This is a genomic window from Bacillus sp. NEAU-CP5 (assembly GCF_026420705.1).
GTDB classification, from domain to species: domain Bacteria; phylum Bacillota; class Bacilli; order Bacillales; family Bacillaceae; genus Bacillus; species Bacillus velezensis.
Map to the genome: position 1 here is coordinate 171,590 of NZ_JAPMOV010000003.1, position 366,559 is coordinate 538,148.

365 protein-coding genes, 1 tRNA gene, 1 other RNA gene, 6 pseudogenes, 2 riboswitches and 1 other annotated feature (1 of these 376 only partly in view) are annotated in these 366,559 nt (G+C 47.1%); of the genes and pseudogenes, 109 read left to right on the forward strand and 264 right to left on the reverse strand.

Annotated features, from left to right (window positions below):
- Positions 1 to 266 carry the 3' portion of a DUF1648 domain-containing protein gene (locus OTK50_RS10880; RefSeq protein ID WP_007410095.1) on the forward strand. The gene continues 7 nt to the left of window position 1, outside the view, so the window shows 266 of its 273 coding nt (coding positions 8-273); its start codon lies off the left edge, out of view; its stop codon occupies positions 264 to 266.
- Between the two features lie 38 nt (positions 267 to 304).
- On the opposite strand, the gene OTK50_RS10885 is transcribed toward OTK50_RS10880, so the two are convergent.
- From OTK50_RS10885 to OTK50_RS10895, 3 genes are all read right to left on the reverse strand, one after another.
- On the reverse strand, positions 305 to 679 hold the full coding sequence (locus OTK50_RS10885) for a nucleotide excision repair endonuclease (RefSeq protein ID WP_007410094.1): 375 nt from the start codon (positions 677 to 679) through the stop codon (positions 305 to 307).
- Positions 680 to 745: 66 nt separating this feature from the next.
- Entirely contained in the window at positions 746 to 1,861 is a 1,116-nt protein-coding gene (locus OTK50_RS10890) for an NAD(P)/FAD-dependent oxidoreductase (protein WP_168237165.1), read from the reverse strand.
- Positions 1,862 to 1,898: 37 nt separating this feature from the next.
- Entirely contained in the window at positions 1,899 to 2,600 is a 702-nt protein-coding gene (locus OTK50_RS10895) for a class I SAM-dependent methyltransferase (protein ID WP_094247516.1), read from the reverse strand.
- Between the two features lie 77 nt (positions 2,601 to 2,677).
- Between OTK50_RS10895 and OTK50_RS10900 the strand changes: the two genes are divergently transcribed.
- The gene (locus OTK50_RS10900) at positions 2,678 to 3,139 is read left to right on the forward strand and encodes a DUF2691 family protein (protein WP_058906334.1); all 462 of its coding nucleotides are present in this window, start codon (positions 2,678 to 2,680) and stop codon (positions 3,137 to 3,139) included.
- Positions 3,140 to 3,274: 135 nt separating this feature from the next.
- Positions 3,275 to 4,111, forward strand: coding sequence for a chitosanase (gene csn / locus OTK50_RS10905; RefSeq protein WP_058906335.1), 837 nt, complete (start codon positions 3,275 to 3,277; stop codon positions 4,109 to 4,111).
- 35 nt (positions 4,112 to 4,146) lie between these two features.
- On the opposite strand, the gene sufB is transcribed toward csn, so the two are convergent.
- From sufB to OTK50_RS11000, 19 genes are all read right to left on the reverse strand, one after another.
- Positions 4,147 to 5,544 (reverse strand): Fe-S cluster assembly protein SufB, encoded by a 1,398-nt coding sequence (gene sufB / locus OTK50_RS10910; RefSeq protein ID WP_003151878.1) that lies wholly within the window; start codon positions 5,542 to 5,544, stop codon positions 4,147 to 4,149.
- A gap of 19 nt (positions 5,545 to 5,563) precedes the next feature.
- Positions 5,564 to 6,007 carry a Fe-S cluster assembly sulfur transfer protein SufU gene (gene sufU / locus OTK50_RS10915; RefSeq protein ID WP_003151877.1) on the reverse strand — a complete coding sequence of 148 codons (444 nt, stop codon included), beginning with the start codon at positions 6,005 to 6,007 and terminating at the stop codon, positions 5,564 to 5,566.
- The gene (gene sufS / locus OTK50_RS10920; protein ID WP_007410089.1) at positions 5,997 to 7,217 is read right to left on the reverse strand and encodes a cysteine desulfurase SufS; all 1,221 of its coding nucleotides are present in this window, start codon (positions 7,215 to 7,217) and stop codon (positions 5,997 to 5,999) included. Before sufS ends, sufU begins: the two co-directional genes overlap by 11 nt.
- The gene (sufD, locus tag OTK50_RS10925) at positions 7,217 to 8,530 is read right to left on the reverse strand and encodes a Fe-S cluster assembly protein SufD (protein WP_003151874.1); all 1,314 of its coding nucleotides are present in this window, start codon (positions 8,528 to 8,530) and stop codon (positions 7,217 to 7,219) included. The genes sufS and sufD overlap by 1 nt, the downstream gene beginning before the upstream one ends.
- A 17-nt stretch (positions 8,531 to 8,547) precedes the next feature.
- Positions 8,548 to 9,333 (reverse strand): Fe-S cluster assembly ATPase SufC, encoded by a 786-nt coding sequence (sufC, locus tag OTK50_RS10930; RefSeq protein ID WP_003151872.1) that lies wholly within the window; start codon positions 9,331 to 9,333, stop codon positions 8,548 to 8,550.
- Between the two features lie 176 nt (positions 9,334 to 9,509).
- Positions 9,510 to 9,662 (reverse strand): hypothetical protein, encoded by a 153-nt coding sequence (locus OTK50_RS10935; protein WP_003151857.1) that lies wholly within the window; start codon positions 9,660 to 9,662, stop codon positions 9,510 to 9,512.
- A gap of 192 nt (positions 9,663 to 9,854) precedes the next feature.
- Positions 9,855 to 10,232, reverse strand: a complete 378-nt coding sequence (locus OTK50_RS10940) for a carboxymuconolactone decarboxylase family protein (protein WP_044801961.1) — start codon at positions 10,230 to 10,232, stop codon at positions 9,855 to 9,857.
- 93 nt (positions 10,233 to 10,325) lie between these two features.
- Positions 10,326 to 11,141, reverse strand: a complete 816-nt coding sequence (metQ, locus tag OTK50_RS10945) for a methionine ABC transporter substrate-binding lipoprotein MetQ (protein ID WP_221664090.1) — start codon at positions 11,139 to 11,141, stop codon at positions 10,326 to 10,328.
- A 13-nt stretch (positions 11,142 to 11,154) separates the two neighbouring features.
- Positions 11,155 to 11,823 carry a methionine ABC transporter permease gene (locus OTK50_RS10950; RefSeq protein WP_044801784.1) on the reverse strand — a complete coding sequence of 223 codons (669 nt, stop codon included), beginning with the start codon at positions 11,821 to 11,823 and terminating at the stop codon, positions 11,155 to 11,157.
- Complete coding sequence (metN, locus tag OTK50_RS10955) at positions 11,816 to 12,841, reverse strand: methionine ABC transporter ATP-binding protein MetN (RefSeq protein ID WP_003151850.1); 1,026 nt, start codon at positions 12,839 to 12,841, stop codon at positions 11,816 to 11,818. The genes OTK50_RS10950 and metN overlap by 8 nt, the downstream gene beginning before the upstream one ends.
- Positions 12,842 to 12,946: 105 nt before the next feature.
- A riboswitch (SAM riboswitch) is annotated at positions 12,947 to 13,053 on the reverse strand.
- A 111-nt stretch (positions 13,054 to 13,164) separates the two neighbouring features.
- Positions 13,165 to 13,515, reverse strand: coding sequence for an SCP2 sterol-binding domain-containing protein (locus OTK50_RS10960; protein ID WP_007410085.1), 351 nt, complete (start codon positions 13,513 to 13,515; stop codon positions 13,165 to 13,167).
- Between the two features lie 96 nt (positions 13,516 to 13,611).
- A complete protein-coding gene (locus tag OTK50_RS10965) occupies positions 13,612 to 13,932 on the reverse strand; it encodes a thioredoxin family protein (protein ID WP_003151847.1) in 321 nt (106 codons plus the stop codon).
- A 2-nt stretch (positions 13,933 to 13,934) separates the two neighbouring features.
- The gene (locus OTK50_RS10970) at positions 13,935 to 14,300 is read right to left on the reverse strand and encodes a toprim domain-containing protein (RefSeq protein WP_221664088.1); all 366 of its coding nucleotides are present in this window, start codon (positions 14,298 to 14,300) and stop codon (positions 13,935 to 13,937) included.
- A gap of 69 nt (positions 14,301 to 14,369) precedes the next feature.
- Positions 14,370 to 14,606 (reverse strand): YusG family protein, encoded by a 237-nt coding sequence (locus tag OTK50_RS10975; protein ID WP_003151845.1) that lies wholly within the window; start codon positions 14,604 to 14,606, stop codon positions 14,370 to 14,372.
- Positions 14,607 to 14,660: 54 nt separating this feature from the next.
- Positions 14,661 to 15,044 (reverse strand): glycine cleavage system protein GcvH, encoded by a 384-nt coding sequence (gene gcvH, locus OTK50_RS10980; RefSeq protein ID WP_003151844.1) that lies wholly within the window; start codon positions 15,042 to 15,044, stop codon positions 14,661 to 14,663.
- A 59-nt stretch (positions 15,045 to 15,103) separates the two neighbouring features.
- Complete coding sequence (locus OTK50_RS10985; RefSeq protein WP_003151843.1) at positions 15,104 to 15,460, reverse strand: arsenate reductase family protein; 357 nt, start codon at positions 15,458 to 15,460, stop codon at positions 15,104 to 15,106.
- Positions 15,461 to 15,573: 113 nt separating this feature from the next.
- Positions 15,574 to 17,358 (reverse strand): acyl-CoA dehydrogenase family protein, encoded by a 1,785-nt coding sequence (locus tag OTK50_RS10990; protein WP_221664087.1) that lies wholly within the window; start codon positions 17,356 to 17,358, stop codon positions 15,574 to 15,576.
- Between the two features lie 19 nt (positions 17,359 to 17,377).
- Positions 17,378 to 18,553 carry an acetyl-CoA C-acetyltransferase gene (locus tag OTK50_RS10995; RefSeq protein WP_003151841.1) on the reverse strand — a complete coding sequence of 392 codons (1,176 nt, stop codon included), beginning with the start codon at positions 18,551 to 18,553 and terminating at the stop codon, positions 17,378 to 17,380.
- A gap of 10 nt (positions 18,554 to 18,563) precedes the next feature.
- Positions 18,564 to 20,933 (reverse strand): 3-hydroxyacyl-CoA dehydrogenase/enoyl-CoA hydratase family protein, encoded by a 2,370-nt coding sequence (locus OTK50_RS11000; RefSeq protein WP_221664085.1) that lies wholly within the window; start codon positions 20,931 to 20,933, stop codon positions 18,564 to 18,566.
- 190 nt (positions 20,934 to 21,123) lie between these two features.
- Between OTK50_RS11000 and OTK50_RS11005 the strand changes: the two genes are divergently transcribed.
- Positions 21,124 to 21,264: a YuzL family protein gene (locus tag OTK50_RS11005; RefSeq protein ID WP_003151836.1), complete on the forward strand. Its 141-nt coding sequence runs from the start codon at positions 21,124 to 21,126 to the stop codon at positions 21,262 to 21,264.
- Positions 21,265 to 21,293: 29 nt separating this feature from the next.
- On the opposite strand, the gene OTK50_RS11010 is transcribed toward OTK50_RS11005, so the two are convergent.
- A complete protein-coding gene (locus tag OTK50_RS11010; RefSeq protein WP_221664081.1) occupies positions 21,294 to 22,202 on the reverse strand; it encodes a proline dehydrogenase family protein in 909 nt (302 codons plus the stop codon).
- 88 nt (positions 22,203 to 22,290) lie between these two features.
- Between OTK50_RS11010 and OTK50_RS11015 the strand changes: the two genes are divergently transcribed.
- From OTK50_RS11015 to OTK50_RS11030, 4 genes are all read left to right on the forward strand, one after another.
- On the forward strand, positions 22,291 to 22,548 hold the full coding sequence (locus tag OTK50_RS11015) for a hypothetical protein (protein ID WP_012118389.1): 258 nt from the start codon (positions 22,291 to 22,293) through the stop codon (positions 22,546 to 22,548).
- An 11-nt stretch (positions 22,549 to 22,559) separates the two neighbouring features.
- A complete protein-coding gene (locus OTK50_RS11020; RefSeq protein WP_007613617.1) occupies positions 22,560 to 22,892 on the forward strand; it encodes a spore coat protein in 333 nt (110 codons plus the stop codon).
- Positions 22,893 to 23,030: 138 nt separating this feature from the next.
- Complete coding sequence (locus OTK50_RS11025; RefSeq protein WP_032876626.1) at positions 23,031 to 23,492, forward strand: MarR family winged helix-turn-helix transcriptional regulator; 462 nt, start codon at positions 23,031 to 23,033, stop codon at positions 23,490 to 23,492.
- 20 nt (positions 23,493 to 23,512) lie between these two features.
- A complete protein-coding gene (locus OTK50_RS11030) occupies positions 23,513 to 25,108 on the forward strand; it encodes an MDR family MFS transporter (protein ID WP_007410079.1) in 1,596 nt (531 codons plus the stop codon).
- 113 nt (positions 25,109 to 25,221) lie between these two features.
- Here OTK50_RS11030 and OTK50_RS11035 read toward each other — a convergent pair whose 3' ends face one another.
- Entirely contained in the window at positions 25,222 to 26,109 is an 888-nt protein-coding gene (locus OTK50_RS11035) for a LysR family transcriptional regulator (RefSeq protein ID WP_221664080.1), read from the reverse strand.
- 140 nt (positions 26,110 to 26,249) lie between these two features.
- Between OTK50_RS11035 and OTK50_RS11040 the strand changes: the two genes are divergently transcribed.
- Together OTK50_RS11040 and OTK50_RS11045 are read left to right on the forward strand one after the other, a co-directional pair.
- Entirely contained in the window at positions 26,250 to 26,996 is a 747-nt protein-coding gene (locus OTK50_RS11040; RefSeq protein ID WP_221664079.1) for an acetoacetate decarboxylase, read from the forward strand.
- A 12-nt stretch (positions 26,997 to 27,008) separates the two neighbouring features.
- Positions 27,009 to 28,049 carry a ketopantoate reductase family protein gene (locus tag OTK50_RS11045; protein ID WP_101669748.1) on the forward strand — a complete coding sequence of 347 codons (1,041 nt, stop codon included), beginning with the start codon at positions 27,009 to 27,011 and terminating at the stop codon, positions 28,047 to 28,049.
- 194 nt (positions 28,050 to 28,243) lie between these two features.
- Here OTK50_RS11045 and OTK50_RS11050 read toward each other — a convergent pair.
- From OTK50_RS11050 to OTK50_RS11065, 4 genes and pseudogenes are all read right to left on the reverse strand, one after another.
- Positions 28,244 to 28,511, reverse strand: a pseudogene (locus OTK50_RS11050) (YusU family protein).
- A 2-nt stretch (positions 28,512 to 28,513) separates the two neighbouring features.
- On the reverse strand, positions 28,514 to 29,338 hold the full coding sequence (locus tag OTK50_RS11055) for an ABC transporter ATP-binding protein (protein ID WP_012118397.1): 825 nt from the start codon (positions 29,336 to 29,338) through the stop codon (positions 28,514 to 28,516).
- A 155-nt stretch (positions 29,339 to 29,493) separates the two neighbouring features.
- Positions 29,494 to 29,931 carry a YusW family protein gene (locus tag OTK50_RS11060; protein ID WP_221664078.1) on the reverse strand — a complete coding sequence of 146 codons (438 nt, stop codon included), beginning with the start codon at positions 29,929 to 29,931 and terminating at the stop codon, positions 29,494 to 29,496.
- Between the two features lie 118 nt (positions 29,932 to 30,049).
- On the reverse strand, positions 30,050 to 31,831 hold the full coding sequence (locus OTK50_RS11065; RefSeq protein WP_224223793.1) for a M3 family oligoendopeptidase: 1,782 nt from the start codon (positions 31,829 to 31,831) through the stop codon (positions 30,050 to 30,052).
- Positions 31,832 to 31,963: 132 nt separating this feature from the next.
- Between OTK50_RS11065 and OTK50_RS11070 the strand changes: the two genes are divergently transcribed.
- Entirely contained in the window at positions 31,964 to 32,806 is an 843-nt protein-coding gene (locus tag OTK50_RS11070) for an oxidoreductase (RefSeq protein WP_221664074.1), read from the forward strand.
- An 88-nt stretch (positions 32,807 to 32,894) separates the two neighbouring features.
- Positions 32,895 to 33,359 (forward strand): Dps family protein, encoded by a 465-nt coding sequence (locus tag OTK50_RS11075; RefSeq protein ID WP_038459773.1) that lies wholly within the window; start codon positions 32,895 to 32,897, stop codon positions 33,357 to 33,359.
- A gap of 46 nt (positions 33,360 to 33,405) precedes the next feature.
- Here the strand turns inward: OTK50_RS11075 and OTK50_RS11080 are convergent, their stop codons facing one another.
- A complete protein-coding gene (locus OTK50_RS11080; protein ID WP_221664072.1) occupies positions 33,406 to 34,767 on the reverse strand; it encodes a S1C family serine protease in 1,362 nt (453 codons plus the stop codon).
- Between the two features lie 276 nt (positions 34,768 to 35,043).
- Between OTK50_RS11080 and OTK50_RS11085 the strand changes: the two genes are divergently transcribed.
- Together OTK50_RS11085 and OTK50_RS11090 are read left to right on the forward strand one after the other, a co-directional pair.
- Complete coding sequence (locus OTK50_RS11085; RefSeq protein ID WP_007613651.1) at positions 35,044 to 35,721, forward strand: response regulator transcription factor; 678 nt, start codon at positions 35,044 to 35,046, stop codon at positions 35,719 to 35,721.
- Positions 35,718 to 37,073 carry a sensor histidine kinase gene (locus OTK50_RS11090; RefSeq protein WP_007613652.1) on the forward strand — a complete coding sequence of 452 codons (1,356 nt, stop codon included), beginning with the start codon at positions 35,718 to 35,720 and terminating at the stop codon, positions 37,071 to 37,073. Before OTK50_RS11085 ends, OTK50_RS11090 begins: the two co-directional genes overlap by 4 nt.
- A 28-nt stretch (positions 37,074 to 37,101) precedes the next feature.
- Here OTK50_RS11090 and spxO read toward each other — a convergent pair whose 3' ends face one another.
- Entirely contained in the window at positions 37,102 to 37,266 is a 165-nt protein-coding gene (gene spxO / locus OTK50_RS11095) for an anti-adapter protein SpxO (protein WP_139790836.1), read from the reverse strand.
- A 178-nt stretch (positions 37,267 to 37,444) separates the two neighbouring features.
- Here spxO and OTK50_RS11100 point away from each other — a divergent pair, with 178 nt between their 5' ends.
- Positions 37,445 to 38,320, forward strand: coding sequence for a TetR/AcrR family transcriptional regulator (locus OTK50_RS11100; RefSeq protein WP_014305782.1), 876 nt, complete (start codon positions 37,445 to 37,447; stop codon positions 38,318 to 38,320).
- Between the two features lie 35 nt (positions 38,321 to 38,355).
- Here the strand turns inward: OTK50_RS11100 and fumC are convergent, their stop codons facing one another.
- Together fumC and OTK50_RS11110 are read right to left on the reverse strand one after the other, a co-directional pair.
- Positions 38,356 to 39,744, reverse strand: coding sequence for a class II fumarate hydratase (fumC, locus tag OTK50_RS11105; protein WP_014418844.1), 1,389 nt, complete (start codon positions 39,742 to 39,744; stop codon positions 38,356 to 38,358).
- A 67-nt stretch (positions 39,745 to 39,811) separates the two neighbouring features.
- Complete coding sequence (locus OTK50_RS11110; protein WP_003151806.1) at positions 39,812 to 39,997, reverse strand: YvzF family protein; 186 nt, start codon at positions 39,995 to 39,997, stop codon at positions 39,812 to 39,814.
- Between the two features lie 116 nt (positions 39,998 to 40,113).
- Here OTK50_RS11110 and OTK50_RS11115 point away from each other — a divergent pair, with 116 nt between their 5' ends.
- Genes OTK50_RS11115 through OTK50_RS11125 form a run of 3 tightly spaced genes read left to right on the forward strand, consistent with a single transcriptional unit; the run spans position 40,114 to position 43,740 of the window.
- Complete coding sequence (locus tag OTK50_RS11115) at positions 40,114 to 41,556, forward strand: spore germination protein (RefSeq protein ID WP_224223794.1); 1,443 nt, start codon at positions 40,114 to 40,116, stop codon at positions 41,554 to 41,556.
- On the forward strand, positions 41,531 to 42,631 hold the full coding sequence (locus OTK50_RS11120; protein ID WP_032876583.1) for a spore germination protein: 1,101 nt from the start codon (positions 41,531 to 41,533) through the stop codon (positions 42,629 to 42,631). Before OTK50_RS11115 ends, OTK50_RS11120 begins: the two co-directional genes overlap by 26 nt.
- Positions 42,628 to 43,740: a Ger(x)C family spore germination protein gene (locus OTK50_RS11125; protein ID WP_012118406.1), complete on the forward strand. Its 1,113-nt coding sequence runs from the start codon at positions 42,628 to 42,630 to the stop codon at positions 43,738 to 43,740. The genes OTK50_RS11120 and OTK50_RS11125 overlap by 4 nt, the downstream gene beginning before the upstream one ends.
- A gap of 42 nt (positions 43,741 to 43,782) precedes the next feature.
- On the opposite strand, the gene OTK50_RS11130 is transcribed toward OTK50_RS11125, so the two are convergent.
- The 11 genes from OTK50_RS11130 to OTK50_RS11180 all read right to left on the reverse strand — a co-directional run bounded on the left by OTK50_RS11130 (position 43,783) and on the right by OTK50_RS11180 (position 53,619).
- A complete protein-coding gene (locus OTK50_RS11130) occupies positions 43,783 to 44,415 on the reverse strand; it encodes a response regulator transcription factor (protein WP_038464270.1) in 633 nt (210 codons plus the stop codon).
- Positions 44,393 to 45,475 (reverse strand): two-component system sensor histidine kinase LiaS, encoded by a 1,083-nt coding sequence (gene liaS, locus OTK50_RS11135; RefSeq protein ID WP_003151796.1) that lies wholly within the window; start codon positions 45,473 to 45,475, stop codon positions 44,393 to 44,395. The genes OTK50_RS11130 and liaS overlap by 23 nt, the downstream gene beginning before the upstream one ends.
- Entirely contained in the window at positions 45,472 to 46,203 is a 732-nt protein-coding gene (gene liaF / locus OTK50_RS11140; protein WP_003151794.1) for a cell wall-active antibiotics response protein LiaF, read from the reverse strand. Before liaF ends, liaS begins: the two co-directional genes overlap by 4 nt.
- Positions 46,204 to 46,229: 26 nt before the next feature.
- Complete coding sequence (locus OTK50_RS11145; protein WP_239033910.1) at positions 46,230 to 47,099, reverse strand: DUF4097 domain-containing protein; 870 nt, start codon at positions 47,097 to 47,099, stop codon at positions 46,230 to 46,232.
- Between the two features lie 105 nt (positions 47,100 to 47,204).
- Positions 47,205 to 47,882 (reverse strand): stress responsive protein LiaH, encoded by a 678-nt coding sequence (gene liaH / locus OTK50_RS11150; protein WP_167860409.1) that lies wholly within the window; start codon positions 47,880 to 47,882, stop codon positions 47,205 to 47,207.
- A gap of 13 nt (positions 47,883 to 47,895) precedes the next feature.
- The gene (locus OTK50_RS11155) at positions 47,896 to 48,276 is read right to left on the reverse strand and encodes a protein liaI (RefSeq protein WP_015387734.1); all 381 of its coding nucleotides are present in this window, start codon (positions 48,274 to 48,276) and stop codon (positions 47,896 to 47,898) included.
- Positions 48,277 to 48,443: 167 nt separating this feature from the next.
- Positions 48,444 to 49,712 (reverse strand): MFS transporter, encoded by a 1,269-nt coding sequence (locus OTK50_RS11160; protein ID WP_070082346.1) that lies wholly within the window; start codon positions 49,710 to 49,712, stop codon positions 48,444 to 48,446.
- 164 nt (positions 49,713 to 49,876) lie between these two features.
- Positions 49,877 to 50,446: a cob(I)yrinic acid a,c-diamide adenosyltransferase gene (locus OTK50_RS11165; protein ID WP_088461645.1), complete on the reverse strand. Its 570-nt coding sequence runs from the start codon at positions 50,444 to 50,446 to the stop codon at positions 49,877 to 49,879.
- A complete protein-coding gene (locus OTK50_RS11170; RefSeq protein WP_239033909.1) occupies positions 50,443 to 51,669 on the reverse strand; it encodes an ATP-binding cassette domain-containing protein in 1,227 nt (408 codons plus the stop codon). The genes OTK50_RS11165 and OTK50_RS11170 overlap by 4 nt, the downstream gene beginning before the upstream one ends.
- On the reverse strand, positions 51,666 to 52,712 hold the full coding sequence (locus OTK50_RS11175; RefSeq protein ID WP_130571480.1) for a FecCD family ABC transporter permease: 1,047 nt from the start codon (positions 52,710 to 52,712) through the stop codon (positions 51,666 to 51,668). Before OTK50_RS11175 ends, OTK50_RS11170 begins: the two co-directional genes overlap by 4 nt.
- Positions 52,675 to 53,619: an ABC transporter substrate-binding protein gene (locus OTK50_RS11180; protein ID WP_042635475.1), complete on the reverse strand. Its 945-nt coding sequence runs from the start codon at positions 53,617 to 53,619 to the stop codon at positions 52,675 to 52,677. The genes OTK50_RS11175 and OTK50_RS11180 overlap by 38 nt, the downstream gene beginning before the upstream one ends.
- A 187-nt stretch (positions 53,620 to 53,806) precedes the next feature.
- Here OTK50_RS11180 and OTK50_RS11185 point away from each other — a divergent pair, with 187 nt between their 5' ends.
- A complete protein-coding gene (locus tag OTK50_RS11185) occupies positions 53,807 to 54,598 on the forward strand; it encodes an SDR family NAD(P)-dependent oxidoreductase (protein WP_007410049.1) in 792 nt (263 codons plus the stop codon).
- A gap of 51 nt (positions 54,599 to 54,649) precedes the next feature.
- Here the strand turns inward: OTK50_RS11185 and OTK50_RS11190 are convergent, their stop codons facing one another.
- The 5 genes from OTK50_RS11190 to OTK50_RS11210 all read right to left on the reverse strand — a co-directional run bounded on the left by OTK50_RS11190 (position 54,650) and on the right by OTK50_RS11210 (position 58,993).
- Positions 54,650 to 55,528 (reverse strand): SMP-30/gluconolactonase/LRE family protein, encoded by an 879-nt coding sequence (locus OTK50_RS11190; protein ID WP_070082350.1) that lies wholly within the window; start codon positions 55,526 to 55,528, stop codon positions 54,650 to 54,652.
- A gap of 63 nt (positions 55,529 to 55,591) precedes the next feature.
- Positions 55,592 to 57,334, reverse strand: a complete 1,743-nt coding sequence (locus tag OTK50_RS11195) for a sensor histidine kinase (protein WP_070082351.1) — start codon at positions 57,332 to 57,334, stop codon at positions 55,592 to 55,594.
- Positions 57,331 to 58,050: a response regulator transcription factor gene (locus OTK50_RS11200; RefSeq protein ID WP_070082352.1), complete on the reverse strand. Its 720-nt coding sequence runs from the start codon at positions 58,048 to 58,050 to the stop codon at positions 57,331 to 57,333. Before OTK50_RS11200 ends, OTK50_RS11195 begins: the two co-directional genes overlap by 4 nt.
- Positions 58,051 to 58,223: 173 nt before the next feature.
- Positions 58,224 to 58,460 (reverse strand): sigma-O factor regulator RsoA, encoded by a 237-nt coding sequence (gene rsoA, locus OTK50_RS11205; protein WP_003151778.1) that lies wholly within the window; start codon positions 58,458 to 58,460, stop codon positions 58,224 to 58,226.
- Positions 58,457 to 58,993 (reverse strand): sigma-70 family RNA polymerase sigma factor, encoded by a 537-nt coding sequence (locus OTK50_RS11210; RefSeq protein WP_088005512.1) that lies wholly within the window; start codon positions 58,991 to 58,993, stop codon positions 58,457 to 58,459. Before OTK50_RS11210 ends, rsoA begins: the two co-directional genes overlap by 4 nt.
- A 241-nt stretch (positions 58,994 to 59,234) precedes the next feature.
- Between OTK50_RS11210 and OTK50_RS11215 the strand changes: the two genes are divergently transcribed.
- The 3 genes from OTK50_RS11215 (at position 59,235) to OTK50_RS11225 (ending at position 61,158) form a co-directional block, all read left to right on the forward strand.
- Complete coding sequence (locus OTK50_RS11215; RefSeq protein ID WP_003151774.1) at positions 59,235 to 59,390, forward strand: YvrJ family protein; 156 nt, start codon at positions 59,235 to 59,237, stop codon at positions 59,388 to 59,390.
- 117 nt (positions 59,391 to 59,507) lie between these two features.
- Complete coding sequence (locus OTK50_RS11220; protein WP_007410043.1) at positions 59,508 to 60,668, forward strand: oxalate decarboxylase family bicupin; 1,161 nt, start codon at positions 59,508 to 59,510, stop codon at positions 60,666 to 60,668.
- 67 nt (positions 60,669 to 60,735) lie between these two features.
- Positions 60,736 to 61,158, forward strand: coding sequence for a regulatory YrvL family protein (locus OTK50_RS11225; RefSeq protein ID WP_003151772.1), 423 nt, complete (start codon positions 60,736 to 60,738; stop codon positions 61,156 to 61,158).
- 34 nt (positions 61,159 to 61,192) lie between these two features.
- On the opposite strand, the gene OTK50_RS11230 is transcribed toward OTK50_RS11225, so the two are convergent.
- The 3 genes from OTK50_RS11230 to OTK50_RS11240 are packed head-to-tail and all read right to left on the reverse strand — an operon-like array spanning position 61,193 to position 64,065.
- On the reverse strand, positions 61,193 to 61,999 hold the full coding sequence (locus tag OTK50_RS11230; protein ID WP_266121878.1) for an ABC transporter ATP-binding protein: 807 nt from the start codon (positions 61,997 to 61,999) through the stop codon (positions 61,193 to 61,195).
- Between the two features lie 18 nt (positions 62,000 to 62,017).
- Positions 62,018 to 63,028, reverse strand: a complete 1,011-nt coding sequence (locus OTK50_RS11235; protein WP_025853867.1) for a FecCD family ABC transporter permease — start codon at positions 63,026 to 63,028, stop codon at positions 62,018 to 62,020.
- The gene (locus OTK50_RS11240; RefSeq protein ID WP_252206815.1) at positions 63,028 to 64,065 is read right to left on the reverse strand and encodes a FecCD family ABC transporter permease; all 1,038 of its coding nucleotides are present in this window, start codon (positions 64,063 to 64,065) and stop codon (positions 63,028 to 63,030) included. Before OTK50_RS11240 ends, OTK50_RS11235 begins: the two co-directional genes overlap by 1 nt.
- 246 nt (positions 64,066 to 64,311) lie before the next feature.
- Between OTK50_RS11240 and OTK50_RS11245 the strand changes: the two genes are divergently transcribed.
- Together OTK50_RS11245 and OTK50_RS11250 are read left to right on the forward strand one after the other, a co-directional pair.
- Positions 64,312 to 65,250, forward strand: coding sequence for an iron-hydroxamate ABC transporter substrate-binding protein (locus tag OTK50_RS11245; protein WP_139886816.1), 939 nt, complete (start codon positions 64,312 to 64,314; stop codon positions 65,248 to 65,250).
- Positions 65,251 to 65,396: 146 nt separating this feature from the next.
- Positions 65,397 to 66,311, forward strand: coding sequence for a class I SAM-dependent methyltransferase (locus tag OTK50_RS11250; protein WP_025649273.1), 915 nt, complete (start codon positions 65,397 to 65,399; stop codon positions 66,309 to 66,311).
- 52 nt (positions 66,312 to 66,363) lie between these two features.
- Here OTK50_RS11250 and OTK50_RS11255 read toward each other — a convergent pair whose 3' ends face one another.
- Together OTK50_RS11255 and sspJ are read right to left on the reverse strand one after the other, a co-directional pair.
- Entirely contained in the window at positions 66,364 to 67,776 is a 1,413-nt protein-coding gene (locus OTK50_RS11255; RefSeq protein ID WP_071392268.1) for an amino acid permease, read from the reverse strand.
- A gap of 111 nt (positions 67,777 to 67,887) precedes the next feature.
- Positions 67,888 to 68,069: riboswitch (Lysine riboswitch) on the reverse strand.
- A gap of 122 nt (positions 68,070 to 68,191) precedes the next feature.
- A complete protein-coding gene (gene sspJ, locus OTK50_RS11260; protein WP_003151760.1) occupies positions 68,192 to 68,332 on the reverse strand; it encodes a small acid-soluble spore protein SspJ in 141 nt (46 codons plus the stop codon).
- Positions 68,333 to 68,515: 183 nt separating this feature from the next.
- Between sspJ and OTK50_RS11265 the strand changes: the two genes are divergently transcribed.
- Both OTK50_RS11265 and OTK50_RS11270 read left to right on the forward strand, forming a co-directional pair.
- The gene (locus OTK50_RS11265; protein WP_003151759.1) at positions 68,516 to 68,998 is read left to right on the forward strand and encodes a metal-dependent hydrolase; all 483 of its coding nucleotides are present in this window, start codon (positions 68,516 to 68,518) and stop codon (positions 68,996 to 68,998) included.
- 42 nt (positions 68,999 to 69,040) lie between these two features.
- Entirely contained in the window at positions 69,041 to 70,897 is a 1,857-nt protein-coding gene (locus OTK50_RS11270) for an LTA synthase family protein (protein ID WP_025649274.1), read from the forward strand.
- Positions 70,898 to 70,927: 30 nt separating this feature from the next.
- Here the strand turns inward: OTK50_RS11270 and OTK50_RS11275 are convergent, their stop codons facing one another.
- The gene (locus OTK50_RS11275; RefSeq protein ID WP_003151757.1) at positions 70,928 to 71,854 is read right to left on the reverse strand and encodes a substrate-binding domain-containing protein; all 927 of its coding nucleotides are present in this window, start codon (positions 71,852 to 71,854) and stop codon (positions 70,928 to 70,930) included.
- A gap of 117 nt (positions 71,855 to 71,971) precedes the next feature.
- Here OTK50_RS11275 and modA point away from each other — a divergent pair, with 117 nt between their 5' ends.
- The 7 genes from modA (at position 71,972) to OTK50_RS11310 (ending at position 78,603) form a co-directional block, all read left to right on the forward strand.
- Positions 71,972 to 72,769, forward strand: a complete 798-nt coding sequence (gene modA / locus OTK50_RS11280; protein ID WP_266121879.1) for a molybdate ABC transporter substrate-binding protein — start codon at positions 71,972 to 71,974, stop codon at positions 72,767 to 72,769.
- Positions 72,750 to 73,433: a molybdate ABC transporter permease subunit gene (gene modB, locus OTK50_RS11285; RefSeq protein ID WP_014305804.1), complete on the forward strand. Its 684-nt coding sequence runs from the start codon at positions 72,750 to 72,752 to the stop codon at positions 73,431 to 73,433. The genes modA and modB overlap by 20 nt, the downstream gene beginning before the upstream one ends.
- Before the next feature lie 93 nt (positions 73,434 to 73,526).
- Positions 73,527 to 74,174, forward strand: a complete 648-nt coding sequence (locus OTK50_RS11290) for a response regulator transcription factor (protein WP_003151754.1) — start codon at positions 73,527 to 73,529, stop codon at positions 74,172 to 74,174.
- 5 nt (positions 74,175 to 74,179) lie between these two features.
- Entirely contained in the window at positions 74,180 to 75,283 is a 1,104-nt protein-coding gene (locus OTK50_RS11295) for a sensor histidine kinase (RefSeq protein ID WP_025649276.1), read from the forward strand.
- A 119-nt stretch (positions 75,284 to 75,402) separates the two neighbouring features.
- Complete coding sequence (locus OTK50_RS11300; RefSeq protein WP_266121880.1) at positions 75,403 to 76,338, forward strand: ABC transporter ATP-binding protein; 936 nt, start codon at positions 75,403 to 75,405, stop codon at positions 76,336 to 76,338.
- A 23-nt stretch (positions 76,339 to 76,361) separates the two neighbouring features.
- Positions 76,362 to 77,456 carry an ABC transporter permease gene (locus OTK50_RS11305; RefSeq protein ID WP_266121881.1) on the forward strand — a complete coding sequence of 365 codons (1,095 nt, stop codon included), beginning with the start codon at positions 76,362 to 76,364 and terminating at the stop codon, positions 77,454 to 77,456.
- A gap of 1 nt (position 77,457) precedes the next feature.
- The gene (locus tag OTK50_RS11310; protein ID WP_266121882.1) at positions 77,458 to 78,603 is read left to right on the forward strand and encodes an ABC transporter permease; all 1,146 of its coding nucleotides are present in this window, start codon (positions 77,458 to 77,460) and stop codon (positions 78,601 to 78,603) included.
- Between the two features lie 32 nt (positions 78,604 to 78,635).
- Here OTK50_RS11310 and OTK50_RS11315 read toward each other — a convergent pair whose 3' ends face one another.
- Positions 78,636 to 79,466: an aldo/keto reductase gene (locus tag OTK50_RS11315; protein WP_154066738.1), complete on the reverse strand. Its 831-nt coding sequence runs from the start codon at positions 79,464 to 79,466 to the stop codon at positions 78,636 to 78,638.
- A gap of 221 nt (positions 79,467 to 79,687) precedes the next feature.
- Between OTK50_RS11315 and OTK50_RS11320 the strand changes: the two genes are divergently transcribed.
- Positions 79,688 to 80,173, forward strand: coding sequence for a stress protein (locus tag OTK50_RS11320; RefSeq protein ID WP_182069514.1), 486 nt, complete (start codon positions 79,688 to 79,690; stop codon positions 80,171 to 80,173).
- 36 nt (positions 80,174 to 80,209) lie between these two features.
- Here the strand turns inward: OTK50_RS11320 and OTK50_RS11325 are convergent, their stop codons facing one another.
- The 5 genes from OTK50_RS11325 to OTK50_RS11345 form a co-directional block, all read right to left on the reverse strand.
- Positions 80,210 to 82,225: a Na+/H+ antiporter gene (locus OTK50_RS11325; RefSeq protein ID WP_166705801.1), complete on the reverse strand. Its 2,016-nt coding sequence runs from the start codon at positions 82,223 to 82,225 to the stop codon at positions 80,210 to 80,212.
- Positions 82,226 to 82,573: 348 nt separating this feature from the next.
- Positions 82,574 to 84,289 carry an assimilatory sulfite reductase (NADPH) hemoprotein subunit gene (cysI, locus tag OTK50_RS11330; protein ID WP_003151735.1) on the reverse strand — a complete coding sequence of 572 codons (1,716 nt, stop codon included), beginning with the start codon at positions 84,287 to 84,289 and terminating at the stop codon, positions 82,574 to 82,576.
- Positions 84,290 to 84,316: 27 nt separating this feature from the next.
- Positions 84,317 to 86,125 carry an assimilatory sulfite reductase (NADPH) flavoprotein subunit gene (locus tag OTK50_RS11335; RefSeq protein ID WP_020956336.1) on the reverse strand — a complete coding sequence of 603 codons (1,809 nt, stop codon included), beginning with the start codon at positions 86,123 to 86,125 and terminating at the stop codon, positions 84,317 to 84,319.
- Positions 86,126 to 86,299: 174 nt separating this feature from the next.
- Positions 86,300 to 88,615, reverse strand: a complete 2,316-nt coding sequence (gene helD / locus OTK50_RS11340) for an RNA polymerase recycling motor HelD (RefSeq protein WP_224223802.1) — start codon at positions 88,613 to 88,615, stop codon at positions 86,300 to 86,302.
- A 171-nt stretch (positions 88,616 to 88,786) separates the two neighbouring features.
- Positions 88,787 to 89,395 carry a trimeric intracellular cation channel family protein gene (locus tag OTK50_RS11345; protein WP_007410017.1) on the reverse strand — a complete coding sequence of 203 codons (609 nt, stop codon included), beginning with the start codon at positions 89,393 to 89,395 and terminating at the stop codon, positions 88,787 to 88,789.
- A 222-nt stretch (positions 89,396 to 89,617) separates the two neighbouring features.
- On the opposite strand from OTK50_RS11345, the gene OTK50_RS11350 reads away from it, so the two are divergent.
- Positions 89,618 to 90,418 (forward strand): zinc-dependent metalloprotease, encoded by an 801-nt coding sequence (locus tag OTK50_RS11350; RefSeq protein ID WP_007410016.1) that lies wholly within the window; start codon positions 89,618 to 89,620, stop codon positions 90,416 to 90,418.
- A gap of 33 nt (positions 90,419 to 90,451) precedes the next feature.
- Here the strand turns inward: OTK50_RS11350 and OTK50_RS11355 are convergent, their stop codons facing one another.
- From OTK50_RS11355 to csoR, 6 genes are all read right to left on the reverse strand, one after another.
- Entirely contained in the window at positions 90,452 to 90,871 is a 420-nt protein-coding gene (locus OTK50_RS11355) for a disulfide oxidoreductase (RefSeq protein WP_224223803.1), read from the reverse strand.
- The gene (locus OTK50_RS11360) at positions 90,861 to 91,532 is read right to left on the reverse strand and encodes a DsbA family protein (RefSeq protein WP_224223804.1); all 672 of its coding nucleotides are present in this window, start codon (positions 91,530 to 91,532) and stop codon (positions 90,861 to 90,863) included. The genes OTK50_RS11355 and OTK50_RS11360 overlap by 11 nt, the downstream gene beginning before the upstream one ends.
- Before the next feature lie 117 nt (positions 91,533 to 91,649).
- Positions 91,650 to 93,761, reverse strand: a complete 2,112-nt coding sequence (locus OTK50_RS11365) for a heavy metal translocating P-type ATPase (RefSeq protein ID WP_224223805.1) — start codon at positions 93,759 to 93,761, stop codon at positions 91,650 to 91,652.
- A gap of 149 nt (positions 93,762 to 93,910) precedes the next feature.
- On the reverse strand, positions 93,911 to 96,340 hold the full coding sequence (locus OTK50_RS11370; protein WP_224223806.1) for a heavy metal translocating P-type ATPase: 2,430 nt from the start codon (positions 96,338 to 96,340) through the stop codon (positions 93,911 to 93,913).
- 83 nt (positions 96,341 to 96,423) lie between these two features.
- The gene (copZ, locus tag OTK50_RS11375) at positions 96,424 to 96,630 is read right to left on the reverse strand and encodes a copper chaperone CopZ (RefSeq protein ID WP_224224362.1); all 207 of its coding nucleotides are present in this window, start codon (positions 96,628 to 96,630) and stop codon (positions 96,424 to 96,426) included.
- A gap of 75 nt (positions 96,631 to 96,705) precedes the next feature.
- Positions 96,706 to 97,011, reverse strand: a complete 306-nt coding sequence (gene csoR / locus OTK50_RS11380; RefSeq protein WP_003151723.1) for a copper-sensing transcriptional repressor CsoR — start codon at positions 97,009 to 97,011, stop codon at positions 96,706 to 96,708.
- A gap of 138 nt (positions 97,012 to 97,149) precedes the next feature.
- Here csoR and OTK50_RS11385 point away from each other — a divergent pair, with 138 nt between their 5' ends.
- Positions 97,150 to 98,190, forward strand: coding sequence for an oxidoreductase (locus OTK50_RS11385; RefSeq protein WP_088461667.1), 1,041 nt, complete (start codon positions 97,150 to 97,152; stop codon positions 98,188 to 98,190).
- Positions 98,191 to 98,235: 45 nt separating this feature from the next.
- Here the strand turns inward: OTK50_RS11385 and OTK50_RS11390 are convergent, their stop codons facing one another.
- The 10 genes from OTK50_RS11390 to OTK50_RS11435 all read right to left on the reverse strand — a co-directional run bounded on the left by OTK50_RS11390 (position 98,236) and on the right by OTK50_RS11435 (position 106,124).
- Positions 98,236 to 98,871, reverse strand: coding sequence for an FMN-dependent NADH-azoreductase (locus OTK50_RS11390; RefSeq protein WP_007410009.1), 636 nt, complete (start codon positions 98,869 to 98,871; stop codon positions 98,236 to 98,238).
- A 194-nt stretch (positions 98,872 to 99,065) separates the two neighbouring features.
- Entirely contained in the window at positions 99,066 to 100,394 is a 1,329-nt protein-coding gene (locus tag OTK50_RS11395) for an LLM class flavin-dependent oxidoreductase (RefSeq protein ID WP_266121883.1), read from the reverse strand.
- On the reverse strand, positions 100,391 to 100,678 hold the full coding sequence (locus OTK50_RS11400; RefSeq protein ID WP_012118454.1) for a glutaredoxin family protein: 288 nt from the start codon (positions 100,676 to 100,678) through the stop codon (positions 100,391 to 100,393). The genes OTK50_RS11395 and OTK50_RS11400 overlap by 4 nt, the downstream gene beginning before the upstream one ends.
- 11 nt (positions 100,679 to 100,689) lie before the next feature.
- Positions 100,690 to 101,697 (reverse strand): LLM class flavin-dependent oxidoreductase, encoded by a 1,008-nt coding sequence (locus OTK50_RS11405; RefSeq protein WP_012118455.1) that lies wholly within the window; start codon positions 101,695 to 101,697, stop codon positions 100,690 to 100,692.
- Positions 101,694 to 102,473 carry an amino acid ABC transporter ATP-binding protein gene (locus tag OTK50_RS11410; protein ID WP_094031286.1) on the reverse strand — a complete coding sequence of 260 codons (780 nt, stop codon included), beginning with the start codon at positions 102,471 to 102,473 and terminating at the stop codon, positions 101,694 to 101,696. The genes OTK50_RS11405 and OTK50_RS11410 overlap by 4 nt, the downstream gene beginning before the upstream one ends.
- Positions 102,470 to 103,177: an amino acid ABC transporter permease gene (locus tag OTK50_RS11415; RefSeq protein ID WP_094031287.1), complete on the reverse strand. Its 708-nt coding sequence runs from the start codon at positions 103,175 to 103,177 to the stop codon at positions 102,470 to 102,472. Before OTK50_RS11415 ends, OTK50_RS11410 begins: the two co-directional genes overlap by 4 nt.
- Before the next feature lie 15 nt (positions 103,178 to 103,192).
- Positions 103,193 to 103,915, reverse strand: a complete 723-nt coding sequence (locus OTK50_RS11420) for an amino acid ABC transporter permease (protein ID WP_007409997.1) — start codon at positions 103,913 to 103,915, stop codon at positions 103,193 to 103,195.
- A 22-nt stretch (positions 103,916 to 103,937) separates the two neighbouring features.
- The gene (locus OTK50_RS11425) at positions 103,938 to 104,750 is read right to left on the reverse strand and encodes an amino acid ABC transporter substrate-binding protein (protein WP_025285272.1); all 813 of its coding nucleotides are present in this window, start codon (positions 104,748 to 104,750) and stop codon (positions 103,938 to 103,940) included.
- Positions 104,751 to 104,775: 25 nt separating this feature from the next.
- Positions 104,776 to 105,588, reverse strand: a complete 813-nt coding sequence (locus OTK50_RS11430) for an amino acid ABC transporter substrate-binding protein (RefSeq protein ID WP_069007348.1) — start codon at positions 105,586 to 105,588, stop codon at positions 104,776 to 104,778.
- On the reverse strand, positions 105,585 to 106,124 hold the full coding sequence (locus tag OTK50_RS11435) for a GNAT family N-acetyltransferase (RefSeq protein ID WP_003151702.1): 540 nt from the start codon (positions 106,122 to 106,124) through the stop codon (positions 105,585 to 105,587). The genes OTK50_RS11430 and OTK50_RS11435 overlap by 4 nt, the downstream gene beginning before the upstream one ends.
- A 151-nt stretch (positions 106,125 to 106,275) precedes the next feature.
- On the opposite strand from OTK50_RS11435, the gene OTK50_RS11440 reads away from it, so the two are divergent.
- Entirely contained in the window at positions 106,276 to 107,157 is an 882-nt protein-coding gene (locus tag OTK50_RS11440) for a LysR family transcriptional regulator (RefSeq protein WP_023357134.1), read from the forward strand.
- Between the two features lie 51 nt (positions 107,158 to 107,208).
- Here the strand turns inward: OTK50_RS11440 and OTK50_RS11445 are convergent, their stop codons facing one another.
- From OTK50_RS11445 to OTK50_RS11480, 8 genes are all read right to left on the reverse strand, one after another.
- Entirely contained in the window at positions 107,209 to 108,003 is a 795-nt protein-coding gene (locus tag OTK50_RS11445; RefSeq protein ID WP_015418226.1) for an SDR family NAD(P)-dependent oxidoreductase, read from the reverse strand.
- 114 nt (positions 108,004 to 108,117) lie between these two features.
- Positions 108,118 to 108,423 carry a barstar family protein gene (locus OTK50_RS11450; RefSeq protein WP_100001611.1) on the reverse strand — a complete coding sequence of 102 codons (306 nt, stop codon included), beginning with the start codon at positions 108,421 to 108,423 and terminating at the stop codon, positions 108,118 to 108,120.
- Between the two features lie 77 nt (positions 108,424 to 108,500).
- Positions 108,501 to 108,863: a transfer-messenger RNA gene (gene ssrA, locus OTK50_RS11455) on the reverse strand.
- Positions 108,864 to 109,031: 168 nt separating this feature from the next.
- The gene (gene smpB / locus OTK50_RS11460; protein WP_003151688.1) at positions 109,032 to 109,502 is read right to left on the reverse strand and encodes an SsrA-binding protein; all 471 of its coding nucleotides are present in this window, start codon (positions 109,500 to 109,502) and stop codon (positions 109,032 to 109,034) included.
- 139 nt (positions 109,503 to 109,641) lie between these two features.
- On the reverse strand, positions 109,642 to 111,975 hold the full coding sequence (gene rnr, locus OTK50_RS11465) for a ribonuclease R (RefSeq protein ID WP_003151684.1): 2,334 nt from the start codon (positions 111,973 to 111,975) through the stop codon (positions 109,642 to 109,644).
- Positions 111,976 to 111,993: 18 nt separating this feature from the next.
- On the reverse strand, positions 111,994 to 112,734 hold the full coding sequence (locus OTK50_RS11470; protein ID WP_014305833.1) for an alpha/beta hydrolase: 741 nt from the start codon (positions 112,732 to 112,734) through the stop codon (positions 111,994 to 111,996).
- 118 nt (positions 112,735 to 112,852) lie between these two features.
- Positions 112,853 to 113,083 carry a preprotein translocase subunit SecG gene (gene secG, locus OTK50_RS11475; RefSeq protein WP_003151681.1) on the reverse strand — a complete coding sequence of 77 codons (231 nt, stop codon included), beginning with the start codon at positions 113,081 to 113,083 and terminating at the stop codon, positions 112,853 to 112,855.
- 123 nt (positions 113,084 to 113,206) lie between these two features.
- Entirely contained in the window at positions 113,207 to 113,392 is a 186-nt protein-coding gene (locus tag OTK50_RS11480) for a helix-turn-helix domain-containing protein (protein WP_087920807.1), read from the reverse strand.
- Between the two features lie 195 nt (positions 113,393 to 113,587).
- Here OTK50_RS11480 and OTK50_RS11485 point away from each other — a divergent pair, with 195 nt between their 5' ends.
- The 3 genes from OTK50_RS11485 (at position 113,588) to OTK50_RS11495 (ending at position 114,853) form a co-directional block, all read left to right on the forward strand.
- Positions 113,588 to 113,998 (forward strand): helix-turn-helix domain-containing protein, encoded by a 411-nt coding sequence (locus OTK50_RS11485; RefSeq protein ID WP_003151677.1) that lies wholly within the window; start codon positions 113,588 to 113,590, stop codon positions 113,996 to 113,998.
- A 24-nt stretch (positions 113,999 to 114,022) separates the two neighbouring features.
- Positions 114,023 to 114,454 (forward strand): helix-turn-helix domain-containing protein, encoded by a 432-nt coding sequence (locus tag OTK50_RS11490; protein WP_003151674.1) that lies wholly within the window; start codon positions 114,023 to 114,025, stop codon positions 114,452 to 114,454.
- Between the two features lie 81 nt (positions 114,455 to 114,535).
- Entirely contained in the window at positions 114,536 to 114,853 is a 318-nt protein-coding gene (locus OTK50_RS11495) for a winged helix-turn-helix transcriptional regulator (RefSeq protein WP_003151672.1), read from the forward strand.
- Positions 114,854 to 114,938: 85 nt separating this feature from the next.
- On the opposite strand, the gene OTK50_RS11500 is transcribed toward OTK50_RS11495, so the two are convergent.
- The 9 genes from OTK50_RS11500 to OTK50_RS11540 all read right to left on the reverse strand — a co-directional run bounded on the left by OTK50_RS11500 (position 114,939) and on the right by OTK50_RS11540 (position 122,782).
- On the reverse strand, positions 114,939 to 116,342 hold the full coding sequence (locus OTK50_RS11500) for a sensor histidine kinase (protein WP_266121884.1): 1,404 nt from the start codon (positions 116,340 to 116,342) through the stop codon (positions 114,939 to 114,941).
- Complete coding sequence (locus OTK50_RS11505; RefSeq protein WP_070082382.1) at positions 116,333 to 116,995, reverse strand: response regulator transcription factor; 663 nt, start codon at positions 116,993 to 116,995, stop codon at positions 116,333 to 116,335. The genes OTK50_RS11500 and OTK50_RS11505 overlap by 10 nt, the downstream gene beginning before the upstream one ends.
- Before the next feature lie 21 nt (positions 116,996 to 117,016).
- The gene (locus OTK50_RS11510) at positions 117,017 to 117,787 is read right to left on the reverse strand and encodes a lantibiotic immunity ABC transporter MutG family permease subunit (RefSeq protein ID WP_266121885.1); all 771 of its coding nucleotides are present in this window, start codon (positions 117,785 to 117,787) and stop codon (positions 117,017 to 117,019) included.
- Entirely contained in the window at positions 117,784 to 118,518 is a 735-nt protein-coding gene (locus OTK50_RS11515; RefSeq protein ID WP_224223819.1) for a lantibiotic immunity ABC transporter MutE/EpiE family permease subunit, read from the reverse strand. Before OTK50_RS11515 ends, OTK50_RS11510 begins: the two co-directional genes overlap by 4 nt.
- Entirely contained in the window at positions 118,515 to 119,228 is a 714-nt protein-coding gene (locus OTK50_RS11520) for a lantibiotic protection ABC transporter ATP-binding protein (RefSeq protein ID WP_025285281.1), read from the reverse strand. Before OTK50_RS11520 ends, OTK50_RS11515 begins: the two co-directional genes overlap by 4 nt.
- A 110-nt stretch (positions 119,229 to 119,338) precedes the next feature.
- Positions 119,339 to 120,016: an ABC transporter permease gene (locus OTK50_RS11525; protein ID WP_007613829.1), complete on the reverse strand. Its 678-nt coding sequence runs from the start codon at positions 120,014 to 120,016 to the stop codon at positions 119,339 to 119,341.
- Between the two features lie 18 nt (positions 120,017 to 120,034).
- Positions 120,035 to 120,952, reverse strand: a complete 918-nt coding sequence (locus tag OTK50_RS11530) for an osmoprotectant ABC transporter substrate-binding protein (protein WP_396021778.1) — start codon at positions 120,950 to 120,952, stop codon at positions 120,035 to 120,037.
- 14 nt (positions 120,953 to 120,966) lie between these two features.
- Positions 120,967 to 121,620, reverse strand: a complete 654-nt coding sequence (locus tag OTK50_RS11535) for an ABC transporter permease (protein ID WP_014305838.1) — start codon at positions 121,618 to 121,620, stop codon at positions 120,967 to 120,969.
- Positions 121,621 to 121,636: 16 nt separating this feature from the next.
- On the reverse strand, positions 121,637 to 122,782 hold the full coding sequence (locus OTK50_RS11540; protein WP_224223820.1) for a betaine/proline/choline family ABC transporter ATP-binding protein: 1,146 nt from the start codon (positions 122,780 to 122,782) through the stop codon (positions 121,637 to 121,639).
- 285 nt (positions 122,783 to 123,067) lie between these two features.
- Between OTK50_RS11540 and OTK50_RS11545 the strand changes: the two genes are divergently transcribed.
- Positions 123,068 to 123,601, forward strand: coding sequence for a GbsR/MarR family transcriptional regulator (locus OTK50_RS11545; RefSeq protein WP_003151660.1), 534 nt, complete (start codon positions 123,068 to 123,070; stop codon positions 123,599 to 123,601).
- A 34-nt stretch (positions 123,602 to 123,635) separates the two neighbouring features.
- Here the strand turns inward: OTK50_RS11545 and opuCD are convergent, their stop codons facing one another.
- Genes opuCD through opuCA form a run of 4 tightly spaced genes read right to left on the reverse strand, consistent with a single transcriptional unit; the run spans position 123,636 to position 127,072 of the window.
- Positions 123,636 to 124,310 carry a glycine betaine/carnitine/choline/choline sulfate ABC transporter permease OpuCD gene (gene opuCD / locus OTK50_RS11550; RefSeq protein ID WP_003151658.1) on the reverse strand — a complete coding sequence of 225 codons (675 nt, stop codon included), beginning with the start codon at positions 124,308 to 124,310 and terminating at the stop codon, positions 123,636 to 123,638.
- 17 nt (positions 124,311 to 124,327) lie between these two features.
- On the reverse strand, positions 124,328 to 125,221 hold the full coding sequence (gene opuCC, locus OTK50_RS11555; protein WP_087920808.1) for an osmoprotectant ABC transporter substrate-binding lipoprotein OpuCC: 894 nt from the start codon (positions 125,219 to 125,221) through the stop codon (positions 124,328 to 124,330).
- A 37-nt stretch (positions 125,222 to 125,258) separates the two neighbouring features.
- The gene (locus OTK50_RS11560; RefSeq protein ID WP_032876432.1) at positions 125,259 to 125,912 is read right to left on the reverse strand and encodes an ABC transporter permease; all 654 of its coding nucleotides are present in this window, start codon (positions 125,910 to 125,912) and stop codon (positions 125,259 to 125,261) included.
- A gap of 20 nt (positions 125,913 to 125,932) precedes the next feature.
- Positions 125,933 to 127,072: an osmoprotectant ABC transporter ATP-binding protein OpuCA gene (gene opuCA, locus OTK50_RS11565; protein WP_003151651.1), complete on the reverse strand. Its 1,140-nt coding sequence runs from the start codon at positions 127,070 to 127,072 to the stop codon at positions 125,933 to 125,935.
- A gap of 260 nt (positions 127,073 to 127,332) precedes the next feature.
- Between opuCA and OTK50_RS11570 the strand changes: the two genes are divergently transcribed.
- Positions 127,333 to 127,890, forward strand: a complete 558-nt coding sequence (locus OTK50_RS11570) for a GbsR/MarR family transcriptional regulator (protein ID WP_045208938.1) — start codon at positions 127,333 to 127,335, stop codon at positions 127,888 to 127,890.
- A gap of 20 nt (positions 127,891 to 127,910) precedes the next feature.
- On the opposite strand, the gene OTK50_RS11575 is transcribed toward OTK50_RS11570, so the two are convergent.
- Positions 127,911 to 128,543, reverse strand: coding sequence for an NAAT family transporter (locus tag OTK50_RS11575; protein WP_007409973.1), 633 nt, complete (start codon positions 128,541 to 128,543; stop codon positions 127,911 to 127,913).
- 438 nt (positions 128,544 to 128,981) lie between these two features.
- Between OTK50_RS11575 and OTK50_RS11580 the strand changes: the two genes are divergently transcribed.
- On the forward strand, positions 128,982 to 129,692 hold the full coding sequence (locus tag OTK50_RS11580) for a zinc ribbon domain-containing protein (protein WP_224223822.1): 711 nt from the start codon (positions 128,982 to 128,984) through the stop codon (positions 129,690 to 129,692).
- A gap of 39 nt (positions 129,693 to 129,731) precedes the next feature.
- Here the strand turns inward: OTK50_RS11580 and OTK50_RS11585 are convergent, their stop codons facing one another.
- Positions 129,732 to 131,522 carry a zinc ribbon domain-containing protein gene (locus OTK50_RS11585; protein WP_224223823.1) on the reverse strand — a complete coding sequence of 597 codons (1,791 nt, stop codon included), beginning with the start codon at positions 131,520 to 131,522 and terminating at the stop codon, positions 129,732 to 129,734.
- Positions 131,523 to 131,654: 132 nt separating this feature from the next.
- Between OTK50_RS11585 and OTK50_RS11590 the strand changes: the two genes are divergently transcribed.
- Entirely contained in the window at positions 131,655 to 132,116 is a 462-nt protein-coding gene (locus OTK50_RS11590) for a GNAT family N-acetyltransferase (protein ID WP_045208943.1), read from the forward strand.
- Between the two features lie 43 nt (positions 132,117 to 132,159).
- Here OTK50_RS11590 and OTK50_RS11595 read toward each other — a convergent pair whose 3' ends face one another.
- The 17 genes from OTK50_RS11595 to OTK50_RS11675 all read right to left on the reverse strand — a co-directional run bounded on the left by OTK50_RS11595 (position 132,160) and on the right by OTK50_RS11675 (position 151,814).
- Positions 132,160 to 133,395 carry an MFS transporter gene (locus tag OTK50_RS11595; RefSeq protein ID WP_045208944.1) on the reverse strand — a complete coding sequence of 412 codons (1,236 nt, stop codon included), beginning with the start codon at positions 133,393 to 133,395 and terminating at the stop codon, positions 132,160 to 132,162.
- Positions 133,370 to 134,290 (reverse strand): sugar phosphate isomerase/epimerase family protein, encoded by a 921-nt coding sequence (locus OTK50_RS11600; protein ID WP_224223824.1) that lies wholly within the window; start codon positions 134,288 to 134,290, stop codon positions 133,370 to 133,372. Before OTK50_RS11600 ends, OTK50_RS11595 begins: the two co-directional genes overlap by 26 nt.
- Positions 134,291 to 134,297: 7 nt before the next feature.
- On the reverse strand, positions 134,298 to 134,975 hold the full coding sequence (locus OTK50_RS11605; RefSeq protein WP_224223825.1) for a PIG-L deacetylase family protein: 678 nt from the start codon (positions 134,973 to 134,975) through the stop codon (positions 134,298 to 134,300).
- Positions 134,938 to 135,696: a WbqC family protein gene (locus OTK50_RS11610; protein WP_038459888.1), complete on the reverse strand. Its 759-nt coding sequence runs from the start codon at positions 135,694 to 135,696 to the stop codon at positions 134,938 to 134,940. Before OTK50_RS11610 ends, OTK50_RS11605 begins: the two co-directional genes overlap by 38 nt.
- Complete coding sequence (locus tag OTK50_RS11615) at positions 135,669 to 136,550, reverse strand: GNAT family N-acetyltransferase (RefSeq protein WP_224223826.1); 882 nt, start codon at positions 136,548 to 136,550, stop codon at positions 135,669 to 135,671. Before OTK50_RS11615 ends, OTK50_RS11610 begins: the two co-directional genes overlap by 28 nt.
- A gap of 11 nt (positions 136,551 to 136,561) precedes the next feature.
- Positions 136,562 to 137,818, reverse strand: coding sequence for an aminotransferase class V-fold PLP-dependent enzyme (locus tag OTK50_RS11620; protein ID WP_224223827.1), 1,257 nt, complete (start codon positions 137,816 to 137,818; stop codon positions 136,562 to 136,564).
- Positions 137,784 to 138,713: an NAD-dependent epimerase/dehydratase family protein gene (locus OTK50_RS11625; protein WP_224223828.1), complete on the reverse strand. Its 930-nt coding sequence runs from the start codon at positions 138,711 to 138,713 to the stop codon at positions 137,784 to 137,786. Before OTK50_RS11625 ends, OTK50_RS11620 begins: the two co-directional genes overlap by 35 nt.
- The gene (locus OTK50_RS11630; RefSeq protein ID WP_224223829.1) at positions 138,710 to 139,840 is read right to left on the reverse strand and encodes a DegT/DnrJ/EryC1/StrS family aminotransferase; all 1,131 of its coding nucleotides are present in this window, start codon (positions 139,838 to 139,840) and stop codon (positions 138,710 to 138,712) included. The genes OTK50_RS11625 and OTK50_RS11630 overlap by 4 nt, the downstream gene beginning before the upstream one ends.
- Before the next feature lie 48 nt (positions 139,841 to 139,888).
- Complete coding sequence (locus OTK50_RS11635) at positions 139,889 to 141,223, reverse strand: nucleotide sugar dehydrogenase (RefSeq protein WP_130571455.1); 1,335 nt, start codon at positions 141,221 to 141,223, stop codon at positions 139,889 to 139,891.
- A gap of 266 nt (positions 141,224 to 141,489) precedes the next feature.
- Entirely contained in the window at positions 141,490 to 142,770 is a 1,281-nt protein-coding gene (locus tag OTK50_RS11640) for a M20/M25/M40 family metallo-hydrolase (protein WP_224223830.1), read from the reverse strand.
- Positions 142,771 to 142,938: 168 nt separating this feature from the next.
- Complete coding sequence (eno, locus tag OTK50_RS11645) at positions 142,939 to 144,231, reverse strand: phosphopyruvate hydratase (protein WP_003151625.1); 1,293 nt, start codon at positions 144,229 to 144,231, stop codon at positions 142,939 to 142,941.
- Positions 144,232 to 144,258: 27 nt separating this feature from the next.
- Positions 144,259 to 145,794: a 2,3-bisphosphoglycerate-independent phosphoglycerate mutase gene (gpmI, locus tag OTK50_RS11650; RefSeq protein ID WP_003151620.1), complete on the reverse strand. Its 1,536-nt coding sequence runs from the start codon at positions 145,792 to 145,794 to the stop codon at positions 144,259 to 144,261.
- Positions 145,787 to 146,548 carry a triose-phosphate isomerase gene (gene tpiA, locus OTK50_RS11655; protein ID WP_003151618.1) on the reverse strand — a complete coding sequence of 254 codons (762 nt, stop codon included), beginning with the start codon at positions 146,546 to 146,548 and terminating at the stop codon, positions 145,787 to 145,789. Before tpiA ends, gpmI begins: the two co-directional genes overlap by 8 nt.
- A 25-nt stretch (positions 146,549 to 146,573) precedes the next feature.
- Positions 146,574 to 147,758, reverse strand: coding sequence for a phosphoglycerate kinase (locus tag OTK50_RS11660; protein WP_003151616.1), 1,185 nt, complete (start codon positions 147,756 to 147,758; stop codon positions 146,574 to 146,576).
- 321 nt (positions 147,759 to 148,079) lie between these two features.
- On the reverse strand, positions 148,080 to 149,087 hold the full coding sequence (gene gap / locus OTK50_RS11665) for a type I glyceraldehyde-3-phosphate dehydrogenase (RefSeq protein WP_003151611.1): 1,008 nt from the start codon (positions 149,085 to 149,087) through the stop codon (positions 148,080 to 148,082).
- Positions 149,088 to 149,120: 33 nt separating this feature from the next.
- On the reverse strand, positions 149,121 to 150,155 hold the full coding sequence (gene cggR, locus OTK50_RS11670; RefSeq protein ID WP_003151607.1) for a gapA transcriptional regulator CggR: 1,035 nt from the start codon (positions 150,153 to 150,155) through the stop codon (positions 149,121 to 149,123).
- 264 nt (positions 150,156 to 150,419) lie between these two features.
- A complete protein-coding gene (locus OTK50_RS11675) occupies positions 150,420 to 151,814 on the reverse strand; it encodes a sugar porter family MFS transporter (RefSeq protein WP_088461692.1) in 1,395 nt (464 codons plus the stop codon).
- Between the two features lie 256 nt (positions 151,815 to 152,070).
- On the opposite strand from OTK50_RS11675, the gene OTK50_RS11680 reads away from it, so the two are divergent.
- A complete protein-coding gene (locus OTK50_RS11680) occupies positions 152,071 to 153,159 on the forward strand; it encodes a GntR family transcriptional regulator (RefSeq protein WP_224223831.1) in 1,089 nt (362 codons plus the stop codon).
- 35 nt (positions 153,160 to 153,194) lie between these two features.
- Here the strand turns inward: OTK50_RS11680 and OTK50_RS11685 are convergent, their stop codons facing one another.
- Positions 153,195 to 154,202, reverse strand: a complete 1,008-nt coding sequence (locus OTK50_RS11685; RefSeq protein ID WP_053285140.1) for an LLM class flavin-dependent oxidoreductase — start codon at positions 154,200 to 154,202, stop codon at positions 153,195 to 153,197.
- 275 nt (positions 154,203 to 154,477) lie between these two features.
- Here OTK50_RS11685 and OTK50_RS11690 point away from each other — a divergent pair, with 275 nt between their 5' ends.
- Positions 154,478 to 154,885 (forward strand): hypothetical protein, encoded by a 408-nt coding sequence (locus OTK50_RS11690; protein WP_003151600.1) that lies wholly within the window; start codon positions 154,478 to 154,480, stop codon positions 154,883 to 154,885.
- A gap of 33 nt (positions 154,886 to 154,918) precedes the next feature.
- Here the strand turns inward: OTK50_RS11690 and OTK50_RS11695 are convergent, their stop codons facing one another.
- Positions 154,919 to 155,797 carry a LysR family transcriptional regulator gene (locus tag OTK50_RS11695; protein WP_044801859.1) on the reverse strand — a complete coding sequence of 293 codons (879 nt, stop codon included), beginning with the start codon at positions 155,795 to 155,797 and terminating at the stop codon, positions 154,919 to 154,921.
- Positions 155,798 to 155,894: 97 nt separating this feature from the next.
- Between OTK50_RS11695 and OTK50_RS11700 the strand changes: the two genes are divergently transcribed.
- Positions 155,895 to 156,812, forward strand: a complete 918-nt coding sequence (locus tag OTK50_RS11700; protein WP_044801860.1) for a DMT family transporter — start codon at positions 155,895 to 155,897, stop codon at positions 156,810 to 156,812.
- 34 nt (positions 156,813 to 156,846) lie between these two features.
- Here the strand turns inward: OTK50_RS11700 and OTK50_RS11705 are convergent, their stop codons facing one another.
- On the reverse strand, positions 156,847 to 158,187 hold the full coding sequence (locus tag OTK50_RS11705; protein ID WP_007613881.1) for an amino acid permease: 1,341 nt from the start codon (positions 158,185 to 158,187) through the stop codon (positions 156,847 to 156,849).
- A 61-nt stretch (positions 158,188 to 158,248) separates the two neighbouring features.
- Positions 158,249 to 158,488 (reverse strand) — a binding site (T-box leader).
- 91 nt (positions 158,489 to 158,579) lie between these two features.
- A complete protein-coding gene (locus OTK50_RS11710; RefSeq protein ID WP_007613883.1) occupies positions 158,580 to 158,738 on the reverse strand; it encodes a hypothetical protein in 159 nt (52 codons plus the stop codon).
- Positions 158,739 to 158,890: 152 nt separating this feature from the next.
- On the opposite strand from OTK50_RS11710, the gene OTK50_RS11715 reads away from it, so the two are divergent.
- The 3 genes from OTK50_RS11715 to OTK50_RS11725 all read left to right on the forward strand — a co-directional run bounded on the left by OTK50_RS11715 (position 158,891) and on the right by OTK50_RS11725 (position 162,820).
- Positions 158,891 to 159,748 carry a MurR/RpiR family transcriptional regulator gene (locus tag OTK50_RS11715; RefSeq protein WP_224223832.1) on the forward strand — a complete coding sequence of 286 codons (858 nt, stop codon included), beginning with the start codon at positions 158,891 to 158,893 and terminating at the stop codon, positions 159,746 to 159,748.
- 172 nt (positions 159,749 to 159,920) lie between these two features.
- The gene (gntK, locus tag OTK50_RS11720; protein WP_105937285.1) at positions 159,921 to 161,465 is read left to right on the forward strand and encodes a gluconokinase; all 1,545 of its coding nucleotides are present in this window, start codon (positions 159,921 to 159,923) and stop codon (positions 161,463 to 161,465) included.
- A gap of 26 nt (positions 161,466 to 161,491) precedes the next feature.
- Entirely contained in the window at positions 161,492 to 162,820 is a 1,329-nt protein-coding gene (locus OTK50_RS11725) for a GntP family permease (protein ID WP_007407373.1), read from the forward strand.
- Positions 162,821 to 162,907: 87 nt separating this feature from the next.
- Here the strand turns inward: OTK50_RS11725 and OTK50_RS11730 are convergent, their stop codons facing one another.
- The 3 genes from OTK50_RS11730 to OTK50_RS11740 all read right to left on the reverse strand — a co-directional run bounded on the left by OTK50_RS11730 (position 162,908) and on the right by OTK50_RS11740 (position 164,334).
- Entirely contained in the window at positions 162,908 to 163,066 is a 159-nt protein-coding gene (locus tag OTK50_RS11730; protein ID WP_216593171.1) for a hypothetical protein, read from the reverse strand.
- A 94-nt stretch (positions 163,067 to 163,160) separates the two neighbouring features.
- Positions 163,161 to 163,445 (reverse strand): hypothetical protein, encoded by a 285-nt coding sequence (locus tag OTK50_RS11735; RefSeq protein WP_045208953.1) that lies wholly within the window; start codon positions 163,443 to 163,445, stop codon positions 163,161 to 163,163.
- Between the two features lie 118 nt (positions 163,446 to 163,563).
- Positions 163,564 to 164,334 (reverse strand): putative immunity/bacteriocin fusion bifunctional protein, encoded by a 771-nt coding sequence (locus tag OTK50_RS11740; protein ID WP_045208954.1) that lies wholly within the window; start codon positions 164,332 to 164,334, stop codon positions 163,564 to 163,566.
- 388 nt (positions 164,335 to 164,722) lie between these two features.
- Between OTK50_RS11740 and OTK50_RS11745 the strand changes: the two are divergent.
- Positions 164,723 to 165,208: pseudogene (locus OTK50_RS11745) on the forward strand (T7SS effector LXG polymorphic toxin); the annotation flags it as partial.
- Positions 165,209 to 165,409: 201 nt separating this feature from the next.
- On the opposite strand, the gene OTK50_RS11750 reads toward OTK50_RS11745, so the two are convergent.
- The 5 genes from OTK50_RS11750 to OTK50_RS11770 all read right to left on the reverse strand — a co-directional run bounded on the left by OTK50_RS11750 (position 165,410) and on the right by OTK50_RS11770 (position 170,430).
- The gene (locus tag OTK50_RS11750) at positions 165,410 to 166,132 is read right to left on the reverse strand and encodes a LutC/YkgG family protein (protein ID WP_025649302.1); all 723 of its coding nucleotides are present in this window, start codon (positions 166,130 to 166,132) and stop codon (positions 165,410 to 165,412) included.
- The gene (locus tag OTK50_RS11755) at positions 166,132 to 167,562 is read right to left on the reverse strand and encodes a LutB/LldF family L-lactate oxidation iron-sulfur protein (protein WP_007407375.1); all 1,431 of its coding nucleotides are present in this window, start codon (positions 167,560 to 167,562) and stop codon (positions 166,132 to 166,134) included. Before OTK50_RS11755 ends, OTK50_RS11750 begins: the two co-directional genes overlap by 1 nt.
- Positions 167,563 to 167,589: 27 nt before the next feature.
- Complete coding sequence (locus tag OTK50_RS11760; RefSeq protein ID WP_224223833.1) at positions 167,590 to 168,306, reverse strand: (Fe-S)-binding protein; 717 nt, start codon at positions 168,304 to 168,306, stop codon at positions 167,590 to 167,592.
- A gap of 183 nt (positions 168,307 to 168,489) precedes the next feature.
- Positions 168,490 to 169,680, reverse strand: a complete 1,191-nt coding sequence (locus OTK50_RS11765; RefSeq protein WP_224223834.1) for a PLP-dependent aminotransferase family protein — start codon at positions 169,678 to 169,680, stop codon at positions 168,490 to 168,492.
- Between the two features lie 30 nt (positions 169,681 to 169,710).
- Entirely contained in the window at positions 169,711 to 170,430 is a 720-nt protein-coding gene (locus OTK50_RS11770) for a FadR/GntR family transcriptional regulator (protein ID WP_024085825.1), read from the reverse strand.
- Positions 170,431 to 170,635: 205 nt separating this feature from the next.
- Between OTK50_RS11770 and lutP the strand changes: the two genes are divergently transcribed.
- Positions 170,636 to 172,312, forward strand: coding sequence for an L-lactate permease LutP (lutP, locus tag OTK50_RS11775; RefSeq protein ID WP_224223835.1), 1,677 nt, complete (start codon positions 170,636 to 170,638; stop codon positions 172,310 to 172,312).
- Between the two features lie 37 nt (positions 172,313 to 172,349).
- On the opposite strand, the gene rpoN is transcribed toward lutP, so the two are convergent.
- Entirely contained in the window at positions 172,350 to 173,660 is a 1,311-nt protein-coding gene (gene rpoN, locus OTK50_RS11780) for an RNA polymerase factor sigma-54 (protein WP_224223836.1), read from the reverse strand.
- Positions 173,661 to 173,737: 77 nt separating this feature from the next.
- Here rpoN and yvfG point away from each other — a divergent pair, with 77 nt between their 5' ends.
- Positions 173,738 to 173,956, forward strand: a complete 219-nt coding sequence (yvfG, locus tag OTK50_RS11785; protein ID WP_003151570.1) for a protein YvfG — start codon at positions 173,738 to 173,740, stop codon at positions 173,954 to 173,956.
- Between the two features lie 13 nt (positions 173,957 to 173,969).
- Here yvfG and OTK50_RS11790 read toward each other — a convergent pair whose 3' ends face one another.
- The 15 genes from OTK50_RS11790 to OTK50_RS11860 all read right to left on the reverse strand — a co-directional run bounded on the left by OTK50_RS11790 (position 173,970) and on the right by OTK50_RS11860 (position 189,683).
- Positions 173,970 to 174,935, reverse strand: a complete 966-nt coding sequence (locus OTK50_RS11790) for a polysaccharide pyruvyl transferase family protein (RefSeq protein ID WP_088461700.1) — start codon at positions 174,933 to 174,935, stop codon at positions 173,970 to 173,972.
- Positions 174,914 to 176,086 carry a DegT/DnrJ/EryC1/StrS family aminotransferase gene (locus OTK50_RS11795; protein WP_088461701.1) on the reverse strand — a complete coding sequence of 391 codons (1,173 nt, stop codon included), beginning with the start codon at positions 176,084 to 176,086 and terminating at the stop codon, positions 174,914 to 174,916. The genes OTK50_RS11790 and OTK50_RS11795 overlap by 22 nt, the downstream gene beginning before the upstream one ends.
- Positions 176,087 to 176,090: 4 nt before the next feature.
- Entirely contained in the window at positions 176,091 to 176,738 is a 648-nt protein-coding gene (locus OTK50_RS11800; RefSeq protein WP_088461702.1) for an acetyltransferase, read from the reverse strand.
- On the reverse strand, positions 176,735 to 177,343 hold the full coding sequence (locus OTK50_RS11805) for a sugar transferase (RefSeq protein ID WP_007407383.1): 609 nt from the start codon (positions 177,341 to 177,343) through the stop codon (positions 176,735 to 176,737). The genes OTK50_RS11800 and OTK50_RS11805 overlap by 4 nt, the downstream gene beginning before the upstream one ends.
- Positions 177,340 to 178,857: an MATE family efflux transporter gene (locus tag OTK50_RS11810; protein WP_224223838.1), complete on the reverse strand. Its 1,518-nt coding sequence runs from the start codon at positions 178,855 to 178,857 to the stop codon at positions 177,340 to 177,342. Before OTK50_RS11810 ends, OTK50_RS11805 begins: the two co-directional genes overlap by 4 nt.
- Positions 178,854 to 179,888 carry a glycosyltransferase gene (locus tag OTK50_RS11815; RefSeq protein ID WP_088461704.1) on the reverse strand — a complete coding sequence of 345 codons (1,035 nt, stop codon included), beginning with the start codon at positions 179,886 to 179,888 and terminating at the stop codon, positions 178,854 to 178,856. The genes OTK50_RS11810 and OTK50_RS11815 overlap by 4 nt, the downstream gene beginning before the upstream one ends.
- A complete protein-coding gene (locus OTK50_RS11820; protein ID WP_038459944.1) occupies positions 179,885 to 180,961 on the reverse strand; it encodes a polysaccharide pyruvyl transferase family protein in 1,077 nt (358 codons plus the stop codon). The genes OTK50_RS11815 and OTK50_RS11820 overlap by 4 nt, the downstream gene beginning before the upstream one ends.
- Before the next feature lie 4 nt (positions 180,962 to 180,965).
- Complete coding sequence (locus tag OTK50_RS11825; RefSeq protein WP_088461705.1) at positions 180,966 to 182,003, reverse strand: glycosyltransferase family 2 protein; 1,038 nt, start codon at positions 182,001 to 182,003, stop codon at positions 180,966 to 180,968.
- Between the two features lie 18 nt (positions 182,004 to 182,021).
- Positions 182,022 to 183,125 carry an EpsG family protein gene (locus OTK50_RS11830; RefSeq protein ID WP_007613926.1) on the reverse strand — a complete coding sequence of 368 codons (1,104 nt, stop codon included), beginning with the start codon at positions 183,123 to 183,125 and terminating at the stop codon, positions 182,022 to 182,024.
- A gap of 3 nt (positions 183,126 to 183,128) precedes the next feature.
- Entirely contained in the window at positions 183,129 to 184,265 is a 1,137-nt protein-coding gene (locus OTK50_RS11835; protein ID WP_088461706.1) for a glycosyltransferase family 1 protein, read from the reverse strand.
- The gene (locus tag OTK50_RS11840; protein ID WP_088461707.1) at positions 184,258 to 185,100 is read right to left on the reverse strand and encodes a glycosyltransferase family 2 protein; all 843 of its coding nucleotides are present in this window, start codon (positions 185,098 to 185,100) and stop codon (positions 184,258 to 184,260) included. The genes OTK50_RS11835 and OTK50_RS11840 overlap by 8 nt, the downstream gene beginning before the upstream one ends.
- Complete coding sequence (locus OTK50_RS11845) at positions 185,097 to 186,236, reverse strand: glycosyltransferase family 4 protein (RefSeq protein ID WP_088461708.1); 1,140 nt, start codon at positions 186,234 to 186,236, stop codon at positions 185,097 to 185,099. Before OTK50_RS11845 ends, OTK50_RS11840 begins: the two co-directional genes overlap by 4 nt.
- Positions 186,237 to 186,251: 15 nt before the next feature.
- Positions 186,252 to 188,069 carry a polysaccharide biosynthesis protein gene (locus tag OTK50_RS11850; protein ID WP_172645820.1) on the reverse strand — a complete coding sequence of 606 codons (1,818 nt, stop codon included), beginning with the start codon at positions 188,067 to 188,069 and terminating at the stop codon, positions 186,252 to 186,254.
- A gap of 220 nt (positions 188,070 to 188,289) precedes the next feature.
- Positions 188,290 to 188,970, reverse strand: coding sequence for a CpsD/CapB family tyrosine-protein kinase (locus OTK50_RS11855; protein ID WP_007407393.1), 681 nt, complete (start codon positions 188,968 to 188,970; stop codon positions 188,290 to 188,292).
- A gap of 5 nt (positions 188,971 to 188,975) precedes the next feature.
- Positions 188,976 to 189,683, reverse strand: a complete 708-nt coding sequence (locus OTK50_RS11860) for a YveK family protein (protein WP_007407394.1) — start codon at positions 189,681 to 189,683, stop codon at positions 188,976 to 188,978.
- Between the two features lie 243 nt (positions 189,684 to 189,926).
- Between OTK50_RS11860 and slrR the strand changes: the two genes are divergently transcribed.
- Positions 189,927 to 190,382, forward strand: a complete 456-nt coding sequence (gene slrR / locus OTK50_RS11865; protein ID WP_007407395.1) for an HTH-type transcriptional regulator SlrR — start codon at positions 189,927 to 189,929, stop codon at positions 190,380 to 190,382.
- An 80-nt stretch (positions 190,383 to 190,462) separates the two neighbouring features.
- Positions 190,463 to 191,911: a carboxylesterase/lipase family protein gene (locus OTK50_RS11870; protein WP_088461709.1), complete on the forward strand. Its 1,449-nt coding sequence runs from the start codon at positions 190,463 to 190,465 to the stop codon at positions 191,909 to 191,911.
- 38 nt (positions 191,912 to 191,949) lie between these two features.
- On the opposite strand, the gene OTK50_RS11875 is transcribed toward OTK50_RS11870, so the two are convergent.
- Complete coding sequence (locus OTK50_RS11875) at positions 191,950 to 192,480, reverse strand: dihydrofolate reductase family protein (protein ID WP_088461710.1); 531 nt, start codon at positions 192,478 to 192,480, stop codon at positions 191,950 to 191,952.
- Positions 192,481 to 192,559: 79 nt separating this feature from the next.
- Entirely contained in the window at positions 192,560 to 193,189 is a 630-nt protein-coding gene (locus tag OTK50_RS11880; protein ID WP_038459958.1) for a YczE/YyaS/YitT family protein, read from the reverse strand.
- A gap of 132 nt (positions 193,190 to 193,321) precedes the next feature.
- On the opposite strand from OTK50_RS11880, the gene OTK50_RS11885 reads away from it, so the two are divergent.
- Positions 193,322 to 193,840, forward strand: coding sequence for a GNAT family N-acetyltransferase (locus OTK50_RS11885; RefSeq protein ID WP_088461711.1), 519 nt, complete (start codon positions 193,322 to 193,324; stop codon positions 193,838 to 193,840).
- A 41-nt stretch (positions 193,841 to 193,881) separates the two neighbouring features.
- Here the strand turns inward: OTK50_RS11885 and OTK50_RS11890 are convergent, their stop codons facing one another.
- From OTK50_RS11890 to OTK50_RS11905, 4 genes and pseudogenes are all read right to left on the reverse strand, one after another.
- Positions 193,882 to 194,370, reverse strand: a complete 489-nt coding sequence (locus OTK50_RS11890; protein WP_014305882.1) for a phenolic acid decarboxylase — start codon at positions 194,368 to 194,370, stop codon at positions 193,882 to 193,884.
- A gap of 21 nt (positions 194,371 to 194,391) precedes the next feature.
- Positions 194,392 to 194,552, reverse strand: a pseudogene (locus OTK50_RS11895) (DUF3237 family protein); the annotation flags it as partial.
- Positions 194,553 to 194,792: 240 nt separating this feature from the next.
- The gene (locus OTK50_RS11900) at positions 194,793 to 195,077 is read right to left on the reverse strand and encodes a DUF1433 domain-containing protein (RefSeq protein ID WP_105938223.1); all 285 of its coding nucleotides are present in this window, start codon (positions 195,075 to 195,077) and stop codon (positions 194,793 to 194,795) included.
- A gap of 135 nt (positions 195,078 to 195,212) precedes the next feature.
- Complete coding sequence (locus OTK50_RS11905; RefSeq protein ID WP_105937270.1) at positions 195,213 to 195,527, reverse strand: DUF1433 domain-containing protein; 315 nt, start codon at positions 195,525 to 195,527, stop codon at positions 195,213 to 195,215.
- Positions 195,528 to 195,796: 269 nt separating this feature from the next.
- On the opposite strand from OTK50_RS11905, the gene OTK50_RS11910 reads away from it, so the two are divergent.
- Complete coding sequence (locus OTK50_RS11910; RefSeq protein WP_224223840.1) at positions 195,797 to 195,991, forward strand: hypothetical protein; 195 nt, start codon at positions 195,797 to 195,799, stop codon at positions 195,989 to 195,991.
- A 95-nt stretch (positions 195,992 to 196,086) separates the two neighbouring features.
- A pseudogene (locus tag OTK50_RS11915) lies at positions 196,087 to 196,197 on the forward strand (sporulation transcription factor Spo0A); the annotation flags it as partial.
- A gap of 181 nt (positions 196,198 to 196,378) precedes the next feature.
- Here OTK50_RS11915 and OTK50_RS11920 read toward each other — a convergent pair.
- Complete coding sequence (locus OTK50_RS11920) at positions 196,379 to 196,693, reverse strand: DUF1433 domain-containing protein (RefSeq protein ID WP_012118522.1); 315 nt, start codon at positions 196,691 to 196,693, stop codon at positions 196,379 to 196,381.
- Positions 196,694 to 196,744: 51 nt separating this feature from the next.
- Here OTK50_RS11920 and OTK50_RS11925 point away from each other — a divergent pair, with 51 nt between their 5' ends.
- The 4 genes and pseudogenes from OTK50_RS11925 (at position 196,745) to OTK50_RS11940 (ending at position 199,608) form a co-directional block, all read left to right on the forward strand.
- Positions 196,745 to 198,172, forward strand: a complete 1,428-nt coding sequence (locus tag OTK50_RS11925) for a lipase (protein WP_224223841.1) — start codon at positions 196,745 to 196,747, stop codon at positions 198,170 to 198,172.
- 16 nt (positions 198,173 to 198,188) lie between these two features.
- The gene (locus OTK50_RS11930; protein ID WP_015240649.1) at positions 198,189 to 198,500 is read left to right on the forward strand and encodes a hypothetical protein; all 312 of its coding nucleotides are present in this window, start codon (positions 198,189 to 198,191) and stop codon (positions 198,498 to 198,500) included.
- 5 nt (positions 198,501 to 198,505) lie between these two features.
- Positions 198,506 to 198,661: pseudogene (locus OTK50_RS11935) on the forward strand (DUF6262 family protein); the annotation flags it as partial.
- Positions 198,662 to 198,756: 95 nt separating this feature from the next.
- Positions 198,757 to 199,608, forward strand: coding sequence for a pentapeptide repeat-containing protein (locus OTK50_RS11940; protein WP_015240651.1), 852 nt, complete (start codon positions 198,757 to 198,759; stop codon positions 199,606 to 199,608).
- Between the two features lie 102 nt (positions 199,609 to 199,710).
- Here the strand turns inward: OTK50_RS11940 and OTK50_RS11945 are convergent, their stop codons facing one another.
- The 4 genes from OTK50_RS11945 to OTK50_RS11960 form a co-directional block, all read right to left on the reverse strand.
- Positions 199,711 to 200,094, reverse strand: coding sequence for a phage integrase N-terminal SAM-like domain-containing protein (locus OTK50_RS11945; RefSeq protein WP_223198264.1), 384 nt, complete (start codon positions 200,092 to 200,094; stop codon positions 199,711 to 199,713).
- Between the two features lie 199 nt (positions 200,095 to 200,293).
- Positions 200,294 to 200,369 (reverse strand) — tRNA-Arg (locus OTK50_RS11950).
- 215 nt (positions 200,370 to 200,584) lie between these two features.
- Entirely contained in the window at positions 200,585 to 202,054 is a 1,470-nt protein-coding gene (locus tag OTK50_RS11955) for a glycoside hydrolase family 32 protein (protein WP_221663933.1), read from the reverse strand.
- 14 nt (positions 202,055 to 202,068) lie between these two features.
- Positions 202,069 to 203,301 (reverse strand): MFS transporter, encoded by a 1,233-nt coding sequence (locus OTK50_RS11960; protein ID WP_007613980.1) that lies wholly within the window; start codon positions 203,299 to 203,301, stop codon positions 202,069 to 202,071.
- Between the two features lie 390 nt (positions 203,302 to 203,691).
- On the opposite strand from OTK50_RS11960, the gene OTK50_RS11965 reads away from it, so the two are divergent.
- Positions 203,692 to 204,666: a LacI family DNA-binding transcriptional regulator gene (locus OTK50_RS11965; protein WP_088461716.1), complete on the forward strand. Its 975-nt coding sequence runs from the start codon at positions 203,692 to 203,694 to the stop codon at positions 204,664 to 204,666.
- Between the two features lie 246 nt (positions 204,667 to 204,912).
- Positions 204,913 to 205,509: an ATP-dependent Clp endopeptidase proteolytic subunit ClpP gene (gene clpP / locus OTK50_RS11970; protein WP_003151513.1), complete on the forward strand. Its 597-nt coding sequence runs from the start codon at positions 204,913 to 204,915 to the stop codon at positions 205,507 to 205,509.
- 43 nt (positions 205,510 to 205,552) lie between these two features.
- On the opposite strand, the gene OTK50_RS11975 is transcribed toward clpP, so the two are convergent.
- Complete coding sequence (locus tag OTK50_RS11975; protein WP_003151510.1) at positions 205,553 to 206,413, reverse strand: LysR family transcriptional regulator; 861 nt, start codon at positions 206,411 to 206,413, stop codon at positions 205,553 to 205,555.
- Positions 206,414 to 206,586: 173 nt separating this feature from the next.
- Here OTK50_RS11975 and OTK50_RS11980 point away from each other — a divergent pair, with 173 nt between their 5' ends.
- Positions 206,587 to 207,717, forward strand: coding sequence for a 2-methylaconitate cis-trans isomerase PrpF family protein (locus OTK50_RS11980; protein ID WP_224223844.1), 1,131 nt, complete (start codon positions 206,587 to 206,589; stop codon positions 207,715 to 207,717).
- Positions 207,718 to 207,759: 42 nt separating this feature from the next.
- Positions 207,760 to 209,136: an MFS transporter gene (locus OTK50_RS11985; RefSeq protein WP_015418287.1), complete on the forward strand. Its 1,377-nt coding sequence runs from the start codon at positions 207,760 to 207,762 to the stop codon at positions 209,134 to 209,136.
- Positions 209,137 to 209,319: 183 nt separating this feature from the next.
- Here OTK50_RS11985 and OTK50_RS11990 read toward each other — a convergent pair whose 3' ends face one another.
- The gene (locus OTK50_RS11990; RefSeq protein ID WP_020956392.1) at positions 209,320 to 209,895 is read right to left on the reverse strand and encodes a TIGR00730 family Rossman fold protein; all 576 of its coding nucleotides are present in this window, start codon (positions 209,893 to 209,895) and stop codon (positions 209,320 to 209,322) included.
- Between the two features lie 115 nt (positions 209,896 to 210,010).
- On the opposite strand from OTK50_RS11990, the gene OTK50_RS11995 reads away from it, so the two are divergent.
- Positions 210,011 to 210,331 (forward strand): MazG nucleotide pyrophosphohydrolase domain-containing protein, encoded by a 321-nt coding sequence (locus tag OTK50_RS11995; RefSeq protein WP_044801888.1) that lies wholly within the window; start codon positions 210,011 to 210,013, stop codon positions 210,329 to 210,331.
- A 44-nt stretch (positions 210,332 to 210,375) separates the two neighbouring features.
- Here the strand turns inward: OTK50_RS11995 and OTK50_RS12000 are convergent, their stop codons facing one another.
- Together OTK50_RS12000 and OTK50_RS12005 are read right to left on the reverse strand one after the other, a co-directional pair.
- Positions 210,376 to 211,965 carry a SulP family inorganic anion transporter gene (locus OTK50_RS12000; RefSeq protein WP_105938222.1) on the reverse strand — a complete coding sequence of 530 codons (1,590 nt, stop codon included), beginning with the start codon at positions 211,963 to 211,965 and terminating at the stop codon, positions 210,376 to 210,378.
- A 2-nt stretch (positions 211,966 to 211,967) separates the two neighbouring features.
- Positions 211,968 to 212,549 (reverse strand): beta-class carbonic anhydrase, encoded by a 582-nt coding sequence (locus OTK50_RS12005; protein WP_003151503.1) that lies wholly within the window; start codon positions 212,547 to 212,549, stop codon positions 211,968 to 211,970.
- A 400-nt stretch (positions 212,550 to 212,949) separates the two neighbouring features.
- Between OTK50_RS12005 and OTK50_RS12010 the strand changes: the two genes are divergently transcribed.
- Together OTK50_RS12010 and OTK50_RS12015 are read left to right on the forward strand one after the other, a co-directional pair.
- Positions 212,950 to 213,915, forward strand: coding sequence for a 2-hydroxyacid dehydrogenase (locus OTK50_RS12010; RefSeq protein ID WP_206583695.1), 966 nt, complete (start codon positions 212,950 to 212,952; stop codon positions 213,913 to 213,915).
- 203 nt (positions 213,916 to 214,118) lie between these two features.
- Positions 214,119 to 214,508 (forward strand): ribonuclease, encoded by a 390-nt coding sequence (locus OTK50_RS12015; RefSeq protein WP_223151841.1) that lies wholly within the window; start codon positions 214,119 to 214,121, stop codon positions 214,506 to 214,508.
- 60 nt (positions 214,509 to 214,568) lie between these two features.
- On the opposite strand, the gene OTK50_RS12020 is transcribed toward OTK50_RS12015, so the two are convergent.
- The 20 genes from OTK50_RS12020 to OTK50_RS12115 all read right to left on the reverse strand — a co-directional run bounded on the left by OTK50_RS12020 (position 214,569) and on the right by OTK50_RS12115 (position 234,041).
- Entirely contained in the window at positions 214,569 to 215,315 is a 747-nt protein-coding gene (locus OTK50_RS12020; protein ID WP_224223845.1) for an arylamine N-acetyltransferase family protein, read from the reverse strand.
- A 24-nt stretch (positions 215,316 to 215,339) separates the two neighbouring features.
- Positions 215,340 to 215,597, reverse strand: coding sequence for an HPr family phosphocarrier protein (locus OTK50_RS12025; protein ID WP_003151495.1), 258 nt, complete (start codon positions 215,595 to 215,597; stop codon positions 215,340 to 215,342).
- A gap of 23 nt (positions 215,598 to 215,620) precedes the next feature.
- On the reverse strand, positions 215,621 to 216,571 hold the full coding sequence (whiA, locus tag OTK50_RS12030) for a DNA-binding protein WhiA (protein WP_007407421.1): 951 nt from the start codon (positions 216,569 to 216,571) through the stop codon (positions 215,621 to 215,623).
- A gap of 26 nt (positions 216,572 to 216,597) precedes the next feature.
- Complete coding sequence (locus OTK50_RS12035) at positions 216,598 to 217,551, reverse strand: gluconeogenesis factor YvcK family protein (protein WP_007407422.1); 954 nt, start codon at positions 217,549 to 217,551, stop codon at positions 216,598 to 216,600.
- Positions 217,548 to 218,435, reverse strand: coding sequence for an RNase adapter RapZ (rapZ, locus tag OTK50_RS12040; protein ID WP_007613998.1), 888 nt, complete (start codon positions 218,433 to 218,435; stop codon positions 217,548 to 217,550). Before rapZ ends, OTK50_RS12035 begins: the two co-directional genes overlap by 4 nt.
- Before the next feature lie 25 nt (positions 218,436 to 218,460).
- On the reverse strand, positions 218,461 to 218,928 hold the full coding sequence (locus OTK50_RS12045; RefSeq protein ID WP_029325815.1) for an 8-oxo-dGTP diphosphatase: 468 nt from the start codon (positions 218,926 to 218,928) through the stop codon (positions 218,461 to 218,463).
- Between the two features lie 273 nt (positions 218,929 to 219,201).
- Positions 219,202 to 220,152, reverse strand: a complete 951-nt coding sequence (trxB, locus tag OTK50_RS12050) for a thioredoxin-disulfide reductase (protein WP_007407423.1) — start codon at positions 220,150 to 220,152, stop codon at positions 219,202 to 219,204.
- A 206-nt stretch (positions 220,153 to 220,358) separates the two neighbouring features.
- The gene (locus OTK50_RS12055; RefSeq protein ID WP_032876243.1) at positions 220,359 to 221,765 is read right to left on the reverse strand and encodes an NlpC/P60 family protein; all 1,407 of its coding nucleotides are present in this window, start codon (positions 221,763 to 221,765) and stop codon (positions 220,359 to 220,361) included.
- 396 nt (positions 221,766 to 222,161) lie between these two features.
- Positions 222,162 to 223,616 carry a tetratricopeptide repeat protein gene (locus OTK50_RS12060; RefSeq protein ID WP_045208976.1) on the reverse strand — a complete coding sequence of 485 codons (1,455 nt, stop codon included), beginning with the start codon at positions 223,614 to 223,616 and terminating at the stop codon, positions 222,162 to 222,164.
- A gap of 115 nt (positions 223,617 to 223,731) precedes the next feature.
- On the reverse strand, positions 223,732 to 224,793 hold the full coding sequence (locus OTK50_RS12065) for a sensor histidine kinase (protein WP_007407426.1): 1,062 nt from the start codon (positions 224,791 to 224,793) through the stop codon (positions 223,732 to 223,734).
- On the reverse strand, positions 224,790 to 225,467 hold the full coding sequence (locus tag OTK50_RS12070) for a response regulator transcription factor (RefSeq protein ID WP_105937263.1): 678 nt from the start codon (positions 225,465 to 225,467) through the stop codon (positions 224,790 to 224,792). The genes OTK50_RS12065 and OTK50_RS12070 overlap by 4 nt, the downstream gene beginning before the upstream one ends.
- 181 nt (positions 225,468 to 225,648) lie before the next feature.
- The gene (locus OTK50_RS12075) at positions 225,649 to 227,418 is read right to left on the reverse strand and encodes an ABC transporter ATP-binding protein (protein ID WP_224223846.1); all 1,770 of its coding nucleotides are present in this window, start codon (positions 227,416 to 227,418) and stop codon (positions 225,649 to 225,651) included.
- Between the two features lie 211 nt (positions 227,419 to 227,629).
- A complete protein-coding gene (gene hisIE, locus OTK50_RS12080) occupies positions 227,630 to 228,250 on the reverse strand; it encodes a bifunctional phosphoribosyl-AMP cyclohydrolase/phosphoribosyl-ATP diphosphatase HisIE (protein ID WP_224223847.1) in 621 nt (206 codons plus the stop codon).
- On the reverse strand, positions 228,247 to 229,005 hold the full coding sequence (gene hisF, locus OTK50_RS12085; protein WP_224223848.1) for an imidazole glycerol phosphate synthase subunit HisF: 759 nt from the start codon (positions 229,003 to 229,005) through the stop codon (positions 228,247 to 228,249). Before hisF ends, hisIE begins: the two co-directional genes overlap by 4 nt.
- Entirely contained in the window at positions 229,002 to 229,739 is a 738-nt protein-coding gene (hisA, locus tag OTK50_RS12090; protein WP_007407431.1) for a 1-(5-phosphoribosyl)-5-[(5-phosphoribosylamino)methylideneamino]imidazole-4-carboxamide isomerase, read from the reverse strand. The genes hisF and hisA overlap by 4 nt, the downstream gene beginning before the upstream one ends.
- On the reverse strand, positions 229,736 to 230,374 hold the full coding sequence (gene hisH, locus OTK50_RS12095; RefSeq protein WP_105937260.1) for an imidazole glycerol phosphate synthase subunit HisH: 639 nt from the start codon (positions 230,372 to 230,374) through the stop codon (positions 229,736 to 229,738). The genes hisA and hisH overlap by 4 nt, the downstream gene beginning before the upstream one ends.
- Complete coding sequence (hisB, locus tag OTK50_RS12100) at positions 230,375 to 230,959, reverse strand: imidazoleglycerol-phosphate dehydratase HisB (protein WP_014418974.1); 585 nt, start codon at positions 230,957 to 230,959, stop codon at positions 230,375 to 230,377.
- Positions 230,925 to 232,238: a histidinol dehydrogenase gene (gene hisD, locus OTK50_RS12105; protein WP_088461724.1), complete on the reverse strand. Its 1,314-nt coding sequence runs from the start codon at positions 232,236 to 232,238 to the stop codon at positions 230,925 to 230,927. Before hisD ends, hisB begins: the two co-directional genes overlap by 35 nt.
- Positions 232,235 to 232,876, reverse strand: a complete 642-nt coding sequence (gene hisG / locus OTK50_RS12110) for an ATP phosphoribosyltransferase (RefSeq protein ID WP_029325809.1) — start codon at positions 232,874 to 232,876, stop codon at positions 232,235 to 232,237. The genes hisD and hisG overlap by 4 nt, the downstream gene beginning before the upstream one ends.
- Positions 232,869 to 234,041: an ATP phosphoribosyltransferase regulatory subunit gene (locus OTK50_RS12115; protein WP_007407436.1), complete on the reverse strand. Its 1,173-nt coding sequence runs from the start codon at positions 234,039 to 234,041 to the stop codon at positions 232,869 to 232,871. The genes hisG and OTK50_RS12115 overlap by 8 nt, the downstream gene beginning before the upstream one ends.
- Before the next feature lie 236 nt (positions 234,042 to 234,277).
- On the opposite strand from OTK50_RS12115, the gene OTK50_RS12120 reads away from it, so the two are divergent.
- Complete coding sequence (locus OTK50_RS12120) at positions 234,278 to 235,003, forward strand: C39 family peptidase (RefSeq protein ID WP_007614029.1); 726 nt, start codon at positions 234,278 to 234,280, stop codon at positions 235,001 to 235,003.
- A 16-nt stretch (positions 235,004 to 235,019) separates the two neighbouring features.
- Here OTK50_RS12120 and OTK50_RS12125 read toward each other — a convergent pair whose 3' ends face one another.
- From OTK50_RS12125 to hprK, 4 genes are read right to left on the reverse strand one after another with little or no spacing between them, the layout of a single operon-like run.
- On the reverse strand, positions 235,020 to 235,538 hold the full coding sequence (locus tag OTK50_RS12125; protein WP_007407438.1) for an acyltransferase: 519 nt from the start codon (positions 235,536 to 235,538) through the stop codon (positions 235,020 to 235,022).
- Between the two features lie 3 nt (positions 235,539 to 235,541).
- Entirely contained in the window at positions 235,542 to 236,192 is a 651-nt protein-coding gene (ppaX, locus tag OTK50_RS12130; RefSeq protein ID WP_012118550.1) for a pyrophosphatase PpaX, read from the reverse strand.
- A 25-nt stretch (positions 236,193 to 236,217) separates the two neighbouring features.
- Positions 236,218 to 237,033: a prolipoprotein diacylglyceryl transferase gene (gene lgt, locus OTK50_RS12135; RefSeq protein WP_032876213.1), complete on the reverse strand. Its 816-nt coding sequence runs from the start codon at positions 237,031 to 237,033 to the stop codon at positions 236,218 to 236,220.
- A gap of 14 nt (positions 237,034 to 237,047) precedes the next feature.
- Positions 237,048 to 237,980 carry an HPr(Ser) kinase/phosphatase gene (gene hprK / locus OTK50_RS12140; RefSeq protein WP_003151456.1) on the reverse strand — a complete coding sequence of 311 codons (933 nt, stop codon included), beginning with the start codon at positions 237,978 to 237,980 and terminating at the stop codon, positions 237,048 to 237,050.
- Positions 237,981 to 238,149: 169 nt separating this feature from the next.
- Between hprK and nagA the strand changes: the two genes are divergently transcribed.
- The 3 genes from nagA to OTK50_RS12155 are packed head-to-tail and all read left to right on the forward strand — an operon-like array spanning position 238,150 to position 240,807.
- Positions 238,150 to 239,340: an N-acetylglucosamine-6-phosphate deacetylase gene (gene nagA / locus OTK50_RS12145; RefSeq protein ID WP_224223849.1), complete on the forward strand. Its 1,191-nt coding sequence runs from the start codon at positions 238,150 to 238,152 to the stop codon at positions 239,338 to 239,340.
- Positions 239,337 to 240,062: a glucosamine-6-phosphate deaminase gene (nagB, locus tag OTK50_RS12150; RefSeq protein ID WP_015418310.1), complete on the forward strand. Its 726-nt coding sequence runs from the start codon at positions 239,337 to 239,339 to the stop codon at positions 240,060 to 240,062. Before nagA ends, nagB begins: the two co-directional genes overlap by 4 nt.
- 13 nt (positions 240,063 to 240,075) lie before the next feature.
- Positions 240,076 to 240,807, forward strand: a complete 732-nt coding sequence (locus OTK50_RS12155; RefSeq protein ID WP_224223850.1) for a GntR family transcriptional regulator — start codon at positions 240,076 to 240,078, stop codon at positions 240,805 to 240,807.
- Between the two features lie 143 nt (positions 240,808 to 240,950).
- On the opposite strand, the gene OTK50_RS12160 is transcribed toward OTK50_RS12155, so the two are convergent.
- The 6 genes from OTK50_RS12160 to OTK50_RS12185 form a co-directional block, all read right to left on the reverse strand.
- Positions 240,951 to 241,526: a TetR/AcrR family transcriptional regulator gene (locus OTK50_RS12160; RefSeq protein ID WP_015418312.1), complete on the reverse strand. Its 576-nt coding sequence runs from the start codon at positions 241,524 to 241,526 to the stop codon at positions 240,951 to 240,953.
- Between the two features lie 166 nt (positions 241,527 to 241,692).
- Complete coding sequence (locus OTK50_RS12165) at positions 241,693 to 245,562, reverse strand: metallophosphoesterase (RefSeq protein ID WP_266121886.1); 3,870 nt, start codon at positions 245,560 to 245,562, stop codon at positions 241,693 to 241,695.
- A gap of 93 nt (positions 245,563 to 245,655) precedes the next feature.
- On the reverse strand, positions 245,656 to 246,015 hold the full coding sequence (locus tag OTK50_RS12170; protein WP_007407446.1) for a phage holin family protein: 360 nt from the start codon (positions 246,013 to 246,015) through the stop codon (positions 245,656 to 245,658).
- On the reverse strand, positions 246,016 to 246,210 hold the full coding sequence (locus OTK50_RS12175; protein WP_007407447.1) for a PspC domain-containing protein: 195 nt from the start codon (positions 246,208 to 246,210) through the stop codon (positions 246,016 to 246,018).
- Positions 246,211 to 246,214: 4 nt separating this feature from the next.
- Positions 246,215 to 247,312 (reverse strand): DUF4097 family beta strand repeat-containing protein, encoded by a 1,098-nt coding sequence (locus OTK50_RS12180; protein ID WP_007614045.1) that lies wholly within the window; start codon positions 247,310 to 247,312, stop codon positions 246,215 to 246,217.
- A 24-nt stretch (positions 247,313 to 247,336) separates the two neighbouring features.
- Positions 247,337 to 247,663: a hypothetical protein gene (locus tag OTK50_RS12185; protein ID WP_266121887.1), complete on the reverse strand. Its 327-nt coding sequence runs from the start codon at positions 247,661 to 247,663 to the stop codon at positions 247,337 to 247,339.
- Positions 247,664 to 247,860: 197 nt separating this feature from the next.
- On the opposite strand from OTK50_RS12185, the gene OTK50_RS12190 reads away from it, so the two are divergent.
- Entirely contained in the window at positions 247,861 to 248,100 is a 240-nt protein-coding gene (locus tag OTK50_RS12190) for a hypothetical protein (protein ID WP_003151443.1), read from the forward strand.
- A gap of 48 nt (positions 248,101 to 248,148) precedes the next feature.
- Here OTK50_RS12190 and uvrA read toward each other — a convergent pair whose 3' ends face one another.
- From uvrA to OTK50_RS12205, 3 genes are all read right to left on the reverse strand, one after another.
- Entirely contained in the window at positions 248,149 to 251,022 is a 2,874-nt protein-coding gene (gene uvrA / locus OTK50_RS12195) for an excinuclease ABC subunit UvrA (RefSeq protein WP_266121888.1), read from the reverse strand.
- Between the two features lie 7 nt (positions 251,023 to 251,029).
- Entirely contained in the window at positions 251,030 to 253,015 is a 1,986-nt protein-coding gene (gene uvrB, locus OTK50_RS12200) for an excinuclease ABC subunit UvrB (protein ID WP_003151439.1), read from the reverse strand.
- A 175-nt stretch (positions 253,016 to 253,190) separates the two neighbouring features.
- Positions 253,191 to 253,427, reverse strand: coding sequence for a CsbA family protein (locus tag OTK50_RS12205; protein ID WP_003151438.1), 237 nt, complete (start codon positions 253,425 to 253,427; stop codon positions 253,191 to 253,193).
- Between the two features lie 300 nt (positions 253,428 to 253,727).
- Here OTK50_RS12205 and OTK50_RS12210 point away from each other — a divergent pair, with 300 nt between their 5' ends.
- The 3 genes from OTK50_RS12210 to OTK50_RS12220 all read left to right on the forward strand — a co-directional run bounded on the left by OTK50_RS12210 (position 253,728) and on the right by OTK50_RS12220 (position 258,234).
- On the forward strand, positions 253,728 to 256,229 hold the full coding sequence (locus tag OTK50_RS12210; RefSeq protein ID WP_266121889.1) for a PEP/pyruvate-binding domain-containing protein: 2,502 nt from the start codon (positions 253,728 to 253,730) through the stop codon (positions 256,227 to 256,229).
- 71 nt (positions 256,230 to 256,300) lie between these two features.
- A complete protein-coding gene (locus tag OTK50_RS12215; protein ID WP_266121890.1) occupies positions 256,301 to 256,924 on the forward strand; it encodes a TetR/AcrR family transcriptional regulator in 624 nt (207 codons plus the stop codon).
- Positions 256,897 to 258,234, forward strand: coding sequence for an MFS transporter (locus OTK50_RS12220; RefSeq protein ID WP_022553858.1), 1,338 nt, complete (start codon positions 256,897 to 256,899; stop codon positions 258,232 to 258,234). Before OTK50_RS12215 ends, OTK50_RS12220 begins: the two co-directional genes overlap by 28 nt.
- A gap of 650 nt (positions 258,235 to 258,884) precedes the next feature.
- Here OTK50_RS12220 and OTK50_RS12225 read toward each other — a convergent pair.
- The 5 genes from OTK50_RS12225 to OTK50_RS12245 all read right to left on the reverse strand — a co-directional run bounded on the left by OTK50_RS12225 (position 258,885) and on the right by OTK50_RS12245 (position 264,305).
- Positions 258,885 to 259,556 carry a thioesterase II family protein gene (locus tag OTK50_RS12225; protein WP_007407457.1) on the reverse strand — a complete coding sequence of 224 codons (672 nt, stop codon included), beginning with the start codon at positions 259,554 to 259,556 and terminating at the stop codon, positions 258,885 to 258,887.
- Between the two features lie 50 nt (positions 259,557 to 259,606).
- Positions 259,607 to 260,677: a DUF3810 domain-containing protein gene (locus OTK50_RS12230; RefSeq protein WP_007407458.1), complete on the reverse strand. Its 1,071-nt coding sequence runs from the start codon at positions 260,675 to 260,677 to the stop codon at positions 259,607 to 259,609.
- A 278-nt stretch (positions 260,678 to 260,955) separates the two neighbouring features.
- Positions 260,956 to 262,146, reverse strand: coding sequence for a S1C family serine protease (locus tag OTK50_RS12235; protein ID WP_239033904.1), 1,191 nt, complete (start codon positions 262,144 to 262,146; stop codon positions 260,956 to 260,958).
- A 74-nt stretch (positions 262,147 to 262,220) separates the two neighbouring features.
- Entirely contained in the window at positions 262,221 to 262,574 is a 354-nt protein-coding gene (gene swrA, locus OTK50_RS12240; protein WP_224223853.1) for a swarming motility protein SwrAA, read from the reverse strand.
- A 372-nt stretch (positions 262,575 to 262,946) separates the two neighbouring features.
- Positions 262,947 to 264,305 carry a S41 family peptidase gene (locus tag OTK50_RS12245; RefSeq protein ID WP_373418800.1) on the reverse strand — a complete coding sequence of 453 codons (1,359 nt, stop codon included), beginning with the start codon at positions 264,303 to 264,305 and terminating at the stop codon, positions 262,947 to 262,949.
- A 209-nt stretch (positions 264,306 to 264,514) separates the two neighbouring features.
- On the opposite strand from OTK50_RS12245, the gene OTK50_RS12250 reads away from it, so the two are divergent.
- On the forward strand, positions 264,515 to 265,921 hold the full coding sequence (locus OTK50_RS12250) for a right-handed parallel beta-helix repeat-containing protein (RefSeq protein ID WP_266121891.1): 1,407 nt from the start codon (positions 264,515 to 264,517) through the stop codon (positions 265,919 to 265,921).
- A 46-nt stretch (positions 265,922 to 265,967) separates the two neighbouring features.
- Here OTK50_RS12250 and ftsX read toward each other — a convergent pair whose 3' ends face one another.
- The 26 genes from ftsX to degS form a co-directional block, all read right to left on the reverse strand.
- A complete protein-coding gene (gene ftsX / locus OTK50_RS12255; RefSeq protein ID WP_007407464.1) occupies positions 265,968 to 266,858 on the reverse strand; it encodes a permease-like cell division protein FtsX in 891 nt (296 codons plus the stop codon).
- Positions 266,851 to 267,537, reverse strand: coding sequence for a cell division ATP-binding protein FtsE (gene ftsE, locus OTK50_RS12260; protein ID WP_007407465.1), 687 nt, complete (start codon positions 267,535 to 267,537; stop codon positions 266,851 to 266,853). Before ftsE ends, ftsX begins: the two co-directional genes overlap by 8 nt.
- Before the next feature lie 218 nt (positions 267,538 to 267,755).
- Positions 267,756 to 268,097 carry a cytochrome c551 gene (cccB, locus tag OTK50_RS12265; RefSeq protein ID WP_007614074.1) on the reverse strand — a complete coding sequence of 114 codons (342 nt, stop codon included), beginning with the start codon at positions 268,095 to 268,097 and terminating at the stop codon, positions 267,756 to 267,758.
- Between the two features lie 35 nt (positions 268,098 to 268,132).
- Positions 268,133 to 268,981, reverse strand: coding sequence for a YitT family protein (locus OTK50_RS12270; protein ID WP_007614078.1), 849 nt, complete (start codon positions 268,979 to 268,981; stop codon positions 268,133 to 268,135).
- Between the two features lie 169 nt (positions 268,982 to 269,150).
- Positions 269,151 to 270,252 (reverse strand): peptide chain release factor 2 gene (prfB, locus tag OTK50_RS12275; protein WP_108654963.1). Its coding sequence is split into 2 segments (ribosomal slippage): positions 269,151 to 270,179 and positions 270,181 to 270,252, totalling 1,101 coding nucleotides; the frame shifts between segments, so codons are not numbered across the junction.
- A gap of 74 nt (positions 270,253 to 270,326) precedes the next feature.
- The gene (gene secA, locus OTK50_RS12280; RefSeq protein ID WP_082998323.1) at positions 270,327 to 272,852 is read right to left on the reverse strand and encodes a preprotein translocase subunit SecA; all 2,526 of its coding nucleotides are present in this window, start codon (positions 272,850 to 272,852) and stop codon (positions 270,327 to 270,329) included.
- A gap of 165 nt (positions 272,853 to 273,017) precedes the next feature.
- Positions 273,018 to 273,584: a ribosome hibernation-promoting factor, HPF/YfiA family gene (hpf, locus tag OTK50_RS12285; protein ID WP_007407470.1), complete on the reverse strand. Its 567-nt coding sequence runs from the start codon at positions 273,582 to 273,584 to the stop codon at positions 273,018 to 273,020.
- Positions 273,585 to 273,778: 194 nt separating this feature from the next.
- Positions 273,779 to 274,156, reverse strand: coding sequence for a hypothetical protein (locus OTK50_RS12290; protein WP_003151412.1), 378 nt, complete (start codon positions 274,154 to 274,156; stop codon positions 273,779 to 273,781).
- A gap of 9 nt (positions 274,157 to 274,165) precedes the next feature.
- On the reverse strand, positions 274,166 to 274,510 hold the full coding sequence (gene fliT, locus OTK50_RS12295; RefSeq protein WP_045209006.1) for a flagella biosynthesis regulatory protein FliT: 345 nt from the start codon (positions 274,508 to 274,510) through the stop codon (positions 274,166 to 274,168).
- On the reverse strand, positions 274,510 to 274,911 hold the full coding sequence (gene fliS, locus OTK50_RS12300) for a flagellar export chaperone FliS (RefSeq protein ID WP_049627493.1): 402 nt from the start codon (positions 274,909 to 274,911) through the stop codon (positions 274,510 to 274,512). Before fliS ends, fliT begins: the two co-directional genes overlap by 1 nt.
- 19 nt (positions 274,912 to 274,930) lie before the next feature.
- On the reverse strand, positions 274,931 to 276,451 hold the full coding sequence (locus OTK50_RS12305; RefSeq protein WP_266121892.1) for a flagellar hook-associated protein 2: 1,521 nt from the start codon (positions 276,449 to 276,451) through the stop codon (positions 274,931 to 274,933).
- Positions 276,452 to 276,701: 250 nt separating this feature from the next.
- Positions 276,702 to 277,688 (reverse strand): flagellin, encoded by a 987-nt coding sequence (locus OTK50_RS12310; RefSeq protein ID WP_007407474.1) that lies wholly within the window; start codon positions 277,686 to 277,688, stop codon positions 276,702 to 276,704.
- Positions 277,689 to 277,831: 143 nt separating this feature from the next.
- Positions 277,832 to 278,056, reverse strand: a complete 225-nt coding sequence (csrA, locus tag OTK50_RS12315; protein WP_003151402.1) for a carbon storage regulator CsrA — start codon at positions 278,054 to 278,056, stop codon at positions 277,832 to 277,834.
- Positions 278,050 to 278,481 carry a flagellar assembly protein FliW gene (fliW, locus tag OTK50_RS12320; protein ID WP_007407475.1) on the reverse strand — a complete coding sequence of 144 codons (432 nt, stop codon included), beginning with the start codon at positions 278,479 to 278,481 and terminating at the stop codon, positions 278,050 to 278,052. Before fliW ends, csrA begins: the two co-directional genes overlap by 7 nt.
- Positions 278,482 to 278,510: 29 nt before the next feature.
- Positions 278,511 to 279,080, reverse strand: coding sequence for a DUF6470 family protein (locus OTK50_RS12325; protein WP_007407476.1), 570 nt, complete (start codon positions 279,078 to 279,080; stop codon positions 278,511 to 278,513).
- A gap of 91 nt (positions 279,081 to 279,171) precedes the next feature.
- On the reverse strand, positions 279,172 to 280,089 hold the full coding sequence (gene flgL, locus OTK50_RS12330; RefSeq protein WP_007407477.1) for a flagellar hook-associated protein FlgL: 918 nt from the start codon (positions 280,087 to 280,089) through the stop codon (positions 279,172 to 279,174).
- An 11-nt stretch (positions 280,090 to 280,100) separates the two neighbouring features.
- The gene (flgK, locus tag OTK50_RS12335; RefSeq protein ID WP_044801917.1) at positions 280,101 to 281,618 is read right to left on the reverse strand and encodes a flagellar hook-associated protein FlgK; all 1,518 of its coding nucleotides are present in this window, start codon (positions 281,616 to 281,618) and stop codon (positions 280,101 to 280,103) included.
- A gap of 15 nt (positions 281,619 to 281,633) precedes the next feature.
- Positions 281,634 to 282,116, reverse strand: a complete 483-nt coding sequence (locus OTK50_RS12340; protein ID WP_224223854.1) for a flagellar protein FlgN — start codon at positions 282,114 to 282,116, stop codon at positions 281,634 to 281,636.
- Between the two features lie 14 nt (positions 282,117 to 282,130).
- Entirely contained in the window at positions 282,131 to 282,397 is a 267-nt protein-coding gene (gene flgM, locus OTK50_RS12345; RefSeq protein WP_224223855.1) for a flagellar biosynthesis anti-sigma factor FlgM, read from the reverse strand.
- 69 nt (positions 282,398 to 282,466) lie between these two features.
- Entirely contained in the window at positions 282,467 to 282,886 is a 420-nt protein-coding gene (locus tag OTK50_RS12350; protein WP_012118571.1) for a TIGR03826 family flagellar region protein, read from the reverse strand.
- Between the two features lie 73 nt (positions 282,887 to 282,959).
- Positions 282,960 to 283,649: a phosphoribosyltransferase family protein gene (locus OTK50_RS12355; RefSeq protein ID WP_198161198.1), complete on the reverse strand. Its 690-nt coding sequence runs from the start codon at positions 283,647 to 283,649 to the stop codon at positions 282,960 to 282,962.
- A gap of 5 nt (positions 283,650 to 283,654) precedes the next feature.
- The gene (locus OTK50_RS12360) at positions 283,655 to 283,939 is read right to left on the reverse strand and encodes a late competence development ComFB family protein (protein ID WP_003151389.1); all 285 of its coding nucleotides are present in this window, start codon (positions 283,937 to 283,939) and stop codon (positions 283,655 to 283,657) included.
- 57 nt (positions 283,940 to 283,996) lie between these two features.
- On the reverse strand, positions 283,997 to 285,382 hold the full coding sequence (locus OTK50_RS12365) for a DEAD/DEAH box helicase (RefSeq protein ID WP_224223856.1): 1,386 nt from the start codon (positions 285,380 to 285,382) through the stop codon (positions 283,997 to 283,999).
- Positions 285,383 to 285,490: 108 nt separating this feature from the next.
- On the reverse strand, positions 285,491 to 286,339 hold the full coding sequence (locus tag OTK50_RS12370) for a DegV family protein (RefSeq protein ID WP_045209019.1): 849 nt from the start codon (positions 286,337 to 286,339) through the stop codon (positions 285,491 to 285,493).
- 97 nt (positions 286,340 to 286,436) lie between these two features.
- A complete protein-coding gene (degU, locus tag OTK50_RS12375; RefSeq protein ID WP_003219701.1) occupies positions 286,437 to 287,126 on the reverse strand; it encodes a two-component system response regulator DegU in 690 nt (229 codons plus the stop codon).
- A 76-nt stretch (positions 287,127 to 287,202) separates the two neighbouring features.
- Positions 287,203 to 288,366 carry a two-component sensor histidine kinase DegS gene (gene degS / locus OTK50_RS12380; protein ID WP_007407484.1) on the reverse strand — a complete coding sequence of 388 codons (1,164 nt, stop codon included), beginning with the start codon at positions 288,364 to 288,366 and terminating at the stop codon, positions 287,203 to 287,205.
- Positions 288,367 to 288,588: 222 nt separating this feature from the next.
- Here degS and OTK50_RS12385 point away from each other — a divergent pair, with 222 nt between their 5' ends.
- Positions 288,589 to 289,236 carry a YigZ family protein gene (locus tag OTK50_RS12385; protein WP_007614107.1) on the forward strand — a complete coding sequence of 216 codons (648 nt, stop codon included), beginning with the start codon at positions 288,589 to 288,591 and terminating at the stop codon, positions 289,234 to 289,236.
- A gap of 4 nt (positions 289,237 to 289,240) precedes the next feature.
- A complete protein-coding gene (locus tag OTK50_RS12390; protein WP_105937243.1) occupies positions 289,241 to 290,461 on the forward strand; it encodes an LCP family protein in 1,221 nt (406 codons plus the stop codon).
- A gap of 98 nt (positions 290,462 to 290,559) precedes the next feature.
- Here the strand turns inward: OTK50_RS12390 and OTK50_RS12395 are convergent, their stop codons facing one another.
- The 12 genes from OTK50_RS12395 to OTK50_RS12450 all read right to left on the reverse strand — a co-directional run bounded on the left by OTK50_RS12395 (position 290,560) and on the right by OTK50_RS12450 (position 304,880).
- The gene (locus tag OTK50_RS12395; protein ID WP_003151382.1) at positions 290,560 to 291,636 is read right to left on the reverse strand and encodes a glycosyltransferase family 4 protein; all 1,077 of its coding nucleotides are present in this window, start codon (positions 291,634 to 291,636) and stop codon (positions 290,560 to 290,562) included.
- A gap of 132 nt (positions 291,637 to 291,768) precedes the next feature.
- Positions 291,769 to 292,965 carry a teichuronic acid biosynthesis protein TuaH gene (tuaH, locus tag OTK50_RS12400; protein ID WP_224223857.1) on the reverse strand — a complete coding sequence of 399 codons (1,197 nt, stop codon included), beginning with the start codon at positions 292,963 to 292,965 and terminating at the stop codon, positions 291,769 to 291,771.
- Positions 292,966 to 292,984: 19 nt separating this feature from the next.
- Positions 292,985 to 293,743, reverse strand: a complete 759-nt coding sequence (gene tuaG / locus OTK50_RS12405) for a teichuronic acid biosynthesis protein TuaG (RefSeq protein WP_224223858.1) — start codon at positions 293,741 to 293,743, stop codon at positions 292,985 to 292,987.
- A gap of 23 nt (positions 293,744 to 293,766) precedes the next feature.
- Entirely contained in the window at positions 293,767 to 294,447 is a 681-nt protein-coding gene (gene tuaF, locus OTK50_RS12410) for a teichuronic acid biosynthesis protein TuaF (RefSeq protein WP_224223859.1), read from the reverse strand.
- Complete coding sequence (gene tuaE / locus OTK50_RS12415) at positions 294,444 to 295,931, reverse strand: teichuronic acid biosynthesis protein TuaE (RefSeq protein ID WP_224223860.1); 1,488 nt, start codon at positions 295,929 to 295,931, stop codon at positions 294,444 to 294,446. Before tuaE ends, tuaF begins: the two co-directional genes overlap by 4 nt.
- A 67-nt stretch (positions 295,932 to 295,998) precedes the next feature.
- Positions 295,999 to 297,339 (reverse strand): UDP-glucose 6-dehydrogenase TuaD, encoded by a 1,341-nt coding sequence (tuaD, locus tag OTK50_RS12420; protein ID WP_045209031.1) that lies wholly within the window; start codon positions 297,337 to 297,339, stop codon positions 295,999 to 296,001.
- Positions 297,340 to 297,343: 4 nt separating this feature from the next.
- Positions 297,344 to 298,540 carry a teichuronic acid biosynthesis protein TuaC gene (gene tuaC / locus OTK50_RS12425; protein ID WP_224223861.1) on the reverse strand — a complete coding sequence of 399 codons (1,197 nt, stop codon included), beginning with the start codon at positions 298,538 to 298,540 and terminating at the stop codon, positions 297,344 to 297,346.
- Positions 298,537 to 299,985 carry a teichuronic acid biosynthesis protein TuaB gene (gene tuaB, locus OTK50_RS12430; RefSeq protein ID WP_020956423.1) on the reverse strand — a complete coding sequence of 483 codons (1,449 nt, stop codon included), beginning with the start codon at positions 299,983 to 299,985 and terminating at the stop codon, positions 298,537 to 298,539. Before tuaB ends, tuaC begins: the two co-directional genes overlap by 4 nt.
- A gap of 36 nt (positions 299,986 to 300,021) precedes the next feature.
- Positions 300,022 to 300,681 (reverse strand): exopolysaccharide biosynthesis polyprenyl glycosylphosphotransferase, encoded by a 660-nt coding sequence (locus tag OTK50_RS12435; protein ID WP_003151373.1) that lies wholly within the window; start codon positions 300,679 to 300,681, stop codon positions 300,022 to 300,024.
- A gap of 216 nt (positions 300,682 to 300,897) precedes the next feature.
- Complete coding sequence (locus OTK50_RS12440) at positions 300,898 to 302,388, reverse strand: N-acetylmuramoyl-L-alanine amidase (protein WP_070082466.1); 1,491 nt, start codon at positions 302,386 to 302,388, stop codon at positions 300,898 to 300,900.
- Between the two features lie 21 nt (positions 302,389 to 302,409).
- Positions 302,410 to 304,530: a SpoIID/LytB domain-containing protein gene (locus OTK50_RS12445; RefSeq protein ID WP_102422842.1), complete on the reverse strand. Its 2,121-nt coding sequence runs from the start codon at positions 304,528 to 304,530 to the stop codon at positions 302,410 to 302,412.
- Positions 304,531 to 304,562: 32 nt separating this feature from the next.
- Positions 304,563 to 304,880, reverse strand: coding sequence for a hypothetical protein (locus tag OTK50_RS12450; protein ID WP_003151370.1), 318 nt, complete (start codon positions 304,878 to 304,880; stop codon positions 304,563 to 304,565).
- Positions 304,881 to 305,061: 181 nt separating this feature from the next.
- On the opposite strand from OTK50_RS12450, the gene OTK50_RS12455 reads away from it, so the two are divergent.
- Positions 305,062 to 305,979, forward strand: a complete 918-nt coding sequence (locus tag OTK50_RS12455; protein WP_003151369.1) for a LytR family transcriptional regulator — start codon at positions 305,062 to 305,064, stop codon at positions 305,977 to 305,979.
- A 32-nt stretch (positions 305,980 to 306,011) separates the two neighbouring features.
- On the opposite strand, the gene wecB is transcribed toward OTK50_RS12455, so the two are convergent.
- Entirely contained in the window at positions 306,012 to 307,151 is a 1,140-nt protein-coding gene (gene wecB / locus OTK50_RS12460; RefSeq protein WP_003151368.1) for a non-hydrolyzing UDP-N-acetylglucosamine 2-epimerase, read from the reverse strand.
- Between the two features lie 228 nt (positions 307,152 to 307,379).
- Here wecB and galU point away from each other — a divergent pair, with 228 nt between their 5' ends.
- Complete coding sequence (gene galU, locus OTK50_RS12465; RefSeq protein WP_003151367.1) at positions 307,380 to 308,264, forward strand: UTP--glucose-1-phosphate uridylyltransferase GalU; 885 nt, start codon at positions 307,380 to 307,382, stop codon at positions 308,262 to 308,264.
- A 39-nt stretch (positions 308,265 to 308,303) separates the two neighbouring features.
- On the opposite strand, the gene tagH is transcribed toward galU, so the two are convergent.
- The 5 genes from tagH to tagD form a co-directional block, all read right to left on the reverse strand.
- Positions 308,304 to 309,848 carry a teichoic acids export ABC transporter ATP-binding subunit TagH gene (tagH, locus tag OTK50_RS12470; RefSeq protein ID WP_224223864.1) on the reverse strand — a complete coding sequence of 515 codons (1,545 nt, stop codon included), beginning with the start codon at positions 309,846 to 309,848 and terminating at the stop codon, positions 308,304 to 308,306.
- 20 nt (positions 309,849 to 309,868) lie between these two features.
- Complete coding sequence (locus OTK50_RS12475) at positions 309,869 to 310,696, reverse strand: ABC transporter permease (RefSeq protein ID WP_007614137.1); 828 nt, start codon at positions 310,694 to 310,696, stop codon at positions 309,869 to 309,871.
- Positions 310,697 to 310,881: 185 nt separating this feature from the next.
- The gene (locus OTK50_RS12480) at positions 310,882 to 313,056 is read right to left on the reverse strand and encodes a CDP-glycerol glycerophosphotransferase family protein (protein WP_224223865.1); all 2,175 of its coding nucleotides are present in this window, start codon (positions 313,054 to 313,056) and stop codon (positions 310,882 to 310,884) included.
- Positions 313,057 to 313,105: 49 nt separating this feature from the next.
- Complete coding sequence (locus tag OTK50_RS12485) at positions 313,106 to 314,644, reverse strand: glycosyltransferase family 2 protein (RefSeq protein WP_224223866.1); 1,539 nt, start codon at positions 314,642 to 314,644, stop codon at positions 313,106 to 313,108.
- A 137-nt stretch (positions 314,645 to 314,781) separates the two neighbouring features.
- Positions 314,782 to 315,171: a glycerol-3-phosphate cytidylyltransferase gene (gene tagD, locus OTK50_RS12490; RefSeq protein WP_003151361.1), complete on the reverse strand. Its 390-nt coding sequence runs from the start codon at positions 315,169 to 315,171 to the stop codon at positions 314,782 to 314,784.
- A gap of 355 nt (positions 315,172 to 315,526) precedes the next feature.
- Here tagD and OTK50_RS12495 point away from each other — a divergent pair, with 355 nt between their 5' ends.
- Together OTK50_RS12495 and OTK50_RS12500 are read left to right on the forward strand one after the other, a co-directional pair.
- On the forward strand, positions 315,527 to 316,297 hold the full coding sequence (locus OTK50_RS12495; RefSeq protein ID WP_007407501.1) for a WecB/TagA/CpsF family glycosyltransferase: 771 nt from the start codon (positions 315,527 to 315,529) through the stop codon (positions 316,295 to 316,297).
- Between the two features lie 32 nt (positions 316,298 to 316,329).
- Positions 316,330 to 317,496 carry a CDP-glycerol glycerophosphotransferase family protein gene (locus tag OTK50_RS12500; protein ID WP_088461755.1) on the forward strand — a complete coding sequence of 389 codons (1,167 nt, stop codon included), beginning with the start codon at positions 316,330 to 316,332 and terminating at the stop codon, positions 317,494 to 317,496.
- 61 nt (positions 317,497 to 317,557) lie between these two features.
- Here the strand turns inward: OTK50_RS12500 and OTK50_RS12505 are convergent, their stop codons facing one another.
- Positions 317,558 to 320,203 carry an N-acetylglucosaminidase gene (locus OTK50_RS12505; RefSeq protein WP_266121893.1) on the reverse strand — a complete coding sequence of 882 codons (2,646 nt, stop codon included), beginning with the start codon at positions 320,201 to 320,203 and terminating at the stop codon, positions 317,558 to 317,560.
- A gap of 140 nt (positions 320,204 to 320,343) precedes the next feature.
- A complete protein-coding gene (gene manA, locus OTK50_RS12510; protein ID WP_101563122.1) occupies positions 320,344 to 321,294 on the reverse strand; it encodes a mannose-6-phosphate isomerase, class I in 951 nt (316 codons plus the stop codon).
- 216 nt (positions 321,295 to 321,510) lie between these two features.
- Here manA and OTK50_RS12515 point away from each other — a divergent pair, with 216 nt between their 5' ends.
- From OTK50_RS12515 to OTK50_RS12525, 3 genes are read left to right on the forward strand one after another with little or no spacing between them, the layout of a single operon-like run.
- Complete coding sequence (locus OTK50_RS12515) at positions 321,511 to 322,962, forward strand: spore germination protein (protein WP_070082474.1); 1,452 nt, start codon at positions 321,511 to 321,513, stop codon at positions 322,960 to 322,962.
- 5 nt (positions 322,963 to 322,967) lie between these two features.
- Positions 322,968 to 324,074: a GerAB/ArcD/ProY family transporter gene (locus tag OTK50_RS12520; RefSeq protein ID WP_025853554.1), complete on the forward strand. Its 1,107-nt coding sequence runs from the start codon at positions 322,968 to 322,970 to the stop codon at positions 324,072 to 324,074.
- The gene (locus tag OTK50_RS12525; protein WP_025853555.1) at positions 324,071 to 325,201 is read left to right on the forward strand and encodes a Ger(x)C family spore germination protein; all 1,131 of its coding nucleotides are present in this window, start codon (positions 324,071 to 324,073) and stop codon (positions 325,199 to 325,201) included. The genes OTK50_RS12520 and OTK50_RS12525 overlap by 4 nt, the downstream gene beginning before the upstream one ends.
- A 3-nt stretch (positions 325,202 to 325,204) precedes the next feature.
- Here the strand turns inward: OTK50_RS12525 and OTK50_RS12530 are convergent, their stop codons facing one another.
- Positions 325,205 to 326,617, reverse strand: a complete 1,413-nt coding sequence (locus tag OTK50_RS12530) for a bifunctional glycosyltransferase family 2 protein/class I SAM-dependent methyltransferase (RefSeq protein ID WP_079898229.1) — start codon at positions 326,615 to 326,617, stop codon at positions 325,205 to 325,207.
- Between the two features lie 93 nt (positions 326,618 to 326,710).
- Complete coding sequence (locus tag OTK50_RS12535; RefSeq protein ID WP_025853557.1) at positions 326,711 to 328,087, reverse strand: sugar porter family MFS transporter; 1,377 nt, start codon at positions 328,085 to 328,087, stop codon at positions 326,711 to 326,713.
- Between the two features lie 304 nt (positions 328,088 to 328,391).
- On the opposite strand from OTK50_RS12535, the gene OTK50_RS12540 reads away from it, so the two are divergent.
- From OTK50_RS12540 to OTK50_RS12550, 3 genes are all read left to right on the forward strand, one after another.
- The gene (locus OTK50_RS12540) at positions 328,392 to 329,378 is read left to right on the forward strand and encodes an LCP family protein (protein ID WP_003151348.1); all 987 of its coding nucleotides are present in this window, start codon (positions 328,392 to 328,394) and stop codon (positions 329,376 to 329,378) included.
- Positions 329,379 to 329,532: 154 nt separating this feature from the next.
- Entirely contained in the window at positions 329,533 to 330,390 is an 858-nt protein-coding gene (locus tag OTK50_RS12545; RefSeq protein WP_266121894.1) for a Cof-type HAD-IIB family hydrolase, read from the forward strand.
- 104 nt (positions 330,391 to 330,494) lie between these two features.
- Positions 330,495 to 331,220 (forward strand): membrane protein, encoded by a 726-nt coding sequence (locus OTK50_RS12550; RefSeq protein WP_032876089.1) that lies wholly within the window; start codon positions 330,495 to 330,497, stop codon positions 331,218 to 331,220.
- A gap of 38 nt (positions 331,221 to 331,258) precedes the next feature.
- Here OTK50_RS12550 and OTK50_RS12555 read toward each other — a convergent pair whose 3' ends face one another.
- The 5 genes from OTK50_RS12555 to pgsB all read right to left on the reverse strand — a co-directional run bounded on the left by OTK50_RS12555 (position 331,259) and on the right by pgsB (position 335,626).
- Positions 331,259 to 332,494 (reverse strand): C40 family peptidase, encoded by a 1,236-nt coding sequence (locus OTK50_RS12555; protein WP_045209050.1) that lies wholly within the window; start codon positions 332,492 to 332,494, stop codon positions 331,259 to 331,261.
- A 150-nt stretch (positions 332,495 to 332,644) separates the two neighbouring features.
- Positions 332,645 to 332,806: a hypothetical protein gene (locus tag OTK50_RS12560; protein ID WP_088461759.1), complete on the reverse strand. Its 162-nt coding sequence runs from the start codon at positions 332,804 to 332,806 to the stop codon at positions 332,645 to 332,647.
- A 7-nt stretch (positions 332,807 to 332,813) separates the two neighbouring features.
- A complete protein-coding gene (locus OTK50_RS12565; RefSeq protein ID WP_007614174.1) occupies positions 332,814 to 333,962 on the reverse strand; it encodes a CapA family protein in 1,149 nt (382 codons plus the stop codon).
- An 18-nt stretch (positions 333,963 to 333,980) separates the two neighbouring features.
- On the reverse strand, positions 333,981 to 334,430 hold the full coding sequence (gene pgsC / locus OTK50_RS12570; protein ID WP_003151340.1) for a poly-gamma-glutamate biosynthesis protein PgsC: 450 nt from the start codon (positions 334,428 to 334,430) through the stop codon (positions 333,981 to 333,983).
- Between the two features lie 14 nt (positions 334,431 to 334,444).
- Positions 334,445 to 335,626: a poly-gamma-glutamate synthase PgsB gene (gene pgsB / locus OTK50_RS12575; RefSeq protein ID WP_003151337.1), complete on the reverse strand. Its 1,182-nt coding sequence runs from the start codon at positions 335,624 to 335,626 to the stop codon at positions 334,445 to 334,447.
- Positions 335,627 to 336,357: 731 nt separating this feature from the next.
- On the opposite strand from pgsB, the gene OTK50_RS12580 reads away from it, so the two are divergent.
- From OTK50_RS12580 to OTK50_RS12625, 10 genes are all read left to right on the forward strand, one after another.
- On the forward strand, positions 336,358 to 337,827 hold the full coding sequence (locus OTK50_RS12580) for a spore germination protein (RefSeq protein ID WP_045209051.1): 1,470 nt from the start codon (positions 336,358 to 336,360) through the stop codon (positions 337,825 to 337,827).
- Positions 337,817 to 338,908 (forward strand): GerAB/ArcD/ProY family transporter, encoded by a 1,092-nt coding sequence (locus tag OTK50_RS12585; RefSeq protein ID WP_224223870.1) that lies wholly within the window; start codon positions 337,817 to 337,819, stop codon positions 338,906 to 338,908. Before OTK50_RS12580 ends, OTK50_RS12585 begins: the two co-directional genes overlap by 11 nt.
- Complete coding sequence (locus OTK50_RS12590) at positions 338,898 to 340,031, forward strand: Ger(x)C family spore germination protein (RefSeq protein ID WP_007614183.1); 1,134 nt, start codon at positions 338,898 to 338,900, stop codon at positions 340,029 to 340,031. Before OTK50_RS12585 ends, OTK50_RS12590 begins: the two co-directional genes overlap by 11 nt.
- Positions 340,032 to 340,124: 93 nt before the next feature.
- The gene (locus OTK50_RS12595) at positions 340,125 to 341,114 is read left to right on the forward strand and encodes a LacI family DNA-binding transcriptional regulator (RefSeq protein ID WP_224223871.1); all 990 of its coding nucleotides are present in this window, start codon (positions 340,125 to 340,127) and stop codon (positions 341,112 to 341,114) included.
- Positions 341,107 to 341,988 (forward strand): ribokinase, encoded by an 882-nt coding sequence (rbsK, locus tag OTK50_RS12600; protein ID WP_007407520.1) that lies wholly within the window; start codon positions 341,107 to 341,109, stop codon positions 341,986 to 341,988. Before OTK50_RS12595 ends, rbsK begins: the two co-directional genes overlap by 8 nt.
- Positions 341,985 to 342,380 (forward strand): D-ribose pyranase, encoded by a 396-nt coding sequence (rbsD, locus tag OTK50_RS12605; RefSeq protein ID WP_044801943.1) that lies wholly within the window; start codon positions 341,985 to 341,987, stop codon positions 342,378 to 342,380. The genes rbsK and rbsD overlap by 4 nt, the downstream gene beginning before the upstream one ends.
- A 16-nt stretch (positions 342,381 to 342,396) precedes the next feature.
- Complete coding sequence (locus OTK50_RS12610) at positions 342,397 to 343,890, forward strand: sugar ABC transporter ATP-binding protein (RefSeq protein ID WP_224223872.1); 1,494 nt, start codon at positions 342,397 to 342,399, stop codon at positions 343,888 to 343,890.
- Positions 343,880 to 344,851, forward strand: a complete 972-nt coding sequence (gene rbsC, locus OTK50_RS12615) for a ribose ABC transporter permease RbsC (protein WP_012118605.1) — start codon at positions 343,880 to 343,882, stop codon at positions 344,849 to 344,851. Before OTK50_RS12610 ends, rbsC begins: the two co-directional genes overlap by 11 nt.
- Before the next feature lie 13 nt (positions 344,852 to 344,864).
- Positions 344,865 to 345,782 carry a ribose ABC transporter substrate-binding protein RbsB gene (rbsB, locus tag OTK50_RS12620; protein ID WP_088461763.1) on the forward strand — a complete coding sequence of 306 codons (918 nt, stop codon included), beginning with the start codon at positions 344,865 to 344,867 and terminating at the stop codon, positions 345,780 to 345,782.
- Positions 345,783 to 345,842: 60 nt separating this feature from the next.
- On the forward strand, positions 345,843 to 346,376 hold the full coding sequence (locus OTK50_RS12625) for an SH3 domain-containing protein (RefSeq protein WP_007407525.1): 534 nt from the start codon (positions 345,843 to 345,845) through the stop codon (positions 346,374 to 346,376).
- 124 nt (positions 346,377 to 346,500) lie between these two features.
- Here the strand turns inward: OTK50_RS12625 and OTK50_RS12630 are convergent, their stop codons facing one another.
- The 3 genes from OTK50_RS12630 to alsS form a co-directional block, all read right to left on the reverse strand.
- The gene (locus OTK50_RS12630; protein WP_020956445.1) at positions 346,501 to 347,025 is read right to left on the reverse strand and encodes an NAD(P)H-dependent oxidoreductase; all 525 of its coding nucleotides are present in this window, start codon (positions 347,023 to 347,025) and stop codon (positions 346,501 to 346,503) included.
- A 102-nt stretch (positions 347,026 to 347,127) separates the two neighbouring features.
- The gene (budA, locus tag OTK50_RS12635) at positions 347,128 to 347,895 is read right to left on the reverse strand and encodes an acetolactate decarboxylase (RefSeq protein WP_003151318.1); all 768 of its coding nucleotides are present in this window, start codon (positions 347,893 to 347,895) and stop codon (positions 347,128 to 347,130) included.
- 60 nt (positions 347,896 to 347,955) lie between these two features.
- Positions 347,956 to 349,668 carry an acetolactate synthase AlsS gene (gene alsS / locus OTK50_RS12640; RefSeq protein ID WP_041482474.1) on the reverse strand — a complete coding sequence of 571 codons (1,713 nt, stop codon included), beginning with the start codon at positions 349,666 to 349,668 and terminating at the stop codon, positions 347,956 to 347,958.
- A 156-nt stretch (positions 349,669 to 349,824) separates the two neighbouring features.
- Here alsS and alsR point away from each other — a divergent pair, with 156 nt between their 5' ends.
- Together alsR and OTK50_RS12650 are read left to right on the forward strand one after the other, a co-directional pair.
- Positions 349,825 to 350,733, forward strand: coding sequence for an acetoin biosynthesis transcriptional regulator AlsR (gene alsR, locus OTK50_RS12645; RefSeq protein ID WP_007407528.1), 909 nt, complete (start codon positions 349,825 to 349,827; stop codon positions 350,731 to 350,733).
- Between the two features lie 194 nt (positions 350,734 to 350,927).
- Positions 350,928 to 352,259 carry an arsenic transporter gene (locus tag OTK50_RS12650; protein ID WP_012118610.1) on the forward strand — a complete coding sequence of 444 codons (1,332 nt, stop codon included), beginning with the start codon at positions 350,928 to 350,930 and terminating at the stop codon, positions 352,257 to 352,259.
- A 49-nt stretch (positions 352,260 to 352,308) separates the two neighbouring features.
- Here the strand turns inward: OTK50_RS12650 and OTK50_RS12655 are convergent, their stop codons facing one another.
- The 3 genes from OTK50_RS12655 to OTK50_RS12665 form a co-directional block, all read right to left on the reverse strand.
- On the reverse strand, positions 352,309 to 352,983 hold the full coding sequence (locus OTK50_RS12655; protein WP_007407530.1) for a hypothetical protein: 675 nt from the start codon (positions 352,981 to 352,983) through the stop codon (positions 352,309 to 352,311).
- A 41-nt stretch (positions 352,984 to 353,024) separates the two neighbouring features.
- The gene (locus OTK50_RS12660; RefSeq protein ID WP_007407531.1) at positions 353,025 to 353,918 is read right to left on the reverse strand and encodes a hypothetical protein; all 894 of its coding nucleotides are present in this window, start codon (positions 353,916 to 353,918) and stop codon (positions 353,025 to 353,027) included.
- A gap of 122 nt (positions 353,919 to 354,040) precedes the next feature.
- Positions 354,041 to 355,135 (reverse strand): CotH kinase family protein, encoded by a 1,095-nt coding sequence (locus OTK50_RS12665; protein WP_044801948.1) that lies wholly within the window; start codon positions 355,133 to 355,135, stop codon positions 354,041 to 354,043.
- A gap of 140 nt (positions 355,136 to 355,275) precedes the next feature.
- Between OTK50_RS12665 and cotG the strand changes: the two genes are divergently transcribed.
- The 3 genes from cotG to OTK50_RS12680 all read left to right on the forward strand — a co-directional run bounded on the left by cotG (position 355,276) and on the right by OTK50_RS12680 (position 357,090).
- Entirely contained in the window at positions 355,276 to 355,803 is a 528-nt protein-coding gene (gene cotG, locus OTK50_RS12670) for a spore coat protein CotG (RefSeq protein WP_224223873.1), read from the forward strand.
- Positions 355,804 to 355,959: 156 nt separating this feature from the next.
- Positions 355,960 to 356,580, forward strand: a complete 621-nt coding sequence (locus OTK50_RS12675) for a flavin reductase family protein (protein WP_007407534.1) — start codon at positions 355,960 to 355,962, stop codon at positions 356,578 to 356,580.
- 165 nt (positions 356,581 to 356,745) lie between these two features.
- Positions 356,746 to 357,090, forward strand: coding sequence for a DUF4181 domain-containing protein (locus OTK50_RS12680; RefSeq protein WP_020956447.1), 345 nt, complete (start codon positions 356,746 to 356,748; stop codon positions 357,088 to 357,090).
- A 7-nt stretch (positions 357,091 to 357,097) separates the two neighbouring features.
- Here OTK50_RS12680 and ggt read toward each other — a convergent pair whose 3' ends face one another.
- Complete coding sequence (gene ggt, locus OTK50_RS12685) at positions 357,098 to 358,675, reverse strand: gamma-glutamyltransferase (RefSeq protein WP_020956448.1); 1,578 nt, start codon at positions 358,673 to 358,675, stop codon at positions 357,098 to 357,100.
- Positions 358,676 to 358,882: 207 nt separating this feature from the next.
- On the opposite strand from ggt, the gene OTK50_RS12690 reads away from it, so the two are divergent.
- The 3 genes from OTK50_RS12690 to chrA are packed head-to-tail and all read left to right on the forward strand — an operon-like array spanning position 358,883 to position 360,496.
- Positions 358,883 to 359,359: an Lrp/AsnC family transcriptional regulator gene (locus OTK50_RS12690; protein WP_007407537.1), complete on the forward strand. Its 477-nt coding sequence runs from the start codon at positions 358,883 to 358,885 to the stop codon at positions 359,357 to 359,359.
- Positions 359,360 to 359,372: 13 nt separating this feature from the next.
- Positions 359,373 to 359,963 carry a chromate efflux transporter subunit ChrB gene (gene chrB, locus OTK50_RS12695; RefSeq protein ID WP_020956449.1) on the forward strand — a complete coding sequence of 197 codons (591 nt, stop codon included), beginning with the start codon at positions 359,373 to 359,375 and terminating at the stop codon, positions 359,961 to 359,963.
- Complete coding sequence (gene chrA / locus OTK50_RS12700) at positions 359,960 to 360,496, forward strand: chromate resistance efflux protein ChrA (RefSeq protein WP_007407539.1); 537 nt, start codon at positions 359,960 to 359,962, stop codon at positions 360,494 to 360,496. Before chrB ends, chrA begins: the two co-directional genes overlap by 4 nt.
- Before the next feature lie 26 nt (positions 360,497 to 360,522).
- Here chrA and OTK50_RS12705 read toward each other — a convergent pair whose 3' ends face one another.
- Both OTK50_RS12705 and OTK50_RS12710 read right to left on the reverse strand, forming a co-directional pair.
- Positions 360,523 to 360,741 (reverse strand): hypothetical protein, encoded by a 219-nt coding sequence (locus OTK50_RS12705; RefSeq protein ID WP_082998291.1) that lies wholly within the window; start codon positions 360,739 to 360,741, stop codon positions 360,523 to 360,525.
- Positions 360,738 to 361,283, reverse strand: a complete 546-nt coding sequence (locus OTK50_RS12710) for a flavodoxin family protein (RefSeq protein WP_007614245.1) — start codon at positions 361,281 to 361,283, stop codon at positions 360,738 to 360,740. The genes OTK50_RS12705 and OTK50_RS12710 overlap by 4 nt, the downstream gene beginning before the upstream one ends.
- A gap of 122 nt (positions 361,284 to 361,405) precedes the next feature.
- On the opposite strand from OTK50_RS12710, the gene OTK50_RS12715 reads away from it, so the two are divergent.
- Positions 361,406 to 362,287: a LysR family transcriptional regulator gene (locus OTK50_RS12715; RefSeq protein WP_224223874.1), complete on the forward strand. Its 882-nt coding sequence runs from the start codon at positions 361,406 to 361,408 to the stop codon at positions 362,285 to 362,287.
- Between the two features lie 87 nt (positions 362,288 to 362,374).
- Here the strand turns inward: OTK50_RS12715 and OTK50_RS12720 are convergent, their stop codons facing one another.
- From OTK50_RS12720 to OTK50_RS12740, 5 genes and pseudogenes are all read right to left on the reverse strand, one after another.
- The gene (locus OTK50_RS12720) at positions 362,375 to 363,088 is read right to left on the reverse strand and encodes an endonuclease V (RefSeq protein WP_224223875.1); all 714 of its coding nucleotides are present in this window, start codon (positions 363,086 to 363,088) and stop codon (positions 362,375 to 362,377) included.
- A gap of 131 nt (positions 363,089 to 363,219) precedes the next feature.
- The gene (locus tag OTK50_RS12725) at positions 363,220 to 363,573 is read right to left on the reverse strand and encodes a hypothetical protein (RefSeq protein WP_017418767.1); all 354 of its coding nucleotides are present in this window, start codon (positions 363,571 to 363,573) and stop codon (positions 363,220 to 363,222) included.
- Positions 363,574 to 363,585: 12 nt separating this feature from the next.
- Positions 363,586 to 364,614, reverse strand: a pseudogene (locus tag OTK50_RS12730) (pre-toxin TG domain-containing protein); the annotation flags it as partial.
- 360 nt (positions 364,615 to 364,974) lie between these two features.
- On the reverse strand, positions 364,975 to 365,442 hold the full coding sequence (locus OTK50_RS12735) for a DUF6985 domain-containing protein (protein ID WP_007614252.1): 468 nt from the start codon (positions 365,440 to 365,442) through the stop codon (positions 364,975 to 364,977).
- Between the two features lies 1 nt (position 365,443).
- On the reverse strand, positions 365,444 to 366,559 hold a 1,116-nt coding region (locus tag OTK50_RS12740), incomplete at its 5' end, for an HNH endonuclease (protein WP_266121895.1).

The following is a 366,559-nucleotide window of genomic DNA, read 5'->3' on the forward strand; positions in this document are numbered from 1 at the left end:
TGATGAATGATAAGGTGCTGTGGGGAGCTGTGGTTCTCGCCTTTATTCTGTCGATTGTGTTTTATCCGTTTCTTCCTGCTGATATGGCCATTCACTATGACGTGTCGAACCGTCCGAATACATCAATCAATAAAACGGCCGGCGTCCTGATTTTTCCTGTGCTCATGATGATCTGCATGTTATTCAGAAAAAAGGTCGTCCAGCTGTTCCTCGTCGTTTACTGTCTGCTGATCGTGCATATTGCAGTGATGTGGCTGGCACTGTAAACATAAAGAAAACCGGAGCCCTTAAGCTCCGGTTTTCCTTATTTATAAAATACTTTCTCAATGTTGTATTTCGACTGAAGGGTATTGATCGCGTACGTTTCGTAAATCTCCCTTTCCATCGGATCATTGACGACACATACTTCAATTTTATACACTTCGTCCCTGTGATGTTTAACAGGCGACACATTGTCTTCAAAATGCTTTTTGATTCTTTGTCTTAATTTACGGGCTTTCCCGACAAACAGCAGCTCATCATGAATGTTATAAAACATAAAGATGCCGCCTTTGTCTCTCGGAATTTGGTGAAAATCAATGAAACCGTAAATCGCTTTAATCGCCGGTTCATTTTCCGACGGTGACTGCTGCCGTTCCGTAATGGTTACATCAGGAGCAGGAAGGTTTATTTTTATCAAAATGGGTCACGTCCTCTTATTCATTAAAGCTCCATCCTATCATAAGAATGCGCCAAAAGCTATTTTTTATTCAAGCGCCCCGGCCGGATCATAAAGGCTCAAATCAATTTCCGTCTGCTGGCCGAGTGCGAGTTTCGCCAGTTCAGCCCCCAGATACGGCCCGCTCGTCAGCCCTGAGGCGCCCAGCCCGTTGGCAACGAGGAGTCCGCTGATATTCGGCACTTTGCCGATGACGGGAAGAAAACCGGGAGTAAACGGCCTGAAACCGACTCTTGTCTCTATCACAGTACTGTCTGAAAGCCCCGGCGCCACAGTTAATGCTTTGTCAAAAATCTCGCGGAGGCCGCCGGCCGTCACCCGCAAATCCATGCCGGTATCGTTTTCATGAGTCGCGCCCGCTATGATTCTGCCGCTGTCAAAGGCGAGAATGTATTGATCGTTTGGGGGCATGACGACGGGCCAGCCGCCCGTATCCTCTCCCTGAAGCTCTAAATGAACGATCTGTGCCTTTTGGTATGATACTGAAAAACGGATGCCGAGCGGTTCAAGCAGCTCTCTCGCCCAAGCGCCGGCCGTTACGAGAACCTGGTCGGCAGTAAGCGTGCGTTCTGCGGTTTTCACACCGATGACGGCACCGTCCTCTGTCAATATTGACGTTTCTTCATTGTAAACAGCAGCTCCGTGCTTAACGGCCGCGTTTAACAGCGCCTTACGAAGCGCCCTCCCGTTCACCCGGGCCGCGCCGCTGACATGAACCGCACCGTATTCCTCCGACAGCGCGGGAAACAATGCCTTCGTTTCTGCCGGTGTCAGTCTTGTAATGTCACCGATTTCAGGGGCGTCCTCTCTTCTTTTATAAGCCCTTTCCTCCATTTGGCTGAGCTTTTTTTCATCCGTATGGAGGCTGACGGCACCGACCTTTTGATAACCGGTGTCCGTTTCTCCGTCAGCTTCAAGCTGCTGTATCAATTGGTTATAATAGCGGGCTCCGCCTTTTGCGATCGCATACCATGCCTGATTGCGGCGCTGCGACAGCCACGGGCAGACGATCCCTGCCGCGGCGTCAGTCGCCTGCCCCGGGTGTTTCCTGTCAAAGACCGTTACATCCGCACCGGCCTTTGCGAGATGATAAGCCGCGGACGCACCGAGAATGCCGGCTCCGATAATTATATAAGACTTCATGTGTAACACCTTTTCTATCTGTTTTGTCTTATTTATTTTAACAAATGGAGCGCCCGGTTCCTACCGGAGTCCTGACGGCGACAATGAGTTTTGAAAACGGAAACGTATAATAAAAGGAATATGTTCTTGTGTGAAAGCCGTTTTCCTCAAGAATTGCTCTGTATTGTGATGTATTTTTTATATCTGACACGGCCAATGTGCCGCCAGGCTTCAGCACCCTCACCATTTCCGTGATCGCCCGTTCCCTCTCTTTTCTGCCTGAAATGTTGTGTACGACAAAATGCGAAATGACAAGGTCAAACGATTTATCAGGAAACGGCATGGCTTGCGCGAGTCCGTCATACAAATCAATTTCCAGCGCTCCTTCTGCCCGTCTGTTCTTTTCAAATGCGTCTCTTCCGTTTCCGCCCAGATCCCAGCTTGACCATTTGTCAATCGCTGAGACGTCAGCGCCTTTTTGAGCCGCGGCGATGGCTAGCAGCCCCCGTCCCGTCCCAATATCAAGCACTTTCATGTCCGGCTTTAACCCGGAAAGCGCAAGAATGCGATGGCGGTGTGAAAGTTTAATGGCCGTTGAATACAAGAGCATCCAAAGACCGAGCACTAAAAACAAGGCACCCGTCAGCCAGCCCCAGAAAAGAGGAATCATGCCGTATAATGTGCCTGCGGCATAAAGGAGCGCAAGAAAGATAAATCCAAACGCTCCATAAGGCGCATCAATTCCGTATCTTGTTGTCATAACACTCACCCCTTTCAATATTTATCCAAATGGCATACCATATTATTCTAGCAAAAGCCGAAAGGAGATACGACCATATGAAACGCGGCATTACTTTTGACATCCCAAATGAAATCGGACGGTTTGCGGCAGATATATTACAACCGTTCCCCATCTCTTCCTATACATGGTTTATCGGTGATGGAGAGGCGTATACTGAATTCAATGAAGACACCGATACAGACCTGTTTCCGCAAAATCAGCGCATCATTCAGGGCCAAGAACTCCGTCAGCGTCTGGAAGGAGACCCTTATTATATGATTTTTGCTGAATTGAAAGCTTTCCCGAGCAGGATGGTAACGGAAATCAATACGTATGAGGAATATTTGGATAGTTCCTGTGAACTTGTGCTTCTCATTGCAGATTGCTCGTATGTAACGTTATATTGCAAAGATCCGGACATGCTCGAAACCCTTTTTCAGCAGGCTGTACAATGCGGGTTTCACCGCGTTGACTATGTTACAGATGAGAATGACGCGAGAACGGGATTGTCTGTCTGATGAAGGTGCGTTCTTTTTATGAAGCGCCTGATAGGGCTTAGGATTCAAAATATTGACAAATTCATGTGTTTTCAACAAAAAAACAACCCCTCATGTATACTGAGTGTGTAACTTACATATGAAGGGGGTATGGCAATGAAAATCAGTTTGAAGAAAAAAGCAGGTTTTTGGAAGAAGACGGCGGTTTCATCTCTTATTTTCACCCTGTTTTTTACCCTGATGATGAGCGGTACGGTTTTTGCGGCCGGGCTGAATAAGGATCAGAAGCGCCGGGCGGAACAGCTGACCAGCATCTTTGAAAACGGAAAGACGGAAATCCAATACGGATATGTTGAAGCGTTGGATGACGGAAGAGGTTACACTTGCGGGCGGGCCGGCTTTACGACGGCTACCGGAGATGCGCTGGAAGTAGTCGAAGTATACACGAAAGCGGTGCCGAATAACAAATTGAAAAAGTATTTGCCTGAATTGCGCCGTCTTGCGAAGGACGAAAGCGATGACATCAGCAATCTGAAAGGATTCGCTTCTGCCTGGCGCTCACTTGGCAATGATAAAGCCTTCCGCGCTGCCCAGGATAAGGTAAATGACAGCTTGTATTATCAGCCGGCGATGAAACGTTCAGAAAATGCCGGACTGAAAACGGCCTTGGCCAAAGCGGTGATGTACGATACGGTGATTCAGCATGGTGACGGCGATGATCCAGACTCCTTTTATGCCCTGATTAAACGCACGAACAAAAAAATGGGCGGGTCACCGAAAGACGGAACGGACGAGAAGAAATGGCTCAATAAATTCTTGGATGTGCGCTATGACGATCTGATGAATCCGTCAGATGAGGACACCCAGGATGAATGGAGAGAATCGGTTGCCCGAGTCGACGTTTTCCGCGATATTGTCAAAGAGAAGAACTACAATTTAAACGGGCCGATTCATGTCCGGTCAAGCGAATACGGAAATTTCACTATTCAATAAATAAAAAAACCCCGCCATATGGCGGGGTTTTACTATTAACCGATGGAGCCTTCCATTTCGAACTTAATCAAACGGTTCATTTCAACTGCGTATTCCATCGGAAGTTCTTTTGTGAACGGCTCGATGAAGCCCATTACGATCATTTCTGTTGCTTCTTCTTCAGAAATACCGCGGCTCATCAGGTAGAAAAGCTGTTCTTCAGAAACTTTTGATACTTTCGCTTCGTGCTCCAATGAAATGTTGTCGTTCAGAATTTCATTGTAAGGGATTGTATCAGAAGTTGATTTGTTATCCATAATGAGCGTATCACACTCGATGTTTGAACGGGCGCCGTCCGCTTTCCGTCCGAAGTGGACGATACCGCGGTATGTTACTTTTCCGCCCTGTTTCGAAATCGATTTTGATACGATTGTGGATGACGTATTCGGTGCAAGGTGAATCATTTTCGCACCTGCGTCCTGATGCTGTCCTTTGCCCGCAAGAGCGATAGAGAGCGTCATGCCGCGCGCGCCTTCACCTTTCAGAATGACAGCCGGATATTTCATCGTCAATTTAGAACCGATGTTTCCGTCAACCCATTCCATTGTCGCGTTTTCTTCACAAACCGTACGTTTCGTTACTAAGTTGTAAACGTTGTTCGCCCAGTTTTGAATTGTTGTATAACGGCAGTAGCCGCCTTTTTTGACGATGATTTCAACAACCGCGCTGTGAAGCGAGTTTGTTGTGTACACAGGAGCCGTACAGCCCTCTACGTAATGAACGCTTGCTTCTTCGTCAACGATGATCAGCGTACGTTCGAACTGACCCATGTTTTCAGAGTTGATGCGGAAGTAAGCTTGAAGCGGTGTTTCAACCTTCACGCCCTTAGGCACATAGATGAAAGATCCGCCGGACCAAACAGCTGAGTTCAGCGCCGCAAACTTGTTATCAGTCGGCGGAATGACTTTCGCCCAGTGCTCGCGGAAAATGTCTTCATTTTCTTTCAGCGCGCTGTCTGTGTCTTTGAAGACAATGCCTTGCGCTTCAAGATCTTCTTTCATGTTGTGGTACACAACCTCAGATTCGTACTGTGCAGAAACACCGGCAAGGTATTTTTGCTCAGCTTCAGGAATACCGAGTTTGTCGAATGTCTGTTTAATTTCCTCAGGCACTTCATCCCAAGAACGCTCTGAACGCTCAGACGGTTTTACGTAGTACGTAATTTCGTCAAAGTTTAAAGAGTTTAAATCCCCGCCCCACTGCGGCATCGGCATGTTGTAGAAATGCTCAAGAGATTTCAGGCGGAAATCAAGCATCCATTGAGGCTCTTCTTTCATGCGTGAAATTTCTTCTACGATTTCTTTTGTCAATCCGCGCTCTGAACGGAAAATGGAAACGTCCTTATCGTGAAAACCGTACTTGTATTCACCAATTTCAGGCATTTTTTTAGCCATCCATTTTCACTCCAATCTTTTAATTGCCGCCTTTTTCGCCAGCGACTCCTTTTTCAAGTGCTTTCCATGAAAGGGTGGCACATTTAATCCGGGCCGGGAATTTCGAAACGCCTTGAAGAGCTTCAATATCCCCGAGATCTATCGAGTCGTCATACTCTTTCCCTTGCATCATGTCTGAGAAAATCTTAGACATGGAAAGGGCGGTATCAATATCTTTTCCTTTAATGGCCTGCGTCATCATGGAAGCTGAAGCCATGGAGATAGAACAGCCTTCCCCTTCAAACTTCGCTTCCTGAACGGTATCGCCGTCAAGCTTCATTGTCAGTCTGATCCGGTCGCCGCAAGTCGGGTTGTTCATATCGACGACGATGCTGTCATCCAAAACCCCTTTGTTGCGCGGATTTTTGTAATGATCCATGATCACTTGTCTGTATAATGTATCTAAATTTGCATTAAAAGACATTTGTAAAGTACTCCTTTGTCTTTTGGAGGGCTTCCGCGAGCTTATCGATCTCTTCCTCTGTATTATACAGATAAAAACTTGCTCTCGCAGTAGCAGATACATCCAGCCATTTCATGAGCGGCTGGGCGCAATGATGGCCGGCTCTGACCGCAATGCCCTCAGCATCGAGGACAGTCGCGACATCATGAGGGTGAACCTCATCAAGATTAAATGTCACAAGTCCCGCCCGCTCTTTCGGACCGTATACCGTCACGCCGTCTAGCTGCTCGAAACGGTCAAGCGCATAGGCTGCAAGCTTATGCTCATGCCGGGAAATCTCGTCGAGTCCGATCTCTTCAAGAAAATCAATCGCGGCTCCCAATCCGATCGCGCCTGCGATAATCGGCGTGCCTGCTTCAAATTTCCACGGAAGCTCTTTCCAAGTTGATTCATAAAGCCCTACAAAGTCGATCATTTCGCCGCCAAATTCGGCCGGCTCCATATTCTCAAGCAGTTCTTTCTTGCCGTACAGCACGCCGATTCCCGTCGGGCCGCACATTTTATGGGAAGAAAGCGCGAAGAAGTCGCAATCCAAGTCCTGAACGTCGATTTTCATGTGCGGTGTGCTTTGCGCCCCGTCCACCACGATGACCGCGCCATTGTCATGAGCGATTTTGGCGATCTCTTTAATCGGGTTGATCGTGCCGAGCACATTTGACACATGAGCGACTGCCACGATCTTCGTATGGCTTGTGACAGTCTGCCGGACGTCGTCCAGTGAAAGCGTGCCGTCTTCCTGCATCGGGATATATTTTAAAGTCGCGCCGGTTGCTTTTACTGCCTGCTGCCACGGAATGATATTCGCATGATGCTCCATTTGGGTGATGACCACCTCATCACCGGGTTTTAAGCTGGCGCGGGCATAGCTCAGCGCCACCATATTCAGTGAAGTTGTCGTGCCTTTTGTGAAAATGACCTCAGCCATTGACTTCGCATTGATAAACTTACGGACTTTTTCACGCGCACCTTCATAGCCGTCTGTCGCTCTCGTGCCAAGAGTATGAACGCCTCTGTGGACATTGGAATTGTATTTGCTGTAATACTGATCCACTGCTTCAATGACAGCCCGCGGCTTCTGGGAAGTCGCCGCGCTGTCAAGGTACACGAGGTCATGTCCGTTCACTTGCTGATGAAGGATCGGGAACTGTTCACGAATATCGGTGATATTCATTATTTTACTTTCCTTTCGATGACGGAGACGAGCTGTTTCTTAACTCCTTCAATCGGAAGCTCTTTTACCACCGGAGCAAGGAATCCGTAAATGACTAAGCGCTCCGCTTCTTCTTTCGGAATTCCGCGGCTCATTAAGTAGTAAAGCTGGATCGGGTCCACACGGCCGACAGATGCCGCATGTCCTGCAGTTACATCGTCTTCATCAATTAAGAGAATCGGGTTTGCATCTCCGCGTGCTTTTTCACTCAGCATCAGGACGCGGGATTCCTGTTCAGCGTTTGCTTTAGACGCGCCGTGCTCGATTTTGCCGATTCCGTTAAAGATGGAAGATGCGGCATCTTTCATGACTCCGTGCTTCAGGATATAACCTTCAGAAGCCTTACCGAAGTGGATGATCTGCGTCGTAAAGTTTTCCGTCTGTTCTCCTCTTCCGACAACTACGGTTTTCGTATCGCCGTATGTGCCGTCTCCGTAGAGGTTTGTCGTATTTTCAGAAATCGTGTCGCCGTCGTTCATCAGTCCGAGCGCCCACTCGATTTTGCTGTCGCGTCCGCGCGCGGCTCCGCGGCGGTTGACGTATGTTGTGACACCTGCTGACAGGTTGTCAACGGCGCCGTACGTCACGCTGGCATTATCACCTGTGACCACTTCACTGATAATGTTGAATACCGCTTCTTTCGGATTCACTGTGCTGATGTAGTTCTCAACGTAAGTGACGGAGCTGTGGTCTTCAGCGACGATCAGCACGTGGTTGAACAATGCCGTGTCATTGCTTTCATGAACGTAAACGGCCTGAACAGGCGTCTCCACCTGAACGTTTTTAGGAACATAAAGGAATGCCCCGCCGTTCATTAATGCCGCATGAAGCGCAGTCAGTTTATGTTCGTCGACCTTAACGCCGTCTTTCATGAAATACTTCTCAACGAGGTCGCTGTGCTCACGGGCAGCCGTTAAGATGTCCGTGAAAATAACGCCTTTGTCTTTCAGTTCTTTGGAAAGAGAAAGGAAAGCAGGCGTTTGATCACGCTGCACATATAACGTTTTGTCTTCATTTTCAATATCGATCAGCGCTTTTGCTTCATCAGCTAAATCTTCTAAAGAAGCAAGCGGCGCGTTTTCTACTGTATGCTTGTTGAACTTTGTAAAGTTCCAATTTGTGATTTTTGTTTTATCAGGCTTAGGCAGCGGCAGATCTTCAGCTTTTTCAAGAGCCTGTAAGCGCAGGTTTTTCAGCCAGGCAGGTTCTTGATGCTTTTCGGAAAAGCCTTTGACATATTCCTGATCTACGGATAGTTTCGTTTCCAATGTCATGATTATCCCCCTAACGCTTACGCTTCTTGGCCTACAGTTTCGTCTTCAATGCCTAGTTCTTGTTTAATCCAGTCATAACCTTCCGCTTCAAGGCGCTGTGCAAGCTCCGCGCCGCCGGATTTCACTACGCGTCCCTGCATCATAACGTGAACGACATCAGGCGTGATGTAGTTCAGAAGGCGCTGATAGTGAGTGATCATTAAGCAGCCGAAGTTTTCACTGCGCATTTTGTTGATTCCTTTAGAAACGACTTTAAGCGCATCGATATCAAGACCTGAATCGATCTCGTCAAGAATGGCGATTTTCGGCTCGATCATCATAAGCTGAAGGATTTCGTTGCGTTTTTTCTCCCCGCCTGAGAAACCTTCGTTCAGGTAACGCTGCGCCATTTCAGGGTCCATTTCAAGGAACTCCATGTTTTCGTCCATTTTGCGGATGAATTTCATAAGAGAAATTTCATCGCCTTCTTCACGGCGTGCGTTAATCGCAGAGCGAAGGAAATCGGCATTTGTCACACCGCTGATTTCGCTTGGATACTGCATCGCAAGGAAAAGACCCGCCTGAGCGCGCTCGTCCACTTCCATTTCCAGTACATCTTTGCCGTCAAGCGTGATGCTGCCTTTTGTAACTTCGTATTTCGGGTGTCCCATAATCGCTGCTGAGAGCGTGGATTTACCGGTACCGTTCGGCCCCATGACAGCGTGGAATTCGCCGCCTTTTATTTCAAGGTTTACACCTTTTAAGATCTCTTTTCCTTCGATTTCAACGTGAAGATCCTTGATCGTTAATGTTGAAGCAGCCATATCTATACCTCCAAAATATATAATCATTATTCTCAATTTATTCTCATTCTAATTTTATAACAAATGAAAAGTAAATACAACTTTTTATATTACCCGGAACATTCCTAAAGTTTATCAAAGATCAAGGCGTAATTAAAGCTGTTTGAAACAGAAAAAGGGCGGAAATCCACCCTTTTTTACTGACCGATTTTCTCATTAAGCTGCGCTGCGAGGAACTTGCTTTTTTGATATTCAAGCTCCCTCTGCCGTTCGACTTCCATCCTTTTTGAAAGACGCCGTCCGTATTCCTCGTAGCCGATGCCGTGTGACTTCTGCATCGCTTTTTCCATTTCAGGCGTATAGTCAAGGTCCAGTCTCTCGTGGCTGGTGCAGATAATGAATCAATCCCTTCATCTATTTGTTTCTATTGTAACAATGATCCGCTGCTCCGGCCAAAGGGAGTGTGCCCCTGAATCCTTTCGAATGTGCCGGAATCCGGCGCTCGCTTTATCTGAAAAACGGTATTCACACGATTGCTCTTTCTAATGCGTCGTATGTCCGAATTCCTGAATGCACTGCTGCACGAGGGTCACTCCCTGACTGAGAGCCGCGCCGCCCCCGAATGCCGCCGCGACGCTGATGACCTCAAGGATGTTTTCTTCTGTCGCCCCTTGGTCAAGGCAGCCCTTCGTATGATAAATCATGCAAAATTCATCTTGAGCGCTGATGCTGATGCCCAGAGCGATTAATTGTTTCTCTTTTTCAGTTAATGAATCCGCTGAGAAACACTGTTCAGTAAATTCATTAAACTTCCGCCCCATCATCGGCATTTTTTGCTCGAATATACCTAAACCTTCTTTATATTGTTTCAGTGCGTCGTGCACGCTTTTTCCGTTTTCCTGGTATTGAGCCACTGCCATTCCCTCCAATCGTTAACCTTCCTTTTTATTATGGACAGTTCTCCGATTAATACCCGAAAAAAAACCCCGGATGATTCATCCGGGGTTTTCGCTTTATTCAGATACGGGAAGCACGGCTCCGTTGTATTTTTTCTCAATAAAGTCTTTGATTTTCTTAGAGTGAAGCACTTCCATAAGCGCTTTGATTTTCTCTGATTTTTCGTCACCTTTGCGTACGGCGATGATGTTTGCGTACGGGTTGTTTTTCGTTGATTCCACTTGAATCGCATCTTTTAACGGATTCAGTTTGTTTTGAATCGCATAGTTGACGTTAATGAAGACTGCATCGCCTTCTTCTTCATTATATGCTTTCGCCGTTAATTCAGGGGCGATTTTTTTGAATGTCAGGTTTTTCGGGTTTTTCGTAATGTTTTTCGTAGTGGCTTCAATCGTTTTTACCTTCGGATCAAGTGTGATCAGTCCGGCTTTTTCAAGCATCGCCAGCATACGGCCTTGTTCAGCGACATTGTTAGTCATGATGATGGTCGCGCCTTTAGGCAGGTCTTTCAGTGATTTGTATTTTTTCGTGTAAATTCCGAATGGCTCAAGGTGAACGGCTCCGGCATTCACGAGTTTGTAATCTTTATTTTCTTTCATTTCCTGTTCAAGGTAAGGAACGTGCTGGAAGTAGTTCGCATCCACTTCATTATCAGCTAACGCTTTGTTGTACATTTTGTAATCGTTCAGCACTTTTACTTTTAATGTGTAGCCTTTTTCCTTCAAGAGCGGTTCCGCTTCTTTTAAGATTTCAGCATGCGGTGTTTTTGTCGCGGCGACGACGATTTCCTTTTTATTTGAGCCGTTTGATCCGCAGGCGGCCAAAACTCCCGCGAACACAAGCAGCAGCGCACTTAATACAATCTTTTTCAATGTAAATCCTCCCTTATCTTTTGTCTATTATATTTGTAATCACATCACCGATAATCTGAATGATAAAGACGATGATGAGTATAAATACTGTCGCTATAAATGTTACATCCGTATTATTGGACTGGTAGCCTTCTACGTATGCAAGGTTTCCGAGTCCGCCTGATCCTATGGCGCCGGCAATGGCGGTAGATCCGATCAGGGCGATGGCCGTAACGGTGATGCCGGAAATTAACGCAGGCATTGATTCAGGAATCAGCACTTTGAAGATAATCGTCGATGTCTTTGCTCCCATTGATCTGGCAGCTTCGATGACTCCTTTATCGACTTCCCGGAGCGCAATTTCCGCAAGACGGGCGTAAAACGGCGCGGAGCCGATAATCAGCGCCGGCAATGCGGCGTTCGGTCCTAAAATCGATCCGACCAAAATCTTAGTAAAGCCGAGAAGCAGAATAATTAAAATAAGAAACGGAATAGACCTGAAAATATTAACGACCGCCGCAATCACGGTGTTAATGATTTTATTTTCCCATAAGCTTCCCTTGCCCGTTAAAAAGAGCAGAAGACCGAGAATCGCTCCGATGATAAATGAAAAAACTAATGCGATGACCGTCATATAAAGGGTCTCGTATGTGGCCGTCCACAGCTCGGTTATATCAACGTTCGGGAACCATTTTTCAAACATTTGTGATCACCTCTGCTTCTACCTGTTTGTCTTTGATGAATCGGATCACGTTTTCTACTTCTTTTTCCTGACCGTCAATATGAATGAATAAAGAACCGTAGGCTCCGTCCTTCGTCTGTGAAATTTTCCCCTGCAGAATATTGACGTCCACATCAAAGTTTCGGATCATTTCCGTAATGAGGGGCTGCTCGGCGGCCTGCCCGACAAATGAAAGCTGAATCGTTTTTCCTGTCGCTGTTTCCTGCAGAAAATGCTGGATGGTTTCTTTCGTCTCCTCCGGTTCTGTCACCTGCTGAACGAAACGCTTGGTCATCGGTTCGCGCGGGTTTCTGAAAACTTGGAGTACTTCGCCTTCTTCAACGACTTTCCCGTTTTCCATGACGGCGACTCTGTTGCAGATTTTTCGGATGACGTGCATTTCATGGGTAATGAGCACGATCGTCAGACCGAGTCTGTCATTTATATCGGATAAAAGATCCAAAATTGAATCGGTCGTCTGCGGATCAAGCGCTGATGTCGCTTCATCGCACAGAAGGACTTTCGGATTATTGGCGAGCGCCCGGGCGATGCCGACACGCTGCTTTTGACCGCCGCTCAGCTGCGACGGATAAGATTTTTCTTTCCCCTCTAATCCGACCAGTTTAATCAATTCATCAGCGCGGCGGACCCGTTCGCTTTTTTTCACGCCGGCGATTTCCAGCGGGAACATAATGTTCTCCCGGACGGTGCGCGACCACAGAAGGTTAAAATGCTGGAAGATCATGCTGATTTCCTGGCGCGCTTTTCTCAGTCCGCGGCTGCTTACTTTATTTAATTCCGTCCCCGCGACTTCCACGGTTCCCGACGTCGGCTTTTCAAGGCCGTTCAGGAGACGGATTAAGGAACTTTTACCAGCTCCGCTATATCCTATAATTCCAAATATTTCGCCCTTTTTGATATCAAGAGTGACATCTTGGACAGCATTGACATCCCCATGCTTCGCTTTGTAAATTTTTGAAACATTTTGAAGATGGATCAAAGCAATCACCCGCCTTACACTATTCTAAGAAATCTTCCGGGTTTCTCCGCAAAAGAAAAGCCTTTCTGCAAAAATGAGCAGAAAGGCTTATTGAAAAAGGCCTTTCTCTCATCTTTCAAAGCAGACCGCTTCGAGTGAATTGGCACCATTTCAACATTGTTGATGGTTGCCGGGCTTCATAGGGCACTTCCCTCCACCTCTCTTGATAAGAGAAAACATATCGTATTTTCGTCCGGAAATTCTTACTGTAGAATAGCACGGTGAATGATAAAAAGTCAATAAAATAAATATTGGAAGCTATTGTCACATAGTAGATTGGCAGTTTAAGGCCGTTTACTGATCGCCTGAAAAAATCCGTTTGTCAGCCAGAGGATGGCCTCCAGCTTCAGCAGAGCTCTGAATGATCCTTTCACTTTGAGTTTTCCGCTTTGGATAAGCTTTTGCAAAGAGACATCACCATGCAGGAGATGGATGATTTCCGTCTGGTTTCCGTAAAAGGTCAAATTAGATTTTTCCTTTGAAACCGACGTTTTTCTCATTTCTCCCTGTCCGTTAATTGAGACCGTTAAGGCTTCTGTTTCTCCTTGGAATGTAATCAGCAGCGTTGAGGCGTTTAATAGCGGTTTCAAAAACAGATGCTGTCCGTCATTCTCTGAAACTTCTATTTTCTCCACTCGTATAACCTCCCGTTTTAATGGCCATACATACACTTTCTCTTTTTAACGGACAGAACCCTTTATAAACCGCACGACATTTTCCTGTAAATATTGTCACATCGGGAACGTTTGCGATGTTTTTTGTTTAATCAGCTCATATAAATAAGAAACGGAGCGGAAGGCGTATCCTTTCTCAACAAGCTCTCCGCCTTTAAACAGCAAAAAGCACGGAACGCTTTCAATCTGATAGGCTTTGGCGAATGCGGGGGAATAATTTACGTTGTTTTTATAGAAGGCGGCGCCGGGCAGCATTTCTTCAACGACAGTAAGCATTTTGGACGCCAGCTGGCATGTGCCGCAAAACGGGGTGTACAAATACAGGAGATAAACGTCATCCTGAATCGATTCGAGTTCATTTTCTTGGAGTTCTTTCATGGTTACCACCTCAGGTCGTTCTTTTTCAAAAATACAGTGTCAGCATCAAAGCCGGCTCTGATCAGCACAGATGCGAGATGTTGGCCCGGGCACGACTCGACTTGCCTGTATGTTCTGTCTATATAAATATGGCGCGCTTCGGGAAGCTCCCGTTTCAGCTGTTTTCTTAATTTTTCTCCGGAGTCATCTGCGTCCGTTAAAATATAGACGTCTCTGTCAAACAGGCGGTCCGCCAAATCTTCCAGTTCGGTTTGGCCGATCGTCCCGTTTGTACAGACGATTTCCGCGGGTTCGATGAGCACTTCGCTGACTTTGATTTTATCAGATTTTCCTTCTACGATAATGACCTTTTCATCTCCGTTGTACATAAGCGCGTCACCTGCCGATTGTTTTAGCGTCAGATTGAAAAAGAAGGCAGTGAAATTCACCGCCAACTGTTAACACCAGCCATTCTCATAATCGCAATCGACATATTTCGGATCGCTGCCGTTTATGACATCGGCTGTTTTATAAAATTTTTGATTTTCAAATGAAAAGCCCTGTTTGAGCTCGTACTGGTCCATGCCTGTCATCTCGCCGATGGCTTCATTTTCATGAAACAAGGAAAACCGGCCGTTTTGAAAGCGGCCCGTAACGTTCTCCGTCACATCGACCTTTTGTTTATCAAAAGCCATTTTAGACACCTCCCGTTACAGATAGAATGTCCAAATGGCCCCTTTGCTATCCGATCAGTCTTCCTGTGTCATTTCGTCATATTGCTCGGAAGTCATGAGGTTTTCGATTTCTTCAGCATCAGCCGGTTCCACGACGATCATCCACGCTTTTTCATACGGAGACTCGTTTACGAATTCAGGACTGTCATCAAGGTCTTCGTTCACTTCCGTCACCGTTCCGTTAATCGGTGCGTACAGTTCGGATACGGTTTTGACGGATTCCACGCTGCCGAATGGCTCGTCCGCTTTAATTTCGGCGCCGACTTCCGGAAGCTCGACAAAGACGATGTCGCCAAGTTCGGCTTGCGCGAAATGTGTAATCCCGATGCGGGCTTTTCCGTCCTCAACTTTGACCCATTCGTGCTCTTTGGAATAACGCATATCTTTCGGTGTGCTCATCTAAATCCCTCCATTTTTTTCTTATAATAAGAAGATACCATAATTCTTTGAACCTGGCATTACATCCAATATTTTTCGAATTGGTCTTCTTTAAAGCCGACAGTGACTTTTTCGCCGTCTGTCGTAATCGGGCGTTTCAGGAGCATACCGTCTGATGCCAGGAGTTCAAGCTGTTCATCCTCTGACATGTGGTACAGTTTTTCCTTTAAGTTCAGCTCGCGGTATTTCATTCCGCTCGTGTTGAAAAACTTTTTGAGCTCAAGACCGCTCTTCTCATAGAGGTCTTTAATTTCTTCTTTCGACGGAGTTTCCTCCGCGATATGTATTTCGTTTATTTCCTTACCGCGGTCTTCCAGCCATTTTTTCGCATTACGGCACGTTCCGCATTTAGGGTACCAGTAAAAATTTAACGACATCTTCTTCACCCCTTGTAAATGATCGTCGTTATTTTAACACAATCACTTGTAAAAACCTATAACGTTGCTTCATGAAAAAGCGCCCCTGATGAAGGAGCGCTTTCAGCATGTGATTAGACCGTATATTTTTCTTCACGGAAGACGGCGGCTGCCGCTTCACGTTTTTTCTGAATGAGGTTTTTCGGTGTCAGGCGCGTCAGTTTGCGCAGCACGGAAAGCATCATGCGGAGGGAGTCTCCTTCCTCCATGGCGATCAGTGATTCTTTGGCGTGCGCTTCAATGGTCTGAAGGGCTTCCTGGGCAAAGATTTCCGTATATAACAGCTTCTGCGCGGCTTTTTCGGCACCGTCCGCCGCAATTGCTTTTTCCGTTCTGAGGACGGCAGATTCCAAAGCGTACAGCGCGCTGACAATATCGGCAATGTTCACCATGATTTCCTGCTCGCCTTCGATCTCTTTGCCGTATTTCTGCGCCGCGAGACCCGCTGTCAAGAGGGCGATCTTTTTCGCCTGTCTGACAATGTATTTTTCCTGTTCGAGAGGTTCTGAGCCCGGCTCTTCAGGCATCAGCATCATGAGCTCTTCCTGGAGCGCTTTCGCTTTTTCAAAGAGCGGAAGCTGCCCTTTTACGGCTTTTTTCAGGAACGTGCTCGTTACGATCAGGCGGTTGATTTCATTTGTGCCTTCAAAAATTCTGTTGATTCTTGAGTCGCGATAGGCACGCTCCACTTCATATTCCTGCATAAATCCGTAACCGCCGTGAATTTGAACGCCTTCATCGGCAATATAATCAAGCGTTTCAGAACCGCACATTTTGTTGAGCGAACATTCAATCGCGTACTCGGCGATTGACTTCGCGACTTCGCGTCCGTCCTTTTGCTCCTCTTCCGTCAGTCTGCTCATATTATCTTCGAATAAGCCCACTGTTCTGTATACAGAGCTCTCCATCGCGTAAAGCCGAGCTGACATCGTCGCAAGCTTTTCCTGAGTGAGAGTGAAGCTTGAGATCGGCGTTTTAAATTGCCGGCGCTGGTTCGCATAAGCGGCAGACAGCTCAATCACCCGTTTTGAAGCGCCGATTGTGCCGACGGCAAGCTTGTAGCGCCCGATATTCAGAATATTAAAGGCGATGACATGGCCTTTTCCGATTTCGCCGAGAAGGTTTTCTTTCGGGACTTCCGCCTGATCTAAAATCAGCGTTCTTGTCGATGAACCCTTAATCCCCATTTTTTTCTCTTCCGGGCCCGTAGACACGCCCGGATAGTTCTTTTCTACGATAAATGCGGAAAATTTATCTCCATCCACTTTAGCGTAGACGACAAAGACATCTGCAAAGGCGGAGTTTGTAATCCATTGCTTTTCTCCGTTAAGAATATAGTGTGTGCCCGCTTCATTCAAAACAGCCGTGGTTTTCGCGCCGAGGGCATCTGAACCTGAACCGGGCTCAGTTAAGGCGTATGCCGCGATTCTTTGTCCTGAAGCCAAGTCCGGCAAATAGGTTTTCTTCTGTTCTTCCGTTCCGAAGAACACGATCGGCAATGAGCCGATACCGACGTGAGCGCCGTAAGACAGCGAAAAGCTGCCGGCACGTGAAAACTTTTCCGTAATGAAGGCTGAACTGATTTTATCCAGGCCGATTCCGCCGTACTCTTCAGGCACGTCTGCTCCGAGGAGGCCGAGATCTCCGGCTTTTTTCAGCAGTCTGACCGAATGCTCGAACTGATGGTTTTCAATTTCATCGATATAAGGAAGCACATCGTTTACGACATAGTCTTCTGTCGTTTTGCCGATCATTTTATGTTCGTCTGTAAAGTCCTCCGGAGTGAATATTTGATCATATCCCGTCTCTTCAATCAGAAAGCTGCCGCCTTTTTTGACGTTGACCGTTTCCTGTTTCATGCTTCGTTTCCCCCTTGTTTTAAATGAGCTCAAATACGCCGGCAGCGCCCATGCCGCCTCCGATGCACATCGTCACCACGCCGAATTGCTCGTTTCTCCGTTTCATTTCATGAATGAGTGACAGGGTCAGCTTCGTTCCCGTGCATCCGAGCGGATGTCCGAGCGCGATGGCGCCTCCGTTGACGTTCACCTTTTCTTCATCTATCCCAAGCGATCTGATGACTTGAATGGCCTGTGAAGCAAAGGCCTCATTCAATTCAAAAAGCCCGATATCCTGTAATTCGAGTCCGGCAAGCTTGAGCGCCCGCGGAATAGCTTCAATCGGACCTATCCCCATTACCTCAGGCGGAACGCCGCCTACGGCAAAGGAACGGAATTTGACAAGCGGCGCCAATCCGAGCGACGATGCTTTTTCGCGATCCATCAGCATGACAGCCGCCGCGCCGTCACTTGTTTGTGAAGAGTTCCCGGCCGTCACGGTTCCCGTTTTAGAAAAAGCCGGACGGAGCTTCGCCAAGACGTCAGCCGATGTGCCGGGACGAACGCCTTCATCTTGAGAAAAGGTAAATTGTTTTTTCCGCGGCTTATGGTCATCACCGACTTCTGTCAGCGATACTTCAACCGGCACGATTTCGTCATTGAATTTGCCTTCTTTAAGGGCTTTTGCGGCATTCTGATGGCTGCGGACGGCAAATGCATCCTGGTCTTCTCTGGATACGCCGTACGTTTCGGCGACCTGCTCCGCTGTGTGCCCCATGCTCATGTAATACTCAGGCGCATGCTCAGCCAAAGCGATATTCGGGCGGGTCACATGCCCCATCATCGGAACTTGCGACATGGATTCCGCACCGCCCGCAATGACGGTGTCTCCCGCGCCGATCATGATTTTTTCAGCACCGTAAGCGATGGATTGGAGCCCGGAAGAGCAGTAGCGGTTCACCGTAATGGCCGGCACCGTATGAGGAAGCCCCGCCAGCGCACCGATATTCCGCGCCATATTTAATCCTTGTTCGGCTTCAGGTGTTGCACAGCCGATAATTAAGTCATCGATATTTCCTTCATAGCCGCCTGCCCGTTTCAGCGTTTCTTTTACACAAAGCGCACCTAAATCATCAGGACGAACGGCTGCAAGCGATCCTTTTTTCGCTTTACCGACCGGGGTTCTCGCACCGGCCACAATGACTGCTTCTCTCATAAACACCCTCCTAGTTCCGTAAAGGTTTGCCTTTGACGAGCATATGCTGCATTCTCGCTTGAGATTTCGCCTCGCCAGCAAGGCTTAAAAAGGCTTCTCTTTCAACCTCGAGTAAATATTCTTCTGAAACCTCCGTGCCGAACGGGACTCTTCCGCCGGCAATGACATGGGCCAGCTTCTTCGCAATCTTCATATCGTGATCGGATAAATAACCCGACCGTCTCATTTGGTCTGCTCCGAGCAGTAATGCCGCACAGCCGGTTTCTCCGGTGACTTTCACTTTTTTGCGGGCAGGCGGGCGGTATCCGCTGTCATATAAGGAAGCAGCCAGCTGTTTCGCATCGTGCAGCAGGTGATCCTGATTCATGCTGATACGGTCTGCCGCGGACAAAATCTTCATATCACGGGCTTCGTGTGCCGAACCGGACACTTTGGCAAGCGCGATTGTTTCAAAGGTTTTGATCGCTGCGTCCATCAGTTCACTTCCGCCGTCCAAATAATTCATGTACAGCTCTTTGTTTCCTCCGCCGCCCGGAATAAGGCCGACGCCGGTTTCAACGAGACCCATATACGATTCGCTCGCCGCCTGAACGCGTGCCGCCGGGAGACAGACTTCCGTGCCGCCGCCGAGTGTCATCCCGAATGGCGCCGCGACAACGGGTTTAGCGCTGTATTTGATGTTCAGCATCGTCTGCTGAAAACGGCGGATGACAAAATCGACTTCCATGAAGTTATCATCCTGAGCTTCCATCAAAATCATCGCAAGGTTTGCTCCCGCGCAGAAATGTCTGCCTTGGTTTCCGATGACAAGTCCTTTATAATTCCGCTCCGTTTCCTCAAGCGCATTGTCAATCATCTGAATAATGTCTAAGCCGATCGCGTTGCTTTTCGTATGAAATTCCAGCAGCGCGACATCATCGCCGAGATCAATCAGACTTGCGCCGCTGTTTTTACTGATCACGCCTTTTGTTTCTTTTAACGTTTGCAGGCTGATCCGTTTCGGATTTTCTTTCACGGCCCTGTATTGACCGTCTGAATAGTAAAATGGTGTTCCGTTTTCCTTCATATAAAATGTTTCATGGCCCTGATCAAGCATTTCTTTCACCCAGCCGGGGAGTGCTGCGCCTTCTTCTTCGAGCCGCTCCGCTGATTTTCTGACGCCGATGGCATCCCACATCTCAAACGGTCCGAGCTCCCATCCGAAGCCCCATTTCATGGCGTCATCAATTGCTTTAATATCATCAGCGATCTCACCTAAAAGCCGGGCTGAGTATAAGAGTGTTTGCGATGTGATATTCCAAAGCAGGCGTCCGGCGCGGTCATCGGAATATACAAGCGTTTTCATTTTTCCTTTGGCACCCTTTGCCTGTTTGGCGGCTTCTAAAGCGGGCGTCTTCATTTTCGAACGCTCACCGTATGTCATGGTCAGCGGATCGAGTTCATATATTGTTTTACCTTCTTTTTTGTAAAAACCTTGGCCTGATTTGCTGCCCAGCCAATTGTTTTTCAGCATGTCATTCATAAATTCAGGAAGCTTAAACATGTCTTTTTCAGCGCCGTCGGCTTTATCATACACATTTTTTGCCACATGGGCGAACGTATCAAGCCCCACAACGTCAAGGGTTCTGAAGGTCGCGCTTTTCGGTCTGCCGATCAAAGGCCCGGTCACCGTGTCCACCTCGCCGATGCGGCAGCCGGAAGAAAGCATTTCTCTTACCGTGACCAGCAGGCCATACGTACCGATGCGGTTGGCGATAAAGTTAGGCGTGTCTTTTGCGATGACGACACCTTTCCCAAGCGTGTTTTCTGCAAATGAAGTCATAAACTCCAGTACGTCAGGATCTGTTTCCTGAATCGGAATGATTTCCAGAAGCTTTAAGTAGCGGGCCGGATTAAAGAAATGGGTTCCTAAGAAATGAGCTTTAAAATCGGCAGATCGGCCTTCCGCCATTTTTGTGACGGAGATACCGGACGTATTGCTCGACACGATGCTTCCCGGTTTCCGGTATTCATCAACGAGTGAGAAAATCTGTTTTTTTACGTCAAGATTTTCGACGACGACTTCAATAATCCAATCAGCATCCTTCAATTGAGCTGCGTCATCTTCCAAATTCCCCGCCGTTATATAGTCGAGATTGGCAGCCGAAGTCAGCGGCGCCGGTTTTTGCTTCAGCAGCTTTTGCATGGCCGATCGGCTCAGCCTGCTGCGGACCTCCGGGCTTTCTAATGTCAGCCCTTTTTTCATCTCATCCTTTGTCAGCTCGTTTGGCACAATATCAAGCAGCAGGACGGGAATTCCGATGTTAGCCAAGTGCGCGGCAATTCCGGACCCCATAACGCCTGATCCGAGAACGGCTGCTTTCTTTATAAACTTGTGCATGAGTCATCCCCCTTGAACTTTGAATGAATAGTCATTCATTTTTTCGGCAAAAAAAATGAAACCCTTTTCTTCTTTCATCTTAAAAGATTTTCAGGATGACTTCAATAGCAAATATGGAATTTTTTTAAATTTTTCGGCTTCCGCATGTTCCATGGCGCGGGCGGGAAACTTAAACCCGGAGGTGAAGGGAATGGTGCGAGGGAGAAAAGATCCGTCTTCTGCCGCAGTGAGCGCGGCCAGCATGAAAGGAAATGCGGGACCGAAGCAAAAATACGGCGGCGGCAAACGGACGAGCCAAAATCAGCAATATAAAAAAGACAACATGGAATAACATGCTGCGGCTGCTTTTTGGAGCAGCCGTTATTTTTTAAAGATCCCTTTCAGCACAAATGCCGCGTTTGCCGGGCGCTCGGCAATTCTTCTCATCAGGTACCCGTACCAATCGGTTCCATACGGGACATACACCCTCATCCTGTATCCTTCTTCGGCAAGCTCCTTCTGGCGCTCCGTTCTGATGCCGTACAGCATTTGGAATTCAAACTGCTCCCGGGGAATCTGATGTTCGCTGATGAGTGTTTTCGTATAAGAAATGATGTCATCATCATGTGTCGCCACCGCCGTTTCATGGCCGCTCAAAAGCTGCAGCTTAATCAGCTGCTGAAAATGAAGATCGGTTGCTTTTTTATCAGGGAACGCAACGGCCGCCGATTCTTTATAAGCGCCTTTTACAAGCCTGAGCCGCGGCTTGTATGGCATCAGACCGCTGATGTCTTCAGCTGCCCGGTACAAATAAGCCTGAATGACGGTGCCGAGCATCGGAAAATCCGGCTTGCACCGCTTATACAGCTTAAGCGTACGGTCGCATCTTGAATAGTCCTCCATATCAATCGTTACAGGCACGCAGCGTTCTTTTGCCTCCGTCAATATGTCTCTGACATGCTGTTCCGCGAGTTTCTCGGAAATATCCAGACCAATGGATGTTAATTTCAGCGACAGCTCACAATCCAGTTGATTCTCGGCAATCGCCCTGATTGCTTTTTTACATTCTTCCGCCGTCCTTTTCGCATCCTTCTCTGAACCGGCATATTCACCTAGATAATCAATCGAAGCCGACAGCCCTTTTTGGTTCAGCCGCTTTACCGTTTTCACAGCTTCCGTGAGTGTTTCCCCTGCAACGAACCTTCCCGCACCGAAGCGGATTCCGTAAGCCTGGGCGAATTTTGTAAGCATTTTATTTTTCGACAAAAATAAACATATGCTCCGCAGCAAAGATGAACTCCCTCCTTTTTCTTTTATGGTGTATGAATTTCCGATCGCAGAGAAAGCTAAAAAGAACAGAATTGAAGGAGGCGTTTATATGAACAACCAAGAGCAGAACGGAAACTTGCCGCCTGCCGTCATCTCAACGAAAGACCATTTGTATCTTGAGGACATGCTGAACTGGAATCTGCTTGCCATGAAAAAAGCGCATTTTATGGCGGAACACTGCCAGAATCAGACGTTAAAACAAGAGCTTGATCAAATCGGCCGGATGCATCAGAAACATTATCAGCACATATTGGGCCGCTTGAACCCCGATCAAGGCGGACAGACAACAACAGGCTATATGCAATAGGAGGACAATACATGGAACAGCAAAATCAAAAAATCACGAATCCGCAAACGCCCGTGCCCAATACGGCGCAAATGAATGACAGAGACTTGGTGAATGAGCTGCTGACGACGGAAAAATACATCACGGCTTCATATTGCACAGCCCTGCACGAGTTCAGCCACGAGTCTCTTTATCAAGATATTCAGGCGATTTTCGATGAGTCACAAAAAGCGCAAAGAAGATTATACGATGTGATGTTTCAAAATGGCTGGTATTCCATTGAAGCAGCCGATACCCAAAAGCTTCAGCAATCGTATCAGAAGTTCCAGCAGACTATTCAGCAGCAGTCTCCCTACCAGCAATAAAACGAAGAAGGATTTGATGTTTTCGACAAGCATCAATCCTTTTTTTATTTTTGCACAAAAAGATTGACTTATCATTAATCCTTATTTATATTTAACTAATGTTAATTATTTTCTCAAGGAACAAGATGAGGAGGAGTTATGAAAAACGCGGATCAATATGTGTCTGACATCCAGAAATCTCTTCAGACGCTGCTGCAAAACATACAGCCTGAAATGGTGGAAAGCATGGCAAAACACGAGGTGACGCCTGCCCAATTATTTGTTTTAGCCAGCCTGAAAAAATACGGGAGCTGCAAAGTTTCCGAAATTGCGGAACGCATGGAGGTAAAACCGAGCGCAGTGACGCTGATGGCCGACCGACTCGAACAAAAAGGACTTATCGTCCGCAAACATAACCAGCAGGACAGACGCGTCATCGACATCAGCCTCACCAAAAAAGGCGAAACAAAATTCGAAGAAGTTGTGGAAGGACGGAAAGCGATACTGGCGCGAAACCTGTCCGTTCTGACTGACGATGAACTGATTCAGTCCGTGAACATCATCCGTAAAGTAGCTGAAGCAGCCGAGAAATACGCGGCTGATCAAAAAGAAAACGAATAGAAAAGAGGAGCTGCCGAAACATGAGCATTGAAAAGAAAGATCCAAAACGCACATTATTAATAACCGGCTTAATCATCGCCATGTTTTTCTCAGCCCTTGACGGCACCATCGTAGGAACGGCGATTCCTAAAATCGTGGGTGACCTCGGGGGATTAAGCATGATGACGTGGCTGACCACGGCATATCTTTTAACTTCGACGACGATCGTTCCGATTGCGGGGAAACTTGCAGATTTATTGGGGCGCCGCGTCGTCTATGTGTCAGGTTTATTGATTTTTATGGGAGCTTCCGCACTGTGCGGAATGGCCAGCAACATGACGGAACTGATTATTTTCCGCGGACTTCAGGGAATCGGCGGCGGTGTCATGATGCCGATGGCTATGATCGTCATCGGGGATTTGTTCACAGGGAAACAGCGTGCCAAGTTCCAAGGGCTTTTCGGGGCGATTTACGGGCTTGCTTCCGTGATCGGCCCGCAAATCGGAGGATGGATTGTTGACTCATTAAATTGGAAATGGGTTTTCTATATCAACCTGCCTGTCGGAATTTTAGCCGTCATCTTTATCGCAAGAGGACTTCAAGGCAGAAAACAGACCGGGCCGATTAACTTTGACATCGCCGGCATTTTCACAATGATCGTCGGAATCGTCAGCCTCCTCCTCGCGCTCAGCTTCGGAGGAAAGGATTACGCATGGGGCTCTTGGCAGATTCTCGGTCTCTTTGCGCTTGCACTTGCCGGGATTGTCGGATTCATTTTCGCTGAAATCAAAGCAAAAGAACCGATTCTGCCGATGTACCTGTTTAAAAACAGAACGTTTACCGTATTGAATCTGATCGGCTTTTTCATGAGTATCGGCATGTTCGGCGCCGTCACGTTCGTTCCTTTCTTTATGCAGGGAATTATCGGAGTCAGCGCCACCGCGTCCGGCACGATTATGACGCCGATGATGGTATCTATGATTATCACAAGTATTATCGGAGGCCAGCTGGTTTATAAGATCGGTATTAAACCGCAAATCATGATCGGCATGCTGATCATGGCCGTCGGCTTCTTCTTATTAACGACCTTACAGCTGGATACAAGCAAGCTCGCGGCTACATGCTATATGGCCGTGATCGGTCTGGGAATGGGGCTCGTCATGCCGCTTCTCACACTCGCTCTGCAAGAAACGTTTTCAAAAGAAGAGCTGGGTGTTGTGACCTCTTCAAGCCAATTTTTCCGGATGATCGGGGGAACGTTCGGCATTACGGTGCTCGGCGCTGTCATGAATGCCAGATCAGGAAGCCTTTTAACCGACAGACTGGTGCCTTACTTAGACTCACTGCCGAAACAGGCAAGTGCCTTTGCCGCCCAGTTTAAAGGTATGATTGACAAGAATCCTGAAGGGCTGCTTCAATCCTTGTTCAGCCAGGAATCGATTAAGCAGATTCCGGCCGCATTTTCTTCCCATATCGTGCCGGTTTTGAAAACGTCACTGATGGATTCGCTTCACAGCGTGTTTTTCACAGGCCTGGCCTTTATCGCTGCCGGATTGATCCTCACGCTGTTTGTTAAATCAATTAAACTGACAAACAAAAAGACAGGCAAACAAGAAGAAAAGGCGAAAGCCGTTTAATAGAGAAAAATCCCGCGGATGCCGCGGGATTTTTTTATATCATCTGGGAATGACCAGTCTTCCGCCTCATTCGAAATGGGGGAAAAAATTCAAAAAAGTAATGATGAAACCCTTTAATAAACCTTAAACATTTCATAGTTATCTTTATAGTACGACATAATAAAGTCACGAAAATTTCTTACCGAAGAAGATAACAGCTTATGTCTCATCCAAGATAAGCCGACTGGATATGAAGCAGAGTGATCAGTCACTTTTATAAAATTCAGCCCCAATGTTCTGCAAACTGAAATAGGAAGCAACGCCACACCTTGATCCAGCTTTATAATCTCGACCAGTAAATGAGAATCTGCCTCAAACGCAATATTTGGGGTGAAACCAGCTTTCTCACAAAGCGAGGCTGTAAAACCGCTATACTCTTCATTATTAGCAAGGGTAATAAATGGTTCATTGGCGACAAGGCGTAAAGAAATTTCTGTTTTACCCGTAAATCGGTGGTTTGAGGGCAAAGCCAGAACAATATCTTCATTTACCAGCACCCAACTCTCTATCTCTTCATCTTGAATCGGATGACCTGTTATTCCTAAATCAATGTCCCCTTTTTTTAAACTAGTTATGATCTCGCTTTTAACTCCGATTGCTTGGAGAATTTTTGATTGAGGGGAGCGGTTGATATATTCACTCATCAGTCCTGCAAGGAATCTTGGATTGGAAATAGATATTCTGATGGTGTCAAAAATTTGATGTTCCTCCAATTGAATTTCTGTTTGTGCATTTTCAATCTCAGTAAAAATCCTGTTTACATGTTTTAAAAGAATTTTCCCTGCTGAACTCAGCTTAATATTTCTGCCTTTTCTCTCAAACAAAGTTGTTCCCAGTTCATTCTCAAGTCTTTTTATAGTGAGACTTAAAGAAGGCTGGGCAATCTTTAATTGTTCTGCCGCTTTAGAAATATGTTCAGTATAGGCAACTGTCTGAAAGTATTTTAGCTGCAGCAATTCCATCTGTCTGCACCCCCCTCATTTATTTCAATAAATATATATATACCTTATTATGTATTGGATTAAATGTAAATGCGAATGTAAGATAATAGCATAGTTAAATTGAAAAAACATAAAAAAGAAAAAGAAAGGGGTCTCATACTATGAAAATTGATGTGAATAACATTGTTAAAAATTTAAACACACCTTTAACATCACCTGCTTACCCCGTGCCAACCTATAAATTTGTTAACCGGGAATATCTTAATATTATTTACCGAACGGATGAAAAAGCTTTACGTGCGGCAGTGCCAGAACCTCTTGAAATTACTGAACCTTTAGTGAAATTCGAAGTGATGTGGATGCCCGATGTTTCCGGACTTGGCGCCTATACAGAGGCAGGACAAGTCATCCCTGTCAGCTTTAATGGTGAAGAAGGAGATTATGTACATTCTATGTATGTTGACAATTTCCCGGCTATTGCAAGCGGACGGGAACTTACTGCATATCCAAAGAAATTGGGTGCCCCTAAGCTGTATATAGACTCTGATACTCTTGTTGGCACATTGGATTATGGCAGTCTTCGTGTGGCAACTGCGACTATGGGATATAAACATTTAGAAATGGACAAGGAAAAAGCGAAAAGGGAAATTTGCCGACCTAATTTTATGGTTAAGATTGCTACTGATTACAATGGTGATTTAAGGGTTTGTGATTTGGTGCGAACGCAAATAACGAATATAGAAGTTAAAGGTGCCTGGACTGGACCGGCGCGGCTTCAATTATTTGAACATGCTCTGGCACCTCTTGCAGATTTGCCTGTATTAGAAGTTGTTTCAGCATCTCATATCCTTACAGATTTAACCTTAAATGCAGCACAGCCGGTTTATAACTACTTAGAGGAAAAATAAGGAGCGTTGACAATGAGAATTGCAGTTTTAGGAGCAGGTTCTTTAGGAACCATAGTTGGAGCATATCTTTCTGCTGGCGGAATGGATGTCGAATTGATTGATTCGTACAAAGAACATGTAGATACTCTAAATCAAATAGGTGCTAAAGTAGTTGGTACAACGGAATTTCAAGCAAAGGTGAAAGCCATTACCCCTGAAAACAAATCAGGCAAGTATGATTTAATATTACTTCTGACGAAACAATTATATAATGATTCCATTCTTAAAGAGTTACTGCCTTTTTTAAAGGATGACAGTGTAGTATGTTCCTTGCAAAACGGTATACCTGAACAGAAAGTTGCTTCGATCGTTGGTGATGAACGTGTTATTGCAGGTTCTGTTGAATTTGGTGCTACGTTTATTGAACCGGGCGTATCCAGACTTACAACTGAATATACTCAATTTAAAGAGTACGCTTTTCAAATTGGAGAATTACATGGTGAAACAACAGAAAGAATCCTGCGTATTAAATCGGTTTTAGACCTTATCGGCGGAACACATATTTCCGATAATTTAGTTGGAACGAAGTGGTCAAAATTACTTATCAATAATGCATTCAGTGGTTTATCGGCAGCATTAAACGGAGAATACGGAGACATTCTTGACCATGAAATCGGCATTGTTAGTGCAGTCCATATCGCAGATGAGACGATTAAGGTGGGACACGCCAATGGTGTCAAATTTGCGAAAATGGGCGGCCTTGATTTAGAATCTTTGGAATTAAGAAGTGAAAATGATATTCCTGAACGTATCCAAACATTTAGGTCAGCCATGGAACCATCTAGGCTCCTAAGAGCAAGTATGCTCCAGGATCTTGAGAAAAAACGCAAAACTGAAATTGATTATATTAATGGAGTTATTCCCAAAATGGCAGAAGGTACTGGCATTTCAACACCTTTTCATGATTTGGTTGTGGCACAAGTCAAATGTGCCGAGGAATCCCAAACAGTGCCCAATTTTGATACAAATATAAAAGCATTTGAAGAGTTATTACGTAGCCGAAAGGAAATGTGATATATAGGAAAGAGAGAAAGGGATTGCTGCGGCGGTCCTTTTTTCTTGGTTCAGCAAGCGGAAGAAATATACGTAAACAAACGGGTGCATTAGTTACATTAAAGTTCTTCGCCTATGAATTGAACGAAGCCTTTATTGATTCCTTTTCAGCAAAAAAAAGCTTCCGGCACCTCTCTTTGATGCCGAAAGCTTTTTTATTGTTTTTTTCTGTGTGCTTCATTGAGCTGTTTAATATGCTGTATCGCAGCTTTGATGCCCTCTTTGGCGTCCGGGTAGGATTGATTCCAATGTTTGACGAGCGGAGGCATGCTTTTTGCGATATGTGTATACAAAATCCACTGCCTGACTTCTTCCTTTACATCCGGGTTTGTTTCGCCAAGCAATAGTTCCGTGTATTTCTCAAGCAGGCCGTCCAGCTGCTGCTGCAGTTTCTCTTCCATACCGTTCCCTTCCCTTTTTCATGATTATGACAATCGGGCGGTGAGGGCCGCTTCCTGCACGATACATCTGCCGCGTCCGTGCGGAATGCAAAGCGGCGTGCCGAACAGCGGATCTTGCGTTACCTGGCAGTTCATCGCAAAGACCTGCTGTACAAGCTCGCAAGTGATGACTTCTTCGGGACGGCCCTCTGCGTAAATCTGTTTATCCTTAATGGCGACCAGATAATGGGCATAACGGCATGCCAGATTGAGGTCGTGCAGCACCATGACGATTGTGCGTTTTTCTTTTTCATTTAATTCAAACAGCAAATCAAGAATTTCAATTTGATGCGTCATGTCGAGATAAGTTGTCGGCTCATCAAGCAGAATGATATCCGTATCCTGAGCGAGTGTCATCGCAATCCATGCGCGCTGGCGCTGTCCGCCTGACAAGGAATCTACCGGACGGTCGGCCATTTCCTCAAGCTTCGTCGCTTTAAGCGCTTTTGCGACTGCGTCTTCGTCCTCTTTGGACCATTGCTTCAGCCAGCTTTGATAAGGGTATCTTCCCTGCTTCACAAGCTGATGCACCGTCAGGCCTTCGGGAGCTGACGGACTCTGCGGCAAAATAGCGAGCTCTCTTGCCACTTCCTTCGTCGGAAGCTTAGCGATGGCTTTTCCTTCTAAAAGCACAGAACCGCCCCTCGGTTTCATCAGCCGGGCCAATGAACGTAAAAGTGTCGATTTTCCGCAGCCGTTGCTTCCGATCAATACAGTGATTTCGCCTTTTGGAATCGCCACATCCAATTCGTCAATGATAACAGTCTCTCCGTACCCTAAGCTCAGCGTCTCTGTAGAAATTGCACTCATACCGCTAACCGCTCCTTTTTTGAGTTTCCCAACACTATGTATATAAACAAATTGCCTAAACATTCAACGTGAGATCATGATTATATTGTAACAGAAATTAATGACTCTGAATATCATTATCAATTAGTTTTGGGCAAAAAAGCAGCGGACGGCGGTTATTTTTTTATTTCCGTCATTTCTCCATCGTTCTTTTTCAGTTTCAGATAAAAATGGTCATAGCGGCTGTCCAAATTAAAAGCCGAGAGCACCTGCCGGACGATCTCGCTTTCCTGCATCCGGCTGTTTACGGCAAGTTCTCCAAGGATCATCTTCATTTCATCAAGCGCTTCCTCGCCCTCTCTGTGAACCCCTGAGAGCTTGTCCCGGATGTCCGCCTTTTCATGACCGCCTTTTCTTTCATACAAACCTTCATAGCGGTTATGCTCCCCGGCTCCGTAGTTGACGCGAAGGGAAAAGCTGCTGTAAGGAACCGGCTTCGCGGATGACACGGGTGTGCTGTCTTGTTCCGCTTCCCGTTTTTCTTCATTCAATCGGCAGCCGGCAATCAGCATCAGCGTAAGACATAAAACGCCCGCCGTCCTGAACCATTTCATGCGATTCACTCCCATTCCATTCCGATCGTTTTTAGGTATTTCCAAGGGAGGCGGCTGTCATTCATTAAACAAAAAAGAACCGGAGCGGTAACACTCCGGCCGGTTCATCTCAAGATTATCATTCAGTCAGCTCTAAAAATTCCTGCACATCCTGTACGGCAAGGCGGACCGCGTCTTCCCAAAACGACCGTTCCGTCAGATCCGCTCCAAGGTGCTTCATCGCCAAATCCTCAACAGTCATCGAAGCCGTGTCACACAAAAGCGCGATATATTTTTCTTCAAAATCCGCTTTTTCCCGAAGAGCTCTTGCATATATTCCAAGCGAAAATAAATAACCGAACGTATACGGAAAGTTGTAAAACGGCACTCCCGTAATATGAAAATGCAGTTTTGACGCCCAGAAATGAGGGTGGTATTCCCCTAATGAATCGCAAAACGCTTCTTTCTGCGCCGCTTCCATCAGTTCATTCAGTTTCTCAGCCGGAACGACGCCCTGCTTCCGCTCTTCATAAAAACGCGTTTCAAATAAAAATCTCGCATGAATATTCATAAACATGGCTACGCTTCTTTGAATTTTATCTTCAAGCAAGAACAGCTTTTCATCCTTTGTCTCCGCTTGTTTCAAAGCGGCGTCGGCGACGATCATTTCCGCAAAGGTCGAGGCTGTTTCAGCGACATTCATAGCGTAGGCTCTGTTCAGCTGCCGCACTTGAAGCATGGCCTCCTGATGGAACGCGTGACCGAGCTCATGCGCCAGCGTCGATACATTCGAAGCGCTTCCGGAAAACGTCATAAAAATCCGGGATTCTCCGCTGTCGGGAAAACTGGTGCAGAAACCGCCGACCCGTTTACCGCTGCGGTCTTCCGCTTCTATCCACCGATCACGGAACGCTTTTTCCGTAAATGCGGACAGCTTTTTGCCAAACGTCGAAAATTGGCTGACGATCAGATTAGCCGCTTCATCATATGTGTATTCTTTCGGAGCCTCGCCGATCGGTGCGTCCACATCATACCAGTTCAGCCGCTCAAGCCCTAAAAGAGATGCCTTTCGATTCAGGTATTCAGCAAAAGGCTTTTTATGGTCGGTAATGACCTGCCACATGACATCCAGCGTTTCTTTTTTCATCCGGTTGATCGCAAGCGGCTCTTCCAAAGCGCTTTTCCAGCCCCGCGCTTTATAGATTTCCGTGCGGAAGCCGGCCAGATGATTCAGCGTGCTGCCGAAAAGCTCCTCTTCTCCTTTCCACGCTTCATTAAGCTCTTTGAACACTTGATGTCTGATGCGGCGATCCGGGTGCGCCATCATATTTTCCGCTTGACCGACCGACAGCTCTTTATCCTCAAATGGAATCTTCATTCTGCCGACAGCCGCATTATACAAGTCGCCCCATGCGTGATAGCCGTCAACGGCCAGACCTTCAATCAGCCTTTCTTCTGAAGCGCTGAGCTTCTCTTTGACCCGGTCTCTTCTTTCATTTAAAACATATGTGAGATCCTGAAGTTCCGGTTTTTGCAGCAGCTCCTCCCAGACCCGCTCGTCAATCCGGGCAAGTGTATCGTCAAGGGTGACCAGAGCGGATTTAAAATCACTGCTCAGCTGATTGATCCGCGCCCTCCATTCATTCGCTTTCTGATCATGAGTGTTCTGAGCCTGAAGACAGCCGACGAACGCTCCCGCCTGCCTGATCATGATCGCTGACCGTTCAAACCTATCAATCAGATTGATCAGCTCCCGGCTTTCATCCGCATGCGCCGGAACTGTAAATGCTTCAACCGCATGTTGAAAAGCGCTTAGATGCTTTTTGAGCTCTTGTATGTATTGCTGAAACTCTTCCGACCGGCTCCCGCCCTCAAAAATGGAGTTTAAATCCCATGTTTCCTTCAATCCCTCTAATGCCATCTTTTCTTTACCCCTTTCTATCCGAAGCTGACTCCATTATAAAACAATTCTGACATATTTCCGAACGATTTCTCCTTCTTTCCGCGAGATGATATACACTAAAAGATAAGCACAAACGGGGAGGATTATAAAATGAACAGAAAAATTGCCATTGTAACCGGCGCGACGAGCGGATTCGGGCTGCTGACAGCGCTGAAGCTCGCCCGGTCTTATCACGTCATCGCAACAGCCAGACAGCCGGAGAAAGCTGAAATACTGAAAAAGGCCGCCGCTCAAGCGGGTGCATCCGAACATGTTACGGTCGTTTCTTTAGATGTGACAAATGAGCAGTCGGTGTCTGACTTCGGGAACACCATCAGCGGTTTCGGACCGATTGATCTGCTCGTCAATAACGCCGGCACTGCGTACGGGGGGTTTATTGAAGATGTACTGATGGAACATTACAGACAGCAGTATGAAACGAATGTATTCGGCCTGATTCACGTCACAAAAACCGTGCTGCCTTATATGCGAAAACATGGCGGGGCAAAAATCTTCAATATCAGCAGTATCAGCGGACTGACCGGTTTCCCGGCTCTATCTCCGTATGTCTCTTCCAAATTCGCGGTTGAAGGGTTTACAGAAAGCCTGCGCCTCGAACTGCTGCCTTTAGGAATTGATGCCGCTTTAATAGAACCGGGCTCCTATAAAACGTCTATTTGGGAGACGTCTCTCTCCAATCATCTTACGGCACCCGGCAAAGATTCGCCCTATTACCGCTATTATCAGCAAATCGAAGCTTACTTCAAAGCCAACGCATCCAAAAGCGGCGATCCTGATGACGTAGCAGAGCTGATTTATCAATTGGCACAAAGGAAACGGCTGAAGAAACTGCGGTATCCGATCGGCAGGGGCGTTAAGCTGACATTGGCTTTCCGCTCACTCTTTCCGTGGTCCGCCTGGGAATCGATTATAAAGAAAAAGCTGTTCACTTAAACTAAATTATAATAATTATAATTTAGTATTGATTTTTATTTGATATGTGGTACAATTAAATTAACAGATCACAGGGAGGACGATGAATATGAATACACAAAACGCGAAAAAAACTGAAACTCTTGTTGAGAAATCAATGAACACACAATTATCAAACTGGTTTATCCTTTACTCTAAACTGCACCGCTTCCATTGGTACGTAAAAGGCCCTCATTTCTTTACGCTTCATGAAAAATTTGAAGAACTGTATAACGAAGCGGCGGAAACGGCGGATGCCATCGCAGAGCGTCTTCTGGCCATCGGCGGACAGCCTGCGGCGACTTTACACACTTACCTTGAACAAGCTTCCATTACGGATGAAGGCCAGGAAAAAACGGCTGCTGAAATGGTGGAATCACTGGTTCAAGACTATAAACAAATCAGCCGCGAATCAAAATTTGTCATCGGCATCGCCGAGGAACAAAATGACCCGTCAACTGCCGACCTGTTTGTCGGATTAGTTGAAGAAGCGGACAAGCATGTGTGGATGCTGTCAGCCTACTTGGGAGAATGACGAAAAAAGCTGAACCTCAGTTGAAGGTTCAGCTTTTTTTATGCGTTCAGCTTGCGCTTTCGGTTTGTTTCGTTAATGTGACGTTCAGCGTCTTTTTGCTTCCGTTTCTGAGCACTTGAACAGTCGTTTTATCGCCGATTTTCAGCTGGTTATATAGGATCTGTCTGATATCGGCGCTGCTGCCGACATCTTTGCCGTTCAATTGTACAATGACGTCATTTGATTTAATGCCCGCTTTCGCAGCCGGTGAGCCGGATTGCACTTCTTTTACGTAAACACCCTTAGACAGCTGGTCGCCGAACAGTCCGAGCGTGTTTTCCTGATAGGTTTCCGGCACTTGCGACATGTCAATCATCTGCACACCTAAAAATGGGCGCTCGACTTTTCCTTTTGCAAGCAGCTGGTCGACTATCGGTTCTACATCATTGCTTGGAATGGCAAAGCCGAGTGACTCCACGCCGTTTTCACTGACTTTCATGCTGTTGATCCCGATGACCTGGCCGCTTGAGTTGATTAACGGGCCGCCGCTGTTTCCGGGGTTAATCGCCGCATCCGTCTGAATCACGTTCATTTCCACTGTGCCTTGGGATGTATCGGCATCTACCGTTCTGTTCAGCCCGCTGATGACACCTTGTGTGACGGTGCCGGAAAACTGCTGGCCGAGCGGGTTGCCGATGGCAATCACTTTATCGGCAATGCGGAGCTTGGAGGAATCCCCGAAGCTGGCTGCTTTTTTGACATTGGACGAGCTGATTTCCAATACGGCCAAGTCACTGATGGCATCCTTTCCGACAAGCTTTGCCGTTTCGGTTTTCCCATTGTAAAGAGTGACCGACAGTTTGTTCGCCCCTTCTACGACATGGTTGTTTGTAATGATGTACGCTTTTTCGCCGTCTTTTTTGAAGATGACGCCTGATCCCGTGCCGCTCTCCGTTTCAGAGCTTGAACCGCCGTCAAGTCCGAACTGGCTGCTTTGCGAAGCTTGGTAGTTGGACACTCCCACAATCGCGGGCTCCAAATCTTCTACCATATCCGCTACGCTTGAGGTATTTTTCAAAGGCGTTGACGTAAAATTCGAAGACTGAACTTGTTTCGTATCAGAAACGGCTTCTGTCTTATGCTGCTCACCCGGCAGGTTCGGCACAATGCCAAGCACGAGGCCGCCGCCGATAATGCCGCCTAAAACCGGGCTCAGCCAAGCGGCTCTCCGTTTTTTTTCTTTTTTCACTGCAGCCGTTTTTTCAAATTCCGTACCCGCCGCCGTCTCGTTTTCCGCTTTTTTCGAGACGGGCTCTTCAAGCAGCTCGGGCTCCTGATGGCTGATCTGCTGCTGTTCATTTCTGTTTTGTTCCGTATGTGAAAGATCTGACTGATCGCGGCTTCTGCCGTCATCTCGATGATCATTCATATTCACGCACACTCCTTCAGCATGTTTTCATTCTATCGATTACATATTCATCGCATGTACAAATTCTATTGTCCCAATAATAAGGAGAAAAGCAAAGCTCCAAAACAAAATGTGTTTGAACATGTTATCTTCCCCGCTTTTTTTCTTCCTTTCTTCCCTTATACACATCATAAACAAACATTGTGGGATAAAAATGAAAAGAATATGTGAAATTATGAAAATGCGGCTTGAGTGTGTTAAAACTAGTATAATGACGTTGAAAGGATGTGAAATGCCTTGTCATACACCATTTATCTAGTTGAAGATGAGGATAACCTGAATGAACTGCTCACAAAATATTTAGAGAATGAAGGCTGGAACATTACATCTTTCACAAAAGGCGAAGATGCCAGAAAGCAGATGCAGCCGTCTCCCCACTTGTGGATTCTTGACATCATGCTGCCGGATACGGACGGCTATACATTGATAAAAGAAATAAAAGAAAAAGATCCCGATGTGCCGGTCATTTTCATTTCCGCGCGGGATGCCGATATTGACAGAGTCCTCGGGTTAGAGCTTGGAAGCAATGATTATATCGCCAAGCCTTTTTTGCCGAGAGAGCTTATTATACGGGTCCAGAAGCTGCTCGAGCTCGTGTATAAAGAACAGCCCGCTCCCAAAAAAACCGGCATCACCGTTTCTTCCTACAATGTGATCGAAGATGCCCGAGAGGTTTATGATGAAACCGGCAGCCTGGTCAATTTGACGTCTAAGGAATTTGATCTGCTGCTTTTATTTCTTCACCATAAAGGACACCCCTTTTCCAGGGAAGACATTCTGCTGAAAATATGGGGCCATGATTATTTCGGCACTGACCGGGTGGTCGATGATCTTGTGCGGAGGCTGCGGAAAAAAATGCCCGGATTAAAGGTTGAGACCATTTACGGATTCGGCTACAGGATGATGACGTCATGAAAAATAAGCCGCTTGCTTTTCAAATATGGGTGGTCATCTCAGGCATCCTCTTAGCCATTTCGATTCTGCTGCTCGTGCTGTTCTCAAATACGCTGCGTAATTTTTTCACGGATGAAACGTATACGACCATTGAAAATGAACAGCATGTACTGACGGAGTACCGGCTGCCCGGATCGATCGAGCGGGGATATTACAGCGAGGATGCGACCGCTCCGACGACTTTCCGATCCGTTCAGCACGTTCTTCTGCCTGAACGGGAGGAATCGGCCAGTGACAAAGACTTGAACTACTTTTCTTCTTCCTTTATCCATAAGGTGTACAAGCTCGCGGGCCGTCAGCACAGCGTCACGAAACGATACAGCGCGGACATCAGCGGGGAAAAAGTATTTTTCGTCATTAAAAAAGGCCTCACCATTAACGGCCAGGATGCGATGATGCTGTCTTACGCCCTTGATTCTTATCGTGATGATCTGGCATTCACCCTGTTCAAGCAGCTGCTCTTTATCATTGCCGGCGTGATTTTGTTAAGCTGGATTCCGGCGATTTGGCTTGCCAAATATCTCTCGCGGCCGCTCGTTTCCTTAGAGAAGCATGTCAAACGGATTTCAAAACAGGATTGGGATGATCCGGTCATCGTCGACAGAAAAGACGAAATCGGAAAATTAGGCCATACCATTGAAGACATGCGGAGCAAGCTGGTGCAAAAAGACGAAACGGAAAGAACGCTCCTGCAAAATATCTCTCATGATTTAAAAACGCCTGTCATGGTGATAAGGGGCTATACTCAATCAATAAAGGACGGGATTTTTCCTAAGGGGGATTTGGAAACCACAATTGATGTCATTGAAGGCGAAGCAGAAAAACTTGAGAAGAAAATTAAGGATTTATTATATTTAACGAAGCTTGATTATTTAATGAAGCAGCGGGTGCACCATGAGACATTTGACATTGTGAAGGTCACGGAAGAAGTCATTGAACGGCTCAAATGGGCCCGGAAGGAATTATCGTGGACCGTTGAAACAGAAGATGCATTAATGATGCCCGGTGATCCGGAACAATGGAGCAAACTTCTTGAAAACATTCTCGAAAATCAAATCCGCTATGCAGAAACGGCGATTCACATTCGGATCAGCCAAAATCAGCAGCAGATTGTCATGACGGTTGAAAATGACGGGCCTCCGATTGAGGATGAGATGCTATCCAGCTTGTACGAGCCTTTTAATAAAGGGAAGAAAGGCGAGTTCGGCATAGGACTCAGCATCGTAAAACGGATTTTAACCCTGCATAAAGCATCAATTTCAATTGAAAATGGCCAATCAGGTGTAATCTACCGAATTATCATACCAAAGTAGACTGTAGTGTTTCATTGCAGTCTTTTTTTTATGTGAAGGAGTAGCCGTTAAAATCTCTGTAGTTTGTTTTCAGCGTTTTTTGGCATTGATGAACCCATTTCTTTTCACAAATTGTCTTTTTCGGATATTTCACCTTTTCGACTTTAATTCCTCTGTTTCGCAAGCGGCTGATCATTTCATCTAATTCTTTCATTTTCAGATTCACCCTTTCGCCAGAACTTTGACCATTCGGTCAGCTCACTTTATAATATAAATAAAACAAAACAAAAAAACAAGTTACAATCAGGTTAAATTTACGGAATATCAATATGACCATATAGTCATACATGAGAAGCACAAGCCAGCCTCCTGGCTCCGAAAGGGTGGAACCATTGAAGGAAAAAGAAAAGCTGATCATTGAAGCAGCAATCAAACTGTTTGCCCGAAAAGGGTACAAATCTACATCGGTTCAGGAAATCGCCGATGAATGCAAAATCTCAAAAGGCGCTTTTTATCTTTACTTTCCTTCCAAAGAAGCACTGCTTCTATCCATGCTGAATTACTACTATGATAAAACGTTTACCCGAATCACGACGATCCAAACGGAGGGTGACAGTCCGAGAGCCGCTTACCAAAAACAGCTTGCGGTGTTTTACGAATCGATTCTCGCCCATCAGGATTTTATTACCATGCAGATGAAAGACGGTTCACTTCCTTATACCGAAGAAGCGGCGCAGTGCGGAAAGAGAATCCGCCGGTCGATCCTGCAGTTTCATATCGACAGTCTTCTTGCTATTTACGGAGAAAAAGCTGAACCCTACACAGCCGAGCTTTGTTTTTTAATAGAAGGAATCAGTCAGATGTATCTTGAGTATCTGATTCTGACCGGCCGGTCCGTACAGCCTTCGCTTCTGGCAAATACCGTGATTCACAGAATTGATGACATCGTAAACGGAATGGCGGACAGACATGATGAAGCATTTATTTCTCTTGATGAGGCAAGCTCACTGTTTGGGCCCCTTCATAACGGGCAGCCCGATCCTTTAAGTCAATCGATCTTGCAGACCCTTCGCACGCGCATCGGCACGATGGACAAGGCGCAAGCATCTGAATTCACCGAGAGCTTGGATATTCTGGAAGCGGAAATGAAGAAAAAGTCGCCGAAACCGGCAATCATCAAAGGAATGATTTTGAATTTGAAGGAATCCGACCTGCTGGCTGAAGATGCAGAACAGCTCAGATTTTTACTGAAACAGCAGTTTATTTAGAAGAACGGCCGCAATGACTGCAGCCGTTCTTTCTTTTATGCTTTCGGATGCACCATATCTTCCGGACGCACCATTTCATTAAATTGTTCTTCTGTCAGAAGGTTCAGCTGTAATGCCGCTTCTTTCAGTGTCAGGCCTTCTTTGTGGGCAAGCTTGGCGATTTTCGCGGCGTTTTCATAACCGATGTGCGGGTTAAGCGCCGTAACAAGCATTAATGAGTTAGAGAGATTTTCCTGAATCGTCTCTTGGTTCGGCTCAATACCGACAGCGCATTTGTCATGGAAGGAATTCATTCCGTCACTGAGCAGCTGCACGGTCTGCAGGAAGTTATAAATAATAACCGGTTTGAAGACATTCAGCTCGAAGTTTCCTTGGCTGGCCGCAAATCCGATTGTCGCGTCATTTCCCATCACTTGCGCGGCGATCATTGTCAGCGCCTCACTTTGCGTCGGGTTGACTTTGCCCGGCATGATAGAGCTTCCCGGCTCATTTTCAGGAATGACGATTTCGCCAATTCCGCAGCGCGGGCCGCTAGCCAGCCATCTGACATCGTTGGCAATCTTCATCAGGTCGGCAGCCAATGCTTTTAACGCGCCGTGAACGTAAGTGATTTCATCATGGCTTGTCAGCGCATGGAATTTGTTAGGCGAACTCTTGAATGTCTGCCCCGTTACTTTTGTGATTTCTTCCGCGACGAATTCACCGAACTGCGGATGGGCGTTGATTCCCGTGCCGACTGCCGTGCCTCCGATGGCAAGCGCGCGGATTTTTTCCGTTGACTCAAGAATCATTTCTTTCGAACGGTCAAGCATGTATACCCAGCCGCTGATTTCCTGTCCGAGCGTCAGCGGAGTGGCGTCCTGCAAATGCGTGCGTCCGATTTTCACAATATCCTGATAAGCTTTCGCTTTTTCATCAAGCGTCGCGCGCAGCTGATCAAGCGCCGGAACGAGCTGCTCATATACGGCAAGAACCGCCGCAACGTGCATCGCCGTCGGGAATGTATCGTTTGAACTTTGGCTGCGGTTAACGTCATCATTCGGATGAATCTTCAGCTCGGAATTTTTTTCTTTCAATAAAGCAGTCGCGCGGTTGGCCACCACTTCATTCATGTTCATGTTGCTTTGCGTGCCGCTTCCCGTCTGCCAGACAACGAGCGGAAAGTTATCGTCGTATTTGCCGTTTAAAACATCGTCACATACAGCGGCAATCGCCTGTGCTTTTTCAGACTCTAAGTTGCCGAGGCGTTCGTTCGCGATCGCTGTGCTTCTTTTCAATATTGCAAACGCCTTCACAACACGCTGAGGCATTTTTTCTGAACCGATTTTGAAGTTCTCTTTGCTGCGCTGTGTCTGAGCGCCCCAAAATTTATCTGCCGGAACTTTAACTTCTCCCATGGTGTCTTTTTCAATTCTGTAGTCCATTTATGTATCCCTCCATAACAGTTGCTTCACCCTGAGTATTATTCGCCAGTAACAGATGAAACCCTTTTTATTTTTCGGCCTTGGCCGTTTTTAATTTCAGCTCAAGATAGACGCGCGAATCCTTAGAGTATTTATACTTCGGATTTGTTTTACGGTATTCTTTCGACGTGTAAGCCACTTCGTAATGCGCTTCAAATGATTTGATGAGCTGTTCAATTTCTTCGGCATTTCCTGCCAGTCTGACTTGTGCCACATCTCTCCTCCGCTTTCATAAAAAAACTTGTACCATTAAATACTTTATCATAGTATATCATTTTTTTAACAGGAAAAGATAACCTCAATTAAGGATTGGAAGGCGGGTGACTGTCGATGGCGCAATCGGAATTCAAGGAATACATACACGTTAATCTGGCACTGGTGCTTCCCCACGTAGAGCAGAATGATGACCTGGTTCAAAATAAAAAGATGCTTCCGAACGGGCTTGTTTTTTATTATATGTATCTGAGTGAAATGAACGACGAAGACAAAATAAAAGAAGCGATTGAAACGCTGCTTCGGGAGGAAGACACTCTGACGCTGGATACGGTGGCGAAACGTCTTGATAAAATCGACGCCCGTCCCGTCTTTACGTCGAAGGAAGCCGTCATCTCCATTCTGCGGGGAAAATGCGCCGTGTTTATTAACGGACTTGACAGCGTATACATTTTGTCCACGGGAAAAAGAGAAAAAAGAAGCGTGAATGAACCCACATCCGAAAAGGTCGTAAGAGGTCCGAAAACCGCCTTCATAGAAGATTCTGATACAAACGTCGCCATGATCAGGCAGCGCACGAACCATCCGAAGCTGAAAACGAAAAAGGTTCCGATCGGAGAAAATAAGTTAAAATACGCCACGATCATGTACATAGATGATAAGGCGGACCCGTCTGTCGTCAGCGATGTTGTAAAGCGCCTCAGCGAAGTGAAGATGGACGACATCCAGGATTCCGGAACGCTTGAGGAGCTTATTGAGGATAATAAGTATTCGCCCTTTCCGCAAATACAAAATACGGAACGGCCTGATAAAGTCTCTTCCGCCTTGTTCAACGGCCGCGTCGCCATCCTTGTCGACAACTCGCCGTTTGCGCTGGTGGTCCCGGCTTCTTTAGGAATTTTAATGCAGTCGCCCGATGATTATTATGAACGGTGGATTTCCGCCTCGCTCATCCGGGCGCTGCGGTTTACGTCTATTTTTATCACGCTGTTTTTTTCGTCCATTTATATCGCCCTCGTTTCGTTTCACCAAGGGCTGCTGCCGACGACGCTCGCAGTCACCATCGCGGCGAACAGAGAAAACGTTCCCTTCCCGCCTATCATTGAAGCGATGGTAATGGAAATTACGATAGAGCTGCTGAGAGAAGCGGGCTTGAGGCTTCCCAGCCCGCTCGGCCAGACGATCGGATTGGTGGGCGGAGTCGTCATCGGCCAGGCTGCCGTTGAAGCGAATATTGTCAGCTCCATCATGGTCATCGTGGTCAGCATTGTCGCGCTCGCTTCATTTACGGTGCCGCAGTACGGGATGGGTCTGTCGTTCCGTGTGCTCCGTTTCATTTCGATGTTTACCGCGGCAGCTTTCGGGCTGTACGGCATGATTTTATTTATGCTGGCGATCTACACTCATTTATCGAGACAGCGAAGCTTCGGTTCTCCGTATTTCTCGCCGAATGGATTTTTCAGCTTAAAAAACGCAAACGACTCTATTCTCCGTCTCCCTATTAAAAATCAACCAAAAGAGGCGAAAAACATAAATGAGCCAGAAAACAACTCACAATAAGCTTACAAGCTATCAAGGGACAGCATTGATTTCAAACACGATGCTCGGCGCGGGACTCCTCACCATGCCGCGTGCGCTGTCAGCAAGGGCAAATTCGCCGGACGGCTGGATCGCGTTATGTCTGGAAGGCGTCATCTTTATCTTTTTGATTTATCTCAATACGCTCATTATGAAAAAGCATCAGTACGGATCATTATTTGATTATATGAATGAAGGACTCGGCAAATGGGCGGGAAATATCGTCAATCTTATGATCTGTCTCTATTTTATAGGAGTCGCCAGCTTCGAAGCCCGGGCGATGGCGGAAATGGTCAAGTTCTTTTTATTGGAAAGAACGCCCGTGCCGGTCACGCTGTTTATCTTTATCGCCTGTTCCGTTTATTTAATTATCGGCGGCATGAGCGATATCGGCAGGCTCTTTCCTTTCTATTTAACGATTACGATCATTATTTTGCTGGTGGTGTTTTCCTTCAGCTTTAAAATATTTGATCTGGACAACCTGCGGCCGGTGCTCGGGCAGGGTTTTTCTCCCGTTATGGCTTCCTTGACCGTCGTTTCTGTTTCCTTCTTGGGAATTGAGATTATGCTGTTTCTCCCCGAGTACCTCAAAAATAAAAAGCACACATTCCGCATGTCGGCCATGGGCTTTGGCATCCCGATTATTTTATACATCATTACCTACGTTCTCGTCGTCGGCGCCTTAACCACCCAAGATGTCAAAACAATGATCTGGCCTACGATCGCGCTCTTTCAATCATTTGAAATCAAAGGGCTTTTTATTGAAAGGTTCGAGTCCTTTTTGCTTGTTGTCTGGATCATCCAATTTTTCGCCACCTATGTCTCGTACGGGTATTTCGCGACATCTGGCCTGAATAAAATTTTCGGGCTGAAGCAGAAAAAAGGGATTATCTTCGTAGGGATTGCGACATTCTTCGGATCATTGATGCCAAAAGACGGCAACAAGCTGTTGATGTTCAGTGATATTCTCGGCTATATCTTCTTGGTTTTCTTTTTGCTGCCTTTACTGATGTTTGGAGTCGTCGCTGTGAAAAGGAAGGTGAAAAAAGCGCAATGAAGACATACATCGTAATCATCCTTTGCACATTGCTTTTGGCCGGCTGCTGGGACAGCCGCAATTTAGAAGACTTGAGCCTCGTTATCGGAGTCGGGCTCGATAAACCCGAGGAAGAAAACGTGGAAGTGACACAGCAGATTCTGGTTCCGCAAAAAGCAAGTTCCCAGCAGTCGTCGTCAGGCAATACGACAAAGGTGACTTCCACTCCCGGGGAAACCGTCCATCAAGCTTTAAGGACGGCATCGTTAAAAAATCACCCCGCATTCTCCCAGCACTTGCGCATCATGCTGTTTTCCGAAGCGCTGTTAAAGGATCACATCCCGCTTGACGCATTGATGAACCAATTTATCAGGGACAACGGTACGAGAAGAAGCTGCAATGTGATGACGGTGCCGGATAAAACGAAAGATATTTTCAAAATCAGTGACCAGGGAGAACCTGCGTCAAATACGATCTATGACTTAACGGAGAATAATTCGGTCACCATCCGGATGATGGCGCCCGTGACATTGGGGGAAATATCAGAGAAAATCGCCAAAGGCGAGACCTTTGCCCTTCCTCAAGTGCGCCAAGTGGGCAGCAGACTGGAAATCTGGGGCGCTACCATTATTAAAAATAAATTCTGGTATGCGAATTTAACGCCTTTACAAGTCCAGAATATGAACCTGTTCACAGGCACGGTAAAGGGAGGCGTCACGTTTGCAAAGCATGACAATCATTATTTATCCTTCGAAGTATTTTCCAGCAAATATAATGTAAAAACAAAATATAAAAATGGAAAATTCAAGTTTATCGTAACCCGGTTTGTTGAAGGCCGTCTGTCTGAGGATTGGAACCCGAAAGAAGATTCTTTCAAGGAGTCCTATATAAATGAAATCAAAAACGCGGTAAAACGCAGCATTCATTCAGATGTCATGGCATTCATTGATTACATGCAGCATGAGTTGAAAGTGGATATTACCGGGTTAGGCGATCAAGTCCGGATTCATTATCCCGATAAATGGAAAAAGATATCCTCTGACTGGGATCATCACTTCAGTGAATCGGATATTGAATACAAAGTCAAAGTCGCCATCAGGGATTTCGGAACAAAGGGAATGTCCCAATGACCCCGTCCCTCGGGAGAGTGTGCTGGCGCCGCTCTCCTTTTCTTATGTCACGAGATGATTGCGGTGGGCATATACGGCTGCCTGCGTGCGGTCACTGATATCAAGCTTTGACAATATATTCGTAATGTGGGTTTTCACCGTTTTAATCGTAATGAACAGCTCTTCACCAATCTCTTTATTCGTCTTGCCTTCCGCGACGAGACAGAGGATTTCCAGTTCTCTTTTTGTCAGCGTTTCATGCGGAAGCTGATTCTCTGAATGGCGCAGCCTTGACAGCACTTTTCCCGCCACCTTCGATTCAAGCTTCGGTTCGCCCTTGGCAGCCGCTCTGATGGCTTCGGCTATTTCTGCCGCCTTGGACGTTTTCAGCAAATAGCTGAGCGCTCCCGCTTCGATCACCGGATACACTTTGTCGTCATCAATGAAGCTCGTCAGCACGATGATTTTCGGATCATTGAGTGTCGCGCAGATCTGTTTTGTCGCTTCGATGCCGTCCATGCCGTCCATGACAAGGTCCATTAAAATCACATCCGGCAAAAGCTCTGCGGCCAGATCGACGCCCTGCTGCCCGTCTGATGCTTCACCGGCGACTTCAATGTCCGGCTGTGCTTCTAAAAATGCGGCCAGACCCATCCTGACCATTTCATGATCATCAATCAGTAACACTCGAATCACTGTCGTTCTCTCCTTTTGTTTTCTGATAAATCGGGACTTTCACGTCGATCTGCGTGCCTTTTCCCTTTACGGAGATAATTTCCGCTATGCCGCCGATTTCACTCGCTCTTTCCTTGATTGAATGCAGGCCGTATGAGGATGCTTTCACTTGATCCATCGTAAAACCCGCCCCATTATCAATGACTTTAAGCTGCAGCTTTTGATGTTTCGCGCCGAGCCTGACGGTGACCTTGGTCGCCTTTGAATGTCTGAAAACGTTGGAAAGCGCCTCCTGCACGATGCGGAACAGATGGTCTTCAACGCCTTTTGACACACCCGTATCGCTGATGTCCCACTCAATATCCAGCGGCTGCTTCGCTTTGAACTCTTTTAACAGCTCAATCAGCCCTTCTTTTAAGCCTTTTCCTTCTAAAGTGACGGGCCGCAAATGCAATAGCAGCGCTCTCATCTCGTTTTGCGCTTCCCCCGCCATATGTTCAACCATGCGAATCCGTTTGACGATTTTGTCATCCGCATCTTTCACCTGCTCTAAGACGGCGGATGTCATCATAGATATGGCAAAGAGCTGCTGACTGACGGCATCGTGCAGATCGCGCGCCAGCCGCTGGCGTTCTTCAGTGATGACCGATTTTTTCATTTGATCCTGCCATTCCGCCCGTTCGTTGGAGAGCTTTTGCAGCGATGTGACCTGGAGCTCGACCCGCTTGGCCATTTCGTTGAGCTGATCTGCCGCCAGACCGATTTCATCATCGCCGAGCGGCGGCACCCGATAAGCAAAATTGCCGTTTTCAAATTTCAAAACCGCTTCAATCAGTGTATCCATCCTTGTTTTCAGGCGGCCGCCGTATACATAACCGGAAATCAATCCCGCCGAAAGAGACGCCAGAAGCAGGATGACCACAAACGGAATACCGAACCAGCCGGAAGAAAACAACAGCATCGGGTCAAGCCCGTAATACAGCAGCATCAGCGTAATAAACACCGCGCAAAGGAGCAGACTGAGTCCCGCGGTCATTCGCATGGCGCGCCACTGAATATTGGCGAGTAATTTTTTCCTCATAAATACTTCACATCCACATCGCCGATGAATAACGAAATTGAAATTTTAATCCGCCGCGGCGAGTCGCCGTACTCAGACGATACTTTATACAGATTCGGGCTCATGCCGCTTTTCTTAGAGCCGAGCAGGTTCATATCGCCAATAAAAGCCGATGAACTGACGGACACCTCGATATCCGGCGGGACGTACACATCGACATTGCCGATGACACCGCTGATGGTCATCGTGCTTTCTCCTTCGGGAATCATCGCTTTTGACAAATCAATTTTCACATCGCCGATGAATCCGGAAACATTTAAATCATTCAGCTCAAATGGGTCCTTCATCATCCGGAGCTCGCCGATAAAAAAGCTGCGGAGGTCCGGCTGTCTGCTTTCCGTCTGGGCGGAAGGCTTTGGCTGCTCTTCTTTTTCAAGATTGATTTTCTTCTCTTTATGTTCATACACGCGCTTTCCTTTCAGGAGCCTGTAGCCCGCGTAGATGAGAAAGGCGGCGAAGGCATAGCCGAACAGGTTAAAGGTGGCGCTGAACAGGTTCCTCAAAAATAAAAAAGCGGCGAAGATATACAGGACGGAGCCGAGCCAGCCGCGGGAATATTTATTAAAAATATAGCCTGTGATCAGAAAAAAGAGCGGCCAAAACAAGAAGTCGCCGATGCCGATAATACGCAAAAACATGCTGACGCCTAATAAGGCGATGATAAGTCCGAGAATCTGTTTTTTTGCCATCAGCTGCTTGCCCCTCCTTTCCTTGACTATTGCAGTGCAATATTGCCGCTCGTCACTTTTATATCAATCGGCCTGGCGCCGCTGCCTTTCATGCCGGTAAATGCCCCGCCTTCCTTACTCGTTTTCTCAAAGGAATAAGACGGCCGGATTCTTCCGCTTGCCGTCTCGGCGTTCACCGTAAAACTTCCGTCTTTCGGCAGGCTGATCGCTGCGCTGCCGCTCGCAAGCCTGACGGATACGGGAGCATCCGCCGTCTCAAGCGAGGCGTCGACACTGCCGGAAGCGACCCGCACGTCAAGGGCGCCCGCCACATGTTGAAGCCCGACATGTCCCGAGGATAAGCGGACAGCCCCCGTTTTTGCCGCAAGGCCTGCTGCTGTGAGATTGCCCGACAGCCCCTTCGCTTCAAACACATCCGTCTTCACGTGCTTCAGCGACATATTCCCGCTTACAGAACGGACGCTGAGGTGCGCAAGAGACAGCCCCTTGTTTCCGTCAACGGCAATGCTGCCGTTTGACGTATGGACGGTGATGTCCCGATGATAATCATACGGAATACGGACAATCAGCAGAGGGCGCTGAAAGAGATTCAGAAATTGGAACCCTTTCTCCTTCGCTTTGAGATTGAGAGTCTTTCCCCTGCTTTGGACAAACATTTTCCCCGCCGGTCCCGTCATGTTTGCCGCGATATCATTCCGCGCTTCCGCGATGATTTTCACATCCGTCTGTTCCGATGAAACCGACAGGCTGTTGACGGCACGCGGCGGTATGCTTGCCGATTCTGCTTCTGTTTCGTACAGCGGAAAAAAACGCCCGGCAAACACTTCTTTCACCAAAAACAGACAGCAGATCAGAACGGACGCCGCCATCAGTCCTTTGGCAATCTTACGCTTCATTACGTTCCATCCTTTTTCATTCATTTTATTATAAAGGAAAAGCCGGAGAATTGATACGTGCGTATAGGGAAGAGGCGTAAAAGCGCCGATCTTCCCTTGTGCACATTATTCATGAGCCGCTTTTTGATGCTCTGTTTTCTCCAGAGAAAGCGAGCGCATTTTTTCAATCTCGGCTTCCACCTCGTCTGAATATTGGGAGCGGCTGTATTCTGTGTTCGCCTCAGCTGAAGTGCCGTATTTGACGCGGACTTCCATTTCTTCAATGCGGCTTTCCATTCGAAGGAACTCTCTATAGGCGCTTTCACTGTCAATTTTGTCGAAAGAAGCGTTCATATGTTCCTTCGCTTTTGCCGCGTTGGCGCGGGCGATGAGCGCCTGTTTTTTATCCTTTACGTCGCGGAGGCGCGTTTCTAAAGTTTCCAGCTGCTCTTTCAGCTCTACCAGCTGTGTTTTCGCCTGTTCATACGCTTTTTCATGTTCGGCCGCTTTTCCCTCAAGGTATTTCATTTCAGTCAGCGCCTTTTTCGCAAGCTCCTCTTCCCCGGCGTCAAAAGCAAGCTGAGCCTGATTTTTCCGTTTTGCCGCCGTTTCGGAGGCGTCTTCCTGTTTTTTCTTAAACTGATGGACGATCGTGTGCTGTTTGACAATTGTTTGTTTCGCCTTAGCGATGTCACTTTCCATATCACGCACATATTGATTCAGCATGACTTTCGGATTTTCTAATTTATCAAGCCCTTCGTTAACAGATGCGACGAACATATTTCTTATTCTTTTTAAGACCATTTTGTCTCCCTCCTTATTTTTTCTTCAGAAATTCTTCCCACTCAGAGTCAAATCCGGATTGATAGCCCGGTGATGCCGCTTCCGGTTCATACTGGCGGGAAGCGGTGTCTGAGCCGCCCTGCTTCATCATCTTCCACCCGAAATACACCATGGCGCCGGCCAGTCCGATGGCAACGATAAATGGAAGAGAACCGACGAGAATCATAGCTCCGATGAAGCCCGCGATGATACCCGATACCGCCCGGCCTTTTGAAAAACGTTTGATTCCCCAGTAAAGCATCAGGCCTCCGATCGCCAGCGGGATGATAAATGCGAAATGGCCTCCTCCGAAAAAGACAGAAAGTCCGAACACAATCAGCAGAAAGCCGCCTGCCGTTTTTACATTTATATTCATGCAGATCCTCCTTTCGTTTTCCTTGTCTTTACTATAAACAAATCCCGCGGCCGGCAAAACGAGTCAGAGATTGATTTTCATATCAGACCGGAGTCGTATAACCCCCCGGACCTTCGCATAAAAAAAACGCCGCTGCACCGGACGGCGCAGGGCGTTTCACGAAAAATCTATATTCTGATGCTCGCTTCTTTTTCCCTGATGAGATCTGAGCGTTCAGCTTTGGCCAGCTTCGTAAAGATCAATATTCCGAGACCGGACAGGACTTCAACGAGACCGCCGGCGGCAATGACTTTTCCGGGACCGAAGGCGTTAGCCGCGTATCCGCAAAGAACCGCGCCGAGCGGAATGGATATGTTTGAGATCATGTGGATGACGGCATAGACTTGCGGCTGGTCATCATGGTCCACAGACGTCTGAATAATCGTATATTCCGGCACATTAATCGCGCTGACGGCAGATCCGAACGCAAACGCGGCGAGGAAGACGAGCGGCAGAAAAGTGTTGAGGCCGGTGATGAAAAATGCCGCCCCTTCTATGATTCCCGCTGACACAAACAGGAGACCGTATTTGTTCACCTTCACCTTAGCCAAAATAAAACCCATTAAAAAGGCTCCGCCCGTGCCTGTCGCTTTCAAAAGCGAGTAGATGATCGGCGGCATGTTTAAATCTTCGGCGACATAAACGGCAGAGAGCGCCTCCCACGGAGCGGCCGCAAAATTCATGAAGATACAATAGATGGCGAGCGGGTATAAAATCTGGTGTTTCCTGACAAGAACGAACCCCCGTTTGAGCCTTCCGAAATACGTCCCGCGCTGTCTGACGGCGACGGTATCCTGTTTGGCATGCTGGACTTGGTATGACATAAAGAGTACGAGAAAACCTGATAGAAGATAGAATATAAGAGCGATAAACAAAGAATAAGCGGGACTGATAAATGTTAAGAACACCCCGCTCAGCGTAATGGCGGCAAGCCTGACGATCTGCCCTGATGACTGGATGACCGCATTCGCTTTCTGCAGGCTGTTTTCTCCGACAATATTGGGGATTAATGAGATAGATGCAGGATTATAAGCGGCTCCCGTGGCTGAATGCAAAATCATGAGAAGCATGACAAACCATAAAGGAGAAAAACCGTTAAAGTAACAGACCGGAATGATCAACACGACCGCCGCGCGCGTGAGATCGGAGAAATACATCCAGAATTTCAGCGTATGCTGCTTCATAAAAGGCCCGGTAATCGGCGCCAGCATCGCCTCCGGAAGGAACGTGACCGCAATGAGCAGGGACGTGCCGATCGCGCCTTCCCCGTCAAAAATCAAAAACCACAGAATGGAATTAAAGGCAAAACCGTCGCCCGACAATTTAACAAGCCTCGAGATAAACAGAAGGGTGAAATTTTTATTCCAGATGCTCTCGCTCTTATTATATGTATCCATCTATCAAATCCCCCATTATTTTACAATGTTTCTTATAATATCTCATTTTTTAATTTTTCAGTCAATAATGCATAAGATACATTTTCCTTCTGTCAATAAAGGTTCAATTGATGGATATCTCTATAAAAAAACAGCCGGCTTGCTGCTGCCGGCTGAACAAAACGTTATTCATCATCACGGAATACCGCGGCGCTTCTTTCATACTCTATATCCTGAACGCCCTGTCTTGCGTTAACTGCTCTTGCCGCCGCGAAAAAATAATCAGACAGGCGGTTCAAGTAACGCATCACTGTATCGTTTATCTCTTCTGTTTTGCCCAGTTTCACGACGAGACGCTCAGCCCGTCTTGTGACGGTCCGCGCGATATGAAGCTGAGCAGCCGCCTTATGCCCGCCCGGAAGAATAAATTTCTCAAGCGGGGGCGCTTCAGCCGTGTAACGGTCTATGCAGTCTTCCAATGCGGAAATAGATGTCTCTCTTAATATATAGCTTCTATGTTCAGTGACCGTCGCCAAGTCGCCGCCGCAGTCAAACAGCTCATGCTGAATGTTTCGGAGTTCGGCTTTCACATCACCGCAATTCTCACAATCATCAAGCTCCGCAAGCGCAAGCCCGATAAAGCTGTTCAGCTCATCGATCGTCCCGTAGCTTTCAACCCGCAGACTGTCTTTATCCGTTCTGCCGCCGATCAGGCTTGTCTGTCCTTTATCGCCGGTTTTTGTATACAGCTTCATCGTTGTATTCCTCCTTCTTCCGCCGCTTTTACACATGCCGCGGTTCCTCTTCTGACGGCTCTTTCCGCCTGAGGGACGTCCATCGCCTCTCCTGTCTGCAAGGCACAAATGACAATGTCGCCTTTTGCCTGTCTGCCGGAAAGAGCCTGCATTCTCGCTTCAGCCGCTGCCGTTAACAGCCGTACAAATCCCTGTTCCGATAAACGTCCGCTGATCAGCACCCAAACGGTATGCTGCGCAGTCACGGCAATTGTGACCGAATCAAACGTACGGCAGATCAAACCAGCGGCCGCTGAGCCGGAAAGCCGGCGGCTCCACGAAAAGCCCGGGCCGTCAGATGCGGTTGACAACATTCTGAAAGGCCGTTCTGTATGAAGCGTTACGGTATTTCCGCTTTTGTTTATCAGAGAGGCGAACGGAACGCTGACGGGCTCTCTTTCCTCCCGCGCTTCCGGCATGAAAGCGATCAGCGGTTTCGGCGACGATTGCTGGGCAACAGCGCTGACACTGATGCTATAAATGTCTTCAATCGTCTCTTTTTTCAAAGCCTGATCCGGCGTCTGCTTCGGAAAAGCGCGCCCGTCTTTCATCATCAGAAGCTGATCACAATATTGGCCTGCGGCGTTTAGGTCGTGAAAAATACTGATGACCGTCAGGCCTCTTTCTCTCGTCAGCCGCTTCACCGTATCAAGCAGGTCTTTCTGATATTTGAGATCAAGAAAGGTCGTCGGCTCATCCAGACACAGCACCTCAGGCTGCTGAGCCAGCGCCTGCGCCAGATAGACGCGCTGCCGCTCCCCTCCGCTCAGATTGCGGACGGATTGCTGCGCATATCGGTCGATGCCCGTCATTTCCATCGCTTCCCGGACAATGTCTTCGTCATGTTGATCCATCTGTCTGAAGAGTCCTTTTTGATACGGGTATCTGCCGAAGGACACCGTTTCCTTAACGGAAAATGTAAAGGCTTGCTCCGTATGCTGCGGCAAAACGGCCATGATTTTCGCAAGCTCCCGCGGCTTGTATCCGCCGACGGGCCTGCCTGCTACGAGCGCCTCGCCTTTTGACGGAGAGAGCATTCCCGTCAGCAATTTCATCAGCGTTGTTTTTCCCGAGCCGTTCGGACCGAGTATGCCGACAAATTCACCTTTTCCGGCGGTAAAGCTGACATCTTCCACAATCATCCGGCCTCCGTACCCGCCGGACAGGCTGCTCACCCTGATCATAAGCGTTTCCCTCCATGATGCTGGCGAAGCAGAATCAAGGCAAATACAGGCGCTCCCGCCAAAGCCGTCATAATGCCGATCGGCAATTCGACAGGCTCAATGACGGTGCGGGAAAACAAATCCGCCAAAATGAGAAACCCGGCGCCCGTCAATGCTGACAGCGGCAGTAAATGGCGATGATCCGTTCCCCATAAAAGCCGTGTCACGTGGGGAATGACAAGGCCGACAAATCCGATCGTCCCCGAGACGGCAACCGCTCCTCCCGTCAGCAGAGATCCGGCGGCGATCATCAGCAGTTTTCTTTTTCCCGTACTGACGCCTAACAGCCTTGCCTTTTCTTCTCCATAAGTCATAATGTTTAATTCTCTGCCATTGATAAGCAGAAGCGCCGTCCCGGCCAGAAAAAAAGGCAGAAACAGCGCGACATAGCCCCAGCCCCTCATGGACACGCTTCCTAACAGCCAGCGGACAATCGGGAGCAGATCATTTCCCGTTAAAGCGATCACAAGCGAAATGAGAGCCCCGAGAAAAGAATTCATGATGATGCCTGTCAAAATGAGCGTCGAAACCGACATCGACGCATGAACGAGGCGGCTGAAAAACAGAACCGCCGCCATGACCGCAATGGCTGCGGCGATGCTGACAACCGGTAGTGTGAACCGGCCGATGACGGGAATCTGAATGCCGAAAAACAAGGTGATAACGGCTCCCGCCGAGGCTCCCGAAGATACCCCGAGTGTATAAGGGTCGGCGAGCGGATTTTTCAGAAGTCCCTGAAACGCCGCCCCCGCAATAGATAACGCGGCTCCGACAAGGGCAGCCAGAACGACTCTCGGCAGGCGGATATTCATCATAATATTTACATTCATAGGATCAACAGAGGATGTCCGGCCGATCCCGATCCAAAAAACGTCGGATAAAGGAATATGCAGACTGCCGATTGAAATGCCGAGTGCCGTACAAACGGCTAAAAACAGCAGGCTGACCGTGTAGGCCAGCGGGCGGTTACTTTTTAAACGTTTCAGGATAAACGCTTTCCGCAAGCTTCTCGACCCCTTTGACAAGGCGCGGGCCTGAGCGTGTGACAAGGTCAGGATCAACAGAATAGACATTGTGGTGTTTGACCGCATTGACGGCACCCCAGCCGGCGCGTTTTTCCACTTCAGCGGCCTTTACGCCGTCTGTCGTAATGATGACGTCCGGATTCATTTTGACAATCGCTTCATCCGTCAATTGCACCCAGCCGGTCTGGCTGCCGGCGGCGTTTTTCGCGTGTATATCTTCAAGCATTTCGTTCATAAACGTGCCTTTCCCCGTCGTGTAGCCGTCAGGAGACACTTCGACGAATACTTTCTTTTCGTCTTTTTCAGAAATGGCCGCCGCTTTCTTTTCTATGCCGGAAAGGTCGGATTTCATCGATTTGATCAGCTGATCCGCCTGCTTTTCTTTGCCGGCCGCTTTCCCGATCATGCTGATAGATTTGTACACGTCTTGGAACGATTGCGCATCATTGACCGTTAAGACGGTGATGCCCGCATCTTTCAGCTGCTTCATCGCATCGGCGGAAGCGGACATAGAGGACGCGTGGGCAAGCACGAGATCCGGCTTCAGCGCGATGACTTTTTCAGCGTTCACATTCATATCTCCGACTTTCGGTTTTTTTACCGCTTCTTTCGGATATGTATCATTTGTCGTGACGCCTGCGACCTTATCTCCCAGTCCGAGCGCGTATGTAATTTCCGTATTGCTCGGCATGAGGGAAACGATTTTTTCCGGTGCCTGCTTTATGGTTACTTTTTCGTTCGCGGCATCCTTAATGGTTACCGGGAATGCTTCGGTTGAGACGGCTTTTTGTTTGGCCGCGCTTCCTTCTTCCTGTGCGCCGGAACAGCCGGCGATCACAAAGGCGGTGACCAAAAGCGCCGCCCAGACGGCAGTGATCTTCTTCATTCTTTTAACTCCCCCTGATTATGGTAAACGATTGTCTCTTTGACATTCGTATCCTTTTTTCGCAGTAATTATACTATAAGTCTTTAAGGCTTGTATATCCGGCCTTTTTGCATGAAAGCAAATTGTTCGTACACACTAAAATTCATCATGTATACTGTTACACAATGGTGTAAAAAGGAGGATTATCATGGAATTACAGCTTGAACGAAAGCTCGTTTTGATTACAGGATCAACCTCAGGCATCGGAAAAGCCGCGGCAAAAAGCTTTTTAGCCGAAGGCGCCGAGGTGATTATAAACGGAAGAAAAAAAGAAACTGTGGAACGGACGGTTGAGGAGCTTTCCGCTTACGGAACGGTCCACGGCATCGCTGCGGATTTATCGCGTCAGGATGAGGCGGATGACTTGATAAAGCGCGCAGGTGTAATCGGGGAAGTCGATATTCTCGTCAATAATCTCGGTTTTTTTGAAGTAAAAGACTTCGCTGAGGTGTCTGATGACGAATGGACTCGGTATTTTGAAGTGAATGTTATGAGCGCCGTGCGCCTGTGCCGGCGTTTTCTGCCGCAAATGCTTGAAAGAAACAGCGGACGGATTTTGAACATCTCCAGTGAAGCCGGTGTCAAACCGCTTGCGCAAATGATTCCGTATTCAATGACGAAAACGGCGTTAATCAGCTTGTCCCGGGGAATGGCGGAAATGACGAAAGGCACAAATGTCACGGTCAACTCCGTGCTGCCGGGACCGACATGGACCGAAGGCGTCGCTTCTTACATGGAAGGAGCCGCAAAGGCTGCCGGAGAAGACACGGACAGCTTCGTCCGGGATTATTTTAAAGTGAATGAACCGACATCTTTGATTCAGCGCTATGCAACCCCGGAAGAAGTCGCCAATACGATTGTATTTCTCGCTTCATCAGCTGCTTCTGCCATTAACGGCACCGCACAGCGGGTTGAAGGCGGCATCATCCGCTCCATTTAACACAAAAAAGCCCGGCACAATGGGAACTTCCCCATATGCCAGGGCTTTTTTTTACATCATGCCTGCAAACGGAACCGGCTCCCAGCCGCCCGTCTCAAGCTCTGCTGAAAACAGGCCGCCCGCATGCGGCTGCTCAAGTCTTTCGGCTTCCGTCAATTTTTCCGTCGCGGTCGTAATGTATAACGTGTTCAATTCTCTGCCTCCGAACGCGCAACAGGTGACGTATTTCGCCGGAACTTCGATAGATGCAATTTCCTTATGCAAGAACGGGTCAATCCGGACGGCGCGGCCGCCTCCGAACAGAGCCACCCACAGCATTCCGTCACGGTCAATGGTCATTCCGTCGGGAGATCCTTGCGACTCCGGAAAGCGGTAGACCGTTTTCGGATCTGATACGGCTCCGGTTTCAGGATCGTATGCATAACAGACGATTTCCTGCGTCGGAGTATCAATATAGTACATCAGGTTTCGGTCCCGATCCCAATCCAAACCGTTCGAGGTAGAGACCTGGTCTTTTATTTTGGCAAGGCTGCCGTCCGTATTCAGACGGTACAGCGAAGCCTCCTCTTCTTTGCCTTCCATGCTCGTCGTTCCCGCCCATAATCTGCCGGACGGGTCGCATTTTGCGTCATTGAAACGGATATCTTCCCGCATGTCTTTCGGCTGCTTCATCTTCGTCAATGTGTCTTCCCGCAGATTGTACAGGTAAAACCCGTCTTTCATCGTCATCACCAGCTCTTCCTTTGAATACAAGGCCAGAGCCGTGACAAATGATTTGAATTTAACGGAACGGTTGATTCCGTCAGCCGGAGTGAAGATATGGAGCTGGCTGCCCAGTATATCCACCCAGTACAGGCATTCCTTATCCTTGTCCCATAAAGGGCCTTCTCCGATAACTGCTCTCGTATCTGCTCGTAATGCTGCTTCCATGTGTGAACACCTCTTTTGCTTGTCAGTCTTCTATTGTTATTCCCGACAAAGCGGCGTCCAAACTCAATCTTTTTTAAAAAGAATCGTAATCACCGTTCCGGCGCTGATTCTGCTGTTGACATGGATGGTTCCGTTATGAAGGTGAACCAGCTCTTTGGCAATGGCGAGCCCGAGTCCAGTTCCTTCTGACGGCCCCTTCGTATTCGTTCCCCGGTAATAACGGTTAAACAGCTGGTGAATCGTTTCATCGTCCATTCCTCTTCCGTTATCTTTCACCTTCAGAATGAGCTGTTCGGCTGATTCCTCAAGCACGACCCGAATGGCGGTCCCTTTCTTATTATGCTTAACCGCGTTTGCCAGCAGATTCTCCAGAATACGGCGGAACCACGCTTCATCAATGGCGAAAAGAATGTCTTCCTTTTTGGTTTCAAAGGCGATGTCATAGCCTTCCGAGAACGTGTTTTTCGTAAAATCGTTCGTGACGTTTCTGATAAACGGCACGACGTTGATCAGCCGCCGTTCGATCGGGAGGGCCGCGTTTTTGAGGCGGTATGTTAAGTTTAAGTCCTCAATCAGCTTCGACATATATTCTGATTTTTCCCGGACGATCTGCCCCATTTCTTTGACTTCTTCCGGTGTCCAGTCGTATTGCTTCGATTCAAGCATCATGCTGTAGCCGTAAATCGTGCTCAGCGGGGTTTTTAAGTCATGGCTCAGCCCGGCGATCCATTCTTCCCTTGTCGCCTGGATTTTTTCTCTGTTTTTCTTATCCCGCTTCAGCGTGTCGGTCAGCTGATCCATCGATTCGAAAATCTCGGCGAAAAAGCGGAACGGCTGTTTTGTTTTGCCTTTTTTGTTTTTGCTGACCGGCTGTCCTTTGCGGTTCTTCGGCTCTTCAAGCCGGCCCTTTGATAAATTGACAAGCCATTTGATGGTATGAAACAGCGGCCAGCCGAAACGGAAAGAGTACCAAATGGTCAGGATGCAGATCATAAATACCAGGATTCCAATCAAGAGGAAGAGGGTTTTCATCACATTTCTCAAAAATGATTTGTTAAACTCGTGATCGGGGATGTACACGGGGTTCGGCACCGACGCGACCATCCATTTCGTTTTATCGAGTCTTTTAAAAGAAATTTCCCGTTTGTAATTCCACGGCTTGGAACTGTATTTCAGCAATTCAAGCTCATTGACGGTGTTCCGTTCTTTTTTCGTGCTGTTGATATCCCCGAGCAGTCTGCCGCTGTCTTCGAGAAGGTAGACCGCCCCTTTTTCCCGTTTAATATAATCAACCGTGCTTTTTTTATATTGAGAAAGGGAAGCGAGGGATGGCTCCTGTGATTCGATGTAAGTGAGAAGCTGCTCACTGGCGGATTTCCAGCCGAACAGAATCAAATAGGTCTCATCATTTATCGTGACCGTCCAGTAATTCAGCTTGTAGTTGTCAAAATTCCGGTACTGGTAAATGGATAAGAGGTCTTTTCTGCTGTAATGGCTCGGGACGTCTTTCGGCACTCTGTACGCGTAGTCCGTTTTTTCTTTGTCATTAATGATCTGCAGCCAGCCCTTCTGCTTTCTGACCGACATCTTTAAAAATTCATCGACATCCCATGTGCCGTCTTCGTTTTTATCAAGCCACGCTTCAAACGAGTCTGCCGTCGCTTTGGTCAGTCCCGCATTGGCTTCCGCTTCGCTGAAACGCCAATCCAAATAGAAGAAAGAAGCGACGGCCAAAACGGACATCAGCAGGATGACAAGCAGAAGCTGTCCGAAAAAGTGGAGCAGAAATTTTCCGCGCATTCTCATGAGCGGGTTCCTTTTTCTCCTTGATCGGGAATAAACCGATAACCGAGGCCGCGCACCGTTACAATATAGGACGGATTGCTGGGGTCTTTTTCAATCTTTTCTCTGAGCTTGCGGATGTGAACCATGACGGTGTTGTTGTCGCCGTAAGACGGATATCCCCACACTTTTTCATAGATCTGATCTTTAGAGAGCACCACATCAGGGTGTTCACAGAAATATTGAAGCAATTGCAGAAGCTGTGCGGAGCAGCTGACGGGCTCGCCCCCGACGATCAGCTCGGCGTTTTGCGGCGAATAGGAAAAATGGCTGTATGAATACGTCTTTACCGCCGTTTTCTCTTCGCGCTTATAGGTTCTCTTTAACGTCGCTCTGATCCGCGCCGCCAATTCGAGCGGATTAAACGGCTTTGTTATATAATCGTCAGCTCCCAATGCAAATCCTGACAGCTTATCCGCATCAGAAGAACGGGCAGTCAGAAAAAAGATCGGAGCGTCGGTATAGTTCCGGATTTCGGTGCATGCTTCAAAACCGGACATGCCTTCCATCATCACATCCAGCACGAGCAGATCCGCGGATTCATGTTTAACAAACTCAATCGCTTCCTCAGCGCTTCCGGCTGTCTTAATGTTGTGATAGCCTTCTTTGACGAGAACGCGTTTGACCATATCAACGATCGCCTTCTCATCGTCTACAATTAAAATTGACGCATTTTCCACCTTGGACGTTCCTTTCTCTTTGTTTTTTTCATCATATCATTATATGGATAAGATTTGGTACTTTTTTAGTGCGGAGGTCTTGCGGGGAAACAGAAAAGAAAAACGAGACCGGACATCTCTTCTCGTTTTTCTCACGGTGTCAGAGCGGAATATCCATCATTCCGCCGCTTTTGTCAGGAGCTTTCATTTATAAGATGAAGTATAAATTCCCAAAAACCCGGCACTTCCTGGCATAACAGCATGTCCGCTTTTTCAACTATTTTAATCTTCAATTCTTGTTCAAGGTCTTCTCTTTCCTGGTATGATGTATTGCTCAGTTTTTTTTTTATCATTGGCGAAAAACGCGAAATCAAAAGTTCCATTTCGTCGGTATCTGTGTTCTCTTTGTTGAAGTCAAATGGCCCGTTCACTGCTTATTTTCCCCCTTTTTTTGCTTGTCCAGCTGCTTTCTGAGATTGTCGAGCCCTTTTTTATGAATATTGGAAATGTTCTGCCGTGATTCACCCAGCGACTCGGCAATCTCTTTCATCGTCGCTCCGTGAAGATAAATATTCGTCAGCACGCTTTTTTGTTTATCGGTTAACGTCTGAAGCGCTTCATATAAATCACGGTTTTGGACATGCTGGCTCAAATCTCCCTGCTTCCGCAGAAACTCTTCATACGCGTCTTTTCCCATTTCATAGGGAAGCGCTTCACCTCCCTCCGGCTGATCCACCGTCAGCGGATAGCGATTCTGATTTTTACGGATGCGCTTGTCAAAATCGATGGAGAAAATCCGGATCATAGAGTTCATATATTTGATGATCCGGATTTCCTTATAAAACTGTTTAAAATGGTCGTCCAATGATTTTGCATCCTTCTCGTCTGAATGTTCCAGCACATTTTTAAATTTCTCGTAATGCTTTGGGTCACTTAAAAAATGTTTAACGATCGGATGTTTCATAATTTCCTTGCATTTTGACCGTAAAAGAACTTGATAGTCCATAAAACCGCCCCCTATTTAAATTAAATGAAAGAAAGCAAAAAAAAGTAAACTACTCCTTTCCGACTAAGATTCCGCATTCCTTATGTCCCGGATTTGCCGGAACAAAAAAAGACCCTCAACCGGGATATCAGGTTTACAGGAGCCGCTCTTTCTTTCACTTATATACATGACTGCAGGTCAAGTCAGGAGGTGGCTGGTGATGGATCAGGTTTTTATAGAAGAAGCGGTCAGACAGATCGGCAATCTCGGCTTTCCGGCTCTGATTGCCATGTATCTTCTCACACGGTTTGAGAAGAAGTTTGACGCCCTGATCGAACTGATGACGGAACTGAAAGAGCAGAAAATGAAAAATTAATTTTCACACGAAGTTGACTTTTCATCGGAACGCATCACTTAACAAAGCAGAAGGGAAAACGAAAGGCCTTTCACATTCTCTTTCTGAAAAAACAAAGCTTGAGAGGAGACGATTTACATGTCAAAAGAAAACAACTGCAATATCCCGCAGCCGATCAGAGGAGACAAAGGGGCGACCGTCACGATTCCGCGCAATCTTGAAAGAGACCGCCAAAATCCGGATATGCTGACGCCGCCGGAAACGGATCACGGCACAGTGGATAATATGAAATTCTCTTTCTCAGATGTGCATAATCGGCTGGAAAAGGGCGGGTACGCGCGTGAGGTGACCGTTCGCGAGCTGCCGATTTCTGAAAATCTGGCATCTGTCAACATGCGTTTAAAACCGGGCGCCATCCGTGAGCTGCACTGGCATAAAGAAGCGGAATGGGCATATATGCTGACGGGCAAAGCGCGGGTCACGATCGTTGATGAACAGGGACGCAGTTTTATCGATGACGTGAAGGAAGGAGATCTGTGGTACTTCCCGTCAGGCCTGCCGCACTCCATTCAGGCGCTGAAAGAAGGCTGTGAATTCCTCTTGGTTTTTGATGACGGTTCCTTCTCAGAAAACAGCACATTCCAAGTGACTGACTGGCTTGCCCACACGCCGCTTGATGTCATCGCCAATAACTTCGGGGTTTCAGAAAAAGACCTCGCCGGCCTGCCCGGGAAAGAAAAATATATCTTTGAAGAGCCGGTTCCCGGGAAGCTGAAAGATGACATTGTGGAAGGCCCGAACGGCGAAGTGCCTTACCCGTTCACTTACCGCCTGCTGGATGAAGGTCCGACTGCTGAGACGGACGGCGGCAAAGTATATATCGCGGATTCCACAAACTTCAAAGTGTCCAAAACGATCGCTTCAGCGCTTGTCGTGGTCGAACCGGGCGCAATGAGAGAGCTGCACTGGCATCCGAATACGCATGAATGGCAGTATTATATTTCCGGTAAAGGGCGGATGACGGTTTTTGCATCGGACGGCCATGCAAGAACATTTAACTATCAGGCCGGGGATGTCGGTTACGTCCCGTTCGCAATGGGCCACTATGTGGAGAATTTGGGGGATGAGCCGCTCGTCTTCCTGGAAATCTTCAAGGATGACCACTATGCCGATGTGTCCCTGAACCAATGGCTTGCCATGCTTCCTGAGAAATTCGTCCAGCAGCATCTGGATCTGGGCAAAGACTTTACGGATATTCTTTCGAAAGAGAAACACCCTGTCGTCAAAAAGAAATGCTGAAGATACACACCCGACTTGCAGAGTTCCGTCTCTGCAAGTCTCCTCTGTGTGAAAAGGAGCTGAACAGATGATCAATCAAAACGGGACGAAAATGTTTTTTCTTCAGGTGCTCCGGTATGCCCTGGCAGCCGCTGCTGTATTATTCGGGTATTTCATCGTGATGATGGCCGTATTTTCATTAGCCGGGACGAGCTACGGATCGATGGCGTACGTTCTGCTTTTTTCCGTGCTTTTTATTCTTCTCGGTTTATGTTTTGAACCGCTTGAGCGGCTGATGATACATAGCTTTACCTTTTTTGGGACGGGCAGGCTGCCTTTTCTCCTTTTAGCCGGCACCGTTCAGCTGCTGTTCCTCTGGATGACTGCGTATACGACGGATAAACTGATTGAAAAGATTTGGCTGTCAACGACGGAGGAGCTGATTGTGGCGGGGGTTTTTTTCGTTTTGGATAAATGCGTCTCCGGACAAAAGCAGCCCCGGGCGCACTAAAAAACGCAGGCCGGAATGGCTCTGCGTTTTTTTTTCATCTTACCGTTGCGTTTTCATGCCGGATTAAATCGTAGGTTAAGCAGACCGGTTTGTTCGTGCGCGGATCTTTTACAATCTGTGCGTCAATTTGAAACACGTCTTCCAATATGCCGGGAGTCATGACTTCCTCCGCCGTTCCTTCCTTGATGACGCGCCCTTTTTTCAGGGCGATCATGTAATGGGAAAAACGGGCGGCATGGTTCAGATCGTGAATGACCATTAAAATGGTGCGGCCCTGCTCCTTGTTTAATTTGTCCAGCAGCTGCAAAATTTCAAGCTGATGGGCGAGATCTAAATAAGTGGTCGGTTCATCAAGAAGCAGCAGCTCCGTTTCTTGAGCGAGCGCCATGGCGATCCACACACGCTGCCGCTGCCCCCCGGAAAGCGCTTCGATCGGCCGGTCATAAAATTCGGCCATCCCCATCTCTTCAAGCGCCCATTTGATCATGTCACGGTCTTTATCACTCAAGCGGCCCATTCCGGACTGATGCGGAAACCTGCCGTAAGAAACAAGTTCGTACACCGTCAGCCCGCTCGGCGCTTCAGGCGTCTGCGGAAGAATTGCCATTTCCTTGGCGATGTCCTTCGTGGATTTTTGCATGATCGCCTGTCCGTTTAAATAGACGGCGCCGGATTTCGGTTTCATGATTCTTGACATCGTTTTGAGAACCGTCGATTTTCCGCAGCCGTTCGGACCGATCAGCGTTGTAATTTTTCCTTTCGGGATGGCGATATCCAATTCTTTCGCTATCAAACGGTCGCCATAACCGACAGTAAGCTGTTCCGCCGATAATGAGTTCATCGCGGCAGTCTCCTTCCTCTATTTCGTTTTCATCAGCAAATATACAAAATACGGCGCTCCGAGCACGGAAATCACCAGGCCGACGGGAACTTCGGACGGTGCAAGCACATTTCTCGCCAGCGTATCGGCAAGCAGAAATAAAAATGCTCCGATCAAAGCTGAAACCGGGATAAGCGTCTGGTGGCGCGGCCCGGTAAGCCTTCTGGCCAAATGCGGCGCAATGAGTCCGAGAAAAGCGATTCCGCCGGCTGCCGCAACACATGACGCGGTCAGGGCAACGGCGGACATCAGCAGAACGCGCCGCTCCTTTTCAACCCTGGTGCCAAGCCCCGCCGCCAGCTGATCACCGAGCTGGAGCACATTTAAATACCTGGCTTTATAGAGGCTGAACGGTAAAAGGACCAGCAGCCACGGCAAAATGGACAGCACCATTTTCCAATTGGCGTTCCAAATCGAACCGGAAATCCATACAAGCGCCTGCATGAAATCCCGCGGGTCCATTTTCAGCTGAAAAATCAAGAGAAGCGCATTAAACCCCGCATTGACGCCGATCCCGACCAAAACGAGCCGGACAGGTGAAACGCCTTTTTTCCAAGCCAGCACATAGATGAGCAGCGCAGCCAGAAAAGCCCCCGCCAAAGCGCTCACCGGAAGCAGCCATGTACTGGCCATGCTTAGATCAACAGCTGACCCTTGGAAAAAGAAGATAAACAGAACGACCGCCAAAGACGCCCCGGCGTTAATACCGAGAATGCCCGGCTCCGCCAAGTCATTTTGAGACACGCTTTGAAAAATCGCGCCTGAAACCGCGATTCCTGCGCCGACAAGCAATGACAGCACCATGCGCGGCAGTCTGAATTCAAATAAAACGAGCTGATCCCGGGCATCCCCCTGTCCGAAAAAGACACGCATCGTATCAAGTGGCGCAATCCGGATCACACCCATGTTTAAGCTGATAAAAAAGACGATGCATATGAGCACAAACGTAACGGCCATGACCGCCAGCGGTTTTTTCGATTTTACATTCATTACAGCCCTCTCCTTTCCCTGCGCGCCAAATAAAAGAAAAAGGGAACGCCGATAAGGGCGGTTAAAGCGCCGACCGGTGTTTCAAACGGCGCATTGACGAGTCTTGCGGCAATATCACTGAAAACTAACAGAACGGCGCCGAATACCGCCGAACAGGGAATGATCCACCTGTAATCTACCCCGACTAAAAACCGGGTGATATGCGGAATCACCAAGCCGATAAAAGAAATGGCTCCGGCGACTGAGACTGAAGCCCCCGTCAAGAGGACAACGACAAACATTCCGATTACTTTCACAAGCGATGTGTACTGCCCGAGCCCTTTGGCCAGTTCCTCACCCAAGCTCAGCACCGTCACTGAGCGCGCAATCAGAAATGCCAGCAATAGTCCGATAACCCCGACCGCCAAAAGCAGCTGCACGCCTTCCCATTTGACGGAAGCGACTCCTCCGGCATACCAGAACTTCACATCCTGGGCGACATCAAAACGGATCGCAATCGCGCTTGAAAGCCCCGTTAAGAAATAGCCGACTGCCGTACCGGCCAGCGCGAGCTTCACCGGTGTCAGACCGCCTTTTGAAGACAGGCCGATGCCAAACACAATAAGCGCTCCGATTCCCGCTCCCGTAAAGGACCACAAAACAAGTCCCGCCGCAGACAGACCCGGAAAAAAAGCAAATGCCAATGCGATCGCAAATCCTGACCCCGACGTCACGCCCATAATGGAAGGCTCAGCAAGCGGGTTCCGCGTCAGCCCCTGCATAATCGCTCCGGACACAGCTAAAAAAGCCCCGACGAGCGCGGCGGCGGCGGTTCTCGGCAGCCTCAGATCGCGTATGATTTGATGAGATGTATTTTGCGGCTGAAAGTGAAAGAGAGCATCCCACACCGTCCGCAGATGAATATCGGCAGCTCCGATGGAAACAGACAGAGCGGCGCCGATCAATAAAACCGCAATACCGGCACACAGCAGCACAGCAGCCCGGAATGAACGCGCCGTCCACTGGATTTCACTCCCTGATGCCCCTTGAGCCGTCATTGTCTGTTTCTTTTTCAATAGACCCAACACTCGTTCTTCCTTTCTCAAAACAAGAATGGTAATGATAATGATTATCAATGACTTGTTTCAGTATAGCACTTTTATCTTCTCATTTAATAGACCTAATTTCATATAAAAAAGAAAGTTTTTCTTTAAAAAGAGCGTGCTTCTCTATGAAAGCAGTGATATAATCACACTGATAATGATTCTCTTTATCACTAATTTTTATGAAAGAAGGAATGTCAGATGTTCCATACATACAAGAAAATCGGCGCAACGCTGATTGCCGTGCTGCTCTTCGCCGCTTTGGCCGCATGCGGCAATTCTTCAGACACGAAAGGTTCTTCTGAAAAAGAAGAAACCATCACGTATAAAGCCGAAAACGGCAATATTAAAATTCCGAAGCACCCGAAACGGGTCGTCGTCATGGCTGACGGCTACTACGGCGACTTTAAACAGCTCGGCATCAATGTTGTCGGCGCGCCGCAAAACGTATTTAAAAACCCTTATTACAAAGGGAAAACAAAAGGTGTCACAAACATCGGCGACGGCACGTCCGTTGAAAAAATCATTGACTTAAAGCCGGATTTAATCGTTGTCTGGACGACACAAGGCGCCGATATTGAAAAACTGGAAAAAATCGCGCCGACCATCGCCATTAAATATGACAAGCTCAGCAACATTGATCAATTCAAAGAGTTTGCGAAAATGACAGGCACTGAAGATAAAGCAGACAAATGGCTGGCTGAATGGGATAAAAAAACCGCTGCCGCTAAAACAAAGGTTCAAAAAGCGGTCGGCTCAAAAACCATCTCCATCATGCAGACAAACGGAAAAGACATCTATGTATTCGGTAAAGACTTCGGCCGCGGCGGAAGCATCATTTATGACAAACTCGGGCTGAAGGCCACAAAACTGACGCAGGAAAAAGCCATTAATCAAGGGCCGGGCTACGCCAGCATTTCACTCGAGAAACTGCCTGACTTCGCGGGAGACTACATCTTTATGGGGCCATGGCAGGCCGGCGGTGACGACAAAGGCGTGCTTGACAGCTCAATCTGGAAGAACCTCGATGCCGTCAAACAAAACCATGTCTACCGCATTGATCCGATCGGCTTCTATTTCTCAGACCCGATCTCACTTGAAGGCCAGCTCGACTACATCACAAAAAGCTTAACGAAGTAACCCCGAAGCCGCTGTCACAGCGGCTTTTTATTACGCTTAAAACTTTACAAAAAAATTCATTTATGCTATAATTTACATTTTTAGATTAACATGTATAATAAGATTCTCCCGGCCGGAGATTGATGTAAATAACGGAGGATCTTTATATGAAAGAAAACAAGGCGAGTATGACTTCCCTGCTGTGCGCTTTCGGAAGGGCGTACCACAGTAAATACGACACCCCGGTGATATTTGATGATTTTTTGGCACAAGATCTGATTTCTGAAAAAGAGTATTCGGACATCAGCGATCATCTCATTCAAGGTATATCATTTTTCAATAAAGACATGGCACAGAGGCTTCAAGGCCAACCGGATGACATCTTAAAATGGGTGACTCAAGTACAGCTGTCTCCTACACCGTTAGCCCGTGCCGCATATTGTGAAGAAGTGCTTTTGAATGAAGTGAAGCTCGGGGCCAAACAGTATGTCATCCTTGGCGCGGGTCTGGATACTTTCTGTTTCAGACATCCTGAGGTGACAAACGCCTTAGACATATTTGAAATCGATCATCCCGCTTCACAGGAAGACAAAATAAAGAGATTGAAACATCTGAATCTCGACATTTTCCATCATCTTCATTTTGTACCGATGGACTTCGCCGCTTCGCTTTCTTTCAGCCGTCTGTATCAGGAAGGTTTTTCACGCCAAAAAACCTTTTTCAGCCTGCTCGGTGTGTCATACTACCTTACGAAAGAGCATCTCGCACGCCTGCTCACACAATTATTTGCCGAAGTCCCGCCGGGAAGCTCTATCGTGTTTGATTATGCAGATGAGTCGCTCTTTGAAGAAAGAGGACTGTCAAACAGAGTGGAAAACATGGTGAAAATGGCTGCAGCAAGCGGGGAACCGATGTTATCGTGTTTCAGTTATAAAGAAATCGAAAAGATATTAGAATCATCAGGTCTGCTTATTTATGAACATTTATCTCCGGCGGACGTCAATGACCGTTTTTTCAGCGGACGCACTGACCATTTAACCGCATTCGAGACCATTCATTATATACACGCCGTCAAAAAGTAATCCGCTGCCGCCAACAAAAAAAGACATCTCACTGACGTGAGATGTCTTTTTGTCATACCGATTGTCTGTTGTTTGCAAATTTCTTTGAGACGAAAGGATATAACAGCAAACCGACGAAAAACAGCCCGATACCGAGAATAAAGGTCGTTAAATCGGCCGTTCCGGTAATAATGACGTAAAAAGAATAAATGCAGGCAAGGATGGCGATGATACCGTCTCTTACTCTTGAGCCCTTTATCTCGTCATACGTTTCACCCGTAAAAATGAGCTTCAGGCTGTAAAACGCTGACACGAGATACGGAATCAGATAAGCAAGCGTCGCCGCCGTTGTTAAAAACGTAAACGCGTCACTGATCGTCCGGGAAATAACCGAAAAGATAAAGATCTGTGACATCACGTTCGTTACGATTAACGACACAACCGGGCTTCCCTGTTTATTCGTTTTTGCAAAAGCAGCGGGAAAGTCTCCTGATTTCGCCGCTTGATACGGAACTTCAGAACCGAGAAGAATCCAGCCGAGCATCGTTCCGAACAGACACAAAATCGCCAGAATCGCCATAATGACGCTTCCCGCGCTGCCGACGATCGCGTACAATACGTCAACAAACGGTTTTTCCGAGCCGACAAGCTTACCATGCGGAAGCACGCCCATCGTAATCAATGTCACGATGATATAGATGCTGAGCGCGATCAATAATCCGGTAATGGTGGCGCGTTTCACGTCGCGCTGCGAACGGGCGCGCCCGGATAAAATGACTGCCGATTCAATTCCGACGAACGCCCATAATGTTGAAATCGCCGCATTGTGGATCTGTCCGCCGATTCCCTCAACCGTGTGAGGACCTGTTTGAACAGGAAAATAAAAATGATCGAAAAACGACGTTTGAAATACAAACAAACCTGCAATGATAAAGAAGATAAATCCTAATACTTTTGAAAACGTCGTGACGAAATTTAATTTACTCGCACCGTTAATGCTGGTGACGAGGATCGTGTGAGTGCCCCATAATAAAACCGTACATACGGCAAACGTCAGCAGCTGGCCGAGCGTAACCGCCTGACCGCCGATCGAAAACATTTCACGCTTATCCGTTAAAATCGGGAAAAATGATGTTAAATATCCGGCAAGGCTCGTGATGATCGCCACGTTGCTGATCCAGCTCGCCACCCAGTAGCCCCACACCATCGTGAAGCCCGCTGCATTCCCTTTTTTCCGATCGCTGAACAGCGCACGCGCATAGCTTTGCGGCCCCGCCGTCAGCTCAGGCTTGCGGATGGATAAGTGGCCGAAGACCAGCGCGATCATTAACACACCGGCTCCCGTTAAAAGCCATGCCGATGTGGCGCCGAACGGGCTCGCGATTTTTGCGAGCGTACTCGGAAGCGAAAAGATGCCCGAGCCTACCATATTTCCTACGACAAACGCCGTTAATAACCAAAAACCCCATTTTTTCGTCTGTTCCATTCCTGTACCTCCTGGTTGTTCATTCGTACGGACCAGACCCCGAGACCATATTTACACGCAAAAAAAAGCCTGAACAAAAGTCCATGCTTAAAGAAACACACACACCCTTGATCTCCGGATAGCCCTCCGCGAAAAAGCACGCGGCAGTCCTGCACTTATTCAGATACAGTCCCAGCATAAAGAAGGATCGGCTTTCTTTACACTTCGGCGCTGATGCCTTTAACACATGTTTTGCGGCCCCTTATCAGCCTGGCATGTGCGACTCATCATCAAGCGCAACCTCTACCTCACCGAGAAAGAGTGAGGATTTTTATCATTCAATTCTACTCAGAGGTTATCAGAGATAAAAAGATCTGTCAAAGGGAAATATTAGACGGAAAACGGATAGAGCGTTCGCCCTACCCGTCTTATATGGTCAGCGGTTGTTTTTTTTCTTTTGAACAGCTTCTTGAAGCGGATCGTCTTTCAGAGCTGCACTGGCGTCGTCAAGCGCGCCTTGAATGACGTTTTTGTTTTTATCGCTGTTTTTTCCTTTTTCTTTGTTAAAGAAAGCCATCTGTATCACCTCTTTATCAAATATAGGTACACCTATAATGTGTCTTTTTCCGCGGCAGAATATGCGGAATCCGCGTCTCCTTCCTTTTGGCGGAACAGGTAAAGTTTGTTGATCAAACATGCATTCTCTTGATATATTTGTAATTCAGGGGATTTTGGCAAAAATAAAAAGGAGAAGCGAAAAATGACAGGAAAAACACACATCATGGGAGGCATCGCTTCTTGTTCCGCAATTGCGTATTATTACGGGTATGATCCGGTCCTTATGACCTCAGCGGGTGCCCTCGGGGCGCTGATTCCCGACATATGCCATACGAAAAGTAAAATCGGCAGGACGCTGCCCGTTCTGTCCAAAATCGTAAGCACGGTGTTCGGCCACAGAACGTTTACACACAGCCTGCTGTTTATGCTTATTATGTTTTTCATTACGGCAACCTATATTCCGAATCCGAGCATTTCCGCCGGACTGATGATCGGAATGGCGAGCCACCTTGTACTTGACGCATGGACCGTCAACGGCATTAAACTGCTGTTTCCGTCCGCCATCCGCTTCCGTCTTCCCCTTTATATGAGAACGGGGAGCTTTTCGGAGCAGCTTGTGCTGGCCGGCTTAACGATTGTATCCTGCTATTATTTATACGAACTGGTTCACGGCCGCATCTCTTAAACAAAAAGCGTCTTTTCGCTTTTAGGGTGAGGAGTCATACATATGAAGAAAACCTTTTTCAGCAATCATCGGTTTTTATGCCTGTCCATCCTGTTCATGTGGATGAAAACCTATGCCGTGTATAAGCTCGGTTTCGGTCTGCAGAACAATTCGGTTCTTGAGGAATGTCTGCTTCTCATTAATCCGCTGAGCTTCATTGTGCCGCTGTTCGGCATCGCCCTCTTGCTGACGGAAAAAAAACAGCGGATCTTTCTGCTTTCGGCAAATGTGATGCTGACGGGAATTTTAATCGCGAATACGGTGTTTTACGGGTTTTATATTGATTTTATCACCATACCGGTTTTGTTTCAGGCAAGCAATATGGGTGATATGGGAAGTAGCGTCCAAGAGCTGTTTCACCCGCTTTATATCGCTTTATTTTTGGATATTGCGGTTTTGTTTTATCTTGGTAAAAGGCATAAAGCCGATCAAGGAAAAGCGGGCGCCCGTACCGTTAAAGCGTATGCGTGGGCATCAGCCGGCCTCATGCTGTGCAACCTTGCGCTGTCTGAGGCCGAGCAGCCGAAGCTGTTCAAGCACCCTTTTGATCGTGAAGCGCTCGTAAAAGGAATCGGCCTGTTCCACTTTCATTTGTATGACACCATTTCGCAGACGCTGAATGCAGGGGCTAAAGCGTTTGCCGATGAAGACAGCCTTGCGGCGGTCGCGAATTACACTCAAGCCGGCTACAGCAGGCCGTCCGATTCAAAATTCGGGCTTGCAAAGGGGCGCAATGTGATTTTTGTTACGCTCGAATCAACACAGCGTTTTGTAATGGATGAGCGGGTCAACGGATGGGAGATTACCCCGTTTTTAAACAAACTGCGAAAAAAAAGTTATGACTTCACTCATTTTTATCAGCAGACTGAACAGGGAAAAACCTCAGATTCAGAATTCATTACTGCGAATTCGCTGTATCCGTCTTCAAGCGGCGCCGTTTTTTTTACAAAAAGCGGCCACCGGTTCAATACGATGTACCATATGTTAAAAGATCATCAATACTATTCAGCCGTTCTGCATGCCAATCATAAAGCCTTTTGGAACCGGGATGAGATGTACGGGGCATTCGGAATCGACCGTTTTTTCGACGCGGATGAATTTAAGGTGACACAGGAAAATTCAACAGGCTGGGGCCTGAAGGATAAGGAGTTTCTCGAACAGTCAGCGGAAAAATTAAAGAAGCTTCCGCAGCCGTTTTACGCAAGCCTGCTGACTTTGACCAACCATTTTCCTTTTGAAATTGATCAACAGGATCAGCTCATTGAGGAACCGGACACAAGCAGCGAGTTATTAAACCGCTATGTGACGACGGTCCGCTATGAAGATGAGGCTCTGAAACACTTTTTCAAGAAGCTGAAAAAAGAAGGGCTGTATGACAACGCGATGATCGTCCTGATGGGAGATCATTACGGTATATCCGAAGCCCATAATCAAGGACTTGCCGAATTCTTAGGGAAAGAGGAAATCACTCCGTTTGATACGGTTCAGCTTCAACGCGTGCCGTTTATCATTCATATTCCCGGGGTGACCGACCGTGCGCCGGAAACGATTGCTTCGGCCGCGGGACAGGTTGATGTAAGGCCGACGCTGCTTCACCTGCTCGGCATTGAAACGAAAGGCAGCATTCAGTTCGGCAATGATCTGTTTTCCGGAGAGCGGACACCGTTTGCGGTGCTGAGAAACGGCAGCTTTATCACGGACGATCATATTTATACGAAAAATACGTGTTACAGCCGTAAAACGGGTGAACCGCTTTCTGACATGAGCGCGTGCAGTGATGAGAAAGAAAAAGCGGAACAAGAGCTGATGCTTTCCGATAAAATATTAAACGGCGACCTGCTGCGGTTTTATAAGCAATAAAAAAATCCCTCCGTTATATGGAGGGATTTTTCATGTTTCATATATGAGCCGTCCTGTCATTTTCGTATCATATCCGGATAATTGAGAAAGCTGAGACTTGAATTCCTCAGAATTAAGAATGTCCCGCACGCTTTGAACAAGCTCCCGGTTTTGTTTTAACACAACCACATCGTACTGCTCACTGATCACCGGGATAAAGTCCGTGCCTGCCATATGCGCCGCATGCTGCGACCCGACTCCGATATCCGCCTTTCCGCTTGATACTTGTGAAGCCGCTGACAGATGATCCGTGACAATGTCATGATATCCGGCGACATCAGACGGCGTGATGCCGAATGATCTGAGCTGTTCATCCAGCAGCACCCTCGCGCCTGATCCTTTTTCGCGATTGACGATGCGGACATCCTTTCGGCTCAAGTCCTGAAAGCCCTGAATGTTCAGCGGATTGCCCTTTTTCACATATAATCCGGCCTGACGAAGCACGACATGAAAAAGCGCAAACGGCTCCCCTGAAAGAATGCGCTTCACATACGGGATGTTATACTGCCCCGTCTCCCCATCGTATAAATGCAGACTGACGATGTCACAGGCCCCGCGGTACATCTCGATCAGGCTGTTCAAACTGCCGCTGTACTTGCGGAGCGGAGCCGCCTGTATTGTTTGTTCCAGCTGTTTGCTGAGGAGGTCCATCGACACATCCTGCCCGCTGATGATAACAGACTGCCTTTTTTCCGGCTCCCGCCCGCGTGACGGGTCAGGCGCTTCTGCTGCGGATGGCTTTTTTGACATTCTCATGTTTGCTTTATATTGTTTTAAGTCCTCTTCATCGACCCTCATCTGTCTTCCGACCCTGTACGCCGGAATGAGTCCTTTTTTTATCAAATCATATACTGTCAGTTTGGAGACCTTCAAAAGGCCCGCAACTTCTTCTATTGTATAGGAAGTGGCTTCTGTCATATTATCACGCTCCGTTTTTATTATAACTGTTCAGATATTGAAAAAAAACCGCACCATCACGTACAATTGCGTTATAATTAGTTTGATCTAATGATATTTAGCTATAAGGGGTGCACAATGTTGAAAAAGAAAGCGACACTACTCACAACTGCGGCTATGGCCGTTTTCCTCGCAACTGCGGGCTGCTCATCCGGACAATCGTCCAAAGGCGGACAAAACGAAAACGTCACGCTGACCGTTTCTGCGGCAGCCAGCGCTCAGGATGCACTTGAAGAAATCCAGACCAACTACGAAAAATCACATTCAAACGTAACCATTCAAGACAACTTCGGATCATCAGGCACATTGCAAAAACAAATTTCCCAAGGCGCGGGAGCTGATTTATTCTTCTCGGCAGCCGAAGATAAATTCGAAAAGCTCGTTCATGACGGAGATATCGACAAAAAGGACAGCACGGATCTTTTGAAAAATGATCTCGTCATGATCGTGCCTGAGAAAAACAGCGCACACCTGACACATCTGAATGACCTGAAAAAAGACAGCGCGGAAAAAATCGCGCTCGGCACGCCTGAATCCGTTCCGGCCGGACAATACGCCAAACAGTCACTGACGGCATTATCCCTGTGGGACAAGGTAAAAGATAAAGCCGTCTATGCAAAAGACGTCCGCCAGGTGCTTTCTTATGTTGAAACCGGAAATGTCGATGCCGGGCTTGTCTATAAAACAGACGCGCTGATTTCGAAAAAGGTGAAAATCACCGATGAAGCGCCGGCGAAAACGCACGATCCGATCGTGTATCCTGTCGGCATCGTCAAGGATACAAAGCACCGTAAAGAAGCAGAAGCGTTTTATCAGTATCTGCAGTCAGATGAAGCGATGAAAGTGTTTAAGAAATATGGATTTACTGCCAAGTAACATTACGGCTTCGGAGTTTTTCACTCCCGTCGTACTGTCATTTGAGGTGGCTTTGGCGTCGGGCATCGCCGTCATCATTCTCGGAACGCTTGCCGGCGCCTGGATGGCGAAAGCGCGATTCCCCGGAAAAACGGCTGTGGAGACTCTGTTTATGCTCCCGCTCGTTCTTCCGCCTACCGTTGTCGGCTTCATTCTCATTATCATTTTCGGGAAACACAGCTTTATCGGCCGGGCGATTGAGCGGATTTTTCACCAGCCCGTCATTTTCACGTGGTCGGCCGCGGTGATCGCTTCGGCCATTGTCGCCTTCCCGCTTATGTATCAGTCCGCTAAAACCGGCTTCGCCGCGGTTGATGCTGACATCGAGGGAGCGGCGAAAGTAGACGGAGCCGGCAGGTGGCAGGTGTTCACCCGTATTTCCGTCCCGCTTGCCTTTCCCTCCCTCTTGACCGGAAGCATTCTCAGTATTGCAAGGGCGCTAGGTGAATTCGGAGCGACTTTAATGTTTGCGGGAAATATTCCCGGCGTCACCCAAACGCTGCCGACAGCGATTTACGTCGCGATGGACTCCGGCAATGAAACACTCGCCTGGGTGTGGGTGATCTGTATTGTGATCATTTCTTTTCTGATGCTGTTTTTCATCCAATTGAAAAAACCCGCTTGACCGATCCGCCTTCCGCGCACCTTTCGCCGGGAGGCTTTTTGATTTAAAATCGGATGGTATATAATGAAACAAAAACACACAAAGGGTGCGGCTATGAAGATTAATGTCATTATCGCGGATGATAATTCTTTCATCAGAGAAGGAATGAAAATCATTTTGCATACATATGAGGAATTTACTGTATCGGCAACGTTGGAAAACGGACTCGAGGCGGCAGAGTATTGTAAACACAACCCCGTCGATATCGCCTTGCTGGACGTCCGCATGCCGGTGATGAACGGCGTCGAAGCCGCAAAACGGATCGCTGAGGAAACGGATACGAAGCCGATGATCCTGACGACATTTGACGACGATGAGTATATTTTAGAAGCGATTAAAAACGGCGCGAAAGGATATTTATTAAAAAACACCGAACCGGAACGGATCCGCGATGCGATCAAAAGCGTTTTCAACGGGCACAGCATTCTTCAGGACACCGTGCTGGACAAAATAAAAGACAGTCTTTTCCGGCCGGCGGAAGCCGCCCATCAGATTGATGAAAGCCAGTTTACTGAAAGAGAGCTCAGCATCATGTCGCTTATTGCGAAAGGACTGTCGAACAGGGAAATTTCAAAACAGCTTTTCATTTCTGAAGGGACGACGGCCAATTATATTTCATCTATTTTAGGGAAAACGGGGCTTGAGCACAGAACGCAGATCGCCATTTTTTATATCACCGGGAAGGTGGATAACGGGCGTTGAACGGTATGGATTTTTGGATGCTGATGAGCAGACTGATCGCCATTTTTTATACGGCTTTTTTGTTCGTATCGGCTGACCGCCCTTACACGCCGTACGCCGTCTTGTTTCTGCTGCTTTATCTGTCTTTGGGCATCGCGGTCTGCATGATCAGGCCGCCCGTTTGGAGGCGCGGGATCACCCTCATGGCGCTGGCATTGACCGCTTGGCTTTCCGCCTTAGGCCATCCGGCGTTTCTGTTTCTTTTGCCGCCCGCCATTTTTGCGGTTCTTGCCGAATATCCGGTTCACCGCTATGTGTTCTGCCTGCTCGTGTTTTTGCCGTTTTTATTTATCCCGTACGGCGACCTTCCGACTTATATCGTCATGACCTTGTTCTGTCTGGCGATATTCGTTTTGGCCGCCCGGTCCGGCAATCGGCTGAAGAAATATGAAGAACAGTCGGACATCATGCGCTCAAGCATTGAAAAACTGACGAAACAGCTGCACAGCAGCACGGAATATATCAAACAATCGGAGTACACCGGCAAACTCGAGGAAAGAAACAGATTATCCCAAGCCATCCATGATAAAATCGGCCATTCCATGACCGGCGCGCTCATTCAGATGGAAGCGGCGAAGCGGATGCTCGGCTCCCATCCGGACAAAGCGGCTGAACTGCTCCAAAACGCCATTACCATTTCCAAAGAGGGCATAGAGGATATCCGCATAACGCTGAAAAATATGAAACCGCCCGCTGAACAAATGGGCATTCACAGATTAAGAACGTTTATTGATGAATTTTCGGCCAAAAACGGGATGCCGGTTCCGTTTACGCATCAAGGCGATTTGGACAGGCTGACGCAAATGCATTGGAGAGTCATTCAGGAAAACGTAACCGAAGCTTTGACCAATGCGATGAAATACGCCGATGCCACGCAGATTTTCATTGATATCCATGTACTGAATAAAGCCGTGAAAGCGGAAGTGAAAGATAACGGAAACGGCGCCGTCCGCTTTAAAAAAGGCCTCGGCATGCTCGGTATGGAAGAACGGGCGGCCGTCCTGCACGGAACCGTTATTTTTGACGGCACGGCCGGTTTTTCCGTCACGACATTGCTTCCGGTTGAATAAGTGAATGTTTTCATGTGAAAAATATGAAGATTCTCATGTCAAAAGAATGAACAGCTGCACTAACGGCCGTTCATTCTTTTTTTTATAATAAGAGCATCATAAGACATAGAGGTGGAAACATGAACATTTTGGAGCTCAAACAGCTGAGTAAGAAATTCGGTGATTATGCCGCCGTTGACCAGATGTCGCTTGCCGTAAAAGAAGGTGAGATTTTCGGGTTTCTCGGCGCAAACGGAGCCGGAAAAAGCACGACGATCAATATGATCTCAGGTCTTTTAAAACCTTCAGGCGGAGACATTCTGTTTCTCGGAAAAGATATTTTCAAATATAGCAAAGCAACGAAAATGAATATCGGTATCGTCCCTCAGGACCTCGCGATTTACGAAGAATTAAACGCCTATGAAAATGTGAAGTTCTTCGCAGGTCTGTACGGCCTGAGAGGTGCGGCTCTGAAAGAACGGGTCGAGGAAGCCCTGACATTCGTCGGCTTGAGCGATAAACACAAATATTTGCCGAAGCATTTTTCCGGCGGAATGAAACGCAGGCTTAATATCGCCTGCGCCCTTGCCCACCGGCCGAAACTGATCATCATGGATGAACCGACGGTCGGCATTGACCCGCAATCAAGAAATTATATTCTGCAATCAGTGAAAAAGCTGAATGAAATGGGATGCACGATCATCTACACGAGCCACTACATGGAGGAAGTGGAAGAAATATGCACGCGCATCGCTATCATCGACCACGGAAAAGTCATCGCCGAAGGCACAAAAGAACAGCTGACCTCCATCATTACCGACACGAAGGACGTCGTGATTGAGCTGTCATCCGGAAACGGCATCAGCCTCGGCGATATTCAGGAGGTGCCCGGCGTCAGAGCCGCCGCACTGGAAGAAAACAGCGTGAAAATCAGCTCTGACACAGGGGTCAACAATTTAAACCGCCTGATCCGGTACTTCATGGACAAAGGCATTGAAATCCGCTCCTTGCAGGAACAGGCCCCTGACTTAGAAACGGTATTTCTCACGCTGACAGGCAGAAGCCTGCGCGACTGACCCAACTGAAAGGAGGATTGCAAATGAATATTCTGCACATCGCAGGGAAAGAAATCAAAATCAGTTTCCGCGACAGACGGACTTTTATTTTCATGCTTGCTTTTCCGATTGTCTTCATGCTGATTTTCACCGCGGCATTATCTAACGCCTTTGATTCAGAGGTGACGGTCGGAAACATCAAGGTGGTATATACGGACCAGTCAAACGGCCCTCTTTCTCATGATTTTACTGAGTTTATGAAAGCCGCCAAAAAAGAGCATGTCTATTTTCAAAAAGCGGACACGGAGGCAAAAGGCAAAAACGAGGTTCGAGAAAATCAGGCGGATGCTTTCGTCACTGTAAAAAACACCGGGTTCCAAGTCTATACAAATGACCGGAGCGGCATCAACGGCACGATCGTCCAAGGCATGCTGACCGCTTTTACCAATCAATACAAAGCAGGCGCCGCCGCTTACAAGGCGCATAAGGCACCTTTCGCCGGACAAATCAAAAGCGATTATATGAAGCAGACGTCTTTACACAAAGCGAAAGAACCGAAGGCGAAAGATTTTTACGCGATATCCATGACGACGATGATCGGGCTGTACGCCTCGATTTTTGCCAGCTCCTTATTCCGCGGGGAAAGAGTACGGCACACCGCGGATCGCCTGATCGCCGCCCCGCTCCGGAAAAGCGATATCTTTCTCGGAAAGATGCTCGGCATTTTGGCTGTGAATGTTCTGACGATTCTTGCCGTTGTCGCCTTCAGCAAATTTATCTTGAAAGCGAACTGGGGCAGCCACATGGGACTTGTGCTGTTGATTCTCGTTTCTGAAATTCTTTTGGCCGTCAGCTTCGGGCTCAGCCTGAGCTATTTGACCAGAAAACCCGAAAGCGCCAGATTAATCACCGTCATCATCGTTCAGGTAATGTCCATTATCGGCGGCGCCTATTACAAATATGAAGGCGGAGGAATTTCCGCCCTGTCGCCCTTATCCTGGATCAATAAGGCGATTAACAACATCATTTACGCAAATGATGTATCAGCGGCATGGCCTGCACTCGGATTAAATACAGCATTGGCGGCACTCTTTTTGCTGATCGCCGCATTTACGTTTCAAAGACGGGAGGGACTGTAATATGAAAAACTTCTGGTGGCTGTTTGCACACACTCTCAAAGGAATTACAAAAAGCAAAAAACAGCTCATTCTTTATATCGGGGCTCCGCTGATCGGCGTCTTCCTCTCCTTCATGACCAATGCCAACGGCGGAGCCGAAACGCTCAATATCGGCATTCTCAATCAAGACGGCGGAGAAGTGGCACAGAATACGGTCACGTTTTTAAAAGGACTGGATCATGTGAAGATTTCGGAGGAAACGGCTGCGTCCGCCTCATCAAAGATCGCTTCAGGAAAAATGGAGGCGCTCATTACGTTTGAAAAAGGCTTCTCCCAAAGCGTAAAAGACGGGAAACCGTCTCACATCGGCATGACCTCGCTGAAAGGCGCCCAGGTCACCGGATATGTCAGCTCTTATTTGTACAATTATATGAACAGCGCCGCCTCACTCGGCAAATCTTCCGGCGGAGACGCGAAGGCCTTTCAGGCGATGTACGCCGATTTCAAGCATTCTCCGATTCAAACGGAGTCCGCTGTTTTACAAGATACTTCGAACCATAAAGAAATGACATACTCAGTCATCGGGTATCTCATTATCATTATGCTCTATTCCGCCGGCAACCTGACGGAACTGATGATTAAAGAGAGAGAAAACAGGACGTACTACAGGCTTCTGTCAACGCCGATCACGTCAAAGCAGTATGTATTGGCGAACGCGGCGGTGAATATGATCATCATGGCCGTCCAAATTATATTCGCCGTTCTCTTTATGGGCGCCGCTTTTCATATTCATCCGTCATTCCCGCTGTGGCAGCTGTTCGTCCTGATGATGCTGTTTGCATTAAGCGCAATCGGGATCGCCTTTATTGCCGTCGGTTTTTCCAACAGCAGCTCTTCGGCATCGGCGCTTTTGAACTTGATCGTCGTACCGACATGCTTGCTCGCCGGCTGCTTTTTTCCGGGCAATATTATGCCGAAAACAGTGCAGACAATCGCCGAATTTCTGCCTCAGCGCTGGGTGCTTGATACGGTCGATCAATTGCAGCACGGCCGCACGCTCCAAAGCCTGACGCTGAACATCATCATTTTGGGAGCCTTCGCCGCCGCCCTGTTATTAATAGCCGCATACAGGTTCAGCGTAAAACGTCAGACACAGACATTTATGTAAAGAAAAACAGCCCCGTAAAGGGCTGTTTTTTCTTAGAACAGAAGCTCGTCCGGATTCGGTCCGACACGCTCGTCTTTGTTTAATGCGCTGATCTTTTCCATTTCTTCCTGTGACAGTTCGAAATCAAAAATATCGGCATTTTCTATGATGCGGTGCTCTTTAATCGATTTCGGAATGGTAATGACTTCGTTCTGAAGATCCCAGCGCAAAATCACTTGAGCAACCGATTTGTTATGTTTTTCCGCAATTTGTGACAGCACTTCGTTATCAAGGAGCTGTCCCTGCATCAATGGAGACCACGCTTCCACTTGAATGCCCTGCGCTTTGCAGAAATCTCTTACTTCTTTTTGAGTCAGGCGCGGGTGGAATTCAATCTGGTTGACCATCGGCTTGATTTCAGCATCTTTCAGCAGTTCTTCTAAATGATGCACTTGGAAGTTGCTGACGCCGATGGCGCGGATTTTTCCGTCTTTGTACAGCTTTTCAAGAGCGCGCCATGTGTCTTTATATTTATCCTTGCCCGGCCAGTGAATCAGGTAAAGGTCGAGGTAATCGAGGCCGAGGCGCTCAAGGCTTTTCTCAAACGCGTCAAGTGTCGTTTCGTATCCTTGATCTTCATTCCACACTTTTGACGTGATGAACAGCTCTTCTCTGGCAACGCCCGCAGCTCTGATGCCTTCGCCGACACCCTCTTCATTTTTATAAATAGCCGCCGTATCAATGCTGCGGTAGCCGTTTCTGATTGCCGCTTCGACGGAGTCCGCCGCTACGCTTCCGTTTTCCACCTTGAAGACGCCAAGGCCGAACCACGGCATTTCAACGCCATTATGAAGCTTTACAGTATCTTTTAAGCTTTTTGCCACGTTGAACCATCCTTTCTAGTCATTATGTAAACGGTTATTATTATCTCACATTTCCGCCGTAAGAAACCAATTATACGCTCATCGTTATAACAAAAACCATCTTTAGTGCCCAAGTACCACCAACGTTATTATTTTCCTATTTTTCAAAAATTCCGGTTAATCGGGTAACTGTCCGGGTAAATCGCTACTGTAGCCACCACACAATTGAAGGAGGAAATCATATGAAACGTATGCGTATCCCGATGTCCGTTGCCCTTGGCGCCGCTTTGTCTCTGACTCCTCTGTCCTTTGTATCCGCAAAAGAAAACCCGGTCCCTCAAAACTTGGCTCAGCAAACATCAGATGTCTCAGCAAAAGATGTCGGATTAAACATTGACGTTGACCTGCTCGGCATCGGCAATTCGATTGCTGACGCGATTAAGTCGGCGCAAAACCGTGACGGCTTCGTCAAAAACTTAATGGAATCTTCATTCTACGCTTCCGGACAAAAATATAATGTCATGGTGTTTAATTTAAGCCAGGAATATGAAGATCATTTTAACGGCGTTCAGTTTTACGGTTCCGCCGTTTATGACGGCATCACGTACGGCATTTGGGTGTTTGAAGACGGAAGCTTCACCAACAAAGGAGATGGCGGCTGGATCAACTGGGCCTTCAGAGGCTGGTTTGACCGCGACGGCGATCACGTCGAATTCCATCGTCCGTAATCTAAAAAAGTCCGGCGAACAGATGCCGGACTTTTTTTATTCATCTCCGTCAAGCATGGCCGCTTCCACATCATTGATGTATTGGCGAAGCTCATGCGACATGTCGCGGGAAATTTCCCGCTCTTCGAATAATGTTTGGATTTCGTTGCGGATGGCCTGTACGGCCCGCAGTTTGATTTCGAGTTTTTGATTTTCAAAACGGCGGCTCGGATTCTGTTCGTGATACGAGTGCCCCAGCCTGAAAATCAAGTGATTGTAAAAGGAAATGACGGCAAGCGTCACATCTTTATTTTCTTCAGTCATGTGTTTTTTCAGGCTTTCAATGGCCGCTTTTGCCGTTTTAACCCTTGTGGAGCGAATGAGACCTTCTTCATTTAAAATCGACATTTCCGGCTTTTTATGTTCACCGAAAAAGATCCAGTACATCAGGCGTTTCAGCTTTTTCTTAGATAAGCCGACTTTAAACGGATTCGTATACAGCACTTCCAGTTCATCAAACCGTTCCTGAAGGCTGTCAGCCGTTTCTTCCGGTATGTCGCCCCGCTCAATCAGCCGCAGCAATTCTTCCTGTTCTGCCTGTATCCCTTGGGCGCGGACTTTCCGCTCATCTTTTTTCGTGCGATTTTTGACGGTGAACTGCTGAAACCTGAGATTTTTCATTTTCTCATTGTATTCGGCAATGACCGCAAAAGAAGCCGTTTTGTTTGTCTCATTCATATTTTCTTTAATGGCGGTTAAGGCAGCTTTTATCAGCTTCCGTCTCGCTGTCAGCAATTTGACTTTCTTCTCTTTCACATTGTCTTCCGGCTTATCTGTCAAAATCGGCAGTACGATTGTCGCCAGCACCAATGTGCACAAAATAACGCCCGCGGCTAAAAAGAGAATCAAATTCCGTTCAGGAAACGGTGAGCCGTCAGAGAGCACGTAAGGAATGGAAAAGGAACCCGCAAGCGTGACCGCTCCCCTGACGCCTGAAACCGAAATCAGCAGGGTCGAGCGCAGGCCGGGTTTATAAATGCTCTGATCCTTGTTAAAAAACCACTTGCCGTTCCAAAAAAACAGCACCCACAAAAACCTGAGAATCATTAACGTCAGCGTAATGACGATAATATACCCGATGACCATCATATTGTTAAACGCGGTATCATTAAAGATGACGGAAACCACGTCCGGTATTTGCGCACCTAAAATAACGAAAACAAGACCGTTCAGAATGAACAAAATAATATTCCACGTACTTGAAGAGACGATTTGCAGTTTGACCATCGTTGATTCAAGACGGTCCTGCTCCACCGCATGCGTGATGCCGCCGGCCACAACAGCTAGAATGCCGGAAACGCCGATTTCTTCAGCCGCGAGATAGATGACAAACGGCGTCAGAATTTGAATCAGCATATGCATCGTGACATCCTGCATGCCGAGACGGCGCAAAAACAGCCGGAAACGGATAATCAAAAAAGAAATGACGACACCGCTGAGTAAACCGCCGGCTGAAATCAGAACGAAACTGAAGGCGGCCTGCGCCAGCGAAAATGCGCCCGTCACGGCAGCCGCAATCGCAAATTTAAAAGCGACCAGGCCGGATGCATCATTCATCAGTCCTTCTCCTTCAAGGAGACGCAGAATGCCTTTTGGCATCTTCACTCGCCCTGACAGCGCGCTGACTGCGACAACGTCAGTCGGTGACAGTATCGCCGCCAGCCCGAACGCAGCAGCCAGCGGAATGCTCGGAATCATCCAATGAATCGTGTAACCGCCGACAATCACCGTGGCAAACACGAGCCCGAGCGCAAGCAGCAAAATCGGCGCTCTTAAATTCCAAAGTTCCGCACGCGGCGTCCGTTTTCCATCGTTAAAAAGCAGCGGAGCGATAAACAAAACAAAAAACAATTCGGTATTCAGTTCAAAATGAAGCCCCTGCGGAAATGACGCCGCTATGATACCGAGCGCCACCTGAATCAGAGGCACTGGGATAAAGGGGACAAACCGATTTACGATATTTGAGATCGCGATGATGGTTAAAAGTACGAGTACGACTAAAAATATGTCCAAAGCATGACCTCCTTCATCTGCTGCATCATATCATTATTGCCTGTTCTCTGCCTTTGCCAAAGGCCGGAGCCGATGATCGGGCAGATTCAATATATTTTCCGCACGCAACCATTCTTCTTTTATTTTACCCGTTTTTATTTAAAATTTCTCATAACGTGCTCACGGCGAACTTTTTTTGCCTTCGGCTACATTTTTTCCGGAAAAAGAAAAAGCCTGTTTTCTCTGAAAACAGGCTTTTTCGCAAGCTGCGTCATCTGTTTCATGACGCGGTGCAGCGTTTATGCTGCTTAGTAAAGGATAGAGAACGCACCGTCAGTGTGTCTCTATCCTTGGTTTTAAGTGCTCATCTTATTCGTGAAAATTCGTGCCGTCTGTCGTCGCTTTAATGATGCCGGCGCGGATAACGAAATCGCCGAAGTGTTCGCCTTCCTCACGCTCTTTCGCGTAGCGCGGGAGAATGGTGCGAAGCTCATTCAGAATTTCCTCTTCACCGATATTTTCCCGGTACATTTTGCTCAAACGGCTGCCGTCAAACGCCGCTCCTAAATACATATTATATTTTCCGGGCGCCTTTCCGATAAATCCGATTTCGCCGAGCGCATGGCGGGCGCAGCCATTCGGGCACCCGGTCATACGGATGGTGATTTCTTCATCCCGCAGCCCGTTTTCGTCAACAATGTCTTCAATCTTATCAATCAATTTCGGCAGATAGCGCTCGGCTTCGGCCATGGCGAGCCCGCATGTCGGAAGCGCGACGCAAGCCATTGAACTGCGGCGGAGGGCGGAATGCTGCCGGCCGTCTGTCAGACCGTATTGTTCGATTAATGCGCTGATTTGTTTCTTTTTCTGGCTCGAGACATTACCGATAATCAGGTTTTGATTAGAGGTGAGACGGAAATCTCCCGTATGGACTTTGGCGATTTCACGTAATCCCGTCATCAGCTTATAATTCTCATAGTCCGTGACGCGGCCGCCTTCGATAAACATCGTAAAGTGCCATTTACCTTTTACACCCTTCACCCATCCGTAACGGTCGCCGTTATGGTCAAAATGATAAGGTTTCGCTTCATCAAGCTGCCAGCCGAGGCGGTTTTCCAGCTCGGCTTTTACGTTTTCCAGCCCGAGACGGTCAACAGTGTACTTGAATCTGGCATTCTTTCTGACGGAACGGTTTCCGTAATCGCGCTGAATCGTAATGGTTTTTTCCGCTACATCATACAGCTGCTCCGGTTTGCAGAAGCCGATGACTTTTGAAAGCTGCGGATAAGTGGCCGTATCGCCGTGCGTCATTCCCATACCGCCGCCGATTGCAACGTTGAATCCGATAAGACGGCCTTCCTCCACGATGGCAATGAAGCCGAGATCTTGAGAAAAGACATCGATATCATTGGACGGAGGCACGGCGATTCCGATTTTGAATTTCCGCGGCAGGTACAGCGGCCCGTACATCGGTTCCGTTTCCGTGTCAGGAGTGCCCGCTACACGTTCCTCATCAAGCCAGATTTCATGATAGGCTCTCGTGCGCGGAAGAAGGTCATCGCTCAATTTCTTCGACCATTCGTATACTTCCGCATGAATTTCAGACTGGTGCGGATTTGAAGCGCACATGACGTTTCGGTTGACATCTCCGCAGGCCGCAATGGTATCAAGCAGCGCCGCATTGATTTTCTGAATCGTTTTTTTCATGTTCCATTTTAAAATTCCGTGCATTTGGAACGTTTCACGCGTTGTCAGCTTCAATGTATTGTTTCCGTATTTTTGCGCCAGTTCATCCATGACAAGCCATTGTTCCGGAGTTGACACGCCGCCTGGCATCCGAACGCGCAGCATGAACTGATAAGCCGGTTCAAGCTTTTGTTTTTGACGTTCATTACGGAGATCGCGGTCATCCTGCAAGTAGCTTCCGTGATGCTTCATCAGCCGGTTGTCATCGTCCGGGATGCCGGCTGAAATCCGGTCGAGCATGACTTCTTTCAATGTGCCGCGCAAATAATCACTTTTTTCTTTAATTTCCTCAACATCACTTGGAGGGCCTTCCGGCGCTTTTAAAATGTTGTTCACCATGCTGAATATGCTCCTTTCAAACCAAAATCAATATACGTCACGCTGATAGCGTTTTTTCTGCTGCATGTCTGCCAGGAAGCTTTCCGCTTTTTCACGGCTCATGCCGCCTTCTTCCTGAATGATATCGAGAAGCGCCTGGTGCACGTCATGCGCCATATGCTGTTCATCACCGCAGATGTATACGGCGGCTCCCTGCTGCAGCCATTCATAAAGCTCTTTGCTTTGTTCTTTCATGCGGTGCTGCACATATACTTTTTCCTCCGAATCCCGGGAAAAAGCGACGTCCATTTTTGTGAGAACACCGTTTTGCAGCCATTTTTGCCATTCCGTCTGGTACAGAAAATCAGTGACAAAGTGCTGATCCCCGAAAAACAGCCATGTTTTCCCTTCAGCTCCGGTTTCTTCACGCTCCTGCATAAAGGAACGGAACGGCGCGATGCCTGTCCCCGGCCCGACCATAATGACCGGTGTATCCGGATTGTCCGGCAGCTTGAAGTTTTGGTTGTGCTGAATGTAAATCGGAAGCGTATCTCCCGGCTGGAGTCTTTCCGCACACAGAATGCTGCAGACGCCTTTTCGTTCTCTGCCGTGCGCGTCATATCTGACCGCTCCGATTGTCAGATGCACCTCTTCCGGATTCGCTTCTAAACTGCTTGCGATCGAATAGAGCCGGGCCGGCATTTTACGCAGGATGGAAAGAAAGTCTTCCGCTGTCGCTTCCCACGGACCGAAATCCCGGACGAGATCAAGCAGATCACGGCCGTTGATGTACGCTTTCAGCTGCTCTTCGTTTCCTTCGGCCAGAAGTTCACTCAGCTTTTGGTCAGCCGTAAACTGTGCGGCCTTTTGCAGGAACGGTTTTGTTAAGACGGTTATTTCAAAATGAGAAGTAAGCGCATCTTTCAGCGGGAGGCGCTCTCCTTGTTTATTCACCGCCACTTCCTGTTTTGGGTCCCATTTCAGCTCATTGATCAGCTCATCAACGAGCGCCGGATCATTTTCCGGATAGATGCCGAGGCTGTCTCCGGGCTGATACGCGAGGCCCGCCCCTTCAAGCGAAAGCTCGAGATGGCGTGTTTCTTTATTCGAACCGCGTCCGTTCAGATTGATGTTCTCAAGAACCTCCGCCCGAAACGGGTTCGTTCTGGAATAAACGGATTCACCGAGAGCCGGCGTCTCGGCAGGCGCTTCGGCTGTTTGATTTCCCGCTCCTTCGTTCAAACCGCCGATGACCGCGTCAAGCCATTCAGAAAACGGCTCATCATAATCAAGATCGCAATCAACCCGCGGCGCAAGCTGGGTGCCGCCGAGCTCCTGAAGACGCTCGTCAAACTCTTTGCCGGTCTGGCAGAAAAATTCATACGAGCTGTCCCCGAGCGCCAAAACGGAGTAACGGAGCGCTTCAAGCTTCGGCGCGCGTCTGCCGTGAAGAAATTCATGAAAGGCCAGCGCGTTATCCGGCGGATCGCCTTCTCCGTGCGTGCTCACCACGATCAGTAAATTGTTTAATTTTTTCAGATTATTCGGCTTAAAATCGTTCATCGACGCGACGGTGACCTGGAATCCCCGTTCCTCAAGCGTCTTTACCGTCTGTTTCGCAAGACCTTCCGCATTTCCCGTTTGCGATCCGTATAATACGGTGACTTCTCTTGAGACTGCCGGGCTTTCTGCTGGAGCCGGAGCAGCGGGTGCGGCTGTTTCACCGGATTCGGACCGGGCCGCAGCCAAATAACCGCTCAGCCAGATTTTCTGTGATTCTGTCAAGGTCGGCAGAAGGCGGTTAAGGAGCTCTGCCTGCTCCTGATTAAACGGACTGTTCATGACCTGAAGTTGCAACGATATCCACCTCACAAGGAATTAAACGTAACGTACGTTATTTCTATAGGAATTGTCAAAATAATATTCTAATTGAAACTTTACCGAAAGTTTGTATGTAAGTAAAATATATAATCATGATGACAATGATTAAGATTCCTAATGATAAAAAGCCCTTTGCACTTGGCAAAGGGCTTACACGAATAAGCCGGCGGGCACTTCTTTTATAAAAGGAGAGGGTTCTCCCGGAGACAAAACGGTCAGATGATGCATCGCCCGCGTACAGGCCGTATATAACAGCTTACGGTCATGTTCGCTTTTGTACTGGACAGCAGAGGCGTCAGCGGCAATGACGGCGTCAAACTCAATGCCTTTTGCCAAATAAACGGGAATGACGCATACCCCTTTTTGAAAAGGCTGGTTTTCTTTATTGATCAAACGGACACCGCTCCCGGCGCTGACCGCCTGAAACACTTTTTTGGCTTCCGCGGCCGTTTTGCAGATGACGGCGACCGTCTCCCAGCCTTTTTGTCTGAGCTCCCGGATTGTATCCGCCAATTGTTCCTGCCGCGCTTTTTCTGTATCCGTCCGCAAAACACGCGGTTTTTCCCCGTTCCGGTTAAAAGGCTCAATGTCATCGCCGTCAGCCAGCAGCGCTTTCGTAAATTCAACAATCTGCCGCGTCGATCTGTAAGTCCGTTTCAGGCTGACATACTTTTCTGCACCATTGCGAAAGCAGCCGGCGAGGGAAGAAGGGCCCGTAATGGTGTGGGCATAAATCGACTGGCTGACATCACCGAGCACCGTCATCTTTGCCGCCGGGAAGATGCTTTGAATATACGTGAGCTGAAATGAGGAATAATCCTGCGCTTCATCAATGAAGACGTGCTTCATTTGTGTGTTTTTTCTTTTTCCTTCTAACAGATCCTGCAAATACAGATACGGAGCGGCATCTTCATACGGAAGTGACCGTTCTGCAAATGCGTTTCTGGTCAAAGCGCCGATGCTCTCCCAATGATCGGGCTTTTCAGCAGCTCCCCAGTCTGAAAACAGCCGGAGATACATCCGTTTTATATCGAGAAAGCCGAGCCGTCTGACGGCCTGCTTAATCGGTTTAAAGGCTTTGCCGACAATAATGGCGCCAAGCAGCCGCTGTTCGCGCTGATGGTCGTCAAATACAGGTTCATCATCTGCCGCCTGCTTCTTGAGTGTTTGATAAACCTCAGCATAGTCTTCCTTATCAAGCAGCTCGCTCTCCTGCAAGACCCATTCCTTCTTACGCTCCTTTTTTTCGAGAGCGCTGATTTCCGCGAGAAGCCATTCCGCCGTCAGCTCCGCTCTGTTCGGAATCGGCAGCTGCTGATCAAGCGAATAAAAATAGGCTTCAATCCGTTCTTTTGAAATCAGGATGTCTCCCCGGAAGCTGATCTGTTTACACATCAGGCCCGAGCCGGAAAGCGAGCCGGCATAGCGGTCAATCATGGCCTGGAAAGCTGATGACGCTTTGTAAGCAATGGCTGCGAGCCTTACGGAAAGTGCGTCCTGATTTTGTTCAGTCAGGCAATATTCAAGCTGCTCGTACGGGCTTTCACAATCAAACTTTCGTCCGAGCCGGCGGATGATATATTCCTGAAAGGTGGCCTGCTCCATATTCTCTTCTCCCAATTCCGGCAATACGGCGGACACATAACTGTTGAACAAAATGTTCGGGGAAAACAATACAATCTGACGGGCATCAAGCACCCCGCGCCCGCGGTACAGCAAGTAAGCGGCCCGCTGAAGCGCCGCGGATGTTTTCCCGCTTCCGGCGGCTCCCTGAACAATGAGATATTTGCTTTTTTCATCCCGGATGATTTCGTTCTGTTCTTTTTGGATGGTTGACACGATGTTTTTCATATGCTGTCCGGAATGGCCGCTCAGCACCTCTTGCAGCATTTCGTCACCAATCGTCATATCCGTGTTAAACATCGCTTTAAGCGTCCCGTTTTTAATGATAAACTGCCGCTTCAGTGTGATGTCTCCCTCTATCGTTTCTTCCGGAACTTCATAGCGGGCTTTTCCCGGGGAATATTGATAGTAAAGAGATGAGATGGGCGCGCGCCAATCATAAATGAGAAATTGCTCGTTGTTTTCATCCATCAAAGAAGTCAGCCCGATATAAACCCGCTCGGAAGAGGACTCCCCTTTTTCCGTAAAATCGACACGGCCGAAGTAAGGAGAGGTTTTCAGCTTTTGGATTTTTTGAAGCTGCCGGTATTGAAGCCGATGCGTCCGTTCACGTTCTGAAAGCATTTCCGCCTGCTGTTTAATGCTTGAAAATGTCTCAGCCGCTTCGTGGGCGTCATCCATATTCACGGTGACATCATCCCAAAACGTTTTTCTCAGCCCGACAATATCCTGCTTCAATCCGCCCGATGAGGCTTCAAGATGAGTTTGTTTCTGTTCCAGTTCCTTCATGACAAAATTGATTCTTTCCTGCTCTTCTTTCCACTCTTTATCACGTTTTGCCATCAGCGGCACCTCCGACATCAAGCTGACAAATCCGGCTTTCATCATACAAACATATATGCAACATATTATTCAGCATTATGGTCAAATACCCTTTTTCTTATCATATCGGGCGTATTTTTTATCAGAAGCCGTTATGAAAAAAAACCGATTTCTTTTGTGAAATCGGTTTTTTTACTGATCTATATGATAGGAACGATTCGGCAGGCGCCACCTGAACACATAACTGCAGATGCGGCATGCCACAAGCACAAGAAACAGCACATACAAACCGGCGGCATCCCCGGCCCAGCCGAGGCCCACGATTAACCCTCCGAGCGCGGCCCAGACTGCATAAATTTCCGCCTTGAGCACAAGCGGCTTCCTGCCCGCGAGCAAATCCCGTATGATGCCGCCCCCGCTGCCGGTCAGGACCGCTGCCGCAATCACCGCACTGAGCGGATGGCCCATTTTCACGGCATATAAAGCGCCTTGGATGGCAAACGCCGAAAGCCCGATGGCATCGGATAGGTTGCCCCATTTACTCCAATGTCTTAACAGCAGCTTCGGAAACAAAAAGACAATCGTAACTGATGCGAGAGCGATTTGAAAAAACGCGCCTTGCTCCCACAAGGCGGAGACCGGAACACCGATCAGCAGGTTTCGGATGGCTCCACCGCCGAAAGCCGTTACAATCCCCAAAATATATACGCCTAAAATATCATACTCCTCTTCCATCGCAACAATCGCTCCGCTGACCGCAAACGCAATGATGCCGATTACACTAAGCAGCTCCCAGGCCATTCCATATGCTCCTTTTTATTTGTTAAATTTTCTGACGACCATTAGATTTTATAATCGCTTTCTCTTAAAATCAACCTTATTTTTGAAAGATTCTGATTCCTAACCCGGGACAATCCCACCCGCAACGGCTGGGAGCAAGAACATTTACCTATTTTATACTATTTTGGGAGGTTTGTTGGAAGTTTCATTGAATACTTTCTCTAACAAAAAGGGGGTTATGAGATGAAAATCAGTTCACTTGTTTTTCCTGTTTTATTGGCCGCCGGATTAATTCCCGGCCTGCCGTCAGCCGAAAGCCATACGCATTCGCACACTCATGCGGAGCCGGCGAAAACGGTGTATACGGACCCGCTTCCGAAAGCGGATCATTTTAAAGATCTGAAGGGCCCGGTCCAAGTTGAACAGACGGTTGACACAAAAATTCTGGATGAAAACGGCAAGCAGGTCGGCACGAAACGATTTAATGCCAATGTCAGTCAGGATAAAGCCTCAACTAAAGCCAGCACGGGCTCTCAGAAGGTCAGAGTTTTGGCGGTGGCGGACGCTGAATACCGCGCCAAATACAGCGACTGGCAAACGCGAATCGTCCAGATCGTGGAGCAGGCGGATGTCGCTTTTAACCGTGATCACAACATTGATTTCGTCGTACAGGCCGTGCAGGCTTGGAATTCTTCCGGCTCAAACAGTTCTCAGATTTTATCGAATCTCCAAGGCAGCTTCAGAAATCAAAATTATCATTTTGTCGTCGGTTTTACCGCAAAATCAAGTTTTGACGCCGGCGGTATCGCGTATGTATATAACGGCAAACCGAGCGGCCCGGCTTTCAGCGTGAACCTTGATCAAGGAACGGCCAACACGGCGAAAGCGGCACAGCACGAGTTTTCCCATAACTTCGGACTTCAGCATGACGCCCAAGGCAGCGGCATCCGCTGCGTCATGAATTATGATTATGCCTATTCCGTTGATATTTGGGACAGCTCCCATAACAGACAGATTGCGACAAACAAAGCTTGGTACAAATAATAGAAAAAGAGCCGCTCCCTTGGAGCAGGCTCTTTATTTTGCCGTGCGTTCCGTTTTGACAAAACACATGCAGATAATAATGAGAATAAATGCCGTCAATGACAAGAAAGGAATGGTAATGAAACCGAACCAGTTAATATATTCAGATGAGCAAGGCACGCCGTAGACACACGGCTTGATGCCGCTGAAACCGGGCACCTTCTGCTCAAGGTAATGCATGATCGATATAAACGCGCCGATGACGGCCATCGGCAGCACGTATTTTTTCACGCGCGTGTCACCCTGGAAGGTGGCGATTCCTAAAATCAGGACAAGCGGGTACATGAGAATTCTTTGATACCAGCACAGCTCGCACGGTATGAATTTTCTGATCTCGCTGAAATATAGGCTGCCGAGCATGGCAACAAGAGCAATTACCCAAGAAGCATATAAAAATACGATTCTATTTTTCATTTTTCAGCTCTTTCTTAATCGTTTTTGAAATCTCATCATAATTAGAGAATTCTTTAATCACTTTGTTATTGACGTAAATCGTCGGTGTCGCCGTGATATTTAATTTATCATTCAGGTCAGTGTCAGCTTTCAGCTCTTTTGCGAAGGTTTCTTTATCAAGGTTTTCCTTCAGCTTGTCAGGATCAACCTTTTTCGCGGTGCTTTTGACCGTCTTTTCAAGCAATGCAGGCGTGACCCATTCCTGTTCGCTTGACGGCTGCTCTTCAAACAGCTTCTCATGGAAAGCCCAGAATGATGCCGGGTCTTCTTTCCACACTTCTTCTGAAGCAAGAGCCGCCAGACGCGAGCCGCTTCCGTGGTACATGACGTTCACAAATGAAAATTTCACGTCGCCTTTATCGATAAAATCTTTTTTGATTTTCGGAAAGATATCGCTGTTAAATACTTTGCATGACGGACATTTGTAATCTCCGAATTCAACTACCGTAACAGGCGCGCTGTCTTTGCCGAGCACGGGCTGTCCTTTAATGGAAGGCTGTTCGGCGACTGTTTCGCCCGCTTTTTCCGTTTGGTTGTTAATAATTACGATGACCGCAAATAAAACGACAACGATTAACGTCAGTATCACCGCAAATTTCGCAGACGATTGTTTCTTTTTCACTCAGACACCTCATTGTTTTTAAAATAAAAAAGAAGCGGATGCCGGATGGCCCGCTTCTCTATTTTACCAAGACAACCTTGTTTAAGAAAACCCTGAAAAACGAATTATCTTTGACAATTATTCCGCTTTCACTCTCATGACGCGCATCGCGTTGGCAACGGCGATCAGCGTGACGCCTACATCTGAAAAGACCGCTTCCCACATGGTGGCGAATCCGAATGCGCCAAGCAGGAGAAAAATGATTTTTACGCCTAAAGCAAATCCGATGTTCTGCCAGACGATCCGGCGTGTGCGGCGTGCAATCCGGATGGCTTCGGCTGCTTTTGACGGCTGGTCTGTCATCAGGACGACATCGGCCGCTTCGACGGCGGCATCAGAGCCGAGAGCCCCCATGGCAGCTCCGATGTCAGCTCTGGCAAGCACAGGCGTATCATTAATCCCGTCACCGACAAACATCAGTTTTTCATTCGGTGCAAGCGCCGCTTCAAGTTCTTCGACGCGGTCTACCTTGTCACCCGGCAAAAGCTCTGTGTACACGTCATCAATACCGAGCTCTCGGCCGACAGCTTCTCCGGTCTGCTTTGAATCACCCGTCAGCATCACTGTCCGCTTCACGCCGAGCACTTTTAAATTGGCAATGGCCTGTTTGGCGTCCTCTTTGATTTCATCGGCGATCACGATCGCCCCCGCATACTGCTGATCAACGGCGACATAGACGACGGTTCCGTTATTTTCAGCTGTACCGAAAGCGATTTGTTCTTTTGCCATCAGTTTTTGATTTCCGGCCAAAATCGTTGATCCGCCGGTTTTCACCCGAATGCCGTGTCCGGGTATTTCTTCATATTCTTCAATCTCGTCTGCCGCTAACGGTTGATTGTAAGCTTCACGGATGGAAGAAGCAATCGGATGATTGGAATGGACTTCTGCGAGCGCGGCCGCATGAAGCAGGCTGTCTTTTGTAAACCCTGCCGCCGGCTTGATATCAGTAACGGCGAAATTGCCTTTCGTTAAGGTTCCCGTTTTATCAAACACGGCGTATGCCACCTGATTGAGCGCTTCTAAATAGTTGCTGCCTTTCACGAGCACCCCTGCTTTAGACGCAGCTCCGATACCGCCGAAAAACCCGAGCGGAATGGAGACGACGAGTGCGCACGGACAAGAAATCACAAGGAAAATCAGCGCGCGGTACACCCAGTCGGAAAGCGCGGCTGAAGGCACGAGAAGCGGCGGTAAAAAGGCGAGAAGCACCGCAATAATGACAACGGCCGGTGTATAGTACTTGGCAAACTTCGTAATAAAGTTTTCCGTTTTCGCTTTACGTCCGGCCGCATTTTCGACCAGATCCAATATTTTTGACACGGCCGAGTCTTCATATCCTTTAGAGGTTTCAATATGAAGCACGCCGTTCTGATTCATAAATCCGGCCATCACATCTTGCCCCGGCTCCGCTTTTCTCGGCACGGATTCGCCCGTTAAAGCGGATGTATCAACCATCGAAGAACCGCTCAGCACCTTTCCGTCCAGCGGAATCCGTTCTCCGGGATTCACGACGATGACCTGTCCGACTTTGACGTCCTGCGGCGGAACGGCAGCCATGCCGTTTTCCGTTTTCACATTGGCGTACTCAGGACGGATGTCCAATAACGCGCTGATCGATTTTCTGGATCGGCTGACGGCCGCTCCCTGAAACAGTTCACCGATTTGGTAGAACAGCATGACCGCGACGCCTTCCGGATACTGATGAATCACAAATGCGCCGATCGTGGCAAGCGCCATCAGAAAATGCTCATCAAATACCTGGCCGCGGACAATGTTTTTTCCCGCTCTGGCTACGATATCGCCGCCGATGATCAAATATGAAACAAAAAAGAGCAGAAACTCAAGGACGGCGCCCGTGTGCGCGAAGTAAGCGATGACGGCCAAAACGGCTCCCGCTGCCAATCTCACTAACATCAGCTGCAGCTTTTTGCGGTATTCATCCTCGCCGGGTTTGTCTTCATGCTTCGAACGAACGGTCACATGAGGATCAATGGACTTTACTTTTTTCGCAACCTCATCTTTCATCCATTGCTCGTTTTTGCCGCCGGCTGAGACCGTGATGGTGCTTGCCGCAAAATTGACAGCACAGCCGTCTATGCCGTCAATGGCTTTTACGCCGTTTTCTATTTTTTTTGCACAGTTGCTGCAATCAAGTCCGTCTAATACAAATTCACCTTTGGCTGCTTTCATTTTCGACTCACCCTACTTTCCGTAATAGGATTCCCATAACATCAATACAGCTAAACGATTTTATATATATGAACATATACTCATATATTTGTTTTCTCTATTATATGCAGGCTTTGAATAAAGTGTCAATAAAAAAGACAAAACAGGTCTCAGCCCATTTTGTCTTTTTTCACCTTCTGTAAACGCAAAGCATTAAGCACGACCGATACTGAGCTGAACGCCATGGCAGCGCCTGCCACCCACGGGGCCAGAAAGCCGGACGCCGCAATCGGAATGCCGATGCTGTTGTATCCCAATGCCCAGCCTAAATTCTGCTTGATGTTTCTCATGGTCAGCCTGCTCATGCCGATGGCGTCGGCAATGCCGTTCAGGTCTCCGCGGATCAGCGTAATGTCCGCCGCTTCCATTGCGATATCGGTGCCGGTGCCGATGGCCATTCCGATATCGGCCACAGCCAGCGCCGGAGCATCATTGATGCCGTCACCGACCATCGCCACGCGCCGGCCTTCTTTTTGCAGTCGGGAAATTTCCGCCGCCTTTTGTTCGGGAAGCACTTCGGCGATCACGCTGCCGATGCCCGCGGCTTTTGCAATGGCCTCCGCGGTCTTTTTGTTGTCACCGGTCATCATGATGACGTCAAGCCCCATATCATTCAGACGTTTCACCGCGGCCGGAGATGTTTCCTTGATCGTATCGGCGACTGCGATAAGCCCCGCCGCTTTGCCGTCTGCCGCAATAATCATCACCGTTTTCCCTTCCGCCTCCAAGCGGGCCATGTGCGGAAGCAGCGCCTCATGTTCAATGTGTTCTGATTCCATCAGCCGTCTTGATCCGGCAAGAATCGTTCTGCCGTCAGCCTCTGCATAGATTCCGGAACCGATCCGGGCTTGGAACCGGGTGATTTTCGGGATGGCAATCCCCCGTTTTTCGGCTCCTGACACGATGGCTTCTCCAAGCGGGTGCTCTGATCCCGTTTCGGCGGCCGCCGCCAGCCGCAGGAGTTCCTCTTCGTTCATTCCCTCTGCCGGTACGGCATCTGTCAGAACCGGTCTGCCGTTTGTCACCGTTCCTGTTTTATCCAGTACGATTGTCGTCAGACGCTGGGTCTTTTCTAAATGCTCTCCGCCTTTAAAAAGAATGCCGAATTCAGCTGCGCGTCCGGAGCCCGCCATAATGCTCGTCGGAGTGGCGAGCCCGAGTGCGCACGGACAGGCAATGACAAGCACGGCGATGAATTTGCCGATCGCTTCAGAAAACTGTCCCGGCGCCGCCCATACATACCAAATGAGAAAAGTCAGCACGGCCAGCCCCAGCACAATCGGGACGAAAATGCCTGAAATGTGATCCGCGAGCCGCTGAATGGGGGCTTTTGATCCTTGGGCTTCTTCTACGATTTTAATAATGTGTGCAAGCGCGGTATCTTTCCCGACATTCACCGCTTTGATTTTGAGAAAGCCGTTTGCATTGATCGTCGCCCCGGTGACACTGCTTCCGGGAGACTTATCGACAGGCATGCTCTCTCCCGTAATCATCGATTCATCAATTGCGGAATGGCCTTCAATCACTTCGCCATCGACAGGGACGCGTTCTCCCGGTTTCACGTATACGATGTCCCCCGTCCGGACCTCGTCAATCGGAATCACCTGTACTTTCCCTTCCCGCTCAACCGCCGCCGTCTTCGCCTGAAGCTTCATTAACTTTTTAATCGCTTCTGATGAGCGGCCTTTCGCTTTCATCTCTAAAAGCTTTCCAAGCAAAATCAAAGTCAGCAAAATGGCGCTCGTTTCATAATAAAGCCCCTCAACATGTCCGTCTCGTCCGAGAGACGCAATCGTCATGTACAGGCTGTATGCGTAAGCAGCCGTCGTTCCGAGCGCAACGAGAACATCCATATTGGCGCTTTTGTTTCTCAGCGCCTTGTACGCTCCCATATAAAAAGGCCAGCCGATGACGAGCTGCACCGGGGTGGCAAGCGCGAATTGCAGCCACGGATTCATCAGGATATCCGGCATCCAGATAAAAGAAGTAAAAGAAAAATGGCTGACCATCGACCATAGAAGCGGAAAGGAGAGAACGGCAGAAAATATCAGCCTGATCAGCTGCTTTCGCTGCTCTTTCTCCTTTTGGGAAAATCCGCCGGCTCCATCAACCGCTTTCTTCTCGTCTAATCTGTAGCCGAGTTTTGCCACGGTCTCTTTCAGCTCTTTCGGTGTCACCTCTTTCGGATTGTATTCAACGGTGACCGTTTCCAGAGCGAAATTCACCGGTGCGCTGTCAACTCCCCCTATTTTGTTCAGGCGCTTTTCAATCCGGTTGGCGCAAGCGGCGCATGTCATGCCTTCAATCTGAAACTCGGCTTTTTCCGTCACAACATGGTAGCCGAGTTTTTCAATTTTTTCTTTTATGGCGCCAGCTTCGATTTTGTCAGGCTGATAGGAAATATTTGAGGTTTCAAGCGCAAGATTGACGGAAGCGTCATTGACGCCGTCCATCCGTTTCAGCCCTTTTTCAATTCTTGAAGCGCAGGCAGCGCATGTCATGCCCCCCACTTGAATGGTCATTTCTTTCGGTTCACTCAATGTCCTCATCTCTCTCCATAAACCCCATGGGGGTATAAATTTGATAAAAGAAAACCGCGCCCGTTTCCGCAGCGCGATAAATCCTATGCGACGTCATAACCTTGATCTTCAATCGCGTCTTTTATATCTGATACGGAGACTTTGTTCTCATCAAACGTCACATCCACCTGTCCGGCTTCCAATTTCACCTGAACCGCCGTCACTCCGTTCAGTTCTCCTACTCCGGTCTCTACTGCTTTGACGCAGTGCTGACAGGACATGCCTTCGACTTGCAGTGTTTTTTGTTCCATGATGATTCCCTCCACGTCTTGTTTTTTCTTCTTCATGTTACCATACCCCTGTAGGGTATTTCAAAACATTTTATTTTACGATTTTGCGATTTTTTTCACAACATCAAGCAGCTCGGCAATCGCCTGCTCCCCGTTTCCGCTCTCAATGGCGCCGGCTACGCAGTGATGGGCGTGATCTTCCAGCAGATGAAACGCGACTTTCTGCATGGCCGCCTGTACGGCTGAAATCTGCACGAGAATATCCACGCAGTATCGTTCGTTATCCACCATATTCTGAATGCCCCTGACCTGGCCTTCAATCCGTTTCAGCCGGTTCAGAATCTGGTCTTTTTCTTTGGCGCTTTTATGATTTAACGATTGATGCTCGGTATGTTTGTCCATTTTCCACCTCGGTTTTTTTCTTCGTTATCTTCATTATACAGACTTGAAAATCCGGTGTAAAAAATTTTCAACACACAAGTTTTACCAGTACTCCCGCGGGGTATATAATGTTATCACTTATCAAGAGGGGGAAACTCATTGAAAACGATACAGGTTGGCATATTGGGATATGGTTTGTCGGGTAAAGTTTTTCATGCGCCGCTTTTGGACGTCCTTGATGATTATCAGATCAAAAAAGTCATGACCTCCAGAACGGAGGAGGTCAAACGTGATCTGCCGGGGGCTGAAGCCGTGCGCGCGATTGAAGACATTACCGGTGATCCTGACATTGATCTCGTCATCGTCACGACACCGAGCGGAATGCATTATGAATCAGCGATGAAATGCCTCCTGGCGGGAAAACACACCGTCGTGGAAAAACCGATGACGGCGACTTCAGCAGAAGCGGAGGAACTGAGAAGAACGGCTGAAGATAAAGGCGTCTTACTGAGCGTGTATCACAACCGGCGGTGGGACAATGACTTTTTAACAATACAAAAGCTGATTCGGGACGGGGCGCTTCAAGACATTCATACATATCAAGTCAACTACGATCTGTACAATCCGGTTGTACAAGAAAGATGGCGCGAAAAAAACGGACCCGCCACGGGAACGCTGTATGATCTCGGTTCACATATTATTGACCAGACACTTCTGCTTTTCGGAATGCCGGAATCCGTCACCGCACATGTGATGAAGCAGCGGGACAATAGTGAAACTGTTGATTGTTTTCTGGCCGCGCTCCATTACGGCAAGCTTCAGGTCATTCTTCAATCCGGCTCCATGAATGCGGCAAGCGGCCCGCGCTATCAGATTCACGGACGGAATGCAAGCTTTATCAAATACGGAATGGACGGACAGGAAGACGCGCTTTCAGCGGGCAAAAAGCCGGTTGACGACAGCTGGGGCGCCGATGATCCTGACAACTTCGGAGAGCTGACAACCGCAGCGGATGAAAAACGGCATACAGAAACAATCCCCTCTGAGAACGGCTCTTACCTTACGTACTACAAACTGCTGGCAGACAGCATCTTAAGCGGAAAACCGCTTCCCGTTACGGCAAAAGAAGGCATCGATGTCATCCGTGTCATTGAAGCGGCGATGAAAAGCAGCGAACAAAAACGGACGATTGCCCTTTAATATGAAAAACCTCCCAGCCGTACGGCGGGGAGGTTTTTTTTAAGATCAGAATGATTTTCCGGCTTCTTTCGCGCGGGTAATCGCATCTTCTTTAATTTGCTGTGCTTTATTCGGTTCAGCATTATGGCCTTCAACGATTAATCCGTCAAAAGAAGGAACGCCGAAGAAGTTCATCATGATGCCGATGTAACGGTGGCCCATTTCCATGTCAGCCGCCGGCCCTTCGGAGTAATAGCCTCCGCGCGCCTGAATGTGGAGCGCTTTTTTGTCAGTCAACAGACCGATCGGGCCTTGCTCTGTATATTTGAATGATTTTCCGGCTACAGCCACAGAATCAAGGTACGCTTTCATAACAGGCGGGAATGAGAAGTTCCAAAGCGGTGTGACGAATACGTATTTGTCAGCTGACGCGAATTGATCGCTCAGCTCGTTCAGACGGCCGACTTTCGCTTTTTCGTTTTCAGAAAGCTCTTCAAAACCTGTGCCGGATTGAAGTTTTCCCCAGCCGCTGAATACATCCGCGTCGATATGAGGAATGTTCTCTTTGTAAAGGTCGATATGTACAACCTCATCATTCGGGTTTGATTCTTTATAAGAATCGATAAACGCTTTTCCTGTCGCCATACTGTAAGATGTCTTTTCATCATGAGGATGAGCAGTGATATAAAGTACTTTTGCCATTGTAAACAGCCCTTTCGTTTTCAGATTACACACACATTTATTATGAAATATGAATGTTTTTTTATACTGATCAGTTCTGTAATAATTATAGTTACAAAAAAATCTTTTAGCAACAATAATATCTTGAAATCAGTATATTTTTTTAAAAAAGGCTGTAATGACGGGAATGGCAAGCAGCAGAAAAAGCAGAAACCTCAGTTTCTGCTCAAAATCGGATTGGGTCTGCAGGCCGGAATATCCAATCCGAGATTCCCCCGCAGTGTATCGGCCGGATAGCTTTTTCGGTACAGCCCCTTTTCCTGGAGGATCGGTATGACTTGATCTACAAAGGCTTCAAGCATGCCCGGGATGTCAGAGTGAATGATGAACCCGTCCGCCGCTTCCCGCTGAAACCATGTTTCAATTAATGATGCCACACGTTCCGATGTGCCGATAAAATGGGTTCGCGGAAACGCGGCTTCGCGCGCCACTTGACGCAGCGTAAGATTCCGGGCTTTCGCCTCTCTTTTGATACGGTCTGTCGTGCTTTGAAACGCGTTTTTCCCGACGTCGCCCAAATCAGGAAACGGCTCATCCAGCGGAAAACGGCTCAGATCATAATCGTCAAAAAATCTGGCCACATATTTAACGGCGTTCTCTATCGGAATCAGCTCGGCGAATTCTTGGTATTTCGCTTCCGCTTCTTCTTGTGAGCCGGCTATAATCGGACTGATTCCCGGAAAAATCCGCAGCTTGGAAGCGTCCCGGCCGTAATCCGCCGCCCGCTTCTTCACATCATCATAAAAAGCCTTCGTTTCCTCAAGTGAATTGGAGTGCGTAAAGACTGCATCTGCATTCCTCGCGGCAAACGACCGGCCGGTTTCTGAAGACCCCGCTTGGAAAACGACCGGCTCTCCCTGTTTGGATCGGCCGATATTCAGCGGGCCCTCCACTTGAAAATACTCGCCTTTGTGATACAGGCGATGCAGTTTGTCAGGGTCAAAAAACTGCCCGGTTTCTTTGTTGCGGACGAAGGCATCTTCTTCCCAGGAATTCCACAGACCGCGCACCACGTCCACATGTTCCTGGGCGATGGCGTAGCGCCGGCTGTGGTCGGGAAGGCTTTCTTTGCTGTGATTGCGCGCGGCTCCCGCCTGCGGAGAGGTGACGAGATTCCAGCCCGCCCGGCCGCCGCTGATATGGTCAAGAGACATCAGCTGTCTTGCGATGGTGAACGGCTCAGTGAACGATGTGGAAAATGTGCCGATTAAACCAAGATGGGTTGTAGAGGCGGCAAGCGCCGATAAGATAGTGATCGGCTCAAACCGATTTAAGAAATGCGGGATGGACTTTTCAGAAATGAACAAGCCGTCCGCAATAAAAGCAAAGCTGAACAGCCCTCTTTCAGCAGTCTGCGCTTTTTGCCTGTAAAACGCCGCATTCGTGCTTGCTGTCGGATCGGCGTCGGGATGACGCCAGCCGTCCGTTGTGCCGCCGATACCGTGAATCATGGCTCCGAATTGAATAAGATCCGTCCGGCTCATTTTCTCTCCCCCTTTTTCCCCTCGTAATCGGCAAGCGCCCGTTCTACATGTTCAATGCCGACTTGAGTAACGGCCTGATACACACGGCTGTCACCGCTGCCGATTTCAACGACGGGAACATGACGGATGCCGTACTTCGTCTGCAGCACGTCACGCAATTCGTCCCGTTCTGTCACATCAATTGTTTCGTATGCAACGGCATTTTCCCGCAAATATCCTTTCACTTCATCGCAATAGGAGCAGCCCTGTTTGCTCCAGACCACAACGTTTACTTCATAACTCATGTTCATCCCTCCTATAATTGCGGGGCCGGCTGCACCGCTTCGCTTAACAGCCGGTAAGACAATCGTTTTTCCTCAGCGTTTTTGATAGGCGACAAAATCACAAAATCAGTAATGCTGTATTGAACGGATAATCGTCGCAGCTCGGCGGCAGTCTCTTCTTTTGTCCCGGCAATCACACCCGTCTTTTGTGTAATCAGCTTATACGGCTGCGTGACTTGTTCAAGAAACGCTTCCGCTTGTTCCCGGGAACCGACATTCACCTTTTTGCCGTCTTCGAGAATGATTTTGACCGACTCACGCGATACCACGTGTTTTTCCGCTTCTGCTTTTGTATGCGCGGTAAAGACCATCGGCGCAAGGTGAAACTCCGCCTTCGATCCTTTCGGCAGATGCTCGTCAAAGGCGTGGCGCGCTTTTTCTAACGCAGCCTCTTCACCGTTTATGAAATAGGCGAAAACGAAGGAAATGCCGAGTTTGGCCGCGGATATCGCGCTTTCCGCGCTGCCGCCGAGCAAAAAGAGGTCAGGCGCATACTCAGTATGCGGCGCCGGCCGCAATGACGCGTAGCGGTGCGAGTCCGGAAAATCATTTCGGATGAAATGAGTCAGCTCCTCAAGCTTTTCTTCAAATAAACGGGCGGGCTGGATAAGCTCCCGCTGCAGCGCATCGGTTGACAGCTGAAATCCGCCGGGCGCTTTGCCGACACCAAGCGCCACACGGCCGGGAGCAAGAGCGGACAGAACCCGGAACTGCTCTGCCACTTTATAAGGACTGTAATGCTGCAGCATCACCCCGCCGGACGCGAGACGGATTTTTTTCGTGCTTGCGGCAAGATACCCCAGAACAATTTCCGGCGCTGATCCCGCTATCTCTTCATTGTTATGATGCTCCGCCGCCCAGAAACGGTCATATCCGTATTGTTCGGCCTCCTGAGCCAATCTCACCGTTTGCCGCAAGGCTTCTTCTGCGGTTTGGTTTTCCGCGGTGACACTTTGGTCTAAAATGCTTAAACGAATCATACGACAGGCTCCTTTATGCGCTCTTTTATGTCATAACCGTAATCAGGCAGCACGCGGCGGAGGAACTTCTTCGTTCTTTCTTTTTTCGTCTTGTAAAAGACTTCCTCAGGCGTTCCTTGTTCCACGATTGCTCCTTCATCCATAAACACAATTTGGTCGGACACTCTTCTGGCGAATTCCATTTCATGAGTAACAATGATCATGGTGGCGCCGGTCCGCACAATGTTAAGCATCACCTCGAGCACCTCGCCGACAAGCTCCGGATCGAGGGCTGCGGTCGGTTCATCAAACAGCATCACATCAGGATGAATGGCAAGCGCCCTGGCAATTCCGACCCGCTGCTTTTGTCCTCCCGACAGCTGATTCGGATAGGCGTGCAATTTATCCTGAAGCCCCACCTTGGCCAGTTCCCGCTCGGCAATGGCGTACGCATCTGTTTTTTTCATTTTCCTTGCGATCGTCAGGCCTTCCATAACATTTTGAATCGCCGTTTTATGCGAAAACAAATGATATTGCTGAAAAACCATCGCCGTCTGTTTCCTCAGTCTGAGAATGTCTTTTTTGGCAGGCTTTTTGCAGTTAATGACTTCACCGTGCAGCGAAATGGCGCCCTCATCCGGCCGCTCAAGTAAATTAAGGCAGCGCAGAAAAGTGGTTTTCCCGGAACCGCTCGGGCCGATGATGGTCACGACTTCTCCTTTCCGGACACTTAAATTGATCCCCTTTAGCACGTGATGACCGCCAAAATGTTTCTGAATGTTTCGAATTTCGATCATAATGCGCCTCCTTGATATCTGGCTGCCCTTTTTTCCGCCAGACTGTTTACAGCTTCGAGAATCAGCGTTAATCCCCAATAAATCACGGCAGCCCCGATAAATGCTTCCAGAAATGCATAGTTATCGGATGCCGCAATCGTCGCCGTTCCTGTAATTTCAGGCACCGCAACAATGGTCGCGATGGAAGTGGTATGCAAAAAGCCGATGCCTATGTTGGTGAAGTTCGGCAGCGATATCATGAACGCCTGCGGCAGAACCACGCGCCAAATCATCTGGCCCCGCGTCAAGCCGATTGAATATGCCGCCTCCGCCTGCCCCGTATCGACGGCCATGATCCCGGAACGGAGAATTTCCGTCATATAAGCGCCTGCCGTTAATGACAGTGCCATGATGACAAACACGGCGACCGGAATCTGATTGGCCGACCAGCCGAGATGAAACGCGCGGCTGAATTGATCGGCAATCAGCGGAACCCCTAAATAAATCAGCATAATATGGAGAATCGCCGGGGTGCTGCGAAAAAAAGACACGTAAAACGATGAGCAGGCCAGCAGCCATTTGATGCGGAATATACGCACCGTGATATTGCCGAGAGCTATGAAAAATCCGGCAATAATCGGAATGACCGTCATTGCCAATGTAAGCGGAACGGTTTTCATCATTTGTTTGATCGCAGTGCCGATAAATGGAATATCCAGCTCCACTGTTCTCCCTCCTTTTCAGCCGTGCGCGCTCATGTCAAAAACCGTCACAAGGCGCGTCTCATCTTTCTTGATTCGTTTTTCGGCCCATCTGAAGACACATTCAAATAAAAGGGCGGCCGCATAATACAGAACAGAAAGCGAGATATACACTTCTAAAGAATGATTGCTCGATGTAATCAAGGTCTGTCCTCTGCCCGACATATCCATCACCCCGATCGAAAAAGCGAGTGATGTATCTTTTAAGAAACCGATCACCATATTTCCGATGTTGGGAAAGGCCTGCACAAGCGCCTGCGGCAGAATGATGCGCCGGAATGTCTGCCCCCCGTTCAGCCCGATGCTGAAAGCAGCCTCCGCCTGCCCGCGGTCGACGCTGTTCACACCTCCCCTGATGATTTCGGCCGCTCTTGCCGCGCTGCTCAGCGCGTACGTGGCGATGGCCGCATACAAAGGGTCCATTTTGGAGGTATCAATTCCGGCGAGCGCCGTGAGCGCCGGAATACCGTAAAATACAATGAACAGCTGCACCATGATGGGCGTTCCTCTGAAAAAAGAGATATACAGCTTCGCAAACTGATTCAAAACGGGAATGCGATAGATGCGGGGCAGCGCCAAAAGCAGCCCCAATAGAAAGCCGAACAGCAGAGACACCGCCAATATATACAGCGTGACGGGCAAATACCCGAGCAATGTCGGCACAAAGGACGCGATCATACTGATATCAAACGCTTTTTCCATTGCCGATCCCTCTCTTTTTCACTTAATATTGCTCCTTTGAATAATCCGCACCGAGCCACTTTTCACTCAGCTTTTTAAGCGTGCCGTCATCAATGATTTCCTGCAGGGCTTTATCAATGTCATCGCTCAGCGTTTGTTCATTTTTGTTAAACATAAAGAACACTTTGGCATTTGACAGCACCCCGCCGACCGTTTTTTCTTTGATCGCGCTCGTTTTGTTTTGGAAATCGACGGCAAACGGCGTAGAAATCGTCGCATCGGCGCGGCCGGATTTCAGCTGATTGGCCGCATCGTTGGAGCCTTGGCCGGCATAAGAAATTTCAAACGGACTGCCGTGTTTTTCATTCCATTTTTTCAGCACAAGCGCGCCGTTTGACGTCGGACTCGTAATGACCCGCTTTCCTTTCAAGTCATCAATGCCGTGAATGTTCCCGTTTTCTTGAAGCACCGTGATTTTCAGCGGGAAGTTGTTATACGCGACTTGATTGAACAGAAATTTTTTCTCCCGTTCGGCGCTTTTCTCCATTTGATGGGCTACGATATCGACTTTATGCTGGCCGAGGCTGACAAGCAGGTTGGAGAAATCCATCGTTTTAAAAGTGAAACGATAGTCCGGCAGGCGCCTGTCAAGCTCTTTCACCAGCTCAACGTCGTAGCCCGTCAATTTGCCTTTATCGTCAATAAAGCAAATATTCGGAAATTGAGTTCCCGTGCCGACCGTAATGTTCTTCACGTTTTTCTGATTGCCTGATGCCGCCTCCCCGCCCGCGCCGCAGGCTGATAACGCCGCCGTTGCGGCAATTGTTAATGACATGACCGCCAGTCTTATTTTCATGTGATCGCCCCGTTTTCTGCTTCAATTATTTCGTGAAACTTGATTTTGAATAATCCGCGCCGAGCCATTTTTCACTCAGCCTTTTCAATGTGCCGTCCTTCTCCAGCTTTTGAATCGCCCGATCCGTATCGTCCGCCAGGGTTTGGCTGTTTTTATTGAACATAAAATACACCTCGGTATCCAGCAGCACATCACCGACCGTCTTTTGTTTGAACGCGTGCGTCTTATTTTGAAAATCGACGGCAAACGGCGTGGATACGGTGGCGTCAGCGCGTCCTGTCTCCATTTGGTTTGCTGTATCACTGCTGCCCTGCCCGGCGTATTTCAAATGTATCGGGCTGCCGTGGGTTTTGTTGTATGCCGTCATATAATCCGCCGCGTTTGACGTCGCGCCGACGATGACGGTTTTCCCTTTTAAATCCCGGAGCGTGTGTATCGCGTCATTATCCGCCTTCACCGTGATGTACATCGGCGAGTAGTTATACGGGATTTTGTGATACAAAAAGCGTTTCTCCCGTTCCTTATTTTTCGCCATATTGTGCGCGATCACGTCAATTTTCCGGTTTCCGAGACTTGTAAGCAGATTCGAAAAATCCATCGTCTTAAAGACAAATTTGTATTGCGGCAGCTGTTTATCAATGGCTTTCATCACTTCAATGTCATAGCCGGTCAGCTCGCCTTTTTCATCCATAAAAGCAATGTTCGGAAAATCAGTTCCCGTGCCGACAATGACGGTCTGCACGCCGCTCCCCGCTTTTGTGCTTTCTCCTTGCCCGCACCCGGCCAGCACGCCGAGCAGCAGAAGCAGACAGCCGGCTCTGATCCGTTTTTTTATCATTGCGCCCAGCTCGGTGTGCCTAACAGCGACGCGTCAAACCGCTCCGGTATGAGCACCTTTCTCATCATGACTCCGATGTCTCCGTCTTTCTCCTGCTCAAAATACACTTCATACCCCCTCCGTCTGTACATATCTACAAGCCAGGGATGCTTGCGCGCCGAAGTGCCGAGCGTGATGGCCGGGGCCTTCAGCGTATCCCGCAGCACGTGTTCCTCCACATAAGTCAAAAGTTTGCTGCCGATGCCCTGCCCCTTCAGCTCAGGAAGCGTCGCAAACCACCAGACGAACGGATATTTTGACGGAGGCGTGTCACTCTCCCACGGAAAACGGATCGTAATGGTTGAAAGAAGCCGTCCGTCCCGTTCGAGCACGACGGCTGAATGATTTTCAATATTTTCTGTTACCATATCGATGTCGGCCCGCGCCGACGGCCAGTCAATCTCCAAATTGCGGATCGGCTGAAACGCGCTGTACAGCAGCTCTAAAAACTCCGGCGCATCCTTTTTCTCAGCCAATCGAAATATGTCTTCACTCATTCCGGTCACTCTCCCCGCAAAAATATATAATTCCAATTTGTTTACTAAGCTTTGATTGTTTATACTATAAAGCAAACTGATTTATTTGACTAATCAAAAAAAGTAAAGGAAAGGTTCAAGAAAATTAATGAACAGCCGGGAGGGGATTTCGTTGGAATTACGCACCATTAAAACGTTCCATACGATCGTACAGTCAGGCAGCTTTTATAAAGCCGCCGAAATTCTGAACTACTCACAGCCGACGATTTCAATGCGGATTAAACAGCTGGAACAGGATGTAGGCGCGCAGCTGTTTGAACGGGGAAAGAAGCTGAAGCTGACAAGGGCGGGGCGGCTGTTTCATGAGCGGGCCGGGCAGCTTCTCGCGCAATACGAGGTGCTTGACCATACTCTGGCCGACATCAGACAGGGGCAGGCCGGCCTTATTCACATCGGCATATCCGAACCGACGGCAAGCCTGATCTTCCCTGCCGTACTGCGGGGGTTTTTAGATGATTATCCTGACATGTCGGTCAATGTCAGCGTGGATGATGCCAATACATGCAGCCGCAAACTGCTGGAGGGCGCCATTGATTTTGCCGTATGCGGCGAGCCGGAGCTGATTCTGGAGAATTATTTCGATCCGTTTTTCCATGACTCGCTCAATGTCATCGTGTCCGACAGACATCCCCTTGCCGCCAAAGCAAGCATCAATCTCGAAGACTTAGAAAATGAATGCCTGATTTTTACGCCCGCCAATTGCCCGATCCGGATTCAAATTGAACAGCACCTGCAGCGGTCCATCGGCAGCCGCTATCGAAAAATGGAGCTGACCAGCAGCATGGCTCACCAATACTATGTCAGGGAAAATATCGGCGTCTCAATCTTTACGGCGACGGCGCACTCAGAACCGATCGAGGGCACGAAGGTCATTCCGATCCATAACTTAACAATTTCACCGCCGGTCGGGCTGTTGACAAACCAGAAAGAAGAGCATTTTGACTGTGCCACAAAAGATTTAATCAGCAGGATCATCGGCCGGTTTTCAGCGTGATCCGCATTACAAAAACCCCCGCCACTTTGCGGGGGTTTTTGTATATTCATCTTATATAATGCTCCGCACCAAGCCGCCGTCGATCCGCAATGCAGATCCGTTAATGGCAGACGACAGCGGGCTGCTTAAAAAGGCGACAAAGTGGGCGATTTCTTCCGGACGGATCAATCGCTGAATGATCGACGTCGGACGATTCTCCTTCATAAATCGTCTCTCCGCCTCCGCCGCGGTCAGGTTTTCACCGGGATAAAGCGACTCGAGCATTGTTTCGACGCCCTCTGTTTTCGTGGAGCCGGGCATGACCGTATTCACCGTCACATTCGTCCCTTCCGTGAGCTCGGCCAGACTGCGTGACAGCGACAGCTGCGTTGTTTTCGTAGCGCTGTAATGGGCCATTTCCTGAGAAGGCATGACGGCCGCTTCACTCGCGATAAAAATCACCCGCCCTTCCTTCCGTTCAATCATCCGCTTTGCATACCGGCGTGTCAGCCTCACGCCGCTCATGATATTCACCTCGAAAAACCGGAGCCACTCTTCGTCAGGAATATCAAAGTATTCCGCAGGTTCAAAGATTCCTAAATTGTTGACGAGAATATCCACATCAGGGTACTGCTGAAAAATCGCGCCGCATCCTTCCGCCGTGCCTAAATCAAATGCGGCCGGATAGAGACGGGCATCCGGCGTCTGTTTCTCTAGTTCCCGGATCGTTTCGTTCACCTTTTCTTCACGGCGTCCGTTAATGATCACAGCCGCACCTTCTGCAATCAGCGAAGCCGCAATCGCCTTCCCGATGCCTGACGTAGATCCCGTCACAAGCGCCGTCTTTCCTTTCAACTGCAAATCCATCATCCATTCCTCCCTATCGCAAGTCTCTTCTTATATATGGACAGAAATCGAAAGCCTGAAACCTTCCGTCCCTATTATCGGATAGAAAAATGGATGAGGGGAAGTACGCACCTTTTAGTGCCTGTCCGTTGTCCCGGCTGACGGCTGATCGATTTGAATGACAAACCGATTACCTAACTCTTCTTGAGCCTCTTGAAACAGCTCCAAGACATCATCAGCATCCAAACCCAATTCCTTCTGACTGATCTCAAAATTCTTCCACACCAAAGTCAGCGGAAGTTCTATCCAGCCTGTCAGACAATCCCACAAGGCATTCAGATTTTCACCATAAAAGTCCGGGAAATCTAATTGATCTTTTAAGATTCGGTGTAAAGCTTCTGTGCTTGTAACATCTTTTCCGTCTATGATGACGATTTCCATTTACATTCACTCCTTGATTTTTCGGCATGAAAAAAACCGCAGTGCGTCATGTGACAGCACTGCGGTTCCTCTGTTATGTATGGAGACGGTGGGAGTCGAACCCACGTCCAGAAACATCGATTACTTAAGCGTCTACGAGCGTAGCCTGCATATTTCGTGTTTCACTCGTCTTCATGCCTGCGGGCGGGCCTTCCGAGAGCTAGTCTGTCAGTCTCTTCTTACGTTCTCAGACGGGAACGCAAGCGTAGCCTACTTGGATGTGCTCTTCACAGACACATAGGCAATGTCAGGAAGAGCTCGCTGCGTTTATTAGGCAGCTAGTGCTAAGTTTTGGTTAAAACTTTTAGTTTTGCCAGTTATATTTAGGTGCGTGTTAACGAGATCGCCTCTCGGCTCGCAGCTCAAGCTCGATCCATCCCTGTCGAATCCGTAACGTCCCCTTGTTAAGGGTATACGGGAGATCTATCAAGCTCTTGCTCAACTGGCTGTACTGTTATTATACCATGATCACAGGCAAATTCAATTGGGAATATCTTCAATAAACAGCCTGTGAATCTGATGTGTGAACAGTATAGCACAGGGCATATCATCACATCAAGGCTCAGGCATCAGAAGCCTTTTTGTCTGTCTCTGAACGCTCTTTCGATTTCTCTTTTGGCGTCTTTTCGTTTTAAATCTTCACGTTTATCGTATGTTTTCTTCCCTTTTCCGAGGCCGATTAATACTTTGGCGAAGCCGTTTTTCAAGTACAGCTTCAGCGGCACGAGGGAATAGCCTTTCTCTTTCGTCAGGCCGATCAGCTTATTGATTTCTTTCCGGTGCATCAAAAGCTTTCTCGTCCGGAGCGGGTCGTGGTTATAGCGGTTTCCCTGCTCGTACGGGCTGATGTGCATGTTGTGGAGGAACACTTCGCCGCGCTCGATTTTCGCAAAGGAATCCTTCATGTTTACGCGGCCGGCGCGGATGGACTTAATCTCCGTTCCCTGCAGCACGATGCCTGTTTCATAGGTTTCTTCTATAAAGTAGTCATGATTTGCTTTTTTGTTTTGCGATAATACTTTGCCTGATCCTTTTGGCATGCCTTATCCTCCTCTCTCCGTAAAAACCGTTCATGTGTGCGATACGCTTTATTTTAGCAAATGGAGCGTTCCGCGACAATGAAAATGCGGCTTGCGAAAGAAAGCAAACAGAGCATTATGCCCCATTTGCTTTTCGCATTTACTTCTTCTTTTTGCGTTTTTGTTTCGGCGCGTTTTGGAAACCGCGTTTTTTCTTTTTCTTCTTCGGTTTTGTAAACCATTCCCCTTTTTCCTCCGATTTCGGCGGTGAAGCCGGGGTATTGCTGTTTAACACGCGTTTCCGCGCCGGTCTGCCTCGTTTTCTGCGGTCGCCTGTTGTTTCTCTCGGACGGCGGGTGCCTTTCATGCCGACAATTTCAAAGTCGATGTTTCTCTCATCTTTATTGACGTCGACGACTTTGACCGTGATTTCGTCTCCGATGCGGTAAACGTTGCCCGTGCGTTCACCGATCATGGCGAAATGCTGCTCGTCAAAACGGTAATAATCATCCGTCATAAAGCTGACGTGCACAAGCCCTTCAATCGTATTCGGCAGCTCGACGAACATTCCGAAATTCGTGACGGAACTGATCATGCCGTCAAATTCCTCGCCGATTTTATCAAGCATATATTCCGCTTTTTTCAGATCGTCCGTTTCCCGCTCGGCGTCAACGGCGCGCCGTTCCATCGTTGACGTATGATCAGCGATTTCCGGAAGGCGTTCGGCCCACTTTTCCTGAGTTGCTTCGTCCGATTGTCCGTTGATCAAATACGTTCTGATCAGCCTGTGAACGATTAAGTCAGGATAACGGCGGATCGGCGATGTGAAGTGCGTATAAAATTCAGTCGCCAGCCCGAAATGGCCCAGGCTTTGCGGGTCGTATTTCGCCTGCTTCATGGAACGGAGCATAACCGTTGAAATCACCGTTTCTTCCGGACGGTCCCGCACTTCATCAAGAATGCTTTGCAGCGCGCGCGGATGAATGTCTCCGGCTTTCCCTTTGACGATATAACCGAATGTCGTCACGAACTCCAGAAACTTTTGCAGTTTTTCGGCGTTCGGCTCTTCGTGAATCCGGTAAATAAACGGCACGTTCATCCAATGGAAGTGTTCGGCCACCGTTTCGTTTGCCACAAGCATGAATTCTTCGATCAGCTTTTCCGCTACTGAGCGCTCTCTGATGACGACGTCTTTTACGGCGCCTTCCTCATCGACGAGCACCTTCGCCTCTTTAAAATCAAAATCCACGGCGCCGCGGTCCATCCGTTTCGCCCGGAGAATTTCCGCCAGACGTTCCATGTCTTTAAACATCGGGACGAGCGGCTCATATCTTTCTTTCAGCTCGGCGTCGTCTTCTGTAAGGATCCGGTTGACATCTGAATAGGTCATTCTTTCCGTCGTTTTAATGACGCTTTGGAAGATCTCGTGCTCCGTCACCTGTCCCTGCTGGTTGATTGTCATTTCACAGGAAAGCGTCAGCCGGTCGACCTTCGGATTTAAAGAACAGATTCCGTTAGACAGTCTGTGCGGGATCATCGGAATGACCCGGTCAACCAAGTACACGCTTGTCCCTCTTTCCAGCGCTTCTTTATCAATCGGGGAATTCTCCGTGACGTAATGGCTGACATCGGCAATATGAACGCCGAGCTTGTAGCTGCCGTTATCAAGCTTTGTCACGGTGACGGCGTCATCCAGATCCTTCGCATCGGCGCCGTCAATGGTGACAATGACCTGATCGCGGAGATCACGGCGGTCTTTGATGTCTTTTTCATCGATGGTATCGGGCGTGCTTGTTGCCTGCTCCATCGCTTCAGCCGGAAAATCTCCCGGCAGGCCGTGCTTATGGATGATGGATAAAATATCGATGCCCGGATCATTTTTATGGCCGAGTATTTCAACGATTTCCCCTTCGGCGTTCATTCTGCCTTCAGGATAGCTTGTCAGTTTGACGACGACTTTATGGCCTTCCGCAGCGCCGTTATTGGCATGTTTCGGAATAAAAATATCACTCGTGATTTTCTTATCATCCGGGATGACAAAGCCGAAGCTTTTCGTTTCTGTATATGTGCCCACGACGCGGTCGATGCTTCTTTCCAGGATGCGGATGACCGTGCCTTCCTGTCTCGATCCGCTTGACTGGGAATTGAGCCGCACCATGACGATATCGCCGTTCATGGCCGTATTCAGCTCGTTCGGCGGAATAAACACGTCGCTTAAAGAGGTATCCTCCGGCAGCAGAAACGCGAAGCCCTTCGCATGCGCGGAAATTTTTCCTTTTACTAAATTCATTTTTTCCGGAAGCCCGTAGCGGTTGCTTCTGGTGCGGACGATCTGTCCCGTCTCCTCGAGCGCCACCAGCGCTTTTACCAGCTCTTTAAATTCATCGGCTTCCTTGATGTTCAGCATCTCCTCGAGTTCCTGAATGGTAAGGGGCTTGTACGCCTCTTCCTTCATAAACGCGAGAAGACGGTCCATAAACGCTTCTTTTTCCATTATTCGACCTCCTGTTTGTTACCAATCGAGTTTCTCTAAAAATTCGTACACATCCTGATGAACGAGGTCCCGTTCTTTATCGAGCGTAATGACATGGCCTGATTCTTCATACCATTTCAGCTGTTTGTCGTCCGTTTCCACCTCGTTGAAAATGATGTTCGCACTTTCTGTATTAATCATATGGTCATGCCGTGCCTGAACCACAAATGTCGGGGAATAGATCATGTCGACGTTTTTGCGCACATCGGCAATCAGCTCCTGGAGCGATTTGAGCGTATTCATCGGCGTTTTTTCAAACTCCTTCATTTCCTTTTCAATCTGCTCCGGCTGTTTTCCTTCGAATTTTTTATAATTGCGCGCGTAGGAGAGAACTCCTTCGTACATAACCTCTTCACTTTTAATGTGCATCGGCGCACACATAGGAACAATTCCCTTTATGGGTACAGTGTAACCCAATTTCAATGAAAAAACCCCGCCAAGCGACAGTCCGCACGCCGCAATGTTTTCATAGCCTTCAGACCGTAAATACTCATAACCGTCCATGACGTCTTTCCACCAATCTTCAGGTCCCGTATGTACCAGCTCTTCCGGCGGAACGCCGTGCCCTTTATATTGAGGCGCGTGACAAGTGTAGCCGCGCTCATTCAAGTAGCGGCCGAGCATTCTGACGTCTGCCGTATTTCCCGTAAATCCGTGCAGCAGAAGCACCGCTTTGTCTCCGCCTTTAAATGTAAATGGTTTTGGTGTCACAATTTTCATGCTCATAACCCCTTTTTTGCACATTCAATTTAGTTTTCCACAGTTTTGCGAGAAACAAACGCCGTCTCTCAACAAGAAAAAGGCCTGATATTAAATCAGACCTTATACAAACATTGCCTTATACGATATACGCCAGCGAAATCGTCAACACGAAAAACAAGACTGCCAGCACAACGGTTGTGCGGTGAAGAATCAGATCAAGGCCCCTTGCTTTCTGTTTTCCGAAAAGCTGCTCCGCCCCGCCTGAAATTGCACCCGATAAACCGGCGCTTTTGCTGGTTTGAAGCAATACGACAATAATAAGTGCAATACTGACGATAACCAATAAGGTAATCAATAATGTGTGCATCCCATACACCTCCAGACTGACTGGCCTACATTGCTTCTATTTTACATGAAAAACAAAGGCATGTCACGCCGTATCGGTGCACATCATGTCAGAAAAACGGAAATGCGTTTGAATCTTCCATCATCATTGACTTTTGTCAACAAAGTCGTAGTAAAAAAGATCTTCAAATTTCATGTCAAAGTAATAGAGCATTTTTCCGATGACCAGCTGGCCCGGCCTCCGCTCTCCATTCAGTACACGGCTCAGTGTGGCGGGAGATATTCCGATCTCCAGGGCGAGCTGGTTTAACGAGTAGTCATTATTGACCATATACTGCAGCACATAATCTCTTCTGATCTGTATCTTTTCGACCACTTTCTTCACCTTCCGTTCTGTCAAATACTTTCTTTCTTATACATAAGATACGGCTTTTGTTAACTTTTGTCAATACTTTTCCAGCCTGGCTATTCCCTTTAGTCAATAAACATACTAGAATATAAATAGACCGCGGGAGGGGGAGAGACTGTGGAAAGCTTCGGGAAACAATTGCGGACATTACGGGAAAAAAGGCATCTGACAGTGAATCAGCTGGCAACGTATTCAGGCGTCAGCGCCGCGGGAATCTCGCGGATTGAAAACGGCAAACGCGGGGTGCCGAAACCTGCAACCATTAAAAAGCTCGCAGATGCGTTAAAAATCCCGTATGAGGAACTGATGCAGACGGCGGGATACATAGAGACCGTCCAGGAAACGAGAGCCCCGTACGACACGGGCTGCACCTTGCTGGAAAAAGCCGAAACGTATGAGCTGCATGATTTATCCCTTTTGGAGCGGGAGAACTGGCGGCACCTGTCGAAAGAAGACTTGGTTCTGCTTGATAAATACTTTGCGTTCTTATCGGCGGAAGCCAAAAAAAGAACAAATGAAGACTCATGACTTTGCACATGTGAGGCGATCTTATTGAACACATTCGGAAAGCAATTAAGAGAGCTGCGCCGCGCCCGGAAGCTTACCGTCAATCAGCTTGCCGTCTATTCCGGCGTCAGCTCGGCGACCATTTCCAGAATTGAAAACGGGCACCGCGGCATTCCTAAACCCGCGACCATCAGAAAATTGGCGGACACATTAAAAATTCCGTACGAGGAGTTAATGGCGCGGGCCGGACACATCAAGGCATTTCAGGAGGAAATCCGTGAAACCTCCGAAAGCTATCAATCCATCTGCGCCATCTATCAGACCGCCGTTGACAGAGGCGCGGAGCATCTGCCGCTGTTTGACAGCAAAAAGTGGCAGCACTTCACAAAAGAAGATATTGAAAGCGTCAGCAAGTACTTTGATTTTATTGCGGCTGAAGCGAAAAAACGCTCCCCGGATTCCTCATCCTCTTTTTGATCCTCTCCTCAACTTAACAAGCGCCAGACGTACGTTCCCTCCGATTTTGCGGTATAATAGCAGAAGACGAGGTGAAAAAGCATGAACCAATCAGAAATGTGCCCCAGATTCGAAAAAGCGGTCGACATCCTAAGTAAACGCTGGGTGGCTCTAATCGTCTTTCAGTTATTGAACGGACAGCAGCGATTTAGCGAAATTGAAGCGGCGCTTCCGAATTTAAGCGGAAGAGTCTTGTCAGAACGTCTGAAAGAACTTGAAACAGAAGGTGTCATCAAACGGGATGTTATCCCCGAAACGCCTGTCCGCATTGAGTATTCTTTAACGGAAAAAGGCTGCGCATTAGCCCCTATTTTAGAGGAAATTTCCAAGTGGTCTTCAACATGGATTGATCCTTCCTGATAAACTCTTTTCCGCATAAGCGGCTGATCTCTCAAACGGACAGCCGTTTTTATTTTTGCTTTTTCTTAAACAGAAAAACAAGCCCTCAGGCGTGCAGGGCTTGTTTTTGTCTGACGCCTTCCAGCGGAATTCGAATCTCCGCCCGGGCTCCTCCAGACTCCTGATTTTCAAGTATTAATTCGCCGTGATGAAGATGTACGACGTGATGGGCGAATGTAAGCCCCATGCCGTGATGCCCCGCCGAATGTCTGCTTTTATCCTCCGTGTAAAAAAGCTGTGTCGCTCTTTTCAGCGCTTCCGGCGAGAACCCGCTTCCGCTGTCGGATACGGCAAGCTGGAGGGCGGAATCGGTGCACAGGACGTCCACGCGGATTTCCCCTCCTTCCGGCGTATAGTCGACGGCATTTGCCGCGATATTCATGACCGCCCTGTGGAGCAGCTCATGATCGATCGGCGCTTCTTTTCGGTCAATGCCCCGCTCACTGAGGACGAGATCAATCTGTTTCGGCCCCGCAAGCGCCGCTGCGTCACGATATATGTTTTGAGCCCACTCTTTGAGATCGGTATATTCCAGATGAACGGCAACTGCCTCCTCCGCTTTAGAAAGCTGAATCAGCTGCCCGACATATTGCTCGATTTTGTTTCCGGCATCAAGGATATACTGCGTGTATTCCGTCTGCTCTTCATCAGGTTCTGTTAACTGAAGCAGCTCGGCATTTCCTTTAATGATCGTTGCCGGAATTTTAATATCATGCGCAAGCGCGCCGATCTGTTCCTTCTTTATCCGCTCCGCCTCCCATTGCGCCGCCAGAGATGCCTGAAGTGCGTCTTTCATTTTCAGCAGAGAGTCAATGACATCGTCAAATTCCTTTATGCGCGGCCTTTTTGGATTGATATTTAAATTCTGTTTTTGAATGCTTGCCGTAATGGAGCTGAGTGTGCTGAAATGCCGTCTCAGCTGATTGGCGAATCGCGTCGTCACGATAAACACAGTTAAAAGAAGCAAAGAGATCAAAACCGCAAGACCCGTCCATTCATAATTCGGCAGATAGCGCCTTAGCAGCGGCGACTGAAATTCCGACCTGAGTGAATATTGGAGAACGCCATATTCATTTTTCCGATCAACCACCATGAATCCTTTTTGAGCATAATTAAAATACGGCTGATGCTGGATCTTTTTTCTGGCGCTGGCCGCGTCTTTTTCCGTCATCGTTCCTTTCGTCATCCGCTTTGTTTTTTTATCAAAAACGGCGTATGTCATACCATCGGGGATCATGTCTTCTGTTATCTTTTCCGCCGATTTCAGGCGGGGCTTGATCTGTTCCGCCTCATGCTCGCTGTAATTTGCCGGGAGGATCGCTCCGGCATTCAGGGCAATGGCATTTAAGGCGACGCATAATGCCGCCACCCCCATTGTGCTCAGACACAGTGTGATGGTAAATTTGACAAGCTCTTTGCGGATGCTGGATTTTCCTTTTGCTATTCCCATTTGTATCCGACACCCCACACCGTTTTGATCGGATCAGCCCCGTGTTCTTTACATTTTTTCCGGATGGTTCTGATAAACTCCGTAATGGTTGAATAGAGCGCATCGCCGTCCAAGCCGTACACTTCCTCGTAAATCTGCTCCCGTGAGAATGTTCTGTTTTTATGCTGTGCCAGAAATTCAACGATTTTATATTCGTTTTTCGTAAGAGGCAGTTTCCGGTCATCCATCCATACTTCTTTATTGTCAAAATCAAACATGAAGCCTGATATCAGCCGTTTCCTCTGATGCTTTTCCCGCCGTTCCCTTCTGACATGCGCGTTTACCCTTGCCATCAATTCCTGTACGCCGAACGGCTTTGTGATGTAATCATCAGCGCCTGTCATGAGGCCTTTCACAATGGATTCTTCGTCAGACTTTGCCGTTAAAAACAGGATCGGGCTGTCCACCAGCGGCCGAATCCGCCGGCAGAGTTCAATCCCGTCCGTTCCGGGCATCATGACATCAAGAAGAATCAAATCATAGCCTTGAAAAAAATCCAATGACTGATCTTCCGCTTTTTCGAGAATCGTTACTGTATGCTGATCACGCTGTAAAATGTTTCTGATCAGAACGAGAATATCTTTTTCATCATCAATTGCTAAAATGTTTGCCACCGGCCGAATCGCTCCTTGCCTTTATTCATATGAACGCCGCCCTTCCCATCTTCTGCACCAATAGAGGCCGGCCAGACATAATATCACTATAGAAAAATATAACATTATTTCTCCGAATCTCATATCGTATCTTACATAAGGGAGGAACTCTTTTTTGACTTTGTCAAAATGCAGCAGTCCTGCAAGGCCTGAAAGCCGCACGCTCCATGCCCACGGGAAAAAACGCCAGATGATATCGCCAAGTCCCGTATTCATGAGCGCCGCCATTAATAATCCCGCACCCCCTAAAAGCCCGGACGGTCCCATGCCGTACTGTATGCCGACAAAAAAAGAAATCATATAAAGCGGAATACTGCCGGCAATCAGCCACGCCCCTCCTTTTAAAAAGAGAAGATACGGGAGATCATTGATGTGAAGAACAAATTTCAACCCCGCCAAATAAAGACAGATGGCGAGACCTGCCGATAACACATTCAATAGGAGCAGCAAAAGCAGCTTGCCCGCAAAACTGACGATTTTCGAATGCGGAACCGCCAGCATCATCTGAAAATAACCCGCCTGTTCCTCGACGGAGGCAGACATGCCGCAGACAATACTGATGATTAAAGGGTATAAAACGGCAATCACGCTGAAAAACACACTGTACAGCATATAAGGCTCCTGAACCCTTCCATACATATACAAAAGGAAAAATCCCGCGCATAAAACCGGCGCCGCAGCATGCATCCATATGAGCGGCGTGCGCTTCATTTTTAATACATCGGCCCACATATATCTTAAAAGCACGGTCATGACCGGTTTCCCCCTTTTGAAAAAGACACGGCGGAAACAAAACTTATCGCGATAAAAGAAAGAATAGAAAGAATAATAGCCGGAATGATCACGTTTCCGTTTAATAAGCCGCTGTTTGCGGGAAGCGGAATTCCGTTCGGATGGATCCCGAGAATCGGTGACATCACCCGGACTGACCAGCTCCACGGACTCAGCCACCACAATGAGCCTGACGCCGGCACAATGCCTAAAACAAAGGCGGCGATCATATTGATGAGAATGACTGCCGTAAACCCGAACTGTCTGGCAATCCATAAGCAGAACGGAATTTCCCAAAGCGTAGACAGCCACAAAAGGGAGCTTGCTTCAATACCTTTCAGCTGAACCGCAGCAATTGCCGGAAACACAAGGCCAAGCAAAAACATGATGACTAAAAAGACGATTTGCGACAGGAGTGAATACAGCGCGATCAAGCTTATTTTTGAGAACCAAATGCTCTTCAAGTCAGCCGGCAGTGAGTACACCGCACGGTCATTCGCTGACTTTTTCTCTTTTTTAACAGATAAACCGCACATTAGAGCAATCATGAGCGGCATGAAAATAACCGCCCACCAATTGAACGTGCCCGTCATAAAATAGGCGGTATTCAGCAGAAAAGAAAAAGCCGTGTTCAGAAGAGGGATAAGAATGATCAGCTTTCTAATAAATGTTCTTTTAGATGTAAGATGTTCCGCCTGCATGTACTGAATCATTTCCCAGTCCCCGCTTTCTCCCGTGTTGATTTGACTACCTCCAGAAACAGCCGCTCCAGATCGTCTTCCCGGCTGATTTCTCCCTGATATCCTAAAACGCCGTCACTGATGATTCCGATATGGTCTGCGATCTGCTCGACTTCTGATAACAGGTGGCTTGATAAAATAACCGTTATTCCCTGTCCGGGCAGGGAGCGGATAAATTCCCGCAAATCCTGAATTCCCATCGGGTCCAATCCGTTTGTCGGCTCATCAAGAATTAAGAGCGACGGACGGTTTAATAATGCTAACGCAATGCCGAGACGCTGTTTCATCCCCATGGAAAATTGTCCGGCACGCTTTTTTCCGGTTCCCGTTAATCCCGTGATTTCCAGCACTTCCGCAATTCTTGAATCAGGCAGTCCGAGCATAACGCAGCGGACTTTCAGGTTTTCAGCGGCTGTCAGGTTGCTGTAAAGCGGCGGCGCTTCAATCAGGGAACCGATGCTTTTCAAATCTTCGCGCTTCCATGTATGTCCGTCGAACAGAACCTCGCCGGATGTTTGCTGCAGCATGCCGGTCAATATTTTAAGTGTCGTTGATTTTCCCGCGCCATTCGGACCGAGCAGGCCGTATATACTGTTACGCTTTACTGATAGAGACACATCAGCCACCGCCTGTTGTCTGCCGAATGATTTTTGCAGCTGTCTCGTTTCTAAGATGTTGCTCATTTGATTACCCCTCTGCTTTGTTATTTGATATGTAAGACTTTACAGCGCAGTTATCAAAATTTAATCAAGAAATCAAAAAAAAGCATCCTTCACGCGGAAGAATGCTTTTTTCATGAGGCTGAGCGTACGATCAGCTTTCTTTTTTGTTTTTTCACAGGGCTGAGGGCTCGTTCCAGCCACGCCATCAGCAGGTCTGCGGCTACCGCCATCAGCGCGGTCGGGATGGCGCCCGCCAGAATAATGGCGGTTCCGTTTGTCGCGTTCGACCCTCTGACGATCATATCGCCGAGGCCGCCCGCCCCGACGAAGGTGCCGATCGCCGTGATGCCGATGGCAATGACGAGCGCCGTTCGAAGACCCGCCATAATGACGGAAAGCGCAAGCGGCAGCTCCACCATACGAAGGATTTGGTATTTCGTCATACCCATCGCTTTTCCCGACTCGAGATAAGCGTGCTCGATATTGATAATGCCCGTGTGCGTATTTCTGAGAATCGGCAGCAGGGAATACAAAAACAAAGCCGTGATGACCGTATTGGCGCCGAGTCCCATGACGAGCATCAGGACGGCGAGCATCGCAAGCGCCGGAACGGTTTGAATCACGTTCGCCACAGCAAACACCCAACCGGCGAGACGCCCGTGCCTGGCTGTCACAATTCCGGCCGGAATGGCGAAAACGGCGGCGAAAACGACGCCGTACGCCGACATGAGAAAGTGCCGCCAGCACTCATACAGAACATAGCTGCCGTTTTGAGCGTAATACGTAAACAGCTCCTTCATCGTGTCCATCCGCACATCTCCTTTCCGTTATTCAAAGTAATGATGTTTTTCTAAATATTCCTTAGCCACGACGGACGGCTCTTTTAATCGGCCGTCAACTTCGTAATTCATTTTCTGCATCATCTTTGTATCAATCGCGCCGATCATTTGATTGATCACGCCCTCCAGTTCGGGATGCTCTTTTAATACATGATCCGGAACAACGGGTGAACAGTCATACGGAGGAAAGAACCGCTTATCATCCTTCAGCGTTTTCAGTCCGTAAGCGATGATTCTTCCGTCGGTGGAATAAGCTAGCGCGATATCCATCTTTCTGCTTTTCAGCGCGTCGTAAACGAGGCCGATCTGCATCGGATACGTGCCTTCAAATGACATTCCGTACGTTTTCATAAAATCCTGATATCCGTTGCCTCTCAGCTTCATCCAATAGTTATCTACGCCGAATTTCAGATGAGACGCTTCTTTTTTGACATCGGATACCGATTCCAAATGGTACTTGCGGGCAAGCTGTCCGGAAACGGTAAAGACGTATGTATTATCAAAGCCGTAAGAATCAAACCATTTCATGTCATATCTGTTTTGAAATTCACGCTGAACGAGCCGCAGCGCTTTTTCCGGGTCTTTTTCCGGCTCCATGCGAAGCGTCCCGGTCAGCGCGTCACCTGTATAGCGTGTAGCGGCGATATCAATATCACCGTTGATCAAGGATTGCTGCTGTACGGCATTGGAGCCGAGATTTTTAATAACGGATGTTTTTAACCCGCTGTGATGTTCGATCATCTGCCCGAGCATGCTCGCGATGATTTCTGATTCGGTCATGCTTTGCGCGCCGATTTTAATGGTATCCTCCGATGCGGTGCTCAACCCCGGGAGCGAGCATCCGCCAAGGAGCAGCATGCCGATACAGGCGATTGCGAGCAGCCGTTTTTTGCATCTATTCCCCATGAGAGACCTCCTCCTTATGAAGCATCCTTTATGCTCTTCAGCCCGTCAGGCGTGACTTTCCGTTCTGTCATCCCCAGCATATAATCGACAGCGGCCGCCAGCATTGTGACCGGAACAGCGCCTGCGATAATATACTCCGGCTGATAAAGGTTTAAGCCGATAAAAATGTAATCTCCCAGCCCGCCTCCGCCGATAAAGGAAGCGAGCGTCGCCCAGCCGATTAAATAAATCGAAGACGTCCGGATGCCCGCCATGATGACCGGAGCGGCAAGCGGGAGCTCTACAAGCCTGATCTGCTCCCATGCCGTCATGCCGATTCCTTTTCCCGATTCCAGAAGATGCCGATTGACGCCGAGAATCCCCGTATACGTGTTTCTGAGAATCGGCAGCATGGAATAGAAAAACAGCGCCGCAACGGCCGGGACCTTTCCTACGCCTAAAAGCGGAATAAAAAACGCAAGAATGGCAAGACTCGGCAAGGTTTGAATGATGTTGACGATGCCGATGACGGCGCCGGCTCCTCTTTTCATCCTCGTCAGCAGGACGCCGAGCGGAACGGCGGCGAGAATGCCCGCCATGACGGCGATTAATGAGATGTACAGATGCTCCCATGTTTTATAAAGCATCTCTCCTCCATTTGCCTGTAAAAATTGCACGGTCTGATTCATATCAATTGAAGCCTCCTCATGACATCACCGCGAGCTGTTTCTCTTCTCCCCAGATGGAGTCATAGACGATGTCAACGAGGCTTGCCCTTGTCACGATTCCCGTTAAACGGCCGGCTTCATCAAGGACCGGCACAAATTTCATACCTCTTTTTAAAATTTTATGGACGGCGTCGCGAAGCAGAGTGCCGCTTCTGACCGTGTACAGATCCCGTTCAAGTACTTCCGCGACGGTTACCGCCTGTCTTCGTTTGCGGTCAATCATCTCCACATCGACATAACCTTGGAGAACGTTCTTTTCATCAATGACGAGCAGCGAATCCACCCGCTCGGCACGCATCAGCTGAATGGCGGCTGACAGTGTTTTCTCAGGTGTTACCGTCACGGGATCGGGATTCATGATCTGCTCCACCCGTTCAATATCAGGGCTGGATGATTGGATCAGCCGTTCCTTGCCGATAAACTCCTCAACAAATTCATTCGCCGGAAATCTGAGAATCTCATCAGGCGTTCCGGCCTGGACGATTTCTCCCGCTTTCAGAATGACGATTCTGTCCGCAAGCTTGATGGCTTCGTCCATATCATGGGTAACAAATACGATGGTTTTATGTAAGGTTTTTTGCAGTTTTTTAAATTCTTCCTGAAGGGAATCTCTCGTAATCGGGTCAAGCGCCCCGAACGGTTCATCCATTAAGATGAGCGGCGGCTCTGCGGCAAGTGCCCGTAATACACCTATTCGCTGCTGCTGTCCTCCGCTCAGTTCATGAGGGTAACGGTCTAAATATTCAGGCCCCATATCGACGAGCTTTAAAAGCTCCCGCGCCCGTTCCTTCCGTTTTTCGGCAGGATGCTTTAAAAGCTTCGGAACGAGGGTAATGTTCTGCTGAATGGTCATATGCGGAAACAGCCCGATCTGCTGGATGACATAGCCGATGCTTCTTCTGAGTTCCACCGGGTCTTGTTCCATAATGTTTCGGCCCTCTATCAGGATTCTGCCTTCTGTGGGTTCAATTAAGCGGTTGATCATTTTCATCGTCGTCGTTTTGCCGCAGCCGCTCGGTCCGATAAAACAAATAAATTCACCTTTGGCGATATTCAGGTTGATGCTGTTGACGGCTTTTTTCCCGCCTTTATACATTTTCGAGACATTTTCTAATGTCAGCAAACACTCACACCTCCATGATTAAGTTTATTCAATTCGTTAAATTCAAATTTAACTTTTCAGACAATTGAACGTTTCCCATTATAAATTAAACTTTGTAAATTAAAAAGTTTACAATTTGTCCATATTATATATAAAGGTTGTGTAAGCACTGATTTACCCGTATTGACCGGCAAAGTTCTTCTTATTGCTCCGGATTACTGCCAGATTCTCTCGGAAGAGCATTTCCGCCGGTTTAAAAATGTGGTATATTGACATCGGAATTGCTGACTGAAAGGATTGAAACTGTTGGAGAAAGATCCGTTACACGTAATCGAACAAGCTGAAGATCATTTGATAGAACGAATCGCTGAAAATATGCATACATTCGGAATGCCCGCGACGGTGGGGCGCATTTTAGGCATTATTTATATGAACCGCAAGCCGATGACCTTAACTGAATTATCAGAAGCGACCGGCATGAGCAAGACGAGAATGAGTCAGGCGGTCCGTGAAATGCTTGACGTCAATCTGGCGGAAAAAGTGTTTGAAAAAGGCGTCCGCAAAGATTTATACGACGTCGAGCAGGATTATTACCAAACCTTTATTACGCTGTTTACGGCCACATGGAGCAAGGTCGTCAGCAAAAATAAAATGATGCATAAAAAGCTGAACCGCGAACTGACGGCCGTCCTTGAAAACGGCGTGCCGGAAGAAGCTGAGGAAAAAATCAACGAACTGCTGAAAGAATTAAAGGATTGGCTTGATTACTACAACTGGATCAGCCGCCTGATCGAGTTTTTTGAAAGCGAAGAAATTTTCAAGCATGTTCCGAAGCCATAAGAAAAAAACGCCCTGACCCGCAAGGCGTTTTTTTTCATGCCGCATTCGGCGCTTTGGTTCGTTTTTTCTTTCTCACCGGACTCAGCGCCCGCTCCAGCCATGCCATCACAAGATCTGCGATAACGGCCATCAGCGCTGTCGGAATGGCGCCGGCCAAAATAATCGCGGTTCCGTTCGTGGCGTTTGAGCCCCTGACAATAATGTCACCGAGTCCGCCCGCGCCGACAAACGTACCGATTGCCGTAATGCCGATCGCGATGACGAGCGCCGTCCGCAGCCCCGCCATGATGACGGAAAGCGCAAGCGGCAGCTCCACCATGCGGAGCACCTGAAATTTGGTCATGCCCATCGCTTTTCCCGATTCAAGATAAGCGTGTTCAATGCTGGCGATTCCCGTGTACGTATTCCGGATGATCGGAAGAAGCGAATATAAAAACAGCGACAAAATCACCGTATTGGCGCCGAGCCCCATGACGAGCATCAGCACCGCAAGCATCGCAAGCGCCGGCACGGTCTGAATCACGTTTGTCACCGCGAATACCCAGCCGCTTAATGTTCTGTACCTTGCAATGAAGATGCCGAGCGGAACCCCGACGATCGCCGCAAATAAAACGCCGTATACCGACATGAGAAAATGGCGGTAAAACTCCTGAAGCACATAGGCGCCGTTTTGAGAATAATAAGTGCCGAGCTGCTGCAGCACTTCCATTTGCCCCACCTCATTTCTTATTCAAAATAATGATGTTTCTCTAAAAATTCTTTAGCGACGACGGACGGTTCTTTCAGCTTGCCGTCCACCTCGTAATTCAATTCCTGCATCGTTTCCGTATCGATTTTGCCGATCAGTTTATTCACAATGCCCTTCAGTTCAGGATGCTGCTTCAGCACGCTGTCGGGAATGACCGGCGAACAGTCATACGGCGGGAAAAACTGCTTGTCGTCTTTTAAAATTTTCAGATCGTACGCTTTAATCCGTCCGTCCGTTGAATAGGCGAGGACGGCATCCATTTTCCCGTTTTTCACGGCATCGTATACAAGTCCGATCTGCATCGGATAGGTTGTGCCGAATTCAAAGCCGTACGTGTCGGTAAAGCCTTTATAGCCGTCACCTTTTCTTTTCAGCCACGCATTGTCTACACCGAGCTTAAATTGATCCGCATGCTTCTTAATATCGGACACTTTGTCTAAATGGTCTTTTTCCGCAAGTTCTTTCGTGACGGTAAAAGCGTATGTGTTCTCAAATCCGTAAGAATCAAACCATTTGTAATGGAAGCGTTTCTCAAATTCCTTCTGGACGATGGATAATGCTTTTTTCGGGTCTTTTTCCGCTTCCATGCCGAGGGTGCTCGTTAAATCCGTTCCCGAGTAGCGCGTCGCGGCGATATCGATTTCACCGCCGAGCATCGCCTGCTGCTGGACATAGTTCGATCCGAGGTTTTTAATTAATGCCGTATTCAAGTCTGTATTGTGTTCAATCATCTGTGCGATCATATTGGCGATAATTTCTGATTCCGTCATGCTTTGCGCCCCGATTTTGATCGTATCATCGGAAGCCCCGCTCAGTCCGGGAAGGGAACAGCCGCCTAGAAGCAGAGCAGCTGACAGCGCCAGTGCGCACATCCATCTCTTTTGGTTTCTTTTCAAAACAGCCAACTCCTTATGATACTTCCTTCAGTCCTTTCAGCCCTTTCGGCGTCACCTTCCGTTCCGTCGCCGCTAGCAGATAATCAATGATAATAGCTAAAATGGTGACCGGCACAGCGCCGCCGATAATATATTCAGGCTGATAGAGATTCAGGCCGATAAAAATATAGTCTCCGAGCCCGCCGCCCCCGATAAAGGAAGCAAGCGTCGCCCAGCCGATCAGATAAATGGTGGATGTGCGGATGCCCGCCATGATCACCGGAACCGCAAGCGGCAGTTCCACAAGCCTGATCTGCTCCCAGACCGTCATGCCGATGCCTTTTCCCGATTCCAGCAGATTTTTGTTTACGCCTTGAATGCCGGTATACGTGTTCCGGAGAATCGGCAGCACCGAATAGAAAAACAGCGCGACGATCGCGGGCACCTTTCCCACGCCTAACAGCGGGATAAAAAACGCCAGTATCGCGAGACTCGGCAAGGTCTGCACAATGTTGACGGCGCCGATGACGGCGCCTGCGCCCTTTTTCATTCTCGTCAGCGCCACTCCGAGCGGAACGGCGACGACAATGCCTAATATGACGGCGATGATCGAAATGTATAAATGCTCCCACGTTTTATATAACAGTTCTCCGCCGTTCGTCTGCAAAAACTTGATCAATTCATTCATTGTAAGCGTTCCTCCCCTTGTCAGCCTGTCACCAGCTGGTCTTCCTCGCCCCAGATTGAATCGTAAACGATGTCGACAAGGCTCGCTCGCGTGACAATTCCGACTAAATGCCTTTGTTCATCAACGACGGGTACATATTTCATTCCGCGCTTTAAAATTTTGCGTACGGTATCGCGCAGCAGTGTCCCCTGCTCGACCGTATACAGATCAGAGCGGAGCACGTCGCCGACGAGGCTCGCTTTTTTCCGGTTCTGATCAATGATTTCGACATCAACATATCCTTGCAGCACATTCAGGTCATCAACGACAAGCAGGGAATCGACACGGTGTTCCCGCATCACCTGTATCGCCTGCGAAAGCGTTTTGTCCGCCGTAACGGTGACAGGCTTTTTGTTCATCATCTGCTCGACGCGTTCAATATCCGGTCTTGATTGCAATAACCGTTCTTTGCCGATAAATTCTTCGACAAACTCATTAGCCGGATTCCGGAGAATGTCATCAGGAGTACCGGCCTGAACGATCTCTCCCGCTTTTAAAATGACGATCCGGTCAGCCAGCTTAATAGCTTCATCCATATCGTGGGTTACAAACACAATCGTTTTATTCAATGTTCTTTGCAGTTTTTTGAATTCTTCTTGAAGGGAATCCCGCGTAATCGGATCAAGCGCTCCGAACGGTTCATCCATAAGAATAAGAGGCGGTTCCGCTGCTAGGGCGCGCAGCACGCCGATTCTCTGCTGCTGTCCGCCGCTCAGCTCGTGAGGATAGCGGTCTAAATATTCCGGGCCCATATCGACGAGCTTCAAAAGCTCCCGCGCCCGTTCCTTCCGCTTTTGTTCCGGCCATTTCAGCAGTTTCGGCACGAGGGAAATGTTCTGCTGAATGGTCATATGAGGGAAAAGTCCGATCTGCTGAATGACGTAGCCGATTTTCCGTCTCAGCTCCACCGGGTCCTGCTCCATAATGTTTTCGCCATCGATAAAAATCTTTCCGGATGACGGCTCAATCAGTCTGTTAATCATTTTCATCGTCGTCGTTTTGCCGCAGCCGCTCGGCCCGATAAAACAAATAAACTCGCCTTTTTCGATATTTAAATCAATGCTGTTGACAGCTTTTTTTCCGCCTTTATAGACTTTCGATACATTTTCTAATCTCAGCAATCCGTGCACCTCCGAAGGGTTCCGTTATTTTTCTGAAAAGTATAATCTTTATTATAAGATGAAATTTGTAAAATAAAAAGTTTACAATGTGTTGAAATTATATACAATATACGTGTTTTTTCATGTTATCCCGCTGACAATGCGGATGTTCTTACAATCGCTCCCGATAGCTCGCATATCCTGCCGCATCATCTTTTTCATCAACTGTAAAAAATATGATATATTGTCAGCATGAAAAGCCAGTGAAGGGATGATCAGCCGTGGAAAAAAACGCTCTTGATATCATCGGGCATGCTGAAGAGCATCTCATTGAGAGAATCGCCGAGAATATGCATACATTCGGAATGCCGGCCACACTGGGACGTGTGCTCGGTATTATTTATATGAACCGCAAGCCGATGACGTTAAATGAGCTGTCAGAGGCAACCGGGATGAGCAAAACGAGGATGAGCCAGGTGGTCCGCGAAATGACCGATGCCAATCTGGCTGAAAAAGTGTTTGAAAAAGGCGTTCGCAAAGACCTTTATGACGTGGAGCGTGATTATTACCAGACGTTTATCTCCCTGTTTACGGCAAATTGGACAAAGGCGGTCAGCAAAAACAAAATGCTCTATAAAAAGCTGAACCGCGAGCTGACTGAGCTTCTGGAATCGGAAAATCTCAGTCCCGATATTAAAGAAAAAGCCCGTCAGCTTTTGGATGAACTGACGGATTGGCTCCATTATTATGACTGGCTGAGCCGTTTGATAGAATTTTTTGAGAGTGAAGAAGTGTTTCAGCATGTGCCGAAAATAGAAAAAAGCAGCACCCGAAGATAACCGGGCGCTGCTTTTTTAAGTCAGGAAACCAATATCGGGAACATGCCTTTCAGACCGGCGCCGATCATACCGATCGCCACCACCGCCAAAATCAGCCCCATCAGTCGGGTAATGACGTTCATTTCGGTTTTCCCGAGCTTATTGCTGATGAAAGATGAATAGTGAAAGAAGATGAACGTCATCGCGATGACGGCCGCAATGCCGATAAGCACGCTGATGTAATGGAAGATGCCGCCATGGCCGGCCGACAGACTCATCACCGTCGCGATCGTACCGGGTCCGGCGATAATCGGAATCGACAAAGGCGTCACAGATATATCGGCTTTCTCCTTGCTTTCCCCTTTCTCTTCATGATGAAGGGACTGTACATGAGATTTCTTCGCGTTCAGAAGATTATAAGCGATACCGAAAATAAAAATGCCGCCCGCGATACGTAAGGCATGAATGTTAATGTCAAACAGTTTAAAGATCAGATGGCCGAAGATTAAAAAAGCCGCCAAGATGATAAACGACAGCACGGAAGCCTTGCGCGCGATCGCTGTCCGTTCTTTCTCCGAGTACCCTTCCGTCAGTGAAAGAAAAATCGGCACGTTTCCGATGGGATTGGAGACTGCAAACAGTGAAATGAAGACATGAATGATGAATGAAAACATGCGTACCTCCTTATGACTTGCCGTTATTGAGTTATGTTTTGTTCTCCGCTGTTTCTTATGCATGGTTTTTACCCCGAGGTCTGCTTTTTATAACCTCAGCCGAACAATCCGGAAACAGAAAAAAACCGTCCTTGTAAGGACGGTTTTTTCTGTTTGTTATCTCCATAAGCCTTTTCCGAATTTCAACAGCCGATAAAGCATTTTCAATTTTTTTAGCATGCGTTAATTTCCTTTTTTACTCTGAATCAATGCGCCGAGAGACATGATATCTATCAGCTTCATTAAAATTCTACCATAATGGGTACTTTTTCTCTATTATCAATTCATAGAGAAAGTGATTTGTATATCTTTAGAAAACTCCGTTACATCCGCCCTATTTTCTTTTATAATGTAAATATTGAACAAAATCCCTATATTACTTGTAAAAGGAGTTTTAGAATGTATTGTTCTCAATGCGGCCATCAAACTGATGGCGGAAAGTTTTGTGAAAAATGCGGGGCGCCCCAGCCCGGGCAGGGAGGCGCAGGCCAAACGCAGGGCCAGGCCGCTCAGGCCGGCGCCGCGGCTAAGCAGGCTTCAAAGCAATTTGCCTTATTCGTGCTTGATGTGTTAAAGCGACCGTATCAAACATGTAAAACGACAGGCGGCGAACAGCTTGTCAGCAGCATCATCAACATGGTGCTTTTCTGCCTGGTGACGCCGATTATGTTTTATATTCTCCTATCAGACGGCTTTCGTGACATCAGTTTTACCGCGGTTGTGATCAAACCGGCGCTTACCTTTGCATTATGCGTTTTCTGCCTGTATCTCTTGATTTTTATCGCTTTAAAGGCCGGCGCCGCGCAGGTGTCATTTAAAGATTCGCTGTCCAGATTCGGGGCATTTTTGATTCCGTTTACAGCTATTTTGCTTCTTGCCCTCATTTTTATGCTGCTTCATACAACCGTTTGCTTTACCATTCTGGCTGTCGGTCTTTTAGGAGCGGCGTTTGCCGTGCCTCCGCTCATGCTGGCGAGCTATCAGCATCAGCTCACGGCTAAGGCCGATATCATTTATTCTGTTATCGTCATCTATTTGATCATTTGTGTAACGTTTCAATTCACGATTAAGCATTATATAAAAGAACTCATGAATTATTTCTTCTTTTAAAAACGGAAACCCCCGCCGCCTGATTGGCGCGGGGGTTTTTTATTGAATGGATGTTAAATAAATTCTTCCGTCTTTAACAACGCCGCCATACGTCCAATTGTATGTTCTGAGCTTCGGACTGCCGCCGGCTTTCGTAATATAAAACTCCTCGTACGTATGAATCGTCAGATGAGAGCCTTTCTGTGAAAAGCTTTTGACATTCACTTCATTAAATACTTCGGTCGTCCCCTCGCTGTGCAGTTTTTTGACCAGTTTCTGCTGATCTGCATACAAAGGGCTCCCCTCTTCTAAATTGCCCGCCATGATGGCAAAATTGTTAAGGCTGACGGCGCTTGATTGATTTGTCAGGTAATCAGTCATAAACGTTGTGACTTGCTCGTTTGTCACGCTGCCTGAAGCTGTGTTTCCTTTGGAAGATGCCCATGCTGATGTATAGGTTTTCGGCTGGTCGTTTTTTATTTTTTTTACATTTGTCCCAGAAGAATCTGAGGCAGGGTCAGCTTTTTCGAAAACCCATTTTTTATGTTTTGTATCATATGAGAGTACATAATGAAAGCTCGGCTCAGCCTCTTCCATATCAGGCTTCGTATTCCCGTCGAAATAAGCAGACTCATGAAGCTCTTTACCCGTAACAGTTACTTGCCAGCGGCTATTCTCTTGAGAAATCGCAAATGAATCCAGATCAAAGCTTGTCTCTTTATACTGATCCTTCAAAAAGGTGCCGGAACTCTTCATGCCGGATACCACTTCTTTCGTCTGCTCTTTCCAGGCGGAACCAGCCTCGGTCATCTGATCGGTATTTCCGTCTGCCATCGCTTTTGTATACTGCTTCGTTGTTTTGACAATCGTGTCCATGATTGTTTGTTGTGTATCTTGATCCGGGATAAGCGTTAAGTCCACATCAGTACTGTTGATCGGAACATCGGCAGTTTTCATTTTTCCCCAAGGAAAATCAGCCTCCACGGCGGCTGTCATGGAACCGTCAGTTAAGAGCGGACCGTATGTAACGGATGTAAACGGATCTTTATGGACGGACTTGCCGTTTATCAGCAGATCGCCTTTCGCGCTTTTGAAGCTGTCTGCCGGAGTGAATGTCACATCCTCGGCGTCTAACGGCAGGTCAAACTCAACATTCCGGCTGCCGGCCGCCTCTGCCTCTTGCTTTTTGACAACGTCAACCGTCTCATTTTTAAGCTTGGCTTCCGCCGTGTAGACACCCGGTGCATACGGACCGAAGAGTTGGGTTTCATCGGCTTTTTTGACCGTACCTGTTTTCTCGCTGTTGATATAAAGATCGGCGCCTTTATAATTGCTGGTGACGCGGAAATAAACCGGATCGACTTTCAATTCGTAATGGTCAAACAAAAGAAGGGTTTTACCCTCTTTTTTGACGTATACCGCATCTTTTTCTGATGAATTGCCGCGAAGCGATGCCAGCAGTTCATCGTGTTTCTTTGCGTATGCAAGGAGCGGTTTGACATTGGTCTCATTCAGCTTCAGTTTTTTGTCTGAAGGAGTGAGCAGGGCTGCGAGCTTTTTCGTGTCCCCGTCATGAACCGCCTGTTCGAATTGATCTGTGAGCCTTTTTTCAGATGTCAGCCAGGCTCCGGTTTTATATGCGGCAATCAATAAGATCAGCGCTGCGGCAATGCCGCCCCATATGAAGAGCGTTTTTTTAGGGATCGGCTTTCTTATTTGTGAAGCAGGTTCAGCCGCTCTTACAGCCGCCTGCCGCTCCAGCCGGCTTCCTTTCCCGATCGGTTTTCCGCATTCTTTACAGAAATGCGCCTCTTCGTTGTTCTGCTGGCCGCAATACTTACAAAAAAACATGACTTTCCTCCTATTCAATCTGCAAAACTTGTATAACTTTTCCTATGTTTCATATTTTATAATAAAGTAGAATGATTTTGGAGTTATTTTGAAAAAATAGCTGTCGATCATAACAGAGGAGGAGAAACGGACATGCAAAAACTGAGTATCCGAAAAGCCGCGGAGTCGGATGAAGCGCTGTATGAACTATTGCTGCTGGCCGATCCGTCGAGGGAGATTGTCGATGATTATCTTGTAAGAGGAGAATGCTATACGGCTTGGACGTCAGACGAGCTTGCAGGGGTTTACGTTTTATTGAAAACAAGGCCTAAAACGATAGAAATCGTAAACATCGCGGTAAAAGAATCGCTGCAGAACAGGGGATTCGGAAAACAGCTGGTGCAAGATGCCATTGAAAAAGCGAGACAATCGGGAGCTGACACGATTGAAATCGGCACCGGAAATTCCAGTATTCATCAGCTGTCACTCTATCAAAAATGCGGATTCCGCATTCAGGCTGTCGACCATGATTTTTTTATCAGGCATTATGATGAAGACATTTTTGAAAACGGCATTCAATGCCGGGATATGATAAGGCTTTATTTGGATTTATGATAAAAAGGGCGCCGGCTGAGATCGGCGCCCCTTCGTTTACCATTCAGACGGATTGATCCGCTTGTTTCTCTGTATTTCTTTGACTCCCTTGTCTGACTGAAAAAATAGCAAAAACGATCGTAAGGGTCAGTCCGACCCCCGCAAAAATATAATCCGCATTCATCAACAGCAGAAGCCCTGTGTAGACAGCGGCCGACAGCGGTTCACCCATTTTGACAATGGAAAAAATCAGTGCAAAGACCCTTCCGAAATATGCAGCCGGAACCGTCTTTTGGAAATACAGCACCGTTTGCACATCAATATACGAGATGATGATGCCAAGCACCAGGAAGATGATGCACTCAAACCCATGAAGGGGAAAAAACAGGAGCATAATGAGCAGTCCCGCTGCCGTTAACGTCCGCGGGTACAGCCGGTTCAAGCGTTTTGTATTCCATTTGAAAAATACGGCCAGATTGCCCAAAAGCATCCCCGCCTGAAACATTGAATACATGACGGCAAACCATACAGAATAGTTCTGCTGGAAACGCTCCACAGCAAGAATCGGCCCCATTACTGAAATAAGGCCGGCAATGACGAGATTTACGACGAAAAAGTATCCGACCGATGTCAGCCATGCCGCATTTCCTTTCAGCATTCTGTAACCGGATTTTACATCTTCAGTTCCGTTGCTTTTTTCATTGGGCTGTTCTGAAATACGAATGAACGCGATAAATGCCGCGGAGATAAAAAAAGCAGTTCCGTTTATGGCAAACAGCAGCCCGAACGGAATAGCCGCAATCATGATCCCGCTGATCAATTTTCCGACGATGAGTCCGATCAAGTCACTCGTATTGATCAGAGATGTCGCCTGATCAAGATGCTGTTTACGGACGAGCAGCGGAATGATCGCGACTTTCGCCGGCGCAAACAGCATCGATTGCAGAGATAGACAAAAGGCGCACACCCCGGCTATCCACACGGTTAATAAATCGTTCGCGCTGAGCACCGCCAAGAGGATCATGATGACGGCCCGGCCCGTATTGCACAAATACAAGATCGACTTTTTTCGGAATAAATCAATCAGCGGTCCCGCCAGCACGCCAAATGTCAACGGCACGAGTTCGATAAAAGAAATAACGCCGACAAGAATTTTGCTGCCGGTCAATTCCAGCACTAACAGCGGCAGAGCAATGAGCCAGACCCCATCCGCTGCTGAAGAAAACACCTGTGCACACCAAAGCTTTGCATAGTTCGGTGTTCGATATGTCATATCAGACCCTTTTTTGATCCTCGTCATCAGAAACACCGCCGAACCATTCCAGCGTTCTCCATGATTCCCGTCTTTCCGTATAATCCTCTTCCATCACCTCAAATACAATGCCGGTATCTTGATTCCGATAAAGCTCCTGCAAAGTATCTGCAGCCCGTCTCAGCAGCTCCTCAGCGACCGTCCCTTCACTCGGATGGCGGCCCTCAAAACAGCGGACGCCGCCATGCGGGAACGCAAGCTGGCGAAATGAGCTGAAGTGATAATGCTTAATGCTCTCTTTTATCGAAAGAAACTGAAAGAAATCGGGATATTTCAGCTGATCATTTCTGAACATAAGGGCGGAAGACAAGTGAGTCTGATAGGTAATCGCCCAATGGCACAGATCCCACGTAATACCGACATGCTTCAGATCCAGCTGCACCAGCTCTGTAAAATCCTCAGGATAAATGAAAATCGGATCAAAATCCTCTCCCAGATTCCCGATGATCGGAAGGTTTTCCACACCGATCCAAATGTCCGTCCCTTTCAGCCGCTCATCAAACTCCGCGAAAAACTCAACGATTTTTTTACGGTTTCCTTCCAGGTCATAGACTTGAAATTCCTCAACCGTCATAAATTGATTCGCATGAACGGTTATGCCTTTGGCGCCGTATTTCACAGCGAGCTCCGCAAAGTGATAAAGCTGTTTTTTGATGTGATCTTCATTCACATAATCGGCATGATCTGTCGGGAAATGCAGCGTCAATAATGAAGGATCAAGCTGTTTCGCATATTCCAGCGTCTGATTGAATGTTTTGAGATAATCCGCTTCCCCAAAGGAATGGCCGTCAAAAATATTCGCTTCCAGACCGTATCCCGCTTCCACCCATTTCTCATCGATTTGCTTCGGATCAAGTCCGAAAAACGGAATTTGAGCAATCATAGGACAGTCACCATGTTCCTCTCACAAGCATAAACGCTTCCGCAGCGGTAAAACCCGATTTTGCTCCCCACACACGGGCATTATGTTCGATCGCCTGCAAAGAGCGGGGATGAGGGAAGTCTCTGAGCTCGGAGCCGTAACACGCCATCGATTTCAATTTCGTTTCAAGCTCGTTTTCAATATTAACGAAGAAATTGGCATGAAACTGATCCTTCTGACAGTAATTCCATTCCGTCGAAGACAATGTTTCATAGGCAAAAACCCGTTTTACCGTATGACCGGGAAGCGGACGGGTTGCCGTCATGACCGCTCTGAATACGACGGAGTGATCAATATTAATGTCACCGCCGTACTGGGTATACACAATGTCAGGCTGAAAACGATTGATTTGTTTCTCCGCTTCCTTCACGACATCCAGCAAATCCATTGAATCCATTCTGTTATCAGGAAGGTTCAGCCTGACAAAATCATGGATGCCCAAAGTGCTGAGCGCCTGCTCCGTTTCTTGATTAGAATGCTGCATAACGGAATCTTCAGGCTTTTTGTAATCCGTTTTTCTTGATGATTTGCCTTCCGCCATAATGACTGCCGACACGCTGTCACCTTGGCGGACATGTTTGGCGAGCGTGCCGCCGACGCCGATAATTTCATCGTCGGGATGCGCTGCAAATACCATTACTTTCATCATATTGCCCTCCTTTGACTAACATTTCGGCTGTATCCGCTCCGCAGTTCATCAGCATATCAAGCATGGAGAGGTGAGGGATATGCTCCCCGAATAATTGAGGATAGCCAAAATGTCGGATCTGCTGATACTCAATGACAATTCCGTTTCTTTCAAAATCGCTTTCTATTAAATAGTCGGAACCCTGACTGCCTGAATAATAACGGTCCGCCCCCAGCTCCTGACAAAGCGCTAAAACAAAATCGCTTTTTTTCTCCTTCCGGCATTCAAGCTCAGAGACATAACAGAGCGGCGTTTCAATTCGGAGCTCTTCTCGGAAAAATTCAATGATGTGCATATTCAAATCATGGAGATATTCCCACTCCCGCTGATAGACATCTTGAAAAAAATGCTGGTACCGCTCAAAATAGGGAGCTTTCGCATAGTTCATTTTAATCGCCATCCAATGTTTTTTCCGCCAATCCTGTGTCTGGTCGATTTTCATATGCCGGAGCTCTATGTCTTTATATTGTTTCATCTGCAAAGGCACCGTCAGCCATCTGGGGCCTTGCGGCGTTTTGATTCTGTTGCGGTTGAGAAATCCTTTTTTCTCAAATTGAGCTGTGTCATGAATGGCAAACAGATCCGACTTATACATTTTTTCAAAAAAACCGTACCACGGCAGATAACTGGATTGATGGCCGCTTATTGTTTTCATTCCGGTTTCGTAAAAAGTCGGCATTGTTTTTCTTCAGCTCCCCAATATCGTTTCGGTCTTGCGATTTCTTTACTGTGTGAATAGCCAAAATCAGCCCATTGAAGCTTGCGGCAAATGGCGAATTGCAGGGCGTCACGCATCAATAAGTAAGAGGCCTGCGCTTTTTTTCCCGCCAGGCTGTTTATATTCTGCCAATAATAGAAATGAGAGCGGTCATAGAGAAAAATACTGCTGCTGATCAGCGTCTCATCCTGATATGCTCCGACCCAAAACATTCGGTCCGCAAACGTGTCAAGCAGCTTTTGGAAAAAGCCCTGGCTCAGCACATAAGCCGCGCCGATTGCCGACGTATGCTCTTTGTAGAGGTCATAAAACGCGCCAAGTTCTTTTCGCCCGATCAGCCGGGTGACAATATTCTCTTTTTCAGCGTATCTGACTGCCGTCCGGGCTTTTCCGGAAATGCCCGTCCAAAGTTCGTCAAACGTGTCCGGAAGCGTAAGGATCCGTGTTGCCTTTTCCGTCCACCCTTCCCCGATTTCTTCTGTAAAAGAAGTCTGACCGTACGGCAGCAGCATCCGGGATATGTTCCGGCCGAATATGGTCTGGATTTCACTTTGAAGCCATTCAAATGAGATGGGTCGATCTGAAATAACGCCGCCGTATCCGATCATATTGCCGGATAATACGCCCTTCTGTTCAAAAAGCGGAAGATAGATGACTTGTCCTCCGTCCGTTGTCAGTCTGACAGGGTGAAATGACGTGCCGGGAAGCTCTTCCATGAGGATTCCCCAATCATAGCTTTGAAACAATCCCGCCTGATACATGTCAGCGGCCCGATCCCATGCCTGGCGGGTCGTGTATACTGCTGTTTTTTGCATAGTTATCACCACTATTCAGTCTTATTCTTTTGCTCATAATATGATAAAACGGATTCGGCTATATATCTGACTTGCTCCTTTTGAAGAGGGGGTTTAAACGGCAGAGAAAGAACTCTCTTCCAAAGCGGGTCTTCCCCGCCTTCCCCCGCGTATGTTTCATAAATCGGAATACGTCCGAGGGGAAGATAGTTCCAGCATGTTTGGATGCCTCTTTCAGCTAAATAAACGGAACACCCGTACCGCTCTTCATCCCGGGAAAATACAATTGTTAAATAATTCAGATGTTCTCCTTCTTGGGGCTGGATCATTCTTATGCCGTTTGTTTCTCCCGCCTTTGCAAAGATTTCTCCCGCCGTCTCTAAGTTTCGGAGCGAAGCTGTTACAAGCTGATCCATACGTGAAAGCTGATCATCAATAATGGCTTCCCTTGCCGGATGCATGCGAAGCACGGGTACAACAGCCGGTTTATCCGGCAGAGCTTCGAGCTTTGTGGCTTTCATGGAAGGCATGGCGCCCGCTTTTCTAAACATATATGAAATAGGATGATGCCGTTTCCGTTTCATTACAGCTTGGATTCTTTGATTTCTGATATAAATTCGATAGTCAGCTGCCACTTGGCTGCGCTGTTCCATCGGGAGATTTGCTTTTTGCCGAAGCCATTCTTTCGGCGCGATTAACGCGCCGCCTCCGATACTCGCAAGCGGCTTTGAGGGGCCGAAGCTTAAAATGCCGAAATCACCCAAACCGCCGGCAAATGTATCCGCTTGTTTTGTAAACATGGCTTGAGCGGCATCATCAATGACAGCAATTCCGTTTTCCTTCGCCCAGTCAATGATAGCGGTATTTTCTCTCCGGCCGTATACATGCGTGAGGATAACCGCACACGTCTGCCTTGTCACTTTTTTTTTGACATCCTCAAACGATAAGGATAGCTGCTCATCCAGCTTCGCAAACACAGGCGCCGCACCGGATTGCAGCACGGCATCAATGACATTCGGGCAGCTGAAGGATGAGAAAATCACTTCTTTCCCCGGCCCGGCTCCCGAATAAGTTAATGCGAGCACCAGTGCCGCACTGCCGCTGGAGGTCAGCACAATCCCTTTCCCGTAACGTTTTTCCAGTTTTTCAGTCAGTCCGCTTTGTCCGGCAGTAAGCAAGTGTTTCACCGCGCGCAGACGGCCCCTGACGGAAAGCTGTCTGGGATAAACAGGATATTTGACCACTTCCGGGTTTTTAGGAAAGTGAAAGTTTGTGCTTGTGTCTCTCATTTTTAATGATCTCCAGGCCTTCATTCAGACTTACTTTCGGAGCGTAACCGAGCAAACGTTTCGCCTTCTCGATTGACGGCGCCCGTTTAAAAATCTCGATGTCTTTTCCCCTCACGCCGTCTTCGCCCAGCTTTTTAAACAGATAGTTATCCTTCTCTCTGCCTGAGAGCACATTGACTTTTTCAGCCAGTTCTTTTATCGTGATCGGCTGGTCGTTCCCGATATTGAAGTCTTCAAAGACGGCTCCTTCATGAACGAGAGCGAGATAAGTTCCGGTGACGATATCACTGATGTAGCTGAAGCAGCGTATTTGTCTGCCGTCCCCGTAAAGAGGCAGCTCAGAGCCGTTCTCGGCCAGGCTGAAAAACTTGTTGATGACAAAATCCTCGCGCTGTTTCGGCCCGTATACATTAAAGTACCGGACGACCCGAATATGAAGTTCGTCGGAAGCCTGTTCTCTCAAATATTCCTCTGATTGCAGTTTGGCTTTTCCGTAAGCCGATTTCGGAAGCTTTCTGCTTGTCTCGGTATAAGGAAAATCAGGTGAATCTCCGAACACTTCTGAACTCGATGAGAAAAGAAGTGTGCTGATTCCTAATTCACCGCATACCTCAGTGACGTTTTTCGTTCCTTCAAAATTGACCCGTATGACGTCTTCTTCATTGCTTCGGCAGCTGTCCACTCCGACCATTGCCGCCAAATGGACAACTGCATCCGCTCCCCCCAGTGATTCGCGTAGGGACGTCCGGTCAAGAATATCCGTTTGGCGGTATTCAGTGTCAAAAGCCGGCTTCTTTTGGTCTGCAATGATGGTGTGATAACCTTTAGCCTGTAATAATGCCGCCAGTTCGCTTCCGATAAAACCGGCTCCTCCGATAATCGCAATTTGTTTCATGATCCAACCTCCTGGCTGATAGTCAAAACTTCTTTTATAGACTTGACAATATAGCTGCAATCCTCATCTGATAACTGGCTGTAAAGAGGCAGTGATACGATCTCCCGGAAAACACGTTCAGTTACCGGAAGCTCGGCAGGAAAATGTTTTTTATAGTAAGGATGCAAATGCACGGGAATAAAGTGCACGCTCAGCCCGATTTGTTTTTCTTTCATTTTCTCAATAAACAGATCTCTGTCCATACCGCCGTTTTCTCGAATCCGCAAAATAAATAAATGCCATGAGTGCGTTATGCCGCTTGGAATGTCAGAAAGCGGAAGCGCCGCTTTGTCAGATTGGCCTGACAGTTCACGTACATAAAATTGAGCGATCTGTTCCCGTTTTTCTTGAATTTCGTTTGCGCGTTTCAATTGAACCAGACCGAGCGCGGCCTGAATATCCGTCATATTATATTTAAAGCCCGGCAGTAAAACGTCGTATCTCCAGCTGCCTTTTTCACCGTACCGGTTCCAGGCATTTTTTGTGATGCCGTGCCAGCCGTACAGCCTCGCTCTTTCTGCGGCCTGTTCGTCTTTCATGACGAGGGCTCCGCCTTCCCCCGTTGTAATATTTTTGGTGGCATAAAAGCTGAAGCACACAGCATCGCCGTGAGTGCCGATCATGCTTCCGTTATATTTTGTACCGAGCGCATGAGCGGCGTCTTCAATCAGATACAATCCGTTTTCTTTACAAATGGATTGCAAGTTTTCCAGATCAGCCGGATAGCCGGCAAAATGAACCGCAATTACCGCTTTTGTGCGCGGCGTTATTTTCTTCCTGACATCTTCAGGATCGGCACATAGACTTTTCTCGCATATATCCGCAAACACCGGAACGGCTCCGGCGTGCAGGATGACATTGACACTGGAACAGAACGTGAAGCTCGGCACGATGACTTCATCGCCTTCTCCCACCTCGAGCGCCAATAAAGCCATATGTAATGCAGCGGTGCCTGAATTACAGCTGATGACGTGTTCGGCTCCTATACATTCTCCCAGCTTTTTTTCAAAATCGATTACCTTCGGGCCTTTCGAAATCCAGCCCGATTGAATCGTTTCGGTTACGCTTGCGATTTCTTCGTTTGTCATATCAGGTCTGTGAAAAGAGATAAATCGATTACTAATGACCGTTCCCTCCTATAAAGTGACAACTCTGCAATTGTCGGCTGATTTTTCCTTACATACATTTCTTGTGTCAAAGATAATCGGTGAGACATCCTTCAAAATACTGTAGTCGATGACATCGTGATCTGTATGAATGATGATGACGTCGTACTGATTGATTTGTTCTTTTGTGAAAGGGACAGATTGTTTGCGGCTTCCGTCATTCAAGCGGATCTCGCTGATAAACGGATCATGGTAATCAATCGCGCATCCCTTGTCCATCAATTCTTCCATTATCGTAAACACTGAGGATTCACGCGGGTCATTTGTATTTTTTTTATAAGCGGCCCCTATTATTAAGATGCTGCATTTGTCTTTGCCCGACAGTTTCAAAGCATAGTCAGAGACAGAAATCGGCATGTTGGAATTGATTTCGTCCGCCAGATCAATTAATTTTGTCTGCAGCCCTTTTTCATTCGCGATCCATTTGAAGTAAAAAGGGTCAATCGGGATACAATGGCCTCCGACTCCGGGGCCCGGGATAAATTTTTGAAAGCCGAACGGCTTCGTGTCCGCCGCGCAGATGACTTCCCATATATCAATATCAAGTTCACGGCAATTAAGCGCCATTTCATTGATAAGAGCTATATTGACATAACGATAAGTATTCTCTAGGAGTTTAGCTGTTTCAGCTACTTCGGGTGAGGTGACCGGGTGAATGCTTGTAACAATGGTGCTGTAAAACGCTGAGGCAAGTTCTGTGCAAGTCTGTGTGGTTCCGCCGACTACTTTAGGAATATCTGAAACTTCATATTGCCTGTTGCCCGGATCGATTCTTTCCGGAGAATAAGCCGTAAAAAAGTCTGTTCCTATTTTCATGCCGCGGCTTGATGCCATTCTGTCGGCAATCTTTTTTTTCGTTGTTCCGGGATAGGTGGTGCTTTCTAAAATTAAAAGCTGATGCTGCCTTCCATAAGCGATCATGCTGTCAACTGCACTGTCGATGTAGGTTAAATCGGGGATCTTGTCTTTTTTGTTCAGGGGTGTCGGCACACATATCACAATGATGTCGCATTGTTGGATGAGCGACATGTCGGCGCTGATTTGAAAGCGTTTTGTTTGTAAAGCCGAGTTCAGTCTGTCGTCCTCTATATCTTGAATATGGCTGCTTCCGGCGGCTAACAAGGAAACCTTTTCACTGTTTTTGTCGAATCCGATAACATTGTATCCTTTATCGACACATTCCAGAGCAAGAGGAAATCCCACATATCCCATGCCTAACACGCCTACAATCGCCTGCTTCGTTTCAATTAGATGTAACAGCCGTTTTTGACCAAGGTTGCTGGCTTCTTTTGTGACAGTATTCATTTTTCGCCCCCTAATAGATAGAAAAGAGTATTGTTTTTTACAATTTAAAACAAATATCGATCGATACCGCAATTATAACAAAAGTTAAAATTTGATAAATGAGTTTTACATCCTTTTATAAATTAGGTATTATATATTTATTTTTCTTTTATTTGTAAAATAAAATCCTGTCAAATGGTATATATCTGGTAACGAGTGAGAAAATCTCCCTTAATTGAGAGAATATACAGAAAATAATATAAAAAAACAGGCCGAAGCCTGTTTTTTTATTCTTTCACTGCCTCAGATACAGCCGCGGAAACGAGTGCTCCCGCTTTCTCTAATCGTTCTTTGCTGATGTGTTTCATATTATCATTCTCAGTGTGATACCAGGGCCCCGGCTCCTGTGTATCGGGGCTGAGCCAAATCCAGTTAGCCGACGGAATCCCCGCTTCATAAAAAGAGACATGGTCTGAGTAACCGAGCTGAATCAGGTTTGGCTTGACCAACCGGGATTTTTCAGCGGCTTTTTCAGCATACCGGACGCTCGGGTTTTCCCTGCCGTCAGGAGTCGTGACGCACATTTGACTCGCTTCTTCCCAGTCAGTCGCAATCATATCGGCATTAAAATTGGCCTGGCTGTGCTTTCTTTCATTGTTCGTGAGTGTACTGACGTAATAAGATGAACCCGCAGACCATAATTCTTCTGCACCGAACAAAATAAAGCGGATCTCTTTGTCTTTCGGTATGTGTTTGAGTTGCTTGCTGATTTCCAGAACGGCAGATGTGCCTGAGGCGTTATCATCCGCTCCGGGCGCGCCTTTTACGCTGTCATAATGCGCTGTGACATAAATAATATCAGCATCAGAAGAGTTGGCCTGTGCCGCTTTGCGCGTTCCTATAATATTTTGTGAGGTGCGGTTTTTATAGTTTTTAAATTGAATGACTGCCTGCTTTTCCTGCAGCAGTGCTTCACCGTCTTCTTTTTTCATACCCGCCGCCGGTATCGTGATTCCTTTATCGGTATGCGGACGGACGGCGAGCGGTTTTGTTGTCTGATTATAAATAATGACTGCTTTGGCTCCCGCTTGTTCGGCATGTTTGATCTTTTGAGAAACGGGGATCTTTCCTTCGCGTATCACTACAATCTTTCCTTTGGCTCCTGTTACGTCATCGCGTGATCCGCAGCCGCCGTCAAAAATCCCTCCCTCAATTCTCAGCTCTTTTTCAACAGCGGATTGATCAGCGGAGCGGAGCGGGAATTCATGATCTCCCGCTGTGACTGAACCTGAAAAGTACTTTTTCAATGGAAATGTCTGTACTTTGACACTGGCGCCCTGAGCCCGCAGGCGATTCGATATGTATTCAGCCGCTTCCTTTTCTTTCGCAGTTCCGGTTTCCCGCGGTCCGATTGTTTCGCTCAGATCATGCATAGTGTCCAATGCCTCGTCAGCATCAAAAACCGGCGCGGTCACGGCTGAATAACCATGGGTTTCAGACAGCGGCCCGGCAGACGCGCCCCACATAACGCTTGCTGCCACCGCGGCTGACATAAATGAAAATTTCATCATAATCCCTCCTCTTATTAACACCTCTTCCCTTTCGATTGAAGAACACTGATTCCTTTAAATAGGGGAAAAATGAATATTATTGACCAAATGAAGATGATGAAAAAGGAGGGAAAAACCCGGGAGCATAAAAAAACGCCGGGAGAATATCTCCCGGCGTCCATTCCATTACTTATTCAAGTTATAGAAAGAGTTGATACCGTGGTATTGAGCAGTTTCAGCCAACTGATCTTCGATGCGAAGAAGCTGGTTGTATTTCGCAACACGGTCCGTACGGGACGGAGCACCTGTTTTGATTTGTCCTGCATTAGTTGCCACAGCGATGTCAGCGATTGTGCTGTCTTCAGTTTCACCTGAACGGTGAGAGATAACGGCAGTGTAGCCTGCGCGTTTCGCCATTTCGATCGCATCGAATGTTTCAGTCAATGTACCGATTTGGTTTACTTTGATCAGGATAGAGTTGCCTACGCCGTTTTTGATACCTTCAGCAAGCTTTTTCGTGTTTGTAACGAAAAGGTCGTCACCGACAAGCTGAACTTTTTTGCCAAGACGCTCTGTAAGAAGTTTGTGGCCTTCCCAGTCGTTCTCGTCAAGTCCGTCTTCGATAGAGATGATTGGGTATTTAGAAACCATTTCTTCGTACCAGTCAACCATTTCAGCAGATGTTTTCACAACGCCTTCGCCAGACAGATGGTATTTGCCGTCTTCTTTGTTGTAGAACTCAGAAGATGCAGCATCCATAGCAAGCTTCACTTCTTCGCCAGGTTTGAAGCCGGCTTTTTCGATTGCTTCAACGATTGTTTGAAGCGCTTCTTCGTTAGAACCAAGGTTCGGAGCGAATCCGCCTTCGTCACCTACAGCTGTGTTCATTCCTTTAGCAGAAAGAACTGATTTCAGGCTGTGGAAGATTTGAGCGCCCATGCGAAGCGCTTCACGGAAGTTAGGCGCGCCTACAGGCATAATCATGAATTCTTGAATGTCTACGTTGTTGTCAGCATGCTCTCCGCCGTTGACGATGTTCATCATCGGTACAGGAAGCGTTTTTGAGTTGAATCCTCCAAGGTATTGGTAAAGAGGAATCTGTAAGAAATCAGCAGCAGCGCGCGCACAAGCCATAGATACGCCAAGGATTGCGTTCGCACCGAGTTTGCCTTTGTTTTCAGTACCGTCAAGCTCGATTAAAAGCTGATCGATTGCGTTTTGTTCAGTTACATCAAAGCCTAGAAGCTCTGGAGCAATGATTTCGTTTACGTTGTTAACAGCAGTTAACACGCCTTTTCCAAGGTAACGGTCTTTGTCGCCGTCACGAAGCTCAACCGCTTCGTATTCACCTGTAGAAGCTCCGCTTGGCACTAATGCGCGGCCGAAAGCTCCTGTTTCTGTATATACTTCAACTTCAACTGTTGGGTTGCCGCGGGAGTCAAGGACTTCGCGTGCATAAACATCAACAATGTATGGCATGAGTTTGTCTCTCCTTTTGATTTACGCTTATTTTTGAATTAAAGATGTTCCGGTCATTTCTTTCGGTTTTTCAACACCGAGAAGGTCTAATAACGTTGGTGCGAGGTCGCCTAGGATTCCGCCTTCGCGCAGCGTCACGCCTTCTTTCGTCACAATGACAGGGACTGGGTTTGTCGTATGGGCAGTGTGCGGTTCGCCTGTTTCTGTAATCAGAATGTCTGCATTACCGTGATCAGCGGTAATGATGGCATGTCCGCCTTTAGCGATGATGGCGTCAACCACTTCGCCTAAGCATTCGTCCACTGCTTCAATTGCTTTAATCGTCGGTTCGACCATTCCGGAGTGGCCGACCATGTCAGGGTTTGCAAAGTTCAGGATGATCGCGTCGTGCTTGTCAGCCGCGATTTCTTTTACAAGAGCATCCTTCACTTCATACGCGCTCATTTCAGGCTTCAGGTCATATGTCGCGACCTTCGGCGAGTTAATGAGGATGCGCTCTTCGCCCGGGAATTCTTCTTCGCGGCCGCCGCTCATAAAGAACGTAACGTGCGGATACTTTTCAGTTTCTGCAATGCGAAGCTGTTTTAACCCGTGCTGTGCTAATACTTCACCGACCGTATTGTCAAGGTTTACCGGTTTAAAAGCCACATATCCGTCAACAGATTCACTGAAGTGAGTCAGGCAGACGAAATACAGGTTTTTCGGATGGTTTTCACCGCGGTCGAAATCGCGGAAATCTTTGTTGGTAAACGTGTTTGAAATCTGGATGGCGCGGTCCGGTCTGAAATTATAGAAAATCACAGAATCGCCGTCATGAATTTTCGCAACGGGTTCACCGTTTTCTTTTGTGATGACGGACGGAATGACGAATTCATCATGAATGCCGTTCGCATAAGAATCGTCGACTACATCCATCGCGCTGCGGTAAGACGGGCCTTCGCCGTAAGCCATTGCGCGGTACGCTTTTTCCACACGGTCCCAGCGTTTGTCGCGGTCCATGGAGTAGTAGCGTCCGGAAATGCTGGCGATTTCGCCGACACCGATTTCTTCGATCTGCTCATTCAGCTGCTGAATGTAAGTTTTCGCTGTTTGCGGACCTACATCGCGGCCGTCGAGGAAACCGTGAATATACACCTTCGTCAGTCCTTCACTTTTCGCAAGCTTCAGCAGCGCGAATAAATGATTGATATGACTGTGTACGCCTCCGTCAGAAAGAAGGCCGAACAGGTGCAGCGCTTTGTCGTTGTCTTTCGCGTTTTTGATGGCGTCAAGGAACGTTTGATTGCGTTCGAATTCGCCTTCGCGGATGGCAACGTTCACGCGTGTTAAGCTTTGGTACACAATACGTCCTGCGCCGATATTCAGATGACCGACTTCAGAGTTCCCCATCTGTCCTTCAGGCAGTCCGACTGCTTCGCCTGATGCCGTCAGCGTCTGATGAGGGTATTGGTTCCAATAACGGTCGAAATTCGGTTTTTTCGCTTGTGCGACTGCGTTTCCGACTGTTTCATTGCGTAATCCGAACCCATCAAGAATGATGAGTGCAGCTGGTTTTTTACTCATATTGACCTTCCTCCAATAATTGAACGAATGACTGCGGTTCAAGGCTTGCGCCGCCGACCAAAGCACCGTCAATATCGGACTCTGCCATATATTCTTTAATATTTGCAGGTTTTACGCTGCCGCCGTATTGAATGCGGAGCTTGTCAGCAGTTTCCTGGCTGAAGCTTTCAGCAACGACTTTACGGATATGCGCGCAGACGTCGTTAGCATCTTTCGCTGTAGAAGATTTGCCTGTTCCGATTGCCCAGATTGGCTCGTACGCAATAACGGAAGCGGCAACTTGCTCTTCAGAAAGACCCGCAAGACCTTTTTTCACTTGATCGGCAACAAGATCATTTGTTTTTCCGGCTTCGCGCTCTTCAAGCGTTTCACCTACGCAAATGATCGGCACAATGCCGTGTTTGAAAGCGGCATGCGCTTTTTTGTTAACTGTTTCATCAGTTTCAGCGAACATTTCACGGCGCTCAGAGTGGCCGATGACGCAGTAATCCACGCCAAGGTCTTTCAGAGCGACCGGGCTGATTTCACCTGTGAACGCACCGTTTTCTTCAAAATGCATGTTTTGGGCGCCGACTTTCAGGTCAGTTCCTTTAACAGCAGAAGTCAGCTTTTCTAAGAAAAGAGCTGGTGCGCAAACAACGGCTTCCGCTTTGTCTGCTGCTGGAATGGAAGATTTCACTTCTTCAACGAAGCTGACAGCTTCGCCGAGTGTTTTGTTCATTTTCCAGTTACCGGCTATAATTGGTTTTCTCATCTGTTCCACTTCCTTATAGCAGTTTTTATTTATCGTTCAGCGCAGCTACACCTGGAAGCTCTTTGCCTTCCATGAATTCAAGGGATGCGCCGCCGCCTGTTGAGATATGGCTCATTTTGTCAGCAAGGCCGAATTTTTCAACGGCTGCCGCAGAGTCTCCTCCGCCGATGACAGAGTATGTATCGTTTGCCTCTGCCAATGCTTCAGCCACTGCTTTTGTGCCTTGAGCGAACAAGTCGATTTCGAATACGCCCATCGGTCCGTTCCATACGACAAGTTTGCTGTTTTTGATAACTTCAGCATACGTTTCGCGGGTTTTCGTTCCGATGTCGATCGCTTCTAAATCACTTGGGATCTCAGAGATCGGCACGATTTGAACGTTTGCATCGTTAGAGAAATCATCAGCAACGAGAACGTCTTCCGGCATATAGAATTTAACGCCTTTTTCTTTCGCGCGGTCCATGAATGATTTTGCAAGTTCGATTTTATCTTCTTCAAGAAGAGATTTACCGACTTCATAGCCAAGCGCTTTTACGAATGTGTAAGCAAGACCTCCGCCGATGATCAGGTTGTCCACTTTATCAAGCAGACTTTCGATTACGCCGATTTTGTCTTTTACTTTCGCGCCGCCGATGATTGCCGTAAACGGGCGCTCAGGATTTGTCACGGCTTTGCCGAGAACGTCAAGCTCTTTTTCCATCAGGAATCCTGCAACCGCCGGCAGATGCTCGGCAATTCCGGCTGTAGATGCGTGAGCACGGTGGGCAGCACCGAATGCGTCATTGACATATACATCCGCAAGCTCAGCAAATGCTTTAGCAAGCTCAGGATCGTTTTTCTCTTCACCAGGGTAGAAACGTACGTTTTCCAATACAAGAACGTCTCCGTCCTTCATATCAGAAATTTGTGCTTTTACAGCATCGCCGTAAGCTTCATCCGCTTTTTTCACTTCTTTGCCGAGCAGTTCGCCTAAGCGTGCAGCGACAGGAGTTAAACGAAGCTCCTCAACCACTTCGCCTTTCGGGCGGCCTAAGTGGCTCGCAAGAAGGACTTTCGCGCCTTGGTCTGCAAGGTGTTTGATTGTTGGAAGCGCAGCGCGGATACGAGTATCGTCTGTTACTTCCCCGTCTTTCATTGGAACGTTAAAGTCAACGCGGCAGAATACGACTTTGCCTTTTACGTCGATGTCTTTTACTGTTTTTTTATTCATGCCTTAGGAGATCCTCCTTCAAAATGGTTTGCATAGCACGAAAAACGTGAAACGTGAAACCGCCTCATGATGCTTCCGCCGCGGGGCAGATTGCAGCTTCCGGGCACGGGGCAGATCGTCTTCTGAGCCAGGGCAGGCGGCTCAGAAAACGAAAGTGCCGCGGAAACTTCAAAACGCGGACGTTCTGCAGCAATCCGGCGCTTTCTGAAAGCCGGTTCTCATGGAAAAAGGGAAAGGGAGTCCGTCCCCTTCCCTTGTCCGCTTTCATTATAGCGTTTCTGTCCGAAAGAACCAAGTCCGGCCCTTTCCGGGAGCTATGAATTAAAGACCTTGTTTTGCGATGTAAGCTGCAAGGTCAACAACGCGGTTAGAGTAGCCGCTTTCGTTATCGTACCAAGAGATTACTTTTACCATGCTGCCTTCCATAACCATTGTAGAAAGAGCATCGATTGTAGAAGAGTTAGCATTGCCGTTGTAGTCTCCGGATACTAATGGCTCTTCGCTGTAGCCAAGGATTCCTTTAAGATCGCCTTCAGCCGCTTCTTTAAGAGCTGCGTTTACGTCTTCAGCCGTTACGTCTTTGTTAAGTTCAGCAACTAGGTCAACAAGAGAAACGTTTGGAGTCGGCACACGCATAGCTCCGCCGTTCAGTTTGCCTTTCAGTTCAGGAAGAACAAGGGAAACTGCTTTAGCAGCACCAGTTGATGTAGGAATGATGTTTTCAGCTGCTGCACGCGCACGACGGTAGTCTTTGTGCGGAAGATCAAGAATTTGCTGATCGTTTGTGTAAGAGTGAACAGTTGTCATCATACCGCGTTTGATGCCGAATTTGTCGTTAAGTACTTTTGCAAACGGCGCAAGGCAGTTTGTTGTGCAAGATGCGTTAGAGATAACATGGTGGTTAGCCGCATCGTATTTGTCTTCGTTAACACCCATAACGATTGTGATATCTTCTTCGTTAGCAGGTGCAGAGATGATAACTTTTTTCGCGCCTGCTTCTAAGTGTTTCGCAGCGTCTGCGCGTTTTGTGAAGAAACCAGTAGATTCAACTACGATTTCAACGCCTTGTTTGCCCCAGCTGAGTTTCGCAGGATCGCGCTCAGCAGAAACTTCGATTGTTTTGCCGTTAACAACAAGGTTGCTGCCGTCAACTTTAACTTCTGCATCTAATTTTCCGTGTACGGAATCATATTGTAAAAGATGAGCAAGCATGTTAGCGTCTGTTAAATCGTTAACCGCTACTACCTCAACTTCAGGATTGTTTAATGCTGCGCGGAATACGTTACGTCCAATACGACCAAAACCGTTAATACCGACTTTTACTGCCATGATTATTTCCTCCTTTAAATAAGTGAGAGATATTTATATTGAGGGACTGTTATCCCTTAATAACTTCTTTGCGGCTCCTTCGTCCGTGACGAGAACCGTGTTTCGCTGCTTTTTAAAATAAGCTTCGATTGCTTCTGCTTTTGATGATCCGCCCGCTACCGCGATAATGTCGGGAATGGCATCGAGGTCATCGAGCTGCATTCCGACTGAATGCACCTTGTGAACGACTTCTCCGTCCGCATTAAAGTAGTAGCCGAATGCCTCTGTCACCGCATGATTGTCATCTATTTTCTTCAAATCTTCCAAAGGCGTGTTTCTTCGCTCCGCCATTGTTCTAGCTTCGCCGATTCCGTGAACGAGCATACTCGCTGATTTAATCGTGTGAAGCACCTCTTTTACGGAAGGTTCTTCAATAATAGATGAGTAGGCGCCTTGTGACAGCTGTCCGGGAACGAACAAAAGCCGATAAGTGCCTGAAGCCTTTTCCGCCATATGCGCGCATATGGTGTTCGCCTGGTTTTTCACATCTTCGCCTAAACCGCCTCTTGCGGGCACAAACAGGAGCTCGCGGTTTTTTGAATCGGGCGTCATCATATCGGCGACGGCTTCAATTGTCGTACCGCCGGTTACAGCGACGATATTTTTGCCTGAAAATCTCTTTTTCATACATGCAACGGCCGCTCTCCCTAATTCTTTTTTGACCCAAGGAGATTGGTCGCTGTCTCCGGAAACGATAATGGCGTCTTTCAGATTAAGCCGCTCTTTTAATGTCTTTTCCAGAAGCGTCAATCCTAAAACATCCTTCATCGTATCTTCCAGAATCGAAAGCAGTGAATAGCCCTCTTCCGTCATTGTCATGCCGTTTGTTTTAATATCGATGAGATTCTGTTCTTTCAAAAACTGAACCTCGCTTCTGAGAACGCGCTCGGTCAATCCGAGACTGGCTGCAAGACTTCTGCGGCCGATCGGTTCGGTAAGCCTGATATACTGCAAGATTTCAAATCTTTTCTGCATCACAAGCAAAAGATCAGGCAATAATTTTTTTTGAGCTTGTATTAACTGGTTCATGACTCAAACGTTCCTTCCTATTCATACTGGACAGAAAATGTCCCGCTATGACAAAAAACGTCCCATCATAGCCAAAAAAAATTATGTCTGCTTTCTTTAATTATTTTAACAGGATGACATTGTTAATTCAACTGTTAAAGGTCAATTCCTCGACATTCTTCGCGGGATTTTCCAGTATCTCCTTGATACAGTCATTATATACAGAAACGGAATGAAGGTGACAGACAAAAGCCCGCCGGAGCGGACTTTTGTCGTAAAACGCTTTCATTTTATCCAGAGTTTTTCTATTTCTTCTAATGATTTATTTTTCGTCTCAGGGCAGATCGTCACGACAAACAAGAAACAGAGAATATTAATGACGGCAAATATCCAGAAGGTGTACGCGAGCCCTAACCCGCTGATCATCATCGGCACGAACTGGCCGATCGCCCAGTTGGCCCCCCATAAGAATATCGTCGCAATACCGGCGGCGCGTGCGCGGAGGTGGTTCGGAAAGATTTCCGAAATCATGATCCACGTAATCGGCCCGACTGATACGCAGAAAGCGGCGACGAATCCCAATATGATGACGACTAAAGCCGGACCGCTCGCCAGCTGAAAATAAAAGGCTGCCCCGATTAAGATCATGAACAGCGCCATAAAGGCAGATCCGACCCCCATCAGCTTTTTCCGGCCTACCTTATCGACTAAAAGAACCGCGATAATGGTGAAAATCACTTCAACGACACCGACGATGCATGTCGTGATAAACCCCGCATTCTGTCCGAAGCCCATCATTTTGAAAATTTCCGGCCCGTAATACGTAATCGCGTTCATGCCGATGACCTGATTGAATAAAGCCAGCAGAATCCCGATCACAAGCGCTTTTCTCAGCCCCGGTTTAAACAGCTGAGACAATGACCCCATTTTTTCTAATTGTAAAGACGTTTCGATTTGTTTGATTTCTTCTTTCGCGGTCTGCTCGCCGTTAATGCGCGTCAGCACGGCGAGGGCTTCTTTCCGGCGCCCCGCTTTCGCAAGCCAGCGCGGACTTTCCGGCACGATAAGCAGCACGATAAAAAAGATGACGGACGGAATCATGCCGTAAGCGAGCATCCACCGCCAGCCGGTGTGCACCCCCCATTCATACGAGCCGGACTGCTGGACGGCAAGGTTAATAAAATAAGTGCCGGATATCCCTAATATCGTAAACAGCTGATACAGTGAAGACAGACTGCCGCGTATGGCCGGCGGAGCGGCTTCGGTAATATACGTGACAGAAAGCGAGGAGCCCATGCCGATTCCCAGACCGCCGATGACTCTGGCGATCACTAAGGAAGACACACTTTGAGAAAGCGCAGAGACAACCGCTGACACCGCAAACAACAGCGCCGCTGCCATCAAAATCTTTCTCCGTCCGAAACGGTCACTCAAAAATCCGGAAATCCCGACGCCGAATACACCGCCGATCATAATGCTCGAAATCACGAGCCCTTCCATAAAAGGACTTAAGCGGTACAAATCTTTCAGGAAACCGATGGCGCCGGAAATCACCGCCGTGTCATAACCGTACAAAAGCCCTCCCAGTCCGGCCGCGCATGAGATGAGAATGACAAACCACTTGGAATGCTGCCGAGTGACAGGTACATTTGAGCCAATTGGTGCCGGGTGATTCTTCATGAATTTTACCCTCCCGCGAATAATAGAATAAAAACGCTTACAAAACAAAGTGCGGCGCTTGATGATGCTTTGTTTTCTTCAGAACCGCCACATTTGTACGTACTTATGGAGAATTTTATCTAAAAATGAGGAAAATTAGTACGTACAAATAAAGAATAAGCAGTTTTTCATAATCTGTCAATTATTTTTACAGCTTGATGAAAGGGCTTACTATGTTATACTGGAATTTGTCCGTATACATTTTGGAGGAATTGATATGCTACCGAAATATGCTCAAGTAAAAGAAGAAATTTGTTCATGGCTGAATCAGGGAAAAATACAGCCGGACGAAAAGCTGCCTACGGAAAATGAGCTGATGCAGCAGTTCGGCGTCAGCCGCCATACCATCAGAAAGGCGATCGGAGATTTGGTCTCGCAAGGGCTGCTGTACAGCGTTCAGGGCGGAGGCACCTTTGTCGCTTCACGCACGGCGAAATCAGCCATGCATTCAAACAAAACGATCGGCGTCATTACAACGTACATATCAGACTATATTTTTCCCAGCATCATCAGGGGAATTGAATCTTATTTAAGCGAACAGGGCTATTCCATGCTGCTGACGAGCACCAATAACAATACAGAAAGTGAGCGGCGCGGCCTTGAAAACCTGCTGTCCAAAAATATAGACGGGCTGATTGTCGAGCCTACAAAAAGCGCGCTGCAGACGCCCAACATCGGCTACTATCTCAATCTGGAGAAAAACGGCATTCCGTTTGCCATGATTAACGCCTCTTATGCGGAGCTGGCCGCACCGAGCTTTTCCGTCAATGATGTCAAAGGCGGCATGATGGCTTGCGAATACGTCATGTCCCTCGGCCACACGCACATTATGGGAATCTTTAAAGCGGATGACACGCAGGGCGTCAAACGGATGAACGGCTATCTTCAGGCGCATCGGGAGCGCGGGATTTTCCCGTCTCCGGACATGATCGTGACTTACACGACTGAGGAAAAAGAAACCGTGCTTCTCCAAAAAATTAAGCATACCCTTGAGCAAAACAGCGGGTCATATCCGTCGGCCATCCTTTGCTACAATGACGAAATTGCGCTGAAGACGATTAATCTTCTCAGGGAATTGGGGTTAAAGGTGCCTGATGACGTATCGGTCATGGGCTATGACGATTCACATTTCGCCCAGATTTCCGAGGTGAAGCTCACCTCTGTCAAGCATCCGAAATCCATTATGGGGAAAGCGGCGGCAAAATACGTCATCGACTGCTTAGAACATAAAAAGCCGAAGAAGGATGACGTCGTGTATGAACCGGAACTCGTCATCCGGAATTCAGTCAAGCGGGTCGGCGAATAAAAAAAGCAATGTGCGCGGCACATTGCTTTTTTTGCTCAGCTGTTTTTTAATTCGGCGATGATTTCAAATGATCTCATTCTGTCGGCATGCTCAAAGCTTTCTGAATTCACCATGATTTCATCCGCCTGTGTTGTCCGGATGAAGCTTTCCAGCTTTTCCTTCACACGCTCCGGTCCGCCGACGATCGTTGAACTGAGCTGATCATTGACCATCGCTTTTTCATACGGCGACCAGATTTGATCCATGTCTTCAACAGGAGGCTTCAGCTGGTTCGGCGTGCCGCGGACGAGGTCTAAAAATCTTTGATAATGCGATGTTGCCAGATGCTCCGCCTTTTCATCCGTATCGGCGGCAATGACGGTGACGCCGACCATCGCGTACGGTTGATCCAGTACGTCTGACGGACGGAAGGAGCTGCGGTACAGTTCAAGAGCGGGCACGGTATTTTTCGGTGAGAAGTGAGCCGCAAAGGCGAACGGAAGCCCGAGCTCTCCCGCAAGACGCGCGCTGAAGCCGCTTGAGCCCAAAAGCCAGATCGGCACGTCCAGCCCTTCGCCCGGAATGGCGCGGACTTGATTGCGCACATTGCCTGACGGTTTGAAGTAATTTCTCAATTCTTCAAGCTGCTCCGGAAAATCTTCCCCGCTGTTTATGTTTCTTCGTAAAGCTCTCGCCGTTAATTGGTCGGTTCCCGGCGCGCGTCCGAGCCCCAGGTCAATCCGCCCCGGATATAACGTTTCAAGGGTTCCGAATTGCTCCGCGATCACAAGTGAAGAATGATTCGGCAGCATAATCCCCCCAGAACCGACGCGGATTTTTTTCGTGCCGCCGGCGATGTGGCCGATCAGCACCGCCGTTGCCGAGCTGGCGACGCCTTCTATATTATGATGCTCCGCAAGCCAATAGCGGTTATAGCCCCACTCCTCGGCGCGGCGCGCTAAATCCATGCTGTTGCGGAACGATTCAGCAACCGTTCCCCCCTGTACGACCGGCGATAAATTCAATACGGAAAACGCAGTATCTTTCAATGTATGTTCAGCCATCGTTTTCTCCTTTATGGTTTAGTGTAAGCAGATCTTAAACAAGGTCTCTACCACACACCTTACCACAGCTTTTCCCGTGAGTTAAACAATTTGATTCGATGATCTTCGAACAATCAGTCAGCGGTCGTCACTAGTGAACTCTGTATGAATGAATCTATTACATTCAGATATGATAAGCTTTTCATCCTATAAAAGTGAAAATCTATCGTTGAATGAACAAACCCAATAATGTTAAGATATGTATGATATTGAATAGGAAGGAAGTCATTGTCTATATGCGTAAAAAAATCTTAATGGCACTCACAACAGCTTTACTGGCAGCAATCTTCTTTACAGGAAACACCGATAAGGCATATGCTGCAGACTTTTACTCCGGCACTCAGCAGCATTTAAATGTAAGCGGATTTACCGATGCCTCCTACTACACTAAAAAAGCGAAAAGTGTCGATTTTACTCTCAGTACAGCGTATCCGTCAGATCGAACTTTTAAAGGAAACCTATACTTACAGCGAAAGTCCGGAAAGAAATGGACGACTTGTAAAAAAACAACTTTTTCTTTCTCAGTAAGGGTGACTAAGTCATTCTCTTTAAAAGGATGCAAGACAGGTTATTATCGTGTCAAAGCTACGTTCAGCGGTTCAAAACTTGTCAATACGACTAACTCTTTTAAAATTAACCGATAAGATTCAGGACCCTATGATGATTAGGGTCTTTTTTTATTCATTCTTTGTGAGTTCCTGTGCGATTTGAATAAAAAGTTTTGCCGCCAATGAAGCCTCCTTTATAGAAGGAACGGCAAGCAGAACATCACGGTACACCGCCTGATTGAGTTCCCTTGTCACGACATTTTCCGGCAGCGATATTCCCGACATAGACATTTGTGATAATATCGCAATTCCCAGCCCCTCTTTGATCATGCTGATGGACGTATTGACGTTGTAAACAGTGAATGCGGCAGTCAGTACAGATCCTGCCTCCCTAAACATATCAATAAACGGTGATTCGTATCCTCCGTCACAGATGATCATCGGCTGGCGGTCAAGATCTTTCAGAGTGATTGACTCACAGCAGCAAAGCGGGTGATCATTTCTAAGCACGACGGCCATTTTATCTTTTTTCAGCGGCAGATATTCCATGTCTTCCGTAGGAAAAAGAGTGATACCCACATCTATTACCCGGGAGCGGAGCCATTCCTTTACTTCGTTAACCGTTCCTTCATGAAGCACCAACTCAAGCTTCGGATACCGTTTTTTAAACACGCTGATCAGCTTTGGAATGAAATAAGCGGAAGCGGCCGGAAATGTGCCGATGTGAATCGTTCCCTGTTCAAGACCTCTTTCCGCGGCCGCCAGCTGCTCGGCTTTTTCTATGCCTTTGAGCACCTCTCTGATATGGACGAGAATTTTTCCGCCCGTGTCCGTGAGCCTTACGCCGTTGCGGCGCTCGCGGACGATCAGCTTGATGCCGAGCTCTGACTCAAGCGCAGAGATGGCATGGCTGACGGCGGGCTGCGTCATATTCAGCGCCTGCCCCGCTTTTGTAAAGCTTCCCGTTTCAGCGATTTTAACAAAAACCCGCAGTTGTGTAATCGTCATAACGTTTTACTTATGCTCCTTATAAAAAAGATTCATTTTATTTATCTTACTGATTACCGTATCATATGATGGAATTGTTCTACAAGGAGTGAACGACGTGAAACAGCTTTCGAAAATACAGACGGCTCTAATGCTGGCGTTTCTAGTCACGGTATGGGGAATTAACTGGCCGCTGACAAAGGCCGCGCTTGCCTATTCGCCGCCTCTTCTGTTTGCCGGAATCCGCACGCTGATCGGCGGACTTCTATTATTAATGGCGGCGCTGCCCCGTTTTAAAAAGCTGCGTTTTAAAGAAACGTGGCCGATCTATCTTATTTCTGCCATTTTAAATATTACTTTATTTTACGGCCTGCAAACGGTCGGCTTGAATTACCTGCCTGCCGGCTTATTTTCAGCCATCGTGTTTTTCCAGCCGGTGTTAATGGGCGTTTTTTCTTGGCTGTGGCTCGGGGAATCGATGTATCCTTTAAAAATAGCCGGTCTTATTCTGGGCTTTGCCGGTGTCGCCGTCATCAGCGCAGCCGGTTTCGGAGGCCATATTTCCATCGCCGGCATTCTTTTGGCCTTAGGCTCCGCGGTCAGCTGGGCGCTCGGCACGGTATATGTGAAAAGAACGGGCGGACGCGCGGATTCTATCTGGATGGTCGCTCTTCAGCTTCTGATCGGCGGCGTGCTGCTTGTCAGCTCCGGCCATTTTTCAGAAAGCTTTTCAGCGATTCAATGGAAAGCTCCGTTCATTCTCAGCCTTCTGTTCATTTCAGTTTTTGTTATCGCGCTCGGCTGGCTCGCCTTTTTTACGCTTGTCGGTTCAGGGGAAGCAAGCAAGGTTGCCTCTTACACCTTCCTGATCCCGCTCATATCCATTACCGTCAGCTCGATATTCCTGCATGAGCCGCTGACCGTCAGCCTTTTAGCCGGACTGCTTCTGATCGTCACAAGCATTTGTTTTGTGAATATAACACCGAAGAAACTGAAAACACCTGCTCTGGCCGCAGAAAAAAAGGCCGTTCATTAAAAAAACTCTTGCCGCGGGGCAAGAGTTTTTTTATTTATTGACGTCTCCCTTTCACGAGATACGCGGCCGTAATGAGGAGATAGATGGCCGCAGTGATGCATGTGATGACGATGGATGTCGTGGCAATCACGCCGACCAAGATGGCCAAAAGCGCAAGCACTGCGAACCATGTCGTGTACGGGAACCATTTGACGTAATAAGCCGGCTGTTCTGTTGAATGTTTTCTTGATTTCAAATGGGCGAATCCGATAATCAGCCAGATGAACAGCACGGTATAGCCGAGGGAACCCATCAAATAATTAAACGTCTGGCTTCCTGCGAATAAAGAAATCAGGACGCCTACATATAAAAATGACGTACAAGTCAGAATCGCATAAACGGGAACCTTTTTCTTCGACAGTTTTGAAAAGATTTTCGGCACCCGGCCGTCAGAAGCCTGTGTAAACAAGACGCGGGATGATCCGTACAGTCCCGAGTTCATAGACGAGATAATCGCAAGAAGAATGACGGCATTCATAATATGGTCGGCACCCGGAATCCCGATCATCTTAAATACTATGACAAACGGGCTTTCCGGAACGCTGTTGACTTGATTCCAAGGAATCAGGCTGACGATGATGAAAAACGGCAGCAAGTAAAAAGCGACAATCCGCGTTAACGTGCTTCGGACAGCTTTCGGGATCACCTTTTCGGGATTTTTTGTCTCCGCCAGCGTGACGCCGATGATTTCCGTTCCGCCGTATGAGTAGATCACGACGAGCATCGCCGTAATGACGCCCCCCGCTCCATGCGGGAAAAACCCTCCGTGATCCGTTAAATGAGACAGCCCCGGCGCCGTGTGATTGCCGAATGAGAAAAATAATAGCAGAATCCCGCATAAAATAAAGATGACAATCACTGTAATTTTAATGAGCGCGAGCCAGTACTCCGTCTCGGCAAACAGTTTCACAGAAAGCATGTTTACGACCGTCACCACAATGGAAATGATCAAAGCCAATATCCATATCGGACATTCCGGCAGCCAATATTGAATGAAAATGGCGGCTACGACCGCCTCCGCGGCAATATTGAGCACCCACATTTTCCAATAGATCCAGTCTAAAAAGTATGCAGCGTACGACCCGAGAGACTGCTGAACCAAATCACGGAACGTCCTTGCATGTTTGTTTCTGACTGCCATTTCGGCCAGCCCCTGCATAATAAACAGCAGAATGATTCCGCCGAGGAGGTAGGCCAATAACACGGATGGCCCCGCTTCATCAATCGCCGTGCTGCTGCCTTTAAAGAGCCCGGCCCCGATTGCGCCTCCAAGCGCCATCATCATAATGTGTCTGGACGACATCGTCCGTTTTAACGTTTGCTTGTCCTTTTCCATCTATCACACGCCCTCTCGCAAAAAGTGTTCATCACATAAAAAAGCACGCCGCCTCTTTGGGAAAAGAGACGGCGTGCCTCAGGCAGCCGCGGTACCACTCTTGTTGATCCCGAATATCCGGAATCCAGCTTAAAAACCTTTTAACGAAGGTCAGCCGTTAGGACATAGGGAATATTCCGACAATTCCGTTCCGCCCTGCCACTTCCGGGCGAGTTCAAAGAACAATCAGTCCGCGTTGCACCAACCCGCGGCTCTCTTTTTCTGACTGGATTCTTTTACTGCTCCCGTTCACAGTGTTTTATGTTAAATGAATCTCTTGAGTTTTTATTTTCTGAATATAGTAACATAATATACAGTCTTCTATTTTCAAAGTCAATACTAATTTTTGCCGCCTATTGTCCTTCCCGGTCATTCGAAAGTCTAAGCTGAAATCCGGACACAAGGCTTTGCTTTCCGGGCGCCGCGCTTTCCGCTTTCACCTTTGTGTTTGCGTATAAAAACAGCGCAAGCGCAATGCCGAATGATATGACGAGAATCCATGCTTTTTTCATCCAGATGCCTCCTCACTTTCTATCATCGGCGGCTTTTTCTCTTTTTTTTATACGCCAAATTAAAAAAACAATTTTAAAATTCTGTTTTCCTTATATTAAAACTTGCTTTATCATAAAAGTATGCGTTTACATTCGAGTAGGGAGGTTATAGCATGACCCCTGTGAATTCAAGCAGCATCGGGAAGATTCAGGCGGCCAGCAAAGGTTTGTCGCCAAAATTGAGAGCGATTGCAGACCATATCGTGAAGGAACCGAAAGACGTGATTCACCTTTCCATCATTCAGCTGGCGGAAAAAACGAAAAGCTCTGAAGCGACGATTTTCAGGCTGTGCAAACGGCTCGGTTTTTCCGGCTATCAGGATTTAAAAATCGCGATTGCTCAGGAGATCGTTCAGGAGCCGGTGCAGCACATTCATGAAGAAATGAGCCCCGACGACGATATCGAAGTCATCATCCAGAAAGTTTTCCGCACAAACATTTCCGGTCTGACCGATACCTTTCATTTATTAGATCCGACTGACGTTGAAAAAGCGGTAGAAATGATCCACCGCGCAGACAGAATCGAATTTTACGGAAACGGCGGTTCCGGGCTGATCGCCACTGATGCGTATCATAAATTTATGCGTACGGGTATAAATTGCATCGCGCACACGGATTCTCACTTTCAGGCGATGTCAGCGGGTCTTCTCGGTCCCGATAGCGCAGTCATCGGCATTTCTCATTCGGGAAGCAACAAGGACGTGCTCGACGCGGTGAAAACGGCCAAATCGCTCGGCGCCGGCACGATCGGCATTACAAGCTACCAAAAGTCGCCGCTCACCCAGATTTCCGACGTGGTGCTGTATACGTCAACAAGGGAAACGGCTTTCAGAACGGAAGCAATGTCCGCAAGGCTTGCCCAGCTGTCGGTCATTGATACACTGTATTTCGCCACGGCCCGGCTGCGGCAGGAGAAAACGCTCGCCAACTTGCAGCAAATCAGAAAAATGATCGCACACAAACGTTTGTAATATTTATTTTTCAAAAGAGAAAATGCCGATACAGCGGGAATTGAGGCAATTTTATGAAAAAATTTTTCTTCTTCATCGTTGATTTATAAAAAAATTATTCCTATAATTGACTTTGTAAGGGCATACATTATCAATCTATCTTATTATTCAATCAGATTAGGCGGGATATATTATGAAGGAAACCCAAGCTGTTATCGGTCTGGATATCGGCACGACCAGTACGAAAGCCGTTCTGTTCGGACCAAGAGGCAAAGTGTTAGCCAAGCATTCGGTTCACTATGATTTAATACAGCCAAAGCCGGCATGGGCCGAGCAGGATCCTGAGCACATTTTGGAAGCGGTGATCGGAAGCATCAGGGACGCCGTCACAAAGGCCGGAATGAGCCCTGACAATCTGCTTGCAATCGGCATCAGCACCGCTATGCACTCATTGATAGCTGTCGATCAAAACGGCGGCCTGCTGACCAAAAGCATCATTTGGGCGGACAACCGCAGCGCCGAGCAATCAAAACGGATTTTAAAAGAGATGAACGGTTTTGATATTTATAAAAGAACGGGTACGCCGATTCACCCGATGTCTCCGCTTTCCAAAATTGTGTGGATGAAAGAACAGGACAAGGAGACATTCGCGAAAACCGCCAAATTCATCAGTATTAAAGAATATATTCTGCACGAGTTTTTCGGAACTTATGTCGTCGATTATTCGATCGCTTCGGCAACGGGGCTGTTCCGTTTAGATACGCTTTCCTGGGATGAAGAAGCGCTCCGGATTGCCGGAATCCGGGAAGATCAGCTGTCGGACATCGTGCCGACCACTCATCAGCTGCGCGGCCTTGCGCCGGAAATCGCTGCACGGATGGGCATTCATGCGGATACACCGTTTATTATCGGCGCAAATGACGGCGTGCTCGCCAACCTTGGAGTCGGCGCGATCGGCAAAGGAGAAGTGGCCGTTACGATCGGAACAAGCGGAGCAGTGCGTTCGGTGACGGATGCGCCGATTACGGATGAAAAAGCGCGGACATTCTGTTACGCGCTGACTGACAAGCATTGGGTCATCGGAGGCCCGACGAATAACGGAGGCATTATGCTGCGCTGGCTTCGAGACGAATTCGCTTCTCCGGAAGTCGAAACGGCGAAGCGGCTCGGCATTGATCCGTACGATTTAATGATTGATATCGCTGATAAAGTGCCCGCAGGCTCTGAGGGATTGCTGTTTCTGCCGTTTTTATCAGGGGAGCGCGCGCCGTTTTGGAATCCGAATGCCCGCGGAACGTTTTTCGGCATCAGCCTCCGCCATAAACGGGAGCATTTTATCAGAGCGGTGCTGGAAGGCGTCATCATGAGCGTCTTTTCAATCGGTGTCGCACTGAGAGATTTGGCGGGCCCTGCAAAAGACGTGCGGGCTTCGGGAGGATTTGCGAGATCACCGCTTTGGAGGCAGATTTTGTCCGATACGATGGGACGGGAAGTCCTCGTTCCGGAAAGTTACGAAGCCTCGGCGCTCGGAGCGGCCGTTCTCGCTTTGCACAGCCTTGGCGAAATGGAACGAATCGAGGATGTTCAGGACTGGATCAGAATTTCTCACCGCCATGAACCGAACGTCAAAAACAGCGAAACATATATTGAGCTGTTTTACTTATACGAGCGGCTGTATGACAAGCTCAAAGATGAATTTGACGTCATCAGTGAATTTCAGCTCAAACAAAGCCGTTAATTCTTCTTTGAAAGGGTGAAAAGGTCATGTTACTGTTTATTGTCATTGCCGCTATTATCGTTTTACTCTTATTGATTACGGTCGCTAAATTAAATCCGTTTATCAGTCTGCTGATTACATCCATCCTTGTCGGTTTCGCAACGGGCATGAATCTGCCGGACATTATCGCTTCGATGAAAACCGGGCTCGGCAATACGCTGTCGCTGCTTGCGATCGTGCTGGCCCTCGGTACGATGCTCGGAAAAATGATGGCTGAATCAGGCGGTGCGGAGCGTATCGCCCACACCCTGATCGGCCGCTTCGGCAAAAAGAAAGTGCATTGGGCGATGATGGCCGTCGCTTTTATCGTCGGCATCCCGGTCTTTTTCCAGGTCGGCTTCGTCCTGCTCGTGCCGCTTTTGTTTACGATTGCAATTGAAACCGGGGTTTCATTAGTGACGATCGGGATTCCGCTCCTTGCGGGACTTTCCGTCGTGCACGGATTGGTTCCGCCCCACCCGGCGGCGATGGCAGCTGTCGGCATTTATCACGCCAATGTCGGAAAAACGATTTTGTTTTCTTTAATCGTCGGCATTCCGACTGCCATCATCGCCGGGCCGCTTTACGGAAAATGGATTGGTAAGCGCATTCATAAACCCGTTCCCGAACTGTTGAAAAAACAATTTATTGAACGGAATGAAAAACGCAAGCTTCCGGGATTCGCAAATACATTGTTTACGATATTGGTACCGGTGATCCTGATGCTTATGGCAACGCTTGCCGAAATTGCGCTTCCGGAAAAAAGCACGCTCTATGAAACTTTTAAATTTATCGGCGACCCTGTCACGGCGCTTTTGATCGCCACGGTTTACTCCTTTTTCAGCCTTGGTTTTTATCAGGGCTTTGACAGAGAAAGCATTTTAAAATTCAGCAATGACTGTCTGGGACCGATTGCTTCCATTCTGCTTGTGATCGGAGCCGGCGGCGCTTTTAACAACGTCCTGATTGATTCAGGCGTCGGCACGTATATAGCTGACATGGCGAAGCACTCAAGCTTCTCTCCCGTTCTTTTAAGCTGGACGATCGCGGCGGTCATCCGTGTCGCCACAGGTTCAGCGACTGTCGCCATGATGACGGCGGCCGGCATTGTTGCACCGATTGCATCTGTCATGCCGGGCGTCAGCAGCGAGCTTCTCGTTTTGGCAACGGGAGCGGGCTCTTTGATTCTGTCACATGTCAATGACTCCGGTTTCTGGCTCATTAAAGAGTATTTCGGAATGACAGTAAAAGAAACATTCCTGACATGGACAGCGATGGAAACGATTATTTCTGTCAGTGCGATCTGTTTTATCATGATCATTAACGCGTTTATATAAAAACAAACCCCGGCCGAATAAAGTGACGCCTGTCAAGAAAAGACACGAAGCAGCCTGAGTCCTGTATTGATATGGGCTCAGGTTGTTTCACTTCTTTTGGAACCGTTGATGGTTGAAAAAAAGAATATATTTACATACTGCTTCTTGAACTGCTTCAGCTGTCTGATAACCCATCCTATCATTTAGGCGAAGATCAACAACTTTTTTCTTAAAGTGAATATCATAAGTTTTACGTGTTTTCCCCATAAAAAATCCCCTCCATTGCAGACAGATCAGTATGCTTTCTTTTTTCTGTCTGCTATGAGGGGATCATATCAATATGAGCTGGGCTCTTCTTTCTTTAACGAAACAAAAGAACAGCTAATATCCCTAGATTAATTATTCCTAAAAGGAAGGAAACGACCGCTATCCCTTTGTTTTTCTGCATAAAATAAAGACCGTTTATAACCAAGATACAGCTGATCAAAGCATCAAATAATCGGAGAGCCATAACGTTAAAATCAACTTCCGACTCAAAAAAGCTAAATATCGATACTGCTATTAAAAAGATTACTGATACTGTGATATAAATCAACCAGTCCCTAGATGCATTGCTCTTTTCAGTTTCTTTTTGAATACTGTTCATGAGTTGTTCAAAACCACCTTATAACAATATTTCCTAAATCTTATAATATGCGCCTAATCATTTTCAATGCATCGTTATAATGATAAAAAAGAGGGGTATTTCTTCCCCCCCTCCTTAATTATCCGCAAATTAATTTTATTGCTTTGCTTTTTGAGTTGTGCTTGATAATAACACAAACTGTTCCGCAACCAATACCAATTGCTAGGTTGATGGCCGCAATTCTTAAGCAAGAAAGAGCACAAGAGCCTCCATTTGCTATATCATATAACCAAGATACAGCCGCTCTGCAACTCATCATAGTTGATGCTTTTGTTTCTTCCGCAGAGTCTTTTGAATCCTTTAAGTAATCTTCTACAGAAACTTCTGTTCCATTATCCAGTTTGACTTTTCCGCCTTCTGTTAAGTTTACATCTTCGACAACTTTACCGGATTGTTTTATTTGTAAATTAAGAAGTTTTTCTGATTCATCAAATGTAATGTAAGTTTCAATGGTATCGAATATTTGTTCAGTTTTCAGATCAACAAAATATTGTGCTGATGTTAATCCAGACTCCATATCATCAACAGGAATTGTTACCACAGCCATGCCTTCTTTTACATTTACAATCTCTTCATTTTGTTCATTTGAAAGTCCAAAGAAGCTGTTTTTTGGTTTTTTCACCAACTTGTTTTGTTTGAATTCCTTTGAGGCATAGACAATTTCTTTTGCTTTTTGTTGATCTTCTAATGGTCCCGATGACTCAGGAACCCCTGATTGGCATGACGTACAATTTGTTTTTGCTTTCCCTAAAACATTTGAATTAGCTTTAACACTAGTATTAAAAGAAAAAATCGTTACTAATGTAAGTGTGAAAGCCATTAACAGTGAAAAAAAGCCTTTCTTACCCATCAAATACCTCCCCTTTTCCATATTTTAGGTGATTACATGAAGATTGTAACTTATTCCCAATTTGAAATCAACAAAAAAACAGATAATTCTATTAAATTTTCAAAAATGTCTCTTTTAAAATAAGCGGACTTTATTTTCACTGTCAAAAAACTGTCTATTTGCACTTTCTTTTCGTTCGTAAATACAATCATACATCAGGTGAAATTGCTGAGACATCGGCGTCGGTTTCAAAACAAAAGATCGCAAAAGATAAAATAACACGGATCAAATTGATCATTTCTTACTTTTGTATCACATTTCGTCTGTTTCTTCATTGCCCCATGGTAAGATCTTGTTGATCCATTTAAACAAAAGGATATGAATATGAAAGTATTGGAAGCCAAAAACACTGCTATCAGAGGCAGATAAACGGGCAAAAGAATACAAAGAATTAAGAAGCCAGATGGTCAATCTTAAAAAAGCCTTCAAAGCCGTAGCTGACTTAGATGACAGTGAGTTTTCCGGAAAAGGCGCTGACAACATCAAAGTATTTTATCAAGATCACGCTGATGTGGCTGACAATTGGATTGATCTAATTGATATGAAAATTGCTTTTTTGACAAGCATTTCAGGCGCTTTAGAGGACGCCAGCTTGTCTGACGCATACATAGAAGAATCCTTGCTGGAACACGAGCTGGCTAACGCCTGCACCAAGTCAAAATCCATTATGTCTGAACAGAAGAAAGCGATGAAAGGTATCCTGCTTGATATCAATGATATTCTTCCGCTTGAATTGTTCTCGACAGAAGACTTCAAAGACGAACTTGCAGATGCAGAGGACAAACGTAAAAAAACAGTCGATAAATTAGGAAGCGTGGACGAAGCACTTGTTACTTCAATGTTCATTTCTCTGGCGATTGTCTGATAACCCATCCCATCATTTAGGTGAAGATCAACAACTTTTTTCTTAAAGTGAATATCATAAGTTTTACGTATTTTCCCCATAAAAAATCCCCTCCATTGCAGACAGATCAGTATGCTTTCTTTTTTCTGTCTGCTATGAGGGGATCATATCAGAAAACCGGGGTTTGTTTTTTTATCGGTCATTCACAAGGATATAAGCGGCTTTAACGGGTCCGTGGACGCCGACAACCAAATCCATTTCGATATCGGCCGAGTTGCTCGGTCCAGTAATATAGTTGATGCAGGAAGGAACGGTGACGCCGTCTCTGATCTGCTGTTTCAGTATATCGCTGGCCTGTGTCATTCTCGGCACAATGGAAGATTTCGGGATGATTGCGATATAGGTGGTCGGAAGCAGGCTGACGGAACGGCCGGCATGCTCTGACGCATACAAAACGACGGTGGCTGATTCCGCAAGCGTGATCTCGCTGAATGTGATGCCCACATTCGCTTGTTCCGCTTTTTCAATATTTTTCGCTCCTTGTTCCGCGTCCCATTCCCAAACGGGAATCCCTTCGTCCGGCCACTCTTCTGTCATAAGGGTCTGCAAGCCGTACGTTTCAAACCGGCTGTCCTTCGGAATGATGACAGGCCCTCCTTCAAAGCGGTTCACCTGCGTGCGCAAAGCGTCGTAAAGCCCGGCTGCATCCGTTTCGATCAGTTCGGTATGAATGTTGACGCAGTGGTCTTTCAGCATCGTGACAAGATCGTCTTCCGTACAGTCCGCATGCGTTTGATATTGTGGCTGATACTTCCATTCAGGCAGGGACACGCCTGATTTCCTGCGCTCTCTGCCCAGACTTTCGGCGATCCGGTTTAAAAAGGATTCCTGATGTGTAACCGTCCCTTTCATCATCATTCTTCCCCCTTTTGTTTTTCCCGGTCTTTAAACCAATCTCTGAATCTCGATTTATGCGGCGCCGGGAAGTCCCGTATTGCCGTCCATTCTTTTAACGGCCCCGGCCCTTTTGATATTTTGTCATCTTCCGTAAACGGCGTCATGGCGGCAGGCGCCCATTTCGATCCCATTTTATAAAGGGACGGGGATGACGAGCCGAGCCCGAAGGCTTTCATCGCCAGTTTTTCACTGATCGGCGCTTTGCCCTCTTTTTCCACGATGTTCTGCCGATGCTTGAGCAACAGCTCGTGCAGCGGAATTTTAACGGGACACGCTTCCGTACAGGCCGCGCATAAGGAAGATGCGTACGGGAGCTCCTTGTATTCGTCATACCCGCCGAGAAGAGGCGATAAGACGGCGCCGATCGGACCCGAATAGATGGACCCGTACGAGTGTCCGCCGACATGCCGGTACACGGGACAGACGTTGATGCAGGCGGCGCAGCGGATACATTGCAGCACCGATTGAAATTCCGTGCCGAGTATGCGGGAACGCCCGTTGTCCACAACCACAAGGTGGAATTCCTCAGGCCCGTCAGCTTCTCCTTGCTGACGAGGTCCCGTCAGCGCCGTAATGTAACTTGTAAGCCGCTGGCCGACCGCGCTTCTCGTCAGCATGCTGACAAGCACTTCAAACTCAGAAAATGACGGAACGATCCGCTCCATTCCCATCACGGTGATCTGCGTCTTCGGCAGCGCGGACACAAGGCGGCCGTTTCCTTCGTTCGTCACGAGACTGACCGATCCGGTATCCGCGATCGCAAAGTTGCAGCCTGTAATGCCGACGTCCGCTTCGAGAAATTTTTTCCGGAGAACGCTGCGCGCGTGCATGACGAGCTCTTCCGGTTTTTCCGTCTGTTTGTATTCGAGTCTCTCTTTAAACACGTCACGGATCTGCTCTTTGTTTTTGTGAAGAGCGGGAGCAACGATATGTGACGGCGGATCGTGGTCGTCAATCTGGAGAATGTATTCGCCGAGATCCGTTTCTGTGACTTCACAGCCCTCTTCCTCAAGCACTTCGTTCATATTGATTTCTTCTGTCACCATGGATTTGGATTTTACGATTTTTTTGGCGTTTTTCTGCCGGATGACATCGCGGATATAGGAGGACGCTTCTTCCGCCGTTTCGGCGAAAAAGACGTGTCCGCCTCTGTTGGCGACGTTTTCGGCGAGCTGTTCCAAATAGAAATCAAGATTGTCCAGCACATGCTGTCTGATTTCTTCCGCATGGGAACGCCAATCCTCCCAGTTTCCCAATTCCTCGGCCGCCTGAAGCCTTCTTGTCCTGAGCCGTTCCTGCGCTCCGGAGACGGCTCCTCTCATAAACTCATTATCTATTCCTTCTGATACCCGCTCTTTAAAAGCGGCGGTACCGATTTTCATCGCCATGATTTTCCCCCCTTGTTGTTTCTCGTGTTATCTGCTGTTCAGCACTTCGGCGATGTGCATGACTCTGACGTTTTTATCCTTACGGTCAAGACGCCCGCCGATATTCATCAGACATCCGCAATCCGCCCCGATCAGCACTTCGGCCTCCGTGTCTTCCACGCAGGCGACCTTCTCATCCACCATTTGTTCAGAGATTTGCGCCATTTTCACAGAAAACGTTCCTCCGAATCCGCAGCATTGATGTTTTCCGGGAAGCGCGGTCAGCTCGAGTCCCTTGACATGGCGCAAAAGCTTCATCGGCTCCTCCGACACGCCGAGCAGCCTCGTCATGTGGCACGATGTATGGACTGTCGCTTTTTTATGCAGCACCGCCCCGACATCCTCCACCCCGAGAACGTTGACGATAAAATCTGTTAACTCATATGTTTTGTCCGCAAGCTGCTGCGCTTTTGCCGCCCACTTCGGATCGTCCTGAAACAGATGCGGATATTCACGGAACATCGTCGTACAGGAACCTGACGGACTGACAACGTACTCCGCTTCTTCAAACGCGGTAATCATCCGCTTCATCGCTTTTTTCGCATCCGTCACATACCCGCTGTTGTATGCGGGCTGCCCGCAGCAGATCTGCCCCTCGGGAAAATCCACCTCACACCCGAGCCGTTCCAGCACCTCAACCGTCGCCTTTCCGACATTAGTCTGGAACATATCCACAAGGCACGTGACAAATAATGAGACTTTCATGATGAACCCCTCTTTCATCCTCAATATGTGATCTGGTCATCTGATGACCTGTTTTTAGGAAAAGCTCTATGAATATCCTACACTATTCTGAATATGGATTGGAAGGTTTTTCTGAAAAATCCTTTCGTCCGATGCGCTGAAGGGGACAAAAAAAAGAGAAGCCCGAAAGCTCCTCAAGCTGCTCTACATCCCGTTTTCCAGCAGACGTCCCAGTTTTTGCACACCCTCTTTTATCGCGGCTTTACCGGCATAACTGAACGACAGGCGAAGATATTCCGCACCGTCTTCATGATGCAGAAAAAAATATTTACCGGGTACATAGGAAACGCCGTGAGAAAGAGCCCTCGCCAGCATTGCGGATGTATCCGCTCCCGGCGCTTTCACCCATACAAAGTAACCGCCTTCAGGCACGTGCCAGGATGCGGATTTCGGAAGATATCGCTCTGATGCGGCGAGCAAAACGTCACGTTTGCTTTGATATGCTTCCCGCAAGGCGGCGAGCCGTTTTTCAACATTCGTTTGTTCCAGATAGACGGCGGTCACCGCTTGGGAAAACGGGTGGCCTAAGTCTTTTTTTAACCATGACAATGCCGTGATGAATGCGGCGTCCCCTGCAATCCAGCCGATCCTCATACCCGGGGCGATGACTTTTGATAATGAACCGGCGTACAGCACCCGGCCGTTTTGATCCATGGCTTTCAAGGGCGGCGGAATATCGGTGAATCCGAGCTCACCGTATGCATCATCCTCCAAGATGAGAAAATCATATGTTTCGGCAAGCTGAAGAAGGCGTGTTCTCCGCTTCGCTGACATTACGGTTCCCGCAGGATTCTGAAAAGCGGGTATCGTGTAGAGAAGACGGGGAAGCAGAAGCCCTTTTCGTTTTCTTTCCTCAAGCATGAACGCTAATGTTTCTGTTTGCAGGCCCTCTTGATCTGTCGGAATGCTCATGATATGCGGTGTGTAATTTTTAAAAATCTCGAGCGCTTCCATGTAGACCGGAGCTTCAACGGCAGCGGCGGTTTGTTCATCGAGGAAAACCCGTGCAGCCAGATCTATCGCCTGACAGGCGCCTGGCGTCACGAGCAGCTCATCGTCCCGGCAGTGAATGCCGCGGATGGCTAACCGTTCTTGAATCTGTTTTTTTAAAACGGCCGTCCTCGGGGTTCCCATATAATGCAGCGGCAGATCGCGCTCCTCATCCAGAAGGCGGGCGGCGGCTTCTTTCAGCTCCTTATCAGGAACGAGTGCGGGATCGGGATAGCCGGAATGCAGGGGGGTGCACGCTTTCGGAACTGCCGGCATCCATTCCCCGGGAGGATCGTTTGTCAGAGCTTTCTTTACATGGTCAGAAAAAAAAGATTCGGCCTGCATGTGATGTTATCCCCTTTCACAAGTCAGCTTCTATACATTTTCTTCAAAATAAGCCCCCAGCACTTCTTCCACATTCGTCAGGTGCGCGGTCATCGCGGCTTCCGCTTCATCCGCGTCTCCGGCGGCGACGGCGCTGTAAATGCGTTCATGCTCTTCATACAATCGCTGCACGCTCGTTCGTTTAGAAAACAGCCAAATTTTTCTCGTTTCTCTCATCGTTTCCAAAAGAAGCGCGGAGACATGATTCATGAGATGCTTGAGCAGCCCGTTTTGTGATGCTTCCGCCAGCGCCATGTGAAAGGAGAAATCCGCTTTTTCGCCCAATTCTTCGTCTCCGTCAATGTCTTTCATCTCCATGAGAGCTTGGCGGATTTTTTGTAAATCGTCTTCGGTGCGTTTTTCAGCGGCCATGGCGGCGACGCCGAGTTCAAGCAGCTTTCTGACTTCGAGCAGCTGTTTGACATCCTCTTTTTTCATCAAGAGGGCGGAAGAAAGCGGCTGGGAAACATGAGACGGCTCAAATTCTCTTATGTATGTGCCTTCTCCCTGCTTCATGTCGACGAGCCCCATCGCTTTCAAAGCCGACAGCGCTTCTCTGACCGCCGAGCGGCTGACCTGAAAACTCTCAGAAAGCGCCTGAACGGAATCAAGCTTTTCACCCGGCTTAAGCTCGCCCGCTTTTATCTTCTCCAGCAATGCGTCAGCGACTTCCTCGTAGATTTTTTTCGTTTTAATTTGTTTATATTTCAACGCGATCACCCCGTCACTTGTGAATCTTGATGTTTATCGTCTATTATACTTCTTTTTTTGTATTGCCGACAGGTTCAGACAATTTGTTCAAGAAAAGTATTGTACTTTCAAAACTTTCAAAATATAATGCTAATTAACCCGGTCATCAGATGACCTTATCATAAAAAGTAATCGCTTACATGACATAAGGAGGGGTTTTTTAGGGATGCAATGGACACAGGAGTACGCTCCTTTAGGGGGAAATTTGCTTTTATCGGCAGCTTGCGCGCTCGTGCCGATTATCTTCTTTTTTTGGGCGCTTGCGGTGAAACGGATGAAGGGGTACATCGCGGGGCTTTTAACATTAGCCGTTTCACTTTTAATCGCTGTATTTGTTTACGGTATGCCGGCGGAAAAAGCGGTGATGTCCGCTTCTCAGGGAGCGGTGTACGGGCTGCTTCCGATCGGCTGGATTATCGTCACATCGGTCTTTCTGTATAAAATCACCGTGAAAACGGGACAGTTTGAGATTATCCGGAGTTCGGTGCTCTCAATTACAGATGACCGGCGTTTGCAGGCGCTGCTCATCGCCTTTTCATTCGGGGCGTTTTTAGAAGGCGCCGCCGGTTTCGGCGCTCCCGTCGCGATCTCGGCCGCTTTGCTCGTCGGACTTGGTTTTCAGCCGCTGTATGCGGCGGGAATTTGCCTGATTGCCAATACGGCGCCCGTTGCCTTCGGCGCGATCGGCATTCCGATTACCGCTGTCGAAGGTCCGACCGGGATACCGGCAATGGAAATTTCTCAAATGGTCGGCCGGCAGCTTCCGTTTTTATCCGTCTTTATTCCGCTGTACTTAATCATTTTGATGAGCGGGTTTAAAAAGGCTTTTGAGATATGGCCGGCCATTCTTGTTTCCGGCTTCTCCTTTGCGGCCGTGCAGTACGCAAGCTCGAATTTTTTAGGGCCTGAGCTTCCGGATGTGCTGTCGGCGCTAGTTTCCATGGCCGCGCTCGCTGTGTTTTTGAAATTTTGGAAACCGAAAACGGCCTTTCGTTTCGCGGCAGAACGGGAATCAGCAGCGGCCGCTGACCCGGCGCCGATCAAGTACGGGGGCGCCGCGGTGTTTAAAGCGTGGTCTCCTTTCCTTCTTCTGACGGCCATGATATCCGTCTGGGGGATTCCGGGCGTGAAGGCTGCATTAACCGGTCATTACGAAGGAACGTCAATGTGGCTTTCCTGGCTGAATGCAGCCGGGCGTGCATTGACCTTCACGCCTCCCGTCCCATTTGTAAATCAGCAGATTCTTCAGGCGGACGGCACGCCGATTGAAGCCGTGTACAAACTTGAGCTTTTCGGTTCAGCGGGGACGGCGATTCTGATTGCCGCCGTCATCTCCAAGTTCGCCCTCGGCATGTCGTGGAAGACATGGGGCGAAGCGTTTATAGAAACGGTGAAAGAATTAACCCTTCCGGTCGTGACCATTGTTTCTGTTGTCGGCTTTGCTTATGTGACGAATGCTTCCGGCATGAGCACGACACTCGGTCTTGCGCTTGCCATGACGGGCGCGATGTTTACCTTTTTTTCGCCGGTGCTCGGCTGGCTCGGCGTATTTATTACCGGCTCTGATACGTCGGCCAATCTGTTGTTCGGCGGATTGCAAAAGGTGACGGCGCTCTCTGTCGGGATGGACCCGGTTCTCTCCGTCGCCGCCAATTCATCAGGCGGCGTCACCGGAAAAATGATTTCTCCGCAATCCATTGCGGTTGCCTGTGCCGCTGTCGGTCTGGCGGGCAAGGAAGCTGACCTTTTCCGCTTTACGATTAAGCACAGTCTGTTTTTGCTTCTGCTCGTCTGTCTCATTACATTTTTACAGCATCATCTGTTTTCATGGATGATTCCGTAACACGGAGAACCTCCCCGGGGTTTGGCTCGGGGAGGTTTCAGCTGTACCGTTTTCTCGCCGATGACGGCGGAATATTTAATTGGTCACGGTATTTGGCGACGGTGCGCCTTGAGATTCGGATGTCATATTGTTCATACAGCAGATCGGCAAGCTTTTGGTCTGAAAAAGGTTTCTTTTTATCTTCTTTACCGACCAATGCCTCCAGATGCGCTTTCACGGCATAATTGGAGGCGCCGCCGTCCCCCGATGATTCAGCTTTCGCCGAGAAAAATGTTTTCATTTCATACAGTCCGTACGGCGTCTGAACGTACTTCCCTTTGATTGCCCGGCTGATCGTTGATTCGTGGAGCTCCAGCGTTTCCGCCACCTCTCTTAAGGTCAGCGGCTGCATTCCGCTTTTTCCTGTGAGAAAAAAGGATTCCTGCCGTTCAGTCAGGACGCCGATAATTCTCGTGATCGTTTGTTTTCTTTGCGACAAAGCCCGGTTCAGCCAGCGCCATTCCTGATATTTTGCCGACAGATAATTTTTCGTGTCACGGCACCCGGCAGCTGACAAGAGCGGCTGATAATGGGTATGAAGCTGGATGTCAGGAAACGAACGGCTGTTGAGCCGCGCTTGAATGATGCCGTTTTTCACTGTGATGAAAATATCCGGTTCCACGTAAAAACCCGGCTCCTCATGCGCATAACGGAGCCCCGGCCTCGGATCAAGCGCGCTGATTATGTCGGCGATGTCCTGAATGTCTTTAAGCGGAATGCCCGTTTTTAGTGTAAGCGCTTTCCAGTTCTTTCTTGCAAATAGCTCAAAATAGGCTTCGGCAATCCATTCCGCCTGTTCGTTCCGCTCGGGCAAACGGCGGAGCTGAAGAAGGATGCATTCCTGCAAAGACCGGGCGCCGATTCCCGCGGGCTCAAGGGATTGAAGCTTTTTCAGAACCGCTTCCGTCTCCTCTTGTGAAGCGGATACATGGTCGGCGGCGGCTGGTATATCCTCTTTTAAATATCCGTTTGAATCCAATGAATGTATCAGATAATTGAAAATTTTTTTCTCATCATCGGACAGCTTCATGTCTAAGGCTTGCTGTTTGAGCGAATCCTGCAGCGTTTTGCGGGTAAGTCTGATCTGCTGGCTTCCGTCCCGTTCTTTCATCCTGTTTTTATTTGTTTTATGGTAAGATAGTGGCGGCGTGTCTGTTTCCTTTCGTTCAATCAGAGGGTTTTCCAGTGAGAGCTCATCAATATATCCGGCCAGTTCCGCGGAATTGTATCCGAGTAATGTGATAGCCTGTTTAAGCTCTTGCGTTAATTGAGGCTTTAACATTTGTGTTTGCTGAAGTTTGATATCCATCATGCTCACTCCCCTTTTTTCATTGTACATGATTGGTTTCATACCGTATATACTTATTAAAAGGAGTTGCTTTATAGATGTCAGAACTTTTTTCTGTTCCTTATTTTATTGAAAACTTTACACAGCACATTGAAATGAATCCGAATGAAGACCGAATTCATGCGATGAACAGCTATTACCGTTCCGTCGTTTCAACCCTTGTTCAGGATCAGCTGACGAAAAACTCGGTTGTGCTCAAAAGAATTCAGCATTTGGATGAGGCGTACAACAAAGTAAAACGCGGAGAAACAAAATAAACCTTCCGCTCATTCAAAGCGGAAGGTTTTCCTTCGTGCCGGCGGTTTCCCCGATCAGACGGACATCCGGCGCTTCGTGCATCCAGGTGTAATAGTAGTTGGCGTTTTTCCCGTATGAATTATCAATGACGGTATTCGGTTTCCCGAGAAGCGAGGACAGAATGTGACCGTGAAGCCTTGACGTTTCCACCGATTCGTATCTGCTGAAAAACAGGACCGCTTTCTTTGTTAAGAAATCGGTATAGCGTTTCCAAAACCGCGCAATCGGCAGCGGGTTTCCCGCTTTTTTATTCAAAACATTCAGTGTTTGAAAAAAAGCGATTCCCCTGCGGTCGCTTGCTGACAGCACATCCTGCCAGTCCCAGCTTTTAACGGAAGAATTGGTTTGCAGCTTCGGATTGATTTCCCCATCCGTGCGGATAAAATGAAGCCTGCCGCGTGACGGAGCCGCTGACGCCGCCATCGGATACAGCTGATGGGCCATATCAGGCATAAGCCCGATATGATTCGCCGAAAAAAAGCGTTTCGCAGTCTCGTGTGACACATGATCTCTCGTAAACAGGTGGAGATCCTTGTGCTCCGCAAAAAGCGCCGCTGTCTTTTGCAGCCGTGTCTCATCCTGATAATAGATGGATTGCGGCAGGATGACGATCCTGTTTTCCGGGAAGGATTTGACGATTTTTTCCCTGAACGTCTGATAGTACGGATAGAGATCCCCGAAATTTCCGCCACCCTGACAGACGATGATTGTCTTTTTGTCCGCCCGGCGCCCGAATGGAAAATTGTCGGGATTCCAGCGCTGTTTCACGCGAATGCCGTGCGCTTTAAAAAACGCCTCCGTCCCCTTCATAATCAATAAATCCCCTACATTTCCGTAGAGGGGATAGTCGGCATATATGATGTCAGATTGCGGCGGTATAACGCTGAGCAGCCCCGTCAGCGTTTCTTTTAATCGGCTCATAACATGGCGGCTGTCCATGTTTTCTCCCCTTTCGTTTCAAACAGTTGCGCAAGTGCGTCAATGACACGCTGCTGATCCTCAGAAGACAAGTCAGACCCGGACGGCAGACAGATGCCCCGGCTGAAAAGGTTCTCAGAGACACGCTCATGTTCGCTGTGAGGATAAAAGACGGAAGATGAGAAAAGCGGCTGCGTATGCAGCGGTTTCCACAGCGGCCGGGCCTCAATATTCTGTTCCGCAAGACAGGCGACTGCTTCTTCCGGCGTCACGCCGTTATCAAGCGTCAGAGCCGTCAGCCAGCGGTTTGAAACCGTTCCTTCAAGCTCCGGCATCATGCGGATGCCCGGATACGTTTCCAGCGCTTCCCGATACCTGTGAAAGATTTCTCTCCTCGCCCGGACGCGATCTTCAAGCACTTCCAGCTGCGATATCCCCACGCCCGCGAGAATGTTGCTGAGCCTGTAGTTATACCCGAGCTCGCTGTGCTGGTAATGAACGGCGGCATCTCTCGCCTGTGACGCAAGAAACTTCGCCTTTTCAATCGCGGCTTCATCGTCAGACACGAGCATGCCGCCTCCCGATGTTGTAATGATTTTGTTGCCGTTAAAGGAATAAATGCCGAAACGGCCGAACGTGCCGCTCTGCCTGCCTTTATATGTTGATCCTAAGGACTCGGCAGCGTCTTCAATCAGACAGACGCCGTATGCGTCACAAAGGCTCGTTAATTCATCCATTTTCGCGCTTTGGCCGTAAAGATTGACGGCGATCACCGCTTTCGGGAGTCTGCCGCGCCGCTTTGCATCCCGCAGCGCCCGCTCAAGCGCATCGGGCGACATATTCCACGTCTCCCATTCCGAATCAATAAACACTGGCTCAGCCTGCTCATACACAATCGGATTCGCCGTGGCGACAAACGTAAAGGAAGGACAAAATACAGCGTCTCCTTTTTTCACACCCGCAAGCCGCAGGGCAAGATGGATGGCGGCCGTTCCCGAGCTTACGGCCGCCGCGCTTTTCACTCCCGCATATTCCGCGAGCCGCGCTTCAAACGAATTGACGAGCGGACCGAGCGGGGCAATCCAATTGGAACGAAAAGCTTGTGCAATGTATTCCTGTTCTTTTCCGCTCATATGAGGCGGAGACAAATAAATCCGTTTGTTTGTTTGCATGAAATCATCCTTTTTCATTATGGATAGGGGAGATGATGCGGGCCGGAACGCCGACCGCCGTCACATGGCCGGGAATTCGGCTGATAACCGCAGCCCCCGCGCCGATAACGGACCAAGGGCCGATGTCAATCTGCGGTATGACGGACGCGCCGATTCCGATGTGCGTTCCTTCCCCGACTTTCACTCCGCCGGCAAGCGCCGCGCGCGGTGAAAGATGGACGTAATCTCCGATTGCATTGTCATGATCGGCAACCGCCCCCGTATTGATGATGCAATGGGCGCCGATGTCAGCGCCCGCCTGAATGACGGCGCCCGCCATCACAACCGTTCCGTGTCCGACGGAAGCCGTTTCACTGACGATCGCCCCGGGGTGAATGAGTGCGGCATAATCGTCATCTTCAAGCCGAAGCGTTTCAGCGAACTGCTTTCTGACGCCGTTGCGGCCGATGCATATCGTGAATACGGCCTCGGGGACGAGTTTCCGAAGCATGTGCACGTCTTTCGTCCGGCCCGTATATAAACCGTTCCGAACGGCAAAACCGCTGAATCCGTCATCCAATACGCCCGCAAGCTCCATATCGGAACGGGCCTGCACGATTTCTCTCACGACTTTTCCGTGTCCGCCGTTTCCGATCAGCACGACCTTTTTCACGATGACATATCTCCGCTGCCTGTGAAGCGCTTTGCCGTCACATGGCCGGCTTGATGTATGCCTTCTGACACGAGAACTTTTTTCACGGTTAAAAGCAGAATCTTTAAGTCGAGAAGAAATGTGCGGTTGTCGACGTACCACACGTCGAGCTTGAATTTTTCCTCCCATGAAATCGCGTTTCTCCCGTTAATCTGCGCCCAGCCCGTAATCCCCGGCTTCACCTCGTGCCGCCGCGCCTGCTCCGCCGTGTAAAGCGGCAGATAATCCATCAGCAGAGGGCGGGGGCCGACCAGACTGATATCGCCTTTGAGCACATTAAAAAGCTGGGGAAGCTCATCGATGCTCAGTTTTCTGATCAGCCTTCCCGTTTTGGTCAGACGGAGATGATCCGGAAGCAGCACACCGTTTTCATCACGCGCATCCGTCATCGTTCTGAGTTTATACAACGTAAACGGACGCCCGTTATGCCCCGGTCTCGTCTGTTTGAACAATACCGGAGACCCGATGGCGCATCTGACGGCTGCCATGGCGAAGAGAAGGATGACGCTCGCGCCGCACAATAACAACACCGCGGCCGCTATATCAAATACACGTTTCGCCTTCAAATCTGAACAGCTCCTTTCACTTTTCGGCATTTCTGTAAAGCAAGCCGCCTTTCTTCTTTCGTACAAATGAAGAAAAAAGCGAATGCGGCATAGCTTATGCATACGGCAAGCCCCGCGGCGATCAGGCCGGCCCAGCTGTCAAGCGGTGAAAACAGCCGGATACCCCGGCAGACGGCCCAGGCAAATACGGCCGCCGCCAACGGTCCGAACATGCCTTTGTAAAACGCGGTTTTCTGAAAGCCCGTAATATGCGAAACATACAGCGGCGTGAAGACGGCATTTTTCAAAATGAGGGAGACAGCCCCGGCAATGGTGATGCCGTACAGCCCGAGATGTGCCGGTCCGCTGAGAACCACGGCCAATATGACATTCAGTCCGCCTAAACATAAAGTAACGACGGCGGGCGTTTTTTGTTTATTAAAAGCCGTCCATACGTAAAAAAGCGGCATGACAGAGAGACTGACCGCCAAATACGCGGCGTGAATGTATAAAAGCGGCGCCGTCTGCACAAACGACGGGCCCAGCCAAATCGCCAGAAACGGTTCGGCAAGCCCTCCTAATAATGCGGCGGGAAGCGCGAGCAGAAGCCCGTTCATCCGCACAGCCTTATTGGCGTAAGACAGGAGGCCTTCCATATCGCCTTTTGAATAGTAGGAAGTCAAAACCGGCGCAAACAGTGAAGCAAGCGTCCCGGCAAGACTTCTGAGCAGGAGCGGGAATTGAATAATCGCCGCATAGACACCCGCTTCAGACGGCCCCAGCACAAGGTTGGCCGTCATGAGGTCAATCTGCAGAAACAGCAGCACGCCGATCTGGTTGACAGAACTCCAGGCACCGGCCGAAAACAGCACTTTGCTCGTGTGTAATGACAAGGTTTTACGGCTGAAAGAAAACCAAGGAATCAATTTCTTAAAGAAGAAAAAAGTCAGCACGGCCGCACAGACGGCTCCCGCTAATGCCGAAAGCTGAATCTGCCAGATTTTCGGCGGCAGACACGTAAACAGGGCGAGCACACACAGCACCCTGACCAGCATTTGCACGGCCTGAATGGAACTTGTGATATAAAGCTTGTTGGCAAAAAACGGCCCCGTCGCGAATCCCGCCATAAAAAACGTCAGCATAAACAGCACGCTGCCGATTACGATAGACAGCCTCACATCCGTTAAGAGCCCGGCCGGTACATTCATAATCTTGTCAATAAAAAAAGCCGTCCCGGCGAGCGGCACAGCGAGTAATAGAGATATCACGACAGACGCGGCTAAATAATTGCTTACATACGCATTGGCCTCGTCCCTGTTCCCCCTGTGGGCGGCGACGGAGAAAAACCTCACAACGACAGAGCTCAGCGCAACGGTAATAATAGAGAAATAGTTAATGATATTCTGTGTCAGATGGACAAACCCAAAAGCCTCCACACCTAATGTTTGCACAATAAAGGGCGTCATCCACACTGATAAAAACACCGATAGTAAAAACGCAGTCACATTTGCGCCGAAATTAATGGCAAATTTCATGCTCCTTCCGCACTGCCTTTCTCTTTCGATTTCCGTTCGAAAAACGCATGCAGAAGAAGAGGAAGGCGCATTTTGCACAGGCCGAGCACCACGCGCTCCCCCGCCAGCAGCTGTTTATGGCGGCACGGCGTGCTGCGCACCGCCGTTTTTACCATGTCATACGTTAAGATTCTGCCGATGTGCGCCGTAATCTGATGTGACAGCTGCGGGGCGGCGCATGCGTTGGCGATCAGCATCGGAATCTGATGCTTGCACAAATATGTATCGATATCGCTCCGGCAGGCGTCCGTCAGCCCGTTGGCCTCATAAAAAGCCATTTTCGCTGCATATTGCTTTTGCAGTTCTTGATCTAAGTGGGGCTTAAACGGTGTTTCTGTAAGACTTTGCGGATTTTCCCGGTAGATATACAGCCCTTCGTCTATCACTTTGACACGCGCGGCTTGGCGGAACGCTGCCAAGTTAAACGGAGAGTCCTCGGCAAACCGGATATCTTCATGGAACAACAGTCCTTGCAATGATTCTCGCCGGTATATATAGCGCCACACATACCAAATAAACCGATGTTCGTGCGCGCGGGTCAGCAATGCAGTCATTTCATCCGCTGTGAAGACGCGGCCCGGCGGAATGGACGGCGGCATATATGTTCTTTCTTTAGACGGCGTTTCCTTATAATAACCGCAGCCGGCGATATCCAGCCGGTTCTTCTCCGCTTCTTCATAAAGCCTTTCGAACATCGTTTCCGTCACATAGTCATCGCCGTCCGCAAAACCGATATAACGGCCGCGGGCGGCTTTTATTCCGGCATTGCGGGCCGAGCTGAGGCCGCCGTTTTCTTTATGAATCACCCGGATTCTCGCATCTTCTGCGGCGAATTGTTCAGCAATCCGGCCTGACTGATCCGGTGAACCGTCATTGACGAAAATGATTTCGATGTCTCTCAGCGTCTGTTTTGTTAAAGAAACCGCGCATTCTTTAATAAAAGGCTCTGTCTTATACATCGGCACGATCACGCTCACAAGCGGCTCGGTCATTGGGCATCACCGCTGATTTTCGAGCGCAGCCCGGCAAAATAAACACTGCGCAAAGAACCGCCTTCCTCATGCTTGCCGCTGAGCAGCCGGTTTACGGCGGCCGTTACAGCTTCAGGGTCTGGACGCTCAAGCAATGTCATGTTCGGTATGTTTTTCAGCCATTGATAGCCTTCCATCACTTTATGATCAAACGAACGAATGACGACACAAGGCGTTTTCGTCAGCGCACAAAAAATCATCCCGTGAAGCCTGTCAGTGACGACGGCTTCCGCGCCTTTCAGCGTATTCCAAAGCGCCTCCAGCTCTTTTTCACGTGTATGGCGGCTGACCCTCCGGCCGACCGTCGTGGTAAAGGAATGCAGCTCGCCGTACTCTTTTGCCAAAGCTTCTTTTACCATCGTTCTGTCCTCAGCCGTCAGCGCACTCTCCTTATCCTCCCGTAAACAGAGGTAGATCCCTTCCCGCGGGATGTGCCGCTCGCTTTTATCCAAATATAAGACCATGTCAGGCTGTTTGAGCACTGTTTTTCCGGGAAAATGACGCTTCATCCATTGATACGTCGTCTCATCTCTCGCCATTAACAAAAGGTCGGGATGCGCATTGTACACTTTTCGGGCGCGCTTCAGCTCCTTCCGTCCCTTTTTTGATTCAGAAAAGTGAGCCGTCGCCGGAAGCTGAACGATCCGATATTCCCGGAATGTTTTGATGATAAAGCGGCGCGTCCATTCCTCATACCTGTACAAATCCCCCATGTTCCCGCCGCCGATGATGAATACCATATCATCGGGGTGGCGCTTTTTGATCAGCGCTTTTGCCGATCTGTAGATATCCTTCATATCCACTTCGACAATGTCAAAATCGGGATACTCCCGTTCAAGAAACGTTTTGCTTGCGTAGGCGATGGCGTGATCGCCGAGATTATCGTGGGACGGGAGCAGCGTCAGAATGATCTTTTTTCTTGCCGCTGTAAGCCCCGCCCCATCCGCTGCCGTTCCGAAGTGAAATTGGGACGGGTATTTGACCTTAAGCAAAAGCCATTCTGCGAGATTGATTTTTAAAGATTGTATCGACATGTCTTCACCCTCTGATTTTCATTTTGTACTCGATTGCCCGCTGATACGCGGCTGATGCCAGCGACACGAACGGAATCAGCTTCAGCTTCGCCAAAAGCAGAAGGCATGAGCGTTTGGCGTCAAACGGCGCCGTTCCGGTTTTGGAAAGGCTCAGGCGAAACACGGGATCAGCGCATATCCGGCTGATATTCTTCCACTTCTCAGAAAACCGGCCGCCGTTATTCCGCTTCCATTCATTCAGCAGGCAGACTGTTCCGTGCTGAACGATGAAAAAATCCAGCTCCTGCCGGTATTCCTGTAAGCATCCGTTTTCACGCAAAAAAGCCTCGTTCAGCCGATAGAGAACGAGCCCTGAGTCAAACAGCTTTTTCTGATAGCTTTGCACAATGGAAGTCAAGTGAATCCGGTAATGATAGAGCGGCTGATCCACGTACGAGACCGCACCTGCGAAAACATGCGCCCTGAGGCTGAAGTACTGATCCTCCACGTGCTCCAGCTCATCACGAAGCGGAAAGCGCAGCTGATGATGCTCGATCATGGTTCTTTTGTACAGCTTGTTCCATGAAAAACCGCTGACTCTTCCTTCAAATAAATCTTTCAGGTACAGTTGTTTCGGGCGGCCCTCGTACGCTGAAGCGATCGTTGAAACGGCGGTTTTCCCCGTATCCGCGAATTCGGCCGCATATTCGCAAATCACGAGATCAGCCTGATCAGCCTTCGCTTTTTTATACATGCGCAGGCAATAATCAGGTTCAACCCAGTCGTCCGCATCAATAAAAGCGATAAATTCGCCTCGCGCCGCCTCAATGCCCTTGTTGCGGACCGCGCCGAGCCCCCGGTTTTGCTGATGAATGACCCTGATTCTCTCATCCCGCTTCTGATAGGTTTCAAGAATGGCCGGGCTTTGATCCGTTGACCCGTCATTAACGGCCACGATTTCGATATTGGCGAGCGACTGATTGAGCAATGAATCTAAGCATCTTTCTAAATAAGTTTCCGTATTATACACAGCAATTAATAAACTGACCGCGGGTGTTTCCATATAAACCTCCAGTGTCCATTACCGGGAAAAAATCGTTCTGTACGGAAGCACAGACGAATCGACCGGCATAAGCAAGTAACTGTAAAGAAAATAACAGACAATAATGGCGATATAAATCAGCGCATTTGATTTTTCATCAAAAATCCTCACAAAATAAGGGATCAGGATCATTTGGTACAGGCCGAAATATATATTAAACCGGGCAAAAATAACATCCTTTGTCGCCAAAAGACCGAAGAGCAGGCCGAGCAGACAGAAATTCACGATGACATCAATGTCAGGCCAGAGCTTCCGCAGCCGCTCCCGATAGCAGAAAGCCAAAAACAGCGGCAGAAGCAGCACCGCGATTTTTACGACGTTCATCCCGTTCGTATTGGTCATCAGCCATTTCTCATAATGGCCGTACGAGCTGTTTTCCAGCACAACGACAAACAGCGAAATGAACTTCTGATACAGGAACGTCATAAGAAGAAACAATGCCGACAGTCCGAAAATCGCGGGCGACCAGGCTCTTTTTCTGACGAGAAAATAAACCGGAATCATAATCAGCGCTGAGGAATGAAAAAGCGAACACAGCAGCACGATTGACATATAACGCTTCCAGCTTCCGCTGATCACGTAGCGGACGGCCCAAAACAAAACGGCCGCCACCATATACTGCCTGATCCCGTTAAAGGAAGCGTAATAGTGATACGTGCCCAAAAACAAAAACACACTCAGCTCAAACGGACGGCCAAACTCAACGAGCCCCTTTAAAATAAAGCTGCACGTCACGACCGCCACGGTGAAATACATAATTTGCGGATCTTTCGTGATAAAATTCATGAGCCAGATGAGAGCCGTAAACCCCGGATCAACGGCTGCTTTTTTCGCTCCGAACCCGAAGATCTCCCAAATGCTGCCGTAATTTCCCGCCAGCTTGTACATCAGCGCGTACGTCTGAAAATCCGTCCCGACTCTGTAGCGCAAGCCGGAGACCAATACGAGTGATAGCAGCGGAACGATCATCACGAGCTGATTCGGCCGGTATCCGGTCGAAAGCGATTGATCACGCCCGCCGCACATTTTCGCGAACCATGACCAAATATACACAATTCCCATATTGACTACGTATACAATCATTCGTTACTGTTCCTTTTTCCAATTCATATTGTAAAGCTTCATAACAGCCCCCGCATTTTCTTCCGCGTCATATCCCTGCCGTCTGAGGGTTTCTTTAATGCGCGCCCCGTCAGGCTTTGCCGCCTCTGCTGCCCGTAAAACCGCGGATACCCATTGTCCGGGCGGTTCTTTGAGGCTGAGCCTTTTGACCAGCCCGAGCCCGGCATCGGCTTCTTCCGTTATGCCGTCTGATATCACGCACGGCACCCCGGAGGCCTGCGCTTCAACGAGCGTGACGGGCAGCCCTTCATAAAGAGACGGCATGACAAATACATCCAGCGTTTTCAGCAGGGCATGAACGCGGTCTTCTATGCCGATAAAACGCACATCATCATCAAGCCCCAGCTTCGCCGACAGATTTTCCATGTCGGTGCGAAGCGGACCGTCTCCGGCGAGAATCAGCTGTAAACCGATGCCCCTCTCTTTCATATCAGCGGCCAGCCGGAGCAGAAATTCATGGTTTTTTTCTTCTGTAAAGCGGCCGATATGGCCGATCACCAAACGGCCGTCTGCAATGCCCCGCTTCCTTTTTTCAGCTTCTGTGTCCGCGCACCCGCCGGCAAATAAGTCGAGATCAATGCCGTTCGGCAAAAGATGCACGTCTTTTTCTTTCCCGAATAAGAAACGGCCCGCGTCTTCTCCGCAGGCGCACAGTGCCGTGGCGTTTGCCGTGATCAGCCGTCTGAAAACAAACAGCTGCATCCCGGCAAGCCGCGACGCCCGCCCCCGCCACGACGTACTGTGCGAATGGCAGATCCGCACCGGGACGCCGGCTAAACGAGCGGCCAATGCGATAAATCCAGACTGAAAATCGGTATGGGCGTGCACGGCGGCAAACGGGCCTTTTTCCTGAATCACCCGCTTGACCTGTTTTACAAATGTAACTGGGTTTGTGCTGCCGATGCTCGGCACATAAAAAAGCCGTCCGCCGAGAGCGAGAATTTCCTCATCATAAGCGCACGGATCGTTCCTATGGGTTAAAAAATCAAACTGCACCTTCGTTCTGTCCATCTTCCGGTACAAATTCATCATCATCGTTTCTGCGCCGCCCCTGTTCATACCGCTGAAGATGTGCAGCACCCGTATCGGTTTGTCAGTCATGTTCGGCAAGCCCTTCTTTTTGGCGGATGTCCCTGTTTTTATGATAACGGTTCATGACCGCGGGCGGCGTAACGGCGCGGATGAGCGGTTTTGCGATATACGCGTAATGGGAAAGCGGCAGCTTCAGCCGTCTGCATGCCTGAAAAACGAGGACCGCATTATCAATGGAATACGTAAACGATCTCCTTTTAAACGCATCACTGTCCTCTCTGACTTTATACAGCGTTTCTTGGAGATTGTACCCCCGGAAACCCGCTTCAAAAAAGCGCAGCCACAAATCGATATCCTCCATCCGCCGCGTCCGCCTGACTGACCGGTAGCCGCCAACCGCTTTGTACGCTTCAGCCCGCATCATAATGGTGCCGTGGCAGAACGGTGTGCCTTTCGCCATAATTCCCGGTTTCGGCACGGGCGGCAAAAGCCGGGCGCCCCTTACACCGAATTCATCAAATACGAGCATTCCCGTGCCTACGACTTGATAGTGGGCGTGCTTGTTTAAGAAAGCGGCCTGTTTTTCCAGTCTCCTCGGGTTGGAGATGTCATCACCGTCCTGCCTGGCGATATAATCCCCCGTTGCGTATGTCAGACAGCGGTTCAGCGAAGCGGCAAGCCGTTGATTTGTCTTATTTTGAATCAGCGTGATCCGGTCGCCGTAATGATCCGCGTAACGGCGCGCAATCTGATACGTTCCGTCAGTTGACGCGTCATCACACATAATCAGTTCCCAATTCTTATAAGATTGGCTCAGGATGGATTCAATACTCTCCGCTAAAGTCTCTTCGCAATTATAAATTCCCATGATGACGGAAATTTTCGGTTGTGCTCCTGCATTCATACGCTTTTCTCCTTTTTATCCATATAACCGGCGTAAATGTGCGCCATTTCCTTTACCGTACGTGTTTCTGAAAAACATTCCGCCGTGCTACGCCCTTTTTGTCCCATTGCTTTTCGCAGCCCCGGGGAGCGGTACAGCTTTTCAATTCGATCGGCAAACGCCGCGCTGTCCCCGGCCGGCACGAGAAAACCGTTCACGCCGTCTTCGATGATCTCACGGTGCCCCCTGTTGTCCGCGGCAACGGCGGGCTTTTCGGCAGCCATTCCTTCAAGCAGATTCATGCCGAGTCCTTCACGGATGCTTGAGGCGACAGACAGATCAGCAAGCTGAATCAGTTCATGAATATCGCGGCAAAAACCGTAAAACCGCACCATGTCGGATACACCGAGTGATTCAGCCTTTTTTCTGTACGGCGCTTCCATCGCGCCTTCTCCGGCAAATACGAGTTTCAGCTCCGGGATGCGGTTCTTCAGCAGTGCCGCAGTCTCAATGAGAAGTCCCTGGTTTTTATTGCCGTTTAATTCAGCGGGGTATACGAGAATAAATTCCCCGGCGCCGAAGCCGTGTTTTTCTCTCAGACGTTCACTCTCTTCCCGGCTCACAGGGCGAAACCTGTCTGTATTCACCCCGATACCGTGTATTTTTTTCGCGCCGCAAGCTGTTTTTTTCATTTGTTTGGCCCGTTCGTAATCCTCTTCATTAATCGTAATCAGACAATCCGTATAAGAAGAAAGAAATTTTTCGATCGGGTAATAAAGAAGCCAGTTTTTCAGGGGCGCTCCGTCGCAGAAGTGAAAGCCGTGCGCGGTGTACAGCACCTTTGTCCCTTTTTGGCGCGCTTGTCTCGCAGCAAGGCGTGCAAGCACGCCGCCGACCGGCGTATGACAGTGAATCATGTCATAGCCGTTGTCCTGAATGAGCCGTTTCAGCCGCCTGTAAACAGAAAGATTTTCGGGATGAAACGGCGAGCGCCGAATTGGAATGGAAAACTTTTCATCAACGAACGGAAGATTCATATTGCCGCCTGCCGCGACGTGCACTTCCCAGCCCATATCCTGAAACCATTGAAAATACGGAAGATGAAAAGCTTTAAAATGATAATCGACAGTGGCGCAGAATAATACTTTTTTCGTCATCTTTCTGTCCTCCCATCACACGCCTGCAGCCGCTTCTTCATGTACTGATTCGATCGCCTCAAACAGCCTTTTTCTCAGCTCTTCTTCAGGCAGACGGCTGAATTCCTCCATAAAACGGATGAGCACGGCCCAATTCCCGTCCACCGCTTTCCCGATATGGATTTTCGGAAAAATCTGCTCCGTATGTACTTCATTATGATTCAGCAATTCTTCATACATCTTTTCTCCAGGGCGGATGCCGGAGAATTCGATGGGAATCTGTTCTGTCGTATAGCCTGATAAATGAATCAGGTTTTTGGCCAGATCGACGATTTTGACGGGTTCTCCCATATCCAGAACGAAAATCTGCCGCCCTTTTGCAAGCGCCCCCGCCTGAATGACGAGTCTTGACGCTTCGGGAATCGTCATAAAATATCTTGTCATCGCCGGATGCGTGACGGTGACGGGTCCGCCTTTTTCAATCTGCTTTTTGAAAATTGGAATGACGCTGCCGCGGCTTCCGAGCACATTTCCGAAACGGACGGCGGCGAATTTGGTGCGGCTGACCTTTCCGAGGTTCATGATGACCATTTCCGCAAACCGTTTCGTCGCCCCCATGACATTGGCCGGATTGACCGCTTTGTCAGAAGAAATCAGCACGAATGTTTCCGTTCCGCACATGTCGGCGGCTTCGGCGACATTTTTCGTGCCGATAATGTTGTTTTTAACGGCTTCTTCCGGATTATGTTCCATTAACGGCACATGTTTGTGGGCAGCCGCATGATAGACGACGTGCGGCTCGTATTTTTTCATCAAGGTAAAGATTTTATCTCTGTCCTGAATATCGGCGATCTCCGCGTGAAAGAGCACCTCTTTGCCGAAGCGTGCGGACAGCTCGGTATGTACAGAATGAATGCTGTTTTCTCCGTGGCCGAGAAGGACGATTTCCCGCGGAAGAAACGCGCTGATCTGGCGGCAGATTTCAGAACCGATTGAGCCGCCGGCGCCCGTGACCAGAATCGTTTTTCCCTTGATGCTGTCAGAAATTTTGCTCGTATCAAGGGTGACCGGCTTTCTGCCGAGCAGATCTTCGGCTTTTACATCTCTGATGTGTCCGGCAGCCTGCGTTCCGAGCAGGATCTCGTCAAATTGCGGCATGATTTTAATATGGGCGCCCGTCTGCACACATTCTTTGTATAACGTTTGAAGCTCATGGGTGCAAAGAGACGGAATGGCAATGATGATATGATGAATTCTCAGCCTCTGCACCGCCGGCATAATGCTTTCTTTTCCGCCGATGACGGGCAGGCCCATGATTTCGAGCTTATGCTTCGTCTGATCATCATCAATAAAAGCCACAGGCATGATTCCGAGATCGTTTTTCTGGGTAAGCTGACGGACGAGCAGCGTCCCCCCCGAACCTGCGCCGATGATCAGCGCCCGGGAAGAGTCATTTTGCTTCCTGCCAATCGTTTCTTTCAGCACCCGTGAAATCATCCGGCTTCCTCCGATGAACAATAGCTGAACCATCCAGCTGACGGCCAACAGCCGGAACAAAATCGTGTGGAACACCCCGTATTGGACGGCCGCCGTTACGGCTGCTGACAGCGTGATCCCCTTCATCAAGGCAAGCAGCTCGCCTATTCCCGTGTACGTCCATACCTGCTTATACTGGTGAAACATAAAAGCGCATACATGATGGCTGATCAGCATGCTCACGGCAGTCAGCAGCAACGCTCCGGAGTCATAAAAGTGATAAGAATCCTCAAAAAATTGATATCCTATAACAACGGAAAGTAAAACGAGATACGTATCCAATGCAAAAATCATTGAAAGTCTTCTCCGGTAAGTCAATCTTTCCCCTCCTCATTTATCGGTTTAGCTGATACGGTTTTCGTAAAAACAGACATAACAGCTAAGCCGATAACAATGCATCATCTTAAGATAAATTGGGCATTTAACCCGTCCTCACACCCCGCCACCGACGACCAGCATCTAAGGCAGCGAAAAACGCCGCCCACAGCAGAGCCGAGTGCCTCCGTTGATAAAGGTAAGGAGACATCACCTGCACCGCTCAATACGAGTAGTGCTCCGTTTTTTTGATTTTCTTTTTATTCAGCAGCGCCCCCAAAAGCTTTGCCTTTGACTGCTGGAGCGCGTCTCTCGCCTTTTGGACGGTATCCATTTTCGTTTTTCCGCTCAAGACGACGAGAACGCTTCCATCTGTCTGGTTCGCTAAAATCTGTCCGTCCGCCACAGCCAAAAGCGGAGGTGAATCGAAAATAACCAGACTGTACCGGCTGTACATCTCCTGAATCAGCTCTCCCATCGCCTTTGAAGATAAAAGCTCAGCCGGATTCGGCGGCGTCGGCCCGCTCGTTAAGACATAGAGGTTGTCAATCAGCGTTTTTTGCACCGTTTCGCCGAGGGAAGCGTTTCCGACTAACACATTTGTCAGGCCTTGTACATTTTCAAGCTGATAGGTCTCGTGTATCGTCGGTTTTCGTAAATCCGCATCGACGAGCAGCACCTTTTTTTCCTGCTGCGCAAATACCGCGGCAAGGTTGGCGGCGCTGAATGATTTTCCTTCTCCCGGAACGGAAGAAGTGACGAGAATAGAGCGCAAATGGGTCTGAACAGAGGAGAACTCAATATTTGTCCGAATGGTGCGGTATTGTTCAGCCACCAATGATTTGTGATGTAAAACGGATATTTGAGCCAGTCCCCTTCTTGATTTCTTTTTTCTGAATCCCAAACGCCTCACTCCCCGAAATGTTTTTCATCAGACCGTGTCTGCTGATTTTTGATGTCATACACAACCCCTAAAACAGGCAAGTCTGTTTTTTCGCTGAGCTGCCGCTCGCTTTTAACGGTTTCATCAAGAAAGTGGAGAAAAAACGCAAGCGTCACACCCGCCATGAGAGCCGCACCGAACGCCATCATGATATTTCGGATGCGCGAAGGCTTGACCATCGGGCTTTCCGATGCTTTTGCCTCAGACAAAACAATGACGCCTTTTATATTCATCCTGTCACGGACTTCTTTTTTAAATGTCTTCATCAGCGTGTTCGCTATAGCGGCGGCCTGTTTCGGATTCTCGTCCTGCACCGCTACGGTAATGATCTCTGAATCGGTTTCGCTGCTTGTCGTGATCTTTGCTTTTAAAGCGGATGCCGTCTCAGAAAGATGCAGCGTCTGCTTCACTTTCTCAAGCACAACCGGGCTTTTCATTATCGTTTGAAACGTATTGTTGTAATGAAGATTCAGCTGAACGTCGCTGAGATTCGAATTTTTTTCACCGCTTGTTTCATGAATGAGCACTTGGGTCGATGCTTGATAAACGGGCGAAATCACCCGGAATTGGATGTATCCCGTCACCAGCGTTACAACTGCTGTCATGATAAAAATCAGTAAAAGTCTGTGTTTAATAATGTCAAATAATTCTTTGAAACTCATATTCTCATTCATGTAATTACAGCCTCATCCTTATTGCATCAGGCTTAAACGCCCCCTTCTGTTAATGATTGGATTATAAAAGAAAAGGTCGAAATTTGAAAATTTCAAATTAAGCCATTTGGTTCTTTTTAGAGAACATTATCATGATTTTCCTCTTATTTACTGCACTTACCTTATAATTTTAAATTTTATAAAGAACGAAAGATTTCTTATAATGAACAAAAAAAGCCAGTATACAGGGGAGAATTCAGCACAATGATTGGAAGAATAATTCGTTTATACCGCAGAAGAAAAGGCTACTCTATTAATCAGCTAGCAGTTGAAGCAGGTGTCTCTAAATCTTATTTAAGCAAGATAGAACGGGGGGTTCACTCAAATCCGTCCATCCAATTTCTGAAAAAAGTATCCGCCACCCTGCAGGTCGATCTGACGGAGCTTTTTGATGCCGAAACGATGCTGCATCACATGGGAGACACGGAAGATGAGTGGCGCATCCACCTTGTGCAGGCCGTGCAGTCGGGCATGCCGAAAGAAGAACTGTTCACCTTTACGAACAAACTGACTGAAAAACGCCCGGAGCCCGCACCCTACCGCAACAGAAAACTGACTGAATCCAACATTGAGGAATGGAAAGCGCTGATGCAGGAAGCCAAAGAACTCGGCTTGTCCGTTCAGGAAGTCAGATCATTTTTAGAACGGAAGCGTTACTAATGATATGCTGATGAAAAGGCTTTTATTCGCTTCATGTCTTCATCTCCGTTTATAATGAAAAGAAAAAAGGGGATGAAATGATGACAAAACTTACCGTTCAAACCCGCTCCGGCGCACTGAAAGGAACTGCCGGCCGCGGCGTCCGCACATGGAAGGGCATACCGTACGCGAAGCCGCCCGTCGGAGAGCTCAGATTTAAAGCGCCGGAGCCGCCCGCACCTTGGGATGGCGTAAAACATGCCGATTCGTTCGGGCCGATTTGTCCGCAGCCGGATGATATGCTGTCTATATCGTTTTCCGGAGATATACCGGCTCAATCTGAAGATTGCCTTTACCTCAATGTTTTCGCCCCCGATTCAGAGGGCGAAAAAAAGCCTGTCATGGTATGGATACACGGCGGGGCATTTTATTTAGGTGCCGGAAGCGAACCGCTTTACGACGGATCTGCCCTTGCCGCTGACGGAGATGTCATTGTAGTGACACTCAATTACAGGCTCGGACCGTTAGGCTTTTTACATTTATCTTCTATTCATGACGCGTATTCCGCCAATATCGGGCTGCTCGATCAGATCGCCGCGCTGCGCTGGGTGAGGGACAATATCTCCGAATTTGGAGGAGACCCGGATAACGTCACGATATTTGGTGAATCGGCAGGCGGCATGAGCATCGCCTCCCTTATGGCAATGCCTGACGCAAAAGGCCTGTTTCATAAAGCCATTTTAGAAAGCGGCGCCTCTCATACGATCCCGGCGGACATGGCAAAAGACATCGCGGCGGCATTTATTCATGAAGCCGGCACTGATCAATTGCAGGAGCTTTCCGTTAATGACCTGCTTAAGACTGCGGATAAAGTGCGGCGCTCACTAGATCAAAACATTTTTCAGCTTTTGTTTCAGCCCGCCATCGATCCGGCCACATTGCCTGCGGAACCGGTGAAAGCCATAGCAGACGGGGCCGCAGAAGGCATACCTATGATCATCGGAACCAATCGTGATGAAGCATATTTGTTTTTCACCCCTGATACAGACATTCATTCCGAGAAAAAACAGCAAGATTATTTGCATTATCACCTCGGAGAGAACTGCACCGAGCAAGCGGCAGATTTATATCCGCATTCATTAAAGGGACAAATCGATATGATGACGGATCTGATTTTCTGGCGGCCGGCTGTCGCTTTCGCACAAGGACAGTCGCAGCACGCACCGGTCTGGATGTACCGCTTTGATTGGCATGGCGAAACACCGCCGTTTCATAAAGCCGTTCACGCTCTGGAATTGCCGTTTGTGTTCGGAAACTTTGATTCTTTGAGAAAGACGCTGCAAGAACCGCTCGGTGATGACGCAGAACAGCTTTCCAAACAAATCCAATCCGCATGGCTCGCTTTTGCAAAAACCGGAAACCCGAACACCTCTCACTTCAATTGGCCTGAATATGAAACCGATTCACGCGAAACTTTGCTTTTCAACACGGATACCGCTGTCGAAAGTGATCCCGATTCAGCAAAACGCCGCATCCTGTTTCAAGCATAAAAAACGCCAAGGGAGCCGGCTCCCTTGGCGTTTCGTTTTCATCTCACTTCATAATGCAACTCCGCAAATTGCTTATAGCGCCTGACATCAGTCAGCTTCAGCCCTGTCTCCCGGTCTCCGGGTTTGAACAAAGAAATTCCGCGGCCGAGCAGAACGGGGGCGATCTGAATGATAAACTCATCGACAAGTTTTTCCTCCAAAACCGGGTGCAGCAGATCACTCCCGCCGACAATCCAAATCCGCTTGCCGTCTCGGCGTTTCAATGCTTTTATAAAATCGGCAGGCTCTTCATGAATAAACCGCACATGTTCAGTGCACCCGGTCAATGTCCGCGAAAACACATAGCATTCTTTACCTTTGTACGGAAATTCCTCAGGCAATAAAACCAATATTTCTTCGTATGTTTTTCTGCCCATGATGATCGTATCGACAGATTCATAGAAAGCTTCATAATCGGTGCCGTCTTCACCTTCAGTTCCGATTAACCAATCTAAAGAATGATTTTCCCGCGCAAGATAGCCATCTGCGCTGACAGCTCCGTAAAAAACGAGTTTTCTTTGACCGCTCATAAAAATCCCTCCCCTTTTTTATTATACCTTGAACATACGGATGAAATGAAAAAATGATAGAATCGGGTAAAAACCCCCGTTACCGGGTTTTCGTTTCTTCCTGCTTTGGAGATGCTGTTAATATGCCGTCTATCCATCTTCCGGTAATCGGCATAAAGAAATGAAGGATGATCCCTCCTAAACAAACGGTTAATAACGTTCCGATGCCTACCGGACCTTTTAGCATCACGGCCAGTATGAAAAATATGAAGTAAATGACCGTTCTTGAAAAAAAGATGCTTCTCCCGGTTAATTCGCGGACAATTAGCGTTAACCGATCAACCGGGATCGGGGCGAAATTTGTGTGCAGATAGGTTGCGGTTCCTATCCCTATCACAACTAAACCGATTGCAAAACAGCCCGCTTTTCCGTACCACAGTTCAGGCGTTATGACTCGATGCAGAAAAAAAAGCCACATATCAATCCCGATTCCCGTTATAAACGCCGTAATCATCCCTGAAAATTCCGGCCTTTGCCTTTTTAACATTGAATTACAGCAAATTAACAGGAAAGCGATGATGATTTCCCAGCTTCCCACGGTAAGCCCTGCATGGACGGACAATCCTACAATAAGCGCATCAAAAGGCGACGTTCCAAGCCCTGATTGAATCGTGACAGAAACACCAAAGGTCAAGATCATGATTCCTAAAACATAAAAAACATATTTCACTTTATCGTCCTCATTTTCTTATTTTATGTTGCAAATACAACAAAAATACGATATGTTTACTATACGGTATTTTCATTGCAAATACAACAAAAAACAGCTGATATGATAAATGAAGAAAGGAGCTGTATGACCATGAGTATTCAATTAAAAAAGTGCAGCCTTAACGATATAACAGAGCTCCGGGAGATAAGCATTGAAACATTCAATGATACATTTAAGGATCAAAATTCACCAGAAAATATGAAAGCTTATTTGGAAAATGCATTCCGCTCTGAACAGCTGAAAAAGGAATTATCCAATCTGTCTTCTCAATTCTATTTTGTTTATTATCATGATGACCTTGCGGGGTATGTAAAAGTCAACATGAACGAAGCACAGTCAGAAAAAATGGGGGATGATTCTCTTGAGATTGAGAGAATTTATATAAGAAAAAACCATCAGAAACACGGACTTGGCAAATATCTGCTGAATGAAGCTGTGAAAATCGCAACAGCACACAATAAAAAGAACATCTGGCTGGGCGTATGGGAAAAAAACGAAAATGCAATCGCCTTTTATCAAAAAATGGGGTTTGTCCAAACCGGAGAACACTCTTTTTATATGGGGGATGATAAACAAGTCGACATTATCATGACCAAAACCCTGTCGTAAAAGAATACAAAAAACCCGGCCAAGCTGCCGGGTTTTTTCTCTTATTTTAATTTTCCCGCACGGATATCATCGGTCATTCCTTCGTACGGCGCTTCTGAAATCAGTGTTTCGTTATTGATTCCCGCATTGTTGAGATACGTAATATCCGCAAACTCGGGAACGACATATTTCGGGTATGTTTCATATTTCTCACGTGACTCTTTCATCACGTCAATGTAATCATTTTGGTAGCACACCGTGATTTCCGGATGCTCATGCACCCATTTCGGGAAGAAAATAATTCCGTGCATCCGTTTTTCATTCGGCATAAAGTTTAAGGAAACGTCTGTGCCTGTCGGTTCAGTCCATGACACTTTGTATACGCCTTCTGTCAGCTTGACGATATTCACTTCCTGGTCGCGCACCCAGCGGCCGCCTACCATTCCGCTATGAATCCGATAGTCGATCGTATGATCATTTTTAATATAGATTTCATACTCCCAGCCGTTTTCATACGTGTAAATCATATGGCTTCCGATAAAGTTTTCCATGTTGACTCACTCTCCATATTATTATTGAACTTCATAAACATCTAACCGAATGTCATCCGGCAATCGGACCGCAGCCCCGATAAACAGCCGGTCCTGCAGATGCTGATATGCCTCGCTGCTTGTTTCAAAACAGGCACAGTGCGGAAATACACGTGCTCGGGATCAATGATGCGGTTCACTGACTCATAAATGACTTTTTTAAAGAAGGTTCATTCAAGGACGTATCACCTCCCGAGACATTATGTTTATTTAAACATGTAACTATTTACACGTTTAATTGTAACGCTGTTAAAATGGACTGTCAAATAATGAGCTGTTTCTGATTATGTTTTCCAATGTTTAATGAAAAAAGACAAGGGCGGCAAATGCCGAACCCTTGTCTTTTTCGTTTACTATATGTTCATACCAGACGGGCGTCTTTATTAATAATCACAATCTTTATCTCTGCATTCTTTCTTTCTTACAGCGTCTATTGAGTGCCCCATGATCTTGTCATTGGCCTTATCATACATACCATCGAATTTATTCGATGTATCATCGTTGTAATAGCCAAATACCTCTATCCCGCCCATTGGATCTATTTCGTATTTATCTTTAAATGTAACGTTATGTATGCCTTCATAATTCGCTTTGATAAATTTCTCCATTCGTTCTTGAGCAATCTTTATCTCTTCAGCCTGTTCATTTTTATCATTAATATTCTTCATTATAAAACCTCCGGCTGCTATAAAAATAACTATCCAGATAATAATGTATTTTTTCACCAGAATCATCCTCCCATGAGTTATGATGAAGCTCGCGGACTAGAAAAATGGTGGTGACATCCGGTGCATTTAGGCATCTTAAGATTTTTCTTCCGCATTCACAGAGGAGCTCCCTATTTTGTCACCTGCAGGATCATATAAACCGTCAAATTCCTTAGTTTTATCGCCGTTTAGATACCCCTCAACTGTAATTCCGCCGGTTGGATCAATAAAATAATCATCATAAGAAATTTTCTCTATTCCCTTGTACTCGTGATGCAAGTATTCGGTCATTTTACTTTTGGCTTTTTCAAAAAGAGCCTTTTCTTCCTTTTTCACATCATATTGATGCTTCATAATCAACCCTCCAAAGGTTACAATTAACACCAGTACAATAATAAGGTATTTCTTCAAAAAAAATCATCCCTTTCCCTACCCTATTTTACATGACAAGAAAGGCGCTATATATCTTGAGCAAGAAAAATTGGACTTCAAGCCTGACAGATGAAACATATTACAGGATGAGTCAACGTGCTTATAACTATGACTATCTTAAAAGGAAATTAGAGAAGAACGATTATATACGCATTAATTCTTCCATTTCAAAACCTACTTACTGATACGTCGATCAAATAAAATCAGCCGATGATACAGGGCTCGATGCGGTTTTATTAGTACAAGCAGTGAAGAAAAATGGTGAACTGATCAAATCAAAAAACCCCGAAAACGTGGTCGTCGCCTTTGCCGGAAGCGAAATCGCAAAAGGCCCGATCTTTGACTGCGGGAATATTGTTTTCGGAAATGATCCGAAAAAAGAAGTGTATTATTTTGTAAAAGAAGATGCGGAGGATACATCGAACGATCGGAACCTACAATAGGATTTGGTTCATCATAAATGTTTGATAGCTTAATATTGCAGTGCTTCTTTGACTTCCCCTCATGGATTAAGTAAACACAACTACTGAAAACTTGATATGAATATACTTTCAGCATGTCAAAAGCAAAGCTAACCAATTCAGAATTCATCGCGATTGTTGCTGACAAGTTAAGATTGGAACTTAAAGCGAGTGAAATGCTGATCTGACGTTTTTCCTATCGTTGAGTTGTCATGATATTTGTATCGTTAATATCGGGGATACCTCGACAAATGAGACGGTAGAGGCGATTGGTCTCAGGAATAGGTTTGAACTGTATGAGAAACATATCACGAATTTTGTAAGATAATTAAACAAAATAAATACCCACTCATCCCTGAGGTGGGTATTTTACCTTTCTTCGGCATTGACCACTGAAATACCTATCTCCTTGTTCGTTGGATCATATATACCGGAAAATTCTTTTTCTTTATTATTATTTATGTAGCCTGAAACTTCAACTCCGCCTGTCGGATCGATATTGTAGTCTTTTGAAAAATGAACTTCCTGTACATTTTTATAGTCTTTTTTTAAGTAATTCTTCATGTGCTCTTGCGCCTCAATCACAAGTTTTTCTTCGTTTTTATGTTTATCATATTGACGCTTCACGAAAAACCCTCCCACTGCTATAATTATAACAATTAGGATAATAATGTATTTTCTCATGCGTATCATCCTTTCGGAACTATTTTACAATATAAGAAAGGTGATGTATATATGCCAAAAGGAAAAGAAATAACCGTCTCTAATGTCACAGATAAAGAATATTACCGTTTGAGTCAAGCAGCTTACAATTATAAAATGTTAGCCCTGCATATGAAATATAAAACTCCTTATAAAATAAGTAAGACGTCATATTGGTACGTTGAGAAAGTGAAGCAGGATTCTGATACGGGTCTTGATGCCTTTGTATTCTCAAAAGGCATCAAGTCCAAAAACGGAAAATGGATAAAATCAAAAAACCCTGAAAACGTGGTCGTCGCCTTTGCGGGAACCGATATCGGAAAAGACCCGATCAATGACGGCGTAAAAGCGGACGGCAACAATATTGTTTTCGGAAATGATCCGAAAAAAGAAGTACATTATATTGTAAAAAAAGACGCAAAGGATACCTCGAAAACACTCGGAAAATACAATGGAACGCCCTCTCAAGACGCCATGCTCACAACCGGAAAGTATAAGCTGATAACGAAAACATCGCAAATCGATCAAGCCGATCAGCTGGTACGCGGCGTAAAGAAAAAGTATGCCGGAACGTCAACGATTATTTCAACAACCGGCCATTCACTCGGCGGCGCTGAGGCCGAATACAGCGCGGTGAATAATGATGTGTACGCCGTCGCGTTTAACAGTCCTTCCGTCGTGAAACTGCACGATGAAGAAACACAGAAAGACATCAACAGCGGCATATACGATCCTTACATCCGGTCAATTATCAATCCGGACGACATGGTCGGGGCAGGTTATTGGAACGAATATGACCGCCACAACGGGACAACGATTTATACGAAAAACCCCTCGCTCTCACAGTTCAGCCGAAAGCAGCGGCTTGATGGGAACTTAAACGAGCAGATCAGCAAGAATCTCGCTTATTTCTTCACTACCGTCATTCTGAGAAATCCGGATACACACGGCTTAAACGAAGCAAATTTCGTGTTCGACAGAAACGGCACTATTGCAAATCCGAACGGAGATGAGTTAGTCTTCGATAAAAACCTCGGCGCTCTTCTGCCGGCCGGTGCGATCGGAAGCGGAGACGCGATAAAAGTAACGCCGAAAAACGCAAAGAAGCTGGCTGAAAAGGTGCAGGCCATGACTGAGGATTTGCGGACGATGAAAAAAGAAGCGCAGAACGCCTATCAGGAGCACGATGAAAAAATCGCCGAGCTGAAAACAGAATTTTACGGCCAAGTCGGACACGGCTTGTTTGATCAGCTTCAAGCACAGGACGTGACCAATACAATTGAAGATATTGCGCAATCCTACGATAAAGGCCCGATTTTTTATGACACTCAGGCTGAGCAGGCGTTTATTGATTCTTTGCAGGCGGCGATCACGGACCTTGAAGAGATCGGCGGATTCTTACATAAAATAGCGGACGAATTTCAGGAAAAAGACCAGATGCTCGCAAACTGGTTAAGATGATAGAGGTGGATACATAATGCCGACATTAGACGAACTTTTAGAACACAAGGACGACCCGATGAAGAAAAGGCTGCAGCGGCAGATGCTGAAAACCGTCATGACACAGGCAGCGGGGACAAAACTGGAGACAGTGCGCCGAACGCTGAAACCGACATTCGAAATGGATACGTTGAAAGATGAATTATATGAAGTGTATTCAGCACTATTGAACAGCTTTGAAGGTAAGGCGCAAAAAGCTCTCGCACAGCGGATCAGTGAAAGTGCCAAGCTTATTGTTAATGTGGAGAACGACGGAGAAACTTTCGTTAATAGCTTTAAAACGAGATAAAAAGCCCCTCTGCAAAGCAAGTTAAGTATGAAATGAACGAAAATAATAAAGATGCGATTATCGAGTCATTAAAGCGGAAAGTTAAGCGCCTAGAGCATGAGAACAAAGATTTTAGAAACCAATTAAAAGTAGCGTATGCAGAAGTCTACAAAAAGTTCTAGTTGACAAGGTATTTATTATTTAACAATCAAGATTGTTTAGGAATCTCGTATATTAAACTCAAAAGTTATTTAACTAAAGATAAGAGGGTATAAAAATGGATAATGAAACAGCCAAAAATATTAGAGAAAGTTTAACGGCTGATTGTACGAAGTGCTTTGGACTTTGCTGCACAGCGCTTAATATTGTAGCATCAAGCGATTTTCCAATTAACAAGCCAGCAGGTGCACCTTGTGTTAATTTACAATCTGATTATGGTTGTCAAATTCACAGCAACTTACAAGAGAAAGGTTTTAAGGGCTGTACAGTGTTTGACTGTTTAGGTTCTGGACAAGTTGTTTCTCAAATTACTTTTAAAGGTCAAAGTTGGCGAGATAATCCTGAAATTCGAGAAAAAATGTTCCGAGTGTTTCCGATCATGGAACAAATACATGAAATGATTGCGTACACGGCAGAAGCCTTGTCGTATGACATTCCCCATGCTTTGTCTGATAAATTGAGTGTGCAGTTAAAAGAATTGCAGAACTTAACAAAACTCGATGCTGAAGAATTATTATCTCTTGATCTAGTGGTGTACAGATTTCCATTAAACAAATTGCTTTCGGAAACCAGCGAGTATATTCGGGAAAGCTTAATTTCAAAGTTACCTGACACTAAAAATGCCAAGAATTATAATTACGAAAGAGCCGATTGGATTGGCAAAAAGTTAAGAGGTAAAGATTTAAGGGCGTTAGATTTAAGGGGAGCATATTTAATTGCTGCAGATATGAGGAATGCAGATTTAAGAGGTGTTGATTTTATTGGCGCTGATTTGCGTGATGCTGATTTAAGGGGAGCAGACTTATCTACGAGTATGTTTTTAACTCAAATGCAAATTAATTCGGCTAAAGGTGATGTAAAGACAACATTCCCCTCTCATATACAACGACCTTCCCATTGGATTAACTAATTTTGTTCAGTTTGAGTATTGAAGGAAACTTTTTGAAGATGGTCTTACTATCAGTCTTATTCCAGAAAAGGACGCTTTAATTGAATAAAAGGAAAGCACATATTAGTCATGTATAATATATGATTTTTGCTTTCCTTTCCCGCGCTTAGTCATTCGGCTAAGGATCGACTTTATGCCGCCTAAACGGATATTTATCGTTACTGGCGAAAGATCGCGTACGTTGAGCATCGTTGTAATATAAGACCGCAGATGATCTTCCGTGAGGTCCGTCACGTTATCAGACGGCATGATACCGACTACCTCCGTGAATTTGGCCCAATACTTCCGATAATCATTGATCGTTCTATCGCGATAGTTCTCCGTTTCAAATAGCTCGCATACGATCCCTAACGCTTCGTGAACGGATTTCGTCGCTTTGAAGCTCTTTACTATTCCGTCAGTCTCGCGCCGATTCCTGACGCCTTGCCTACGTTTTAAAATCGCCATAACAAAAAACCTCCCGGATTTATTTATCCGTGAGGTTACGTTTGCTGAATCGGACTATTTCGTTTTAGGAGAAGCGAGCCGACCGATTAAAGCCGGGCCCGTTCTTTACCGGTTCGCGCCCTTCCGGACACTTTTCGTACACTTAACGCTTAACGGACCGTCGGAAAACGTTGATATGACGGGGTTATAACGTATTGGACGCGCTCGGAGGGATTCGAACCCCCGACAGACGTGGTACCGGAAACCACCGCTCTATCCAACTGAGCTACGAGCGCACGTTTTTTCAATCAGATACCTTTATATTATAATAAAGAAACGCACAGAAAGCAACTCTTTTTTGATAATGCACAACAGGATTATGCAGCGTCCTCATGCAGCATAATCCTGCATCGTTTACCGGCATTGATTTTCACAAAAAACCCATTTCAGGCGGACCGCCCCCGGCTCGGTACATTTTCAGCCACTGCAGAAAAAGCGGTAATCACCCGTTTCAGCTTCTTTTCCAAATGTCCTTTAACGTCCAATAGGTGAATTCCTCAACCTTTACGGCGCCTTTCTCAGAAAACAGCTCAATCCCCAATCTGCCTTCATTCGGATAGATACGGCTTGTCATCGTTGTTTCTCCATGATTGGCGAATACTTCAATCGAGGATCTGTCAATAAAGATACGCAGCGCCAGCTTGCCGTTTGTATCCGTCTGCACCCTTCTCACACCGTCTTTCGCTTTCCCCATCTTGGTGCAGTCAAGCGTCAGCTTTTTATCCGTTAGATTGTATGTCAGCACAAGTTCTTCTTCATCAAGGCCGCGAATCTTAAAACCTGCCGTTTCGGCATCAGAATCGTTCACATCAAACACGGCCCGGACTTCAAGCAGGTCTTCGGACGTCTTTGCCAAGTAACTCCCTGAAAGCGATCGTCCGGCACATTCCCGATATTCTATTTTCCGCAGCTGCTTGGTTTCTTCCACGGGATTCATCAAAAGTTTATGATCATCACGCAAAGTCAGTTCTCGCGGCAACGTCAGTGCACCGCACCATCCGTCCGCTTTTGTCGGCATCTCAGATTCCCACATATCCATCCAGCCGATAGCAATTCTGCGTCCTTTATCATCTAATAATGTTTGCACGGCGTAAAAGTCATGGCCGTGATCCAGTTCTTTAAAAGCGCCGTGTGTAAATTTGTTTGTTTCATCATGATAGTCACCGATTAAATACCCGGTTTGATGTAAATTTTGATAGGAATCACCGTCCGCCTCGATCCCCTGGGGCGAAATCAGCAGGACATGCTTGCCGCCTAATTCAAAGAAATCAGGACATTCCCACATATAGCCGAGATTACCGTCACTTTGGGCAAGAACCCCCGCGTATTCCCAATCACGCAAATCAGGTGAACGGTATAAAACGACCCGTCCGACGTTTTCTTTTGAGGAGTTGCCGATGACCATATACCAAACATCGCGATGCTTCCATACTTTCGGATCGCGGAAATGACGGGCGCTGTCTTCCGGCGGTTCCGCAATAACGGGGTTTCCCTGAAGCTTTTCAAACACGGTTCCATCTTGGCTGACAGCGATATTTTGAGTTTGATAGAATAGGTCTTTCTCTTGATCAATTATATTATGTCCTGTATAGATGAGGGCTAATCTTCCATGATCATCGACCGCGCTTCCCGAAAAACAGCCGCTTTGGTCGAATGCATCGCCCGGAGCTAAGGCAACCGGCAGGTGCTCCCAATGAATGAGATCTTTACTTTTCACATGTCCCCAATGCATCGGCCCCCAATGCTCATCATACGGATGATGCTGAAAAAAGACGTGGTATTCTCCTTTAAATTGAATAAGCCCGTTCGGATCATTGATCCAATTCGCCCGGGGCATAATATGGTACCCCAATCGATATCTTTGTTTCACTTTACCCTCGGCTTCCTTCAAAGCTTCTTCCGCCTGCTGAATTCTATCCATTTGTAACATCCTCTCTATCCGATTTTTTGCAGACGCTGGACACGCCTGCTGTTTTGTTTCGGGCCCAATAAAGTAAATATGGAGATGACGGTAAAACCGAAGACGACGATTCCCATGATGAGATAGGTTTGACGGAATCCCGCACTGTCATATAATCCTCCCGCAAGCGGCGACAGAATCGACGCGCCTGCCTGAGATGCGAATTGAAAACCGACGAGATAAAGGACGGACGACAGACGCGTATCAAAATTGGCAGCCAAATATTTAAAAACGGCGATCAGCATAATCGGCAATTCCAGTGCGTGAATGAGTTTCATTGATGAAATGCCTACAGGCTCAACTGCAATTCCGGACCCGACGATGCGGAAAGCCATTAAAAACCCCGCTAAAATCAAACTGTTTTTCGCCCCGAACTTATTGACGATAAAAGGCGCAAGAAACATCATGCCGGCCTCCAAAAACACTTGGAATGAATTCAGATAGCCGAATACTTGGTTACCCGTCGACACTGAAGGAAACAAAGACGCATAATAGATCGGGAACTGCTGATCATATACACCGTAAATGCAAGTCACCCCGATAATGTACATCATAAAAAACCAGAAATCTCTTAGTAAAAAGAGCCGCCCCACATCTTTTAACCGGACCGAATCCGCTCTGTTTTTCTCATGATCGGTCATTTCTATTTTCACAGACATGATAATGGCCGTTAATATGACGGCTGAAACAGACGCGATCCAGAAGTTGATATTGGGATTGATATTGAAAAGCTGCCCTGCAAAAAATGCAGCAGCCGCCCAGCCCAGCGAGCCCCACATTCTTGATTTTCCATACTCGAAATCATATTTACGGCTGACCTTTTCAATGTACGTTTCAATCGCGCCTATCCCCGCCAAAAAAGCGGCTCCCAAATATAAGCCTCCGACAACGGCGCCAAGAAAGACGTTGTATTGTAAAAGCGGCCCATAGACGAAGATATAAAACGGACCCGTGAATATGAGAAGACAGCTGATCATAAACAATATCTTTTTCTTCAGCCCCAATTTGTCAGAGATAAAACCGTAAAGAGGCTGCATGCACAGGGCAAATACGGCGTTTACAGAAAAGATAATGCCTGTCGCTGATCCGTTTAAATTGATTTCCTGCCCTAACCAAATCGCAAATAAAGAATAGCTGGAAGACCAAGTAAAAAAGAAAAAAAAGAAATAAGCACTCAGTTTCCAATACAGACTTTTTGAGCTTTTCATTTGCACCGCTCCTTTAATAGGACCTTTTAATAGCCGTTTTAGAGCCGCATACTTCCTTCTTCATTTTCATCACATACATGCGAGCTCTGAGTAAGCGCTTACTTTCTATCGCTGCTTAATTCTTTCACTTTATTGCCGCCAGCCATCTCTCCATACCCGTCACTTCCCTTCACTTCGCAAATAAAGCGCTTTCAAAAAGAATTGTATGTCAACCGGTTTCATATGTCAATCGGTTGACATATAATTTTCTGATTATTTCAATCAAACAAAACACACCCTCTTTATATGAAAACAGAAACATGGAATGTCCTTGCACATGTCAGCCTGATTCTCTAAAATAAGTGCGTGACGGAAATTGTAAGCCATTTCAGTAAGCAGGAGGGCACGGGAATGAAGCCTAACATTCATGATGTTGCGAAAATAGCGGGAGTTTCATCTACAACCGTTTCGCGGGTATTAAATAACCGCGGCTATATCAGCGAAAAAACAAAAGAAAAAGTGTACAAGGCGATGGAAGAAATCAATTACTTTCCAAACGATCTGGCCCGCTCTTTATTCCGAAAACGAACCAATTTAATAGGACTTATCATCCCAAACTCCAGCAATCCGTTTTTCGGCGAACTCGCCTTTCATATTGAAAGCATTTGTACGTCCATGGGCTACAAACTGCTGCTTTGCAACAGTTTACATCGAAAGGATAAGGAAGAAAAATATTTGGAGATGCTGATAAGAAACCAGGTGGACGGCGTGATCGCCGTGACTTACAACCGGGGAATTCTCAATTATCACAAGCAAAATCTGCCGATTGTCGCCATTGATCATTACTTATCGGACACGATTCCCGTCGTCGGCTCAGACAACTATGACGGCGGAAAAAAGGCGGCAGAACTGCTGATTGAAAAAGGGTGCCGGCACATCGTCCATATCAACGGCCCGCTTGAACTCGAGACACCGGCAAACCTCAGAAGAAAAGCATACGAAGACGTCATGCACGAACACGGACGGAAGCCTATTACATATGAAGTACCCTTTTATCAGCATTACCATGACATTATTTCAACATTATTCGATGAACAGCCTGACACCGACGGAATTTTTGCCAGCGATGATATCATGGCGGCTGCAGTGATGACCGAGGCCAAAAAACGGGGAATAGACATCCCGAATCAATTAAAAGTGATCGGTTATGACGGCACTGAAACCGTTCAATCGGTTCTGCCGGACTTGGCAACCATCCAGCAGCCGATTGAATTGATTTCCAAAACAGCCATTGAGATTTTAGCAAAAGAAATTGAAGGCGAATTTGATGATTTGCCGCTGGAAACGTATTTGCCGGTACAGCTTTTGGAAGGGCGGACAACGTAGTCAGACTCTTCAGCCGTACGTACCGACGCGATTGCGGTCTATTTTGAGCGCTCCGGCCATATCATTTTCTCAAGCGCCGGCGCTGATCATCCTCATTTCCACTTTGCTGTTTGAACTTTTTGTTTTATGGGAAAAATGGTGTTAGAAGAAAAGGTTGGCATTTTGGTCAGCGTTTTGTTTGACCTTTATTGACCAAAAATGTATCATGTAAATACATACTTACCTAAAAGGTGAAGGAGGAGCATTATGAATTTAATACCTACAGTCATTGAACAAACGAACCGCGGAGAAAGAGCTTATGACATTTACTCCCGTCTTTTGAAGGACCGTATTATCATGCTTGGATCTGCGATTGATGACAACGTTGCGAACTCCATCGTGTCACAGCTTTTATTCCTTGAAGCGGAAGACCCTGAAAAAGATATTTCCATTTACATTAACAGCCCTGGCGGATCAATCACTGCCGGCATGGCAATCTATGATACAATGCAGTTCATTAAACCGAAAGTATCCACGATCTGCATCGGTATGGCCGCTTCTATGGGAGCATTTTTACTTGCAGCCGGAGAAAAAGGCAAACGTTACGCGCTTCCTAACAGTGAAGTTATGATTCACCAGCCGCTTGGCGGAGCGCAAGGACAGGCGACAGAAATTGAAATCGCGGCAAAACGCATTCTCTTGCTTCGCGACAAATTAAACAAAGTGCTTGCTGAACGTACCGGCCAGCCGCTTGAAGTCATTGAGCGCGATACAGACCGCGACAACTTCAAATCAGCTGATGAAGCCTTAGAATACGGCTTAATCGATAAAGTGCTGACACGCAATACAGAAGACCAGAAGTAATGCCCAAAAAACCTGCAAGAGCTGATGTCTCTTGCAGGTTTTTTTATGCTTTATTCCCATTCAAAAAAGTAATGAATGCTTTGACGACAGATAATTCTAACGCTGAAGAATCATACATAAGCCAAGTATCGCGTATCACAGGCTCGTTATTTTTATAAGATAGCGCCAATGTGTATAATTCATCAGAAGGCTGAAGACAGATTTCCGGCACAACAGAATAACCGAGACCGTTTTTCACCATCTCTTTACAGGTTTCCTGCCTGTCTACCTCCATCGCAATGAAAGGCGGTTCAGTAAATTGGTTATTCCACCATTTTTGAATCAAACTTTTCAAAGAAGCATCAGTTTGATAATAAATCATCGGCAATTTGGGAAGGTCCTCACTGTTGATTTCAGTTTTTGAAATAAGGTACAGCCGCTCTTCATTTAGCAGTTGTTTTTCCCCTTGCCAATCATAATTTCCCCTCATAATCCCAAGGTGTACCCCCGAATGATGAAGCAGATCCATCACCTTCGCACTCCATCCCGTATTGACGTGGAATTGAACAGACGGATACTGATCAGAAAACCGTTTTAGAATCGCCGGGAGCTTATACTGAGCAAAATTGCTTGAGACTCCTAATCTGAGAACCCCGCTGACTTCATGGCTCATATTGAGCATATCATCCTTCACTCTTCTGAATTCCTGCAGCATTTCTTTCGAATAATCAACCAGATGTTCACCTTCTGAAGTGAACTCCATCCCTTTTTTTCTTTTATAAAAAAGGCGCACTCCGAATTGTGCTTCCAGGTTTTTGAGCCGATAACTTAACGCCGGCTGTGTCATATATAATCGCTCTGCCGCCTTCGTCATATTTTTTTCTTCGAATAATGTAATGAGCACAATCCAATCCTTTTCATCCATATGAAATCCCCCAAAATATTTTTCTGCTATAAAATTTTCACCTATTATAAAAGTTTTTTATTCAACTTTATAAAAATTATATGTTTTACTTATAATCCTTATTTATCATACGATATTTTCCAAAGGGACCGGTACCTTTTTATCCACACAAAATGATGTAAGGATGAGACAGCATGGAAAAAGTTCCTGTCACCGTCATGAGAGGCGGCACCAGCAAAGGCGTTTTTATTCATCAAAAAGACATGCCAGACGATACAAACCTATGGAGCGATTTTCTTTTAGACATTATGGGGAGCCCTGACGAGAGACAAATTGACGGTCTCGGCGGCGGCCATTCTCTCACAAGCAAGGCAGCCATTATTAAGAAATCCGCCAGAAAGGATGCAGATGTTGAGTATACGTTTGCTCAGGTCAGTTTGACTGACCATTTTACCGACTTCAAAGGCAATTGCGGAAATATCTCTTCTGCCGTAGGCCCTTATGCTATTGAGAAAGGGCTCGTTCAAGCTGAAGAGCCGGTTACAAAAGTCAGAATGTTAAATACAAACACTCAAAAAGTGATCGTAGCAGAAGTTGAAGTCACAAATGGAACATTTCATTACCAGGGGGACTGCGCTATCCCCGGGGTTCCAGGTACAGCTTCTCCTATTTATCTTTCATTTCACCAGGCTGAAGGAGCGGTGACCGGCAAGCTGTTTCCCACTGGTCAGCCTATTGATGTTCTCGATACACCGTATGGAAATATCTCGGTCTCGATTATTGATTACGCCAATCCGCTTGTCTTTGTAAAAGCAGAGGACACGGGGCTTACCGGCTTAGAACTTCCGGATGAATATACCCCGGATATATTGGAAAAGCTCGAAATGATCCGATCGATTGCAGCCGAGAAATGCAGATTCGCTCCGAGACATGAGGCTGCTGCAAAATCACCGGCCGTACCAAAACTGACATTAATCTCATCTCCAGCGGATTATATCGATACAAAAGGAATAAAGAGACACGCAGAAGAGATGGATCTTGTCATTCGTATGATGTCCATGCAAAAACCGCATCAAGCTTTAGCCATTACAGGGGCGGTTTGTACGACTGCCGGCATGCTATTGCAGGATACAATATTATCTGAATTTTCATTCTATGGGAGAACGATTCGATTGGGACATCCAAGCGGCATTTTAGAAACCGAGGCAGAGGTTGATCCGGATGGAACAACGATTAAAGTAGTACGCACAGCAAGAAAAATCTCTGAAGGCTATGTGTTTACAAAGCAAAGTTACAACCTGAATACGCTGAATCACATTGGTTAATACCATCTTCAGACAAGTCAAAGATAAACGGAGGAATACGAGATGATCAATGTAAATGCGTCTAATCGATTAAACAGACTGCCTTTTTCAAGGGCCCATCAAGCAGTGCTCGTTATCCTTTCATTCGCTTACTTTTTTGATTTTATCGATTTAAATACGTTTTCATATGCGGCGCCTTCACTTTTAAAGGAATGGAACATATCCACTCATACCATCGCTTTTATTACGTCTGTTTCCTATTTCGGGATGTTTATCGGCGCCTCTGCCGGAGGATGGTTTTCAGACCGTTTCGGAAGGAAAAAAGGTTTAATTCTGGTTGTCACTTTTTTCTCTTTCTTCTCTCTCCTCTCTTCTCTGGCTTGGAACCCAGAAATACTCGGTGTTTTTAGATTTCTTACGAGTTTAGGTATCGGCGCCACAACGATTGTGGCAAGCACGTATATCAGCGAATTTTTCCCATCCGCAACTAAGGGTAAATACCAGGCAATCTGTATTACAATCGGCATATGCGGAATTCCTGCAGCCGGCTGGGTGGCTAAATTGGTCGTGCCGTCCGCCTCTTACGGCTGGCGGTTTATCTTTCTATTCGGCGCGGTCGGTATTTTTTTTCCGCTGATCGCCAGAAAACTGGAAGAATCACCGAAATGGCTGGACACGAAAGGAAAAAGCGAACAAGCACACCGCATTCTGCTTGAACTGGAGGCAAAAGCAGAAAAAGAAAAGGGTGAACTGCCTGAACCAGCTCCGGCTCTGCGAAGCAGACAAACCGCTGTAAAATCTGTTCCATATCGGACGTTATTTCAAAAGCCTTTGGCAGGAAGAACTTTTGTTTTAATGACGATGTGGGCAGCTTCCACGATTGCAATTCAAGGCTTTGGCACGTGGGTTCCCACCCTTTTGGTAAAAGAAGGCGTATCAATGGATGAGTCTATCGTATACGTCACTCTGGGAACGATCGGTGCCCCGCTGGGCGCTCTCATTGCGTCGCAAATCTCTGACCGTGTGGATCGAAAGTGGGCTATTTCTGTTTTATCGTTAATTATTATGGCGCTTGGATTCTTTTACGGCATCAATCCTTTGCCGATGGTCATTGTCATATGCGGATTTCTCATGCATATGTTTGAGCGCACGTTCAGTTCGATCGCATATGCTTATACGCCGGAATTATATCCGGTTGAAGCCAGGGCATCTGGAAATGGCCTCACTTACGGCGTAGGACGTCTTGCAAATGTAGCCGGTCCCTTTGTCGTCAGTTTCCTGTATTCAGGCTACGGATTTTTAAGTGTTTTCTTGTTCTTTACAGGCTGCTGGTTTCTTTGTGCACTGACAGTCGGTATATTTGGAATCGGTTCAAAAAAACAAAAGATGCAGCAGGATGATTTCATATCGGAAGAAACATTCGTGCAACAAAAGTTGTAAACGCATACAGTCTGCAAACCGCAAAACATCCATCTCCTCTGAGGAAATGGATGTTCTTCTTTCAATCCCAGCAGCATTTTCTTTATCAAACGATTTCCAGAAAGAAAAGGTATTCTATAGGCGGAGAATTTTCCGTCAGAATGGATTAGATGCAACCGCCGAAACATATTTCAGACCTCTACCTTACAATTCCTGCCATTTCTTATCTAAAATCGGGTATGTATACCGATTCATCTGCTCAATCAGCTCATCCGGGCGGGAGGAGCTGTGTATCAGCTTCAAATGAGACTCATTCGAAAATCCTTCCTGAATGCTGTACTTGACCATCTTCATCATCGGCTCAAAATACCCGTTCACATTGTACAGTCCGATCGGTTTTTGATGAATGCCGATTTGCGCCCAGCACAGCACTTCAAATAACTCTTCATATGTTCCGAAGCCGCCGGGCATGGCAATGTACCCGTCGGCAAGTTCACTCATTTTCGCTTTCCGCTCATGCATGCCGCTGACTTCAATCAGCTCCGTCAGATTCTGATGAACAACCTCTCCGCTGAACAGCCCGCTCGGCATGACGCCGACAGCTTTTCCGCCGCCTGCCATTAACGCGTCGGCGACGGTTCCCATCAGACCGACCCGTGAACCGCCGTAAACAAGGCCGATTCCCTGCTCTGCCATATATTCACCCAGTTCGGCCGCTTTGCGTTTGTACTCTTCATTTACCCCCGGGTTTGACCCCGCAAATACACAAATGGTTTTCATTTTTTCATCTCCGTATCTATATATGTACATCAATAAATCAAAATACACTATATATTGTCCCATCTCTATATGATAATATCAATAAGAATCATACAGGACATAAGGAGTGTTTCACATGCAGATGGCTGAAGCAGAACGATGGACGAAAGATTTTTACGAAAAACGAGGATGGTCGGCGTACGGGCCATTTATCAGAATCGGCTTTTTAATGGAAGAGGCGGGTGAGCTCGCCCGGGCGGTAAGAGCATATGAAATCGGCAGAGACCGGCCGGATGAAAAGGACGCGACCCAGGCTGAACGCAGGCAGGAGCTTATTGAAGAAATGGGTGACGTCCTCGGAAATCTGGCTATCCTTGCCGATAAGTACGGCATCACGTTAGAAGATGCGATGAAAGCCCATCAGGAAAAACTGATCAAGCGCTTTGAAACCGAATAAAAACACGGCCTGTCCGCTTTTTCATGGACAGGCCGTATCTGAATTTATCCCGTTATCTCGTCCTGATGCTCAAAGAAATGCTGTTTCCCGATTTTATGAAACAGCCCCGTCTTCCGGATCAGCTCTCTCGGCTGTGATTGCAATCCGACGATCATCAATCTCCCGTTATGCCGTTTGATCCGGTTCATCACATTCCCCAGCACCGCTTCTGCGGAGGTATCCATGTAATGTACATTATTCATCAGCAGAATAAGCGTCTTCGGCTTTTCCTGAAGCCTCTCCAGCAGCGATGATTCCAGTGAATCAATTGAACCGAAAAACAGCGGCCCTTCAATGGAATATGTGCTGACGGACGAATCATTTTTAACCGATTTGACAGCGGCATGCGGTGTTTTAATGCTTGTTGATTCGCTCATTTTTCTGATAAAGAAAACAAAAGCGAGCACGAGACCGGCAGAAACGCCGATGATTAAATCAAACAGAACCGTCAGCAAAAAGGTTGCCGCCAGTACGAATGAATCAGTGTTTTTCAGCCGCATCATATTGGCGACTTCCCTCCGCTCACTCATGTTCCAAGCCACCACCATCAATACCGGCGCCATGCTTGCCAGCGGTACGTGAACGGCAAGCGGGGCAAAGACGAGCAGGACGAGGAGGACGGTGACTCCGTGGACAACACCGGAAATCGGAGAAACTGCGCCGTTTTTAATATTTGTTGCGGTCCGCGCAATCGCTCCCGTTGCCGGTATGCCGCCGAAAAGCGGCGCTGCCATATTGGCGATGCCCTGCCCGACAAGCTCCCTATTGCTGTCATGCCGTGATCCTTTCATATTGTCCGCGACCATCGCCGATAATATGGACTCAAGTCCGCCGAGAAGCGCAATGATCAGAGCCGACGGAAACATCATGATCATGTTATCGATTGAGAAATCCGGAAGCTGGAAAGCCGGAAGCTGCCGCGGGATTTCCCCGTAAGCAGAACCGATTGTCGCCATTTTGTCAGGAAAAAACACCACCGCCGCGGCTGTAGAGACAAGCAGTGCCACAAGCGCGCCCGGAATCTTCGGCATCAGCCTGGCTGATAACAGCAAAATGGCCAAAGCAATTCCCGCGATGAGGATGCTGTACGAATTAAAGGTTCCGAGCTTCTTGCCGATTTCCGCAATGTTGAGGATAAAGCTTTCATGCTTTTGGATATCGCGCAGACCGAGAAAATGGGCAATCTGCTCCGAGAAAATCAGCACCGCAATTCCGGCCGTAAATCCGACGATCACCGGCTTCGGCACGAATTTCATAATCTTTCCGAGCTTAAATACGCCAAACAGGACGAGCATGACGCCTGCCATAAAACCGGCTACAAGTAAATTCTCAAAACCATACTGCATCACAATGGCAAATAAAATGGGAACAAACGCCCCCGTAGGCCCGCCGATCTGATATTTAGAGCCGCCCAACAGCGAAATCAGAATTCCGGCCACAATAACGGTGTAAAGCCCGTATTCCGGACCGACCCCCGAGGCGATGGCAAAGGCCATTCCCAATGGAATCGCTACAATTCCGACCACAATTCCCGCGATTAGGTCTTTCTGAAATTTCTGCAAATTGTATCCCTGATATCTGCCCGTAAATTGCATCGTCAGCTGCATCCTCCTTTGACTGTTTCATAACCGTCAACGACAACATCCAGCGTCCCCGTCCCCGGATCGATCACCAGCCCGTGCACCGGCACCTCTTCAGGCAAGAGCGGATGATGCCTGACCATATTCACGCTGTGGGCCACGCTTTCTTCGACGCTGTGAAAACCGGTCAGCCATGTTTCCAAATCGACTCCTGCATGCTGCAGAAGGCTGAGACATTTGTCCTCAACGCCGCGCTCTTTTGCTTTATTTAATATGGAAGCCGCATTCAATCCCGACATTCCGCACTCGCGGTGACCTATGATGCAGACTTCCTCTGCCTGCAGTTCATAAACGGCAACCAAAATGCTCCGCATGACACTTCCAAATGGGTGAGAAACAATGGCTCCCGCGTTTTTTATGATTTTGGCATCGCCGTTTCTGAGTCCCATCGCCTGCGGCAGAAGCTCCGTCAGCCTTGTATCCATACAGGATACGATGACAAGCTTTTTTTTCGGGAATTTTGTCGTTTGGTAAGGTTCATATTTCCTTTCTTGGACAAACTGCTGGTTGTGCTCCAAAATGCTTGATAAAGAAACCATTTTTCTATTCATCTCCCATCCGATTGTATTGCAAGCCTTCTTACCCAGCTTACAGTAAGGAATTATAGCACAGAAAAAGGCCTCAAAAGCGCTTTCAAAAAAAGACACGATAATTTGACTGTAAATTCAGATTATGTTCATTTATATCTTTCAAAAATAATAAAATTTATCTTTACACCAACCTATAAAGCTTTTGAAAACAGCGGTTCCGCTCATTTTGCCTTCAGAAATATAGGCGGATTCTGTTATTGTTTGGAGAAATCAAGCATGTACATTTCTTTTTCTTTCATTTTAAGTTCAAAAGAACCAGAAATTTATCGTAATGCGTTTGAATATTTCTCACGTTACCGCTTCTCTTATATAATAAAATAGAGAAGAAAGACAAAGGAGGAGAAGCCCGTTGAAACCCTATGTATTCATCGCGAAACCGATACCGCCGGAAGTCGAACAAATGATAGGCGAACATTGCCGATATGACATCTGGAAAGAAGATACCATTCCAAAAGAGGAACTGTACGAAAAAATGAAAGATGCTGAAGGGCTGCTGACATCCGGAACGGCGATTGACAGTGATTTGCTGGATCACGCGCCGAAGCTGAAAGTCGTCAGCAATAATTCAGTCGGCTATGATAATTTTAATATTGAAGAAATGAAAAGACGCGGGGTTGTCGGCACGCATACGCCGTACACCTTAGATGACACTGTCGCTGATCTGGCTTTTTCATTAATCCTGTCTTCCGCCAGACGGGTTGCCGAATTGGATCGGTTCGTCCGCGCCGGCAAATGGGGAACCGTTGAGGAAGAATCTCTTTTCGGTATGGATGTCCACCATCAGACATTAGGAATTATCGGCATGGGCAGAATCGGTGAACAAGCTGCCAAACGGGCAAAATTCGGCTTCGATATGGACGTGCTGTATTATAACCGCAGCAGAAAACCGGATGCTGAGAAGGAACTCGGGGTTACATATGCCGACTTAGATACACTGCTGAAAACATCAGACTTTGTGCTTTTAATTACGCCGCTTACTGACGAAACGTATCATATGATGGGAGAGCGGGAATTTAAATTGATGAAAGATACGGCATATTTCGTCAATATTTCCCGGGGAAAGACGGTTGATGAGAAAGCGCTCATCCGCGCATTGCAGGAGGGCTGGATAAAAGGCGCCGGTTTAGATGTGTTTGAAAAAGAGCCGATCGCCGAAGACAATCCGCTCCTGCAGCTGGAAAACGTCACATTGCTTCCGCATATCGGGTCAGCAACGGCAAAAATCCGCTTGAATATGTTCAAGCAAGCCGCACAAAACATGATTGACGCCGTATACGGAAAAACGCCGAAAAACCTCACGAAGGAATTTCAATGAGATGAAAAATCCCGGCCGTTCAGCCGGGGTTTATTTTTAGCTAGATCAAAAGTACTATTTTTAAATTCTTTCAATTCCTTTCTCTCGATGCTGATACAATGAAAAGGAATCAGCTTCACATGATAAAAATGGGAGGTATTGCATTGAAAAAACGATTATCGTGGATTTCCGTTTGTTTGCTGGTGTTGTTCTCCGCGGCGGGGATGCTGTTTTCCACGGCTGCCAAGACGGATACATCTTCTCACAAGGCGCACACTGAAGCACAGGTTATCAACACGTTTGACGGGGTTGCGGATTATCTTCAGACCTATCATAAGCTTCCTGATAATTACATTACAAAGTCAGAAGCGCAGGCCCTCGGCTGGGTTGCATCAAAGGGGAATCTTGCAGACGTCGCTCCGGGGAAAAGCATCGGCGGAGACATCTTCTCAAACAGGGAAGGCAAACTCCCTGCCAAAAGCGGACGGACGTGGCGTGAAGCGGATATTAACTATACATCAGGCTTCAGAAATTCAGACCGGATTCTTTACTCAAGCGACTGGCTGATTTATAAGACGACAGATCATTATCAAACCTTTACAAAAATGAGATAAACACATACAAAAAACGGCTTCCCTGCGGAGGCCGTTTTTTTTGCAGAGAACCTGCAAGCTTCATATAAAATGAGCAGTAAATTTTTCTTCAAACTCTGACCGGTCTATTCTGCTGTTTTCCGCCGTGCCATCGTGTTTTTTTATTGTTATATTGCGTTCAGACAGAACCATGTGCCCTTCCGGTGTCCGCTTAGAAGCAAGCAAGCGTTTGTTGAAAGGAGAGCGTTCATGTTCAAAGATTGTTTGTTTCATAGACTTGAGATCCTTTTCATCGATTTCTTCAAGCGAAAATGCGTAACCTGTCTGCCAGCCGTCCCCTTTGTTCATTTCAAGCAAGTATGTTCCGAATTCCGTCTCTTCTATCCTCACGCGGAACGCTCCGGCCGCTGATACCGTCTCGTCTCCCGACATCGGCACAGGCTGCATGGCAAGATTGAGGCCGAAGCCTGCATCAGCGATGTACTCATTCTCCCCGGCGGAAAGAAGTACGGCCGCATGTGTGCCGGGCAGCGCCCAGCCGTTTTTCCAGACCGTTCCGCGGATCAATTTGACATCAAACGCGGCATCTTTCAGGATGAAATAAAGCAGTCCGTTCAAGTCATAGCAAAGGCCGCCATGAGGTTCCTTCACCATGTGCCGCCACAGTCCTTCTTTCGTGACGTCATATTCTTTTTTGGACAAAACAGCGCGATTTTCAAACGGAAACCGATACGCGAGCGCCTTTAAAAACTCCGGCAGGTTGCTGAAATCGAGGGAATCCTTTTCCCAGCCTATCGTTTGATAACAATCTTTCAGAAACTCATTCATCGTTCCGTCCCCCTTACAAAGTGTTTACACTTCTTCCTGCACATAAGCGGACAACTTTTCCAGCGCTTCCTTTTCATCGTCACCTTCAGCGATCAGAGTGACTTCCGTCCCCGTGCTGACCGCCAGACTCATTAATCCCATAATGCTTTTGGCATTTACTTTCTTGCCGTTTTTCTCAAGAAACACATCTGATGCAAAGCGATTTGCCTCCTGTACAAACAATGCAGCGGGGCGCGCCTGCAATCCCGTCTTTAAACGCACTTCCACTTTCCCCTGAACCATAAGATCTCCCCTTTTCTGTACGGTTATTTCAAAGTGATGCTTTGTCCTGTACGCAGCTGTTCTGCGATTTCATCGAGCTTTCTCAGCCTGTGATTGATGCCGGATTTGCTGATTTTCCCGCTTGCAACCATTTCCCCCAGTTCTTTCAGCGTGACCTCCTGATAATCAATCCGCAGCTGCGCAATTTCGCGAAGCTTTTCCGGCAGCGCTTCAAGACCGATCCGTTCATCAATGTATTTAATATTTTCCACCTGTCTGAGCGAAGCCCCGATGGTTTTGTTTAAGTTTGCTGTTTCACAATTGACGAGGCGGTTCACTGAGTTTCTCATATCTCTGACAATCCGCACATCTTCAAAACGCAGCAGTGAATTGTGAGCGCCGATGACATTCAGAAATTCAGTGATTTTTTCCGCCTCTTTTAAATACGTAATATAGCCTTTTTTCCGTTCAAGCGTTTTGCTGTTCAGATGAAATTCATTCAGCAGCGCGCATAATGAATCGTTATGTTCCTTATAAAGCGAGAAGATTTCCAAGTGGTACGACGATGTTTCGGGATTATTCACAGATCCCCCCGCCAAAAACGCCCCTCTCATATAAGAACGTTTGCAGCACCGTTTCGCCACCAGTTCCTCAGAAATATTCCGTTCAAATACAAAGTTCTCTCCGAGGATTTTCAATTCCTCTAAAATCAGCTTTGCATTTTCAGAAAAGCGCACAATATAAACATTGTTTTTTTTCAGCCGCATTTTTTTTCTGACTAACAGTTCGACCGATACATCATATTGTTTCTTCAGCAATGTATAAATGCGGCGGGCAATCGCCGCATTTTCGGTTTGAACGTCAAGCACGAGATGGCGGTTTGAAAATGACAGGGAACCGTTCATCCGAATCAGCGCGGACAGCTCCGCCTTGGCGCAGCAGTCCTTCACTTCCAGATTCGTCAGTTCTTTTTTTGTTTCCGATGCAAATGACATATTAGCCACCTCATTTCAAAAGGCCTCTAGTCCCTTAATAAATCGACAAGAAGAGAAGCCACTTTATGTGTATCGTGACGGATTACGCCATTTTTATACGTGATAATCTGATCCCTGATGACCTCAAGCCCCATGGATTTCAGCTTTTCAACATTGAAGTCGACGGGCCGGGCCAGCTCTTTCGCATATTTGCTTTTGATTTCGTCAGGGATCTCCTCATTGTTGATTAAGATCGTGTCGATAAACGGCTGCTCCATATGATCGTTCAGCGCCTTGACATGGTCGGCCGCACTGTATTGCAGCGTCTCTCCGGGCTGTGTCATAACGTTGCATATATATACTTTTTTGGCCGCAGCCTTGACGACTTCCTCTCCGATTTTCGGTACGAGCAGATTCGGAAGAATGCTTGTGTACAGGCTTCCCGGACCGATAATGATTAAATCGGCCTGACGGATGACGTCAATCGTTTCCGGGAGCGGATCAATTTTTTCAGGCGTAAGAAACACCCGTTTAATCCGCTGGCCGTAAGAAGGGATTGTCGATTCTCCGGAGACGACCTGCCCGTCCTCCATTTCAGCGTGAAGAACGACACTGGTGTTGGCAGCCGGCAGCACTCTGCCGCGGACATTCAGCACCTTGCTCATTTCGGTGACAGCGTGAAAGAAATCACCGGTTATATTTGTCATCGCTGCCAAAATCAAATTGCCGAGCGAATGTCCGGTTAAGTCGCTTCCTTTGTTGAAACGGTGCTGAAACAGATTTTCAACGAGCGGCTCAACATCTGACAAAGCGGCCAGTACGTTACGAATGTCACCCGGCGGCGGAATTTGAAGTTCATCCCGCAGACGGCCTGAACTTCCGCCGTCATCAGCAACTGTCACAATCGCCGTAATATCAACAGGCTTATGCTTTAACCCCCGAAGCAGCACGGACAGACCCGTTCCGCCGCCGAAGATTGCGATTTTCGGCTTCTTATTCATTTCCGGCTTCTCTTTTCAATGTCCCGGTGAGTGACATGAGTATAGTAATCTTTTTTAAAATAGTCAGCCAAATACTCAGCGAGCGTGACGGAGCGGTGCTGGCCGCCCGTACAGCCGATCGCGATGACAAGCTGGCTTTTACCTTCCCGCTTATAAGACGGAAGCATAAAGCCGAGCAGATCAACAAGCTTTTCAATAAACTTTTGTGTTTCGTTCCACTTCATCACATAGGATGACACTTCCTCATCTTTCCCCGTAAGCGGCCTCATGCTTTCAATGTAGAACGGATTCGGCAGAAACCTTACATCAAACACGAGGTCGGCATCTATCGGAAGCCCGTATTTGAACCCGAATGACATTACGTTCACTGTAAATGTTTCACCTTGGTTCGTGGCGAAATGCGCCACGATTTTTTCACGCAGATCACGCGGTTTCATATCCGATGTGTCATAGATCAGCTGAGAGCGCCCTTTCAATTCTTCAAGCAGCTGGCGTTCCAGCGCGATTCCTTCGAGAGGAAGCCCGGTAGCGGCCAGCGGGTGAGAACGCCTCGTTTCTTTGTATCTCGTCACAAGGATGGAATCCTTAGCGTCTAAAAAGAGAATGCGCGGTGTAATCCACGGATTTTCCGCCATTTCATCCAGCGCCTCAATCAGCCTGTCAAAAAATTCACGTCCCCGCAGATCCATGACAAGCGCGACCTTGCTCATTTTTGAACTTGATTCTTTCATCAGCTCCAAAAATTTCGGCAGCAAGGAAGGCGGAAGATTATCGACGCAAAAATAGCCGAGATCCTCAAAGCTTTGAATGGCGACGGTTTTCCCCGCTCCAGACATTCCCGTAATGATGACGAGCTGAATATCATGGTTTTCATTCATACTCATCTTTCTCCCCCCTGCGGTCTTTCTTTTATTTAATAAACTGCGGATCTAAACGATAGCTGAGCAGCTCGAAGTCCGGCGTATACGTAAAGGTGCCGTGCAAAAGCCCTTGGCCCTTGATCATAAAATCAAGGATATGCCCGTCTCCGGGGGCCATCGGAAGGCTGTGGATATCTTTTACGTCATGCCACTTCAGAACGCCTTCCTCTGATTCAGCGACATTCCGCCCCGTGTAGGAGTCGGCGACGAAAGTAAACATCATCCACTCTGACACGATTTGTTCCTGTTCCTTAATAATAAAGGTAAACACGCCTTTTAACTGCGGATTTAGTATATAAATGCCCGTTTCTTCTCTGTACTCTCTGATGACGGAATCTCTGACGGACTCGCCGCTTTCCATCTTCCCGCCGGGCGCGACCCACCAGCCCCGTCTCGGCTTTTGGAGAAGGAGAACCTGATCATCTGTCTGCAGCACACAATTTGTCACTCTTTGCACAAGTACGTCACCTAACCTTCTCAACAAATCATCGTCTCTTCATTATACCGTTTCGGCATGTCTCTCACAATGCAGAGACACCGACATCCTTTTCTTTTATTTGACAGAAAACAGAAAATCGCAAAAAAAGGGCACGGATACTGGAATCCGTGCCAAAGTGTATTCATTAAAAAGGGGGTCAATTACTACATTCATCTTAAAACATCAGTATTTCACCCGTGTTACAGCGTAATTAAAACACAGTAACGATTCAAAAACTGAACATTACAGTGATTATTTAACGGTTTTGAGCGTTTCCTCAAGCTCTTCCACATAATGCTGAACGCTTTGAGCCGCAATACTTCCGTCGCCTGTCGCCGTTACGATCTGGCGGAGCGTTTTTTCACGGATGTCTCCCGCGGCGAAAATGCCTGGAACTTTTGTCTCCATTTGAGCGTTTGTTTCAATGTAGCCTTCTTCATTTGTGATGCCCAAGTTCTCGAACGGTTTAGAAAGCGGAAGCATACCGATATAAATAAAGACGCCGTCAGCTTTGAATTCTTCTTCTTCTCCCGTCACGGTGTCCACAAGAGTAAGTCTGCCGACTTTTCCGTTTTCCTCATGGATTTCTTTTACGGTTTTGTTCCATTTGAAGTCAATTTTCTCATTGTCAAAGGCACGCGCCTGAAGAATGCTTTGCGCACGCAATTTGTCACGTCTGTGAACGATGGTGACTTTTGAAGCGAAGCGTGTCAGATAGACGCCTTCTTCAACGGCGGAGTCTCCGCCGCCGACAACGACAAGCTCTTTATTTTTAAAGAACGCGCCGTCACAAACCGCGCAGTACGATACGCCGCGGCCGCCCAGTTCTTTTTCGCCGGGAACGCCGATCTTTTTGTATTCCGCTCCGGCAGAAATGACGATGGCGCGCGCTTTATATTCTTTTGAACCGGCTTTGACCGTTTTATATTCTTTGCCGTCAACGATTTCTTTGATATCGCCGTACGCATATTCCGCACCGAATTTTTTCGCATGTTCAAACATTTTATTAGAAAGTTCAGGGCCGAGAATGCTTTCAAAACCCGGATAGTTTTCAACATCCTCCGTGTTGGCCATCTGGCCGCCCGGAATTCCTCTTTCGATCATTAATGTGGATAAGTTCGCTCGTGATGTGTAAACAGCAGCGGTCATCCCCGCCGGACCCGCGCCGATAATGATCACATCATAAATTTTTTCTTCTGACACCATGATTCACTCCTTTTCGAAATGGGGCGCACCCTATATGACTAAGAATCCCCATCAATCGTATTCCTTACCCATATCCTATTAAATCTGAAGGCAATTCGCTATTTTTTTGCTCATTTTTCTGAAAAACCGTGATTAGGCAGCTCCTGAGCGGGTATACAAATAAAGAAAGAGCCTTCCGGGATAGAAGGCCCTTGTCTTATTCATTATTGCACGACACGTCTTACATTGCCGTTGAATGCTTTCTTCCAGTAAGGGTTGCTCATAGAATCAATGGATACACCGTGTGATGTATTATCGTTCAGGAACGTTCCGTTACCTAGGTAGATGCCGACGTGGCCGTTTGTTTTATACGTGTTGAAGAATACTAAGTCTCCGCGTTTCATGTCAGACGCGCTTACTGCTTTACCTCTTCCGATTAATGTATCTGTGTTTGTGCCGCTTGCAGGTCCAAGGTTAACGCCTGCGTTAGCATAAGCCCAGCGTACGAATGAAGAGCAGTCAAAAATACGGTTGTTAATATCAGATTGAGTGCGTCCGCCGCCGAATTTGTACGGGGATTGACCCACAAGGCTTGAACCTACGCTGATCGCGCCTTCAATACCGCCTGAATTTGAAATAACAGATCCGCCGTCAGAATCATCTGAACCGCCGCTGTTATGAGATGATCCGCCTGAAGTGCTCTTCGGTTTGCTTGAGCTGTCATCAGATGATGTTGAAACAGCCGCTTTTTTCACAGTTTTAACCGCCGGTGCCGGCTGGCTGTCATCTTTTTGGTTTTGGTCTTCAGAAGCTTTTTGCGCTTCTTCCTGTTTTTTGATCAGGGCAGCCGCTGCAGCCTGCTCAGCTTTAATGCGCTTCTGTTCTTTTTCGGTATCAGCTTTTTCGTTTGCAAGCTTTGATGCTTCTTTTTTCAGATCAGAGATAGCGGAAGCCGCTTTTTTCTGGCCGTTTTTCGCTTCGTCGAAAAGCTTGTCTTTCTGATCAAGCTGTTTGTTCAGGTCTTTTTGCATAGACTCGAGTTTCGCAAGATCATCTTGAACTTTTTTCAGCTTCACGTTAAGTTCAGCTTCTGCGTCTTCGAGTTTCGCTTTATCCTGCTCCTGCTGTTTGATCAGGTCTTTATCCGCATCAACGATAGAAGATACCGCAGTCGCACGGGAAATGAAGTCTCCGAAGCTTGTCGCCCCTAAAAGAACATCTATGTATCCTTGAGAACCGCCGTTTTCCTGTAAAGAACGAACGCGTTTTTTCAGGATTTCATTGCGTTTTTCAATACGCGCTTCTGTTTCTTTGATTTCTTTTTTCAAATCAGCGATCTGCTTTTTCGTTTTTTCGTTTTCAGCTTTTTTATCTTCGATTTTATTGCTTGTATCCAACGCTTTAGCGTTAATGTCTTTCAGTTCTTTTTCAATCTTAGCCTGCTTGTCCTGAAGCTTAGACAATTCTCTTTCCTTTGCTTCAAGGCTTGAAGCCACCTCAGATTGCTTGCTTTCGATTTTTGCTTTTTTGCTGTCTAATGTTTCCGCCGATGCAGTTTTTGTAAACGGGATCAAAAAACTGCTTGTCCCGATGACGGAAGCCAAACCAAGTGTTAATAAACTCTTTTTCACTTTTTCTTTCCTCCCTTTTACTTTAAACCTGTTCTCATTTGGAATTCTATTATGAACATCAAAGTTACGCTCCCTCACAAACCTGTGAGGCTGATGATTTTTATGTATGATTCTTTAAATCTTTTAAATTGGTATAGATTATACAGCACATGTAAAATAAACTAATCTCTTATGTACGAGACTCATTATACCATCATGTTTCGACAATTTTTATTACAGTTATATTTCAATGTGATTGCAAATCTCATATTTTGCAAAATAAACGGTGATTACGGCCTGATTTCGATTCGAAAAGCAAAAAAATACGTATGAATACCTCTTTTTTCGGCGGTAAAGTTCTGTTTTGCCCCTTTCTGATAAAAAAAGAACCGACTCTTTATATAGAAAGAATCGGTTTTATTCTAATATATCGTCTATTTGTCTGATGTATTTCGAAAGGGTTGCCGGCGTTATACCGTAAACGGCGGCCGTTTCTTTTTTCGTCGTTTTTTCGCCGTTTGCTTCTTTCCATACATATGCGATGGCTGCTGCCCATGCCCGCTCATTCTGTACGGCAGCGGCGGCGCGGATGTGCTGAATGACGTGAAAAACCCAGCAGCTCATGACGTCAGTTTTTAAACTGTCGGCTTCCGCTTTCTCCAGAAGCTTGACCGTCCGATACGTGAACAGCGCATCACCGGAGACGCCTGAAGCGCCTTTTTCACCGGAAAGCAGCAGTCTGACGAAATCTTGTTCAAACGGTGAAACGGCGCGTTTTGCCGTCAGAACTTTTTCAAGCTGGTCCCGCTCTCCTTCAGCGCTGCTGATATAATAGGCGGCAAGCCGCTGTTCAAGTGAAGCAGGCAGCGGTTCCTGCCGCTCCGCCCAAGGCGCGGGCCGGTCTGATTCGGGAAATTCGGCTTCGGCCTTTTTCCAAATGGTTTCCGCAAATTCTGTGCGGCCTGTCCCGTAGGCTGAGGCGGCAAGCCAGTAATAAAACGTGTCGTCGCCTTCGAACCCGCTTTTGTAAAGAGAACGGAGCCATTTATAACCGAGATCATGTCTGCCGACAAGCGCTAGCGTCGCTCCCAGCTTATAGCGCTGTTCGAATAAAATCGGATACACATTGGCGAGTTTTCCGCTCAATTCTCCGACTTTTTCATCTTCCCTCTCGTAATAGCAGAATACAAGGAGGTTGCACAGGGCATGGAGATTGCCTTCATTTTTCTCAAGCACTTCGAATACCGTTTGTTTCGCTTTTGTGACATTGCCTGAGTAAAAGTAAGCGAGCGCCAGGTTGTTGTATGCAGACCAAAGCTCGGGGTAATCGGCCGTAATCTCTTCAAGCATGACAACCGCTTCATGAAGCTGGCCGCTCTCAAGAAGCGTTTTTGCCCGGTCCTGCCTGATCAGCAGCTCATCCTGGTCATAGAGCGATTCGTCTTCACCCGCTTCACCGAAATCCAAAAGCTCCATCAGATTTTCAATCTCTTCGCTGAATTCACCGTCCGGATCGGCATCTGAATAAGCCGCCGCTTCTTTGTATGCTTCCTGAAAGAGCCCCAAATGCGCGAAATTATTCGCTTTAAAATAATGACACTCGGGCATTTCTTCTTTCAGGTTCACCAAAATAAAGTCGAACAGCTCATTTGACTGCTGGTAGTGGCCCATTTCAGAATAAATGACGGCCAGCCGGGACAGCATTTCGGAATCATTCGGCTCGAGGTGGACAGCCCGCTGAATCAGTTTGCTGGCCCGCTTTAAATTCCGCTCTTTATATGCTTTTAAGCCTTTATGAAAAAAATATTGTCCATCCTGAAGCAGCTGGACAATTTGCGCGTGCTTTTTCTGTTCAGAAGTGTGTTTTCCCACAAATATCCTCCGTTTTATACGTATTACCGTCAGTAGTATACCATAAAACGGTTTCACCTCAATAGTTCAAAAGACAGGATCGGCTTCGTTTTTTACTGGCTGGTTCGACCAGATTTTAGCTGTTTTTTTCACGAGGCTCGGCTGGAAGAATGACACGGAAAAGGGTTCCTTCGCCGCGCTTGCTCTCAACCTCTATCGAACCGCCGTGCAGCTCTGCGATTTTTTGGGCGATGGACAGACCGAGCCCGCTTCCCCCTGCGTTTCTCGCCTTGTCCGCTTTATAAAACCGTTCAAATACACGCTCCGCCTGTTCAGGCTCCATTCCGATTCCGTCGTCGGCGATTTCGACAGCCGCCGCTCCCGGCAGATCTGCAATTTTAACGGAAATGCGGCCGCCTTCACCGGTAAATTTTACGGCATTGTGAATCAGATTCATCCATACTTGGCTGAGCAGTGCTTCATCTCCGTACACATACGACTCCTGTAAATCAATGAGAAACTCAATCTGTTTGGCGGACCACTCAGGCTCACAGGTCAATATGGTGCGCCGCAGCTGTTTGTCAATGCGGAACGGTTTTTTTTGTATCGGTTCGGTTTGGCGTTCGAGCGCAGTGAGCTTCAGCAGATTTTCACTGATTTTTGATAATCGTTCTGTTTCTGTTTCGATGATGTGTAAGTAGCGCCCTCGCTCCTCATATGATAAATCCGGTTTTTTCAGAAGATGTGCGTAGCCCTTTAATGAAGTGAGCGGGGTTTGGATTTCATGGGAAACGTTCGAAATAAATTCTTGTTTCAGTTTTTCCATTTCACTCAGTTCCGCGGCAAGTGTCGACAGTTCATCAGCCAATTTCGTCACGGGGTGGTTCCGCTCAATCTTCTCCATTTTCCGGGAAGCGGCCGCTGTGAAGTTGCCGCTCGACATTTGCTTGATCGTGGCGGTCAACGAATCCCAGATCGCATGATGTCTTTCACGTGCTGACTTTGAAAAAATAAACATCGTTACAAACAGCAGGCCGAAAACAAGCCAAAGCGTCAGAATCTGCTCGGCGTACGGCACAAGTAAAATCGGCCATATGAGACCGAATCCCTGAACGATCAGGTGAGCCGCCAGCCATAAGAATGCGGTGACGGTTAGAAGAATGATGATTTTTCCAGCCGTTCTGAAGATCCGTTTCATTCCGTCACCACAAACCGATACCCGAGCCCCCGCACCGTATGGATGGCAAACGGATAGTCTTTTTCCGGAAACCGTTCTCTCAGCCTTTTAATATGCACATCAACCGTCCGCTCGTCACCTTCATAATCAAAGCCCCAAATATCTTCTATTAATTGTTCTCTTGAAAACGTCTTATTCGGATAACCGGCGAGCTTAAATAAAAGCTCAAATTCACGCCGGGGCAATGTCAATCCCGCTCCGCCGCCGCGCGTTACGGTGCGGGATTGCTTATCTAATGTGACCGTTCCGATGGTCAGCAGTTTTTCAGCGGTGATCCGGTACCGTTTCAGCAATGCTTTGACCCTTGCTTCCAGCTCAAGCGGCTCAAACGGTTTGACGAGATAATCATCCGCTCCGGAAGTAAAACCTTGCACTTTGTCCAGCGTTTCGCCTTTTGCCGTCAGCATCAAAATCGGAATGTCCGTAAAGCTGCGGACGGCTTCGCTGACTTCAAACCCGTCCATTTTCGGCATCATCACATCCAGTATGATGAGGTCTATAGGTACTGATTCGATTAGCCGCACCGCCGCTTCCCCGTCTTCCGCTTCTGCGACGTCAAAACCGCTCTGCTCCATCATAAGGCGGACAAGCTCACGGATATGGCGGTCATCATCCGCAACCAATATGACAGCCATAAAAATCCCTCCTTCTGATTTTTTCTTTTCATGAATCGACATGATTATAAGCCGTCTTATTTTTTCATTGTCTCCTGGCTTAACTCTTCATCGTTACCGACCGTACACCCGTATGAACAGGACTCCGGCTGCAAAATAAAAAGCAGCTTTTTCAGCTGCTTTTTATTCATAAAGTCTTGCTTTACACAGCTTTGTTTTCTAAGTCGGCATTCAGCTTCAGCTGCTGCTCTGCAAAATCGCGGTAAAGCGAATGGGATGCCATTAATTCATGGTGTGTGCCCCGTCCTGTGATTTCACCCTGTTCGACAAAGAGAAGCTGATCTGCATCCACAACCGTGGATAAACGGTGGGCGATCACAATCGTGGTGCGGCCTTTCATTAAGACTTCGAGCGCCTGCTGCACCCATTTTTCAGATTGGCTGTCCAGACTTGATGTCGCTTCATCAAGCATCAGAATGCTCGGGTTGCGAAGGAGCGCTCTGGCAATAGCGATGCGCTGGCGCTGTCCGCCTGACAGCATAATTCCCCGCTCACCGACCTCGGTTTCAAATTTCTTCGGTAAGTCTTCAATAAATTGCAGGGCGTAGGCCATGTCAGCCGCTTGCCTCAGTTCCTCATCGGTCACCTCGCGTTTTAATCCGTAGCAGATATTGTCGCGGATGGTGCCTGACATTAACGGGCTTTCTTGCGACACGTAGCCGATATGTTCCCGCCATGACTCAAGGGAATACGTATCAATCGGTTCATTTCCGAGCAGGATGCTGCCCGCAGTCGGATTGTAGAATCGTTCAAGCAGCTTAAATAACGTTGTTTTTCCGCCGCCGCTCGGTCCGACGATCGCGGTGACTTTGCCGGCCTCAATCGTAGCCGTAATGTCTTTTAAGATGGTTTGATCTGTTTTGTAGCCGAATGAGACTTGTTCAAGCTTAATCGGCTGATCCGCGTTTTCAATGGCTTTTCCGGTTTGGATATCTTCTTCTTTTTCTGCAAGAATATGAATCATCCGTTCCGTTGCGCCGATGGATTTTTGAAGCTGTGTGAAAAATGAAGTGATCTGGCCCATCGGCATAATGATCTGAAACAAATACAGGATAAAGGCAACGAGTGCGCCGGCTGTCAATTCACCGGATGACACCTGCATCCCGCCGTACCCGATGACAGCGACCAGCGCCGCCATTAATACAAGTGTAATAAGCGGGCCTACGAGCGACTGCACCTTCGCTTCACGCAGCCCGAGTTTAAAGAGCGCCATGATGCCTGCTTTTCCGCGTCCGTATTCCGCTTCTTCAGCGTTTGACGCTTTTACAAGCCTGATTTCCGGGAGGATGTGGTTTAATAATCCGGTGAATCTCGCCGTTTCATCCTGTGTTTCCCGAGAAATTTTAAACATTTTCCGGCCGATCGGCACTAAAATCACCGCAGCCAGCGGCACGACGATCAGCACGAGCAATGTGAGCTTCCAGTTCATGAAAAATAAGATCGTCAGTGACCCGATAACGGAAATGATTCCGGTAATAAATCCGCTGATATTGTTTGTGATCAGCTCTTTTACCACCATTGTGTCATTGGTGACACGGCTGATCGTTTCTCCTGTGGCGTTTTTGTCAAAATAAGAGACGGGCAGTTTAATTAATTTCTGCCACAACAAATCACGCAGTCCCGAGATGATTTTCTGGCCGCTGTAGTTCAGGGCGTAGGTGGCGTAGGCGCTTAATGCGGCCTGTACGATAAACACGGCTGCGATGATTCCGATTTGCACGCCTGACAGCGACGACATGGAAAAGCCGTCAACGAGCTGCTTTGTCAAGAGCGGAATCAGCAGGCTGACGAGCGTTGTCACAATACTGAGAGACAGCGCGAAGGCCAGCATACCGTATGATGGTTTTGTTTTTTTGACTAATGAAAAGAATGAACTGAATTTCCCTTTAGGTTTTGGTTGTTTATTCGGCATATGTTTTCCTCCTATATCACTGTTTATACTATAACGGATGTGCATGAACGGAATATGAACAAAACGTATATTTTTGATAAAAACCAAAATAAACTCTATTAGTCAATATTATCAAATTCATCTGCCTCCGGTTGCGGAAATAAGAAATATTTAATTGAATGTTTAAGTTTGACAGATTAAAAACCTCACGGATCTCTCCGTGAGGTTTGTTTTACTCAGATGCTGAATGGCGTTTCGCAAGGACGTCAAGCACGTCGTCCAAAGGAAGCGACTGCTCACGCAGAAGAACGAGCAAATGATACAGCAAATCCGCCGCTTCCCATTTTAATTCTTCATGGTCGCGGTTTTTCGCGGCGATAATAACCTCTGCGGCTTCTTCGCCGACTTTTTTGAGGATTTTATCGACGCCTTCCCGAAACAGATACGTTGTGTAGGCTCCGTCAGGCATCTCCGCCTGCCGTTTGGCGATTACGCTTTCCAGTTCGTTTAAGATGCCGAAACGATCCTGCGCGTCCGCTTTTTCCGAAGAAAAGCAGCTGTAACTTCCCTTATGGCAGGCGGGTCCTGAGGGCTCCGCAAGCACGATGAGGGCATCTTGATCGCAGTCATAACGGATGGCTTTCACCTTTTGGGTATTCCCTGATGTCGCTCCTTTATGCCACAGCTCCCCGCGTGAACGGCTGTAAAACCAGGTTTCTTTCGTTTCTATCGTTTTTTCGTAGGATTCACGATTCATATAAGCCAGTGTCAGCACTTCTTTGCTTGCCGCATCCTGTACGATGGCGGGAATCAGTCCGGCCTCGTCAAACCGCAGTTCATCTGCCCGTTTCATCTCACATTCACCCCGTGTTTCTTCATATAATCTTTCACTTCTTTTATAGATGTCTCTTTGTAATGGAAAATGGAAGCTGCAAGCGCGGCGTCCGCTTCACCGATCGTGAAGGCTTCAAGCATATGGCGCGCGCTGCCGGCTCCCCCTGACGAAATGACGGGCACCGGGACGGCACGTGTGACAAGCTGTGTGAGCGTATGATTAAAGCCTGTTTTCTCACCGTCTGCGTCCATGCTTGTCAGCAGAATTTCACCCGCTCCCCGGCTGACGGCTTCTTTTGCCCAGGCCGTGACTTCCCACTCGGTTTTCTGTCTGCCGCCGTGTGTGTACACTTTATAGCAATCCGAATCTTCGTCATACTTTGCGTCAATCGCCGCGACGATGCATTGCGAGCCGAAAAAATCCGCTCCTTCCGTAATCAGCTCGGGGCGGAGGACGGCCGCTGTATTAACGGATACTTTATCAGCGCCGGCGCGAAGCATTCGTTTCATATCGCTTAATTGATTGATTCCGCCGCCGACCGTAAACGGAATCGCCAGTTTTGCCGCAACCTGTTCTACGACGTCTGTCATCGTCTTGCGGCCTTCGTGAGAGGCGGAAATGTCGAGAAAAACAAGTTCGTCAGCGCCCTCCCTGTCGTAAGCTTCGGCCAGCTCGACAGGATCGCCCGCATCTTTCAGCCCGAGAAATTGAATGCCTTTGACGACGCGTCCTTCTTTCACATCGAGACACGGAATGATTCGTTTCGTGATCATGCGTCCTTCACCCCGCTGAGCGCTTCAGCCAATGTAAATTGTTTTGTATACAGCGCTTTTCCGATAATCGCTCCCGATACGCCGGCGTCTTTGAAGCGGGCCAGTGCTTTGAGGTCGGCGACTGAGCTGACTCCGCCTGAAGCGATGACGGTTTTTCCCGTTGCTTTTGCGAGCTGAACGGTGCTTTCGATGTTCGGTCCTGACAGCATGCCGTCAGTTGCAATATCCGTGAAAATGAAGGTTTCCGCTCCTTCGGCCGCCAATTCACGGCCCAGATCGGCCGCCCTTACCGAGGATGTTTCCAGCCAGCCTTCCGTCGAGACATATCCGTTTCTTGCATCAAGGCCGATCGCGATTTTGCCGCCGTATTGTTTCAGCATGCTCTTCACAAATGCCGGATCGGATACGGCCGAGCTGCCGAGAATGACGCGATCAACGCCTTGTGATAAATAACCGTACACATCCGCTTCAGAACGGATCCCGCCGCCGATCTCGACTTTGACATCAAGCTGCCGCGCAATGTCAAGAACATGCCTGTCGTTTACTTTCCTGCCTGCTTTCGCGCCGTCAAGATCCACGAGATGAATCCATTCGGCACCTTCTTGTGCAAATTGCGCCGCCATGTCTAAAGGAGAGTCACCGTATATCGTTTCCTTGCCGTAATCGCCTTGGATGAGGCGGACGCATTTGCCGTTTCTCATATCGATTGCCGGATATAATGTAAAAGCGTTCATTTCTTCACCTTCTGTTCCGCTGCCATTTTTGTAAATTGCGTTAAAATCGCCATTCCGGCCGTACCGCTTTTTTCCGGGTGAAACTGTGCACCGAAGACATTGCGTTTCCCGACGACCGCCGGAACACGAACGCCGTACTCAGCGCTTGCCAGAAGATCGCCGTCTTCCATCCCGTCTATATAATAGGAATGGACAAAGTAAACGAAGCCTTCTTCCGCTTCCGAAAGCAGAGGAGACGTTTGGTGAAACGTCAGCCGGTTCCAGCCCATATGCGGCACCTTCAGCTTGTTTCCTTCGGCATCTCTGTCTTTGAGTCTCACAGCTTTTCCGGCTAATAAACCAAGTCCTTTTGCAGAGCCGTTTTCGGTGCTTTCTTCGAAAATGAGCTGCATGCCGAGGCAGATGCCGAGGAGCAGCTTACCCTCGTCAACCATACGGTGTATGAATTGATCAAGCTTCGTGCTGCGTAAATTGTCCATGGCGTCACTGAATGATCCGACACCGGGAAGAATAAAAGCATCCGCTTTTTCAAGCTCTTCCGGCCGGTCTGATACGACATACGTGACGCCGACGCGTTCCAGCGCCTTCGATACGCTGAATAAATTGCCCATACCGTAATCAATTACACCGATCATTTACAGCATTCCTTTCGTAGAAGGCACACCCTTGACGCGCGGATCAATGGATGACGCTTCATCAAGCGCTCTGCCAAGCGCCTTAAACACGGCTTCTATCATATGATGGGTATTCGTGCCGTAATGAACGATGACGTGCAGATTCATTCTCGCTTCGAGCGCCAGTTTCCATAGGAATTCATGTACCAGCTCTGTATCAAATGTTCCGACTTTCGCTTGCGGAAATGCAGCGCGCATCTCAAGGTGCGGCCGGTTGCTCAGATCTACGGCAACTTGGGCGAGCGCTTCGTCCATCGGCACAAGCGCTGATCCGTACCGTTTGATCCCTTTTTTATCACCGAGCGCCTCCAAAAAAGCCTGCCCCAAGCAGATACCGATATCTTCAGTCGTATGGTGATCATCTATCTCCGTATCGCCTTTTGCGTCAACAGTTAAATCGAATTGCCCGTGCTTTGTGAACAAATCAAGCATATGAGTCATAAACGGCACATCCGTGCTGATGTCGGCTTTTCCTTCTCCGTCTATTTCGAAAGCCAGCTTAATATCCGTCTCATTTGTTGTTCTGGCGCGTTCCGCTTTTCTCATCGGTCATTCCTCCGTTTCTCGCTTCAATCGATCTTGCGTGCGCTTCAAGCCCTTCCAGTCTCGCGAAGGCGGAAATGCTGTCCGCGTGTGTTTCAAATGCCTTCCGGCTGTATGAGATGATGCTCGATTTCTTTTGAAAATCTGTTACATTCAACGGGCTTGAAAACCGCGCCGTTCCGTTTGTCGGCAAAACGTGATTCGGTCCGGCAAAATAATCGCCGACCGGTTCAGCGCTGTATCGTCCTAAGAAAATCGCCCCCGCGTGTCGGATGCTTCCAAGCAAAGCCTCCGGCGAATGCGTCATGATTTCTAAATGCTCGGGCGCCAGCGCATTCACCGTGTCCACTGCATCTTCCATCGATTCCGCGATATAAATGCGGCCGTGATCCCTGATCGACGCTTCGGCGATTTCTTTACGCGGCAGCGTCTGAAGCTGTTTATTCACCTCATCTGATACCGCTTCGGCAAGCTTCCGTGAGTCGGTGACAAGCACGCTTGAGCTGAGCGTATCGTGTTCGGCCTGTGAAAGCAGGTCAGCGGCGACTTCTTTGGGCACCGCCGTATCGTCCGCCAGAACCACGATTTCACTGGGCCCGGCAATCATGTCAATATCCACAACGCCGAAGACTTCGCGCTTCGCGAGCGCTACAAATATATTGCCAGGGCCCGTGATCTTATCTACAGGCTGTATCGTTTCGGTTCCGTAAGCGAGCGCGGCAATCGCCTGCGCGCCTCCCGCTTTGTAAATTTCCTTTATGCCGAGCTCAGACGCCGCCGCCAGAACGCCCGGCGAAAGGCTGCCGTCTTTTCCCGGCGGACTGACGAGAACGATCCGTTCCACTCCCGCAGCGAGAGCGGGGATGACATTCATTAAAACGGAAGACGGATAAGCGGCCGTCCCGCCCGGCACATATACGCCCGCGGAATCGAGCGCCGTTATTTTCTGCCCGAGCATCGTGCCGTCTTTGCGATGGTAAAACCAAGAAGATTGCAGCTGGCGTTCGTGATATTCTTTAATATTGGCAATCGCCTGTCTGATCACTTTTAGCAGCTGATCATCAAGCAGACGGTATGCCTCGGTGATTTCCTCTGCGCTCACGGCCATTTGGTTCAGGCTGATGCCGTCAAATGTTTTTGTATAGGCCAAAACGGCTTTGTCACCGTTTTGTCTGACGTCTTCAATAATCCCCCTGACGGTTTTCCGCTGCTCTTCGGTTCCGCTGTCGATGGAACGCTTCAGTGAGAACCGCTCGCTTCTATTTATTCCGGTTATTTTCATTGTGCCGTTTCTCCTTCCACAACCTTGGCCAGCCTGGCCGCCATTTCGTCGATTACATCATCCTTCATGCGGTAGCTGACCGGATTGACGATAAAACGCGATGTGATGTCACAAATATGTTCTGATTCAACGAGACCGTTTTCCTTTAATGTCCGCCCGGTTGATACGATATCTACGATTCTGTCAGCAAGCCCGATTAAAGGCGCCAATTCAATGGAACCGTTCAACTTAATGATTTCCACCTGCTCGCCCTGCTCTCTGAAATAACTTGACGCAACATTCGGATATTTCGTCGCAATCCTCGGGGCGACTCCGTTCCAATCCGCTCCGGGAAGCCCCGCAACGGCGAGATGGCATTTGCTGATTTTCAGATCGAGCACCTCATACACGTCACGCTCTTCCTCAAGCATGACATCCTTTCCGGCAATACCGGCATCAGCGACGCCATGCTCGACATAAGTCGTCACATCCATCGGCTTTGCCAGAATAAAGCGGAGATTTTCTTCAGGAACGTCAATGATCAGCTTTCTCGATTCTTCAAACTCCTCGGGGAGCCTGTATCCGGCCTGCCTCAGCAATCCGGCCGCTTCTTCGAATATCCGTCCTTTTGGCATTGCCATTGTGAGTACCTTACCCATTCTGCTCTTCCTTTCTGGCACCGATAAAGTATGTGACGTTTGCGAATGATTTTGTCATATGATCGATATTTTCAATGCCCGCCAGATCCTGCAGGACGACTTTTCTGCCTCTCGCCCTTTCTTCCTCTGCGAATAAAATGGCCTGCGCCCGCTGCTCCTTGCTGAAAATCACGGCGTCCGCTTCACTAGTTTCTTCCTGGATGCCGAGCGCTTCAATCAGCCTGTCGATACGGAGCCCGAAACCCGTGGCGGGAGCGGGACTGCCGAAATGGCCGAGAAGATTGTTATAGCGTCCGCCGCTTCCGATGACAAAACCGACATTGGCCGCATACACTTCGAATAAAATTCCCGTGTAATAACTCATATGGCTGACCATATTCAGATCAAGGCGAATATGCTCGGCACATCCGTAATCCTCAAGAATGTCCCACAGGTCTTCCAGCTCCTGAATCAAGCTTTGTCCGGAGATGCCGATGATCTCCTCCGCCTTGGCGCAGATCTCTTTCCCGCCTCGCAATTCCAGAAGTGCGAGCAGCCGGCTTTTGTCTATTGAAGAGAGCGGAAGCGATTTGACATGTTCCCTGTATCCCACGTAATTTTTTTCAAAAAGAAAGCGCCGCAGAACATCCGCCCGCTCGGCATTGCCCAAAACCTCGACAAACAGCTCATCAGCGAGTCCGGCATGGCCGATCGCGATTTTAAATCGGTGCAATCCCGCGTTTTTCAAAGCGCCGGCCGCCAGCGCAATCACCTCGGCGTCCGCGCTTGTTGATCCGTCGCCGATCAGCTCCGCGCCGACCTGTTCAAATTCGGCCGGGCGTCCGCCTTCCCGCTCCTGAGCGCGATAGACGCTTGCCGCGTACCCCGCCCTGAGCGGATGATTGTGTTTGTGCAGCTTAGACGCCGCCACCCTGGCAATCGGTCCGGTCATGTCAGGCCGAAGCACAAGCGTTTTTCCGTCCTGGTCGAGAAGCTTAAACAGCTGCTGTTCTTCAATGGCTGACTGGACGCCTACTGTTTCATAGAATTCAAGGGTCGGCGTCTCCATAAACTGATAACCCCATTTATCAATTAAATCCGTCAGTGTGGAACGGACTTTTTTCTTTGCTTCATATAAACCGGGCAGCGTATCTCTCATGCCATGCGGTTTCTCAAACATAAACATTTGCCTTTTACACCTCCGCTTTGTCTGAAGGAAAATTCCGAATCCTTTAGTTCGCTAATATGATAATATGTTAGCAGATAAAAGAATGAATTGCAACGCCCAATGTCCGCCTATTCTTTTCCATAAACTTGGCTAAAGAATGAACAAACCTGTAAATATATCGGAACGATCGAATCATATTGAGCAGAAGTGCTATAATACATAGAATAGCTTCATCAGAACAAGGGAGAGTAATAATGAAGACGCTTGGAACATTATGTGTGCTGATTCTGACAGCCATCCTTGTCTATCTCGGGTATAACATCTATACAAACGATATTCATTTGAATTTTTTTAATCAGCAGTCCGACGAGCCTGATGAGAAAACACCGTTAAAAGGGAGCGCGTCACCGCTGAATGTCGTTCTGTACAGACAGATGGATTCTCCCAGACTGTACAATGGCTGTGAGGTGACAAGCCTTGCCATGATTTTGAACAATGCCGGATATCATGTGTCAAAAAATACATTGGCGGATAAAATCAATAAAGTTCCGCTCACATACAGCAGCGGGCTGAAGGGAGATCCGAATGAAGGATTTGCCGGAGATATGGAAAACGGCCCGGGTTTAGGCGTTTATCATGAGCCGATTGATAAACTTGCCAAAGAATATGCGGGAAACAAAGTATACGACCTGACGGGAAAAGACATTTCTTCAGTGTACCGCCAGCTTGAAAAAGGGCGGCCGGTCTGGGTGATTACCACCACATCCTTTAAGCCGGTTGATAATATGCAGACTTGGAATACGCCGAACGGAAAAATCGACATTACGTTCAGCATGCATAGCGTAGCCGTTACCGGTTATGATCACGATTATGTATACGTTAATGATCCTTACGGCTATAAAAACAGAAAAACAGATCGATCTGACTTTGAAAAAGCCTGGAAGCAGATGGGCAGCCAGGCCATTGTGATCAAGTCATAAAAAAACCCCGCTGACGTTAATCAGCGGGGTTTTCCATTCGTTTTTTCATTTCTTCGTCCGTATAAATCACCTGCATCGGATTTCCTCCGACAAACGCCCCGGCCGGGACATCTTTGTGCACCAGCGTGCCGGCTGATACAACGGCTCCGCTCCCGATGGTGACGCCGGGCAGAATCGTTGTGTTTGCCCCGATCATCACCTCGTCACCGATTGTGACAAAACCGGTCCGGTACTCATGTATTAAATATTCATGAGCCAAAATCGTCGTATTGTAGCCGATGATACTGTTTTTTCCGACAGTGATTTTTTCGGGAAACATGATATCCGGCATCACCATCAGCGCGAATGACGTCTGTTTTCCGACATTCATTTTCAAAAAGGTTCGGTACAGCCAGTTTTTCACGCTTAAAAACGGCGTATACCTTGCGATCTGAATGATGATGAAATTTTTCATCACCTTCAGAAAGGGAACCGTCTGATAAACATGCCACAATGAATTTGCACCTGAAACCGGATGGCGGTCTGTTTTTCTCACGGATTACTTCACTCCGGTGATGTGCAATAAATCACTCATTTTCTCGAGCATATAATCGGGTTCATAGGCGGAAAGCGTCTGTGCGCCTTTAATTGTCCACGCGACACCGGCTGTTTTCGTGCCGGCGTTTTTGCCCGCCATGACATCGTGATAATTGTCACCGACCATTATGGCTTCCGACGGATCGCACCCAAGCCGGCTGAGCGCAAGCCGCACAGGCTCGGGGTCAGGCTTCGGATGCTTGACATCATCAAGCGTGACGACAGTATCGAAAAACGCCCCGATGCCTGTCAGCTTCAATCCCATATTGACTGTATCCCTCAGCTTCGTGGTGACAATACCCAGCTGATACCCCGCTTTTTTCAATTCATCCAGCGTTTCATAAACCGTTTCGTACTCCGTGACGAGCTCATCGTGCTTTTCATGGTTGAATGCTCTGTACATGCTGATCATCTCATCGCACTTTTCAGCATTAATGCCTGAAAACGTTTCATACAGAGGCGGGCCGATAAACGGAAGCACATCTTCCCTTTTAAACTGCCCCGGGCAATAATGATCAAGCGTATGAAGGTAAGAAGCGATAATCAGTTCATTCGTGTCAATCAGCGTGCCGTCGAGATCAAATAAAATGGCGGTTACACGTTTATCAGTCATCTTATGTCCTTTCCGATTTCAGGCGTCAGTCCGTGTCGGCATACCGCTTATCGGCATACCCCTTCATGCGTCTGAAAATCATTAAAATAATCGCAAGTACAATCAGCACAATGGAAATGACCTGCGCGATCCGAAGCTGGCTCGTAAGCATCAGGCTGTCCGTGCGCATTCCTTCAATAAAGTATCTGCCGATCGAATACCAGATCACATACGTCAAAAACAGATCGCCCCTGCGCAGGTTCACGCGGCGGAGCAGAAGCAGAATCACGACGCCCGCAAAACTCCACAGCGATTCATACAAAAACGTCGGGTGATAATATTGTCCGTCTATGTACATCTGATTAATGATGAAATCCGGAAGATGCAGACTTTCCAAAAATGACCGGCTGACCGCTTCACCGTGAGCCTCCTGGTTGATAAAGTTCCCCCAGCGTCCGATGGCCTGGCCAAGCAGAATACTCGGCGCGGCAATATCCGCCAGCTTCCAGAATGAGATGCCTCTTACTTTTGAAAAGACGATTCCCGTTGCGATCGCGCCGATTAATCCGCCGTGAATCGCAATGCCGCCTTTCCAAATTTTAATGATTTCCCCGGGGTGTTCCGAGTAATAGCTCCACTCGAAAAGCACATAATATGCCCTTGCGCAAATGATTGCGATCGGGATGGCGAAAAGAACAAGATCAATAAAAATGTCCTTTTTCAGCCCCCGCTTTTCACTCTCCCTCATGGCCATCCAAAGCCCTAATAACGCGCCCGCGCCGATAATGATTCCGTACCAGTGCACGGATAATGGCCCGAGCTGAAAGGCAATCGGATTGATTGGTGTTCCTGCTTCATTCATATCATTGCCAACTCCTATTCGTCTTGTTCGCCGTCCTCAATGACATCCGCCAGCTTATTCGTGAATTGCTCGGCAGCATTTAAGCCCATCCGCTTCAATCTGAAGTTCATCGCCGCAACTTCGATAATAACGGCGAGATTTCGCCCAGGGCGGACTGGAATGGTCAGTTTTGTAATTTCCGTATCAATGATTTTCATTTTTTCTTCTTCAAGTCCGAGACGGTCGTATTGCTTCCCTTGCTCCCAAAGCTCAAGGTCCATGACGATTGTAATTCTTTTATTGCTTCTGACGGCGCCCGCTCCGAACAGCGTCATGACATTTATAATGCCGAGACCCCTGATTTCGAGCAGATGCTCAATCAGATCAGGCGCGTTCCCGACAAGGGTATCCTGATCCTCCTGCCGGATTTCAACGCAGTCATCCGCGACAAGACGATGGCCTCGTTTGACAAGCTCCAGCGCCGTTTCACTTTTACCGACGCCGCTTTTTCCCGTAATGAGCACGCCGACGCCGTATATATCCACAAGCACGCCGTGAATGGCCGTTGTCGGCGCGAGACGGCTCTCAAGAAAATTCGTCAGCCGGCTTGACAGCCTGGTTGTTTTCAGAGGGGATCTGAGCACAGGCACACCGTTTTGCTCGGAAGCTTCTACAAGCTCCGGCGGGATCGGCATATCTCTGGAAAGTATGATAGCAGGCGTCACATCGGTGCACAGCGATTTCATCCGCTGTTTCTTATCTTCCTCGGGAAGCTGATCGAAAAATGACAGCTCCGTTTTTCCTAAAAGCTGCACCCGTTCTCTCGGGTAATATGTAAAATAACCGGCGATTTCAATACCGGGCCGTGATAAATCACTCATCGTAATCGGGCGGTTAATCCCTTCTTCTCCGCTGATCAATTCTAAATGGAACTGCTCCATTACGTCTTTGGTCCGAACCTTTGCCAAGATATGTTCCTCCTGTTCTGGGATGTTCCGAGCTTTGAACAGTTATATTTTATCACTTTACCGTCTGAACCAAAACAGATTTATACAATTCCGGCATAACTGGTATAGATAACTAGTCTGAAAAGGAGTAAAATAAAACTAACAACTAACCAGAAAGGCGTGTTTTAAAGTGGCTGAAAGCTTGTTAATCAGCGGTGCGGACATCGTAACAGAAGAAGAAATCATCCGAAACGGATTTCTCGGTATAAAGAACGGCATCATTGCTTACGCGGGGAAAACAAGACCGCAAGAAACGTATGAGAAGGAATGGAAGGCGCCCGAGGGTTCATATGCGCTTCCTGGAATGATTGATATTCATATTCACGGCGGATACGGCGCGGATACGATGGATGCTGATGTTGCAGCTCTTGATACAATGTCCGTCCGGCTGCCCGAAGAAGGAACAACCGCTTTTTTAGCGACAACGATCACACAACAGCACGAAAACATTGAAAAAGCGCTCGTCAACGCCAAAGAATGGACGTCTTCCTCACCGCAGGCCCAAAAAGGCGCTGAGTTGATCGGCATTCATTTAGAAGGACCGTTTGTCTCTCCGAAAAAGGCGGGAGCACAGCCGAAACAATGGATTACTCCTGCTGATGCCGGGCTCTTTCAGAAATGGGAGCGGCTCTCGGGAGGGATGATCAAAATCGTGACGCTTGCGCCGGAAGAAGATCCTGATTTCAGCCTGATCCGTTATTTAAAAGACCAAAACATCATTCCGTCAATGGGACACACAGACGCAGGAGCCGAGCTTTTACAAAAAGCGGCGGATGCCGGGGCAGTGCATATGACGCACCTCTTCAATGCCATGAGCTCCTTTCATCACCGTGAGCCAGGGGGCATCGGTACGGCTCTCGCCTGCGGCCGCATCACGGCGGAGCTGATCACCGACGGCATTCATTCCCATCCTTTGGCCGTTAAGCTTGCCTATTTGGCGAAAGGAAGCCAAAACCTGATCATGATTACAGACTCCATGCGGGCAAAAGGGCTTAAGGACGGAGAATACGAATTCGGCGGACAAAAAGTCACCGTCCGCGGGGACACGGCGCTTCTCTCTGACGGGACGCTGGCCGGTTCCATTTTAAAAATGAATGAAGGCGCAGCGCTCATGCGCAGGTTTACAAACTGCTCATGGCCGGATATAGCAAATATGACATCGGCAAATGCGGCCCGCCGCCTCGGCATATTCGACCGTAAAGGAAGCATCGCGGAAGGAAAAGACGCCGACGTTGTTCTGACGGACGGACAGTGCGGCGTGCTGGCAACGATTTGCCGCGGAAACACCGCATATATCTCAAGGGAGGCTGATTGGACATGAACGTTATCACATGCAGACATTATGAAGAATTAAGTGAAAAAGCCGCAGCGATTATTGCTGAAACAGTGAAACAAAAGCCGGATGCCGTTCTCGGCCTTGCGACGGGGGGCACCCCTGAAGGCGTATACAAAGAACTTGTGCGGATGCACCGCTCAGAAGGCTTGTCATTCCGGAATGTCACGACGATCAACCTTGATGAATACGCCGGGCTTTCTCCCGAGGACAAAAACAGCTATCATTATTATATGAATACACATTTTTTTGCACATATCGACAGCCGAAAGGACCGCCACTTTCTCCCTGACGGACGGGCAGACGATCTTGATGCCGAATGCGGACGCTATGACCGATTGATTCAAACACTCGGCGGAGCGGATATACAGCTTTTAGGCATCGGACACAACGGCCATATCGGCTTTAATGAACCCGGGACGCCATTTGAATCCCGAACCCATGTTGTTGAGCTGAATGAAGAGACAAGACAGGCGAATGCGCGGTACTTTCCGTCAATTGATCAAGTCCCTGTAAAAGCCCTGACAATGGGGATCGGGACGATTTTGTCCGGCAAACGGATTTTGATCATGGCATCCGGAAAAAGCAAGGCCCAAGCGGTGAAGCAGCTTCTGGACGGGCGCATCAGCGAAGCATTCCCCGCCTCCGCCCTGCACGCGCATCCGGATGTGACGGTCTTGATTGATGAAAAGGCTGCGGGCGGCGATTGAAAGGATTTGACCTATGCAGATTGATAAACAATCTCCGATTCCGATTTACTTTCAGATTATGGAACAATTAAAAACACAAATCAAAAACGGCGAGCTGAAAGCGGATGCGCTGCTTCCGTCGGAGCGGGAATACGCTGAACAATTCGGCATCAGCCGAATGACGGTGCGCCAGGCGCTTTCCAATCTAGTGAATGAAGGATTTTTATACAGGCAGAAAGGCCGGGGAACGTTCGTCAGCAAACTGAAGATGGAACAGCCGCTTCAAGGGCTGACAAGCTTTACGGAAGATATGAGAAGCCGGGGCATGAAGCCGGGGAGCAGACTTGCCGAATACCAGCTGATTCAGGCGACGGAAGAATTATCTTCTATCCTGGGATGCGGCTGTCCGGCAATGCTTCATAAAATCATCCGCGTCCGGCTGGCGAATGATATCCCGATGGCGATTGAAGCCTCGTACATTCCGTTTGACAAAGCGGGAAAACTGGACGCCTCTCATTTTCAATCATCCATGTATGAGCATATTGAAGCGTACAATCAGATGCCGATCTCACGGGCAAAACAAGAGCTTGAACCGGGAGCCGCTTCCGAGGAAGAAGCTGAGCTGCTCGGTATCCAGCCCGGCGCCCCCGTCCTCTATATCAAGCGGACCACTTATCTGCAGGACGGCACTGCCTTTGAGCACGTCAAATCCGCCTACAGAGGCGACCGCTACACATTCGTGCATTATATGGACAGGGTGAAATGAAACATCTCCAACCGTTACGGGTTGGAGATGTTTTTTGATCTGCCATTTTCAAATCAAGCCGGTGAATGTTCTCTATGACTCTGTCAAAACGAAGAGGCTGTGGTTCTGGTATCTATTTTTATAAAGAAAAGAGTAATAAAATGCTACCCTCTGTTTTGGACAATATACGGAACCTGCTTTGAAACCAGCAGCAGCGGTTCTTTGTTTTTATGAGCCAGTGAAAACATGATTGCGCCTTCAATCATCGAGTTGATTGTCACCCCGAGCTTCTCCGCTTCCTCTTGTTCAAACCCATGCTCAAGAAATTTTGCCGCAAACACATCCGTCCACTTCTTGAACACCTCAACACATGTGCATCTTAACGTTTCATTGATCAGAGCGGTCTCACCCGCCAGCAATCCAACCGGCACGCCCTCAATATTCTGCGGATCATTAAACTGTTCAGCCGTTACATGAATAAAGTGCTGAATCGCTTCTATAGGGTCCGCGAATTGAGACATACTATTCTGTATTTGCTTTTCAACGCATCTTCCCGTATATTTGATCGCCGCAATGGCGAGTTCTGCTTTTCCGTTTGGAAAGTGATGATACACAGACCCTCGGGGTGCTCCGCTCTCTTTTATAATTTGATTCAAACCAGTCGCATGATATCCCTGAATCTGAAAAAGATATGCAGAGGTTTGAATAATTCTTTCTTTTGTCCCGGTTTTACTGTTCATTATGTTTCCTCCTGCATATTACGAAAACCAATCGATTTTAGTATAGAAAAGGGACATAAAAAAGTCAAAAGCACTTATCACAGCAGGGCGCCGCCATTTACGCACAGAAAAAATCCTGCTGACCGTCAGATTTTCTTCTGAGCGATCAGCAGGATGTATTTTTTCGTTATGGGTTTGAGGCATGCCTGAAATCAAACTGATCCGGAGCCGGGCGATACGGCGTATTTCCCGTTTTGAACATCCACAGCGGTGATATTGTTTTGCCGTTGTACGGGTCCTTAACGACGGTGTACCAGTAATAAACGGAATCAGGCTGCAGGCCGTCCCAGACCCAATTTGCGGTTTTTCCGCTTTTTACGTGTTTTTTATGACCGAGCAGTTCGTTCGTATAGACGTTGCATTCAAAATAATCGGTCGCCACCCTTTTCCTCTTCGGCTGTAAATCCATTTCTGCTGAGAATTCGTCTTTATCAGCGAACAGATCGGTGTCATAGTAATTGATGTCATCCGTGTACGGCGAGTAGGAGAACATGTGAACCTGATTGGCGGCCTGATCGAATTGCATCATGCGCATAAAGCCCTGCCCCCCTTCCGGACCGTCCTGGTAGTCGGTCAGAATTTGGTGGACGAGGCGGTCCGGTTTTCCGTCCCCGTCATCGTCAAGCGCATCGGTTTTTTTCATGGCGTTATGGTAATGGCCGCTTAATACCATCGCCACATTGCGATTCGGCTTGACGACTTTTCGATAGATCGTTTCCCCGATCGGGCTTCGATTTCCGCTCACAAGCAAGTACTCATGAAAGCATAAGATAGCGGTTCGGTCCGGATACCTCTTCAGCACTTGATTGATCCAGTCAATCTCTTGTTCCGCAATGCCCCAGCCCATATAAATCATAATAAAATCGTTCCCGCTTGCCGACAGCAGGTCATAATGCCCGCGGTTATTTTTGTATGATCCGCCGTAATGCATGTTCTGTTCAAACCGGTGGCTCCCGAAGAAATCCCCGAAGGTTCGGTATGTGCCGTCTTTATGGCCGACGTCGTGATTGCCGGCAAGCACTCCGTACGGAATCCCCGCCTTGTCAAGCGTCCGCATGGAGTGATCGGCGTTTTTCCACTGTTTCATCACCATTGAATCATCGACGATATCACCGGTATGAAAGACATATTTAATATTGTGCTTGTCCTTATTTTCTTTGATCCACTCCGTCATTTTGTCAAAAATGTGCGGGTGCCCTTGTGCGTAATATTGTGTATCCGACATCCAGACAAACGTGTAATTGCCTTTCGCCGGTATTTGATCCTGCACGATGACATTCATTTTTGAGTTCTTCACCACATCCGCTGCGGAAACGGCGGCTTTTAATGTAAACGGCTTTTTATCTTTGGCAAGAACGCTGTCCGCCTCCTGCCAGCGGCTTGTCCGGTAATTCCAAATATACATGGTTACCTTTCGGCCGGGCAGAGAGCTTCCTTTCCAGACCGCCTCGGCCAGATCCGTTTCGTCGATAGACGGGTCAACGGAGACTTCGAATCGGTGATAAGGAAAACGCTCCACACTTTCCGTCGATACGGTTTTTCCGTCATTTGCCGAGATGCGGTTCATTTCCGGCAGGGTAAACGGCATTTCATTTTCTTTTATGCCCCTCGGCGGTTCCGTTAATGAGGCGTGTTTATACACTTTCACGCTGCCCGGATTCCGCGCGGTATAACGGAAGCCGCGATAAAATGATACATTCATGTCATCCTTCGTCGGGTCTTTTACCCGGACGGACAGCTTTGCTTTGCGGGCGCCGATTTTTTGATCGGCAAGCTCCGGCTGGTTCGGCTCCTCCCGTTTGATGTGGAAGGTGCGGACGGACGTTGTTTCATTTCCGGCAAGGTCTGCCGCAATGATGGTAAGGGTATGTTTTCCGGGCTTGAGATCGGCTGATGACGTGTGATGCGGGAGCGTAATGCTTTCTCCGTCCAAAAACGCTTTGACCTCTTCCACTTTGCTCCATTTGTCACGGATGTCCGCATTCAGCTCAACATTACCTTTCAGCGCCGCGCCTTCTTTGATACCCGGGACAATCTTCGGCCCCGTATTGTCCACCCGCACAGATTGGCTCAGCTGCTCCTCACCGTCGCTAACAAAAATATGGTGATAGCCTTCCGAAAGCTTCGCCGTGTTCCACGACAGCAGCCGTGACGTAAACAAATGATCCGGCAGGCTGAATGAGAAGGTCTTCTGCTGATTCGCCCGCCTGCCGTCACCGATAAACAGCTGCTCAGCCGGATCCGTCTTCCCGTCTTTGATCACCGTTCCGTCCGAAAGCACCAGACGGGCATGTTTCACCACAAAATCATCCCGATTCTCTCCCGTGTCATACGGAGAAACCTTTGAGCCCGAACGGATGGATACTTTCTGTGTTTTGCCCCCTTTTTGCAGCAGACGTTCCGGAAGGAGAACCGAGTGTGTTCTGTAGCGGTGAGACGGATCGTCAAAAATGTGCAGCACCTCGTTTTCCATTATGACGGTGTTTTGAAAATAAAGATTCGTTTTCCGGGCATCGAAGGCGAAATAGACCTCTTTTTCCAGCGCCGGCCGGGTCTCCTGCCGCTTGCCGTCAATCCACAGCTTGATCTTATCGGCGCTGACGTCGGAAGTCGCTTTGAGCAGATAGGTGCCGGATATCGTATCTTCGGGTTCAACATTCATTCTGAGTCCGTGTGATTTGCTCGTCTGTTCAATGTCAATCATTTTGACGGGCGTTTTTGCTTCATTTTCTCCATCACTGGCTGCGATATAATACTCAAGCTGATCTTGGCCGAGTAGCTCCGGGGAATAAAGAATGTGATGGTATAAGCTGTCGTTGCGGTCTTTTTCGGCCAGAATTCGTTTGAATGGTTTTTTCTCATTGGTCCGGTAATAAAACGCGGCTGTTTTGACAAGGTTTTTGTCTTTTATGTCAGCCTTTAATTCAATGCTTTCAGCGGGCCGGACGGGCTTTCTGTCTGTAAGGTCTTCGATGACCGGTTTTTCCTTGTCGGGTTTTATCACCCTTTTCTGCTGCGGGATCTGCGCCTGAAAAACAGAGCCCGGTGACGGCTTATGCTCGCTCGTGGAGATCCTCAGCAATTCTCCCGTTCCGTTCAGCGGATATTTGTACAGCAAAGAAGTCAGCCGGCGGAAAGCGTGTTTCTGGTAATGCGCTGAGGCGATACCCTTTCCGGTATTTGCCGACAGCACCACCGTACGCGGGCGGCCGTTGGACATTCCGTCCGTCCCTTCGATGACGGCGAGATGTTCTCCCTCCTTCAGGCGTGTCCCGTAATAGCGATTGAAATCATCTATCGTCAGTTCTGATGCGGCGCGTCTCAGCCAAAACACGTAAGTCCAGCCTGACGGAATGACGGTATCTTCTTTCGGCCTCCATATCATATCTGATTCCGGCCCTTCCTTCGGATAGCGGTAGCGGATGTGATAGTCTTTAAAATGAATGGGTCTGTCCGTCGTGTTATACACCTCGATAAATTCATAGGCATCAGCGCCGTCTTCATTTTTCGTATCAACCGCAAGCTCCGTAATCATCAGCTCGGGAATATGATTCAAATCGGCTTGATAGCCGTCCAGCTTCAGCCGCTTTTTCTCCGATTCCGCCCGCTGTCTGCCGTTGGTGAAAACGAGGTAATATTCCAATTCTCCATTCCAGATATCCCGCTTTGAAACCTGGGCCGTAAACAGCCGGATTGCGCCTGGCGCGGGCTCCATCGGCACCATTTTAAACCCCAGCTCATTGCTTTGTTTATAAAAAAGAAACGCCGAAAACGCTTGATAGTCAGCATTCCGTACATGAGCCTGTATGAACAGGTTTCTTTTCATTTCCGCCTTTACTTCGATTTGGGGAGGATTCTCCAGAAGCGGTATGTAATGAGGCGGCTGTCCGAATTCCTGCTGATTCACGGGGATTGCCGATTCTTTGCGCGCCGCATCCGCAGAAGGACTCACACAAAGCAAACCAATCAGAAAAAAGAGCGTCATCACAAGTTTCATCTCATTACCTCCCTATGCATTATGTTGCGTCAGGAGGCTGCCGCTTATGTAAATCACACATAAAAAAGCTGCCCTCTCGGGACAGCTCGTTTTTTACCTTTTTCTAAGCGGCTCCAATATGCCTTTTTGGATCAGCAAGTGGAAAACGGACAGCACGACGGATGCCCAAATGGCGGTGCCGAACCCATCAATCTGAAAGCTGTCTCCCATCAAGGCTGCGGTCATCATTAACGTAATGGCGTTGATGACAAACAGAAAGAGGCCGAGGGTCACAACCGTGACGGGCAATGTCAATATGACGATGATCGGCTTGATCAGTACATTTAACACAGAAAGAATCACACTGGCGATGACAGCCGCTCCGATACTGCTGATATGGACGGAATCAAAATATCCCGCGATAACGATTAATAATAAAGCATTTACTAAAATGCTGACTGCCCATTTGATCATTTATTTCAAATCTCCTTCTAAAGGTACAACAAAACACCAGATAATATATACAATCGGCACGATTCCGCTCGTGACAAGCGCTAATACAACGGTGATAATGCGTAAAAGCGACGCATCCATATTGACGTACTCCGCCAAACCGCCGACGACGCCGGCGATTTTACGGTTTTTTTCTGAACGGTAAAGTCTTTTCATCCAATCACCTCTGAGTATGCTTGAGCTTAATGGCTCCTGTTAACGATTCTGAGAAAATCGAGAGATGCTGATCATGGCCTTGATTTGATGCCAGCATCAGTTCTTTTTGAATGGTATCATTCTTTTCCTTTAAAATTTCCGCATCAATCAGCTCATGGCTGAGAGAGCCGAGATTGCTTTTCAGCTCCGCTTTCACCGCCGAATCATCAGGCAGAGCGATATCCACGTTTCCGGTCGTCGTTTTCGTGTAGATGGAGCGGCAGTGCGGCGCTGTCACGGTAAGCATGATATTGCCGTTAAAGCTTTGAACGTCAATGGATTCACTCGATCCGCGCAAATCAATCAAGCCGTTGATCGTTTCCGCTTCAATCGCGCCGCATTGATGTCCGGCCAGCTTGATTTGTCCGTTAGCCGTTTCCGCCGACGCTTTATCAGCCGTCAAATGAGAGAATGACAGAACGCCGTTTGTCGTTTTCGCCGAGAATTCTTTTACATGTAAATGTTCCCCTCTGATCGGTCCGTTAAACAGCTTCACTCTTATCTTATCGTACTCTTTCTGGGGAACATAAAGCGTGACATTGGTTTTCATCGTTTTCTTTTCCGTGCGGACAAAAAACTTATTGCCCTTCACTTCACACTCAATGTGCTGAAGAAATGCGGTGCGCGCCGCCTCCTGACTGTCCGCCCGGTACACTTTCGCCTGGCACTCCGCTCTGATATCTTCATCCGCCCACGGCACGATATTGACGCTGCCGTTTGCGATCTGCATATCAATGGCCGAGAATTCACTGTCTTTAAATTGAAAAATATGCTGCACTTCGTGTGCGTGGCCGAAATTCAGATCAAGATCCGCTTCCTTCACTTTTTTGACGGCAGAATCAATCCAGTCGAACAGCTTCGCCCCGAGCGACGGCTTTTGGCTTCCTTTTGCCCCGCTTTCGAAATCTTCCGCAGGTTCCTGGACCTCCGCAGATAATGCGGTGATCTGCTCTTCTTTTTCTTTATATTCATGATCCAGTTTTTCAATGAGCGTCAGTGCTTCCTGCGCCGTCAGCATGCCGTCTTCCACAAGCTTTAAAATCCGTTCTTTCTCCTGTTTCATACAAAACGCCTCCCCCGACTTTTCTTACACCTGGCGTAACACCTTAATTCCCTGCACGATATTCCAAATGACCATTCCGATGAGGATCAGAAAATAAACAGCTGCTCCTGTTATCATAACAAAAACGGGCACCATACTCTCCCCCTGAGCCGTAATCAATCCGCTGACAACACCCGCGGTCACAATCAGCAATCCCGCAAACGGAATGATATGGGAAATCAGAGCGCGCATGGCATGCCGCTTCGTCTCTTTTTCATCGACGACAAAGTAAGCCACAATCGGAAGAATGAGCGGCGCGAGAAACACGCTGAAATAACAGATTGATGCGATAATCGCTTGATTTCGGTTCAATAAAAACACTCCCTGTGCCGTGATGTAAAAACCCTTCCTTATACATACGTATGACGAATGGGCAGGTTTCATTTTCATGCTAAGGACATGCTTCGTTATACGTAATTTTTGATTTCAGAGATTTCACTATAGAATCTTTTCCCCGAACCGATTACAATATGTAACAAAGCCTGACCGTATGCAAGGAGGACATACAAATGGAGAAAGATCCCGAAAACGCCCAAGTAACGGAAGAGAGTCTTCGAAATTTAATTCGCGAACAGAAAAGAATGAACAGCGAAATGCTGGCTGAATTGGAACAGATCAAAGCAGCCCCTCTTCCCATTTCCCATGATATCCAATATATAAAAGTGCTGCTGGACAGCAGCAGCACCCATATTCTGCAGGACTTAATGCATTTAAGCAGACAGCTTCCCCAACAGAAAAAAAGCCTGTAACAACAACAGCCCAAAACCGATGAGTTTTGGGCTGTTTTTATTGATCTATTACGTGGCTGCCGTTTCTTTTTCGGCCAGCAATGCTTTCATCCGTTTTTTATCACGTTCCATTACCGGTTTCAGATAGCGGCCCGTATATGATTCTTTCACTTCGACAACTTCTTCAGGCGTCCCGGAGGCTACGATCGTGCCGCCGCCCGCTCCGCCTTCAGGTCCCAGATCGACGATGTAGTCCGCCGTTTTAATGATATCGAGATTGTGTTCAATGACCAAAACGGTATCACCATTATCGACGAGTCTTTGAAGCACAACCAAAAGCCTTGCGATATCATCAACGTGGAGGCCTGTCGTCGGTTCGTCCAAAATATACAGCGTCCGGCCGGTGGAACGCTTATGCAGTTCGGAAGCGAGCTTGACGCGCTGCGCTTCTCCGCCTGACAGCGTCGTCGCCGGCTGGCCGAGCGTCACATACCCGAGTCCGACATCGGCAAGCGTTTGAAGCTTGCGTTTGATTTTCGGGATATTTTCAAAGAAAGACAGAGCATCTTCCACCGTCATATCCAGAACGTCAGAAATGCTTTTTCCTTTGTATGTGACCTCAAGCGTCTCCCGGTTGTAACGTTTGCCGTGGCACACTTCACACGGAACGTACACGTCAGGAAGGAAGTGCATCTCAATTTTAATGATGCCGTCGCCGCGGCAGGCCTCACAGCGCCCGCCTTTTACATTAAAACTGAACCGGCCTTTTTTATAGCCGCGCACCTTTGCTTCATTTGTCTGCGCGAATACATCGCGTATATCATCAAACACACCCGTGTAAGTTGCCGGATTTGATCTCGGTGTCCGGCCGATCGGCGCCTGGTCGATGTCGATCACCTTATCAAGGTGGTCGAGGCCTTTGATCTCTTTATGGCTTCCCGGTTTCGCTTTGGCTTTATGAAGCTTTTGCGCAAGCGCCTTATGCAGAATTTCATTCACAAGCGTGCTTTTTCCGGAACCGGACACACCTGTCACCGCCGTAAAAGTGCCGAGCGGGAATTTGGCGTTCGCTTTTTTCAGGTTGTTTTCTGACGCGCCTTTGATTTCAATGAACCGGCCGTCAGGCTTTCTTCTCTCCGGAGGCATCGGGATGAATTGAGCCCCTGACAAATAACGTCCGGTCAGAGAGTCCGCATCATTCATCACTTCTTCAGGCGTCCCCGCCGATATGACGCGACCGCCGTGAATGCCGGCGCCCGGACCGATATCTATCAAATAATCGGCAGCCATCATCGTATCCTCATCATGCTCCACGACAATCAGTGTGTTGCCGAGATCCCTCATGTTTTTCAGCGCGCTGATCAGACGGTCATTGTCACGCTGGTGAAGGCCGATGGACGGCTCATCAAGAATGTACAGGACGCCTGACAAACGGGAGCCGATCTGCGTTGCAAGCCTGATGCGCTGGGCTTCTCCGCCTGACAGCGTTCCCGCCGCCCGGCTCAGCGTCAGGTAATCAAGACCGACTTTATCTAAAAAGCTGAGCCGCTCCACAATCTCTCTTAAAATTAAATCGGCAATCTGCATATCTTTCTCAGACAGCGTCAGGTTTTTGAAAAATTCCAGCGCATCGCCGACGGAAAGCTCGGTAATGGTGCCGATATGACGCCCGTTGACCAAAACGGCAAGCGCTTCTTTCTTCAGCCGGTAGCCTTTGCACGTCGGGCACGGCTTCTGTGACATGTACTGCTCCATCTGTTCACGGATATAATCGGAGCTTGTCTCTTTATACCGTCTCTCAATATTGCGCAGCACGCCTTCAAATTCAATTTCATTTTCGCGCACTTGTCCGAAATCATTCTCGTATTTAAAGTAGATCCGTTCATCGCCGCTGCCGTACAGCACTTTATCAAGCTGATGCTTCGGCAGGTCTTTGACCGGAGTCTCCATATCAATGCCGTAATGGCGGCAGACCGCCTGAAGCAGCTGCGGATAATATTGTGAACTGATCGGCGTCCACGGCGCGATGGCGTGTTCTTTTAATGACAGCTCAGGATTGGGAATGACGAGCTCAGGGTCCACTTCCAGCTTTAAGCCGAGACCGTCACAAGTCGGACAGGCGCCGAACGGGCTGTTAAACGAAAACAGCCGGGGTTCAAGCTCTCCGATAGAAAAACCGCACAGCGGACAGGCGTGATGCTCGCTGAACATCAGCTCCTCCTGACCGATGACATCTATCATGACACGGCCTTCCCCTAAGCGGAGCGCGGTTTCCAGTGAGTCGGAAAGCCGGGCCGCAACCCCTTCCTTGACGACAATCCGGTCAATGACGACTTCAATGGAATGCTTTTTGTTTTTTTCAAGTTCAATATCGTCGGAAAGCTCGGCCATTTCTCCGTCAATCCGCACCCTTACGTAACCTTGCTTTCTGATTTGGTCAAGCACTTTGACATGGGCGCCTTTTCTGCCTGAGATGATCGGCGCAAGCACTTGAAGCTTCGTCCGCTCCGGATATTCAAGAATCCGGTCAACCATCTGTTCAATCGTTTGCGACGTAATTTCAATGCCGTGCTCCGGGCAGTGCGGCTTCCCGACTCTCGCGTACAGCAGCCGGAGATAATCATAAATCTCCGTTACCGTTCCGACGGTTGACCGCGGATTGCGGCTCGTCGTTTTCTGATCAATGCTGATCGCCGGAGAAAGCCCTTCGATCGCATCGACGTCCGGCTTATCCATCTGCCCTAAAAATTGGCGCGCATAGGCAGAAAGCGATTCAACATACCGCCTCTGTCCTTCCGCGTAAATGGTGTCAAAGGCAAGGGATGATTTTCCCGATCCGGACAGCCCCGTCACGACGACGAGCTGATCCCGCGGAATCGTTACATCAATGTTTTTTAAATTGTGCGCCCTCGCGCCTTTCACCTCGATCCGGTCAATTGCCATGTGTTCATCATCCTTCCGCTTTAAGCTCTAACAGTAAATCACGAAGCTCTGCCGCCCGCTCGAAATCAAGCGCTCTGGCCGCTTCTTTCATTTCGTGCTCCATTTGCTCAACGACTTTCTGGCGTTCTTTCTTCGTCATCTTCGCCAGTTTAGGCGCGGCTTTTGTTTTATATTCTTCTTTATCCTCAGCGGCCTGCGTCGCGCGGATCACATCGCGGATTTCCTTATTGATCGTTTGCGGCGTAATGCCGTGAATTTCGTTAAAGCGCTCCTGCTGTTCCCGGCGGCGCTTCGTTTCATTAATCGCGATCTCCATCGAATTCGTGATTTTATCGGCATACATGATGACGCGGCCTTCCGCGTTTCGTGCCGCCCGTCCGATCGTCTGAATCAGCGAACGTTCAGAACGGAGGAAGCCTTCTTTATCCGCATCGAGAATGGCGACAAGTGACACTTCCGGAATATCAAGCCCTTCCCTCAGCAGGTTGATGCCGATTAACACATCATGTTTTCCGAGGCGGAGGTCACGGATGATTTCAATCCGTTCAAGCGTCTTAATCTCGGAATGCAGATAATTGACCTTGATGCCGATTTCCTTGAGATAATCGGTCAGATCCTCTGACATTTTTTTCGTTAAAGTCGTCACAAGAACGCGCTCATTCCGTTCTATCCTCGCCTGAATCTCGCCGATCAGATCATCAATCTGTCCTTCGATCGGCCGGACGTCAATAAGGGGATCGAGGAGTCCAGTCGGTCTGATGATCTGCTCGATCATTTCCGGCGTATGCTCAATTTCATACGGTCCCGGAGTCGCCGACACGTACACGATATTGTGCATGTGTTTCTCAAATTCCTCGAATCGGAGCGGACGGTTGTCAAGCGCTGACGGCAGGCGGAACCCGTGATCGACAAGCACCTGTTTTCTCGCCTGGTCACCGTTGAACATGCCGCGCACCTGCGGAATCGTCACATGTGATTCATCAACGACAATCATAAAATCGTCCGGAAAATAATCAAGCAGCGTATACGGCGTAGAGCCCGGCGGACGGAGTGTCAAATGTCTTGAATAGTTCTCGATCCCTGAGCAAAAACCCATTTCCCGCATCATTTCAAGATCATATCTCGTCCGCTGCTCAAGCCGCTGCGCTTCAAGGAGCTTGCCGTTTTCGTGCATCACTTTCAAGCGCTCCTCAAGCTCCTGTTCAATATTCAGAATCGCTTTTTCCATCTTCTCCGCCCGGGTGACGAAGTGGGAAGCCGGGAAAATTGCGACATGGTCACGGTCGCCGAGAATTTCTCCGGTCAAAGCGTCGACCTCTCTGATCCGCTCAATTTCGTCTCCGAAAAATTCCACTCTGATACAATGTTCGTCACGGGAAGCCGGAAAGATTTCCACAACGTCTCCGCGCACGCGGAACGTCCCGCGCTGAAAGTCGATATCATTGCGGGCATACTGGATATCCACAAGCTTTCTCAGCAGCTCGTTACGCTCAATCTCCATTTCCGGTCTGAGCGACACAACCATTTCCCGGTATTCTTCAGGCGAACCGAGACCGTATATACATGACACACTCGCAATAATAATGACATCTCTCCGTTCAAACAGAGAGGATGTCGCGGAGTGTCTCAGTTTATCAATTTCATCATTAATGCTTGCGTCTTTCTCTATAAAAGTATCCGTTTGAGGCACGTACGCCTCCGGCTGATAGTAATCGTAATAGCTGACAAAATATTCGACAGCGTTGTTCGGGAAAAACTCCTTAAACTCGCTGTACAGCTGTCCGGCAAGGGTTTTGTTATGGGCAATGACCAGTGTCGGTTTATTCACTTCTTTAATCAGATTGGACACGGTAAAGGTTTTGCCCGTCCCTGTCGCACCCAGGAGAGTCTGGTGTTTTCTGCCTTCCTGTATGCCTTTGACAAGCTTCTCAATCGCTTGCGGCTGATCTCCCTGGGGCTGATATTTCGAGACTAACTCAAAACGATCTTTCACAAAAAAGCCTCCGTTTCTTTACGAAATCTTCCTATTGATATAGTAACACAATGACGGGCAAAATCACTAAAAATACGAACTAAAGTTCGATGGTTTGTTTTTACCAAGTCAATTTTTGTATAAAAAACCTGCTTTTATGGCGTAAAAGCAGGCATTCTATTTCATATTCACCATGTCAGGCATTGTCTTTCTTTTTGTCTGCTTCTTTTTTGGCCATGTACAGCCCTCCGGCCACCAGCGATACGACATCCAATCCAACGATAAAATACGTTTCGGTATAACCCTTTAAATAGGATGCGAAAAGCAGTGCGGCTGTGAGAGCGATCGCCACATAGTGGTTAAACGTGACGCGCGTAAAAAGGACGACCAGCATAAAAGGGAAACATAATGCAAAAACGGCTTTTGTAATCACAAAAACCCTCCTCGGGAATTCTTCATCTCATCTGATTATAGTAAAAAATGAAGAATCGGACAATCGTTCCCCTGCTATCACAATACCCTTTTTCGGCAGTCTTCAATCATCTGTCATAAAAATTGTGAATATAAATCCATTGAACCATTAACCAGATGAATCGAATTACCTTTCTTCAGCCGAAAGGATGAGAAGGTTTAGGTCTTTGTATCTTTGACAGTTTCTTCCTCCCTCTTTACAATGTAATGATAGTGTTTACTATCATTTTCTTGGATGAAGAAAAAAAGGGGGTCATACCGCATGTATTCAGTGCGATTTCAAAAAGCCGAAGAATCGAGCCGCTCTGCAGGAGCAAAAGGAATGAACCTGATTAAACTGACGAAAAACGGGCTGCCCGTTCCCGGCGGTTTTATCATTCAGACGAATGCCCTGACACGTTTTATGGAAGACAACGGGCTTCAAGCAGATCAGGAACAGATGGAGCGCGCCATTATGAACGGCACGTTTTCAAAAGAGCTTCGGGAGGAACTGACCGCGTCGTTTTATGAATTGAGAGAATCATACGTCTCTGTCGCCGTACGTTCCTCCTCCGCGTCCGAAGATCTTGAAGGGGCTTCTTTCGCGGGCCAGTACGAAACCTATTTAAATATCAAAACAGAAGAAGAGTTTCTCGGAAAAGTGAAAGAATGCTGGGCTTCCTTCTTCTCGGCGCGGGTCAGCGGTTATAAAGAGAAAATGAACAATGACACCGCAGAACCGTTAATGGGCGTTGTCGTGCAAGGGCTTATCAATTCCGAGGTTTCAGGAGTCATTTTCAGCCGCAACCCCGTCACACACGATGACGGAGAACTGATGATCAGTGCGAGCTACGGTCTCGGAGAAGCAATCGTCTCCGGCAGCGTGACGCCCGACACATTTATCGTCAATAAAGACACATTTCAGATTGAAAAAGAAATCGGCTTAAAAGAAATGTATATCGTTTCTAAAGACGAAGGCGTGACGGAAAAAGAGACGTCCGCTGACATGAGAAACCGCTTCTGCCTTGATGACGAGAGCGTCAAAGAGCTTGCCATGCTGACGATAAAGACGGAAGAACTGTACGGTTATCCCGTGGATCTCGAATTCGGATTTGCCGAAAATAAGCTGTATCTGCTTCAGGCCAGGCCGATTACAACGATCGTGCAGGATCAGAAAGCAGCAGACGAAGAACGGGAATTTATCATGACGCCCCGAGATCAGAAAGATTTTTGGCTCAATATGGAGGCCAATATAGAAGGCCCCGTCAGCCCGTTATTCGCCTCACTCATTGTGCCGGCTTTGGAATACGGCCTCAAAGAGAGCACGAAGACATTCCCTGTAATGGGCATCGAAATCGAGCGTGTCAAACTTCATCAGGGCCGTGTTTTTTCCAGACAGCATAAGACGGACGACAAGCTGCCCGCAGAACAGTTAGAAGCGCTTTTCCCCGTCTTGGCTGACCGCATGTACGATATTATTCAGGAAACCTTTCTGCCTTTTTATCAAAAGCTGGACGAACTGGCGCATACAGACCATACGCCGGAGACTGCCCTTGATGCGTTCCGAAACCTGCAAGATTTCTATTTAAAAGGATACGCAGAACATTTCAATATTGTCTTTCCGCAGGTTGCGTTAAACATGATACTGGAATCTATGTACGGACAGGTTGAGAAAGAAAACACCTCCCTTCTGTATGAAATGCTGGCTGGCGTCATGAATAAGTCATTGGAAACCGACAGACAGCTCTGGCTGCTTTCCGGACAAGTAAAAGACAGCCCTGAGCTGCGGCGCGTCTTTACGGTTTCTCATGCCGATGAGCTGCATCAGACGCTTCTGCAATCAAATGAGGGAAAACGCTTTCTCGAACAAGTCGGTGAATTTTTACAGGAATACGGCTGGAGATCCGTGAAAAGTCATGATCTCATTGAAGAAACTTGGGCGGAAAACCCTTATTTCGCTTTGGCCAACATTCAGAACTATGTCCGGAACGGATACGATTTTGACAGTGAGTTTCATAAAACGATAGAAAAACGAAAACAGCTCTACGCCGACTTTATGGATAGAATTGAAGATGACGGCTTCCGGGAGACGTTTGACCGCTATTATCAGTGGACATTGTCTTCATCCATCATCAAAGATGATCACCATTTTTATATTGATGCGATGCTGGACGCCAAAGCGCGCCTCTGCCTCTTGAAAATCGGCGAGCTGCTGCAAAAACAAGGCGTGATTGATGACCGGGAGGATATGTGGTACTTATACAGCGATGAAGTCGAGAAAGCGCTGGCGTCGCCGATTCCGATGCAGGAAAAAGCCGCTGAACGAAAACAGCTCTTCCAGCAATATCAATTGCTTGAAGCCCCCGCTTATCTCGGAACTCCGACTTCGGAACAGCTGAAAACGGCTGAACAGATTACCGGCTCCATCACAGAAGATGAAAAAAACACTGAACATCAAATTTACGGACTTGCGGCGTCAAGCGGAATCGCAAGCGGCCCGGTGAAAGTCATTCGTGACGCAAGTGAATTTTCCCGTTTTTCAACAGGAGACGTGCTTGTCTGCAAAATGACGACACCGCTGTGGACCAGTCTGTTCCAGGATGCAAAGGCCGTCATTACGGACACGGGCGGCATCCTGTCACATGCGGCGATCATCGCGAGAGAATACGGGCTCCCGGCCGTTCTCGGCACACGTGCCGCGACTGACAGGCTCAACGACGGAGATATCGTCACGGTGGACGGGACAAACGGCAAGATTACGATTGTCAAACGCGCTTCATGCTAGGTTTCCCTCTTTATTGACGACCAGAGCGGGTGTATACTTGTCCTGCCAGTATTTACGCGAGGTGAAACATGTTGAGGACGACGAACAAGAGAATTATTGACGCCGCGATGAACCTGATCATCCAAAAAGGATACCGCGCAGCGACAACAAAGGAAATCGCAGAAAAAGCAAAAGTAAGCGAAGCAACGATTTTCCGTAATTTTAAAAACAAACAAGGATTAATGAAAGCCATGATTGAACAGCAGACGCCGGTTCCGGAAAGCATGATCACCAAGGCGGAAGGCGATCTGTATGAGGATCTTCTTCATTTCGCCACGACCCTTCTTCAGCAATTGGAACAAAAAAAAGAAGTATTCCGCATCTGCCTGCGCGAACCGGAACTATTCGAAGACGTCCTGCAGGATATTGTCGTATATCCGCAATCCGTGAAAAAGCATTTAATCGTTTACTTTAAGGAGCTGACAAAGAAAAATATGATAAGCCCCGGCAGCGAAGAAGCTAATGCAGACGTCTTTATGACGATGATTTTCGGTTATTTTATACACCGGCTGCAGCTGGGGAAAAGAGTCATTACTCTCTCTGAGGAAACGATGCTGAAACACAGCACTGAGATTTTCATGAAAGGCATTACCGGCCGGTCATTTTCCGGCTCCAAGGAGGATGAAAGATGGGTTCAAAGAAAGAATGGGCGCTGATTGTTTCGCTTTTGCTGGGAGCCATACTCGTTCCCATCAATTCTACGATGATCGCAGTCGCCCTTTCATCCATTTCCCGCTCATTCAGCGAATCAATTGCCAGCATCACATGGGTAGTGACCGTGTATTTAATCGTGATGGCCGTGACACAGCCCATTGCCGGCAAACTCGGTGATATGTACGGAAACAAAAAAATGTATTTATGGGGCGTCGGCCTTTTTCTCATCGCATCATTGGGGTGCGCCCTCTCGCCAAGTCTTTTCTTATTGATTTTCTTCCGGGCGCTTCAGGCTGCCGGCGGCGCTTTGCTTACGCCAAACAGCATCGCCATCATCCGCCATGTCGTGTCTGAAAAACGGCTTCCGAAAGTATTCGGCTTTTTCGGCCTCGGTGCCGGGCTGGGCGCGGCTCTCGGTCCGTTTATCGGCTCTCTTTTAATTGAGAGCTTCAGCTGGCATTCGATCTTTTGGGTCAACATTCCGTTTCTTGCAATCGCACTCGTGACGGCATTAGTGATGTTTCCTAAATATAAAGAAGAAACGTCTGACGCTCCGCTTGATATCATCGGGTCCGTTTTGCTTGCCGGAAGCATTGTATCTATTATTCTTCTGACGAAAAATGAAAGCTCTTTGGGCTATTGGGTGTACGCGCTGCTCATTCTCATATTTGTTCCGCTATTTTTCAGGCGGGAGCTGCGCACGAAACATCCGATTATTGATTTTGACCTGTTTAAAAACACGACCTTTACGAGCGCCAATCTGTCGGTTCTATTAAGCAATTTAATGATGTACGCCGTGTTATTGATTATGCCGCTCTTTATGACCGGCCACTTCAGCATGAATACGTCGCACAGCGGCATGGCGCTGTCAGTCTTTTCTGTTTTCATGTCCGCCAGCAACTGGGGCGGAGCTCAGCTGCATCAGAAATGGGGCGCGCGAAGAATGATTTTTCTGTCCTTCGGGCTGATGGCCGTAGCCAATCTCTTATTTCTGCTTTTGGTTTATTCCCATTCCGTTCCGTTTCTTATGGCATCGCTTATTGTCGGAGGCATCGCGTCAGGTGCGGGGCTGACGAGCATGCAGGTATCTTCTCTTGCGACGGTAGAACCGGGCATGTCCGGCATCGCATCCGGGATTTTCTCCACCTTCCGTTATTTCGGAAGCATTATTTCTTCAGCACTGATCGGTTTAATCTCCGGGTTTCATATTCTGTTTATCATATTGATCGGAGTTTCTGTGATCGGCTTGTTCGTATCGCTTGGTATCAAGTCCGGGGAAACCGTTCAGACGAAAAAAAGCCATTCGGCGTAAACAAAAAAAGGTTCCGTGAGCACCCGCTTTCCGGAACCTTTTCCAGTTTTCCTTCTTATTTTTCTCTCTCAAAGTGTCACCGCAATGCCGTTGCAATGTAAATGGCTGAGAGTTCCGATCAAGTTCGGCGCTTACATCGTAATCCGGCCGTAAAAAAAGCCCGGCCGCCGTGTTGTTAGCGGCACCGGGCTTTTTATATGTGATTTTTCATAATTAATAAAACTGAAAGCTTATTATTTCCAATGTTTTTTCTTAATTTTTTTCATAATTCTCCTTACTAAAACCTACCTAAAACAATTATTGAATATTACTTTTATAATTAAGCAAAATTAAGTAACAATCATTGAAGGATTCTCAGACTGATAAAATTTATTTTAAATATAATATTTCAAAACACATTGATCCTCCTTCTAAAGTTGAGTCGCGTCACTTTAGTAGAATCATACCGTGGCTTCCCTTGTCAAAAGGCACAGTTCTTTTTTACACCACTACTTGAGACTTTAACGTTTCTCTCATTTGAATTAATTCAAAATAGAATTAATGGGGGAGATTACCCCCGTATTTCCAGGCGATCCAGGTGGGTGGCCTGGTAAATATTTGAGTCTCTGTATCTTTAACAATAGTATTTACAATATCATTAGGATACCGATTCAAAAAAAATGTTCTCCTTTAAACTTATGAAATTTCACGTTTCCTTCAACAACTTCACTCCATTTATGCATTTCATTGATATGAGTCGAAAAATCGCTATCCGCATAAAAAACGCTTACTCCACAACTTATTTTTTCTGCTTTGGGCTGAAACTTATAATTGTCCAAAATTATAAAATCTGCTCGCAAAATCGGAAGAAACATATCCATAATCTCTTTTGTATAAAACTCCTCTGGTATTCCCCCATATTGTTCCACCTTTGTCAAGAAAGTTTCATTAGTCATATTTTCAATGTCTTCTCTCTTTTCAAAAATATGTGGAGCATCTCGCCCAGAAAAAAACAGATGCCTTGGTTCCTTAGTTCCCATTTGCTTAAGTTTATAATATATCTCATAAGTCAATAAGGCTCCCATGCTGTGTCCAAATATAACATATTCATCGTCATATTCTAATTGTTCACTTATTCTTTTGGCGATATCTTCACTTGCTTCACCAACAGACTGGTAACAAGGCTCTGTGAATCGAGTTCCTCTTCCAGCCAATTCACATATACACAATTCATATCTATCCGGCAGTAGTTTTTTCCATTCATAATATGCATTTACCGACGCTCCAGCATATGGAATAGGAAATACTTTTATTTTATTTATTTCACTCACTCCTATGTTCAACTTGAGCCCACTATCATTACTATATAAACCTATAAGTATTCAAGATACATTTAATTGTACTTCTCTATCTCTCGCTGCTCTGCCAGCAACAAATTCACCATATCACTATAGCTATTCAAACCGTCTGTCTGATTATTTGCCTTCAGATATACATCATTTACATTTCTTGAAATACTTGAAATAACACCCTCATACTTATCCCGGTACTGCTCATTTTGTTCTATATCATGCTGCACCGCCTTGGACAGACTGGACATTATATCAGACGCCTGATCTGGATCCACTTTCTTTAGCTCAGATATAGAATAATCAAATGCCAGAAATAAACCACTGTATAGTATCATTGGATCATCCTGCTGCTTACATGCCAGATAAGCTATAAAATTAGCCTCATCCTCATGCATGAAACCACTCTGATGTGCCAATTCATGTGCCATAGTAGCAGGCACCAAGAAAACGGGCACATTAACATTGATATTGGATTCATAAGTAAAAGGGACAAAGATACCATTTATCCCTGCATGCGACATTAGCTTTGACATCACAACTGGTTTTGGTGTTGAGTATAAAGAATGCTCCAAAACAGGATATTCCTTTGATAACATTTGCATCGAGAACACTGCGTGTTGTGCATAATAATCAAAAACCTCTGGTACTTGAGCCAAAAGATCAGTGTCCGCTAACTTTTCCCTTGCCAATTCCATTTCAACGGCAAGCGACTTACTCAATTTGACCAGTTCCTCCTTGCTGTAGTTCTCTTCTTTATATTCGGTATAAGACAAAAAAGAATATCTGTAATAGTTTATTCCACCCAAAATAGTATAACAAAAATATATCACGCTACAGATCGTAACTATTCCTAGAGCACCACGATAAACTACCATCCTACGTACACCTTTACTCATGATAACCTTGCGCACATAATAAACGATATAAAATAGAAAAAGTAACACAACCAACACGACGAGCCATTCACTAACAGAAAACTTGACCCAAGAAGGTACAAATCCTACTATTTTTGACAATAACGGATATACAGACCTACTGTATTTTTCCGCCCAATCCTGATGGTTCTGCGCGTATATTGTCAGTATGTAAGCTATAACTCCAAGTGAAATCAACGGTAATCTCTTAAGTAAAAGCTTTTTTATAATGTACTCCCCCTATCCAACATAACCATTATAATCAGTTATTCTTAATATATATCCTGCTAAAGATTCATCTTCTAAAGGTTTTGGAGTTAGCAATAACCTTTCCAATAAGCCATACCTCTCCTTCATTTATTTTTTTATTATTTCAAAATAAAACAGCTAAGAAAATATAATTTTCTTAGCTGTTTTATTTTGAAATCTAGTTTAGGAGTTCTTGAAACTATTCCGAATAATTATGAAAAATCACATTATAATGCTGTCATTTCTTCGTGCTCGTGTTCATCCTGCACGAATAAAATACCTAATTCATGATGTTCGCCTTCATAGGACGCGCGCTGATCAAACCGGATCTCACCGTTCAGGCCGATGATCTCCATTTTTACAAATGCGCGGTTTTTTTGAAGTGCTTCATAAAAATCCGATACATGTTTTACGGGGAGGCCGTTTACTTTCGTAATAATCTCACCGATCTTCAGCTCAAGATCGTCCGCGGGTGTATTCGGAATGATGCCGAGCACCATTAAACCCTGATCCCGCTTAGAGAAATAAAACGGAGCCGCGTTATCGTTCAGCCGCTGTCTTAATGATAAAAACAGGCGTCCGAGCACCGCAATACAAGCGGCAGCTCCGGCAAGCGGAGTCCACCAAAGGGCCGCTGCCCCGAATGCGGCCACGATAACCCCGAGAATCATGACACGTTTCGCCGTTATCCTTATGCTGACTTCCGGAAGTGACCCCTGCACGCGCTGCCCGAAGCCGGCGATATAAGGAATCCAGATCAAATGGAAAGAGCCGCCCGGCACGGTAAAGACAGGCCACCAAGAAAGGTGTGACTCAAGCCCGCTGCCCGGCACCAATAAGAAAAGCGGAAGCAGCCATGCGCGATTCGCCAATTGTCGGCCGATGGGCAGGCCTCTGCTGCTGACGACAAGCGCCGGAGATGTTTTCAGATGCGCTGAACGGCAGGCAGCCGCTCCCTCCGTGATAATCAAAAGGCCCATAAACACGGCCGCCGATGCCCAATTCACGCCGAATGCCTGCGGAAACCGATCCGCAAACGGCACTGTGTGGGTATACTGAAGGATAAACGCAATGAACATGCCGGCGCTGACAATATAAGCTGAGGACAGCCAATTCATACGGAACGTCAGCGAAAGCAAAGCAGTCACAGCCGCGATTATGCCGAGAAGACCGAATGGAATCGAAATTCCCAGTCCAAAAAATAATATGGAGAGAAGAATACCCGGTATAAGTCCTTTTATGTATGTAAAGATAAGCTCGTCATACATATCCGCGATTTTTGTATGAAACGTATGGCGTTCACGTTTGATCCGCAAATATCCGCATGCGAGACTTATGATGATAAAAAACCAGAACATCGGGTGCAAAAAAAACAGACCGATACTTTTCAGAAGTTCAATTCCCCATTGAACAGACACTGCTTTCACCGCCTCAAGCCAAACATTTTAATTCTATTCTACCAAATAATCATTGGCTTGAATATCTCAAACGTCTATCTCTCTTCCGTCATCCACAGCGTTACATTTGAGAGAGAGAAATCTTTCAGATAGTGGTCAACCTCCACCTCGATCACGCCGCTGATCAGAAGCATGGACCGCTTAATATCCGTCAGATTGATTCCTAAACGTTTATGGTTTTTCATTAAGTAAGTGAAATAATGCTTCGCACACTCTTCATTGATTTCGTGAACACATTCAACATTTGTGTAATTGACCAGGTATCTGCTGAACAGCATAAGAAGACTTAGTGCTTTTGTTGATGAAAATGTGACGTCTTTTGTTTTGTCTTTTAGTTGTTCCACTAATTCATAATATTTCTTTTCACGCACAATACTTGCCCTCTTCAATTGTGAACCCCCATTTTTTTATCCAGATAAGCACGGGTGATTACAGCTGCCGTGCTGAAGCGCCGCAAACACTTCTGCTTTCGATACTGAAATGCAGCTGCCAAACTAAAACTGTTCTCTATTAGAACCTTCTTTTATTGTAAGAACTAAAACTGACTGAGGCAACTTTCAAAAGTTTCATTTTGAATACATATTAACTCGGCATAAAGTCTCTCTTCTCTATAAATATCGGGTAATGTTTGTCCTTTATAAATGTTTAAATGTGAAAATTTTTTTAATATCTTGTCAAAACCGACATAATTATATGTCTTTTAGTTCATTTTTAGAGTGCGACAAAAGAAACAGGAGACGTAAAAAACGCCTCCTTTTCATTTATTTTACAAATAATGATTTTAACGCCATTTGCAGCTGTAAATCATTTTTTTCGTCAGATTTCTGTTCATTCATCAGCTGATTCATTTTTTCCGCTGTCTTTTTATCAATGACCGCTGTTTTATCAAGCTTGTACCGGTCTTGAAACGCCAGAACGGCTTTTTTCATTGTTTTGCTGAAATAGCCGTCCGCTCTGCCCGGGTCGAAGCCTAGGCCTTTCAGCAGGATTTGGGCGTGCTTGACATCCGCGCTGTTCATATCAGGCTGAAGCGGCTGTTTCAGCTGAAGCGGTCCCGCCGCAAAATAATCCGGCTGGCTCACAGCGATTGTCGGAGCAATACCTTTTTTGTGAATCCAATTGCCTTTCGGTGTCAGCCATTTATAAAGCGTCAATTTAATGTTGCTCCCGTCTCCCATAGGCACGGCCTGCTGAACCGTTCCTTTACCGAAAGAAGTGTCACCGACAACGTCATAATGTCCCGCTTCTTTTAACGCACCCGCAAGAATTTCTGAAGCGGAGGCGCTTCCTTTATCCGTGATGACATTGACGGGATACGGCTTCTTATGTTTTAAGGTTGAGAAATATTGTTTTTTATCGCCGTTACGCTCCGCAATTTGGATATACGGCATGTCTTTTGTGATGAAATGCTTTAAAATTTGTTCGACGCTTTGAAGGTAGCCGCCGGGATTCCCTCTTACATCAAGGACGAGACCGTCAATCCCTTGTTTTTCAAGCTTTTTCAGCGCCGCGGCGAAGTCCTGGGCGGTATGCTCGGAAAATGTCGATATTCCGATGTAGCCGACATGATGACCGCCTGATTCTTTGCGGGAAGCAAATACGGTTTCAAGCGGGATTTCCGCTCTTTTAATCCGGAATGACAGCTGTTTATCAGTACCCGGACGCTGTATTTTAATAGAAACCTTCGATCCTTTTTTTCCTCTGATTTTCAGCACGGCTTCGTTTAAACCTTTCCCGTTCATTGACTCACCGTTTATGCTGATGATTTCATCATTCGGCTTGAGTCCCGCTTTTTCCGCCGGAGATTGCTTAAACGGTGATACGATAATGATTTTATTGTCCTCCATACCGACTTCAGCGCCGATCCCTTCGAAAGAAGAATCAAGAGAATCGGAAAACTGCTTAGCGGTCTGCTTGTCCATATAAACGGAATAAGGGTCGTTTAATGTAGACAGCATCCCCTGAATCGCTCCTTCAAGAAGCTTTTCTTTATCTACATTTTCTACGTATTCGTTCGAGATCAGCTCATATGCTTTTTCGATTTTTTCCATTGCCCGGCTTCTTTCTGCGTCTGTTGAATTCGGCTGTGCCGCCCCGGCAATATGAGCTCCGCCGCACATGATGCTGACGGCCGCTATCACTGCGATCATTTTCTGCTTCATCGTTTACCTCCTCTTAGTCCTTTTACGAAAACCTGGAGATAGTATGTGTAAATTGCAAAGAATTCATGTAACGGCAACAAAAAAATGAAAACGCGAGATTGTTACATATATATGGGTAACGTATAATATTTTGTATGCAATTCATTAAATATACAGGAGAATGCGATATGAAAATAAAATTATCGATTTTATTCGCGGCGATTCTGGCCGCAGGCATTACCGCCTTTGTCTGGCAAAAAACAGAGGCCAATGAAAAAATGCAGACGGACGCCTTGTATGTTTCTCCCGCAGGCAGCGACCAAAATGAAGGAACGATAGAAAAGCCGTTCCGCACATTAAAACATGCGGCTGAAAAGGCAGAGCCCGGGACAACCGTATTGATTCGGGAAGGGACGTACGATGAAACGTTTGAAGTAAAGCACAGCGGCACGGCCGAAAAGCCGATTACATTTCGGAACTATCAGAATGAGCATGTCGCTATCAGCGGCAAATCTGCGCCAAAAAGCGATTCTGAAACTCCGTTAATTCAAATCCGCAATAAACAGTACATTACCATTCACGGCGTTACGCTTGAGAATCTCTCCGTATCATCAGAAGATGCGACGGCCATGGGGATCTGCGTCACCGGATCAAGCAGTCATATCAACATTGACGGCAACCATATCCGAAACATTAAAACCACGGCTGATGAGGGAAATGCACACGGCATCGCGTTTTACGGCACAGGCGCCATGAAGGATGTCAGCATCACAAATAATACGGTTGAAAAACTGACGCTCGGCGCAAGCGAAGCGGTCGTGCTGAACGGGAATGTTGACGGATTTAAGATTGCTGGCAATACCATCCGGGACAATAACAATATCGGGATTGACGTGATCGGATACGAAGGAACGTCCAAGCAAAACGACTATGCGCGAAACGGCGTCATTGAAAACAATACGGTGAGCCATAACTCTTCTTACGGAAACCCCGCTTACGGAGATGAATACTCAGCGGGCGGTATTTACGTTGACGGCGCAGAACATGTGGACATTAAGAATAACACCGTTTACAACAATGACCTTGGGATTGAAGCCACCTCTGAGCATAAAGGGAAATACGCACGAGATATCCGGATTACGGATAACAAGGTGTACGGCAATGCTTACACCGGTATTTCAATCGGAGGCTATGACACGAAACGCGGCGGCACCATCAATTCGGTGATCGCTCATAACATTATGTATCGAAATGATACGAAGGACCTTGACGGCGGCCAGCTGCTGCTGCAGTACGGCACAAAAGGGAACACGATCGAAAAAAACATCATGACGGCAAGCGGTTCACGGATTTTTATCGCAAATGATTATACGAAAAACGAAGGCAATACCGTTAATCATAACGTCTATCACAAAGAAGCGGGAAAAGACGGCATTTGGAATTGGAAGAACAGAGAATATGACTCATTCACAGCGTACCAAAAAAGAACGGCAAACGATTCGGATTCCATTTATGCGGACCCGATGTACCGTGACGAAGCGTCTTATGACTTTACATTAAAGCCCGGATCACCGGCCCTGCCCGTCATTCAGTGACAAAACCATTAAAAAAAGCCAGTCTATATCAGACTGGCTTTTGTATTTATACACGAAGGAATTTCCGGATGGAAGTCAGACTTCCCCATACTCCGATAACCGCGCCGATCAGAATGAGCACAAGTGATACTTGAAACACAAACGGACTGTACGGCAGAAGTGAAACAAATGATCCCTGAACTTTCGGGGCCACCCAAGCGACCATCGACTGGTACGTACTCAGCACGAGAGCGATCGGTATGATAGAACCGAATACCCCCAGCAGCAGCCCTTCCAGGAAGAACGGCCAGCGGATAAACCAGTTTGTCGCGCCGACAAGCTTCATGATTTCAATCTCTTTTCTTCTGGCGAAAATCGTGATTTTAATCGTATTTGAAATTAAGAACATCGCCGTGAACAGGAGGCCGATGATTAACGCAATCCCGATGTTGCGTGACACCCCGACGATCTTAAACAGACGGCTGACTTCTTCTTTCCCGTATGTCACTTTATACACATGATCCAGCTTCTCAATTTTTTTCGCAACTTTCGGCGTATCATGCGGATCTGTCGTTTTGACAATAAACGCGTTGTTCAGCGGGTTTTCCTGATCTTGCATTTTCATGGCCTTTCCGCTGTCGCCGAAGCTTTTGACCAATTGATCAAGCTCTTTATCTTTAGATGAAAACTCTACGCTTTGGATTCCCGAGATGTCTTTAATCTCATTCTGCAGCGTATCCTGCGTTTTCTTATTCGACGTCAGATCGATTAATACTTTAATTTCCACTTCTTTTTCAGCATTTTTAGCCATGTTGTTTAAATTCAGCATAATGACTAAAAACACGCCGACCAAAATCAATGTAACGGTAACGGCACTGATGGATGCAAATGTCATCCATGTGTTTCTTCCGAGAGATTTAAAACTCTCACGCAAATGGCGCCCGAGAATTTTAATCATAAGAACCATACTCCCCTCTTGACTCATCACGCACAATAATTCCGTCTTCGATCGCGATGACCCGTTTCTTCATGGTGTTTACTATTTCTTTATTGTGTGTCGCCATCACAACGGTCGTTCCGCGGTTATTAATCTCTTCCAGTGTCTTCATGACTTCCCATGATGTTACCGGATCAAGGTTGCCCGTCGGTTCGTCAGCTATCACGACATCAGGATTGTTGACGATGGATCTTGCGATGGAAACACGCTGCTGTTCTCCTCCGGAAAGCTGGTCGGGAAACTGCCGCGCTTTATGCTTCAGCTGCACAAGATCGAGCACTTCGAGCACGCGTTTTTTAATGACTGACTGCTGCTCTCCGATAACCTCAAGTGCAAACGCGACGTTTTCAAATACCGTCAATTTCGGAAGAAGTTTGAAATCTTGGAAAACAACACCTATTTTACGCCGCACGAAAGGAATCTCTTTTTCTTTCACAGACGCGAGATCTTTATGATTAATCAATATTTGTCCTTTTGTCGGCTTTTCTTCTCTGTAAATCATTTTAATAAAAGTAGATTTACCGGCCCCGCTCGGTCCAACGACATATACAAATTCTCCGGGATGAATCATGACTGACAGCCCGTTAATCGCTTTTACACCGTTCGGATAGGATTTATATACTTCTTTCATCTCTATCATGAAATCACCTAATCTTTTAATTATGTCTTGCAGCCATAGAGTTCGCAAACGTACAGCGGTTTATGGCCGATTTACCAGGAAACAGATAAAAAATCTGAAAGTTCCTTTTCCTCAGTACACTTCATTATACGTCAAATTTAGACATATTACTATTACAGTTTCTTTTCATTCCCAGACCGTGAAAAAACCTTGCCCCTATAACAGGCAAGGTTTTTCTGTTATTTTTTCTGTGACAGCCATTTTGCGATCTCAGCGGCTTCCTTATCATTTACAAGATGGCTCGGCATATTGCCCCGTCCGTTTTTAATGATGCTTTCAATTTTAGCTTCATCATACTTCCCGCCGACTTCCTGTAAATTCGGACCTCCGCCGCCTTCTAAGTCTTTTCCGTGGCAGCCGATACAGCTTTGCTGATAAAGCTCTTCTCCTGCTGACGCAGATGCTTTTGACCCGCCTGAGCTGTCAGAGCTTTCTTTTTTCGATTCATTGGAACCGCCGCATGCCGCCAGCAGGACGGACATGGTCAGAACCAGCGCAAGCAGCGCCCATTTTGATTTCATATGTAAGATACACCCCTTCGCTATTATAACCCCGTTTACGCGCGTTTGAAACCCTCGCCGAGCACCTCGCTTGCGTCTGCGACAATGACAAAGGCTGACTCATCAATCTGTTTGACGATTTGTTTCAGTTTTGTGAATTCAGTCTGGCCGACGACACACATTAAGATCGGCCGGTCATGTTCCGTATACCCGCCGACTGCGGAAATCTTCGTCACACCCCTGTCGATTTCTTTAAACACAGCCGACCTGACGGCTTCTTCATGCTGCGTAATGATTAAAGCCATTTTGGAGCGGTTGAACCCGACCTGCACGACATCAATCGTTTTGCTTGAAATAAATACCCCGAGCATCGCATACAATCCCTGCTCCACTCCGAATACGAGCATCGCGCTCAGCACAATTAATCCGTCCATGATAGCAAGGCACGTTCCCAGCGACAGCCCCGTGTATTTGTGAATGATCTGCCCCGCCAGAGCCGTTCCCCCCGTGGAGCCTTTGCCGAGATACACGATGCCGATTCCCGTTCCGATCCCGACGCCTCCGAAAATCGCCGCCAGCAGTTCATGGGTCGTCGCAGCAGGCAGATCTCTTGTTAAATAGACTGCGAGCGGCAGAACGATGGAACCGACCAGTGTCTTCATTCCGAACTTCCCGCCAAGAATGATCACTCCGGCGATAAACAAAGGGATGTTAATAATCCACTGCACGTAAGCCGGTTCAAAACCAAACGTTTCTAAAATGGTGCTGATCCCGCTTACTCCCCCCGCTGCTATACGGTTCGGCAGCAAAAATACGTTAAACACGACCCCCGTAATCGCCGCGCCGATCATGATGTATATATAATCTTTGATCAGACGGAGCGGCTTATTGTGATTCACATCCATGCAAAATCCTCCGTTCTCCGATTTTCTCTCGATAGCATTTTAAGTCTTCCCGGCTTAGAAGTAAATAACAGCCAAATACCGTATTAATTTGCTAAAGCGCTGTTGTGAAAAATGGAGAAAGAGAACGGATAAAAAAACACACCTTGCCAAAGGCAGGTGTGTTCCCGGATTACGACAGTTTAGAACGTAAATAGGCGTCAATGAAGGTATCGATATCTCCGTCCATAACCGCCTGCACGTTCCCCATTTCCGTATTGGTGCGGTGATCTTTCACCATGGAGTACGGATGGAAAACGTACGAGCGGATTTGGCTGCCCCAGCCGATTTCTTTCTGTTCGCCGCGGATTTCGTCAAGCTCCGCCTGCTGTTCTTCAATTCTGCGCTGATACAGCTTCGCTTTGAGCATTTTCATCGCCCGGTCGCGGTTTTTGATTTGTGAACGTTCCGTCTGGCACGTGACGACTACATTTGTCGGCAGGTGGGTGATCCGAACGGCTGAATCAGTCGTATTGACGTGCTGTCCGCCGGCACCGCTCGCCCGGTACGTATCAACTTTAATATCTTCGGTACGAATATCAATGTCGATTTCTTCATTGAATTCAGGCATGACTTCACATGACACGAATGACGTGTGGCGGCGGCCTGATGAATCAAATGGAGAAATCCGCACGAGACGGTGTACGCCTTTTTCCGCTTTTAAATAGCCGTATGCATTGTGGCCCTTAATGAGCAGTGTGACCGACTTAATTCCCGCTTCATCTCCCGGGAGATAATCAAGCGTTTCAACTTTGAAACCGCGTCTTTCCGCCCAGCGGGTATACATTCTGAGCAGCATGGAACCCCAATCCTGAGATTCCGTACCGCCGGCGCCCGGGTGAAGTTCTAAAATCGCGTTATTTTTGTCATATGGTTCACTGAGAAGCAGCTGAAGCTCAAATTCATTCAATTCCTTCGTTAATGACTTCAGCTCTTTCTCGAGCTCTTGCTGAAGGTCCTGGTCAGGTTCTTCTTTTAAAAGATCATGTGTCATTTGCAGCTCTTCGTGAGACTCGCTCAGCTGATGATAGGAGTTCACGTATTCTTTCAGACCGTTCGCTTCGTTAATGACGGTTTGGGCCTTCTGCTGGTCATTCCAGAATTCCGGTTCCGCCATCTTTTCATCTAATTCTGCAATGCGGGCTTCCTTTGATTCGAGGTCAAAGAGACCCCCTGAAGTCCGCTAAACGAGAAGCCATATTTTCGAGCTCTGCCCTGATTTCTGATAATTCCATTCCATTCACCTCATTAAAAGATCCGGGGCGCCATAAGACGCAGACCCGGTCATGTTCGCTTCATACAGTCGAGACTATTCTGTCCGGCCGCAGCAATTTTTATATTTTTTTCCGCTGCCGCAATGACAAGGCGCGTTGCGTCCGATATCTACGACTTTTCGCACTGGCGCTTTTTTCGCTTGTTTGGCCTCATCGCCGTCCTGCGGCTGATGAGCCGTCGTTTGGCCTTGAACAACTTCTTCGCGTTCCAGATTGCTTTCAATCTCGGCTTTCATGACGAATTTCGCAACTTCGTCCTCAATGGACTCAATCATGTGCTCAAACATTGCGAAACCTTCCATTTGATATTCACGCAGCGGATTTGTCTGCGCATAAGCGCGGAGGTGAATCCCTTGACGCAGCTGATCCATCGCATCAATATGATCCATCCATTTTGAATCAACGGCACGCAATACGATGACTTTTTCAAATTCACGCATCTGCTCTGTACCGAAATTCTCTTCTTTTTCATTATATTTTGTCATGATGCGATCCATGATCATCTCATGCATTTCATCCGGTTCTTTTCCGAAGATATCGCTCTTTTCAAGCGCGCCTTCATCAAGATATGTTGAATTCACCAGCTCCACGAGGCCGTCAAGATTCCATTCTTCCGGAAGCTCCTCTTTCGGCGTATAAGCGGCAATCGCACGCTCCAGAGAAGACTTGATCATGCCTTCCACAATGTCACGCAGGTTTTCAGAGCCAATGACTTCAAAACGCTGCTTGTAAATGACTTCGCGCTGCTGACGGAGCACGTCGTCATATTGAAGAAGCTGTTTACGTGAATCGAAGTTGTTTCCTTCGACACGTTTTTGAGATGATTCCACGGCGCGTGACACCATTTTGCTCTGAATCGGCGTGGAGTCATCCATACCGAACCGGTCAAGCATCGCCATCGTCCGTTCAGCTCCGAAACGGCGCATCAATTCATCTTCCATTGAAAGATAAAATTGTGTGATGCCCGGGTCTCCCTGACGTCCTGAACGTCCGCGGAGCTGATTGTCAATCCGGCGGGATTCGTGGCGTTCCGTACCGACGACTGCAAGGCCGCCAAGCTCTTTTACGCCTTCGCCGAGTTTAATGTCGGTTCCGCGTCCCGCCATGTTGGTCGCAATCGTGACAGCGCCTTTTTGTCCCGCTTCTTCAATAATCTGAGCTTCACGCTCATGGTTTTTGGCATTCAGCACCTGATGCGGAATCCCTTTGTTTTTCAGAAGTTTAGAAATCAATTCAGACGTTTCAACGGCAACCGTACCGACAAGAACCGGCTGTCCGGTCATGTAGCGCTGGGCGACATCCTCCGCCACCGCCTTGAATTTCCCTTCCATTGAGCGGTAGATCAAGTCCGGACGGTCGTCACGGATGACCGGCTGGTTGGTCGGGATGGATACAACCTGCATGTTATAAATATTGCGGAATTCTTCCTCTTCCGTTTTTGCGGTACCGGTCATACCGGCAAGCTTTTCGTACATACGGAAATAGTTTTGGAACGTAATCGTCGCCAATGTCATGCTTTCATTTTGAATCTCCAGGCCTTCTTTCGCCTCAATCGCCTGGTGAAGACCTTCGCTGTAGCGGCGTCCTTTCATCAGACGGCCGGTGAAGGAATCAACGATGACGACCTGGCCGTCCTCAACAACATAATCCACGTCTTTCTGCATCGCCGCATGGGCTTTTAAGGCCTGGTTGATATGGTGGTTTAAGGCCACGTTTTTGACATCAAACAGGTTGTCGATGCCGAACGTTTTTTCAGCCTTCGTCATTCCTTCTTCCGTCAGCTGAACGCCCTTCGTTTTGACGTCATACGTATAATCCTGATCTTGCTTGAGTGTGCGTACAAACGCATTTGCCTGCACGTACAGTTTTGTGGACTTCTGAGCTTGTCCGGAAATAATCAATGGCGTTCTCGCTTCATCGACTAAAATTGAATCGACTTCATCAATAACGGCAAAATGAAGCGGGCGCTGCACCATTTGTTCTTTATAGAGCACCATGTTGTCGCGCAAATAATCAAAGCCGAGTTCATTGTTCGTTGAATATGTGATATCGGCTGCGTAAGCTTCGCGTTTTTCGTCTTTTGACATCGAATTCAGGTTCAGGCCGACTGTAAGCCCGAGAAACGCAAAAATCTCTCCCATTTGCTGGGCATCACGGCTCGCCAGATATTCGTTGACCGTTACGACGTGAACGCCTTTTCCCGTCAATGCATTTAAATACACGGGAAGCGTGGACGTCAGCGTTTTCCCTTCCCCTGTTTTCATTTCGGAGATGTTCCCCTCATGAAGGGCGATGCCCCCCATCAGCTGCACTTTAAACGGGAACATGCCGGTTACGCGGCGGGAAGCTTCACGAACGACGGCAAACGCTTCGACAAGAAGGTCATCCGTCGTTTCTCCTTTTTCAAGCCGCTCTTTAAATTCTGCCGTTTTATGTTTAAGCGCCTCGTCAGAGAGATTTTCATAATCTCCTCTTACGGCATCAATGTCATTTGCTATTTTTTCGTATTTGTTCAGCGCACGTTTGGTCGGATCAAACATTTTATTTAAAATCCCAAGCATCTATAACGCTCCTCTATGTTCACATGCAGATTTTGCATGGAATAAATGATAATTTTCTGTCCATGTATACCTCTCATTATCATAACATACCTTTTGCCATTTCCAAAGAATTTGCAGATAAAGATAGAGAAAAACCTTCCGCGCGTTCACGGAAGGCTGGATGGGTTATTCAGTCGGTTCAATTAATCCGTATTTGCCGTCATTTCTGCGGTAAACGACGTTTGTGAGATTCGTCTCCGCGTTGGTGAATACGAAGAAATTATGTCCGAGCATATTCATTTGGAGAATCGCTTCTTCATTATCCATCGGTTTTAAATTAAAACGCTTTTGACGGACAATTTCCGGGCTGTCATCTTCAATTTCGTCCTGAACCGCTACGCCCGTATCAGCAGCGCTGCCGTTCTCGAAATAATGTTTCGGAAGACCCTGGTCGCGGAATTTTCGGTTGACTTTTGTTTTGTGCTTTCGGATTTGACGTTCCAGCTTGTTTGTTGCGAGATCAATTGCATTGTACATATCCTCGTTATGCACTTCGGAACGAAGCGCCAGATCAGTCATCGGAATGGTGACTTCAACTTTGGATTCCTTATCATTATAGAATTTTAAGTTGACGTTCACATCGGCATTGACGCTCTGCTCGAAATATCGCTCCAGCTTGCCGATTTTTCTCTCCACATGATCCTTTAACGCAGGTGTAACCTCAATGTTTTCTCCTCTGATATTGTAGTTCATCAAAGAACGCCTCCCTTTATCTAAGGATATGTAACTATTTCTCTTTTACCCCTTCTGATCCCTGCTGAAACGTTAAAATAATGTGTAAATTCGGTGAACGATGACGAATGGTGTCGGTTTTATCCCGCAGCTTCCGGCAGGATTATAAGTATATGCGGAAGACGCAGGCAAAAGACCTGCCGCTTGCAGCAGGTCTAGTGAAGAACATACGGTTTGATGCAGTCGTGCGTCTGCTCCATCCATAGCTTATAATGCGGCAGAAAGATGGTTTTTAAAAACTCCTGAAAAGGAGCGGACGGGAAATCATAATCATTTAACATGCTGAAATCCTGAAAGATCTCGTCAAATGAGCGGATCGCCGTCTCCACGCATCGGCACTCAATGATAGACAGCAGAAGCGCATGAGAGGAATCGAGATGAAAAAAAGCCTGAATCAAATCGTTGTAAATCCGCTCGCCCTCCGTCTTAAAAAAATCATCCTGCGTGTCCAACAGGTAGCAAAGCCCCTCATCAATCGTAAAAAGAAGCTGGTAATAGGCTGACACCAAATGGTAATCATTCAAACTTCTCAAAACACTCACCTATTTGCGTTTGTCGTAATAACGGCCGTCACTTGTCGTTTGATGATACGGATTGAAATACGTATTATGGTAGATTCGTTTTTTCTTAAGCGTTTTTATTTTATTTCGGATACCATCCTGAATCCGTTTCACTTCGCCGGTAATCAGACGGTCCATCGCGGCCACCTGCTGAAGCAGCGTTTTTTCTTCTTCGGAAAAAGGCGGCTTTATGCCCGCAAGCATCTCCTCCCTTTTCTCCGTAAATGCCGTAACGCTGCTGATAAGACCATCGCTTTCCGGGGCGTCCTTCAGTGCGGCGTACATGTTCTTCGTTTCGTTATACAAAGAAAAGACATTGCTGTTCATCAGGCAAGGCCGCCCGCGCCGTGGCTGTTTTTCCGTTCACTCTGCATGGCCTGCTTCCACGTGTCGCGAAATTCAGTAACGAGCTTTTCCGCTTCATCTAAAAACTCTCCGTTATTCTGCACGTTCGCATCGATCAGCCGGCGGCGGATGTAATCATAAATGGATGACATCTGCTCGGAAATCTCAATCTCCCGGTTTAACGTGATGCTGAGCTCTTGAATGATGTTTTGCGCCTTTACGATATTTTCATTTTTGGCTTCAAGGTTGTTTTGCTTCATCGCCTGCCTTGCCAGCTTAATGAATCGCAGGCAGCCGTTATAAAGCATAAGGGTCAGCTCTTCCGGAGCGGCTGTAAAGACGGATGTCTGCTGATAAGCAGCAAAAGGATTATTTAATGCCATTTTTATAAAACCTCCAAGGTTATGATGTTGAAGATCCTAACATTGACGTGAGATATGAAGATTGGCTGTTCAATTTCTCCAATGCCGTATCCAGTGCGCTGAACTTTTTATAATATCTCGATTCGATGTCATCCAGCTTCGTTTTCATATTGGAAATATTTGTTTCTATTTCATTCAGGCTTTTTCCGATGGCAAAGCTGGATGATACCGAGCTTTCCGTACCCGCCTGTTTTGAAATTTGAGTCTGCATTTTGTTTAATGTGTCTTTTAATCTCCGGGCAATCCCCTGCTCCTCCGGGTTTTTGGTTTTCGCTGTATCAGGACTGTCTGCATTAAACAGTTTAGCCACGAGAGCAGGATTCTCGGTAATTTTCTGTTTCAGTTTCGCTTCGTCTTTAATGACAAGCTTTCCTTGATCCGTATAACTATCAGACGTCTCAATTCCGAAATCGGCAAGCTGATATTTTTTTCCGTCAATCGTTACCGTTGAGTACAGATCAAGCCGCATCTCAGCCAAACCGTTCTGCAGCGTGCTGTCGCTCCGTAATAACCCGCTTTTAGCCTTTGACTCCCACTGCTCAATCTGCTTATCGGTCATCGCTTCTCTTTGTTCATCAGTTAGCGGCTTATAATCGCGGTATTTTGATTCTGTTACCTTCTCGTTTGCACTTTTAATTAACGTATTGTATTTATCAACGAAATCTTTAATGTTGTCAAAAATGCCGTCCGTATCAGTCGTGCTGTTAATCGTAACCGTTTTATTGTTGTCCGTCACGCTGTTCAGCGTGTATTTGATGCCGTTGATCGTAAAGTTATTTGACGTTTTTGTCATTTCAAGCCCGTTGAACGTAAACTTCGCGTTTTTCCCTTCGGCATTGGCCGTCAGTTCATTTGTTGCATCATCAACGGCAAAACCGAGCTGATCTTTCAGAAAGCTTTTGGTTGCGTCATCACCTGCGGCAAGGGTAAATCCTTCCCCCGTTTTATTGGAAGTGAACGCAATCGTATCCACATAATCCGTGCCGTTGGAAATTTTCTCTTTTAAAGCCGTCACTCCGAGACCCGAGCTGTTCAGTTTGGAAATGACATCGTCAATTGTATCGGTTGCGGCGATCGTGACGTTTACCTCAGTCGGCTTCGTTTCACCCGGATTTGTGACATTGAATTTCAATGTTTGGCTCTGACCCGAAGTGAAATTGATGGCGCCTGATGATTTATAAGTCGTCGGCGTAGCCAGCTGCTGTACAGACATACTCGTTGAAATATTCTGCTCAGCACTGACGGCCACCGCGCTGACACTGGAATCCGAACTTGTTACTGTTTTTTTATTCCAGTTTGTGGACATCAGCATATTATTAAATGTCGTAGAATACATGTCGGCAATCTGAGTATTCACTTCCCGATAAGCATCGCGCTTCCATTCAAGCGTCTGCTTTTGCTGGTTTAATTTATTAAGCGGCTGCTTTTCGGCATCCATCATTTTTTTCACCAGAGAATCTACATCAAGACCGGAATTAAGGCCTGTGATTCTTGTGACCATATGTACCCTCTCCTTTTCGGCATTTAGTCGTAGACGGCTCTATGACAACAGTGAGTTTCCGACTGTTTATCATATCACAGCTCCATAAATGTATGATCTTATTCTTATATCGGTCATATTAAAAGGTTTTCAATAATTTAACTGCAAAATATAATGTTTCATTTTGTCAATAGGGTTCTTTGGCTTGCTGAAGGGGGAGATAGCTGAAGAAATAAAAAAAAGACCCTGGAGAACCAGGATCTTTCCGTCATTAACCTTTCAGCAATTGAAGAACTTGCTGAGGCTGTTGGTTAGCTTGCGCAAGCATAGCTTGAGAAGCCTGAGTAAGGATGTTGTTTTTCGTGTACTCCATCATCTCAGAAGCCATGTCTACGTCACGGATACGTGATTCAGCAGAAGTCAGGTTCTCAGAAGAAGTACCAAGGTTGTTGATTGTGTGCTCTAAACGGTTTTGAACCGCACCAAGTTTAGCGCGCTCGCTAGATACTGTGTCGATAGCTGTTTTGATTGTTGTAAGAGCTGAAGACGCAGCTTTAGCTGAAGATGAGATGTCGATACCTTTTGTTACTTTAGAATCTGCAGCTAATTTTTCAGATGCAATAACTTTACCGCCAGCATCGTAATAACCAGCTGGTTTATTTGTAGCATCGTCTGCATCCGCCCAAGTAGCAGTGCTTCCGTCAGTTGCTGTAAGTGTATTTTGATCACCAGATACAGTATAAGTCGTACCAACTTTCAGGCTTTCAGAGTCCATTTTATTGATAGACAGGCTCATTGTTTGGCCTTCGTTAGCTCCGATTTGGAACGTAAGGTTTTGCGCAGTTCCGTCAAGAAGTTTCTTCGTATTGAACTCAGTGTCAGTAGAGATTCTTGTTACTTCAGACGCTAATTGGTCCATCTCTTTTTGAAGCTCAGAACGGTCAGAATCAGTGTTTGTATCGTTCGCCGCTTGTGTAGCAAGCTCGCTCATACGCTGAAGAATGCTGTGAGTTTCGTTCAATGCACCCTCAGATGTTTGGATAAGAGAGATTCCGTCTTGAGCGTTTTTAGACGCCATGTCTAAACCGCGGATTTGGGAACGCATTTTTTCAGAGATCGCAAGACCCGCAGCGTCATCACCAGCGCGGTTGATGCGAAGACCTGAAGATAATTTTTCCATGTTTTTTGCAGCAGAGTTTGAACCTGCATTCAGCTGACGGCTAGTGTTAAGAGCCGCGATATTGTGGTTGATTCTCATTTTGTATTTCCTCCCTGAATTGTTTTTCGCACGTCCTTGTGCATTTGCGCAGCGTCATTCTGAAGAAAATTTTTCCTCTCATTGGCTACAATATATATATCGGACGGCCGCTTCCATTGTTTATATTGAAAATAAAAAAATCCTCACTTTTTTTGTGAGGATAAGTTAAGTAATAAATCAGTATTAAAAGATACAGCTCTGTTGTTCTCTTCCAGGATCGACAAGTAGATTTCTTTCCTGTGAATATCTACGTGCTGAGGCGCTTCAATTCCCAGCTTCACTTGTTCTCCTTCGATAGCGATCACCTTTATTTCAATATCCGGCCCGATCTGAATGGACTCATTCACTTTTCTTGAGAGAACTAGCATGATCCTCCTCCTATCAGATGTTTTGTTTCATAGGAAGCATCATGTAAAATGATTTGTTTCGCCTTCATTTCCTTTTTATTGACGATAATCGGCGCTTTTAAATTGGCGGTCGTGTTTTCAAAAGGCTCTTCCAGCGTTAAAATCGCCATCACTTCGACGTCCTCTATATCTTCAATATGCAAAAGTTCAAGCGTCGCATGGTCAATGTCAAATTCGTACCCTTTAAAGAAAATAAACGGACTGGCGACAATAAAGGCGATGTGCTCCTGTTTGACAGACTGCAGCGCCAAAAACGGTGAATCTTCCGACAAAGGAAGAACAACAAATTGAGTCTCGTCATTAAATCCCGGCAGGCCGTTTTCAAATGAGATAATCTGCCCTTCGTCTATTCTGATTTCTCCGTGATATTTTGTTTTAATTATCATGCTTCACAATCCTTTACCACTTTCATCTTTTATTCTGCGTTGCCATCGTCAACCGAAATCGTCACCTTAGGGTCTTGCATCATATCAATCTGAACTTTCCCCGGCGTATAATTCCATACAGGTTTATTGACGGCTGCTTCAATTGAAGGTTTGCGGGCTTCAATATCAATCGTAAGCTTTGAAGGAATGCAGTCAATGTCGACGAGAAACTGCGCAGGCAGAAAGTCGCTGAATTCGCCAAATGGATCGGGCGGTCTGACATCTGCTGCCTGCCGGGCCATCACATTGCCCGTTTTCTTTTCGATAGCCGCCATTTCCTTCCCTTCCCTGACTGTTTTTGCAATAAACTCGCTGCAGGCTTCCGCACCTTTCTGAGCGGCTTCAGCGTTCAGCTTTTCAAATGATTTGAGATTCAAGTTCTCCCACGCCCTCGTCTGGTCAATCGTCAGTTTGGCCGGCGTGCTTTCTATGTTCAGCTCTGCCGGCGGCTGCTCGATTTCCAGGTCAGCGGGCGGCTGTTCCATCTCGATTTCTTCCTTTTGAAAGGTTATACCGATTTTAGCAGGCACACTGTCAATAATCAATCTCGGCATCTGCACAGAGATCCCTCCTGTTTATAGTATTTTAGTAAAAAAAGCGATCTCCCTGTTGTGAGTCGCTTTTTTTATATATTGAAGACGATCAGTTATATTATTTCAGGAAGTCAATCAGTGACGGCTGAATGATATTCGCATTCACTGACAGCGCTGCTCTATGAACCGTCTGTTGAGATAAATAATCAACAATTACATCTTCCATTTCTACATCTTCATTATCGGACAATACTTTTTCAGCGGTTGCCGCTTGTGATTCCAATCTTGTCTGAATGAGTTCCAACCGATTTGTGCGTGCGCCGATATTGGATTTTTCAGCATTCATTTTATCAGTAAAACCGTCAATATCTGACAGAATTTGATCTGAATCTGCTTCGGACAGCGTGCCTTTGCTTAAAGAAGCTTCTAGGGAGTTTAGAAATTCAAAAACATTATCTCCATTTTGTGCGACGCCTCCGAAAGCTGAGTTTGGATCAGAATTCACTTTCAGCACTGCTCCGTTCGAGATGTTGATGTTAACATCCGAAGCACCTGTATAATTCTCATAGTTGTACGTATATGTGCCGTCGGCATTTTCAGTGATCGGCGGGACATCTGAATTTGTTCCGTTAAACAGATAACGTCCGTTTACCTGAGTATTCGCGACAGAAACGAGCTGCTTTTTCAGCTGGCCGATTTCTGTACCGATTGCTTTCAATTCTGTTTCACCGTTCGAATCACTTTTCGCCTGAACCATCAAGTCCCGGATTTTCCCCATAATATCTGTTTCCGAGTTTACGCTTGATTCCGAGTTTTCCAGCCATGTAAAACCTTGCGAAACATTCCGCTGATACTGGTTTACCTGCGCAAGCTGAGTACGGTACTGCATTCCCTTCATTGCAACGACCGGATCATCAGAAGCTTTCGTGATTTTTTTCCCCGTAGACACTTGCTGCTGAAGCCGATCGAGCTTGTCATAACTTGAGCCGATAAATCGAAGAGAATTTTTTGCGATCATCCCTTGAGTCACTCTCATTTACTTATCTCCTATCTTCCTCCGGTGCCCATACCGTTAATAATTTTATCGAATATTTCATCTTGCATCGTTATAATCCGCGCAGCCGCATTATAAGCGTGCTGAAACTGAATCATATTTGTCATTTCTTCATCTAATGACACTGCACTGATTGATTGTCTCCGTTCATCGGCTGAAAGGGTGTTGCTTTCAGAGTTGTTCATAAGATTGGCCGCTTTTTGTGAATTAACGCCCAGCTTTCCGATAAGGGATTCATAAAAGTCATTAATTGTAGTGGTTTCACCGTTAATAGTCAGCTTGCTGTTCTGTACGGCTGCAAGATTTGTCGCGTTTGTGCCGTCACTTTTTTCTCCGTTTAACGACGCTGCGATATTATCAGTAGACGCAAGAATTTTGTCACTGACTTTTATTTTCGCTGCCGCACCTTTTGCAGGCACCGCTTCACCACCGCTGAAATCAAAAAATGCTGCGCCCTGTTCACCTGTATAGGTCTTCCCTTTTTCATGAACTGCATTAAACGCGTCAGCAAAGGATAGCGCCATATTGTCAAGAGCCGTCAGCATTTCAGGATAAAGACCTTTTTCTTCTCCGTTTGACATATAGCCGTATGATTCAATAAGACCTAAAAGTGAGCCTTTTCCGGTAAATGCATCCGCATTGACCGTACTGCTGCCGACTGACACACTCGACACGAGACCGCTGTCCTTGTCGTAGTTTATTTTCATTTCTGAAACTGTTTTTGTGTTACCGTCGAGCAGCGTACCGAGAGAATTGTTGTTTCCGTTCAGCAATTCGACGTTAACCGTGCCCTCAGCAGTCGCCAAGGCATGTCCGCCCGACTTATTATATGAAACTTTAATATTTGCCATAGAAGATAATTGATCAATCAATCTGTCTCTTTGGTCATACAAATCATTAGGGAGCATACCGCTCGGCTCAACTGCCGCTATTTGATTGTTAAGGTCATTCAGCTGATTGAGAATGGAATTGACCTGATCCGCTGTGTTATCCAGGTTCTTTTTAATATCACCCTGAATGTTAGTCAAAGAGGTAGATATATAGTTAAAACTTTCAGCAAGAGATTTCCCCTGCTCCTGCAAAACTGAGCGCGCTCCCGTATTTTCCGGATTCGTCGCCAGATCCTGAAGGGCATTCCAAAACGAACTGAGCGATCCGTTTAATCCGTTATCGTCAAGCTCTTTCATGACGCCTTCCATTTGCGACAATGAATTGGAACGGGCTGTATAGTACCCTAATTTTGTATTTTCAGTTCTGTACTGATAGTCTAAAAAACTGTCTCTGACGCGCTCAACTGAACCGGCTTTAACCCCTGTTCCGATTTGCCCGGCCGTCAGATCACTGTTTTTTGATACTGCGGGATAAGGGCTCGTCGATTGTAATGTGACGCGCTGCCTCGTATATCCTTCTGTATTTGCATTTGCAACGTTATTTGAGACTGTGCTCAATGCAGTCTGCTGCGCACTCAATGCACGCCTTGCTGTTTCGAGCCCCATAAAAGTCGATGGCATTAAAAATCCTCCGTTCTAAGCTTTTGAATCGAATAATGTCAAACGGCTGACAGGCTTGCGCGCCGCTTGCGGCTCTTTATAATTCATATTCTCTTTTTCACCCGGCATGATCATATCGAATGCCCCGGAGATGAATTGTAAAGCCTGAATCGTGAGCTGTTTGTTCATCTCATTCACTTCTTTCAGACGGTCAAGAAGCGCAGACAAAGAGTGAAATAACCCTTCAAGCTCCTGTTTTTCACTGCCTGAAGTTCTGGAGATGCATGCAGCAATTGTATTGTCCTCACCGCGGCTGAGAAACTGAGAAGTTAACCTGATTCGTTCTTCCTCAGTCTGCCCGATTGCCTGAATGTATTTTTGCTCTTTAGTCAATATGCTGGAAAGCTCTTTTGTTTTACCTGCTTTCAGCGCTTCCGTTTTCTCCTCAGACAGCGTGAGCAGGTGTTCATTCAATACGCAAAGTCGCTTCAGTTGTTCAATAATTGGCTTTGCTGACATTTGCTTTCTCCTTTTTATTGCTTTTTATAGAAATTCACTATGTTTTCAGCGATGCTGTTTGAATCTATTTTATATGTTCCGCTCTCAATATCAGCTTTCAGCTGAGCGATTTTTTCGTGGCGTGATTTAGTGACCGCATCTGACGCATTTTGAAGCACTTTTGCATGAGAAGAAATTTCCACTTTGTCTTTCGGCTTTACAGCCTCTTTTTGTACGGCTTGCTTTTCGTAATTTTTTTGGTATGGATTAACGGATTGTGTTCCGTACTGATTGATTTTCATAGGATTCCTCTCGCTTTCTGTTCGCAGTCTAATTCTTTTATCGACTGCGTTATCAGTTAGTTTAGGGAATCAGGTGTTTTTGGTATTATAGGCATAGTATGTGTCTTTTGTACTGTTTTTCTCTTCGAATTCAGCGGCTGTTTTTTGGTTCATATGGTCTAATTGCGACTCAATATCTGTCTGACAGGACTTGCAAAATTTCCCCGTCCTGATTGGATTTCCGCACCTTTCGCAAGGATATGCCAAATTTGGAAGCTGGCTGATCTGAATCCTTTTTTGTTTGATAAACTTGAGGATCAGCTCTTCATCCACACCTGTTTCCTCAGTGATCTGCTGCATCGTCGACTGTCTGTTGATCTGCTTTCTCAAAAATTTATAGACGGTTTCAAATGCTTTTTCTTCTTCTTTAATACATGCCTGGCACACGGTCTGCAGGTTCGTTTTAAAAAATAAAGCATTGCATTTTGGACAATTCGCCAATTCACCCATCGTATTAACTCCTATTCCTTCTTTAATCTGCCTTATATTTCTATCAATTATATCGGCAGAAAAAAAGAATGATTTAGCTCCTGATTAAAGTAAAAGAGGAGACCGATGACGCTTTACCCGCTGTCAGCAGGACTTCGGCGGCTTGGTGAAGTGTGGCGCCCGTCGTATAAATATCGTCTATTAAGATGACGTTCATACCTTCGGCGGAGTTTTCGGCTGCTGAAAACTTTTTTTCTGCAGACAGCCTGTCTGTTTTGCTCTTTTTGGATTGTTTTTCATTGTTCAGTCGGATGAGGGGGGAAATGACGGGCATTCCGAGCAGAGAGGCCAGCAGCTCGGATTGATTGAATCCGCGTTCCGCCAGCCGTTCGCCGCTCAGCGGAATAGGGATGAGAGTATGTGTATTTGATGGATATGCCGCTTTAAAGCCGGCAGCAAAGTCACGTTCAAATGCTTGAATGATTTTCGCATCACCCCTGAATTTAAACCGGGCCAATGAGTCCTTCATCGCATCATTATACAAATATACCGAACGGTTTTGCCGCAGCAAAAAGCGCTTTTCCGTTTTTGATTCCCGGGCCGCACAATCAGCGCATTTTTCATTTGACTCCTGAGGCCTCCCGCATATACTGCATACGGGGCCTTCAATTTTTTCGAATTGGCTGCTGCATATGCTGCATACCTCTTGCTCGGGCGCCAGAGAAAACAGAGATCTCCAAGTCAATGAACTTGAAATTGGTGAGTCACACAATAAACAATTCAGAGATATTACGCTCCTTCCCGAGTTTCACAGAACTCGCTTGGATTAACCGAAACAATCGCCGCTGATTCAGCCAGAATGACAAGCAGCGCTGTATTTTTCTGTTTATCAACTATCTCTGCTTTTGCATAAGCAACTTTCTTTTTATCTGTAACATATGCCGGTTCAGCCCGGTTTAGTGAAAGTGCCAGTACATCATTTTTGCATACCCGGCATGTGCATTTCATATGAAGCTTAGGCATATGGCGGTCGAGAAGTTCCTTTAATATGATTTCTTTAGAATTGACAAGCATGCTGACAGCTCCTCATAGGAAAGTATGAGTATACTGTATCATGTTTTCTGAAATTAACTAGTCCAACAATTTACTTTTTTGTGCCAATTTGTTCATATGTTCAATATGTTTTTTTGCTTTTTTCATTCCGTTTGTAATTCCGAAATGAAACATGACGACATCACCGCTGAAATGTTTATAATGCCTTCCCGTTCTGCCTGCGATCTGTACGAGCGCGCTCTCAGTAAAGATAGGTGCTTCTGCGCCGAGGACACATGTCTGAACTTTGGGCACGGTAACCCCTCTTTCTAAAATCGTAGTCGTTACCAGCAGGTCAAGCCGGCCGTTTCTGAACCGTTTCACTTTATCCTTTCTGAATGTGTCTTCCGCATGTACGCCTTCTGCCCTTATGTTTAATTTCTGAAAATAATCCGTTGTCTTTTTCAATACGTGTACAGACGGAACGAATAAGAAAACAGGCAGCTGTGATTGAAGTTTTTGGCAAACCCAATCCGTTACAGAGCGCGGCAGTTTTCCTTTCTGAAGCTTCTTCTTCCAATTGCCGCACCACAAAAAACGCGGCTCCGGGAGGGGTTGCCGATGATATCTGGCCGGTATGCGGACGCTTTTCAGCAAACCGGCTTCAGCCTTCTTTTTTAATGTGTCTGAAGGAGTTGCCGTTACATAAACAAGGGCGCTGTTTTTCTTCCTCGCTTTATCAACAGCGAATCTTAATGTCTCATCGGCTGAAAAAGGAAACGCATCTACTTCATCTATTATCATGACATCAAAAATGTCTCGATAACGCATCAGCTGGTGAGCGGTTGAAATCATTAACGGAGTCAAACGGCCTTTGTCCTCGCTGCCGCCGTACAAAGCAGAAACGTCGACTTTCTCAAATGCTTTTTTCAGTCTCGGCAGCAGTTCAAGTACGACATCTGTACGCGGAGTCGCGACACAGACGCGCAAACCGTGATTCAGCGCAAACTCGATACCCGGAAACAGCATCTCTGTTTTCCCCGATCCGCAAACCGCCCATACTAACAGCTCTTGTCTCTCTTTTATCGCATCTGTAAGCGCGGCGGCCGCCCGCTTCTGTCCGTCTGTCAGTGTTCCTTCCCAAGAAAGCTTTACAGGCTCCCAGCTGTTTTCAGAGGCTTGATTCCAAGAATATAATGATGTCAGTTCATCAGCCCTTCCCATCATGACACAGGCACGGCAATAGGTAATCTGCCTTTTGGCAGAGGGCGCCCCAAATGCCGCAAAGCAGGCTTGATCAGACTGACCGCATCGTTGGCAGACGTAACGGTTTTTCCGGCGGATGATTGACGGCTCGGCCGTTATATACTCTTTTTCTATAAAAACGTTGATGCGCTGATCTGAAAACGGTATCTCAGATCTCAATAAATGCCGGCCGTAAAAGAAACTCCGCACCTCTGAAAATTCTGAAGCACCTTCGGACATCTCCCTGCCTCCTTTCTGCTCAAAGTATGCCTTGTCGGGAACCTACTTGTCGAATTGCCAAAATTAAAAAATAAAAAAATCTCCGCCCTTGAAAACGGAGATTTTCACTTAGTTTTTAAAGCACCAGCCGATTCCGATGGCGCCTTCGCCCAAATGGGTTCCGATCACGGCACCGAAATAGCTGTTATAAAATTCGACATGAGGATACTTACCGCTTAACTCCTGTATAATATCCGCCGCTTCTTCTTCCCTGTTTGCATGGATGACAGCGGCCCGCATCGGGATTCCTTTACTTGCATCTTCCCCAAACAGCTCAAAAATTCTCGAAATCGCTTTTTTGCGTGTCCGAATCTTCTCAAAAGGAACAATTACCTTATTGTCAAAATGAAGAATAGGCTTTACCTTTAACAGACCGCCGATAAAAGCCTGAGCACTGCTTAGACGCCCGCCCCGCTGGAGGTGTGATAAATCGTCCACCATAAAATACGCACGGACTGTTTTTTTCATTTCTTCCAGCTCTTTTATAATCTCTTCCGGTGAGTCAACACCGTCTTTAATGAGCTGTGCTGCCTTTAATGCATAAAAACCTTGTGCCAAACAGCTGATCTCTGAATCAAAGGGATAAACTTTAATATGATCAACCATAGTGTTTGCCGAGGCGGCGCTGTTATATGTTCCGCTGATTCCGCTGGACAAATGTATGCTTATGACTGCATCATATGTTTTGCTCAGTTCTTCGTACAATGCGATTAATTCACCGAAAGAAGGCTGAGACGTAGTCGGCAGCTCATCATGATTTTTTACTTCTTTATAAAAACTTCTCCAGTCGAGTTCTGTTTCTTCGCGGAATGTTTTTTCACCGAAAACCACTTGGAGAGGGATCATATGAATATGATGTTCTTCTCTCATCTCTTTCGGAATATATGCTGTACTGTCTGTTACAACTGCAATCTTCATCACTTTACCTGCCTTATTAAGTACTTAATAAGTATTTTAATAGATATGCAGCTGTAAAAAAAGACTTGCCATAACAGGCAAGTCTTCTCACACATGACTAACGCATCTCTACCCAGCCGTTTTTAATGGCCACGACAACGGCTTGTGTCCGGTCATTAACGTTCATTTTCTGCAAAATATTGCTCACGTGATTTTTCACTGTTTTCTCACTGATAAACAATGATTCACCGATTCCGCGGTTGCTTTTTCCGTCTGCAAGCATTTGCAGCACTTCACATTCCCGTCTCGTTAATATATGTAATGGTCTCCGGATTTCCGGGTAAACCTCATGCTGAGGATGAGCAGAAACTCCGCTTGTCGCAAGACGGCGGAATTCGTTGACAAGATTGTGGGTTACTTTCGGGTGAAGGTAAGAACCGCCCTCGGCTACCACTTTCACTGCTTCGATTAAAGTATCTGCGTCCATCTCTTTCAGGAGATAGCCTCTTGCACCTGTTTTTAAAGCATGAGTCACATAGTTTTCATCATCATGGATGGAGAGGATAATCACCTTAGATTCAGGGTACAGCTCAACAAGCTGTTTAGTAGCCTCTACACCATTTACATTCGGCATATTAATGTCCATTATGACAACATCGGGATGATAATGCTCGACGATTCGAGCCGCCTCATCTCCATCGTCACCTTCTGCTACCACTTCAAAGGTAGGTTCAAAATCCAATATTCTTTTTACACCCTCACGGAATAGTTGATGGTCGTCGATAATAACAATATTTACTTTAGTCACACGCTACGCCTCCTTATCCTATTGTTCTATATACGCCGCTGTTCGGTCAATATGTCTTTTGGCTCTATTTAACAAATTATAGGCCGAGAGATAACGGAACCTTAATCATGATAAATGTCCCAAGACCTATTTTAGAGTCTATCGTTATCGTTCCTTCAAGCAGATCTACTCTTTCTTTCATTCCCAGCAAGCCGAATGACTTGTTTTTCTTTTGTTTAGCATCCTTAATATCAAAGCCTTTTCCATTGTCCTTAATGATGAGAACGACAAAATCAGCGGTTACTTCCACTTTTACTGTAATTTCCTCTGATTCTGAATGCTTGAGTGCATTTGTGACGGCTTCCTGAGCGAGACGGAAAAGCGCCACTTCAAATTGCGGGGCAAGCCTTTGGTTCTCTGTGTCTCCGATGCACTGAAAATGTATTTTCACCTTTCCGTTGTATTCTTCAGTTGTATAAAGATATTTTCTCAGTGTCGGAATCAGCCCGAGATCGTCCAATGCCATCGGTCTTAAATCATATATAATCCTTCTGACTTCGTAAAGGGCATTCCGCACATTCTGCCGTAGATTTCTGATTTCCTGAAATCCGTCCTCCGTGCCGCGGTCGCGGAAGATCCGTTCAATTAATTCCGATCTCATCATGACATTTGCCAGCATTTGCGCGGGACCGTCATGAATTTCTCTGGAAACTCTTTTTCTTTCTTCCTCTTGGGCTTCAATGATTCTTAAACCGAAATCTTGTTTAGCCTGCGCATCGGCAAGAAGAAGCCCTACTTGGCGAAGGTCTTGATTCAGGTAATTCAGAACGACGGTTATTTGGCTGACTAATGATTCTGACCGTTCAATAATTTCCTGAAGCCCCAAAAGCCGGCGTTCTAAATCATCTCTGCGCTCCCGCAGCTGCTTTTCGCGCTGCTGGATCATCGTCAGTTCCACTTGAAGTTTGTGCGCCTTTTCATAGGCGTTGCGAATTTCTTCTTCGCTGAACTTATGGAAATTTCTGCTTACTTCAGACAAGCGGTTTCGTGCATGCCGCGTATGAACTTCAAGTTTGTCGCCCAGCTCAATGACTTCGTACACCTGCTGTTTGATCTGTTTGAGTTCTTCAACCAGCTGCTCATATTGCTGGCGCGACTGCTCTCCGATTTGAAAAACCTCGTCCTTGCTCCCGTCCACGGTTTTCAGCATTTTCATAAGTATAGAATCCAAAACTTTGGAGTCCATCTTCGATTTATTCATCTGTCTCCCTCCGTAACGGTGTTGTTATGTATTTTTATTATAAATGTAATTGAACTGCAATTTATGTCGAATTATAATGAAAGAATGCGTATATTCTAGAAAAAAACATTTTTATATAGTATCTTACTCTTTCATGATACCAAAATATGCGCAAAAATTCTAAAGTCTGTTCGAATTTGTAGAAACAAGTCTTTTAATGCTTGTCAGGAGGGTCCAGCAATCATGCTGCACAGCTATTTAACAGTTAAAGAAACGGGTGAACATGAGATTGTGATTGAAAAATCGCGTTTTATCTGTCACCTGAGCCGTGCTGCTTCTGAAGAGGAAGCGCAGGAATTTATACAAAAGATAAAAAAACAGCACTGGAATGCGACTCATAACTGCTCAGCTTATCTGATCGGCGAAACCGACCATATACAAAAGGCGAATGATGACGGAGAACCAAGCGGCACAGCCGGCGTCCCCATGCTGGAAGTGCTGAAAAAACGCGGTCTGAAAGATACCTGCGCGGTGGTTACCCGGTATTTCGGCGGAATAAAGCTCGGTGCAGGCGGATTGATTCGTGCATATGGGAAGTCAGTGTCTGAAGGCTTAAATCATATAGGAGTTACGGAGCGGAAGCTGATGCGGATTATGCATACATCAGCGGATTATACGTGGCTCGGCAAGATAGAGAACGAACTGAGAGAATCAGTTTTTTTACTGAAAGATATCCATTATGCGGATCATGTCGAATTTGAAACGTACGTTGAAGAAAAAGACAAAGACGAGTTTATAAAATGGATGACAGAACTGACGAACGGCAAGAGTAAGAATACAGAGGGAGAACTGACGTATTTAGAAACAGACGTCAGCCCTAAAGGAGACTAATGTAATGGCTGAACGTGTAAGAGTGCGTGTTCGAAAGAAAAAGAAAAGCAAACGAAAGATCATATTCAAACGGATTTTGCTGCTGCTTACCCTCGTTTTGTTAGTCGCTGCCGGGTTTGGCGGATACAAAGTATACAAAACGATCAATGCGGCAGATAATGCATATGATGCCCTTTCCCGCGGAGACAAATCAAAACTTCGGGATAAAGTCATCGATATGAAGAAAAAACCGTTCTCCATTTTGTTTATGGGGATCGAAAATTATGCCACAAGCGGAAAAGGCGGACGATCAGACTCTCTTATTGTCGTTACCCTTGATCCGAGAAATAAAACAATGAAAATGCTGAGTATTCCGCGTGATACGCGGGTGACGCTTGCCGGCGATACAACCGGTAAAAAATCAAAAATCAATGCGGCTTTTGCTAAAGGCGGGGCGGATGAAACCGTCTCAACCGTCGAAGACTTATTAGGCATACCGATTGATAAGTATGTCACTGTCGATTTTAACGGCTTTAAAGATGTTATTGATGAAGTCGGCGGAGTCAATGTAAAAGTGCCGTTTGACTTCGACGAAATGAGTGACGTCAGTAAAAAGAAACGGATCTACTTCAAGAAAGGAAACATGCATTTGAACGGTGAGCAGGCTCTGGCTTACGCGCGGATGAGAAAGCAGGATAAGCGCGGAGACTTCGGCCGGAATGACCGCCAAAAGCAAATCCTAAATGCACTGATTGACCAAATGTCTAAAGCTGGAAATATTGCTAAAATCGATAAAATCGCTGAAACAGCAAGCAATAACGTCCAAACGAATATCCGAATCACTGAAGGACTTGCCCTTCAGCAGATTTACAGCGGCTTTACCAGCAAAAAGATTGATACACTGAGCATAACAGGATCAGATCTATATTTAGGCGGCGGCGGAACCGCGTCTACAGGCGGAACATATTATTTCCAGCCGGATCCGACCAATCTCGAAAAAGTACGGCAGGAATTGCAGAAACATCTGGATTACCCGTCCGGAAGCAGCACGGCGTCCGATCCTGCTTCTGACAGCACAGGAACGGACAGTACGACTGATTCGACTTCCGGCAGCACGGGAACAGACGGCACGACTGATTCGACTTCCGGCAGCACAGGAACAAGCGGCACAACCGATTCAACCAACGGTACTGCAGGTGCAAACGGTACGGACAGCACACAGTCCGGCGGCACAACAGGCTATTAAGAGTAAACCCGATCCTTTGAGCAGGATCGGGTTTTTTTATATAATAAGAGAATAGCAGAATCCACAAAAAAGCAGACCATTCGCATGATCTGCTCTTTTTAATTTTTCTTTACCAATCTCTTGTAAAACTTGGTAAATGGTTTAAATTGTTCATTTACTAACCCTGTGACCTCTGCTATGATTTGCATAAATACAATTAATACAAAAATAATAAACAGCGAAAGCCATATGGTCGCGCTTTTCAGCAGGATGGCACTGACGCTGAAAATGAAGCCGATTAAATAAATGATAATGACAGCCGTGCGGTGTGACAGCCCGAAGGCCATCAACCGGTGGTGTATATGTGACTTATCAGGCGCTGAGATCGGCTGTTTGTTTAAAATCCGCCTGATGACGGCGAATGTCGTATCAAAAATCGGCACGCCCAAAATGATGATCGGAATGATGATACTGAATAAAGTAACACTTTTATAAAGACCTAATAATGAGAGTACTGAGATGACGTATCCGAGAAAGAGCGATCCGGTATCTCCCATAAATATCTTTGCCGGGTGAAAATTATAAAATAAAAATCCGAGTGTGCTTCCTATCACGACAAGTGAAAGTGACAGAATAAGGATTTTCCCTCCGGACAACGCCATAACGGCGATAGTGGAGAGTCCGATGACCGACAGGCCGGCAGCGAGTCCGTCCAAACCGTCAATCAGGTTCATCGCGTTCGTAATACCGACGATCCATAACACAGTCAGCGGGTAAGCGACCCATCCCAATTCTAAACGTTCCGTTAAAAACGGTACGGAGAAAAAGTCCATTTTCAGTCCCGTGCTCACAATCATAATGGCCACGGCCAGCTGGACGAAAAACTTTACCTTTGCGCTTAATTGGTATTTATCATCAAGGATTCCTAAAATAACAATAATAAACGCACCCACTGTAATGGCGGTCATTTTCGTTTCATTATATATGCCGGCCGCGAGCACACCCGCCGCTACGCCGATAAAGATGGCCAAGCCGCCCATACGGGGCATTATTTTATCATGTACTTTTCGGTTGCTGGGCTGGTCAACTGCACCTATTTTGATCGCAATTTTTTTTACGATAGGAGTTAGGATTAAAACCGTTAGCAGAGAGACAAAAAACGCAACAACTATGCGAAACATGCGTTCGTCAAGCATAAAGAAGTCTCCTTTGGAATTATATGAAGTCTTTTCTGATATTGAACCGTTCCTTCCATTATAATTCTTACTAGTTATTATAACAAGCATCATCAAAAAGAAACACGCAAATCAAAAAATGCGCTTTCCCTTTTAATGGGATTGCGCATTTTTCAATATACCCGTGCATTCGAGCATTCGGCCGAATAAAACATTCCAATCCCGTCTCCGGGCCAATTCACGGCGCAAAGCCTCGTATGATCCGCTGCGGTCCGCTGCCAGAAGCGCGTCGCAGGCCGCGATGAAATCTGCGGGGTCACTGCCTTCAACGTATTCATAGACGAAAGGCCTTTTGATTTTTGACGTAGAAGAAAGGTTGCAGCCGACAACCGGTTTCCCGGCGGCTAAAAATTCAAAAAGCTTAAGCGGAAATACCGCGTCATTATAAGGTGAATTTTTATACGGCATGATGCCAATGTCGACAAGCTGCATATAGGACGGCACTTCATTCGGCGCGGCAGGTCCCGTCCAGATGACATTCGGGCGTTCCAGGAGCGACTTGAAATCCGGATCGTCCTGAGCCGTGTTCGGGCCTACCAATAAAATCGTCCAGTCAGGCCTCACATCTGCCGTTTCCGACATAAGCGCAAAATCGAGCTTCGGTTTGATTCCGCCGATAAAACCGAGAACCGTTCCGTTCCGTCCCCGTAAAATGTCTTCATCCGGCTGTTTATTTTCCCGTGAAAACAGGTCATATTCCACTCCGTTTTCAATGGTGAACACTTTCTGGTGCGGGTTCTCCAGCTTTTTTCCGACCTCCTGGTGCAGACAGTCAGATGTACACGTAATGGAATCGGCACGCTGAATGATTCTCATTTCCGCTTGTTTAATGATGTTTTTTCTAACATTTGACAACACCCCGGACCGGCCGCTGATCGGAGCGGCCCACAGATCACTGCAATCATAAATCACTTCATCCCAAGGAAACAGATCTGCCAGAAGCGGAAAACCGGGGAAGGTGTACCATAAGCAGCAGCGGGCCCCTTCTCCTTCTTCCTTCAGCATGTTCACCAATGGTGAAAGCTTATGCCTGTAGCACATGTCTGTATACCTGCCGAAGCGGAAAGCTTTTTGCTGCATGAGATCCTTTACAGTGAACTGCCGGATTCCCTCGGCGATCCCCGCCATCTGACCATCATTGGCTCGCGGAGACGGGCATACCCAAATGACGCTTTTCGTTTCTTTTTGCCGGGCGAGAAATTCAGCCAGCCGGTGCCGTCTGTATCTCAGCCGGTCATGACCCCATTCCGCCGCTCCGACGATTACGTGAATAATCGGTTCCACCTTCATCACCCAGCTCCTCTGACGCCTACAGTCTTTTCATGACCGCGTTTTTCGCATATTGCATAAAACACCACGAAGCCTTGATAAAGTGCAGGCGCTCAATTTCTCTATAAACAAACCACGTTTTTTTTGCGGCTTTCCACTTGTTGCTTGAAATCGAATTCTGCACAAGCCTGTATTCTGAAAGGCACTCATTCAGGCCGTAAGCCGTAAATCCCCTTTTCAGCAGGGAAAGCCATGTCGCTAAATCCTGCCGCGTTCTGATATCAGGCATTTGAATCTGCCCCGTCTGCTCTCTGTCAATCATGACCGTTAAACATCCGATAATCGTGTTTTTTAAAGCTTCATCATATGACAGGCTTTCAGGGGCTTGAATCGTTTTGTCCGTCGGCGTTCCGTCCTGCTCCATGACGCTGTAACCCGTAAATGAAAAAGCGCAGGACCGCTCTGCCATAAACGCAAGCTGTTTTTGAAGCTTTTCCTTTTTCCATCTGTCATCGCTGTCCAGAAATGCGACATAACGGCCCTGGGCATGTTTAAGGGCTGTATTTCTGGCAGCCGCGGCTCCCCCGTTTTGATCTAAATAAACGACGCGGATCCGCTCATCCTTTTGTTCATATTGCCGTAAAATATCTCTCGTTCCGTCCGTTGAACAATCATCCGCGATAATCATTTCCCAATGCGGGTGGCTTTGATGTAAAACGGACTGGATCGTGTCTTCGATATATTCACTTGCGTTATAAGACGGTGTAATGACAGATACGAAAGGTTTCCAGTTTGTCATGGTCACATCTCCATCGCAGATTTTTACAAGGACTCTCTAAAAAACTCAGGAATGACAATGAACATAAATGCAACTGCAATGCCGATTAAAACGCCCAGAACCGCTTTCTTTTTCGGCGGCATGCCTTGTCCCGCCGTTTCATTCATCGGCTCTGAATTGATGACGCCGGCCGCTTTCAGGTTAAGCTGCGTATTTTTCAATTCGTATAAAAATCGTTCCTTATCCACTTTGGCGTCCGCGCTGACGGTTTCTCCTTCAAGCGCAGCAATACTCTGCCGCACTACTTTTGCCCGTTTTTCAAACAGGTCCTGATCATTCTTCAGAAAAGTTGTTATGACGGCTTGAAACACCGATTCAGTCTCCTGTTTGTTTTGGCCGCTGTAGCTGACCGTGATCAATGAATCTGATTGTGTTTCGACAGTCAGTTGACTTTTCACGGCCGCTCTTTCTTCATCTGTTTTATCAGGCAGAGCCTGCTTTAAAAAGGCATCGCTCGTCAAAAGGAGCGGGATTTCTTTTGTATTGTTATAAAGCGGATGATCATAGTTTCCCGCGGCGATCGCGGCTTCTGATGTAAAACTGCTGTTTCCGCTGATTTTTGACGGCAATACATATCCCGCCGTCCCTAACACAACGGGCAGCGCAATGATCCAAATGATATTCTTTTTGATACGCCGGGTTATTCTTGTCAACATATCCTTCATCTCGCATCTCCCTGTTTTTCATAGTACGCCGTGACGGCAGGCTCCTTTTGTAAACGCCTCAATATATTGACCGCCGCGATCACGAGCGAGAGAAACACCCAGTGGAAAAATAAATTTGATACGGAGCTTGGGCTGATGCTGCTTACCAAAAAACCGGCCATCGCCGTGATAAGTCCTTCTGTGATCAGTCTTGACTGATTTTCCGATTTTCTTTCATGACATTTATAAAGTGTCCAAAAAAGGAACAAATAGACTGTCAGGTAACCGAGCATCGTAAGCACGCCGAAGTTCGCCATAATCTCGACGAGCCAGTTGTGCACCTCAACTACGCCGCCCGTATCATAAACGGGCTCCGCTTTTAAATAATACGAGACGTTTCCGGCACCCACTCCGAACCCCCAGGAATCAATCACATAGTGAAAGGCGTTTTTTAAAAGATTCGCCCTCGCGAGGTTGGAAGGAAGCGGTTGCTGTCCCGGCATCGCCTGCGGAGCTGAAAACAGATTCAAGACGCCGTTGGTGATACGGCCCGCAAATAAAACCGCACACAGCGCCGCACCCGCTCCCGCAGCGTACAGCGCGAGTTTTTTCAACAGGGAAGGCAGCAGGATGAAGACGTATACAGCCGCCCCCGCGCATATGCCCAGCAGACTCGCGCGCGAACCGGTCAAAATGATTAAATACAAAGCGCTGATCGCAAAGAGCAGGCTGACGGCCTTCACATAGCCGTTTTTCATATTTTTCACCGCCGCTGCATACAGAAAGAAACTGATGCACAAAAAGGTGGCGAAATCATTTTGATTAAAGAAAACGGACGTCGGATAATGCTGTTTGTATTGCGGGCCGTTATAAAGCGTGGAGCTCGGCAGATGGTGGTGTGTAAAATGGTTGTAAAAGCCGATCGCCATCACAAAAATGGTCATCACAAGCCATATGCCGTAAAAAATCATCAGCTGATCAAAGCGCTGAATGAACATGACAATGAGATAAATCAGAAACATGCCCATTCCCATTAAAGCTAAATATTTAATCCCGTACGTCACGGATTTTGCCCACAATAACGATAGGAGACCGTATGTAAACCATAAGGCAAAAAACATCAGAACCCCTTTTACATTCACCCGATTCCATCTGTCAATATGATGACGGTTTGTCAGGATGCCGGCGATGTGAAGGGCGCCCGCTCCGATTAATAGCAGCCGGTATATAAATAAGCTGAAAAATCCGAGATGAACCGCAAAGAAGGCCTGGTTTAAAAATGTACACGCGATCAGTATATAAATGAGCCCCATAAACATCTGACCGTTTGTTGTAAAGGCGGATAGCAAAGCAAGTCCGGCAATGCCGATCATGGCGGCAAGCAGCAGCACGGTGATTTTTCCGAAGCCGGCTTCCGCCCTGACCGCCTCCAGCATGATAAATCCTCCTGTAATGAGAGCGGCAAGCAGCACAAGAACATGTGCCGCTGAACGTTTGATACTCACATGGCAAACCCCTTTCCAAAACCGGCAGCCGAGCCGGGCTGCCGAGAGCCTGAAGACAAATCTTTTTCTATCTTGCCAGTTCTTTTATTTGCCGATCGGCATGAACCGCCGGACGTCCGACGGAATGATAAGTGAATCCTGAAACCCTCATATACTCCAACGGAAACATATTTCTGCCGTCAATGATGACCGGCTGTTTGAGCAGCTGCTTCACTCTCTGAAGATCCATCTCCTTGACTTCCGGCCAATCTGTTGTAATCAGGCATGCGTCCGCGTTTTTGATGGCACTGTACAGCTCTGTGTGATATTCAATGCCGCCGTCTCCTAATATCGCTGACGCTTCGGGAATCGCGATCGGATCATACGCTTTCACGTGAGCGCCCTGCTTTTTAAGACTTGTGATGATATCAAGAGCCGGGGCGGAGCGGACGTCATTTGTGTGCGGTTTAAAGGCCAGCCCCAGTACGGCCACGGTTTTCCCTTTTAAGGGACCGATGGCGCGGTTCAATTTTTCCGTAATACGGACCCGCTGCTTCTGATTGGTTTCAATGACGGCTTCCATCATTTGAAACGGATAGCCGGCGGCGTTTGCGATATGCAATAAAGCCGTTGTATCCTTCGGAAAGCAGGATCCGCCGAATCCGATGCCCGCCTGCAGAAATTTATTCCCGATCCGGCTGTCAAGACCGACGCCTTCTGACACGTGGGAAATGTCCGCCCCGACACGTTCGCAAATATTGGCGATATCGTTAATAAAAGATATTTTGGCGGCTAAAAAAGCATTTGCGGCATACTTAATCATTTCCGCGCTTTCAAGATTGGTCTTTACGATCTTCGTACGGAACGGCTTATGAAGCTCTTCAATGACCGAAGCGGCATGTTCGCTTGTGGCGCCGATAACCGCCCGCTCCATCTGCATCGTATCCCGCACCGCCGAACCTTCGCGGAGGAATTCAGGATTTGACGCGACATCAAACGGATATTTTCCCTTTGACGCTTCGCTGACGATTTGATAAACGAGCTTTCCCGTCCCGACCGGAACAGTGCTTTTGGTGACAATGATTTTGTATCCGTTCAGCTGTTCTCCGATTGTTTGCGCCGCTGCCTTAATGTAGGTCAGATCGGCTTCACCCGTCTTTGACATCGGCGTACCGACGGCGATATAGATGATATCAGCGGCTTTCACAGCCGGCTCAATATCGGCCGTAAAGGATAAGCGCCCGGCACTGACATTTTTTTCGGCTAATTCCTCAAGCCCCGGTTCATATATCGGGATGACTCCATTTTGCAAGCTTCTGATTTTCGCTTCATTGATGTCACAGCAAGTCACATGATGGCCGATTTCCGCAAAACAAGTTCCAGATACAAGACCTACATACCCTGTTCCTAATACAGCGATTTTTTTCACAGCTTCATCCCTCTTTCGAAAGGTTCTCCTCTTGCCCGGCCCGGTTCATTACGGATCGGTATTTCTCTTTCAGCGCTTTCGCGTTTTGGCTTGCGTCAAAATACGTGCGGACGGTTTGATAAAGTTCCTCGGCTGTTTGCGGCTTCCAAGCCTCTCCTTCGTCATATCGCAGAATCGATTCTGCCAGCGTCTCAGGTGAACCCGGCTTGATCAGCAACCCCCGGTGTTTCCCGAATAAAGAAGCCAATCCTCCGACATCGGTGCAGATTACCGGCACCTTCAGAGCGAGCGCCTCAATGACCACAGTCGGCATGCCTTCGCTGTAGGACGGCAGCGCCATTACATCCGAGGCCAGCAGATAGTCCTGTACCTTGTCGTTCGGCACTTGCCCCGTGACGATATGAGCGGCTTCCCGCAATGAAGATGCGGCGGGACCGTCACCGACAAAGACAGCTTCATAATTTTCATCCAATGACTGAACGGCTTTTGATAAGTCGAAAACACCTTTCTCTTTGACAAGCCTGCCGATGAACACGATCAGTTTTTTATCCGGAGGAAGGCCGAGCCGTTTTCTGACGGCTTCTTTCGTCTCGTTCCTTTTTCGGAAGGCGTCAAGCGTGATGCCGATCGGAAGCACGCTGCACTCCGCTTCGATGAGCTTTTTCATTTGTTCCCGCAGACTGCCGCTCACAGCGTAAATATCGGCTGCTTCCCGCACCGCAAATGTAAATGCGCGATGAGCGCTTTTGCTGTAATGCGGATAGACATTGACATCACTGCCATGCAAGGTCAGCACATACGGAATGCCTAAAGCCTTTGACACAATGGCGGCCGCTCCGCCTGACGGCATGGCGAAATGCGCGTGAATCAGATCGGGCTTCAGGCCATGATTTTTAATCGCGGAAAGAACCGATTCCGCCATTCTTTTATGCGGCTGCGCCCATTTCAGCTGCCCGGGAACCGCCTGATAAAACGGCCGGTGGACGGACACGCCTTTCCGCCATTCATGCGCCGGCCTGATATCCTTTTGCCGATACGTCTTTTTCAGCACCCGGAATGGCGCGGCGAGTTTCGGCCGCGGACAAATGACGGTCATCTCCGCGCCAAGCCTTCTCAGTTCTTGGGCCTGCGTCTCATGAAAAACGCCTTCTCCCGGCTTCTCACTGCTCGGATAGACACTTGTCATCCACAATACCTTCATAGCAAACGTCCTTTTCTTAATTTACTTTTCATATGCGGATAAGCTTTTCCTAACAGGAATAAATAACACAACGCGCCGCAGGCTACGGAGATCGCCAGCCGCAGCTTGACATCAAGGCTGATCCGCTCCGTGCCGAAGCTGGCTGTAAAGGCGATGACACCCATTGCCGCCGTAAGCACAAACGGTTTGGCCACGGCTTTGAAGTAAGCCGACAGCCGCAGCTTAATGACATATGCCAACAGCCAGCGCCCGATCAGGAAATTCAGGATGCTGATGAAAGCGTACGTCCAGGCTACCGTCAAGAGATTTCCGGACAGCACGGCGGCGTACAAAGATGCACCATACAGCAGCATCACCCCGGCGTCCCAATAAAACGCCAGATCGGCCCGCCCTTTTGCGAGCAGCACAGATCCGTTCGGATTCATCAGAACCCTTAATATCCCGACGATGGCGAGAACGTTTAAAACCGGGACAGCCGCCAGCCATTTTTCTCCGAATACCGAAGCCACGAATGCATCCGACACTGAAACCAAACCGAGCAAAAGCGGAAAGGATATCAGCGCGAGTATTTTGGTCATATTGAGAAATCCTTCTCTGATAACGCTGTTTTCATGCTTGTTTTTCGCAAAGACGGGAAACGCGACTCTCGTAATGATCGGATTAATTTTTAATACCGGAAGCGTGACAATCTGGTAGGCCAGATTGTAAATGCCGAGCGCCTCAGCGCCGATAAAACTGCCGATCAGAATCATATCAATATTCGCTCCGAGCCGGTTCACAAGCCGGGAAGACAGCTGAAAGGCCCCGAAAGAAAAGAAGCCTTTCATTCCTTTCAGATCAAAAACCAACGTCGGTCTCCATGTTTTTCTGCAGGCCATCCAGTACAGAATCCCTTTCGACGATTGCAGCAGCACCTGAGAAATCACATAGGCGAGAATCGGGTCCGTATAAAAAACCGCGGCCGCCAAATACACGAAGGACAGCACATTTGAAAAGATTTCAATCTTGCTTAACGTGTTAAATGCCAGCGCTTTTTGCAGCATATACTGGTATTGCTGACCGATCGGCGCGATTAAAAACATAACGGCCAGCACGCGGATTAAATAGAAAAGCTCCTCCCGCCGATAAAAATCGGCGATGAGCGGACTGCTGAAAAACAGCAGCGCAAACAGCGCAAGCCCCGTTATGATATTCAGCCAGTACAAGGAAGACATCTGTTTATCAGTCACATGATCTTTTTGAATGAGCGCGGCGCCAAAACCCATATCAAGCGCAATTTGGGCAAACACCACTACCGTTGTGATCATGCCGACAAGGCCGAATTCAGCCAGTGACATGACCCGCCCGAGCAGGGCGAATTGGATGATTTGAATGACCGTAATACACGCTGTCGAAATACTTGTCCATTTGGCGCCGCTCAAGATTTGATTTGTAATACTAGGCATCGTTTTCCCTACTTTTTTGTCTGCTGACCAGAATTTTTATCGCGCCCCGTCACCGGTCCAGATCACTTTGCACGTTTTGAGCATAATCTTCAGTTCCAATGAAAAGGTCAGGTTGCGGATATAATATAAGTCAAACATTAGTTTTTCCCTCGGTGTCATGTCATATCCCCCGTTGACCTGCGCCCAGCCGCTTAATCCCGGCTTAACGGCCAGCCGCTCCGTAAACCCCGGAATCTCAGCCTGAAACTGTTCCGTAAACACGGGACGCTCGGGACGCGGGCCGATCAGGCTCATTTCTCCCCGAAGCACATTTACCAGCTGCGGCAGCTCATCAATACGGGTCCTTCTGATAAAAGCGCCGACCTTTGTCACGCGGGGATCCTTTTTCAGCGCCCAGACCGCCCCCGATTTTTCAGCATCTATTTTCATAGAGCGGAGCTTATACAAATAAAACGGCTTCCCGTCTTTGCCTACCCGCTCCTGCTTATAAAAAGCCGGGCCGGGCGACTCCAAACGAATCAGTATGGAGAACAGGCCCATCACCGGGAGCGCCGCCAAGAGCCCCGCAAGCGCAAACACAATGTCCATAAATCGCTTAAAAGCCAAATAACGGGCCGTTCTTTCCGTAACGGCAGCGGAAGTCCCCTGCCGCACTGCATAGTTATTATTTACATTCATGCTTTTCTCTGCTCCCACTGACACACACCTCACGATTTGTTGGGATGTTTGATGACCTATGCCGTGAGTTTAGCAGATGGATGTTAATTGGAAGTAAAGGAAGCGTTAATGTTTATTAGAATGTTTCGATTATTGTTTTTTTATTGTAAATCTATTCATATCCATATTTGAGACAAAGCATAATGAAAAATAAAAAAACAGACCGGTATGAACCGGTCTGTTTCCATGAAAAAATTATCGGAAATAGGAGGAAACGCCTTGGGTGATCCCCGCCGCGAGTCTGTCCTTTTTCGTTGATTGTTTTAAAATATTGGCATCAATCGGGCTTGTGACAAAACCGGTTTCTAACAAGACACTCGGCATTTTAGAATACTTAATGACGTAAAATCCGGCAGTTTTCACACCGCGGTCACGCGTGCCGAGAGCAGAAACCATTCTCGGCTGAATATTTTGGGCAAGCCTCAGACTGTTTGCGGATTGGTACGTTTTATCATAATACGTCTCCGTACCGTTTGCACTGCTGTTATCATTTGCGTTCGCATGGACGCTGATGAAAATATCGGCGTTCGCCTTCGCCCCTTTGTTCACTCTCTCCTCAAGCGAATCAAAGGTGTCGCCCTTTCTCGACATTACAGTAAGCGCGCCCGCGCCGTATAATTGATTGTTAAGACGCGTAGCGATATCAAGGTTTACATTTTTCTCAAGCAAGCCGTTTCCGGTTGCACCTGAATCCTGATAGCCGTGCCCCGGATCAATAAAGACCGTTTTGCCGACAACGGGATTTTTAAGCTGCGACGCGGCATTGTTGCTTAAAGATGAAGCACTTCCTATGACGGTGAAGCTGGTGATGTTTTTACTTCCGATATACGTCCGGACGTCTTTTGACAGACTGTCTCCATTCGTCAGCAGGTGAACTCTTCCCTGTTTGGCGCTCAGCACGCCTCCGACGATGGTATCCGCCTCTTTAAAGCCATTGGTAACAAACGTATAGCCTGTGCTTAAGCCTGTCTTTTTTGCAAGATTCACAGACAGGTTATAGCGGTTTTTGCCGCTGATTCTTGAAGGGTTCGGCAGCTTATTATAAAGTGAGCTGCTGATGCTGCTTGTCCCGCCGATGACAATCGTGTTTTTAATCCCTAAGCTTTTGATCGCATTGGACGTAGAACCATTTAACGTTGAATCATTAGTGAATAAAATCGGATATTTTTTAGCGGACGCATAAGAAATCGCAGCCATTCCATCTGCATCAACAAACCCGTTGACCACAAGGGCTGTAGAAGATCTTGTCATTTCACCCGCCACTTTTGCGGCTGTGGCATATCTCGTACTCCCTGATAATCGTTTGACACTGATGCCTAATTTAGCAATTTGATTTGCGGTATTTTTCGAAACGGCAGGTGTGCCGCCTACGATAATCACATTTTTCGTTTTTAAATCAATTAATCCCTTTTTTGTGCCGGCAGACAGCTGATCTTTATTTGTAAACAGCAGCGGCGCATTTTTTTGATATGCAAGCGGCGCAGCGGCAATTGCATCGGCATATGAAGTTCCGCCGGTGATAATTACCGTTTTCGCTTCACCCCATGATTGTTTTGCCGCCAGTACAGCCGTATCATACCGGGTGCTTCCGCCGATCCTTTTAACCGTGTTGTCAGCCAAAGCGGAAGGGACAAATAGAATGACCCCGAGAATAAAGACGGGGAGACATTTTATGATGAATTTCAATCCGATCTCCTCCACAGAAGTTTAGTAGTTTGTAAGTGCTGTATTAGGATAATAGAACGCAAGAATAGAAGTATACGGCTCTCCGGCCTCCGCTCTTTCTTTTGCTCCGTATTGACTCATTCCTACGCCGTGACCGTATCCCTTTCCTGATATCGTGATTTGCGAAGAATTACCGGACGCACTGGCGTATGTGCTTTTAAAAGATGAAGCTCCGATCATCGTCCTGAGTTCAGACGCTTTCACCTCAACAGATGCAGTCTTGTTCATGACATAGCCCTTCGACTTGTCATTCACATGGTACGTGACCTTCACCGCGGCGTCTTCCGCGCGCTGGCCTTTTGTTTTTCCGGTGAGCGAGAGATCAGAGATGCTTGCAATTTTTATGGAACTTGCATTGGTTTCTTTATTTTTCATCAGCCAATTTTTTATTCCGTTGAGCTGCGCAGCATTTGCTTCGTTTGTTTTAGACCACCAGGATGCGGGATTTTTCATATCCAGACCCGCTGGCAGCTGCTGCTTCTGCAATGTTAAAGACCAGCTGATTTCCGGATCTTTTGTGTCCTTTTTGGCTACTAAATACGGCACGTTCGATCCCCACACTTCATCGCCGGCTTCCATGTAACCGCCATTGCTTGATGAGTAAGTGGCATCTATCAATCTGCCGGAATAAGTGAGCACTTTCCCTTTTGTTCCGTTAACGGCTGCGGTGGCGTTTGGATACCAGCTGTATCCCCCGTAAACCTGAAAGGCCGTTGTATCCGCGACTGTTTGTCCCATCTTGCCGATAGAGTAGGTGCGGGCGGCAACAGCCTGGGCTTTCAGCGCTTCTGTCGGCCAACTTCCCGGCATTTCATTCGGCAGGACACCTTTCAGATAATCCTCAAAAGGAATGTTTTCATTAACAGGTCTTACATATTTGCCGGATTCAGCAGTGAAACTCATATTCCCCAGATATGGCTTCCCGTCAATGCTGATTGTGTTTGCTGTTGAATATTTTTCAGGAACCGCCTTGAAAGACGTTTTTCCGCTGTTAATGCCTGCAACGCCTAATTTGCCGCCGGACGTTTCAATACGGTACGTCTTTCCGTTTACGAGATAAAACTCTTTTGCGTAAGCAGCCTTAACTGAATCGGCAATTGAATTCGCGCTGCCTATTAATGTATAAGAATAGGTGCCTTTCGTTTTAAAAAGGCTGGCCTCGTCGGCGGGTGTTTCGCTTTTTTTGATGTATACAAGCGGCATGTGATTTGCGGCCGCAATATTTGATCCGACTACGATGTCCGCTAATTTAGTCCCGTTGGCAGCCACCGTTTTGCTTGCATCCATGCCAAGCGAAGTGACTGCGTTTGCTGATATTTGATATCTGTTTGATCCGGTAATTCGTTTGGTGACCGAGGCCTTCTTTTTAATTTGATTCTCCACATCTTTGCTGACGCTTGAAGTGCCTCCCATGATGATCACTTTTTTAGGCAGATTGTAGCTCGGAAGGGAGTCTTTTTTCGTCAGAAGAATCGGATAGCCGTTTTGCGCGGCATATGGCGCGATTGCCAGCGCATCCGTATATACATCTCCCGTTACTACGACCGCCTGGTCATAGCTGCCCATTTCGGCCGCAATATTTTTGGACAGATCATATCTGTTTTTTCCGCTGATCCGTTTCGTGCGGCCGTATTTCTTCAATGTCTTTTCCGCGGCTGACGAAATACTGTTCGTCCCGCCGATGATTAAAATATTATCCGGATTGAATTTCTTGATTTGCGCTTCTGTGCTGCTGCTCAGTTTTTTCGCTTCAGTCAGCAGAACAGGCGCTTTCAGTTTATTCGCTAAAGGAATGACGGAAAGCGTGTCCGCAAAATAAGCATCCGTATTCACGACGACCACGTTGGACGGGTTTTTCCAATACTTAGATGTCGCGGCGTTAGCCGTATCATATTTGGACGCGCCTCCCAATCTGACAACGGAGGAGACATCGCTTCCCGTCAGTTTATAAGTTCCTGAAGGTTCGATATTCAGAGTCGATTTATTACCAATATAATTCGTCAGTTTTACTGAGATATCAGAACTGGCCGCAAAAGTGCTTTCCGGTAATAAAGCCAGGCTGAATATCACAGAAAAACAGACAGCCCATATTGTTTTCTTCAATTTTTATCCCGCCTTTTGCTGATCATGGTGTATTATTTTGCTTTCTCGATTTCCTTGATCTCTTTTTGGCCTTTATCATTTGTGAAATAAGTAATGCTGACTTTGTCATTTTCGCTGAATTTATTCAGAACATCAGAGAAGTCATCAGAAAATTCAAAGCTGACGGGCTGATCATCCACTTTTACTTCAATTGTGTGCGTATCCGCCATACCGACATAATATGCTGTTTCTTTTTGAGCCTGGTTCTCCGAAGAACCGCTTCCCTTCTTTGATTGTTCCGCCGTTCCGCACGCTGCCAATACAACAGAAAAAAGCAGTATTAAGAACGAAGCTGCAATAGTTTTTTTCATTTTTTTCACCTCATCTTTATGTATCGTCTTATACTAACTTTTTTTTAAGGTAATTTTAAGGTCTTTTTGTAACCTTTTTTTTAAGAATTTCGTCTATTACATGGTTATAAGTAAAAATATGACTGGGTTTATAAAGATTAGTAAATTGCATCATGAAAGTTAATAGAAAAGGTGATGACAAATGAGAGCTGAACGAAAAAGAAAGAAGAAAAAGGTTCTTCTGACAATCGTAACAATCATCGGGCTGTTAGTTTTATCATCAGGAGGCTACGTCTACTACTTGTGGCACAAAGCGGCTTCAACGGTGGCAAGCATTCAGGAAGACTTAAAAAAATCGGACAAACGTGACACGGATATAGATCTCGGAAAGAAGGATCCGATTTCTGTTTTAATCATGGGAGTCGATGAGCGGAAAAATGACAAAGGGCGCGCGGACACGATGATTTATATGACCGTCAATCCTAAAACGAATACAACGGAAATGGTCAGCATCCCGCGCGATACGTATACGAAAATCTCCGGCAAAGGTACGATGGATAAAATCAACCACTCCTATGCCTTCGGCGGAACCCAAATGGCCGCGGATACCGTCGAGGACCTGCTTGACGTGCCGGTAGATTATTTTGTGAAAGTAAACATGGAGAGCTTCAAAGATACCGTGGATACACTCGGCGGGATTACGGTGAACAGCACGTTCGCCTTCAACTACGACGGGCATTCTTTCGGAACGGGGAACATCAGCCTGAACGGCGAAGAAGCACTTGCCTACACCCGCATGAGAAAAGAAGACCCCCGGGGGGATTTCGGCAGACAGCAGCGGCAGCGCCAAGTGATTGAAGGGATTATTTCTAAGGGGGCAAACATCTCGTCTGTCACGAAATTCGGAGATATGTTTAAGGTCATTGAAAACAATATGAAAACAAACATGTCATTCGATGATATGTGGACGGTTATGACTGACTATAAAAATGCCCGCAGCAAAGTCACTCAGCATGAACTGAAGGGAACGGGAACGAGAATCAACAATATCTATTATTACAAATTAGATGAAGCAAGCCTCGCTTCAGTCAAAAAAGAATTAAAAGAAAGCCTGAAATAATAAAAAACTCTGCATATGATGCAGAGTTTTTTTTATTCTGTAAAAGGCTGCGGACGGGTTTTTCTATAGCCGTACCGATAAAGCAGTTCTTCCGCAATCCGTTTTGAGGCCGATCCGTCACCATAAGGGTTTGACGCCTTTGACATCCGTTCATACTCGGCCTGATCGGTTAAGAGCTGTTTTGTCAGCTGATACACCGTTTCTTCATCTGTACCCGCCAGCTTCAATGTCCCGGCTTTCACTCCTTCGGGGCGCTCGGTTGTGTCCCGAAGCACCAAGACCGGCTTTCCGAGAGAAGGCGCTTCCTCCTGAACCCCGCCTGAGTCGGTCAAAATGAAATTTGCTTTCGCAGCGAAGTTATGGAAATCCACGACCTCCAGAGGTTCTATTAAATGCACCCTGTCCGAATCAGCAAAATGGGCTTCTGCGGCCTCACGAACTGCGGGATTCAAATGAACGGGATAAACGACTTGTACGTCCTCAAACTCTTCAACGATTCTTCTGACGGCCTTAAACATCTGTTCCATCGGCCTGCCTAAATTTTCACGTCTGTGCGCTGTCAAAAGAATCATCCTGCTTCCTTCCAGCTTGTCAAAAATCGGATGAGAATAGTCTTCCCGCACTGTCGTTTGAAGCGCGTCTATCGCCGTATTTCCCGTGATAAATATAGAATCCGGCTTTTTATTTTCAGCAAGCAGATTCTGTTCTGCCTGGCTTGTCGGCGCAAAATTCACATCAGCGATCACGCCCGTCATCTGCCGGTTGATTTCTTCAGGGAAAGGAGAGTATTTATTTTGCGTACGCAGACCGGCTTCCACATGGCCGACGGCGATTTGATGATAAAAGGCGGCAAGGCTTCCGGCGAACGTTGTCGTCGTATCTCCGTGGACCAAAACGATATCTGGTTTTACTTCTTGAAACAGCTTGTCCAGTTTCAGCAAAGCATGAGATGTAATTTCTGAAAGCGTTTGACGCTCTTTCATAATATTCAAATCAAAATCAGGCGTGATGCTGAATGCTTCAAGCACTTGATCCAGCATCTGTCTGTGCTGTGCGGTTACAGTCACCAGCGAATCAATTTCCTGATATTTTTCAAGCTCTAATACGAGCGGAGCCATTTTAATTGCTTCAGGTCTTGTACCGAATACGGTCATTACTTTTAGTTTTTTCAACGGTTTGTCTGCACCTCGTTTTATATGTCGGATATCCCTTCATGTTAACATATTTATGCCGTTTCTTAGATATTGTAAAGCTTAATGGCAAACAAAGCAAAAACCGTTACAAGACTCTTTGAAAGCGGATTAAAAGGTGTGAATTTTAATCAATTGTGGTAAAGTGGAAAAAGACTAGGTTATAGTTCTGAAAAAAAGATTTTGCAGAAACAAGGATGGTGTTATTCAGTGAAGAAAGTACGCAAAGCCATTATTCCGGCAGCAGGTTTAGGCACTCGTTTTTTGCCGGCCACAAAAGCAATGCCTAAAGAAATGCTTCCAATCGTTGATAAGCCGACAATTCAGTATATTATCGAAGAAGCTGTCGAATCCGGAATCGAAGATATTATTATCGTAACCGGAAAAGGAAAAAGAGCAATAGAAGACCATTTCGACAATGCCCCTGAACTGGAACGCAATTTAGAAGAAAAAGGGAAAATCGAACTGCTTCAAAAAGTGAAAAAATCGTCAAATATTGCGGATATCCACTATATTCGCCAAAAAGAGCCAAAAGGACTCGGTCATGCCGTTTGGTGCGCACGCAACTTCATCGGCGATGAACCTTTCGCCGTTCTTCTCGGCGATGATATTGTCCAGGCTGAAAAACCGGGACTTCGTCAGCTGATGGATGAATACGAAAAAACATTGTCTTCAATCATCGGTGTTCAGCAAGTTCCTGAAAGCGACACACACCGCTACGGAATTATCGATCCGTTAACAAATGAAGGCCGCCGTTACCAGGTCAAAAATTTTGTAGAGAAGCCTGAACCGGGCACAGCTCCTTCCAACTTGGCTATTTTAGGAAGATACGTTTTCACTCCTGAAATTTTCATGTACCTGGAACAGCAGGAAGTCGGTGCAGGAGGAGAAATTCAATTAACGGACGCCATCCAAAAGCTCAATGACATTCAGCGTGTCTTCGCTTATGATTTCGAAGGAAAACGTTACGATGTCGGTGAAAAACTCGGATTTATCGAGACGACACTTGAATTCGCCTTACAGGATCAGGATATCCGCCATAAATTAATTCCGTTCATGAAGGATCTTCTTGAAAAAGAAGAAGCTGACGAATAGAAAAAGCTGCCGAATCCGGCAGCTTTTTTTATGTGATCTTTACTTTTTAGACGTTACCGTCAGTGTTTGATCAGCATTGTTCACAGAAAAAGTATATTCCTGGTTTTTAAGCATGAGCAAATTCTGATTGATTTTGCTGCCGCCTTTTTCACTTAAAGCTGAGATGTCTGCAGGACGCGATAAATGAAAAACCACTTCGGAGACTGTATCATTGTCAATCACTACCTCCGTTTTTGCATCGGATGTTTTTAATACGTTCCGTCCGTCAGCCATTTGTCCGGCAGCTGGATTTTTCAATTTACTCTGTACATCGTCCCCGCTTTTATTGAGATATGAGAGAAACTCTTCTGCTGTTTGGCTTGATAAACTGCCGCTGAAATCATTAAGCTGAACATCCGTCTTTTTTAAAGCATTCACTTTATACAGATCAGTCTTTTTCATAAAGTACTCTTTATCGTTTAATTTCACTTTGGCCGCCTGGTTATTTTCGGCTTCTACCTGCACCTTCGTGCCGAAACTTACACTTGCGGAGGCTTTTCCTTTTATATCTTTTTCAGTATAAAGGTCCGCCTTTTCAGCTTTTACCAAAGCTGGTTTATTCACAGACTCATAAAGGCCGGCATCGCTCTGTTTGACGTGACCGAAAGATGTGATCGCACGCAGAGGCTTGTCTGAAAACATCGAAGCGCCTGCGCCGACAGCCAGCAATGCAAGCAGCGTAATCTGTATCGTATTGGCAATGAATTTAGGCTTCGCTTTCTTTTGCTGCGCCTGAGTGATTTTCTGTTCCTCGGCTGCCCGCGTTCTGCCTTCAATCTGCTCGTTTTGATATTTCTTCTTTTCTTTCTTTGAAAGCTTGTTGAACCAATCCACAAAAGCTTTATATTCTTTCACAACGGCTTTCGTTTCGTCGAACATACGCATTTCGCCGTAATGCATCCAAGCCACCCGATCACACATTTTCTCAATCTGTCCGATGGAATGACTGACGAAAAAGATCGTTTTGCCGCGTTCTTTAAATTCCGTAATGCGGTCCACACATTTCTGATAGAAAGTCTGGTCCCCTACTGAGAGCGCCTCATCAATAATAAGGATGTCAGGGTCCATATGCGCCGAAATGGCAAAACCGAGACGGGATTTCATACCGCTTGAATAGCTTTTAACAGGCTGATCTATAAAGTCGCCGATATCCGCGAATTCAACGATTTTTTCATAAAGCTCGTCTATCTGCCGATTGTTGAGACCCATCATCAAGCATTTTAAACGAATGTTGTCTTTACCGCTTAATTGATTGTTTAATCCGGCAGAAATCGCGATTAAAGACGGCTGCCCGTTCATATCAATCTCACCGCTTGTCGGCGGAATAATCTTTGCAAGCAGATTGGACATCGTTGATTTTCCCGACCCGTTGATCCCTACGAATCCGATCGTTTCCCCTTCATAGACGTCAAAAGAAACATTTCGGACAGCGAAAAAACCTTTTTGATTTCTGTTTGGGAAAAACAGTCCTTTAATTTTGTCAGACTGTTTTTTATATAGAAAATACTGTTTTGAAACATTTCTGAACGAAACTTTTAGTTTCATCGTATAATCTCCTTACTATATTAAAGAAAGTCAACAAACTTATCTCTGAATTTCATATGAAGAAGTGAACCGACTGTTAACAACAGCAGTGTGACAAACCAGAAATACAGCGTGTATTTCACATCGTGGAAAAACCACTGCCCTTCCATAAAGCTGTCTCTAAAACCCTCGATAATATAGAAAAGAGGGTTTAACTTCAAGATGGTCAAAACTTCAGGTCTGTTTCCAAATTTCTCCGCAATATCCCAAAAAATCGGCAGAAGAAAAAAGAGCAGCCTTGTGACGGCCTGAAGCAAAAACTGGTAATCCCTGATTAATACGCTGATAGTCGAATTAAACAGGCCGAAAGCAAACATAAAACTGATCATACAAAACAGGTAATAAATATATTGCAGCCAGTGCAGCGTCGGAAAAAGACCGTTGCTCAGCAGCACAATAATATAAATCCCCATCATCACAAAATAACTGAATAAATTCGATGCTATCACTACAGAAGGCAGTGAACTGATCGGAAAGTTCATTTTCGACACTAAATTTATCCGTTTAAAAACGCTGTTAGATGCATCCAGTATCGTCGGACTGATAAAGAACCAAGGAATTAAGCCGGCCAGCATCCAGACAATGAACGGTACGCTGTCTCCATTTCCAAGCACCATATCATGTCCGCCGCGAATCCCGAGACCAAATACGAACCAGTATGCCAGCATTTGAATCATGGGGTTGAGAAACTGCCACAATATACCCAAATAGTTCACTTGATACTTTGATTTCGTTTCGTACACTGCAAGCCGCATAATCAGCGGAAATGAGTTGAATTGCTCTTTCAGAATTTTTACCAATGCATTCATTCTAATCTTCCTTAGTCGTAAGTTTTAGGTAATAGCTTTGACTTACAAAAGCACCGCTCATAATTGTAACAGATTACGATGTATTTTTCACTTCATAACAAGCCTGAGTCCCATGAGCGCAACATGCCGTCACTTAAGCAAAAAAGCATAATTAACGTGGTTAAATTATGCTTTTTTGCACTTATTTACTTGTCCCCGAAAATCACTTTTACAGCTTTTTCAGACGATTCTCCGGTTTCTAAATAACAGAACTTCTCGTAAAAAGGCCCGAACGAATCCGGAAGCTTATAATCATCTGATTCCGTTTCATTGACCCATTTGATAACGTCACCTGTTTCTTTGACTAGCGGGCCGGGCGCTTCTTTTTCAAAGTCAAAGTAAAACCCTCTGAGTTTATCCCGGTACGTTTCGATATCAGGCACATAAAACAGCATCGGTCTTTTCAGATTTGCATAGTCAAAAAAGACAGAGGAATAGTCCGTTATGAGTAAATCAGAGACCATATACAGCTCACGAATATCTTCGTAGCTGGAGAAATCATAAGCAAATCCTTCATACGGTCCGAGATCAAAGTTTTCCGCCACGAGATAATGCATTCGTAAAATAATGACATAACGGTCGCCGATCGCTTCTCTCAATTGGTGAAGGTCTAAATCAAGGTCAAACTTGTATTTTCCCTTCTTATAAAATTGGTCATCCCGCCATGTCGGTGCGTAGATAATCACTTTTTTATCTTGCGGAAGATTCATTTTTTCTTTCAGCGCTTTGATGACAGAAGGGCTGTTATCCGTTTGAAGGAAGTCATTCCGCGGATATCCCGATTCAATCATGGTTTTATTAAACTGAAACGCCCGGGCGAATATTTCGGTTGAATATGCGTTCGGTGAAATCAGGTAATCCCACTTTGAAGCCTCTGTCGTAAAGTTGCGCTTGTATTTTTCAGTGTTTGTTCCCGGCATATGCACTTCATCCATATCTACTGCAAGGCGCTTTAAAGGCGTGCCATGCCATGTCTGGACATATGTCGTATGCTCAGGTTTCGGAATCCACAGCGGCATACGGCTGTTGACAACCCAGTACTCGGCTCTTGCCATGGCGAACAGCCATTTGAACGTAAAGCGTTCGATATAAGGAATTCCTTTATCTTTAAATGTCTGTGAGTAAGCGGGGTTTACACTCCAGCAGAGACGGTATTCCGGCATCTCTTTGCTCATGTATTCATAAATCGCCCGCGGGTTGCAGCTGTACTGTTTTCCGGCAAAGCTTTCAAACATGACAAATTTCTGTTTGACAGGCAGTTTCCCCGCAACCCTGAATCCCGCTTTATAAGTGTTTTGTATTCTTTTCTCAATGAACTTTTTCAGCTTATTCTTTCTCTTGCGTACAAAGGAAGCGCCCCGTTTCAGCTTTCCTTTCACAAAATACTCCACGCGGGTGCTGAAGCTGTAATCGTTCATTCTCAGGTGGAGATTTTTCGTTTTCTTTTTCGTGAAAACGTGAAATCTTGCAGGCCCTTTCTCCGTTTTCAAAATCGTGAATTGGTTAGGGTTTACATGTTCAGATTTCAGAACCTTTAACGGTTTGCTGTTGGTGATAATCTCTTCACCCGTCTCGGCATCTTCAAAAATGAATTGAATATGGAATTGAAAGGTTAGCTGCTGATTCAATTCTTTATAAACAGCATTCAAATCAATTTTTGTATCAAAGCCTATCGTGTCAAGCATCGTTGTGTCCTGAACATATTCATCAAGGTCGTGTCTCGGCACGTCGTGAAGCGGATACTTCAGAATGAGAGGCTCCTCTTCTTTTCCTTTTTTCATTTTCAGAATCAGGTTTTTTTCTTTTACCTTTAAGGTTTCTGCCGCATTCAGCCGGAATGCAAAACCTTTCAGATGTAAGCTGCCGTCAGATTCGAGCTCCATTTCATCAATCCGCGTGACGAACTTTTTCTGCAGCAGCTTTAAGGAAAAATTCCCTTTCTTCGTCGTGTAAGGGAAAAAGAACATATGATGAGCCTCATCTTTATAAGAAGACAGTTCAATAGGTTCAAGGCTGGATTTTAACCGTTTTTTACTGATATCACTGTCATCATTGATAAAGGAGACATAGAAATCCAGACATCCTTTGCCGTCCGTATGGTCAGAAAGCAGATCCGTGCTCATGACAGCATGGTACTCCCCGCCTTCTCCGGCCAACCGTTTCAGAGGGACGGAAAGTTCCGCTTTTGTCTTACGATTTATAATCTGAAGAGAAGGCTCTTCCCCTGCAGTGACATTTTCACAGGATATCGTAATGCTGAATGTCTCTTCCTTTATGTTAAGATGTTTTAACTTGTATCTGACAGGATTTTCTATACCCATAAAATAAGTCTACTCCTCTGTTTCAATTAAACATATCCAATCACAATCATCATTTTGTTACTTTCAGCGAAAGGTTCCCCTTCACCGTCCGGTAGAATTGATATTGCAGTCCGTTCGCTTCTGCCGTCACCTTTTCACCGTCTTCTCTGTTTAACATGACACGTTCATAATCGTTATAAATGACATACATAATATAACCGCCAAGTCCGACTTTTTCAATGTCACTTAACGGGATTTCAAGGACGTACCGCCCGTCTCCCAGTGACTGAACCGGAAACTGGTGGTGTACTTTCATGTTATCTCTGTGCTGAAACAGAATATATTGGGCATTATTTCTGTCCTGTCCGAACAAGCGGAACGTAACGGTGAATTTATGATCGGCGAACACCGCGCTTTCCGTTTCTCCGTGCATGCGAAGTTCGACCAGTTTATTTTCTTCATCCGTCAGCGGGCTTTCTAAATAAGCCAGCCCGTCTTGCGTCACGATGGTTTTATCGGGCTCTTTTTTGGACCAGCGGAACAGCTTTTCGACCTCATCATACCGTTTTTGAGTCAGCAGACGGAAGGCTGTTTTATGAATCGGATGAAAAAATGTCTCGGAAATATCGTATTTCGTCTTCTTTAACACATTCAGAATTTCATTGAATTTATTGTAGTAGGCTTCTTTGTTTTCGCTTTTCAGGAAGTGCATCCGATCGAAAAGGCGCGTAATGGAATCGAATTCGATCAGGCGGTTCATCGCCATCTTCTCTTTTTCAGTATCCAATTTTTTGTTCAGAATATACTTCATTACGGCTATGTTCGTGTCGGTTTTTTCCATTATATTAGTCTGCTTTGTCAGCGACTCATTATTGTCCATTCTGTTCAGATAATAGACCGGTTCGGTTGACGTTGAAATATCTCCGCACGCCAAAAGAACATCCATAAAAAATTGCTTATCTTCAGCAAATTTCATTTCCGGATATCTGATATCATTATCTTTTAGAAATTGTAAGTTCATCATTCTTGCCCGCGGGCCGAGATGATAGAAAATATGCCGGATTGAAAAAGGCGATACCTTCGCTCTGTTCAGCGAAGACTCATGTTTCCCGATCGTTTTTTGACCGTTCACCTGCATTTCGATCGTTTTTCCGACCGCATAATTTACCTGATCTCTTTCGAGCATGTCGAATAAGATTTTAACTCCGTTCGGCGCAAACCAATCATCTGCATCCAAAAATGTAATGTACTTCGCATTTGCCAGCTCAATTCCCAAGTTTCTCGGATAAGCCGGGGTTCCCGTGTTGTCTTTCAAAAAGACGACTGTAATATTTTCATACAATTCGGCGTACTCAGTCAGGATGTTTCTGGAATCATCAGTAGAGCAATCATCGACCAGAATTAAAGAAATATGCTGAAAGCCGATGTTTTGAAGGATCACTGAATCAACTGTTTTCCTTACATATTCTTCTGCATTATAAACAGGAACGACTACCGCTACCTTCTTCTCTTCCGCCAATGCTTCTTTGTTTAAAATGGTATATTCGCGTTCTTCTACGGACGGCTTGGACTCTTTTTTATTCAACTTAAAAAAGTTACTAAGATTCATCTTTAAATTCTCCTCTTATTGTCTAGCTTTTTTTCAAAAGCGCATAACAAATATAGCGAAAATAACCTTATATTACAAGAAGTACTCCCTATCCGGAGGGAGTACTTCTTTATCATCTGTATATCCGAATGTTTCAATTACACCCCGGCAATTTCTTTTTTAATCTGTGTGGTGGAAATGCCTTCGGTTCTAGGGAGGTAGATGACTTCGCATTGATCTTTAAGGAAATCGAATTTGCCTTCCCAATCGTCTCCCATTACGAACACGTCGATGTTGTGATCCGCTACGTCACGTACTTTTTGATCCCAGCTGTTTTCCGGAATGACTTCGTCGACATAACGGATCGTTTCCAGAATCAGCTTTCTGTGTTCATAGCTGTGGTAGGCCTTTTTTTGTTTTTGCAGGTTGAACTCGTCTGTTGAGATGGCAACAACAAGGTAATCTCCAAGCTGCTTTGCGCGCTCAAGCAGTTTAATATGACCCCAATGCAGTAAATCAAACGTACCGTAAGTAATGACCTTCTTCATGAAACAAAAGCTCCTTTCTATCATCATACGTATAACAAGCAACTGCCCTGAAATGCTGCGCAGCTGTATCCTTAATCACTAAAGTGCCAATTTCGTACTCATGGAACCTCATTATATCACATAGCCCTGAAAAGGTTAAGCCAATGTAAAACGAAGTTAAAATCCACTTATTAACAAATGTTATTACAATAGGAGTTTAGCAGGGTTTTTGCGCGTATGATTAAAGAAATTGTTATCTTATTTATATTTTTGTAAAACTATTGTTAAGTTTATCTGAAGGTATTATGTTAAAATAAAGCTTAGCCTAAGTCACGAAAAAGTGAAAGAAAATCCCGTACAAAAAGGAGGACGGCAGATGCAGACTGAAATGGTGCACAACCTTTCTTATGTTAATGGAAATTTACAGGAGTTTATTTCATATTTAGACACTTATTATATCGCACAAAAGCAAGGAGCCGTCATTGCGACGGTCAATCCTGAGATCGGATACGCTGCGGCGAAAGACAAAGGTTATCATCAAGTCATTTCATCCGCGGATTTCGTCCTGCCGGATGGTATCGGCGTCGTGTTAATGTCACGTTTGACGCAGCACCCGCTGAAATCAAGAATTGCGGGATTCGATGTGTTTCTTGCGCTGCTCGGCCTCGCAAACCGGCAGTCTAAAAAAATATTTTTATACGGAGCTAAACAAGACGTGCTTGACGCCGTTTTGAACCGGATCAGCAAAGAGTATCCGAATATTGAGGTTGTCGGAGCCAGCAACGGTTATGAAGCGGATAAACGCTTCGTCGCCAAACAGATTTCCCGGGCGAAACCCGATCTCGTGTTTGTCGCCTTAGGATATCCCCATCAGGAACAATTTATTTATGAATACAAACATCTTTTCCCTCAGGCTGTATCGATCGGTTTGGGCGGAAGCTTTGATGTGTTCAGCGGAACGGTGAAACGCGCCCCTGAATGGATGATCAAAACGAATCTGGAATGGCTGTACAGACTGGTGACGAATCCGTGGAGATGGAAAAGGATGCTGAACATTCCGAAGTATGCTTTTACCGTTTTGAGAAATAATAAATCAAATAAAAGCCTGTATTCCAAGCAGGCAGAAGATCAAACGAAACAGCTTTAAACAAATAAAACAGCAAAAGAGATTGGTAATCTATGAACCTGCGATCTTTATTCGCCGCTTTTTATTCTATATATCTGTCTGTTCTCGGCGTTTTGTTCAAGCCTGTAAAGCCCAAGAACCATCTGACCCTGCTGGTATCTTTTGAAGAGAATGCGCAGGCTCTCATCCGTTCTTACAAAGCGCACGCTGAATCGCTTTCTTATGAAGTGACGGTTTTGTATACGAGACACGCCGTCAGTCTGAAAAAAGAGCTGGAAGGTATCGGCTCTTTTTATCTGAACGAAAAACATCCGCTGCATCTTTTGAAGGCTGTTTTGATCCTTTTTAAGAGCAAAGTGGTGATAACGGATAACTATTTCCTCATGACAAGCGTCTTAAACCGCCGGCCGCAAACGACATGCATTCAGGTGTGGCATGCGAACGGCTCTTTGAAAAAGTTCGGCCTTGAGGATGTGACGAATCAAAACCGCCCGGCATCAGACATCAGCCGTTTTAAAAAAGTGTACCGTTCGTTTGACTTTGTCACCGTCGGCTCAGACGCGATGGCTGACGTTTTTAAAAAGTCGTTCGGCATACGGGACGGCCAGCTGTTAAAAACGGGTATCCCCCTGACTGACGTCTATTATGAAGAACACAAGCCCGAACTGAAGCACAAATGGCCGAAAAAAATCATCTTGTACGCACCGACATTCAGGGATTATGATATGCAATCCTTTCGGCTGCCATTCACCGAAGAACAGCTCACAAACGCGTTAAACGGAGAGTATATGCTGCTTGTAAAGCTTCATCCTGCCGTTTTGCATCAGATTTCGGCTTCGTTTGAAAGCGAATTGATCAAGAACGTGTCTGACATGCGTCTTCATGATCTCTTGAAAGCCGCCGATATTTTAATTACGGATTACTCTTCCGTGCCTTTTGAATTCGCGCTCTTAAATAAACCGATTTTCTTTTTCACGTATGATCTGGAGGAATATGATCAAAAACGCGGTTTAATCGACAATTATACGTCCGTCATTCCCGGAAAGGCTTGTCATGACAGCGAAGCCCTTCTGGAGGAAATGACGAAAAAGCCATTTCGTGCAGAAGAAATGAAGCGGTTCTCGGACAAATGGAATATGTATTCAGATGGGAATTCGAGTGAAGCGTTATTGAAATTTGCGGAAACAAAAATGAAAAATTGTGCTGAAGCGCCTGCCTGAATCCGACGGCGGGTGTTTTTTGCATGAAGAAAGGGCTGAAGCATACACTTCAGCCCTTTTTTTATACTTTCATATACACGGGAACATCATAGTAAAGCGTATAGTCATCCAGCAGTGAGTATAAGCTGTACATGCGGTTTACCTGCTTATACGCCCAGCCGATGTCTGTCGCATACTGATGGGCCGCAGCTGGAGACCATCTCATTTTATACAGCGTATCCTGCTCGTATGAAGGATTGTGAATATAAGACGCACCGATAAATTGGGCTCCGCCGATAATCGCGGCTTCCGGAGTAAACCAGCCTTGATTATACGCGTATTGTGCGCCGTAGTAATTCGGGTTGCTGTCATAAGCCCCGATGCCGTACATGTTGTAAACCTTTTTACCATTATACATAATGCCGTTCGCAAGTTCTGACGTGCCATTGCCCGTTTCAAGCAAAGCATGCGAAATCAAATACACTTCATTGATGCTATATTTGCCGGCAGCTGTAATAAAGGCCTGGCCTTTCCCTGTCAGTATTCCTTTATTGACCAGCACTTTTTGATTCAGTTCCGATGCGTTCAGTCCGGCTGTCTGAGAGAGCTTCAAAAATTGAAAGTAATACTTGCTGTCTTGTGCGAAGTGAGCCGGATTGACATACTGCCCGACTTCGTCACTGCTGGCGTTTCTCCAGCCCATGCTGAGTTTGGCCCAGCCGTTTGTCTGGCCTGTGATGCTGACTTTATCGCCTTTTTTCAACTGCCCGATAATATTGCCGGAGCTGACTTCCGGGGTTGACCGGACGTTCAGGACGTCGGCTGTGACCGTTCCGGAGGCCGTATTGATGTACGTAAGCGATGCATAAGCCGCGGCATCAGTCTGCGGGCTGACTGTCATTTGTTTTTTGACCATATCTGCCAGCGAGATGTTGTAATTGGTATTCATGATTTGCGGTCCGTTTTTTATTTTCAGAATAGCCATCGTCCATCCGTACAGCTTTTTCAGCTTTTGGGAGGCGGCGTCCGCTGACTGCGCTCCCGTGAATTGATCGCGAATGCGGAGTTCATAAACCGGATGGCTTTCACTCGTATAGCCGGCCTGTAATTGTTTGGCGCTGAAAAAGCTCATGCTTTTATTTAAAACGGTTTTACTGCTGAATGTTTCGGTTTTGATGACGTATTGTGCAGAGCCGGTTTTCCCCGTCTCCTTCACAGTGCCGGCCGCTTTGTTTTGCTTGAAAAAAGCAGTCACGCGGTCAATGTCTTCCTTCTTAAGCAGCGGTGCCGTTTCAATTCTGAATTGTGTATACGCCGCTTCACCTGTTTTCTGTGCGGAGGCGGATACTTTTTTCCCTTTAAAAAAATCCAGCGATTGATTGATCTTTGCCGTATCAAGCAGTGATTCGGTTGTGACTTGGTACGTTGTGTCCGTCTGCTTGGATATCGTTTTTGAAATGGCAGTCAGTTTATATCCCGCCAGCAGATTCAATCCTTTTTTTATCTTCGACTGGTCTGCCGTCTGCTGAGAAAGCAGCTGATATTCGTTTTCTGCTGTTTTTCCCGCCGCTGTTCTTGCCGTCTTTACATGCTGCTGGCGGAAAAACGCCTCCGTTTGATCTGCCTTTGCAGCGGTAAGCTGCCCTGCCGTGATCCGGTAAACGGACACCGATGCTGTCTTTTTGACAGGCGATGCGTCGCAATGCCATTTTTTCTTTTTAAAGAAAGCTTGCACGCTTTGCAGCTGCTTAGCCGTCAGTCCGCTCATCACGGCCGTGTAATTATTTTTCTTGCCGGCTTTTTGATAGCTTCCGCTGACGCCCGTATTCTTCTTGATTTGGGTGATAGCATTTTGTACGGCGCTTACTCCATTAAAATATCCTGACTGCACGTTATACACGGTTGCTGTTTTGCTTTGGGTATACTTTTGAACGTTCCCTTTGACGCCCGTTTTCTGCTGCAGCTGTTTCACTAAACCTGCCGCATTATTTGCATTTGAAATGTCAGAGGCTGTCACGGTGATATTCGGACTGGCCTTTGCCGTGACTTTCAGCGACGACTGCAATCCTGTTTCCTTTTGAAAATCAGTTTGAATTTGAGCGGCTTTTTGATCGCCGGAGATTGTTCCCGATTGGATCTGAAACCGGGCTGTTTCCCGTTTGATCTGACGGTATGACGCTTTCACGCCCGTCTGCTTCGTCAACGCTTGCGAGAGCGCTTTTGCATCCGCATCGGCCGCCATCTCAGAAGTCACGACCTGCATATACGGCTGTTTTGTCCCCGCCGGCTTGACGGAGCCGGTCACGCCCGTTTTTTTCGTCAGTTCGGCAAGAAGATTTTTCGTCTGCCGCTCGTCTGATAGAACGCCTGATGTGACGGTCACGTAAGGCTGTTTGCTTCCGCTTGCGCTGTAAGTGCCGGCCACGCCCGTCTGCTTCGTAAAATCTTTCAGCACGGTTTTCGCATCCGTTTCATCGTGTAAGCCTGAAGCTGAGATTTGATAAGTGAGCGGCGCATTTCCGGCTTTCTTTGCGTCAGCCTGCCACCCCGTATCCTTTTTCAATTTCGCTGCCGCTTGAAGCGCCTCGTTCTCAGAAGCAAATTGCTGCTTCGTTTCCAGCTCGTAAACGGAGTAGTCGCTGTATGCGGCCTCGGCGGGCTGTGTAACGGTGCTAAAGACAAGGAAAACGGCGGACAATAACATAGGTGCAACGAATCTCTTTTTCATTCCTTCTCCTCTTTCTGATTCAATTGGTTTCTATCAAACTAGTTTATTTATCGGCCCGCTTTCTTCATTTTTACAGAGAGAAATCATCCAATTATCCAAATAAAAAAAACTTAATCCCAGAGCTGGGATTAAGTTTGGTTTTATATATGAGAAACGATGATCGTGCAATCTCCGTTTATCGTAAAGTCAGGCATCTGATCCGGCAGTATGAAATGCGCGCCTTTTTCAAGCTTGGCGGACTTGCCTTCAAAGATGATGGAGCCGCTTCCTTCTGTGACGCTGCACAGCATAAACGGAGCGTCCTGGGTCATTTCCGCCGTCCCGCTGATATCCCATTTGTATACAGAAAAATATTCTCCCTGCACAAAGGTTTTAATGGTGACGCCTTTTCTCGTTTCAGTTGATTCATCCAAAAATCCGTCCACATGAGGAACGGTGGCGGCGTTGACGGCATCGCGGATATGCAGCTCACGCGCCCCGCCGTTTTGATCTGTACGCCCGTAATCATATATCCGGTAGGCGGCGTCTGAATTCTGCTGTATTTCCAGCACGAGCGCCCCGGCGCAAATGGCATGGATGGTTCCGCTCGGCACATAATAAAAATCGCCGGGTTTGATCTTCACGCGGCGCAGCAGGCCTTCCCAGTCACCGCTGTTAATCATGGTGACAAGTTCCGCTTTCGAACGGGCCGTATGACCGTATATGATTTCCGCATTTTCTTTACAGTCAATAATGTACCAGCACTCAGATTTCCCCGTTTCGCCCTGTCCATGCTCCTCGGCGTCATAATCGTCAGGATGGACTTTAACGGACAGATGATGTTTGACGTCCAGTATTTTCGTCAGCAGCGGAAACCGGTCCCCTTCCGTTCCGCCGAATAATTCTCTATGCTGATCCCACAGTTCCATCAAGGTTTTCCCTTGATACGGACCGCTTTTGACCGTGCTCATTCCGTGCGGATGGGCTGATATCGCCCAGCATTCGCCGGTTGTTTCTGAAGGTATGTCATATCCGAATCGTTCGCGTAATAACGTGCCGCCCCATATTTTTTCTTTGCATACAGGCTGTAGAAAAATCGGCTCTTGCGTCATGTTCGTTCCCCTCCCCTTAAAAAGCGGCTCATATCCCATTCCCCCTGTGTCTTTTTTAAAACACGGAGAGCCGCGGTTAAAAACAATATGTATAAAATGGCTGACCTGCTCATTATACCATTCGGATGGGGCGGAATGCTCAGTCATTTCCTATTCCAGAATAAAATGCCTTGTTTGTCGCAAATTAAAATAACTGATGGAAAAGGGGGGAACATTATGACGATCCATGCGGAGCTCGGCAAAAACCTTGAAGCGCTGAAAAAACGGATCGGCCAAAGCGATGACATGATGTTTTATTCGTTTACGTACGGAAACGGCAAATGTGACGCCTGTCTTATATATATAGACGGACTGACCGACAATCAATTGCTTGCGGAATATATTATTTCGCCCGTGCAGGCGGCCGCCCTGCATCAAGAGGATCCGGCTGAAATACCGCCGTCATCCATCTCTTTCGGCTATCGTCACACCCGGCTTTCTTCACTTAAGGACGCGGAGGCAGACATTTTTTCCGGCAAATCGGTTTTGCTGGCGGAGGGATGGGAGGAAGCCCTTTCGTTTGAGACGGAAACATTTAAAATGCGTGATATTGAAGAACCGGCTTCAGAAGTGCTTGAACGGGGGCCGAGAATAGGTTTTGTCGAAAAGCTCCGAACGAACACGGCGCTTTTGCGCGAGCAGTCCGGTGATCCCAACCTCCAGATCAAAGAGATCACACTCGGCGAACGGACAAAAAAGCGGATCGCCGTTGCCTACATTCGGGATATTGCGCCTGATGATGTTGTAAAAGAAGTGATGAAAAGACTGGATTCGATCACCATTGATGACATTCCGGAATCAGGAACGATCGAGCAGCTTATTGAAGATAACACGTATTCCATTTTCCCGACCGTCTTGACGACCGAACGGCCCGACCGGGTTATGGGCGCTCTTTTGGAAGGAAGGGTCTCCATTCTTGTAGACGGAACGCCTTTTACCCTTTTGGTGCCGGCTACCATTGATGAATTTATCCACTCACCTGACGATTATAATCAGCGGTGGGTTCCGGTTAACTTTCTCAGGCTGCTTCGGTATACATGCATTTTAATCACGATTTATTTACCCGGCCTTTACATATCGCTCGTTACGTTTCACACGGGGCTTTTACCGACGAGAATGGCGGTGACGATTGCCGGAAGCAGATTGAATGTTCCGTTTCCCCCTTTTGTTGAAGCGTTTATTATGATTTTTACGATTGAGATGATCAGAGAAGCCGGACTCAGGCTGCCGAAGCCGATCGGACAGACGATCGGCCTGATCGGGGGCGTGGTGATCGGGCAGGCCGCCGTTCAGGCGAACATCGTCAGCGCGATGATGGTCATTATCGTATCCGTTACGGCATTGGCTTCTTTTACGGCGCCCTCCTATGCGTTCAATTTTCCGCTGAGACTCATCCGTATTTTTTCGATGATTTTGTCGGCGATATTAGGTTTATACGGACTGATCATGTGTTATCTGCTTGTCGTCGGCCATCTGATGCGCCTGAAAAGCTTCGGCCAGGACTATCTTATTCCGATCATGGCGCAGCCGGGACAGGACTTAAAAGATACGATCGTCAGACTGCCGACGCCTCTTTTGAAAAAACGGCCGACCAGAAAAGAGACGAAAGATAAAATCAAGCAAAGGTGATCACCATGAAAAAACCGGAAGACAAGCTGTCGTTTATGCAGACACTTCTCATGGTAAGCGGAACAATGATCGGAGCGGGCGTGTTAACACTGCCGCGCTCCGCCGCAGCAGCGGACAGTCCGAGCGGATGGATCATTATTCTTGTGCAGAGTCTCGTGTTTATCGGCATCGTCCTGCTCTTTATGCCGTTTTTGCAGAAAAACAGCGGGGAAACCATTTATGAGCTGAATCAAAGCATTATGGGACGCGCCATCGGTTCTCTTCTGAATTTATTCATCAGCTGTTATTTTGTCGTCACCGTCTGTTTTCAAGCCCGTTTTCTCGGTGAGGTCATCAATTACTTTTTACTGAAAAATACGCCGATGGGTGTCGTTATATTCATCTTTCTGGCGGTCGGCATCTACCATGTCACCGGCGGGGTGTATCCCATTTCAAAACTCTATGCTTATCTCTTTCCGATTGCGATCGTCATTCTGATTGTGCTGCTCATATTCAGCCTGAGACTGTTTAAGCTGGATTTCGTCCGCCCGGTCTTGGATGGGGGCTACAAAAGCTTTTTTGAGCTGTTTCCGCGGACCCTTCTGTATTTTTCAGGACTTGAGGTGATTCTTTATCTGGTGCCGTTTATGAAAAATCCGAAGCAGGCGAAAAAGGCTGCCGTCTTCGGCATCGCATGCGCAGGCTTATTTTACAGCTTTACGCTGCTTGTCGTAATCGGCTGTATGTCGATCGCTGAAGCCAAAACAGTGACATATCCGACCATTTCCCTGATTCACGCCTTGGAAATCCGCGGTATTTTCATCGAAAGGTTTGATATCTTTCTTTTAATTACGTGGACATGCCAGCAGTTCACCTGTATGCTCGGTTCTTTTAAAGGAGCGCATCTCGGATTAAACACCATTTTCAAACTGAAAAATAAAAACAATGCCTGGCTGCTGGGGGGCTTATTGGCAGTGACATTCGGCCTTTCAATGTACCCCGATGATATCAACAGTGTGTTTGCATTCGCGAATATTCTCGGATATGCGTTTTTTGCCGTCATTATGATTCCTTTTCTCATCTGGTTTGTCAGCTGGATGAAAAAAATAGCCGGGAGGAAACAGACGTCATGACACATTTCGTAAAATGGGCGGCGGCGCTTTTCATACTGATGACGCTTTCAGGGTGCTGGGACGCGAAGGAAGTCGAAAAGCTGTCTTTCGCCCGGGGACTGGCGATAGACGAGACGAGTGACCGCCGATATAAATTAACCTATCAAAACCTGCTGCCCCAAAGTGAAAACAGCCAGGCTTCCGGCCGGCCCGTGTTTGTCAATGTGACGTCGCGGGGGGATACCATTCTTGAAGCCGTCAGTGAAGTCGCTTTAAAAGATCCGCCCGTTTACAGCGATCATTTAAAAGTGCTGATATTCAGCGACAAATTGCTGGCCGACCAAAATATACTGCAGATGATGAATCATTTTATCCGCGATGATGAATTAAGGCGGAGCAGCTATCTCTTCGCGGCAAGAGGCAAAGCGTCCGATATTCTGACGGAGCCGACGCCGAATCAGCAGCAGCCCATGCCCGCGGAAAAGCTGATCGACCTTACGAACAACGGTGGCTATAACGGGAAGATTTTAAAACCGCTCCGAATCGGGAGAGCTTCGATTTACTGCCATAATAAACTCAGTTTTCTCATTCAGGCCGTCAGCAATCAAAAAGGAAAAACGGTGTATGACGGAGCGGCCATTATCAAAAACGCAAAACAAAACAGATTGGCGGGCTTTCTGTCATCATACGAAGTACAGAGCCTGAATTGGCTGACGGGGACGATACGGGGCGGCGTGCTGCCCGCTTTGGATAAAGGGGGGCACCCGATTACCTTCGAGATCAAAAAATCAACATCCTCCATCACCCCCCTGCTGAAAAACGGGAAGCTGTCATTTCATGTAGCGGTGAAAACAAAAGGCCTTTTGTCAGAGGATCAATATGCCGGAGAAGATTCATTCGATCAGCACTATTTAAACGGGCTGGAAAAGATTTTCGAAAAAAAACTGAAAAGCGATATGAAAGAAGTCATCGATAAGCTGCAGAATCAATATGAAACGGACCCTGTCTTCTTTTCTGACAGAGTCCGCATTCAATATCCCGACTATTGGAAGAAAGTGAAGCACCGCTGGGATGAGACCTTCTCCGAAGCGGCCTTTGACTATGATGTTTCCATTCAGATTACCAACTTCGGAACGATGGGACGGTAGCCTTCAGCGTGTTTTTTCGACACGGAGGAGAATCTGATAAATCCGGCTTTGTTCGGGCAGCTGTGTCACCGGAAATTGCATCGATTGCGCCATTCGTGTGATTTCCTGTAAAAACAGCTGCACCCGCTCATCCACGTGAACATACGTATAGGACTGCTTTTTCACGTCAAATGTCTCTTCCGGAAAGAGCGTGTGCACCGTCTGCGGCGTAAAAAACCGCAAGTGGGTGCGGTCGAGAATACCGGCGTCTCTGTATGTCCAGTCACCGAGCAGAAGCGGGAACAGCGCTTCGGCGTGGGAAATATTCGGAATGCTGCAAACGATTGATCCGGCAGGCGACAAATAGGATGAGTACGTTTCAATGACGCGCCACGGGTCTTTTAAGTGCTCAAGGATGTCCGCGAAAATGATGCAATCAAAAAAGCCTTCCGGATAAGGCAGCTTCACTTTTTCGACATCTTCCTGCAGCACCGCTTCATAATGACCTTTTGCCGCTTGCGCCGCCAGCGGGTGCAGTTCTATTCCGTACAGTTCGCAAGGCTGTCTGTTTTGAAGTTCCAGCCCCGTAGCTCCCGCACCGCAGCCGACATCAAGTATCCGTTTCGCCTCCCGGGGAACGAGCTCCGCAATTTCCGGTCTCGGATGAGTAAAGTACGTAAAATCAGTGCCCCATTTTTCCGTAAAACGCTGGCGGTTCTCCGAATATAACTGATTGATATTGATATCCTGATTAGCCGTAAACGTCGCATGCCCGTGGTGATGCACAAAGGCATCGAGAGCGATGTGCAGGCTGTAGCCTTTTTGCAGGGCGCGCAGACATAGGTCATCATCTTCAAAAGAACCGTATCCGAATTGCTCATCGAACGGGCCGATGTCTTCAATGACGCTTCTTTTCACCAGAAGACAGAAGCCGACAAGGCGCAGCACCCGCTTTGTATGATGCTTTTCCCGTGCGCAATATGCCTCCGCGAATGACTCCAGCTCATCAAGCGATTGATACGCATCATGGATCATTTGCGCGCCGCTGACATAGTTGCTGACGGGCCCGACCATACCGGTTTTTTCAGATTGATACAGCACCCTCAGCATGGAGGTGAGCCAATTTTTCGTGACCATCGTATCGTTGTTCAGAAACAGCAGATTTTCTCCCCCTGCCGCTTCGATTCCCTGGTTGCACCCCTTGGCGAACCCGAGGTTTTTTTCATTAAGGATAACTTTGACGTCAGGCAGATTTGATATGTATTCTCTCGTTCCGTCTGAGGAACCGTTGTCAACTATAATCAGTTCAATCTTATCTTTGTCGGTGTATCGTTCAATGCTGGCCAGACATTTTTTCGTCAGCTCAAGTTCATTATATGTAAGGATAATAATACTCGTTTTCACCGGCATCCCCGCCTTTATCGTGACTTTATACAACGTATGACATATCCCCGTCATTTATGTGACCGGGCGCCCGCTCGGCATCCGTTTTGAGGGGCCGGTGAATAACCGCCCCCCTAAAACTGAATATTACGGATGAACTGTCCGCCGATTTGATTCTGATCCCGAGCCTCCGTTACGGCTTTTCAGATCCTGCTCAATTTCTTCAAGGCTTTTCCCCTTCGTCTCGGTCACTTTAAACCGGACGAACAGGAATGCCAGTATCCCGATCGCGGCATAAATGAGAAATAAATAGCTGATGCCGACTGCTTCCATTAACATCGGATAGGTTAATGAGACAATCAATGTTCCGGCATGCAGCATCAAAGTGGAGACACCCGTCCCGATCCCCCGGACATGCAGCGGGAATAATTCAGGAAGCATGACCCACACGGCAGGCCCCCAGCTGACCGCAAACACAATGATAAACAGGCCTAAACAAATCACCGTTGTCCATGATGCGGCTGCTGAATGTTCAAAGAAAAGATTGACCGCAGCCAATACGAGCAGACTGATGACCATGCCCGCATTTCCGGCCAGCAGCAGCGGCTTCCGGCCGATCTTATCAATGACTTTAATAGCCGCAAGCGTCATGATGACATTGACGGCGCCGATTCCGACCGTTCCCAATATAGACGCGGAATTGCCGAACCCGACACTGGTAAATGTTTTCGGTGCGTAATAAATAATTGTATTTGTCCCGATGAATTGCTGCAAAAAGGCAAGTCCGAGGCCGGCAATCAGCGCGGGTCTCACCCACGGCTCAAACAATTCTTTCAAGCCGCCTTCGTTTTCCTTTTCCGCTTCTTTCATCTGATCAATCTCATCATCAATATTCTTCGTTCCCCGCAATGATGAAAGGATTTCTCTTGCTTTCTCTTCTTTGCCGATCGTAAACAGCCAGCGCGGGCTTTCCGGCATAAATAAGATTCCGATCAGCAGAATGACTGACGGCACAACCGCAAGTCCAAGCATCCAGCGCCAAGCGCCTGCATCGGCAAATATATAGTTCACGATATAAGAAACGAGGATTCCGACCGTAATCATCAGCTGATTCAGCGAAGAAAGCGCCCCCCGTTTATGCTTCGGAGCCAGCTCCGATAAATAGAGCGGGACGATCGTTGTAGATGTTCCGACAGCAAGTCCGAGAATAATCCGGAAAAGAACCATCACCCCTGTATTCGGGGCAAAAGCGACTCCTAAACCGCCTATACAAAACAGCAGCGCCGCTCCCATGATGGCCTTCCGCCTGCCGAACCGGTCGGTCAGTTTGCCGGCGAATCCCGATCCGAGAATCGCCCCCGCCAATAACGAACTGACGACGAGGCCTTCTGTAAAGGCGTTCAGTCCCAGTTCTTTTTTCATAAACAAAATAGCTCCGGAAATGACCCCGGTATCATATCCGTATAACGCGCCGCCGAGTGCGCCGAAAAAATAGAGCCATTTATTCGAGTGTATGCTTTTCATGTTATATAGACTCCCTTCATCCAACGCTGTATCCGCGCGGAATTGTTCTACTGCTTCTTTTGCCTGTTTCCGATTGTTTCAAACCTTCCGCACCGTTAATATCCATTATTTTACTGATTATTTTTTACAAAGCGACGAAACATTTCCCGCTTCCTGCCGTCCAATATAATGTGAACCTGATGCAAAAATAACAGGAGATGTTGTCGAAATAGAGAGAAAGATTTAGAATTTTCTCATTTGCAGAGTTGCTCCAAGTCAACAATTATGGTACGCTTCACAAAGAATAGAAACGAGAGGTAATGATATGGAAGAACGATCTCAACGCAGAAAAAAGAAAAGACGCCTCAGAAAATGGGTGAAATTTGTACTGGTATTCGCCGCTTTCTTATTGGTGATCGCCGGTTCCGTCGGCACCTACGCATTTGTGAAATTGAATAATGCGACCAAAGAAGCGCACGTCAGCCTTGACCGCGGCGACCAGTCCGTAAAACGGATCAAAGAATTTGACCCGAAGAAGGATTCTTTCACCGTATTGCTTTTAGGAATAGACGCCCGGGACAATAAGGGCGAATCAGTAGATGACGCAAGAAGTGACGCCAATGTGCTCGTCACCTTCAACCGGAAAAAGAAAACAGCGACGATGCTCAGCATTCCGCGGGATTCCTATGTCAACATCCCGGGACACGGCTATGACAAATTCGCGCACGCACATGCTTACGGCGGTTATAATTTAACTTATAAAACAGTAGAAAACATGTTTGATATTCCGGTAGATTATGTGGTTGAGAGCAACTTCGACGCGTTCCGCGATGTCGTCAATGAGTTGAACGGCGTTACGGTAAATGTGAAAAGCCAGAAAATTGCCGATCGTATTAAAGTCGATACAAAAGGAAAAGTCGTGCTGAAGCCGGGCGTCCAGACGCTTGACGGTGAGCAGGCACTGGCTTATGTAAGAACACGCAAAGCGGACACCGATCTGATGCGCGGACAAAGACAGATGGAAGTGCTGAGCGCCATTATTAAAAAATCTAAATCGTTAAGCTCGATCCCATCGTATGACGATATCGTCGACAGCTTAGGGAAAAACTTGAAAATGAACTTATCTCTTAATGACGCCATCGGTCTGTTCCCGTTTATCACATCGCTGAAATCGGTGAATTCTTTGCAGCTGACAGGTTCAGACAGCTACATTTACACTCCTCAGTACGGCAAAAATATTTATTACTTCAAGCTGAATGAGGAAAACCTTCAAGAAGTAAAAACGAAATTAAAAAATGATTTAGACGCGTAAGATGTCACGGCGGGATTAGCAAATCCCGCCGTTTTTCTGTTGAAAAAAAGGACATGAAGGTATAGCCTTTTAACTGACGGCTTTCTGCTGATTTCGCACAAAGCTGAACATACTACATGAAGCAGCTTTATTTTTAAGGAGGGCATCCATACATATGAAATTGATAGCCATTGACTTAGACGGCACATTACTGAATTCGGACAGTGTGATTTCTCCGGAAAACAGAGCGGCTTTACAAAGAGCGGATGAAGCGGGCATTCTCGTGGCCATCTGCACGGGCAGAGCCACGTTTGATGTAAAAGCGCTCTTAAAGGATTTGGATATTCCGATCATTGCGGCAAACGGCGGGACAGTCCATGACAAAGGATACCGCCTCGTCAGCCGCCTCTTAATGGATCAGCAGGCCGGAAAGGATATCGCCGCTTATTTAACGAACAAAGACATTTACTTTGAGGTCTATACAGATGATCATCTGCTGTCCCCGTTTGACGGCGAGTCCAAACTGCAGGCAGAACTGGACATTCTGAAAAGCGCCAATCCCAAGGAAGATATTCAGACATTATGGGAGGGCGCAAAGACGCAGTTCAAACAATTCGGCATTAAACCCGTGCAGGATATACAGGCGATTTTTAACGGAGACGAACATGTTTACAAGCTTCTTTGTTTCTCTTTTGATATGGAAAAACTGAGAAACGCCAAAGAAGAAATTACACATCATCCGAAATTATCCCAGACATCTTCCGGGAAACACATTATCGAAATCCTCCCTGCCGGTTCCGGAAAGGGACGTGCTCTGACGGAGCTTGCCTCACTGTACGGAATTGAAAAACAGGATATTTACGCCATCGGCGACAGCCCGAATGATTTCTCCATGTTTGAAGCGGCGGGAAACCGCATCGCCATGGGCAATGCGATTGATGAACTGAAGGAAAAAAGCACGTATATTACAAAAAGCAACGATGAAAACGGCGTCGCATATTTCATCAACCGGCTTCTCGACAACGATCAATAAAAGGCAAAAGCCAGGTCTTTCACGGCCTGGTTTTTCATGTTCCCAAAAAAGAAATTCCCAAAAATGAAAATAAATTGTAAGATAAAGAAAAAAGGAGTTTCATGATGTCAAATGCAATCGCTATTATAGGATGTTTAGCTTTTCTCTGCGCAGTCGGATACGGAATATTCCATCTCATATGCAAAGCGGCAAAAAAAGAAAAACATTTTTCAAAAAAGCTGTTTTGGCCCCTTCTTATCGGCGGATTTATCCTGCTTCTGACCGGCGCCTCCCTCGCAGAACCGGACGCCTCGGCCGAGAAGGCAGAGGAGAAATACAGCACCCTTGATACCGCTTATCAAAAATTGACGAAGGAACACCAGGCGCTTGAGAAAAAATATGAAAGCATCAGTGCCGCGGCCGAAAAGGAGAAATCCGAAGCCGAAGCCGGCAATGAAGAAAAACTCAGCAAACTCAGCCAAGAGATAAGTGAGCTGAAAAAAACAAACAAATCACTCAAACAAGACAATGAGAAATTAAAAAATTCACAAAAGAAGCTCGAAAAGACCGCTGAAACGCTTCAGTCAGAAAATAAAACTTTAAAGCGGCAGAAAGCAGAAACAAAAACATCCGAAAACGCGGAAACGGCGCAAAACAACGCCCCTTCCTCCGGCGGACATGCCGAAACGAAAGCAGCCGGCACCTCACAGGGATGCGACATTAAAGGCAGCCGGAACGGCATTTATCACACGCCGGGAAGTACATACTACGACCGGACGACAGATCCCGCGGAAATGTTCTGTTCCGTAGAGGATGCGGTAGCGGCCGGATACAGAGCGCCGAAACGGTAAAAGAAAAAGACGTCAGAGACACTCTCTGACGTCTTTTTTTACGGAAGCCGGATGCCGCCCGCATATTTGTCCTTCCAATAAGCGCTTGTGTTCATATTTGTTATGGTAACGCCTGCGGACACGGTGGCATGAATCACTTGTCCGTTCCCGATATAAATGGCCGGATTCAGGCTTTCCGCTTTAAAGAAGACCAGATCGCCGGGCTTCAGATCTTGTTTATCGACCGGAACGCCCGCCTGCATCTGCTTGTCCGCATAACGCGGCAGGCTGATTCCTTTCGCTTTTTGATAGATGTATTGAACAAATCCCGCCGTATCAAAGCCGGTTTCCGGTGAAACGCCGCCTTTCAGATAAGAAATTCCGATATGATCGGCCGCTGTGGACACAACGGGATTTTCTTTAGAAATGGCTAAATTGCTGAATCGGCGCACCCCCGTAAAATGTTTTTTCCAGTAATCTTCCGACAAGTAAGAAATGGTGACTTTTGCGGAGCGGCTCGCTTGGATGAATCTTCCCTCTCCCGCATAAATGCCCGCATGGGAAATTCCTTTTTTATACGTGTCGCTGAAATAAATCACGTCCCCAGGCTTTATGTCGCTCAGTTTGATTTTCTCACCGACCAGCCACTGCTGTTCCGCAGATCTCGGCAGGTAAATGTGAAGCTTGTTTTCAAAAACATATTGGACCAGCCCCGAACAGTCGAATCCCTCCTCGGGCGTGCTTCCGCCGAATACATACGGAATGTCGAGGTAACGGGCTGCCTCCTGAACGATCGGATCATCAGCCAGTTCCGGATCTTTTGTAATCCGCTTTGCGCCAAGATATAAATTCATCCAATAACTGCTTTTTTGAAAGCGTGTGACGGTTACGCCTTCTGACGGAGAACTGTGTATCATCTCTCCGTTTCCAATATAAAGACCGTCATGGACGGGCGCGTTTTGTGCGGAATCCGACTTTTTGAAAAACACAAGATCTCCCGGTAAAAGGTCATTTTCTTTGACGGCGGCTCCGACTTTCCATTGATCACTGACCGTTCTCGGCAGATGGATGTTCTGCCTGCTGAAAAGATAATGCATCAATCCGGACGGATCAAAACCGTCCTCAGGCTCTTCGCCTCCGTAAACATATTTATTTCCGACAAGTTTTTGCGCGTCTGAAACCATCAGGACAGAAACTTGAGAATCCGCTTCAGCAATTTCCGTTCTCGTTACTGCAGGTGCCACAAGACAAATCATAAGGCCGGCAAGGATGTACTTCCTCCAGCTTGTGAGCATGTTTTCTATTCACTCTCCTCATTTTTAGTAGTTTTTACATCGGTAACTTTTAACAAATGTTTAGGAGAGCACACAAAAAAAGAATGCCCGTTATGGGCATTCTTTACTGGATTCGGAACAAACAAGATGCCAGCAAGCGGAATCATGCGTTTATTTTGCGCTCGCTGTGTCCTCTTGCTGAATTTTTTGCATTTCCGTGTCAATTTTTTGTTTTTCCTGATCTGTGAGCTGATCATTGTATTTAAACGCTGACATAAACATAAATACCATAATGATCGCGGCAAACGGCCATCCCGCTTTAATGATTTTCATTTGTTTTTCACTCCGCTTTCTTTTTTAAGATATCGCTGTGATCCACATCAAACGTTAATTTTCCATCCTTGACGCTCCAATCGAAATTCGATTCTTTCGTCAGTTCACGTACGATCGTTTTATGATTGATGCTGCCTTTTTTAACCGGTGCAGGCGTTGCTTCATGAATATTCATCGGCGTGACTTCAAAGCGTCCCGTGCCGTTTTTCTGCAGATGATATTGAACAAGCGCCGTGTCTCTCGTTCTTGTCCACCCCTGGTCGAATACGAAGTTGCCCAGGCTGTAGAAAATAACGGTGCCGTGGTACATTTCGATCGGTTCTAGCACGTGCGGATGGTGTCCGACGATAATATCCGCTCCGGCATCTGACATTGCTCTTGCCAATTGGCGCTGTCTGTCATTCGGATCATTATCGTATTCCTGTCCCCAGTGTGTTTGAACAATGACAAGATCGGCTTTCTTTTTGGCTTTAGAAATCATCGGAATAAACAGCTCTGGATCGGCCGGAAGCACACCCGGCGCATTTCGTTTAGCTGCAAAGCCTTTTCCGGAAACATCAGTGAAACCCAGTGTTGCGATTTTGATTCCGTTTACATCTTGATAAGAAATGTTCTGCTCGGCTTCCTTCAGCGTGAGGCCCGCGCCGACAAGTTCAAGATTTTGCTTTGAAAACTCTTCAACCGTATCCCGCATTCCTTGAGGGCCGTAATCCATCGCATGGTTGTTGGCTGCCGTGAGAACGGTGAAATTCATGTCCTTCAATACTTTTACGGCATCTTTGTTTGACTGAAGGTGGATATTTTTTTCTGCTTCTTTGTAGTTCTTTTTATATGTAACCGGGTTTTCAAAGTTCCCCGACACATAGTCGGATGCTTCGAAGAATGGCTTTGCGTAACGGAAGACACTCTCCGTGCCTTTATGCTTTGTCACTTTCTCGACATTCCGGCCCATCATAATATCTCCGACGAATGAGGCTGATACGAGGTCATCGGCATTTCTTTTCACACTCGGCGTTTCCGCCTTCCCTGTCAGGATGCAGACGAACATCAGGCAAAAGACGATCGGCAGCGCGATAAAAACGTGAAGATTGGTCTTCTTTTTCTGCTGTTTGGTCAGCTTCAGCAGTTTTTCTTGAAAGCTTAATTGTTTTTTCATCGTTTGACACACCTTACATTAGATTAAGTAGTAAGCAAACATAATGGCAAAAGTTGCGCCGCTTAAGAACAGCGTGCTGGCAAATGTAATCGTTAATCCCTGTTTTTGAATGGTATTGGCGATCAGACCCGGTACGATGATACCGATTCCGCGGAATTCTGATATCTCAAACGGTACGATCGGGTAAAGGAAATCAAGGGCGATTTTTAAGCAGATTCCCGTTATCAGCATAGCTGCAAATTTTCTGCGTCCGTACAAAATCATAAATCTGGATAAACCGTATTTGACGATCACGTATGTAAGAAGACTTACTAACAATACGAGTAAAATAAAGACCGGCTGGTTAAAAACGAGCCCTAAATAACCCGGCACGACTAAACCGGCAGGTACGATACCTGTTTTTTCCGCGAAAATTAAACTGATTAACACGCCTAAAATAAGTGAGATGTATAAATCTGATCCGAACATTTATCCTTTTCCTCCTAGCTAACGAGCTGTTTCACCTTATACTCTTGAATTTTTTCAATTAATGGTTCCGCTGAACCGTGGATATTGCCGACGCCATATATGACACGGTTTTGCATTCTTGTTTTCAGCACGTCCATGATTTCGTCTGTTGATTTATATTCCAGATCGTGCAGTGTATCGGCAGGAATCTTGCCTTCTTCATAAGCTCTGACGATCGGTTCTGTCGTCTCGCCGATGAGTATGAGTTCCTTCGTTTTAATGTACGGAAGCACGTCGTTTGCGAACTGAATCGTTCTGTCCACACGGTCGGCGCGGCAGTTCATGATAACGATCGGTTCATCTGTCGGGTAGCCGATTTCCTTTACACGTTTCCATATATTCAAAGTAGAAGATGCATCATTTGCGGCAAAGCCGTTTACGAAATGACCGGGCTCCTTCGTGCTGAGCAGCGGCAGGATTCTCATGGCGCCAGGATCAGGCGGCGCATTCAGCATTCCTTTAAACGCCGTTTCTTCATCTATCCCAAGAGCCTGAGCAACGCCGAGCGCAAGGGAAGCGTTATCAGGAAAGACCATATATTCAAATTTACGAAGGTATTCATCTGTAATTTTAGAGTTATCCGCAATAATGACCTCGGTATTCCGCTCTGCGGCTTTTTCTTTAAAGAAGTCTGTGTATTCACTGTCTGTAATGACAAGGTGACCGTTATACGGTATCGTCGCGGTAAATGCTTCAGCGATTTCATCAAGCGTCGGCCCCATGACGTCCATATGGTCTTCAAGCACATTCACGATGACGCCGATGTTGGCTTGAAGGAGTTCTTCCTGAAAGATAATCTGATAATCCGGGTTTACCGCCATACATTCACTGACAATGGCATTGGCGCCCCGTTCTACGGTTTCCTTCATTACTTCTTTTTGCTCGCCGATATTCGGGCCCTGCGGTTTCCGTTTGATCGGTTTCTCCTCAGGTGTATCCCAATAAATCATCCTTGCATCTGTTCCCGTCGTTTTTCCGACTGTTTTGTAGCCCGCCTCCATCAGTATTCCGGTCGTCAGCCTCGTTACGGTTGACTTTCCGCGGATACCATTAATATTGACGCGTACTGGCAGAGCATCGATATTCTTCTGATGCCGCCTTTTTTCAATGATTCCGATGATTAGTACGGCAGCACAGGCTATAATGAGTAACCACATTGATTTTTGACATCTCCTTCTGTATTGATAAATTCATTCATCAGTATATAGCTTCACTATGAATTCTCAATCGGCATTATGTAACATAATGTTCCCGCTTTCACTGAGCCAAACTTCTCTATTAGTGACGCTATTCTTCCTATTATCGAATTGCTTTTTTTGGGAATAGGCAGGACTTCAACCTTACTTCAATTTTTCAAAAGAAAAATGAATGCGTTTACATTTACGCACAGAAATTCATTTGGACCAATGGAACTATTCGCGTTCCGGAAGAAAAAGATGTAATGATAATCCATCTTTTCCAGCCCGTTTGTATCAGCGTTTTTCGCACTGCGCATACGTTTCGGGACTCTCTGTCCGCTGTGTGCAGACTGCCTGTTTTGTTAAGGATAAGGTCTTAAAGTCATTCATTTTTCCCCCGTATCCTGCTTTCAGTCCCATTCCAAAATAACTAGCGGAATGACTGGTACATGACAGAATAAGACGGGTCCGGAGTGTTTACAAGAAATACACATTTTATATGCGGAAAGCCTTTCTCCTTTTAAACCATTTACAGGACATTTATCCCTCTTTTGAAATAATTTTAATAAATCTTTATATTCGTTCAAGAAATATTCATCCATAAATGTGAAGTTCTTGGTAAAACATCGAGGAGCTCCTCTATTTTATAAAATGCATAAAAAAGGAATACCCGCTGAAAACTACAGATAACCGGGAAAGGAGGCGGTCTGATGTCTGCGGATAAACAAAACAAACGGATTCCCGGCGATTTTGAATCGGCTGTACGGGAAATGCAGGAGCTGATGTGTGTTTGCGGTGATTTTAAAATACGAAGGATCAAACTGCAGGACCGTCATACCGCTTTCTTTTATATTGAACAAATGATAGAAGAACAGAAGCTGAATGAGTTTCTGTTAAGCGACACCCTGCAAAACGGCCCGCTTGAGGAAACGATGAATGCCGTCAGCAGTGCGGAAACGGATGAAATCAGAAAACTCATTGACGGGATTTTGGCCGGCCAGGTTGTTTTTCTCAGCGATGCATCGAGGAAAGCGAAGCTGTTTTCCGTCGGGCAGAATCCGCTGCGTTCCATTATGGAACCCGAATCTGAAAGTATCGTCCGCGGCGCCCATGACGGGTTTGTGGAAAGTTTGGAAACAAACATTCATCAGCTGCGGTTTCACATACAGGACCGCCATCTCTCCGTTCATTATATGGATATCGGGGAAAGAGCCAAATCAAAAGTTGCGGTTATCTTTGTTGAGAATATCGCCAATCCGGAGATTGTGGAGGAAGTGAAGCGGCGCCTGTCATACCTGCGTATAGACAGCGTGCTTGCGCCCGGGATTATCGAGGAATCAATAGAAGATAATTCGTTTTCCATTTTTCCGCAGATCATTCATACGGAACGGCCGGATAAAGCAAAAGCATGCGTGATGGAAGGCTGTGTGCTGATCATGATGGACGGGAGTCCGTCGGCTTTGATTGCGCCGATCACATTCTTTTCTTTTTTTCAATCTCCGGATGACTACAGCACGAGATGGATTTCCGCCAGTTTTTTAAGGGTGCTGAGATTTTTCGCCTTTATGATCGCAATTACGCTGCCCGCTTTTTATATCGCGCTGATTGCGTTTCATTTCGAAGTCATTCCCAACGATCTGATTATCACCATGAAAAATTCGATTGTTGATATTCCCTTCCCTCCGCTGATAGAAGCCATGATTATGGAGATTACAATTGAACTGATCCGCGAAGCCGGTATCAGGCTGCCGAAACCGATCAGTCAGACGATCGGCATTGTCGGCGGTCTCGTGATCGGTGACGCAGTCGTTCAGGCGGGACTCATTTCTAATATGATGATTATCGTCGTAGCCGTTACGGCCGTATCTTCTTTTGTGCTTCCTTCATATGAAATGAGCACGTCCATCCGAACGCTCAGGTTTCCGCTTATGTTTCTGGCATCCTCGTTCGGTTTTATCGGCATCGCACTCGGCTTCGGGCTTATTCTGATGAACCTGTGCAAGCTTGAATCACTCGGCGTTCCTTATTTATCATCTCTGACGCCGTTTCATTTCAGCGACTTGAAGGATGCATTTATCCGGCTGCCGGCTTGGTTTATTAAAAGAAGGCCGTTTTATTTGAGACCGCAAGACTCAAAGCAGATGAAACATGTTCGGGGGTGGAGAAAAGATGAAGCCTAAAAAAATAAGCCGGCTTCAAGGCGTGTTTTTCATTAATCAGACGCAGATCAGCATCGGCATTTTGGCGCTGCCCCATTTACTGATGATGAAATCGGGAAGCAGCGGATGGATTTCCATTCTGCTTACCGGATTGCTCGTCCAGCTTACATTCAGCCTGTATATGATATTATTTCACCGGTTTCCAAAGCTGAACTTGTACGAAATGCTGGAGGAGGTATTCGGAACACTTGCCGGCAAAGGGGTGCAGGTGCTGTATATTTTATATTTCGCGTTTCTCTGCACGCTCATTCTTTCTGTATTTACACGGATATTGGATATCTGGGTGCTCCCGCAGACTCCGAATTGGGTGGTCAGCTTAATGCTGATCCTCGGTTCTGTCTATATCGCCCAAGCCCCGCTGAATGCGATCGCCAGGTTCAGCTTTATCTTAACGCCGTTTTTGCTGCTGATCTCTCTGCCGATTTTATACACGCTGGGAAAAGCAGATATCACATACATTATGCCGATTTTTCACGGAACCGCAAAAGACATGCTTACCGGGGTGCAGCAAACACTTGTCAGCATTACCGGCTTTCAGGCGGCGCTCGTAATCGGGCCCCTTATCAACTGCACCGTCAGCCAGCGCTACAAAATACTGACGATTTCAAACATCTTGATTATCCTTTACTACCTGTATATCACCCTTGCTTGCTTTGTCACAATCAGCCCCGAAGAAATAAAAATGATCCCGGAGCCTGTGCTGTACCTGTTAAAAACCGTTTCATTCAGAATTATCGAACGGACGGATCTGCTCTTTTTGACGTTTTGGTTCGTGACCGTCTTTTCAACGCTGGCCAACGTGTTTTACTTGGCAAGCACCGGCATTGCCAAGCTGTTCAATCAAAAAGACCACAGCCGGTTTGTTTATCCGCTGGCCCTGCTCGTCTTCCTTCTGTCTATTTGGGCCACAAGCACAGATAAAACGATACAGCAGCTGGATCAGTTTTTCCGCATCTCCGATATTGTGTTTGCGTATTTGTTTCCGTTGTTTATGGTATTGATTGTCCTTGTACGCAAAAAGGGTGTCCGCCATGCGCATTAAAAAAGCGGTTCTTATCAGTCTCATGTGCGCAAGCCTGACACTTGCGGGCTGCTGGGATCAAAATTTGCTGAAAGATATTTCTCTCGTGCTGACCGCAAGCCTTGATGTTGATCATGACGGTAAAAATAAAATCGGCATCACCTATCGGAAGGTTCAGTCCTCCCAGGCGGAACAGGAAACGGGCGGCTCATTCATTACGACGGTGCTCAGCGCTTCCGGGCATACCATCCGTGAAGCGCGGTTTCAATTGGATAAGCTTGTCGATCAGCGCATTGACACGTCCAAGCAAAGAGTCTTATTAATCGGTGAGAAAATGGCGGAAAAACCGCTTTTTCCTTATCTCGATGTCTTTTACAGAGATCCGAAAAGCCCGCTTCTCGCTCATCCGGCGGTTGTCAAAGACGGCGAGGCGATTGAAGTGCTGAAGCTGATCGTCCGGCAGAAATTGATCGTCAGCAAGTATTTAACGAATTTATTAACAAGCGCTAATGCGGAATCAAATATCAGCATGGAAAATTTGCAATCCATCCGTTCAAGCATGCTGACGGCTGATAAGGATTTCGCCCTTCCTTATTTATCGATTAACGGACAGACGATAAAGATAGAGGGTTCTGCCCTGTTCAGCGGCCAGCGGAAAGTGACTGAGGTGCTCGGTCAGGATTCAACCCTCCTGACCCTTTTAAGCGGGCAATTTAATAAATCGGCTAATATTAATCTGAAGCTGTGGGACAAATACAAAATGGATATTGAAAATTATCTTTCTCTCGGCATCACGGATGCCACGCGAAAGATTGTTTTTATAGATACAGATCCGCAGCATATAAAAGTGAAAATCCGTTTAAAACTGAATGCACGCGTCTTGGAATATCCAAAGGACAAGCTGAATTCTTATACGGCAATCGACCAAATGAACAAACAAGCATCAGCAAATTTGAACAGCCAGGCCAGATCGGTGATCAGCCATATTCAGGAGCACAACTCGGATATCCTCGGCATCGGCCGTAAATATCAAACCCATTATTATGAGCGGGGCAAGCGGCTCAATTGGCGTGAGGTCTATCCTTCCATCGAGATAATCCCTGATATCAAAGTGAATATCTCACAAATCGGCATCGTGAACTAAAAGAGACCCCGGTCTCTTTTTTTGTTGCCAACCGAAATGATTCGTGTTACTCTTTTTATGTAAACGGTTACATAAATGAAGGAGGAGTGTTTGTTGGCAACGATTAAAGATGTCGCAGGCGCTGCCGGCGTCTCTGTTGCCACGGTTTCGCGTGTCCTCAATGACAACGGCTACGTGCATGAAGATACACGAACGAAGGTCATGCTTGCCATGGAGAAGCTGAATTATTATCCTAATGAAGTTGCCCGCTCTCTTTATAAAAGAGAATCCAGACTGGTCGGGCTTTTGCTTCCGGATATTACGAATCCCTTTTTCCCTCAGCTTGCCCGCGGCGCTGAAGACGAGTTGCAGCGGGAAGGATACCGGCTGATCATTGGCAACAGCGATGAAGAATTGGAAAAAGAACTCGACTATCTGCAAACATTTAAACAAAATCAAGTTGCCGGTATTTTGGCGGCCACCCATTACCCCGACCTTCCCGAATACAGCGGCAGCCTTTACCCGGTCGTATTTCTGGACCGGACAAAAGAAGGCGCCCCATCCGTATTCAGTGACGGACGGGCAGGCGGAAAACGGGCGGCTGAGGAAATACTTCGCGGCAAAAGCAAAAGCATCACGCTTGTCAAAGGCCCAGTCCACCTTCCGACCGCTCAGGAACGTTTTAACGGCGCACTTGATGTGCTGCAAAAAGCGGGCGCGCAGTTCAATGTCATCTCCCCCGCTTCATTTTCCATCAAGGATGCCGCCATTTTAGCAGAAGAATTGTTTGCAGCATACCCGGAAACCGACGGAGTCATTGCCAGTAACGACATTGCGGCGGCTGCCGTCCTCCATGAGGCGCTGCGGCTCGGCAAAAAAGTTCCGGAGGAGATTCAGATCATCGGATACGACGATATTCCGCAGAGCAGGCTTTTGTTTCCGCCGCTTTCAACCATCCGCCAGCCTGCATATGAGATGGGAAAAAAAGCGGCAAACCTGCTGCTGCAATTGATAAAGAAAGAGCCGCCGAAAGAGACGGCCATTCAAATGCCCGTGACTTACATAAGAAGACAAACGACGAGAAAGGATGATCACCATGAGTGAAATTTGTGTTATCGGAAGCTGTTCTATGGATCTGGTCGTCACATCTGAACGGCGTCCGAAAGCCGGAGAAACCGTACTGGGTACAGACTTTCAAACTGTGCCCGGAGGAAAAGGCGCAAATCAGGCCGTAGCCGCTTCCCGCCTGGGCGCAAACGTATATATGGTAGGAAAAGCAGGCAATGACAGCTACGGAAAAGCGATTATTGAAAACCTGAAGGCAAACGGTGTCAATACGGACTATATGGAAACGGTTACACATAAAAAAAGCGGAACGGCTCATATTGTGCTCGCAGAAGGAGACAACAGCATCGTCGTCGTAAAAGGCGCAAACGATGACATCTCCCCCGATTATGCCAAAAGTGCGCTGGCAAAACTTCCCGGCATTGATATCGTGCTGATCCAGCAGGAGATTCCTGAAGAAACCGTTGAAGAAGTGTGCAGCTACTGCCGCGCGCAGCAAATTCCGGTTATCCTGAATCCCGCGCCGGCCCGGCCGCTGAAACAATCGACGATTGAGGATGCCGCATATCTTACGCCGAACGAACATGAAGCATCCATTTTATTTCCTGACCGGACGAAAGAAGAAGCGCTCGCCGGCTATCCCGGCAAACTGTTCATTACCGAAGGAAAACAAGGCGTACGCTACTCAGACGGCACCGCGGAACGGCTTGTTCCCGCCTTCCCTGCAGAAGCGGTCGACACGACGGGAGCCGGCGATACCTTTAATGCGGCACTTGCCGTCGCACTCGCGGAAGGACGGGACATTGAACAAGCGCTCCTGTTTGCCAACCGCGCCGCCTCCCTGTCCGTGCAGCACTTCGGCGCCCAAGGCGGGATGCCGGCCAGAAAAGAAGTTGAGGAGCTGCTGTCATGAAAAAACACGGAATGTTAAACAGCCACATTGCCAAAGTATTGGCCGATCTCGGGCATACAGACCTCATCGCAATCGGCGATGCGGGTCTCCCCGTCCCTGACGGTGTCCCTAAAATTGATTTGTCTTTAACGGCGGGCGTTCCCGCCTTTCGGGACGTAACCAGCCTGGTAGCCGGGGAGATGGCAGTCGAAAAGGTGATGGCCGCCTCTGAAATCAAAGACGCAAACCCTGAGAATGCAAGTTTCATAGAAAGCCATTTCTCAGCGCAGACGATCGAGTACATGTCCCACGAGGAATTCAAACGGCTCACACAGAAAGCAAAAGCCGTCATCCGAACGGGTGAAATGACACCATACGCCAACTGCATCCTGCAGGCGGGTGTGATTTTCTAGAAAGAAGGGATCCAGCATGCACATCGGCATGACAGACATTCATAAAGCATTCGGCAAAAACCAAGTGCTCTCCGGCGTCTCATTTGAGCTTCTGCCGGGAGAAATCCACGCTTTAATGGGAGAAAACGGAGCGGGCAAATCGACGTTAATGAATCTGCTCACCGGGCTCCACCGGCTCGACAAGGGAAACATTACGATAAACGGAACAAATATGAGCTTCTCCAATCCAAAGGAAGCTGAAAAGCACGGAATCGCCTTTATCCATCAGGAACTGAATATATGGCCGGACATGACGGTGCTTGAAAACCTTTTTATCGGCAAAGAGCTGACGACGGCGTTCGGCGTTTTGGAAACGAAGAAAATGAAAGCGCTAGCAAAATTACAGCTTGAAAAACTGGGAGTCTCTCTTCCTCTTGACCGGGAAGCCGGACAATGTTCCGTCGGACAGCAGCAGATGATTGAGATTGCCAAAGCGCTGATGACAAACGCCGAAGTCATTATTATGGACGAACCGACCGCGGCGCTGACCGAACGGGAAATCAGCAAACTGTTTGATGTGATGACGGCGTTAAAGCGGGACGGCGTATCCATCGTCTATATTTCGCACCGAATGGAAGAGATATTTTCGATTTGCGACCGGATCACCATTATGCGGGACGGCCTCACTGTGGATACGGCGCATATTAAAGATACTAATTTTGATGAAGTGGTCAAAAAAATGGTCGGGCGGGAGCTGACCGATCGGTATCCGACTCGCACACCGTCACTCGGCGATAAGGTGCTCGAAGTGAAAAACGCCTCAAAAAAAGGAAGCTTTTCACAGATCAGTTTCCATGTGAGCGCCGGAGAAATCCTCGGCGTTTCCGGCTTAATGGGTGCCGGACGGACAGAAATCATGAGGGCGCTGTTCGGAATTGACCGGCTCGATTCCGGAGAGATCTGGATTTCCGGCCGAAAAACCCGCATTCGGGGTCCGTACGATGCCATCCGCAAGGGACTCGGCCTGATTACGGAGAACCGCAAAGATGAAGGGCTGCTGCTGGATACGTCCATTCGTGAAAATATCTCATTGCCGAACCTGACCAGCTTCTCTCCGAGAGGCATCATTGACCGAAAACGCGAGGCGGAGTTCGTTGAGCTGCTCATCAAGCGTCTGACCATTAAGACCGCATCTCCGGAAACCGCCGCCCGGCATTTATCAGGAGGAAATCAGCAAAAAGTCGTCATCGCCAAATGGATCGGAATCGGCCCGAAAGTTCTCATCCTTGATGAACCGACTAGAGGCGTCGACGTAGGCGCGAAAAGGGAAATCTATACATTAATGAATGAACTGACCGATCGCGGAGTCGCCATCATCATGGTGTCTTCCGAGCTGCCGGAAATTCTCGGCATGAGTGACAGAATCATCGTCGTCCACGAAGGGCGCATCAGCGGAGAAATCAATGCGGCCGGCGCAACACAAGAACACATCATGACACTTGCCACGGGAGGGCAGCAGAATGAAAACTGAACCAATGACATCAACTGAACAAAAGCGATTTTCCATTCATACCTTTACGCAAAAACTCGGTCCGTTTCTCGGCTTACTGATTCTTGTGCTGATCGTTTCCGTTTTAAACCCGAGTTTTCTTGAACCCCTCAATATTCTCAACCTTCTTCGGCAGGTTGCGATTAACGCTCTGATTGCTTTCGGAATGACGTTTGTCATTTTAACGGGAGGCATTGATCTCTCTGTCGGAGCCATCCTCGCCTTATCGAGCGCATTGGTCGCAGGTATGATGGTATCAGGCATCGACCCGATCTTAGCCGTCATCATCGGCTGCGTGATCGGCGCCGTACTCGGCATGATAAACGGATTATTAATCACAAAAGGAAAAATGGCGCCTTTCATCGCCACTTTGGCGACAATGACCGTCTTTCGCGGACTGACCCTCGTCTATACGGACGGAAATCCGATTACGGGGCTCGGTTCAAATTACGCATTTCAATTATTCGGGCGCGGTTATTTTCTCGGAATTCCCGTACCTGCCATTACGATGCTGATTGCATTTGCGGCCCTGTGGGTTCTTCTGCACAAAACACCGTTCGGCCGCCGGACATACGCCATCGGCGGCAATGAGAAAGCGGCGCTGATATCGGGAATCAAAGTGCCCCGCATCAAGATCATGATCTATTCTCTGACAGGTTTATTATCGGCGCTGGCGGGAGCGATTCTGACATCACGCTTAAATTCCGCACAGCCGACGGCCGGGGAATCATACGAGCTGGACGCCATCGCGGCGGTCGTTCTCGGCGGAACGAGCCTGTCCGGCGGTCGAGGGCGCATCATCGGTACGCTGATCGGGGTTTTGATTATCGGTACGCTGAACAACGGCTTGAACCTTCTCGGCGTATCATCTTTTTATCAGCTCGTCGTCAAAGGAATCGTCATTTTAATCGCGGTGCTGCTGGACCGCAAAAAATCGGCATAGTAGGAGGACCATTATGAAGAAAGCCATCATCACGATCGCGGTATTATCACTGTTTTTGCTGTCCGCCTGTTCACTTGAACCGCCGCAATGGGCAAAACCGTCAAACACAAAACATAAAAAAGAATTCACTATCGGGCTATCCGTCTCCACATTGAACAATCCGTTCTTCGTTTCATTAAAAGAAGGCGTTGTAAAGGAAGCCAAAAAACGGGGCATGAAGGTCATTATTGTCGATGCTCAAAATGATTCATCTAAACAGTCAAATGACGTTGAAGATTTGATCCAGCAGGGAGTCGATGCGCTGCTGATCAATCCGACCGATTCATCAGCGATTTCAACAGCCGTCGAATCGGCAAATTCCCTCGGCATTCCCGTCATTGCGCTTGATCGTTCAGCCGAACACGGCAAAGTCGAAACGCTTGTCGCCTCTGACAATGTCAAAGGAGGAGAAATGGCGGCCGACTACCTCGCCGATCAGCTCGGAAAAGGCGCCAAAGTGGCTGAATTGCAAGGGGTGCCGGGCGCATCCGCGACACGGGAACGCGGAACGGGCTTTCATCATATTGCCGACAAAAAGCTGGATGTCGTAACAAAGCAAGCGGCAGATTTTGACCGTACAAAAGGATTGACCGTCATGGAAAACCTTCTGCAGGGACATCCGGATATCAAAGCCGTGTTCGCCCATAATGATGAAATGGCACTCGGGGCGCTCGAAGCGATTAACAGCTCGGGCAAACACATTTTGGTCGTCGGTTTCGACGGAAATAAAGATGCGATTTCTTCCATTAAAAACGGAAAGCTGACAGCCACGGTCGCCCAGCAGCCGGAGCTGATCGGAAAACTGGCGGCCGAAGCGGCGGAGCAGGTGCTCAAAGGAGAAAAAGTCAAAAAAACCATTTCCGCTCCATTGAAACTTCAAACACAAAAATAACCGGCCGATGTTTAGACTTCCGGTAAAACGTGAAAGGATGAAGTAAAAGGAGAGATACAGATGAAGAAAACAGCCAAAGCGGCATCCATTCTGACCCTTGCAGCGGGAATAACAGCGGCTTCAGCTGCCGGAATAACGCCTCTTCCCGAGACACACGCGCAAGAAGCGGTCAAAATTGACGATCTGTACAGCTACCCGCTTGACTCTTATCTCGTTTCCGCGGAAGCATTGAACGTCAGAACAAAAGCATCAGCAGCCAGTCCGAGAGCTGATACCCTTCATTTAGGCGACAGCTTAAAGATCGTTTCATTCCAGAACGCTGACTGGGCAAAAGTACATTATAAAAACGGAAAAACAGGATTTGTATCTACTCATTATATTGTTAAAGAAGCAACAACCGTAAAAACAACGGCAAAAACAAAAGTATATACAGACAAACAAGCGGTCAAAGCTTCCCTTGCTAAAAACACGAGCGTTTCTTTCCTCGGATGGAAAAAGACAGCCGGCGGCGGCATTGACTTCGGCTGGGCGCTTGTCGATTACGGGGGCGCAACGGGATATATCAGCACAAAAGATCTGCAAAAACTGACATAATATCAAAACGGATTTCGCAAATTCAGCGCGAAATCCGTTTTTTCTTTCTTGAGCAGTCAGAAACGTCTAAGGTTCGAAATATTTCTCAGGAAATATTGTCGGATGAAGATGAATGCATACGACTCTAAAATGGCTTCTTTATGTAATCCGCCAGGCGTTTGGCATTGTCACGGATAGCCGCAGCATCGGCGCTGCTAACCCCGTACATCGCGAAAGCAGGCAAATAGGTCATACCCGTAAAATTAGCCATTGCCTGAAACGGCCTTAAGAGCTCGCTCAGTGAAAAATGGTTAGACCCGCCTGCCTGATATGCATCCTCTCCGGCACCTACGGAAACAGCCAGCAGCAATTCTTTGCCGTGCAGCGCCTTTCCTTTGGAGCCGTAAGCCCAGCCATACGCCAGCACATGATCCATCCATGTTTTTAAAAGTGGAGGCGCACTGTACCAATACAGCGGGAATTGAAATACGATCCGGTCATACTGTTCACACAGCTGCCGTTCCTTTTCCGCATCTATTTTCCCGTCCGGATATTCTTTATAAAGCTCACGGACCGTGATTTCATCATGATTTTTTAATTCTTCTGTCCACGCCTTATTGACCGCTGAGTTGTTCATGTCAGGATGAACCGCTAATACCAATACTTTCACAGCTACCACACCTTTCCCTTTTGACTGTATTTTACCTAATCTTTGCCGGTTCAGCCAAATAAAAAGAAAGCCCCCGAGAAAAATGGGGCTTTCTTTTTTAATTTATTCCGGGCTTCCTTCGGTTGTTTCGATATCCTTCGCAAAATTCGGATTATCTAAATTTGCGTTGAAAAAGTCCGCCGTATTCGGAAGCTTGAGGTTCATATTCATTTTTTGAGAAATGGTCACTTTACAATCTTTAATGACATAGTCAAATACGTGTCCGCCGGAATTGCGTCCTTCATCAATGAAGTGCAGGTGATATCCGGAAACAGCGATGCCGTTTGCGTACCCCGGCGTCCAGAAGCCGGCGATTGTACCCTGAATGTCGTCAAAGTTGAACACAGGCTGTGTTTTCACCGCTTCGATCATCGGAACGTACGGTTTCTCCTGGCGTTCTACCGTTCTTGTCTGCACCTTTTTAAATACGCCGTCTAAACGGATCGCATAAAATAAGTTTTTACTAGGCAGAAGGCTGGCGATTTCCTGCTCGAATTCTTCACGGGTCATTTCGCCGTCGATCGTATGCGTCATATCAGGCGTGAAAAATGTGAATGAGCAGAATGGTGACAGGTCTCCGCCTTTAACAGGCGTAGCCGTTCCGTCGCCGCGCAGACGGTAAAATTCTCCGTCAAATCCGATTAATTCGCCGTCCAATTTGTTGAACGTGCCGATTCCGAAATCACCGAACTTCGGAATGTCAGCCATATCAAAATCTCCGTCATATACTCCGTCCAGCAGAGATGTCATTGTTGATACTTGATAGATCTGATCCTCAGGTGAGCCTTTTTCTCCGCGGCTCATCATATGGATGTCGCTTGCGTTTTTCATATTCCCTTCACTCCTTTTAAATTGGGCTGTTTTAGAAAACAGGTCATGGTGCGCAGAGTGCTAGAGAGCTTTTGCTTTCATTTTTTCTTTGAATTGCTTCGGAAGCATGTCGCTTGATAAATGGACATTGTCACTGTAATCGACAGGAATGTCAATGATGACAGGGCCTTCTGTGTTCAAGCCTTTTTGCAGCACGTCTGCCAGCTGTTCCGGTGACTCAACGCGCAAGCCGGTGGCGCCGAAGCTTTCTGCATATTTTACGATGTCAATGTTTCCGAAATCTACGCATGATGTACGGTTATATTTTTTCATTTGCTGGAATGCGACCATATCATATGTGCTGTCATTCCATACAAGGTGAACGATCGGCGCTTTTAAGCGGACTGCCGTTTCCAATTCCATTGCAGAGAACAGGAATCCTCCGTCTCCTGAAACGGATACGACTTTTTCACCCGGATTCACCAATGTGGCGGCAATCGCCCAAGGAAGCGCTACACCCAATGTCTGCATGCCGTTGCTGATCAACAGTTTCAGAGGCTCATAAGCGCGGAAGTAGCGGGACATCCAGATCGCGTGAGAACCGATATCGCAAGTGACGGTTACGTCGTCATCAATTGCATTGCGCAGTCCTTGGACGATTTGCAGAGGATGCACTCTGTCGGATTTATGGTCGCTTGGCGCCTTCTCGCTGTCTGTGAGCATCTGTTTTAATTCGCTCAGCACTTCTTGTTCACGGCTGCCCATATCAAATGTCACAGCGTCGTGTTCAATTTGTTTAACCGTAGCGGCGATATCGCCTAATAATTCTAATTCCGGCTGATAGGCATGATCAATATCGGCCTGGATTTCGTCAAGATGGATAATAGCACGGTCACCGTTTACGTTCCAGAACTTCGGATCGTATTCAATCGGATCATAACCGATCGTTAATACGACATCCGCCTGTTCAAGCAGAAGATCGCCCGGCTGGTTGCGGAACAGTCCGATCCGGCCGAAATATTGGTCTTCCAGCTCTCTGGACAATGTGCCGGCCCCTTGGTACGTTTCTACGAAAGGCAGTTTTGTTTTGGCAAGCAGTTTGCGGATTTGTTTTACCGCTTCCGGTCTTCCGCCTTTCATGCCGACTAACAGAACGGGAAGTTTCGCCGTCTGGATTTTCGCGATAGCCGCGCTGACCGCTTCTTCCGGTGCAGGGCCTTGTTTCGGCGCCGGCACGCTGCGTACGTTTTTCACTTTTGTGATTTCATTCACAACATCCTGCGGAAAGCTCACGAAAGCCGCGCCTGCCTGACCTGCTGACGCTGCCCTGAAGGCGTTTGTTACCGCTTCTGGTATATTCCCTGTTTCCTGTACTTCTACACTGTATTTTGTAATCGGCTGAAATAGCGCCGCATTGTCCAATGATTGGTGTGTCCGTTTTAAACGGTCGGCGCGAATTACGTTACCCGCCAGCGCCACTACCGGATCACCTTCTGTATTAGCCGTTAACAAGCCGGTCGCCAAGTTGGATGCCCCCGGGCCTGAAGTAACGAGACAAACGCCTGGTTTTCCAGTCAGTCTTCCGACAGCCGCAGCCATAAATGCAGCGTTCTGTTCGTGACGGCATAAAACCAGTTCAGGTCCTTTATCTTTTAACGCATCAAATACTGCATCAATTTTTGCACCCGGAATGCCAAAAACATGTGTGACACCTTGCTCCACTAAGCAATCAACAACAAGCTCCGCCCCCCGATTTTTTCCAGAGGTTTTTAGTTCATTTGTTGCTTTTGCCAACACCCTCACTCCTTATTATGCATATTAAATATAAAATTTTAAGTAATTTGTGATATTATTCACTATACACTCTTTGGAAATTGACCTCCAATATCAATTCGCCGTATGATTAATATGTTTCACGAATAATTAACAAAGAGAAAGGAATGGATAAGGATGGAGCTTCGCCATCTTCAATACTTTATTGCCGTTGCCGAAGAACTTCATTTCGGCAAAGCTGCGCTTCGGTTAAATATGACACAGCCGCCTCTCAGCCAGCAGATCAAACAGCTTGAGAAGGAAGTCGGCGTGACCTTATTAAAGCGCACGAAACGGGTTGTAGAGCTTTCAGCTGCCGGAGAAAGTTTTTTAAAACACAGCAGAAACGCGATCGAAGAAATAGACAAAGCGATTGAAATGGCGCAGAGAACGGCGCGGGGAGAGCTCGGCCGCCTTGTCGTCGGTTTTGTCGGCTCGGCCACATATGAATTTCTGCCGCCGATCATTCGGGAATTCCGCGAAAAATTCCCCTCCGTCAAGCTTGATCTGCGTGAAATTTCTTCTTTCAGACAGCAGGAAGAACTTCTGAAGGGGAACATTGATATCGGCATCCTTCATCCGCCTTTACAGCATTCCGCGTTACATATGGAAAAGGTGCAGAGCAGCCCGTGCATTCTGGCTTTGCCGAAGCAGCACCCGCTTACCGCTAAACAGACAATCGACATTCAGGATTTAAAAAATGAACCGATTATCACACTGTCGAAAGAAACATGGCCGACTTTATACCTAGAGTTTGTAAACTACTGCGAGCAGGCGGGCTTCAAACCGAAAATCGTTCAGGAAGCGACGGAGTATCAAATGGTGATCGGATTGGTTAGTGCCGGCATCGGTGTAACCTTCGTGCCTTCTTCTGCTAAAAAGCTGTTTAATCTCGAAGTCGCCTACCGCGGCATTAATCAGGTGCAGCTCACGGCCGAATGGGTCATTGCCTACCGCAAGGATAATCAAAATCCGATTCTGAAACATTTTCTGGATATTATGAATAAACGCCAGGCTTTATTGCAGGCGGATAAGGAAAATGCATAAAAAAGAGGGCCGCCGAAAGCAGCCTCTTTTTTTGTGCTTTTATGGATTTTTACTAAATTGGTAGAAACGCTCAGTACACCTTACGACCTGTACCCGTATACATACAGTACAACTGATCAGGAGGGATAAAAATAACGGGGCGGCAATGACCCATCTAAAAGGAGGCAGAACACATTACACATATTACCGTCATTTTGACCCTGATTTCTTTCTTTGTGACCATTATTTTTATATTTTGGAGACCCGGGGGATTAAATGAAGCCGTTCCGGCGTCGCTGGGCGCCATTCTCGTTTTGTTATGCGGAACCGTTTCCTTTCATGATTTGGGGGATATAGGGTCAAAAGTCACCGGAGCATCAATAACCATTATCTCCACAATGATTATGGCAATCGCGCTGGAAAGCTTCGGTTTTTTTAACTGGGCGGCGGCCAAACTGCTTCACCGCGCCAAGGGATCGGGCATCCGGCTTTTTTGGCTGACCAACCTGCTCTGTTTTTCAATGACGCTCTTTCTGAATAATGACGGCAGCGTCTTAATCACCACTCCTATTTTACTATTGGTCTTACAATATCTCGGACTTAAAAGACATCAGAAAACACCGTATTTAATAAGCGGCGTATTAATTGCGACAGCCGCAAGCACCCCGATCGGCGTCAGTAATATCGTCAATTTAATTTCTCTCAAAATGATAGGCATGGACCTTTATTTGTACACCAATATGATGTTTATCCCCGGCACGCTGGGACTGGTGTTTATGGCCTTTCTGCTGTTTGCCGTTTTTTACCGCCGTTTGCCGAAACAGCTCCCCGATATTCCGGTTCATTTTGACTCGCTGGAACACAAACGATATCATCCGCTTCAGCCTCCGCCAGACCCGACCCAAAACAGCCGTACGAACATCATGTTTTGTGTTTTGGCATTTGTATTGTTCGTCCGGATCAGTCTGTTTGCAGCTTCTTACAACGGCATATCCGTTTCGCTCGTGGCTGTCATCAGTTCAGTCATCCTGCTTGGCTGGAGATGGTTTTATTTAAAAATCGGACCGGCAGATTTATTAAGGAAAGCGCCTTGGCATATCTTTATTTTTGCCTTCACGATGTACATTATCATCTACGGACTGCATAATATCGGACTGACGGCGCTGCTTGTTCAGTCTATTGAGCCTTATGTCTCACAAAGCATTGCCCACGCTGCATCTATTATGGGCATTGCTACATCCGTCCTCTCTAATTTGTTCAATAACCATCCCGCCTTAATGATCAGCACTTTGACCTTAACTGAAATGTCCATCGACCCATTAACCGTAAAAATCATTTATCTGGCTAATATTATCGGCAGTGATATCGGATCATTGCTTCTGCCGATCGGGACATTAGCCACGCTGATCTGGATGCATATCATCAGACAGCACGGCGAAAAAGTTTCTTGGTCAGAATATATCAAAACGACCATTATCGTTGTCCCTCTCACTGTCGTGTTTACCATTACCGTTTTATATGTTTGGATCAGTTGGATTTACCTTTAGCTCCCATGAAAAAAAACTGCCTGCTGTATAAGAGAGGCAGTTTTATCATTTATGGCAGGTGCATGGTTTTTAAATGATTCAATTTCCAAAAAACAGTATCGCCGTCTGCATTGGTCAATTCAAGAATATTATCTGAGACATCCTGCAACAGCCCCACTTTATTCGGTATATCTCCTAAATCCAGAATAATCAGCTTCCCGATATATCTTTTTAATTGTTCCTCAAAATTCCGGACAAGGGGCACATTAGCGGGAACAACCGGCAGCTCTGAACTGTTTAATGTATACGGCGTCTGCTCATCGGAATAGGGTGTCAGCCATTTCAAATGATGCATCGAGATGAAAAGAGTCTTATAAACCGGAGAGAAGAAAACAAAATAATCATTTAAAACACTTGTCACATACCCATGAATGGAACGGTCTCCCGTAACAAATATTTCTGTGAATCTGCCTTTTATATGCTGGAGGGTATTCCGGTAAGAAAAGGAATGTTCCTGTTTTTCGGGATGCGGACTTTTTTTTCTTGCGTACGGTTCTTTATTCTCTTCGTCCGGGAGCGTCAATGTCATCCTCTGAAGATGCAGCAGCGGAATATAAAGAAACGTCCGGCCGTCATGAATCACAATGATATCCTGACCGATATCCAAAAGAGTTCCTGAAAAAGTCGTATTCCCCGATATCTCAATATCGACTTGTTTATCCAGAAATCTGCTTAATCCAGCCATTTCATTCCCCCCTCTCCCGCGTTTACGGACAATCTTTCCAATCATTTACGGCCGCGTTTCCACCGATAATCTATTGTCCTTAATACAGTGGCGTAGCTATAAGAGTTCTCTTCCTCCCGTTTTGAAGATCGAACGGATCTTGATGATCTTTTCGACTTTTTGGAGGAAGTACGCTGCTCTTCGCGTGATTCTTCTTCATGCGGCTTTTCTTCTTCGGCGCTCTCTTTCTCACCTTTATTCTCGTCGTCTTTATTCTCCTCTTTTTTAGCTGCTCCTTTTGCCCCTTCGCTGATGCTCTTGATATGAAAAGGATAGATCCGCAGCACTTCTTTATCTTTCACAAGAGTGTAGTGGCCGTCGGAATTATCCACAAGTATACCTTCAACTGCTTCAGGACCTCCGCGGTTGATGGATACCCATTTGTGGATCAGGCGTTTAAATATGCCGTGAAAATCATCAGCCATTTCAAATTCCGGGCGCTCCTCCTCTTGGCCGTCCTCTTCTTGTTCCGCGCTGATGCTTTTGACATGGTCGGCGTTAAAATATACAATTCCGTCATCTTCCGTTTCCAGCACGAGAAAATCATCCCCTGTTTCGTGTAGCTTTCCTCTTTTCGATTCCGGACCTCCCTGATTCAATTGCACCGTGCGATTGGTCATCCGGCTGATCAGGTCTTGAAAATCATCAGCTTTTTCACATTCTGCCGCTTCGGCCGGCGATACGGTTTCACTCGTATTTTCCGTCACACTTTTCACATGTTTCCATTGATAATAAACGATTTTATTATCAACCTGAAGAGCGATATAATCCGATTGAATGTCTGCTAATCTCCCTGTCTTGGACTCCGGGCCTCCCCGGTAGACAGTAATTACTTTTCCTTCCATCGCATGCAAAAAGTTGTCATCAGACCGCTGCCGCTTCGTATTGCGTTTCATCTATTGTCCTCCTAGTCATTTTTCTCATAATGTAAAAAGCATAATGCATATATACGTATCACGATTATTTTCGGGAACTGATTCACCAGCCTATTTGTAAAAAATCTTTCTTCATCTCCAAATCAGATATTCCACCGCTCTAACTCACTGCTGATGAAGGCGGACCGCTCCTTAATGTATTCGCAAATCACTTCAGGCTCCCGGTCAAAGCAATCAATCTCTTCTTTCTTATATGGATCCTTCGCGACATGCGGCCTGATCTGCTCATACAGTGACATGACCTTCGGCTTCATATGTTCAATGGTAAACCGGGTCTGAAGCGTCTCTTCCAAAAGCCGTTTGTACGCTTTGCGGAAATACGGTTCATCCAGAAGCCTTGCAGTCAAGGTATTAAACCCTTGTATTCTGACATAATCGGCCTCCATCCGATCACCGTGAATGTCTCTTCCCCACGTCGCATCGTAATCCCACGGAATGACTTCAAAAAGTCCCGTTTCATGATTCCGGTACAAAGCGTAATTATGAACAAATCCATCGTAGTTTGAGGTAAACACGATGCCCGCAAGCCACCGCAAATACTTATCGGCGTCCAAGTGTTTGACGATCTCCCCCTTGAACTCTGACTTCGGCACGGTATTAATTTTATAGATCATATCCTGCAAGTATAAATCGTCTTCTTTCGTTCCCGTTTTCTTTTCATAACCAAGTTCGAGCGATGTTTTCGTATCCCGCTCCAGATCACTGACGAGGGAGAAATTGGCGTCGTCATCAACCGCGTAAAAAACAGCGCCGTCCGCCAAATTCCGTTTCGCCAGAAAATATTCATCCACTGACTCCAGCTCAAGATACACCCCCTCATGTCTGCCATTGATTTGCAGGGTTACGAAATTCGCCTTTGGTGACAGCGTCCCAAGCTCCGCGAAGAAATCGAGAGACAGTTTATTCCGCATCATCGACGGATCTTTGTATTCAGCGTTTAAATGTATCTCTTTCGCCCTGCGAAATGTTTTCGGCGAATAAAAAGCGATGTGATACGATTTTTTCTTGAAATCTCTTATATGAGAGCCGCGGTACGCCAGATCAATGTCAAGCCGTTTTTGATTCACTCTCAGCACCGCGGGCACCGGATCCTCATCCCAAATGTCTTTTTTCAGCTCCATTAAGTCTTTCGGGTGAATAAACAGCTGGTATAGAGGCAATGTTGATTGGTCTTTCATCGGTAAACCTCCCTGTATTAATTTAGGCTGTGCTTTTTATATAAAACTCAGCGAATCACACATACACTTTTTTCATTCATGCGTACTATGTGGTAGTAAGGATCGCATCCTTAAAACATATATCATGAGGAGGTTTCAAAATGGGCCACTATTCCCATTCTGATATCGAAGAAGCAGTAAAGTCCGCAAGCACCGAGGGATTGGAAGATTATTTGTACCAAGAACCAAAAAGCAGTAAGAAGAGAAAATCTCGCAAGCATAAAAAATCCCGTTCTCACAAAAAATCTCGCAGCCATAAAAAATCCCGCTCTCACAAAAAATCTCGCAGCCATAAAAAATCGTGCCGCTCTCACAAAAAATCTCGCAGCCATAAAAAATCCCGTTCTCACAAAAAATCTCGCAGCCATAAAAAATCCCGTTCTCACAAAAAATCTCGCAGCCATAAAAAATCCCGCTCTCACAAAAAATCTCGCAGCCGTAAAAAATCATGCCGGTCTCACAAAAAATCTCGCAGCCACAAAAAATCATGCCGCCGCAAGAAAAAACGCACGCAGAAAAAAACTTATCGTCCTCATAAAAAAGACCCTTGCAAAAAAGACGATTACTGCAGCAAAACAGAGTACTGGAAAGACGGGAACATCTGGGTTGTAAAGAAAAACTACAAGTAACACCATTCGTAAATAGGCTGCCGGCTAAACGGAAGCCTTTTTCCTCAATCAGATATATGCCACGTGATAAGATATGCAGCCGGTTTTCTTTTGTTGTGTTTCCGAATTTTCTTTCTGTATAATCAGGTCATACGATAAAGAAAGGCGGCCGAAATCATGCATATCTTACGAGCAGACGAACTGAACGCAAAAGACACTTACAAATTGCTTTCGGGCACAGTTGTTCCCCGGCCGATCGCATTTGTCACTACGCGGTCATCCATCAACGGCGCCGTAAACGCGGCGCCCTTCAGTTTCTATAACGTTGTCTCCGCAGAACCGCCGCTTCTGGCCATCTCAGTCAGCCGCGCGGACGGTCGGCAGAAAGACACCGCGAGAAACGCAATCGCTCATCGGGAATTCGTGGTGCACGTCAGTGATGAGTCCATTATTGAAGACATTAACAAAACGGCGGCAAGGCTTGATCCTGATGTCAGTGAACTTGGCATGACAGACTTTTCTGTGACAGACAGCGCTTGCATCAGCGTTCCCGGTATAAAAGAAGCAAAAGTGAGGTTTGAATGTATACTCGAACGCCATCTTCCGTTCCAAAATGACAGCGGAGAAACGACGACAGACCTCATCATCGGCAGAGTCGTTTGTTTTCATTTGAATGACCAAGTATATGACGCCGATAAAGGCTACATACGGACAGATGAGCTGAAGCCTGCGGCAAGGCTCGCGGGGAACGAATACGCCAGACTCGGGAAGACATATACACTTGTACGCCCGACCTGAAGCAGGAACCATTATAATAGAAGAAACTAGTCAAAAAGACCCCTTTCGTAAGGGGTCTTTTTTGAGTCTTTTACCATGTAACTCAGCCTAATGTCTTATAGAATGCCGAAACTTACAAGGCCCTCACCCGTATGAAACGAGTGACACATTTTTAGGAGGCAGACGATGGATTTCATTCAGTTACTGGTTTTTTCAGCCGTATTTATTTTGCTCAGCCTTATGTTTCAAGTATTTGCCGTCAAAGTTCTCAATTTGCCAAAGCCTGTTAAAAAGCAGAAGCCGATAAACGGCACACATCGATTAATCGAAATCACACTGCTTATTACGGGCATCGCAGCGGTGACTTTTTTCAATGAAATGTACGTATTTGCGGGAGTTGTTTTCATGCTATTTTTCTGCAGCGGGTTAATGGAATGGCGGCACCGGTGGGAGGAAAAGCAATATGTGTACGATTCGTTTTACGCGGGTCTTTCTGCCGCGCTTGGCGTGCTTATTTTTTTCATCAGTTAGCGTAGCTCTATACTCCTGCGGCCGCTCCGTCGCCGCGCGGGTCGGCCCCGCCTTGGAGAAAGCCTTCTTCATCAATGACGATCGCTGCCGCATGGCCCATAAGCCCGTCAAAATCACCAACGGTCTCGACGCGGTGGCCGCTCTGCCTTAGGGCTTCTCTCGTTTCAGGGCTGATTCTGCTTTCAACCCTCAGCCCTTCATACTCCTCTCCCCATGTCCGTCCCCAGACCCAGCGCGGCTCATTGATCGCCTGCTGGGGGTCCATTTTGTAATCAATGATGCGCGTAATCATCGCTGTCTGAGTTTGCGGCTGGCCTTCTCCTCCCTGGGTTCCATACAGGATGTGAGGCTTTCCTTCTTTACAGGTCATCGCCGGCATGAGGGTGTGGAACGTCCGCTTGCAGGGTTCAAGTGTATTGACATGGGATCCGTCCAGCGAAAAAAATGACCCGCGGTTTTGCAGCAGAATGCCCGTCTCCCCCGCTGTAACGGCAGATCCGAACTCGAAATAGAGGCTCTGAATAAAGGAAACGGCATTTCCTTCCGCATCGGCGACGGCGGCATAAGCTGTGTCGCTTCCGACCGGCCGGCTTACCGCCGGCGCAGCCACGTTACCGATTTCTTCCGCGAGCTGCTTTGCATACCGTTTATCAAGCAGCCGATCCAGCGGAATATAAGAAAATGCCGGATCAGTCAGCACTTCATTCCGGTGCTGAAAACTCTTCTTCAGCGCCTCGATGAGCAGATGATAATACTCAAAGGAACCGTGTTCGATCTGAGAAAAATCATAGTTTTCCAATATATTGAGCGTCATTAAGCCTGTAAAGCCCTGTGAATTCGGCGGAGCCTGATAGATTTTGCACCCGCGGTAATCGGAGGATACCGGGTTCGTCCACTCGCCGCGGTGGGCTTTAAAGTCATCAAGTGTCAGACGGCTGCCGTTGTTTTGCAGAAAGGATGTGATGCGTTGAGCGAGGTCTCCTTCATAAAAAGCGCTTCTGCCTTTCTGGGCAAGCTGCTCCAAGCTGGCCGCCAGATCCTTTTGGACAAACCGTTCACCGGGCATGGGCGCTTTTTTGTTTCTCGTAAAAATGGCCGAGGTGTAAGGCATCGAGGCTAAAAGAGCGAGATTGCGTTCTGTGTGGGCGCACTGGTCGGCGGACACTGGAAATCCGTTTGCCGCATAATCAAGAGCTGGCTTCAGCACCTCAGCGAGAGAAAGACGCCCGTACGCCGAAAGCACGGCATCCCAGCTGTCCGCCATTCCCGGAACGGTAATGGCGCTTTCTGTCCCGCGCAGAGGGATCGCTTCTCTGCCCCGATACAAGTCTCTCGTCACATGCTTCCCTGAACGGCCGCTCCCGTTATAAGCTTTGATTCGTCCCGTTTCTTTATGGTAAGTGAGCCAAAATGAATCCCCGCCAAGACCCGTCATATGCGGATACACGACTGCCAGACAGGCGCTGACCGCCACTGCCGCGTCAAACGCGTTTCCGCCCTTTTCCAGAATGCCGGCCCCCGCCTGAGAAGCGAGATAATGCGGACTGACGACCATTTGTTTCGTTCCGATGGTTGAAGTATTCATGGCAAGCCCCTTTACAAATTTTCTCAATTATAAAAAGCGGCTTCGCGGCCATCCACATTCCTGAAAGAAAATCTCACACACTATTTACTTTTCGATAAGAAATAATTCTAAGTCATTACGTATCGAAAACAATACAAATTTTCTTCCTTCATACCGTAACGTTTCATGATACAATAATGTCTACCAAATGAAGGAAGGTGAAGCGGGTTGGAACATGAATACAGCATTCCGAATCTTGTCCTTGATGAAACGGATAAACAGATTCTTTCGATTTTGCACGAGGAAGGGAGGATTTCCTATACAGACGTAGGAAAGCGGGTTAACCTGTCGCGAGTGGCGGTTCAGCACCGCATTCAGCATTTACTGGATGCCGGTGTGATTGAAAAATTCACCGCTGTCATCAACCCGGCGAAAATCGGCCGCCATGTGTCCGTGTTTTTTAATGTGGAGGTGGAGCCGCAGTATTTGGAGGAAACCGCATTAAAGCTTGAAAAGGAGCCGGCCGTGACAAGCCTTTATCATATGACCGGACCGAGCAAGCTGCATATGCACGGCATTTTCGCAAATGATCAGGAGATGGAAGAGTTTTTGACAAAACGGCTCTATACGCAAAAAGGCGTCGTCAGCGTCGACTGCCAAATGCTGATTAAACGGTATAAAAGCAGAACGGGCATGAAGCTGTAAGGAGGACATAGCCATGAAACATCCCTATTGGGACATTACGGCGGCGATGGTCCGAACGGGCATTCTCGGATTCGGGGGCGGCCCGTCGGTGATCCCGCTCATCCGCCATGAAGCCGTCAATAAATACAAATGGATAGATGATGATGAATTCGGAGAAATATTAGCGATCGCTAATGCGCTTCCCGGACCGATTGCCACAAAAATGGCTGCGTATCTGGGCTTCAAGCTGAAAGGCACGTTAGGCGCAATCTTGGCAACCCTCGCCCACATTCTGCCTACATGTCTTGCTATGGTAGGCTTGTTTGCGGCTGTCAATGTCTTAAGCCACTCAGCAATTGTTGCCGGCATGATTGGCGCCGTCACCCCGGTGATCGCCGTCATGCTCGGCATCATGGCGTACGAGTTTGGCCAAAAAGCGCTAAAAGGTTTCGGCTGGGTCACGGGCATTCTGTTTTTTATCATCGCTTTTATCGGCCTGCAAACGTTACAGATCAATCCCGGCTTTGTCATTATCATTTTCTTAGCGTACGGTGCGTTTCATTTTAAATTAAAGGACAAAATCACAAATAAACGTTCAAAAGATAAAGGAATGTCTGCCTCATGATCATGATTTATGTATTTATGGCGTTTTTTGCCGCAAACGTACTCGGATATGGAGGCGGACCGGCGTCGATCCCGCTGATGTTTGAAGAAGTCGTCAACAGATACAGCTGGCTCTCAAACGATCAATTCTCAAATATGCTCGCGCTTGCGAACGCATTGCCGGGCCCGATCGCCACCAAAATCGCCGCGTATGTCGGCTACAGCGCAGGCGGGTGGCCCGGGTTCCTGATTGCGCTGATCGCCACCGTCGTACCGTCGGCGCTCGCATTGATCGTCCTCTTGCGCATCATTCAGCGCTTCCGCCAATCTCCCGTCATCAAAGGTATGACGCTGTCCGTCCAGCCTGTCATCGCCGTCATGATGCTCATTCTTACCTGGCAAATCGGCGCAGACGGCATCAAAGCGATCGGCTGGGTTCAAGCGATAATGATTGCGGGGATTTCCCTCCTTGCCTTGACAAAATTCAAGATGCATCCGGCCTTCCTGATTATCGCGGCGTTTTTGTATGGAGGTCTTGTGGTTCCTCATTTATAAAGAAAAGCACCTGGACAGGTGCTTTTTTATTTTGGCCCAGAAATATCATTTGATATGACAACTGTTTCTTCGCCTGCATCACTCTTGATGATTTGCTTAACTTGCAGCGTTGCGCCTGCCATTCTCACAAATTGCTTAACCTGAGGCGAATTGGTTTCAGCCTTTATCCAAACAGAAGTCGGCGCTTTCCAAGCTAAAAAGAGTGCAAGAATCAACATACCAGAGATAACCAGCAGCAGCTTCATAGAGCATCACTTCTTTTCAATAAGCTGCTCGCCGCGCTCAGCGCCTGATGATCATGAAGAATATCACCGGGACGATTGCCTTCTCCCAGCACATAGCCTTTAAAGGACATCCCCATAAAATGAAAAATATGTTCAAATTGCTGAATCAGCGGCAGCCCTTTTAGTTTAGGATTGTCCCCTCCCACTGCTGTTACATATGCCTGCTTCGCTGACATTTGCTGTTTAAAGTCAGGAAACCTCGGATCTCTCAGCGTCTGTGACCAGCGATCAATAAACAGCTTTAATGTCCCTGACATGCCAAACCAATAAATTGGGGTGGCGAATACAAGAATATCGCACGGTAATATCCGCTCAATGATAGAATCGCAGTCATCTTGAACAGGACGAAAGCCGCCTTGAGCGTGACGCAGATCTTCAATTGGCTGGAGCCGATATTTCCGCAAATGAATGTGCTCCGCATCGAATCCTTGAACAGCCTTCTCCGCAAGAATATCCGTATTTCCGCCAGACCTCGTTCCGCCATGAATAACCGCAATTTTCATGATGCATCTGCTCCTTTGTTTACGAATGATTTTCTTCATCATATAATGGATTCATCAATCAATACAGATGATTATTTCTATTATTCCAATCGGTAAAACCGATTTAGAAAGGGCGAGAACATATGGAATTGAAGCAGCTGATCACCTTTATTACCGCAGCAGAACATGTAAACTTCACCCTAACCGCCAAGATGCTTAACTATGCACAATCAAGCGTTACCTCTCAGATCAAATCACTTGAAGAAGAAATCGGGACTCCTTTATTTGAACGGCTCGGCAAGCGGCTCATCCTGACAGAAGCCGGCAAAACATTCAAATCCTATGCGGAGAAGATCATTGTGTTAACAGAAGAAGCAAAAATGGCCGCAAATCAAGTAAGAGAAACAACCGGAACCTTGAAAATCGGCGCGACGGAAAGCCAGTGCACATACCGCCTTCCGCCTATCATAAAAGAATTCAAACAGGCTTTTCCTCAAGTAAAGCTCATATTCAAACCGTATGTTTCCAACGAACAAGCGAAAGAACAGCTCTTACAAGGCCAGCTTGATATCACTTTCATTTTGGATGTGAACCGAACGGAAGACGCACTGCACGTTGAATCTTTGATTCAGGATGAAATCAAAATGGTAGCCGCCAATGACCATCCTTTTGCAGCAGACTCACCAACAACATTGAAAGATCTTCAAAATGAAACCCTTCTGCTGACAGAGGACGGCTGTTCATACCGCACGCTCTTTGAGAACACTTTACATGACGCCGGAGTCTACCCTAACAAATTAGAATTCGTCAGCATCGAAGCCATCAAACAATGCGTGATGGCCGGACTTGGAATTGGACTATTGCCTGAAATGACAGTAAAAGACGATATTGCCGAAGGACGGATGAAAGAACTCAACTGGCAGAATGAATGCCCTGTTTTTACTCAACTAGCATGGCATAAGGACAAGTGGATGTCTGCGCCATTAAAGGCTTTTATCGATTTGACGCGAAAAACATTCAAATAAAAACCTATCTGCAAGGACGACAAAGTTTTTAACAAAGCAGACACCAGGCATACAAAAAAAACACTTGGTGGCTTAGAGCCCCAAGTGTTACACGTGATTTTTCCGATAAAACGTTCGCAAAACATGCGTTTCAAGGTCAGCCAGACGGACAGGGATCGGCAGCCTGCTTTCTCGATTGATCATTTTCATTGTGATCTGATAGCTGCTTTCTAAATCAATGTCATGTCCGCAAGACAAGAAGATTGGCTTCACGTCCCGCCGTGTCCGAAGCGCCCGGCCATATACCTCGCCGTCAATGAGAATATCGGTGTAGGCGCCGACTTCATTTTCAGGCATCTCGAAATCGCAGCCTTTGATTTTGAGATAGGTTTTCGCAATCCCTATCGTCGGCTTACCCAGAAAAAAAGCCGCATGGGTGGCAACGCCCATATGATTGTAATGCAGATACCCGTTGCCATCAAACAAAAACACATCCGGCTCCGCCTCCAGCTTTTTGGCCGCTTCAATGATCAGCGGCAGCTCGCGAAACGCAAGAAAACCGGAAACATACGGCACGCTGATTTTCCCCATGCTGTGCACTTTTTCAATCACTTCTTTTGTATCAGCGTCAATCACGATGATACTGCATACGCCGTACGGTTCCCCGTCCTGCTCCCAATAAGCGAGGTCGACGCCTGCGCAGGTGTTGACGGAGTCTGGATGGATGACGGGGGATAGGTTGATTTTATGTATTAGGGATTGTTGTGTTTGAACAAATTCTTCTTTGCTTAGTTTGAAAAGATGTATTTGTTTAACATGCATCTAAAAATCAACCCTACCTCTTGTTAACTAGTGTCTTTTTTTGTATTTATTTTCACTTTAAAAATTCTAGTTTGAAAACTTGCAACTTCAGGCCCTGCAAGCTTTTTTTAATAGTTTAAATGAATGTTTAACTACATTTCATTATTCGTAACTTTGTTTAATAAAGATTCTATATTTTCAACTATTTCAATATGGCTATTTGACTGAAATTCATACACAGGTTGATCCCAATCCTCATTTTGTATCAAAACTAGTTGATAAAATCCATTAGCATCCGCATCTGGATACCACCCTAAATCAAGTAAATAATTTTTACGAGAGTATGTTAATTGCAATAAATCTTGTGAAAAAAATAACCACTTTTCATCGTCTGGATCTAGATTTTTCGGATCAATTTCTCTAAAACTGTTTTGATTTATGGTCCACCCTTTTGGAATCCTTAAGGATTGTAAACTTACTTCTGGCATTTTTTTTATCTTTCTCATAAAAGCCTCCTATTACTTATCAATACCAAGTTGTTTTAAATACTTATCCAATCGACTGCCAGCAATCGGATGACCATGATATTCACCACCAGAAAACTCCGCTCTAATCCAGCTTGTTGGTGTACCTAGATCATAACCGACTGTTTTTCCTGCATCATAAATAAAATAATAGTTGTTATTTCCATTATCAATAATATGACCTTTTAGAAGCGCCTCTTTCTCTAAAGCTTTGTTATTCACATTTGGTAAGTACTGAGCAGCTTTTTTACCTGTCATACTAAAACGTTTTGCTTCTTCAAGTGTTTTAGCCTTAACATGTTTATGTCCATGCGGAGTAAACGAAGCATTATTAAGCATCGTTCTAAATTCTTTACGACCATAATATCCATCATGCGCTACTTTATCGTGATTTTTAGAAATGTTAGGACTATGAGATTTTCCCTTACGGACGCCATCACTAACCATCTTCACAATCCCAAGTTCTTTAACAGCCGTCTTTTCCACATCAACACGGACTGTTGGGAATCCGTACGTAAAGCCGTTCGCTGTTACTGGGCGTTCTGCGTACACGCGGACGTTTGTCGGGACTTTGAATTGTTTAACTTTTTCTAGTGTCTTATTAGCTTTTTGAACTTTTGAATGGGTTGCAAGCGGTATGCCTTTGTTTACATGCTTCGCCAACGCCCCGGCACCAACCAAACTCAACGCAGCTTCCAGCGCCCCTTGCTTCCGCTTCTCCTCAGACACTTTGTTTCCGAACATATCTCTGCCTGTGACGGCTTCTGAGAATCCGTTTGAGGCGACAAGGCCGTATGCGCCCATTTCTGTCATTTTGAGAATGTCTAAGGATTTTCCGGTTTTATAGGCATCTAAAGCATGTTCTGCGGCAATGACGGTTTTTCCGGTTTTGTAAATGGCTTTTCCGCCTTTGAAAGCGCGGCCTGCCCAGCCGACGACCGGTATGAACCCGGCGGCGGCCATCGCTCCTGCTGTGACGCGTTCTGCGGTGGAGAGCTTTTCTCCTGTGACGGGTTCATAGCCCAACAGACATTTAAGTCATTTTAAACAGAAAATAACAATTCATTTGTAAAAAAACCTTGAAAGGCTTTACTAGCCAATCAAGGTCAATTAATTCTTCTGACTATCCCATTTTTAAGCACCATTAAATTTATAAGTTTTTGGTAACAGTATGACACCTTTTATATGTGGTGACAACTACTACGTTAAAACTTACGAGTTTGTACGAGTTCGTTAGTTTCATATACATTCCATGTGTTTATATTCATCACCCAGTAAAAAGTGATTTCGCCTAAGCTCGTACTTCGTTTTCTATTCTATCATTGCAAACATTACTCCATGATGGTACAACCATCAATGAGTTTTTACTTTTAGCTGCCTATTTTAAATTGCAACATCCTGATAACCTACTTCAATTATTTTTTCATTTAATAGACGAAGCCCTAATCCATTTTCTGTATCCCATGAACAGTTAAATGTAATTCCAATATCTCGTCCTTCAAAAATATCCGCATATGGAACAACAATTCCATCTAAAGTTATCATTTCTAGTATTTGATCAGGTGTTTCAATTAATGGATAATTTTCATTTAATTCAATATCATAACCCAGTTCATGTCGCTTCTGTTTGTAATAGTCTAATATTGATTGCAATAATTTTGGCTGCAAATCCTCCCAATTCTGCATTAATGCTTGATATGCCATATACTGTTCTTCATCAAACTCCCCATCTTCTTCACCATCTATCATCAAAGAGATCTCAGATTCTTTTCCAAAAAAACGAATAATGGTATCCTTAACCCAACCATACTCATATTCAAGTTCACCAAAAATTGGATCGTTTATAGCCATTTTATATCTCCTCTTTTTGTTTATTAGCAAACCCTCCAGGTTTAAAAGCTCCTGCGTTTATTTCTCCTACACCACCAAGGTGTCCGAATTCACTATTTATTTTTGTTGGCACAAGTTGCATTGTTTTAACATCATTTAATTCATGCCATGTTAATTTATTTTTTTCTCGATATTTTTTTATATCTCTTGCACTAATTTTACCAGATTCCATCCCAAATTGACTTGCTAACTCAGGTGATCCATTAATTTGGTCAGCTAATTTTTGATCTGATTGAACAAAATTAGCTCGTCTGGCTTTCCCCCCATAAGTTCCTTTTCCTCCAAGCATATAGTTGATTTCAACTTGTGCTTTTGCTATTGGTGAAAAATCAGGAACTCCATTTTTATATTGAATACCTTTTATACCAGCCTCATCTAATATGCTTTTCAATTTAGGGTCTGGTGGAGGTTTAAGCGTACTTAAAGATTCTCCCCTAATTCCTTCAAATTCAATCTTTGGATTGACCTGTGCAGGTGTTTGATTAATCCTTGATTCATACGAACTAGCAAATTCAGATTGCCTAAAAGCAGGTGGAACTTTTTTTATCGTACCCTTACTACCTTTACCACTACCAGCCATCTTCACAATTCCAAGATCTTTCACAGCAGTCGTTTTCACATCAGCATGAATGATTGGGAAAGTTGCGCCATCCGGTGTGACAGTCTTGTGGACACGAATTTTTACATTCGTCGGTACTTTGAATTCTTTTACTTGGTCTAGAATCTTTTTCCCTTTTTCAACTTTTGTTGCTTGTGGCGATTTTGCAAGCGGTATGCCTTTGTTTACATGCTTCGCCAGTGCGCCGGCACCAACCAAACTCAGCGCAGCTTCCAGCGCCCCTTGCTTCCGCTTCTCCTCAGACACTTTGTTTCCGAACATATCTCTGCCTGTGACGGCTTCTGTGAATCCGTTTGAGGCGACAAGACCGTATGCGCCCATTTCTGTCATTTTGAGAATGTCTAAGGATTTTCCGGTTTTATAGGCATCTAAAGCATGTTCTGCGGCAATGACGGTTTTTCCGGTTTTGTAAATGGCTTTTCCGCCTTTGAAAGCGCGGCCTGCCCAGCCGACGACCGG

What these genes read in the sequence shown, in the direction of transcription:
- OTK50_RS10975 (WP_003151845.1), bottom strand. Translation starts at nt 14,606, where the DNA reads ATGGCTTTTGATAAACAAAAGGTCGATGTGACGGAGAACGTTACGGGC.
- OTK50_RS12505 (WP_266121893.1), bottom strand. Translation starts at nt 320,203, where the DNA reads ATGAAAAAGAGATTCGTTGCACCTATGTTATTGTCCGCCGTTTTCCTT.
- OTK50_RS11995 (WP_044801888.1), top strand. Translation starts at nt 210,011, where the DNA reads ATGCAGATGGCTGAAGCAGAACGATGGACGAAAGATTTTTACGAAAAA.
- OTK50_RS12705 (WP_082998291.1), bottom strand. Translation starts at nt 360,741, where the DNA reads ATGAAGCTGCTGCTGGTTATCTCTGGTATGTTGATTCTTGCACTCTTT.
- OTK50_RS12385 (WP_007614107.1), top strand. Translation starts at nt 288,589, where the DNA reads ATGCTGCACAGCTATTTAACAGTTAAAGAAACGGGTGAACATGAGATT.
- OTK50_RS10895 (WP_094247516.1), bottom strand. Translation starts at nt 2,600, where the DNA reads ATGACAACAAGATACGGAATTGATGCGCCTTATGGAGCGTTTGGATTT.
- OTK50_RS10950 (WP_044801784.1), bottom strand. Translation starts at nt 11,823, where the DNA reads ATGTTTGAAAAATGGTTCCCGAACGTTGATATAACCGAGCTGTGGACG.
- OTK50_RS11005 (WP_003151836.1), top strand. Translation starts at nt 21,124, where the DNA reads ATGGTGCGAGGGAGAAAAGATCCGTCTTCTGCCGCAGTGAGCGCGGCC.
- pgsB (WP_003151337.1), bottom strand. Translation starts at nt 335,626, where the DNA reads ATGTGGTTACTCATTATAGCCTGTGCTGCCGTACTAATCATCGGAATC.
- hisF (WP_224223848.1), bottom strand. Translation starts at nt 229,005, where the DNA reads ATGATCACGAAACGAATCATTCCGTGTCTCGATGTGAAAGAAGGACGC.
- OTK50_RS12480 (WP_224223865.1), bottom strand. Translation starts at nt 313,056, where the DNA reads ATGGGTATAGAAAATCCTGTCAGATACAAGTTAAAACATCTTAACATA.
- rnr (WP_003151684.1), bottom strand. Translation starts at nt 111,975, where the DNA reads ATGGAAAAAGAAGCGTTTATGGACCGTCTTCTCGCGTTTATGAAGGAA.
- flgM (WP_224223855.1), bottom strand. Translation starts at nt 282,397, where the DNA reads ATGAAAATCAATCAGTACGGAACACAATCCGTTAATCCATACCAAAAA.
- OTK50_RS11835 (WP_088461706.1), bottom strand. Translation starts at nt 184,265, where the DNA reads ATGACTGACAAACCGATACGGGTGCTGCACATCTTCAGCGGTATGAAC.
- OTK50_RS11840 (WP_088461707.1), bottom strand. Translation starts at nt 185,100, where the DNA reads ATGAATGCAGGAGCACAACCGAAAATTTCCGTCATCATGGGAATTTAT.
- OTK50_RS11635 (WP_130571455.1), bottom strand. Translation starts at nt 141,223, where the DNA reads ATGAATACTGTCACAAAAGAAGCCAGCAACCTTGGTCAAAAACGGCTG.
- OTK50_RS11730 (WP_216593171.1), bottom strand. Translation starts at nt 163,066, where the DNA reads ATGGGGAAAACACGTAAAACTTATGATATTCACTTTAAGAAAAAAGTT.
- OTK50_RS12310 (WP_007407474.1), bottom strand. Translation starts at nt 277,688, where the DNA reads ATGAGAATCAACCACAATATCGCGGCTCTTAACACTAGCCGTCAGCTG.
- OTK50_RS11120 (WP_032876583.1), top strand. Translation starts at nt 41,531, where the DNA reads ATGAGCCAGAAAACAACTCACAATAAGCTTACAAGCTATCAAGGGACA.
- OTK50_RS12655 (WP_007407530.1), bottom strand. Translation starts at nt 352,983, where the DNA reads ATGGCTGGATTAAGCAGATTTCTGGATAAACAAGTCGATATTGAGATA.
- OTK50_RS11965 (WP_088461716.1), top strand. Translation starts at nt 203,692, where the DNA reads ATGAAGCCTAACATTCATGATGTTGCGAAAATAGCGGGAGTTTCATCT.
- flgK (WP_044801917.1), bottom strand. Translation starts at nt 281,618, where the DNA reads ATGCCATCGACTTTTATGGGGCTCGAAACAGCAAGGCGTGCATTGAGT.
- OTK50_RS11250 (WP_025649273.1), top strand. Translation starts at nt 65,397, where the DNA reads ATGAAAGAAAACAAGGCGAGTATGACTTCCCTGCTGTGCGCTTTCGGA.
- OTK50_RS11180 (WP_042635475.1), bottom strand. Translation starts at nt 53,619, where the DNA reads ATGAAGAAGATCACTGCCGTCTGGGCGGCGCTTTTGGTCACCGCCTTT.
- OTK50_RS11070 (WP_221664074.1), top strand. Translation starts at nt 31,964, where the DNA reads ATGAACAGAAAAATTGCCATTGTAACCGGCGCGACGAGCGGATTCGGG.
- OTK50_RS11660 (WP_003151616.1), bottom strand. Translation starts at nt 147,758, where the DNA reads ATGAATAAAAAAACAGTAAAAGACATCGACGTAAAAGGCAAAGTCGTA.
- modB (WP_014305804.1), top strand. Translation starts at nt 72,750, where the DNA reads ATGGATTTACTGCCAAGTAACATTACGGCTTCGGAGTTTTTCACTCCC.
- OTK50_RS11365 (WP_224223805.1), bottom strand. Translation starts at nt 93,761, where the DNA reads ATGAAAGCAGCCAAAGGTGAATTTGTATTAGACGGACTTGATTGCAGC.
- hisB (WP_014418974.1), bottom strand. Translation starts at nt 230,959, where the DNA reads ATGAGAAAAGCGGAACGCGCCAGAACAACAAATGAGACGGATATTAAG.
- OTK50_RS10940 (WP_044801961.1), bottom strand. Translation starts at nt 10,232, where the DNA reads ATGGCAGTGGCTCAATACCAGGAAAACGGAAAAAGCGTGCACGACGCA.
- OTK50_RS11165 (WP_088461645.1), bottom strand. Translation starts at nt 50,446, where the DNA reads ATGAAGCTGTATACAAAAACCGGCGATAAAGGACAGACAAGCCTGATC.
- rbsK (WP_007407520.1), top strand. Translation starts at nt 341,107, where the DNA reads ATGAGTGAAATTTGTGTTATCGGAAGCTGTTCTATGGATCTGGTCGTC.
- OTK50_RS11295 (WP_025649276.1), top strand. Translation starts at nt 74,180, where the DNA reads ATGGATTTTTGGATGCTGATGAGCAGACTGATCGCCATTTTTTATACG.
- OTK50_RS11990 (WP_020956392.1), bottom strand. Translation starts at nt 209,895, where the DNA reads ATGAAAACCATTTGTGTATTTGCGGGGTCAAACCCGGGGGTAAATGAA.
- OTK50_RS11290 (WP_003151754.1), top strand. Translation starts at nt 73,527, where the DNA reads ATGAAGATTAATGTCATTATCGCGGATGATAATTCTTTCATCAGAGAA.
- OTK50_RS11595 (WP_045208944.1), bottom strand. Translation starts at nt 133,395, where the DNA reads ATGACGAGGATCAAAAAAGGGTCTGATATGACATATCGAACACCGAAC.
- OTK50_RS11640 (WP_224223830.1), bottom strand. Translation starts at nt 142,770, where the DNA reads ATGAAATTTTCATTTATGTCAGCCGCGGTGGCAGCAAGCGTTATGTGG.
- hisIE (WP_224223847.1), bottom strand. Translation starts at nt 228,250, where the DNA reads ATGAAACGGGCAGATGAACTGCGGTTTGACGAGGCCGGACTGATTCCC.
- cysI (WP_003151735.1), bottom strand. Translation starts at nt 84,289, where the DNA reads ATGGTGAACAACATTTTAAAAGCGCCGGAAGGCCCTCCAAGTGATGTT.
- OTK50_RS10890 (WP_168237165.1), bottom strand. Translation starts at nt 1,861, where the DNA reads ATGAAGTCTTATATAATTATCGGAGCCGGCATTCTCGGTGCGTCCGCG.
- OTK50_RS11215 (WP_003151774.1), top strand. Translation starts at nt 59,235, where the DNA reads ATGGATCAGGTTTTTATAGAAGAAGCGGTCAGACAGATCGGCAATCTC.
- OTK50_RS11300 (WP_266121880.1), top strand. Translation starts at nt 75,403, where the DNA reads ATGAACATTTTGGAGCTCAAACAGCTGAGTAAGAAATTCGGTGATTAT.
- OTK50_RS11615 (WP_224223826.1), bottom strand. Translation starts at nt 136,550, where the DNA reads ATGCAAAAAACAGCAGTATACACGACCCGCCAGGCATGGGATCGGGCC.
- sufD (WP_003151874.1), bottom strand. Translation starts at nt 8,530, where the DNA reads ATGACATTGGAAACGAAACTATCCGTAGATCAGGAATATGTCAAAGGC.
- rbsD (WP_044801943.1), top strand. Translation starts at nt 341,985, where the DNA reads ATGAAAAAACACGGAATGTTAAACAGCCACATTGCCAAAGTATTGGCC.
- OTK50_RS11480 (WP_087920807.1), bottom strand. Translation starts at nt 113,392, where the DNA reads ATGGTCAATAATGACTACTCGTTAAACCAGCTCGCCCTGGAGATCGGA.
- liaS (WP_003151796.1), bottom strand. Translation starts at nt 45,475, where the DNA reads ATGAGGAAAAAATTACTCGCCAATATTCAGTGGCGCGCCATGCGAATG.
- secA (WP_082998323.1), bottom strand. Translation starts at nt 272,852, where the DNA reads ATGCTTGGGATTTTAAATAAAATGTTTGATCCGACCAAACGTGCGCTG.
- yvfG (WP_003151570.1), top strand. Translation starts at nt 173,738, where the DNA reads ATGTCAGAACTTTTTTCTGTTCCTTATTTTATTGAAAACTTTACACAG.
- OTK50_RS11470 (WP_014305833.1), bottom strand. Translation starts at nt 112,734, where the DNA reads ATGAAAATTGTGACACCAAAACCATTTACATTTAAAGGCGGAGACAAA.
- OTK50_RS11760 (WP_224223833.1), bottom strand. Translation starts at nt 168,306, where the DNA reads ATGAAAGTCTCATTATTTGTCACGTGCCTTGTGGATATGTTCCAGACT.
- opuCD (WP_003151658.1), bottom strand. Translation starts at nt 124,310, where the DNA reads ATGGAAGTGCTGCAGCAGCTCGGCACTTATTATTCTCAAAACGGCGCC.
- rapZ (WP_007613998.1), bottom strand. Translation starts at nt 218,435, where the DNA reads ATGAGTATGAATGAAAACCATGATATTCAGCTCGTCATCATTACGGGA.
- OTK50_RS11955 (WP_221663933.1), bottom strand. Translation starts at nt 202,054, where the DNA reads ATGGATAGAATTCAGCAGGCGGAAGAAGCTTTGAAGGAAGCCGAGGGT.
- OTK50_RS11405 (WP_012118455.1), bottom strand. Translation starts at nt 101,697, where the DNA reads ATGATTCGTTTAAGCATTTTAGACCAAAGTGTCACCGCGGAAAACCAA.
- OTK50_RS11680 (WP_224223831.1), top strand. Translation starts at nt 152,071, where the DNA reads ATGCTACCGAAATATGCTCAAGTAAAAGAAGAAATTTGTTCATGGCTG.
- OTK50_RS11240 (WP_252206815.1), bottom strand. Translation starts at nt 64,065, where the DNA reads ATGACGGCTCAAGGGGCATCAGGGAGTGAAATCCAGTGGACGGCGCGT.
- OTK50_RS12175 (WP_007407447.1), bottom strand. Translation starts at nt 246,210, where the DNA reads ATGAAAAGACTTTACCGTTCAGAAAAAAACCGTAAAATCGCCGGCGTC.
- OTK50_RS12590 (WP_007614183.1), top strand. Translation starts at nt 338,898, where the DNA reads ATGCGCATTAAAAAAGCGGTTCTTATCAGTCTCATGTGCGCAAGCCTG.
- ftsE (WP_007407465.1), bottom strand. Translation starts at nt 267,537, where the DNA reads ATGATAGAGATGAAAGAAGTATATAAATCCTATCCGAACGGTGTAAAA.
- OTK50_RS11515 (WP_224223819.1), bottom strand. Translation starts at nt 118,518, where the DNA reads ATGATTCAGTACATGCAGGCGGAACATCTTACATCTAAAAGAACATTT.
- OTK50_RS11530 (WP_396021778.1), bottom strand. Translation starts at nt 120,952, where the DNA reads ATGGGGAATAGATGCAAAAAACGGCTGCTCGCAATCGCCTGTATCGGC.
- nagB (WP_015418310.1), top strand. Translation starts at nt 239,337, where the DNA reads ATGAACGTTATCACATGCAGACATTATGAAGAATTAAGTGAAAAAGCC.
- OTK50_RS11020 (WP_007613617.1), top strand. Translation starts at nt 22,560, where the DNA reads ATGGAACAGCAAAATCAAAAAATCACGAATCCGCAAACGCCCGTGCCC.
- OTK50_RS12710 (WP_007614245.1), bottom strand. Translation starts at nt 361,283, where the DNA reads ATGAAAATTGCGGTTATTCATGGCGGAACGAGGTCTGGCGGAAATACG.
- OTK50_RS12725 (WP_017418767.1), bottom strand. Translation starts at nt 363,573, where the DNA reads ATGAGAAAGATAAAAAAAATGCCAGAAGTAAGTTTACAATCCTTAAGG.
- OTK50_RS10985 (WP_003151843.1), bottom strand. Translation starts at nt 15,460, where the DNA reads ATGTCGTTAAATTTTTACTGGTACCCTAAATGCGGAACGTGCCGTAAT.
- OTK50_RS11230 (WP_266121878.1), bottom strand. Translation starts at nt 61,999, where the DNA reads ATGAACTCATTATCGGCGGAACAGCTTACTGTCGGTTATGGCGACCGT.
- OTK50_RS11275 (WP_003151757.1), bottom strand. Translation starts at nt 71,854, where the DNA reads ATGACAGAAGCCACTTCCTATACAATAGAAGAAGTTGCGGGCCTTTTG.
- OTK50_RS11695 (WP_044801859.1), bottom strand. Translation starts at nt 155,797, where the DNA reads ATGACGATTACACAACTGCGGGTTTTTGTTAAAATCGCTGAAACGGGA.
- OTK50_RS11735 (WP_045208953.1), bottom strand. Translation starts at nt 163,445, where the DNA reads ATGAACAGTATTCAAAAAGAAACTGAAAAGAGCAATGCATCTAGGGAC.
- OTK50_RS11605 (WP_224223825.1), bottom strand. Translation starts at nt 134,975, where the DNA reads ATGAAAGTAATGGTATTTGCAGCGCATCCCGACGATGAAATTATCGGC.
- OTK50_RS11685 (WP_053285140.1), bottom strand. Translation starts at nt 154,202, where the DNA reads ATGGCTGAACATACATTGAAAGATACTGCGTTTTCCGTATTGAATTTA.
- OTK50_RS12035 (WP_007407422.1), bottom strand. Translation starts at nt 217,551, where the DNA reads ATGAATAAGAAGCCGAAAATCGCAATCTTCGGCGGCGGAACGGGTCTG.
- sufS (WP_007410089.1), bottom strand. Translation starts at nt 7,217, where the DNA reads ATGAATATCACCGATATTCGTGAACAGTTCCCGATCCTTCATCAGCAA.
- OTK50_RS11425 (WP_025285272.1), bottom strand. Translation starts at nt 104,750, where the DNA reads ATGAAAATAAGACTGGCGGTCATGTCATTAACAATTGCCGCAACGGCG.
- OTK50_RS11000 (WP_221664085.1), bottom strand. Translation starts at nt 20,933, where the DNA reads ATGCACAAGTTTATAAAGAAAGCAGCCGTTCTCGGATCAGGCGTTATG.
- OTK50_RS11920 (WP_012118522.1), bottom strand. Translation starts at nt 196,693, where the DNA reads ATGAGAAAATACATTATTATCCTAATTGTTATAATTATAGCAGTGGGA.
- OTK50_RS11265 (WP_003151759.1), top strand. Translation starts at nt 68,516, where the DNA reads ATGACAGGAAAAACACACATCATGGGAGGCATCGCTTCTTGTTCCGCA.
- tagH (WP_224223864.1), bottom strand. Translation starts at nt 309,848, where the DNA reads ATGAAACTAAAAGTTTCGTTCAGAAATGTTTCAAAACAGTATTTTCTA.
- cccB (WP_007614074.1), bottom strand. Translation starts at nt 268,097, where the DNA reads ATGAAATCAAAATGGGCGCTGCTTGCGCTGGTTCTGACCATGTCCGTC.
- OTK50_RS11725 (WP_007407373.1), top strand. Translation starts at nt 161,492, where the DNA reads ATGTTACTGTTTATTGTCATTGCCGCTATTATCGTTTTACTCTTATTG.
- OTK50_RS11235 (WP_025853867.1), bottom strand. Translation starts at nt 63,028, where the DNA reads ATGAATGTAAAATCGAAAAAACCGCTGGCGGTCATGGCCGTTACGTTT.
- smpB (WP_003151688.1), bottom strand. Translation starts at nt 109,502, where the DNA reads ATGCCAAAAGGATCAGGCAAAGTATTATCGCAAAACAAAAAAGCAAAT.
- OTK50_RS11185 (WP_007410049.1), top strand. Translation starts at nt 53,807, where the DNA reads ATGGAATTACAGCTTGAACGAAAGCTCGTTTTGATTACAGGATCAACC.
- gcvH (WP_003151844.1), bottom strand. Translation starts at nt 15,044, where the DNA reads ATGAGCACACCGAAAGATATGCGTTATTCCAAAGAGCACGAATGGGTC.
- OTK50_RS11170 (WP_239033909.1), bottom strand. Translation starts at nt 51,669, where the DNA reads ATGATCAGGGTGAGCAGCCTGTCCGGCGGGTACGGAGGCCGGATGATT.
- OTK50_RS12660 (WP_007407531.1), bottom strand. Translation starts at nt 353,918, where the DNA reads ATGAAACGCAATACGAAGCGGCAGCGGTCTGATGACAACTTTTTGCAT.
- eno (WP_003151625.1), bottom strand. Translation starts at nt 144,231, where the DNA reads ATGCCATACATTGTTGATGTTTATGCACGCGAAGTCCTTGACTCCCGC.
- OTK50_RS12475 (WP_007614137.1), bottom strand. Translation starts at nt 310,696, where the DNA reads ATGAATGCATTGGTAAAAATTCTGAAAGAGCAATTCAACTCATTTCCG.
- OTK50_RS10900 (WP_058906334.1), top strand. Translation starts at nt 2,678, where the DNA reads ATGAAACGCGGCATTACTTTTGACATCCCAAATGAAATCGGACGGTTT.
- OTK50_RS12020 (WP_224223845.1), bottom strand. Translation starts at nt 215,315, where the DNA reads ATGAATGAGTTTCTGAAAGATTGTTATCAAACGATAGGCTGGGAAAAG.
- OTK50_RS11245 (WP_139886816.1), top strand. Translation starts at nt 64,312, where the DNA reads ATGTTCCATACATACAAGAAAATCGGCGCAACGCTGATTGCCGTGCTG.
- hpf (WP_007407470.1), bottom strand. Translation starts at nt 273,584, where the DNA reads ATGAACTACAATATCAGAGGAGAAAACATTGAGGTTACACCTGCGTTA.
- OTK50_RS11305 (WP_266121881.1), top strand. Translation starts at nt 76,362, where the DNA reads ATGAATATTCTGCACATCGCAGGGAAAGAAATCAAAATCAGTTTCCGC.
- OTK50_RS11925 (WP_224223841.1), top strand. Translation starts at nt 196,745, where the DNA reads ATGCCAAAAGGAAAAGAAATAACCGTCTCTAATGTCACAGATAAAGAA.
- OTK50_RS11585 (WP_224223823.1), bottom strand. Translation starts at nt 131,522, where the DNA reads ATGTTTTTTTGTAAGTATTGCGGCCAGCAGAACAACGAAGAGGCGCAT.
- OTK50_RS12610 (WP_224223872.1), top strand. Translation starts at nt 342,397, where the DNA reads ATGCACATCGGCATGACAGACATTCATAAAGCATTCGGCAAAAACCAA.
- liaF (WP_003151794.1), bottom strand. Translation starts at nt 46,203, where the DNA reads ATGGCAAAAAAACAGATTCTCGGACTTATCATCGCCTTATTAGGCGTC.
- OTK50_RS11825 (WP_088461705.1), bottom strand. Translation starts at nt 182,003, where the DNA reads ATGGAAACACCCGCGGTCAGTTTATTAATTGCTGTGTATAATACGGAA.
- gpmI (WP_003151620.1), bottom strand. Translation starts at nt 145,794, where the DNA reads ATGAGTAAAAAACCAGCTGCACTCATCATTCTTGATGGGTTCGGATTA.
- tuaC (WP_224223861.1), bottom strand. Translation starts at nt 298,540, where the DNA reads ATGAAGGTATTGTGGATGACAAGTGTCTATCCGAGCAGTGAGAAGCCG.
- OTK50_RS11065 (WP_224223793.1), bottom strand. Translation starts at nt 31,831, where the DNA reads ATGGCATTAGAGGGATTGAAGGAAACATGGGATTTAAACTCCATTTTT.
- OTK50_RS12005 (WP_003151503.1), bottom strand. Translation starts at nt 212,549, where the DNA reads ATGGTTTCTTTATCAAGCATTTTGGAGCACAACCAGCAGTTTGTCCAA.
- OTK50_RS12155 (WP_224223850.1), top strand. Translation starts at nt 240,076, where the DNA reads ATGCAGATTGATAAACAATCTCCGATTCCGATTTACTTTCAGATTATG.
- ftsX (WP_007407464.1), bottom strand. Translation starts at nt 266,858, where the DNA reads ATGATTAAAATTCTCGGGCGCCATTTGCGTGAGAGTTTTAAATCTCTC.
- csoR (WP_003151723.1), bottom strand. Translation starts at nt 97,011, where the DNA reads ATGGACAAACATACCGAGCATCAATCGTTAAATCATAAAAGCGCCAAA.
- manA (WP_101563122.1), bottom strand. Translation starts at nt 321,294, where the DNA reads ATGACGCAAGAGCCGATTTTTCTACAGCCTGTATGCAAAGAAAAAATA.
- hisG (WP_029325809.1), bottom strand. Translation starts at nt 232,876, where the DNA reads ATGGGTAAGGTACTCACAATGGCAATGCCAAAAGGACGGATATTCGAA.
- OTK50_RS11060 (WP_221664078.1), bottom strand. Translation starts at nt 29,931, where the DNA reads ATGAAATGGTTCAGGACGGCGGGCGTTTTATGTCTTACGCTGATGCTG.
- OTK50_RS12625 (WP_007407525.1), top strand. Translation starts at nt 345,843, where the DNA reads ATGAAGAAAACAGCCAAAGCGGCATCCATTCTGACCCTTGCAGCGGGA.
- OTK50_RS12120 (WP_007614029.1), top strand. Translation starts at nt 234,278, where the DNA reads ATGAAGACGCTTGGAACATTATGTGTGCTGATTCTGACAGCCATCCTT.
- OTK50_RS12395 (WP_003151382.1), bottom strand. Translation starts at nt 291,636, where the DNA reads ATGCTTGACGAACGCATGTTTCGCATAGTTGTTGCGTTTTTTGTCTCT.
- OTK50_RS12560 (WP_088461759.1), bottom strand. Translation starts at nt 332,806, where the DNA reads ATGAAAATCATTAAAGCGGGATGGCCGTTTGCCGCGATCATTATGGTA.
- OTK50_RS12735 (WP_007614252.1), bottom strand. Translation starts at nt 365,442, where the DNA reads ATGGCTATAAACGATCCAATTTTTGGTGAACTTGAATATGAGTATGGT.
- gap (WP_003151611.1), bottom strand. Translation starts at nt 149,087, where the DNA reads ATGGCAGTAAAAGTCGGTATTAACGGTTTTGGTCGTATTGGACGTAAC.
- OTK50_RS12065 (WP_007407426.1), bottom strand. Translation starts at nt 224,793, where the DNA reads ATGAAACGGATCTTCAGAACGGCTGGAAAAATCATCATTCTTCTAACC.
- opuCC (WP_087920808.1), bottom strand. Translation starts at nt 125,221, where the DNA reads ATGTGCGCACTGGCGCTGTCAGCTGCTCTGCTTCTAGGCGGCTGTTCC.
- OTK50_RS11985 (WP_015418287.1), top strand. Translation starts at nt 207,760, where the DNA reads ATGATCAATGTAAATGCGTCTAATCGATTAAACAGACTGCCTTTTTCA.
- hisD (WP_088461724.1), bottom strand. Translation starts at nt 232,238, where the DNA reads ATGAAAATAACCGGAATAAATAGAAGCGAGCGGTTCTCACTGAAGCGT.
- budA (WP_003151318.1), bottom strand. Translation starts at nt 347,895, where the DNA reads ATGAAAAACGCAAGCGACATCCATATGATGAGCCGCGGAGAAAAAGGC.
- OTK50_RS11160 (WP_070082346.1), bottom strand. Translation starts at nt 49,712, where the DNA reads ATGGATACATATAATAAGAGCGAGAGCATCTGGAATAAAAATTTCACC.
- OTK50_RS11930 (WP_015240649.1), top strand. Translation starts at nt 198,189, where the DNA reads ATGCCGACATTAGACGAACTTTTAGAACACAAGGACGACCCGATGAAG.
- chrB (WP_020956449.1), top strand. Translation starts at nt 359,373, where the DNA reads ATGAAACATCCCTATTGGGACATTACGGCGGCGATGGTCCGAACGGGC.
- OTK50_RS11350 (WP_007410016.1), top strand. Translation starts at nt 89,618, where the DNA reads ATGAAAATCAGTTCACTTGTTTTTCCTGTTTTATTGGCCGCCGGATTA.
- OTK50_RS10965 (WP_003151847.1), bottom strand. Translation starts at nt 13,932, where the DNA reads ATGAAAGAACTCCAAGAAAATGAACTCGAATCGATTCAGGATGACGTT.
- OTK50_RS11870 (WP_088461709.1), top strand. Translation starts at nt 190,463, where the DNA reads ATGACAAAACTTACCGTTCAAACCCGCTCCGGCGCACTGAAAGGAACT.
- OTK50_RS12180 (WP_007614045.1), bottom strand. Translation starts at nt 247,312, where the DNA reads ATGAAACAGGAGAAAGAACGGATTTTAAAGCTTGTGGAAGACGGCATG.
- OTK50_RS12680 (WP_020956447.1), top strand. Translation starts at nt 356,746, where the DNA reads ATGGATTTCATTCAGTTACTGGTTTTTTCAGCCGTATTTATTTTGCTC.
- OTK50_RS11945 (WP_223198264.1), bottom strand. Translation starts at nt 200,094, where the DNA reads ATGGCGATTTTAAAACGTAGGCAAGGCGTCAGGAATCGGCGCGAGACT.
- tuaH (WP_224223857.1), bottom strand. Translation starts at nt 292,965, where the DNA reads ATGAAGGTGGAACCGATTATTCACGTAATCGTCGGAGCGGCGGAATGG.
- OTK50_RS11560 (WP_032876432.1), bottom strand. Translation starts at nt 125,912, where the DNA reads ATGAATGAATTGATCAAGTTTTTGCAGACGAACGGCGGAGAACTGTTA.
- sufB (WP_003151878.1), bottom strand. Translation starts at nt 5,544, where the DNA reads ATGGCTAAAAAAATGCCTGAAATTGGTGAATACAAGTACGGTTTTCAC.
- OTK50_RS11875 (WP_088461710.1), bottom strand. Translation starts at nt 192,480, where the DNA reads ATGAGCGGTCAAAGAAAACTCGTTTTTTACGGAGCTGTCAGCGCAGAT.
- OTK50_RS12580 (WP_045209051.1), top strand. Translation starts at nt 336,358, where the DNA reads ATGTCTGCGGATAAACAAAACAAACGGATTCCCGGCGATTTTGAATCG.
- OTK50_RS12500 (WP_088461755.1), top strand. Translation starts at nt 316,330, where the DNA reads ATGAACCTGCGATCTTTATTCGCCGCTTTTTATTCTATATATCTGTCT.
- gntK (WP_105937285.1), top strand. Translation starts at nt 159,921, where the DNA reads ATGAAGGAAACCCAAGCTGTTATCGGTCTGGATATCGGCACGACCAGT.
- OTK50_RS11390 (WP_007410009.1), bottom strand. Translation starts at nt 98,871, where the DNA reads ATGGCAAAAGTACTTTATATCACTGCTCATCCTCATGATGAAAAGACA.
- OTK50_RS12270 (WP_007614078.1), bottom strand. Translation starts at nt 268,981, where the DNA reads ATGGATGTGAATCACAATAAGCCGCTCCGTCTGATCAAAGATTATATA.
- OTK50_RS12545 (WP_266121894.1), top strand. Translation starts at nt 329,533, where the DNA reads ATGAAATTGATAGCCATTGACTTAGACGGCACATTACTGAATTCGGAC.
- OTK50_RS11435 (WP_003151702.1), bottom strand. Translation starts at nt 106,124, where the DNA reads ATGAGTGAAGACATATTTCGATTGGCTGAGAAAAAGGATGCGCCGGAG.
- OTK50_RS11025 (WP_032876626.1), top strand. Translation starts at nt 23,031, where the DNA reads ATGAAAAACGCGGATCAATATGTGTCTGACATCCAGAAATCTCTTCAG.
- tuaB (WP_020956423.1), bottom strand. Translation starts at nt 299,985, where the DNA reads ATGCCTAGTATTACAAATCAAATCTTGAGCGGCGCCAAATGGACAAGT.
- helD (WP_224223802.1), bottom strand. Translation starts at nt 88,615, where the DNA reads ATGGCAAAACGTGATAAAGAGTGGAAAGAAGAGCAGGAAAGAATCAAT.
- alsR (WP_007407528.1), top strand. Translation starts at nt 349,825, where the DNA reads ATGGAGCTTCGCCATCTTCAATACTTTATTGCCGTTGCCGAAGAACTT.
- OTK50_RS11795 (WP_088461701.1), bottom strand. Translation starts at nt 176,086, where the DNA reads ATGCAAACAAACAAACGGATTTATTTGTCTCCGCCTCATATGAGCGGA.
- OTK50_RS11345 (WP_007410017.1), bottom strand. Translation starts at nt 89,395, where the DNA reads ATGGCCTGGGAGCTGCTTAGTGTAATCGGCATCATTGCGTTTGCGGTC.
- secG (WP_003151681.1), bottom strand. Translation starts at nt 113,083, where the DNA reads ATGCACACATTATTGATTACCTTATTGGTTATCGTCAGTATTGCACTT.
- OTK50_RS11355 (WP_224223803.1), bottom strand. Translation starts at nt 90,871, where the DNA reads ATGAAAAATAGAATCGTATTTTTATATGCTTCTTGGGTAATTGCTCTT.
- OTK50_RS11080 (WP_221664072.1), bottom strand. Translation starts at nt 34,767, where the DNA reads ATGAATGATCATCGAGATGACGGCAGAAGCCGCGATCAGTCAGATCTT.
- OTK50_RS11980 (WP_224223844.1), top strand. Translation starts at nt 206,587, where the DNA reads ATGGAAAAAGTTCCTGTCACCGTCATGAGAGGCGGCACCAGCAAAGGC.
- OTK50_RS11740 (WP_045208954.1), bottom strand. Translation starts at nt 164,334, where the DNA reads ATGGGTAAGAAAGGCTTTTTTTCACTGTTAATGGCTTTCACACTTACA.
- OTK50_RS11395 (WP_266121883.1), bottom strand. Translation starts at nt 100,394, where the DNA reads ATGAGCCGGACGGATCTTATTCAATTCGGAGCCATGATTCACGGTATC.
- csrA (WP_003151402.1), bottom strand. Translation starts at nt 278,056, where the DNA reads ATGCTAGTTCTCTCAAGAAAAGTGAATGAGTCCATTCAGATCGGGCCG.
- OTK50_RS12455 (WP_003151369.1), top strand. Translation starts at nt 305,062, where the DNA reads ATGAGAGCTGAACGAAAAAGAAAGAAGAAAAAGGTTCTTCTGACAATC.
- OTK50_RS10990 (WP_221664087.1), bottom strand. Translation starts at nt 17,358, where the DNA reads ATGAAACAGGAAACGGTCAACGTCAAAAAAGGCGGCAGCTTTCTGATT.
- OTK50_RS11015 (WP_012118389.1), top strand. Translation starts at nt 22,291, where the DNA reads ATGAACAACCAAGAGCAGAACGGAAACTTGCCGCCTGCCGTCATCTCA.
- OTK50_RS12715 (WP_224223874.1), top strand. Translation starts at nt 361,406, where the DNA reads ATGGAATTGAAGCAGCTGATCACCTTTATTACCGCAGCAGAACATGTA.
- OTK50_RS11450 (WP_100001611.1), bottom strand. Translation starts at nt 108,423, where the DNA reads ATGGAAATCGTCATCATAGACGGAAAAGATGTTACAAGCACAGAAGCT.
- degS (WP_007407484.1), bottom strand. Translation starts at nt 288,366, where the DNA reads ATGAATAAATCGAAGATGGACTCCAAAGTTTTGGATTCTATACTTATG.
- OTK50_RS12025 (WP_003151495.1), bottom strand. Translation starts at nt 215,597, where the DNA reads ATGGTTCAGGGGAAAGTGGAAGTGCGTTTAAAGACGGGATTGCAGGCG.
- OTK50_RS11975 (WP_003151510.1), bottom strand. Translation starts at nt 206,413, where the DNA reads ATGGATGAAAAGGATTGGATTGTGCTCATTACATTATTCGAAGAAAAA.
- OTK50_RS11225 (WP_003151772.1), top strand. Translation starts at nt 60,736, where the DNA reads ATGATCAATCAAAACGGGACGAAAATGTTTTTTCTTCAGGTGCTCCGG.
- fumC (WP_014418844.1), bottom strand. Translation starts at nt 39,744, where the DNA reads ATGGACTACAGAATTGAAAAAGACACCATGGGAGAAGTTAAAGTTCCG.
- OTK50_RS11220 (WP_007410043.1), top strand. Translation starts at nt 59,508, where the DNA reads ATGTCAAAAGAAAACAACTGCAATATCCCGCAGCCGATCAGAGGAGAC.
- OTK50_RS12165 (WP_266121886.1), bottom strand. Translation starts at nt 245,562, where the DNA reads ATGAAACTTGTGATGACGCTCTTTTTTCTGATTGGTTTGCTTTGTGTG.
- OTK50_RS11705 (WP_007613881.1), bottom strand. Translation starts at nt 158,187, where the DNA reads ATGGAAAAGGACAAGCAAACGTTAAAACGGACGATGTCGTCCAGACAC.
- hisH (WP_105937260.1), bottom strand. Translation starts at nt 230,374, where the DNA reads ATGATCGGTGTAATTGATTACGGTATGGGCAATTTATTCAGCGTATCG.
- fliW (WP_007407475.1), bottom strand. Translation starts at nt 278,481, where the DNA reads ATGATAATTAAAACAAAATATCACGGAGAAATCAGAATAGACGAAGGG.
- sufC (WP_003151872.1), bottom strand. Translation starts at nt 9,333, where the DNA reads ATGGCTGCTTCAACATTAACGATCAAGGATCTTCACGTTGAAATCGAA.
- lgt (WP_032876213.1), bottom strand. Translation starts at nt 237,033, where the DNA reads ATGAATGAAGCAGGAACACCAATCAATCCGATTGCCTTTCAGCTCGGG.
- OTK50_RS11045 (WP_101669748.1), top strand. Translation starts at nt 27,009, where the DNA reads ATGAGAATTGCAGTTTTAGGAGCAGGTTCTTTAGGAACCATAGTTGGA.
- OTK50_RS12070 (WP_105937263.1), bottom strand. Translation starts at nt 225,467, where the DNA reads ATGGCTGTCATATTGGTTGCGGATGATGACCGCCATATCCGTGAGCTT.
- OTK50_RS11115 (WP_224223794.1), top strand. Translation starts at nt 40,114, where the DNA reads ATGGCGCAATCGGAATTCAAGGAATACATACACGTTAATCTGGCACTG.
- sufU (WP_003151877.1), bottom strand. Translation starts at nt 6,007, where the DNA reads ATGTCTTTTAATGCAAATTTAGATACATTATACAGACAAGTGATCATG.
- OTK50_RS12365 (WP_224223856.1), bottom strand. Translation starts at nt 285,382, where the DNA reads ATGTCCGAAGGTGCTTCAGAATTTTCAGAGGTGCGGAGTTTCTTTTAC.
- OTK50_RS10995 (WP_003151841.1), bottom strand. Translation starts at nt 18,553, where the DNA reads ATGAGAGAAGCAGTCATTGTGGCCGGTGCGAGAACCCCGGTCGGTAAA.
- OTK50_RS12170 (WP_007407446.1), bottom strand. Translation starts at nt 246,015, where the DNA reads ATGATCAAATGGGCAGTCAGCATTTTAGTAAATGCTTTATTATTAATC.
- OTK50_RS11940 (WP_015240651.1), top strand. Translation starts at nt 198,757, where the DNA reads ATGGATAATGAAACAGCCAAAAATATTAGAGAAAGTTTAACGGCTGAT.
- OTK50_RS12535 (WP_025853557.1), bottom strand. Translation starts at nt 328,087, where the DNA reads ATGAAAAGCATACACTCGAATAAATGGCTCTATTTTTTCGGCGCACTC.
- OTK50_RS11600 (WP_224223824.1), bottom strand. Translation starts at nt 134,290, where the DNA reads ATGATTGCTCAAATTCCGTTTTTCGGACTTGATCCGAAGCAAATCGAT.
- OTK50_RS11715 (WP_224223832.1), top strand. Translation starts at nt 158,891, where the DNA reads ATGACCCCTGTGAATTCAAGCAGCATCGGGAAGATTCAGGCGGCCAGC.
- OTK50_RS11430 (WP_069007348.1), bottom strand. Translation starts at nt 105,588, where the DNA reads ATGATAAAAAAACGGATCAGAGCCGGCTGTCTGCTTCTGCTGCTCGGC.
- OTK50_RS12340 (WP_224223854.1), bottom strand. Translation starts at nt 282,116, where the DNA reads ATGTCAGCAAAGCCAATTATTGAACAACTGAAGCGACTTTGCGTATTG.
- OTK50_RS11190 (WP_070082350.1), bottom strand. Translation starts at nt 55,528, where the DNA reads ATGGAAGCAGCATTACGAGCAGATACGAGAGCAGTTATCGGAGAAGGC.
- OTK50_RS11630 (WP_224223829.1), bottom strand. Translation starts at nt 139,840, where the DNA reads ATGACAAACGAAGAAATCGCAAGCGTAACCGAAACGATTCAATCGGGC.
- OTK50_RS11410 (WP_094031286.1), bottom strand. Translation starts at nt 102,473, where the DNA reads ATGATCGAAATTCGAAACATTCAGAAACATTTTGGCGGTCATCACGTG.
- tuaG (WP_224223858.1), bottom strand. Translation starts at nt 293,743, where the DNA reads ATGACAAACTGGAAACCTTTCGTATCTGTCATTACACCGTCTTATAAC.
- rbsB (WP_088461763.1), top strand. Translation starts at nt 344,865, where the DNA reads ATGAAGAAAGCCATCATCACGATCGCGGTATTATCACTGTTTTTGCTG.
- OTK50_RS11310 (WP_266121882.1), top strand. Translation starts at nt 77,458, where the DNA reads ATGAAAAACTTCTGGTGGCTGTTTGCACACACTCTCAAAGGAATTACA.
- csn (WP_058906335.1), top strand. Translation starts at nt 3,275, where the DNA reads ATGAAAATCAGTTTGAAGAAAAAAGCAGGTTTTTGGAAGAAGACGGCG.
- OTK50_RS11495 (WP_003151672.1), top strand. Translation starts at nt 114,536, where the DNA reads ATGAACCAATCAGAAATGTGCCCCAGATTCGAAAAAGCGGTCGACATC.
- OTK50_RS11580 (WP_224223822.1), top strand. Translation starts at nt 128,982, where the DNA reads ATGTATTGTTCTCAATGCGGCCATCAAACTGATGGCGGAAAGTTTTGT.
- OTK50_RS12015 (WP_223151841.1), top strand. Translation starts at nt 214,119, where the DNA reads ATGCTGTTTTCCACGGCTGCCAAGACGGATACATCTTCTCACAAGGCG.
- OTK50_RS12350 (WP_012118571.1), bottom strand. Translation starts at nt 282,886, where the DNA reads ATGGGTGAATTGGCGAATTGTCCAAAATGCAATGCTTTATTTTTTAAA.
- OTK50_RS11860 (WP_007407394.1), bottom strand. Translation starts at nt 189,683, where the DNA reads ATGAATGAGAATATGAGTTTCAAAGAATTATTTGACATTATTAAACAC.
- OTK50_RS11960 (WP_007613980.1), bottom strand. Translation starts at nt 203,301, where the DNA reads ATGAAAAGCTCAAAAAGTCTGTATTGGAAACTGAGTGCTTATTTCTTT.
- OTK50_RS10935 (WP_003151857.1), bottom strand. Translation starts at nt 9,662, where the DNA reads ATGGAAAAAGCGATGCAGAAGTCACACGGCATCGGCTACGAGGAATAC.
- OTK50_RS11575 (WP_007409973.1), bottom strand. Translation starts at nt 128,543, where the DNA reads ATGTTTTCATTCATCATTCATGTCTTCATTTCACTGTTTGCAGTCTCC.
- OTK50_RS12485 (WP_224223866.1), bottom strand. Translation starts at nt 314,644, where the DNA reads ATGAATCTTAGTAACTTTTTTAAGTTGAATAAAAAAGAGTCCAAGCCG.
- liaH (WP_167860409.1), bottom strand. Translation starts at nt 47,882, where the DNA reads ATGGTCTTAAAAAGAATAAGAAATATGTTCGTCGCATCTGTTAACGAA.
- modA (WP_266121879.1), top strand. Translation starts at nt 71,972, where the DNA reads ATGTTGAAAAAGAAAGCGACACTACTCACAACTGCGGCTATGGCCGTT.
- pgsC (WP_003151340.1), bottom strand. Translation starts at nt 334,430, where the DNA reads ATGTTCGGATCAGATTTATACATCTCACTTATTTTAGGCGTGTTAATC.
- OTK50_RS12675 (WP_007407534.1), top strand. Translation starts at nt 355,960, where the DNA reads ATGCATATCTTACGAGCAGACGAACTGAACGCAAAAGACACTTACAAA.
- OTK50_RS11900 (WP_105938223.1), bottom strand. Translation starts at nt 195,077, where the DNA reads ATGAAGAATATTAATGATAAAAATGAACAGGCTGAAGAGATAAAGATT.
- cotG (WP_224223873.1), top strand. Translation starts at nt 355,276, where the DNA reads ATGGGCCACTATTCCCATTCTGATATCGAAGAAGCAGTAAAGTCCGCA.
- fliT (WP_045209006.1), bottom strand. Translation starts at nt 274,510, where the DNA reads ATGAACAGCAATGTCTTTTCTTTGTATAACGAAACGAAGAACATGTAC.
- OTK50_RS11675 (WP_088461692.1), bottom strand. Translation starts at nt 151,814, where the DNA reads ATGAAGAATCACCCGGCACCAATTGGCTCAAATGTACCTGTCACTCGG.
- OTK50_RS12245 (WP_373418800.1), bottom strand. Translation starts at nt 264,305, where the DNA reads ATGTGCGGCGGAGCTCATATTGCCGGGGCGGCACAGCCGAATTCAACA.
- ppaX (WP_012118550.1), bottom strand. Translation starts at nt 236,192, where the DNA reads ATGACTGATAAACGTGTAACCGCCATTTTATTTGATCTCGACGGCACG.
- OTK50_RS11610 (WP_038459888.1), bottom strand. Translation starts at nt 135,696, where the DNA reads ATGCCGACTTTTTACGAAACCGGAATGAAAACAATAAGCGGCCATCAA.
- OTK50_RS11030 (WP_007410079.1), top strand. Translation starts at nt 23,513, where the DNA reads ATGAGCATTGAAAAGAAAGATCCAAAACGCACATTATTAATAACCGGC.
- spxO (WP_139790836.1), bottom strand. Translation starts at nt 37,266, where the DNA reads ATGAAAGAATTAGATGAAATGATCAGCCGCTTGCGAAACAGAGGAATT.
- OTK50_RS11625 (WP_224223828.1), bottom strand. Translation starts at nt 138,713, where the DNA reads ATGAAACAAATTGCGATTATCGGAGGAGCCGGTTTTATCGGAAGCGAA.
- OTK50_RS11525 (WP_007613829.1), bottom strand. Translation starts at nt 120,016, where the DNA reads ATGGACACGATGAAGGAGCTGTTTACGTATTACGCTCAAAACGGCAGC.
- OTK50_RS11090 (WP_007613652.1), top strand. Translation starts at nt 35,718, where the DNA reads ATGAAAAATAAGCCGCTTGCTTTTCAAATATGGGTGGTCATCTCAGGC.
- OTK50_RS11890 (WP_014305882.1), bottom strand. Translation starts at nt 194,370, where the DNA reads ATGGAAAACTTTATCGGAAGCCATATGATTTACACGTATGAAAACGGC.
- OTK50_RS12565 (WP_007614174.1), bottom strand. Translation starts at nt 333,962, where the DNA reads ATGAAAAAACAATTAAGCTTTCAAGAAAAACTGCTGAAGCTGACCAAA.
- OTK50_RS12075 (WP_224223846.1), bottom strand. Translation starts at nt 227,418, where the DNA reads ATGCCGAATAAACAACCAAAACCTAAAGGGAAATTCAGTTCATTCTTT.
- OTK50_RS11750 (WP_025649302.1), bottom strand. Translation starts at nt 166,132, where the DNA reads ATGATGAAAGGGACGGTTACACATCAGGAATCCTTTTTAAACCGGATC.
- OTK50_RS12390 (WP_105937243.1), top strand. Translation starts at nt 289,241, where the DNA reads ATGGCTGAACGTGTAAGAGTGCGTGTTCGAAAGAAAAAGAAAAGCAAA.
- clpP (WP_003151513.1), top strand. Translation starts at nt 204,913, where the DNA reads ATGAATTTAATACCTACAGTCATTGAACAAACGAACCGCGGAGAAAGA.
- ggt (WP_020956448.1), bottom strand. Translation starts at nt 358,675, where the DNA reads ATGAATACTTCAACCATCGGAACGAAACAAATGGTCGTCAGTCCGCAT.
- flgL (WP_007407477.1), bottom strand. Translation starts at nt 280,089, where the DNA reads ATGAGAGTGACTCAAGGGATGATCGCAAAAAATTCTCTTCGATTTATC.
- fliS (WP_049627493.1), bottom strand. Translation starts at nt 274,911, where the DNA reads ATGGCATTAAATAATCCTTTTGCTGCTTATCAGCAGACATCCGTCTTT.
- OTK50_RS12495 (WP_007407501.1), top strand. Translation starts at nt 315,527, where the DNA reads ATGCAGACTGAAATGGTGCACAACCTTTCTTATGTTAATGGAAATTTA.
- OTK50_RS11145 (WP_239033910.1), bottom strand. Translation starts at nt 47,099, where the DNA reads ATGAAGCGTAAGATTGCCAAAGGACTGATGGCGGCGTCCGTTCTGATC.
- OTK50_RS11690 (WP_003151600.1), top strand. Translation starts at nt 154,478, where the DNA reads ATGCGTAAAAAAATCTTAATGGCACTCACAACAGCTTTACTGGCAGCA.
- OTK50_RS11845 (WP_088461708.1), bottom strand. Translation starts at nt 186,236, where the DNA reads ATGACGAAAAAAGTATTATTCTGCGCCACTGTCGATTATCATTTTAAA.
- OTK50_RS12360 (WP_003151389.1), bottom strand. Translation starts at nt 283,939, where the DNA reads ATGCTTGTCAATTCTAAAGAAATCATATTAAAGGAACTTCTCGACCGC.
- OTK50_RS11195 (WP_070082351.1), bottom strand. Translation starts at nt 57,334, where the DNA reads ATGAGAATGCGCGGAAAATTTCTGCTCCACTTTTTCGGACAGCTTCTG.
- OTK50_RS11125 (WP_012118406.1), top strand. Translation starts at nt 42,628, where the DNA reads ATGAAGACATACATCGTAATCATCCTTTGCACATTGCTTTTGGCCGGC.
- OTK50_RS11790 (WP_088461700.1), bottom strand. Translation starts at nt 174,935, where the DNA reads ATGGACAGCCGCCATGTTATGAGCCGATTAAAAGAAACGCTGACGGGG.
- cggR (WP_003151607.1), bottom strand. Translation starts at nt 150,155, where the DNA reads ATGAACCAGTTAATACAAGCTCAAAAAAAATTATTGCCTGATCTTTTG.
- OTK50_RS11400 (WP_012118454.1), bottom strand. Translation starts at nt 100,678, where the DNA reads ATGAGTTATGAAGTAAACGTTGTGGTCTGGAGCAAACAGGGCTGCTCC.
- uvrA (WP_266121888.1), bottom strand. Translation starts at nt 251,022, where the DNA reads ATGGCAATTGACCGGATCGAGGTGAAAGGCGCGAGGGCGCACAATTTA.
- OTK50_RS11520 (WP_025285281.1), bottom strand. Translation starts at nt 119,228, where the DNA reads ATGAGCAACATCTTAGAAACGAGACAGCTGCAAAAATCATTCGGCAGA.
- whiA (WP_007407421.1), bottom strand. Translation starts at nt 216,571, where the DNA reads ATGTCATTTGCATCGGAAACAAAAAAAGAACTGACGAATCTGGAAGTG.
- OTK50_RS12000 (WP_105938222.1), bottom strand. Translation starts at nt 211,965, where the DNA reads ATGCAATTTACGGGCAGATATCAGGGATACAATTTGCAGAAATTTCAG.
- rbsC (WP_012118605.1), top strand. Translation starts at nt 343,880, where the DNA reads ATGAAAACTGAACCAATGACATCAACTGAACAAAAGCGATTTTCCATT.
- OTK50_RS12665 (WP_044801948.1), bottom strand. Translation starts at nt 355,135, where the DNA reads ATGAAAGACCAATCAACATTGCCTCTATACCAGCTGTTTATTCACCCG.
- OTK50_RS11035 (WP_221664080.1), bottom strand. Translation starts at nt 26,109, where the DNA reads ATGGAATTGCTGCAGCTAAAATACTTTCAGACAGTTGCCTATACTGAA.
- OTK50_RS11820 (WP_038459944.1), bottom strand. Translation starts at nt 180,961, where the DNA reads ATGTCGATACAATCTTTAAAAATCAATCTCGCAGAATGGCTTTTGCTT.
- OTK50_RS11885 (WP_088461711.1), top strand. Translation starts at nt 193,322, where the DNA reads ATGAGTATTCAATTAAAAAAGTGCAGCCTTAACGATATAACAGAGCTC.
- copZ (WP_224224362.1), bottom strand. Translation starts at nt 96,630, where the DNA reads ATGGAACAAAAAACACTGCAAGTCGAAGGCATGTCCTGTCAGCACTGC.
- OTK50_RS11270 (WP_025649274.1), top strand. Translation starts at nt 69,041, where the DNA reads ATGAAGAAAACCTTTTTCAGCAATCATCGGTTTTTATGCCTGTCCATC.
- OTK50_RS11420 (WP_007409997.1), bottom strand. Translation starts at nt 103,915, where the DNA reads ATGGAAAAAGCGTTTGATATCAGTATGATCGCGTCCTTTGTGCCGACA.
- OTK50_RS11445 (WP_015418226.1), bottom strand. Translation starts at nt 108,003, where the DNA reads ATGGATTTGCAGTTGAAAGGAAAGACGGCGCTTGTGACGGGATCTACG.
- OTK50_RS11810 (WP_224223838.1), bottom strand. Translation starts at nt 178,857, where the DNA reads ATGAAATTTGCCATTAATTTCGGCGCAAATGTGACTGCGTTTTTACTA.
- slrR (WP_007407395.1), top strand. Translation starts at nt 189,927, where the DNA reads ATGATTGGAAGAATAATTCGTTTATACCGCAGAAGAAAAGGCTACTCT.
- tpiA (WP_003151618.1), bottom strand. Translation starts at nt 146,548, where the DNA reads ATGAGAAAACCAATTATAGCCGGTAACTGGAAAATGAACAAAACACTC.
- OTK50_RS11155 (WP_015387734.1), bottom strand. Translation starts at nt 48,276, where the DNA reads ATGAATATAAATGTAAAAACGGCAGGCGGCTTTCTGCTGATTGTGTTC.
- OTK50_RS12550 (WP_032876089.1), top strand. Translation starts at nt 330,495, where the DNA reads ATGTCAAATGCAATCGCTATTATAGGATGTTTAGCTTTTCTCTGCGCA.
- OTK50_RS12160 (WP_015418312.1), bottom strand. Translation starts at nt 241,526, where the DNA reads ATGAACAGTAAAACCGGGACAAAAGAAAGAATTATTCAAACCTCTGCA.
- OTK50_RS11620 (WP_224223827.1), bottom strand. Translation starts at nt 137,818, where the DNA reads ATGAGAGACACAAGCACAAACTTTCACTTTCCTAAAAACCCGGAAGTG.
- OTK50_RS12540 (WP_003151348.1), top strand. Translation starts at nt 328,392, where the DNA reads ATGGAAGAACGATCTCAACGCAGAAAAAAGAAAAGACGCCTCAGAAAA.
- rpoN (WP_224223836.1), bottom strand. Translation starts at nt 173,660, where the DNA reads ATGGATATCAAACTTCAGCAAACACAAATGTTAAAGCCTCAATTAACG.
- OTK50_RS11815 (WP_088461704.1), bottom strand. Translation starts at nt 179,888, where the DNA reads ATGACCGAGCCGCTTGTGAGCGTGATCGTGCCGATGTATAAGACAGAG.
- OTK50_RS11710 (WP_007613883.1), bottom strand. Translation starts at nt 158,738, where the DNA reads ATGAAAAAAGCATGGATTCTCGTCATATCATTCGGCATTGCGCTTGCG.
- OTK50_RS11075 (WP_038459773.1), top strand. Translation starts at nt 32,895, where the DNA reads ATGAATACACAAAACGCGAAAAAAACTGAAACTCTTGTTGAGAAATCA.
- OTK50_RS11320 (WP_182069514.1), top strand. Translation starts at nt 79,688, where the DNA reads ATGAAACGTATGCGTATCCCGATGTCCGTTGCCCTTGGCGCCGCTTTG.
- hisA (WP_007407431.1), bottom strand. Translation starts at nt 229,739, where the DNA reads ATGAACGCTTTTACATTATATCCGGCAATCGATATGAGAAACGGCAAA.
- OTK50_RS11535 (WP_014305838.1), bottom strand. Translation starts at nt 121,620, where the DNA reads ATGAATCAGACCGTGCAATTTTTACAGGCAAATGGAGGAGAGATGCTT.
- lutP (WP_224223835.1), top strand. Translation starts at nt 170,636, where the DNA reads ATGCAATGGACACAGGAGTACGCTCCTTTAGGGGGAAATTTGCTTTTA.
- OTK50_RS12525 (WP_025853555.1), top strand. Translation starts at nt 324,071, where the DNA reads ATGACACATTTCGTAAAATGGGCGGCGGCGCTTTTCATACTGATGACG.
- OTK50_RS11755 (WP_007407375.1), bottom strand. Translation starts at nt 167,562, where the DNA reads ATGGCGATGAAAATCGGTACCGCCGCTTTTAAAGAGCGGGTATCAGAA.
- OTK50_RS11590 (WP_045208943.1), top strand. Translation starts at nt 131,655, where the DNA reads ATGCAAAAACTGAGTATCCGAAAAGCCGCGGAGTCGGATGAAGCGCTG.
- OTK50_RS11040 (WP_221664079.1), top strand. Translation starts at nt 26,250, where the DNA reads ATGAAAATTGATGTGAATAACATTGTTAAAAATTTAAACACACCTTTA.
- OTK50_RS12520 (WP_025853554.1), top strand. Translation starts at nt 322,968, where the DNA reads ATGAAAAAACCGGAAGACAAGCTGTCGTTTATGCAGACACTTCTCATG.
- OTK50_RS12370 (WP_045209019.1), bottom strand. Translation starts at nt 286,339, where the DNA reads ATGAAGATTGCAGTTGTAACAGACAGTACAGCATATATTCCGAAAGAG.
- OTK50_RS10970 (WP_221664088.1), bottom strand. Translation starts at nt 14,300, where the DNA reads ATGTACAACGGAGATGAAAAGGTCATTATCGTAGAAGGAAAATCTGAT.
- OTK50_RS11055 (WP_012118397.1), bottom strand. Translation starts at nt 29,338, where the DNA reads ATGAGTGCAATTTCTACAGAGACGCTGAGCTTAGGGTACGGAGAGACT.
- OTK50_RS12220 (WP_022553858.1), top strand. Translation starts at nt 256,897, where the DNA reads ATGGGTTCAAAGAAAGAATGGGCGCTGATTGTTTCGCTTTTGCTGGGA.
- OTK50_RS12250 (WP_266121891.1), top strand. Translation starts at nt 264,515, where the DNA reads ATGAAAATAAAATTATCGATTTTATTCGCGGCGATTCTGGCCGCAGGC.
- OTK50_RS11510 (WP_266121885.1), bottom strand. Translation starts at nt 117,787, where the DNA reads ATGACCGTGCTTTTAAGATATATGTGGGCCGATGTATTAAAAATGAAG.
- OTK50_RS12115 (WP_007407436.1), bottom strand. Translation starts at nt 234,041, where the DNA reads ATGTTTATGTTTGAGAAACCGCATGGCATGAGAGATACGCTGCCCGGT.
- OTK50_RS11255 (WP_071392268.1), bottom strand. Translation starts at nt 67,776, where the DNA reads ATGGAACAGACGAAAAAATGGGGTTTTTGGTTATTAACGGCGTTTGTC.
- OTK50_RS12210 (WP_266121889.1), top strand. Translation starts at nt 253,728, where the DNA reads ATGTATTCAGTGCGATTTCAAAAAGCCGAAGAATCGAGCCGCTCTGCA.
- OTK50_RS12720 (WP_224223875.1), bottom strand. Translation starts at nt 363,088, where the DNA reads ATGCATGTTAAACAAATACATCTTTTCAAACTAAGCAAAGAAGAATTT.
- chrA (WP_007407539.1), top strand. Translation starts at nt 359,960, where the DNA reads ATGATCATGATTTATGTATTTATGGCGTTTTTTGCCGCAAACGTACTC.
- OTK50_RS12305 (WP_266121892.1), bottom strand. Translation starts at nt 276,451, where the DNA reads ATGGTCACAAGAATCACAGGCCTTAATTCCGGTCTTGATGTAGATTCT.
- tuaF (WP_224223859.1), bottom strand. Translation starts at nt 294,447, where the DNA reads ATGAAGGATATGTTGACAAGAATAACCCGGCGTATCAAAAAGAATATC.
- tagD (WP_003151361.1), bottom strand. Translation starts at nt 315,171, where the DNA reads ATGAAGAAGGTCATTACTTACGGTACGTTTGATTTACTGCATTGGGGT.
- OTK50_RS11210 (WP_088005512.1), bottom strand. Translation starts at nt 58,993, where the DNA reads ATGAAACATCCGATCGTTAAACATTTTTTAAGTGACCCAAAGCATTAC.
- OTK50_RS12515 (WP_070082474.1), top strand. Translation starts at nt 321,511, where the DNA reads ATGACGATCCATGCGGAGCTCGGCAAAAACCTTGAAGCGCTGAAAAAA.
- OTK50_RS12555 (WP_045209050.1), bottom strand. Translation starts at nt 332,494, where the DNA reads ATGCTCACAAGCTGGAGGAAGTACATCCTTGCCGGCCTTATGATTTGT.
- sspJ (WP_003151760.1), bottom strand. Translation starts at nt 68,332, where the DNA reads ATGGCTTTCTTTAACAAAGAAAAAGGAAAAAACAGCGATAAAAACAAA.
- OTK50_RS11500 (WP_266121884.1), bottom strand. Translation starts at nt 116,342, where the DNA reads ATGGGAATAGCAAAAGGAAAATCCAGCATCCGCAAAGAGCTTGTCAAA.
- OTK50_RS11765 (WP_224223834.1), bottom strand. Translation starts at nt 169,680, where the DNA reads ATGCAGGCCGAATCTTTTTTTTCTGACCATGTAAAGAAAGCTCTGACA.
- OTK50_RS12585 (WP_224223870.1), top strand. Translation starts at nt 337,817, where the DNA reads ATGAAGCCTAAAAAAATAAGCCGGCTTCAAGGCGTGTTTTTCATTAAT.
- OTK50_RS12450 (WP_003151370.1), bottom strand. Translation starts at nt 304,880, where the DNA reads ATGAAAAAAACTATTGCAGCTTCGTTCTTAATACTGCTTTTTTCTGTT.
- OTK50_RS11830 (WP_007613926.1), bottom strand. Translation starts at nt 183,125, where the DNA reads ATGATTGTATACGTAGTCAATATGGGAATTGTGTATATTTGGTCATGG.
- OTK50_RS12190 (WP_003151443.1), top strand. Translation starts at nt 247,861, where the DNA reads ATGGAGAAAGATCCCGAAAACGCCCAAGTAACGGAAGAGAGTCTTCGA.